Source organism: Xanthomonas sp. WHRI 6108 (assembly GCF_040202385.2).
GTDB classification, from domain to species: Bacteria; Pseudomonadota; Gammaproteobacteria; order Xanthomonadales; family Xanthomonadaceae; genus Xanthomonas; species Xanthomonas arboricola.
The window spans coordinates 1537855-1995545 of the sequence record NZ_CP168198.1; the positions used below are offsets into that span (position 1 = coordinate 1537855).

397 protein-coding genes, 7 tRNA genes and 2 other RNA genes (2 of these 406 only partly in view) are annotated in these 457691 nt (G+C 66.1%); 208 read left to right on the forward strand and 198 right to left on the reverse strand.

The annotated features are described in order from the left end of the window. Nucleotides 1-1809, reverse strand: the 5' portion of a protein-coding gene (gene mprF, locus ABQ039_RS06645) for a bifunctional lysylphosphatidylglycerol flippase/synthetase MprF (RefSeq protein ID WP_065031816.1). Its footprint begins 756 nt before the window's first position; only the first 1809 of its 2565 coding nucleotides appear in the window; its start codon is at nt 1807-1809; its stop codon lies off the left edge, out of view. A 261-nt stretch (nt 1810-2070) separates the two neighbouring features. Between mprF and ABQ039_RS06650 the strand changes: the two genes are divergently transcribed. Continuing rightward, nucleotides 2071-2778, forward strand: a complete 708-nt coding sequence (locus tag ABQ039_RS06650) for a DUF998 domain-containing protein (RefSeq protein WP_184611000.1) — start codon at nt 2071-2073, stop codon at nt 2776-2778. An 11-nt stretch (nt 2779-2789) separates the two neighbouring features. Further along, nucleotides 2790-3137, forward strand: a complete 348-nt coding sequence (locus ABQ039_RS06655; RefSeq protein ID WP_024940520.1) for a RidA family protein — start codon at nt 2790-2792, stop codon at nt 3135-3137. 228 nt (nt 3138-3365) lie between these two features. Here the strand turns inward: ABQ039_RS06655 and ABQ039_RS06660 are convergent, their stop codons facing one another. The 18 genes from ABQ039_RS06660 to ABQ039_RS06745 all read right to left on the reverse strand — a co-directional run bounded on the left by ABQ039_RS06660 (nt 3366) and on the right by ABQ039_RS06745 (nt 22479). Next, entirely contained in the window at nt 3366-4436 is a 1071-nt protein-coding gene (locus tag ABQ039_RS06660; RefSeq protein ID WP_184610997.1) for a cyclopropane-fatty-acyl-phospholipid synthase family protein, read from the reverse strand. Between the two features lie 17 nt (nt 4437-4453). Further along, on the reverse strand, nt 4454-5236 hold the full coding sequence (locus tag ABQ039_RS06665) for a DUF1295 domain-containing protein (protein ID WP_184610995.1): 783 nt from the start codon (nt 5234-5236) through the stop codon (nt 4454-4456). After that, nucleotides 5233-5778 (reverse strand): DUF2878 domain-containing protein, encoded by a 546-nt coding sequence (locus ABQ039_RS06670; protein WP_102252368.1) that lies wholly within the window; start codon nt 5776-5778, stop codon nt 5233-5235. The genes ABQ039_RS06665 and ABQ039_RS06670 overlap by 4 nt, the downstream gene beginning before the upstream one ends. Then, the gene (locus ABQ039_RS06675; RefSeq protein ID WP_039514269.1) at nt 5775-7070 is read right to left on the reverse strand and encodes a cyclopropane-fatty-acyl-phospholipid synthase family protein; all 1296 of its coding nucleotides are present in this window, start codon (nt 7068-7070) and stop codon (nt 5775-5777) included. Before ABQ039_RS06675 ends, ABQ039_RS06670 begins: the two co-directional genes overlap by 4 nt. After that, nucleotides 7067-7972, reverse strand: a complete 906-nt coding sequence (locus ABQ039_RS06680) for a DUF1365 domain-containing protein (protein WP_184611246.1) — start codon at nt 7970-7972, stop codon at nt 7067-7069. The genes ABQ039_RS06675 and ABQ039_RS06680 overlap by 4 nt, the downstream gene beginning before the upstream one ends. Next, on the reverse strand, nt 7972-9222 hold the full coding sequence (locus tag ABQ039_RS06685; protein WP_102254520.1) for an NAD(P)/FAD-dependent oxidoreductase: 1251 nt from the start codon (nt 9220-9222) through the stop codon (nt 7972-7974). The genes ABQ039_RS06680 and ABQ039_RS06685 overlap by 1 nt, the downstream gene beginning before the upstream one ends. Continuing rightward, on the reverse strand, nt 9219-10217 hold the full coding sequence (locus tag ABQ039_RS06690) for a fatty acid desaturase (RefSeq protein WP_184610993.1): 999 nt from the start codon (nt 10215-10217) through the stop codon (nt 9219-9221). The genes ABQ039_RS06685 and ABQ039_RS06690 overlap by 4 nt, the downstream gene beginning before the upstream one ends. Before the next feature lie 223 nt (nt 10218-10440). Further along, nucleotides 10441-11283 (reverse strand): anti-sigma factor domain-containing protein, encoded by an 843-nt coding sequence (locus tag ABQ039_RS06695; protein ID WP_184610991.1) that lies wholly within the window; start codon nt 11281-11283, stop codon nt 10441-10443. Continuing rightward, the gene (locus tag ABQ039_RS06700; protein WP_179464795.1) at nt 11280-11843 is read right to left on the reverse strand and encodes a sigma-70 family RNA polymerase sigma factor; all 564 of its coding nucleotides are present in this window, start codon (nt 11841-11843) and stop codon (nt 11280-11282) included. The genes ABQ039_RS06695 and ABQ039_RS06700 overlap by 4 nt, the downstream gene beginning before the upstream one ends. Before the next feature lie 58 nt (nt 11844-11901). Next, the gene (locus ABQ039_RS06705) at nt 11902-12270 is read right to left on the reverse strand and encodes a DUF4345 family protein (protein ID WP_349778462.1); all 369 of its coding nucleotides are present in this window, start codon (nt 12268-12270) and stop codon (nt 11902-11904) included. An 85-nt stretch (nt 12271-12355) separates the two neighbouring features. Continuing rightward, nucleotides 12356-13144 (reverse strand): hypothetical protein, encoded by a 789-nt coding sequence (locus ABQ039_RS06710; RefSeq protein ID WP_349778463.1) that lies wholly within the window; start codon nt 13142-13144, stop codon nt 12356-12358. A gap of 195 nt (nt 13145-13339) precedes the next feature. Beyond that, nucleotides 13340-13771, reverse strand: coding sequence for an Rnf electron transport complex subunit RnfB (gene rnfB, locus ABQ039_RS06715; RefSeq protein WP_349778464.1), 432 nt, complete (start codon nt 13769-13771; stop codon nt 13340-13342). A 1-nt stretch (nt 13772) separates the two neighbouring features. Next, nucleotides 13773-14363 carry an HAD family hydrolase gene (locus ABQ039_RS06720; RefSeq protein WP_349778465.1) on the reverse strand — a complete coding sequence of 197 codons (591 nt, stop codon included), beginning with the start codon at nt 14361-14363 and terminating at the stop codon, nt 13773-13775. 191 nt (nt 14364-14554) lie between these two features. After that, nucleotides 14555-16642 carry a methionine--tRNA ligase gene (gene metG, locus ABQ039_RS06725; protein WP_349778466.1) on the reverse strand — a complete coding sequence of 696 codons (2088 nt, stop codon included), beginning with the start codon at nt 16640-16642 and terminating at the stop codon, nt 14555-14557. Nucleotides 16643-16894: 252 nt separating this feature from the next. Continuing rightward, complete coding sequence (locus tag ABQ039_RS06730) at nt 16895-17344, reverse strand: DUF2147 domain-containing protein (protein ID WP_016904108.1); 450 nt, start codon at nt 17342-17344, stop codon at nt 16895-16897. Nucleotides 17345-17449: 105 nt separating this feature from the next. Beyond that, entirely contained in the window at nt 17450-21040 is a 3591-nt protein-coding gene (locus ABQ039_RS06735; RefSeq protein ID WP_184610988.1) for a M1 family aminopeptidase, read from the reverse strand. Between the two features lie 12 nt (nt 21041-21052). Further along, entirely contained in the window at nt 21053-21946 is an 894-nt protein-coding gene (locus ABQ039_RS06740) for an ABC transporter ATP-binding protein (protein WP_104542984.1), read from the reverse strand. Between the two features lie 143 nt (nt 21947-22089). Next, nucleotides 22090-22479, reverse strand: coding sequence for a VOC family protein (locus ABQ039_RS06745; protein ID WP_024940636.1), 390 nt, complete (start codon nt 22477-22479; stop codon nt 22090-22092). Nucleotides 22480-22784: 305 nt separating this feature from the next. On the opposite strand from ABQ039_RS06745, the gene mmuP reads away from it, so the two are divergent. Further along, the gene (gene mmuP, locus ABQ039_RS06750) at nt 22785-24182 is read left to right on the forward strand and encodes an S-methylmethionine permease (RefSeq protein WP_349778467.1); all 1398 of its coding nucleotides are present in this window, start codon (nt 22785-22787) and stop codon (nt 24180-24182) included. Next, nucleotides 24179-25141 (forward strand): homocysteine S-methyltransferase, encoded by a 963-nt coding sequence (gene mmuM, locus ABQ039_RS06755; RefSeq protein WP_349778468.1) that lies wholly within the window; start codon nt 24179-24181, stop codon nt 25139-25141. Before mmuP ends, mmuM begins: the two co-directional genes overlap by 4 nt. A gap of 6 nt (nt 25142-25147) precedes the next feature. Here the strand turns inward: mmuM and ABQ039_RS06760 are convergent, their stop codons facing one another. Further along, nucleotides 25148-27088 carry a DUF885 family protein gene (locus ABQ039_RS06760; protein ID WP_349778469.1) on the reverse strand — a complete coding sequence of 647 codons (1941 nt, stop codon included), beginning with the start codon at nt 27086-27088 and terminating at the stop codon, nt 25148-25150. A 190-nt stretch (nt 27089-27278) separates the two neighbouring features. On the opposite strand from ABQ039_RS06760, the gene ABQ039_RS06765 reads away from it, so the two are divergent. After that, a complete protein-coding gene (locus ABQ039_RS06765) occupies nt 27279-28112 on the forward strand; it encodes an AraC family transcriptional regulator (RefSeq protein WP_181140979.1) in 834 nt (277 codons plus the stop codon). On the opposite strand, the gene ABQ039_RS06770 is transcribed toward ABQ039_RS06765, so the two are convergent. The 3 genes from ABQ039_RS06770 to ABQ039_RS06780 all read right to left on the reverse strand — a co-directional run bounded on the left by ABQ039_RS06770 (nt 28076) and on the right by ABQ039_RS06780 (nt 30347). Further along, nucleotides 28076-28678: a LysE family translocator gene (locus ABQ039_RS06770; RefSeq protein ID WP_181140978.1), complete on the reverse strand. Its 603-nt coding sequence runs from the start codon at nt 28676-28678 to the stop codon at nt 28076-28078. The genes ABQ039_RS06765 and ABQ039_RS06770 overlap by 37 nt on opposite strands. A 213-nt stretch (nt 28679-28891) precedes the next feature. Then, nucleotides 28892-29668: a queuosine precursor transporter gene (locus tag ABQ039_RS06775; protein ID WP_179464804.1), complete on the reverse strand. Its 777-nt coding sequence runs from the start codon at nt 29666-29668 to the stop codon at nt 28892-28894. 4 nt (nt 29669-29672) lie between these two features. Beyond that, nucleotides 29673-30347, reverse strand: a complete 675-nt coding sequence (locus ABQ039_RS06780) for a DUF502 domain-containing protein (protein ID WP_024940643.1) — start codon at nt 30345-30347, stop codon at nt 29673-29675. Between the two features lie 155 nt (nt 30348-30502). Here ABQ039_RS06780 and ABQ039_RS06785 point away from each other — a divergent pair, with 155 nt between their 5' ends. Beyond that, a complete protein-coding gene (locus ABQ039_RS06785; RefSeq protein WP_349778470.1) occupies nt 30503-31861 on the forward strand; it encodes a hypothetical protein in 1359 nt (452 codons plus the stop codon). A 128-nt stretch (nt 31862-31989) separates the two neighbouring features. Here ABQ039_RS06785 and ABQ039_RS06790 read toward each other — a convergent pair whose 3' ends face one another. Beyond that, nucleotides 31990-33549 (reverse strand): alginate export family protein, encoded by a 1560-nt coding sequence (locus ABQ039_RS06790; protein WP_180968785.1) that lies wholly within the window; start codon nt 33547-33549, stop codon nt 31990-31992. A 336-nt stretch (nt 33550-33885) separates the two neighbouring features. On the opposite strand from ABQ039_RS06790, the gene ABQ039_RS06795 reads away from it, so the two are divergent. Together ABQ039_RS06795 and ABQ039_RS06800 are read left to right on the forward strand one after the other, a co-directional pair. Further along, nucleotides 33886-34248, forward strand: a complete 363-nt coding sequence (locus tag ABQ039_RS06795) for a PadR family transcriptional regulator (RefSeq protein WP_016904272.1) — start codon at nt 33886-33888, stop codon at nt 34246-34248. Beyond that, nucleotides 34245-35156 (forward strand): sensor domain-containing protein, encoded by a 912-nt coding sequence (locus ABQ039_RS06800; RefSeq protein ID WP_104568733.1) that lies wholly within the window; start codon nt 34245-34247, stop codon nt 35154-35156. The genes ABQ039_RS06795 and ABQ039_RS06800 overlap by 4 nt, the downstream gene beginning before the upstream one ends. An 874-nt stretch (nt 35157-36030) precedes the next feature. Here ABQ039_RS06800 and ABQ039_RS06805 read toward each other — a convergent pair. Continuing rightward, nucleotides 36031-37338, reverse strand: a complete 1308-nt coding sequence (locus ABQ039_RS06805) for a polyhydroxyalkanoate depolymerase (protein WP_016904270.1) — start codon at nt 37336-37338, stop codon at nt 36031-36033. A 489-nt stretch (nt 37339-37827) separates the two neighbouring features. Continuing rightward, nucleotides 37828-38430 (reverse strand): class I SAM-dependent methyltransferase, encoded by a 603-nt coding sequence (locus ABQ039_RS06810; protein ID WP_039522663.1) that lies wholly within the window; start codon nt 38428-38430, stop codon nt 37828-37830. Between the two features lie 74 nt (nt 38431-38504). Here ABQ039_RS06810 and ABQ039_RS06815 point away from each other — a divergent pair, with 74 nt between their 5' ends. Further along, nucleotides 38505-38951 (forward strand): CopD family protein, encoded by a 447-nt coding sequence (locus ABQ039_RS06815; protein ID WP_349778471.1) that lies wholly within the window; start codon nt 38505-38507, stop codon nt 38949-38951. A gap of 289 nt (nt 38952-39240) precedes the next feature. Here ABQ039_RS06815 and ABQ039_RS06820 read toward each other — a convergent pair whose 3' ends face one another. The 8 genes from ABQ039_RS06820 to lpxD all read right to left on the reverse strand — a co-directional run bounded on the left by ABQ039_RS06820 (nt 39241) and on the right by lpxD (nt 49402). Then, nucleotides 39241-39996, reverse strand: coding sequence for a tetratricopeptide repeat protein (locus tag ABQ039_RS06820; protein ID WP_046342159.1), 756 nt, complete (start codon nt 39994-39996; stop codon nt 39241-39243). 85 nt (nt 39997-40081) lie between these two features. Beyond that, the gene (locus ABQ039_RS06825; RefSeq protein WP_016902405.1) at nt 40082-41041 is read right to left on the reverse strand and encodes an acetyl-CoA carboxylase carboxyltransferase subunit alpha; all 960 of its coding nucleotides are present in this window, start codon (nt 41039-41041) and stop codon (nt 40082-40084) included. A 180-nt stretch (nt 41042-41221) separates the two neighbouring features. Further along, nucleotides 41222-44809 (reverse strand): DNA polymerase III subunit alpha, encoded by a 3588-nt coding sequence (dnaE, locus tag ABQ039_RS06830; protein ID WP_102581025.1) that lies wholly within the window; start codon nt 44807-44809, stop codon nt 41222-41224. A gap of 288 nt (nt 44810-45097) precedes the next feature. Beyond that, nucleotides 45098-45820 (reverse strand): ribonuclease HII, encoded by a 723-nt coding sequence (locus tag ABQ039_RS06835; protein ID WP_046342161.1) that lies wholly within the window; start codon nt 45818-45820, stop codon nt 45098-45100. Beyond that, on the reverse strand, nt 45817-47088 hold the full coding sequence (lpxB, locus tag ABQ039_RS06840) for a lipid-A-disaccharide synthase (RefSeq protein ID WP_184516737.1): 1272 nt from the start codon (nt 47086-47088) through the stop codon (nt 45817-45819). Before lpxB ends, ABQ039_RS06835 begins: the two co-directional genes overlap by 4 nt. 29 nt (nt 47089-47117) lie before the next feature. Further along, nucleotides 47118-47909 carry an acyl-ACP--UDP-N-acetylglucosamine O-acyltransferase gene (gene lpxA, locus ABQ039_RS06845; RefSeq protein ID WP_024940381.1) on the reverse strand — a complete coding sequence of 264 codons (792 nt, stop codon included), beginning with the start codon at nt 47907-47909 and terminating at the stop codon, nt 47118-47120. 21 nt (nt 47910-47930) lie between these two features. Beyond that, nucleotides 47931-48392, reverse strand: a complete 462-nt coding sequence (gene fabZ, locus ABQ039_RS06850; protein ID WP_016902400.1) for a 3-hydroxyacyl-ACP dehydratase FabZ — start codon at nt 48390-48392, stop codon at nt 47931-47933. Beyond that, nucleotides 48389-49402, reverse strand: a complete 1014-nt coding sequence (gene lpxD, locus ABQ039_RS06855) for a UDP-3-O-(3-hydroxymyristoyl)glucosamine N-acyltransferase (protein ID WP_046342162.1) — start codon at nt 49400-49402, stop codon at nt 48389-48391. The genes fabZ and lpxD overlap by 4 nt, the downstream gene beginning before the upstream one ends. 128 nt (nt 49403-49530) lie before the next feature. Here lpxD and ABQ039_RS06860 point away from each other — a divergent pair, with 128 nt between their 5' ends. Next, entirely contained in the window at nt 49531-49725 is a 195-nt protein-coding gene (locus tag ABQ039_RS06860; RefSeq protein ID WP_046342163.1) for a hypothetical protein, read from the forward strand. A 72-nt stretch (nt 49726-49797) separates the two neighbouring features. Here ABQ039_RS06860 and bamA read toward each other — a convergent pair whose 3' ends face one another. The 16 genes from bamA to ABQ039_RS06940 form a co-directional block, all read right to left on the reverse strand. Next, a complete protein-coding gene (gene bamA, locus ABQ039_RS06865) occupies nt 49798-52164 on the reverse strand; it encodes an outer membrane protein assembly factor BamA (protein ID WP_024940379.1) in 2367 nt (788 codons plus the stop codon). A gap of 83 nt (nt 52165-52247) precedes the next feature. Next, nucleotides 52248-53594: an RIP metalloprotease RseP gene (rseP, locus tag ABQ039_RS06870; RefSeq protein WP_349778472.1), complete on the reverse strand. Its 1347-nt coding sequence runs from the start codon at nt 53592-53594 to the stop codon at nt 52248-52250. Between the two features lie 26 nt (nt 53595-53620). Further along, nucleotides 53621-54811: a 1-deoxy-D-xylulose-5-phosphate reductoisomerase gene (locus ABQ039_RS06875; RefSeq protein WP_184610959.1), complete on the reverse strand. Its 1191-nt coding sequence runs from the start codon at nt 54809-54811 to the stop codon at nt 53621-53623. A gap of 2 nt (nt 54812-54813) precedes the next feature. Further along, nucleotides 54814-55641: a phosphatidate cytidylyltransferase gene (locus ABQ039_RS06880; protein WP_016902394.1), complete on the reverse strand. Its 828-nt coding sequence runs from the start codon at nt 55639-55641 to the stop codon at nt 54814-54816. Then, complete coding sequence (gene uppS / locus ABQ039_RS06885; protein ID WP_065050119.1) at nt 55638-56399, reverse strand: polyprenyl diphosphate synthase; 762 nt, start codon at nt 56397-56399, stop codon at nt 55638-55640. Before uppS ends, ABQ039_RS06880 begins: the two co-directional genes overlap by 4 nt. A gap of 17 nt (nt 56400-56416) precedes the next feature. Next, entirely contained in the window at nt 56417-56974 is a 558-nt protein-coding gene (gene frr / locus ABQ039_RS06890; protein ID WP_016902392.1) for a ribosome recycling factor, read from the reverse strand. 197 nt (nt 56975-57171) lie between these two features. After that, nucleotides 57172-57894, reverse strand: a complete 723-nt coding sequence (gene pyrH, locus ABQ039_RS06895; protein WP_024940374.1) for a UMP kinase — start codon at nt 57892-57894, stop codon at nt 57172-57174. Between the two features lie 106 nt (nt 57895-58000). Next, the gene (locus ABQ039_RS06900; protein ID WP_024940373.1) at nt 58001-59524 is read right to left on the reverse strand and encodes a GGDEF domain-containing protein; all 1524 of its coding nucleotides are present in this window, start codon (nt 59522-59524) and stop codon (nt 58001-58003) included. Between the two features lie 283 nt (nt 59525-59807). Further along, complete coding sequence (tsf, locus tag ABQ039_RS06905) at nt 59808-60686, reverse strand: translation elongation factor Ts (protein WP_016902389.1); 879 nt, start codon at nt 60684-60686, stop codon at nt 59808-59810. Between the two features lie 169 nt (nt 60687-60855). Next, nucleotides 60856-61677 (reverse strand): 30S ribosomal protein S2, encoded by an 822-nt coding sequence (gene rpsB / locus ABQ039_RS06910; protein WP_026064294.1) that lies wholly within the window; start codon nt 61675-61677, stop codon nt 60856-60858. A 413-nt stretch (nt 61678-62090) separates the two neighbouring features. Continuing rightward, nucleotides 62091-62798, reverse strand: a complete 708-nt coding sequence (locus tag ABQ039_RS06915) for a molecular chaperone (RefSeq protein WP_184610957.1) — start codon at nt 62796-62798, stop codon at nt 62091-62093. 2 nt (nt 62799-62800) lie between these two features. Next, nucleotides 62801-63133 carry a hypothetical protein gene (locus ABQ039_RS06920; RefSeq protein ID WP_054591608.1) on the reverse strand — a complete coding sequence of 111 codons (333 nt, stop codon included), beginning with the start codon at nt 63131-63133 and terminating at the stop codon, nt 62801-62803. Nucleotides 63134-63181: 48 nt separating this feature from the next. After that, nucleotides 63182-64216 carry a spore coat U domain-containing protein gene (locus ABQ039_RS06925; protein ID WP_104577346.1) on the reverse strand — a complete coding sequence of 345 codons (1035 nt, stop codon included), beginning with the start codon at nt 64214-64216 and terminating at the stop codon, nt 63182-63184. Further along, on the reverse strand, nt 64213-66564 hold the full coding sequence (locus ABQ039_RS06930) for a fimbria/pilus outer membrane usher protein (RefSeq protein ID WP_184610955.1): 2352 nt from the start codon (nt 66562-66564) through the stop codon (nt 64213-64215). The genes ABQ039_RS06925 and ABQ039_RS06930 overlap by 4 nt, the downstream gene beginning before the upstream one ends. Nucleotides 66565-66580: 16 nt before the next feature. Then, on the reverse strand, nt 66581-67351 hold the full coding sequence (locus tag ABQ039_RS06935; RefSeq protein WP_184610954.1) for a molecular chaperone: 771 nt from the start codon (nt 67349-67351) through the stop codon (nt 66581-66583). 8 nt (nt 67352-67359) lie between these two features. Further along, nucleotides 67360-67911, reverse strand: a complete 552-nt coding sequence (locus tag ABQ039_RS06940; protein ID WP_102254495.1) for a spore coat U domain-containing protein — start codon at nt 67909-67911, stop codon at nt 67360-67362. A 291-nt stretch (nt 67912-68202) separates the two neighbouring features. Here ABQ039_RS06940 and map point away from each other — a divergent pair, with 291 nt between their 5' ends. The 7 genes from map (at nt 68203) to asnB (ABQ039_RS06975) (ending at nt 76832) form a co-directional block, all read left to right on the forward strand. Further along, nucleotides 68203-68979, forward strand: a complete 777-nt coding sequence (gene map / locus ABQ039_RS06945) for a type I methionyl aminopeptidase (RefSeq protein ID WP_039520326.1) — start codon at nt 68203-68205, stop codon at nt 68977-68979. Beyond that, complete coding sequence (locus tag ABQ039_RS06950) at nt 68976-71585, forward strand: [protein-PII] uridylyltransferase (protein ID WP_184610952.1); 2610 nt, start codon at nt 68976-68978, stop codon at nt 71583-71585. Before map ends, ABQ039_RS06950 begins: the two co-directional genes overlap by 4 nt. 22 nt (nt 71586-71607) lie before the next feature. After that, nucleotides 71608-72774: a 2,3,4,5-tetrahydropyridine-2,6-dicarboxylate N-succinyltransferase gene (gene dapD, locus ABQ039_RS06955; protein WP_104568722.1), complete on the forward strand. Its 1167-nt coding sequence runs from the start codon at nt 71608-71610 to the stop codon at nt 72772-72774. Further along, a complete protein-coding gene (locus ABQ039_RS06960; protein ID WP_024938894.1) occupies nt 72771-73244 on the forward strand; it encodes a hypothetical protein in 474 nt (157 codons plus the stop codon). The genes dapD and ABQ039_RS06960 overlap by 4 nt, the downstream gene beginning before the upstream one ends. After that, entirely contained in the window at nt 73241-73597 is a 357-nt protein-coding gene (locus tag ABQ039_RS06965; protein ID WP_039528236.1) for an arsenate reductase, read from the forward strand. Before ABQ039_RS06960 ends, ABQ039_RS06965 begins: the two co-directional genes overlap by 4 nt. A 111-nt stretch (nt 73598-73708) precedes the next feature. Beyond that, nucleotides 73709-74842: a succinyl-diaminopimelate desuccinylase gene (dapE, locus tag ABQ039_RS06970; protein ID WP_184434030.1), complete on the forward strand. Its 1134-nt coding sequence runs from the start codon at nt 73709-73711 to the stop codon at nt 74840-74842. Nucleotides 74843-75137: 295 nt separating this feature from the next. After that, nucleotides 75138-76832: an asparagine synthase B gene (asnB, locus tag ABQ039_RS06975; protein WP_184610951.1), complete on the forward strand. Its 1695-nt coding sequence runs from the start codon at nt 75138-75140 to the stop codon at nt 76830-76832. 68 nt (nt 76833-76900) lie between these two features. Here asnB (ABQ039_RS06975) and hpaM read toward each other — a convergent pair whose 3' ends face one another. The 3 genes from hpaM to ABQ039_RS06990 all read right to left on the reverse strand — a co-directional run bounded on the left by hpaM (nt 76901) and on the right by ABQ039_RS06990 (nt 82961). Beyond that, complete coding sequence (gene hpaM / locus ABQ039_RS06980; protein ID WP_046342179.1) at nt 76901-77950, reverse strand: type III secretion-associated outer membrane-bound protein HpaM; 1050 nt, start codon at nt 77948-77950, stop codon at nt 76901-76903. Between the two features lie 239 nt (nt 77951-78189). Beyond that, nucleotides 78190-80334: a TonB-dependent siderophore receptor gene (locus tag ABQ039_RS06985; RefSeq protein ID WP_184610949.1), complete on the reverse strand. Its 2145-nt coding sequence runs from the start codon at nt 80332-80334 to the stop codon at nt 78190-78192. A 230-nt stretch (nt 80335-80564) separates the two neighbouring features. Then, nucleotides 80565-82961 carry a penicillin acylase family protein gene (locus ABQ039_RS06990; RefSeq protein WP_184610947.1) on the reverse strand — a complete coding sequence of 799 codons (2397 nt, stop codon included), beginning with the start codon at nt 82959-82961 and terminating at the stop codon, nt 80565-80567. A 146-nt stretch (nt 82962-83107) separates the two neighbouring features. Here ABQ039_RS06990 and bfr point away from each other — a divergent pair, with 146 nt between their 5' ends. Further along, the gene (bfr, locus tag ABQ039_RS06995) at nt 83108-83593 is read left to right on the forward strand and encodes a bacterioferritin (protein ID WP_039511630.1); all 486 of its coding nucleotides are present in this window, start codon (nt 83108-83110) and stop codon (nt 83591-83593) included. 275 nt (nt 83594-83868) lie between these two features. On the opposite strand, the gene ABQ039_RS07000 is transcribed toward bfr, so the two are convergent. The 3 genes from ABQ039_RS07000 to ABQ039_RS07010 form a co-directional block, all read right to left on the reverse strand. After that, on the reverse strand, nt 83869-84525 hold the full coding sequence (locus ABQ039_RS07000; protein WP_065031817.1) for a thiopurine S-methyltransferase: 657 nt from the start codon (nt 84523-84525) through the stop codon (nt 83869-83871). 599 nt (nt 84526-85124) lie between these two features. Further along, the gene (gene parC, locus ABQ039_RS07005) at nt 85125-87368 is read right to left on the reverse strand and encodes a DNA topoisomerase IV subunit A (protein ID WP_065031781.1); all 2244 of its coding nucleotides are present in this window, start codon (nt 87366-87368) and stop codon (nt 85125-85127) included. A 60-nt stretch (nt 87369-87428) separates the two neighbouring features. Then, a complete protein-coding gene (locus tag ABQ039_RS07010; RefSeq protein ID WP_024938904.1) occupies nt 87429-88280 on the reverse strand; it encodes a helix-turn-helix domain-containing protein in 852 nt (283 codons plus the stop codon). 123 nt (nt 88281-88403) lie between these two features. On the opposite strand from ABQ039_RS07010, the gene ABQ039_RS07015 reads away from it, so the two are divergent. From ABQ039_RS07015 to ABQ039_RS07030, 4 genes are read left to right on the forward strand one after another with little or no spacing between them, the layout of a single operon-like run. After that, nucleotides 88404-88844, forward strand: a complete 441-nt coding sequence (locus tag ABQ039_RS07015) for a MarR family winged helix-turn-helix transcriptional regulator (RefSeq protein WP_016904051.1) — start codon at nt 88404-88406, stop codon at nt 88842-88844. Between the two features lie 23 nt (nt 88845-88867). Next, nucleotides 88868-90355: an AdeC/AdeK/OprM family multidrug efflux complex outer membrane factor gene (locus ABQ039_RS07020; RefSeq protein ID WP_311548425.1), complete on the forward strand. Its 1488-nt coding sequence runs from the start codon at nt 88868-88870 to the stop codon at nt 90353-90355. A 10-nt stretch (nt 90356-90365) separates the two neighbouring features. Then, entirely contained in the window at nt 90366-91559 is a 1194-nt protein-coding gene (locus ABQ039_RS07025) for an efflux RND transporter periplasmic adaptor subunit (protein WP_024938906.1), read from the forward strand. A gap of 6 nt (nt 91560-91565) precedes the next feature. After that, nucleotides 91566-93146, forward strand: a complete 1581-nt coding sequence (locus ABQ039_RS07030; protein ID WP_024938907.1) for a DHA2 family efflux MFS transporter permease subunit — start codon at nt 91566-91568, stop codon at nt 93144-93146. A gap of 125 nt (nt 93147-93271) precedes the next feature. Here the strand turns inward: ABQ039_RS07030 and ABQ039_RS07035 are convergent, their stop codons facing one another. From ABQ039_RS07035 to ABQ039_RS07050, 4 genes are all read right to left on the reverse strand, one after another. Continuing rightward, nucleotides 93272-95605, reverse strand: coding sequence for a restriction endonuclease (locus ABQ039_RS07035; RefSeq protein WP_184610942.1), 2334 nt, complete (start codon nt 95603-95605; stop codon nt 93272-93274). Between the two features lie 509 nt (nt 95606-96114). Continuing rightward, nucleotides 96115-96201 (reverse strand) — tRNA-Leu (locus ABQ039_RS07040). 142 nt (nt 96202-96343) lie between these two features. Next, on the reverse strand, nt 96344-98581 hold the full coding sequence (locus ABQ039_RS07045; protein WP_349778473.1) for a glycoside hydrolase family 3 C-terminal domain-containing protein: 2238 nt from the start codon (nt 98579-98581) through the stop codon (nt 96344-96346). Nucleotides 98582-98703: 122 nt separating this feature from the next. Further along, on the reverse strand, nt 98704-100473 hold the full coding sequence (locus ABQ039_RS07050) for a M14 family metallopeptidase (protein ID WP_349778474.1): 1770 nt from the start codon (nt 100471-100473) through the stop codon (nt 98704-98706). 294 nt (nt 100474-100767) lie between these two features. Here ABQ039_RS07050 and ABQ039_RS07055 point away from each other — a divergent pair, with 294 nt between their 5' ends. Together ABQ039_RS07055 and ABQ039_RS07060 are read left to right on the forward strand one after the other, a co-directional pair. Further along, nucleotides 100768-102333: an oligopeptide:H+ symporter gene (locus tag ABQ039_RS07055; RefSeq protein ID WP_104543047.1), complete on the forward strand. Its 1566-nt coding sequence runs from the start codon at nt 100768-100770 to the stop codon at nt 102331-102333. Between the two features lie 7 nt (nt 102334-102340). Further along, nucleotides 102341-102949, forward strand: coding sequence for a rhomboid family intramembrane serine protease (locus ABQ039_RS07060; protein WP_046342189.1), 609 nt, complete (start codon nt 102341-102343; stop codon nt 102947-102949). A 143-nt stretch (nt 102950-103092) separates the two neighbouring features. Here the strand turns inward: ABQ039_RS07060 and ABQ039_RS07065 are convergent, their stop codons facing one another. Further along, nucleotides 103093-103293 carry a hypothetical protein gene (locus ABQ039_RS07065; protein ID WP_046342190.1) on the reverse strand — a complete coding sequence of 67 codons (201 nt, stop codon included), beginning with the start codon at nt 103291-103293 and terminating at the stop codon, nt 103093-103095. 216 nt (nt 103294-103509) lie between these two features. Here ABQ039_RS07065 and ABQ039_RS07070 point away from each other — a divergent pair, with 216 nt between their 5' ends. The 3 genes from ABQ039_RS07070 (at nt 103510) to ABQ039_RS07080 (ending at nt 105255) form a co-directional block, all read left to right on the forward strand. Beyond that, nucleotides 103510-103794, forward strand: a complete 285-nt coding sequence (locus tag ABQ039_RS07070) for a GNAT family N-acetyltransferase (RefSeq protein ID WP_102252307.1) — start codon at nt 103510-103512, stop codon at nt 103792-103794. A 48-nt stretch (nt 103795-103842) separates the two neighbouring features. Continuing rightward, entirely contained in the window at nt 103843-104688 is an 846-nt protein-coding gene (locus ABQ039_RS07075; protein ID WP_349778475.1) for a hypothetical protein, read from the forward strand. A 66-nt stretch (nt 104689-104754) separates the two neighbouring features. Continuing rightward, nucleotides 104755-105255, forward strand: a complete 501-nt coding sequence (locus ABQ039_RS07080) for a MarR family winged helix-turn-helix transcriptional regulator (protein ID WP_024938916.1) — start codon at nt 104755-104757, stop codon at nt 105253-105255. 97 nt (nt 105256-105352) lie between these two features. Here ABQ039_RS07080 and ABQ039_RS07085 read toward each other — a convergent pair whose 3' ends face one another. After that, nucleotides 105353-107551 carry a M3 family metallopeptidase gene (locus ABQ039_RS07085; RefSeq protein WP_024938917.1) on the reverse strand — a complete coding sequence of 733 codons (2199 nt, stop codon included), beginning with the start codon at nt 107549-107551 and terminating at the stop codon, nt 105353-105355. Between the two features lie 440 nt (nt 107552-107991). On the opposite strand from ABQ039_RS07085, the gene ABQ039_RS07090 reads away from it, so the two are divergent. Further along, nucleotides 107992-108480, forward strand: coding sequence for a glutathione peroxidase (locus ABQ039_RS07090; protein WP_024938918.1), 489 nt, complete (start codon nt 107992-107994; stop codon nt 108478-108480). Nucleotides 108481-108611: 131 nt separating this feature from the next. On the opposite strand, the gene ABQ039_RS07095 is transcribed toward ABQ039_RS07090, so the two are convergent. Both ABQ039_RS07095 and ABQ039_RS07100 read right to left on the reverse strand, forming a co-directional pair. Next, nucleotides 108612-109391, reverse strand: coding sequence for a ferredoxin--NADP reductase (locus ABQ039_RS07095; protein WP_024938919.1), 780 nt, complete (start codon nt 109389-109391; stop codon nt 108612-108614). A 200-nt stretch (nt 109392-109591) separates the two neighbouring features. Next, a complete protein-coding gene (locus ABQ039_RS07100) occupies nt 109592-111472 on the reverse strand; it encodes an ABC transporter ATP-binding protein (protein WP_054591591.1) in 1881 nt (626 codons plus the stop codon). Nucleotides 111473-111723: 251 nt separating this feature from the next. Between ABQ039_RS07100 and ABQ039_RS07105 the strand changes: the two genes are divergently transcribed. The 3 genes from ABQ039_RS07105 (at nt 111724) to ABQ039_RS07115 (ending at nt 114965) form a co-directional block, all read left to right on the forward strand. Then, complete coding sequence (locus tag ABQ039_RS07105) at nt 111724-113241, forward strand: fumarate hydratase (protein WP_184614177.1); 1518 nt, start codon at nt 111724-111726, stop codon at nt 113239-113241. 262 nt (nt 113242-113503) lie between these two features. Next, complete coding sequence (locus ABQ039_RS07110) at nt 113504-114139, forward strand: glutathione S-transferase family protein (RefSeq protein WP_054591590.1); 636 nt, start codon at nt 113504-113506, stop codon at nt 114137-114139. 187 nt (nt 114140-114326) lie between these two features. Beyond that, nucleotides 114327-114965 carry a carbonic anhydrase gene (locus tag ABQ039_RS07115; protein WP_180969661.1) on the forward strand — a complete coding sequence of 213 codons (639 nt, stop codon included), beginning with the start codon at nt 114327-114329 and terminating at the stop codon, nt 114963-114965. A 338-nt stretch (nt 114966-115303) separates the two neighbouring features. Here ABQ039_RS07115 and ABQ039_RS07120 read toward each other — a convergent pair whose 3' ends face one another. Continuing rightward, on the reverse strand, nt 115304-116437 hold the full coding sequence (locus ABQ039_RS07120) for a phospholipase A (protein WP_349778476.1): 1134 nt from the start codon (nt 116435-116437) through the stop codon (nt 115304-115306). A 206-nt stretch (nt 116438-116643) separates the two neighbouring features. Beyond that, a complete protein-coding gene (locus ABQ039_RS07125; protein ID WP_046342196.1) occupies nt 116644-117129 on the reverse strand; it encodes a DUF456 domain-containing protein in 486 nt (161 codons plus the stop codon). 227 nt (nt 117130-117356) lie between these two features. Between ABQ039_RS07125 and ABQ039_RS07130 the strand changes: the two genes are divergently transcribed. After that, nucleotides 117357-117572, forward strand: coding sequence for a cold-shock protein (locus ABQ039_RS07130; protein WP_003483561.1), 216 nt, complete (start codon nt 117357-117359; stop codon nt 117570-117572). A 221-nt stretch (nt 117573-117793) separates the two neighbouring features. On the opposite strand, the gene ABQ039_RS07135 is transcribed toward ABQ039_RS07130, so the two are convergent. Beyond that, the gene (locus ABQ039_RS07135; protein WP_016902706.1) at nt 117794-118276 is read right to left on the reverse strand and encodes a glycine zipper 2TM domain-containing protein; all 483 of its coding nucleotides are present in this window, start codon (nt 118274-118276) and stop codon (nt 117794-117796) included. 167 nt (nt 118277-118443) lie between these two features. After that, on the reverse strand, nt 118444-118872 hold the full coding sequence (locus ABQ039_RS07140) for a hypothetical protein (protein ID WP_054591588.1): 429 nt from the start codon (nt 118870-118872) through the stop codon (nt 118444-118446). 73 nt (nt 118873-118945) lie between these two features. Here ABQ039_RS07140 and ABQ039_RS07145 point away from each other — a divergent pair, with 73 nt between their 5' ends. Further along, nucleotides 118946-119776 carry a ThiF family adenylyltransferase gene (locus ABQ039_RS07145; RefSeq protein ID WP_054591587.1) on the forward strand — a complete coding sequence of 277 codons (831 nt, stop codon included), beginning with the start codon at nt 118946-118948 and terminating at the stop codon, nt 119774-119776. Between the two features lie 38 nt (nt 119777-119814). Here the strand turns inward: ABQ039_RS07145 and ABQ039_RS07150 are convergent, their stop codons facing one another. Both ABQ039_RS07150 and ABQ039_RS07155 read right to left on the reverse strand, forming a co-directional pair. After that, the gene (locus ABQ039_RS07150; protein ID WP_054591586.1) at nt 119815-120582 is read right to left on the reverse strand and encodes a TatD family hydrolase; all 768 of its coding nucleotides are present in this window, start codon (nt 120580-120582) and stop codon (nt 119815-119817) included. Beyond that, a complete protein-coding gene (locus tag ABQ039_RS07155) occupies nt 120582-120797 on the reverse strand; it encodes a DUF6116 family protein (protein WP_039528164.1) in 216 nt (71 codons plus the stop codon). Before ABQ039_RS07155 ends, ABQ039_RS07150 begins: the two co-directional genes overlap by 1 nt. 145 nt (nt 120798-120942) lie before the next feature. Between ABQ039_RS07155 and ABQ039_RS07160 the strand changes: the two genes are divergently transcribed. The 9 genes from ABQ039_RS07160 to ABQ039_RS07200 all read left to right on the forward strand — a co-directional run bounded on the left by ABQ039_RS07160 (nt 120943) and on the right by ABQ039_RS07200 (nt 133260). Next, on the forward strand, nt 120943-121734 hold the full coding sequence (locus ABQ039_RS07160; RefSeq protein ID WP_006451921.1) for a glycine zipper 2TM domain-containing protein: 792 nt from the start codon (nt 120943-120945) through the stop codon (nt 121732-121734). Between the two features lie 159 nt (nt 121735-121893). Next, complete coding sequence (locus ABQ039_RS07165; RefSeq protein ID WP_016902712.1) at nt 121894-123069, forward strand: acyl-CoA dehydrogenase family protein; 1176 nt, start codon at nt 121894-121896, stop codon at nt 123067-123069. Between the two features lie 58 nt (nt 123070-123127). Next, nucleotides 123128-125698 carry a DUF3857 domain-containing protein gene (locus ABQ039_RS07170; protein ID WP_349778480.1) on the forward strand — a complete coding sequence of 857 codons (2571 nt, stop codon included), beginning with the start codon at nt 123128-123130 and terminating at the stop codon, nt 125696-125698. A gap of 124 nt (nt 125699-125822) precedes the next feature. Further along, complete coding sequence (locus ABQ039_RS07175) at nt 125823-126467, forward strand: glutathione S-transferase family protein (protein WP_184610920.1); 645 nt, start codon at nt 125823-125825, stop codon at nt 126465-126467. 31 nt (nt 126468-126498) lie between these two features. Beyond that, nucleotides 126499-128439 (forward strand): asparagine synthase (glutamine-hydrolyzing), encoded by a 1941-nt coding sequence (gene asnB / locus ABQ039_RS07180; RefSeq protein WP_349778477.1) that lies wholly within the window; start codon nt 126499-126501, stop codon nt 128437-128439. A gap of 76 nt (nt 128440-128515) precedes the next feature. Then, nucleotides 128516-129070, forward strand: coding sequence for an NADPH-dependent FMN reductase (locus ABQ039_RS07185; RefSeq protein ID WP_046342202.1), 555 nt, complete (start codon nt 128516-128518; stop codon nt 129068-129070). Between the two features lie 222 nt (nt 129071-129292). Beyond that, nucleotides 129293-130723, forward strand: a complete 1431-nt coding sequence (locus tag ABQ039_RS07190; RefSeq protein ID WP_047130779.1) for a replicative DNA helicase — start codon at nt 129293-129295, stop codon at nt 130721-130723. A 102-nt stretch (nt 130724-130825) separates the two neighbouring features. After that, complete coding sequence (locus ABQ039_RS07195) at nt 130826-132244, forward strand: deoxyribodipyrimidine photo-lyase (RefSeq protein WP_349778478.1); 1419 nt, start codon at nt 130826-130828, stop codon at nt 132242-132244. A 290-nt stretch (nt 132245-132534) separates the two neighbouring features. Continuing rightward, entirely contained in the window at nt 132535-133260 is a 726-nt protein-coding gene (locus tag ABQ039_RS07200) for an OmpA family protein (protein WP_016902719.1), read from the forward strand. Nucleotides 133261-134152: 892 nt separating this feature from the next. Here the strand turns inward: ABQ039_RS07200 and ABQ039_RS07205 are convergent. After that, nucleotides 134153-135187, reverse strand: a complete 1035-nt coding sequence (locus ABQ039_RS07205) for a LysR family transcriptional regulator (protein ID WP_054592674.1) — start codon at nt 135185-135187, stop codon at nt 134153-134155. 130 nt (nt 135188-135317) lie between these two features. Here ABQ039_RS07205 and ABQ039_RS07210 point away from each other — a divergent pair, with 130 nt between their 5' ends. The 6 genes from ABQ039_RS07210 to ABQ039_RS07235 all read left to right on the forward strand — a co-directional run bounded on the left by ABQ039_RS07210 (nt 135318) and on the right by ABQ039_RS07235 (nt 142971). Continuing rightward, nucleotides 135318-135545, forward strand: a complete 228-nt coding sequence (locus ABQ039_RS07210) for a hypothetical protein (RefSeq protein ID WP_080639618.1) — start codon at nt 135318-135320, stop codon at nt 135543-135545. Beyond that, nucleotides 135542-136315 (forward strand): SDR family oxidoreductase, encoded by a 774-nt coding sequence (locus ABQ039_RS07215; RefSeq protein WP_184610917.1) that lies wholly within the window; start codon nt 135542-135544, stop codon nt 136313-136315. The genes ABQ039_RS07210 and ABQ039_RS07215 overlap by 4 nt, the downstream gene beginning before the upstream one ends. Then, entirely contained in the window at nt 136312-137502 is a 1191-nt protein-coding gene (locus tag ABQ039_RS07220) for an efflux RND transporter periplasmic adaptor subunit (RefSeq protein ID WP_184610915.1), read from the forward strand. Before ABQ039_RS07215 ends, ABQ039_RS07220 begins: the two co-directional genes overlap by 4 nt. A gap of 105 nt (nt 137503-137607) precedes the next feature. Continuing rightward, complete coding sequence (locus ABQ039_RS07225) at nt 137608-140778, forward strand: efflux RND transporter permease subunit (RefSeq protein ID WP_065032449.1); 3171 nt, start codon at nt 137608-137610, stop codon at nt 140776-140778. 43 nt (nt 140779-140821) lie between these two features. Further along, nucleotides 140822-141553, forward strand: a complete 732-nt coding sequence (locus ABQ039_RS07230) for an SDR family oxidoreductase (protein WP_184610913.1) — start codon at nt 140822-140824, stop codon at nt 141551-141553. After that, nucleotides 141547-142971, forward strand: coding sequence for an efflux transporter outer membrane subunit (locus tag ABQ039_RS07235; protein WP_046342208.1), 1425 nt, complete (start codon nt 141547-141549; stop codon nt 142969-142971). Before ABQ039_RS07230 ends, ABQ039_RS07235 begins: the two co-directional genes overlap by 7 nt. 136 nt (nt 142972-143107) lie before the next feature. Here ABQ039_RS07235 and ABQ039_RS07240 read toward each other — a convergent pair whose 3' ends face one another. Then, nucleotides 143108-144082, reverse strand: coding sequence for a GGDEF domain-containing protein (locus ABQ039_RS07240; RefSeq protein ID WP_065032447.1), 975 nt, complete (start codon nt 144080-144082; stop codon nt 143108-143110). 94 nt (nt 144083-144176) lie between these two features. On the opposite strand from ABQ039_RS07240, the gene ABQ039_RS07245 reads away from it, so the two are divergent. Continuing rightward, on the forward strand, nt 144177-144482 hold the full coding sequence (locus ABQ039_RS07245) for a hypothetical protein (RefSeq protein ID WP_046342210.1): 306 nt from the start codon (nt 144177-144179) through the stop codon (nt 144480-144482). 97 nt (nt 144483-144579) lie between these two features. Here the strand turns inward: ABQ039_RS07245 and ABQ039_RS07250 are convergent, their stop codons facing one another. Further along, complete coding sequence (locus ABQ039_RS07250) at nt 144580-146277, reverse strand: GGDEF domain-containing protein (protein ID WP_184610911.1); 1698 nt, start codon at nt 146275-146277, stop codon at nt 144580-144582. Between the two features lie 155 nt (nt 146278-146432). On the opposite strand from ABQ039_RS07250, the gene ABQ039_RS07255 reads away from it, so the two are divergent. Both ABQ039_RS07255 and ABQ039_RS07260 read left to right on the forward strand, forming a co-directional pair. Then, entirely contained in the window at nt 146433-146678 is a 246-nt protein-coding gene (locus tag ABQ039_RS07255) for a hypothetical protein (RefSeq protein ID WP_054592675.1), read from the forward strand. A gap of 107 nt (nt 146679-146785) precedes the next feature. Continuing rightward, a complete protein-coding gene (locus ABQ039_RS07260) occupies nt 146786-146956 on the forward strand; it encodes a hypothetical protein (RefSeq protein ID WP_181097723.1) in 171 nt (56 codons plus the stop codon). A gap of 187 nt (nt 146957-147143) precedes the next feature. Here the strand turns inward: ABQ039_RS07260 and ssrA are convergent. Continuing rightward, nucleotides 147144-147540: a transfer-messenger RNA gene (ssrA, locus tag ABQ039_RS07265) on the reverse strand. Between the two features lie 133 nt (nt 147541-147673). Here ssrA and ABQ039_RS07270 point away from each other — a divergent pair. After that, nucleotides 147674-150130, forward strand: a complete 2457-nt coding sequence (locus ABQ039_RS07270; protein WP_184610794.1) for a S8 family peptidase — start codon at nt 147674-147676, stop codon at nt 150128-150130. A 142-nt stretch (nt 150131-150272) separates the two neighbouring features. Here the strand turns inward: ABQ039_RS07270 and smpB are convergent, their stop codons facing one another. Continuing rightward, nucleotides 150273-150776: an SsrA-binding protein SmpB gene (gene smpB, locus ABQ039_RS07275; RefSeq protein WP_006449452.1), complete on the reverse strand. Its 504-nt coding sequence runs from the start codon at nt 150774-150776 to the stop codon at nt 150273-150275. Between the two features lie 60 nt (nt 150777-150836). Here smpB and ABQ039_RS07280 point away from each other — a divergent pair, with 60 nt between their 5' ends. Then, nucleotides 150837-151268, forward strand: a complete 432-nt coding sequence (locus tag ABQ039_RS07280; protein ID WP_184610792.1) for a type II toxin-antitoxin system RatA family toxin — start codon at nt 150837-150839, stop codon at nt 151266-151268. A gap of 2 nt (nt 151269-151270) precedes the next feature. Next, nucleotides 151271-151546: an RnfH family protein gene (locus ABQ039_RS07285; RefSeq protein ID WP_016901566.1), complete on the forward strand. Its 276-nt coding sequence runs from the start codon at nt 151271-151273 to the stop codon at nt 151544-151546. Between the two features lie 276 nt (nt 151547-151822). Here the strand turns inward: ABQ039_RS07285 and ABQ039_RS07290 are convergent, their stop codons facing one another. Next, the gene (locus ABQ039_RS07290; protein ID WP_039528130.1) at nt 151823-152218 is read right to left on the reverse strand and encodes an outer membrane protein assembly factor BamE; all 396 of its coding nucleotides are present in this window, start codon (nt 152216-152218) and stop codon (nt 151823-151825) included. Between the two features lie 104 nt (nt 152219-152322). Between ABQ039_RS07290 and fur the strand changes: the two genes are divergently transcribed. Next, nucleotides 152323-152733, forward strand: a complete 411-nt coding sequence (fur, locus tag ABQ039_RS07295) for a ferric iron uptake transcriptional regulator (protein WP_016901564.1) — start codon at nt 152323-152325, stop codon at nt 152731-152733. Between the two features lie 110 nt (nt 152734-152843). Here the strand turns inward: fur and recN are convergent, their stop codons facing one another. Beyond that, a complete protein-coding gene (gene recN, locus ABQ039_RS07300) occupies nt 152844-154508 on the reverse strand; it encodes a DNA repair protein RecN (protein ID WP_104623292.1) in 1665 nt (554 codons plus the stop codon). Nucleotides 154509-154624: 116 nt separating this feature from the next. Between recN and hrcA the strand changes: the two genes are divergently transcribed. The 6 genes from hrcA (at nt 154625) to ABQ039_RS07330 (ending at nt 162017) form a co-directional block, all read left to right on the forward strand. Further along, entirely contained in the window at nt 154625-155677 is a 1053-nt protein-coding gene (gene hrcA, locus ABQ039_RS07305) for a heat-inducible transcriptional repressor HrcA (RefSeq protein WP_024939315.1), read from the forward strand. A 99-nt stretch (nt 155678-155776) separates the two neighbouring features. Then, a complete protein-coding gene (grpE, locus tag ABQ039_RS07310) occupies nt 155777-156295 on the forward strand; it encodes a nucleotide exchange factor GrpE (RefSeq protein ID WP_010366360.1) in 519 nt (172 codons plus the stop codon). Nucleotides 156296-156437: 142 nt separating this feature from the next. After that, a complete protein-coding gene (gene dnaK / locus ABQ039_RS07315) occupies nt 156438-158363 on the forward strand; it encodes a molecular chaperone DnaK (RefSeq protein ID WP_016901561.1) in 1926 nt (641 codons plus the stop codon). Nucleotides 158364-158522: 159 nt separating this feature from the next. Next, the gene (dnaJ, locus tag ABQ039_RS07320; RefSeq protein ID WP_024939317.1) at nt 158523-159650 is read left to right on the forward strand and encodes a molecular chaperone DnaJ; all 1128 of its coding nucleotides are present in this window, start codon (nt 158523-158525) and stop codon (nt 159648-159650) included. A gap of 334 nt (nt 159651-159984) precedes the next feature. Further along, nucleotides 159985-160893: a pyridoxal kinase gene (gene pdxY / locus ABQ039_RS07325; RefSeq protein WP_104574924.1), complete on the forward strand. Its 909-nt coding sequence runs from the start codon at nt 159985-159987 to the stop codon at nt 160891-160893. Further along, nucleotides 160890-162017 carry a prephenate dehydrogenase gene (locus ABQ039_RS07330; protein WP_102580989.1) on the forward strand — a complete coding sequence of 376 codons (1128 nt, stop codon included), beginning with the start codon at nt 160890-160892 and terminating at the stop codon, nt 162015-162017. Before pdxY ends, ABQ039_RS07330 begins: the two co-directional genes overlap by 4 nt. A 60-nt stretch (nt 162018-162077) precedes the next feature. On the opposite strand, the gene ABQ039_RS07335 is transcribed toward ABQ039_RS07330, so the two are convergent. The 17 genes from ABQ039_RS07335 to ABQ039_RS07415 form a co-directional block, all read right to left on the reverse strand. Next, complete coding sequence (locus ABQ039_RS07335) at nt 162078-162269, reverse strand: hypothetical protein (protein ID WP_160954873.1); 192 nt, start codon at nt 162267-162269, stop codon at nt 162078-162080. A gap of 18 nt (nt 162270-162287) precedes the next feature. Continuing rightward, the gene (locus tag ABQ039_RS07340; RefSeq protein WP_024939320.1) at nt 162288-162500 is read right to left on the reverse strand and encodes a hypothetical protein; all 213 of its coding nucleotides are present in this window, start codon (nt 162498-162500) and stop codon (nt 162288-162290) included. A 151-nt stretch (nt 162501-162651) separates the two neighbouring features. Next, complete coding sequence (locus tag ABQ039_RS07345) at nt 162652-164055, reverse strand: TolC family protein (RefSeq protein WP_184610791.1); 1404 nt, start codon at nt 164053-164055, stop codon at nt 162652-162654. Further along, nucleotides 164052-165137 (reverse strand): HlyD family secretion protein, encoded by a 1086-nt coding sequence (locus ABQ039_RS07350; RefSeq protein ID WP_065032441.1) that lies wholly within the window; start codon nt 165135-165137, stop codon nt 164052-164054. The genes ABQ039_RS07345 and ABQ039_RS07350 overlap by 4 nt, the downstream gene beginning before the upstream one ends. Next, nucleotides 165121-166809 carry an ABC transporter ATP-binding protein gene (locus ABQ039_RS07355; RefSeq protein WP_349778617.1) on the reverse strand — a complete coding sequence of 563 codons (1689 nt, stop codon included), beginning with the start codon at nt 166807-166809 and terminating at the stop codon, nt 165121-165123. Before ABQ039_RS07355 ends, ABQ039_RS07350 begins: the two co-directional genes overlap by 17 nt. An 88-nt stretch (nt 166810-166897) precedes the next feature. Then, nucleotides 166898-167797, reverse strand: coding sequence for a hydrogen peroxide-inducible genes activator (locus ABQ039_RS07360; protein WP_024939324.1), 900 nt, complete (start codon nt 167795-167797; stop codon nt 166898-166900). Between the two features lie 101 nt (nt 167798-167898). After that, nucleotides 167899-169668 carry an ABC transporter transmembrane domain-containing protein gene (locus ABQ039_RS07365; RefSeq protein WP_184516856.1) on the reverse strand — a complete coding sequence of 590 codons (1770 nt, stop codon included), beginning with the start codon at nt 169666-169668 and terminating at the stop codon, nt 167899-167901. After that, complete coding sequence (locus ABQ039_RS07370; RefSeq protein WP_349778618.1) at nt 169665-170267, reverse strand: YigZ family protein; 603 nt, start codon at nt 170265-170267, stop codon at nt 169665-169667. The genes ABQ039_RS07365 and ABQ039_RS07370 overlap by 4 nt, the downstream gene beginning before the upstream one ends. A 389-nt stretch (nt 170268-170656) precedes the next feature. After that, entirely contained in the window at nt 170657-171250 is a 594-nt protein-coding gene (locus ABQ039_RS07375; RefSeq protein WP_016901548.1) for a TIGR00730 family Rossman fold protein, read from the reverse strand. Nucleotides 171251-171466: 216 nt separating this feature from the next. After that, nucleotides 171467-172909 carry a dihydrolipoyl dehydrogenase gene (gene lpdA, locus ABQ039_RS07380; protein ID WP_104608029.1) on the reverse strand — a complete coding sequence of 481 codons (1443 nt, stop codon included), beginning with the start codon at nt 172907-172909 and terminating at the stop codon, nt 171467-171469. A gap of 111 nt (nt 172910-173020) precedes the next feature. Beyond that, complete coding sequence (sucB, locus tag ABQ039_RS07385; RefSeq protein WP_184551612.1) at nt 173021-174247, reverse strand: dihydrolipoyllysine-residue succinyltransferase; 1227 nt, start codon at nt 174245-174247, stop codon at nt 173021-173023. Nucleotides 174248-174289: 42 nt separating this feature from the next. Next, nucleotides 174290-177193, reverse strand: a complete 2904-nt coding sequence (locus ABQ039_RS07390) for a 2-oxoglutarate dehydrogenase E1 component (protein WP_179464847.1) — start codon at nt 177191-177193, stop codon at nt 174290-174292. Between the two features lie 105 nt (nt 177194-177298). Beyond that, nucleotides 177299-178228, reverse strand: coding sequence for a GNAT family N-acetyltransferase (locus ABQ039_RS07395; protein WP_349778619.1), 930 nt, complete (start codon nt 178226-178228; stop codon nt 177299-177301). Further along, nucleotides 178225-179712 carry a cupin domain-containing protein gene (locus ABQ039_RS07400; RefSeq protein WP_349778626.1) on the reverse strand — a complete coding sequence of 496 codons (1488 nt, stop codon included), beginning with the start codon at nt 179710-179712 and terminating at the stop codon, nt 178225-178227. The genes ABQ039_RS07395 and ABQ039_RS07400 overlap by 4 nt, the downstream gene beginning before the upstream one ends. A 192-nt stretch (nt 179713-179904) precedes the next feature. Next, nucleotides 179905-180546, reverse strand: coding sequence for a DUF3060 domain-containing protein (locus ABQ039_RS07405; protein ID WP_349778620.1), 642 nt, complete (start codon nt 180544-180546; stop codon nt 179905-179907). Between the two features lie 58 nt (nt 180547-180604). Beyond that, nucleotides 180605-181972, reverse strand: coding sequence for an adenylosuccinate lyase (gene purB, locus ABQ039_RS07410; protein ID WP_184516870.1), 1368 nt, complete (start codon nt 181970-181972; stop codon nt 180605-180607). Nucleotides 181973-182008: 36 nt separating this feature from the next. Further along, entirely contained in the window at nt 182009-183331 is a 1323-nt protein-coding gene (locus ABQ039_RS07415; RefSeq protein ID WP_054591704.1) for a hemolysin family protein, read from the reverse strand. Between the two features lie 304 nt (nt 183332-183635). Between ABQ039_RS07415 and ABQ039_RS07420 the strand changes: the two genes are divergently transcribed. Beyond that, nucleotides 183636-185042 (forward strand): class II fumarate hydratase, encoded by a 1407-nt coding sequence (locus ABQ039_RS07420; RefSeq protein ID WP_349778621.1) that lies wholly within the window; start codon nt 183636-183638, stop codon nt 185040-185042. Between the two features lie 120 nt (nt 185043-185162). Here ABQ039_RS07420 and ABQ039_RS07425 read toward each other — a convergent pair whose 3' ends face one another. The 7 genes from ABQ039_RS07425 to ABQ039_RS07455 all read right to left on the reverse strand — a co-directional run bounded on the left by ABQ039_RS07425 (nt 185163) and on the right by ABQ039_RS07455 (nt 189659). Continuing rightward, nucleotides 185163-185585, reverse strand: a complete 423-nt coding sequence (locus ABQ039_RS07425) for a hypothetical protein (RefSeq protein WP_167704224.1) — start codon at nt 185583-185585, stop codon at nt 185163-185165. 205 nt (nt 185586-185790) lie between these two features. Further along, nucleotides 185791-186321 carry a DUF2884 family protein gene (locus ABQ039_RS07430; protein WP_184380033.1) on the reverse strand — a complete coding sequence of 177 codons (531 nt, stop codon included), beginning with the start codon at nt 186319-186321 and terminating at the stop codon, nt 185791-185793. A 34-nt stretch (nt 186322-186355) separates the two neighbouring features. Then, nucleotides 186356-187180, reverse strand: coding sequence for a DUF4097 family beta strand repeat-containing protein (locus tag ABQ039_RS07435; protein WP_039528077.1), 825 nt, complete (start codon nt 187178-187180; stop codon nt 186356-186358). 10 nt (nt 187181-187190) lie between these two features. Then, nucleotides 187191-188177, reverse strand: a complete 987-nt coding sequence (locus tag ABQ039_RS07440) for a hypothetical protein (RefSeq protein WP_024939339.1) — start codon at nt 188175-188177, stop codon at nt 187191-187193. Continuing rightward, nucleotides 188174-189049 carry an ABC transporter ATP-binding protein gene (locus ABQ039_RS07445; protein ID WP_046342254.1) on the reverse strand — a complete coding sequence of 292 codons (876 nt, stop codon included), beginning with the start codon at nt 189047-189049 and terminating at the stop codon, nt 188174-188176. Before ABQ039_RS07445 ends, ABQ039_RS07440 begins: the two co-directional genes overlap by 4 nt. After that, nucleotides 189046-189408: a GntR family transcriptional regulator gene (locus ABQ039_RS07450; RefSeq protein WP_003483692.1), complete on the reverse strand. Its 363-nt coding sequence runs from the start codon at nt 189406-189408 to the stop codon at nt 189046-189048. Before ABQ039_RS07450 ends, ABQ039_RS07445 begins: the two co-directional genes overlap by 4 nt. Nucleotides 189409-189410: 2 nt before the next feature. Beyond that, nucleotides 189411-189659, reverse strand: coding sequence for a hypothetical protein (locus ABQ039_RS07455; RefSeq protein WP_024939341.1), 249 nt, complete (start codon nt 189657-189659; stop codon nt 189411-189413). Between the two features lie 134 nt (nt 189660-189793). On the opposite strand from ABQ039_RS07455, the gene ABQ039_RS07460 reads away from it, so the two are divergent. The 6 genes from ABQ039_RS07460 to ABQ039_RS07485 all read left to right on the forward strand — a co-directional run bounded on the left by ABQ039_RS07460 (nt 189794) and on the right by ABQ039_RS07485 (nt 196097). After that, nucleotides 189794-190351 carry a glutathione peroxidase gene (locus tag ABQ039_RS07460; protein ID WP_024939342.1) on the forward strand — a complete coding sequence of 186 codons (558 nt, stop codon included), beginning with the start codon at nt 189794-189796 and terminating at the stop codon, nt 190349-190351. 90 nt (nt 190352-190441) lie between these two features. Further along, a complete protein-coding gene (locus ABQ039_RS07465) occupies nt 190442-191413 on the forward strand; it encodes an FKBP-type peptidyl-prolyl cis-trans isomerase (RefSeq protein WP_016901531.1) in 972 nt (323 codons plus the stop codon). 24 nt (nt 191414-191437) lie between these two features. Then, on the forward strand, nt 191438-192787 hold the full coding sequence (locus ABQ039_RS07470; RefSeq protein ID WP_024939343.1) for a UDP-glucose/GDP-mannose dehydrogenase family protein: 1350 nt from the start codon (nt 191438-191440) through the stop codon (nt 192785-192787). Next, complete coding sequence (locus ABQ039_RS07475; RefSeq protein WP_024939344.1) at nt 192780-193016, forward strand: SlyX family protein; 237 nt, start codon at nt 192780-192782, stop codon at nt 193014-193016. Before ABQ039_RS07470 ends, ABQ039_RS07475 begins: the two co-directional genes overlap by 8 nt. Nucleotides 193017-193034: 18 nt before the next feature. Next, entirely contained in the window at nt 193035-193772 is a 738-nt protein-coding gene (locus ABQ039_RS07480; RefSeq protein ID WP_326519963.1) for a DUF2058 domain-containing protein, read from the forward strand. Nucleotides 193773-194000: 228 nt separating this feature from the next. Then, nucleotides 194001-196097, forward strand: a complete 2097-nt coding sequence (locus ABQ039_RS07485) for an acyltransferase family protein (protein WP_349778622.1) — start codon at nt 194001-194003, stop codon at nt 196095-196097. A gap of 52 nt (nt 196098-196149) precedes the next feature. Here ABQ039_RS07485 and ABQ039_RS07490 read toward each other — a convergent pair whose 3' ends face one another. Then, a complete protein-coding gene (locus ABQ039_RS07490; protein ID WP_228911720.1) occupies nt 196150-196356 on the reverse strand; it encodes a hypothetical protein in 207 nt (68 codons plus the stop codon). Between ABQ039_RS07490 and ABQ039_RS07495 the strand changes: the two genes are divergently transcribed. From ABQ039_RS07495 to ABQ039_RS07515, 5 genes are all read left to right on the forward strand, one after another. Beyond that, nucleotides 196355-197077, forward strand: a complete 723-nt coding sequence (locus ABQ039_RS07495) for a transporter (protein ID WP_228911719.1) — start codon at nt 196355-196357, stop codon at nt 197075-197077. The genes ABQ039_RS07490 and ABQ039_RS07495 overlap by 2 nt on opposite strands. A 108-nt stretch (nt 197078-197185) precedes the next feature. Beyond that, complete coding sequence (locus tag ABQ039_RS07500) at nt 197186-198367, forward strand: LacI family DNA-binding transcriptional regulator (protein WP_184611236.1); 1182 nt, start codon at nt 197186-197188, stop codon at nt 198365-198367. 13 nt (nt 198368-198380) lie between these two features. Further along, nucleotides 198381-199691, forward strand: a complete 1311-nt coding sequence (gene fucP, locus ABQ039_RS07505; protein ID WP_046342259.1) for an L-fucose:H+ symporter permease — start codon at nt 198381-198383, stop codon at nt 199689-199691. Beyond that, nucleotides 199688-200674, forward strand: a complete 987-nt coding sequence (locus ABQ039_RS07510; RefSeq protein ID WP_349778623.1) for a carbohydrate kinase — start codon at nt 199688-199690, stop codon at nt 200672-200674. The genes fucP and ABQ039_RS07510 overlap by 4 nt, the downstream gene beginning before the upstream one ends. Then, nucleotides 200671-201876: an AGE family epimerase/isomerase gene (locus ABQ039_RS07515; RefSeq protein ID WP_102252191.1), complete on the forward strand. Its 1206-nt coding sequence runs from the start codon at nt 200671-200673 to the stop codon at nt 201874-201876. Before ABQ039_RS07510 ends, ABQ039_RS07515 begins: the two co-directional genes overlap by 4 nt. Before the next feature lie 138 nt (nt 201877-202014). Here ABQ039_RS07515 and metH read toward each other — a convergent pair whose 3' ends face one another. From metH to ABQ039_RS07530, 3 genes are all read right to left on the reverse strand, one after another. Then, a complete protein-coding gene (metH, locus tag ABQ039_RS07520) occupies nt 202015-204768 on the reverse strand; it encodes a methionine synthase (RefSeq protein WP_349778624.1) in 2754 nt (917 codons plus the stop codon). Nucleotides 204769-204921: 153 nt separating this feature from the next. After that, a complete protein-coding gene (locus tag ABQ039_RS07525; RefSeq protein ID WP_349778625.1) occupies nt 204922-206067 on the reverse strand; it encodes a homocysteine S-methyltransferase family protein in 1146 nt (381 codons plus the stop codon). Continuing rightward, entirely contained in the window at nt 206064-207059 is a 996-nt protein-coding gene (locus tag ABQ039_RS07530) for a metalloregulator ArsR/SmtB family transcription factor (RefSeq protein WP_039520530.1), read from the reverse strand. Before ABQ039_RS07530 ends, ABQ039_RS07525 begins: the two co-directional genes overlap by 4 nt. A gap of 152 nt (nt 207060-207211) precedes the next feature. Between ABQ039_RS07530 and ABQ039_RS07535 the strand changes: the two genes are divergently transcribed. Both ABQ039_RS07535 and ABQ039_RS07540 read left to right on the forward strand, forming a co-directional pair. Next, nucleotides 207212-208330: an acyl-CoA dehydrogenase family protein gene (locus tag ABQ039_RS07535; RefSeq protein WP_349778627.1), complete on the forward strand. Its 1119-nt coding sequence runs from the start codon at nt 207212-207214 to the stop codon at nt 208328-208330. Nucleotides 208331-208659: 329 nt separating this feature from the next. Further along, the gene (locus ABQ039_RS07540) at nt 208660-210183 is read left to right on the forward strand and encodes a platelet-activating factor acetylhydrolase IB subunit (RefSeq protein ID WP_349777915.1); all 1524 of its coding nucleotides are present in this window, start codon (nt 208660-208662) and stop codon (nt 210181-210183) included. Nucleotides 210184-210412: 229 nt separating this feature from the next. Here the strand turns inward: ABQ039_RS07540 and ABQ039_RS07545 are convergent. Next, nucleotides 210413-210499: transfer RNA gene (locus ABQ039_RS07545), tRNA-Leu, on the reverse strand. A 121-nt stretch (nt 210500-210620) separates the two neighbouring features. Between ABQ039_RS07545 and rnr the strand changes: the two genes are divergently transcribed. From rnr to ABQ039_RS07570, 5 genes are all read left to right on the forward strand, one after another. After that, nucleotides 210621-213167, forward strand: a complete 2547-nt coding sequence (gene rnr, locus ABQ039_RS07550; protein WP_349777914.1) for a ribonuclease R — start codon at nt 210621-210623, stop codon at nt 213165-213167. Between the two features lie 137 nt (nt 213168-213304). Further along, entirely contained in the window at nt 213305-213778 is a 474-nt protein-coding gene (locus tag ABQ039_RS07555) for a GFA family protein (RefSeq protein WP_349777913.1), read from the forward strand. A 249-nt stretch (nt 213779-214027) separates the two neighbouring features. After that, complete coding sequence (rlmB, locus tag ABQ039_RS07560) at nt 214028-214780, forward strand: 23S rRNA (guanosine(2251)-2'-O)-methyltransferase RlmB (RefSeq protein ID WP_024940443.1); 753 nt, start codon at nt 214028-214030, stop codon at nt 214778-214780. Between the two features lie 67 nt (nt 214781-214847). Continuing rightward, nucleotides 214848-214923, forward strand: a non-coding RNA gene (locus tag ABQ039_RS07565) — sX9 sRNA. Nucleotides 214924-215180: 257 nt separating this feature from the next. Continuing rightward, nucleotides 215181-218213 carry a diguanylate cyclase domain-containing protein gene (locus ABQ039_RS07570; protein WP_349777912.1) on the forward strand — a complete coding sequence of 1011 codons (3033 nt, stop codon included), beginning with the start codon at nt 215181-215183 and terminating at the stop codon, nt 218211-218213. A gap of 178 nt (nt 218214-218391) precedes the next feature. Here ABQ039_RS07570 and rnt read toward each other — a convergent pair whose 3' ends face one another. From rnt to ABQ039_RS07615, 9 genes are all read right to left on the reverse strand, one after another. Continuing rightward, nucleotides 218392-219033, reverse strand: a complete 642-nt coding sequence (gene rnt / locus ABQ039_RS07575; protein ID WP_184551631.1) for a ribonuclease T — start codon at nt 219031-219033, stop codon at nt 218392-218394. Between the two features lie 137 nt (nt 219034-219170). After that, nucleotides 219171-219569: an RcnB family protein gene (locus ABQ039_RS07580; protein ID WP_349777911.1), complete on the reverse strand. Its 399-nt coding sequence runs from the start codon at nt 219567-219569 to the stop codon at nt 219171-219173. Nucleotides 219570-219692: 123 nt separating this feature from the next. Beyond that, nucleotides 219693-220403 carry a phosphate signaling complex protein PhoU gene (phoU, locus tag ABQ039_RS07585; RefSeq protein WP_005994733.1) on the reverse strand — a complete coding sequence of 237 codons (711 nt, stop codon included), beginning with the start codon at nt 220401-220403 and terminating at the stop codon, nt 219693-219695. 128 nt (nt 220404-220531) lie between these two features. Further along, nucleotides 220532-221362, reverse strand: coding sequence for a phosphate ABC transporter ATP-binding protein PstB (gene pstB, locus ABQ039_RS07590; protein ID WP_016902480.1), 831 nt, complete (start codon nt 221360-221362; stop codon nt 220532-220534). A 22-nt stretch (nt 221363-221384) separates the two neighbouring features. Next, entirely contained in the window at nt 221385-222248 is an 864-nt protein-coding gene (gene pstA, locus ABQ039_RS07595) for a phosphate ABC transporter permease PstA (protein WP_039511726.1), read from the reverse strand. Then, entirely contained in the window at nt 222248-223222 is a 975-nt protein-coding gene (gene pstC / locus ABQ039_RS07600; protein WP_006450306.1) for a phosphate ABC transporter permease subunit PstC, read from the reverse strand. Before pstC ends, pstA begins: the two co-directional genes overlap by 1 nt. Nucleotides 223223-223334: 112 nt before the next feature. Then, nucleotides 223335-224426 carry a phosphate ABC transporter substrate-binding protein PstS gene (gene pstS / locus ABQ039_RS07605; RefSeq protein WP_016902478.1) on the reverse strand — a complete coding sequence of 364 codons (1092 nt, stop codon included), beginning with the start codon at nt 224424-224426 and terminating at the stop codon, nt 223335-223337. 187 nt (nt 224427-224613) lie between these two features. Beyond that, nucleotides 224614-225633 carry a phosphate ABC transporter substrate-binding protein PstS gene (gene pstS, locus ABQ039_RS07610; protein WP_039520551.1) on the reverse strand — a complete coding sequence of 340 codons (1020 nt, stop codon included), beginning with the start codon at nt 225631-225633 and terminating at the stop codon, nt 224614-224616. Nucleotides 225634-225830: 197 nt separating this feature from the next. After that, entirely contained in the window at nt 225831-227081 is a 1251-nt protein-coding gene (locus tag ABQ039_RS07615; RefSeq protein ID WP_024940436.1) for an OprO/OprP family phosphate-selective porin, read from the reverse strand. A 336-nt stretch (nt 227082-227417) separates the two neighbouring features. Between ABQ039_RS07615 and ABQ039_RS07620 the strand changes: the two genes are divergently transcribed. The 3 genes from ABQ039_RS07620 (at nt 227418) to ABQ039_RS07630 (ending at nt 230112) form a co-directional block, all read left to right on the forward strand. Next, nucleotides 227418-227738: a hypothetical protein gene (locus ABQ039_RS07620; protein ID WP_016902475.1), complete on the forward strand. Its 321-nt coding sequence runs from the start codon at nt 227418-227420 to the stop codon at nt 227736-227738. Nucleotides 227739-227851: 113 nt separating this feature from the next. After that, the gene (locus ABQ039_RS07625) at nt 227852-228532 is read left to right on the forward strand and encodes a carbonic anhydrase (protein ID WP_016902474.1); all 681 of its coding nucleotides are present in this window, start codon (nt 227852-227854) and stop codon (nt 228530-228532) included. An 11-nt stretch (nt 228533-228543) separates the two neighbouring features. After that, nucleotides 228544-230112 (forward strand): SulP family inorganic anion transporter, encoded by a 1569-nt coding sequence (locus tag ABQ039_RS07630; RefSeq protein ID WP_349777910.1) that lies wholly within the window; start codon nt 228544-228546, stop codon nt 230110-230112. A 217-nt stretch (nt 230113-230329) separates the two neighbouring features. On the opposite strand, the gene nth is transcribed toward ABQ039_RS07630, so the two are convergent. Genes nth through ABQ039_RS07645 form a run of 3 tightly spaced genes read right to left on the reverse strand, consistent with a single transcriptional unit; the run spans nt 230330 to nt 232210 of the window. Beyond that, the gene (gene nth / locus ABQ039_RS07635; protein WP_065032417.1) at nt 230330-231040 is read right to left on the reverse strand and encodes an endonuclease III; all 711 of its coding nucleotides are present in this window, start codon (nt 231038-231040) and stop codon (nt 230330-230332) included. Continuing rightward, nucleotides 231037-231417, reverse strand: a complete 381-nt coding sequence (locus ABQ039_RS07640; protein ID WP_349777909.1) for a hypothetical protein — start codon at nt 231415-231417, stop codon at nt 231037-231039. The genes nth and ABQ039_RS07640 overlap by 4 nt, the downstream gene beginning before the upstream one ends. 10 nt (nt 231418-231427) lie before the next feature. Then, the gene (locus ABQ039_RS07645; protein ID WP_054592283.1) at nt 231428-232210 is read right to left on the reverse strand and encodes an enoyl-CoA hydratase-related protein; all 783 of its coding nucleotides are present in this window, start codon (nt 232208-232210) and stop codon (nt 231428-231430) included. Between the two features lie 163 nt (nt 232211-232373). On the opposite strand from ABQ039_RS07645, the gene ABQ039_RS07650 reads away from it, so the two are divergent. From ABQ039_RS07650 to ABQ039_RS07665, 4 genes are all read left to right on the forward strand, one after another. Beyond that, nucleotides 232374-233072: an FKBP-type peptidyl-prolyl cis-trans isomerase N-terminal domain-containing protein gene (locus tag ABQ039_RS07650; RefSeq protein WP_016902469.1), complete on the forward strand. Its 699-nt coding sequence runs from the start codon at nt 232374-232376 to the stop codon at nt 233070-233072. A gap of 118 nt (nt 233073-233190) precedes the next feature. After that, entirely contained in the window at nt 233191-233988 is a 798-nt protein-coding gene (locus ABQ039_RS07655; protein WP_349777908.1) for a CoA pyrophosphatase, read from the forward strand. Beyond that, complete coding sequence (locus ABQ039_RS07660) at nt 233985-234857, forward strand: sulfurtransferase (protein ID WP_349777907.1); 873 nt, start codon at nt 233985-233987, stop codon at nt 234855-234857. Before ABQ039_RS07655 ends, ABQ039_RS07660 begins: the two co-directional genes overlap by 4 nt. An 88-nt stretch (nt 234858-234945) precedes the next feature. Continuing rightward, nucleotides 234946-235899 (forward strand): DUF1684 domain-containing protein, encoded by a 954-nt coding sequence (locus ABQ039_RS07665; RefSeq protein WP_179464868.1) that lies wholly within the window; start codon nt 234946-234948, stop codon nt 235897-235899. Between the two features lie 61 nt (nt 235900-235960). Here ABQ039_RS07665 and ABQ039_RS07670 read toward each other — a convergent pair whose 3' ends face one another. Further along, a complete protein-coding gene (locus tag ABQ039_RS07670) occupies nt 235961-236536 on the reverse strand; it encodes an N-acetylmuramoyl-L-alanine amidase (protein WP_024940680.1) in 576 nt (191 codons plus the stop codon). A 23-nt stretch (nt 236537-236559) separates the two neighbouring features. On the opposite strand from ABQ039_RS07670, the gene ABQ039_RS07675 reads away from it, so the two are divergent. The 9 genes from ABQ039_RS07675 (at nt 236560) to ABQ039_RS07715 (ending at nt 245293) form a co-directional block, all read left to right on the forward strand. Then, nucleotides 236560-237051 (forward strand): MOSC domain-containing protein, encoded by a 492-nt coding sequence (locus ABQ039_RS07675; RefSeq protein WP_349777906.1) that lies wholly within the window; start codon nt 236560-236562, stop codon nt 237049-237051. Then, on the forward strand, nt 237048-237575 hold the full coding sequence (locus tag ABQ039_RS07680; RefSeq protein WP_024940678.1) for a YqiA/YcfP family alpha/beta fold hydrolase: 528 nt from the start codon (nt 237048-237050) through the stop codon (nt 237573-237575). Before ABQ039_RS07675 ends, ABQ039_RS07680 begins: the two co-directional genes overlap by 4 nt. A gap of 40 nt (nt 237576-237615) precedes the next feature. Further along, on the forward strand, nt 237616-238122 hold the full coding sequence (locus ABQ039_RS07685; protein WP_024940677.1) for a GNAT family N-acetyltransferase: 507 nt from the start codon (nt 237616-237618) through the stop codon (nt 238120-238122). A 392-nt stretch (nt 238123-238514) separates the two neighbouring features. Then, complete coding sequence (locus ABQ039_RS07690; protein WP_349777905.1) at nt 238515-240128, forward strand: ABC-F family ATP-binding cassette domain-containing protein; 1614 nt, start codon at nt 238515-238517, stop codon at nt 240126-240128. Next, entirely contained in the window at nt 240107-240298 is a 192-nt protein-coding gene (locus tag ABQ039_RS07695; protein ID WP_081008586.1) for a hypothetical protein, read from the forward strand. The genes ABQ039_RS07690 and ABQ039_RS07695 overlap by 22 nt, the downstream gene beginning before the upstream one ends. Next, nucleotides 240295-242430, forward strand: coding sequence for a bifunctional 23S rRNA (guanine(2069)-N(7))-methyltransferase RlmK/23S rRNA (guanine(2445)-N(2))-methyltransferase RlmL (gene rlmKL, locus ABQ039_RS07700; protein ID WP_349777904.1), 2136 nt, complete (start codon nt 240295-240297; stop codon nt 242428-242430). Before ABQ039_RS07695 ends, rlmKL begins: the two co-directional genes overlap by 4 nt. 211 nt (nt 242431-242641) lie before the next feature. Then, entirely contained in the window at nt 242642-243418 is a 777-nt protein-coding gene (locus ABQ039_RS07705) for an NAD kinase (protein WP_016902458.1), read from the forward strand. A 169-nt stretch (nt 243419-243587) separates the two neighbouring features. Further along, on the forward strand, nt 243588-244553 hold the full coding sequence (locus ABQ039_RS07710) for a 5'-nucleotidase (protein ID WP_102584340.1): 966 nt from the start codon (nt 243588-243590) through the stop codon (nt 244551-244553). Next, nucleotides 244550-245293 carry a transferase gene (locus tag ABQ039_RS07715; protein ID WP_349777903.1) on the forward strand — a complete coding sequence of 248 codons (744 nt, stop codon included), beginning with the start codon at nt 244550-244552 and terminating at the stop codon, nt 245291-245293. The genes ABQ039_RS07710 and ABQ039_RS07715 overlap by 4 nt, the downstream gene beginning before the upstream one ends. A gap of 66 nt (nt 245294-245359) precedes the next feature. Here ABQ039_RS07715 and ABQ039_RS07720 read toward each other — a convergent pair whose 3' ends face one another. The 8 genes from ABQ039_RS07720 to can form a co-directional block, all read right to left on the reverse strand. Next, the gene (locus ABQ039_RS07720; RefSeq protein ID WP_349777902.1) at nt 245360-245926 is read right to left on the reverse strand and encodes a DUF2939 domain-containing protein; all 567 of its coding nucleotides are present in this window, start codon (nt 245924-245926) and stop codon (nt 245360-245362) included. A 124-nt stretch (nt 245927-246050) separates the two neighbouring features. Then, nucleotides 246051-246737: a DUF2461 domain-containing protein gene (locus ABQ039_RS07725; RefSeq protein WP_024940671.1), complete on the reverse strand. Its 687-nt coding sequence runs from the start codon at nt 246735-246737 to the stop codon at nt 246051-246053. Next, nucleotides 246734-248179, reverse strand: a complete 1446-nt coding sequence (sbcB, locus tag ABQ039_RS07730; protein WP_039520599.1) for an exodeoxyribonuclease I — start codon at nt 248177-248179, stop codon at nt 246734-246736. Before sbcB ends, ABQ039_RS07725 begins: the two co-directional genes overlap by 4 nt. Before the next feature lie 106 nt (nt 248180-248285). Next, nucleotides 248286-249653, reverse strand: a complete 1368-nt coding sequence (locus ABQ039_RS07735) for an NAD(P)/FAD-dependent oxidoreductase (protein ID WP_184610741.1) — start codon at nt 249651-249653, stop codon at nt 248286-248288. Between the two features lie 172 nt (nt 249654-249825). Then, nucleotides 249826-251097: a kynureninase gene (gene kynU, locus ABQ039_RS07740; RefSeq protein ID WP_184551640.1), complete on the reverse strand. Its 1272-nt coding sequence runs from the start codon at nt 251095-251097 to the stop codon at nt 249826-249828. A 34-nt stretch (nt 251098-251131) separates the two neighbouring features. Further along, nucleotides 251132-253273, reverse strand: coding sequence for an FUSC family protein (locus ABQ039_RS07745; protein WP_184610739.1), 2142 nt, complete (start codon nt 253271-253273; stop codon nt 251132-251134). A 215-nt stretch (nt 253274-253488) separates the two neighbouring features. Next, nucleotides 253489-254019, reverse strand: a complete 531-nt coding sequence (locus tag ABQ039_RS07750; protein WP_184610737.1) for a 3-hydroxyanthranilate 3,4-dioxygenase — start codon at nt 254017-254019, stop codon at nt 253489-253491. A gap of 85 nt (nt 254020-254104) precedes the next feature. Further along, nucleotides 254105-254767 (reverse strand): carbonate dehydratase, encoded by a 663-nt coding sequence (can, locus tag ABQ039_RS07755; RefSeq protein WP_016902447.1) that lies wholly within the window; start codon nt 254765-254767, stop codon nt 254105-254107. Between the two features lie 155 nt (nt 254768-254922). Between can and ABQ039_RS07760 the strand changes: the two genes are divergently transcribed. The 8 genes from ABQ039_RS07760 to ABQ039_RS07795 all read left to right on the forward strand — a co-directional run bounded on the left by ABQ039_RS07760 (nt 254923) and on the right by ABQ039_RS07795 (nt 260573). Next, nucleotides 254923-255459 (forward strand): glycoside hydrolase family 108 protein, encoded by a 537-nt coding sequence (locus ABQ039_RS07760; protein WP_184576917.1) that lies wholly within the window; start codon nt 254923-254925, stop codon nt 255457-255459. A 42-nt stretch (nt 255460-255501) separates the two neighbouring features. Next, nucleotides 255502-256032 carry a DUF2589 domain-containing protein gene (locus tag ABQ039_RS07765; RefSeq protein WP_039520615.1) on the forward strand — a complete coding sequence of 177 codons (531 nt, stop codon included), beginning with the start codon at nt 255502-255504 and terminating at the stop codon, nt 256030-256032. A gap of 51 nt (nt 256033-256083) precedes the next feature. After that, nucleotides 256084-256704, forward strand: coding sequence for a DUF2589 domain-containing protein (locus ABQ039_RS07770; protein ID WP_039511773.1), 621 nt, complete (start codon nt 256084-256086; stop codon nt 256702-256704). Between the two features lie 47 nt (nt 256705-256751). Then, nucleotides 256752-257012: a hypothetical protein gene (locus ABQ039_RS07775; protein ID WP_349777901.1), complete on the forward strand. Its 261-nt coding sequence runs from the start codon at nt 256752-256754 to the stop codon at nt 257010-257012. Then, nucleotides 257013-257486 (forward strand): hypothetical protein, encoded by a 474-nt coding sequence (locus ABQ039_RS07780; protein WP_184610735.1) that lies wholly within the window; start codon nt 257013-257015, stop codon nt 257484-257486. Nucleotides 257487-257705: 219 nt separating this feature from the next. Beyond that, the gene (locus ABQ039_RS07785; protein WP_184610733.1) at nt 257706-258446 is read left to right on the forward strand and encodes a hypothetical protein; all 741 of its coding nucleotides are present in this window, start codon (nt 257706-257708) and stop codon (nt 258444-258446) included. Nucleotides 258447-258614: 168 nt separating this feature from the next. Then, a complete protein-coding gene (locus ABQ039_RS07790; RefSeq protein ID WP_039522704.1) occupies nt 258615-259484 on the forward strand; it encodes a hypothetical protein in 870 nt (289 codons plus the stop codon). Nucleotides 259485-259859: 375 nt separating this feature from the next. Beyond that, nucleotides 259860-260573 carry a response regulator transcription factor gene (locus ABQ039_RS07795; protein ID WP_051750062.1) on the forward strand — a complete coding sequence of 238 codons (714 nt, stop codon included), beginning with the start codon at nt 259860-259862 and terminating at the stop codon, nt 260571-260573. A 116-nt stretch (nt 260574-260689) separates the two neighbouring features. On the opposite strand, the gene ABQ039_RS07800 is transcribed toward ABQ039_RS07795, so the two are convergent. The 5 genes from ABQ039_RS07800 to asnS are packed head-to-tail and all read right to left on the reverse strand — an operon-like array spanning nt 260690 to nt 263602. After that, nucleotides 260690-261325, reverse strand: a complete 636-nt coding sequence (locus ABQ039_RS07800; RefSeq protein WP_184610731.1) for an FMN-binding negative transcriptional regulator — start codon at nt 261323-261325, stop codon at nt 260690-260692. A 1-nt stretch (nt 261326) separates the two neighbouring features. Beyond that, entirely contained in the window at nt 261327-261653 is a 327-nt protein-coding gene (locus tag ABQ039_RS07805; protein WP_024939855.1) for a hypothetical protein, read from the reverse strand. Beyond that, nucleotides 261650-261955, reverse strand: a complete 306-nt coding sequence (locus ABQ039_RS07810; protein ID WP_065032404.1) for a hypothetical protein — start codon at nt 261953-261955, stop codon at nt 261650-261652. Before ABQ039_RS07810 ends, ABQ039_RS07805 begins: the two co-directional genes overlap by 4 nt. Then, nucleotides 261952-262206 carry a hypothetical protein gene (locus ABQ039_RS07815; RefSeq protein ID WP_184610729.1) on the reverse strand — a complete coding sequence of 85 codons (255 nt, stop codon included), beginning with the start codon at nt 262204-262206 and terminating at the stop codon, nt 261952-261954. Before ABQ039_RS07815 ends, ABQ039_RS07810 begins: the two co-directional genes overlap by 4 nt. A gap of 1 nt (nt 262207) precedes the next feature. Then, nucleotides 262208-263602 carry an asparagine--tRNA ligase gene (gene asnS / locus ABQ039_RS07820; protein WP_039511777.1) on the reverse strand — a complete coding sequence of 465 codons (1395 nt, stop codon included), beginning with the start codon at nt 263600-263602 and terminating at the stop codon, nt 262208-262210. A 207-nt stretch (nt 263603-263809) separates the two neighbouring features. Between asnS and ABQ039_RS07825 the strand changes: the two genes are divergently transcribed. From ABQ039_RS07825 to ABQ039_RS07855, 7 genes are all read left to right on the forward strand, one after another. Beyond that, nucleotides 263810-264148 (forward strand): iron-sulfur cluster assembly accessory protein, encoded by a 339-nt coding sequence (locus ABQ039_RS07825; RefSeq protein ID WP_016904198.1) that lies wholly within the window; start codon nt 263810-263812, stop codon nt 264146-264148. Between the two features lie 414 nt (nt 264149-264562). After that, on the forward strand, nt 264563-264997 hold the full coding sequence (gene rpsF, locus ABQ039_RS07830) for a 30S ribosomal protein S6 (RefSeq protein WP_006451585.1): 435 nt from the start codon (nt 264563-264565) through the stop codon (nt 264995-264997). Nucleotides 264998-265008: 11 nt separating this feature from the next. Continuing rightward, nucleotides 265009-265239: a 30S ribosomal protein S18 gene (gene rpsR, locus ABQ039_RS07835; RefSeq protein ID WP_005991243.1), complete on the forward strand. Its 231-nt coding sequence runs from the start codon at nt 265009-265011 to the stop codon at nt 265237-265239. Between the two features lie 231 nt (nt 265240-265470). Then, nucleotides 265471-265920, forward strand: a complete 450-nt coding sequence (gene rplI / locus ABQ039_RS07840; protein ID WP_016904199.1) for a 50S ribosomal protein L9 — start codon at nt 265471-265473, stop codon at nt 265918-265920. Between the two features lie 207 nt (nt 265921-266127). Beyond that, the gene (gene smc, locus ABQ039_RS07845; RefSeq protein ID WP_184610727.1) at nt 266128-269631 is read left to right on the forward strand and encodes a chromosome segregation protein SMC; all 3504 of its coding nucleotides are present in this window, start codon (nt 266128-266130) and stop codon (nt 269629-269631) included. A 56-nt stretch (nt 269632-269687) separates the two neighbouring features. Then, complete coding sequence (gene zipA / locus ABQ039_RS07850; protein WP_102584325.1) at nt 269688-270419, forward strand: cell division protein ZipA; 732 nt, start codon at nt 269688-269690, stop codon at nt 270417-270419. 219 nt (nt 270420-270638) lie between these two features. Beyond that, complete coding sequence (locus ABQ039_RS07855) at nt 270639-271043, forward strand: hypothetical protein (protein WP_184610726.1); 405 nt, start codon at nt 270639-270641, stop codon at nt 271041-271043. 201 nt (nt 271044-271244) lie between these two features. Here ABQ039_RS07855 and ABQ039_RS07860 read toward each other — a convergent pair whose 3' ends face one another. After that, the gene (locus tag ABQ039_RS07860; RefSeq protein WP_184380091.1) at nt 271245-272369 is read right to left on the reverse strand and encodes a pyridoxal phosphate-dependent aminotransferase; all 1125 of its coding nucleotides are present in this window, start codon (nt 272367-272369) and stop codon (nt 271245-271247) included. A gap of 176 nt (nt 272370-272545) precedes the next feature. On the opposite strand from ABQ039_RS07860, the gene ligA reads away from it, so the two are divergent. The 3 genes from ligA (at nt 272546) to ABQ039_RS07875 (ending at nt 276849) form a co-directional block, all read left to right on the forward strand. Beyond that, nucleotides 272546-275047, forward strand: coding sequence for an NAD-dependent DNA ligase LigA (ligA, locus tag ABQ039_RS07865; RefSeq protein WP_184610724.1), 2502 nt, complete (start codon nt 272546-272548; stop codon nt 275045-275047). Further along, complete coding sequence (epmA, locus tag ABQ039_RS07870; RefSeq protein WP_184610722.1) at nt 275044-276006, forward strand: EF-P lysine aminoacylase EpmA; 963 nt, start codon at nt 275044-275046, stop codon at nt 276004-276006. Before ligA ends, epmA begins: the two co-directional genes overlap by 4 nt. A gap of 156 nt (nt 276007-276162) precedes the next feature. Further along, entirely contained in the window at nt 276163-276849 is a 687-nt protein-coding gene (locus ABQ039_RS07875; protein ID WP_024939845.1) for a DUF3011 domain-containing protein, read from the forward strand. A gap of 244 nt (nt 276850-277093) precedes the next feature. On the opposite strand, the gene ABQ039_RS07880 is transcribed toward ABQ039_RS07875, so the two are convergent. Continuing rightward, nucleotides 277094-277318 carry a hypothetical protein gene (locus ABQ039_RS07880; protein WP_184380097.1) on the reverse strand — a complete coding sequence of 75 codons (225 nt, stop codon included), beginning with the start codon at nt 277316-277318 and terminating at the stop codon, nt 277094-277096. Nucleotides 277319-277352: 34 nt separating this feature from the next. On the opposite strand from ABQ039_RS07880, the gene mtnA reads away from it, so the two are divergent. The 3 genes from mtnA to ABQ039_RS07895 all read left to right on the forward strand — a co-directional run bounded on the left by mtnA (nt 277353) and on the right by ABQ039_RS07895 (nt 284010). Next, on the forward strand, nt 277353-278417 hold the full coding sequence (gene mtnA / locus ABQ039_RS07885; RefSeq protein WP_184380099.1) for an S-methyl-5-thioribose-1-phosphate isomerase: 1065 nt from the start codon (nt 277353-277355) through the stop codon (nt 278415-278417). Nucleotides 278418-278626: 209 nt separating this feature from the next. Next, nucleotides 278627-281338: a DNA gyrase subunit A gene (gene gyrA, locus ABQ039_RS07890; protein ID WP_184434185.1), complete on the forward strand. Its 2712-nt coding sequence runs from the start codon at nt 278627-278629 to the stop codon at nt 281336-281338. A gap of 194 nt (nt 281339-281532) precedes the next feature. Further along, a complete protein-coding gene (locus tag ABQ039_RS07895) occupies nt 281533-284010 on the forward strand; it encodes a membrane-bound PQQ-dependent dehydrogenase, glucose/quinate/shikimate family (protein ID WP_184516975.1) in 2478 nt (825 codons plus the stop codon). Between the two features lie 242 nt (nt 284011-284252). Here ABQ039_RS07895 and ABQ039_RS07900 read toward each other — a convergent pair whose 3' ends face one another. Beyond that, entirely contained in the window at nt 284253-284981 is a 729-nt protein-coding gene (locus tag ABQ039_RS07900) for a hypothetical protein (protein ID WP_126965602.1), read from the reverse strand. 197 nt (nt 284982-285178) lie between these two features. Between ABQ039_RS07900 and ABQ039_RS07905 the strand changes: the two genes are divergently transcribed. Further along, the gene (locus ABQ039_RS07905) at nt 285179-286267 is read left to right on the forward strand and encodes a hypothetical protein (protein WP_349777900.1); all 1089 of its coding nucleotides are present in this window, start codon (nt 285179-285181) and stop codon (nt 286265-286267) included. Nucleotides 286268-286418: 151 nt separating this feature from the next. Here the strand turns inward: ABQ039_RS07905 and hutU are convergent, their stop codons facing one another. From hutU to hutI, 4 genes are all read right to left on the reverse strand, one after another. Next, nucleotides 286419-288086 carry a urocanate hydratase gene (hutU, locus tag ABQ039_RS07910; RefSeq protein WP_039527941.1) on the reverse strand — a complete coding sequence of 556 codons (1668 nt, stop codon included), beginning with the start codon at nt 288084-288086 and terminating at the stop codon, nt 286419-286421. Nucleotides 288087-288102: 16 nt separating this feature from the next. Beyond that, nucleotides 288103-288963, reverse strand: a complete 861-nt coding sequence (hutG, locus tag ABQ039_RS07915; RefSeq protein WP_054592817.1) for an N-formylglutamate deformylase — start codon at nt 288961-288963, stop codon at nt 288103-288105. Between the two features lie 232 nt (nt 288964-289195). Beyond that, on the reverse strand, nt 289196-290737 hold the full coding sequence (gene hutH / locus ABQ039_RS07920) for a histidine ammonia-lyase (RefSeq protein WP_047124979.1): 1542 nt from the start codon (nt 290735-290737) through the stop codon (nt 289196-289198). A gap of 13 nt (nt 290738-290750) precedes the next feature. Further along, nucleotides 290751-291956 (reverse strand): imidazolonepropionase, encoded by a 1206-nt coding sequence (gene hutI, locus ABQ039_RS07925; RefSeq protein ID WP_349777899.1) that lies wholly within the window; start codon nt 291954-291956, stop codon nt 290751-290753. Nucleotides 291957-292016: 60 nt separating this feature from the next. Here hutI and ABQ039_RS07930 point away from each other — a divergent pair, with 60 nt between their 5' ends. Beyond that, nucleotides 292017-293387 carry a formimidoylglutamate deiminase gene (locus tag ABQ039_RS07930; protein WP_349777898.1) on the forward strand — a complete coding sequence of 457 codons (1371 nt, stop codon included), beginning with the start codon at nt 292017-292019 and terminating at the stop codon, nt 293385-293387. Nucleotides 293388-293391: 4 nt separating this feature from the next. Then, nucleotides 293392-294165, forward strand: coding sequence for a histidine utilization repressor (gene hutC / locus ABQ039_RS07935; protein ID WP_180708309.1), 774 nt, complete (start codon nt 293392-293394; stop codon nt 294163-294165). 41 nt (nt 294166-294206) lie between these two features. On the opposite strand, the gene ABQ039_RS07940 is transcribed toward hutC, so the two are convergent. From ABQ039_RS07940 to ABQ039_RS07950, 3 genes are all read right to left on the reverse strand, one after another. Further along, a complete protein-coding gene (locus tag ABQ039_RS07940; protein WP_349777897.1) occupies nt 294207-295211 on the reverse strand; it encodes a restriction endonuclease in 1005 nt (334 codons plus the stop codon). 232 nt (nt 295212-295443) lie between these two features. Continuing rightward, complete coding sequence (locus ABQ039_RS07945; RefSeq protein WP_349777896.1) at nt 295444-295998, reverse strand: phasin family protein; 555 nt, start codon at nt 295996-295998, stop codon at nt 295444-295446. Nucleotides 295999-296181: 183 nt separating this feature from the next. After that, nucleotides 296182-296457 carry a polyhydroxyalkanoic acid system family protein gene (locus tag ABQ039_RS07950; RefSeq protein ID WP_026064847.1) on the reverse strand — a complete coding sequence of 92 codons (276 nt, stop codon included), beginning with the start codon at nt 296455-296457 and terminating at the stop codon, nt 296182-296184. 173 nt (nt 296458-296630) lie between these two features. Between ABQ039_RS07950 and ABQ039_RS07955 the strand changes: the two genes are divergently transcribed. Continuing rightward, nucleotides 296631-297440 carry an FHA domain-containing protein gene (locus ABQ039_RS07955; protein WP_065032371.1) on the forward strand — a complete coding sequence of 270 codons (810 nt, stop codon included), beginning with the start codon at nt 296631-296633 and terminating at the stop codon, nt 297438-297440. Here ABQ039_RS07955 and msrQ read toward each other — a convergent pair. After that, complete coding sequence (gene msrQ / locus ABQ039_RS07960; protein WP_349777895.1) at nt 297382-298038, reverse strand: protein-methionine-sulfoxide reductase heme-binding subunit MsrQ; 657 nt, start codon at nt 298036-298038, stop codon at nt 297382-297384. The two genes, ABQ039_RS07955 and msrQ, sit on opposite strands and share 59 nt — an antisense overlap. 130 nt (nt 298039-298168) lie before the next feature. Further along, complete coding sequence (gene msrP, locus ABQ039_RS07965; protein WP_024940184.1) at nt 298169-299137, reverse strand: protein-methionine-sulfoxide reductase catalytic subunit MsrP; 969 nt, start codon at nt 299135-299137, stop codon at nt 298169-298171. A gap of 180 nt (nt 299138-299317) precedes the next feature. Between msrP and serC the strand changes: the two genes are divergently transcribed. The 3 genes from serC (at nt 299318) to aroA (ending at nt 303114) form a co-directional block, all read left to right on the forward strand. Next, nucleotides 299318-300403 (forward strand): phosphoserine transaminase, encoded by a 1086-nt coding sequence (gene serC, locus ABQ039_RS07970; RefSeq protein ID WP_184380115.1) that lies wholly within the window; start codon nt 299318-299320, stop codon nt 300401-300403. Between the two features lie 67 nt (nt 300404-300470). Further along, on the forward strand, nt 300471-301673 hold the full coding sequence (pheA, locus tag ABQ039_RS07975; RefSeq protein WP_054592844.1) for a prephenate dehydratase: 1203 nt from the start codon (nt 300471-300473) through the stop codon (nt 301671-301673). 127 nt (nt 301674-301800) lie between these two features. Further along, a complete protein-coding gene (aroA, locus tag ABQ039_RS07980) occupies nt 301801-303114 on the forward strand; it encodes a 3-phosphoshikimate 1-carboxyvinyltransferase (protein ID WP_179464895.1) in 1314 nt (437 codons plus the stop codon). A gap of 172 nt (nt 303115-303286) precedes the next feature. Here the strand turns inward: aroA and ABQ039_RS07985 are convergent, their stop codons facing one another. After that, on the reverse strand, nt 303287-303754 hold the full coding sequence (locus tag ABQ039_RS07985; protein ID WP_167709878.1) for an energy transducer TonB: 468 nt from the start codon (nt 303752-303754) through the stop codon (nt 303287-303289). Nucleotides 303755-304103: 349 nt separating this feature from the next. Next, nucleotides 304104-304766: an energy transducer TonB gene (locus ABQ039_RS07990; RefSeq protein WP_161961181.1), complete on the reverse strand. Its 663-nt coding sequence runs from the start codon at nt 304764-304766 to the stop codon at nt 304104-304106. 111 nt (nt 304767-304877) lie between these two features. Between ABQ039_RS07990 and serS the strand changes: the two genes are divergently transcribed. From serS to ABQ039_RS08020, 6 genes are all read left to right on the forward strand, one after another. Continuing rightward, on the forward strand, nt 304878-306158 hold the full coding sequence (gene serS, locus ABQ039_RS07995; protein WP_349777894.1) for a serine--tRNA ligase: 1281 nt from the start codon (nt 304878-304880) through the stop codon (nt 306156-306158). A gap of 464 nt (nt 306159-306622) precedes the next feature. After that, nucleotides 306623-307639: a LysR family transcriptional regulator gene (locus tag ABQ039_RS08000; protein WP_016903391.1), complete on the forward strand. Its 1017-nt coding sequence runs from the start codon at nt 306623-306625 to the stop codon at nt 307637-307639. Between the two features lie 337 nt (nt 307640-307976). Then, nucleotides 307977-308066 (forward strand) — tRNA-Ser (locus ABQ039_RS08005). A 429-nt stretch (nt 308067-308495) separates the two neighbouring features. Continuing rightward, on the forward strand, nt 308496-309242 hold the full coding sequence (locus ABQ039_RS08010) for a hypothetical protein (protein WP_184517070.1): 747 nt from the start codon (nt 308496-308498) through the stop codon (nt 309240-309242). A gap of 405 nt (nt 309243-309647) precedes the next feature. Further along, complete coding sequence (locus tag ABQ039_RS08015; protein ID WP_184517074.1) at nt 309648-310724, forward strand: catalase family protein; 1077 nt, start codon at nt 309648-309650, stop codon at nt 310722-310724. Nucleotides 310725-311034: 310 nt separating this feature from the next. Further along, nucleotides 311035-312828, forward strand: coding sequence for a methyl-accepting chemotaxis protein (locus ABQ039_RS08020; protein ID WP_349777893.1), 1794 nt, complete (start codon nt 311035-311037; stop codon nt 312826-312828). Nucleotides 312829-312965: 137 nt separating this feature from the next. Here ABQ039_RS08020 and ABQ039_RS08025 read toward each other — a convergent pair whose 3' ends face one another. Next, on the reverse strand, nt 312966-313340 hold the full coding sequence (locus tag ABQ039_RS08025; RefSeq protein WP_184517080.1) for a nuclear transport factor 2 family protein: 375 nt from the start codon (nt 313338-313340) through the stop codon (nt 312966-312968). Between the two features lie 123 nt (nt 313341-313463). Continuing rightward, nucleotides 313464-314015 carry a CPBP family intramembrane glutamic endopeptidase gene (locus ABQ039_RS08030; RefSeq protein WP_039522717.1) on the reverse strand — a complete coding sequence of 184 codons (552 nt, stop codon included), beginning with the start codon at nt 314013-314015 and terminating at the stop codon, nt 313464-313466. A gap of 708 nt (nt 314016-314723) precedes the next feature. Between ABQ039_RS08030 and ABQ039_RS08035 the strand changes: the two genes are divergently transcribed. Then, entirely contained in the window at nt 314724-315116 is a 393-nt protein-coding gene (locus ABQ039_RS08035; protein WP_374057720.1) for a hypothetical protein, read from the forward strand. A 234-nt stretch (nt 315117-315350) separates the two neighbouring features. On the opposite strand, the gene ABQ039_RS08040 is transcribed toward ABQ039_RS08035, so the two are convergent. The 5 genes from ABQ039_RS08040 to ABQ039_RS08060 form a co-directional block, all read right to left on the reverse strand. Next, nucleotides 315351-315605, reverse strand: a complete 255-nt coding sequence (locus ABQ039_RS08040) for a hypothetical protein (RefSeq protein WP_349777892.1) — start codon at nt 315603-315605, stop codon at nt 315351-315353. Between the two features lie 205 nt (nt 315606-315810). Further along, the gene (locus ABQ039_RS08045) at nt 315811-316227 is read right to left on the reverse strand and encodes a hypothetical protein (protein WP_349777891.1); all 417 of its coding nucleotides are present in this window, start codon (nt 316225-316227) and stop codon (nt 315811-315813) included. Between the two features lie 172 nt (nt 316228-316399). Beyond that, complete coding sequence (locus ABQ039_RS08050; protein WP_349777890.1) at nt 316400-318511, reverse strand: methyl-accepting chemotaxis protein; 2112 nt, start codon at nt 318509-318511, stop codon at nt 316400-316402. 414 nt (nt 318512-318925) lie between these two features. After that, nucleotides 318926-320110, reverse strand: coding sequence for an FAD-dependent monooxygenase (locus tag ABQ039_RS08055; protein WP_349777889.1), 1185 nt, complete (start codon nt 320108-320110; stop codon nt 318926-318928). 37 nt (nt 320111-320147) lie between these two features. Beyond that, nucleotides 320148-320612 (reverse strand): MarR family winged helix-turn-helix transcriptional regulator, encoded by a 465-nt coding sequence (locus ABQ039_RS08060; RefSeq protein WP_046345906.1) that lies wholly within the window; start codon nt 320610-320612, stop codon nt 320148-320150. A 444-nt stretch (nt 320613-321056) separates the two neighbouring features. On the opposite strand from ABQ039_RS08060, the gene ABQ039_RS08065 reads away from it, so the two are divergent. Continuing rightward, the gene (locus tag ABQ039_RS08065) at nt 321057-323882 is read left to right on the forward strand and encodes a PAS domain-containing protein (RefSeq protein WP_374057860.1); all 2826 of its coding nucleotides are present in this window, start codon (nt 321057-321059) and stop codon (nt 323880-323882) included. 40 nt (nt 323883-323922) lie between these two features. Here ABQ039_RS08065 and ABQ039_RS08070 read toward each other — a convergent pair whose 3' ends face one another. Beyond that, nucleotides 323923-324267 carry a response regulator gene (locus tag ABQ039_RS08070; protein WP_016903378.1) on the reverse strand — a complete coding sequence of 115 codons (345 nt, stop codon included), beginning with the start codon at nt 324265-324267 and terminating at the stop codon, nt 323923-323925. Nucleotides 324268-324504: 237 nt separating this feature from the next. Here ABQ039_RS08070 and ABQ039_RS08075 point away from each other — a divergent pair, with 237 nt between their 5' ends. Both ABQ039_RS08075 and ABQ039_RS08080 read left to right on the forward strand, forming a co-directional pair. Continuing rightward, nucleotides 324505-326019 carry an ATPase domain-containing protein gene (locus tag ABQ039_RS08075; RefSeq protein WP_160954980.1) on the forward strand — a complete coding sequence of 505 codons (1515 nt, stop codon included), beginning with the start codon at nt 324505-324507 and terminating at the stop codon, nt 326017-326019. Further along, the gene (locus ABQ039_RS08080) at nt 326006-328078 is read left to right on the forward strand and encodes a PAS domain-containing sensor histidine kinase (RefSeq protein WP_065032359.1); all 2073 of its coding nucleotides are present in this window, start codon (nt 326006-326008) and stop codon (nt 328076-328078) included. Before ABQ039_RS08075 ends, ABQ039_RS08080 begins: the two co-directional genes overlap by 14 nt. A 96-nt stretch (nt 328079-328174) precedes the next feature. Here the strand turns inward: ABQ039_RS08080 and ABQ039_RS08085 are convergent, their stop codons facing one another. From ABQ039_RS08085 to ABQ039_RS08150, 14 genes are all read right to left on the reverse strand, one after another. After that, nucleotides 328175-328894 (reverse strand): tetratricopeptide repeat protein, encoded by a 720-nt coding sequence (locus ABQ039_RS08085; protein ID WP_349777887.1) that lies wholly within the window; start codon nt 328892-328894, stop codon nt 328175-328177. Then, nucleotides 328888-329370 (reverse strand): cytochrome c-type biogenesis protein, encoded by a 483-nt coding sequence (locus tag ABQ039_RS08090; RefSeq protein WP_180968771.1) that lies wholly within the window; start codon nt 329368-329370, stop codon nt 328888-328890. The genes ABQ039_RS08085 and ABQ039_RS08090 overlap by 7 nt, the downstream gene beginning before the upstream one ends. Next, nucleotides 329370-329912 (reverse strand): DsbE family thiol:disulfide interchange protein, encoded by a 543-nt coding sequence (locus ABQ039_RS08095; RefSeq protein WP_184517093.1) that lies wholly within the window; start codon nt 329910-329912, stop codon nt 329370-329372. Before ABQ039_RS08095 ends, ABQ039_RS08090 begins: the two co-directional genes overlap by 1 nt. After that, the gene (locus tag ABQ039_RS08100; RefSeq protein ID WP_104608108.1) at nt 329909-331897 is read right to left on the reverse strand and encodes a heme lyase CcmF/NrfE family subunit; all 1989 of its coding nucleotides are present in this window, start codon (nt 331895-331897) and stop codon (nt 329909-329911) included. The genes ABQ039_RS08095 and ABQ039_RS08100 overlap by 4 nt, the downstream gene beginning before the upstream one ends. A gap of 63 nt (nt 331898-331960) precedes the next feature. Beyond that, complete coding sequence (gene ccmE, locus ABQ039_RS08105; protein WP_349777886.1) at nt 331961-332431, reverse strand: cytochrome c maturation protein CcmE; 471 nt, start codon at nt 332429-332431, stop codon at nt 331961-331963. Next, nucleotides 332428-332637, reverse strand: coding sequence for a heme exporter protein CcmD (gene ccmD, locus ABQ039_RS08110; protein WP_024940343.1), 210 nt, complete (start codon nt 332635-332637; stop codon nt 332428-332430). Before ccmD ends, ccmE begins: the two co-directional genes overlap by 4 nt. Further along, nucleotides 332634-333392, reverse strand: a complete 759-nt coding sequence (gene ccmC / locus ABQ039_RS08115) for a heme ABC transporter permease CcmC (protein ID WP_065032354.1) — start codon at nt 333390-333392, stop codon at nt 332634-332636. The genes ccmD and ccmC overlap by 4 nt, the downstream gene beginning before the upstream one ends. 10 nt (nt 333393-333402) lie before the next feature. Beyond that, nucleotides 333403-334713, reverse strand: coding sequence for a S8 family serine peptidase (locus tag ABQ039_RS08120; protein ID WP_104552731.1), 1311 nt, complete (start codon nt 334711-334713; stop codon nt 333403-333405). Then, complete coding sequence (locus tag ABQ039_RS08125) at nt 334710-335363, reverse strand: zf-HC2 domain-containing protein (RefSeq protein ID WP_024940346.1); 654 nt, start codon at nt 335361-335363, stop codon at nt 334710-334712. Before ABQ039_RS08125 ends, ABQ039_RS08120 begins: the two co-directional genes overlap by 4 nt. Then, a complete protein-coding gene (locus ABQ039_RS08130; RefSeq protein WP_046342333.1) occupies nt 335360-335941 on the reverse strand; it encodes a sigma-70 family RNA polymerase sigma factor in 582 nt (193 codons plus the stop codon). Before ABQ039_RS08130 ends, ABQ039_RS08125 begins: the two co-directional genes overlap by 4 nt. 63 nt (nt 335942-336004) lie before the next feature. Next, complete coding sequence (locus ABQ039_RS08135) at nt 336005-336739, reverse strand: hypothetical protein (RefSeq protein WP_179464911.1); 735 nt, start codon at nt 336737-336739, stop codon at nt 336005-336007. Between the two features lie 319 nt (nt 336740-337058). Continuing rightward, nucleotides 337059-337448, reverse strand: coding sequence for a cytochrome c family protein (locus tag ABQ039_RS08140; RefSeq protein WP_016902092.1), 390 nt, complete (start codon nt 337446-337448; stop codon nt 337059-337061). A 24-nt stretch (nt 337449-337472) separates the two neighbouring features. Then, nucleotides 337473-338825, reverse strand: coding sequence for a hypothetical protein (locus ABQ039_RS08145; protein WP_026064224.1), 1353 nt, complete (start codon nt 338823-338825; stop codon nt 337473-337475). 71 nt (nt 338826-338896) lie between these two features. After that, on the reverse strand, nt 338897-339511 hold the full coding sequence (locus ABQ039_RS08150; protein ID WP_349777885.1) for a cytochrome b: 615 nt from the start codon (nt 339509-339511) through the stop codon (nt 338897-338899). A 297-nt stretch (nt 339512-339808) separates the two neighbouring features. On the opposite strand from ABQ039_RS08150, the gene ABQ039_RS08155 reads away from it, so the two are divergent. The 11 genes from ABQ039_RS08155 (at nt 339809) to ABQ039_RS08205 (ending at nt 350923) form a co-directional block, all read left to right on the forward strand. Further along, a complete protein-coding gene (locus tag ABQ039_RS08155; RefSeq protein WP_184517796.1) occupies nt 339809-340282 on the forward strand; it encodes an FdtA/QdtA family cupin domain-containing protein in 474 nt (157 codons plus the stop codon). Between the two features lie 12 nt (nt 340283-340294). Continuing rightward, on the forward strand, nt 340295-341407 hold the full coding sequence (locus ABQ039_RS08160) for a DegT/DnrJ/EryC1/StrS family aminotransferase (RefSeq protein ID WP_374057861.1): 1113 nt from the start codon (nt 340295-340297) through the stop codon (nt 341405-341407). Further along, a complete protein-coding gene (locus ABQ039_RS08165) occupies nt 341404-342657 on the forward strand; it encodes an O-antigen translocase (RefSeq protein WP_349777884.1) in 1254 nt (417 codons plus the stop codon). Before ABQ039_RS08160 ends, ABQ039_RS08165 begins: the two co-directional genes overlap by 4 nt. Beyond that, nucleotides 342654-343592 (forward strand): glycosyltransferase, encoded by a 939-nt coding sequence (locus tag ABQ039_RS08170; RefSeq protein WP_184610634.1) that lies wholly within the window; start codon nt 342654-342656, stop codon nt 343590-343592. The genes ABQ039_RS08165 and ABQ039_RS08170 overlap by 4 nt, the downstream gene beginning before the upstream one ends. Before the next feature lie 5 nt (nt 343593-343597). Continuing rightward, nucleotides 343598-344734 carry a hypothetical protein gene (locus ABQ039_RS08175; protein WP_349777883.1) on the forward strand — a complete coding sequence of 379 codons (1137 nt, stop codon included), beginning with the start codon at nt 343598-343600 and terminating at the stop codon, nt 344732-344734. Between the two features lie 43 nt (nt 344735-344777). Further along, entirely contained in the window at nt 344778-345629 is an 852-nt protein-coding gene (locus ABQ039_RS08180; protein ID WP_349777882.1) for a Wzz/FepE/Etk N-terminal domain-containing protein, read from the forward strand. Between the two features lie 147 nt (nt 345630-345776). Next, a complete protein-coding gene (locus ABQ039_RS08185) occupies nt 345777-346619 on the forward strand; it encodes a class I SAM-dependent methyltransferase (RefSeq protein ID WP_349777881.1) in 843 nt (280 codons plus the stop codon). Nucleotides 346620-346631: 12 nt separating this feature from the next. Further along, on the forward strand, nt 346632-347852 hold the full coding sequence (locus ABQ039_RS08190; RefSeq protein ID WP_349777880.1) for an amidohydrolase family protein: 1221 nt from the start codon (nt 346632-346634) through the stop codon (nt 347850-347852). After that, on the forward strand, nt 347849-348547 hold the full coding sequence (locus ABQ039_RS08195; protein WP_024940360.1) for a class I SAM-dependent methyltransferase: 699 nt from the start codon (nt 347849-347851) through the stop codon (nt 348545-348547). The genes ABQ039_RS08190 and ABQ039_RS08195 overlap by 4 nt, the downstream gene beginning before the upstream one ends. A gap of 136 nt (nt 348548-348683) precedes the next feature. Continuing rightward, nucleotides 348684-349814 carry a glycosyltransferase family 4 protein gene (locus ABQ039_RS08200; protein WP_349777879.1) on the forward strand — a complete coding sequence of 377 codons (1131 nt, stop codon included), beginning with the start codon at nt 348684-348686 and terminating at the stop codon, nt 349812-349814. Then, nucleotides 349811-350923: a glycosyltransferase family 4 protein gene (locus ABQ039_RS08205; protein ID WP_065032337.1), complete on the forward strand. Its 1113-nt coding sequence runs from the start codon at nt 349811-349813 to the stop codon at nt 350921-350923. Before ABQ039_RS08200 ends, ABQ039_RS08205 begins: the two co-directional genes overlap by 4 nt. A gap of 298 nt (nt 350924-351221) precedes the next feature. On the opposite strand, the gene ABQ039_RS08210 is transcribed toward ABQ039_RS08205, so the two are convergent. Further along, on the reverse strand, nt 351222-352436 hold the full coding sequence (locus tag ABQ039_RS08210) for a nucleotidyltransferase family protein (RefSeq protein WP_349777878.1): 1215 nt from the start codon (nt 352434-352436) through the stop codon (nt 351222-351224). Nucleotides 352437-352496: 60 nt separating this feature from the next. Continuing rightward, on the reverse strand, nt 352497-354050 hold the full coding sequence (locus tag ABQ039_RS08215; RefSeq protein WP_349777877.1) for a radical SAM protein: 1554 nt from the start codon (nt 354048-354050) through the stop codon (nt 352497-352499). Between the two features lie 156 nt (nt 354051-354206). Here ABQ039_RS08215 and ABQ039_RS08220 point away from each other — a divergent pair, with 156 nt between their 5' ends. Together ABQ039_RS08220 and ABQ039_RS08225 are read left to right on the forward strand one after the other, a co-directional pair. Continuing rightward, the gene (locus tag ABQ039_RS08220) at nt 354207-355274 is read left to right on the forward strand and encodes a serine kinase (protein WP_349777876.1); all 1068 of its coding nucleotides are present in this window, start codon (nt 354207-354209) and stop codon (nt 355272-355274) included. A 111-nt stretch (nt 355275-355385) separates the two neighbouring features. Next, nucleotides 355386-357083 carry an ABC transporter ATP-binding protein gene (locus tag ABQ039_RS08225; RefSeq protein ID WP_349777929.1) on the forward strand — a complete coding sequence of 566 codons (1698 nt, stop codon included), beginning with the start codon at nt 355386-355388 and terminating at the stop codon, nt 357081-357083. Between the two features lie 32 nt (nt 357084-357115). Here ABQ039_RS08225 and ABQ039_RS08230 read toward each other — a convergent pair whose 3' ends face one another. Beyond that, a complete protein-coding gene (locus tag ABQ039_RS08230) occupies nt 357116-358519 on the reverse strand; it encodes an MFS transporter (RefSeq protein ID WP_374057862.1) in 1404 nt (467 codons plus the stop codon). 373 nt (nt 358520-358892) lie between these two features. Between ABQ039_RS08230 and ABQ039_RS08235 the strand changes: the two genes are divergently transcribed. Both ABQ039_RS08235 and ABQ039_RS08240 read left to right on the forward strand, forming a co-directional pair. Continuing rightward, the gene (locus ABQ039_RS08235) at nt 358893-359894 is read left to right on the forward strand and encodes an LLM class flavin-dependent oxidoreductase (RefSeq protein ID WP_039527837.1); all 1002 of its coding nucleotides are present in this window, start codon (nt 358893-358895) and stop codon (nt 359892-359894) included. 60 nt (nt 359895-359954) lie between these two features. Beyond that, nucleotides 359955-360455 carry a pyridoxamine 5'-phosphate oxidase family protein gene (locus ABQ039_RS08240; protein WP_349777874.1) on the forward strand — a complete coding sequence of 167 codons (501 nt, stop codon included), beginning with the start codon at nt 359955-359957 and terminating at the stop codon, nt 360453-360455. A 31-nt stretch (nt 360456-360486) separates the two neighbouring features. On the opposite strand, the gene ABQ039_RS08245 is transcribed toward ABQ039_RS08240, so the two are convergent. Together ABQ039_RS08245 and ABQ039_RS08250 are read right to left on the reverse strand one after the other, a co-directional pair. Further along, a complete protein-coding gene (locus tag ABQ039_RS08245; protein ID WP_046342352.1) occupies nt 360487-361158 on the reverse strand; it encodes an exopolysaccharide biosynthesis protein in 672 nt (223 codons plus the stop codon). Beyond that, a complete protein-coding gene (locus tag ABQ039_RS08250) occupies nt 361142-362482 on the reverse strand; it encodes a hemolysin family protein (RefSeq protein WP_016902067.1) in 1341 nt (446 codons plus the stop codon). Before ABQ039_RS08250 ends, ABQ039_RS08245 begins: the two co-directional genes overlap by 17 nt. A gap of 274 nt (nt 362483-362756) precedes the next feature. On the opposite strand from ABQ039_RS08250, the gene ABQ039_RS08255 reads away from it, so the two are divergent. The 3 genes from ABQ039_RS08255 to ABQ039_RS08265 all read left to right on the forward strand — a co-directional run bounded on the left by ABQ039_RS08255 (nt 362757) and on the right by ABQ039_RS08265 (nt 365399). Continuing rightward, entirely contained in the window at nt 362757-363383 is a 627-nt protein-coding gene (locus ABQ039_RS08255) for a DUF47 domain-containing protein (RefSeq protein ID WP_016902066.1), read from the forward strand. 9 nt (nt 363384-363392) lie between these two features. Continuing rightward, complete coding sequence (locus ABQ039_RS08260) at nt 363393-364520, forward strand: inorganic phosphate transporter (RefSeq protein WP_024939559.1); 1128 nt, start codon at nt 363393-363395, stop codon at nt 364518-364520. A 117-nt stretch (nt 364521-364637) separates the two neighbouring features. Next, entirely contained in the window at nt 364638-365399 is a 762-nt protein-coding gene (locus tag ABQ039_RS08265) for a YdcF family protein (RefSeq protein ID WP_104647466.1), read from the forward strand. Between the two features lie 239 nt (nt 365400-365638). Here the strand turns inward: ABQ039_RS08265 and ABQ039_RS08270 are convergent, their stop codons facing one another. Both ABQ039_RS08270 and parE read right to left on the reverse strand, forming a co-directional pair. After that, entirely contained in the window at nt 365639-367141 is a 1503-nt protein-coding gene (locus ABQ039_RS08270; protein ID WP_349777873.1) for a S10 family peptidase, read from the reverse strand. A gap of 306 nt (nt 367142-367447) precedes the next feature. Beyond that, entirely contained in the window at nt 367448-369337 is a 1890-nt protein-coding gene (parE, locus tag ABQ039_RS08275; protein WP_046342354.1) for a DNA topoisomerase IV subunit B, read from the reverse strand. A 162-nt stretch (nt 369338-369499) separates the two neighbouring features. Here parE and ABQ039_RS08280 point away from each other — a divergent pair, with 162 nt between their 5' ends. The 9 genes from ABQ039_RS08280 to truD all read left to right on the forward strand — a co-directional run bounded on the left by ABQ039_RS08280 (nt 369500) and on the right by truD (nt 377419). Further along, nucleotides 369500-369748, forward strand: a complete 249-nt coding sequence (locus ABQ039_RS08280; protein WP_024939563.1) for a hypothetical protein — start codon at nt 369500-369502, stop codon at nt 369746-369748. Nucleotides 369749-369924: 176 nt separating this feature from the next. Beyond that, nucleotides 369925-371589: a CTP synthase gene (locus ABQ039_RS08285; protein WP_024939564.1), complete on the forward strand. Its 1665-nt coding sequence runs from the start codon at nt 369925-369927 to the stop codon at nt 371587-371589. A gap of 203 nt (nt 371590-371792) precedes the next feature. Further along, a complete protein-coding gene (gene kdsA / locus ABQ039_RS08290; RefSeq protein WP_006453321.1) occupies nt 371793-372623 on the forward strand; it encodes a 3-deoxy-8-phosphooctulonate synthase in 831 nt (276 codons plus the stop codon). 116 nt (nt 372624-372739) lie between these two features. After that, nucleotides 372740-372982: a hypothetical protein gene (locus tag ABQ039_RS08295; RefSeq protein WP_024939566.1), complete on the forward strand. Its 243-nt coding sequence runs from the start codon at nt 372740-372742 to the stop codon at nt 372980-372982. A 123-nt stretch (nt 372983-373105) separates the two neighbouring features. Then, on the forward strand, nt 373106-374398 hold the full coding sequence (gene eno, locus ABQ039_RS08300) for a phosphopyruvate hydratase (RefSeq protein ID WP_016904017.1): 1293 nt from the start codon (nt 373106-373108) through the stop codon (nt 374396-374398). Nucleotides 374399-374401: 3 nt separating this feature from the next. Next, nucleotides 374402-374758 carry a cell division protein FtsB gene (gene ftsB / locus ABQ039_RS08305; protein WP_349777872.1) on the forward strand — a complete coding sequence of 119 codons (357 nt, stop codon included), beginning with the start codon at nt 374402-374404 and terminating at the stop codon, nt 374756-374758. Next, the gene (gene ispD, locus ABQ039_RS08310) at nt 374755-375555 is read left to right on the forward strand and encodes a 2-C-methyl-D-erythritol 4-phosphate cytidylyltransferase (protein WP_349777871.1); all 801 of its coding nucleotides are present in this window, start codon (nt 374755-374757) and stop codon (nt 375553-375555) included. The genes ftsB and ispD overlap by 4 nt, the downstream gene beginning before the upstream one ends. Before the next feature lie 15 nt (nt 375556-375570). Continuing rightward, on the forward strand, nt 375571-376062 hold the full coding sequence (ispF, locus tag ABQ039_RS08315; protein WP_065032327.1) for a 2-C-methyl-D-erythritol 2,4-cyclodiphosphate synthase: 492 nt from the start codon (nt 375571-375573) through the stop codon (nt 376060-376062). Between the two features lie 247 nt (nt 376063-376309). Next, entirely contained in the window at nt 376310-377419 is a 1110-nt protein-coding gene (gene truD, locus ABQ039_RS08320; protein WP_349777870.1) for a tRNA pseudouridine(13) synthase TruD, read from the forward strand. A 136-nt stretch (nt 377420-377555) separates the two neighbouring features. Here the strand turns inward: truD and ABQ039_RS08325 are convergent, their stop codons facing one another. Beyond that, on the reverse strand, nt 377556-378095 hold the full coding sequence (locus ABQ039_RS08325) for a Smr/MutS family protein (RefSeq protein ID WP_039527819.1): 540 nt from the start codon (nt 378093-378095) through the stop codon (nt 377556-377558). A 99-nt stretch (nt 378096-378194) separates the two neighbouring features. Here ABQ039_RS08325 and surE point away from each other — a divergent pair, with 99 nt between their 5' ends. Genes surE through ABQ039_RS08345 form a run of 4 tightly spaced genes read left to right on the forward strand, consistent with a single transcriptional unit; the run spans nt 378195 to nt 381054 of the window. Continuing rightward, a complete protein-coding gene (surE, locus tag ABQ039_RS08330) occupies nt 378195-378974 on the forward strand; it encodes a 5'/3'-nucleotidase SurE (RefSeq protein ID WP_024939572.1) in 780 nt (259 codons plus the stop codon). Continuing rightward, on the forward strand, nt 378971-379648 hold the full coding sequence (locus ABQ039_RS08335; protein ID WP_016904010.1) for a protein-L-isoaspartate(D-aspartate) O-methyltransferase: 678 nt from the start codon (nt 378971-378973) through the stop codon (nt 379646-379648). Before surE ends, ABQ039_RS08335 begins: the two co-directional genes overlap by 4 nt. Nucleotides 379649-379666: 18 nt before the next feature. After that, entirely contained in the window at nt 379667-380281 is a 615-nt protein-coding gene (locus ABQ039_RS08340) for a YqaA family protein (protein ID WP_016904009.1), read from the forward strand. Further along, a complete protein-coding gene (locus ABQ039_RS08345) occupies nt 380278-381054 on the forward strand; it encodes a peptidoglycan DD-metalloendopeptidase family protein (RefSeq protein WP_226426427.1) in 777 nt (258 codons plus the stop codon). The genes ABQ039_RS08340 and ABQ039_RS08345 overlap by 4 nt, the downstream gene beginning before the upstream one ends. A gap of 174 nt (nt 381055-381228) precedes the next feature. Here ABQ039_RS08345 and ABQ039_RS08350 read toward each other — a convergent pair whose 3' ends face one another. Together ABQ039_RS08350 and yhbY are read right to left on the reverse strand one after the other, a co-directional pair. Then, a complete protein-coding gene (locus ABQ039_RS08350; RefSeq protein WP_349777869.1) occupies nt 381229-381609 on the reverse strand; it encodes an Mth938-like domain-containing protein in 381 nt (126 codons plus the stop codon). 15 nt (nt 381610-381624) lie between these two features. Next, on the reverse strand, nt 381625-381930 hold the full coding sequence (gene yhbY / locus ABQ039_RS08355) for a ribosome assembly RNA-binding protein YhbY (protein WP_024939574.1): 306 nt from the start codon (nt 381928-381930) through the stop codon (nt 381625-381627). A gap of 65 nt (nt 381931-381995) precedes the next feature. Between yhbY and rlmE the strand changes: the two genes are divergently transcribed. From rlmE to ABQ039_RS08430, 15 genes are all read left to right on the forward strand, one after another. Further along, on the forward strand, nt 381996-382628 hold the full coding sequence (gene rlmE / locus ABQ039_RS08360) for a 23S rRNA (uridine(2552)-2'-O)-methyltransferase RlmE (protein WP_349777868.1): 633 nt from the start codon (nt 381996-381998) through the stop codon (nt 382626-382628). Between the two features lie 61 nt (nt 382629-382689). After that, entirely contained in the window at nt 382690-384630 is a 1941-nt protein-coding gene (ftsH, locus tag ABQ039_RS08365) for an ATP-dependent zinc metalloprotease FtsH (RefSeq protein ID WP_024939575.1), read from the forward strand. Nucleotides 384631-384753: 123 nt separating this feature from the next. Then, nucleotides 384754-385656, forward strand: a complete 903-nt coding sequence (gene folP / locus ABQ039_RS08370) for a dihydropteroate synthase (protein ID WP_167762707.1) — start codon at nt 384754-384756, stop codon at nt 385654-385656. Next, the gene (gene miaA, locus ABQ039_RS08375) at nt 385656-386639 is read left to right on the forward strand and encodes a tRNA (adenosine(37)-N6)-dimethylallyltransferase MiaA (protein ID WP_349777928.1); all 984 of its coding nucleotides are present in this window, start codon (nt 385656-385658) and stop codon (nt 386637-386639) included. Before folP ends, miaA begins: the two co-directional genes overlap by 1 nt. A gap of 77 nt (nt 386640-386716) precedes the next feature. Next, nucleotides 386717-386995, forward strand: coding sequence for an RNA chaperone Hfq (hfq, locus tag ABQ039_RS08380; RefSeq protein ID WP_005915027.1), 279 nt, complete (start codon nt 386717-386719; stop codon nt 386993-386995). Nucleotides 386996-387006: 11 nt separating this feature from the next. Beyond that, entirely contained in the window at nt 387007-388326 is a 1320-nt protein-coding gene (hflX, locus tag ABQ039_RS08385; RefSeq protein ID WP_024939578.1) for a ribosome rescue GTPase HflX, read from the forward strand. Nucleotides 388327-388662: 336 nt separating this feature from the next. After that, complete coding sequence (locus ABQ039_RS08390; RefSeq protein WP_039515969.1) at nt 388663-389157, forward strand: CinA family protein; 495 nt, start codon at nt 388663-388665, stop codon at nt 389155-389157. 757 nt (nt 389158-389914) lie between these two features. Continuing rightward, nucleotides 389915-391591: a 2-polyprenylphenol 6-hydroxylase gene (ubiB, locus tag ABQ039_RS08395; RefSeq protein ID WP_054591131.1), complete on the forward strand. Its 1677-nt coding sequence runs from the start codon at nt 389915-389917 to the stop codon at nt 391589-391591. A 92-nt stretch (nt 391592-391683) separates the two neighbouring features. After that, on the forward strand, nt 391684-392331 hold the full coding sequence (gene lexA, locus ABQ039_RS08400; RefSeq protein WP_024939582.1) for a transcriptional repressor LexA: 648 nt from the start codon (nt 391684-391686) through the stop codon (nt 392329-392331). Nucleotides 392332-392503: 172 nt separating this feature from the next. Further along, on the forward strand, nt 392504-393538 hold the full coding sequence (gene recA, locus ABQ039_RS08405; protein ID WP_016904265.1) for a recombinase RecA: 1035 nt from the start codon (nt 392504-392506) through the stop codon (nt 393536-393538). Nucleotides 393539-393813: 275 nt separating this feature from the next. After that, nucleotides 393814-394302, forward strand: a complete 489-nt coding sequence (gene recX / locus ABQ039_RS08410) for a recombination regulator RecX (protein ID WP_349777867.1) — start codon at nt 393814-393816, stop codon at nt 394300-394302. Nucleotides 394303-394403: 101 nt separating this feature from the next. Next, nucleotides 394404-397052 (forward strand): alanine--tRNA ligase, encoded by a 2649-nt coding sequence (gene alaS / locus ABQ039_RS08415; RefSeq protein ID WP_349777866.1) that lies wholly within the window; start codon nt 394404-394406, stop codon nt 397050-397052. Between the two features lie 138 nt (nt 397053-397190). Then, the gene (csrA, locus tag ABQ039_RS08420) at nt 397191-397403 is read left to right on the forward strand and encodes a carbon storage regulator CsrA (RefSeq protein WP_024939585.1); all 213 of its coding nucleotides are present in this window, start codon (nt 397191-397193) and stop codon (nt 397401-397403) included. An 83-nt stretch (nt 397404-397486) separates the two neighbouring features. Next, a tRNA-Ser gene (locus ABQ039_RS08425) sits at nt 397487-397579 on the forward strand. A 236-nt stretch (nt 397580-397815) separates the two neighbouring features. Next, a complete protein-coding gene (locus ABQ039_RS08430; RefSeq protein ID WP_349777927.1) occupies nt 397816-399783 on the forward strand; it encodes a PAS domain-containing protein in 1968 nt (655 codons plus the stop codon). Nucleotides 399784-399960: 177 nt separating this feature from the next. On the opposite strand, the gene ABQ039_RS08435 is transcribed toward ABQ039_RS08430, so the two are convergent. Beyond that, entirely contained in the window at nt 399961-400662 is a 702-nt protein-coding gene (locus ABQ039_RS08435; protein WP_054591122.1) for a pirin family protein, read from the reverse strand. Nucleotides 400663-400796: 134 nt separating this feature from the next. Between ABQ039_RS08435 and ABQ039_RS08440 the strand changes: the two genes are divergently transcribed. Beyond that, a complete protein-coding gene (locus ABQ039_RS08440; protein WP_065032317.1) occupies nt 400797-401741 on the forward strand; it encodes a LysR substrate-binding domain-containing protein in 945 nt (314 codons plus the stop codon). Between the two features lie 44 nt (nt 401742-401785). After that, the gene (locus ABQ039_RS08445) at nt 401786-402781 is read left to right on the forward strand and encodes a DedA family protein/thiosulfate sulfurtransferase GlpE (RefSeq protein WP_024940830.1); all 996 of its coding nucleotides are present in this window, start codon (nt 401786-401788) and stop codon (nt 402779-402781) included. 146 nt (nt 402782-402927) lie between these two features. Here the strand turns inward: ABQ039_RS08445 and ABQ039_RS08450 are convergent. The 10 genes from ABQ039_RS08450 to ABQ039_RS08495 form a co-directional block, all read right to left on the reverse strand. Next, nucleotides 402928-403004 (reverse strand) — tRNA-Arg (locus ABQ039_RS08450). Nucleotides 403005-403114: 110 nt separating this feature from the next. Continuing rightward, nucleotides 403115-403191 (reverse strand) — tRNA-Arg (locus ABQ039_RS08455). A gap of 40 nt (nt 403192-403231) precedes the next feature. After that, complete coding sequence (locus tag ABQ039_RS08460; protein ID WP_184610594.1) at nt 403232-404113, reverse strand: alpha/beta fold hydrolase; 882 nt, start codon at nt 404111-404113, stop codon at nt 403232-403234. Further along, nucleotides 404110-404919, reverse strand: coding sequence for a bifunctional hydroxymethylpyrimidine kinase/phosphomethylpyrimidine kinase (gene thiD / locus ABQ039_RS08465; RefSeq protein WP_054591120.1), 810 nt, complete (start codon nt 404917-404919; stop codon nt 404110-404112). Before thiD ends, ABQ039_RS08460 begins: the two co-directional genes overlap by 4 nt. Before the next feature lie 37 nt (nt 404920-404956). Beyond that, nucleotides 404957-405628 carry a YoaK family protein gene (locus ABQ039_RS08470; protein WP_184610592.1) on the reverse strand — a complete coding sequence of 224 codons (672 nt, stop codon included), beginning with the start codon at nt 405626-405628 and terminating at the stop codon, nt 404957-404959. Between the two features lie 6 nt (nt 405629-405634). Beyond that, complete coding sequence (locus tag ABQ039_RS08475) at nt 405635-406117, reverse strand: hypothetical protein (RefSeq protein WP_167708808.1); 483 nt, start codon at nt 406115-406117, stop codon at nt 405635-405637. Next, a complete protein-coding gene (locus ABQ039_RS08480) occupies nt 406117-407514 on the reverse strand; it encodes a PhoH family protein (protein WP_016904785.1) in 1398 nt (465 codons plus the stop codon). The genes ABQ039_RS08475 and ABQ039_RS08480 overlap by 1 nt, the downstream gene beginning before the upstream one ends. An 82-nt stretch (nt 407515-407596) precedes the next feature. Next, a complete protein-coding gene (locus tag ABQ039_RS08485; RefSeq protein ID WP_039520813.1) occupies nt 407597-408079 on the reverse strand; it encodes a peroxiredoxin in 483 nt (160 codons plus the stop codon). A gap of 37 nt (nt 408080-408116) precedes the next feature. Continuing rightward, nucleotides 408117-408467: a ribonuclease E inhibitor RraB gene (locus ABQ039_RS08490; protein WP_039515997.1), complete on the reverse strand. Its 351-nt coding sequence runs from the start codon at nt 408465-408467 to the stop codon at nt 408117-408119. A 13-nt stretch (nt 408468-408480) separates the two neighbouring features. Beyond that, a complete protein-coding gene (locus ABQ039_RS08495; protein WP_002813792.1) occupies nt 408481-409107 on the reverse strand; it encodes a glycine cleavage system protein R in 627 nt (208 codons plus the stop codon). A gap of 92 nt (nt 409108-409199) precedes the next feature. On the opposite strand from ABQ039_RS08495, the gene dapA reads away from it, so the two are divergent. Next, on the forward strand, nt 409200-410108 hold the full coding sequence (gene dapA, locus ABQ039_RS08500) for a 4-hydroxy-tetrahydrodipicolinate synthase (protein WP_016905099.1): 909 nt from the start codon (nt 409200-409202) through the stop codon (nt 410106-410108). A gap of 16 nt (nt 410109-410124) precedes the next feature. Further along, nucleotides 410125-410643: a hypothetical protein gene (locus ABQ039_RS08505; RefSeq protein ID WP_024939787.1), complete on the forward strand. Its 519-nt coding sequence runs from the start codon at nt 410125-410127 to the stop codon at nt 410641-410643. A 119-nt stretch (nt 410644-410762) separates the two neighbouring features. On the opposite strand, the gene fdxA is transcribed toward ABQ039_RS08505, so the two are convergent. The 5 genes from fdxA to ABQ039_RS08530 form a co-directional block, all read right to left on the reverse strand. Next, nucleotides 410763-411086, reverse strand: a complete 324-nt coding sequence (fdxA, locus tag ABQ039_RS08510; RefSeq protein ID WP_006453280.1) for a ferredoxin FdxA — start codon at nt 411084-411086, stop codon at nt 410763-410765. A 117-nt stretch (nt 411087-411203) separates the two neighbouring features. Continuing rightward, complete coding sequence (locus ABQ039_RS08515; protein WP_184610587.1) at nt 411204-412082, reverse strand: 2-dehydro-3-deoxygalactonokinase; 879 nt, start codon at nt 412080-412082, stop codon at nt 411204-411206. Next, nucleotides 412079-412990, reverse strand: coding sequence for an SMP-30/gluconolactonase/LRE family protein (locus tag ABQ039_RS08520; protein ID WP_184610585.1), 912 nt, complete (start codon nt 412988-412990; stop codon nt 412079-412081). Before ABQ039_RS08520 ends, ABQ039_RS08515 begins: the two co-directional genes overlap by 4 nt. Further along, nucleotides 412984-414132 (reverse strand): galactonate dehydratase, encoded by a 1149-nt coding sequence (gene dgoD, locus ABQ039_RS08525; RefSeq protein ID WP_184610584.1) that lies wholly within the window; start codon nt 414130-414132, stop codon nt 412984-412986. Before dgoD ends, ABQ039_RS08520 begins: the two co-directional genes overlap by 7 nt. Then, complete coding sequence (locus ABQ039_RS08530; protein ID WP_024939783.1) at nt 414129-414761, reverse strand: 2-dehydro-3-deoxy-6-phosphogalactonate aldolase; 633 nt, start codon at nt 414759-414761, stop codon at nt 414129-414131. Before ABQ039_RS08530 ends, dgoD begins: the two co-directional genes overlap by 4 nt. Before the next feature lie 373 nt (nt 414762-415134). Here ABQ039_RS08530 and ABQ039_RS08535 point away from each other — a divergent pair, with 373 nt between their 5' ends. The 12 genes from ABQ039_RS08535 to ABQ039_RS08590 all read left to right on the forward strand — a co-directional run bounded on the left by ABQ039_RS08535 (nt 415135) and on the right by ABQ039_RS08590 (nt 440335). Then, complete coding sequence (locus ABQ039_RS08535; RefSeq protein WP_024939782.1) at nt 415135-416106, forward strand: LysR family transcriptional regulator; 972 nt, start codon at nt 415135-415137, stop codon at nt 416104-416106. Between the two features lie 258 nt (nt 416107-416364). Continuing rightward, the gene (locus ABQ039_RS08540) at nt 416365-419295 is read left to right on the forward strand and encodes a TonB-dependent receptor (protein WP_349777865.1); all 2931 of its coding nucleotides are present in this window, start codon (nt 416365-416367) and stop codon (nt 419293-419295) included. 338 nt (nt 419296-419633) lie between these two features. After that, nucleotides 419634-422357, forward strand: coding sequence for a TonB-dependent receptor (locus tag ABQ039_RS08545; protein ID WP_184455738.1), 2724 nt, complete (start codon nt 419634-419636; stop codon nt 422355-422357). Between the two features lie 110 nt (nt 422358-422467). Further along, complete coding sequence (locus ABQ039_RS08550) at nt 422468-424729, forward strand: cellulase (protein WP_184610580.1); 2262 nt, start codon at nt 422468-422470, stop codon at nt 424727-424729. Nucleotides 424730-424835: 106 nt separating this feature from the next. After that, nucleotides 424836-426752 carry a sialate O-acetylesterase gene (locus ABQ039_RS08555; RefSeq protein WP_349777864.1) on the forward strand — a complete coding sequence of 639 codons (1917 nt, stop codon included), beginning with the start codon at nt 424836-424838 and terminating at the stop codon, nt 426750-426752. A gap of 83 nt (nt 426753-426835) precedes the next feature. Then, complete coding sequence (gene galD / locus ABQ039_RS08560; protein WP_349777926.1) at nt 426836-428506, forward strand: GH35 family beta-galactosidase GalD; 1671 nt, start codon at nt 426836-426838, stop codon at nt 428504-428506. 123 nt (nt 428507-428629) lie between these two features. Then, nucleotides 428630-431533 carry a TIM-barrel domain-containing protein gene (locus ABQ039_RS08565; protein WP_349777863.1) on the forward strand — a complete coding sequence of 968 codons (2904 nt, stop codon included), beginning with the start codon at nt 428630-428632 and terminating at the stop codon, nt 431531-431533. Between the two features lie 91 nt (nt 431534-431624). Next, nucleotides 431625-434006, forward strand: coding sequence for a glycoside hydrolase family 95 protein (locus tag ABQ039_RS08570; protein ID WP_349777862.1), 2382 nt, complete (start codon nt 431625-431627; stop codon nt 434004-434006). Then, nucleotides 434003-435496, forward strand: a complete 1494-nt coding sequence (gene xylB / locus ABQ039_RS08575) for a xylulokinase (RefSeq protein ID WP_349777861.1) — start codon at nt 434003-434005, stop codon at nt 435494-435496. The genes ABQ039_RS08570 and xylB overlap by 4 nt, the downstream gene beginning before the upstream one ends. Nucleotides 435497-435543: 47 nt before the next feature. Beyond that, nucleotides 435544-436881, forward strand: a complete 1338-nt coding sequence (xylA, locus tag ABQ039_RS08580) for a xylose isomerase (protein ID WP_046342382.1) — start codon at nt 435544-435546, stop codon at nt 436879-436881. Nucleotides 436882-436968: 87 nt separating this feature from the next. Next, the gene (locus ABQ039_RS08585; protein WP_349777860.1) at nt 436969-438396 is read left to right on the forward strand and encodes a sugar porter family MFS transporter; all 1428 of its coding nucleotides are present in this window, start codon (nt 436969-436971) and stop codon (nt 438394-438396) included. A 400-nt stretch (nt 438397-438796) separates the two neighbouring features. Then, nucleotides 438797-440335, forward strand: coding sequence for an MASE1 domain-containing protein (locus ABQ039_RS08590; protein WP_349777859.1), 1539 nt, complete (start codon nt 438797-438799; stop codon nt 440333-440335). On the opposite strand, the gene ABQ039_RS08595 is transcribed toward ABQ039_RS08590, so the two are convergent. Together ABQ039_RS08595 and ABQ039_RS08600 are read right to left on the reverse strand one after the other, a co-directional pair. Then, complete coding sequence (locus tag ABQ039_RS08595; protein ID WP_184517803.1) at nt 440289-440756, reverse strand: hypothetical protein; 468 nt, start codon at nt 440754-440756, stop codon at nt 440289-440291. The two genes, ABQ039_RS08590 and ABQ039_RS08595, sit on opposite strands and share 47 nt — an antisense overlap. 210 nt (nt 440757-440966) lie before the next feature. Beyond that, nucleotides 440967-441191, reverse strand: coding sequence for a hypothetical protein (locus tag ABQ039_RS08600; protein ID WP_349777858.1), 225 nt, complete (start codon nt 441189-441191; stop codon nt 440967-440969). A 219-nt stretch (nt 441192-441410) separates the two neighbouring features. Here ABQ039_RS08600 and ABQ039_RS08605 point away from each other — a divergent pair, with 219 nt between their 5' ends. Then, the gene (locus ABQ039_RS08605) at nt 441411-442571 is read left to right on the forward strand and encodes an N-acetylmuramoyl-L-alanine amidase (protein WP_349777857.1); all 1161 of its coding nucleotides are present in this window, start codon (nt 441411-441413) and stop codon (nt 442569-442571) included. 36 nt (nt 442572-442607) lie between these two features. Beyond that, complete coding sequence (folE2, locus tag ABQ039_RS08610; protein WP_349777856.1) at nt 442608-443537, forward strand: GTP cyclohydrolase FolE2; 930 nt, start codon at nt 442608-442610, stop codon at nt 443535-443537. A gap of 438 nt (nt 443538-443975) precedes the next feature. Here folE2 and ABQ039_RS08615 read toward each other — a convergent pair. Beyond that, nucleotides 443976-444050: transfer RNA gene (locus ABQ039_RS08615), tRNA-Glu, on the reverse strand. Nucleotides 444051-444097: 47 nt separating this feature from the next. Between ABQ039_RS08615 and pcnB the strand changes: the two genes are divergently transcribed. The 8 genes from pcnB (at nt 444098) to ABQ039_RS08655 (ending at nt 450841) form a co-directional block, all read left to right on the forward strand. Then, nucleotides 444098-445465, forward strand: coding sequence for a polynucleotide adenylyltransferase PcnB (pcnB, locus tag ABQ039_RS08620; protein ID WP_024939771.1), 1368 nt, complete (start codon nt 444098-444100; stop codon nt 445463-445465). Nucleotides 445466-445468: 3 nt separating this feature from the next. Continuing rightward, nucleotides 445469-445954, forward strand: coding sequence for a 2-amino-4-hydroxy-6-hydroxymethyldihydropteridine diphosphokinase (gene folK, locus ABQ039_RS08625; protein WP_047125494.1), 486 nt, complete (start codon nt 445469-445471; stop codon nt 445952-445954). A gap of 35 nt (nt 445955-445989) precedes the next feature. After that, on the forward strand, nt 445990-446805 hold the full coding sequence (gene panB, locus ABQ039_RS08630) for a 3-methyl-2-oxobutanoate hydroxymethyltransferase (RefSeq protein ID WP_039510407.1): 816 nt from the start codon (nt 445990-445992) through the stop codon (nt 446803-446805). Then, entirely contained in the window at nt 446802-447644 is an 843-nt protein-coding gene (panC, locus tag ABQ039_RS08635; protein WP_039510409.1) for a pantoate--beta-alanine ligase, read from the forward strand. Before panB ends, panC begins: the two co-directional genes overlap by 4 nt. A gap of 176 nt (nt 447645-447820) precedes the next feature. Further along, complete coding sequence (gene panD, locus ABQ039_RS08640) at nt 447821-448201, forward strand: aspartate 1-decarboxylase (RefSeq protein ID WP_024939767.1); 381 nt, start codon at nt 447821-447823, stop codon at nt 448199-448201. Then, a complete protein-coding gene (gene pgi / locus ABQ039_RS08645) occupies nt 448198-449712 on the forward strand; it encodes a glucose-6-phosphate isomerase (RefSeq protein ID WP_104542045.1) in 1515 nt (504 codons plus the stop codon). The genes panD and pgi overlap by 4 nt, the downstream gene beginning before the upstream one ends. Before the next feature lie 157 nt (nt 449713-449869). Next, the gene (locus ABQ039_RS08650; protein WP_184610560.1) at nt 449870-450214 is read left to right on the forward strand and encodes a type II toxin-antitoxin system prevent-host-death family antitoxin; all 345 of its coding nucleotides are present in this window, start codon (nt 449870-449872) and stop codon (nt 450212-450214) included. Nucleotides 450215-450217: 3 nt separating this feature from the next. Beyond that, nucleotides 450218-450841, forward strand: a complete 624-nt coding sequence (locus ABQ039_RS08655) for an AAA family ATPase (protein ID WP_184610558.1) — start codon at nt 450218-450220, stop codon at nt 450839-450841. A gap of 487 nt (nt 450842-451328) precedes the next feature. Here ABQ039_RS08655 and ABQ039_RS08660 read toward each other — a convergent pair whose 3' ends face one another. Next, on the reverse strand, nt 451329-453284 hold the full coding sequence (locus tag ABQ039_RS08660; RefSeq protein WP_026064900.1) for a PhoX family phosphatase: 1956 nt from the start codon (nt 453282-453284) through the stop codon (nt 451329-451331). Between the two features lie 435 nt (nt 453285-453719). On the opposite strand from ABQ039_RS08660, the gene ABQ039_RS08665 reads away from it, so the two are divergent. Next, nucleotides 453720-456332: an exo 1,3/1,4-beta-D-glucan glucohydrolase gene (locus ABQ039_RS08665; protein ID WP_184610556.1), complete on the forward strand. Its 2613-nt coding sequence runs from the start codon at nt 453720-453722 to the stop codon at nt 456330-456332. Between the two features lie 257 nt (nt 456333-456589). Continuing rightward, nucleotides 456590-457691, forward strand: partial view of a sodium/sugar symporter gene (locus ABQ039_RS08670; RefSeq protein WP_039509865.1) — the 5' portion only. The gene runs 461 nt beyond the window's last position; 1102 of the gene's 1563 nt are visible here — the first part of the coding sequence; the start codon lies at nt 456590-456592; the stop codon falls past the right edge of the window.

The following is a 457691-nucleotide window of genomic DNA, read 5'->3' on the forward strand; positions in this document are numbered from 1 at the left end:
CATATGGTCGGCCTCCTCGCGGAAGCGCCAGATCAGGGCGCGCGCGACCTCCGGTGGGCCGACCGGGTCGCCCATCGAGATCAGCGAGCCACCGTAACGCTGCATCATCACAAACCCGCGGCCCTGCTCGTCGAGCAGGAAGGCCTTGTCGCCGGTCAGCGCCAGGCAGGCCTGGGTGTCGGTGCTGATGGCCAGGATCGGCGCCAGCGTCTGCAGGGTCTGCGCATCGGCGGACGGCATCGGGCGGCGGCCGCCACGCAGCAGGCGCGCCATGCCGAACACGATCACGCCCACGCACAGGATCAGCGCCGCGCGCAGCGCGCGTGGCGCGTTGGCCGAGGTGGCGAATTCCCACCACAGGTCGTTGCTGTATTCGACGTGGCTGTAGACGAAGAACAGCAGCCAGAACGTGGCCACCAGCACCAGGCCGAGATTGCTCAGCCAGCGCCACGACCAGGCTTCGTCCAGCAGCGCGCCCTGGCGGTAGAACTCGCGGCGTGCCGCCCACAGCGCCACTGCGGCCAGTGCCGCCGACAACGACACCGAGATATGGCTGCCGCGCAACAGCGACAGCGGCGGCAGCAGGATGCATACGCCCAGCGCGAGCACCCAGGCCGCATGGCTGCGGCGTTGCAGGCCCTGGCCGATCAGCAGCAGCACCATGCCGCCCAGGCTGACCAGCAGGTGCGAGGTTTCGATCAGCGGCAGCGGCGCCACTTCCTGGCGCGCACGCGGGGTGGGCAAGGTGCCGTCGATGACCAGCGCCGCACCCACCGCAAACACCGCCAACGCCAGGATCTGCGGCAGCCACGGGCGCAAGGCCTTCCATACCGTGCGTGCGGTGCTGGCGCTGGCGCGCACCGGTGCGCCCAGGCCGGAGGCTGCCGCCATCGCCACCGAGATCAGCAGCGGCACGATGTAGTAGGTGACCCGGTAGGCCAGCGCGGCGGCTAGCACCGCGGCGGGGGTGACATGCGGCAGCAGCTTGAGCAGGCTCCACTCGAACACGCCCAGCCCGGCCGGCACCGTGGAGATCAGCCCGGCGACCACCGCCACCAACCAGATGCCGATAAACCCGAAGTAGCCGGTGCCCGGGTCCGGCGGCAGCAGCACGTAGAACGCGGCGGCCGCCAGGCCCAGCTCGACCACGCTCAGCGCGGTCACGCCCAGCACCGTGGTGCGGTCGGGCAGCCAGAAGCGATGACTGCGGATCCCGAATTCGCGGCCCTGTCTGCCGACCAGCCCCAGCATCGCGACGTAGCCGACCAGCAAGGCGATGCCGGCGATGCGGATGCCTTCTGCAGTGATCGGCAAGGCACGTGCAGCCGCTTCCGGTTCCAGCAGCAGCGCCAGGCCAAGCAACACCCAGGCGCCGAAGACGAAGCCCAGCGTGCTCATCAGCACCACCTGGCCGATCTCGGCCAGGGTCAGCCCGACGCTGCCATAGCCGCGCAGGCGGACCGCGCCGCCGGTCAGGGCGGCAAAGCCCAGCGTCTGCCCCACCGCATGCGCCATGAAGGCGGTGATGCCCACGCGCGCCGGATGCAGCCGCTTGCCGGTGCGCTTGAGCCCGACCCAGTCAAAGCCCACCAGGCAGGCGTAGCTGCTCAAGCCCAGCAACAGGGTGAGCGCGATCTGGCCGGCACCCAGGGCGCGGAAGGCCTGGCGGATCTGCCGATAGCCATGGTCGGTGAATTGCCCCGACAGCGCGTGCAGCGCCATTGCCAGGATTGCCAGGCTGATGATCACCGGCAAGGCGCGGCGCCACCCGCTGGCCGGCGCTTGGGAAGACACGGAGGTATCCGTCATGAGGGAAACGGGATCTGCTGAAGGGGAAGAAGGGCACATGCACGGTGCGTGCCGCGCGGGCGGTTGCTCTGCATGGGACGGTCGGTGTCAAGGTACATGCAGGGTGATCGCACGGATGCCGAATGAGGTGAACGCAGGGTTCGGTCGCGCCGACAGGTGTCGGCTCAGGACGGCCGCGCGCATCATAGGGCATCGCCGCGCCCGCGTGCCGCAGGAGACCGACATGGACACGATGACCGTTGCAACACAGACAGGCTGCTGATGGAAGATCAACACAACAGCGGCACTGTGATGCCACCCGGGTCGGCCTGCCCGCCACGCTGGGCCGGGCAGGCCGGCGCAGTCGCCGCCTGCATGGGCCTGGCCTTCATCGCCTTGATCCTGCTGCTGCAATCGCTGCGCGGCGATCTGGACTGGATCGACGCACAGCTGAGCGCGTATCTGCACGGTGCCTACGGCCTGCTGCTGCGCACGGCCTATTGCGTGCTGGCTGCGGCGATGGCGTGGATGGCGCTGGGCCTGCATGCGGCACTTGCACCGCCCGCGCGCAGCCGCGCCGTGGTGGGGCTGTTCTGGGCGGCGGCGGTGGGCCTGTGCATGGTGTCGATCGGCGATAGCTGGATGCCGGAGCTCGCGCCCGACGCGGCCGTGCCGGTGCACCTGCTCTCGGCCGACATGACGTTTCTGTGCGTGATCGCGGCGGTATTGCTGCAGTCCTGGTACTTCCGCCGCGACCGGATGTGGCAACGCCACTTCGCCACCGCGTTCGGCCTGGGGCTGTGCGCATTTGCGGTGTTGCTGTTCCACGTCACGGTCACCGGCGCGCCGTTGGGCATCAGCCAGAAGAGCGCCATCGTGTTGATCGTGGCCTGGATGGTGCGGGTGGGGGCGTGGTTGGCGCAGCACGTGCGCGCCGGGGCTGCACGTTTGCCGCATTCGCGGGACAATGCCCGGGTCAATCAACCGTAGGAAGTCTGAAAATGCTGCAGCGATTCGATGCGGGTCCGCGGATGTCGGAAATGACCGTCCATGGCGGCGTGTGCTACCTGGCAGGCCAGATTGCCGAAGACACCAGCCAAGACATCACCGGGCAGACCCGTCAGGTGCTGGGCGAAATCGACCGGCTGCTCGCGCAGGCGGCCAGCGACAAGACCAAGATCCTGCGTGCGGAAATCTTCCTGGCCGACATCGCCGATTTCGACGGGATGAACAAGGCCTGGGACGAATGGGTGCCGCACGGCTTCACCCCGGCGCGGGCCACGGTCGAAGCCAGACTGGCGCGGCCGGAATGGAAGGTTGAAATCGTGATCACCGCTGCGGCGAGCTGATCGCAGCGCGGCGCGCGGCTCGATCGCGCGCCGACGTCGCGTCATCTGCGCGTATGCGCTCGGACATGCAGCGCAGCGTTGGTGGACGACAGCGCCGAAGAACCGCTCACACGTTTGCTTGGCAGGATCGCCAGCGCGCTTGTCGGCGCACCCCATGAGTGGAGCGCCGACATGTCGCGCTTCACTCACGCGGGCCGCCTCGTCGTTTCGATGCGCGCGCGTGCGTAATCAGCGTTTGACGAAGCGGTAATGCGCCACGCCCCATTCGCGGCCCTGGTCGTAACCGAACAGCTCGGCGCAGGCCAGCCAGAACATCCGCCAGCGCTGCCACCAGCGCTGCGCATCGTCGCCATAGGTCTGCCGCAGTAGCGGCATGATCTGCTCGCGGTGGCGGTCCTGGTTTTCCAGCCAGGCGTTGGCGGTTTTTTCGTAATGCTCGCCCGATAGCACCCAGCGCTGTTCGATGACCACGTCCTGCTGGAAATGCAGCAGGGTATCGACCGCCGGCATCAGCCCGCCGGTGAAGAAATGCCGTCCCATCCAGTTGTCTTCGCCGGCCACTTCGAACGGGTAGGCCAGGTCGCGGTGGCAGAAGATATGCACGAACAGCTTGCCACCTGGCGCCAGCCAGCTGCCGACGCGCGCCAGCAGCTCGCGGTAGTTGCGCATGTGTTCGAACATCTCCACCGACACCACGCGGTCGAAGTTGCCCGGCGGCAGCGCCAGCGCGTTGACGTCGGCGGTGATGACCTGCACGTTGCTCAATCCGCGCACCCGGCACTGCTCCAGGATGTGCGCGCGCTGCGGACGCGAGTTGGACACCGCGGTGATGGTGGCGCCGGGATAGCGCTCGGCCATCCACAAGGTCAGCGAGCCCCAACCGCAGCCCAGCTCCAGAATGCGTTGGCCGTCGGCCAGTTCGGCGCGCTCACCGTACAGCGCCAGCATGCGTTCTTCGGCCGCATCCAGATCCGGCGTGGTGGCGTCCCAGTAGCAGCTGCTGTACTTGAGCCGGCGGCCCAGGCACAGGGTGAAGAACTGCGGCGGCAATTCGTAGTGCTGGCGATTGGCGGCATCGGTTTCGATCGCGATGGCGCTGGCACGCAGGCTGTCGATGAAGGCGCGTTGGCGCTCGCCGCTGGCGTCGGCACCGCCGGTACGCTCATCGCGCAGACGTTGCGCACACAGCCGGCGGATGCCGTAACGCAGTGCGGCGTCGGGGAGCACGCCGGATTCGGCCAGCCGGGTGGCGAAGGATTCTTCGGGCAGCGAGGAGGGCGGGACGGTGACAGTGGACATACGACTCTCCAGGCGACTCAGGACGAAGGGGGAAGTGGGAAAAATGCGCTGGTGCTGCGCTGGTATTGCGCGTAGTCCTCACCACGCGAGCGCAGCGCCTGCTGCTCGGTGTAGGGAATGCCGGTAAAGCGATACAGGAATACGAACATCACCACCGGCCCGAGCGCAGCCAGGGCAAGCGGCCACGGCCCGGCACCGACGGCCAGCGCCAGATAGGCGAACCAGTGCACGAACTCGAAGAAGTAATTGGGATGGCGCGAATACCGCCACAATCCGCTGCGGCAGGTGACGCCGCGATTGGCCGGGTTGGCCTTGTGCGCAGACAGTTGCCGGTCGGCCAGGGCTTCGCCACCGACCGCGATCAACCACACCGCAATCGCCAGCGTGCTCCATACGCTCCAGGCCGGAGTCGGGTTGCTGGCAGCGGCCAGAAACGGCACACAGAACAGCACCACGACCACCGCCTGCGCCAGGAAGAAGCCCAGGAATTTGCGTTGGTCGCCGTTCCAGTGCTCGCGCAGGGTGCGATAACGGCCATCTTCGTGCGGGTCGCCGAACACGCGCACGCCCAGATGCAACGCCAGGCGCGCGCCCCAGACACCGCCGAGCACGCCGACCAGCACGCGCGGCAGCAGCGCGCCATCGGACATCCACGCGCAATACGGCGCCGCCACCGCCAGGCACGCGGCCCACAGCACGTCGACCGGGCCGGCATTGCCGCTGCGGCGTTGCCACAGCCAGCCGATCACCATCACCACGCTCGCAAACACGCCCACATGCAGCAGCGGCCAGGCATTCATTGCAGTTCTCCCCTCAGGTGTTCAGGCGATGGTCGCGCGAGGCGGCGTGCATACAGCGACAACAGACCGCAGGCCACGCCCCATCCGATGCCGACCGCGACCGCCGCATGCAGCTGCGGCGGCTGGAATTGCACTGCCTGCCAGCTGCGTTGCGCCAACCAGTACGAAAACGGCCCGAAGATCGCGCCCAGCAGCACCGCCAGCCACGGCCGCTGCATCACCGACGCCAGCGAATGATTGAGCGTGAGCGCAAAGCCCAGCCACAACGCCAGGATCCAGGCCGGCGCCAGCAGGGTGCCCGGCCACGGCGCGGCATAACGCACCCAGCCTGCGGCGGCCAGCGTGGTGTCCAGCAGCAAGCCCAGTGACAGCGCGGCGACCAGCAATTGCAGATCGCCCGGCGCACGCCGCGACGGCCATAGCTGATACAGCGCGAACAGCGCCAGCACCAGCAGGGTGGGCCAGACACGCGCGTGCGCAGCGGCGCTGACGGCCACCAGCCACAGCACCTGCAGGCCCAGATAGTTGCCGAGCTGCTTCATGCGTCAACGGGAAGGCCAGGCACGAACTGCGGCGGGCGTGCGCCCGGCTTGCTCAGCCATAGATGCACATCGCCGATCGAGCGTTCCAGGAAACCGGCTTCGCAATAGGCCAGATAGAACTCCCACATGCGGATGAAACGCTCGTCATAGCCGAGCGCGCGCACCTGCGGCAGCTGCGCCATGAAGCGCTGCCGCCAGGCGCGCAGCGTCAACGCATAGCTCGGTCCGATGTCTTCCAGGTTGAACAGGCGCAGGTCGCTGGCGCGTGCGATCGCGCCGGTCATCGCCGCCACCGACGGAATGAAGCTGCCGGGGAAGATGTGCCGCTTGATGAAGTCCACCGAGCGCAACGCCTGCGCATAGCGATGGTCTTCGATGGTGATGGCCTGGATCAGCGCCTCGCCATCGTCGGCCAGCAGGCTGCCGACCTTGGCGAAGTAGGTGTCCAGATACTGATGGCCGATCGCCTCGATCATCTCGATCGACACCACCCGGTCGTAGCGCCCGTCCAGATCGCGATAGTCGCGCAACAACACGCTGACCCGGTCGCTCAGGCCGGCCGCGGCGATGCGCTGGGTCGCCAGTTCGAACTGCTCGCGCGAGATGGTGGTGGTGGTGACGCGGCAGCCATGCTCGCGGGCGGCGTGCAGCGCAAAGCCGCCCCAGCCGGTGCCGATTTCCACCACATGGTGTTGCGGGCCGAGCCGCAGCTTCTGGCAGATGCGTTCCAGCTTGCGTGTGGCTGCGCGCTCCAGTGCGGCCTCGCCCTGGGCTTCTTCGCCCTCGACGAAGATCGCCGAGGAATACATCAGGTTCTCGTCCAGGAACAGGCGGAACAGCGGGTTGCCCAGATCGTAATGCGCGGCGATGTTGCGCCGGCTGCCGCTGCGGGTATTGCGTGCGAACGCATGCAGGCTGCGCATCGCCCAGCCGCCCAGCCGCGCGGTACCGGTCTCCATCGCATCCAGACGCTCGCGATTGCGCAGCAGCAGGCGCATCAATGCGACCAGATCGTCGCACTGCCATTGCCCGTCCATGTACGACTCGCCGGCACCGACGCTGCCGTTGAGCGCGGCCTGGCGATAGAAGCCGGGGTCGATGACGCGCAACTGCATCTGCAGCGCATCCGCACCACTGGCGTTGCCGAGGGTGGTGACGCCATCGGCTTCGTGCAGCTGCAGCTGTCCATCGCGCAGCTCGCCGAGCGTGGCCAGAAGGCGCTTGCGCAACAGGCGGTCCGTCCAGGAGGCCGCGCGCGGCGCAGCGGTGTCGGGCAGGGACGTGGCGTTCATCGGGGTTCTCGCACAGGCGGATGAGGGTGATCGTGGACGGGGTTGCCGTGCAGCCACAGGCGCAGGGCCTGCCAGTGGATGGCTAGCACCACCTGCACGGTCATCAAGGGGTAGGCCAGCAGCGTGCGCGCCAGGGTGCGTGCGTTGAGCGGCTGGCGTTGCAGGACCAGGGTGGCATCGAAGCGGCGCGTGCCGCGCTCGCTGCCTGCGCCACCGGCGTCAGGATGAGCGGCCGGCGTATCGCCGCCGGGTGCATCCAGCACCTGCATATGCACGCGCAATTGTGCATCCGGCACGCTGAAACGCCAGTCGTACTGATGCTGCATGCCCATGAACGGCGAGACGTGGAAGCGCTTGTCGAAGCGCCAGGCATGCACGTCGCGATGCGTGCGCGCCTGCGCGACCGGCAGCACGTAGGTGTGGCGCTGCTGCCAGGGCGTATTGGTGATTTCTGCAACGATCCAGCGCAGGCCACCGTGGCGATCGAAGCAGTAGTAGAAGCTGACCGGATTGAACACATGGCCGAAGTAGCGCAGATGCGTGAGCAGACGGATCGCGCCATCGGGGCGCTCGCCGGTCTGGGTCTGCACGCAATCGCGCACGGCCTGGTCCAGCGGAACCTGTGGGTCGCCGAGATAATCGCTGCGCCGGAACTGCGCCAGGTTGGCGCGTCCCACCGACCACAGCCAACGCCGCGCAAACACCGCATCGAGCTCGGACAGATCCAGGTACATCAGGAACAGCCGATAGCGGAACGCCAGCGCCCTGGGCGCGAACCGACGGTGCCGCACCCAGCCGGTGTAGATCGCGCTGCGCAGTGTGCCCGCCACGCTGCCGGCACCGCTGTCCTCGCCCGGAGGCAGCGGTACCGCATCGGGGCTGGCTTCGCGCAGCAGCTGCATCACCAGTCCACTCCCAGGCCACGGGCCACTTCCACGCCGCTGCGCAGGCCGTCTTCGTGAAAGCCGAAGCCCCATGCCGCGCCGGCAAACCAGGTGTGCTGCAGGCCCTGGATCTCGGCCTTGCGCGTCTGCGCGGCGAGCGCGGCGGCGTTCTGCACCGGGTGGCGGTAGCGCATGCGCCGCAGCACCTTGTCCGGGGCGATGTCGTGGTCGCGATTGAGACTGACGATGAACGGCTGCGGCGCTTTGATCGACTGCAGCGCGTTCATCCAGTAACTGACCGTGCACGGCGCTTGCGGGTCGGCCGGCACATGCGCATTCCACGCTGCCCAGGCGCGGCGGTCGCGCGGCAGCACGCTGGCGTCGGTGTGCAGGACGGTGTCGTTGTCCTGGTAGGTGATGCCGCCCAGGATCTGCTGCTCGGCCGCTGTGGCATCGCTGAGCAAGGCCAGGGCATCGTCGGCATGGCAGGCCAGCACCACGTTGTCGAAGTGCTCCTCGCCACGCAGGGAGCTGAGCACCACGCCGTTGGGCGCGCGCCGGATCGCATGCACCGGCGTGGACAGGCGCTCGAGCACCTGCCAGCGCCGACGCAGCGCCCGCACGTAGCTGTTGGAGCCGCCGCGCACCACCTGCCATTGCGGACGCCCGCTGAGCTGCAGCATGTGGTGATTGGCCATGAAGCCGATCAGCTGGCCCATCGGGAATTCGAGGATGCGTTGCGAGGGCGATGACCACAATGCCGAGGCCATCGGCACCAGATGCTGGTCGCGAAACGCGTCAGAGTACCCATGCCGCTGCAGATACGCGCCCAGCGTGCTGAAGCGCTCCTCGCTGTGCAGCACCGCCGGTGCCTGCCGGTAGAAGCGGCGCAGGTCGGCCAGCATGCCCCAGAAGCGCGGGCTGAGCAGGTTGCTGCGCTGGCAGAACAGCCCGCCCAGGCTGCCGGCGTTGTATTCGAGCCCGCTGCGCGCATCGTGCACCGAGAAGCTCATCGTGGTCGGCTGCGCGGCCACGTCCAGCTCGGCGAACATGCGCGTGAGCAGCGGATAGTGCTGCGGGTTGAACACGATGAAGCCGCTGTCCACCGCATAGCGCTGGCCGTCCAGCTGGATGTCGTGCGTATGCGTATGCCCGCCCAGATAATCGGCGGCCTCGAACAAGGTGACCTCGTAGCGGCGCGACAACAGCCACGCTGCGCCCAGGCCGGCGATCCCGCTGCCGACCACGGCAATCCTGCCCTCGCTCATCGGCTCACCCGCTCGGCACGCTGGGTGAGCGATTTCGGCATCGGCTTGAGGTCCCACACCAGGCCCACCCACGACATCGCGGTGAGCCCGTACCAGGTGACGTCGTACTCCCACCAGCGCAGGCCCTGACGCGCGGAGCCGGGAAAGAAGTGGTGGTTGTTGTGCCAGCCTTCGCCGAAGGTGAGCAATGCCAGCAGCCAGTTGTTGCGGCTGTCGTCGCGGGTGTCGAAGCGCCGGCTGCCGAAGCGGTGCGCCAGCGAATTGATGGTGAAGGTGGCATGGAACAAGGCCACGGTGGAGATCACAAAGCCCCACACCAGCAGCTGCGCACCGGTGGTCTTCAACGCGGGCGCGGCAACCGCCAGCCAGTCGCCGAGCAGGTACAGCCCGGTCGCCAGCAGCACCGGCATCACGATGTCGAAGCGGTCCAGGAAGCGCAGCTCGGCAAAGCGACGCAGGTCGGGGATGACCTCCCAATCGGTACGGAAGTTGCGCGGGGTCAGGAACCAGCCGGTGTGGCTCCACCAGAAGCCGTGCTGCGCCGGCGAATGCGGATCGCGGCCGGTGTCGGTATGGCGGTGATGGTTGCGATGATGCGCGGCCCACCACAGCGGCCCGCGCTGCACGCAGGTGGCGCCGATGGCCGCGAACAGGAACTGCAGCACGCGCGAGGTCTTGAACGCGCGGTGCGAGAAGTAGCGGTGATAGAACCCGGTCAGCGCGAACATGCGTAGCGCGTACAAAGCCACCGCCATGCCGACCGCGAACCAGGACGCACCGACCCAGAACACCGCCAGGCAGGCCAGGTGCAGCGCGATGAAGGGCAGGGCGCGCAGCCAGTCGATGCGGTCTGCGCGTGCCTCGTCCAGCGGCTCGTCGGTTTGCGAATCCACCCAACGACGCAGGCTGCCGGTGCGTGCTGCGAGCCACCCGAAACGGCGGGTGTCGGCAGGCTGCGGCGGCGCGGCATGTGGGTCAAAGCCAGTACTCGGCACGCGTGGTTCTCCGTGTGTAGTCGTGACCCTTTACGGACGCCGCCGGCAAACAGATGCACCAGCCGGTTTGATCGTCGCATGCGTGCGCGCGCTTGGCGTGCCGGTGCGAACGAATCGCGCAATTGCGCACACATTCAACGGCGCACGCCAGGGTTGAGGCGGATGAGGCTGTTGCTCGGAAGCCGCCTGCGACGTGGTCGCAGGCGGCGTCAGGCGCGCCGGATCAGGGCGCCATTGCCAGTGTGCTGATGCCGCCCTTGGCCACCACGGTCCCGGTGGCAATGCCGCCCGGTGCGCCGCCTGGCGGCTCCAGCGTGACGGCCAGGATGGCCTCGTTGCTGAGCATGGGCATCAGCTGATCGGGAATCTGCGCGCGGCGTGCCCGCTGGTCGTCGAAGGTACCCATCGAATGGGCCTTGCCGTCCGGCGTGATCAGCCACAGCTCGGGCACCTTGTCGGCGGTGGCGGTGCGATCCAGCGGCGTCACCGTGATGGTGTGCTTGTCAGCATCCATCAAGGCGACATAGCCCGGGCGGCCGTCTTCGGTGGCCAGCGTGGAGGCCATCGCGATGCCGGTCGCCGGCGCGGTGGTGGTTGCAGGCGGCGTCACCGGTGTCTGTACCACCGGGCCGGTGCCCGGCGGCGGCTGCACCGCTGCCGGCGGCGTGCGCAGGTTCAGCAGCGCCAGCACGCAGACCGCGGCAGTGGCCAGGCCAGCGGCGCTTGCCCAGCGCCAGAACCGCACGCTGTTCCACACCGTTGGCTTTGGCGTGCCTGACGGCGGCGCTGCCGATGGCGCGGAGGCCACCGAATGCAACGGCGTATCCAAGCCCAGCGTCTGGCGGATGCGTGCCCAGACCTGGCCGGGCGGCGTCACTGCGGCGATCTCGTCCAGCAACGGCGCCAGATGTTCCTGCCACTGCGTCACCGCCTGGGCGAACTGGCCGTCGGTGGCGACGCGTTGTTCGGCAGCCAGGCGCTGGTCGGCACTGAGCAGGCCCAGCACGTATTCGCCGGCCAGCACGTCGCGCGGCGGTTCCTGGTCAATGGGAAAGGGCGTGCTCATCGTTCCAGACATGCCTTGAGTTTGGCCAGGCCGCGGCGGATCCAGCTCTTGACCGTGCCGATCGGTGTGTCGGTGCGCGCGGCGAGCTCTTCATAGGTAATGCCATCGAAGAACGCGGTGCGGATCAATTCGCTGCGCGGCGGCTCCAGCTCGGCCAGGCAATGGTCGATGCGGCGACGCGTGCTGGCGCGCTCGGTGCGCTCCAGCGGCGAGACATCGCCGGCGCGCAGTTCGCCGGCATCGTCCAGCGCCACGTTGCGGCGTTGCGGTGCATTGGCGCGCAGATGATCGATGGCCTTGTTGCGCGCGATCATCGCCAGCCAGGTGAGCCCGCGTGCACGGGCGGGATCGAACTGCCCGGCCTTGTGCCAGATCAGCGTGAACACGTCCTGCAGCACCTCTTCGGCTTCGGCACGTTGCGGGATCATGCGCAGGCAGACCCCGAACAGTTTCGGCGAGGTCTGCCGGTACAGCGCTTCGAAGGCATGCCGGTCGCCGCCCGCGGTTGCGGTCAGCAGTCGTCCGGTTTCATCGTCGTCGTGGCCAGGGATGGCACTCATGCGGTCGGGCGTTGTCTGAGGTGGGGGCGATGCTACCGGACTGTGCTGACGCTGTCCTTCACTTGCGCTGAAACCACAGCAGCACTGCCGCGAGCAGCAGCAGGATCTCGACGCCTGCCAATGCCACCGTGGGTGCGGAGACCGGCCACAGGCGCGCCAGCGAGACGCTGCGGAACAGCACGATCGGCACGTAGAACGCGAGTGCGACCAGCAGGCCGGTGCGCGGTTGATCGATCCAGGCGAAGTAGCAGAACAGGAACGCCATGCCCAGCTGCAGGCCGCCATAGATGACCAGGTATTCCGATTGCCCGGCCGGCGAGAGCTGGGTGTAACCCACGGCATTGGCGGTCTTGGCCGGCGAGAGCGTGCACCAGATTGCCAGGACGACGTAGAGCACTGCGTTGATCCAGAGGTAGGCCTTGGCCATGGCGATGGTCCTGTATGGGGAAGAAGTAACCGGGCCGTTGTACGCAACCGCGTGTGGTCGAACGTGAAGATGGCAGGTGTCTGGTTCACGGGGCGCTGCAGCTCTTGGCCAGCGGCTGCTCGCGCGCCTGGCGCAGTTCATCGGCGCCGACGGCACGCGCAGCGGTGTCCGGAAAAACGATGCGTACGTGCGGATAGCGGCCACGCGCGTCGCGCAGGTTGCCCACGCCACGGAACTGCAGCAGGCGCTTGTCGGCGATGGCATAACGCACTTCGAGCGAGGGCACCGCCGCGCCGTACCATGCATCCAGGCTCAAGCGAAACCGCCGCTCGCCGCCGGTATCGCCGATACGCTCGACACGAAACGCCAACTGGCGTTGCAGGCTGGGCAGCACGAAGTCCACGCGTTGCGGCGCGCTGGCGAGCGCCTCCCAGTTGTTGCGCAGGTAGGCATCGAAGCCGGCATCGATCACGCGCGGGCCGTCGTCGGCCGGCAATGGCGTGCGCTGCTCGGCCTTGCCGGGCTCCTGCTGGAACATCTCGCGCGCGCCGTTGCGTTGCCGCACGCCCTGGCGATAGCCGTCGCGGCCGTCGATCAGGCTGAAGTCGGGCGAGCTGCCGCCGCCATCGACCTGCTTGCGCGCGAACGGGCGCCCATCCGGGCAGCGATACAGCACCACGCGTCCGCCATCGTCGAGCAGCCAGTGCGACTCGCGATAGCGCAACGCGCCGCTGTCGCCATCGAAGGCATCGCCATCCACGCGGGTGACCGCAGCCGCACTCAGCGGCAGGCCGCCCAGCACCAGCAGCAACAACGGCGGAATCGGCCGGCAGACGGTGGCGAGCGCGGCAACGGCGGCGGCGAGTGGGCGCATCGGCGGATTCCTCGATGGGAGTGCCTACCAATACGAGCGCATCCGCAGCACGGATGCGCCGGACGCGTCAGGACGTTCCTGACAAACAGGGCGTCGTTGGCGGCCGGTGCCGTTGGTCAGGGATCGCGTCGCGGTGAGATGCGCGCAACGCTGGCAGGCGTTGCGTTTGACGCGGCATGCCGCCTCGCCAGCCGCTCAGCTGCCTGGGTGCAGCGCGATGCAGTCCACCGGGCAGGCCGGCAGGCACAGCTCGCAACCGGTGCACAGCGCGGCGATCACCGTATGCATGTGCTTGGCGCCGCCGACGATGGCGTCCACCGGGCAGGCCTGGATGCATTTGGTGCAGCCGATGCAGTCGGCCTCCACGATCCAGGCCACCTGCGGCGGCATGTGGCTGCCACGGCTGCGGTCGTACGGGCGTGCAGGACGCTGCAGCACGTGCGCCAACGCGCGTGCCCCGGCGTCGCCGCCGGGCGGGCAGTGATCGACATCGGCCTGGCCGTTGGCCATGGCGTGCGCATACGGGCGACAGCCGTCGTAGCCGCACTGGCCGCACTGGGTCTGCGGCAGCAGGCGGTCGAGGCGTTCGACCAGATCGGGCGATGAGGCGGGCGTTGCGATGTGCATGTCAGTGCAGCAGGTTGCCGCGATACCAGCGCTGCTGCGCCAGCACCAGCATCGGCTTGTCCTCGCGGCTGTCGCCGTAGGCGTGGACGCATGCGTAGTGCGACAGGTCGTAGCGCAGGCGGATCTGTGCGGCCTTGTGCGGGCCGCAATCGCCGTCTGCATAGCGACCGCTCAGCACGCCGGCGTGGTGTTCCAGCTTGTTGCAGATCAACGACAGGCCATGCTGGGCGCACCACGGCTGCAGATACAGGTCCAGCGATGCCGACACCAGCACGACCTCATGCCCCTGTGCTTGATGCCAGTCGATGCGTCGCATCATCTCGGCGCGCAACATCCCGGGCAATGCGTTGCGTGCATGGTCAGCCCCATGGGCGGCCATCTCATCCAGCGAGCGACCACTGAAGACCAGGCGCGTGACGCGCGCACGCAATGCGTGTGCGGAGACCAGCCCGACCCGATAGCCGAACACCCACGGACCGGCCTGCCACTTCGCTGTCGCCAGCTGCGCAGGCGTTGCCACCTTGCGCAGGAAGCGCGCATAGCTGTCGCAGGTGGTGATGGTGTGGTCGAAGTCGAACAGGGCCAGGTGCATGGGGGCGGGGATTGGGGATTTGGGAGTGGGGATTGGTTGGAAGCGTGGTGTCTGTTCCTTCTCCCCTCGGGAGAAGGTGTCCCGCAGGGGCGGATGAGCGGTCGGGCCAGGCACGCGTGTCAGGTCTCCCTCAACAATCAGCTCCGGCTTTTACAAATCCCGATTCCCGATTCCCGATTCCCGATTCCGCTTCACCGCACCGGCATCCCCGGCTGCGCACCACCATCGGCGTCCAGCAGTGCCAGCGCGCCGCCGTCGAAGCCGGCCGACAGGATCATGCCTTCGCTGATGCCGAAGCGCATCTTGCGCGGGGCCAGGTTGGCGATGAACACCACGCTGCGGCCGACCAGCGCTTCCGGTTCGCCATAGCTGGCGCGGATGCCCGAGAAGATCTGGCGCTTGCCCAGTTCGCCGGCATCCAGTTCGAAGCGCAGCAGCTTGTCTGAGCCTTCCACGAATTCGCACACCAGCACCTTGCCGATGCGCAGGTCGAGCTTGGCGAAATCGTCGATACCGATGAGGCTGGGAGTGGCGGTTGGGGATTGGGGGTTGGAAACGGCCGCCGGCGTCGTCTCGGCCTTGGACGGGGCGGGCTTGGCGGTAGTGACAGCGGGTGCCGCAGGTGCGGCCATGGTGTCTTTTGAAGCGTCGGTCATGGCGTCGATCAGTTTGGGGTCGATACGGGTGAACAGGGCGGTGTAGGGCTGGATCACGTGGGTGGTCAGCGGGCGGGCGACGTCTTCCCAGCTGGTCATCGGTGCCGACAGGAAGGCTTCGGCCTCGGCACAGGTGCGCGGCAGGATCGGCTTGAGCGCGGCCACCAGGATCCGGAACAGGTTCAGGCCCTGCGTGCATACCGATTGCAGTTGCGCATCGGCGCCGTCCTGCTTGGCGATCACCCACGGCTTGGTGTCGTCGATGTACTTGTTGGCCTCGTCGGCCAGCGCCATGGTCTGGCGGATCGCGCTGGCCGCATCGTTGCGCTCGTAGGCCTCGCGGATCGGCGCCAGCGCGGCGACGAAGCGGTCGTATTGCGCCGGGTCGGGCAGGGCGTCGGCCAGCTTGCCGTCGAAGCGCTTGCCGATAAAGCCGGCGCAGCGGCTGGCCAGGTTGACGAACTTGCCGACCAGATCCGCATTCACCCGCGCGATGAAATCGCCCAGGTTGAGGTCCAGGTCGTCCACGCCGCCGGACGACTTGGCCGCGAAGTAGTAGCGCAGCGCCTCCGGTTCCAGGCCCACGTCCAGGAAGGTCCGCGCCATCACAAAGGTGCCGCGCGACTTGGACATCTTGGCGCCGTCCACGGTGAGGTAGCCGTTGACGTGCAGCCGGGTCGGCGCGCGATGGCCGGTGCCGTGCAGCACCGCCGGCCAGAACAGGCCGTGGAAATTGACGATGTCCTTGCCGATGAAGTGATGCAGCTCGGTCTGCGTGCCGGCCACCAGATGCGCATCGAAGTCTTCGCCCATCTGCGCGCACAGCGTCTTGAAGCTGCACAGGTAGCCGATCGGCGCGTCCAGCCACACGTAGAAATACTTGCCCGGCTGGCCGGGAATCTGGAAGCCGAAATACGGCGCATCGCGCGAGATGTCCCAGGCGCGCAGGCCGCCTTCGGTGTCCAGCCATTCCTTGAGCTTGGCCTTGACCCCGGGCAGCGCCACATCGCCGGCCAGCCACTCGCGCAAAAATCCGTCGAAATGGCCCACTTCGAAGAAGAAATGCTCCGAGTCGCGCAGTTCGGGCGTGGCGCCGGAGATCACCGATTTGGGCTCCTTCAGCTCGGTCGGCGCGTAGGTGGCGCCGCAGACCTCGCAGTTGTCGCCGTACTGGTCGGCGCTGCCGCAGTTGGGGCAGATGCCCTTGATGTAGCGATCCGGCAGGAACATGCCCTTGGCCGGGTCGTAGAACTGCGCCACCGAGCGGCGGCTGATGTGACCGGCGGCCTCGAGCTTTGTGTAGAAGGCCTCGGTGAGCGCGCGATTGACCGGCGAATTGGTCGAATCGTAATGATCGAAGGTCACCCCGAACGCGGCGAAATCGCGTTCATGGCTGGCCTGGATGTTGGCGATGAAGGCTTCCGGAGTGACCCCGGCCTTTTCAGCGGCGAGCATGATCGGCGTGCCGTGGGTGTCGTCGGCGCAGACGAACCAGGTCTTGTCGCCGCGCAGCCGGCGCGCGCGCACCCAGATGTCGGCCTGGATATAGCCGACCAGATGGCCAAGATGCAGCGGCCCGTTGGCGTAGGGCAGGGCGGTGGTGACGAGTGCGGTGCGGGTCATGGCAGGCGTAATGCGGGGGACAGCCGATTATCGCATTAGTCGAGAGCAGGGATTGGGGCTGGGAGATTGGGGATTCGTCAAAGCAGGATCAGGCCGCGTGCCGGTCCAGACGCGCGGCCTTGGCCGTCGCTGCGGCAGCAGCGGACGATCCCGCCCAATAGGACAAGCCCCCAGAAATGCGCCGACGCACAAAAAAGGCGCCCGAAGGGCGCCCGCTTTTGCGAATCCCGACTCCCGACTCCCCAATCTCAGCTACTCGCGAATCCAGGTCTGGGTCCGGCCCAACGCCTCGATGCCCACATAGCCGCGCATCTGCAGCTTCTTGCCGCCATCGGTCAGGGTGACCTTGGCCTTGTAGGTCTTGCCCTTGGCCGGGTCGAGCACCGAGCCGCCGCTCCACACCGCGGTGCCGTCCGGCTTGAGGCCCCACAGGATGGTCATGCCCTTGATCGGCTTGCCCTTGAGCGCGCCATCGCACTTGTCGCAGGTCGGGTTGGGCCCGTGGTTGGACTGCAGGATGTCGACCACCTTGCCGCTCAGCGTGCCGTTGCCGAGCTGTTCGATCTGCACCACCGACTTGGGCTTGCCGGTCTCGTCGTCGATGGTCTTCCAGCGGCCCACCGGCGAATCGGCGGCCTGGGCCAGCAGCGAGGCGGCGGCCAGCGGCAGGGCCAGCATCAGGGTCTTGAAGGTCTTGCGCATGTGTCCCCTCCCAGGGATTGCTATGGCCGCCGTCGACGGCCTGACCGGAATGTATACCGTGGAGTATGGTGGCGGAAAGACGCGCTGCGGAATGCGTTCATTCGGCTACTGCAGCGTCACCTGCCTGCGGTTGTCCGCCGGCACGCGGTCGATCAGCTTGTTGTCCGGATCGAAGCCGGCTTCGACCGGCAGGCGGTCCACGGTCATGCTGAAACTGGGCGCGGCGCTGGTGACGTGCTGCCGTTGCAAGGCCAGCACCGGCGCTTGCGTATCCTTGCCGGCCGGAGCGCCGTAGATCGCCACTTCGATCCAGTCGTCCAGCGGCACTGCATGCTCCTTGCCCTTGCCATCGGCCTGCAGCTTGGCCGCCTGCGCTTGCACGGTCACCTCGAAGCGGCCATCGGGGCGTTTGCGTGCCTGCGCGCTGACCACGCGGTTGTCGTAGAAGGTGATCTTCTCGAACAGGTCGGTGATCAGCCCTTGCTGGTCCGGGCGTGCCTCGGCGCGAATGGCCTGCAGCAGCTCGGCCGAGGTGGTGTAAGGCGGCTGTTGAAACGCCTTGGCCGCCAGAAAGCGCTGCAATGCGCGATTGAGCGCCTGCTCACCGATATCCTCGCGCAGCCGATAGAACGCCAGCGAGCCCTTGCGGTAGTGGATGTATTGCTGATCCTCCACCCGATACAGCGGCAACTCCTCGATGGTTTCGCCACCACGGCCTTCCAGGTAGCGATCCAGCTCGTAGCGGAGGAAACGGCGCATATGCGCGCGTCCGTACTCGCGCTCCATCACCATCAACGCCGAATACTGCGCCAGCGATTCGGACAGCAGGGTGGCGCCCTGCACGTTCGCACCGATCACCTGGTGCGCCCACCACTGGTGCGCCACTTCGTGCGCGGTGACATAGAACACGTAGTCGATGTCGTCCTTGTCGCGCAGGTCGGCGATGAAGCCGATCGACTCGGAGTAGGGAATGGTATTGGCGAACGACTGCGCAAACCGCGCGTAGCCGGGGAACTCGATGATGCGCACCTGATGATGCTGATACGGGCTGAAGTTGGCTTCGTAATAGGCCAGCGATTTCTGCACGCTCTCGATCATGCGCTGCACGTTGTACGGATGCTTGGGGTCGTAATAGATCTCGATCGGGATGTTCTTGTAACGCGCCTTGCGCACTTCCCAGCGTGCCGACAGGTAGGCGTAGAAATTGAGCATGGGGCGATCCATCACGTAGCGGAAGCAGCGCCTGCCATTGCGTTGGAATTCCTGTTGCAGATAGCCCGGCGCCAGCGCGATCTGGTCCGGCGCGGTGCAGACGGTGCTGGCGAAAGCGAGCCAGTCGGCATCGTTGCTGACGTAGGTGTTGGCGCGCGCGGCCTGGTCTTCGAGCTTGGGCATGCGGGTGGGTTCGCCCAGGCCGCGCTTGCGGCGCTCGTTGCGGTCGCTGATCTCGGCCTGCGTGTTGTAGCCGAACCAGGGCAGCCGGGTGGTGTTGAAGAAGCTGCCGTTGGCGACCAGTTCGGTTTGCGCCTGCTCGGCGGTGAGGCCGTGCGGGTGCTGGTCCACGCGGAAGCGGAACACGCGCTCCTGCCCGGGTTGCAGCGGTGTCTGCAGGCGGTAGACGCGATAGCCGGCCGGGATGTCGTGCGTGGTCAGCGTCTGCCCGCCCAGATCCACCTTGACCAGGCTGCGGTCGCCAGTGCGGCCCTGCATGCCGATGTGCACTTCGCTGATCGGTGTGGGGTGGGTGTTGCGCACCGTCCAGGTGGCATCGACCACGACCGACTGGGTTTCCGGATGCAGGTCGACGTGGTTGTCGACGGCGACGATGCGCGGCTGCGGCAGATCCTTGTACTTGCGGTAATCGCGCTCGTAGCGTGCCTGCAGGTCCAGCTGTTGTTCCGGCGACAGGAAGCTGTTGTAGACGTTGGTGTTCCAGTACAGCCAGCCGCCGATCGCCGCGAAGCCGAGCAGGGTGATCGCCAGGGCCGCACCGGTCGGGCTGCGCAGGCGCCGTAACGCCAGCCGCACGCGCTGGCGCAGGTCATGGCCCACGCCGCGCGGCCAGAACGCCGAGGACAGCAGGAGCAGCGCCAGCAGGCACACGCCCCAATAGCCCTGGAACCACAACTGGCCGGGCAGGAAGTGCCCGTAGCCGTTCATGTCAGAATACGGCGCGTTGGGCCAACCGCCGAAGGTGTAGAGGTTCTGGGTGTAGTCGAGCATCGACAGCACCGATTGCCCGATCAACACCAGCATCAGCAGCGCATAGCCGACGAACTTGTTGTTGCTCAGCACCTGCAGCGCCAGCGCCATGCCGCCCATCAGCACGTACAGCACCGAGCCCAGCGCCAGCGTCTTGAGATACAGCAGCGGCTCGATGCTGGTATAGCCACGGCCCAGCTGCAGCGCGATCGAGGTCAACGCACCGGCGGCCTGGAAGCTGGCGATCACCGCCAGCAAGGCGACGAACTTGCCGAGCAGCGGCACCCAATCGGGGACCGGCATCGCGTCGGTGATGCCGTCGATGCGGTTGCTGCGCTCCTTCCACACCAGCTCGCCGGCATAGAACAGCACCACGATGATCAGCAGAAAGCTGTAGCTGTTCTGCAGCGCCTCCAGCATCAACGAGGTCACCGGCAGCACGGCAGTGCCGTAATAGCGCGCTTTGAACAGCGCGGTCGGAATGAAGTTGGCCAGGCCCAGCATCAGCAGCACCACGAACGGCGCGCTGCGCAGCACGCCCAGCGTGTCGAAGCGGATCTGGCGCAGCAGTTGCCGCCATGCAGTGGCCGCGCCGAAGCGCGGGGTGACCGTCAGGCGTGTCGTGCCGACGCGCGCGCTGGCGGGAGGTGCATCAGCGGGCGTAACCGACGCCACACCACGGCGCCGCCGCGTCCCGCTGCGCTCGGTACGGAACAGCGCGAAGGTGGCGGCAAACAACACACCGCTCATGCCCAGCCACACCGCGCGATTGGCGAGCAGGTAGCCGGTCAGCGGCGGTAGCTGGTGGTTGCGCTGTTCCACCGACCAGTAGCGCAGCGTCTGCGATAGCGCGCGAATGCCGAGCGGGTCGGCCAGCGTGGCAATCCACACATTGTCCAGGTCGGCCATCAGCGCACGGCTCACGCCGTAAAGCACGAAGAACACGATCACGCCGATGTAGACCCACAGGATGCTGCGCGTGGTCACCGCCAGCACCGACAGCAGCGCGGTGGTGAACAGCAGGTTGGGCAGCACCAGCACCAGCAGCGACCACAGATAGGGCAGCACCGCGACCGGCCCGAGCCGCGCCTGATCGATCCACGGCATGAACTGCGCGGCGAACATGCCCAGCGCGATCACCACATACATCAGCATGCCGGCGATCAGTGCAGCACCGATGCGGCCGAGCAGGTAGTCGCGCCGCCGTATCGGTGTGGAAAACACCAGCTCGGCAGTGCCCAGGTCAAAGTCGCGCAGCAGGGCATTGCTGACGAACAGGGTGATCACCAGCAGGCCAAGCAGGCTGAAAAGCCCCAGTAGCGTGGCGATCACCGTAGGCGCATTGCGCAGCACGTTGCCGATGCCGCCGCCGATCTGCACCGCATCGCTGGACAGCGCGGCAAACGCCAGCAACGCGTACAGCGCGGCCAGCAGCCACAGCAAGGGCGAGCGCAGTTGTTCGCGCAGCTCGAAGCGCAGGAACGCCATGATCATCGCCGCGCTCCGTCAGGCGGCCAGCGCTTGCTTGCGCAGGCGCTGGAAATAGACATCCTCAAGATCGGGAGCGACCTGTTCGAACCCCGGCTCCGGGCAGTCGGCACTGAACACGTGGATCACCGGGTGGCCGGCAATCAGGCGCGTGGACAGCACGGTGAAGCGCGCCTCGTAATCGGGCAATGCCTGCTTGCTGACCTGTTTGCGCCAGACCTGCTGATGCAGCATGTCGATCGCATCGGCGGGCCGCCCGCTGAGCAGCACCTGGCCCTTGTTCATGATGGCCATCGTCGGACACAGGTCGGTGACGTCTTCGACGATATGGGTGGACAGGATCACCACCACGTTTTCGCCGATTTCGGCCAGCAGATTGAGAAAACGATTGCGCTCCTCCGGATCCAGCCCGGCGGTGGGCTCGTCGACGATGACCAGTTGCGGATTGCCCAGCAGCGCCTGCGCAATGCCGAAGCGTTGCCGCATGCCGCCGGAATAGGTGCCGAGCTTGCGTTTGCGCGCGTCCCACAGGTTGACCTGCTGCAATAGTCGCTCAACCACCTCCTTGCGTTGGCCGCGATCGGTGAGCCCCTTGAGCACGGCGAAGTGATCGAGCATGTCCAGCGCGCTCACCTTCGGGTACACGCCGAAATCCTGCGGTAGATAGCCCAGCCGGCGCCGCAATGCGTCCTTGTCGGCAAGTACGTCGATGCTGCTGCCATCGGCGTCGGTCAGGCTGACGCTACCCGAGTCGGGTTCCTGCAGCGTGGCCAGCGTGCGCATCAGCGACGACTTGCCGGCGCCGTTTGGCCCCAGCAAGCCGAACATGCCGCGCGGGATGTCGAGCGTGACGCCTTGCAGCGCATGCACGCCATTGGCGTAGGTCTTGGACAGCGCACGGATCTGCAGCATGGACGGTTCCTGTGTCCTGGGTGGCCTGATCTTCACGGCGTGACCGCAGTGCCGCATGCGCCGAAAGTCACAGAGACGATCGACTACGCCTGCTCGACATGACCGTGCGGCGGATGTGACCGAACCCGCAGGGGATGCTGCGCTCAACCCACTTCGTACAACTCCAGCGGCAGGTCATCCGGGTCGGCGAAGAAGGTGAAGCGGCGGCCGGTGTACTCGTCGATGCGGATGTCTTCGGTGACCACGCCATGCGCAGTGAGATGCGCCACGGCCGCGTCCAGATCCTCGACACGGAAGGCGAGATGGCGCAGGCCGCGTGCTTCCGGGCGGCTGGGGCGCAGCGGTGCGGCGGGAAACGAGAACAGCTCGATCTGGCCGCCATCGGGCAGTGCCAGGTCCAGCTTCCAGGAATCGCGCGCCTGCCGGTAATGCTCATCGAGCACCCGCAGGCCCAGGATGTCGCAGTAGAACCGTTTGGACACCGCGTAGTCGCCGGCGATGATCGCGACATGGTGGATGCCGGCAAGCTTCATGCGGCACCTCGCAAGCCCTGCGCGATCGGCTGCGACGCGCCCAGACTGTCGGCGAACGCCGATGCGTTGCGCGCAGCGGCGGTGCCATGCGGTGCGCGTGCGGGCACCACCGCGCTGGTCGAGCGAGACGTCTTCGCATGCATGGGTGGTTGCAGGGCGTGCGGCATGGCGACCTTCCAGGTAAACAGTACGCAAGCATACCCGCGGGCCGTTGCACGCTGGTGCACCGTCACAGCTTGCCATCGCATGGCTGTGCTCGCCTGGCCGCGCATGGCAGGATGCGTTGCCACCGATCAGACACGCCGATGCCCGAGTCGCCATCCACCGCCGCACCGCAATTCCAGCGCAGCATGCAGGTGCGCCACCTGGTGATGTTGTCGCTGGGGGGCGTGATCGGCACCGGCCTGTTCTTCAATACCGGCTACATCATCGCCAGTACCGGCGCGCTCGGCACGGTGATCGCCTATCTGATCGGCGCGCTGGTGGTGTATCTGGTGATGCAGTGCCTGGGCGAGCTGGCGGTGGCGATGCCGCAGACCGGCGCCTTTCATGTGTATGCCGCGCGTTATCTCGGACCGGCCACCGGGTACGTGGTGGCGTGGTTGTACTGGCTGACCTGGACGGTGGCGCTGGGCTCGAGCCTGACTGCGGCGGCGTTCTGCATGCAGTACTGGTTCCCGCACACACCGGCATGGCCGTGGTGCCTGCTGTTCTGCGCGCTGATCTTCGGCCTGAACACGGTGTCGGCGCGCTGGTTTGCCGAGGGCGAATTCTGGTTCTCGCTGATCAAGGTGATCACGATCGCGCTGTTCATCGTGCTTGGCGGCGCGGCGGTGATCGGCGTGCTGCCGTTGGCCGATGGGTCGCCGGCCCCCGGATTGCGCCACCTGCGCGCCGACGGCTGGTTTGCGCAAGGCACGCTGCCGATCCTGATGACGATGGTGGCGGTGAACTTCGCCTTTTCCGGCACCGAGTTGATCGGCGTGGCCGCTGGCGAAACCGCGCAGCCGGCGCGTGCGATTCCGCTGGCGATCCGCACCACGCTGGTGCGGCTGGTGGTGTTGTTCGTCGGCACCGTGCTGGTGCTGGCCGCGTTGCTGCCGGCCGAGCAGGCGGCGGTGGACACCAGCCCGTTCGTGCGCGCGTTCGAGTTGCTGGGCATCCCGTATGCGGCCGATGTATTGAATGCGGTGATCCTGACCGCGATCCTGTCGGCAGCCAATTCCGGCCTGTATGCGGCCGCGCGCATGCTGTGGTCGCTGGCCAACGAGGGCACGCTGCCGGCGCGGCTCGCAGGCCTGACCCGGCGCGGCATCCCGTTGCCGGCCCTGATACTGAGCATGCTGGGCGGCCTGTTGGCGCTGCTCACCGGCGTCTATGCGGCCGATACCGTGTTCGTGGCGATTTCGGCGGTGTCCGGCTTTGCGGTGGTGGTGGTGTGGCTGAGCATCTGCGCCTCGCACTACCGGTTCCGGCGCCAGTTGCTGCGCGATGGCATCGCGCCGGAGAGCCTGGCCTATCGCGCACCGTGGTATCCGTGGACGCCGCTGCTGGGCTTTGCACTCTGTCTGCTGGCCTGCATCGGCCTGGCATTCGATCCGCAGCAGCGCATTGCGCTGTGGTGCGGCATTCCGTTTGTGGCGCTGTGCTACGGCGCCTACGCACTCACCCAATGGCTTGCGAGCAGGAGGCAACCCGCATGACGATTCTTCCGCGCCAGCCGCGCGCCGGTGCGCCTTTCAGCCAGGCGCTGCAGCAGGACGGCTACGTGCTGCTCGATGGCGCGCTCGCCACCGAACTGGAGCAGCGCGGTTGCGATCTCAACGATGCGCTGTGGTCGGCGCGCGTGCTGATGGAGCAGCCGGAGCTGATCTACCAGGTGCATCGCGACTATTTCGCTGCCGGCGCGCAATGCGCCATCACCGCCAGCTACCAGGCCACGCCGCTGGGCTTTGCCGCGCGCGGGCTGGACCTGGCGCAATCGCAGGCGTTGATCGCACGCAGCGTAGACCTGGCCGCACAGGCGCGTGCCGATCATCTGCAGGCGCGACCGCAGCACGCGCCGTTATGGGTGGCCGGGTCGGTCGGGCCGTACGGCGCCTACCTGGCCGATGGCTCGGAATACCGCGGCGACTACGCCCTGCCGCTGGCGCAACTGATGGACTTCCATCGCCCGCGCATCGCCGCGTTGGCCGAGGCGGGGGTGGATGTGCTGGCTTGCGAGACGCTGCCGTCGGCCAACGAGATCGTCGCGCTGCGCCTGCTGCTGGAGGAGTTCCCGCAGCTGCACGCGTGGTTCTCGTTCACCCTGCGCGATGCGGCACATTTAAGCGATGGCACCGCGCTGGCGCAGGTCGTACCCGCGCTGGATGCGTGTGCGCAGGTGATCGCGGTAGGCATCAACTGCATTGCGCTGGAGCAGGTCACCGTCGCGTTGCAGACATTGTCCGCACTGACGACGCTGCCGCTGGTGGTGTACCCCAATTCCGGCGAGCACTACGATGCCGGCGCAAAACAGTGGCATGCCGGCAGCACGACCGCCTGCACCCTGGCCGACCAGCATGCGCAGTGGCTGGCGGCCGGTGCGCGGCTGATCGGCGGTTGCTGCCGCACCACACCGCGCGACATCGCCGCGCTGGCGCGTGCGCGGGTGGCGGGCTGAGCTGCCTCAGCCCTTCTGCGTGGCGATCCAGCGCTGGATCTTGTCCTGCAGGATATCCAGCGGCACCGAGCCGTCCTTGAGCACTTCGGTGTGGAAGGCGCGCACATCGAAGCGCGGGCCCAGTTCGCGTTGCGCCTGCTCGCGCAACTGCGCGATCTTCATCTCGCCGACCTTGTAGGCCAGCGCCTGGCCGGGGATGGCCATGTAGCGGTCCACCTCGGCCTCGGCATCGGTCCGGGTCATGGCCGAGTTGTTGAGCATGTAGTCGATCGCCTGGGTGCGGGTCCAGCCCTTGCTGTGCAGGCCGGTGTCGGTGACCAGGCGAATCGCACGCCACAACGCATTTTGCAGGTAGCCGTAGTAGTTGTACGGGTCCTGATACAGGCCCAGTTCGCGGCCCAGCGATTCGGCATACAGCCCCCAGCCCTCGATATAGGCGGTCTCGCCGCCCAGGCGGCGGAACTTGGGCAGGTCGGTCAGCTGCTGCTGCAGCCCGAGCTGGAAATGGTGGCCGGGGATGGCCTCGTGCAGATACAGGCTCTCGGTCTCCCAGGTCCGGCGCGTGTCCAGGTCGGAGGTGTTGACGTAGAACACGCCCGGTGTGCTGCCGTCGCCGCTGGGACGCATGTACGAGCCGCTGGCGGCCGACTGCGCACGCTGCGGTTCCACCACGCGCACTTCCAGCGCCGGCATGCCCTGCACATTGAACAGGCGCGGCACCGCGGCCTGTACGCGTCCCTGCAGGCCGCGGTAGTAGCCCAGCAGTTCGGCTTCGCTGCGGAACGCAAAGCGCCTGTCGGTCTGCATGAACTTGTAGAACTTGGGCAGGTTGCCGCGGAACCTGACCTGCTTGGCCAGCGTGGCGATCTCTGCCTGCAGGCGCGCGACCTCGTCCAGCCCGATCTGATGGATCTGCTCCGGGGTCAGCTCGGAGGTGGTGCTCTGGCGCACGTCGTAGGCGTACCAGGCCGCGCCATTGGGCAGCGCGGTCAGGCCGTCGGTGTCGCGGCAGGCCGGCAGGTACTCGGTGGCGATGAATCCGCGCAATGCCCGGTACGCCGGCATGATCCGCACTTCGATCAGCCGCTTGTACTCGGCGGTGATGCGCTGCTTGTCGGCCTCGGGCATGTCTGCCGGCAGGTTGCGCACTGGACCCCAGAACAGGCTGTCTTCGGCATTGCGCGCGATGATCGCGTCCAGCTGCGGCAGCACCTTCTGCATCAATACCTTCGGCTGCACCACGCCGGCCTGCATTCCGGCCCGCATGTTGGTGATGGCCTGGTCGAACAGCTCCGGGATGCCCACCGCGCGCCGCGACCAGTTGTCATAGTCCTTGACCGTCTTGAACGGCTGCGCGCCGGTGCCCGAGCCCAGCACCACCGCGATGCTGGCGATGTTGTAGAACTGATTGATCGGCAGCATCCAGCTGGGGAACTGCTCGGCCGCCAGTGCGCTGCGCGCATCGCGCACGAAGATCTGGTAGCTCAGCAGGTCCTGCCCGCTCAGCCCGTCCGGCCCCAGCGCCTCGGCCTTGCCCAGCCACAGCACGGTGAAGTCGTGCGACTGCTGCCGGAACGCCGGCGACAGGAAGTTGGGCAACTGGTCGTTGTAGCGGGTCTCGCCCTGGAAGGTGGCCTGCAGCGGGTTGAGCTTGAGCGAGGCATCCCAGTACTGGTCGTAGAGCAAATTGAGCTGCTGCGCCTTGGTCAGCACCACCGGTGCGGCCACGGCACGCGGCCTGGGCTTGGCGGCCTTGCCACCCCTGGCGGCCCTGGTGGTCTTGGCCGCCGGCTTGGCGGTCTTCTTGCCCTTGCTCGCCTTGGCGCGGGTTTGCGTGGTCTGTGCCTTGCCGGTTTTCTTCTTGGCCGCGTCGGCGGGCGCTGCCACTGACAGGCTCAGCACGGCGGCCAGGGCCAGGGACAGCAGGCGGGAAAAGCTGAGGGGCATTACCGGCTCCGGGAACAAGCGAGCGGGGAGCTTGCCCGATCCGCACCGTTCCGGCCACCCATGCGGCACACGGGGGGCGCCTGGAATTCATGAAGCCCGCTGCGCACGCCTGCAGCACGCAGGCATGTTGCAGTGCGATAGGCTTGTGCACATGCCAAGGGATGAATCGACATGCGGGACGCAGCTGCCCGTGCAGGGCGGGCAGGGCTTCTGGCGCGATCCGGCATTGCCCTTCGTCGAACTGCGCCAGGTGATCAACAGCCGCAGCCTGTGTTATGCCGCGCATACGCATGAGCAATGGTCGGTGGGCGCGATCGATCGCGGGCTGGCGCGCTATCGCAATGGACGCATGCAAGCGCAGGTGGGTGCGCGGTCGCTGACCCTGATCAACCCTGGCGATGTGCATGCCTGCAATCCGGATCAGCAGCAGGACTGGTCGTTCCGCATGCTGTATCTGGACGTGGCGTGGCTGCGCGAACAACAACGCGCACTCGGCCTGGCCGCCAATGCGGATGTGCACATGCTGGCAGCGCCGCTGTGCCAGACCCCGGCTGCCTATGCCGCGTTCGAGCGCATGCATGCCGTGTTGACCGATGGCAACGCCGATGCGCTGGCACGCGAGAGTGCGTTGATCGCGTTCGTGGCGCGGCTGCATCTGCATGTGGAGCCGATCAGTCGTGCGCTTGCGGTCGATACCGGGCCGATGCAGCGGGTGGCCGAGTATCTGCAGACCCATCATGCGCGTGCGGTCTCGCTGCGCGAGCTGTGCACGCTGGCCGGGATGCCGGCGGCGCGCTTGATTCGCGGCTTTCGTCAGGCGCACGGGCTGACCCCGCATGCGTATCTGCTGGATTGCCGTTTCCAGCGTGCGCGCGAGGCCTTGCGGCGCGGCGGTGACATTGCCGAGGTCGCCTACGCGCATGGCTACGCCGACCAGGCGCATCTGCAGCGCAGCTTCAAACGTGCCTGGGCGGTGACGCCGGGGCGTTACCGCAATGCCGTGCCCCATTCGGTCAGCAGATAGACCGCGCTCAGCACCAGCAGCGCCGCCAGCACCCGGTTCAACCGCCGCAGCTGCCTTGGTACCTGCACGTGCCGCCGCAGCACGGCGCCGGCCAGCAACCAGCACCCCAGCGAGGGATAGCAGATCAGCGCATACAACGCCGCAAAACCCGCCAGCTGCGTGGTGCCTGCCGTCGCATACAGGGCAACGCCGGAGGTCGCCGCCAACCAGGCCTTGGGGTTGAGCCACTGCATCGCCGCACCGGTCCAGAACGAGGCCGCCGGGCGCGTCCCGGCGGTCTGGATGACGCCATCGTCGCGCAGCAGGCGCCAGGCCATGTAGAGCAGAAACGCCACCCCGGCCAGATGCAATGCACGGCCGAGCAGCGGCCAGCGCAGCAGCACCTGCTGCAGTCCCATGCCCACCAGCAACAGCAGCGCGACGAAGCCGACGGTGGCGCCGATCACATGGCCGTGCCCGGCACGCGCGCCGGCGCTGGCGCCGGTGCTCAGCGCGACCAGGTTGACCGGCCCGGGCGAAATCGAGCACACCAGCGCGAAGCTGGCCATTGCGACAAGATGGTCCATGGCGCGGAATCCATAGCGGGGCGCAACAGCATGGCCAGCGAGCGCGGCGACGGATTGAACAAAATTTCGATGGGCGGTCGCTGCGGGCGTTGCGTGATCGGTAAACGCAGCCAGCGGTCGTCAGGCAGCGACACGTATGACCGACGAGGCCGGGTGCAAGCCACGGGCGCTGGCCGTCGCCTGGCAGTGCTGCGGTCGGCAGGTCTTGCGTTGTCAGCCGGCGGCGGCTTCTTCGCGCAGTTGCTCGGCGCGCTCGGCGCCCAGGTATGCGCCGATGGCGCGGCGCGCCAGATACAGCAGCGGGATCAGTGCGATCGCAAAGCCCATCTTGTAGACGTAGTTGAGCGTGCTCACCGCCAGGAACTGGTCGATGGACCAATGCTGCGGGCCGAGCACGAAGGCGATGTAGATCACCACGAAGCTGTCCACCAACTGCGACACCGCCGTGGAGCCGGTGGCGCGCAGCCACACGTGCTTTTCGCCGGTGGCACGGCGGATGCGATGGAACACCGACACATCGATCAACTGGCCGAACAGGAAGGCCACCAGCGAGCCGCCGATCGTCCACAGCCCCTGGCCGAACACCGCTGCAAAGGCGGCCTGGTAGTCGGGCACGCCCTGGCTCTGCGCCGCCGTGACCCACCAAGCCGCCGGCGCCAGTGCGATGGCGGCGAACGCGAACACGAAGCCGTAGCCGATCAGCGCCACCGCCACCCACGAGATGAAACGCACCCCGCGGCTGCCGAAGAACTCGTTGATGGTGTCGGTCATGATGAACACCACCGGCCACAGCAAGGTGCCGGCGGTGAAGCTGAGCGAGCCGGTCTGGCCGAACAGGTTCCAGTTCAACGGCGCGATGCCGAGGGTGTCTTCCAGCGCGAAGATCTTGACCCCGATGAACTCGGCCAATGCCGCGTTGACGCAGAAGAACGCGGCCAGCGCAATGAACAGGCGAACCGCACGATCGTCGAGGGTGCGCACCTGTGTCATGGCGTTAGCGATCCGCGGTACGGGTAAAGGGAACCGATTCGGGCGCCACTGCGCCGCCGGAGATGATGAAGCTCATCGCCTGGTCCACGCTCCAGTCGGTGGGCGTGAGCAGCTCCACCGGCACGATCTCCAGATAGCCGGAGGTCGGGTTGGGCGTGGTCGGCACGTACACCGCTGCCAGCTCGCGGCCGGTGCCCTGTTCCTTGATCACCCGCGTGACCAGACCGACCGACTTCATGTCCCGGTGCGGGAAGTCGATCAGCACCACGCGCTGTGTGCTGCCGGGCTGGGTCTGCAGGATGTCGAGCAATTTGCGCGCGCTGTCGTACACCACGCTGGCCAGCGGGATGCGCCGCATGATCGCCTCGAACCAGCGCAGCAGGCGCTGGCCGATCACCCGCCGGCTGAGGATGCCGACAAACAGGATCGCGCCCACGGTGGCGATCAGCGCAATGGTGTTCTGCACCCACAGCGCCTTGATCCAGCCCAGATAGTCGGGGAACGAGGCGGCGATGCGTTCGGACAACGGCACCACCCATGGGCTGCTGATGCCCGACAACAGCGAGAACACGAACTTCACCACCACCCAGGTCAGCCAGACCGGCAGCAGGGTGAGCAAACCGGTCAGAAAGACGCGTTGCAGGGAAGGGCGGGTGGGCGGAGTGGGGGATTCGGACATACGCGCATTGTAGGCATTCGGCCGCGTCCGGTGCAGGCGCGCAGCGCGCCTTGTTCGCCGGGGAGACGGCAAGTGCGCATTGGCGCCATGCCACTCGCGGCTCTGTCCGGGCCGCTCTAAGATGACACAGCTCATCCACGGACGGTTGCCCCCGCATGCTCGCCAAATTCCTCAAGTCGGCCCTGCTGGGGCTATGCATCCTGATCGCCCTGCTGGTGGCCCTGTACGCGATCTCCGCGCGCTGGCCGATTCCTGACGCGCAGCGCCAGGCGTTGGCGCAGATCGATCAACCACCAGCCGCACCGCCGGCAGGCTCGAATCTATTTGCTGCACTCTGGTTGCTGCCGTATGCCGTGCCGGCTACCGAACAGGACGTCGTGATGGCACGCGATCTGCAGCGGTTTGCGAACACCAGGACTGCGGCCGATTTTGTCAGCGACGCAGCGCGCTATCCGCGCACGCCGCCGTGGCCAGTCGCCGCACCGCCCAAGTGCAACTGGTCCACTCCAGACTGCCTGGACAAGGTGCGCGCTCAGCCCCAGGCCTATGCCGATGCGCTGATGTCACAGGCACCGCTGTTGCAGCGCGCCGCCACGCTGTCATCGCGTGACTATTACCGCAATCTGTTTCCGACCCGTGCCGACACACCGCTGCCGGAGTTGCAGGGGTTGAGTGTGCCGATGACCCAGCACGCGCTGGACTTCGTCCAGGGCCACCAGCAGGCTGCGTTGTCTGGCGTGTGTGCGGACGCACAGGTGGCGCGCGTGCTGTTGCGCGGTCAGGACACACTGATCGCGACGATGATCGGGGCAGCCATGTTGCGCGGTAACGCCGAGCTGTTCACCGACATGCTGAGCGAACTGCCGTCCACCCAGCCGTTACCTGCGCATTGCCAAGCGGCATTTGCGCCGTTGACGATGGATGAGACCAGCCTGTGTGGAGGCCTACGCGGCGAAGCACGCTTGGTCAGCGCCAATTACCGCGCGGTCGTCGAAGCCGGCGGCGAGCAGCGGCGCTGGTACGACAGGTTGGTACCGCCGCTGCTGGACGTTGAACGAACCCGTGCACTGACCGCGCCGTATTACACCTGGGCCTGCCACACCGACGTGCGCACGCAGCTGGAGCAGGACCGCAAGGTGGCGACCAGTGCCATACCCGCCGCGCCAACAGTGACCTTCGCCTGTATCGCTAACGCAATCGGCTGCCTGTTCGCCGACGTGGAGCATATGGATAGCGCGCAGTATCAATGGCAGTTGCAGGATCTGGCCGCGACAACGCGGCTGACCTCGGCAGTGCTGTGGCTACGTGCGCATCCTGCCGAGCAACAGACGCTGGCGCAGCGCTTGGATCAACTGCCCGCCACGCTGATCCGACCAGGGCGCGACATCACCGCTGTAAAAGATGGAAAGACGCTAGAACTGCCGCGTTACGCGCGCAGCGATCACGCCAACCTGCAGATGCCATTGGCGGCAAGCAAGGTGGCACAGGCAGCAGCGATGCAGGGCAAGCCGTGACACTTGCGGCTGCAGAAGGCGACACCAGGGCAGGCAAGCACGCGTCGCTGATTGCATAACGAGCAACGCCACCCAGGAACGGATCCCGGGTGGCGTTGTCAGGCACTACATCAGCGTGATGCCCCTACTTAGAACCGGAAGTTCAACCAGCCCATCACGAAGGTCGAATCGCCGTAACCGGCCTTTTCGAGCGCGGGCCCGGCCATCAGGTGTTCGGCGCGGAAGGTCACCGACCAGTTCGGGTCGATGTTCCAGGTGGCGTTGATGCGCGGCATGGTGCCGATGCGGCGCTCGCCGGTGCTCTGCGTGCGGGCGTAGGCGCGTGCCTGGTTGTTGTAGATCGCATCGCTGGTGGTCTGCCGCCACAGGGTTTCCCATTCCAGGTTCACGGTGATCTTGGAAGTGGGCGAGAAGGTGAACGTGGGCGCGGCGGTGACCAGGTTGACCGGGCCGAAGAACGTGGCCCAGCTGAAGTAGATCGTATTGCCGTACAGGAAGTTGTTGTTGCGCAGCGTGCCGGTGCCGGAGGTGCCACCGCCGCCGGAAGCGATTTCGCTATGGAAGCCCAGCCGCGGTTTCCAGCCCGATTCGCTCAGCGTCCAGGCATTGGAGGTGCTGGCCATGTAGGCACGCAGATCGCGCCCGCCGTAGCTGCCGCGCTGCACGGTCACGAACGAGTCGGTGCGCAGCTTGCCCACATTGCCCCACAGGCGCAGGCCGTAATAGTTGCGGTTTTCTTCGGCGGTCTGCCGGCCCCAGACCTGATTGTCGTTGCGGAACTGGTAGAAGAACGGCTCCAGGTACATCGGCTTGGCGGTCGGCATGCGATAGCCGCCGACCACGCCGCGGAAGTGCCGCGAGCGGTCGATGCGATCGTCGCCCAGGCCTTCGGTGCCATCGAGGTTGAAGTTGAAATCGAACAGGTCCACGCGGGTCTTTTCGCCGATCGCCCAGGCGCGCACTCCGTTGAAGGTCACGAAGATATCGGTGTTGTCGCGCAATGCCATCAGCGTGGTGGGGCCATCGACAAACACCTGACGACCGACTCGCAGGCCGAGGTCGGCATCTTTGACGCGTCCTTTCACATCGAAGAACACCTGCTGCAGGATCGCGTTGTTTTCCTGCGTGCCGGTCTTGGTACCTTCGTTGCGTCCATCCAGGCTGCCGTGCGCCAGTTCCGTATACAGACGGAAATGCTCGCCGACATGGAAGTCGGCGCCGAAGAACGCGCGCAACAGATACTGCTGCTGCGAATGGCTGCCGGGAATCAAACCGGGATTGGTGATGGTGTTGCTGCGCACGCGCAATTCATTGCTGAGCGAGACATACACATCGCCCGATTCATTGAACGGGATGTACTTGAGCGGATCGAACGGACTCTTGCGCTTGGACGGATCCTTCAGATACGACCAGTCTTCGGCCCAACGCACCTGCCACATGTTGCCGCCCTGCTTGGCGCCCCAACCCTGCGCTTCCAGCGGATAACCCTTCGCGGCAGCGGGCGCTGCCGGAGCGGCGGGCGCAGCCTTTGCAGGCTCCGGCTGGGTCTGCTCGGCGTTGACCGGCGCGGTCTGCGCCTGCGCAAACCCCAGTCCCGGCAGTGACAACCCGATCGCCAAGCACAGGCGCCGGGTGGCACCAAAGGAAGTTTCAGCCATGGCCGGCTGTGCCAAGCGTGCTAGTCGCATCGTGTCGCCCTATCGAAAAAAGTGAGTCGTCTGAGCGAGTGGTATCGGCTCAGTGGGCACTGACTGTAGTGGAGCGCTGCCGCAAAGGGAGTAACCCAATGGTTCTAAGCACATGAGTGGGGATTGGGGAGTCGTGATTGGGGATTTGCAAAAGCAGGCGTGCAAGTGATGCGTCAGTTCTTCTTCAGTCCGCTTGAGTCAACGCAAGGAAATTCTCGGCCGGAATGCTCTGCGAATCCCCAATCCCCAATCCCCAATTCCCGCCTCATGACTACCGGCACATCCACTATACCCAACTTCGCAATAGCATTGCCTTCGACCTAGCGGAGATGGCCGATGAGCGAACCCGATGCCTACCTGCGGAAATTTCAGAAAGAGCTGAGTGCCGGCACGGTGTCGCTGGCGCTGTTGGCAGTGCTGGCGCAGGCCGAGGAGCCGCTGTACGGCTATCTGATCGCCAAGCGCATGGAGCGGCTGGACGGCGTGCTGAGCGGCAAGCAGAGCGCGTTGTATCCGGTGCTGCGCAATCTGGAGGGGGCAGGGTTGCTGCAAAGCCATGTCGAGCCGTCGGCGTCCGGCCCACCGCGGCGCTATTACCGCATCACCCAAACCGGGCGTGATTGCCTGCGCGACTGGACCGCCGCCTGGCGCGCCACCCGCGATTCCGTTGACTCAGTGCTGGAGGGGACCCACTCATGACGACCATTGCGCAGGCACGCCCGTTGCCGACCACCATTCCCGATTACCTGGCACAACTGCGCCAGGCCCTGGCCGGCGCGGACCCGGCGATGATCCAGGACGCGCTCTACGACGCCGAAGAGTACTTACGCGCCGAACTGGCCGAGCAAGCCGGCAAGAGCGAAGCGGAAGTAATCGCCGGCGTGGCAGGCAGCTATGGTGCACCGGATGAAGTGGCCGAGATCTATCGCGAAACCGAAGTGACAGTGACACGTGCACTGCGCCCGCCGCTGCCGCGCAGACGCAGCACATGGTTCGGCAGGTTCTTCGGCGTGGCTGCCGATCCACGCAGCTACGGCGCGCTGTTCTACATGTTGTTGTCGTTGGTCACCGGCGTGTTCTATTTCACCTGGGTGATTACCGGTGCGAGTCTGTCGGCCGGCTTGATGATCCTGATCATCGGCGTGCCGTTGCTGGTGCTGTTCTTCGGATCGGTGCGGGTGCTGTCGCTGGTGGAAGGCCGCGTGGTGGAGACGCTGCTGGGCGTGCGCATGCCGCGTCGTCCCGCCCATCCGGGGGCGCAAGGCGGCTGGCTGCAACGCATCGGCGCGATGTTCACCGATGCGCGTACCTGGAGCACGATGCTGTACTTCCTGCTGATGCTGCCGCTGGGCATCGTCTACTTCAGCGTGTTCACCACCTTGTTGTCGTTGGCGCTGGGCCTGGCCGCTTCACCGCTGGTGCTGCTGTTCGACAACACGGCGGTGCTGACCTGGGATGGCGTGGATGTCACCAGCGCTTGGCTGACGCTGCCGTTGTTCGTCGTGGGCGTGCTGCTGCTGTTCGTCACGCTGCATCTGGCACGCGCCTTCGGCAAGCTGCACGGCATGTTCGCCAAGCACCTGCTGGTCAAGAGCGGTGAAGGCTGAGTGCATCGTGTGATTGCGGGTTGTGTGGCACGTGGCTGCGATCGCTGCAGTGTTACGTAGTCTGCAGTGCAAGGCCTGAAAGACGACTTGAGGTCCCGTGGTCGTGTAGGTGGTTGGACAGTACGGATGGAGCAGTTGCAGGGCGGCCGCTCTGTGGCTTGGCAGCAGGGCCCTTGCCCACCCACCCTCGCAGGACACGCCGCAAGTACGTCCTTGTAGGCTCTTACGCGGCATCCATGCCGCGTAAGGTCCCGCGACGGTGAGCGGGCAAGGACCAGTCGAGATGGTCGGTGCGCAGGGTTTTAAACAAACAATCGACCAACTCTCTGGTGCGGTGTCCTCGCCGGTTGCGGGACCCTCAGCGGCATGGATGCCGCTGAGGAGCCTCCAGGGACGGATTCACGGCGTGTCCCGCGAGCGGCGAGGGCACCGCGCGCTCGAATCACAAGCTTTTGAGTTAAGCATCCGATTGTGGCTAAACGACGCCACCGTTTTAAGTCTCGATTGTTCTAGACGTTGCGTCATGAGGAGTCTGGATAGCGCGCATGGATCAGTTGTGGAGCGGTGGATCTGCGGTTTGGCTGAAGGGCCCTTGCCCGCCCACCCTCGTAGGACACGCCGCAAGTACGTCCGTGTAGGCTCTTACGCGGCATCCGTGCCGCGTAAGGTCCCGCGACGGTGAGCAGGCAAGGACCATCGAAGATGGTCGGTGTGTGTGGTGGCAAGCAGTTTCAATAAAGCGACCGGCAAACTGTCTTGTGCGGGCGCCACGTACGTTGCCACGCAGTGCGCTGTCTTTACGCGAACCAAAAATCTGCGCATAAAAAAACGCCCCTTGATCGGTCTCGATCAAGGGGCGTTTTTTGTCGGCCGATCAGGCGCGCTTGCCGCGCTTGCGGATCGGGGTGACGGTGGCGGGGTCGCGGCTGCCGACCGGGTCGGCATCGTAGCGAGCGATGAATTCGCGCACCTGCGGGTACACCACTTCGCGCCAGCGACGGCCGCTGAAGATGCCGTAGTGACCGGCACCTTCCACCACCAGATGACGACGATGCGCCGCGTCGATCCCGGTGCACAGATCGTGCACCGCTTCGGTCTGACCAAGGCCGGCGATATCGTCCAGTTCGCCCTCGATGCTGAGCAGTGCGGTATTGCGGATCGCCGACGGCTTGACCAGCTGGCCATCCACTTTCCACTTGCCCTGCGGCAGCAGGAAGTCCTGGAACACCACGCGGATGGTGTCCAGGTAATACTCGGCCGGCATGTCGAGCACGGCGTTGTATTCGTCGTAGAACTGCCGGTGCGCCTGCGCGTCCTGCAGGTCGCCCTTGACCAGATCGGTGTAGAAATCCCAGTGCGACATCACGTGCCGGTTGGGGTTCATCGACAGGAAGCCGGCATGCTGCAGGAAGCCCGGATACACCTGCCGGCCGTGGCCCGGATACGGGAACGGCACGGTGTGGATCAGGTTGTTCTGGAACCACTCGATACCATTTTCGGTGGCCAGGTTGTTGACCTGGGTCGGGCTGCGGCGCGCATCGATCGGCCCGCCCATCATCACCAGCGAGCGCGGCGTGGGCTCATCGTTGGTGGCCATCAACGACACCGCCGCAAGCACCGGCACGGTGGGCTGACACACGCTCACCACATGCAGGCGCTCGGCGCCGATGTGACGGATGAACTCCTGGATGTAGCTGATGTAGTCCTCGAGCCGGAAGGCGCCGGCTTCCAGCGGCACCATGCGCGCATCGACCCAGTCGGTGACATAGACCTTGTGGTTGCGCAGCAGGGTGCGCACGGTGTCGCGCAACAGGGTGGCGTGGTGGCCGGACAAGGGCGCCACCACCAGCACGGCCGGCTGCTGCTTCATCGTGCCGATCAGCTCGACATGGTCGCTGAAACGCTTGAAGCGCAGCAGACGGCAGAACGGCTTGCTCAGCACCTCGCGTTCGATGATCGGCAACGAATGGCCGTCGACCTCGACATCGTCGAGCGCCCAGGCCGGCTTTTCGTATTCCTTGCCCAGGCGATGGAACAGCTCATTGCCGGCCGCCATGCGTTCGGCGCCCGGGAGCGAGGCCCACAGACTGTCGGGGTCGGAGAACATCTTGGCGTTCGCCTGGGCCTGGTGCACCCAAGGGGCTAGCAGATTGCGGGTCAGCTCGTGCAGTTGATAAAGCATTCCACCCATCCGTGCGGCTCTTTGCTGCCGCGCAGCATACCCCCTTTGGCGCATTTGCACCTTAATGGGGCTGCGGACGGTAGAGGCTGTCATACGACTTATGGCAGGCGTTAGCGGCCTGATTTGCTGCGATTTGGTGTGCCGTTGGTGATAATTCTTTGGATGGCTGCGCGAGCCGAAAGCGCGCGTTCGTCGCAGAACCCTATGGCTGCTGGACGATTCTTCTTTCCTGCAGGGCAGGGATGGGTGAGGTGCGCGGCAAAGCCCAGTGCACTCAACCCTCATCAGCGCTCGATCCCCACCAGGCTTCGCACGCACCCTCATCCGCCCCCGCGGGGCACCCTCTCCCGGCGGGAGAAGGGAATGAAGCCGCTCAGCGTGCGAGGAGGGATGCGTGAACTAAAGCTCCTCTCCTGCGGGAGAGGGGGTGGGGTGAGGGGACGCGGCGAAGCCACTCGCCATGCGTGCCTCAACCGGCCAACGTCCTGCTCAGCCGCGCTCCAGCGCAGACGCCTCATCGGCCAATTGCGGCGACAACCAGCAGTGCGAGCCGAGTGCAGCAAACCCCACGCTGGCGAAGCGGCGCCGATACCAGCGCGCCGGCCGCGCCTGAAACCCATCGTGGTCGCCTTCGAAGGCATCCTCTTCGGCGAAGGTCTCCAGAAATGCCACGCCCGCGCACATCTCGGCCAACCCCGGCAGGCCCTGGTTGAACTCGCGCGTGGGCACGTAATGCAGCACGTCCGAGCAGATCAGCAGATCCACCGGCGCGCACGGGCGCAGCCAGGCGAAATCGCCAAAGCGGGCAGGGTGGATCTGCCGGCTGCGTCCGTAACGCTGCACCGCGTAGGCGCTGCTGTCGAAGCCCAGATAGCTCAGCTTGGGGCGTAACGCCAGCAATGGCGCGCGCCAGGCCGCCTCGCCGCAGCCGATATCCAGCACGCTGCGGATCGGGCGCTCCAGGTAGTACTCGGCCTGGCTCACTGCCAGTGCGACCTTGCGTCGCAGACGCGCAGGGTCGGCCAGCCCGGCATCCCGGTACCAGCGGCGGAAATAGTGGGCGTCGTACTGCTTGTCGTCGGGTTCGGACATGGACGTCAGGTGCTTTCGCGTCAGTGGATAGGTGAAAATGCGGGCCATCCTACGCCAGCCAGCGAAGCCAGCACATGACCCTGTACCTGTGGATCAAGACCTTCCATCTGTTGTTCGTCACTGCGTGGATGGCGGCGGTGTTCTACCTGCCACGCATCCTGGTCAATATCGCCGAAGCCGGTGCCGAGCCTGCGGTGCGCACGCGCCTGGTGCTGATGGGGCGCCGCCTCTACAAATTCGGCCACAGCATGCTGGGGCTGGCGCTGCTGCTGGGCGCGGTGCTGTGGCAGGGCTATCGGGTGATTCCGGATTTCCCGACGATGGTGGCCGGTGGCTGGCTGCACGCAAAACTGTTTGCGGTGGCCTTGATCCTGGCGCATTACATCGTGGCCGGGCGCTGGTTGAAGGGCGTGGATCAGGGCCGCAGCCTGCCCAGTGGCCGCGCATTGCGGCTGTTCAATGAATTGCCGGTGGTGTTGCTGGTCGGGGTGATCTGGCTGGTGCTGGCCAAGCCGTTCTGACACAACGCCCGGGCAGTGCATGCGCTTGCCGGATGCGCCGGTCGTCGCTGGCGTGTTCGCGCAGCACGGCGGTGATGTGGCGCGGATGGTCGAGGGATTCCGCCAGGGCGCGATTGCGAAACGGCTGCATCGACGATTGCAGCAGGTGATCGATCCGGGCCTTCAGGCTTGCCGCTATCCCCCATCCTTTCTGGGCATGGCGGCGCCCTCGGTTGCGTACCAGGTCTTCTGGACACACGGTGCGCGCATCCTCTGTGTTTCGCCGCTTGAGTATTGCGTCAGGCGGCGATCACGCCTGGGCGCCGAGCTCGCTCAGCCCCTTGCGCGCCAGGTCGATCCAGGCGCGCTGCTCGCGCTGGTAATGCTTGGGGGAGGCGGCTGCGTGGCGCAGCACCTGCTCGAAGACGGCCCTGGCGTCTTGCGGGCGCGCGGCGCGCAACAACAGCTGCGCATAACGCACGCGTGCCTCTTCGCCCGGATAGCCTTGCGCAAGCGTCTCGTATTCGTGCAGCGCCTCGTCGATGCTGCCGCTGTCTTCGACTGCGCGCGCGTACAGCAGGTGCCCGTCGTGCGAACGGAAATTCGGATTGGCCGCGATCAACGCGTCCAGCGTCTTGCGTGTGTCTGCGGCCTGGCCCAGCCCGTACTGGGCCTTGGCCAGGCCCAGCATCAGGTCCGGATCGTCCTGGTAGATGCCGCGCAGCGCGCCCTGATACAGCTCGGCGGCACGCGCGTAGTCGCCCTGTTCCAGCAGCGTCTGCGCGAGGCGACGGCGATTCTCGGGGGTGTCGGCCACATCCAGCTGGCGCGATGCATCACGTTGTTCGCGTTGCGGATCGATGCGCTGACGCACCTTGCGCAGGCCACGGCGCGCCGTCGGGTCGTTGCGCAGGTCCGGGATCACCGCCACGCACACGTAGACCAGGACCGCCAGCAACGAAAACGCCAGCAAGATGAAGATCCAGTACAGCGGGCGGCCGCTGCGCACCACGTGTACGCAGCAGGCGGCCTGCAATACCAGCGACAGCAGAAGTAGCGGGCTCATATCCGAACAGGTCCTTCCATGGTGGGCAATCGTCTTGCTGGCTGGCAATGCTGCGTGCAGCACCATCGCCCCGGCAGACCTCCGATCAGTTGCCTTCGTAGGCGCCGTAGCTGCGCAGGCGCTCGTAACGACGCTGCAGCAGGCCCTCGACCGGCAGCTTTTCCAGCGCTTCCAGCTCGTTGAGCAGCACCGCCTTGAGGCGCTTGCCCATCTGCTCGGGATTGCGATGCGCGCCGCCGGTGGGTTCGCGGATCACCTTGTCGACCAGGCCCAGGCCTTTCAGGCGCTTGGCGGTCAAGCCGAGCTGCTCGGCCGCGTCCTTGGCCTTGGCCGCGTCCTTCCACAGGATCGAGGCGCAGCCTTCGGGCGAAATCACCGAATAGGTGCCGTATTCCAGCATCAAGGTGCGGTCGCCCACGCCGATCGCCAGCGCGCCGCCGGAGCCGCCTTCGCCGATCACGGTGCAGATCACCGGGATCTTCAGTTCGGCCATCTCCAGCAGGTTGCGCGCGATCGCTTCGGACTGGCCGCGCTCTTCGGCGCCGATGCCCGGATAGGCGCCCGGGGTGTCGATGAAGGTCAGCAACGGCAGGCGGAAACGCTCGGCCAGCTTCATCAGGCGCAGCGCCTTGCGGTAGCCCTCCGGGCGCGGCATGCCGAAATTGCGGGCAACCTTGCTCTTGGTGTCGCGGCCCTTCTGATGGCCGATGATCACCACCGCGCGGCCATCGATGCGGCCCAGGCCACCGACGATCGCCTTGTCGTCGGCATAGGCGCGGTCGCCGGCCAGTTCCTGGAATTCGTCGCAGATGGTGTTGATGTAGTCCAGCGTGTACGGGCGCTGCGGGTGGCGCGCCAGCTGCGAGACCTGCCAGGCCGACAGGTCGCGGAAGATCTGTGCGGTACGCACGCGCAGCTTGTCGCGCAGCGCACGCACCTCGGTGTCCACGTTGACTGCAGGACCGGTGCTGGCCTTGCGCAGTTCCTGGATCTTTGCTTCCAGATCGGCGATGGGTTGCTCGAAGTCGAGGTAGTTAGGATTCATGCAGTGGTGTCGTCGACGTAAGGCGGGGAGTGTAGCCGAAGCGCTGCCTTCGACCCGTACGGGGCCGTTCGGATGCACGACAGGGATTCGGGAGTGGGGATTCGGGATTGGCAACAGCGGCGCTGCTGCGTCCGGGTTGCTGTTGCCAACCCCGAATCCCGAATGCCCAATCCCCGCCCCTCAAGCCCACGGAGGGCTGTACTTGATCTTCAAGGTCCGCACCGCGGGGTCGGCGCGCAGGCTGTCCATCAGCTGCTGATCGATCCGCACCGAGTGGCTGCCGTTGAGGTCGAGCATGCCGGCCACGCCGCCGGTCGGGGCGCGCAGCAGCAAGTCCAGGCGCAGAGGCGTCTTGCCGGGGCGGTGCTTGGCCAGCAGCGCGTCGATGCGCTTCCAGGCCTGTTTCTCGCGCAGGTCCAGGCGCAGCGACAGGCGTTGTGCGTGGTCGGCGCAGATCTGCTCGTAGTCCCAGCATTGGCGGATGCGCAGGCTGTAGCCGCCGTTGAATTCGTCCTCGCGCAGGCCGCCCTTGACGATCAGGATGCGGTCGCGAGTGAGCAGATGCCCGAACTCGGCCATCGCATCGGAGAACGCGCTGCATTCGACCCGGCCACGGCCGTCTTCGAGCTGCACGAACACCTGGCTGTCGCCCTTGCGCCGCACGCCGATCACCTGGCCGGCCAGGATCGCGCTGACTTCCGGGCGCCAGGCGCGCTTTTCGCCATCGCCACCGCCGCCACCGCCGCGTTGTTGCGAGGCGAGGATCTTCTCCAGCGCGCCCAGGTCGCAGCCGACCAGCTCGCGCACTTCGTCGCGGTGCGGGTCGAACGGGTGACCGCTGAGATAGAAGCCCAGCGTTTCGCGCTCGCCGGTGAGCAACTGGCCCAGCGGCCATTCCTTGCTTTCGGGAAGGTCCAGACGCAGCGCCGGCGCGCTCGGGTCCGGCCCGCCGAACAGCGAGTTCTGGCCCGAGGCGCGTTCGCGCGCCAACTGCTCGGTGGCCTTGACCACTTCCGGCAGCTGCAGCATCAGCGAGGCGCGGTTCTTGCCCAGCCCGTCCATCGCGCCGGCGTTGATCATCGCTTCCAGCGTGCGCCGGTTGAGCTTGGCGGTGCCCACGCGCGTGCAGAAATCCAGCAAGGTGGTGTAGGGGCCGCCGCGCTGGCGTTCTTCGACGATCGCCTCGCAGGCGCCCTGGCCGACACCCTTGATCGCGCCTAGGCCGTACTGGATGGTGTCCGGGCTGGCGGCCTCGAACATGTAGGCCGACTCGTTGACGCGCGGCGGCTTGACGGTCAGGCCGAGGTTGCGCACCTCATCGAGAAAGCCCACCACCTTGTCGGTGTTGTCCATGTCCGAGGACAGCGTCGCGGCCATGAATTCGGCCGGGTAATGCCGTTTCAGCCAGGCGGTCTGGTAGCTGACCAGCGCGTAGGCGGCGGCGTGCGACTTGTTGAAGCCGTAGCCGGCGAACTTCTCCATCAGGTCGAAGATTTCGTCGGCCTTGGCCGCGCTCACTCCGCCCTTGGCCGCGCCTTCGCGGAAGATCTCGCGGTGCTTGGCCATTTCGGCCGGCACCTTCTTGCCCATCGCGCGGCGCAGCAGGTCGGCGCCGCCCAGCGAATAATCGCCGACGATCTGCGCCATCTGCATCACCTGCTCCTGGTACACCATGATGCCGTAGGTGTCCTTGAGGATGACTTCGGTGCGCGGATCCGGGTAGACGATCTCCTGCTGGCCGTGCTTGCGCGCGTTGAAGTCCGGGATCAGGTCCATCGGGCCGGGGCGGTACAGCGACACCAGCGCGATCAGGTCTTCGAAACGGTCCGGGCGCGCGTCCTTGAGCAGGCGGCGCATGCCCGAGGATTCGAACTGGAACACCGCGCCGGTATTGCCCGAGGCGAATACGCCCTTGTAGGTGGGGGCATCGTCGAGCGGAATGGCGCTGATGTCGACCGGGTCGATGCCGGCGCGTGCGTGGCGCACGTTGATCGCCTTGACCGCCCAATCGATGATGGTCAGCGTGCGCAGGCCGAGGAAGTCGAACTTGACCAGGCCGACCGCTTCGACGTCGTCCTTGTCGAACTGGGTGACCTGGTTCTTGCCGCGTCCGTCCTGGTCGTGTTCGGCGAACAGCGGGCAGAACTCGGAGAGCGGCTCGGGCGCGATCACCACGCCGCCGGCGTGCTTGCCGGCGTTGCGGGTGAGGTCCTCGAGCTGACGGGCCAGATCCATCAGATCGCGCACGTCGTCCTCGACCTGGTAGCGCTGGATCAGGTCCGGCGAGGCCATCTCCGAGTCCTTGCCTTCGCCCATCGCATCCTTGAGCGTGATGCCCAGGATGTTGGGGATCAGCTTGGCGACGCTGTCGACCAGACCGTAGCTGAAGCCGAGCACGCGCCCGGCGTCGCGCACCACCGCCTTGGCCGCCATGGTGCCGTAGGTGATGATCTGGCTGACCCGGTCGCGGCCGTACTTGCGCGCCACGTAGTCGATCACCTCGTCGCGGCGATCCATGCAGAAGTCGATGTCGAAGTCGGGCATCGACACGCGTTCCGGGTTGAGGAAGCGCTCGAACAGCAGGTTGTACGGCAGCGGATCCAGATCGGTGATCTGCAGCGCCCAGGCCACCAGCGAGCCGGCACCGGAACCGCGGCCCGGGCCGATCGGAATGCCCTGGTTCTTGCCCCACTGGATGAAGTCGGCCACGATCAGGAAGTAGCCGGGGAAGCCCATCTTGATGATGGTGTCCAGCTCGAATTCCAGCCGGTCGACATAGTCCTGGCGGGTCTTGCCGGGCGCGATCGGGTTCTTTTCCAGGCGTGCGGCCAGGCCCGCGCGCGACTGGCTGCGGATCCAGCTGTCCAGCGTCTCGTCTTCCGGCACCGGGTAGGCGGGCAGGAAGTAGGTGCCCAGGCGCATCTCGATGTTGCAGCGCTGCGCCAGCGCCAGCGTGTTGTCGATCGCGTCGGGCACGTCGGCGAACAGCGCGGCCATTTCGTCGCCGGACTTCAGGTACTGCTGGTCGCTGTACTCGCGCGGACGTTTGGGATCGTCGAGCACGCGGCCGGAGGAAATGCACACCCGCGCCTCGTGGGCATTGAAGTCGCTGGCGTACAGGAAGCGCACATCGTTGCTGGCCACCACCGGCAGACCGCGCACGCCGGCCGCATGCAGCGCGAACTGGTTGAAGCGTTCCTCGCCCTCGCGCCCGGTGCGGGTCAGTTCCAGATGCAGACCATCGCCGAACACGCGCTGCCAGTCGGCCAGCTGCTGCTCGGCCAGGTCGGCGCGGCCTTCGCCGAACAGGCGCCCGGCCAGGCTGTCGCGCCCGGCCAGGGCGAACAGGTTGGCGTGGCCGCTCTGCAGCCACTCCGGGTGGATCGCCACGCCGCCTTCGGGGCGGTGGCCTTCCATCCAGGCGCGGGTCAGCAGGCGCGACAGGCTCAGGTAGCCTTCGCGGTCGCGGCACAGCAGGGTCATGCGCCAGGGCGTCATGTCTGGGGTGGCGATCATCACGTCGGCGCCGGCGATCGGCTTGATGCCCACGCCTTCGGCGGCCTTGTAGAACTTGACCAGCGCGAACAGGTTGTTGAGGTCGGTGACCGCCAGCGCGGGCATGTCGAGTTCGACCGCGCGGCTCAGCAGGTTGGCCTGCTTGGCCTTTTTCGGGTCAGCCTGATCCGGTTTCTCGGGCACACGGATGGTGGAATCCGCCAGCGAGAACTCGGTGTGGACGTGCAGATGGACGAAGCGGGAAGTGGACATGCGAGACCGGAATAATGCGTGGTCAGGGTAGCGAGCGTGGTCGGGTCGAACAAGGCTTGACAGCGCCGGCGCAGGGCCGCGGCCAGCTGCCACGGGGGCTGGGCGGTGCGGCCGATTCAGGCTTTGGCTAGCTGCGCGCAGCGCGACGGTGGCGATTGCGCGGATCGGCAGGCGTGCGGGGCTGCGTGTGCGGGACACGACGCTCCAGGCCATGGCCGCAGCGGCAGCATGCACGCCAAGTGAAGGAGGACGCCATTACCGTTTCAGGTTCGCCCGGAGGGCGGTCGGTCAGTCGGCCAGCAGCAGGTCATCGGCCGGGGCCGCGCAAGGCACGTCCCACGGCGACTGCGCCGCCTCGATGCCCAACGCACGCCGCACCGGGGCGAAGCTGCGGCGGTGCTGCGGGCAGGGTCCGTGGCTGCGCAGCGCGGCCAGATGCACCGGCGTGGCGTAGCCCTTGTGCTGGTCGAAGCGGTATTCCGGGTGCTGGGCGTGCAGGGCGTGCATCAGGCGGTCGCGGGTGACCTTGGCCACGATCGAGGCGGCCATGATGGCGCGATCGAGCGCATCGCCGCCGATCAAGGCCTCGGCCGGGCAGGGCAGGCCCTTGGGCACCCGGTTGCCGTCGATGCGCGCAAAACCGGCCACATGCGCCACGCCCTCCACCGCACGCCGCATGCCGAGCATGGTCGCCTGGTAGATGTTGATGCGGTCGATCTCCTCGCTGTCGATCAGCACCACCGACCACGCCAGCGCCCGCTCGACGATGCGCGCATACAACTGCTCGCGCCGCTGCGCGCTCAGCTGCTTGGAATCGTCCAGCCCGTTGATGCGCGGCTTGCTCGGGTCGAACACCACCGCCGCCACCGCCACCGGCCCGGCAAGCGGGCCGCGGCCCGCTTCGTCGACACCGGCGATCAAACGCCGGGATTCGGCATTCGGGATTTGGGATTGGCCGAACAAGGGCGACTGGCGCGCCTCGGCTTGAGCGCCCGCAGCGATGATCTTCACGCTTTTGCTCCTGCCGAATCCCCAATCCCCACTCCCGAATCCCAGCCCTCCAGCAGCCCAGCCACCGCATCGGCCGCGCGTGCCGATGCGTCGCGGCGCAGTTCGGCGTGCAGGGCGAGATAGCGCGGTTGCAGGGCGGCGACCTTTTCCGGGTGCTTGAACCAGTCCAGCAGGGCCACGCACAGCCGTTCCGGGGTGCAGTCGTCCTGCATCAGCTCGGGGGCGAGATCGTCGTTGGCCAGGATGTTGGGCAGCGCGTAGCGGTTGACCTTGAGCAGGCCCAGCGTCTTGACGATACGGTAGGTGAGCGGGGCGACCTTGTAGCCGACCACCATCGGGCGCTTGACCAGCATCGCCTCCAGCGTCGCGGTGCCCGACGCCAGCAGCACCACATCGGCGGCCAGCATCGCGGTGCGCGCCTGGCCATCGAGCAGGTGCGAACGCAGCACCGGAAGCGACGACCGCGATAATTGTTCGGCCAGCAGCTGCTTGCAGCCGGGGTTGGCCGCGGGAACTAGCACGTGCAGGTTGGGCAGGTGCTCGGACACTAGCCAGGCGGCCTGGAAGAAGGTATCGCCGAGCTTGCTGATTTCACCATGCCGGCTGCCGGGCAACACCGCCAGCACGGTGCTGGACGCGGACAGGCCCAGCTTGGCGCGTGCGGCTGCGCGATCGGCCTGGTAGGCGATGTCGTCGGCCATCGGGTGGCCGACAAAGCGCGCATCGATGCCGTGCCTGGCATAGATCGGCGGCTCCATCGGAAACAGGCACAGCACCAGGTCGGCGCTGGCGCCGATCTTTTCCGCACGCTTCTCGCGCCAGGCCCAGACCGACGGGCTGACGTAATGCACGGTGCGCACGCCGCGCTGCTTGAGCCAGCGCTCGACCGACAGATTGAAATCGGGTGCGTCGATGCCGATGAACACGTCCGGCTTCCACGCCAGCACCCGCTCGCGGAAGGCGCGGCGCAGCTTCAACAGCCGCGGCAGATGCTGCAGCACTTCGGTCAGCCCCATCACCGCCAGTTCGCTGGCATCGAACCAGGTCTGGCAGCCGGCACCACGCATTGCATCGCCACCGATGCCGACGAATTCAGCACCCGGATAGCGGCGCCGCAGCTGTTCGATCAGGCCCGCACCCAGGATGTCGCCGGAGGCTTCGCCGGCGATCAGCGCGATGCGTGGAGAGCGGAGATTGGGGATTGGGGATTGGGGATTGGCCAGCGCGTCGTGCACGACTTCGCCCGGTGTGGTGTGGACGCTTTGCATCCCCAATCCCGAATCCCGAATCCCGGCCTTCATCGCAACAACGGCCTTTCCGCCGCCTCGATGAACTCGAGTAGTCCGCGCACGTCTTCGCTGCTCTTGGCCTGTTCGGCCAGTTGCAGTTTGGCTTCGGCCAGCGGCAGGCCGGCGACGTATAGCGTGCGGTAGGCGCGCTTGATCGCAGTGATGCGCTCGGCATCGAAGCCGCGCCGCTTGAGCCCTTCGCTGTTGATGCCGCGCGGGCGGCCCAGCGATTCGCTGCCGACCATGGTGAACGGCGGCACGTCGCCGTTGGTCAGCGCGCCCATGCCCAGGAAGGCGTGCGCGCCGATCCGGCAGAACTGATGCGCGCCGGCAAAGCCGCTGATGATCACGTAGTCGCCCACGGTGACATGGCCGGCCAGCGTGGTGTTGTTGGAGAACACGCAGTGGTTGCCGACATGGCAGTCGTGCGCCACGTGGGTGTAGGCCAGCATCCAGTTGTCGTCGCCGACCACGGTGATGCCGCCACCGCCGCCAGTGCCGCGATTGATGGTGACGAATTCGCGGATCACGTTGCCGTCGCCGATCACCAGCTCGGTGCGCTCACCGGCGTACTTCTTGTCCTGCGGTTCGCCGCCGATCGCGGCGTGGCCGATGAAGCGGTTGTTGCGGCCGATCCGGGTCGGGCCGTGGATCGAGCAATGCGGCCCCACCTCGGTGCCCGCATCGATCTGCACATCGGCGCCGATCAGTGAAAACGCGCCCACGCGCACATCGCTGGCCAGTTGCGCCGACGGATCGATGACGGCGGTGGGATGAATCAAGGGTGCTTGATCACGCATCGTGTCTCACCTCCAAAACGGTTATTCCTTGGCGCCGGCGCACATGACTTCGGCACTGGCCACGACTTCGCCGTTGACCTTGGCCTCGCCGTAATAGCATCCCATGTTGCGGATCAGGCGCTTCATCTGCACTTCCAGCATCAGCACGTCGCCCGGCACCACCTGCTTGTTGAAGCGGGCGTTGTCGACCTTGACCATGTAGAACAGCTTGGACAGCGCGTCGCGCCCCAGGCCGAGCTGGGTCATCACGCCGCCGGCCTGCGCCAGTGCCTCGATGATCAGCACGCCGGGCATCACCGGGCGGGTGGGGAAATGGCCCTGAAAAAATGGCTCGTTGATGCTGACGTTCTTCTGCCCGACGATGCGCTTGGCATCCAGGTCGAGCTCGATGACCCGGTCGATCAGCAGGAACGGATAGCGGTGCGGGATCAGCGTCTGGATCTGGTTGACGTCGATCGGCAGCTCGTAAGTGGGGTGACTCATTCTTTCTCCTTGCCCACAGCCAGGATGCGCCTTGCCAGCACATCGAGTTGTTTGAAGCGCGCGGCATTCTTGCGCCACGTGCGATTGTCGGTGAGAGGGGTGCCGGACGAATACTCGCCCGGCTCATGGATGGAATTGCGCACTACCGACTTGCCGGTGATCACCACCTTGTCGCAGATCTCCAGATGCCCGACCACGCCGACATGCCCGCCGAGCAGGCAGTAACGACCGATCTTGGCGCTGCCGGCGATCCCGGTACAGCCGGCGATGGCGCTATGCGCGCCGATGTGGCAGTTGTGCGCGATCTGCACCAGGTTATCCACGCGCACGTCTTCTTCCAGCACGGTGTCTTCCAGTGCACCGCGGTCGATGCAGGTGTTGGCGCCGATCTCGCAGTCGTCGCCGATCACCACGCCGCCCAGTTGCGGGACCTTGATCCAGTGCCCGGCATCCATCGCCAGGCCGAAGCCGTCGGCACCGATCACCGCACCGGGATGGATACGCACGCGCTTGCCCAGGCGCACCCGGGTGACCAGGGTGACGCGGGCGAGCAGCTCGCTGCCGTCCTCGACCACGCAGTCTTCGCCGATGATGCTGCCGGTGCCGATCACGCAGCCATCGCCCACGCGGCTGCGCGCACCGATGCTGACGAACGGGCCGACGTGGGCGTTCGGCGAAACCTGTGCGCTGGGATCGATCACCGCGGAAGGGTGGATCCCCGGTTCGCGCACCGGCGCCACGTCGAACAAGGCCGCGATCTTGGCAAAGGCGGTATAGGGATCCTTGGCGACCAGCGCGGTGCCGCGTGCATCCGCCGCATCGTCGGCGCGCAGGACCACCACGGCCGCCTGGCTCTGGCCCAGTTGCGGCCGGTAGCGCGGATTGGACAAAAAGCTCAGTTGCCCGGCGCCGGCATGCGCCAGGGTGGCGACGCCACTGACTTCGACGGCGCCATCGCCAACGACGGTCAACCCAAATTGTTCGGCAATTGCACTGGCGGTCAAGCGCATCGGGGTGAACCTCTTGTAAATGTGGGAGCGCCGCTTTAACGGGGAAAAAACACCATTAAACAGTTCCCAACAAAGCCTGCGTATCTAGGGTCCTGTCGCAATCAAGCGGCGAATCCAGGAGCAAGCATATGAAAACCGTTCTTTCCATCCTTGGTGGTCTGGTCATGATGGGCGCGGTCGCGAGTGCATCGGCCCAATCCTTCGATATCGAGCAGGGCAAGGCGATCGGTGAGCAGCAGCTGCAGTGTCTCAGCCTGCCTGCCGGCGACATCGCCAGCTGCCTGTCCAACACCGTGTCCACCTGGTTCGACAGCTGGTTCTGACCGGCCGACACCCCACCTGCGATACACGGGCGGCCCGCACGCGCGGGCCGCCTTTTTTGTTGCCGTTGGCTGTTAGAACTGGCCGCCGAAGGTGAACTGCAGACGTTCGATCTCGTCGTTGTCTTCCTTCTTCAGCGGGAACGCATAGCTGATCGAGATGGGGCCGACCGGTGCGCGCCACAACAGCGCCACGCCGGTGGACGCACGCAGCTCGTTGGCCTTGAAGTTGTCTACGCCGTCGTAGACGTTACCGAAGTCGAAGAACGCCGATACGCGTGCCGACGGGCTGTCGAACAGCTTCGGGAAATACATTTCCACCGAACCGACGGTCTTGAACGAACCACCCAGCGGCTGGCCGCGCGAATAGTTCACCGTCCGTTCCGAACGCGGACCCAGCGTGTTGTCCTCGAAGCCGCGTACCGAATTGGTACCGCCGGCGTAGAAGTTCTCGTAGAACGGCAGGCCGGTGGCGGTGATGGTGCGCGACACGCCATTGGCGTCGGTCACCACGCGCGTGCTGTCATTGCCGTAGCTGTCGCCATAGCCCAGCTCGAAGCGGGTGTTCAACACGATCGCCGGAATGATCGGCCAGTAATTGGAAATCTGATAGTTGAGCTTGTAGTACTCGACCGTGGAGCCGGGCAGGGTGGTCTCCAGGCCGACGCGCTGGTACATGCCGCGGGTCGGCATGAAGAAGTCGTTGCGGGTGTCGCGTGCCCAACCCAGCTCGGTGCGCCAGGCATGGAAGGTGCGCGTGCCGACCGCATCGATGTAGTCGATGATCGCCTGCGGGGTCTGGCCCTGGAACGTGTTGATCTGGTTGCTGTCGATGCCGACCATCGCCGAGACGGTGTCGTTCTCGGTGATCGGCACGCCGAACACCACCTGCGCCGAGCCATTCTTGCTGTTGTACTGCGCGGTGTTGAAGTCCGAGTAGTCCAGCGAGCGCCACGACAGGTTGTAGCCCAGCGACACGCCGTCGTCGGTAAAGAACGGGTTGGTATAGGAGAACGCGTAGCGCTGCTGGTAGCTGCTGCGCGAGGCTTCCACAGCCACCCGGTTGCCGCCGCCCAGGAAGTTGTTCTGCGACAACTGCACCGAGGTGGTCACACCGAAGCTCTGCGAATAACCCAGGCCGAACACGAAGCTGCCGGAGGTGGTTTCCTTGACGTTGTAGACCACGTCGACCTGGTCGTTGCTGCCCGGCACCGCCGGCGTTTCCACGTCCACGCTCTCGAAGTAGCCCAGGCGCTGCAGACGGATCTTGGAACGGTCGATCGCCGCCTGCGAGTACCAGGTATTTTCGAACTGGCGCATTTCGCGGCGCAACACCTCATCGGAGGTGCGGCTATTGCCTTTGTACAGGATGCGGCGCACGGTCACGCGCGGGCCCGGCACCACCTGCAGGTTCACCGCAACGGTGCGGTCCTCGCGGTTTGGGGTCGGGATCGGGTTGACCTTGGCGAACGCGTAACCGACGTTGCTCAGCGTGTTGGTGATCGCATCGGAGGTGTACTCCAGCAGCGCACGCGAGAAGATGTCGCCGGCCTTGGGGATGACCAGACGCTCGATGTCCGCCTGCGGCAGCACGGTGTCGCCGGTGACCTTGATCTCGGAAATCTTGTACTGCTCGCCCTCGGTGACGCCGGCGCTGACGAACATGTCGCGCTTGTCGGGGCTGATCGACACCTGGGTGGAGTCGATGCTGAAGTCCACGTAGCCGCGGTCCAGGTACCAGGAGTTGAGCTTCTCCAGGTCGCCGGACATCTTTTCCTTGGAGTACTGGTCGTCACGGCGGTACCACGAGGCCCAGTTGTGCTCCTTGGACTCCCAGTTCTCCAGGATGTCCTCGTTGGCGAACTTTTCGGTGCCGATCAGGTTGACGTGGCGGATCTTGGCCGCCTTGCCTTCCTTGATGGCGATCGCCACATCCACGCGGTTACGGTCCAGCGGGCTCACCGTCGGGGTGATCTCGACGTTGTACTTGCCGCGGTTGTTGTACTGGCGGGTCAGTTCCTGGGTCACGCGGTCCAGGCTCAGGCGATCGAAGGTGCCGCCTTCGGTCAGGCCGATGTCGCCCAGGCCCTTGAGCAGCTCCTCGGACTTGATGTCCTTGTTGCCAGTCACGGTGAGCTTGTTGATCGCCGGACGCTCCTTCACGGTGATCACCAGGATGTTGCCCTGGCGATCCAGCTGCACGTCCTCGAAGAAGCCGGTGCGGTACAGCGCACGGATCGAGTCGGCGACCTTGGCATCGTCCACGGTGTCGCCGCGGTTCACCGGCAGATAGGTGAAGACGGTGCCGGAGGCGATGCGCTGCAGGCCGTCGACGCGGATGTCGCTGGCAACGAACGGCTCTGCGGCCAGGGCAACAACTGGCAGGCTGAGGCCGGCGGCAAGAGCGAGGGCAAGCAGGCGGCGAGTGGGAAGACGCGTCATGTCACATCCGGTTGGAGTCGATTTCGGGTGTTGCTGGATGCCGACGTATGACGACGACAACAGGCGGAAAGAGTGGAGCAGCTTCATCGTGGAACCAGGCCGAGGATGTCGTTGTAGAACGCCAGTCCCATCAGCCCGGCCAGGACCGCCAGGCCGACATATTGCCCGGCAATCATGGCCCGTTCGCTGATCGGGCTGCCCTTGACCAACTCGATAAGGTAATACAGCAGATGCCCACCGTCCAAGATCGGGATCGGCATCAGGTTGATGATCGCCAGGCTGAGCGACAGCAATCCCAAGAAATACAGGAACCAGTCGAGCCCGCGTTCGGCCGAGGCGTTGGCCGCGCGCGCGATCGTGACCGGCCCGGAGATGTTCTTGACCGAGGCCTGGCCGGTCAGCATGCGCTTCATCATGCCCAGCGAATCGGCGGTCATCCGGCCGGTTTCACGGATCGCCGCCGGCACCGCGGCGAACACGCCGTACTGCTGGCGGCTGTCGTAGGCCGGCGCCTGCGCTGCCGCAAATCCCACGCCCAGCAGCCACTGGCCCTTCGGCGACCGGCGCGGGGCGATTTCCAGCGCCAGCCGGTCTTCGCCGCGCGCGACCTCGATCATGCCGGTACCGCCTTGCGCGCCCAGTGCCTGCAGCTGGGCCGGAATCTCGTCGGCCGAGCGGATCGGCTGGCCGTCGATGGCCACGATGCGGTCGCCCGGCTGCAGCAGCCCCTGCGCCGCGGAGCCGGCGACCACCTGGCCCACCACCGGCGGCTGCAGCATGAACTGCCAGCCGATGCCGGCCAGCGAGGCCACGCGGCGCTCGTCAAAGCCGGCCGGCAGCTGCGACAGCCGTAGCGTGTGCTCGCGGTTGCCGGCGCCGTCGGTGGCGGTCAGTACGCGGATATCGCGCTTGTCCATGGCCGCGGTGGTGAGCTGCATGCTGGCATCGCTCCAGCTGCTGACATCGCGTCCATCGATGCGCACGATGCGCTCGCCCGGGGTCAGGCCGGCTTCGGCGGCCAGGCCATCGGCACGGCCGACGGTGGCCGAGTAATCCTGTTTGCCGACCACGAACATCGCCCACAGCATCGCCATGCACAGCAGCAGGTTGGCGATCGGGCCGGCGGCCACGATGGCGATGCGCTGCCACACCGTCTTGCGATTGAAGGCCTGGTCCTGCTCGGCCGGATGCACGTCGCCTTCGCGCTCGTCGAGCATCCTGACGTAGCCGCCCAGCGGGATGGCCGCCACCACGAACTCGGTGCCGTGACGGTCGCGCCGCATCCACAACGGTTTGCCGAAGCCCACCGAAAAGCGCAGCACCTTGACGCCGCAGCGGCGCGCAACCCAGAAGTGGCCGAATTCGTGAAAGGTCACCAACACGCCCAGGCTGACGATCATCCACCAGACCGAACCGATGAAATCACCCATGGATGCAACTCGTCTGCGTAAATCGATCAGGCATGAAGGCGGTGATGGGCGAGGGCGCGTTCGGTGATCTGCCGCGCTTGCGCATCGGCAGAAAGCAGGGTGTCGAGGGAGTCGGCATTGTGCCGTGGGAGCGTTGTCAGTGTGTGTTCGACCAACGCGGGAATCGCTAGGAAACCCACCTGGCCCTGAAGAAACGCTGAAACAGCCACTTCATTGGCCGCGTTCAGGACCGCAGGCGCGGTTCCACCGGCCTCCAGCGCCTCCCAGGCCAGGCGCAGGCATGGGAATGCGGCGGTGTCCGGCGCCTCGAAATCCAGCCGCCCCTGGGTCAGCAGGTCCAGCCCGGCAACCCCGGACTCGACCCGCTCCGGCCACGCCAGGCCGACCGCCAGCGTGGTGCGCATGTCCGGCAGGCCCAGCTGGGCCAGGGTGGAACCGTCGACGAATTCCACCAGCGAGTGCACCAGGCTCTGCGGGTGCACCAGCACGTCGATCTGCGCACCGGGCAGGCCGAACAGGTGATGCGCTTCGATCACTTCCAGGCCCTTGTTCATCAGCGTCGCCGAATCCACCGAGATCTTCGGCCCCATCGACCATTTGGGATGGGCGACAGCCTGCGCGGGGGTGACAGCGCTCAGCGCGGCGCGGTCACTGCCGCGGAACGGCCCGCCGGACGCGGTCAGGATCACCCGGCGCACGCCGCGACTGGCGTCGCAGGAGCGCAGGCACTGGAAGATCGCGCTGTGTTCGCTGTCGATCGGGATGATCTCGGCGCCGGCCGCCGCCGCGGTGCGGGTCAGCAGCTCGCCGGCCAGTACCAGCGATTCCTTGTTGGCCAGCAGCAGGCGCTTGCCGGCGCGGGCTGCGGCCAGCGTGGAGGGCAGGCCGGCCGCTCCCACGATCGCCGCGACCACGGTGTCGCAGGCATCGCTGGCGGCCAGCGCGTCCAGGGCGTCGGAGCCGGCGTGCGCCTGGGTGGCCAATCCGGCCGCGCGCAGACCGTCGCGCAGTGCCGGATACAGGGATGGGTCGGCGATCACCGCATGCGCAGGGCGATGGGTGACGCAGAGCGCCAGCAGCTCGTCGACCTTGCTGCCGGCCGACAGCACGCTGGCGCGCAGCCGCTGCGGATGACGGGCGATCACATCCAGTGCCGACGCACCGATCGAGCCGGTGGCGCCGAACACGGCGACCTGACGGAGAGGGGAGCCAGCCATGCCTAGAATCCGAGAATTTCCTTGCCGAGTGCGAACACCGGCAGGGCGGCGAGCACGCCGTCGATACGATCCAGCACGCCGCCATGGCCCGGAATCACCGCACCCGAGTCCTTGGCGCCGGCGTGGCGCTTGAGCAGGCTCTCGAACAGATCGCCCAGCACCGAGGCCAGCACCGCCACCGCCGAGACCAGCACCAGCTGCGGCACGTGCGCCAGGGTCAGCCCGGCCAGCCAGCCGAATGCGCAGGCGACCACGATGCCGGCGACCATGCCGCCGAGCAGGCCTTCGATGGTCTTGTTGGGGCTGACCCGCGGCGCCAGCTTGTGCTTGCCGAACGCGCGGCCGGCGAAATAGGCGCCCGAATCGGCCGCCCACACCATGGTCAGCGCAGTCAGTAGCCACAGGTTGCCCTTGTCCGGGTTGGCGTGCAGCAGCACCAGCGCGGCCCAGGCCGGCAGGACCGCCAGGGTGCCGGCGGCGAGCTTGAGCGCGCGCGCCTGACCGTTGCCGTGATCGGCACCGAAGGTGAAAAAGCGCAGCCACAACAACGCCAGCAGCCACCAGACCACCCCCACCAGGGCGGCGATCTGGAACAGCACCATGGAGCCGGCCGAGGCCCACACCATCAGCACCATCAGCAGCAGATTGAGCATCAGCAGTACGGTGCGCGGCAGGCTGTCGTCGATGCCGGAGAGCTTGAGCCACTCCCACAGGCCGGTCAGGAACAGGATCGCCGCCAGCGCCGCCAGCCATTGCGTGGGCAGCAGCACGATCGCGCAGATGGCGAGCGGCGCCATGATCAGCGCGGCAATCACGCGGGTCTTGGTCATGCGGAGGAGCTCTCCGTCGCCTTGTCGGCGATCTGGGCGCTGGTCAGGCCGAAGCGACGTTCGCGCCCGGCATAGTCATCCAGTGCCTGCTGCAGTACGCCGGCATCGAACTCCGGCCACAGGGTTTCGGTGAACCACAGTTCGGTATAAGCCAGCTGCCACAGCAGGAAATTGCTGATGCGGGTGTCGCCACCAGTGCGGATGAACAGGTCCGGCGCCGGCAGATCAGCCAACGCGACGCGGCTGGCCAGCAGCGCTTCGTCGATCTGCTGCGGTTGCAGGCGGCCGGCGGCCACTTCTTCAGCCAATGCCCGCGCGGCCAGCGCAATGTCCTGGCGGCCGCCATAGCTGGCGGCGATGCTCAGCACCAGCCGCGCATTGGCGGCGGTGACGCGCTCGGCGGCGGCCATGCGTTCGCGCAATGGCGCCGCGAAACGGCTGCGATCGCCGATGAAGCGCACCTGCACGCCGCGCCGCTGCAGTTCGTCGACCTCGCGATCGAGCGCATGCAGGAACAGCTTCATCAGCGCATCGACTTCCTCCTGCGGGCGGCCCCAGTTTTCACTGGAAAACGCGAACAGGGTGAGCGCCGAGACGCCTTTTTCCAGGCAGAAATCGATGGTGCGATTGACCGCACGTGCGCCGGCGCGATGACCGATCATGCGCGGACGCCGCCGACGCTGCGCCCAACGCCCGTTGCCATCCATGATGATGGCAATGTGGCGCGGCACGGCGGCAGCGGAAGGTGCTGGATGCATGGCAGGCGATGCCACGATCAGACCGTCATCAGTTCCTGTTCCTTGGCCTTGACGACCTCATCCACATCCTTGATGGCCTTGTCGGTGAGCTTCTGGATGTCGTCTTCGGCGCTGCGTGCCTCGTCCTCGGTGACCGCCTTGTCCTTGAGCAGGTCCTTGACCTGCTGGTTGGCATCGCGACGGATGTTGCGGATGGCCACCTTGCTGTCTTCGCCCTCGCCATGCACGGCCTTGCTGAGCTCCTTCCGGCGCTCCTCGGTCAGCGGCGGCAGGTTCAGACGGATCACGGTGCCGACCACGGTCGGGGTCAGGCCCAGATCCGAGGCGTAGATCGCCTTTTCCACGTCCTTGATCATGCCCTTGTCGAACAGGCTGATGACCAGCGAGCGGCCTTCGGAGACGCTGATGCTGGCGACCTGGTTGAGGGGGGTGTCGGTGCCGTAGGCCTTGACCTTGATGCCGTCCAGCAGCGCCGGAGAGGCGCGGCCGGTGCGCACGGTGGTCAGGGAATGGCGCAGAGCATCGATGCTCTTGGTCATGCGCGTCTGCGCGTCTTGTTTGATCTGGTTGAGCATCGCCGGAATCCGTGTGGAGCTGAATCCGGAGATTATAGCCGGGACTGCGTTTTGAGACTTGCCGGCCGGCAGAGTCCTGCGCAGCCGGTTCACCTGGGGTGCCACTCCACGCCCGGCATCGCCATCGGTCAGGCGTCAGCGCAGTCTCCGGGACCGCGCCTTTGCGATTCCCGAATCCCGATTCCCCACTCCCGGCCTCAACTCCGACCCTGCACCAACGTGCCGATCTGCTCGCCATGCAGGATGCGCAGCAGCACCCCGGGCTCGCTCATGCCGAAGATGCGCAGCGGCAGGTCGCTGTCGCGCGCCAGCGCGAAGGCGGCGGTGTCCATCACTTCCAGGCCCTGCAGGATGACCTGGTCGTAGGTCAGGCTGTCGTAACGCACTGCGTCAGAATGCTTCTTCGGGTCCTTGTCGTACACGCCGTCGACCTTGGTTGCCTTGAGCAGCAGGTCGGCGCCGATCTCGATCGCGCGCAGTGCCGCGCCCGAGTCGGTGGTGAAGAACGGGTTGCCGGTACCGGCGGCGAAGATCGCGATGCGGCCCTTTTCCAGATGGCGGATCGCGCGCCGGCGGATGAAGTCCTCGCAGACATCGTTGATCTTGATCGCGCTCATCACGCGCACCTTGGCGCCGAGCTTTTCCAGCGCGTCCTGCATCGCCAGCGCGTTGATCACGGTGGCCAGCATGCCCATGTGGTCGCCGGTGACGCGGTCCATGCCGCTGGCGGCCAGGCCGGCGCCGCGGAAGATGTTGCCGCCGCCGATCACCAGCGCGACCTGCGCGCCGGCCTGCTGGGCTTCGATCACTTCATGGGCGAGGCGGTTGATGACCTTGGGATCGATGCCGTAATCCCCGTCCCCCATCAGCGCCTCCCCGGAAAGTTTGAGAAGAATGCGGCGATAGGCAAGTTCAGACATGGGGGAGACCTCGGTGTGGGGGATCGGCAAACGCCGGCAAGTCTAGCGGAAGCCTGTCACCGGGCGTGGTAAAAATTCGGTAGTTGGCGATGCCGTGATGCGTTGCTCAGTGCGCGCGCGGAGGTTGCGGCGTCGGCATGTCGGTCGCATCGTAGGCGGTGACGCGGTTGCGGCCGCGATGTTTGGAGCGATACAGCGTGCTGTCGGCGGCCTGCAGCAGATGCTCGATGCTCTCGAACTGCCGGTCGCCACCGCCGTGGGTGGCCAGTCCCGCCGAGAAGGTGATGTGCAGCGGGCCGCCCTGCAGTTGCGCCATCGGCGTGCGTGCGGTCTCGGCCAGGATGCGCTCGACCACCATCAACGCCGCCTCGGCCGCGGTGTTGGGCAGGATCACTAGGAATTCCTCGCCGCCATAGCGGGCGACCAGGTCGCTGGTGCGCACCATGCGCTGCAGCGTCTGCGCGAAGTTGCGCAGCACCTCGTCGCCGACCAGATGGCCATGCGCATCGTTGACGCGCTTGAAGTCGTCCAGATCGATGAAGGCGATCGACAGCGGCCAGTTCTGGCGCGATGCCAGCTCGAACTCGTGCGCGAGCGCGGTGCCGAGCTGGTGGCGATTGAACACGCCGGTCAATGCATCGCGGCTGGCCTGTTCGGCCAGATGGCGCATGCGGTTTTCCGATTCGTCGGCATGCCGGCGCGCTTCGGCCACGTCCTGCAGCTCGCGCAGGCTGCGCAGCATCGCCAGCTCGCGGGCCTGCTCGAAGATCATCTGGATGTGCTCGGGCTGCGGCACGCGGATGTCGAACAGGGCTTCCAGTTCGGGCAGCGACTCGGCGATGCGTTCGATCACCTTTTCGAAGCGTTCGGCATCCAGTTCCAGCACGTCTTGCGCCTGGCGCTGCGCGTGTTCGGTGGCGGCCACGGCACTGGCCGACAGCCAGATGTCCGCCAGGCGTCCGGACAGCGCGACACAGGCCATGAACGGCTCCAGGCTGGCGGGCTCTTCCTCGCTCTGCGCGATGGCGTTCTGCAGGTACGGCGGCAGTTGCCATTGATGCGCGAGCCAGGCGCCGACTTCGGCATGGGTGGCGCCCAGATGCGCGCGTTCGGCCTCGATCAGCGCGGCGTTGTCGGGCGCCTGTTCCAGCAGTGGTGCATACAGCTCGGGCGCGCCCTGCAGCAGGGCGAGCTTGCCGATGTCCTGCAACAGGCCGGCCAGCATGAGTTCTTCGGGTTTGCGGATGCCGTAGGCCTGGCCGAGGATGCGACTGGCCAGCGCACACAGGCCGGCGCGGCGCCAGATGCGCTCATGCAGCGGATGCGCGGTAAAGGTGCTGCGCACGCCATGCACCATCGAAAACCCCAGTGCCAGGCTCAGGGTCGCGTTGAGGCCGAGCATGGTCAGCGCCTGGCCGAGGTTGTCGATGCGGCGGCGGCTGGCGTACAGCGGCGAATTGGCAACCCGCAGCATGCGCGCGCTCAGGGCCATGTCCATGCCGATGACGTTGGCCGTGGTGGTCATGTCCACGTCGGGGTCCTGCGCCAGCTCGATGACGCGCAGCGCAACACCCGGGGGCGATGGCAGGTTGCGGCAGTAGTGCAGGGCGGCCTGTAGATCTGGTTGCATGGGTCATCGCCGACGGTGGGCGCAAGCATACCGCTGCGCTCGTTAATGGGGCACGCCATGCTCCGCCGTCGCCGCGCGGCAACGCGTGCGCGATAGGGGCGGAAAAGCCTGGTCGGCATCCAGTTCTAGCGGCAACCGCCACCACATCTGTAGAGTTGAGGCCGGTCGCGGGCCCGGCGGATGCGTTCGCTTCAGCTTCGCGCTTTCATGGGCCTGCGCGACAGTGTCGGGCCCAAAAAAAAAGCCGCGGCAGGCCGCGGCTTTCTCTACGCAGTGGCGAGGATCAAGCCAGGCCGGCCTGCTTCATCACTTCGGCGGCGTAGTCTTCCACCACCTTCTCGATGCCCTCGCCAACGGCCAGGCGCTGGAAGCCGACCACTTCGGCACCGGCAGCCTTGACGGCCTGCTCGACGGTCTGGTCGGTGTTCAGCACGTACGGCTGGCCGTACAGGGTCACTTCGTTGACGATCTTGCTGATCTTGCCGCTGATGATCTTTTCCAGGATCTCGGCCGGCTTGGCCTTGTCCTTCTCGGACATCTTGGCCAGTTCGATTTCCTTTTCCTTGGCGACGAACTCGGCCGGGACATCGGAGGCCTTGACGTGCGGCGGGTTCATCGCGGCGATGTGCATGGCGATGCCGCGTGCCAGCTCGATGTCGCCACCCTTCAGCTCGACCAGCACGCCGATGCGGCCGCCGTGCACGTAGGCCGCGACGTTGTTGGCGCTGTCGATGCGGACCAGGCGACGCACCTGCAGGTTCTCGCCGACCTTGGCGATGACTGCGGCGCGACGCTCTTCGATGGTCTCGCCGCTGTCGAGCTTGACGCTCTTGAGCGCTTCGGCATCGGCGGCATCCGAGTTCAGCGCGGCGGTGGCCACGGTCTCGGTGAAGGCCAGGAAGTTCTCGTCCTTGGCGACGAAGTCGGTTTCGGAGTTGACTTCGACCAGCACGGCCTTGCCGCCGGCCTGTGCGGTGGCGATGCGGCCTTCGGCGGCAACGCGGTCAGCCTTCTTGTCGGCCTTGGCCAGACCCGACTTGCGCAGCCATTCGGCAGCGGCGTCGATGTCGCCTGCGTTTTCGACGAGTGCCTTCTTGCACTCCATCATGCCGGCGCCGGTGCGCTCGCGCAGTTCCTTGACCAGGGAAGCAGTGATTTCCATGGAATTACCTCATATGGACGAATGCGTGCGGCGGAGGGTTCCGCCAGTAGGAGACGGCGCAGCCAGGCCGGCCGCCCCCGTAGAAATGTTCAGTGGCCTCGGCGACGGGCCGCGCTGGGCCCGTCGGGGCTGCGGCCGCACAGCATGGTGCGGCCGCATTGCAGGCCGATTACTCGGCAGCCGGAGCGGCAGCGTCGGCCGGTGCGTCAGCCTTCTTGTCGCCCTTCTTGGCCGGAGCGCGACGGCCCTTGCCTTCGTCGGCGGATTCGGCCGAGAACTCTTCTTCGCGGACCGAAGCGGAGTTCGGCGCAGCAGCCTTGCCTTCCAGCACGGCGTCGGCGGCGGCACGTGCATACAGCTGCACGGCACGGATGGCGTCGTCGTTGCCCGGGATGGCGTAGTCGACCAGGGCCGGGTCGTAGTTGGTGTCGACCACTGCGATCACCGGGATGCCGAGCTTCTTGGCTTCCTTGATGGCGATGTCTTCATGGCCGATGTCGATCACGAAGATCGCGTCGGGCAGGCGGTTCATTTCCTTGATGCCGCCCAGCGAGGCGTCCAGCTTCTCGCGCTCGCGACGCAGACCCAGCACTTCGTGCTTGACCAGCTTGTCGAAGGTGCCGTCGGTCTCGGCCGACTCCAGTTCCTTCAGGCGGGCAACCGACTGCTTGACGGTACGGAAGTTGGTCAGCGTGCCGCCCAGCCAGCGCTGGGTCATGAACGGCATGCCGCAACGCTCGGCTTCTTCCTTGATGGACTCGCGCGCGCTGCGCTTGGTGCCCAGGAACAGCACGGTGCCGCGCTTCTGCGCGATCGAGGAGAGGAAGTTCATCGCGTCATTGAAGAGCGGAACGGTCTTCTCGAGGTTGATGATGTGGATCTTGCCGCGCGCGCCGAAGATGTACGGCGCCATCTTGGGGTTCCAGTAGCGGGTCTGGTGACCGAAATGGACGCCGGCTTCCAGCATCTGACGCATGGTGACTTGGGGCATTGAAGTAACTCCTGATAGCGGAATCTACGTGCGCGGACTGGGCTTTGAAGAGTCCGCACATGGATGTGCGGGCCCTTGCGAAAGGATGCGCACAAACGATTCCGGGGTTGGGCTTCCCTGTCGCCTCCGTGACGAACCCCTTGCGAGGCACCCCGGCACGGATGGCGGCGGCAGGTGTGAATTCGTCGGTGACGTCCGACGTGAACGACGCAATGCGCAAGAGACGCAAAACAGCCGGCGGAGTATAGCCGGCTGAGCGGGCGGGCGCAATTGGCGAATCGGGATTGGGGAATAGGGATTCGGGATTCGTGATTGGCGGGCCGTGTGTCGCGGCAGTTGTTCGCTGTCGGTCCAGGATGGTCAAAGCGCCAGCACTTGCGAATCCCCAATCCCGAATTCCCAATCCCCAGAGCTCACGGCTCCAGCGCCAGCGTCGTTTCGATATCGCTGTTGATCCGCGCCACGAAGCGGCCATTGCCGGCGGCCACGTTGGCGGGCAGCGACCATTGGCGGGTCTGGCCGGGAAGCACATAGCCGGCAAGGTCGTCGCGGATGCTGCGGCGGGTGCCGCCGGCATCGATGTAGGCCAGGTCGGCCAGCCTGGCATGGCCGAGCCCGGCGTTATGGACCTTCAGCGCGCGGCCGCTGCCCTGGCCGGACAGGCTGGCCTGCAGCAGCGGGCGCAGGTCGCCGGGCTGGCTGGGCAGGGCGAACACCGGCGTGGAATAACGCAGCAGTGCGGTGTCGCTACCGGAGGCATGCTGGGTCACTACCAGGCGGTAGCTGTCTTCGCTCTGCATCGGGCTGGGGCCCAGGCGGATCACCCGCAGCAATTGCCGGCCTTGCGCAGGAATTTCGAATTGCGCCGGGCTGACGGTGGCGGCGGTGGCCGGTTCAAGCAGTTCGCGGTCGCCGTCCTGGCGCCAGCGGTAGAGCTTGGCTTCGGCGCGCCATGGCAGGGCCGCCTGGTTGTAGAGCCAGACGGTGGTCTGGTCGCTGTCGGCGGGAATGCGGGCGGTGGTCGGGGCGATGGCGATCTCGGCGGCAACGGCGCTGCCACCGATGGCCAGGCCGGCGAGTGTCAGTGCCAGCAGGCCGCAACAGGAGCGGGACGCGGCCATGGTCAGAACGCGATCGTGGTGATGGGCGCGCTGCCGGCAGGCGTTGGCCCGGCAAGTGCGCTGGCATCCTGCCCGGTGCTGGCGGCGGCTGGGGTGTCGGCGCTGCCGGCCGGCGGGGCGATCGCCATCGGCGTGCCCCTGGAGCAGCTGGCGCGCGGCGGCGCAGTGCGCAGTTCGCAGCCGCTGAGCAGGCGCAGGCCGATGTGCAGGGTGAAGTTTTCCGGGCCAGGCGCGGTGGCCGCGTTGGCCGCGGTAGAGCTCGCGCTGCAGACGAGGGCGACCAGCGTCAGGCGCTTCAACAAAGTGACCAGCGTCATGAAGGCAATCGTTTGCATTGGAGACGTAACAAATAGCGACGCCCCCAATGCGAACTTTATTAACTGTCAGTAAGTGATGGAGACGGTCACCGTGTCGTTGTAGGCACCCGCGATGGGCTGTTGCGGTGCCGGCGCGCGGCCATAGACGGTCACCGTCTGCGCGACTCCGTTGCCGGTGCCGCTGAGCGTATCGACGCCGATACTGGTGCCCCAGCGGTTGCCGCGGCCGGCGTCCCGATACAGTTCATAGGCGATGTAGTTGGCACTGCTGGCGTGGCGCATGCGCCGGACGTTGCCGGTGGCATTGATGCCATCGCCCAGCCCGATATTCCAGGCAGTGCGGTTGGTGCATGACAGGCTGATGGTGGAGGTGCGGTCGATGGCGGTATCGATGGTGCCGGCGATGCTGCCGAAATCCAGGTCGGTGGTGACGTAGGTACTGCAGCGTGCCGGCACGTTGGCTGAGGCCGTGAACGGAAAGGCGTTGCTGGCGGTCTTGGCACCGCTGCCGCCGGCCGTGCAACTGCTCGGCGCCGGCGGCATACCGATGACGCTTTCGTTGTAGGAGTAGCGCAGCACGGTGTCGGCACCGCCGAAGCTGCTGCTGTGGTTGCCGACCGACAGCGTCTGGTTGGCCGGAATGCGCCCGTACAGGGTAATGCTGGCCGTCTGCGAACCGCCGGTGACCACCGGAACGCCGTAGGACAGTGTCAGCAGGCGCGGCGAGGGCGTCGTCGACCCGGTGGCGCCCCAGACCTGGGTCCGCGTGGCCTCGCTGTAGATCTGGAAGTCCAGGCTGTCGCTGGTGGGGTTGAGCATGCGGCGCGGCGCGTACAGCCCGTTGCTGGCGCTGCCCGGCCCGAGGTCCAGGCATAGGCTCACCTGGGCATAGCCGAGCACGCTGAGCGCTGCGGTCGCGCAGGAGACGTTGAGCGTTGCCACCGCATCGGTGGTGCCGTTGGCCGCCACGTTGCCGAACGCCAGCGGGGTGCCGAGGGTGACGCTGCAGGTGGTGTCCGCGTGCGCGCCCTGGCAGGGGGCAAGCCACAACGTGGCGATCGCCAGCGCAACGACCAGGCGCCACAGTGCGGGCAGGCTCATGGGGTTTGCTGCTCGAGAACGCAGGGCAGCGGGCCGACCCGCGGAATGCCGCCGGGGTTGGTCGGGTAGGTGAAGCGCGCACTGCAGCGGCCATCCGGCAGCTCCACCAGGATGCGGTTGTCGATCTGCAGATTGTCCAGATAGGTTTCGCCGTCGTAGCCGACCACCACGCGTTCGGCGTTGCCCTCGCGTTGCACCACGCTGCCGACCGGCAACGGCACGCCCTGGGCGTCGTGCAGCACGATCATGGCCGCGCGCACCCGGGTGATGCCGAAGCGCACCGCCACCCCGGACTGCTGGCGCGGTGTCACCGCGGTATCGACGCGGTCCACGCGCAGGTCCGCCGGCAGGTTCAGGGTGTCGATGGACAACTGGTTGCGCTGCCATGACTGCAGCGGGGTGACCAGCAGCATCCCGCGCGCATCGGTGACGCCGATCAGGCGATTCTCCAGCCGCACCGGAATGCCGGGCTGGCCGTCGGTGGAGACCACCGCAAAGGCATCCTGGATATCGCGCGCGGCGAAGCCGCGGCCGTTCATCCACACCAGGCTGCCGCTGGCGCTGGCATAGCCGAAGTTGGCGCCATCCTGGTTGGCGACGCCGAGGTTGTAGCGGCCGACGCGGTTCAACCAGCCCAGCTCGGCCAGGCCGCCGTTGGCATCGTCGCCGGCACGTCCCTGCAGGCGCCAACCGATCCCGCCCAGGTCGCCGTCGCCGGGCAGCGGCTGGCTGACATCGGCCACGAATCCGGTGCGGTTGCCGTTGCGTTGCATCGAGGCGCTGGCCTGGCGCAACTCGCCGAACGTGGTCGACAGCGACAGGTACAGGCTACGGTCGCTGCGCACATCCAGGTTCTGGTTGCCGGACAGATTGGCCGCCCAGTTGCGCCCGAAACTGCGCGACCAGAACAGGCTCGCATACCGCGAGGTGTCGCCTTGTGGGTAGCTCAGCCGCACATAGCTGGTGCCCAGCGAGCCGATCGGATTGACGTTGACGCCGAACACCGCGCGGTCGCTGATGCGCGCCGGCAACGCGCCCTGCAGCGCGCCCAGGTCGCGATAGTCGCCGTGGGTGCGCTGGGTGCCGGCGGTGAAGTTGAAACGACGGTTGTTCCAGGCATACCCCAGCACGTACTGCCCGCCGCGCAGCGCATCCATCCGGCTATGCGCGTAGGCCGCGTTGACCACGCCGCCTGCGCCGAGCAGCCACACGCCGCCGGCACCGGCGTTGACCACGCCGCCGCCGGCCTCGGTATGCGCTTCGATGGTGAAGTCATCGCGCAGGCCCTTGCGCAGCGTGGCGCTGGCGACCGTGCGCGACTCGTAGGAAAACGAGCGCACGCCGTAGTCCTGGCGCAGATGGCCGATGCCGGCCGACCACTCGGAAATGCCGCGCGCCAGCAGTTGCGGCGTGCCATAGAACGCGAAGTCCAACCGGCGCACCTGGCCGAACGCATCGGTCACCACGATCTGCGCCTGCCCGGTGCCGCTGATGCCGGGTTGCGCGGCCAGCTGAAACGGGCCGGCCGGCACCTGGCCGCTGTACTGGCGCAGTCCGTCGACGTAGAGCTCCACCGTCGACGGCACCACCGCCTCGCCCAGGAAGCTTGGTGTGGGGGTGAGCACGCGGTACGGCTGCAGGGCGTAATTGCGGCCGATCTGTATCCCGCCCAGGCGGATCGAGCGGCTCCAGTCGACAAAGCCGCTGTAGAAGTCGCCGACCGTCAGGCTGGTGGCGCTGTCGGGGAAATCCATCTGCCAGGCGCTGTCCAGGCGCACCGCTTCGCTGCGCCAGCGCTGGTCCTGCGGGCGGTCGTAGGCCAGGAACACCGCGGTGGTGTCGACCATGCCGCGGCCGATGCCGAAGCCGCGCACTTCGGTGGCCAGCGACACGCTGCTGGCCCCGGCATTGCGCGTGGCATAGAAGTCGTAATTGAGCAGCATGCCCGGCGAGGCAGTGGCGCTGGGCGGTGCGACCTGTTCGGCCTTGAGTACCGTGGTGGAGAGCGACAGCTGCGCCAGCGGCACCTGCAACGCAAGCCGTTGCAGCGCAGCGTCGTAGCGCACCTCCACATCGGGCAGGCGATCCAGATCGACCAGCTCGCTGGCGGGGCGGTCGGCCAGGAGGAAGCCCAGCTTGCGCAGCGTGTCGACCGAGCCGCGCAGGTGGCCGTCCACCAGTTCGAACGGTGCCAGGCCGCGGTCGGCCTGGTTGAGGCTGACATCCAGGTACAGCGTCTGCGGCAGGGCCGCCACGTTCTGCGGCGCCTGATCGGACAGTGGCGCCATGTCGGCCAGATCGCCGGAGGCGGCATGTGCCAGGCAGGTGGCGGTCGCAAGCAGCGTCATCGCCAGCCGGCCCGCATCACGGCGCTGCTGGCGCGGCCAACAAGGTGCGTTCGTCCGCCTCACCATTGATCCTTGCGATGATGGTGCCGCGGCCGAACTGGGCCAGCGGTGCCCCCAGCGACCAGCGCATGGTCTGGCCGGGCAGGACATAACCCACCAGCCCGTTCAATGCCGTCCTGGTCGTGCCATCGACCCGATGCTGCAGGTCGGCGACCTGGGCGTGCCCATTGCCGGTGTTGCTGATCTGGATCTGCGCATTGCCGTCGCTGCCGGCAATCACCTGCGTGCTCAGGGTCGGGGTGGATTCGGTCTTGCCCGGCGGCAGCAGGAAGATCGGCACCGAGTAGCGCAACACGAACTGCATGCCCTTGCGATCCGCATCGGCGTTGGGCAATTCGTCGACGATGATGCGGTAGCAGGCTTCCTCGCCGGTCGGCGCGGGCCCGGCGCGAATCACCCGAATCAGCTGGCGCTCGCCGGCGGCCAGCGTGCGCATCGGCGGGCTGACCAGCAGTTCCTGGGTGGGGTCGAGTTGATCCTTGCCGTCACGCTGGGTCCAGCGATAGGCGCGGGTCTGCACCTGCACGGGCGCGCTGCCGCTGTTGCTCAGCCAGAGCCCGTCGGCGGACTGCTGTGCGCTCAGCGTCAGCGAGGTCGGCGCCAGCTGCAGGCTGGCCGCATGGGCCGGATGCAACGGCACGCCGCTGCCAAGCGCCAGCATCAGGCTCAATCCGGCCGTGACCAGCCAGGCCGGCATCCGGTACGACAGGCGGTGGTGCAATGGCATGCGCGCGCTCAGTAGACGATCGTGGCGGTGATGGTGTCTTGGTAGGTACCGGTCGCGGGATTGTTGGCCGACGGGTTGGTCACGCGGCCGTAGACCGGATAGACCTGGTTGATGCCGGTGGCGGTGCGGCTCAGCGTATTGGTGCCGGTGGTGCTGCCCCATACCGTGCTGCGGCCCAGATCCTGGTACAGCTGGTAGGCGATGAAGTTGTTGGTGGTGACCAGCGCATCGGTGTTCTTCATGCGGCGGGTGGTGACGTCGTTGGCGGTGCCGGCATTGCTGCCCGCGCTCAAGGCGATGTTGTACGGCGTCAGTGCGGTGCATTGCGCGGTCACGCTGCCGTTGGCGTCGGCATTGGCGGTGGAGGTGGACAACACCGAGCCGAAGTCGACGTCCGTCGCCGAGGCAGCGGTGATGGTGCAGGCCTTGGTGACGGCGATCTTGACGTTGAATGTGGTGGTATCTGCTGCGGTGGCAACGCCAATGGTCGAGAGCAGGCCGAGGGACAGCAGGACAGGGCGGACAGTACGCATGGACATTTCCTTGACCGGTCTGGTCATTGGTGACGCGACGACTCGTCGCCCTGCCTCCAATGCATCAGCTGTGCCAAAGATTACCCTGAATGATTTGGCTATCTCGCTGTTTATCCTCAGAGTTTTCCCGAAATTGCGATGTCTCTCGGATGACCCCGTTCATTGAGTTTTTGACGCGCGCGGTAGTGCGTCACACATGAATGCGCGGTGCCGCCAGATTCCTGCTGCCCGGTCCGTCTGGGCGCTTGATCGGCTGCGGCATGAAAAACAACGGCGCGGGTCGTTCAGATTCAGCCCGAATCGGCGATAATCGCTGCCATGAGCGTCAATCTGAAAACCAAAGAAGAAATCGAACTGATGCGCGTCGCCGGCCGCCTGGCCGCCGAGGTGCTCGATGTCGTGGCGCCGTATGTGCAGGCGGGCGTGACCACGGCCGAGCTGGACCGCATCTGCCACGACCACATCGTCAACGTGCAGGGCACCATTCCTGCCAACGTCGGCTACCGCGGCTTTCCCAAGAGCGTGTGCACCTCGGTCAACAACGTGATCTGTCACGGCATCCCGAGCGCGGCCAAGGTCCTGAAAGACGGCGACATCGTCAATATCGACGTCACCGTCATCAAGGACGGCTGGCATGGCGACACCAGCCGCATGTATTACGTCGGCACGCCGTCGGTGATGGCCAAGCGGCTGGTGGAAACCACCTACGAGGCGATGTGGCGTGGCATCCGTGCGGTCAAGCCGGGCGCAACGCTGGGCGATGTCGGCCACGCGATCCAGAAATTTGCCGAAGCCGAGCGTTTCAGCGTGGTGCGCGATTACTGCGGCCATGGCATCGGCAAGGTCTACCACGACGAGCCGCAGGTGATGCATTACGGCCGCCCCGGCGAAGGCCTGGTGCTCAAGCCCGGCATGACCTTCACCATCGAGCCGATGATCAACGAAGGCACCTACCACCATAAGACCCTGCCGGACGGCTGGACCGTGGTGACCAAGGACCGCAAGTTGTCCGCGCAGTGGGAACACATGGTCGCGGTGACCGAAGACGGCGTGGATGTGCTGACGCTGTCGCCGAACGCTCCCGCTCCGGTATGACGGCCACGCCGGCGGACCGACCCGACCCGGGTGTCGCCGGCGATGCCGAGTGGGCCGCGCAAGCGCGCCCGCTGCTGGTGCATGCCGACATGCGCCTGTGCAAGCGCTTCGACCAGGGCGAGCCGATCGAGCGCCTGGTGGCCTTGCGCGCCCGCGCAGTCGATCAATTGATGCGCAATGCGTGGACGCGTTGCATTCCGGCCGATGCCGGGCTGTCGCTGCATGCCGTGGGTGGCTATGGGCGCGGCGAACTGTTCCCGCGCTCGGACGTGGATGTGCTGGTACTGGGCGAGACCGGCGTGCAGCAACAGCACGAGCAGGCCCTGGCGCGGCTGTTCGCCTTGCTGTGGGATGTGGGCCTGCCGATCAGCCACGCGGTGCGCTCGCCGGCGCAGTGCACCGCCGCGGCGGCCGATCAGACGGTGCTGACCGCCTTGATCGAGTCGCGCCCGCTGGTGGCCGGCAGCCAGGCGCGCGCCGCGCTGGCCACAGCGATCTCGCCGCAACTGGTGTGGCCGGCGCGCGAATTCTTTCAGGCCAAGCGCGAAGAGCTGCTGGCGCGGCATCAGCGCTTCGGCGATACAGCCGACAATCTGGAGCCGGACATCAAGGACGGCCCCGGCGGCCTGCGCGATCTGCAGACGCTGGGCTGGATGGCGCTGCGCGCGTTCGGGGTCAAGGATCTGGAGGCCCTGGTCGGGCTCGGCCATGTCGGTTTCGACGAGGCCGTAGCGCTGCGACGCGAGCGCGAGGAGCTGGCGCGCTTGCGCTTCGGCCTGCACCTGGTGGCCAACCGGCCGGAAGAGCGGTTGGGGTTCGATTACCAGAAGACGCTTGCCGAGCGGCTGGGCTTTGCCGACGACCCGGAAAGCCTGGGCGTGGAAAAGATGATGCAGCGCTTCTACCGCAGCGCTGCATTGATCCGCCGCATCAGCGACCGCCTGCTGCAGCGTTTCGAAGAACAGTTCGACGGCGAGGCGGTGCCGGAGCCGCTCGGGGAGGGCTTCAGTCTGCGCCGCGGCTATCTGGCTGCGGATGCAGAGGACTGGCCGGGCGGCGACGTGCTGCAGGTCTTTGCGCTGTTTGCGCAATGGGCGGCGCATCGCGAGGTACGCGGGCTGCATTCGCTGACGGCGCGCGCGCTGGCCGAGGTGCTGCGCGAGTTGCCGGCCTACGACGTCGCCGATGCGACCGCGCGCGACCGCTTCATGGCGCTGCTGCGCGGCCCGCGGGCGGTGGAGTCGCTCAACCGCATGGCGCGTTTGGGCGTGCTGGGCCAGTGGATTCCGGCATTCGCCAGCGTGTCCGGGCGCATGCAGTTCGACCTGTTCCATGTCTACACGGTGGACCAGCACACCTTGATGGTGCTGCGGAACATCTCGCTGTTTGCCGCCGGTCGCGCCGACGAGCGTTTTTCGATCACCCATGAAGTCTGGCCGCGCCTGCGCAAGCCGGAATTGCTGCTGCTGGCCGGCCTGTTTCATGACATCGCCAAGGGCCGCGGCGGCGATCATTCCGAGCTGGGCGCGGTGGATGCGCGCGCGTTCTGCCAGGCGCACCGGCTCAGCGAAGGCGATACCGCGCTGGTGGCCTGGCTGGTCGAACAGCATCTGCGCATGTCGGTGACCGCGCAGAAGCAGGACATCTCCGACCCGGAGGTGATCCACCGTTTCGCCACCCTGGTCGGCACGCGCGAGCGCCTGGATTACCTGTACCTGCTGACCTGCGCCGATATCGCCGGCACCAGCCCCAAGCTGTGGAACGCGTGGAAGGACCGGCTGCTGGCCGACCTGTATTTCGCCGCGCGGCGCGCACTGCGCGAGGGCCTGGAGCATCCGCCGCCGCGCGAAGAGCGCCTGCGCGAAGCGCGCGAGTCCGCCCGCGCGCTGATGCAGGCGCAAGGCCACGACGATGCCACCATCGACCGCCAGTTCGCCGGCATGCCGGATGAAAACTTCCTGCGCTTCCGTCCCGAGCAACTGGCCTGGCAGGCGGTGTCGCTGATCGAGGTGCAGATCGGCCAGACCTTGGTCAAGGCGCGGCGCGCGGTACCGGACAACGACGCGCTGGAAGTGTTCGTGTATTCGCCCGATCGCGATGGTTTGTTCTCCGCGATCGTCGCCACGCTGGATCGCAAGGGGTATGGCATCCATCGCGCCCGCGTGCTGGATGCGCCGCACGATGCGATCTTCGACGTGTTCGAGGTGCTGCCGCAGGACAGTTCCGCCGATGGCGACCCGCAGCGCCTGGCCGCGGCCTTGCGCCAAGTGCTGGCCGGCGACCTGCACAAGGTGCGTCCCTCGCGGCGTGCGGTGCCGCGCCAGCTGCGCCACTTCCGCTTTGCGCCGCGCGTGGAATTCAGCGAAAGCGCCGGTGGTCGCCGCACCCGCATCAGTCTGGTCGCGCCCGATCGCCCCGGCTTGCTGGCCGATGTGGCCAATGTGCTGCGCCTGCAACACCTGCGTGTGCACGATGCGCGCATCGCCACCTTCGGCGAGCGCGCCGAAGACCAGTTCCAGATCACCGACGAGCACGACCGCCCGTTGCCCGAATCCGCCCGGCAGGCGCTGCGCGATGCGCTGTGCGCCTGCCTCGATCCCACCTGAGTAGTCCGTTCGGAGACCCCCCATGGCCACCAGCAAGAAGACCGCGCGCAAGCAGGGCGCGACCCCCACCGGCGCAGCGCCCAAACGCGCGCCGAGCAAGAGCGGCAAGGCGCCCCAGGCGCCGGCCGTCGACAAGCGCAAGGCCACCGCGGCGGCTGCTAAGCCTGTGGCCGCCAGCAAAAGCGTTACCAAGCAGGTCACCAGGAAAAGCGCCACCAAGCCGGCGACCAGTGCGGCCCCGCGCGTGGCCAAGCAGCCGACCAGCGTGGTGTCCGCACCGGCTGCCAAGAAGGCTGCAGCTGCGAAGAAACTGCCGATCGCCGAAAAGACCGTGCGCGGCGCTGCAACGCCGGTGGGCAGTGACGAGCTCAAGTTCGGCATCGAAAGCGCCTTCGAGCGCCGCGCCAGCCTGACCGTCGACGAGATCGATGGCTCCACCCGTGCCATCGTCACCCGCGTCATCGACGGCCTGGAAAGCGGCGAGTTCCGCGTCGCCGAGCCGGACGGGCAGGGCGGCTGGAGCGTCAACGAGTGGTTGAAGAAAGCCGTACTGCTGTATTTCCGCGTCAACGAGATGGCCGTGATCGACGCGCAGCCGGCACCGTTCTGGGACAAGGTGGAGTCGCGTTTTGCCGGCTTCGGCGAAGCCGAGTTCCGCAAGGCCGGCGTGCGCGTGGTGCCGGGTGCGGTGGCGCGGCGCGGCAGCTATTTCGGCAAGGACGTGGTGCTGATGCCGAGCTTCACCAATATCGGCGCGTATGTGGGCGAAGGCACCATGGTCGATACCTGGGCCACGGTGGGGTCGTGTGCGCAGATCGGCGCGCATTGCCATCTGTCCGGCGGCGCCGGCATCGGCGGCGTGCTCGAACCGCTGCAGGCCAGCCCGACCATCATCGAGGATCATTGCTTCATCGGTGCGCGGTCGGAAGTGGTCGAAGGCGTGGTCATCGGGCACCACAGCGTAATCGGCATGGGCGTGTTCATCGGCCAGAGCACGCGCATCTACAACCGCGCCACCGGCGAGATTTCCTACGGCTACGTGCCGCCTTACAGCGTGGTGGTGTCCGGCCAGCTGCCGTCGAAAGATGGCTCGCACTCGCTGTATTGCGCGGTGATCGTCAAGCAGGTGGATGCCAAGACGCGCAGCAAGACCAGCGTCAACGAGTTGCTGCGCGGCCTGGCCGATTGAGCACTGCGCAGCCTGCACGCGGCACCATGCTGTCGCGGCCGCTCAGTGGCTGGGTGCGTTGGGGCATCCCGGCCCTGTGGTTGGGATGGGTGGCGCTCTACGTGGCCGGCTCGCTGGCGCGCGATGGCGTGCCGCAGCAGCTGGAGGTCCTGCGGTGGCTGGCGCCTGTGCTGATGGTGCTGATGACCCTGCGTCTGGCATGGGCATCCAGCCGCTGGGCGCAGGTCCGCGATGCGGGCGATGCGCTGGAGATCGTGCAGCAGGGACGATCGCAGCGTGTGGACCTGGCCGAGTTGCGCTCGGTCGATGCGGCATGGCTGATTCCGCCACGGCGGATGGCGCTGAAATTCCACGGCACACGTGCCGATGTGGTGTTCCTGCCCGCCCATGGGCAGGAACACGATCAACTGGTAACCACCCTGTTGGCGCGTGCAAGCGCGCGCCGCGGAGTCGAAAAGGCGACGACATGACCACGCTCTACGGATTGAAGAACTGCGACACCTGCAAGAAGGCGACCAAGTGGCTGGACCGCTTCGGCGTGGCCTACAGCTTCGTCGACTACCGCGAGCACACGCCCGCGCCGGAGACGTTGCTGGATTGGGCCGGCAAGGCTGGCGGATTCGAGGCCTTGATCAACAAGTCCTCGACCACCTGGCGCCAGTTGCCCGACAACAAGAAGACGCCGGGTTCGGACGCCGAATGGAAGCTGCTGCTGCGCGAATACCCGCAATTGATCCGCCGCCCGGTGGTGGTGAGCGACGATGGCGCGCTCAGCCAGGGCTTCTCCGACAACGGGTTCAAGGCACGCTTCAACATCGCCTGATGGTGCCACCGCGTCATCGGTCCGTACAGGCCTGTGCGGGGCGGGCGCGTGGACGGCAGGCGACCTGCTGATGCCCGCGGCCCAGCTGCATCTTTTATAGGAAGGACGAGCATGACCAGCGACGTACTGCAACTGACCTGTGAGCTGATCGCACGTGCCTCGGTGACACCGGACGACGCCGGCTGCCAGGTGCTGCTCGCGCAACGCCTGGAGGCTGCCGGATTCGCTTGCGAGCATCTGCGCCTGGGCCAGGTCGACAATCTGTGGGCCACGCATGGCAGTGGTGCGCCGGTGCTGGTGCTGCTTGGCCACACCGATGTGGTGCCGCCGGGGCCGCGCGAGGCCTGGACCAGCGATCCGTTCGATCCGCAGATCCGCGATGGTGTGCTGTACGGGCGCGGCACGGCCGACATGAAGGGCAGCGTGGCCGCCTTCGCGATCGCTGCCGAACAGTTCGTCGCCGCCCATCCGCAGCATGCCGGCACGCTGGCGGTGTTGCTGACCTCCGATGAAGAAGGCGATGCCATCGACGGCGTGCGGCGCGTGGCCGAGCTGTTCCGTGCGCGCGGGCAGGCGATCGACTGGTGCATCACCGGCGAGCCGTCGTCCACCGAACGGCTGGGCGACCTGCTGCGCGTGGGCCGTCGCGGCAGTCTGTCCGGCACGCTGACGGTGAAAGGCGTGCAGGGGCATGTGGCGTATCCGCACAAGGCGCGCAATCCGATCCATCTGGCCGCGCCGGCCTTGGCCGAGCTGGTAGCGCGGCAGTGGGACGAGGGTTTCGAGAGTTTTCCGCCGACCAGCCTGCAGGTGTCGAACATCCATGCCGGCACCGGCGCCAATAACGTGATTCCGGGCGAGCTGCAGGTGGCCTTCAATCTGCGCTACACCCCGCTGTGGGATGCGCCGCGGCTGGAGGCGGAAATCACCGCATTGCTGGATCGCCACGGGCTGGACTATGCGCTGCGCTGGCATCGCAGCGGCGAGCCGTTCTACACCCCGGAAGGCCGCCTGCGCAGCGTCGCACGCGAGGTGCTGGGCCAGTTCGCCGGCGCACCGCCGGAAGAAAGTACCGGCGGCGGCACCTCCGATGCGCGCTTCATCGCGCCGCTGGGTGCGCAATGCATCGAAGTTGGCCCGGTCAACGCCAGCATCCATCAGGTCGACGAGCATGTGCGCGTGGCCGATCTGGAAGCGCTGCCGGCGTTGTACCGCACGCTGATCGAGCGGCTGCTGGTCGATTGACGGAGCAGTTGCCGCCGTCGTTGCCGCTGAAACAGTTGCGCCATCGAAAACGAACGGTTAGCGTCGGTCACATGGTCTTCCAGCTCGCCAACCTCAATAACGCCAACCGCAACACTCTGCGCGCGAACAATCGTGCGCGGCCGATGCGGGTCTGCGACTAGGCGAAGTAAAACCAAACGCCCAGGAATCAGAAAACCCGCATCGGCCGATGCGGGTTTTTTTATGGGTGTCATTCTCGTGCAGCACGCTCTTCCACCGGCCGCCAACCCCCGCAGTTTCATCCAGGAGTGTTTCCATGTGTTCCATCTTCGGTATTTTCGGCCTGCAACCCGGTGACGATCTGCAGGTATTGCGCCGGCAGGCGCTGGAATGTTCGCAGCGGCAGCGTCACCGCGGCCCGGACTGGAGCGGCGTCTATGTCGACGCCGGTGCGATCCTGGTGCACGAGCGGCTGGCCATCGTCGACCCGGCCGGCGGCTCGCAGCCCTTGTTGTCCGAAGATGGCGCGCTTGCGCTCGCGGTGAATGGCGAGATTTACAACCATCGCGAGCTCAAGCAGGAGCTGGTGCAGCCATACGCCTTCCAGACCGGCTCCGATTGCGAGGTGATCAATGCGCTGTACCGCGAGGATGCGCCGGCCTCCTACCTCAACCGCCTCAATGGCATCTTTGCGTTCGCGCTATGGGACAAGGCGGCCGGGCGGGTGCTCATCGCGCGCGACCCGATCGGCGTGGTGCCGCTGTACTGGGGCCATGACCGCGAAGGCCGGCTGCGGGTGGCCTCGGAACTGAAGTCGCTGGTGGACGATTGCGCCGATGCGGCGCAGTTTCCGCCCGGCCACTGGTACGACAGCGCCACCGGTGCGCTGAGTCGCTATTACGAGCGCTCCTGGCGCGAATACGCCGAGGTGGAAGGCGTGCAGGTGCAGTTGCAGGAGTTGCGCGAGGCCTTCGAGCGCGCAGTGCACCGTCAGTTGATGACCGATGTGCCGTACGGCGTGCTGCTGTCCGGCGGGCTGGATTCGTCGCTGGTCGCGGCGGTGGCGGCACGCTATGCACGCCATCGCATCGAGGAGAACGACACCACCGAAGCCTGGTGGCCACGCCTGCATTCGTTCGCGATCGGCTTGAAAGGCTCGCCGGACTTGGCCGCCGCCGAAGTCGCCGCCGCCGCACTGGGAACCGTGCATCACGGCTTCGAGTACAGCTTCGAGGAGGGCCTGGATGCGCTGCCCGAGGTCATCCGCCATATCGAAACCTACGACGTCACCACCATTCGCGCCTCCACGCCGATGTTCCTGCTGGCACGACGCATCAAGGCGATGGGCGTGAAGATGGTGCTGTCGGGCGAAGGCAGCGACGAAATCTTCGGTGGCTACCTGTATTTCCACAAGGCACCCAACGCACGCGAATTCCATGAGGAACTGGTACGCAAGCTGGATGCGCTCAACAATTACGATTGCCTGCGCGCCAACAAGTCGATGATGGCCTGGGGCGTGGAGCCGCGCGTGCCGTTCCTGGATCGCGAGTTCCTGGATGTGGCCATGCGCATGGACGCCAGTTTCAAGATGATCGACAAGACCAGCAGCGGCGCCACGCGGATGGAAAAGGGCGTGTTGCGCGAAGCGTTTGCCGGCTATCTGCCCGAGTCGATCCTGTGGCGGCAGAAGGAGCAGTTCAGCGATGGCGTGGGCTATGGCTGGATCGATGGACTCAAGGCGCACGCCGCCGCGCATGTCAGCGACCGCGAGCTGGCTGCCGCCTCCAGACGCTTTCCGGTCAATCCGCCGCAGACCAAGGAAGCCTATTTCTATCGCACGCTGTTCGAGCAGTTCTTTCCCAGCCAGGCGGCTGCGGAGACGGTGCCGGGCGGCAAGTCGATCGCGTGTTCGTCGCCGACCGCGATCGCCTGGGATGCCAGCTTCGCCGCGATGGCCGACCCGTCCGGCCGTGCGATTGCCGGCGTGCACGAACAGGCCTTGGCGTCGTAACGCTGCTGCATCGAAGTTGAAACTCCAGCGGCCGGCATTCGCTCACGCGCTGCCGGCCGCTGCTGCGATCACTCGTGGCGCACGCAGTATCCGTAGCGTTGCGGCTCGATATCCACGCCGGCCACGTCGGCCTGGTTGTTGCGCCACAGGTTCGGCTTGAAGTCGGCCGCCGTGCAGTTGGCAGCGCGGTCCACACCGATGGTGTAGGTGAACGGCGTATTGGAGAAGCGGTTGTTCTCGAACACGTTGTCCTGGCTCATGCTGTTGTCCCAGCACAGGATTTCCGGCGTGCGATAGCGGATGGCGCAGGCCAGGAACACTCCGGCGACCTTGTTGCCGTCGAACTGATTGTTGCTGAAGCGGTTGCGGCGCGCGTCGGACAGATAGATGCCCTGGCTGCCGTTGCGCTCGAAGCGATTGTTGCGGATCTCGCTGTCTTCCAGATGCTCGGTGGTCAGGCCTGCAGCCACGTTGTCGTGGATGTAGTTGTTGACCATGGTGACCTTGGCGGTGCGGTTGAACGACACGCCGTCCCAGATCGCGCCGGACACATCGTTGTTTTCGATGGTGATCTCGCGGGTGTCGTACTCGCTCAGCAGGCAGGCGCTGCGGCACTTGTTGACCTGCAGGCCGGCCAGCCGGATGCCCTGGCCGGAACGCACCACCACCGCGCTGTTGCTCAGGTACGGACGCTCGGGCATGAATTCCTTGTCGCCGGTGCTGGCGACGATCTGCATGTCTTCGATGCTGACATTGCGGATCACGCCGGTTGGCTGCTGGTTTTCGTAGTCGCCGACCACCAGCGCCGGTTGCTGTACGCCATCGGCCATGCGCAGTACCGTGGTCGGGCCCTTGCCGCGCAAGACGAGATTGCCGCGGTGGATCGAGACCAGCCCATTGAGCGGAAATTCGCCTTTTTCCAGGCACAGCACCGCAGGCGCATCGCCTTGCGGGAGCTTGTCGATGGCTTTCTGCAGATCCTGCCCGGGGCGCAGCTTGGCGGTACAGGCGGCGACCGGCGCATCCGGCGGGCCGGATTTGGCGGGCGGCGCTGCCGAGCAGGCAGTGGCAACGAGCAGGGGCAACAGGGCGGAAACGGAGCGGGCAAGCTGAGGCATGCGGATTCCGGTCAGTGGGGGAGGAGGGCGATCGTGCGCAAACACGTTGCAGATCGCGACGGCCTCTAGTGTGTCCCACCGGACGTTAAAGTCTGGCTGATTCCGGCCTGCCTGATTCGGCGCAGGTTCATTGCACTGCCGTGGTCAGGGCCGCAACTGGCGCGCGGCGGCCGCTGCGGCCGACGAGCGTCACAGTTGCAGCATCGCTTAAGGCCTGGACAGGCGCCCGTTCGCCACGCTTAGAAACTGTAGGCCAGCTGCGCGTAGATACGGCGCGGTTCGCCAGGAAAGTGCCCGGTGCGTTCGGTGAACCCGCTGGCGGCGTAGACCTTGTCGAACAGGTTCTTGACGTTGACCTGCAGTTTCCAGGCATCCCACTGCGTCTGCCAGCTGATGTCGAAGATGGCGTACGGCTTGACGCGCTGGCCCTCCAGGCTGACCCGCTCGCCCACGTAGTCCGCACCGAAGGCAATTGCCGAATTCCAGGCCGGCAGGTCGTAGCGCGTCCACAGACCGAAGGTGTTGCGCGGTGCATTGGCGAAGCGGTCGCCGGACGCATTGGTGATGCCGTTGGTGCCGGCATCGAGCACGCGTGCATCGTTGTAGGCGTACGTCAGGTTGAGCACCCAGCGTTCGGTGAGGTCGGCCAGCAGATCCACCTCCAGGCCTTCGCTGCGTACCAGGCCGAGCGCGGAGAGCTGATTGACGCCATCGACGATACTGCCGTTGGCCTGCACAATATTGCTGCGTTCGATGCGATACAGCGCGGTGTTGAGCGTCAGCCCGCCATCGTTGAGCGCGGTCTTCAGGCCCACTTCCCACTGCGTGCTGCGCTCGGGATCGAACGGCCCGCCGACGCTGCTGTCCTGATTGGCGGCATCCTGCGGCAGGAAGCCGCTGGCATAACTCGCGTACGCGTTGATGCCATCGCGCAGCACGAAGGTGCTGCCCACACGCCAGCTGAGATCGTTGCCGGTGACGCGCGAGCCGTCCAGACGGTTGTCGTCCTTGAAGCCGTCCCAACGCAGTCCGGCCATCGCAAACCAGCGCGGCGTCAGCCTGAGTTCGTCCTGCAGATACGCGCCATAGCGCTGGCTGCGGGTGCTGGTGGCGCGCCAGGGCAGGCTGCCCAGGCCGTAGTCGTAGAAGCCGCTGCGGCCATACACCGGGTTGAACAGGTCGATGCCCGGCACCGGCCCACGCACGCGGCCGGTGTCTGCGGTGTTGGCGGTCTGCGCGCAGAAATCCGCATCCAGCCGATAGTAGTCCGCGCCCATCAGCAGCTTGTGCTCGATCGCGCCGATGCGGGTGCGGAACACCGCGTTGACGTTGCTGGAGATCGCATCGTTGTCGCGGAACTGGTTGCGCAGCTGCCGCGTCATCCATTCGGCAGTGCCGTCGCCATCGCGGTCGATCAGGCCCATCGGCTCGTGATAGATCTGATGCTCGTCGTTCTTGAACCAGCGCATCGCCATGTCCACATCCCACGCATCCGATGGCGCAAAGCGGTACTGCGCGAACGCCACCTTGGCGCGCATGTCGAGGAAATCGGTGGGCTCGTTGTGGTTCCAGCGACGGTCGGTGAGGAAGTTGCCGTCGTCGTCCACCGGCACGCCGCGCAGGCGATTGCCGCCCAGGTTCTGGGTGATGTCGGTGTACTGCAGCGTGAGCTCGCCGGTCTGGCCGATGTCGAACGCCACCGACGCATCGCCGATCTGGCTCTGGCTATCGGTGTTGCGGCGAAAGCCATCCTCGCCATCGGCATAGGCGCCAACGCGGTAGCGAATGCGCCCGTCTTCGCGTGCCGGCCCGGTGGCCTCGAACGAGGCCGCCCCGAAGGATTGATTGCCCACCTGCAGCTCCACCCGACGCGCGGCCTGATGGCCGGGCTTGCGGGTGACGTAATTGATGACGCCACCGGGTTCGCCGCCGCCGTACAACGCACCGGCCGGGCCCTTGAGCACTTCCACGCGTTCGATATTGAACAGCTGTGGCACCGAGAAGCCGGCATACGGATCGCCACGCAATCCGTCGTAGAGCACGTTTTCCTGGCGGAATCCGCGCAGGGTGACGCCGGCATAGCTGAAGAAACTGATGCCGCTGATGCTGCGATACAGGTCGGTGATCTGGCGCGCGGCCTGGTCGTCGATCAGTTCGCGCGGCAGCACCTGCACCGACTGCGGCACCAGCGACAACGGCGTATCGGTGCGTGTGGCCACCGCGGCATCGTCGGATTTGTACAGCGTCTGCGCACGGCCGACGACGTCGACGCCATCGAGGTCGGTGACGGCTGCCGAGGTGCTGGTGTGTTGCTGGGCGAAGGCGCGGGGCGAGGGTAACGCCAAGACAGCGGCGAGCGCGGTGACAAGGAGCGTGGGGCGCATTGGTCACTAATGGGAATGGTTATCAAATGCATCTTAGCATGTTGTGCTCGCTTGATTGGGCAGATCGGTGGCCGGGCGTGGCTGCGGATACTTGGGTATCCAGATGTGCGAGGTGCGAGGTGCGAGGTGCGGGGTGCGATCGGCAGAACGCAGACACCGATTTTGCGTTCGTCCATCCCCCCAACGACGGTTGAAACCTGTGTCGACGCTCGAGACAGCAATGACCCCGCCTACTTCGGCTGCAACTGCAGCGTGTAGCGGGTTGCGGTCGGCAGGAACGGGGTCGGCCGGCCGTGTACCCAATCGTCGTGCCCTGCGCCCCAGAACGGCGACAACGGGTGTCCGCTCTGGCCGCCCGGCATGTGCACGATGCCGTCCTGTTCGTGGCCGGGCGACACCACCATGCGTTCGGAGGCGCCGAAGGCCGGGCCTTGCACGCGCGGCATGTCGCGATCGCCTGGCAGTTGGTCGGGCGGCATGCACAGCCAGCGCTTGGCAAGCGCAGGCAATGCCCGCGCGATCGGGTGACAGATGGTGGCGGTGTTGCGTTCGCCCCAGGTGCGTTCGCTCAAGGCGCCGTCCTGCGCAGCGAGATCGGTCTGCGCATTGCGTGCAGCCGCGGCAAGCAGCTGATCCCAGTTTGCATAGGCGGGCGGCAGCAGATGCGCCGGGCGCTGCTGCAGCAACGGCCAGACGATGCCTTCCAGCTGCGCGCGACGCGGCGGCAGGAAGTCCTTGCCAAGCGCGGCTTTTGCCGGCGCCAGCAGGCCGGTTTCCACTGCGTCGATGGTCATGCCGCGAAAGCCGCGCACGATGCGGTAGCTGGTCGAGCGGGTAGATGCGTGCCCGTCCCACTGCCGGGTGGCGGCTTCGATCTGCTGCAAGGCCGGGTCCTTGCTGTGCTCGACCACGCTGCGCAACAACTGCCACCACCGCGTGAGCAGCACGGCGCGATCGTCGAGCTGGATGGCGAGCAGGTCCAGCTCGTTGAAACGTTGCCTGGCAAACAAGTCGTCGCGGATCTGCTGCGCACGCGCGCCCAGGTCGTAGCCGGCATTGCCGAGCGTGGCCAACTGCTGCGCATCGACGACGCGGCTGTTTGCGGTCCAGAGCCGGTGCGAGGGAGGATCGATCAGGGCGGGGGCAGCGTCGCTGCGCACCGGCCAGGGCAGGCAGCCGCCCTGCGCCGATGCCGCCGTTGACGCAGGCGATGCCGCGTCCGCACCCTGCGCCGAGCTTGCCAGTTCGGCGATGCCGCTCGGGCCACAGCCGGCATTGCGTACCGGGCGCGCACCGATCAAGCGCCAGGCGATGCGCCCGCTGCGATCGGCCAGCAACAGGTTCTGTGCCGGAATGCCCGAGCGATCCGCCACTGCAAAGGCGGCCTGCACGTCGGCCGCCGTACTCATCTGCGCAAAGTCCAGCCGGATCGCGCCGGGCAGCTGCGCGGCCCAGCGCAGCGCGAGCAGGCTGCCATCGGCGTTGTCGTGCAGGACCGGGCCCCACGCGCTCTCGCGCACCGCAAAACGCACCGGCGCGGCGCCGGCCACGCGAATGGTCTCGATATGGGTGGTGAGCACTTGCGGATGACCCGGCGTGGCCGGCGCAATCCGCGCAAAGTCGGCGGTGTCGATGTAGCTGTTGGTAAAGGCCCAGGCCACATGCCCGTTGCTGCCGACCACCACCGCCGGCAAGCCGGGCAGGGTGAAACCGGTGACGTCCACCTTGCCGTCGGGCGCACTGGTGTCCGGGTAACGCAGGCGTGCGCGGAACCAGATGTTGGGCGCGCGCAGGCCCAGGTGCATGTCGTCGGCGACGATGGCGCGGCCGTCGCTGGTGAGGCTGCCGTCCACGGCGAAGTTGTTGCTGCCAGGCGTCGGCGACTCGGCGCCTGTGGTGGCGGCTGCATGCGGCAGGCGGCGCAGATCCAGCGTGGCGGCGTCGGGCAGCACGGCATCGCCGTGCGCGGGGCCGAACAGCGGCGCATCCCAGCTGGAGCCTTGATGGTCGAGCAATGCCGCCAGCGCCGCCGGCACCACCGCACGGATGCGGGCGGCTGCCAGTTCGGTCTGGTTGTCGTTGTCCTGCAGGTCGGCATACATCGCCATGCCGGTGAGGATGGAGTCGTCCAGCGTCCACGCGCGCGGTGTCTGCCGCAGCAACAGGTACGGCCAAGGGCGCACGCGCAGTGCAGCCAGCCCGGCATTGACGCCCTCGGTATAGGCCTGCAGCGCGGCGTGCTGGCTGCCGGCGGCGACATCCAGGCTGGCATGCACGCGGGCGCGCAGCCGGTGCACGCGATTGCGTTTGTCCAGGTCCAGCGCTGCGGCGCCGAACAGCTCGGACAACTCGCCGGCCGATGCGCGGCGCATCAGGTCCATCTCGAAGTAGCGCTCCTGCGCGTGCACATAGCCGAGTGCGCGCATGGCATCGACCTGGCTGGACGCATCGATGGTGACCACGCCACGCCGGTCGCGTTGCACGCTGACCGGTGCCGCCAGGCCCTGCAATGCGCTGTTGCCATCCAGCTGCGGCAGGCTGCCACGCATCAGCAGATACACGGCCAGCACGGCCGCCACGATCAACACCACGATTGCCAGCAGCAGCCGGCCCAGCCATTTGCGCATTGTCGAGTCCTTGAGTTCGGTCACAGTGTGGCGGCCGCTCATGACCATGGCGGGTCTGGCCGCAAGCGCAACTGAAAGTGATTCCGATTAGATCATTGCGCCGCGGCTTAGGGCACCATGCGGGCATTGCGTCGCTGGAGCACATCATGAAAGGCCATCCCGAAGTCGTCGACTACCTCAAGCAGCTGCTGCGCGGCGAACTGGCGGCACGCGACCAGTATTTCCTGCACTCGCGCCGTTACGAGGACCAGGGCCTGATGGCGCTGTACGAGCGCATCAATCACGAAATGGAAGAGGAGACCGAGCACGCCGATGCGCTGCTGCGGCGCATCCTGTTCCTGGAAGGCGACCCGGACATGCGGCCGGCCGAGTTTGCGCCAGGCAAGACCGTGGTGGAGATGCTCGAGCGCGATCTGGTGGTGGAATACGAAGTGCGCGCCAATCTCGCCGCCGGCATGAAGCTGTGCGAAGAGCACGGCGATTACGTCAGCCGCGACATCCTGCTCAAGCAGCTGCAGGACACCGAAGAGGACCACGCCTGGTGGCTGGAGCAGCAGTTGGGCCTGATCAAGCGGATCGGCCTGGAGCTGTACCAGACCTCGAAGATCGACAAGGGGCACGTTGCCGGCTGAGCCCGGTGACTGGGCGCTGCGCAGCCGCTGAGCGTGCGTAGCGCAGATTTGCAATCGGCAGGTGCCGCGCGGGGCATTGCCTTGCTGCGTGGTCTGCGTCAGCTGCCGGCGGTCTGCGGCGGTGTTGCTCGGCGCCTTGCGCTGTTGTGCGAACCAGCGCGTGGCGCAACGCCGCGCGGTGCTGATCGGCGCGCGCTGCGCTGCCTGTGCAACGCCTGCTGCGCCCGACTGGGGCGTCGGCAGCGATCGTCGATGACAAAGTTCGCCCGTGACCGTCAGTTGCGTTGCAGACGATAGACGCCGGTCGACAGGGCGGTGACGCCATCGGCACGGAAGCGCGGCTCCTGATCGAGGATGTCGCGGCGTTCCAGTGGCTGCACCCGCCATTGCGTGTCGAACAGTGCGTTCACCGCGGCAGCGTCCACCGAAAACGGCGGCCCGGCCTTTTCGGCCTGCGGATATTCCAGGGTGATCAACAGCCCGCGGCATCCCGCAGGCAGGCGCGCGTACGTGGTGTGCAGATACTGCTGGCGCAAGCCGGCCGGCAGGGCGATCAATGCGGCGCGGTCGTAGACGGCGCTGCAATCGGCCAGCACGCTTGGCTCCAGTGCAAACGCGTCGCCGCAGATGATTTCGATCGGGCCGGCGATAAAGTGCTCGCCCGCGCGGCTGCTGTGGCGCTGCGGTTGCAGGCCGGCATCAGCAAAGAATTGCGTCACCGCCAGCGGCGATATCTCCACGCCCAGCACGCGATGGCCTTGTGCGGCCAACCAGTGCAGGTCCAGCGTCTTGCCGCATAACGGCACCAGCACGCGGGCAGCCTTCGGCAGCTGCAACGCCGGCCAGTGCTTTTGCAGCAACGGCATCACCTGGTCCTGATGGAAGCCGGTCTGACCGTTCTGCCAACGCTGCAGCCAGAAATCTGTGTCCATGATGTTGTCTTGTTGGTTTGCGTTGACGAGTGCCGTGATGCAGCCAATGGCACTGACACTGCAGATCGAAAGGAGGCGATCACACCGCATCGCCGCGCGACATGCACTGCGCACAACCACGCACGCCGCGCTCGCAACCACCCATACCGACCATCTCGACCGGTCCTTGTCCGCCCACCGTCGCGGGACCTTGCGCGGCATGGATGCCGCGTAAGAGCCTACAGGGACGTACTTGCGGCGTGTCCTGCGATGGTGGGCGGGCAAGGGCCCTGCAGCAAGGCCGCAGATCTCTCTGCTCTACAGCCGACGCATCCGCACCGTTCGATTACCTCTCAAGGCGATGCAGAGCTTGAGCCTCAGCGTAACCTCGCCGTTGCAAGCCAACCTGGCCGAGGGCGCGATGCCCTAACGCCGGCAGCGTCCAGCTGGCGGTAGTTTTGTGGGTCGCTCAAGACCGCACGGCCAACGCGCCATCGCGCGGTGCGTCAGCGAATCACCGTTACTGCACTTCCAGCCCGTCCACCTTTTGCCGCGCCTCAGTAAATCGAGGCAGCGGCAGCGTCGAACGCGCCGCTGCGCGCCACGTCGGTGAACAGCCGTTACTGCACTTCCAGCCCGTCCACCTTTTGCCACCCTCGCGGCAACAATGCACCGCGACTCGCACGCGCGCCCACATAGCTATCCAGATCCTTGAACGACAGGCTCATGGTGCGTGCACCGCTGCGCACCAGCAGCGTGTTGCCCGGAGCCACCGCCACCACCGCCACCACGCGCTCGGTGCCGAGCTTGGCCTTGGGGATGTCGATGATCTTGTTGCCTTTGCCCTTGTCCAGCTCGGGCACATCGCTGGCGGTCACCGCCAGCAGATTGCCGGCACTGGTGACAGCGACGATGCGGTCGCTCTGCGGATTGGTCACCTGCGCAGGCGTCAGCACATGCGCGCCGGTGGTCAGGTTGAGCATCGCCTTGCCGGCCTTGTTGCGGCCGGTGAGGTTTTCGAAGCGGGTGACGAAGCCATAGCCGTGCGATGACGCCAGCACGAAGCGGGTGGCGTTGTCCGCGCTGGCCATGACCTGGAACGCCGCGCCCGAGGCCGGCGAGAAACGTCCGGTCAACGGTTCGCCATTGCCGCGTGCCGAGGGCAGGGTATGCACCGCGGTCGAATAGGCGCGGCCTTCCGAATCCAGGAACGCCACCTGATGGGTGCTGCGGCTGCGCACCGCCGCCAGCAGGCTGTCGCCTTCGCGGTAGGACATGCCGGCCGGGTCGACCTCGTGGCCCTTGGCCGCGCGTACCCAGCCCTTCTCCGACAGCACCACGGTCATCGGTTCGCTGGCGACCATCTCGGTTTCGTCGATCGCCTGCGCGGCGCCACGCTGCACCAGCGGCGAGCGACGTGCATCGCCGAACTTCTTGGCGTCGGCGGTCAGCTCGTCCTTGATCAACTTCTTCAGCTTGGTCTTGCTTTCCAGGATGGCCAGGATCTGCGCGCGTTCCTTGGCCAGTGCTTCCTGCTCGCCGCGGATCTTCATTTCTTCCAGGCGCGCCAGCTGGCGCAGCTTGGTTTCCAGGATGTATTCGGCCTGTTCCTCGCTGAGCGCGAAGCGCGCGATCAACACCGGCTTGGGTTCGTCCTCGCTGCGGACGATGCGGATCACTTCGTCCAGGTTGAGGAAGGCGATCAACAACCCTTCCAACAGGTGCAGGCGGCGCTCGACCTTCTGCAGGCGATGGTTGAGGCGGCGGGTGACGGTGTCGCTGCGGAAGCTCAGCCACTCGCTCAGCAAATGCCTGAGGTTCTTGACCTGCGGGCGGCCATCCAGGCCGATCACGTTGAGATTGACGCGGTAGCTGCGCTCAAGGTCGGTAGTGACGAACAGGTGCCCCATCAGCTGCTCGGCATCGACACGGTTGGAGCGGGGCACCAGCACCACCCGCACCGGGCTGGTGTGGTCGGACTCGTCGCGGATGTCTTCCAGCCATGGCAGCTTCTTGGCGCGCATCTGCTGGGCGATCTGCTCGATCACCTTGGACGGCGAGACCTGGTACGGCAACGCATCGATGACGATGTTGGCGTGTTCTTTCTTGTAGGTGGCGCGTGCGCGCACGCTGCCGTGGCCGGTCTCGTAGATTGCGCGCAGATCGGCCGCCGGGGTGATGATCTCGGCGGTGGTCGGGTAGTCCGGGCCGAGCACGTGTTCGCACAGCTCGGCGACCGTGGCATCGGGGTTGTCGAGCAGGCGCAGCAGCGCGCTGACGATCTCGTTGAGGTTATGCGGCGGCACGTCGGTGGCCATGCCTACCGCGATGCCGGTGGTGCCGTTGAGCAGCAGGTGCGGCAGGCGCGCCGGCAGCCAGGTCGGCTCTTCCAGGGTGCCGTCGAAGTTGGGCGCCCAATCGGTGGTGCCCTGGCCAATTTCGCCCAGCAGTACCTCGGCGATCGGGGTCAGCTTGGATTCGGTGTAGCGCATCGCCGCGAACGACTTGGGGTCGTCGGTGGAGCCGAAGTTGCCCTGGCCCTCGATCAGCGGATAGCGATACGAGAACGGCTGCGCCATCAGCACCAGTGCTTCGTAGCAGGCGCTGTCGCCGTGCGGATGGTACTTACCGATCACATCACCCACGGTGCGCGCGGATTTCTTCGGCTTGGCAGCGGCATTCAGGCCCAGCTCGCTCATCGCGAAGATGATGCGCCGCTGCACCGGCTTCAGGCCGTCACCCAGGAACGGCAGGGCGCGGTCGAGCACCACGTACATCGAATAGTCGAGATAGGCGCGTTCGGCGTACTCGCGCAGCGGCAGCTGCTCGAAGCCGTGGAAGGTGGGGCGGGTCAGATCGGTCATGTAAAGCCAGGTCCTACGAAAGAGGAGCCCGCGCCGTGGCGCGAGCTCGAAGAGCGCCGATTATCCGGATGCGGCGGGGGATGCCAAGCCGCGCGCATGCGTGCCGGCCAGATAACGCGTGGGTGGAGCGCCGAAGTGGCGGTGGAACACACTGACGAAGGCGCTGGGGCTGCTGTATCCGAGCTGGTCGGCGACCTGGGCGACCGGGCTGCCCTGGCTGAGCCGCCGCAGCGCCTCTGCCAGCCGGGCCTGCTGCCGCCACTGCGCGAAACTCAGCCCGGTCTCGCTGCGGAAATGCCGGCTCAGGCTGCGCGCCGACAGCCCGCCCCAGTCGGCCCAGGCGTCCAGCGGGCGCGGGTCGGCCGGGGTATCGAGCAACTGCCGGGCGATGCGCAGCAGCCGCCGGTCGGCCGGCATCGGCAGGTGCAGGTGGTCGATCTGCACCTGGTGCAGTTCGTCCAGCAGCACCGCGGCCAGGCGTTGCCGGGCGGGGTCGAGCGGCTGGCCCAGCGGCCAGTCGGCCGCGCGCATGATCACCTCGCGGGCGAGCCCGGTCAGGCGGATCACCCCGCCTTGCGCGGGCAACGCGGCGCAGGCGTCCGGCCGGACCACCACGCCCCAGCCGCGCAGCGGCCCAGCCAGTTCCACGGTGTGCTGCTGGCCGGGCGGCATCCAGCCGGCGCAGCCCGGCGGTAGCGACAGGGTTCCCTGCTCGGTGTGCACCGTCAGCACGCCGTGCTCCACATACATCAGCTGCCCGCGGACATGCGCATGCCGAACCGTCTCCGGCGCCCATACCGCGCGCAGGTCGGCCAGGAACGCGATCACCTCCGGTCCGTCGGCCCACTCAAAGCTGTCGCGCACGCCGGGCGGCAGGGCATCGCGTGTGGTTGGCGGATTTTCGACAGTCATTGGCGCAATTGTATTACCAGGCCAGCGCCACAGGCGCGTAAGGTGACGATCCTTGCTGGCGGTTTAATCCCGTTAGAAATATTTGCGTTGACAAATATATTTTTCGGAAGAAAATAGCCCGCCATGAATGACCTCTCCACCGCCTCGCCGTCGTTCGGCCTGCTGTTGCGCCAGGTGCGCGATGCGCTGATGCGTCAGCTCGACGCCGAAATGAAGGGCGAGCTGCCGGACTTCGGCTTCAGCCACTACGTCGGCCTGAAGATCCTGGCGGTGCGCTCGCCCTGCACGGCCAACGAACTGGCGCTGGCGCTGGACCAGACCCCGAGCGCGGTCACCCGCCTGCTCGACAAGCTCGAAGCGCTCGGTGCGGTGCGACGCGAGCCACATGCGCAGGACCGGCGCGCGCTGCAGATCGTCATGACCGAACAGGGCGTGGCGCTGTGGGAGCGCCTGAAGCTGCGCGGCGAGCGCGCCATCGAGCATGGCTTGCGCGATCTGGCCCCGCCCGAGCGCGAGCAACTCACCTCTCTTCTCATCCGTGTCCGCGATGCACTCAACTCATGAACGCTGCTAGTTCCCCGATCCAGATACTGCGCCTGCGGTCCACGCAGCTTGCGCGGCCGCTCGTCCTCACTGCGCTGACGCTGGCGCTGGCCGCCTGCGCCAGCAGCCGCGGGCTTGCCCCGCAGGGCACCATGCTGGAGCCGGGCGCAGTGCATGCCGAGCGCACCCTCGCGCAGGCCAACCTGAGCCCGGCCGCCTGGCCGGCCAGCGACTGGTGGCGCGCCCTGGGCGATGCGCAATTGAACGCGCTGATCGCCGAAGGCCTGCAGCACAGTCCCAGCCTGGCGGCGGCCGATGCGCGCCTGCGTCAGGCGCAGGCGCGCATCGGTAGCGCGCAGGCCGATCGCGGCCCCAGCCTGTCGGTGTCCGGCGGCTATGCGGGTGTGCAGTTGCCCGAATCGATGGTGGGCGATGAGCGCGGCGGCAAGTTCGGCGGCAACGGCCAACTGGTGCTGGACTTCCGCTATGGCGTGGACCTGTGGGGCGGCAAGCGCGCCACCTGGGAAGCGGCGGTGGACCAGGCGCATGCGGCCGAGGTGGACGCACAGGCGGCACGCCTGAACCTGTCGGCGGCGATCGCCGAAGCCTATGCGCAGCTCGACTACGCATGGCGCCTGCACGACGTGGCCAACGATGAGTTGACCCGCGTGCAGAAGACCCTGGAGCTCACCCGGCAACGCCGCGGCGCCGGCATCGACAGCGATCTGCAGGTGCGCCAGGCGCAGGCCCGCGTACCGTCGGCGCAGCAGCAGCTGCAGTCCGCGCAGCAGCAGATCGACGAGGCGCGCAACGCCCTGGCCGCGCTGGCCGGGCAGGGCCCGGATCGCGGGCTGGAGATCGCGCGCCCGACGCTGGGGGCGGCCATCGCCACGCAGCTGCCGAGCAACCTGCCTGCCGACCTGTTGGGCCGCCGCCCCGACGTGGTCGCCGCGCGCTGGCGCGTGGAGGCCGCCGATCAGGATATCGCCGCCGCCAAGACCCGCTTCTACCCCAGTTTCAACATCACGGCGCTGGGCGGTGTGGTGAATCGCGATGTCGGCCAGTTGCTGGAAAGCGCCTCGGTGTTCGGCGTGGTTGCGCCGGCGCTGAGCCTGCCGATCTTCGATGGCGGCAAGCTGCGCGCCAATCTGGCCGGCAGCGATGCGCAATACGACCTGGCGGTGGCCGATTACAACCAGAAAGTGATCGACGCCCTGCGCGAGGTAGCCGACCAGGTCAACGCCGTGCGTTCGCTGGAGCAGCGTGCGCGCGCGCAGGACGACGCGGTGCAGACCGTGACCGCCGCCTTCGCGCTTGCGCAGCAACGCTACCGCGCCGGCATCGGCAGCTACCTGGAAGTGCTCAGCGTGCAGGAGCAGCTGCTGCTCGCACGCCAGCGCATGGCCAGCCTGCAATCGCAACAACTGTTGGCCTCGGTGAGGTTGCAGCGTGCCCTGGGCGGCGGATTCACGCCGGAACCTGCGCGCGACACCGCACACGCCGCGACCACTTCCGCACAACCGAATTCCTGAGACAGCGACGATGAGCCAGACGACTCCAACTTCTTCCCAACCTGCGCCGGCCGCGCCCAGCAAGCGCCGTGCGGCGCTGCGCATCGTGGCCATTGTGGTGATCCTGGCGATCATCGGTCTTGTGGTGTGGTACTTCCTGGTCGGCCGCTGGCACGAGGACACCGACGACGCCTACGTGCAGGGCAACCAGGTGCAGATCACCCCGATGGTCGGCGGCACCGTGGTCAGCATCGGCGCCGAAGACGGCATGCGCGTGGAGCGCGGCCAGTTGCTGGTGCAGCTGGACCCGGCCGACACCGCAGTCGCATTGCAGCAGGCCGAGGCCAATCTGGCCAAGACCGTGCGCCAGGTGCGTGGTCTGTACCGTAGCGTGGAAGGCGCGCAGGCCGAACTGTCCTCGCGCGAGGTGAGCTTGCGCAGCGCACGTGCCGACTTCGCACGCCGCAAGGATCTGGCCGCCAGCGGCGCGATCTCCAACGAAGAACTGGCGCATGCCCGCGAGGAACTGGCCGCGGCCGAAGCGGCGGTGAGCGGTTCGCGCGAGAGCTTCGAACGCAACCGCGCGCTGGTGGACGACAGTGCGGTGGCCAACCAGCCGGACGTGCAGACTGCCGCCGCGCAGCTGCGTCAGGCCTATCTCAACCATGCGCGCACCGGTGTCATCGCGCCGGTGTCCGGCTACGTGGCGCGTCGCTCGGCGCAGCTGGGCCAGCGTGTGCAGCCCGGTAGCGTGCTGATGGCAGTGGTGCCGCTGGAGCAGGTATGGGTGGAAGCCAACTTCAAGGAAACCCAGCTCAAGCACATGCGCCTGGGCCAGGAAGTGGAACTGCATTCGGATCTGTACGGCGGCGGCGTGGACTACACCGGCCGCATCGAAAGCCTGGGCCTGGGCACCGGCAGCGCGTTCTCGCTGTTGCCGGCGCAAAACGCCAGCGGCAACTGGATCAAGATCGTGCAGCGCGTGCCGGTGCGCATCGCGGTCGATGCCAAGCAACTGGCCGGTAATCCGCTGCGCATCGGTTTGTCGATGAAGGTCGACGTCAACCTGCACGACCAGCAGGGCAGCGTGCTGCCGACCAAGTTCGCCAATGGCGCGGTGTTCTCCACCGACGTGTATGCGCAGCAGTTGCAGGCCGCCGACGCGGACATCCAACGCATCATCCAGGACAACCTGCCTGCGCAGGCTGCGTCCAAGGCGGGCTAAGCCAGCATGTCTTCGCAAGCTCCCACCGCGCCAGGCGGTCCCTCGGCACCTGCGCCCGCCGCCGGCTTTCGTCCGGCGAGCGTGGCGCTGTGCACCGTGGGCCTGGCGATGGCCTCGTTCATGCAGGTGCTGGACACCACGATCGCCAACGTCTCGTTGCCGACCATCGCCGGCAATCTCGGCGCCAGCTCGCAGCAGGCCACCTGGGTCATCACCTCGTTCGCGGTCAGCACCGCGATCGCCCTGCCGCTGACCGGCTGGCTGAGCCGCCGCTTCGGTGAGACCAAGTTGTTCGTGTGGTCGACGCTGGCCTTTACCGTGGCCTCGTTGCTGTGCGGCCTGGCCCAGAGCATGGGCATGCTGGTGGTGTCGCGCGCGCTGCAGGGGTTTGTTGCCGGGCCGATGTACCCGATCACCCAGAGCCTGCTGGTGTCGATCTACCCGCGCGAAAAACGCGGGCAGGCGCTCGCCCTGTTGGCGATGATCACCGTGGTGGCACCGATCGCCGGTCCGATCCTGGGCGGCTGGATCACCGACAACTACAGCTGGGAATGGATCTTCCTGATCAATGTGCCGTTGGGCATCATCGCCAGCAGTATTGTGGGTTCGCAGTTGCGCCATCGCCCCGAGCAGCTGGAAAAGCCGCGCATGGACTACATCGGCTTGATCCTGCTGGTGGTCGGCGTCGGTGCGCTGCAGCTGGTGCTGGACCTGGGCAACGACGAGGACTGGTTCTCTTCCGACAAGATCGTGGTGCTGGCCTGCGTCGCTGCCGTGGCGCTTGTGGTGTTCGTGATCTGGGAACTCACCGACAAGGATCCCATCGTCGATCTCAAGCTGTTCCGGCATCGCAACTTCCGCGCCGGCACGCTGGCGATGGTCGTGGCCTATGCGGCGTTTTTCAGCGTGAGCCTGCTGATTCCGCAATGGCTGCAACGCGACATGGGCTACACCGCGATCTGGGCCGGCCTTGCCACCGCGCCGATCGGCATCCTGCCGGTGCTGATGACGCCATTCGTGGGCAAGTACGCGCTGCGTTTCGACCTGCGCATGCTCGCCACCGTCGCCTTCATCTTCCTGTCGTTCACCAGCTTTCTGCGCTCCAACTTCAACCTGCAGGTGGACTTCAGCCATGTGGCCACCGTGCAATTGGTGATGGGCGTGGGTGTGGCCTTGTTCTTCATGCCGGTGCTGCAGATTCTGCTCTCGGACCTGGACGGTCGCGAGATCGCGGCAGGTTCCGGCCTGGCCACGTTCCTGCGCACCCTGGGCGGCAGCTTCGCCGCATCGCTGACCACCTATCTGTGGGCACGCCGCACCCAGGTGCACCATGCGCACATCACCGAACACATCTCGGTGTATACGCCGGGCATGCAGGAGCAGGTCACCGCGATGGGGCAGGGCGACCTGCAACGCGGCGCAGCCTCGCTCAACAACATGATCAACCACCAGGCCTCGCAGATGGGCTTCAACGACATCTTCTACCTGCTCGGCTGGACCTTCCTGGCGATCATCTTCTTCCTGTGGCTGGCCAAGCCGCCGTTCGGTGCAGGTGCCGGTGGTGCGGCGGCAGCGGGTGGGCACTGACTTGGGGTGTGCACAGAGAGGCTTCTATTATCCGCAGCGATTTATTTAAAAGCTATTTTTGTAATTTAGGAGTAAGTAAGTGGATGGGATTTAATAGATATAGCCATTGCTTCTTGTAATGATATTTATGGATCAGTCTCAGAAAAATCTTCCAGCAATAAAGTCTTAAACATTGTTCGAACATCACTTTCACTTAGTGCGCGTTGAGTATGGCGCCGACTAGGTGATCCATGTCCGGATTCAGTATTTCCTTCATCCGTATCGTCCGTACTAGCTTCAATTGCATCGCGAACTCCACGCAAAGGAATTGCAAAAAATCTTGACTTCTTTTTCTTCTGCGCTAGTTCGGACAAATTTTCAACGAGACGCTCTTTTTCGTAGAGGTCTTCACAATTATCGTAATCATCTTGCCAGCCCTCGTTCATGTAAAAGCGAAGTCCATCGTGAAATTTTTGCGAATTACGTTGCTGCCAACCAGGAGTGTCTTCCGGTAGATTAATAAGGTCTCGCCAATGGTACGACCGAGCGTATGGTAATGAATCTAATAGTTTTTCAAGGACTAGCTGTCGAATGACAGTTCCGCGGCCCTTGTCCAGGTTGCTATAGGTTGCCATCTCGCGTACAAGTTCCCGGGTAGTCCAAATATTCACCATGCGGGGAGGCCACTTCGCAATGAGACTTATCATTGCGTCTTGAATTTGTTCGAGGCCAGAGTCTGCTTCTTTAGTAGCGCAAAACTCGGCTAGAAATCGAATTCGTTCCTCTGTACTGTTGTCAACCTTATCTGCAAGCATTCGTCCCTCGGTTGAGGTCTCGAAAGTGTACGTTGGGGAATCTGCTAATGAAGTTAGTTTCGCGATGAAAACTGCGCTGTGATCACTCGGTAGCATTTGCGCTGTTGGTGAGCCAATTTCTTTTTTGAGCCGCCAAATAGCTGCGATTTGTTTGAAGTGGATAGCCGATTGTAGGATGTCAGAATATGCTTGTGCATCAGCAGAAATGACCGTTCCGACATATCCCTTTACTGACGGGTTTAAGTAATCAACGCTTCGGGATTTAATGGTTATGAATCCACCTTCAAGAATTCTGAGATTTGCCTCAAATTCATTCGGTTCGATTTGCTGGTTGTACCTCTTGGCCCTCGTGATGCGAAGCTCGTCAAAACAGGACTTCAGGCCGGTGAGGCTGTCTCCCCCGTCAGTGTACAAGGCCAGAAGAAGGCAGCGTCCAGCCTCCGAAATCTGTGTGCGATAGGCGTGATCCCAAATTCTTTCCGGGTTTTCTAGTAAATGTTCGATGTATTCTTGATAGTTTTCAGGGAGTACTGACTCGATGCGATCCAGGTCAGCTAACCACTCAATTAATCGAGGGTTGAAGTGCGGGTGTTGAATAATTTTTAGAAAAAAATCGCCGATTAGTATTTTTTTCTTGTGCGCGTAGGGGAGTTTGCTGAAATAGAGGTGGTTATAAAGTATTCTAGCCCGATCGCCAAAGGTGTAATGGCTAAGCTTTAATACAATTCGTTCGCGAATCAATTTATTATTAGTTAGTCGCTCGGATAAGTATATTGCGCTGCTGAGGATATGTTCGCGCGTAGTTAGGATAAACTTTGAGTTTGATGATCTTCTGATCATTTCAATAAAGTCAACCACGGCTTTGTCGTGGTTCTGGCCAAAGTATTCTCGTCGGTCGCCGAGAAAAGTTTGCCCGAGGAAGTCGTCATAATAGAATATTTGGTTACATTCTTTTTTGTATAATTTCTTTCCTTCTGTGATGTTTGCTTGGATGACTACAGGTTCATAACCCTCCTCTAGGCTAGAATAAAGAAGCATCTCTGCTAGTGTTGTCTTCCCAATTCCAGGAGGCCCAGAGATCACCAGGATTCTATCCGTGCTCAAGATTTTTTTTGCCTGAGGATACGCTTGGTTCTGAACAAAAAGTGGAAGTTTTTGCCTGATGCGCTCTACTTCAAATTGGGTTTGGCAAACTTCAGCGTTGTGCAAAATTCGGTCAATAACACTGGTGCTAGCAAGCCATAGTTTAAAATTTGCTCGCTCGACATTTGGATGTTTGGCGAGGAGTCCATCAATGTCGTTGGTTCCTAAAATATCTGATGACGATTTTATATAAGGGTTCAGTGCTTCTAGAATCGAAAGTTTGTTTCCTGGTGAAAGACTTACTGTCGTCATGACGACATATCGACTTGGGTTAATTTTATGGATTTTAGGTAGCTCGGAGTCTTTCAAGTGACGTAGCAATGCGGCAAAGCCTGATTTGGCAAAGTGCTTGCATTGAATGACAACTAGGTTGCCAGGATATGTGGTGTAGCGCAGATCGACGCCGCCGTCGCGGCCTTCCTTGAACGCCTCTAATACGACATTCCACTCTGCTTGCAAGAGATCTCGAGAGACTTCTTCAAAGTCTTGAGGCGAGAGTGCTTCATAGTTGTAATTTGGCATTGGCGACCTTTTTTATACCTGTCAAAACGAACACAATCCAGCAACGCAATGACATACCTCACATTGCGTTCCATCTCGTTGGCAAGCTTGCCGAGTTTTATGAGGTGCGACATCTTCGCCCTGAGCAGCGGGGCTTAAGTCCAAGTCCGATAATAATCCTACGCGCCAGGGGCTCAGCGTAGTCGCCAAGCGCCACGCTGTTGGTTGCTCACTGAGAAGCTGGTTGTCATGATCCAGACGCCAGAGGTAGATCTCAGCCCAACACATGTAGCAACTTCAATGGCTGTGCTTGTTTAGAAATTCTCGCGTGGGTGCAAGTAGATCTTCGCGAAAGTGACTTCATGACAGCTATGCTGAGGCAACGTTGTGCGGGCACATGTTCAAGCGCGTGGCAGCTATCTATCGATAAGGTTAGTGCCAAAACATGTACTCGCTAAGCTTCTAGCAGCCATTGACAAAACGTAAAAAACCTCGCCGAAGCGAGGTTTTTTACGATCTGCCGTGAGTCGTGGTGCCCAGGAGAGGACTCGAACCTCCACGAAGTTGCCCCCGCTAGCACCTGAAGCTAGTGCGTCTACCAATTCCGCCACCTGGGCGACTCAGGAGGCGAATTGTGCAAGTTGCGCGCGACGCTGTCAACGCATCTGGCACAAATTTTTCGTGGTGGCCGGTGCCTGCCGGCGACGGGAGAAGACAGCGTGGCGGACATGCGCACTGCATGCCCGCCACCACACCGGATTACGGCAGCTGCGCCGCCTGCAAGCTGACCTCCGCACTCTGCACCGGTTCGCCTGCCGAACGCGCCAGCTGCACGCGATAGGTGCCGGCGGCAATCGTCCAGTGACGCGCCTTGGCATCGAAGTCGGCCAGCGTCTTGGGTTCGGCGATCACCTGCACGGCGCGCTTTTCGCCCGGCTTGAGCGTGAGCTTCTGCCAGCCGATCAGGCGCAGCGGGGTGGCATGGCCGTCGGGCAGGGTGACATAGAGCTGCGGCACGGCGGCGCCTTCGCGCTGGCCGATGTTTTCCACCTCGAAGTTCGCCGTGAGCTGGCTGCCGTTGGCTTCCACGCGCAGCCCGCCCATGCGGAACTGCGTGTACGACAGGCCATGGCCGAATGGATAACGCGGGGTCAGCTTGCGGGCGGCAAACCACTTGTAGCCGACGTTGGCGCCTTCGATGGCGTAGTCGATGCTGTCTTCGCCCGGCTTGGCCGGCTTGAAGCCCAGGCCCGGGATCGAGGGACGCGGCAGCTGCGATTCGTCCACCGGCCAGGTCACCGGCAGATGGCCGGAAGGGTTCACCGCGCCGGTCAGCAGGTTGGCGATCGCCTCACCGCCGCCGATGCCCGGATACCACGCCTGCAATACCGCCGGCACGCGCTCGGCCCAGGGCATGCGCACCGGGCCGTTGGTTTCCAGCACCACGGTGGTCTTGGGGTTGGCCTTGGCCACCGCCTCGATCAAGGCATCCTGGTTGTCGGGCAATTGCATGTCCGGCAGGTCCACCGATTCGGCCGACCATTGGGTGGCGAACACGATCGCCACATCGGCGGCCTTGGCCGCGCGTGCCGCGGCAGCGCGGTCCTTGCCGTCGACATAATCGATCTGCACGTTCGGCAACGCGGCGCGCAGCGCCTGCAGCGGCGAGGACGGATGGATGATCACCGGGCCGGGCCAGGTGGTCGGATTGAGGCCGGGTACGGCGTTACCACCGTTGATGGTGTAGTCCACACGCGAGGAACCGCCGCCGGACATCACGCCCTTGTCGGCATACCCACCGATCACCGCGATGCGGCGCACGTCCTTGGATAGCGGCAAGGTGGCCTGCTCGTTACGCAGCAGCACGCTGCCTTCCTCGGCAACATGCTGCGCGGACAGCTGCCCGGCCTTGCCGTCGATCGGCTGGCGCTGGGTGGGATGATCGAACGCGCCATGCGCGAACAGGCTGCGCAGCACGCGCTTGACCATGTCGTCAAAGCGCGCGCGCGGCACCACGCCGGCCGACACCGCCATGCGCAACGGCGCGTCGAAGAACACCGCCGCGTCGAACACTTCGCCCGCCGATTGCTGATCGAGTCCGGCCAGGGCCGCCTTGGAGCCGCTGTGCACGCCGCCCCAGTCGGACATCACGTAGCCGGGGTATTTCCATTCCTGCTTGAGCACCTGGTTGAGCAGGTAATCGTGCTCGCAGCCGTAGATGCCGTTGATCTTGTTGTAGGAGCACATCACCGAGGCCGGGTCGCCGATCTTCAAGGCGATCTCGAATGCCAGCAGGTCCGATTCGTGCATCGCCTGCTCGCCGATCTCGGCGCTGTGGAAATTGCGGCGCGTCTCCATGTCGTTGAGCGCGTAGTGCTTCATCGTCGACAGCACGTGCTCGCTCTGCACGCCGCGGATCGACTCGCCGACCATGGTGCCGGCCAGCAGCGGGTCTTCGCCGGCATATTCGAAATTGCGTCCGTTGCGCGGGTCGCGCTGCAGGTTGACGCTGCCAGCCAGCAGCACATTGAAGCCCTGCTGCCAGGATTCACGGCCCATGGTCTTGCCGCCGGCATAGGCCAGCTGTGGATTCCAGCTCGACGCGGTCGAGGGGCCGGACGGCATCGCGGTGGCGAAGTCGCCCTTGCGGATGCCGCCGGGATTGGTCACGCCCACGCCGGCATCGGCCAGTTGCTGCGCCGGGATGCCCAGCCGTGGGACGCCGGGGACATAGCCGGCCGAGCCCAGCGCGCCCTCGGGTTTGGGAATCTTGTCGGTGCCCAGGCCGAAGTAGCTGCGCAGCATCTGGAATTTTTCGTCCTCGCTCATCTGCGCGAGCAGACGGTCGGCGCGCTGGTCCGCGGTCAGCGCGGTGTCCATCCACGGCTGCGCTGCGGCGGCGGTCTGTGCGCCGAGCGGGGCGGCAAACGCGGTGCTGACGCCAAGGGCGATGGCCAACGCAAGACGGCGTGGACTGGAGGGTGTAAACGGTTTCATATCGAGATGTGGCACGGGTGGTCCTTGTGGTGCGGTTGCAATCAGGGAGGGCACCGCGGTGCCCGGGTTCGAAAGGCGCGCGTGCGCGCCGAATCAGGTGTTTGCCGGAAGCGGGTGCCGGCTCAGAACTGCGTCTGTGCCGTGCGGAGTACCGGATACAGGCGGTAGCGCTCGTCCCAGGAGGAGTGCAGGCGCGCGAAGAATTCCAGGCGTGCCTTCGGGTCGGCCGCGAAGGCCGCATCGCTGGCCAGACGCTGTTCGAATTGCGCCTTCACTGCCGGGTCGCGCTCGAGCATGTCGCGCGCGACCTCTTCGGCGACGTAGTCCTCCATGTATTCCTTGCGCTCGAATGCGGTGTTGAACAGGCCCCACTGCAGCAGCGAATCCGGCGCCTGCGGTTCCAGCATCGCCATCACCAGGCGCGACCTGGCCTGGGCGATCGGAACGAACAAGGAGCCGGCCGGCACGGTGCGGGTTTCATCGCGCCATTGCCCGGTGATCTCCAGGTTCTGGTGGCCTTCGTTGGAACGCGCGGCAAACGTTGCCTTGTCGGCACGGAAGCTCTGCACCGGATGGGCGGCAGTGGTGGCGATGGTGTCGAAGGCGATGCCGTGCAGGCGCAGTTTCTCCGCCACCAGCGCCGCTTGCGCGGCAGGCACCAGGTAGCCGCCGCGTGGCGCATCGACCACCACGTCCGGCTTGATCTGATCGCGTAACGGCACCTTCCAGAGTTGTGGCCTGGTCTCGTCGTAGCGCGTCATCAACGCGCCGGAAATCGGCGAGGGCGTCCGCGTGTAGGCGTAACCACGGAAGGCCACGGTGCGTGCGGCCGGGCCGGCAGCGAAGCTCAACGGCTCCATCTCGCCGGCCAGCCTGGTGGCGCGCTGATCGGCCGCCAGCGCATCGGCGCGCCAGCGGGCGCCGTTGCGCGCGGCCTGCTGCAGCACCGACACGATGGCGTTGCGGGTGACGCGTACGCGCACCGGGTAGGTTTTCCACGAATGCGTTTCCACCAGCATGCCGAAGCGGTTGCGCAGCAGGAAATAGCCATGCGAAAACCGCGGCGGCGACACGTCGTCGGCAAAACCCGAGGTCGGGTCGTCCTCGTGCACGAACGAGGGGTAATACGGCAGCGGCAGCGAGCCCTGTCTGGACAGGTCGGCAATCACCGCATCGCGCCAGCGCGTGCCGTCGCGTTGCAGCGTGGCATCGCCGGCGTGCACGGGCTCCACCTGCACCGATACGTCGTGCTCGAACTTGGCACCATCGGTGACGTGCAGGTCCACGTACATCAACGGATCCCACTGCTGCACCAGCCGCAGCATCGCCTGCATTTCCGGCGCGTCGGCCTTGAGGTAGTCGCGATTGAGATTGAGGTTCTGCGCAGTGGTGCGCCAGCCCATCTGCTCGGGGCCGCGCTGATTGGGTCGGTTCCAGGCGCCGAAGCGCTCATGGCCGTCGACGTTGAACACCGGCACGAACACCCAGACCAGTTTGTCGAGCACGCCTTTGCCGGTTTTGCCGTCCAGCAATTCGCGCAGGGCCAGAAAGCCCGCGTCCTTGCCGTCGATCTCGCCGGCATGGATGCCGCCTTGCACCAGCACCACCGGCAACTTGCGCTGCGCAGCGCTGTCGGCATCCAGTGCGCCGCTGGTGGAGACGATCAGCGCCTTCATCGGCCGGCCTTCCGGGGTGGTACCGAACTCGATGCAGCGCACCGCCTGCGGGTAGCGCTGCGCAAAGGCATCGCAGAGCGCGATGACTTCATCGTAGCGTCCGGTTTGCGCAAACCCGCTGCGCTCGGCCTGGGTGGTCAGCGGTTTGGCGGCCAGTGCGGCAGGGGCGGTGGTCAGCAGCAACAGGCTCAGGGCCAGGCGGGTGAAGCGGGGCATCCAGCGATCCAGTGTTCCAGGAAAACGTTTGCAATGTAGCCGAGCCGGCGCAGCAGGCCAATCTGCACTGCGTCATGACTTGCGTGTGATCGGCGTGGTTGCGGCGTACCGACAGCGGTTTTCTCGGCACGCCTGGTCCGGACGACGTGTCAGGTGCACCGCAACGGCGGCAACGAGCGCGCCGACTTCGATGCATGCAGCGGTGCACCTTGGGCCTTATCCAATGGTCGCGATGGCGGCCAACCGGCGGCCGCCGGTACGATAGCGCGTGTTTTCTGCTCGACCGGACTGCCCTTGACCACTTCCACCTTGCCGGGCCCCACTGCCGGTGCGCGGCTGCCGCGCCAGATACCCTTCATCATCGGCAACGAAGCCTGCGAGCGTTTCAGCTTCTACGGGATGCGCAACATCCTGGTGCAGTTCCTGATCACCTCGCTGCTGTTGCAGGAGGTCAGCGGACCCGGCCGCGAGGCGGAGGCCAAGCACATCCTGCACAGCTTCATGATCGGGGTGTTTTTCTTCCCATTGCTCGGCGGTTGGCTGGCCGATCGCTTCTTCGGCAAATACAACACCATCCTATGGTTCAGCCTGGTGTATTGCGCCGGGCATGCCTGCCTGGCGCTGTTCGAAGGCAGCCGCAACGGATTCTTCCTCGGGCTGGGCCTGATCGCGCTGGGGGCGGGCGGCATCAAGCCGCTGGTGGCCTCGTTCATGGGCGACCAGTTCGACCAGTCCAACAAGCACCTGGCCAAGGTGGTGTTCGACGGCTTCTACTGGATCATCAACTTCGGCTCGTTGTTCGCCTCGTTGTTGATCCCGCTGGCGCTGAAGAATCTGGGCCCGGCGTGGGCATTCGGCATTCCCGGCATCCTGATGTTCGTGGCCACGCTGGTGTTCTGGCTGGGCCGCAGGCGCTATGTGCGGGTGCCATTGCCGCCGAAGGACCCGCACGGCTTCGGTGCGGTGGTGCGCACCGCATTGCTGACACAGGCGCCGGGGCAGGGACGTCCGGGGCTGATGCTGGCAGTGGTCTCGGTGCTGCTGGCGCTGGCGTGCTTCGCGCTGGTCGACCAGCTCGGCATCGTCATCTGCCTGTGCATGGCGCTGGTGCTGTTGCTGGCCGGCATCGGCGGCGGCACCTGGTGGCAGCTGGAGCGTGCGCGCGGCACCCATCCCGATACCGCGGTCGAAGGCGTGCGCGCGCTGCTGCGGGTGCTGGTGATCTTTGCGCTGGTGACGCCGTTCTTTTCGCTGTTCGACCAGAAGGCCTCGACCTGGGTCCTGCAGGGGCGCGAGATGACGATGCCGGCCTGGTTCACCGCCTCGCAGATGCAGGCGCTCAATCCGCTGCTGGTGATGCTGCTGATCCCATTCAACAATCTGGTGCTGTACCCGCTGCTGCGGCGTGGCGGCTGGGAGCCCACCGCGCTGCGCCGCATGACCTGCGGCATCGCGTTCAGCGGCCTGGCCTGGATCGCGGTCGGTGCCATCCAGATCAGCATGGACGGCGGCGAGCCGATGCATATCGCCTGGCAGATCCTGCCCTATGCGCTGCTGACCTTCGGCGAGGTGCTGGTGTCGGCCACCGGGATCGAGTTCGCCTACAGCCAGGCGCCGCCGTCGATGAAGGGCGTGGTGATGAGCTTCTGGTATCTGACCACCACGGTGGGCAATCTATGGGTGCTGCTGTCGAACGTGGCAGTGCGCAACGCCACGGTGACCTCCCACATCGCCGATACTGGGCTCAGCGAAGCGGCATTTTTGATGTTCTTCTTCGCGGCCTTCGCGTTCCTGGCGGCACTGGCCTTCGGCCTGTACGCGCGCGGGTATCGCATGGTCGACAATTACCGTTCTGCCTGAGGTCCGCATGATTACCCTGATCCTGATCGCCATCACCGGCATCGTCTCGTGGATGGCGTTCAACAACCGCAAGCTGGCCGACCGCCTGATCCTGTGGCCGCCGGCGCTGGACAAGCACAAGCAGTACGACCGCCTGGTCACCTACGGTTTCATCCATGCCGACCTGGGCCACCTGGTCTTCAACATGATCACGCTGTTCTTCTTCGGCCGGGTGATCGAAAACGTGATGACCCAGCTGACCGGCAGCGTGCTGACCTATCCGCTGTTCTATCTGGCGGCGCTGGTGGTCTCGATCCTGCCCAGCTATCTGAAGAACCAGAAGAACCCGAACTATCTCAGCCTAGGCGCCTCCGGCGCGGTGTCGGCGGTGCTGTTTGCCTTCATCCTGCTGCAGCCGTGGACCATCATCCTGGTGCTGTTCATTCCGGCGCCGGCGATCATCTATGCGGTGTTCTATGTCGGCTACAGCCTGTGGATGGACCGCCGCGGCGGCGATCGCATCAACCACAGCGCGCACCTGGCCGGTGCCGCGTTCGGCGTGATGTTCATGCTGATCATGGAGCCGCGCGTGCTGCAGGTATTCCTGGAGCAGCTGTCCCATCCGCGTTTCGGCTGACCGGTTGGCAAACCGACCGCCGGCAACCGGTGGCACGCACGGTTAGGTCAAAGGTGTCGGGATGGGCAGGTCGCGTCGGGCGACCGGACCAGGACCATCGCGGCGAGTGCGCGAGCGGTCCTGGCGAGTGGTGCGATGCCGGCTCAGGCCGCGTCGCGGTTCTGGTCGCCAGCGACGCTGCCGGTGGGCACCGACCCGTAGGCCTGCTGCAGGCGCTGGTACACCGTGTCGTTGAGCTGCGCGAAGTCGGGGTTGTGGGTGTCGCCCTTGATGGCGAACTGGAACAGGCCTTCCAGCAGCGAGCTATCGCTGTCTGCGCCGTGTCCTGCCGAATCGTTGTGCATGCGGTGACTCCTCGTAGATAAGGCGAAGGCGTCAGCAGTCGCGCCGGCCCGGCTTGCAACGGGCGCCTTCGGTTGAGCTATCGGCGCGGCGCGAGCGAACTTAAGTGCCAGTTCGGCAGGCTGCGCGGGAGGTCACGGCATCGATTCATTTTCACGCAGGCGCGGCGCCGCGCTGGTCACACTGCTCGCCATCGTCACTGCCTCGTGCAGACCACCATGGAGGCAGCGACAGTGCAGGCAGACCACGATTCCACGCAGCAGCGCTTCAGCGTAGACACCGATGGACAGCATGCCGAACTGGCATACCGTCTGGAAGGTGAGCGCATGACCATCACCCATACGCACGTGCCCGACGCGATCGGTGGACGCGGCATTGCCGCAGTGCTGGTGGAGGCTGCCTTGGCGCACGCGCGCCAGCAGGGCTACAAGGTCGTGCCTGCCTGCAGTTATGCCGAGGCGTATATCCGGCGGCACCAACAGTTTCAGGATCTGCTGGCCTGATCGCCGGCAGCGTGTCTTTGCAGATGTATCGATGGGGAGCAGGTGGGAATGGGGCGGTTGTCAGGAGTGAACGCAGTCCGGGGCTTGCTGGTGCTGGCCGTGTTGGCAGGATGTACGCAGCGCGAGCCGACGACGGCCGAATCGGCACAGCCGGCCGCTGACGCCGCCGCCGCCGCGGCACCGCCGGCCGAGCCCGTGCTGGTGCAAAGCGGCCCGCTGGAGGATGTGATCGAGCACGCGCCCGCCTGTATGGTGGGTATCAGTTATCCGCGCGGGCTGGACGCGTTTCCCGAGCTGACCGCACTGATCCGCAGCTATGCGCAGGCAGCACGTACCGAGCTCATGGAAGCGGTCTCCGGGCTCGGCAACGACAAGCCGGCTGCACCCTACGAGTTGTCGCTGGCGTTCGAGACCGTGTTGCAGACCCCGGACCTGATCGTCGTGTCCGCCGACGGCAGCCGCTATACCGGTGGTGCGCATGGCGAGCCGTTGGTGGCGCGCTTCGTCTGGCTGGTCAAGGAGCGCAAGCAATTGACCGCGCAGGCCTTGATTCCGGATCCGGCAGGCTGGGAAAGGATCGGGCGCGAGGTGGCCGTGCAATTGCACAACGCCGCCAGCCAGCGCGTGGAGGCCGATCGTGTGCCGGTCGAAGAACAGGCCGAGCAGCTGGCCTCTGCCGATCGCATGATTGCCGAAGGCACTGCCGCGCAGGTCGACAACTTTGCCCAGTTCGTACCGGTGCTCAATCCGGCCGGGCAGATCACCGCGCTTCGGTTCGTGTTTCCGCCGTATCAGGTCGGGCCGTATTCGGATGGGACGCAAACGGCCGAGGTCGCTGCCTCGACAGTGTTGGCCTCGGTCGCGCCGGAATATGTACATCTCTTCGCACGCTGAGGTGTCACCCCACAGATGATGTGATTGAATGGCTTGGCCATTCAGTAATGTAAGCAAACGGGTGATATGAGTAGTTTCGATCCAACCGCAAGTCGCGTGGACCACACCTGTGTGCGCTATCCGGCGTTTCCGCGTGAACCGGCCGTCCTGGTGCGGCTGATCAAGCACCTCTACAAGCGACTGCATACGCAGGGGTGCGCGCGGTTGAAGCCATACGGCATCAGCCCGCCGGAATACGAGATTCTGATGATGCTCTACGGCACCCCGGAGCAGGCGATCACGCCCACCGAAGTGGCCGAAGCCGCCAGCGAAAAGCCGGCCAACATTACCCGGCTCACCGACCAGTTGTGCGAGAAGGGCCTGATCGCGCGTGGCAGCAGCCCGGACGATCGGCGCAAGATCATGCTGACCTTGCAGCCGGCAGGCCTGGCGTTGATCAACAGCCTGCTTCCCGACGCCTGCACGCTGCTCAATGCAGAGACCTCCAGCATCAGTGATGCCGAGCAGGTGCGGCTGGAAAAGCTGTTGAGGAAATTGCTCGACGGCGTGGATTCGGTCGAGCTCTGAGCACGGCGTCTGCGGCTCGCGCAGCCCGCTTCAGCGCGACCATCAAAAACGCCGCCCGGATCGCTCCGGGCGGCGTCTTGGTTTCAACGCAGTGCGATTACGGCTTGGACTGCGGCGCTTCCGGCGTGGCGCCATCGCCACCTTGCGCACTCAGGCCGCGCTTCTCGAGCAGGGGCTCGATCTGCGGCGCATGGCCGGCAAAGTTCTGGAACAGTTCCATCGCATCGACGCTGCCGCCGCGCGAGAGCAGGGTCTGACGGAAGCGATCGCCGTTGGCGCGGCTCAGCCCGCCGTGCTGCTTGAACCACTGCTGGGTGTTGGCGTCGAGCACTTCCGACCAGATGTAGGCGTAATAGCCGGCCGCGTAACCGCCCATGATGTGGCTGAAATACGGGGTCTTGTAGCGCGGCGGCACCGGCGCGTAGGCAATGCCGTCCTGCTGCAGGGCCTTGGCTTCGAATGCCATCACGCCTGCTGCGTCGGGCACCTGGCTGGCGCTGATCTGGTGCCAGTTCTGATCGAGCATGGCCGCACCCAGATACTCGGTGGTGGCAAAGCCCTGGTTGAACTTGGAGGCGGCAATCACCTTGTCCAGCAGCGCCTGCGGCATCGGCGTGCCGTTCTGGTAATGCTTGGCGTAGTTCTTCAGGATCGACGGCTCGTCGGCCCACATCTCGTTGACCTGCGAGGGGAACTCGACGAAGTCGCGCGGCACGCTGGTGCCGGAGAAATACGGGTATTTGACGTCCGAGAACATGCCGTGCAGCGCATGGCCGAACTCATGGAACATGGTGGTCACCTCGTCCCAGGTCAGCAGCGTCGGCTGGCCGGCCGGCGGCTTGGGGATGTTGAGGTGATTGGCGACCACCGGCTTGAAACCGGTCAGCGCCGACTGCGACACGTAGGAGTTCATCCAGGCGCCGCCACGCTTGGATTCGCGTGCATACATGTCGGCGATGAAGATCGCCAGCTGCTTGCCGTCGGCGTCGAACACGTCATAGACGGTGATGTCGTCGCGGTAGGTCGGCAGGTCGGTGCGCTGCTTGAAGGTCAGGCCGTATTCCTGATTGGCCGCATAGAACACGCCGTTTTCCAGCACGTTCTTCAGCTCGAAGTACGGCTTGAGCTGGGATTCGTCGAAGTTGTACTTGGCCTGGCGCACCTTCTCGCTGTAGTAGGCCCAGTCCCAGGCTTCGAGCTTGAACGTCGGCTTGCGCGCGGCCTTCTGCTCCTTGTCGATCATCGCCTGCAGATCGGCGGCCTCGCGCTTGGCATTGGCCACCGCCGCCGGCGCCAGCTTGCCCAGCATCGCGTTGACCGCCTCCGGTGTCTTGGCGGTCTGGTTTTCCAGCGAATAGGCAGCGTAGGTCGGGAAGCCGAGCAGCTTGGCCTTGTCGGCACGCAGCTTCATGATGCGCGCCACCAGTGCGGTGTTGTCGTACTGGCCACCGTGGCTGCCACGCGACACCGAGGCGTCGTAGATCTTCTTGCGCAGTTCGCGATTCTTCAGCTGCGTCAGCGGCGGCTGGCCGGTGGTGTTGAGCAGCGCGATCACGTACTTGCCGTCGAGCTTGCGCGCCTTGGCGGCTTCGGCGGCAGCGGCAATCTGCTCCTCGGACAGGCCATCGAGCTGCTTGACGTCATCGACGACAACGGCGGCGGCATTCACTTCCGCCAGCACGTTCTGGCTGAAGGTGGTGCCCAGGTTGGCCAGCTCGGCATTCATCGCCTTGAGCGTGGTCTTGTCGGCATCGGAGAGCTTGGCGCCGTCGCGTACGAAATCGCTGTAGTACTTCTCGACCAGGCGCACGCCCTGGGCGTCCAGGCCCAGCTTGCTGCGTTGGTCGTACAGGGTCTGGATACGCGCGAACAGCTTGCCATTGAGCGAGATCGCATCGCGGTGCGCGGCGAACTTCGCCGAATAGTCGGCCTGCAGTTTCTTGCGCGCATCGTTGGTGTCGGCACCGACCAGGTTGAAGAACACCGTGGTGGCGCGATCCAGCGTGGCGCCGCTTTTTTCCAGCGCGAGCAGGGTGTTGTCGAAGCTCGGCTTGGCCTTCTGGTTGGCGATCTTTTCCACTTCCTTCAACTGCTCGGTCATGCCGGCGTCGAAGGCGGGTGCGAAATCGCTGTCCTTGATCTTGTCGAACTGCGGGTAGTGCAGTGGCAGCGTGCTGTCGGCAAAGAAGGGGTTGGCTTGGGTGGCGGCCTGCGTGGTGGCGGGTGCGGCGATGCTGTAGGACGGCATGGCAAGTCCCAGGGAGGCGGCCAGGGCAAAGGCGAGACGGGTGGTCAAGAGGATGGCTCCAAAGTGCGAACCGCCGAGGCTACCCCAGCCGGGCCGGACAGGCGTGTGACAAAAGGCATGGCTGCACGGTCATTACGATGCCATCAGGCGGGCACGAGCGGTGCTGGTCTTGTGTGCACACGACCGATGACACCATGCGCATGCCGCCGCCGGGCGGGCGCTGCCTGTCTACGGTGCGGCGTGTTCCACCCGGCTGCATTCCGGCTGCTCGGCGGGCAGCGAGGTCTCGATCAGTCCGCCTGACGGATGCTGGCCGGTAGCGCGCCGTGGCAGCGGCCGGCAACGGTCGGAACCAGCGGGAAGGGGCAGATGGCTGCGGCGACGCATGCGTTGAAAAACGCCTCTTCCGGATGACGCGCTCGGCGACCGCAATGCGACGCTGCCGGCTGCTGGGTTACGCTGCCCACCTCGCACACTTCAGGGCAGCCATGAGCGATATCTCCACGTTCGCATTCACCGACCTGGAAGGCCGGCCCCGCTCGATGCGCGATTACGCTGGCAAAGTGGTGCTGGTGGTCAATGTCGCTTCCAAATGCGGCTTTACCCCGCAATACGCAGGCCTGCAGGCGCTGTGGCAGCGCTATCGCGAGCGTGGTCTGGTGGTGATCGGGTTTCCCTGCGACCAGTTCGGTCATCAGGAGCCGGGCGATGCCGCGCAGATCCGCCAGTTCTGCTCGCTCGATTACGCGGTGGATTTTCCGCTGGCCGAGAAGGTCGAAGTCAATGGCAGCGGCGCGCATCCGCTGTGGCAATGGCTCAAGCGCGAACAGCGCGGCGTGCTGGGATCGGAGGCGATCAAGTGGAATTTCACCAAGTTCCTGATCGGCCGCGATGGCACGGTGCTGGAGCGTTACGCCCCGACCACCAAACCGGACGCGCTGGCTGCGGACATCGAGCGCGCGTTAGTTGAATCGTAGGAGCGCACCTGGGCGCGACGAGGCATTGCCGGGAACGCTTCATCGTGCCCGGGTGCGCTCCTACGATAGTGCATGCCGGCGTCGCGGTCTGCGTAAACGCCGCATCGCGCTGACTTCTCACTCGCGCCGCATCACTTCTCGACGAAGGCGCGCTCGAACACGTAATGCCCCGGCGTGCCGATGCGCGGCGAGGTCTGGAAGCCACGTGCATCCAGCAGGCTGCGCAGGTCGGCCAGCATCTGCGGGCTGCCGCAGATCATGAAGCGGTCGTTGGCCGGATCCAGCGGCGGCAACCCGAGCGTCTGCTGCATGCGGCCGTCGGCCATCAGCTCGGTCAGGCGGCCCTGGTTGGCGAACGCCTCACGCGTCACCGCCGGGTAGTACAGCAACTTCTCGCGCAGGATGTCGCCGAGGAATTCGTGCTGCGGCAGCTCGCGCTCGAAGTAGTCGCGATAGGCCAGATCCTGCACGAAGCGTACGCCCTGGGTCAGGATCACCTTGTCGAAACGCTCGTAGGTTTCCGGGTCCTTGATCACCGACAACCACGGCGCCAGACCGGTACCGGTGCCCAGCAGGTACAGGTTGCGGCCTGGGTGCAGGTCGCTGATCAGCAGCGTGCCGGTGGGCTTCTTGCCGACCAGTACCTTGTCGCCCGGCTGGATGTGCTGCAGCCGCGAGGTCAGCGGGCCGTCCGGCACCTTGATGCTGAAGAACTCCAGGTGTTCTTCCCAGTTGGCGCTGGCGATCGAGTACGCACGCAGCAGCGGCCGCGTCTCGGTCTCCAGACCGATCATCACGAACTGCCCGTTCTCGAAGCGGAAACCGGCGTCGCGGGTGGTGGTGAAGCTGAAGTAGGCATCGGTCCAGTGACGGACCTCAAGCACCGTTTCGGCGCCGAAAGCGGAAGACATACCGGTAAGTGTCGTGGGAAGAGTACCCGGCAATTCTACCTCAAGCCGGCCAAATGAGAGAGGCTCTCATTTGGGTGCCGGGATTCGGGAGTTGGGATTGGGGATTCGCAAGAGCAGATCCTGGGTTCCGGACGCGCCGGGCTCGCGCATGAGCCAGCAGCTCTTACCAATCCCCAATCCCGAATGCCCAATCCCCGGCCTCACCGATACCCCGCCGCCTGCAATTCGAACAGCTCCGCATAGCGCCCGCCCTGGGCCATCAGTTCGGCATGGGTGCCGTTGGCCTCGATGCGGCCCGCGGCCAGTACCAGGATGCGGTCGGCCATGCGCACGCTGGAGAAGCGGTGCGAGATCAGCACCGCGGTGCGGTTGTCCGACAGCTCCTTGAAGCGCTGGAACACCTCGAACTCGCTGCGCGCATCCAGGGCGGCGGTGGGTTCGTCCAGGATCATCAGCTGCGCATCGCGCATGTAGGCGCGGGCGATGGCGATCTTCTGCCATTGCCCGCCGGACAGGTCCACGCTGTTCTTGAAGCGGCGCCCGACCAGTTGGTCGTAGCCATCGGGCAGGCTGTCGATCAGCTCGCCGGCCATCGCACGCTGCGCAGCGGCGCGGATGCGTGGCGCATCGTCCATCGCATCGACCTGGCCGACACCGATGTTCTCGCCCACGCTCAGGTGATAGCGCACGAAGTCCTGAAAGATCACGCCCAGGTTGGCGCGCACATCGTCCAGGTCGTAGTCGCGCAGGTCGCGGCCATCGAGCAGGATACGGCCCTCGTCCGGGTCGTACAGCCGCGCCAGCAGCTTGACCAGTGTGGTCTTGCCGGCGCCGTTTTCGCCGACCAGCGCCAGCACTTCGCCGGCACGCAGTTCGAAATCCAGATGCCGCACCGTCCACTGTTCGGCATCCGGGTAGCGGAAGCCCACGTCCTCGAACACGAAGCCCTGGCGGATCGGTCGCGGCACCGGCAGCGCGTTCGGGCGCGAGCGGATCTCCGGCACGATGTTGAAGAACGAATACAGATCGTCCAGATACAAGGCCTGGCCGGCGACCTGCGAGAACCCGATCAGCAGGCCTTCGAGCAACTGGCGCAGGCGCAGGAAACTGCCGGCCAGGAAAGTTAGATCGCCGATGCTGAAATCGCCGCGCACGGTGCGCCAGGCGATGTAGCCATAGGCCATGTAGTAGCCCAGGGTGCCCAGCGCAGCCAGCAATGCGCCCCACAGCGCACGCTTGCGCGCCAGCGCGCGATTGGCCTGGAAGAACTTGTCGGCCAGACGGCGATAGCGTGCGATCAGGAAGCGGTGCAGGTTGAGGATCTTGACTTCTTTGGCGGTCTCGACGCTCGCGCCGACCTGGCGCAGGTAGTCGAGCTGGCGCCGCTCCGGTGTCCACTGGAAGTTGAGCGAATAGCCCAGCGCATTGAAATGCGCCTCGCCGATGAAGGCCGGGATCAGCGCGATCGCCAGCAGCAGGATCAACCACGGCGCGTACACCACCAGGCCCACCGCCAGGCTGACCACGGTGATGGCGTCCTGCACCTGGCCGAACAGCTGGCTCATCAGGTTCATGCGGTTCATGGTCTGGCGCCGCGCGCGATCCAGCTTGTCCTGCCGGTCGGGGTCTTCGAAGTCCTCCAGATCCAGCTGCGCGGCATGCTCCATCAGGCGCACGCTGGCGGCGTTGTTGAACAGCTCCGACAACAAGGCATCGGCGTAGCCGACCAGCCGGCCGAGCAGGTCCGAGCCGATCGCCAGGGCCAGTTCCAGCGCCAGCAATTCCAGCAGCCGGTTCAGCCGGCCGCTGCCCAGCGCCTGCGTCAGTGAGTCGAAGGCCGGCGGTTGACCGACCAGGTGGATCGCCTCGTCGATGATCAGTTTGCCGATATACAACGAGGCCACCGGCATCAACGCGCGCAGCACGCGCAAGCCGATACTGCTGGCGCTCAGCCAGCGGCTGGTCTGCCAGATCTGGCGCAGGAAGGGCGGCAGGTTGCGCAGCGCATCCAGGCGCTCGCGCAGGGTGGGGCCGGTACGGGGAGCGGCAGGCGCAGGGGCGCCGGAACGGGAGGCTGACATCGGCTTAGTGTGCAGCGCCACGCGTCGGCGCGGGGTGTTGGAGGTGCACCGCGCCCACGGCGGACTGAGTGCGCTGCCGACTGCACGCGTGCAAGGCAATGCGGTCGATGGCCTGCAGCGTGCCCATACTGTGGGGCAGCTACGCGCGCGATCGCAGGCCCGATCAATCGCCTCGATTGACGCGACGCCCGGACACGCCGGGAGTTTCGACTAAAATGGCCGGATTGCCCCCGCCAGCCGTAGAGCCAGCCGTGACCTCGATCAAGCAGGAAGACCTCATCCAGTCCGTCGCCGACGCGTTGCAGTACATCAGCTACTACCACCCGGTCGACTACATCAGGAACCTGTCCGCTGCCTACGAGCGCGAAGAGTCGCCGGCGGCCAAGGACGCCATCGCGCAGATCCTGATCAACTCGCGCATGTGCGCCGAAGGCCATCGCCCGATCTGCCAGGACACCGGCATCGTCACCGTGTTCCTGGAGATCGGCATGCAGGTGCGCTGGGACGACGCCACGATGGGCGTGGAAGACATGGTCAACGAAGGCGTGCGCCGCGCCTACAACCACCCCGACAACAAGCTGCGCGCCAGCGTGCTGGCCGATCCGGCCGGCAAGCGCAGCAACACCCGCGACAACACGCCGGCGGTGGTCAACACCAAGATCGTGCCTGGCCACCATGTCGAAGTGATCGTCGCGGCCAAGGGCGGCGGTTCGGAGGCCAAGAGCAAGTTCGCCATGCTCAACCCGTCCGACTCCATCGTCGACTGGGTGCTCAAGACCGTGCCGACCATGGGCGCCGGCTGGTGCCCGCCGGGCATGCTCGGCATCGGCATCGGCGGCACTGCCGAAAAGGCCATGCTGCTGGCCAAGGAAGCGCTGATGGAGCCGATCGACATCGTCGACCTGCAGGTGCGCGGCGCCTCCAATCGCGCCGAAGAGCTGCGGCTGGAACTCTACGAAAAGGTCAACGCGCTCGGCATTGGCGCGCAAGGCCTGGGCGGCCTGACCACGGTGCTGGACATCAAGGTCAAGGATTACCCGACCCACGCCGCCAACCTGCCGGTGGCGCTGATTCCCAACTGCGCGGCCACCCGCCATGCGCACTTCACCCTGGACGGCAGCGGCCCGGTGATGCTGGACCCGCCGTCGCTGGAAGACTGGCCCAAGCTCACCTACAACCCGACCAATGCGCGCCGGGTCAACCTGGATACCATCACCAAGGAAGAGGTCGCCAGCTTCAAGCCGGGCGAGGTGGTGCTGCTCAACGGCAAGCTGCTGACCGGCCGCGACGCCGCGCACAAGCGCATGATCGACATGCTCAACAAGGGCGAAACCTTGCCGGTCGACTTCACCAACCGCTTCATCTACTACGTCGGCCCGGTCGACCCGGTGCGCGATGAAGTGGTCGGCCCGGCCGGCCCGACCACCGCCACGCGCATGGACAAGTTCACCCGCCAGATGCTGGAGCAGACCGGCCTGCTGGGCATGGTCGGCAAGTCCGAGCGCGGCGATGCGGCGATCGAGGCGATCCGCGACAACAAGGCCGTGTATCTGATGGCGGTCGGCGGCTCGGCGTACCTGGTGTCCAAGGCGATCAAGGCCGCACGCGTGCTGGCATTCGAAGACCTGGGCATGGAAGCGATCTACGAATTCGAGGTCAAGGACATGCCGGTCACCGTGGCGGTGGATTCCACCGGCGAATCGGTGCACAAGACCGGCCCGCGGCAATGGCAGTCGCGCATCGGCAAGATTCCGGTGGTGGTGGAATAAGGGCACCAGCCAGCGCGCCCGCAGTGGCGGGCTGTTGCATCGCGCAGTGCAACCAGAGTGCCAGGCAATGCCGCGCCGACCGGGCCGGCGAGCGCAGGTGCAGCGCCGCGGTGGCGCCGCGCTGAAACCGCTGCGACGATGTACGGAATCCGTCGCAGCGGGCCAACTGCCCCCGCGCGGGTCTTCGATGGCATCCACCAGGGCGAGGACAATCGCTGTGAACCACGCAAGCTCGCCTGCACCAACCGACTCAGGAGCCCGTATGAGCGCCACGCTGTACCACACCCCCAGCACCGCAGCCCTGGTCGTGCATTGGCTGCTGATCGAACTCGATGTACCGCACGTACTGCATCCGCTGGATTTCGAACGCGCCGAGCAGAAATCGCCGCAGTATCTGGTGCTCAATCCGGCCGGCGTGGTGCCGACGCTGGTGCTCGACGGACACGTGCTGACCGAGGCGGCCGCGATCGTGCTGCATCTGGCCGACCTGCATCCGCAGGCCGGGCTGGCACCGCCGCTCGGCACTCCCGAGCGCGCGGCGTACTACCAGTGGATGTTCTTCTGCGCCAACACCTTGCAGCCGGCGTACCGGGCCTGGTTCTATCCGGACGAGCCGGCCGGCGCCGCGCACGCCGAAGCCGCGCAATCCCAGGCGCGCGCCAGACTGGAGGCGGCCTGGGCCCGGGTCGATACGCACCTGCAGGCCAACGGCCCGTATCTGCTCGGCCAGACCCTGTCGGCGGCCGATTTCATGCTGACCATGATGATGCGTTGGTCGCGCAACATGCCCCGTCCCAGCGATAGCTGGCCGGCCTTGCAGGCGCATGCGCAGCGAATGAAAGCCCGCCCGGCATTTCAGGAAACCTATCGCCGCGAGGGGCTGACGGACTGGACCTGAACCCGGGGGGCGCGGGCTGCGAAATCGTGTCGACATAAGCTCCAGCCGTGCCGTGGTGCCGCGCCTGCCGCGGTGTACGATCGCGCCACAACCAGAGAGCAGGGGCTCGTCCATGTCGCATTCCGCATCCCGTCGAAAACTGCTGCAATGTGCCTGTTGTGCGCCGATCGCGGCCGCCGCCGCGTCACTGCCGTTCGCCGCAGGCGCGGCGCCGTCGAAGAAGACCGATCTCAATGCCGAGCAGGCATTGCAGGTGCTGCGTGACGGCAACGCCGCCTTCGTGGAAAACCGCCCCAAGAAGGTCATTTCCGACAGCAAGCGCCGTCTGGAACTGGCGCTGGGGCAGACCCCGTTCGTGATTCTGGTGTCGTGCTCGGATTCGCGCGTGCCGCCGGAGCTGCTGTTCGGGCGCGGCCTGGGCGAGATGTTCATCGTCCGCAATGCCGGCAATACCGTCGACACCACGGCATTGGGCTCGATCGAATACGCGGTCAGCCAGCTTGGCGTGCCGCTGGTGGTGGTGATGGGCCACGAGAGCTGTGGCGCGGTCGCCGCGGCGGTGTCGGTGGTGGAAAAGAACGCATTCTTCCCGGGCGCGATCGGCGCGATGATCGAGCCGATCGTCCCGGCCGTGCTGACCGCCAAGAGCAAGGGCGGCGACGACCTGCTGGCGGCCTCGGTCAAAGCCAACGTCAAGCGCACCGTCGACCGCCTGCGCGGCGCGTCCGAGCCGGCGCTGCTCGAACCGCTGCGCGCGGGCAATGTCCGCGTCGTCGGTGCGTACTACACCTTGAAGGACGGCAAGGTCGATTTCTTCGACGTCTGATCGCTGCCAAAGCCGTTTCATGAAGACAGCGCAGGATGATCTCCTGCGCTGTCTTTTTTATATGTGCGGAGGGTGCGGAGCAGCCTATATATGCGCGGGGCAGCGTGATCGTCAGCGCTGCGGAACCAGAAGCGGCTATCAAGCTGCTGCTTTCACCGCCAGGCAGGCGTGGGCCATGTCCGGAATCGGCATGCGCTGCAATTCCTGCGCGCCGAGCTGACGACTGCCTGCCACGTCTACCGCTCCAGGCCTGCAATCCCGGACGCAAAAAAGCCGGCATGCGCGCATGCCGGCTTTTCAATGGTCTCGACGTTGCTCAGCGCAGCGGTGCGATGTGCTTAGAACCACTCCAGCAACGACACGCCCAGGCCGATGTAGGTGGCCTTGTGGTTGTAGTCGATCAGGCTTTCGCCGTAGCCGTCGAACACCTGCACGTGGCCGCGCAGCAGGTTGGTGATCGGGAAGCCGTAATCCAGCTGCACCGAGCCATGCGAGCGGTCGCCGCCGCGCAGCGAATGCCGCGCAATCAACGCCACTTCATGCCCGTCCTTGTTGTAGACCAGGGTGGCGTCGCCACGGCCCATGTAATCCTCGATATCGGGATTATTGTCGTCGGCGCGGTCTTCCTTGATGCGGAACCACGGGCGCAGCGTCAGTGCCCAGTTCTCGCGATCCAGCCCGATGTTGAGGATGACCCGGTTCCAGGAGCGCGACAGCGGATCTTCGCGGCCGTTGGACATGTGGTTGATGCTGATGCCGCTCATGCGGCCCTTCCAGCCGAACAGGCTGTAGTTGTTGCGGAACACCAGCATCGCTTCCGGCTCGTAATTGGTTTCGCGGAACGGGCGCGAGGCATCGGTGTTGTAGGCCTGCCAGCGCGAGCTCTGGGTGTAGCCCATCCAGATGTCGCCGTTGTCGCCGAACAGATCCTCGACCACCTTGGTCTTGAAGCTGAGCTGGAACTTCAGTTCGGTGCTGTCCAGTTGCTGCGGGGTGGACACCGAGTTGGCCGGGTTCGGCGACTGCGGGGTGCGGTTGGAGTCGCTGGTCCAGAATGCCGGCAGCAGATACACCGGCTTGTAGCCGCGCAACTGGAAGGTGCCCAGCTTGGAGTCCTTGGCCAGCTCCCAGCGGCGGTCCAGCAACGAACCGCGGCCAGCGTTGGCGACCGCCTCGGCCTTGGGCTGATCCTGGCCGTCGGCACGGAAGAAGTCGCCGACGCGGCTGATGGCGCGTTCGTCCTGCGGTTTGGACTCTTTCTGCTTGGCGATCTGCGCGGCGGCATCGGCCTCGGCGGTCAGCTGCGGGGTATAGCCCAGCGCCTGGTCGTAGCAGGCCAGGCGTGCCGCGTCCGAGGTGACGGAGGTGCAGGCCTGCGGCGAGGCGGGGGTGGGGGCGATTTCCTGTGCGTGCGCCAATGGCGCGGCCGCCAGGGCAATCAGCATCAAGGGACAGGTGCGGTGCTTGGACATGGGCAGTCTGGCCGAATAAAGGCGCCAGGCAGGCGCGTCAGATGCCAAGCTTAACGGTCGCGCCTGCATACGCGGTGTGTACACGGTGGCATAACATCCGGGCGACGCCTGCAATCGGCTGCTGTCTGCGACCGTGTGGGCGGCTGGGCCGTCATCGTCCAGGTGATCAACCGACGCAATCAGCCTCGGTGAACGCTGGAAATCCGCTAGAAAAACCAGGCGATGGCGAACACGCCCAGCATGCACAGGCCCAGTGCCAGCTTGGTCGCGGTGCCGAACACGATGCCCAGCCAGGTGCCGAAGCCGACCTTGGTGGCCTGGTCGGATTTGCGGGTCTGCCAATACTCGCCGAGCCACGCGCCGGCGAACGGCCCGACGAACAAGCCGATCGGCATGAAGAAGATGCCGACGACCGAGCCGATCACCGAGCCCCACAGTGCCGCCTTGCTGGCACCGACCCGCTGGGCGCCATACACGGTGGCGAGGAAGTCGATCGCAAACGACAACGCCGTCATCAAGCCCAGAATCACCAGCGCCACCCAACCGACATGGGCAAAGCCATCGGCCCAGGCGGCCACCAGCAGTCCCGCGAACACCAGTGGCAGGCCTGGCAGCGCCGGCAGGACGACCCCGGCAAGGCCGATCAGGACCAGCACGCCAGCCAGGATGTAGTAGACGACGGTGATGTCCATGATGTTTAAAAATGTCCTGTTTCAGGCTTGACAAAATTGCGCAAGAGGTGCTTGAAAATTCGTTTGGTGCGGGTTAAGTTGCCAGCGCTGCTGTTTGCAACGGTCACCGTGAATCGTGGCCTGATGCGGTAGATCGTTCGATCCGCTACATCCTTGTACCTCGCTTCCTCCTTGCAATCACAGCCACCACCGTCAGTCCATCACAGTGTCGTAGGGAGTCAGCCGAGATGTCCAATATCGAACGCGAGAATGGTGTCGTGAAGTGGTTCAACGACGCCAAGGGTTTTGGCTTCATCAGTCGCGAAAACGGCGAGGACGTCTTCGTCCACTTCCGTGCGATCCAGATCCAGGGCTTCAAGAGTCTCAAGGAAGGCCAGAAGGTCAGCTTCACCGTGGTACAGGGACAGAAGGGCCTGCAGGCCGATGCGGTGCAGGTGGTCTGAGCGCGGCGCAACACCGCGGCCATCGTGCAGACAGCAGAAAGGCCCGTCGCCGGGCCTTTCTGTCATTCGCCAACACTGGCGCATCGAACGTAGCGAGCAGTCGTCAGGCGGGCACGAAGAAATCGAAGTACACGTGGATGCATGTCGATTCCGGGTGCCGACTGCGCGGTCCTAGCGGTGAGCGCAGTGGTTTTCCTGACTGCTACTGGTAAGTGCGCCGATCAGCGCAGCACGACCTTGCCGTTGACCACGCGCACATAGGCATTTTCGCGCACGCCAGCCAGGTCGCGCTGGTTCACCACGATCACGCGGCCGTCGTCCATGCGCACCTGCACATCGAAGCTGTCGCTGGTGACGTTGTTCTGGATCGCATTGCCCGCCAGCGCGCCGGCGGCGGCACCGGCCACGGCCGAGACGTTCTTGTTGCCCTTGCTGCCACCGGTCTCCTTGGAGATCTGGCGACCGGCCACCGCGCCGACGATGCCGCCGAGCACCGCACCGGTGCCGGTGGGAGCGCTGCGGGTCGGGCCGACTTCATCGATGCGGGTCACGATCCCGCAATCCACGCAGCGTGCCTGCGGCTGCGAATAGCCCTGGTCGTAGCCGCGGTCGCCGCGGTAGCTGCCGTACTGGGGCTGGGAGGTGGCGCAGCCAACCAGCGTCGCGGTTGCAGCCAGGCCAATGACGAGCAGTCGGGTCTTCATGAGGTCTCTCCGGGGTGGTTCGAAAAAGCGGTCAGGGCCGCGGCGACGTCATCCTGGGTTGGTCAGGGTGAACGGTCTGCCAACTGGATCACTCCAGGCTTAACGAAACCCGAGCGTCCTGTTCACCACCGCCGCCGTGCGCATCGATGCGGCGGTGCGATGGCGGGTCAGCGGAAGTCGCGATGACAGGCCTCGCAGGCGTCATTGATCTGTGGCCTGAGTGCGGCAAGCGCGGCGCAATCCGCCGGCGGCGTGCGCTGTGCCTGGTCCAGGACCGTGCGTAGGGCGCTGGCATGCTCGCCGAAGCGGCGGTCCTCGCCGATGTCCGGAAAGGCCGGCTCCAGTTCGCCGGCAAGCAGGCGCAACGATTGCAGTCGCGCTCGCTGGCGTGTGGAGTTGCAGCCACCATCGGTATCGGCTTGCAGGGCGCGCAGCTGGTAAGCCATCACCTGCATCAGGCTGTCCGGCACCGGGTTGCGTCTGGCCTGCAGCACGCGCGCCACCATCACCGTGCACACCAGCCCGATCAGGATGCCCAGCACCAGCAGGAAGGCATAGCGGGACGCGCGCGATTGTTCGGTGGGCGGGGCGGGCATGGACGGACCTCCGTGGACGCGGGCTTCAATAGGTCGATGGGCGCGCGCTGAGCGGCGCGCGTAAAATAGGCCGATGAAAGCACAATGGCGTGAACGCTTTGCCGGTATCGACCGGCTGTACGGAGTCGGCACGGTCGAGCGGCTGGCCGCCTGCCGCGTGGCGGTGGTGGGGATGGGCGGCGTGGGCTCGTGGGTGGTCGAGGCGCTGGCGCGTACCGGCGTCGGCCATATCCGCCTGATCGATGCCGACGACCTGTGTGTGTCCAACACCAACCGGCAGCTGCCGGCGCTGGCCGGGCAGTACGGACGTAACAAGGCGCGCGCGATGGCCGAACGCTGCGTGGCGATCAACCCGGAAATCGACGCCGATGCGGTGGAGTCGTTCCTCACCGCCGGCAATATCGAACAGCTGCTCGGCGATACGTTCGACCTGGTGATCGATGCCTGCGACAGCTTCCGGGTGAAGGTGGAAACCATCGCCTGGTGTCGCCGACGCAAGTTGCCCTTGCTGACGGTGGGCGCCGCTGGCGGGCGCACCGATCCCACCCTGGTGCGGGTACGCGATGTCTCGCGCACCGAACACGACGCGATGCTGGCGCTGATCCGCAAGAAGCTGCGCAGCGAGTTCAATTTCCCCAAGAATCCGCAGCGCTATTTCGGCGTGCCGGCGGTGTACTCGCTGGAGAACGTCAAATACCCGCAGGCCGATGGCAGCGTCTGCGGCATCCGCCCGCAGCTGGATGCCGACGCCACGCTCAAGCTGGATTGCGGGGCCGGGCTGGGCGCAGCCACGCATATCACCGGCACCTTTGCGTTTGTCGCGGTGGGCAAGGCGCTGGAGATGTTGCTCAAGCCGAAGGTGGCTGCTGCCAGACCTGTTGCCGAGGCTGCCTCGGCGGGGTGAGTGCGCGTTGCCGTGTCATGCGGCAACGGGCAGTGCGCTCAGCCCGGCAACCCGAACAACCGCCGTGCGTTGGCGGTGGTCTGCGCGGCGATGTGCTCGGCCGCCTCGCCGCGTAGCTGTGCGATGCAGTCCAGCACCGTGCGCAGGTAGGCCGGCTCGTTGCGTTGGCCACGGATGCTGGCGTCGGGCTGATCCGGTGCATCGGTTTCCAGCAGCAGCCAGTCCAGCGGCATCGTTGCAGCCAGGCCGCGCAGGCGATTGGCACGCGGGTAGGTCACCGGGCCGCCCAAGCCGATCATGAAATCCAGCTTCCACAATTGCTGCGCCTGTTCGGGGCTGCCGGCAAAGCTGTGCACCACACCACGCAGGCCGCCCACGGCCTTGATGCGGGCGATGACTTCTTCGGTGGCGCGCCGCGCATGCACGATCAGCGGCAGCTCGAAGCGCTTGGCCAGCTGCAGTTGCCCGTCGAAATAATCGCGCTGCATCTGCTCGTCCAGCCCGTCCAGATAGAAGTCCAGCCCGCACTCGCCGATGGCGCAGGGCCGCTCGCGCTCGATCCACTCAGCCAGCAGCTCCAGATGCTCGGGGCGGTGCTGATCGAGAAAGATCGGGTGCAGCCCGTAGGCGGGGTGCAACCCGGGGGCCTGGGTGCAGACGGAGCGCAGCGCCGGCCAGCTGGCGGCGGTGATCGCCGGGATCACCTGCTGTACGACACCGGCTGCCCGCGCGCGTGCGATCACCGCGGCGCGGTCGTGGTCGAACTCGCCGGCATCCAGATGGCAGTGGCTATCGACCAACTGCATCAATCGCGGCGCACCGGCGCGGGCAGCGGTGCCTTGCGGGTCTTCCAGTTGGCCAGCAGCAGCGTGGTCAGGCCGAACAGCAGCTCGTCCAGGAACGGGATCGGATCGGGCATCACCAGGTCGACAAGAAACAGCGCCGCCGCCAGCTTGAACAAGGTGGGGTAGCGCAGGGTGCTGGCCCACTCCAGGGCGCGCGAGGTGACGGGATTGCGCATGCGGATGCTCCGGCTGTTAGAAGTGCATGAAATAACCGCTAGCTGAACTTAACTGCGGCGTTCATGAGCGAGGGCGTTTTTGTTCAGGGTTCGCGTGCTGGAATCACGCCGTCAACAACGCGGCGTGTCCGCACGGAGCTGGATCATGAAGAGCAATACGACAACTATACTGGTCGCTGCTGGTGCGTTGCTGGTTGGAGGCGTGGCCACGGCCGCCTTCATGAATAATCGCCCGTCGTCCGGCGATTTCGTCGCCAACGGCGAGCCGGCACCGCGTGGTCTGGAATATGCCGACGTGGTCAAGGTCGCCCCGATCACCGAGCGCGAGCCGCAGTACGCGCAGGTCGTCAACAGCGCAGCCATCCGCGAAACCACCACCAGCTCCTCGCCGCGCGAAGTCTGCCGCGACGTGGTGGTGCAGGAACGTCTGCCCGAGCGCGATGGCAATGTCGGCGGCACCGTCGCCGGTGCGGTGATCGGCGGTCTGCTCGGCAACCAGGTCGGCGGCGGCAACGGCCGCAAGCTGGCCACGGTGGCCGGTGCGGTCGGTGGCGGCATGGTCGGTAATCGCGTGGACCGCAACCATGTCGGCGGCCGCGTGGTGGATCGCACCGAGCGCCAGTGCCATACCGAAAATGCCAATTCGCAGTCCTCGCGCGTGGTCGGCTATGACGTGACCTACCGCAATGCCGACGGCACCACCGGCACCATGCGCATGGACAGCAAGCCGGGCGAGCGCATCTCGCTGGGCGATGCGGACAACGTGGTGGCCTACGACGTGACCTACCGCTACGACGGTTTCGAGAAGACCGTGCGCATGAACGACAAGCCGGCCAGCGATCGCCTGCCAGTGGTCGACGGTCAGCTGGTGACCCAGACCGCTTCGACCGCCGGTGACAGGGGCGTTCGTGTGGATGCGGGCAGCACGCGTCAGTAAACCGCTGGCAGCGATCCGCCCAGGATCGCTGGTTGGCAGGAAAGGAGCCGGCATTGCCGGCTCTTTTCGTTTTCAGGCGCTGGTGACGACGTCCGTGCGCTGAACAGGTCGCCGCCATGTTCGGCCGGCAACTGGCTGATAATCGCCACTTCTCCTGGAGTGGAAGCCGACATGCCGGTGCGCCCCGATGATCTGTTCGATGTGCGTGCGCTGCTGACCGACGAAGAGCGGGCAGTGCAGGATGCGGTGGCGCGCTTCACCGATACGCGGGTGCTGCCGGCGATCGGCGATGCCTTCGATGCAGGGCGCTTTCCGCGCGAATGGGTACCGGAACTGGCGGAGCTCGGCCTGCTGGGCGCCAGCCTGCCGGTCCGCGATGGCGGCGCGGGCCTGGGCGCGGTGGCGTACGGATTGATCTGCCAGGAACTGGAGCGCGGCGACAGCGGCCTGCGCAGCTTCGTCAGCGTGCAGTCCTCGCTGTGCATGTACCCGATCCATGCCTACGGCAGCGACGAGCAGCGCCAGCGCTGGTTGCCGGAGATGGCCGCCGGCCGTCTGATCGGCTGTTTCGGGCTGAGCGAAGCGCAGGGCGGCTCGGATCCGGCCGCGATGACCACGCGCGCGGTACGGCAGGGCGACGGCTGGCGCTTGAACGGGGCCAAGATGTGGATCACCAACGGCAGTATTGCCGGCCTGGCGATCATCTGGGCGCATACCGACGACGGCGTGTGCGGCTTTCTGGTGGAGACCGGCAGCGCCGGCTTCAGTGCGCAGGACATCGCACACAAGATGAGCCTGCGCGCATCGGTGACCTCGGGCTTGTTCCTGGACAACGTCTACGTGCCGGAGCAGATGCGCCTGCCGAACGCGGCCGGTCTGAAGGCGCCGCTGGGTTGCCTCAATCAGGCGCGTTACGGCATCGCCTGGGGCGCGATCGGCGCGGCGGTGGCCTGTCTGCGCGAGGCACTGGCCTATAGCGGGCAACGCATCCTGTTCGGCCGGCCGCTGGCGGCCACGCAGAGCGCGCAGATCAAGCTGGCCGACATGGCGCGGCGGATTTCCACCGCGCAGCTGCTGGCGCTGCAGCTCGGGCGGCTGAAGCAGGCCGGCCAGCTGCGGCCGGAACAGATCTCGCTGGCAAAGTGGAATAATTGCCGCATGGCCCTGGACGTCGCGCGTGAGTGCCGCGATCTGCTGGGCGCGGCCGGCATCACCACCGAGCATGTGGCGATCCGGCATGCGCTGAACCTGGAATCGGTGATCACCTACGAGGGGACCGAGACCGTGCATCAGTTGGTGGTCGGGCGTGCGCTGACGGGACTCAATGCGTTTTGACGAGGAGTGGGTGTTGATCGACAGGGATGGGAGGCGACGCCTGCGTGGCGTGTTCTGGATGCGCTGCGTGCTGGCGGTGGTGGCGAGCGTGATCGCACCGGCACAGGCCAGCGAGGCGCCGCGCATGGCGCCGCCACCGGACTGGGTCATCGCCGATGCGGTGCCCGACAAGGTGCCCGGTGCCAGCGGGCTGCGCTATGAGCTGGTATCCGACCAGGTCGATCTGACCGGCGCGGCGCCGCAGGCGTATCGCCGCCTCAGTTACACCGTGCAGCGTGCGAAAAGTCTGGACGAGGCCGGGCAGATCTCCATCGATTACCAGCCGCAGTACCAGCAGCTGGCGCTCAACAGCCTGGAGGTCTGGCGTGACGGCAAGCGCATCGACATGCGCAAGCAGGCGCACTACGCCCGGTTGCGCCGCGAAAGCGGACTGGAAGACGGGCTGATCGATGGCGCGCTGACGCTGTCGATCACCTTGCCGGACCTGCGCGTGGGCGACCGGGTCGATTACGGCGTGACCATCACCGGCAGCAATCCGGTGTTCGGCAAGGGCTATTACGACGTGTTCGATGCGCGCTACGGCGTAGCGCTGGGCGAGCGCCGGGTGCGGGTGCGGCATCCGGCCGGCATGGGATTGCAGTGGCGGGTGACTGCGCCAGGCTTCAGCCGCAACGTCAGCCGCACCGGCGATGTGGCGACACTGGACATCGCCGCACGCGACCTGCCCGCCGTGCAGGAGGAAAAGGACACCCCGGAGGATGTCGATCCGTATGGCCGGATCGAAGTCTCCACTGCCGGCAACTGGGCGGCGGTGGCGGCATGGGCAGCGCAGTTGTATCCGCACGCGTTCAAGGACGCGCGCGTTGCCGACGGGATGGTGCAGAACCTGCAGCTGCGCCGCGACGACCCGCAGGGCGCACTGCTGCGTGCAGTGGCCTTCGTGCAGGGCGAGATCCGTTATGTCGGCCTGGACATGGGCGAGAACTCGCACGCGCCGCATACGCCGGAAGTGACGCTGCGCAATCGCTACGGCGACTGCAAGGACAAGGCGACGCTGTTGATCGCGCTGCTGCAACTGGCCGGCATCCGCGCCGAGCCGGTGCTGGTGAGCAGCGACAAGGGCCACGGGCTGGATCTGCGCTTGCCCAGTCCCTACGCGTTCGACCATGTGGTGGTGCGCGCGCACCTGCCGCAGGGCGAGGTATGGGTGGATGCCACGCGCGACCGCGAAGAAGGCCCGCTGGCGCAACGCCGGCCGTTGCCGTTCGTGCGCGGCCTGCCGGTCGTGGCCGGGCAGCGCGACCTGGTGGCGGTGCCATCGCCGATGCCGACGCTGCCGCAGGTCGAGGTGGACGAGCAGGTCGTGATCTCGCTGCGCAAGCCGCAGCGCGTGGCGACCTTCACCGTGGACACGACGTATCGCCAGGGACGCGGCGAGCGCGTGGCGACCAGCTTCGACGACAACGGTGCGCAGGCGGTCGGCGAGCACTACCTGGAATTCATGCAGCAGTACTACACCGCGCTGACCCAGGTCGGCGTGCCGACCATCGACGCGGCCGATGTGTTGAACGTGCGCACGCACGAGGCCTACCGCCTGGAGTGGCCGACCGACGAGGGCGACGAGCTGGGCTTTCCGCTGTTCCAGCTCGGCGAATGGATGGACGCCCTGCCCACGGCGGCGCGCAAGAGCCCGCTGGCGCTGGGCGGCCCGCGGCTGGCGCGGCAGACGGTGCGGGTGCGGGTCGACCCGGCGGTACGGGTGGAAGCCGATACGCAGGTGGTCGCCAACCCGTGGTTCCGGTTCTCGCGCACGGTCTCCACGCACGAAGGACGCATCGTCATCGTCGGCGAGTGGCAGCGGCTGTCCGACCGCATTCCCGCCAGCGGCGTGAAGCGTGCAGCCGCCGACATGGAGCGTGCCCGCGACCTGCTGTACTTCAATCACGACCTCAAGCCGCAGCCGCGCAGACAGCCGCTGGAGATGCACGTCTTCGTCTATCCGCTGGCCGCGCTGCTGGCGCTGATCGTGCTGGTGCTGGCATGCCTGGCCTGGTGGCGCGGCGGTGGCTTGGGCGGAATGCTGTTCGATCCGCACACCGTTGTGCAGCGCCTGCACACGCAGGCCGGCGCGCGCTGGAGCGCGTGGTGCGTGTTCGGCCTGATCCTGGTGCTCTCGAGCTGGATGTGGGTGTCTCCGCAGCCGTTGTGGGTGCACGCCATCGCCGTGGCGATCATGCTGGCCATCGCGCTGGTGGGCTGCGTGCTGTTGCAGTGGATGCTGCGCTGGATGGGCGGCACTGCGGAGTTTGCGGTGTTGCTGCCGGCGCTGCTGGGCAGCGCCTTGCCCTGGCTGGTCTGCCTGCTGGCGGCGCTGGCCGCGGTTGGCGGCGATATCGTCCTGTTCGGAACCGGTGTGCACGATCCGGCCGGGCTGGCGCAGGTGACCATGGCGGTGCTCATGCTGCTGCTGGGCGGGCTGTGGTGGTCGATCGCCGCGGTCCAGGCGGTTGCCGGTGCGACCGGCTGCGCACGCGCGCGGGCCTTCGGTGCGCTGGCATTGACGTTGTCGGTGCTGGGCATGCTGGTCGCCGTGCTGGGTGTGCCGGTGGCGCTGGTGGTGATGCGCTGAGCCGCGCTACCGGCAGCGCACGCAACCGCGGCCACGCCTTGCAGCAGAATCGGTGCAGGGCTTTGCAAAGGCCCCCGGGGCTGTGACACTGCCAGCCCCTCGTTGCTGCCGCGGAGCCAGCTTGATGTCGACCGTGCGTCCCCCGTTGACCGTCCATGGCATGTCCAGTTCCGGCAACTGCTACAAGGTGCGCCTGCTGCTGGAGCAATTGGGCAGCCGCTATCACTGGGTCGAGGTCGACAGCGCCGCAGGTGAAACCCGCACGCCCGCGTATCTGGCCAAGAATCCCAACGGCAAGGTGCCGATGGTGGAGCGCGACGACGGCCGCGTGCTGACCGAATCCAACGCGATCCTGTTCTGGCTGGCCGAAGGTACCCCGTATCTGCCCACCGACGCGTGGCAGCGCGCGCAGGCCTTGAGCTGGATGTTCTTCGAGCAATACAGCCATGAGCCGTATGTGGCGGTGGCGCGGTTCATCAGCCTGTGGACGCCGCGCGATGCCGCGCGCCGCGCCGAACTGCCGCAGCTGCGCGCCCGCGGCGAGCAGGCGCTGGCCGTGATGGAACAGCATCTGCAGCAACACCTCTGGTTTACCGGCAGCGACTACGGCATCGCCGATATCGCGCTGTTTGCCTACACCCATTGCGCCGAGGATGGCGGCTTCGATCTGGAGCGCTGGCCGGCGATCGGTGCCTGGCTGCAGCGCGTGCAGGCAGGACCCGGTTTTATCGCAATGCCGGCGCCTGCACCCGGCACGGTGACGGCATGAGCGGCCTGCGCTGCCGGCAGGAGCACTGACGATGTGCGGATTGGCTGGACTGCTGCTGGCCTCGCCACGCATGCATGGCGAACAACTCGATGCGCTGGTGCGGCCGATGGGCGCGGCCTTGCGTCATCGCGGCCCCGACGATGCCGGCACCTGGTGCGATGCGCAGGCCGGCGTGGCGCTGGCGCATCAACGCTTGAGCATCCTGGATCTGTCGCCGCTGGGCCATCAGCCGATGCGCTCGGCCGATGGCCGGTATGTGCTGGCCTACAATGGCGAGATCTACAACTTCGCGCAGCTGCGCGCGGCGCTGTCCGCGCTTGGGCACCGCTTCCGCGGTCATTCCGATACCGAAGTGCTGTTGGCGGCGGTGGTGGAGTGGGGGCTGGACGACACCCTGACTCGCTGCAACGGCATGTTCGCGCTGGCGTTGTGGGACGAGCGCGACAACTGCCTGTATCTGGCCCGCGACCGCGTCGGCAAGAAGCCGCTGTACTACGGCTGGGCCGGCGACACCCTGGTGTTCGGGTCCGAACTCAAGGCGCTGTGGCAGCATCCGGACTTCGATAACGGGGTCGATCGCAATGCGCTGACCTTGCTGCTGCGGCTGGGCTACATCCCGGCGCCGGCCTGCATCCACGAGCGCACCTTCAAGTTGATGCCCGGGCGGGTGCTGCGGCTGGATGCGCAGATGGTGGCGGCCGGCGCGGCGGCGCATCGGCCGGACCAGGCGCAGCAGCCGTTCTGGAACGCGCGCGAGGCGATGCAGCGCGCGCTGGCGGCGCCGTTCACCGGCAGCGATGCACAGGCCGAGGAACAGCTCGACGCAGTGCTGCGCGATGCGGTGGCGCTGCGCATGGTGGCCGACGTGCCGGTGGGCGTGTTCCTGTCCGGCGGCACCGATTCGTCGATCGTCACCGCGATGATGCAGGCGCAGAGCGCCCAGCCGGTGCATACCTTCAGCATCGGCTTCGAAGGTTCGCATCACGACGAAGCGCCGCTGGCGCGCGAAGTGGCCACGCATCTGCACACCGACCACACCGAGCTGTATGTCAGCGGCGCCGACGCGCTGGCGGTGGTGCCGACCCTGCCGGACATGTTCGACGAGCCCTTCGCCGATGCCTCGCAGGTGCCGACCGCGCTGGTCGCACGGCTGGCGCGCGGCGGGGTGACGGTGGCGCTGTCCGGCGATGGCGGCGACGAGTTGTTCTTCGGCTACGGCCGTTACCAGCGTGCGCTGCGCAACTGGCGCATGCATGGGCTGGTGCCGGGGCCGCTGCGGCGCTTGATGGCGCTGGCGGCGCGCCGCAACGGCGAGTCTTCGCGCACCGGCGGCCTGGCCGCGCTGGTGGCCGAGGCCGGCGCACGCGGCATCGGCGACATCTACCGCAACCGCATCTCGCGCTGGCGCGATCCGGCCGCGGTGGTGCTGGGCGCGACCGAGCCCGACAGTTTCTACAGCCTGGCCGACCCGCTGCACGGTTCCGGCACGTCGGCCGACGCGATGATGCTGGCCGACTTTGCCGCCTATCTGCCCGACGATCTGCTGTGCAAGGTGGACCGCACCACCATGGCGGTGGGGCTGGAAGCGCGCGCACCGTTGCTGGACTGGCGGGTGGCCGAGTTCGCCTGGTCGCTGCCGCTGTCGCTGAAGTACCGCGACGGGGTCAGCAAATACCTGCTCAAGCGCGTGCTGTGCCGCTATCTGCCCGATCCGATGGTCTACCGCGGCAAGCGCGGCTTCGGCGCGCCGGTCAGTGCCTGGCTGCGTGGCGACCTGCATGGCTGGGCCGACGATCTGCTGGCGCACGCCACGCTGGAGCGCGACGGCGTGTTCGCCGCCGACACCGTGGCCGGGCTGTGGCGCGACTTCAATGGCGGCGAGCGCAAATGGCATACGCACCTGTGGACGGTGCTGATGTTCCAGGCCTGGCAGGTGCATTGGCGCAGCCAACGCGCCGCGATCGGCCGCTGAGGCAGCCGCGCTTCACCGGGTCTGAGCGCCAGGCTGACTAGAGTCGGGCGCTGATTCCCCCAATGGAGCGTTCCCCATGAGCAAGATCACCATCGCCGTGCTGGTCGGCAGCCTGCGTGCCGCGTCCTACAACCGCCAACTGGCGCGCGCGCTGGAGCATCTGGCCGGCGACAAGGCCGTGTTCGAGTATGTGGAGATCGGCGACATCCCGCTGTACAACCAGGACCATGATGGCGATTACCCGGCAGAGGGCACACGGCTGAAGCAGCAGATCCGGGCGGCTGACGCGGTGCTGTTCGTCACCCCGGAGTACAACCGCTCGATTCCCGGCGTGCTCAAGAACGCCCTCGATACCGGCTCGCGCCCCTACGGCGACAGCGCGTTTGCGGGCAAGCCGGCCGCCGTGGTCGGCATCTCGGTCGGGGCGATCGGCACTGCCACCGCGCAGCAGCACCTGCGCAATGTGCTGTCGTATCTGGACATGCGGGTGCTCGGCCAGCCGGAAGTCTTCCTGCAGTACAAGGACGGCCTGTTCGGCGCCGACGACCAGGTCGCCAACGCCGACAGCCGCAAGTTCCTGCAGGGCTTCGTCGACGCCTTCCTGGGCCTGGTGGAACAGTCCAAGCGTTGAGTTGACCACAGCGGCGTTGGGCCTGGAGACAGCCGCCAACTGGCACCGGTGACGCGGTGCAAACCCCGGCGCAGCAAGCGTCTCGGCGGTTGCGACAGCGGTCGCGTAGAACGGTGATGCACCGGCTGTCCACCAGTTATCCACAGAGTTGTGCATGGTCGTCGGCGCCGCCGATGACTATGCTTCCTGCCCTCGTCTCCCTCGTGTCAGGTCTGTTTGTCCATGTCCGCTCGTCCTGGTTTCCGTTCCAAGCGCAATCGCGATCGCGACGACGACGATTACGATCGTCCCGAGCCGCGGCTTGACCAGTTGCGGGTACCGCCGCATTCGGTCGAGGCCGAGCAGGCCGTGCTCGGCGGGTTGATGCTGGCGCCGGATGCGTTCGACCGGGTCAATGACCAGCTGACCGAAAACGACTTTTACCGCCGCGATCACCGGCTGATCTACCGTGCGATTCGCGAACTGAACGAGAAGGACCGCCCCTTCGATGCGGTGACCCTGGGCGAGTGGTTCGAATCGCAGGGCAAGCTGGAGCAGGTCGGCGATGGCGCCTACCTGATCGAGCTGGCCAGCACCACGCCTTCGGCAGCCAATATCGCCGCATACGCGGAGATCGTGCGTGACAAGGCGGTGTTGCGGCAGCTGATCGAAGTGGGCACCACCATCGTCAACGACGGCTTCCAGCCGGAGGGGCGCGACAGCGTGGAGTTGCTGTCGTCGGCGGAAAAGGCGGTGTTCAAGATCGCCGAGGCCGGCGCGCGCGGGCGCACCGACTTCGTGGCGATGCCGGGCGCGCTGAAGGACGCCTTTGAGGAATTGCGCAGCCGTTTCGAAAACGGCGGCAACATCACCGGCCTGCCGACCGGCTACAACGATTTCGATGCGATGACTTCCGGCCTGCAGCCGACCGACCTGATCATCCTGGCCGCGCGTCCGGCGATGGGCAAGACCACGTTCGCGCTGAATATCGCCGAATACGCCGCGATCAAATCCAAGAAGGGCGTTGCGGTATTCTCGATGGAAATGTCGGCATCGCAGCTGGCGATGCGCCTGATCTCGTCCAATGGCCGCATCAATGCGCAACGCTTGCGTACCGGCGCACTGGAAGACGAGGACTGGGCGCGCGTGACCGGCGCGATCAAGATGCTGAAGGAAACCAAGATCTTCATCGACGACACGCCGGGCGTGTCGCCGGAAGTGCTGCGCTCCAAGTGCCGCCGACTCAAGCGCGAGCACGACCTGGGCCTGATCGTCATCGACTACCTGCAGCTGATGTCGGTGCCGGGCAACAGCGAAAACCGCGCGACCGAAATCTCGGAAATCTCGCGTTCGCTCAAGGGCCTGGCCAAGGAGCTCAACGTGCCGGTGATTGCGTTGTCGCAGCTCAACCGCTCACTGGAAACGCGGACCGACAAGCGCCCGGTGATGGCCGACTTGCGCGAATCCGGCGCGATCGAGCAGGACGCGGACATGATTGTGTTCATCTATCGCGACGACTACTACAACAAGGAAAATTCGCCGGACAAGGGCCTGGCCGAGATCATCATCGGCAAGCACCGCGGTGGACCGACCGGGTCGTGCAAGCTCAAGTTCTTCGGCGAATACACTCGATTCGACAATCTGGCCCACGATTCGGTGGGCAGTTTCGAATAAACCTCCTGCGTGATGCCGGGCGACAATCCGTCGCTGCGGCATCGCGCCATCCTTGCATCTGCTGGCTTATGCTGCGCGCCTCATCGCCGCTGCCGAGCTTGTATGTCCTACGCCATCGTCTGGTTCCGTCGCGATCTGCGCCTGCAGGACAACCCGGCCTTGCAGGCTGCGCTGGATGCAGGGCACCAGCCGATTCCGCTGTATATCGATGCGCCGCACGAAGAGGGCGAGTGGACGCCGGGTGCCGCCTCGCGGAGCTGGCGGCATCGCTCGCTCGCGGCGCTGGATGCGGCCCTGCGCGCACTGGGCAGCGGTCTGGTGATGCGCGCCGGTGACAGCGCGCAGGTGCTGGATGAGGTGATCGCGCAGACCAAGGCGGTGGCGGTGTACTGGAACCGCAAGTACGAGCCGGCCACGCAGCCGCGCGATGCGCAGATCAAGCGCAGCCTGCGCGAGCGCGGGATCGAAGTGCAGAGCTGCAACTCCGCACTGATGGTCGAACCATGGCAGTTGACGACGCAGCAGGGCGGCCCCTACAAGGTGTTCACCCCGTTCTGGCGCAATGCGCTTACGCAGCTGCAATTGCCGGCTGCCGTGCCGGCACCGCGCAGCCTGCCGCCGTTGCCTGCGCAATTGAAGAGCGCTGCGCTGGACACGCTGGGGCTGCTGCCGGCGCTGGACTGGGACCGAGGCTTCTGGGAGCACTGGCAGCCCGGCGAGGCCGGCGCGCACGAGATGCTGGAAATCTTCATCGATGGCGCGCTGTCCGGGTATCGCGACAACCGCGACCGGCCCGACCGGGTCGGCACCTCGCAGTTGTCGCCGCATCTGCATTTCGGCGAGATTGCGCCGTGGCGGATCGCCAGCACGCTGGAAGCCAATCGCAATGCACGCAACGGTGCCGAGATCGACGGCTATATCCGCCAACTGGGCTGGCGCGATTTTGCGTATCACCTGCTGCACCATTTTCCCGACACCACAAACCAGAATCTCAACCCGCGTTTCCAAGGCTTTGACTGGGCCAAGGTAGACCCGGTCGCATTGCAGGCCTGGCAGCGGGGCCGCACCGGCATTCCGATCGTCGATGCCGGCATGCGCCAGCTCTGGCACACCGGCTGGATGCACAACCGCGTGCGCATGATCGTGGCGAGCCTGTTGTGCAAGCATCTGCGCGTGCACTGGATCGAAGGCGCGCGCTGGTTCTGGGACACCCTGGTGGATGCGGACCTGGCCAACAACACCCTGGGTTGGCAATGGGTGGCCGGTACCGGCGCCGATGCAGCGCCGTATTTCCGTGTGTTCAATCCGGTCACGCAGGCGGAGAAGTTCGATCCGCAGGCCGCCTACATCACGCGCTGGGTACCTGAGCTCGGCAAGCTTGCGGTGAAGGAGCGCTTCGCACCGTGGCTGCATCCGTTGTCGCTGGCGCGTCTGGCACCGAAGTATCCGCGCACGCCGATCATCGGCCTGGCCGAAGGCCGCGATGCGGCGCTGGCGGCGTATGCGAAGACGCGCGGCTAAGCGCGCGCCAGGGCGAGCGACTTCCTGATTGCGTGGTCAGCTGATGCTCACTTCTGCATGTTTTCTTCTGCAAGGCTGAAACGTTGCATGCGTGTGCGGCGACGCTTGTTTCGCACATCATCGAATGCGTGACGCGGATACATGGTGCTGCCCACGCAGAAAACGTTTTCCTGAATGCAGCACTAGCCGCGCGCGATCGGCGGTCGGTTTCATCATGCGCCAGTCGCGTTGGCCTGTTTATCCTCGCCGACACGATTGAGTGCCGGATGGTCCGGCCACAGGAGAACACCATGTCCCCAGCAGCCACCAAGAGCCTTGCCGTTGCCCTGGCCAGCGCCATTGCGTTGTCCGCCTGCGCCACCGGCGGCTCGTATGTGCAGCGCGACCAGTATGGCGAGCAGACCCAACAGCAGAACCGCACCGGCCGCAATGCGCTGATCGGCACCGCGATCGGCGTGGCCGCTGGTCTGCTGACCGGCGACAGCGCCACCGAGCGTCGTCAGCATGCGATGGTCGGTGCCGGCATCGGCGCGCTCAGTGGCGCGGCGGTTGGCCAGTACCAGGATCGCCAGGAGCGCGCACTGCGCGAGCGCACCGCCAACACCGGCATCGAAGTGCAGCGCCAGGGCGACAACATCACCCTGAACCTGCCCGACGGCATCACCTTCGACTTCGGCAAGTCTGCATTGAAGCCGCAGTTCTACAGCGCGCTCAATGGCGTGGCGTCCACACTGCGCGAGTACAACCAGACCATGGTGGAAGTGGTCGGTCACACCGACAGCGTCGGCAGCGACGCGGTCAACCAGCGTCTGTCCGAAGAACGCGCCGGCGCGGTCGCGCAATATCTGACCGCACAAGGCGTGCAGCGCGAGCGCATGGAAACCATGGGCGCCGGCAAGCGTTACCCGATCGCCGATAACAGCACCGATGCCGGCCGCGCACAGAACCGCCGCGTCGAAATCCGCCTGATCCCGCTACGCTCGGAGGGGGCCGGCAACAACACGGGCATGCGTTGAGTCTGCCGCACTGAATCGTGGCGAGTCGATTGACGAGCCGCGATGGGTAAGCAAGACAGGCCGCGAAAGCGGCCTGTTTTTTTGCGCTACGAATTTTGTGATCAGGCGCGCATCGGGTGCAAAGCTGCCGATCTGAGGGTTTTCTGCAGGGCCCTTGCCCGCCCACCCTCGCGGGACACGCCGCAAGTACGTCCCTGTAGGCTCTTACGCGGCATCCATGCCGCGTAAGGTCCCGCGACGGTGGGCGGGCAAGGGCCATCGAAGATGGTCGGTGTGCATGTTTGCAAGCAGAGCATGCCGTACGTTGCTTGGAGCACTAAGTGTTCGATCAAACTCTCACCATTTTCCCGTCGCAAGCCGAGCAACAAACGTGCTTTCAACACGCAAGCTATAAACGTCGCATCTGCTATCGCAAGCCGAGTAACAATCCTTAAAAAAGCAGCCGACCAACTCTCTGGTGCGGTGTCCTTGCCGGTTGCGGGACCCTCGGCGGCATGGATGCCGCCGAGGAGCCTCCATGGACGGATTCACGGCGTGTCCCGCAAGCGGTGAGGGCACCGCGCACTCGACCGACTGATCTTTTGACTTGCAGCTAGACGTTATCGCTAGGCATTGACAACGCAGCTTCGGATCTCCAGACCACGCTAAAGCGCGCGCGCGGTCGCTTCAAGATTGCATCGGTCGACAGCGGTCATGGTGATTCGCCGCGACAAGCCGTACCGGCGCCGGATGGCCCCGACACCCCTGCAGAAATTCGGGATTCGGGATTCGAGATTTGTAGCAGCCAGGAAGTTTTCGCTCGTACGGGCAAAACGTCTCCTCATCCGCCATTCGGACACCTTCTCCCGAGGGGGGAGAAGGGTGCTCCGTTAGGCGACTATTTGATTACGGACTACGCCGTGACGTTTTCCAGGATGCGCTTGCCTTCTGCACGCAGTTCCGCGTCTGCGCCGACCTCGATCTTTGCATCGTTGTCGGCCTTTTGCGCGGCCAGACGCGCGGGGCACTGCGCCATCATGTAGTCCGCGTCGAAGTTCATCCGCGTCACCAGGAAGTCCACGAAGGCGCGCACTTTCGGCGAGACCAGGCGGCCGCCGGCGAACACCGCGTTGAAGTCCACCTCCGGCCCGGTCCAACCCGCGAGCACCCGGCGCACCAGACCCGATTGCACGAAGGGCTTGGCCATCACATCGCCGGTCAACAGCAAGCCTTCGCCGCATAACACCGCGCCATTGAGCGCAGCCGGATCGTTGGCCACCATCAACGGATTGACCGGGAAATCGCGCACATCGCTGCCGTCGCTGAGCGACCAGAAAAAGCGGTTGTTGTGCACGTTGCGGTTCTTGCGCAGCGCCAGCGTGCGATGGAACTGCAGCTCGTCCGGATGCAGCGGCTCGCCATAGCGCTCGATGTAGGACGGGCTGGCGAAGACCTGCGTGCGCAGGCTGCCGAGCTTGCGTGCCACCAAGTTGGAATCGGGCAGCGCGCCGACGCGCAGTGCCAGATCGGCTTCGCCGCCGATCAGGTCCAGCTTCTCGTTGCCCAGATGCATGTCCAGCTGGATTTCCGGGTATTGCGCATGGAACTCGCCCAGCAACGGCGCGATCCAGGTGATGCCCAGCGAGTAGGGCACGGTGAAGCGCAGCCAGCCACGCGGGCCGGACTGCAATTGCCCGACGGCGCTCTCGGCTTCTTCCAGTTCGCGTGCGATGCGCTGGCAATGTTCGTGATAGACCGAGCCGGCTTCGGTCAGGCCGATGCGGCGCGTGGTCCGGTGCAGCAGGCGGGCACCCAGGCGGGTTTCCAGTTCCTGCACCTTGCGGCTGACGGTGGTCTTGGGCAGGCCAAGCGCATTGGCGGCTGCGATGAAGCTGCCTTGTTCGACCACCTTGACGAAGATCAGGGTGTCGTTGAGATCGTGAGTCATGGGGACTGCCTTCCGGGGGTCAGGAGGGATTAGACCGCTTACGGGACGATTATTCCCCTAAATCCGGACTAATCAAGTGCTGGTTTGGGGCCTAACTTATGCGGCATCCCCTCCATGCAGGAGCACGGCCATGTGGTTGTGCAATGTTTTCGGCTTGTCGTCGACATCGCGTAGCGCCATCGAAGGTGCCTTCGATCCAGTGGTTTCCACGGCGAGAAGCCCGCGTGCCGGCGTTTCGCGCGCTTTTTCGACATCGCCCCGGCGTCAGGCTGGCGGCGCTCCGACACAGCGGACTGGACTGTCGGCGCGTCTGGCGCAGCGCGGAATTGTCCCGATGTCGGGAGTGAAAGTCCCATGACCGGGATGGTCCAATCCGAGACGGCCGTCATTGGCGGCGCGGGCAATGTCGGCGCCGGTATCGTCGCCGCCTTGCTCGAGGCCCGGATGCCGGTGCTGGTGATTGGACGCGACGCCGCCAAGCTCGACGCGCTGCGCGCGCAGCATGGCCACACACCGCTGCTGGAGACCTTGCAGGGCTCGGTCGCCGACGACGCCTCGGCGCAGGCGCTGGCCGGCGAGCTGGCCCAGCGCCCGCGTCCGCTGGCGGCGGTGATCGCCAGCGTGGGCAGCCCGCTCAAGGCCGGCCGCCTGCTGGACCGCCCGGTCACCGCGCTGCGTCGCCGCATCGAGCGCGACGTGCTGCCGCACCTGGCGGCCGCGCGGCATCTGCTGCCGCTGCTGGCCGAGGCCGAGGGCGGCGGTCGCTACCTGTTGCTGGGCAGCCCCTGCGCGCTGCGTGCCTGGGCCGCGCATGGCGATACCTCGATCGCCGCTGCCGCCACCCGCATGCTCGCCCAGGTCCTGCACGAGGAAGCCAAGCCGTTCGGCGTCCGCGTGCACCTGCTGTCGGTCGAGCAGCCGGTGTGTACGCCGGGCCGTGCCAAGGATGCGTGTCCGGAATGGATCCGCGCCGTGGATGTCGGCCGTGCCGCAGTCTCGCTGATCGCCGGGCCTGGCCAGCCCGGGCAAGCCATCGTGACCGTCAGCCGTCGCCTGCATGCCGCTCCATCGGCCGACCGGCTCGCCGGTCTGCATTTTCCCATCCCCACCCGAGAGATTTCCCCATGACCCCGAACGCCACCCCGTTCCGTTTTCCCTTGCGTACTGTATTGACGGGCACCGTACTCGCGGTTGTGCTGGCTGGTTGCGGCAGCAAGGCTGCCGAGACCGGCGCGCCGCCACCGCCCAGCGTCAGCGTCGCCCCGGTGTTGCTGAAGGAGATCAGCCAGTGGGACGAATTCAGCGGCCGCATCGAGCCGGTGGAAAGCGTCGAACTACGCCCGCGCGTGTCCGGCTACATCGACAAGGTCAACTACGTCGAAGGCGCCGAAGTGAAGAAGGGCGATGTGCTCTTCAGCATCGACGACCGCAGCTACCGTGCCGAATTCGCGCGCGCCAACGCCGCGCTGGTGCGTGCACGCACGCAGTCCACGCTGGCCCGCAGCGAAGCGGCACGTGCCCGCAAATTGTCCGACCAGCAGGCCATTTCGACCGAGACCTGGGAGCAGCGCCGCGCTGCCGCCGATCAGGCCGATGCCGATCTGCTGGCCGCGCAGGCCGCGCTGGATACCGCCAAGCTCAACCTGGACTGGACCCGCGTGCGTGCGCCGATCGATGGCCGCGCCGGGCGTGCGATGGTCACCGCCGGCAATCTGGTCACCGCCAGCGACAGTGCCAGCGTGCTGACCACGCTGGTGTCGCTGGACAAGGTGTTCGTGTACTTCGATGCCGACGAAGGCACCTTCCTGCGTTATTCGCAGATGGCGCGCAACGGCGAGCGTCCGGATGCGCGCGGCGGCGAGTTGCCGGTGCGCATCGGCCTGGTCGGCGAGCAGGGCTTCCCGCATACCGGGCGCGTGGATTTCCTGGATAACCAGGTGACCCGCAGCACCGGCACCATCCGCGTGCGCGCGGTGCTGGACAACGCGCAACGCCAGTTCACGCCGGGCCTGTATGCACACGTGCAGTTGCTGGGCAGCGGCCAGTTCAAGGCCATGCTGGTCGACGAAAAGGCCGTGCTGACCGATCAGGACCGCAAGTACGTGTACGTGGTCGACAAGGACGGCAAGGCGCAACGGCGCGACATCGAGCTGGGCCGCAATGCCGACGGCCTGCGCATCGTGCGCAAGGGACTGGCCGCTGGCGACCGCGTGGTGGTCGATGGCGTGCAGAAGATCTTCATGCCTGGCATGCCGGTCGATGCCAAGACCGTGGCCATGGCCACCGCACCGGACAAGCGCACCGCGTCGAACTGATTCATCGCTGCATCGCACCCGTGACCACCGGCCTTGAAACAAGGCCGGTCCGGGGCCGCTGTGCCGCGCCGCCACCCGGCGGCAACCTCTTTCAGGACCACCCCAATGGACTTTTCCCGTTTTTTCATCGACCGGCCGATCTTTGCCGCGGTGCTGTCGATCATCATCTTCGCTGCCGGCCTGATCGCCATGCCGCTGCTGCCCATCAGCGAGTACCCGGAAGTGGTACCGCCGAGCGTGCAGGTGCGTGCGGTGTATCCGGGCGCCAATCCCAAGGTCATCGCCGAGACCGTCGCCACGCCGCTTGAGGAAGCCATCAACGGCGTGGAAGACATGATGTACATGAAGTCGGTCGCCGGCTCCGATGGCGTGCTGGTGGTCACCGTGACCTTCAAGCCGGGCACCGATCCGGACCAGGCGCAGGTGCAGGTGCAGAACCGCGTCAGTCAGGCGCAGGCGCGTCTGCCCGAGGACGTACGGCGCCAGGGCGTGACCACGCAGAAGCAGTCGCCGACGCTGACCATGGTCGTGCATCTGACCTCGCCCAAGGGCAAGTACGACTCGCTGTACCTGAGCAACTACGCCACCTTGAAGGTCAAGGACGAACTGTCGCGCCTGCCGGGCGTGGGCCAGATCCAGATCTTCGGTGCCGGCGATTACGCCATGCGCATCTGGCTGGATCCGGACAAGGTCGCCGCGCGCGGGCTGACCGCCAGCGACGTTGTGGCGGCCATCCGCGAGCAGAACGTGCAGGTTTCCGCCGGCCAGCTCGGTGCCGAGCCGATGCCCAACAAGAGCGACTTCCTGCTGTCGATCAATGCGCAGGGCCGCCTGACCACCGAAGAAGAGTTCGGCAACATCGTGATCCGCAGCGGCAACAGCGGCGAGATCGTGCGCCTGTCGGATGTGGCGCGTCTGGAACTGGGTGCGGGCAACTACACCCTGCGCTCGCAGCTGGACAACAAGAACGCGGTGGGCATGGGCGTGTTCCAGTCGCCGGGTGCCAACGCGATCGAATTGTCCGATGCGGTGCGCGCCAAGATGGCCGAGCTGGAAAAGCAGTTCCCGCAGGACATGGCGTGGTCGGCTGCGTACGACCCGACCGTGTTCGTGCGCGACTCGATCAGCGCGGTGGTGCACACGCTGCTGGAAGCGGTGCTGCTGGTGGTGCTGGTGGTGATCCTGTTCCTGCAGACCTGGCGCGCCTCGATCATTCCGTTGCTGGCGGTGCCGGTGTCGGTGGTCGGTACGTTCGCCGCACTCTATCTGCTGGGTTTTTCGATCAACACGCTGAGCCTGTTCGGCCTGGTACTGGCGATCGGCATCGTGGTCGACGATGCGATCGTGGTGGTGGAAAACGTCGAGCGCAACATCGAAGAAGGGCTGGCCCCGTTGGCTGCTGCGCATCAGGCGATGCGCGAAGTGTCCGGGCCGATCATCGCCATCGCGCTGGTACTGTGCGCGGTGTTCGTGCCGATGGCGTTCCTGTCGGGCGTGACCGGCCAGTTCTACAAGCAGTTCGCGGTGACCATCGCCATTTCCACGGTGATTTCGGCGATCAATTCGCTGACCCTGTCGCCGGCACTGGCCGCCATGCTGCTCAAGCCGCATGACGCACCGAAGGATGGCCCGTCGCGGTTGATCGATCGCTTGTTCGGCTGGTTGTTCCGTCCGTTCAATCGCTTCTTCAACAGCAGTTCGCACAAGTACCAGGGCGCGGTCTCGCGCACCTTGGGCAAGCGTGGCGCGGTGTTCGCGGTGTATGTGCTGCTGCTGGTGGTCACCGGCTTCATGTTCAAGGTGGTGCCGGGCGGCTTCATTCCGACCCAGGACAAGCTGTACCTGATTGCCGGTACCAAGTTGCCGGAAGGCGCCTCGCTGGAACGCACCAACGAAGTGATCCGTCAGATCACCCAGATCGCGCTGCAGACCGAAGGCGTGGACCACGCGATTGCGTTCCCGGGCCTGAACCCGCTGCAGTTCACCAACACGCCCAATACCGGCACGGTGTTCCTGACGCTCAAGCCGTTCAGCCAGCGCAGCCGCACTGCGGCGCAGATCAACGCGGAGATCAACGCCCGCATCAGCCAGATCCAGCAGGGCTTTGCGTTTGCGTTCATGCCGCCGCCGATCCTGGGCCTGGGGCAGGGCTCGGGCTACTCGCTGTACATCCAGGATCGCGCCGGTCTGGGCTATGGCCAGTTGCAGAGTGCGGTCAATGCGATGTCCGGTGCGATCTCGCAGACGCCGGGCATGCAGTTCCCGATCGGCACGTATCAGGCCAATGTGCCGCAGCTCGACGCCAAGGTCGATCGCGACAAGGCCAAGGCGCAGGGCGTGCCGCTGACCAACCTGTTCGACACCTTGCAGACCTATCTGGGTTCGTCCTACATCAACGACTTCAATCGCTTCGGTCGCACCTATCAGGTGATCGCCCAGGCCGACGGACAGTTCCGCGACAGCGTCGAAGACATCGCCAACCTGCGCACCCGCAACGATCGCGGGCAGATGGTGCCGATCGGCAGCATGGTCACGCTGGGCCAGACCTACGGCCCGGATCCGGTGATCCGCTACAACGGCTACCCGGCCGCCGACCTGATCGGTGAAGCGGACCCGCGCGTGCTCTCCTCCACCCAGGCGATGCAGACGCTGTCCGGCATGGCGCCCAAGGTGTTGCCCAACGGCATGAACATCGAGTGGACCGACCTGAGCTATCAGCAATCCACCCAGGGCAACTCGGCGTTGATCGTGTTCCCGATGGCGGTGTTACTGGCGTTCCTGGTGCTGGCTGCGTTGTACGAGAGCTGGACGCTGCCGCTGGCGGTGATCCTGATCGTGCCGATGACCTTGCTGTCGGCCTTGTTCGGCGTGTGGCTCACCGGCGGCGACAACAACGTGTTCGTGCAGGTGGGGTTGGTGGTGCTGATGGGCCTGGCATGCAAGAACGCGATCCTGATCGTGGAGTTCGCCCGCGAACTCGAAATGCACGGCAAGGGCATCGTCGAGGCCGCGCTCGAAGCCTGCCGCCTGCGTCTGCGTCCGATCGTAATGACCTCCATCGCCTTCATCGCCGGCACCGTGCCGCTGGTGTTCGGGCATGGCGCCGGCGCCGAAGTGCGCTCGGTCACCGGCATCACCGTGTTCGCCGGCATGCTCGGTGTGACCTTGTTCGGCCTGTTCCTGACCCCGGTGTTCTACGTTGCGCTGCGCAAGTGGGTCACCCGTCGCGAACCCGCTGCACCGGCCACCGTTGCGCACGATCACGTCAAGGCGTGAGTGCGTCGTCCCCAATCCCCATTCGCAGCACAAGGACATTGAAATGAGCAACCACAAGATCGCATTGGTCACCGGCGCCACCCGCGGCATCGGCCTGGAAACCGTTCGGCAACTGGCCCAGGCCGGCGTGCATACGCTGCTGGCCGGGCGCAAGCGCGACGATGCCGTCGCCGCCGCACTCAAGCTGCAGGCCGAAGGCCTGCCGGTGGAAGCCATCCAGCTCGACGTCAACGACGACATCAGCATCGCTGCGGCAGTCGGCACGGTGGAGCAGCGTCATGGCCACCTGGACATCCTGATCAACAACGCCGGCATCATGATCGAGGACATGCAGCGCACGCCGTCGCAGCAGAGCCTGGAGGTGTGGAAGCGCACCTTCGACACCAACCTGTTCGCGGTCGTCAGCGTCACCAAGGCGTTCCTGCCGCTGCTGCGTCGCTCGCTGGCCGGGCGCATCGTCAATGTGTCCAGCATGCTCGGCTCGCTGACCCTGCATACCCAGCCCGCTTCGCCGATCTACGACTTCAAGATTCCCGCCTACGACGCCTCCAAGAGCGCGGTCAACAGCTGGACGGTGCACCTTGCCCATGAGCTGCGCGACACCGCCATCAAGGTCAACACCGTGCATCCGGGCTACGTCAAAACCGACATGAACGGTGGCGGCGGCGAGATTGAGGTGGAGCAGGGCGCGCACAGCAGCGTGCAGATGGCATTGCTCGACGCGCACGGCGCCACCGGCAGCTTTACGCATCTGGGAGAAGTGTTGCCATGGTAAGAACCTTTCTGAGCGTGGCACTGGCCGCGCTGGTGCTCAGCGGCTGCGCGGTGGGGCCGGATTACCGGCCCGACCCGCCGGCCGCGGTGACCTTGCAGGGCGCGCAGGATGCGGCCTTCAGCGGCGAATCGCCGGTCGGTAACTGGTGGTCGCAGTTCGACGACCCGGTGCTGGAACAACTGGTGCGCGATGCCTTGTTCGCCAACCACGATCTGCGCATCGCCGTGTCGCGCGTCAAGCAGGCACGCGCGGTGTTCGTCGAGCGTCGCCTCGACCAGGCCCCGCACATCACCGCGCAGGGCAGCTTCGATCGACGCGAACAACAGCAGGTGGTTGCCGGCAACCAGCGCTTCCTCACCGAGCAGACCACCCTGGGTCTGGATGCGGCCTGGGAGCTGGACCTGTTCGGCCGCCAGCGGCGCGCCTCGGAAGCGGCACGTGCGGATCTGGAAGCCGAGCAGGCCGGCCTGCTCGACGTGCAGGTCACCGTCGCTGCCGAAGTGGCGCGCAACTACTTCGAGTTGCGCGGTACGCAAAAGCAGCTGGAGGTGTCCAAGCGCACGCTGACCAACCTGCACGACACCCAGCGGCTGACGCAGACGCGTTGGGACCTGGGCGCCGGCAGCGAACTGGATGTGCAGAGCAGCCTGGCGCGCCTGAAGGCGATCGAGGCGGACATTCCGTTGCTGGAAACCGCCGAGGCGCAGTACCGCCATCGCCTGGCGGTGCTGCTCGGCCAGGCGCCCAATGCCCTGGACGCCACCCTGGTGGCGCGCACCACGCCGGCGTTCGCACGTGCGTTGCCCTTGGGCGATACCGCCGGATTGCTGCGTCAGCGCCCGGACGTGCGCAGCGCCGAACGTCGCCTGGCAGCGGCCACCGCGCAGGTCGGCGTGGCCACCGCGGATCTGTTCCCGCGCATCAGCGTCAGCGGCTTTGTCGGCTTCCTGTCCGGCGACGCGGCCAGGCTGACCGAGGGCAGCGGCAAGGCCTGGTCGATCACCCCGTCGATCAGCTGGGCGGCATTCGACTTTGGCACCGTGCGTGCCCGCCTGCGTGCCAGCAAGGCGCAGGCCGACGGTGCGTTGGCGCAATACCAGCAGACCGTGTTGCTGGCGCTGGAAGACACCGAGAACGCCTTGATCGGCTACGGCCGCCAGCAGGCACGCCTGGCGATCGTGGTGGAGCAGGCCAATGCGGCGCGACGTGCCGAACAACTGGCGCAGATCCGCTACCGCGAGGGCTCGGAAGACTTCCTGACCCTGCTGGACGCGCAACGCACCCAGCTGGCCGCCGACGATGCGTTGGCGCAGGCCGAGGCCGCGGTGAATGTCGGCGTGGTCGGTGTGTACAAGGCGCTGGGCGGCTGGAAGCAGGGCGAAGCACCTGCGGCACCGGTGGCCGTGCTCAATCGGTGAGGCAGGCCTGCAGGGCGGCCGTCAGGTCGTCCTGCAGGCACCCGGCTGCGCCAACGCTTCGTCGGCCGATACGGCGGCTGGATTCCGGGCGACCGTCGGAACGCCTGCCGACCGGCCGATCACACGAGGGCTGCGCTCAGTCGGCAACCCGCACGCTGTCGCGGCCGCCGTTCTTGGCCAGATACAGCGCCGCATCGGCACGCGAAAACCAGTCCTGCCAATGCGTTTCGCCGTCATGGCGGGCCGCGCCCAGCGACACCGTGATCCGCCCACCCGGGCCACGCAGCCCGTTGCGGATCACCTTGCGCAGGCGCTCGGTGGCAGCTTCCAGTTCCTGCAGGGAGCCGGCACGCAACAGCACCACGAATTCTTCGCCGCCGAAGCGGAACACCTGGTGTGGCTCGCGCACTTCGAAGCGCAGGATCGTGGCCAGATCCGACAACGCGGCGTCGCCTGCGGCATGCCCGTAGAGATCATTGACCTCCTTGAAATGGTCCAGATCCAGAATGATCAGGCTGTTGAGCCGTTCATTCGGCTGGCGTCGGTCGATCTGATGGGTGAGCGCACGCTCGAGCATGCGCCGGTTGGGCAGGCCGGTCAGCGCATCCAGCGAGGCCAGCTCTTCCAGATGCACGCGGTCGTCCTGCATGCGCAGCGAGAACGCATACCCCACCGCCAGCGTCACCAGCGTCACCACGACCGTCGACACGCCCTGGCCGGGGCTGACGATCAGGCCCGGCAACAGCAGCAGCGCCGCCAGCAGCGGCAGGCTCAGCAGCACGGCGCGTTGCGGGCCGCACAGGAAGTAATTGGTGGCCAGCACCGGAAACAGCCAGGGCAGGGCGCCATCGCCGCCGGTCCAGCAGGCCACCAGACAGCCGCCCACATTGATCGAGGCCAGCCACACGCCGCCAGCGCCGGTGCGCTCTGCATCGCGCATCTTCCAGCCACGCCATATCGCAAGCACACCGAGCGATGCGGTGATCAGGCAGGCCAGCGCCTGACCGGTAATGGCCAGGTACACCGCATAGAGGCAAAGCAACAGCGCGGTGATCGGCCCCAGCATCTTGACGATGCCGAGACGGAAATCCCGCCGCAGGTGGAGGATCACAGGGAAGGTTCTATAGGAGTCGGCATCATTATCGGCGGAGCCTTGCGAAAGTTGAGCGTGCACGCGCCGCGGCAGCGGGTCGGAAAATGAAGCGTTGCCGGGTCGGGCTTCGCACATCCTTGACGGCCGTGCCGCAACCGTAGCGTCTTTGCCGTCGGAGTCTGCCATGCCCACACGCGAAGAACTCGACATGCGCCTGGACGCGCTGCAGGACGAACTGCCGCAGCTATCGGCCGACGAAGACGCGGATTTCGACTATCTCGATTTCCAGGCGCGTGCCCAGGCCGTGCTCAGCAGTGCCGCGGCCGAGGACGCGGCCTATGTGCGGACCCGCGTCGACAACATGCTGGCGGGTGCCGGCCTGATTCCAACCGATGCGGATGGGCGCAGTTGCGCTTGATGCCCGCTGTGCGCGGTTGGTGCAATGCCTGCATTGCGGGCGCGCGTGGCGCATCGGTATGCCCGCAGACGCAGGTCCAATCTGATAACGGCATGTCTCAGCCTGCGGCTGCGGTGCCCGCACTCACTACCTGATTGCGTCCGGCCTGCTTGGCGCGGTACAGCGCCTCGTCCGCGCGACGCAGCAACTGCGCCATATTGCCCGCATGTTGGGGAAAGCTGGCCGCACCGAAGGAGGCGCTGACTTTCGGCAACGACACGCCATCGGCCATCACCTGCAGCGTTTCGATGCCGGCACGCAGCTTCTCGGCCATCCTGCAGGCGGTCGCCAGATCCACTTCCGGCAGGATGATCGTCAACTCCTCGCCGCCATAGCGGCAGCAGATGTCTTCGCCGCGCGTCTGCGCCAGCAGGAATTCGCCGATCGCCGCCAGCACGCGGTCGCCGCCGCTGTGGCCGTGCAGATCGTTGAACTGCTTGAAGTGGTCCACGTCCAGCATCAGCACCGACAAGGGGAGGGCCCGCCGCGTGCAGCGCGCCAGTTCGTGATTGAGCGCTTCTTCGAGATAACGGCGGTTGTACAGACCGGTCAACGGATCGCGAATGGATTGCTGGCGCAGCGTCTCGCGCAGGCGCAGGTTGTGCAACGCCAGCGATAGTTGTTCGGCTGCGGCCTCGGCCACGGTCAACGAGGCCAGATCGCGCGGATCCTCGCTGCGTAGCGCCAGCATCCCCAGTTGCGTGCCCTGAGCCGATAGCGGGATGCAGGCGGTGCTCGCATGCGCCGGAAGATTGGCGCCGACGTGTTGGCAGAGCATGCCCTGGCTGGCGTCTTCCACCACATGCGTGCGGTCGCGGCGCAAGGCCCAGCACGTGTCCGGGGCGATGCTGGCGCTGTCGTCGTCGGCCATCGTGCCCCAGGCCACCACCTGTTCGGCACGATCGCGCGAGGCGCGCAGCAAATAGACCGCGCCGGCCGCGCCCGGGATCAGCGGAGCGATCGTGCGGGCGGTGATTTCCAGCGCTTCCTCGGCATTGCGGCAGTTCTGCAGCAGGCCCGAGTAACGTGCCAGCGCCTCCAGCCCGGCCGACGTGCGTTCGAGCGTGGCGAACGATTCGATCAGGCGTTCGCTGGTCGTGCTGGCCGCGTCTTCGGCGAGCACGCGCCGTTCCAGTTCGCGCGACAGCAACCGGTAGGCCAGCAACATCACCAGCAAGCCGCTGAAAATCCCGACCACCGTCACCCACAGCACCCACTGCGCGCTGCGCGCATTGGTGTCGGTACGCTTCACCAGTTGCTGGCGCTCCAGTTCCGTCATGGTCTGCACCTGGCGGCGCAGCGACGACGAGGTCTGGAACACGCCGCGTGCGATCGAGGCGCGCGCGCCATCCAGGCCCTGCTTGCGATAGCTGTGCAACAGGTCATTGATCTGGACCAGGCGCATGTCCACCAGGCGTCCGAGCGCCACGACGTTGCGCCGCTGCACCGGGTTGTCCTGCACCAGGGCATCCAGCCGCACGATGCGCTCGGGAAGCCGCCCGATCGCATCGGCGTACACCCCGAGAAACGCTTCGTTGTCGGTCAGCACATAGCCACGCACCGACGACTCTGCCGACAGCATCCCGGCCTGGATCTCGTCGATGCTGGCGATCACTTCCTGCGTATGCGTCACCCAGCCGGCATCGGCCAGCGAGCGCTGCGTGGTGAAATAACCGCCCACCCCGATCAGGACGAAGATCACCCCGCCAAGCAACAAGGCGCCGGCGGCGTGACGTTTTGCGTTCCTGGTTAACACCGTGTTCCCCTGACATCGATTGTCTGGTTGAGGCTGATGCAAGTCGCGTGCCCATGCTCCACTTCGCTTGCCAGTCAGCTGCGGGACGGGCTTGAGGTCGCTCCGGCGCCGGCACGACGGTATCCTTCATGCTCGTCACCGAGCCGGGCAACAGAGTGGTCATTTTCCTTGGTAGCTATCGATTGACCTGTCGCGCTGCCCAGGGCGATGGCCCCAGCCGCGGCTGGGTCGCCGACTGGCAGATCGCCCAGATTGGGGCCAGCGCCGGCGACCTGGCGGGCAGCGCCCTGTCTGCCACGTTTCCCGACCACCGCAGCGCCATGGCCGCCGCCCGGGTTGCCGGCATGGTGACGCTGGAAGCGATGCATGCCGAAGCGCAGCGGCAGCTCGAGTCCGCGTAAGCGGCATGCGTGCCCGGTCGCATCGACCACGCCGGCACCGCACCAGCTGGCATACGGTTTGCTTCCAGCCCTGAACAACGCTGGGGAGCGTCTTGGACGGAAGCGACATGCAAGAGCCCAACAAAAGTGCCCTGGCCCTGCTGCAGCAGGAAGCCACCGAACTGCTCGCGCTATTCGATCAACTGCGTGGCGATGCAGTGCCTGCGCATGACGCGGACAACGTCGTCGCAGCCGCATCCGCCGAATGCACCGAACAGACCGCCCACGTCACTAATTGACTCAGCAGGTAAGCCCGCCGCCGTCTGCGATGCAGGGGCTGTCGGGCGAGACGCGATGCGGCATTCTGTCAGCGCCATGTCGCTGCCGATCATGCGTCACCACGGCAGGGTATCGCCCATGAAAAAGGCCGGAAGCCCTCTGCATCGAGGAGTCCCGGCCTTAGTCGGTCGTCTTAGGACCGTTGTTTGGTGGAGGTGGGCGGAATCGAACCGCCGTCCGGAAGCACTCCATCCCCAGCACTACATGCTTAGCCCTCCGTTAGATCTCATTCCCAGGCAGCACGGTTGGCAAAGCGCACCTGGAAACCAGCCTGCTTTATCTAACCGGTAGCTGACAGGCAGCCACTACCGATGGTTCCGTGATAATGACCCTACACCTACGAGCACGGGCACAAGTAGGTTCGGGGGTTCGCCTAAGGCGGCTGTAGAACTACAACTAAAGCCAATTAAGCGGCGATAGCGAAGTCCGAACCGTAGTTGTCATCGTTGGCAACTAAAAGTTTGCTGCTGGATTAACGAGGAAAGCTGCCCCCTCGGCATGCGCCAAGCGACTTCGCGACCCCCGTCGAAACCAGTGCACCCCCGGGGAAAGCATCAAAACGCTGACCTGGTCAGTGTAGGGATCGGAGCGCCCTGTCACAAGTGGTGAGACGTGCAGCGCTTACAGTGGCTTCAGTCCTATCGGACGGAAAAGTCTGGTAATCAAGGAGCCAAACGATGGCGACAGGCAAGCCCCCAGGTCCACGGCAGGCACGCAGCACGCCCCGCAAACGCGCATCGGGCGTCGACGCCCCCAGGCCTCGACGCGCAGCCAAGGCTGCGCAGCAGCAGGCGCAGGACACCGTACTGACGCGCGTGCAGGGCAAGGCGCGCACTGTGATCTACATCCATGGCATCGGCAACAAGCCGCCGGCCGAGGTGCTGCGCTGTCAGTGGGACAAGGCCTTGTTCGGGCGGCCGATGGGCGAGCGCACGCGCCTGGCGTACTGGGTCAATCGCGAGCGCTATCCGGTTGCCGAACCCGGTAACTGCGACGCACGCGATGTCGGCCCGGCGCTCAATCAGAGCGTGCAGCGCGCCTTGAGCACGCTTGGGCTGGTGCCAGGCGAGCAGGATCTGCATCTGCTCGCCGATGCGTTGGCGCAGAGCGAGCAAGAGCGTGTCGATCTGCACCGCTTGCTGGACGAACTGGATGCCGCGCCCGCGATGCCGGCGGCGGGCCAGGTGCAGGCCAAGGGTCCGATCGATGCGATCAACCGCGTGCTGCTGCGGCTGATCTCCGCCGCGCTGCTGCAGGACGTGCACGATTTGTTCTTCGTGCCCGAGCGTGCGGCGTTGATGCGCGAGAGCCTGATGCAGCGGTTGCGTTCGGGGGGCGGGCCGTTTGTGGTGGTGGCGCACAGCCAGGGATCGATGATCGCCTTTGACGTGTTGCGCCAGCTCCAGGCGGCCGAGTGCGAGGTCAGTCTGTTCCTGACCCTGGGCTCGCCCTTGGGCCTGCCGCAGGTGCGCAGCATGTTCAAGCGCTGGACCGGCACGCGCAAGCTGCCCTTTCCCGCGTGCGTGCGGCGATGGATCAACGTGGCCGATACGCGCGACCCGATCGCGCTGGATCCGGATCTCGGCGACGACATCGCCAATGCCAAGGGGCGTTTCGAAAACCTCGCGGGCGCGCGCCTGAATCCGGACTGGCAGCACAACGCGCATTCGGGCTCGGGCTATCTGTCGATTCCGCAGGTGCGCGCGGCGGTGCGCGAAGCGGTGGGCGTCGGCTTCGATCAACCGGTCTCCAACGCGGTGCTGATCAAGGATCTCAGCGAGCAGTTGGAAGCGCATGGCGCCGAGTATCGGCACGAAGTGCTGATCGAGCTGGATCGCCGGTTGCTGGGCGACGACCCGGCCGCCACGCGTGCGCTGCTGTTGGCGCAGTTGCGCCAGACGGCTGCAGCGACCACCGGCTTGAGCGGCGATGCGCTGGACGAGGCGATCGAGCTGGAAGATGGCTTGCAGCGGTTCGTGTCGGCGCGGCTGACGCGGTTCGAGATCGAATCGCTGCAGGACCGCTACCGCGCGCTGGGATTCCGGCGCGTGTGGCGCGATGCCGGCAAGCGCGCGTTGATCAACGTGTCCGGCAACGTCCTGCATGCCGATGCGGCGCGCACCGCGTATCGCGCGCGCGGGCAACAGATCGGCTGGGCGGTGCTGGACACCGGTATCGCAGCCAGTCACCCGCATTTCTTCGTAAAGGGGGAGCGCGACACGGTGGTCGCGCAATGGGATTGCACGCGGCGGGGTGCAGCCAGGCGATTGACGCGCGCCGACGGCGATGCCTTCGCTCGGCTGGATCGGCACGGGCACGGCACCCATATCGCCGGGATCATCGCCGGCCATAGCCGCGCGGTGATTCCCGACGCGCAGGGCAACCCGGGCAAACCGTTGGAGTTCGCCGGCATGGCGCCGGACACCCAGCTGTACGGGTTCAAGGTGCTGGACGATGCCGGCAACGGCCGTGATTCCTGGATGATCAAGGCGGTGCAGCAGGTGGCAGCGATCAACGAGCGCGCCGGCGAGCTGGTCATCCATGGCGTCAATCTGAGCCTGGGCGGTTACTTCGATCCGGAGAGCTACGGCTGCGGTTTTACGCCGCTGTGCAACGAGTTGCGGCGGCTATGGCGGCAAGGCGTGCTGGTGGTGGTGGCCGCCGGCAACGAAGGCCTGGCCTGGTTGATGCGCAACGACGGCGATGCGTATCCGGCCAACATGGATCTGTCGATCAGCGACCCGGGCAATCTGGAGGATGCCATCGTGGTCGGCTCGGTGCACAAGAGCAGCCCGCACAATTACGGCGTGTCGTATTTTTCGTCGCGCGGACCGACCGCCGATGGGCGCGGCAAGCCGGATGTCGTGGCGCCGGGCGAAAAGATCCTGTCGGCCTATTACGATTTCGACCCGAAAGATCCGGCCAGCCTGATGGTGGAGATGAGCGGCACCAGCATGGCCGCACCGCACGTCTCCGGCGTGCTGGCCGGCTTCCTCTCCGCCCGCCGCGAGTTCATCGGCTTCCCGGATCGGGTCAAGCAGCTGATGCTGGACACCAGCACCGACCTGCAACGCGATCGCTATGTGCAGGGCAGGGGAGTGCCGAATTTGATGCGGATGCTTGGAGCGACGTGATTCGGGATTAGGAATTGGGGATTCGCAAGAGCATGGGTTCTACGCGCCGCGTTGCTCGCCGGGGCCGAGAGCCATGCAAACGCCGGCTGCGAATGGCTTTGCCTTTACCAATCCCCAATGCCGAATCCCCAATCCCGGCTACTCACGCATCCCGGTTATGCCGCCGCATCACGCGCTGCTTGTCGCGTTGCCAGTCACGGTCCTTGGCGGCGTCGCGCTTGTCGTGGTTCTGCTTGCCCTTGGCCAGCGCGATTTCCAGCTTGACCTTGTTGTTGCTCCAGTACAGCGCTGTCGGCACCAGGGTGTAGCCGTCGCGTTCGACGCTGCTCAGCACCTTGTCGATTTCCCGGCGGTGCAGCAGCAGCTTGCGGTCGCGGCGTTCCACCGGCACGGTGTGGCTGGAGGCCTGGATCAGCGGGGTAATCTGCGCGCCGATCAGGAAGATCTCGCCGGAGCGCACATAGGCGTAGCCATCGATGATGTTGGCGCGGCCGGCGCGGATCGCCTTGACCTCCCAGCCCTGCAGGGCCAGGCCGGCTTCGTAGCGCTCTTCCAGGTGGTATTCATGGCGCGCACGCTTGTTCAGCGCGATGGTTTTCGTGGCCGTCGCGCCGTTTGCTTTATCCTTGGCTGGTTTCTTGCTCATGCCGCCATTGTCGCCGATTCGGCGTCATCAAACGATCTTCTGTCTTTCACAAGTTAGCGAATGCCTACCATCCGTCGCAGCGCCCTGGTCGAACACAGCGCCACCCGCATGTTCGATCTGGTCAATGATGTTGCCGCCTATCCGAGCCGTTTCGGCTGGTGCGATGCTGCGCAGGTGCTTGAACAGGACCAGGCGCATATCGTGGCGCGGCTGGATCTGGGGTTGGGGTCGTTCCGCACCTGGTTCACCACCGAAAACGTGCTCGAACGTCCGCAGCGCATCGTCATGCATCTGCGCGACGGGCCGTTCAAGCGCCTGGAAGGCCTGTGGGAGTTTCAGTCGCTGGGCGAGAACGCCTGCAAGGTCAGCCTGACCCTGGAAGTGGAAACCAGCTCGCGGCTGTTGGGTCCGGCGCTGGCGCTGGGCTTTCAAGGCCTGGCCGACCGCATGGTCAACGATTTCGTGCGGGTCGCCGATCGCGGCGACGTCTGAGCATGCGGGTCGACGTCGTGCTGGCCTGGCCGGACCGCTGCAGTTCGGTATCGCTGGAGCTGGCCGAGGGCGCCACCGTCGCCGAGGCGATTGCCGCCTCCGGTCTGGCACCGGATCGACCGCCTGCCGCGCAGGCGATCCATGGGCTGATTGCACGCGCGGATCAGGTGCTGCGCGACGGCGACCGGGTCGAATTGCTCAGGCCGCTGCTGCTGGATCCGAAGGAGGCACGGCGTCGCCGTGCCGGACCGAGCAAAAAGGCCGGTCCCAACGGATAGCTGTGGGCCGGCACTGCGATGCATGTGCGCCGTGCGCAACAGCGAGCTCTTCTGTTGAATGATCTGGACTAGCGAGCGCAGCCTGTGGCTTGGGCAGGCGCCTGTCGCCGCAAGACGGCTGACGGAAAACCGCGGATGTCGATATCCAGATCAGCGCTGCAGTTCCTGACCGAACACGTCTCTGCGACCAGGCAAATAAAAAACGCATCCGTTCAAACGGATGCGTTTTCTGGTGCGGCGACACTCAGGCGATCGCGCAGTGCGCGACCGAGCGCATCAACGGCCGCGCTGCTTTTTCTTGTCGCGGGCCAGATTGCGACCGAACTGCTTGGGTGCCGACTTGGCCAGTTGCTCGTCCTGCGAGGGGAAATAATCGCCTTCCCAGCGAACGACCTGCTCGTTTTCGAAGAACACGGTGAAGTTCTTGATCTCGGTGCGCGCCAGACGGTCCACGCGCTGGGTGGAGGTGTAGTCCCAGCGCTGCGAATGGAATGGATCGGGGATCGAGGGGGTACCCAGCAACGCGCTGACCTGCTGCTTGCTCTGGCCTACCTGCAGTTGCTCCACGGCATTCTGTTTGATCAGATTGCCCTGGTAGATCGGCTGCTTGTAGATGATGCCGCAGCCAGCGGTGGAGAGAGCAACGGCGGCGACCAGCAGGAGATTACGCATCGGGGATTAAGTGCTGAGGAAATCACGCCGATGATACACTCCCGCCGGTCGCCGCGACCCGTTTGATGGCAGCTGGCGCTAAATCGCCAATGAACGGAGAACATATGGAAACCCACGACCTGCGCAAAGTCGGGCTCAAGGTGACCCATCCGCGGATGCGGATCCTGGAGTTGCTCGAGCAGAAGAGCAACCAGCACCACCTCAGCGCAGAAGACATCTACCGGCAGCTGCTCGATCATGGCGACGAAATCGGTCTGGCCACGGTGTATCGGGTGCTGACCCAGTTCGAGGCCGCCGGTCTGGTGCTGAAGCACAATTTCGAAGGCGGCCAGGCGGTTTATGAGCTGGATCGCGGCGGCCATCACGACCATATGGTCGACGTGGATACCGGCCACGTGATCGAGTTCGAGAGCGAAGAGATTGAGGCCTTGCAGCGGCAGATCGCCGCCCAGCATGGCTACGAGCTGGAAGAGCACTCGCTGGTGCTGTACGTGCGCAAGAAGCGTCCGCGCTGACGGCAAGCTGGTGGTAGTGCGGCAACGACAAGGCGGCTTCGGCCGCCTTGTGCGTTTGCCGCCATCGGCTGCCTAGGCAACCGATGGCGGCCGAGACAGCGCCCGGCGGCTCAGGCGCTTTGCAGCAGCTTGCGTGCCGCCGCGCGGGCTTCCTTGCTGACTTCCACCCCGCCCAGCATGCGCGCCAGCTCTTCCTGGCGCGCCTGCGGGCCGAGCAGTTCGACCGCGCTCTGGGTCATGCCGTCCACCGGCGCCTTGCTGACCCGATAGTGCGCGTGGCCCTTGGCGGCCACCTGCGGCAAGTGGGTCACGCACAGCACCTGGCGCTCTTCGCCCAGGGCGCGCAGTTTTTGCCCCACGATGTCGGCCACCGCGCCGCCGATGCCGGAATCCACTTCGTCGAAGACCATGGTCGGCACGCTGTCCAGCCCGAGCGCGGCGACCTCGATCGCCAGCGAAATCCGTGACAGCTCGCCGCCGGAGGCGACCTTGCGCAACGCGCGCGGCGGCTGCCCGGCGTTGGCGGCGACCAGGAATTCCACCCGCTCGGCGCCGTTGGGGTCCGGGCGCAGGGTGTCCTGGGGCTGCAGCTGGATCAGGAACTGCCCGCCGCCCATGCCCAGCTCGCCGATCAGCGTGGTGGTGGCGGCCGACAAGGCCTCGGCAGCGGTGGTGCGGCTGGCGCTGAGGCTGCTGGCCGCACCGCGCCAGACGCCGATCGCCGCCTCGATATGCTTGTCCAGCTGCTGCAGGCGCTCGTCGGCGCCGCGCAGGCTTTCCACTTCCAGGCTCATGCGGTCGCGCTGGGCGGCCAGTTCGTCCGGGGTGACGCGGTGCTTGCGGGCCAGATCGTGCAGGCGGCCGAGCCGGCGCTCCATCGCCTCGAACTGGGCCGGGTCGGCCTCCAGGTCGTCGCGCACGCGGTCGAGCAGGGCCAGCGCCTCCTCGATCTGGATGACCGCGCTGTCCAGCAGTGCATCGACCTCGCCCAGGCGTGGCTCGTGCTCGGCCACGCGCGCGAGGTCGTGGCGGCTGTCCTGCAGCAGGCCCAGTGCGGAGGCGCCGTCGTCGCCGTTGAGCTGCAGGGCCACGCTGTCGCAGGCGCCGATCAATGCGGTGGCGTGCGCCTGGCGGCGATGATTGACGTCCAGCGCGGCGATCGCGGCCGGGTCCAGGTCCTCGCGTTCCAGTTCGCTGAGCTGGTGTTCCAGAAAGCCGATGCGGTCGGAGACATCGCCCTGCGCGGACAGCGCATCGCGTTCGTCCAGCAGGGCCTGCCAGCGCTGGCTGGCCTGGCGCACCTGCTCGCGCTGCGCGCCGTTGCGGGCGTAGGCGTCGAGCAGGGCGAGCTGGCTGTGGCGGGCCATCAAGGCCTGGTGTTCGTGCTGGCCGTGAATCTCCACCAGCCGCGAGGCCAGCTCCGCCAGTTGCGAAGAGGTCACCGGGCGGCCGTTGATCCAGGCACGCGAGCCGCCATCGGCACGGATGATCCGGCGCAGCTGGCATTGCGCGTCGTCGTCGAGTTCGTTGTCCGACAGCCAGGTCAGGCCCGGGTGCTGGGCCGGCAGCTGGAATTCGGCCGACAGTTCGGCGCGGTCGGCACCGTGGCGGACCACGCCGCTGTCGGCGCGCAGCCCGGACAGGAAGCCCAGTGCGTCCACCATCAGCGACTTGCCGGCGCCGGTTTCGCCGGAAACCACGGTCATGCCTGGCCCGAATTCCAGTTCGGTGGCGCGGACGACGGCGAAATCCTTGATGGAGAGGTGTCTGAGCATGGGATCGAGTGTGAACGCTTTGGGGAAGCTTAGGGTGGGAGCGGCGGGCAGGGAATAAGACGCTTGCCAACCGCAGGGCCAGACATTATCTATGCCCAGTCTCACCGGATGATCCCATGCGCGCGTCACAGTCCCCAACGCTCGATCCCCGCGCACGCCAACTGCTGCGGACGCTGATTGCCCGCTATATCCGCGATGGCGAGCCGGTCGGCTCCAAGACGCTGGCCCAGCACGCCGGGCTGGACGTCAGCCCGGCCACCATCCGCAACATCCTGGCCGACCTGGAGGATGTGGGGCTGCTCAGCTCTCCGCATACCTCGGCCGGGCGGGTGCCCACCGCGCACGGTTACCGGGTGTTCGTCGACAGCCTGGTGCAGATGCAGCCGCCCGGCGAGGAAGAAGTGCGCCGCCTGCGCGCGGAGCTTGCCAGCGGCAACGGCACCCAGTCGCTGCTGGGCAGCGCCTCGCAGATGCTGTCGGCGATGAGCCATTTCGTCGGCGTGGTCAGTGCGCCGCGGCGCGAGCAGTTCGCGTTCCGGCATATCGACTTCGTGGCGCTGGACGCGCGCCGGGTGCTGGCGATCCTGGTGTTTGCCGACAACGAGGTGCAGAACCGGGTGATCGAGCCGCGCCGGGCCTACGAGCCGGCCGAGCTGGAGCGGGTGGCCAATTACCTCAATGCGCAATTTGCCGGGCGCGCGCTGTCGGACATCCGCGCCTCGCTGCTGCGCGAGCTGCGCATGGCCAAGAACGAGATGGAGCAGCTGCTGGCGCACAGCGTGGATCTGGCCAGCGAGGCGCTGGTGCCGGCCGACGCCGACGACATGGTGATGGCCGGGCAGACCCGCCTGATGGGCGTGCAGGACCTGTCGGACCTGGACCGGCTGCGCGAGCTGTTCGAGGCCTTCGCCAGCAAGCGCGAGATCCTGCAGCTGCTCGAACGCACCATCCAGGCGCCGGGCGTGCGCATCTTCATCGGCGAAGAGACCGGCATGCTGTCGCTGGACGATGTCTCGCTGGTCACCGCGCCGTATGCCGCCAATGGCCAGGTGCTGGGCGTGCTGGGCGTGATCGGGCCCAAACGCATGGCCTACGACCGGGTGATTCCGCTGGTCCAGACCGCCGCCCAGGTGCTGGGCGCGGCCATGGAACCGCCCGGCACGCGATAAGCGGCAGCGATCGATACGATCGTTTTGCTTGAAACGCGCGCGCGCGCCCACATACGGGGTGACGTTGGGGCGGGCGTTCCGCTTGCCCGGGAACTGCACATGAACCAAGACCACCCCGAATTCGACTCCGAAGACCTGTCCCAGAACCCACCCGAGACCGATCCGCTCAAGGCCGAGATCGAGTCGCTGCGCAGCGAGATTGCGCTGGTCAAGGCCGATGCCCTGCGCGAGCGGGCCGATCTGGAAAACCAGCGCAAGCGCATCGCCCGCGACGTCGAGAATGCACGCAAGTTCGCCAACGAGAAGCTGCTGGGCGAGCTGCTGCCGGTGTTCGACAGCCTGGACGCCGGCCTGACCGCGGCCGGCACCGAACCCAGCCCGCTGCGCGATGGCCTGGACATGACCTACAAGCAGTTGCTCAAGGTCGCGGCCGACAACGGCCTGACCCTGCTCGACCCGGTCGGCCAGCCGTTCAACCCGGACCAGCACCAGGCGATCAGCCAGGGCGAGGCCGAGGGCATCGCCCCGGGCCACGTGGTGCAGGTGTTCCAGAAAGGCTATCTGCTCAACGAGCGTCTGCTGCGCCCGGCCCTGGTGGTCGTGGCCAAGCACGACTGAACCGCAGCGCCCGGCTGAACTGCCGGGCACATGCGCGAAACGCAGATTCGTGCAGGTGGCTTGAACACCTGCGCACCACCCCCACATCTCAGCCAGACCCGGCGTCGCCGGACACAGCTACAGAATCATCAGGAGCGTATCCATGGGCAAGATCATTGGTATTGACCTCGGCACCACGAACTCGTGCGTGTCGATCATGGACGGCGGCAAGGCCCGCGTCATCGAAAATTCCGAGGGCGACCGCACCACGCCTTCGATCGTCGCCTACACCAAGGACGGCGAAGTGCTGGTGGGTGCCTCGGCCAAGCGCCAGGCGGTGACCAACCCGAAGAACACCTTCTACGCGGTGAAGCGCCTGATTGGCCGCAAGTTCACCGACGCCGAAGTGCAGAAGGACATCTCGCACGTGCCGTACGGCATTCTTGCCCACGACAACGGCGATGCCTGGGTGCAGACCAGCGATGGCAAGCGCATGGCGCCGCAGGAAATCTCTGCGCGCGTGCTGGAAAAGATGAAGAAGACCGCCGAGGACTTCCTGGGCGAGAAGGTCACCGAGGCCGTGATCACGGTGCCGGCCTACTTCAACGACAGCCAGCGTCAGGCCACCAAGGACGCCGGCCGCATCGCCGGTCTGGACGTCAAGCGCATCATCAACGAGCCGACCGCGGCCGCCCTGGCCTATGGCCTGGACAAGAACGGCGGCGACCGCAAGATCGCCGTGTACGACCTGGGCGGCGGTACCTTCGACGTGTCGATCATCGAAATCGCCGAAGTCGATGGCGAGAAGCAGTTCGAAGTGCTGGCCACCAACGGCGACACCTTCCTGGGCGGCGAAGACTTCGACAACCGCGTCATCGAGTACCTGGTCGACGAATTCAACAAGGATCAGGGCATCGATCTGCGCAAGGATCCGTTGGCACTGCAGCGCCTGAAGGACGCCGCAGAGCGCGCCAAGATCGAGCTGTCGACCAGCCAGCAGACCGAAGTGAACCTGCCGTACGTCACCGCCGATGCCTCGGGCCCGAAGCACCTCAACATCAAGCTGACCCGTGCCAAGCTCGAAGCGCTGGTGGAAGACCTGGTCAAGAAGTCGATCGAGCCGTGCCGCACCGCGTTGAACGATGCCGGCCTGCGCGCCAGCGACATCAACGAAGTGATCCTGGTCGGCGGTCAGACCCGCATGCCGAAGGTGCAGCAGGCGGTTGCCGATTTCTTCGGCAAGGAACCGCGCAAGGACGTCAACCCGGACGAAGCCGTGGCCGTGGGCGCTGCGATCCAGGGCGGCGTGCTGGCCGGCGACGTCAAGGACGTGCTGCTGCTGGACGTGACCCCGCTGTCGCTGGGTATCGAAACCATGGGCGGCGTGTTCACCAAGATCATCGAAAAGAACACCACCATCCCGACCAAGGCCTCGCAGACCTTCTCCACCGCCGAGGACAACCAGTCGGCCGTGACCGTGCACGTGCTGCAGGGTGAGCGCGAGCAGGCCCGCTTCAACAAGTCGCTGGCCAAGTTCGACCTGTCCGGCATCGAGCCGGCGCCACGCGGCATGCCGCAGGTGGAAGTGTCCTTCGACATCGACGCCAACGGCATCCTGCACGTGTCGGCCAAGGACAAGAAGACCAACAAGGAACAGAAGGTCGAGATCAAGGCCGGTTCGGGTCTGTCGGACGAAGAGATCCAGCGCATGGTCGCCGACGCGGAAGCCAACCGCGAGGAAGACAAGAAGTTCCAGGAACTGGTGCAGGCCCGTAACCAGGCCGATGGCCTGATCCACGCCACCCGCACCGCGATCACCGAGCATGGCAGCAAGGTCGGTGGCGATGTGATCGGCAAGGTGGAAGCGGCGCTGTCGGATCTGGAAACCGCCATGAAGAGCGACGACAAGGCGCAGATCGAGGCCCGCAGCAAGACCCTGGAAGAAGCCGGCCAGTCGCTGTACGCCGCCGCCGCCGCGGCAGAGCAGGGCGGCAACGCCGATGCGGCCAGCGGCAACGCGCAGGCCTCCAAGGCCGCCGACGACGTGGTGGACGCCGAGTTCACCGAGGTCAAGGACGACAAGAAGTAAGCCGTGATTTGGGAGTCGGGAGTGGGGATTGGCAGCCGCTAAAGCTGCCGATCCCCATCCCGATATCCTTTACGCGTCGCGTCGCCAAGGCGGACCAGCGCATGCTGTCCGCTTTTGCGTTTCAACGAATCTCAAATCACGAATCCCCAATACCGGCTTATGAGCAAACGCGATTACTACGAAGTGCTGGGCGTTGCCCGTGGCGCCAGCGACGAGGAGCTGAAGAAGGCGTATCGGCGCTGTGCGATGAAGCACCACCCGGACCGCAATCCAGGCGACGCTGCTGCCGAGGCGATGTTCAAGGAGTGCAAGGAAGCCTATGAAGTGTTGTCGGACGGCAACAAGCGTCGTGCCTACGATGCGCATGGCCACGCTGCGTTCGAGCACGGCATGGGCGGTGGTGGTGGGCCGGGTGGCCCGGACATGGGAGATATCTTTGGCGATATCTTCGGCAATATTTTCGGCGGTGGCGCCGCCGGTCCGCGCGCTGCGCGACGTGGCGCCGACGTCGGTTACGTGTTGGAACTGGATCTGGAAGAAGCCGTCGCCGGTATCGAGCGCCGCATCGAGATCCCGACCCTGATCGAGTGCGAGCCCTGCCACGGCAGCGGTTCGGAAGACGGCAAGGTGGAAGTGTGCGGGACCTGCCACGGACGCGGCCAGGTACGCATCCAGCGCGGCATCTTCGCCATGCAGCAGAGCTGCCCGCATTGCGACGGGCGCGGCACGCTGATCCAGAATCCGTGCAAGACCTGCCACGGCGCCGGTCGCGTGGAAGAGGACAAGGTGCTGTCGATCAAGGTGCCTGCCGGTGTGGATACCGGCGACCGCATCCGTCTGGCAGGCGAGGGCGAGGCCGGTCCGGCCGGCACGCCGCCAGGCGATCTGTATGTGGAGGTGCGCGTGCGCGAGCATGCGATCTTCCAGCGCGACGGCGACGACCTGCATTGCGAAGTACCGATCCGCATCTCGCAGGCGGCGCTCGGCGACACCGTGCGTGTGGCGACCCTGGGCGGCGAGGCGGAGATCCGCATTCCGGCCGAAACCCAGACCGGCAAGCTGTTCCGGTTGCGCGGCAAGGGCGTGCGCTCGGTGCGTAGCCGCACCGAAGGCGACCTGTATTGCCGCGTGGTGGTCGAAACGCCGGTGAACCTGACCGCCGACCAGCGCGCGTTGCTGCAGCAGTTCGAGGCCACGTTCACCGGTGAGGATGCCCGCAAGCATTCGCCCAAGTCGGCCACGTTCATCGATGGCGTCAAGGGCTTCTGGGATCGGATGACGTCCTGAGGCCGGGGGTCGGGAATCGGGATTGGGGAATCGTAAGGGCGGTGTGGCCCGGCCTGCCGGGGTAGTGCGCCAGTGTGGCGATTCGGGATTCGTGGGAGCGGATGCCCGCTTCCGAATGCCCGGAGAGTTGCACGGCTGAGCGAAGTTCTCCCTACGAATGCCGGCCCCAGGGGCCGGCATTTGCGTTTGTGCGGCGGGAGCCCGTAAAGGTAAGGGCGATAGCGACTGCTGCCGGCGCATAGACCAGCCTGGCTGCGGAGCGTGCAGCGGCGAGCGGACGGTGGGCGCATCGATCGACGCTGGGCGCGCCATGGCGCTGGCGTAAAATGCGGCGATGAACAATGCCCCCGACAGTCACCTCGTCCACGGTCGCCGCCAGCGCCCGGATGGTCCTTCGCCGATCGATGTGATCTCGGTGCAATCGCAACTGGTCTATGGCCATGCCGGCAACAGCGCGGCGGTGCCGCCGTTGCGCGCGCTGGGCCTGCGGGTGGCGGAAGTGCCCACCACGCTGCTGAGCAACGCACCGTTCTACGCCACCTTGCGCGGCCGCATCCTGCCGGCCGACTGGTTGGCCGACCTGTTGCTGGGTGCCACCGAGCGCGGCCTGCCGCAGCGTGCGCGCATGCTGGTCTCCGGCTACTTCGGCAGCCTGGCCAATGGCGAGGCATTCGCCGACTGGCTCGAGCAGACCCTGCCGCAGGCGCCGCAGCTGCGGTATTGCCTGGACCCGGTGATCGGCGACACGCACACCGGCCCGTATGTCGAGCCTGGACTGGAGCGCGTCTTCGCCGAGCGGCTGTTGCCGCATGCCTGGCTGGTGACGCCGAATGCGTTCGAGCTCGGGCGCCTGACCGGTTTGCCGAGTCTGCAGCAGGACGATGCCATCGTCGCCGCGCGCGCATTGCTGGCGCGCGGCCCGCAATGGGTGCTCGCACACAGCGTGGCCGGTGCGGCCGGTGAGCTGGTGACCCTGGCGGTCAGCGACACGGCGGTGTATCGATGGGCTACGCCGCATCTGCCGGTGGATGTGGCCGGCACCGGCGATGTGCTGATGGCCTTGCTGATCGGTTTGCTGCTGCGCGAGGTGCCGTTCGAGCAGGCGGTGGGGCACGCGCTCAGCGGCGTGCACAGCGCGCTGGAAGCGACCCTGGCTGCAGGTTTCGAAGAGTTCGATGTGCTGGCCGCCGCGCCTGCCGCACTCGCGGCCGTACCGCGCTTTGCCGTTGAGCGCTTGGCGTGATGGCGCAGCCGGTGGTCGGCATCGTCGGCATCGCCGGTGCCTACGGACGCTGGCTGGCGCAGTTCTTGCGCACGCGCATGCGGCTGGAGGTGATCGGCTTCGATCCGGCAGCTGACGGCGACATCGACGAAGCCACATTGGCGCAGCGAGCGGACGTGCTGATTTTCTCTGCACCGATCCGCCACACCGCCGGCTTGATCGAGCGCTATGTGGATCTTGCCGGCCCGCGCGCCGCGTCGCAGTTGTGGATGGATGTCACCTCGATCAAGCAGGCACCGGTGGCTGCGATGCTGGCCTCGCCGGCCGAGGTCGTCGGCCTGCATCCGATGACCGCACCGCCCAAATCGCCCACCTTGAAAGGTCGGGTGATGGTGGTCTGCCAGGCACGCCTGCAGCACTGGTCCACGTGGGTACAGGCGCTGTGTACCGCGTTGCAGGCCGAGTGCGTGTACGCCACGCCCGAGCACCACGACCGCGTGATGGCGCTGGTGCAGGCAATGGTGCACGCCACCCATCTGGCGCAGGCCGGCACCTTGCGCGACTACGCGCCACTGCTCGGCGAGCTGCGCGCGCTGATGCCGTATCGCTCGGCCTCGTTCGAGCTGGATACCGCGGTGATCGCACGCATCCTCTCGCTTAATCCGGCGATCTACGAAGACATCCAGTTCGGCAACCCCTATGTCGGCGAGATGCTCGATCGTTTGTTGCTGCAACTGCAGGAGCTGCGCGCCCTGGTCGCGCAGGGCGACGATGCGGCGCGCGCGCAGTTTCGCGCCCGGTTCCTGGACGACAACGCGCAGGCGCTGCAGGGCGAATCGCTCGCGGCCGGCAACTACACCTATGAGCGCGTGGGCTACCTGCTGGCTGACCTCACCGAACCGCTGACCTTGAGCGTGTATCTGCCGCAAGACCAGCCCGGCTCGTTGCGTGCCTTGCTGCATGTGTTCGAGCAGCATGGGGTGAACCTGTCGTCGATCCATTCCTCGCGCACGCCGGTGGGCGAGCTGCATTTCCGCATCGGGTTCGAGCCGGGTAGCGATCGCGCGGCGCTGGCGCAGGCGGCCAGCGAAATCGACCGCAGCGGCATCGGACGGGTGCTGGAGCGTTCCGACCGCAACGGGTAGCAACAGTGCAGGGCGGCCGTGGGCTTGCCCACTGTCGATGGCCGCAGCAGGGTGCAGATGTCAGGCGCCGATCATGTGCTGGCCGAGCGATACCGCATGCGATGCATCGAGGGCGAGGGTGATTGTCGCTCGGCGCAATGCCAAATAACGCGCACCGGTTTCATCCACATAGGGTGTGGATGAAACCTGCACAAGCATGTGGATAACTGTGCGCAGCCTTTGCGCTGCAACGGCTACGGACGGGTTGGTCAAAAAATGACCAGTGCTATTTCAGGGCGTCGACAGGCGCAGCTCGCCACCATCGGTGATGAAGCGCTGGCCCTGCCGTTGCAGGCGGCGGCCATCGGGCAGTTCGTAGCGTGGCGCCGTATGCGCTTGCATGCGGCCTTGCTGCCCGTTGCGGGATTCGAGCTCGTCGCGGAATTCGATGATGACGTAGGACTCGCCATCTGCACCGATTGCGGGAAATTGCCGGAAAGACATACGCACCTCCGAAGGATTTCAGGGTCGCAGTGCGAGCCGCCAGGGACCGCACGCCCGGCGCCGGGCCGGTGCAGGCGAGCATGCGCAGGCAGGTGTTACCCGGGCGTCATTGCGCACTGCGGCACCGCTCGGGAGCCGGCAGGCAGCCTGCTCAACGGCTCAGCTGCAATGCGTCCCGGTCGGCCGTTGCCGCTGCCAGCTCGGCACGCGCCGAGGCAATGCGCGCCTGCGCATCGATCAGGCGCACGCGGGCATCGTTGGCGGTTTCTTCGCGCTGATTGACCAGGAAGAAATCGCCCGACCCCAGTTCGAAGCGTCGGCGCTCGGCCACGGCCAGGCGGTCGGCCAGGCTGCGTTCTTCGTCGGCGATCTTGGCCAGCCGCTCGGCAGCGGTGAGCGAAATGACGATCGACTCGACCTCCACCGTGATCTGGTCGCGCAGGTAGCGGCTGCGCTGATCCAGCGCCTCGATCTCGGCGCGTGCTTCGGCGACCTTGCCCTTGGCGGTGCGGTTTTCCAGCGGCACGCTGAAGCGGAAGCCGATGATCGCATCGGTCGGCGAGCGGTTCGGGCCACCCACACCCGGCGCCCCCAGGTCCTTGCTGACCTCGAAGCTGACATCCAGGCGTGGTTTGAGATCGTTCTGCGCCAGCATCAGCCGCGCGGTGGCCTGGTCGATCCGGGTCAGCACCGCACGGTAATCGGGGCGCTCCACCGGCGCGGTGATCCTGCTGGCACCGGCCAGACCTTCCAGCGCCGATGTATCGGCCGGCAGGCGCTCGGTGGAGACGATCAACGGCATGCCGGCATCGTCGCGCAGGTACAGCGACAAGGCATTGGCGGCGTTGGCGAAGTCCTGCTCCGAGCGCACCACCAGGGCACGCCGGCGGACCAGGTTCTGGTCGTTCTCGGTCAGCAGGATGGTGGGCCGCGCGCCCAGCGTCACCTGCCGGGAAATCGCATTGCGGCGCTGCTCGGCCAGCTGCAGCAGCTCGTTGTACGCGCGCAGCTTCAGGCCGGCCGCGACCCAGCTCTGGTAAGCATCCACCGCGCGGCGTTGCACGCCGATGGCGACCATTTGCGCTTCGTACTGGGCGACATCGATATCGCCACCGGCAACGCTGCGGCGGGTGCGGCGTTCGTCGACCACGCGGTCGCGCAGCAACGCATACAGCGCGCCGACTTTCACTTCGCCGCCGCGGTCGGTGTAGGACTTGTCTTCGTACACCGGGAACGCGCCGCGCGAGGAGCGGTAACCGCCGTAGTAATAGCCGCCGTTGTCATCGAAGGGACGCTTGACGGTGCTTTCGATCGTGCTGCCGTCGTAGTAGCCGGCCTCGCGCGAACGGCCGTCGAGATCGAACACGGTATCGAACGCACCATCGGCCGAGATGCCCTTGCCTTCGGCCTGGCGGACCTTGGCCAGCGCTTCGACGATCTGCGGGGAAGAGCGTGCAGAGGAGCGCAGCACTTCGTCCAGCGTCAGCGGGGTGGTCTGGGCGGCGACCACTCCCGGTACGAGCGCGATCAGCAAGGCGACAAGACGGCGGATCATTTCTTGCCGGTCTCGTCGTCTTCGGCCTTGGGCGCCGCCTTGCCCTTGCCCTCATCCTGCGTCGTCGTCGCTGCCGGACGGCGGCCAAACTCCAGCGGGAAATTGTTGAGCTGGCGCCACAGTTCGTAGCCCACCTTCACCGTTTCGCCCTGCACCCAGCCGCGCACCTTGCCGCCTTGGCGGGCGAATTCCTGCGCCGGCCAGGCCGGCTTGCCCGGCTGCGGTTCGACCAGGATGCGGAACAGGCCATCGGGCGCGGCATTGGGGTCGATGGCGCGCACGCGGCCATCGAACATGCCGTGCGCCACCGACGGCCAGCCGCTGAACTGGATCGCCGGCCAGCCTTCGAACTCCAGCCGCACCGGGCGGCCGGGGCGGATCAGCGGCACGTCGCGGCCGTCGATATACAGCTCGACCGCGCGCTCCACCCGCTCCGGCGCGATCACCGCCAGCACCGTGCCAGGCGAGACCATCGCGCTGCCACTGGCGGCGTTGAGCTGCTGCACGCGGCCATCGCGCGGTGCGCGCACCAGCTGCGCCGACTGGCGGTTCAACTGGATGTCGATGCGGGTCAGCTTGGCGCGCGATTCGGCCAGCTTGGCATCGGCCTCGGCGACCTTGATCTGGGTCAGCTCGAAGTCGCGGCGGCCGGCCAGCCCTTCGGCGAGCAATTGCCTGCTGCGCGCCACATCGATGCTGGCAACCGCGCGCGATTGCTGGATCGCGGTGATTTCCGCCTGCACCTGGGCCCGCTCGCTGGCCAGGCGGGCGAGCAGATCCGGGTCCAGGTCGCCGACACGCGCGATCGGATCGCCACGCGAGACATGCTGGCCGTCGTGCACGTACCAGCGCTCGACCCGGCCGGGCACGAAGGCGGTGACCTGCTGCTGGCGGTCGCCCGGATCCAGCGCCACCACCTGGCCCTTGCCGCTGGCGGTCTGCACCCACGGCGCCAGCGCCAGGATCGCGCTGGCAATGACAATGCCGATCAGCAACATCCAGGCCAGCGCCTTGGCGATGCTGGGTGGGCGCATCGCCGCCAGGGTGGGGAAGTGCGCGTTGCGATCAGTAGCGTGCTGCATCGTTTGCCTCCTGCGTGGAGGCGACCAGTTCGGCGCGGGTGGCAAAGCGCTGCTGTCGCTCGGGCTGCAGGTGGAACCAGCCATCCAGGGTGATGTCTTCCGGCCGGCCGGTGCACAGCAGCACCGTGGTGCCGGCCGCCTTCAGGCGTCGCAGCACGCCGGCCAGGCGGTCGGCGGGAATCAGGTCGTACAGCTGCGACAGCATCAGCACGCGCGGGCGCACCAGCAGCGCATTGGCCAGCTTCAAGGCCATCACTTCACCGATCCACAGCGGGTAGCCGGAGGCCGCCAGCCGCGTGTCCAGGCCGTGCGGCAGCGCGGCGATGCGGGTGCGCAAGCCCACCGCATCGATCGCTTCCAGCATCGCCTCGGAGTTCACATCGGCCGACGCCAGCGCCAGATATTCGCGGATGGTGACTTCGACAATGGTCGGCCGGTCGAGCACCGTCACTTCCGAGCGCAGCAGATACATGTCGAAGGTGGCCATGTCCGCACCGCCGACCATGACCAGCCCGCGATCGGGGACCACGTGGCGCTTGAGGATCATCGCCAGCAGCCGCTCCGCGCCGCCATCGGCGATCGTCACCAACTGCTCGCCGGCAGCCAGCGAAAAATCGAAACGCGCGCCGTCGATCACCACCCCGTCCAGGCGCACCGCGCTGTTGCCGGGCGTCTTGCCGGGTGCCACGACCGCGCGTTCCTGCGGGATGGCGAACAGCAGCGACAGTTCCTCGGAGCTGGCCACCAGGTCGTAGAACGCGTCCAGGTACGCACCGAGTTGCGAGATGCCGTAGAAGACCGCGCTGAGGATCAGCTCGGCTGCCACCAGCTGGCCGATCGACAGCTCGCCCCGCAGGATCAGGTTGCCGCCCAGCGCCAGCAGCGCCGCGCTGGCGATCGCGTAGACCAGCAGGAACGCCACCGTCTGGGTGAAGCTGTAACGGAAGTGGCGCCGATGCCGGTCGACATAGGCGGCGGTGACGGACTCGGAGCGGTCCATCGCGAAGTTGAGGTGGCGGCTGGATTTATAGAAGCCGTTGGAGCCGCCGACGCTTTCCAGCCAGCGCGCGGCCTCGTGCTTGGCATGGCTCAGGTCGACCGCGGTGCGGATCGACCCGCGCGACCAGATCATCCAGATGCCGAAGATGACCAGCAGCAGCAAGGCATTGAAGCCCAGGAAGAACGGGTGGTAGAAGCTGGTGAGTATCAGCCCGACCGCCGATTGCAGCACGATGGTGAAGGCGCCGATGGCCAGGCTCGGCACCGCTTTCTGCACCACCACCAGATCGAAGTAGCGGTTGAACATGTCGCCGCGGTTCTGGTCGGCGAAGAACGGATTCTGCGCATGCACCGCGCGCACGGTGATTTCCGACACCACGCGTGCGAACAGTCGGCGCTCGAACAGCGCCATGATCCACACCCGCATCGCGCTCAGGCCGGCGACCAGCAGCAACAGGCCCAGCAACAGGCTCGACAGGGTCCACAGCGGCGCCGCCAGCGCGGTATTGGCCACGCTGTTGATCAGCAACTGCACCGAGATCGGCGTGGCCAGCGACAGCAGGCTGATCGCGACTCCGTACACCATGGCCAGGCGCACATAGGGCATGTCCGGCCCGACGATTTCCGCCAGCCAGGCTCCCGCTTCCCGCCATCCGATCTGCTTGCCCGCCATTCGATTTCCGTTGATGAGTTCAATGAAGCATTGACGAGTTGCAGCTGGCGAACAAGGCCGCAGCACTTATTCGAGGCATAGGATTTTCCTATGCGGCCACCGCACGCAGAAGATCGGCGATCAGGCCGAAGGCCGGCGCGCGTCCTGCGCCCTGCCGCCACAACAGCCCGATCTCCCTATAGTAGCGTCCGCCTTTGATCGGCCGGACCACGACATCGTCGCCCTCGCGGATTTCCTGGCGCACATACAGGTCTGGCAGCAGTGCAAGACCCATGCCCATCCCGGCCATCTGGCGGATCGCATCCAGGCTGGTGCCTTCGTAATCGCGCAGCACATTGGCACCGACGTCCATGGCGATCGCCGCCACCTGTTCGGCCAGGCGGTACTCTGGCATCAAGGTGAGCAGGTTGGCGCCGCGCAGATCGGCCGGCGTGATGCAGGTCTTGGCCCGCAAGGGATGATCGGCGGCCATGGTCACGTGCAGCGGTTCGCGGAACAGCCGCTCGCTGTGCAGGCCGCGCCCGGCCACCGGCAATTGCGCCAGGATCAGGTCGTGCACGCCGCTGGCCAGGCCGCTGGCGAGCGCGGTCGGCAGGCCTTCGCGCACGTGCACGCGCAGTGCCGGATGTTCGCGGTGCAGGCGCGCCACCAGACTCGGCATCAGGTAGGCGCCCAGCGTTGGCGACACGCCCAGCCGGATGGTGCCGATCAAGGTGTCGGCCGAGGTGGCGCGGACCTCTTCCAGATCGGCGACGTCCAGCAGGATGCTGCGCGCGCGTTCGAGCAGGTCGCGCCCCAACGGCGTCAGGATGGCCGGCACGCCACGTTCGAACAGCGCGGCGCCGACGATGGTTTCCAGCGCACGGATCTGCTGCGACAGCGAGGGTTGCGACACGCCCATCTGCTCGGCGGCGCGGGTGAAGCTGCCGGTGTCGGCGAGCGCGACGAAATAACTGAGTTGGCGAATGGTGGTTCTGGGGCGGGGCATGCGTGACGTCGTCAGGTGGGGGCGCGTGGGGGCGCAGGATCGGCCCGGGCCGCTGCCGCAGACACGCTGGCATGACAGCACACGCCGGTGTCACCCAGGCGTCATTGATCGATGAACTGCAGCCGCGCCAGCTCCGCGTACAGGCCGCCTTCGGCGATCAACTGCGCGTGCGTGCCCTGCGCGACGATGCGGCCGGCATCCATCACCACGATGCGGTCGGCCTTGAGCACGGTGGCCAGGCGATGGGCGATGACCAGCGTGGTGCGGCCTTCCATCAGCCGGTCCAGCGCCTGCTGCACGGCGCGTTCGCTCTGCGCATCCAGCGCGCTGGTGGCCTCGTCCAGCAGCAGGATCGGCGCGTCCTTGAGCAAGGCGCGCGCGATCGCCACCCGTTGCTGCTGGCCGCCGGACAGGCGCGTGCCGCGTTCGCCGAGTTCGCTGGCGTAGCCCTGCGGCAGGGCGCGGATGAAACTGTCGGCCTCGGCGGCCGCGGCGGCGGCTTGCACCTCCGCATCGCTGGCGTCCAGGCGCCCATAGCGGATGTTGTCGGCGGCGCTGGCGGCAAACAGCGTGGGTTGCTGCGGCACCAGGGCGATGCGTTCGCGCAGCAGTACCGGGTCGGTATCGCGCAGGTCCACCTCGTCGATACGCAGGCTGCCGCTGACCGGGTCGTGGAAGCGCAGCAACATCGCCAGCACCGTGCTCTTGCCGGCGCCGGAGGGCCCGACCAGCGCCACGGTTTCGCCCGGATGGACATGCAGGTCGAAGCCATCCAGCGCCGGCGCATCGGGGCGCTGCGGATAATGGAACACCACCTGATCGAAATGGATCGCGCCGCGCAGCGGCTGCGGCAAGGGCTGCGGCGTGGCCGGCGCGACGATCGCCGGCCGCTCGTCGAGCAGTTCGCCGACCCGGCCCATGCCGCCGGCCGCGCGCTGCAACTCGTTCCAGACCTCGGCCAAGGCACCGACCGAGCCGCCGCCGATCAGCGCGTACAACACGAACTGTCCCAGCGTGCCGGGAGTCATGCGTCCGACGATGACATCGTGCGCGCCCAGCCACAGCACACCGACGATGGCGCCGAAGATCAGCATGATCGCCACCGCGGTGACCGTGGCCTGGGTGCGGATGCGCAGCCGTGCGGTATCGATCGCGGCGAACAGGGCCTGGCTGAAACGCTGGCTCTCGTAGCGCTCGCGCGCATGCGCCTGCACGGTGCGCACCGCGCCCAGCGTTTCGGCTGCCAGCGTGTTGGCGTCGGCGACGCGGTCCTGGCTGGCGCGCGAGATCTTCTGCAGGCGGCGTGCGCCCAGCACGATCGGCAGCACCGCCAGCGGAATGCCGATCAGGGTGAAGCCGGCCAGCCGCGGGCTGGTGACGAACAACATCGCCATGCTGCCGATCACCGTGACCAAGCTGCGCAATGCCACCGACATGGTGGTGCCGATCATCCCGCGCAGCAGCTCGCTGTCGGCCGACAGGCGCGACACCAGCTCGCCACTGCGGCTGCGATCATGGAAGCCGGCGTCCAGCCCGATCAGATGCGCATACAGGCGGCCGCGTAGGTCGGCCACCACTTTTTCGCCTAGCAGCTCGACGAAATAGAAGCGCGCGGCCGTTGCCACTGCCAGTACCGCCGCCACCGCTAACAACAGCGCGAAGGCGTGGTTGATCTGCGAGCCGCCGGAGAAACCATGGTCGATCATCTGCTTGACCGCCGCCGGCAGGCTCAATGTGGCGGCCGAGGAAATGGCCAGTGCGATCAGCCAGGCGGCGAACAGGCCACGCTGGCGCTGCACGAACGGCCACAAGGTGCGCAGGCTGCCAAGCTTCCGCAACGGGTTGGGCCTGGCGGCGGCTGGCTGGTTCATGCGGCTTCCGGTGATGAGAGATGGACACGGTTGCGAGTGGCGTCGCACAGGCGCGTTTTCAAGCCGGCCAGCTGATCGGCCGGCAGTTGCACGCGTAGTGCCGCGCCCTGCGCGTCGAAGTGCTCGTCCAGCTTGTCGGCGTGGAAGGCGCTCAAGGCAGCATGCACCAGGCCCAGGTCGTCGAACCGGCATTGCAGGTCGAGCAGCGACAACGCAATCAATGGCTGTCGCGCCGCCAGTCGCAGGCATTCGGCCGCAGCGCCGCCGTAGGCACGCACCAGCCCGCCGGCACCGAGCTTGATGCCGCCATACCAGCGTGTGACCACCACCACCACGCGGTCGTAGCCCTGGCCATCGATGGCCGCGAGAATTGGCCGCCCGGCGGTGCCGCTGGGCTCGCCATTGTCGCTGGAACGGTAGTCCTGCCCGAATCGGTAGGCCCAGCAGTTGTGGGTGGCATCGGCAACGGACACGCGCTGCACGATCTCCAGCGCCTGCGCGGGAGAGTCCAGTGCCGCAGCGTTGGCCAGAAAGCGACTGTGCTTGATGTCCAGGCTGTGGTGCGCGTCAGCGGCGAGGGTATCGAGCATCGTCGCCATTCTATGCGAGCCGCTCGCGCCGGTCGCCGCAGCCATCGTGACTGCCGTTGCAAGCTTGCAGATCGGCAGGAGGTTCGTTGCGGCGTTGCGACGACGGGTAGATGCGCAATGGGTGCGCGCAGGCCCTGGGGCCGTTACACGCAGGCCGTGTGCCTGCTCCGTCGACTTGGCGAACAACGTGACGCAGGATTCGGGTCGTGGCAGGTGCCGCCGGGTGCGGCATCGCGCCGGAGCGATGGCCGCATAAGTCAGAGATGGTCCGGTGCGTCGCTGCACTTCCACGCAGCTGATGTATGACTACAGCGCCGCTGCGCGCTTGCTGTTGCGCATGCCCGACCATGACGCCGGGCATGGCCCGCGATAGGGCAGGGAGCGGGCGTCGCCCCGCATCACACCAGCGTGGAGCGGCGCTTCTCGTCGATCCACTTGGAGGCCTGCGCCGGCGTGTAGTGCTGCATCCACTCCAGCATCTGTTCGATATCGGCGCCGTACCACAGGTCGCTGCGCTGGTCCGGATGCAGGAAGCGCTCTTCCACCATGCGATCGATCATGCCGATCAGCGGTGCGTAAAACCCTTCGATATCCAGGAACGCACAGGGCTTGTTGCCGATGCCGAGCTGGCGCCAGGTGAGCATCTCGAAGATCTCTTCCATGGTGCCGAAGCCGCCGGGCAGGGCGACGAAGGCATCGGACAGCTCGAACATGCGCATCTTGCGCTCATGCATGGAGCCAACGATTTCCAGCGTGGTCAGCCCACGGTGCGCCACTTCCCAATCGGCCAGCTGCTGCGGAATCACCCCGGTCACCTCGCCACCAGCCGCCAGCACCGCATTGGCCACGGTGCCCATCAGCCCGACGTTGCCGCCGCCATACACCAGCCGCAGGCCCTGCTCGGCGATGCGCTGGCCCAGCGCAGTGGCGCGCTCGGCGTAGGCGGGTTTGTTGCCGGCATTGGAGCCGCAGTAGACGCAGATGCTTTTCATGGGATTCGGGAGTTGGGATTGGGGATTGGTAAAAGCGAGGCAGCGCTGCTGATTTCAGGTGATGCCATCGGCAGGGGGCGCGCTGAATTGTTTGAGTTATTGCCTGGCTTGAAAAACATAACGCCGGGTTTTCACCCGGCGCCATGTCATTGCCGGAGAGGGCCGGGACGGAGAGCCGCAGTTGCGAATCCCCAATCCCGAATCCACCAATCCCGGTCAGTTGGCCTTATGAATCGCGCGCTTGCTCACTGCCATCGCGGCATCGTGGATCGCTTCGGACAGCGTCGGGTGGGCGTGGCAGATGCGCGCCAGGTCGTCGGCCGAGCCGTTGAATTCCATCGTCAGCACGCCTTCGTGCACCAGCTCGGACACGCCCACACCAACCAGGTGCATGCCCAGCACACGGTCGGTTTCGGCATCGGCGATGACCTTGACGAAGCCGGCCGGCTCGCCCATGGCCACGGCACGGCCGATTGCCGCGAACGGGAAGCTGCCGGCCTTGTAGGCGACACCTTCGGCCTTCAACTGCTGCTCGGTCTTGCCGACCCAGGCAATCTCCGGCTCGGTGTAGATGACCCACGGAATGGTGTCGAAGTTGACGTGGCCGGGCAGGCCGGCGATCAGCTCGGCGACCGCAATGCCTTCCTCGAAGCCCTTGTGCGCCAGCATCGGGCCGCGCACGCAGTCGCCGATGGCCCACACGCCGTCGACGCCGGTATGGCAATGGCCATCGACCTCGATCTGGCCGCGGTCGGTCACCTTGACGCCGGTGCCGTCAGCCAGCAGGTTCTTGGTGGCGGCCTTGCGGCCCACGGCCACCAGCAGCTTGTCCACGGTCAGGGTCTGCTCGCCGGCGCTGTCGGTGTAGCTGAGCACCACCTGCTTGGCATCGCCGCTGCCGGTGATCTCGGTCTTGCTGACCTTGGCGCCCAGCTTGATGTCCAGGCCCTGCTTCTTGAATTCCTTCAGCGCGGTCTTGGCCACTTCGGCATCGGCCAGCGCCAGGAAATCCGGCAGCGCTTCGAGGATGGTGACCTCGGCGCCCAGGCGCTTCCACACGCTGCCCAGTTCCAGGCCGATCACGCCGGCGCCGATCACGGCCAGGCGCTTGGGCACGGCGGTGAAGTCCAGGCCGCCGACGTTGTCGACGATGGTGTCGCCGTCGAACTTGGCGAACGGCAGCTCGATCGATTCCGAGCCGGCCGCAAGGATCACGTTGGTGCCCTTGAGTTCGATCTCGCCGCCTTCGTGCTGGGCGACCTTGACGATGTTGCCCGGCAGCAGCTGGCCGAAGCCGTAGTACGGGGTGATCTTGTTCGCCTTGAACAGCATTGCGATGCCGCCGGTGAACTGCTTCACGATCTTGTCCTTGCGGCCGATCATGGTGGGCACGTCCATCTTGGCGTCGTTGAAGCTGATGCCGTGGTCGCCGAACAGGTGGCCCATGTTCCAGAACTGGCGCGAGGAATCCAGCAGTGCCTTGGACGGAATGCAGCCCACGCGCAGGCAGGTACCGCCCAGCGCCGGCTTGCCATCCTTACCGATAGCCGCGTCGATGCAGGCGACCTTCATGCCCAGCTGGGCCGCGCGAATCGCAGCGTGATAACCGGCCGGACCGGCACCGATGACGACGACGTCGAATTGTTCTTGTTCGCTCATTCTTCGCTCACGAGATTGGGAATTGGGGATTGGGGATTCGTAAAAGCGGGATGCTTGGGAAAGGGCGGCTCTCGCCAATCCCCAATCCCGAATCCCCAATCCCGGCTTTCATCACAGACCGAACAACATCCGGCCCGGGTTTTCCAGCTGATTCTTGATGTCGACCAGGAACTGCACCGAGTCCTTGCCGTCGATGATGCGGTGATCGTAGGACAGCGCCAGATACATCATCGGGGCGATCACGACCTGGCCGTTCTCGGCGATCGGGCGTTCCTTGATCGCGTGCATGCCCAGGATGGCGCTCTGCGGCGGGTTGATGATCGGGGTCGACAGCAGCGAGCCGAAGGTGCCGCCGTTGGTGATGGTGAAAGTGCCACCCTGCAGATCGTCCAGGCCCAGCTTGCCGGCGCGGGCCTTGGCGGCGTAGTCGGCAATGCCCTGTTCGACGTCGGCAAACGACTGGCGCTCGACGTTACGCAGCACCGGCGTGACCAGGCCCTTGTCGGTGGACACCGCGATGGAGATGTCGCTGTAGCCGTGATAGATGATGTCGTCGCCGTCGATCGAGGCGTTGACCAGCGGGAAGCGCTGCAGCGCGTTGGCGGCGGCCTTGACGAAGAAGCTCATGAAACCGAGCTTGATGCCGTGCGCCTTCTGGAACTCGTCCTGCAGTTCCTTGCGTGCGGCCGAGACCTTGGCCAGGTTGACCTCGTTGAAGGTGGTCAGCATCGCGGTGGAGTTCTTGGACTCCATCAGGCGCTTGGCGATGGTCTTGCGCACGCGGGTCATCGGCACGCGCTCTTCCGGACGGGCGCCGGACGCCTTGCCCACGCCGCCGGCCTTGGCGAAGTTGACGATGTCTTCCTTGGTCACCGCGCCACGACGGCCGGTGCCTTCGACCTGGGCCGGATCCACACCCTGGGTGATCGCGGAAAAACGCGCACCCGGCGGCAGCGCATCGGCAGCGGACTTGGATGCAGCCGCAGGCGCAGCGGCAGGCGCAGCGGCAGCAGCCGGGGCCGGCGCGGCGGCCGGGGCAGCAGCGGCAGGCGCCGGTGCCTCAGCCTTCTTCTCGTCGGCCGGTGCGGCCGCAGCCACGGCGCCTTCTTCGATGATCGCCAGGATCTGGTTGCTGGTGACGGTGCTGCCGGCTTCGAACTTGATTTCCTTCAGCACGCCGTCGACCGGCGAAGGAACTTCCAACACGACCTTGTCGGTTTCCAGGTCGACCAGATTCTCGTCGCGCTTGACCGCTTCACCGGCCTTCTTGTGCCAGCTGGCGATGGTGGCGTCGGAAACGGATTCGGGCAGTACCGGAACTTTGACTTCGGTGGCCATTCGGGGAGCGTCCTAGGGTTTTCGTTCTTTGGGGAAGGTGAGTTATTCAGCGACTTGGTCGTTGAACGGATTGAGGAGCGCATCGGCGACCAGCTTCTGCTGTTCGACGATGTGGTCGGCCATATGGCCGGCGGCAGGCGAGGGCGAACGGGCACGGCCGGCGTAATGCAGGCTCTGGCCGCTGGCCAGGCAGAAGTTCAGGTGGTGGCGGATCTGGTACCACGCACCCTGGTTCTGCGGTTCTTCCTGGCACCACACCACGTCGGTGGCGTTGGCATAGGCCTTGAGCTCGGCGGCCAGCTGCGCACGCGGGAACGGATACAGCTGCTCCACGCGCAGGATGGCGACGTCGTCCTGGCCACGCTTGGTCTGGTCTTCGAGCAGGTCGTAATAGACCTTGCCCGAGCACAGCACCACGCGCTTGACCTTGCCGGCATCGGCCTTGGCGTCGGGAATCAGATGCTGGAACTCGCCCTCGGCCAGTTCCTCTAGGCTCGACACCGCCAGCTTGTGGCGCAGCAACGACTTGGGCGTCATCACCACCAGCGGCTTGCGGGTGGTCATGCGCATCTGGCGGCGGATCATGTGGAAGCACTGCGCCGGCGTGGTCGGCACGCAGACCAGCATGTTCTCCAGCGCGCACAACTGCAGGAAGCGCTCCAGACGCGCGGAGCTGTGCTCCGGGCCCTGGCCTTCGTAGCCGTGCGGCAGGAACAGCGACAGGCCCGCGATGCGGCCCCACTTGGCTTCGCCAGCGGCGATGAACTGGTCGATCACCACCTGCGCGCCATTGGCGAAGTCGCCGAACTGCGCTTCCCAGATGCACAGCGCATTCGGGTCGGTGGTGGAGTAGCCGTATTCAAAGCCCATCACCGCTTCTTCGCTGAGCAGCGAGTCGATGATGGTGGCGTCTTCGGGGTTCTGCACCAGCTGGCGCAGCGGCAGGTGGTAGCTGTCGGTCTTCTGGTCATGCAGGATCGCGTGACGGTGGAAGAACGTGCCGCGACCGGCGTCCTGGCCGACCAGGCGCAGCTTGTGGCCTTCGGCCAGCAGGGTGGCATAGGCCAGGTTTTCGGCAAAGCCCCAGTCGCCGGCCTGCTCGCCGGCGGCCATCTTGACGCGGTCGTCGTAGATCTTGCCGACGCGCGCATGCAGCTCGACGCCTTCCGGAATCGTGGTGATCAGCTTGGCCAGACGATCCAGCTGCTCGCGCTTGACGCGGGTGTCGACCGGATCGGCAGCGGTGCCGACCAGATACTTGGACCAGTCAATGGCGAATTCGTCCGGCTTGCGCGTCGCCAGTTCGGTGGTGTATTCGCCCGAATCGAGCTTGTTGCGGTAACCGTCGACCAGCGCCTTGGCCTCGTCGGCGCTCAGCACGCCGTCGCTTTCCAGCTTGGCGGCGTACAGCTCGCGGGTGGTCTTGTGCTTGCGGATGGTCTGGTACATCACCGGCTGGGTCGCTGCCGGTTCGTCGGCCTCGTTATGGCCCCAACGGCGGTAGCAGACCAGGTCGATGACCACGTCCTTCTTGAACTGCTGGCGGAATTCGTAGGCCAGCTTGGACACGAACATCACCGCATCCGGGTCGTCGCCGTTCACGTGGAAGACCGGCGCGCCGATCATCTTGGCCACGTCGGTGCAGTACAGCGTGGAACGGGCGTCGTCGCGGGCGCTGGTGGTGAAGCCGATCTGGTTGTTGACCACGATGTGCACGGTGCCACCGACGGCGAAGCCGCGCGCCTGCGACATCTGGAACAGTTCCATCACCACGCCCTGGCCGGCGAATGCGGCATCGCCGTGGATCAGGATCGGCAGCACGCTCTTGCGCTCGGCATCGCCGAAGCGCTCCTGACGCGAACGCACGCTGCCGACCACGACCGGGTCGACGATTTCCAGGTGCGAGGGGTTGAAGGCCAGCGCCAGATGCACCTGCTTGTCGCCACCGACCGCGATGTCGGCCGAGAAGCCCATGTGGTACTTGACGTCGCCGGTGTGGGCGCGGTCGTCGTGGGCGTGCTCGAACTTGCCTTCGAACTCGTCGAACAGTTTGCGCGGGTTCTTGCCCAGCGTATTGACCAGCACGTTGAGGCGGCCGCGGTGGGCCATGCCGATCACGATGTCCTTGACCTGATCGTTGCCGGACTGGCGAATGATCTCGTCCATCATCGGGATCAGCGCGTCGCCGCCTTCCAGCGAGAAGCGCTTCTGGCCGACGTACTTGGTGTGCAGGTAGCGCTCCAGGCCTTCGGCGGCGGTGAGCCGCTCCAGCGTGCGCTTGCGGCTGGCCGCGTCGCCGGCGATCTTGCCGCCGGCATCTTCCAGGCGCTTGTAGATCCACTGGCGCTGGTCGAATTCCTGGATGTGCATGAACTCTGCGCCGATGGTGCTGGCGTAGGTCGCCTTCAGGCGGGCCAGCAGGTCCTTCAGCTTCATGCGCGGCTGGCCGCCGACGCCGCCGGTGCTGAACTCGCTGTCCAGATCCGCCTGCGACAGGCTGTGGAACGGCAGGTCCAGATCGGGCGGGTTGACCGGCGGGGTCAGGCCGAGCGGGTCGAGCTGCGCGCCGAGGTGGCCACGCGCACGGTAGGCGGTGATCAGGCGGCCGACGTTGCGCTCGCGCTCGTCACTGGCCGCGGCGCCGGTGCCGGCGTTGGCAGCCTGCTTGGAGGCGGTGAGGATGTGGGCAATGGCCGCCGAGTGCGGCACATCACCGGCATCGCGACCCTTGAAGCCATCGAAATAGCTCTTCCACTTTGGGTCAACACTGTCCGGGGCGACGAGGTACTGCTCGTACAGATCCTCGATATAGGCGGCGTTGCCGCCGGCGAGCTGCGATGACTGTGCGAACTGCTTTAGGAGATTATCCACGATGGTAAGTCGGGTCTGCTGTGGGGATGATTGTGCGGAAGCGGCGGGGCGAGATGCCCTGTCGGTCGGTCTCAAATCTCGAAAAATTATACCCCCTTGCGCTAGTGAGGGGGCGTCTGCCAGCTGACCGGACGGGTAGGTGCAACCGCCTGGCGCCTACGTGCGAAGGGCGCTGCGGTCTCAGATGCCGAGTGCGCGCGGTTCGTTCCAAAGCGCGCTGCGCTCCCATATCTGCGCGAATTCGCGCTCCAGCTGGCGGCTGCGCGCCGCGCCCGACAGCCAGGTTTCGCCATCGTCGAAGCGATGGCCTGTTGGACGAAAGTAGTAGGCGTCATCGCCCAACACATAGGCCGACGCGTAGCTGGCATCGACCGGATCGCTGACCGCACGGAAGCGGAACACGCTGGGCAGGCGCTGGGCCAGCCGCAGCATCGCGCTGCTGTTGGCGCCCGCGACGGCGGTGTCCTGCACCAGCACCTGCACGCGCTTGTCGTGGCGGGCGGTGGCAAAGCGGCGCAGCGCATCGAGCACTGCGGGGTTGTCGAACAGCGGCGGATCCAGTGCCCGCGTATAGATCAGCACCTGGCGGCGTGCGGCGCACAGCAGGCCGGTGGTGGCGGCCAGGGCCGCGCGCAGGTCGTCCACCGCCATCGGGCCGTCGAGACGGCGGTGCAGGGGCCTGCCCGGGCGATCGCCCGCCGTTGCCGCACTAGCGGGGTGCAGGTCGGAAGAGGTGTCCGGCAGGAAGCCCAGGCGTGCGAACACGGCCTCGGCGTCTGTGTTCACGCGGGTTTGTAGGCCGGGCCAGCCGCGTTGTTGCGCGCTGGCGACGGCGGCTGCGAGCAACCGGTCGGCCAGGCCGCGGCGGCGCCAGCCCGGCAGCACGCCGAGCCGGTCGATGCGCCGATCCGCCGTCAGCCGCACCGAGCCGATCAACTGGCCGTCCTCGCTGCGCAGCGCCAGGTGCAGGCTGAGCGGGTCCAGGGCGTCCCAGTCGGCAGTGCTGTCCTCGGTGCTGCCGGTGCCGCAGGCCAGGCGCAGCGCACGCAGGGCTGCGGCGTCGGACGCCGCCTCCACCGAGACGATCTGCGGCCCGGCCTGGGAACTCATGCGCGCTGGTCGGACCCGTCGTCGTCAGCGTCCGATGCCGCGTCGTCGTCGGCCAGCCCTCTGTCGTCGTCCTGGTCGGCATCCTCGCCTTGTTCGGCCTCCTCAACCTGGGCCGGGCCGTCCGCGGCGTCGGCGACCTGCTCGACGTCGGCTTCGGCGTCGATGTCATCGTCCGCGTCCGGCGTGTCGGCCCCGGCGTCGGCATCGTCGTGGTCGCCCGACAGGCTCAGGACGTGGGCCTGGTCGTCGTCGATGTCCTCAATGTCGTCCTCCGCGTCCTCGTGGGCGCGCTGGTAATGGCCCTGCGCCAGCAGCTCCAGCACCACCTCGCGGCCACGGTTGGACAGCTGCGCATACAGCGCGCCGTCGATCTCTTCGGCTGCGGCCAGACGTGCGGCATCCTTGGCCGACAGCGCGAATTCCAGGCCGCTGCAGAACAGGGTGGCGCCACGCTTGGCGCGCCGCCAGGCCAGCCGCGACCAGGGGTGACGGTGCAGCAGCACGCCTTCTTCCAGCGCCTGCTCGACGGCCTCGCGGGGAATCGGTTCGGGTGCCGGCACCACGTCGCCGGAGGCGCGGTAGGTGGTCATGAAGCGGCCGAACCAGTCGCCCAGGCGATCCGGGTCGTTCATGCGCAGCGCGTTGAGCGCTTCGACCACGCGGTTCATCGCGGTGACGTCGATCTCGTACGGATCGGCCGGCACCTTGAGGTCTTCGTCGTGATAGCGCACGGCCTCGTCGGCATCGGCGATCAAGGTGTCCAGGTAGTCGCCGATCAGCTCGGCCGAGGACGGCGCGCGGGTGCCGATGGAGAAGGTCAGGCAGGCGTCTTCGGCCACGCCGTGGTGCGGCACCAGCGGCGGCAGGTACAGCATGTCACCCGGGCCCAGCACCCAGTCGTGGGTGGGCTTGAAGTCGCGCAGCAGCTTGAGCTCGACATCGTCGCGGAACGCCAGCGGCGCGGCCTTGCGGCCCTGCTGCGCGCGTGCGTCGATCTGCCAGCGGCGGTGGCCCTGGCCCTGCAGCAGGAACACGTCGTAATGGTCGACATGCGCGCCGACCGAGCCGCCGGTGGCGGCGAAGCTGATCATGATGTCGTCGATGCGCCAGCGAGGCAGGAAGCGGAACTGTTCCAGCAGCGCGCGGACGTCGGCGTCCCACTTGTCCACGTCCTGCACCAGCAGGGTCCAGTCATGGTCGGGCAGGCCGGGGAAGTCGGTTTCCTGGAACGGGCCGGTGCGCACGTTCCAGTCGTCGGTGGCGCGGTCGTGGCTGATCAGGCGTGCCAGCACGCCGTCTTCGCAGGCCAGGCCGGCCAGGTCTTCGGGCTGCAGCGGGGACTGGAAGTCCGCAAACGCGTTGCGGATCAGCAGCGGGTGCTTGTGCCAGTAGTTGCGCAGGAAGCGCTCGACCGGCATGCCCAGCGGCTGGTCGCGGGTGGCATGGATCTCGAAGGGCAGTGGCGCGCCTTTCCTGGCGGCGATCTTTTTTGCGGGGGTCTTTTTCATGGTGTCACGGGTCCGACTGGAGGGCCGGCGCGGTGCGGCCGGCGAGGTGGCTTATTGTCGCCCAGCCCGCCATGCGCTGCCTTGCATGCGGGTGTCGCGGTGAGGTTGCGGTGCGCGTCCGGGCCATGCACGGCCGGGGATGCAGCTGAGTGTCTCGGTGTCAGCAGATCAGCGGGTGGAGATCTGGTTGTTGCTGCCGTAGTCGTTGACCATCGCAGTGCCGGATTGCTGGGTGATGCGGTTGCCGCGGCCGTGCAGCGTGGCGGAGGCGATCGCCTGCGCCTGTACCTGGTTGTCGTCGCCCGGCACCAGCAGCGTGCCGATGCGGCCGGCCTTGAGCGTGGAGGTGCGGCTGAACAGTTCGATGGTGCTGGCATCGCCGGCGAGGGTGACCTGGGCATCGTTGCCGACCATGCGCACTGCCTCGGCGCGCTCGATCTGCACGATCGCATGCTGGCCCAGCACTGCGATCGTGCCGCAGTCACCCTTGAGGACCAGATTGGCGTTCTGGCCGGTCTGATCGACGTTATGGCCGTCGCAGCTGACCGTGCCGCTGGTCGAGGTGACCATCAGTGTCGGCCGCTCGCCATTGCTGGCGACCTGGGTGGCGCCGTCCATGCTCGGAACTGACGGAACTGACGGAACTGACGGGACCGGCGGCACCGCTGCGGCCGCCACGCCGGCCGGCGCGTGCGGCGCGGCAGCGGCGGAGTCGGGCTGCGAGTCGGGAGCGGCCTGCTTCCCGCAGGCCAGCAATCCGCAGGCCACCGACGCAAGCAGGGAGACAGACAGCAGCGCGCGCAATACCATGGCAATACTCCTGACAGCTGGATACAAGGGCGTGATACCGGTGGATGGATACCGCTGCTTAGATCGCGCGCGCCAGCTGTTCGGCCAGCCCGGTGTAGGCACCCGGTGTCAGCGCCCGCAGCCGCTGCTTGTCCTGCTCCGGCAACTGCAGGCTCTCGACAAAGGCCTGCATGGACGCGGCAGTGATGCCCTGGCCGCGGGTCAGCGCCTTGAGCTGTTCGTAGGGGTTGGGCAGGCCGTGGCGACGCATCACCGTCTGCACGGCTTCGGCCAGTACTTCCCAGGCCGCATCCAGATCGGCATCCAGGCGTTCGGGATTGACGGTCAGCTTGCCCAGGCCCTTGGCCAGCGAATCCAGCGCGACCTGGGTATGGCCGAACGCGGTGCCGAGCGCGCGCAGCACGGTGGAGTCGGTGAGGTCGCGCTGCCAGCGGCTGATCGGCAGCTTGGCGGAAAAATGTTCGAACAGCGCATTGGCGATGCCGAAATTGCCTTCGGCATTTTCGAAGTCGATCGGGTTGACCTTGTGCGGCATGGTCGAGGAGCCGACTTCGCCCTCCTTGAGCTTCTGCTTGAAGTAGCCCAGCGAGATGTAGCCCCAGATGTCGCGCGACAGGTCGATCAGGATGGTGTTGACGCGGCGGCTGGCGTCGCCGATTTCGGCCACATTGTCGTGCGGCTCGATCTGGGTGGTGTAGGGGTTGAACACCAGGCCCAGGCTCTCGACGAAGCGCTGCGCAAATCCGGCCCAGTCCAGCTCCGGGTACGACACCAGGTGCGCGTTGTAGTTGCCGACCGCGCCGTTGATCTTGCCGGTCAGTTCGACCGCGGCGATCTGCTTGCGCTGCCGCTCCAGGCGCGCGACCACATTGGCGATTTCCTTGCCCAGCGTGGTGGGCGAGGCGGTCTGGCCATGCGTGCGCGACAGCATCGGCTGGCCGGCCTGGGCATGGGCGAGGGTGCGCAGGCTGGCGGTGATGCCGTCCAGCGTGGGCAGCAGCACCTCGCGGCGCGCCTGTTCCAGCATCAGGCCATAGCTGAGGTTGTTGATGTCCTCGCTGGTGCAGGCGAAATGCACGAATTCCAGCGCCGGGCCCAGCTCGGCATCGTCCTTGAGCTGTTCCTTGATGAAGTATTCCACCGCCTTGACGTCGTGGTTGGTGGTGCGCTCGATCTGCTTGACCCGCGCGGCATCGCCGACGCTGAAGTCGTCGGCCAGGCGGCGCAGGGTCTGGGTGGCGGCGGCCGAGAACGGCGCCAGCTCGGCGATGCCCGGCTCGGCGGCCAATGCCAGCAGCCATTCGATCTCGACCTTGACCCGCGCCCTGATCAGGCCGTATTCGGAGAAGATCGGGCGCAGCGCATCCACTTTGGAAGCGTAGCGGCCGTCGAGCGGGGACAGGGCGAGCAGGGCGGAATCCGACATGGGCAGGGCACTGGGAGGCTGGCGGGGGTGCGTATTCTACGCCGCCCCGGCGCCGGCTTCGCCGATCGGCCGCACCGTGATGGCCTGGATCCGGTGCCCGGCCATGCGCCGCACCGTCAGTGCGTGGCCGTCCAGCTCCAGGGTTTCGCCTTCTTCGGGCAGCCGCTGCAATTGGTGCACGATCAGCCCGCCGACCGAATTGACGTGGTCCGGTGCGCTCAGGTCCTGGCCCAGCAGGCGTTCCAGGCGGAAGATCGAGGTGCTGCCGGCCACCAGCAGCGAGCCGTCCTGGCTGCGGATCGGGGCATCGCGCACCACGTGGCGGTGCTCGTCCTCGATCTCGCCGACCACCACTTCCAGCAGGTCTTCCAGGGTGAAGAAGCCCAGGATGCGGCCCTCCTCCTCCACGCACAGCGCCAGATGGGTGGTGCCGGTGCGGAACTGCTCCAGCGCGCTGGGGATCGGCGTTTCCAGGGTCAGCAGGGTGGGCGGGCGTAGCAACGGACGCAGATCGTCCAGGTCCTGGCTGCGTGCCATCGCCACCAGCAGATCCTTGGTATGCAGGATGCCCAGCACCTGCTCGCCATCGGCGTCGAACCACGGGTAGCGGCTGTAGCGCGACTCGCTGAACTCGGCCAGCACCGATTCCAGCGTCATGCCTTCGCGCAGGCTGCGCAGATGCTCGCGCGGGCGCATCAGGTCGCCGGCGACCAGGTCGGGCAGTTCCAGGGCGTGGCTCATCAGGGCCAGCCCGTGATCGGGCGTGGCGGCGTTGGGATCCTGGCGGCCGACGATCAGCATCAGCTCCTCGCGCGAATAGCGATGCGACTGGTGCTCCACATCGCCCCAGCCCAGCACCCGCAGCAGGCGGTTGGCGCTGGTGTTGAGCACCCAGATCGCCGGGTACATCAGCCAATAGAACACGTAGAGCGGCGCGGCGGTCCACAGCGACATCCGCTCCGGGCGGCGGATCGCCATGGTCTTGGGCGCCAGTTCGCCCAGCACGATGTGCAGGAACGAAATCAGGCTGAAGGCGATCGCCAGTGCGGTGAACTGTGCCGCTTCCGGCGACAGGCCGGCGGTATCGAACAACGGCTGCAGCAGATGCGCGAAGGCCGGCTCGCCGACCCAGCCCAGGCCGAGCGAGGCCAGGGTGATGCCGAGCTGGCACGCCGACAGGTAGGCATCCAGATGCGCATGTACCCCGAGCAACAACCGCCCACGCCAACCGTTGTTCTGCGCCAGGCCCACCGCCTGCGTGTGGCGCAGCTTGACCAGCGCGAACTCGGCGGCGACGAAGAAGCCGTTCAACAGCACCAGCAGCAATGCGACGAACAACAGCAGCACGTTACCCAACATGGCGTCACCCAACATGGCGTCCGCCTCCATGGCGCGTAGCGGCAGTGACGCGGTATGTCAGCGGCTGCGCGTCGGTGCCGGGGCAGTGTGCAAGCAAGCAAGACGCAAACGATGCGTTTCTACAGTCAGGGTCGTCGCCCATGGCGGCGTGGTACCTCGTATGGATCATTGGGCAGTCTAGCCCAGGGCTTGCGACGACACGGTCGCAACGCTGCGAGCGAGTATCGTAGGCAGCCTCGCCAGCGTGGGCACGCCCGCTGCCAGCCATCCATCACCACAAACCAACCATGTGCGGAGAGTGCAGATGAGCGAACGTTTCAGGACCGAACACGACAGCATGGGTGAGCTGCAGGTGCCTGCCGATGCCTTGTGGGGCGCGCAGACCCAGCGTGCCGTGCAGAATTTCCCGGTGTCCGGCCAGCCGATGCCGCGCGGCTTCATCCGCGCGCTGGGGCTGATCAAGGCCGCTGCGGCTAGCGTCAATGCCGAACTCGGGCTGCTGCCCAAGTCGATCGGCAGGGCCGTGCAGGACGCGGCGCTGCAGGTCGCCGACGGCGCGTACGACGCGCAGTTTCCGATCGACGTCTACCAGACCGGCTCGGGCACCTCGTCCAACATGAATGCCAACGAGGTGATCGCCACGCTGGCCACACGCGCCGGCAAGGAGGCGGTGCATCCCAACGATCACGTCAATCTCGGGCAGAGTTCCAACGACGTGGTGCCCACCGCGATCCGGGTGTCGGCGTTGCTGGCGGTGCAGGAACACCTGCAGCCGGCGCTCAAGCATCTGCGCAAGACCATCGATAAGCGCGGCAAGGGGCTGGACAAGGTGGTCAAGACCGGGCGCACGCATCTGATGGATGCGATGCCGCTGACCTTCGGCCAGGAATTCGGTGCATGGTCGGCGCAGCTGAGTTCGGCGCAGGAGCGCATCGACGATGCCCTCAAGCGCCTGCGCCGGCTGCCGCTGGGCGGCACCGCGATCGGCACCGGCATCAATGCCGATCCGCGTTTTGGCGGCAAGGTGGCCAAGGCCTTGTCGGGCCTGAGCAAGTTCAAGTTCGAGAGTGCCGACAACAAGTTCGAAGGCCTGGCTGCGCAGGACGACGCGGTGGAGTTGTCCGGTCAGCTCAATGCGCTGGCGGTGGCATTGATCAAGATCGCCAACGACCTGCGCTGGATGAATGCCGGCCCCCTGGCCGGGCTGGGCGAGATCGAGTTGCCGGCGCTGCAGCCGGGCAGTTCGATCATGCCGGGCAAGGTCAACCCGGTGATTCCCGAAGCCACCGTGATGGCCTGCGCACAGGTGATCGGCCACCACACCGCGATCACCGTGGCCGGGCAGACCGGCAACTTCCAGTTGAACGTGACGCTGCCGTTGATCGCCTACAACCTGCTGGATTCGATCAACTTGCTGGGCAATGTGGCGCGGCTGCTGGCCGATAGCGCGATTGCCGGGTTGAAGGTGCGCCAGGAGCGCGTGCGCGAGGCACTGGACCGCAATCCGATCCTGGTCACCGCGCTCAACCCGATCATCGGCTACGAGAAGGCCGCGGCGATCGCCAAGCGTGCCTACAAGGAACAGCGCCCGGTGCTGGACGTGGCGCTGGAAGACAGCGGGCTCACTGAGGCGGATCTGCGCCGTTTGCTGGATCCGGCTGCGCTGACCCGCGGTGGCATCCAGGCTGGCAGCACGGGCGGCGGTGGCTGACCACCGCAGCGTGCGTGCGTAGGAGCGCACCTGGGCGCGACGGGGCTTTATCGACAACGCCCCGTCGCGCCCAGGTGCGCTCCTACACGGCTTTGCGCGAATCCGCGGCGTCGCCAGGACTCAGTGCCGCTCAGCCTGCACGTTGCCGAAGCTCTCGCGATACGGCTGCAGCGACGGGATTTCATCGAGCAATTCGCCGCTGAGCTTCTGGATCTCCGGCGTGGCCGTCAGCTTGATCGACTTGTATTCCGGGTCCGCGCCAGCCTCGCTGACGGCCTGCTGGCGCAGCATCTGCAGGTGCCCGAACAGCAGCTGCAACTTGGCGCGCGTCGGTTCTTTCTGCGGCAGCGCGATATCGTCGATCTTCAGCGTGCCGTCGGGGGTGATTTCCGCATTGGCCGCGGGTGGGCGGCGGATCATCACCGACTGGGTGGTGATGGCAACGCGCGGCTTGCCGCGTTCGGCGCGCCGCGACGACTGGTCGCCGCAGGCGGTCAGGGCGCATAGCAGGAGCGCCATGCAGAGCATCACCAACTTGTTCATGGGGTCGCCGGGTTCAGGGAGCGCACTAGTGTAATCCCGCTCCGGCCAGCCGATCGGTGCCTGCGGCACATGGCGCGGCTGACAAGATGTCGCAGGCCGATGTTGGGTGCCTGGCGTGCGCGCAGCAATCGGCGTGACGATCCATCCGGTTCCGGTCAGCCGCTGCGCCCGTCGATGCGGGTGCAGCGGCGATCAAAGGCCGCGCTTACTTGCGGCAGTCGTCGATATCGTGCTGGGTGAGGGTCGAGTACGGCGCGAATGCCGGCACCAGTTGCGCGGCGGCGTCCTGCGCGTTGCGCAGCTTGGCCAGCTGATCGCAGATCTGCATCGCAGTGTGTTTGAAGGTTTCCGCCTGCGCTTCGATCTTGTCACCGATCTGGTCGGTGTTGCCGCTGAGCACGCCCTTGAGCGCTTCGCCGGCGGCATGCGCCCCGAAGGCCGCGCCCTGTGTGCCGATGTCGATGCCTTTATCGGCGACGCCCTGGATCTGCACGTAGAAACCGCGCATCGCCTGGCGCTGCGCATCGTTCAGGCTCACCGGCTTGCCGGCGATGCTGAGCGCGCCATCCGCGCCGATGGTGGCCGCGGGCAGGCCGTCGCGGTGGAGCGTCAGGCTCTTGCCGTTGAAGATCACCCCGTTCGCGTTGGTCTTGCCCGACACCACGACCGTGGGTTCGGACTTGCCGCAGCCGACCAGCAGCGCGCCCACCAGTACCGCACAAATCCACAGTTTCATCAGCCGTCCCTCTCTTGAATGGTCAATGCAGTGGTCAGTTGTCGGTCGGCACGCGGGTGGTGCCGGCCACATCGCTGACGTCGATATCGCCGCTGCCCTTGCGCGCGACGCTGACATCGCCGCGCACCTTGTGCACACTCAGGGCGCCGGAGTTGACCGCTTCCACGCCGACATCGCCTTGCACATCGTCGATGTCGACATCGCCGGAGCCGATCGTGCCGAACTTGACGTTGCCTGCCACGCCGCGCAGCTTGACGTCGCCCGAACCGACCTTGCCGACCTCCGCCGCGCCATGCACCTGCCTGGCCTTGAGATCGCCCGAGCCGACCGCCAGCACGCGCAGCGACCCCATCTCTTCCAGTTCGATATCGCCGGAACCGACCTTGGCGGTGACCCGGCCCCTGGTGCGGCGGATGGCCATGTCGCCGGAACCGACATCGGCACTCACGGCCGCAGCGCCGCTGATCTCGGCGTCACCGGAGCCCACGTCGAACTGCACCAGCAGCGTGTCCGGCACGCTGCCGCGCAGGTCCAGGTACGAATAGCTGTCGCCGATGGAGATGCGCAGCGGGCGGTCGTCGGCCAGCGTGACCACCAGCTTGTCGCCGACCCGCTTCTGGGTGACGGTCAGGCCCTTGAGCAGCTCGGCCCTGGCCGCGCAGGCGCGGCCGCCCAAACGCCCGCCGTTGCCCGGCGCAGCGTCCAGATGCAGGTCGTTGGAGCCGACCTCGAACAGCACCGACTTCACTCCGCTCAGTTTCAACTCCAGGCTGCGCGGTTCGGAGAACTTGCATTGCTCCTCGGCGAACGCAGCGCCGGGCACGGCGAACAGGATGGCCAGACTCAGCAGACGACGCATGGGATGTCCTTCAGGCTTCGGAGCGCCGACGGCGCAGGTAGATGGAGGCGGCGATCAGGGCAACGCCGATTGCAGCGCCGATCCAGATGTCCGGATTGCCGTAGACCCGTGCGCTGTCGGTGTGCTGCAGCGCCCATTGCACCAGATCGCTGGGGTTCTGCATCGCGCTGCTGTCGAGGTTGCCGCTGACCGCGCGCGGCGACCAGGTGCCGGGCAGGGCGCTGAGCAGGCCGCGGTAGCCGACGATGTACCAGATCCAGCCGATCGGCAGCGAGATACCCGGCATCGCCGAGAGGATGCTCAGCATCACGCAGGCCAGCAGCGGGAACAGCACCGCCCACAGGAACGGCTTGCTGGTGGCCCAGGCCGAGCAGAACATCAGCCAGCCCACCGTCGGCAATGCCCACAGCAGACTCATCGGCACGGTCTTCAGCAACAGCCACAGCAACGCGAACGGGTGCGAATGGGTGGCCAGGGCCCAGGGGCTGGGGACGCCGGCGATCGAGGCGCCCACGATGGCGATCAGCCACAGTGCCAGGCCGACCAGCACGCCGATCACGATGGAAATCAGCGGCGCCAGCAGCAGCGCCCAGGCGGCCTTGGACAGCACCGTCTGCACATCGGACACCGGCAGCGATTTCCAGAACAGCACGCTGCGGTCGCGGCGGTCGTCGTACAGGCTGCCCAGCGAATAGAAGAACACCACGAACGCCAGGACCACCGAGGCGATGCCGATGCCGCCGAGCAGCAGGCCGTCGCCGACCTGGCCCAGGGTGCGCGTGTATTCGGCCAGATCGTCCATCGTGATGCTGTCGCCGATCATGTTGCGACGCGCGCTGATCGCGCCGATCACCGCGCCCAGCAGCGCGAAGAACACCGCGATGCCGCCGGTGATGATCTGTGCCCAGACGAAACCGCCACGGTGTTCCCAGTACTCGCGTTTGAGCAGCCAGCCGAACGTGCGTGCGGGAGAAGCTTGGTGGGTGAGTGCATTCATGCGTAGGTCCCCTTCATGACCGCAACGAACAGGTCGGCAAGGCCGGGATTGCGGGTTTCGCCAAAACGGGCGAGCTGCGCTTTCGGCACGCCATCGAACAGCATCACGGTCTTGCCAAACGGGAGGCTGCGCTCGTCGATCGGCTGCAGGCCTCTGGCGGCGTCGAGATGCTCGGCACCCACCAGCACTTCGGTGTACCGCTCGGCCACGTTTTCCATGTCGGCGGTCAGCACGATGCGGCCGTCGCGGATGAACATCACATCGGTGAGGATGTGTTCGATCTCTTCGACCTGATGGGTGGTGACGATGATGGTCTTCTGCTCGTCGAAGTAGTCCTCCAACAGGCGTTGGTAGAACTGCTTGCGATACAGGATGTCCAGGCCCAGCGTCGGCTCGTCCAGCACCAGGATGCGGGCATCGATGGCCATCACCAGCGCCAGATGCAGCTGCACGATCATGCCCTTGGACAACTCGCGCACCCGCGACTTGCGGTTGAGCTGCGTATTGGCCAGGAAGCGCTCGCACTTGGCGCGATCGAAGCGCGGGTGCACGCCGGCGACGAAGTCGATCGCCTCGCCAACCCGCAGCCAGCGCGGCAGTACCGCCACGTCGGCGATGAAGCAGACCTCGTTCATCAGTGCGTTGCGCTGGGTGCGCGGATCCATGCCGAGCACGCTCAGGTCGCCATCGAAATCGGTCAGCCCCAGCACCGCCTTGAGCGCAGTGGTCTTGCCGGCGCCGTTGGGGCCGATCAGGCCGACGATGCGCCCGGCGGCGATGGTGAAGCTGGTGTTGTCCAGCGCGAGCCGATGCTTGTAAGCCTTGCGCAGGCCACGTGCGTCGACCACATGGTCGGAGGAGACGGCGGTCATGGTGTTTTTCCCTGTGGCAACAGATCGTCGATGGACAGTCCCAGGCGCTGGATGCGTTCCAGCACTGCGGGCCATTCTTCATTCAGGAAACGCTCGCGCTCGCTGCCGCGCAATTTCTGTGCGGCCTCCGGGGTCATGAACATGCCCAGGCCGCGGCGTTTCTCCACCAGGTTCTCGTCAGCCAGTTCCTGGTAGGCGCGCGAGACGGTGATGGGATTGAGTTGGTAGTCGGCCGCCACCTGCCGTACCGAGGGCAGGGCGTCGCCAGGCTTGAGGATTCCATCGAGCATCATGGCAATCACCCGTTCCTTGAGTTGGCGGTAGATGGGAGCGCCGTCGCTCCATTGGATGTCGTTCATGGTCAGCTCCGTGGGCGCAGAACCTGCGCGAAGGAGAAATAGGGCATCGACAGCGAAGCGCGCAGGTGCCGGCTGGGCCGGGTGCGCGCCTCGGGGGGAGTTGTCGCGTTTTCCGTAACCGCCTCCGACACGCCATAATCGGCGCCGGACTCCGTGACCTGACTGGAAGCGGCTCCCAGGCAACCAATGGCGAACAGGGCGCTGCCGAACAGCAGCAATGGAGCTGGTCGCGTGAAGCGTGTGCTGTTCATGCTTTCCCCTGCGTTGGATGACTGGTGTTGTATTCAACTATAACACCGACACGCAGGCAGTCAACTGCCTGTCATACCCAACTGATGGCACCCCGCGTCGGCGGGTGGCCCGGACCTATCGAAAGGGATCGCTCATGTTGCTCAAGCGTCTGCTGGTCGTTGTATTCGCTGGCTTTTTCTCCGTCTCGGCGCTGGCCGCCGGCGCGCCGGTGCTGGATCTGGATTACCGGCCGCTGGCCGGCAAGGCGCCAATCAACCTGAACCGTACCTACGGCGGCAAGGTCCTGATGGTGGTCAATACCGCCAGCAAGTGCGGCTACACCCCGCAGTACGAAGGGCTGGAGGCGCTCAACCAGCGCTTCGGCAGCCGCGGTTTTTCGGTGCTGGGCTTTCCGTCCAACGATTTCCAGGGGCAGGAACCCGGATCTGAGAAGCAGATCCAGGAATTCTGCACGCTGACCTATGGCGTCAAGTTCCCGATGTTTGAGAAGGTGCATGTGCTGGGTGCACAGGCCACGCCGCTGTATCAGCGCCTGACCCAGGCCACGGGTGTGGCGCCGGGCTGGAACTTCCACAAGTATCTGATCGGGCGCAATGGACGGGTGGTGGCGCAGTTCCCCAGCAAGATCAAACCGGACGATCCGAGCGTGCTGGCGGCAATCGAACGCGAGCTCAACGCGCCGTCGCGCTGAGCACGGCGCTCGCAAGGCCACGCGCACATGCGACAATGCGCATTCAGCGCCGGCGTCGGCGTGTCTTTTCACTTTCGGGAAGTGCATCGAATGAAGATGGGAAAGCGCGGCGCGGCGGCGTCGCTACTGATGGTGGCACTGTCGGCATCGATGCCGGCGATGTCGCAGCAACCGGCCGCAGCGGCCACCAAGGAGAAGCCAGTTTTGAATGCATCGTCTGAGAAGAGCACGCGCGACAACGTCAGCTACGCCATCGGTATGGACGTGGCACGTTCGTTCGAGCCGATTGCCCAGGACATCGATGTGAGCGCACTGCAACGCGCCATCGAGAATGCATTCAAGGGCGGCAAGCCGCTGTTGTCCGACGAGCAGACCCAGGCCACCGACACCGCACTGCGCACCGCGCTGGCGGCACGTAACGGCCAGCAGGTCCCGGGCATGGCGCCGGGTAGCGCGCCGGCCGCGCCGTCCAAGGAAAATGTCGGCCTGATGCTCGGCGATCGCGCGGTCGGTCCGTCGCTGGCCGGCATCAAGGACGAGATCGACCTGTCGATCCTGATGGAAGCGGTGCGCACCGTGTTCGCCAAGGGCACCACGCGTCTGACCCAGCAGGAAGCCGCTGCCACCATGCAGGCGTTCGCCTCTGCCAAGCAGGGCGCCGCCGGTGCCAAGAATCGCGAGGAAGGTAATGCCTTCCTGGCCAAGAACAAGACCGAAAAGGGCGTGATCACCACCGCGTCGGGCCTGCAGTACATGGTGCTGCGCCAGGGCAGCGGCGAGCGTCCGATGCCCACCAACACGGTGCGCGTGAACTATGAAGGCAAGCTGCTCAACGGGCAGGTGTTCGACAGCTCCTACCAGCGCGGCCAGCCGGCGGAGTTCGGTCTGAATCAAGTCATTGCAGGTTGGACCGAGGGCGTCGCGTTGATGCCGGTCGGTTCGAAATACCGTTTCTGGATTCCATCCAACTTGGCCTATGGCCCGAACGGCACGCAGGGGGGGCCGATCGGACCAGACGCAACGTTGACGTTCGATGTCGAACTGATGGGTATCCTTCCCTGATCCCCCACAGGAGTACCCCCACCCATGCGAGTTGCGATCTTTGGTACCGGCTATGTTGGTCTTGTCACCGGTACCTGTCTGGCGGAAGTAGGTCATCACGTTATCTGCGTGGATATCGACCAGGCGAAAGTTGATGGTCTCAATCGTGGGGTGATTCCCATCTATGAACCCGGCCTGGAGCCGATGGTGAAAGCCAACCACGCCTCTGGCCGGTTGCGCTTCACCACCGATGCGGCCGAGGCGATTGCGCACGGCGAAATCACCTTCATCGCCGTGGGCACGCCGCCGGACGAGGATGGCAGTGCCGACCTGCAGTACGTGCTGGCGGTTGCGCGTACCGTCGGTCGCCATATCGATGGCCCTTCGGTGGTCGTCAACAAGTCCACCGTGCCGGTCGGCACCGCCGACAAGGTGCGCGTGGCGATCCAGGAAGAGCTGGACGCACGCGGCGTGGACCATGAGTTCGATGTGGTCTCCAACCCCGAGTTCCTCAAGGAAGGCGACGCCGTGGCCGACTGCATGCGTCCGGATCGCATCGTGATCGGCGCCAAGAAGCCGGCGGCCATTGCCCGCATGCGTCGTCTGTATGCGCCGTTCAACCGCAACCGCGACCGCATCGTGGAGATGGACGTGCGTTCGGCCGAGCTGACCAAGTACGCGGCCAATGCAATGCTGGCGACCAAGATCAGTTTCATGAACGAGATCGCCAATATTGCCGAGCGCGTCGGTGCGGACGTCGAGCACGTCCGTAACGGGATCGGCTCGGATCCGCGCATCGGCTGGCACTTCATCTATCCCGGCGCCGGTTATGGCGGCTCGTGCTTCCCGAAGGATGTGCAGGCACTGGCCAAGACCGCCGAGCAGTACGGCATGGAGCCGACCCTGCTCAACGCGGTGGAAAGCGTCAACAACGCGCAGAAGGGGCACCTGTTCGAACTGGTGCAGCGGCATTACGGCGCCGAAGGCACCGGCAGCATTGCCGGCAAGACCTTCGCGGTGTGGGGCCTGGCGTTCAAGCCCAATACCGACGACATGCGTGCCGCGTCCAGTCGCCGTCTGATGGAGCAGTTGTGGGAAGCCGGTGCCACCGTGCGTGCCTACGACCCGGAAGCGACCCATGAAGCCAAGCGCATCTTCGGCGAGCGCGACGACCTGACCTTCTGCGACGAGGCATTTGCCGCACTGGAAGGCGCCGACGCCCTGGTCGTGGTCACCGAGTGGAAGCAGTTCCGCAGCCCGGATTTCGGCAAGATCAAGCAGGCCTTGAAGGACGACGTGGTGTTCGACGGCCGCAACCTTTACGACCCGCAGGAAATCGAAGCTGCAGGTCTGGCCTACTACGCCATCGGACGAGGCCGTTCGTTGCATGCATGAGCAACTCTCGCCGCGCGACCAGGAACTGGACGCGCGGTTGGTTGAACTGGAAACGCGCCTGTCCTTTCAGGAGCAGGCGCTCAATGAACTGAGTGAAGCACTTGCGGACGCCCGTTTGACGGGCGCCCGCAATGCCGAACTGATCCGCCACCTGCTCGAGGATCTGGGCAAGGTGCGCTCCACGTTGTTTGCCGACGCAGCGGATGAACCGCCGCCTCCGCATTATTGATTGCAGATTGCCACCGCCATGAGCGATACCTTACGTGACCAGTTGCTTGGGTTGGGCTTCAAGTCCGCACCCAAGCCCGAACGCAAACCCGACGCACGGCCTGCCGCGCGTCAGCATGGCCACGGTGGCAGGCCCGCGCCCGGCGGCAACAAGCCGGGTGGCCAGGGCAGGGGACCGCAGCGGCCGCATGCCGCTGCGGCGACCGACGGCAAGGGCGAGCGCAAACACGACGGCAGGCCGGAGCGTCGCAATGATGGCAAGCCGGCAGGATCGCAACGTCCGCCGCAGTCCACGGCCGACCGCCGCGGACCCAGGCCTGCCCGCACGCGTGAGGACATCGACCTGGCCAAGGCCTATGCGATCCGCGCGCAACGCGAGAAGGACGAGCGCATCGAAGCCGAGCGGCTGAAACAGGAAGAAGCACGCCTGCGTCGCGAAGCCAAGGCCAAGCTCGAAGAACTGCTCAAGGACAAGGGGCTCAATCATGCCGATGCGGATATCGCCCGGCATTTCCCCTATGGCGGCAAGATCAAGCGTATCTACGTGACTGCCGATCAGCTCAAGGCGCTCAACGCCGGCGAGCTCGGCGTGCTGCAGCTCAACGGTCGTTATCTATTGGTGACTGCCGAAGTACTGGCCGACGCTGAAGCGGTATTCGCACCGTCGGTGGCATTGAAGGTGGACCCGAATGCGCCGGCAGGCGAAGACCCGTATGCCGATCCCCAGTACCAGGTGCCCGACGACCTGGTCTGGTAAGGCTGCGTAGATAGGTTTGCGTTGGCACATGGGCACCTGATGGGTGCCCATCTGTTGAGTGGTGGTCAACCCGATTGCGTGGCCGCCGGTGGATGCGGTCGATGCGTCAAGGCGGGAGATCTAGTTTTCCTGCATGGCGGCCCGTATGCGATTTAGAGTGCGCCGGTCGGCTGTTCGTGATGGGGGGGCGGCCGCTTGTGTGCAAGTGACGAAACTTCGAGGATCAGGATGACGCGCTCGGCGACAGGGAATGCTTACTTCGCGCATATCGACGGATTGCGTGCATTGGCGGTGCTGTCGGTCATCGCCTATCACCTGGACGCCAGTTGGTTGCCCGGTGGTTTCACCGGCGTCGATATATTTTTCGTTATCTCGGGGTTTGTGGTCAGTGCGTCGGTCGATCGATTGCCGCGCATTGCGGTGGCCGCCGAGTTGGCGCGGTTTTATGCGCGCCGCTTGCGGCGTATCGCACCGGCCTTGCTGGTCTGCGTGCTGGTCACCGCGCTGTTTTCGACCTTGTTCATTCCCGAGTCGTGGCTGAGCGAAGCCAGCACCAAGACCGGACACATGGCCTTGTTCGGGCTGAGCAACTGGGTGCTGGCCAGCGTCGGCCAGGATTATTTCTCGCCGCGTGCCGAGTTCAATCCGTATACGCAGACCTGGTCGCTGGGCGTGGAGGAGCAGTTCTATCTGCTGTTTCCGTGGATGTTCCTGGCCTGGATGCGTGGCGGTGCCGGACGTGCCTGGTCGCTGGGCCTGTTCGCGCTCGCCAGCGCGGCCTCGCTGGGCTATGCCTGGCAGCGCACGCAGGTGCCGGGACACGAGGTCACTTCCTTCTATCTGACCACCGCACGCTTTTGGCAACTGGGTGCCGGCGTGGTGTTGTTTCAGCTGATGGCACTGCTGCGCCGCCGCGACGGGCAGCGTGTGTTCGCAGCAGGTATCGGCCTGCCTGCACCGTTGCGCGCACTGCTGTTGCTGTTGGCCTTGGCAGCCATCGGCAACGGACTGTGGAATGCGCGGCCTGGGCATTCGCCCTGGAGCGATGGCTTGTGGCCGGTGGTTGGCACGCTGGTGGTGTTGGCGTTGCTGCATCGGCACAGCGAGGGCTGGATCGGGCGCGTGTTGTCCGCCAGGCCGGTGGTGACGATCGGGCGCATCTCGTATTCGTTGTATCTGTGGCACTGGCCGGTGCTGGTGCTGCTGCGCTGGACGATCGGGCTGGATGCGGTGGCTGCCAAGCTGCTGGCGCTGGTGCTGACGGTTGTTTGCGCGGCGGCGTCGTATCGCTGGGTGGAACTGCCCTGGCGCAATCGGCGTATGGGTGGCTGGTCGAACGTGCGCGTGGTGATGGCCGGCCTCGCTGCGTTGGTGCTGGCCTTCGGCGTGCAATCGGCAGTGATCAAGTCGACGCCGTATACCTCGTTGAGTGTGGTCAGCCGCCACCCGCTGGATTGGTATGCGTATGCGCGCGGCTTGCGCAAGGAGCTGCCGGACTGCCGCCTGATCGCCAGCAACGCATCGGTGGGCGGGCAGCCGGTGCGCATCTTCGCGCGCGGGCAGTGTTCGCGTCCTGCGGCCAGTCAGCGCCAGGTCTTTGTGATCGGCGATTCGCATGCGCTGGCCTACAACGAAATGCTGCGGCGTTTTCCGTTGCTGGAAGGCGGCAGCGTGCGCATGTATGGCGTGGCCGGGTGTGCGGTCGCATCGATGCAGCCGGGTGGTCAGGGCGCAGGTTGCGACGCGTTCCTGCGACCGGCGCTGGAGGACGTGGCGGGCAGGGCGCGTGCGGGCGATGTGCTATTCCTGCCTGGTTTGCGGGTGCCGCGGCTGGCCGAGCAGGACGTGTTGTTCGACCTGCACGGCAATATCGCCACGCTGCAGAGCGAGCCGGCACAGCGCGAGCGCGATGCGACGGTGGCGGCGACGATCGCATTGCTGGCACCGGTGCAGGCGCGGGGCGTTCTGGTTGTGTTCGAAGCGCCCAAACCGGTGCTCAGGGCACCGCCTTACCGATGTTCGGACTGGTTCAATCGTGGCAATGCGATCTGCGCCAACGGCATGCAGATCGAGCGCAAGGCGATGGAAGACTATCGCGCGCCGGCACTTGATGGATTGCGTCGCATCGCATCCGGGCTAGGGGGCGCCAGCATCTGGGACCCGCTGCCGTCGCTGTGCGATGCGCAGGTGTGCGCGCCGACACAGCAGGGCCGGCCGCTGTTCTTCGATGCCGACCACTTGAGCGGGTATGGCAACCGTGTGCTGCTGCCGGGTTTCGCGGCGCATCTGCGTGGCTTGCCGGCGTCGGCACCGGTGGCTCAATAAAGGACCGGCTGCTCAGGAAAGGTTGACGTGCCGCTGGCGATACACGGGCCGGTCACGGCGCGCGCGGCACCATCGCCGCGTTATTGTCGACGCAGCCGGGCATGGTGCCCACTGCGTCGCTGCCACTCCTGCCGATGGTGCCGCGTATGTCTATGTTGTCGAACGTGTTGAAGTCCCGTGCCGTTGCGTCGGTTGCCTCCACCGCGCGTGGCGCTTCGGGTTTGCAGGCGACGCGCGCCACGGTATTGGCCGCTGCCATGCTTGCGTTATGCGGGATGAGTGGGCAGGCCGCTGCACAGACGGAGGATGCCCCTGCGTTCGACCGTCCCGGCATTCCGTTTGCCGCCGAAGTGCTGCAGCCCGGCGTGTTCGCCTGGGAGCAGGGTCTGCCGGATGCGAGTACCGATCGCAGCGACGGGCAGCGAATCACCCAGTACACCGCCGATACAGTGCTGCGCCTGGGCCTGTTCCAGAACGTGGAACTGCAGGTGGGCAGCGACAGCTACAACTGGCAGCACGGTGGCGGTGCGCATGTGCGTGGCGGAGGCGATAGCCATATCGGCCTGAAGGTGGCATTGCCGTCGCAGTCGGATAGCTTTCATTGGGCCGCGCTCGGCAGCTACAGCGTGCCGACCGGCAGCGCTGCCTTCAGCGATGGCTACGCGCGCGAACTGGGCGTGACCGCGTCCTGGGATCTGGCCCAGCAGCGCGCACTGGCGCTATACGTCAACTATGCGCGCGACAGCGACGGGCATACCTGGACCTTCTCGCCCAACTACACGTTCTTTTCCGGCGAGCGTTTCAGCAGTTATGTCGAGGCAGGCTTCGATACCGGCAGCGAGCATTCGCGCGTGGCCGGCGCCGGCGGTGCCTGGCAGTTGCCGCATGCGATGCAGCTGGATGTCTCGGTGCTGCGCGGGCTGACCTCGGAGAGCCCGGACTGGCAGGGCGGGATCGGCCTGTCGATTGCCTTTCAGTGATGGCATGATGGAAGGCGGCGGCAGCGTCGCGGCCGCTGTCCATGTTGCACTGCCGCATGCATTGAGTGCCCGGAAAAGGCCTAATTGGATCGATCCAATCGACGCCAGATGCATGCGCACTTCTCCCATTGCAAGGTCGGCAACGTGACGCGTGCCAAACCGGCGCCCTCCGCTTCGGAGGACGGCGACGCGCGCCATAACGGACGCGGGGCGGTGACCCTGCGCGATATCGCCAGTGCGATTGGCGTGTCGCGCGCGACGGTGTCGTTGGTGCTGCGCGGCAGCCCGCTGGTGCATGCGACCACACGCGCGCGTGTGGAGGCCGAACTGGATCGGCAGCACTACGTCTACAACCGTGCTGCGGCCAATCTGCGCTGCCGCACCTCATCCAGCATCGCGCTGGTCATCAACGATCTGTCCAACCCATTCTTTGCCGAATTCGCCGCAGGCGTGGACGAAGCGCTGGGCGCGGCGGGTTATGTGACCCTGCTCGGTAGCACCGGCGAATCGACGCAGCGCCAGCAGGCGGTGCTGACCTCGTTGATGGAGCATACCCCTGCCGGCATCATCCTGTCGCCGGCCGAAGGCAGCCAGGCACAGGCGCTGACCCAGGTGCTGGGACGACAACACAACGTGGTGTTGTTCAACCGCGAAGTGGAGGGCGCGGGCTGGGATCTGCTGGCGCTGGACAACGAGCAGGGCGCGTTGCTTGCCTGCGCGCATCTGATCGCGCAAGGTCATCGGCGCATCGTGTTCTTCGGTGGCCATGCCGAATCCAGTTCCTGCCGGCAACGCCGCGCCGGTTACGCGCGCGCGATGGCCGACGCCGGTCTGGCCGTGCATTACGTTGAATCCGCACCGAATCGACAGGATGCTGCGCTGTGCGCCGGTCGCATGTTGGACAGCGCCGAGCACGATCGCGCAACTGCGGCGGTCTGCTACAACGATAGCGTCGCATTGGGCCTGATGGCCGCGCTGGCGATGCATGGCATCGTGCCGGGGCGCGATTTCGCGGTGACCGGCTTCGACGATATCGCCGAAGCCGCGTTGTTCACGCCCGCGCTGACCACGCTGGCCGCAGATCCGCGCGCGCGCGGGCGCCAGGCTGCGCAATTGGTGTTGCAGCGTATCGGGAGTCCCGCCCTTGCATCGCAGCGCCTGACCGCCGCAGTCGAATTGAAGATCCGCGCCAGCAGCGCCAGCAGCGCCAGCGCGTCAAGCTCCGTGGTTCCGCTTCACTCCCCCAGTGATTCTCCCGCCCATTCCCCCACCAAGGCCTCAGGCCGCTGACCAGGCAATTCCTATGGTTTCCCTTTCCACGCAGTCCACAGTGCCTAGCGGCAACAAGGCGCCCGTCAACAACGGCGTTGCGTTGTCGGTGGTCACCACGATCTTCTTCATGTGGGGCTTTCTCACCTGCCTCAACGACATCCTGATTCCGCATCTGAAGGCGGTGTTCGAGCTCAACTTCGCGCAGGCGATGCTGGTGCAGTTCACCTTCTTCGGCGCGTACTTCCTGATGTCGCTGCCGGCCGGTTGGCTGGTGGCCAAGCTTGGCTACAAGCAAGGCATCGTGGCCGGGCTGGCGGTTGCCGCGGTCGGTGCGCTGGGCTTCTGGCCTGCGGCGGAATTGCGCGTCTATGGCGCATTTCTCGGCGCGTTGTTCGTGCTGGCCACCGGCATCACCATCCTGCAGGTGGCGGCCAACCCGTATGTCGCGCTGCTGGGCCCGGAGCGCAGTGCGTCCAGCCGCTTGACCCTGGCGCAGGCGCTCAATTCGCTGGGTACTGCGATCGCGCCGCTGTTCGGTGGCTGGCTGATCCTGTCCAACACCGTGATGAGCGGCGACCAGCTCAAGGTGCTGCCGGAAGCCGAGCAACTGGCCTATCGCGTGCAGGAAGCGCAAGCCGTGCAGGGGCCGTACATCGGTCTGGGCATCGTGCTGTTTCTGCTGGCGATCTTCGTGTTCCTGTTCCGTCTGCCGGCCCTGACCGATGCGGGCGCGCAGAAGGATGAAAGCAGGCATTCGCTGCTGGATGCGCTGGCGCATCCGCATGTGCGCTTTGGTGTGTTGGCGATCTTTTTCTATGTCGGTGCGGAAGTGGCGATCGGCAGCCTGATGGTCAACTATTTCTCGTTGCCGCAGATCGGCGGGTTCACCGAACGCGAGGCGACCCACTACGTGTCGGCGTACTGGACGCTGGCGATGATCGGCCGCTTCATCGGTTCGGCCTTGCTGGCCAAGTTGTCGCCGCGCGTGCTGTTGTCGGTGTTCGCCGGGATCAACGCACTGCTGCTGGGCCTCACCATGGCCAGCGGCGGCATGCTGGCGGTGTATGCGCTGGTGGCGATCGGCCTGTTCAATTCGATCATGTTCCCGACCATCTTTACGCTGGGCATCGAGCGGCTTGGCCCGCTGACCGGCCGCGCCTCGAGCCTGTTGATCATGGCCATTGTCGGCGGCGCCATCGTGCCGTATCTGCAAGGCCTGCTGGCCGACAGCATCGGCCTCCACGAGTCGTTCGTGCTGCCGCTGGTGTGCTACCTGTACATCGTGTTCTACGGCATCTGGGGCTCGCGTCTGCGCGGCGCACTGGCGGAGGCACGCGCATGAATGCTTTGAAGAACCGGGTGGTATGTTTTGGCGAGGCCTTGATCGACATGCTGGCACTGCCGCAGGCCGGTCCGGATGAGGCGCGCACGTTTGCGCAATACGCCGGCGGTGCGCCGGCCAATGTCGCAGTCGCGGTGGCGCGCCTGGGTGGCGCAGCGCATTTCGTCGGCATGCTGGGACGCGACATGTTCGGCGATTTTCTGCTGCAGAGCCTGCAGCAGGCCGGTGTCGCCACCGATGGCATCGTGCGCACCGATGAGGCCAAGACCGCGCTGGCCTTCGTGGCGTTGGATGAAGCCGGCGAACGCAGTTTCAGTTTCTACCGTCCGCCTGCGGCGGATCTGCTGTTCCGGCCGGAGCACTTCGCTGCGGACGGCTTCACGCAGGCTGCCGTGCTGCATGTGTGTTCCAACAGCATGACCGAGCCTGCGATCGCGCAATGCACGCTGGACGGCATGCGCCGCGCACGCGCCGATGGCGCCATCGTCAGCCTGGATCTCAACCTGCGCCCGATGCTGTGGCCGCAGGATGTGGACCCGGCTGCACTGCTGTGGGAGGCGTTGGCGCTGGCCGATGTGGTCAAGCTCTCGCGCGAAGAACTCGATTACCTGGCCGGCACGCTCGATGGCGACGCCAGCGCGGTCACCCGCAAGCTCTGGCAGGGCCAGGCCAGCTGGTTGCTGGTCACCGACGGTGGTGGTCCGGTGCATTGGCAGACACGCAACGATTCGGGTCAGGTGCCGGCCTTCCGCGTGCAGGTGCGCGACAGCACGGCAGCGGGCGATGCGTTCGTCGGTGGCTTGCTGTTTCAGCTGGCGACGCGTGCATCCACGCTGGAGCAGCTGTCCGGCGATGCCGCTGCGATCACCGAGGTGATCCGCTTTGCCGCGGCGGTCGGTGCGCTGGCGGTGACGCGTAAGGGCGCGTTTGCGGCGATGCCGAGCGTCGATGAAGTCCATTCCCTGATCCAGGAACAATCATGAGCCGTTTGCCTGCGAGCCCCGCACCCGATTTCCGTTCGGCCGATGTACTGCGTCAGCATATCGCCGACACCATGGCGTTCTACCACCCGCGCGCGATCGACCCGGCGGGCGGGTTTTTCCAGTATTTCCGCGACGATGGTTCGATCTACGATGCCGGGCATCGGCATCTGGTCAGCAGCACGCGCTTCGTCTTTAACTACGCGATGGCGTATCGCGAATTCGGCGATGCGCAGTACCTGCAGGCGGTGCGTCACGGCCTGGACTATCTGCGCAACGTGCATCGCAATCCGGCCACCGGCGGTTACGCATGGACCTTGCGTGACGGCGTGGTCGAAGACGACATGAATCACTGCTACGGCGTGGCCTTCGTGCTGCTGGCGTATTCGTGCGGCCTGAAGGCGGGTGTCGAGGAGGCGCGCGCATGGATGGACGAGACCTGGCAGCTGCTGGAAAAGTATTTCTGGGAGCCGGAATTCGGCCTGTACCGCGACGAGGCCGATGCGCAGTTCAACTTCACCAGCTACCGTGGCCAGAACGCCAACATGCACATGTGCGAGGCGATGATCGCCGCGTACGAAGCCAGTGGCGAGCAACGCTACCTGGACCGTGCGCTGTCGCTGGCCGACACCATGACCCGGCGCCAGGCGGCCAAGGCCGACGGTCTGGTGTGGGAACACTACGATCTGCAATGGAACATCGACTGGGACTACAACCGCGACAATCCCAAGCACCTGTTCCGCCCCTGGGGTTTCCAGCCGGGCCATCAGACCGAATGGGCCAAGCTGCTGATGCTGCTGGATCGCTACGCACCGACCGACTGGTTGTTGCCGACCGCGCAACACCTGTTCGATGTGGCGGTGGAGCGCTCCTGGGATGCGCAGCGTGGCGGGCTGTATTACGGCTTCGACCCGGACGGCAAGGTCTGCGACGACGACAAGTATTTCTGGGTGCAGGCCGAATCGCTGGCGGCGGCGGCGTTGCTGGCGCAGCGCAGCGGCGAGCCGCGCTATTGGCAGTGGTACGACAAGCTCTGGGCGTATTCCTGGGAGCACATGATCGACCACCGCTATGGTGCGTGGTACCGCATTCTGGATGCGGACAACCGCAAGTACAGCGACGAAAAGAGCCCCGCCGGCAAGACCGATTACCACACCATGGGCGCCTGCTACGAGGTCTTGAACGTGTTGCGGCCGGCTGCTTGATGCTGGCGTGATCAAGGGCGCCGCCGCGCAATGCGTCGGCGCCGCGCAGGAGCGCACCCGGGCGCGACGAGGTTTCACCCGGTAAAGCCTCGTCGCGCCCGGGTGCGCTCCTGCGATGTCTGTGGTCTGCAGCTGTGCTTATTCCGGGTCGTAATCCAGATTCGATGCCAGCCAACGTTCGGCCAATGCCACGGTGATGCCCTTGCGCCTGGCGTAGTCGGCCACCTGTTCCTTGCCCAGGCGCCCGACCACGAAGTACTGGCTCTTGGGATGGCTGAAGTAGTAGCCGGAGACCGCTGCGGTGGGCAGCATCGCGAAACTTTCGGTCAGCGTCATCGTGGTATGACGCTCGGCATCGAGCAGGTCGAACAGAGTGCGCTTTTCGCTGTGCTCGGGGCAGGCGGGATACCCTGGTGCCGGACGAATGCCGCGATAGCGCTCGGCGATCAGCGCCTCGTTGTCCAGCGTCTCATCCTCCACATAGCCCCAGAATTCGGTGCGCACGCGTTGATGCAGGCGCTCGGCCAGCGCCTCGGCCAGACGGTCGGCCAGGGCCTTGAGCAGAATCGCGTTGTAGTCGTCGTGCGCGGCTTCGAACCGCGCTACATGCGGCTCGATGCCGATGCCGGCGGTGACTGCAAACGCGCCGATCCAGTCCTGCTTGCCGCTGCTCTTGGGCGCGATGAAATCGGCCAGGCAGAAGTCGGGGCGGTCGATGGGTTTGTCGACTTGTTGGCGTAAGAAGTGCAAGAGCTGCCGGGATTGGGCATTCGGGATTTGGGATTGGCCGGGCTGCTGCGAATCTCCAATCCCGTTTGCCGAATCCCGGTGGTCTGTCAGCACCACTTCCACGTCATCGCCCACACTGTTTGCCGGCCACAGCCCGAACACCGCCTTCGCGGTCAGCCATTTTTCGGCGACGATGGTGCGCAGCATCTTGCGTGCATCGCGGTACAACTCGCTGGCCTGGGTGCCGACCACCTCGTCGCTCAGGATCGCCGGGAACTTGCCGGCCAGCTCCCAGGCCTGGAAGAACGGGGTCCAGTCGATCAGCTCGATCAACTCCTGCAGCGGATAGTCGTCGAACACGTGCAGGCCTGGCTGACGCGGGGCGGGCGGTGTGTAGGTGTCCCAATCACCGTCGAAACGCTGTGCGCGTGCCTTTTCCAGCGACACCAGGCGTTTGGCGTCGCCGCGGTTGCGATGGCGGGCGCGGATCTCTGCGTAGTCGGCATCGTTGGCGGCAACGAAGGCCTGGCGCAGGTCGCGCGAGATCAGTGATTGCGCAACGCCCACCGCGCGCGAGGCGTCCTTCACCCACACGGTGGGGGCGGTGTAATGCGGGTCGATCTTCAAGGCGGTGTGTGCGCGTGAGGTGGTGGCGCCACCGATCAACAGCGGAATCTCGAAGCCTTGTCGCTGCATCTCGCGTGCGACATGCGACATCTCTTCCAGCGACGGCGTGATCAGGCCGGACAAGCCGATCAGGTCCGCATTCTCTGCGCGCGCACGGTCCAGTATCACCTGCGCCGACACCATCACGCCCAGATCCACCACGTCGAAGTTGTTGCATGCCAACACCACGCCGACGATGTTTTTGCCGATGTCGTGCACATCGCCCTTGACGGTGGCCATGATGATCTTGCCGTTGGACTTGCCGACATCACCGGTCCGCAGCTTTTCCGCTTCGATGAAGGGCAGCAGGTACGCCACCGCCTTCTTCATCACACGCGCGGACTTGACCACCTGCGGCAGGAACATCTTGCCGGCGCCGAACAGGTCGCCGACCACGTTCATGCCGTCCATCAGCGGGCCTTCGATCACGTCCAGCGGGCGGGTGGACTGCTGGCGCGCTTCCTCGGTATCGGTTTCCACGAATGCGTCGATGCCGTGCACCAGCGCATGCGCCAGCCGCGCACGCACCGGCTTCTCGCGCCAGGCCAGGTCTTCGACTTTCGCCGCGCCCTTGCTGCCCTTGTAGCGCTCTGCAATTTCCAGCAAGCGTTCGGTCCCGTCCTTGCGCCGATTGAGGATCACATCCTCCACGCGTTCGCGCAGTTCCGGGTCCAGCTCGTCGTAGATCGGCATGCCGCCGGCGTTGACGATGCCCATGTCCATGCCGGCCTTGATCGCATGGAACAGGAACACCGAGTGGATCGCCTGGCGCACCATCTCGTTGCCGCGGAACGAGAACGACACGTTGGAAACGCCGCCGGAAACATGGCAATGCGGCAGCGTGCGTTTGATCTGCCGGGTGGCTTCGATGAAGTCCACCGCGTAGTTGTCGTGCTCCTCGATGCCGGTGGCCACGGCAAAGATGTTCGGGTCGAAGATGATGTCTTCCGGCGGAAAGCCCACCTGCTCGGTCAGCACCTTGTAGGCGCGCGTGCAGATCTCGACCTTGCGCGCGCAGGTATCGGCCTGGCCCACTTCGTCGAAGGCCATCACCACCGCGGCAGCGCCATAGCGCAGCACCTTGCGCGCCTGTTCGATGAACAGCGCTTCGCCTTCCTTGAGCGAGATCGAATTGACCACGCTCTTGCCTTGCAGGCACTTCAGCCCGGCTTCGATCACGCTCCACTTGGACGAATCCACCATCACCGGAATGCGCGCGATATCCGGCTCGGACATGATCAGGTTGAGAAAACGCGTCATCGCCTTTTCCGAATCGATCAGGCCCTCGTCCATGTTGACGTCGAGGATCTGCGCACCGTTGGCGACCTGCTGGCGCGCTACCTCCACCGCCTCTTCGTAGCGCTCTTCCTTGATCAGCTTGCGGAACTGCGCGCTGCCGGTGACGTTGGTGCGCTCGCCCACGTTGACGAACAACAGGTCCGGGGTGATGACCAGCGGTTCCAGGCCGGACAGGCGGGTGTGGCGGGGAGTGCTCATGCGATGCTCTGAAGAAGGGCGGCCGCGTTGCTAGCCCGGATCGGAAAAGGAAGTGGCGGGACGCAGCCGTCCGCAATCATCCGGCGCTGCACGCCTGCTCCCCCGCATGCGGATGAAGGTGCCCGAAGGACGGATGAGTGTCATCGCTCTGGATCACGCTGCCAGCTCCTGCGCGCCAGGCAATTGCCGCGGCGGCAGGTCGGCGACCGCTTGGGCGATCGCACGGATGTGATCCGGCGAGGTGCCGCAGCAGCCGCCGACCAGATTGAGCAGGCCGGCCTGCGCAAATTCGCGCAGGGTTTCGGCCATTTCTTCCGGGGTTTCGTCGTACTCGCCGAAGGCATTCGGCAGGCCGGCATTGGGATGCGCGCTGACATAGGCGTCGGCAATCTGCGCCAGCGTTTCCACGTGCGGGCGCAGGTCCTTGGCACCGAGCGCGCAGTTCAGGCCCACCGACAGCGGCCGCCCGTGCGCGACCGAGGCGTAGAACGCCTCGGCCGTCTGGCCGGACAAGGTGCGTCCGGAGGCATCGGTGATGGTGCCGGAGATCATCACCGGCAGGCGCCCGCCGCGTGCTTCGAACACTTCCTCGATCGCATACAGCGCGGCCTTGGCGTTGAGCGTGTCGAAGATGGTTTCCACCATCAGCGTGTCGGCGCCGCCGTCGATCAGGCCGTCGATGGCCTCGCGGTAGGTGTCGCGCAAGGCATCGAAGCTGGTGTTGCGGTAGCCGGGGTCGTTGACGTCCGGGCTGATCGAGGCGGTGCGGCTGGTGGGGCCGAGCACGCCGATCACGAAGCGCGGTTTATGCGGGGTCAGCGCCTCGACTTCGTCGCAGCAGGCGCGCGCGACCTGCGCGCCGGCCTTGTTCAATTCGTAGACCAGATGTTCCAGGTGATAGTCGGCCTGGCTCACCGAGGTGGCGTTGAAGGTATTGGTTTCCAGCAGGTCGGCACCGGCGTCCAGATAGGCGCGATGGATGCCGGCGATGATCTCCGGGCGCGACAGCAACAGCAGGTCGTTGTTGCCTTTCAGGTCGTGGCCTTCCGGCGCGTGTGCGTGATCGCAGCCCGGGCCATGTACGTGCACCTGCGCGCTGTCGTAACCGTCGGCAAAGCGGCTGCCGCGGTAGTCGCGCTCCTGCAGATCGTGGCGCTGGATCATCGTGCCCATCGCGCCATCGATGATGAGGATGCGTTCGGCAAGCGCGGCAGTGAGTCTGGCGGCGCGCTCGGGATGCAGCCAGGGCAGTGCAAACGGGATGGGGGGTTGGGAATTGGGGATTGCTGCGGGCGTCATGATGCGATTCTCCGTGAGGCAGTGGCGCCGCTTTCAACGATTCCCGATTCCCGACTCCCAATTCCCGGCTTCACCGCAATCAATGAAATCACCTCGAAATGCGGCGGGCGCTTCTCGCGCGTCACCGTCTCCAGGCTGGACACGTCCAGCCCGGCTTTCTCGGCAAACCTGCGCAGTTCCTTGGCAGCAAAGCCAAGATTGACGTGGCCATAGGCATGCACCGCGGCGCGGTGTTCGTGCTTGGCCAGGCTGCATAGCAGCAGGCGGCCGCCGGGGCGCAGCACGCGCGCGGATTCGGCCACTGCCTGCGCCGGCTTGGCTGCGTAGGTGAGCGCATGCATCAGCACCACCAGGTCGAAGCTGGCATCGGGAAACGGCAGCGCATGCATGTCGCCCTCGCGCACTTCCACATTGCGCAGCTTGCGCAGGCGCTCGCTGGCGGCGGCGACCACGCGTGCGCTGGTGTCGATGCAGATGTAGCGGGTGGCATGTGGTGCCACCAGCTCGGCCAGCACGCCGTCGCCGGAGGCGATGTCGAGCACGTCGCCGGTTTCCAGCAGGGGCAGGGCGGTGCGCGCCAGCGCCTCCCAGGTGCGCCCCGGGGAGTAGTGCCGTTCCATGTCGCCGGCCACCGAATCGGCCCAGTTCTGGTCGGCGGCGCGGTTGGCCAGCACTGCCGCCACGCGCTCGGCGTCCTGGCGCAGCAGCGGGTCGTCGCTGCCGGTGCTCAATGCCAGCCACAGGGCGCGCTGCGCCGGGTCCAGCGACACCTCGTCGAAACGGTAGTAAGCCGACACGCCGGCGCGGCGGTCGCGCACCAGCCCGGCTTCCTTGAGCTTGGCCAGGTGCGTGGACACGCGCGGTTGGGCCAGCCGGGTGATCGCCGACAGCTCGGCCACGGTGAGTTCTTCCTGCTCCAGCAAGGTCAGCAGGCGGACGCGGGTGGCGTCGGCAAATACCTTCAGGCGCGCCGACCAGTCTTCCAGATCCATGAATATCTCTATATCGCGATATGGAGATATTTTCGGCCGGGCAGGGTGTGGGGTCAACTACATACGCATGCGAATGGTTGGGGCTACAATGGGCGCTCAGCCTAGGCCTGGAGGGGTGCGACGTGGATTTCAGCTTTACCGAAGAACAATTGATGATCCAGGATGTGGCGCGCCGCATCGCCCAGGAAAAGATCGCCCCCAGCGCGGAGCAGTTCGATCGCAGCGGCGAGTTCCCGCTGGAGAACATCCGCCTGCTCGGCGAAAACGGCCTGATGGGCATCGAGGTGCCGGCTGAGTACGGTGGCGCCGGCATGGACCCGATCAGCTATGCGCTGGCAATGATCGAGATCGCCGCCGCCGACGGCGCGCATTCCACCATCGTGTCGGTCAACAACTCGCTGTTTTGCACCGGCATCCTGAAGAACGGCAGCGAGGCGCAGAAACAGCTGTACGTGCGCGCGATCGCCGAAGGCGCGCAGATCGGCGCGTTCGCACTGACCGAGCCGCAGTCCGGTTCGGATGCCTCGGCGATGCGCTGCCGCGCGGTCAAGCAGGCCGATGGCAGCTTCGTGATCAACGGCAAGAAGAGCTGGATCACTTCCGGCCCGGTCGCCAAGTACATCGTGTTGTTTGCGGTGACCGAGCCGGACAAGGGCTCGCGCGGCATCACTGCCTTTATGGTCAACGCCGATCGCGCCGGCTTCCATCGCGGCAAGACCGAGCCCAAGCTCGGCATCCGTGCCTCGGCCACCTGCGAGATCGAATTTGCCGATTACATCGCCCAGCCCGAGGAAGTGCTGGGCGTGGAAGGCGAGGGCTTCAAGACCGCGATGAGCGTGCTCGACGCCGGGCGCATCGGCATCGCGTCGCAGGCGGTCGGCATCGCGCGTGCGGCCTATGAAGCGACCCTGGCCTACGTCAAGGAGCGCAAAGCCTTCGGTGCGGCCATCGGCACCTTCCAGATGACCCAGGCCAAGATCGCCGACATGAAGTGCAAGCTGGATGCAGCGCTGCTGCTGACGTTGCGCGCGGCCTGGTTGAAGGGGCAGGGCCAGAAGTTCGGCACCGAAGCGGCCGTGGCCAAGCTCACCGCCTCGGAGGCGGCGATGTGGATCACCCATCAGGCGGTGCAGATCCACGGCGGCATGGGCTATTCGAAGGAAATGCCGCTGGAGCGTTACTTCCGCGACGCCAAGATCACCGAAATCTACGAGGGCACCTCGGAAATCCAGCGCTTGGTGATCGCGCGTGGCGAGACCGGCTTGCGCTGAAGGGCCTGATCCGGCAGTACGCCGCGGTCGACACCATCGGCCCGAGCTGCGCAGCAGTCGATCCGGCACCGTGACGCTGGCGATTGCCTCGCACGGTGTAGGAGCGCGCTTGCGCGCGATGGGGCGTTATCGATAACGCCCCATCGCGCGCAAGCGCGCTCCTACGCAAACGTGGGCGGTCAGATATCGCGGAGGCGCCGTGTCAGCGGCCTGGCGCCGGCACACCGCAAGCAACGTTACAGCCTTACATCGCGCGTGGTTGCGCCCGACCTTGTCGTGCGCGGCGCGCGCGGATCACAATCGCAGCTTCTCTGGCCTCTGGTGCGCGCATGCCCCGGTCCTTGCACGCTGTGTTTTCCCGCCTTTCGTTGTCCGCCCGTGTTCCGGTGCTGGTGTGTTGGGGGCTGTTGCTGGTCTGCGCTGCGGCAAGTGCGCAAACGCCGCCGCCCTCGATCGTGCCCACCGACCGCCTGCAGGAAGCCTGGTGGGCGCGGCGGCATGCGCAGGTGTTGGAGCAGGTGAAGCAGCACGCCGACACGCCGCTGTTGTTGATCGGCGATTCGATCACCCAGAACTACGAAAAAGCCAAGGCGCCGGACGAGGATTTTCAGCCGACCTGGCAGACCTTCTACGGCAGCCGTGGCGCGCTCAACCTGGGCTTCAGTGGCGATGGCACCGAACACGTGCTGTGGCGGCTGGCCAATGGCGAGGTCGATGGCCTGCAGCCCAAGGTCGCGCTGGTATTGATCGGTACCAACAACACCGGCCACCTCGGTCAGACCGCGGAGCAGGCCCAGCTCGGTATCGATGCGGTGGTGGCGGCGATCGAACAGAAATTGCCGCGCACGCAGATCTTGCTGGTGGGTGTGCTACCCAGCGACATCTCCGGCGAGAAGTCGCGCCGCGATGCGCAGATCAACCAGGGCCTGGCGGTGCGCTATGGCGACAATCCACGCGTGACCTATCTGGATGTGGGGTCGATCTTCCAGCGCGACGGCAAGCTGCGCACCGAGCTGTTTTACGACACTCGCTTCCGTCCGCCGGCCGCTGCCCTGCATCCGGACACGCAAGGCCAGCGCATGCTGGCCGAGGCGATCGAGCCGACCCTGGCGCGCCTGCTGGGCGAGCCGCCGGTCAAGCCGGTTGCCGCGCTGGGCCGCGATTTTGCGACCTCGCTGATTCCGGTCGACCGTCTGGAGCAGGACTCCTACGACTGGTATGCGCGTCACCATGCGGCGCTGGCCGCAGCGCGCACGCTCAAGCCCGAGGTGGTGATGATCGGCGATTCGATCACGCACTTCTGGGCCGGCACACCGCAGGCCACGCGTGTCAGTGGCCCCGAGTCCTGGAGCTGGTTGTACGGCAGGGCCCCGGTGCTGAATCTGGGCTTCGGCTGGGACCGCACCCAGAACGTGCTGTGGCGCATTCGCCAGGGTGAGCTCGACGATCTGGATCCACGCTGGGTGGTGCTGCATATCGGCACCAACAACCTCACCGGCACCGCGCAAGCGCGCGCATCCACGCCGGCCGAGACCGCGCAGGGTGTGGAGGCGGTGGTGAGCGAGGTGCGTCGCCGTTTGCCCAGGAGTCAGCTGATCCTGATGGCGATCATGCCGCGCGGCCGCCATGCCGGGGATGCGCAGCGCGCGCCCATTGCCGAGACCAACCGGCTGCTGGCCGCGCGTTATGGCAAGGATCGGTCCGTGCGCCTGGTCGATATCGGCCCTCGGATGCTGCAGCCGGACGGGACCTTGCCCGAGGCGCTGATGCCCGACGGCACCCATCCCAGTGAGACCGGGTATGCGATCTGGGCCACGGCGCTGCGCGAGGCGGGCATCACAGCAACGCCATAGGCCGTCCTGCGCTGCGGAGTCAGGGCAGCGGCCTCGAAGAGGGCGCTGCCGCCGCGCAGTAGGCTATACGGTTGCCCAGTTGCCGCGTCATGGCGTGAGCGGAATGAAGCGCCGGCCGCCGATCAATAGCGGGCTGCCATCGGCCGGCAACGCAAGCGCACGGCCACCAGCAGAACTTTCCGGACCCAGAAACCAGAAGACCCCCGATCGCTCGGAGGTCTTTTTAAACTGGTGCCCAGAAGAGGACTCGAACCTCCACGAAGTTGCCCCCGCTAGCACCTGAAGCTAGTGCGTCTACCAATTCCGCCACCTGGGCAGGTGAGCCGCGAATTTTGCAGACTCCCGGCGGGCTTGTCAATGCCTGGTTGCCGGCAATTGCGACCGGCCGGGCGAGGCGTGCCGCCCATGGCGCGGCCGCAAGGGGTACCATGTAAGCAATGACAAAGAAAAACACCCCAGATTCCGATCGGCCCAGTCGCCGCAAGTCCACCAGCCCGGGCGAGTCCACCACCGCCGAAAAACAGAAGTTGCCGGGCTGGATGCCGGACTTCCTGGTCCGCGCCGCCGCCGGTGCGTCGACCAAGTCCGCCAACAAACGCGCTGCCGACAAGGCCGCCAACGCCTCGCCAGAGCTGCCGGTAGCGCCCGCGCTGCCCACGCCGCCGGCACCACGCGCACCGCATCCGCGCAAGAGCGGTCCGCCGGCGCCGCCGCCGGAACGCTTCCAGCAGGCGCCGACCGAAGCGCCCGCCCCGGCGGCGGAGTTCAAGGACCCGCATGCCGACCGCGAGGCACTGCGCTACGCCGAGCCGATCGCCAGCCGCGAGGCCATCCTGCAGTTGCTCGACGCCTGCGATGGCCCGCAGACCGTCGAGGAAATCGCCGAACAACTCAATCTCAGCGACCGCATCGACGCGCTGAGCAAGCGCCTTGCAGCGATGGTGCGCGAAGCGCAGCTGGTGCAGAACCGTCGCGGCGGCTACGCGCCGGTGCAGCAGACCAGCCTGATTGCAGGCGTGGTGATCGCCAATCCGGAAGGCTTCGGTTTCCTCAAGCCGGACGAGGGTGGCGACGACTTGTTCCTGCCGCCTTATGAAATGCGCAAGGTCATGCACGGCGATCGTGCGCTGGCCAACGTCACCGGCATCGACCGCCGCGGCCGTCGCGAAGGTGCGATCGCCCGCGTGCTCGAACGCCGCATGTCGCGCATGCTCGGACGCTTCTTCTACGAGCATGGCGTGGCCTATGTCGACCCGGACGACAAGCGCGTGCAACGCAACGTGCAGATTGCACCTGACGGTATCGGCGAGGCGCGCGAAGGGCAGTTGGTGGTGTGCGAACTGATCGCGCCGCCGGACGCGCGGCGCCCGGCGATCGGCAAGATCATCGCGGTGCTCGGTGACAAGCTCACCCCGTCGCTGGTGGTGGAGATGGCCATCCACGGCCATGAGCTGCCGCACGAATTTCCGCAGGAAGTGCTGGACGAGGCCGCGGCAGTGCCGTTGGTGGTCGAGCCGCAGATGATCGGCGGGCGCGTGGATCTGCGGCAGATGCCGCTGGTCACCATCGACGGCGAAGACGCCAAGGATTTCGACGACGCGGTGTATTGCGAGCCCAATGTCGACGGTTTCCGTCTGGTGGTGGCGATCGCCGACGTGTCCAACTATGTGCGTCCGGGCACGCCGCTGGACGATGAAGCACAGAAGCGTGCCACCTCGGTGTATTTCCCGGGGTTCGTGGTGCCGATGCTGCCGGAGACGCTGTCCAACGGCATCTGCTCGCTGATGCCCAAGGTCGACCGCATGTGCTTCGTCTGCGACATGCAGGTGGGGCGCGACGGCGAAGTCACCGGTTCGCGTTTCTACGAAGCAGTGATGAACTCGCATGCGCGCCTGACCTATAATCAGGTCTGGAAGGCGGTGGGCGAAGACGACGCCGACACCAAGGCCTTCATCGGCCCGTTGCTGCCGCAGGTGCAGCGCCTGCACCAGCTGTACAACGTGCTGTCCAAGGCGCGCACGCAGCGTGGCGCGATCGAGTTCGAAACCTCCGAAGTGCGCTTCGTGCTCGACAACACCGGCGAAGTCACCCAGGCCGGCATGCTGGTGCGCAACGATGCGCACAAGTTGATCGAAGAATGCATGATCGCCGCCAACGTCGAGGCCGCGCGTTACCTGCTGAGCATGCATGTGCCGGCGCCGTACCGCGTGCACGAGCGGCCGCCGGAGAGCAAGTACGAAGACCTGCTGGAGTTCCTCAAGGAATTCCAGCTGAGCCTGCCGGCATGGAGCAAGGTGCGCCCCGGCGACTACACCAAGTTGCTGAAGAAGGTGCGCGCGCGCCCCGACGCGGCGCTGCTGGAATCGGTACTGCTGCGCAGCCAGAGCCTGGCGGTGTATTCGCCGGACAACAACGGTCACTTCGGTCTGGCGCTGGAGGCGTATGCGCACTTCACCTCGCCGATCCGGCGTTACCCGGACTTGCTGGTGCACCGCGCGATCAAGTACGCCCTGACCCGCGCCAGCCCGGAAAAATACATCTATACCCCGCGTCAGATGGCGGCCTTGTCGCTGCAGTGTTCCGAGCGTGGTCGGCGTGCCGACGAAGCCGAACGCGAAGTCGACGAGCGGTATCGCGCCGCGTGGATGGAAAAGCATGTCGGCGGCCAGTTCGATGGCGTGATCAGCGGTGTGACCGGGTTCGGCCTGTTCGTGGAGTTGACCCAGTCCAAGGTCAACGGCCTGGTGCATGTCACCCAGCTGCCGCAGGACTATTACCAGTTCGATCCGATTCGCAAGACGCTCAGTGGCGAGCGCCGTGGCCGCACGTTCCGTCTGGGCGATCCGGTGCGGGTGCTGGTGCTGAAAGCCAGCATGGAGGAGCGCAAGATCGACTTCCGCCTGGCCGAGGATCGCGGCGATTCGCCCGAACCGCCGCCGCCGCCGAGCGCTCAGCCGGCCAAGCGCAAGAAGAAGCAGTACTAAGCGCGTCTGCAGGACCGCGAGCCGCCGTCCGGCGGCGGCTCGCGATGCGTACGGACCGCCGGATATGAGCGGCAGGTCGTTGCGGGCAGACGCTCGCAACGCGCGCTGGATACCCACTTTCAAGGCTTGAGGCGACGATGGACGCAGCAATCGAGTACAGCGGTGGCTGCCAGTGCGGTGCCGTGCGTTTCCACGTGCGCGGCAGGCTGACGGACGCATCGATCTGCCATTGCCGCATGTGTCAAAAGGCCTTCGGTGCCTACTACGCGCCGTTGGTTTCGGTGCGCGGTGTCGAGTTCAGCTGGACACGCGGCGAGCCGAAGCGCTTCGCCTCTTCATCGATAGTGTTGCGTGGCTTCTGCGCCGAATGTGGAACGCCGCTGACCTATGAAGCGCCCGACGGCCTGGCGATTGCTGCCGGTGCGTTCGATACGCCCGAGCGACTGCCTCCGGCAATCCAGTACGGGGTGGAGCGCAAGCTGCCCTTCGTCGATGCATTGGCCGATCTGCCGGCGCGCACCACCGAGGACGATGTCGCCGCATTGGCGTTTCTGACCGATGTGGTGTCAAGGCAGCACCCGGATCACGATACCGCGCAGTGGCCAGTGTGAGTCCGCGCCCGCAGGCGTGAGTGCCTACCGCAGGGGCGCGCGACAGCGGGGTGCGTGCAGGTGCCGGCACCATCACAACGGTGCGAGCGCCATCTTCGATCCTCGCAATCGGCCGTACAGCGTGCTGAAGTTCTGGCCGTGGCCCAGGAGCACCGCGATCTCCTTGCCGCTAGCGCCGTCTGCGCTCCGGCCGTGACGTGGCAGGCCGCAGGCCCTACCATTCCCCTTTATCTCTTCGTATCCGGCGCAATGAGCAGCAAGCAGAATCAGTGGATCGTCGGCGTCAACGCCGTCGCCTCGTCCGTCGAGAACGACGCCGACAACGTGCGCGAGGTCTTGATCGAGGCCGGCAGCAAGAATCCGCGCCTGATCGAAATCGAAGAGCAGGCCCGCCGCAAAGGCATCGACGTGCGCCGGGTCAACACCCAGGCACTCGATGGCGTCGGTGGGCAGGTGCGCCACCAGGGCGTGGTCGCCCGCTATGCCGCAGCGCGGCTGTGGGCCGAAAACGAGCTCGAAGCGCTGGTGACCGCCGCCGAGGGACGTGCCTTGCTGCTGATCCTCGATGGCGTGCAGGACCCGCACAATCTCGGTGCATGCCTGCGCAGCGCGGCCGCGGCCGGTGTCACTGCAGTGGTCATTCCCAAGGACAAGTCGGCCACGGTCAACGCGACCGTGCGCAAGACCTCGGCCGGTGCGGCCGACCGTATTCCGGTGGTCGCGGTGACCAATCTGGCGCGTTGCCTGCGCGATCTGCAGAAGCAGGGCGTGTGGCTATATGGCCTGGCCGGTGAAGCCGAGGCATCGCTGTACAGCGTGGACCTGCGCGGTAACGTCGGGCTGGTGCTCGGCGGCGAGGCCGACGGCCTGCGTCGTCTCACCCGCGAGCACTGCGATGGTCTGGTCAAGATCCCGATGCCGGGCGATATCGAAAGCCTCAACGTGTCGGTGGCCGCCGGCGTGACCCTGTTCGAAGCGGTACGCCAGCGCCTGGGCGCCTGAGGCGGCGACCGAAACGACTGCGCTCACCGCCAGGTGGGCGCGGGCGCGGCCGATGCCCTGACTCGGCACGCACCACCCGTGCACTGCGCTTGCTGCGCGTCGTCCGCACCCAGCTGGCGGCTGTTCGCTCTGTGTTGCCAACCACTCTGCATCGCACGTGCGTGCCAATGGCGAGCGCAGGTCGATCGGCATGGCGAGATCGCGCGTGCGGCGCGGTTCGATCCGCGCACCCACGCAGTGGCCGAACTGCGCAAACAACGACGCCGGTGTGCTTGCCGCTGCAGTGCCGGGCGCGCAGGTGGCCCGCCGCGCATGACGTTGATCAAGGCGTACGACGATTGACCGGCGCGTGTGCCCGTTTTTGCCTACCATATCGCCAGCGAACGGCGTGTTATGTCTGATGAGAGATGGGGCGGGGGCCTGGTCGACGGGCGAGAACGGATGCGATGCCAAGGCGTCGGCACGGGGAGACAAGCGGCCGCAGCGCTGGCTCGGTGCCGTCGTCTGCATGTTGCTGGCACTGTGCTCGCTCGCGGCACTGGCTGCACCGGCCGGCACGGCGCCACTGCGCGACTACGCGATCGACAGCTGGAGCTCGCGTAACGGCCTGCCGCACAACTCCTTGCGCGATATCGCCCAGACCCGCGATGGCTACCTGTGGTTCGCCACCTGGGAAGGCCTGGTGCGTTACAACGGCCTGGAATTCGGCATCATCGACCGCAGCACGCGTCCCGGCCTGCCCGACAACGGCGTCGGCGCCTTGTACGTCGACCACGACGGGGCGCTGTGGCTCAGCGATGCGCGCGGCAATCTGGTGCGTCACGGCAGCGACGGGCAGTGGCGGCACTGGCAGCGGCAGGGACAGTGGCCGCAGGCGCTGATCCATGCAATGACCATGGATGCGCGCGGTCGCATGTGGTTGCTGTTCGAGGGCCACGGGCTGGGCTGCCTGTGGCCGGATGGGCGCTTCGAGTATTTTCCGCCGCGCGATGGCGTGCCGCTGCAGAGCAGCTTTCCGCGCATGGCGTTCGACGACCAGGGCCGGCTGCTGATCGGCACGCTGGACGGCCTGATCTACCGCGAACCGGACGGGCGCATGCATCGCGCCCCGGCCGCGTTCGGCCTGCCACCCGGGCTGGCGTGGCCATACCGCGCGCCGGACGGCACGCTGTGGGTCGTCGCCGGCGAGCAGCTGTATCGGCTGCGGGGCGAGACTGCCGAGCTGGTACGGCGGGTGCCCGGGCAGGGCCATTTCACCGCGATGCTGCAGGACCACCATGGCGACCTGTGGCTGGGCAGCGAAAATCAGGGGCTGCTGCGCATCGGCAGTCATGGAGTGGAGCATCTGCCGGCTGGTCGCAGCCTGCCGACCGGGCGCATCGTCAGCCTGCGCGAGGATGCCGAAGGCAGCATCTGGGTCGGCGCCAACGGCGGGCTGTTTCGGCTGCGCGAAACCCTGTTCAGCAGTTACAGCCAACGCGATGGGCTGAGCGGCGACTACGCCCGCGCGGTGCTGGAAGACCGCGACGGCAGCCTGTGGATCGCCAGCACCGCCGGCCTGGATCGCATGCTGCCGGACGGGCGCATCGTGCCGGTGGCGGTGACCACGCCATCCGGGCGCAAGCTCTCGGTGCTCAGCCTGGCGCTGGATCGGCACGGCGATCTGTGGGTGGGCACGTATGCCGATGGCGTCTTCGTGCTGCACGACGGACGCCTGCTGCGGCATTACGGCGACGCCGAGGGCATTCCCAGCGGGCATATCCGCGCCATCGTGATCGACGAATCCGGCGTGGTGTGGCTGGCCACGCAGCGCGGCGTGGTGAAGCTGGTGAACGGCAAGCGGGTGCCCCTGGCGGTCGACGGCCTGCCCGATGGGGTGGTGACCGCGCTGGCCAGCATCGATGGTGCGCTGTGGATCGGCTCGGTCGACGGCGCGGCGGTACTGCGCGAGGGAAAATTGCAGCAATTGAATCTGGAAGCGCTGGGCGGCGCGCGGAGCGTGTTCGGTTTTCAGCGCATCGGTGACGTTGTCTGGATCTCGACCGATCGCGGCCTGTACCGGGTGCGCAACGGCAGGCTCGCACGCGTGGGGCTGGAGCAGGGCATGCCGGTCGATACGGTGTTCCAGCTGGTCGGCGACCGTCTCGGCAACGCCTGGATCAGCAGCAATCGCGGCGTGCTGCGCACGCAACTCACCCTGCTCGACGCGGTTGCGGATGGACGCGGCCGGCTGGTCATCGAACGCTATGGCGAGATCGACGGCATGGGCAACGCGCAGGCCAACGGCAGCTCTGGGCCGAGCATGATCGCGCGTGCCGACGGCTCGATCTGGGTGGTCACCGCCGGCGGCGTGAGCACGGTCGACCCGGCGCGCCTGCAGCGCTTTCGCGAGCGGCGCGCGCCGCCGGCGGTGATCGAAAGCGTGCAGCAGGACGCACGTCCGCTGACATGGCGGCAGCAGGCGCGCCTGCCGGGCGGGCATCGCCTGAACGTGTCCTACGTCGGCATGAGCTTCCTGCTGCCGGAGCGGATCGAGTACCGCACGCGGCTGGAGGGCCTGGACAGCGACTGGACCGAGCGTGGCCGGCAACGCAGCGTGGAATTCATCGGCCTGCCGCCGGGGCGCTACCGTCTGCATGTGGCGGCCCGTCACCCGGGCGGTGCCTGGAGTCCGCACGAGGCGGTGTGGGCGTTCGAGGTGCTGCCGCTGTGGTGGCAGCGCCAGGACGTGCGTCTTGCCGCGGTACTGGGTGCGATTTTATTGCTGGCGCTGGTGTATCGGTTCCTGCTACGCCGCTATAAGAGCCACAACGCACGCCTGGCCGAACTGGTGCGCAAACGCACCGAAGATCTGCAACTGCAGGCGCAGCGTTTGCTGCAGGCCAACCAGGAAAAGAGTGAGCTGCTGACACGGCTGCGCATCAAGTCGGATGTGTTCGAGCGCCAGGCGCACGAGGACGCCCTGACCGGGCTGCCTAACCGCAGGCATTTCGACGAGGCGCTGGCGCGCGACATCAGCCGCGCACGCCGCAGCGGGCGGCCGTTGGTGCTGGCGATTCTGGATATCGATCATTTCAAGCGCATCAACGACCACTATTCGCACGCCAGTGGCGATGCGGTATTGCATGAAGTCGGTGTGCTGCTGACCGCCGCCGCGCGCGCGTCGGACCTGCCGGCGCGCCTGGGCGGCGAAGAGTTCGCCCTGCTGCTGGCCGACACGACGCTGGAGGATGCACAGGCGCTGTGCCAGCGCATCCGCGCGCTGTTCCACGCGCGCCACGGCTGGGGCGGCGTGGAAGGCCTGCAGGTGACCTTCAGTGCCGGCGTGGCCCAGTTGCGCGACGACGACACCGGCTCATCGCTGATGCAGCGCGCCGATCAGGCGCTGTACCAGGCCAAGAGCGCGGGGCGCGATCGCATCTGTGTGGGTTAGGTGCTGGGATTGGGGATTGGGGATTGGGGATTGGCAAGGGCAGTGTGTTGATCTGCTTTAGAACCCACCGACTGGCTGTGCCATTGCGTGCGGCGCATCGTGGCTCAGCAGAAGGGACGCGTCAGGCAGCGTGCCTTTGCGAATCCCCAATCCCCAATGCCCAATCCCCAATCCCCGCTCAAACAGGCCCCGGCCAGGCATTGGCGATCGTGCAGAACAGCCGCGCGGTCTGCTCGGTGTCGTAGACCGCGCTATGCGCATCGGCGGCATTCCATTCCAGGCCTGCGGCCTGTGCCGCGCGCGCCAGCACGGTCTGCCCGTACGCCACGCCGGCCAGGGTCACGGTGTCGAACACGCTGAACGGATGGAACGGGTTGCGTTTGTGGCCCACGCGCGCAACTGCGGCGTTGAGGAAGTTCAGGTCGAAATGCGCGTTATGGCCGACCAGGATCGCGCGCTGGCAGCCGTACTTCTTCACTGCCGCACGCACCGGCGCGAACACATGGTCCAGCGCGTCCTTTTCCTGCTTGGCGAAGCGGAACGGGTGGTCGAGCACGATGCCGGTGATCTCCAGCGACTTCGGGTCGATCTCCAGTCCTGGCGCGGGCACCAGATGGGCACTGGCGGTGTCGCCGGGGAAGAACCGCCCGTCGGCATCCATTTCGATCGGCACGCAGGCAATTTCCAGCAGGGCGTGCTTGTTCCAGTCGAAACCTCCCGTTTCCACATCCACCACCACGGGCAGATAGCCGCGGAAGCGCCGCGACATGGGCAGGAAGGAGGGGGCAGGCTGCAGGTCGACCGGTTCGTTCATCGACATAGCCTAGCAGGTCGTACGGCCGGCCCGATCGTGGCAGCTGGCGGCCTGCCCACGTGTACTGAGCGGCGATCCGGCAAACAAAAGCCCGACCCGTGTTGCCACGGATCGGGCCCGGAAGCTGTGCTACACCGCTGGCGTCAGCGGGCGGCGACCACGCTTGCGATCAGCCCGGTGGCCACCGCAATCAGTACGTAGTTGTTGTCCACGCGGCGCCACTCGTGCCCGCGCTGCGGCGTGTTCAAGTGATGCTTGCGGTAGTCGCTCACCCGCGTGCCGCGATGGTCCGGTGCCAGACGTTCGCCACGCCGATACGGCGGGCCGCGACGATCGTTGCGGTGGTCGTCGTTGTGTGCGCTGGGGCGGTGGTCACGCTTGTCATCGTGCCTGTCGTCGCGATGATCGTCGCGGCGGTCCGGGCCATGCGCGTCGTGCTGCTGCGCGCTGCGGTCGCGGTCGTCATGCTGTTGCGGCGCGGCGAACGCTGCGCCGGACGTCAACAGCGACACAACCATGAGGGATCCGATGATGCGTTTCATCTGCCTACTCCTGCGTCACAGGAACAGCCTGTGCGAGCTCACCGTAGGCATTTGGAGCTGAATACGTAATGAAATAAGGCGTTGCGGGCTGTGCCGGCAAATGCCGCCGGCACACGTTGACGATCAGATGACGCCGGTGGTGCTGGTGTCGTCGCGCTTCAGGCGCGGCGGCAGCGGCTGTTCGCCGTGGACGAGGAACCACACGTTCTCGGCGATGTTGGTGGCGTGGTCGCCGATGCGCTCCAGGTTCTTGGCCATGAACAGCAGGTGCGTACACGGAGTGATGTTGCGCGGGTCTTCCATCATGTAGGTCAGCAACTCGCGGAACAGCGCGGTGTATTGCGCATCCAGGCGTGCATCTTCGTCGCGCACGCGGATGGCCGCATCGGCATCCTTGTTGCGGTACGCCTGCACCGCTTCGCGCACGGCATCGGCGGCCATCTGGCCGAGCGCACGCAGGCCCACCGTCTGCGGCAGCGGCGGTGCGGAATTAAGCGCGATCGAGCGCTTGGCGACATTGGCCGCGTAATCGCCGATGCGTTCGATATCGGCCGGAATGCGCAGGCCGGCCAGGATCTCGCGCAGGTCACGCGCCATCGGCCCACGCAACGCCAGCCGCATCACGTCGTGGCTGATCGCGTGCTCCAGCGCATCGATCGCCTCGTCGTTGACCACGATGCGATGCGCGGCGTTGTCGTCGCGACGCTCCACCACATCCAGTGCGGCTTCCAGCTGCGCCACCGCCGTGTCGCCCATGCGCACGATCTCGGCGACAAGACGGTGCTGCTCCTCGTCGTAGCTTTTGACGATATGGTCGTTGAGGTGCTGGTTCATCGTGATCTCGATTCGTGGCGGTGGTGGATGTCCGCCGTAACCCTGGCGACATCGCGGGTGATGCAAATGTCGTGCCGGGCAGTGCGGCGGAGCTGCGTCAATGCGGCGTTGCGATGGCCCGCCTTACATCAACCGAAACGGCCGGTGATGTAGTCCTCGGTCTGCTGCTTGGATGGCTGGGAGAAAATCGTTTCGGTGCGGTCATGCTCGATCAGGTCGCCCAGGTACATGAAGGCTGTGTAGTCGGAGACACGCGCCGCCTGCTGCATGTTGTGGGTCACGATCACGATGGTGTATTCGCGTTTGAGCTCTTCCACCAGTTGCTCGATACGGCTGGTGGAAATCGGATCCAGCGCCGAGGTCGGTTCGTCCAGCAGCAACACGTCCGGGCGGAGCGCCACCGCGCGTGCGATGCACAGCCGCTGCTGCTGGCCGCCGGACAGGCCCAGCGCGCTTTGCCCCAGCTTGTCCTTGACCTCGTCCCACAGCGCGCCCTGGCGCAGCGCCTGCTCGACCCGGTTCTGCATGTCGGCCTTGGACAGTTTTTCGTGGTGGCGGATGCCGTAGGCGACGTTTTCGAAGATCGTCATCGGAAACGGCACCGGCTTCTGGAACACCATGCCGACCTTGCTGCGCAGCCGGTTCATCGGGTACTTCGGCGACAGGATGTTTTCGTTGTCCAGCAGCACTTCGCCGCGCGCTTCCATCTTAGGATACAGCGCATAGATGCGGTTGAAGATACGCAGCAGGGTGGACTTGCCGCAGCCCGACGGCCCGATCAGCGCGGTGACGCGCTTTTCCGGAATCTCGATGTTGATGCCCTTGAGCGCGTGGTACTTGTCGTAATAGAAGTCCAGATTGCGTGCGGCCACTTTCACCGGCGCCTGCGCGGCCGGTGCTCCCTTGGCGGCCGGAACGGCGATGCGATGCATCGGCATGGCGTTTTGGAGATCGTTCATGTCGGGTGTCCGGAGGGAGAGGTCAGTCATTGGAAATCTTGTTGCGCAATAGCAGGGCGCGCGCGCCCAGGCTCACCAGCAGCACGAACACGGTCAGCACCAGCGCGCCGGACCAGGCCAGGGTCTGCCAGGTCTCATAGGGGCTGCCGGCGAACTGATTCATGATCACCGGCACGCTGGCCATCGGCTGGAACACGTTGCTGTTCCAGTACTGATTGCCGAAGGCGGTGAACAGCAACGGCGCGGTCTCGCCGCTGATGCGGGCCAGGGCCAGCAGGATGCCGGTGAGGATGCCGGCCGAGGCGGCGCGATACAGCACCTGCACGGTGACCTTCCACTGCGGGATGCCCAGCGACAACGCCGCTTCGCGCATCTGCGCCGGCACCAGGCGCAGCATTTCGTCGGTGGTGCGCACCACCACCGGCAGCACGATGAAGGCCAGCGACAGCGCGCCGGCAAACGCGGAGAAGCGCCCGCCGGTCTGCATCACGTACAGCGTGTAGACGAACAACCCCAGCACGATCGACGGTGCCGACAACAAGATGTCGTTGACGAAGCGCACCACCAACCCGGCCTTGCGTGCATTGCCGTATTCGGCCAGCCAGGTGCCGGCGGCAATGCCCAGTGGCGTGCCGATCGCCAGCGCCAGGCCGCACATCACCGCACTGCCGAAGAAGGCATTGAGCAGGCCGCCTTCCTGCATCGGCGGCGGTGTCATCTTGGTAAACAGGTTGACGTCGATGCCCGGCACGCCCTTGGACAACAAGGTCCACAGGATCCAGGCCAGGAAGAACAGGCCGAACACCGCGGTGACGCAGGACAGCAACAGTGCGATCGCGTTGGTCACGCGGCGGCGGTTGTACAACGATTGCGAGACCGAGGACATCAGTTGCCCTCCCGACGCGACAGCTGCATCAGCATGAAGCGCGCAATCGCCAGCACGATAAAGGTCACGATGAACAAGACAAAGCCCAGCAGCAGCAATGCCGAGCGATAGGTTTCGGTGGCCTCGCCGAAGTCATTGGCGATCAGTGCGGCGATGGTGGTGCCGGGCTCCAGCAGCGACGGCGACAGCCGCACCGTGTTGCCGACCACGAACGCCACTGCCATGGTTTCGCCCAGCGCACGGCCCAGGCCCAGGAACACGCCGCCGATCACCGCAGAGCGGGTATAGGGCAGCACGATGTCCCAGCTGACTTCCCACTTGGTCGACCCCAGCGCATACGCCGATTCCTTCAGGCGCGTCGGCACGGTCAGGAACACCTCGCGCATCACCGAGGAGATGAACGGAATCACCATGATCGCCAGCACGAAGCCTGCGGTCAGCAACCCGATTCCCAACGGCGGGCCCTGGAACAACGGGCCGATCAAGGGCAGCGTGCCCAGGTGATCGTTGAGCCAGGGCGTCACGTGTTCGGTCATCACCGGCACCAGCACAAACAGGCCCCACATGCCGTAGATGATCGACGGGATGCCGGCCAGCAGTTCGATGGCGGTGCCGACCGGGCCGCGCAGCCAGCGCGGCGCCACCTCGGTGAGGAAGAACGCGATACCGAAACTCACCGGCACCGCAATCACCATCGCAATCAATGCGGTGACCAGGGTGCCGTAGATCGGCGCCAGCGCGCCGTATTTGTTTTCCACCGGATTCCAGTCGGCGGAATAGAAAAAGCTCAGGCCCTGCATCTGCAAGGCATGGCGCCCGCCCCACAGCATCGACAGCGCGGCGCTGCCGAGCGCCAACAGGACGAAGACGACCGTGGCGGCCAGCGCAAGCTTGAACAGGCGATCGGCACGTGCATCGCGCAGGTCGCGGCCGCGCGGGGCGGTCATCGCTTCGGGAATGGCGGTGGCATTCATTCGATTGGACTCGTCACCCGCGCACTGGCGGGAGCGTGAGACAGCAGGAACGGCGAGGCGCCCGCAGGCACCTCACCGCAGCGCAACCCGCCATCACAGCGGGTGCAGGGCATCACTTGAACTCGCTGGCCCAGTAGGCCTGGATTTGCTTGACCAGTTCCGGCGGCAGCGGCACGTAATGCAGTTCGCTGGCCTGGGCCTGGCCGTTGTCCAGCGCCCACTTGAAGAAGTCCAGCGTCGCCTTGCTGCGCGCCGCATCCTTGGGCTGCTTGTGCATCAGCATGAAGTTGGTCGCGGTGATCGGCCAGGCCTTCTCGCCCGGTGCGTTGGTGATCACCAGGTTGAAATCCTTGGCGTTGGCCCAGTCGGCGCTGGCGGCAGCGGCGGCGAAGCTTTCTGCATTCGGCTCCACCCACTGGCCGGCCGCATTCTGCAGCGAGGCGTAGGGCATCTTGTTCTGCAGGGCGTAGGCCAGTTCGACATAACCGATCGAACCCTTGATCTGCTGCACGTACGAGGCCACGCCTTCATTGCCCTTGCCGCCGACGCCACCTGGCCACTGCACCGAGGTGCCTTCGCCGACCTTGCTCTTCCACTCCGGGCTGACCTTGGACAGGTAGTTGGAGAAGTTGAAGGTGGTGCCCGAACCATCGGAGCGATGCACCAGGTTGATCTTGGTCGCCGGCAGCGTCACGCCCGGATTGGCCGCGACGATCGCCGCGTCGTTCCACATCGTGACCTTGCCCAGGAAGATGTCGCCCAGCAGCGCGCCGGTCAGGCGCAGCTTGCCCGGTGCGATGCCTTCCAGGTTCACCACCGGCACCACGCCGCCGATCGCCGACGGGAACTGGCCCAGGCCGGCCTGCTGCAGTTCGGCGCTGTCCAGCGGCTTGTCGGTCGAACCGAAGTCCACCGTGCCGGCCTTGATCTGCGCAATACCGCCGCCGGAGCCGATCGACTGGTAGTTCACCTTGTTGCCGGTGGCGGCGTTGTAGTCGGCCGACCACTTGGAGACCAGCGGATAGATGAAGGAGGCACCGGCGCCGGAGATCTCGGCACTCTTGCTGTCGCCAGCGGTGGCACCTGCGGCGGTGGCACCCTTGGCGGTGTCGCCGGACTGCGCATCCTTGCCGGGCGAGCAAGCGGCCAGGGCGAGGGCGATGGTGAGGGACAGGGCGGTCAGGCTGGCCGACTGCAGTTTCATGGAAGCTCCGAGGCTGGGTTGGCCGGGGGACCCGGCAGACCACGCTATGAAATGATGTTTTTGTTACACGTGCATGACAGTGCCTTTTGGAGAAGGCATCACAAAAAAGACGCGACCCCGTGGGGGCCGCGTCCCGGTGCCGACGCCGGGGAGAGAGACGGCGTCGTTCCTGTCGCTGTGGCTGGCGTTACTTGGGCAGGTTCTTGGCCCAGTAGCCTTCGATCTGGGTCACCAGGCTGTCCGGCAGCGGCACGTAGTCCAACTGCTTTGCCTGCGCATCGCCCTTGCTGTAGACCCAGCGGAAGAACTCCAGCGTGTTCTTGAGGCCGGCCGCGTTCTTGGGCTTCTTCTGCACCAGGATGAAGTTGGTGGCGGTGATCGGCCAGGCGTTGTCGCCGGAGGCGTTGGTCATCACCAGGTAGAAGTCCTTGCTGTTGCCCCAGTCGGCGCTGTTGGCGGCGGCGGCAAAGGTCTCGTCGGACGGCTGCACGAACTTGCCGGCGGCGTTCTTCATCGCGGTGTAGGCCATCTTGTTCTGCAGCGCATACGACAGCTCGACGTAGCCGATGCCGCCCTTGATCTGCTTCACGTACGCGGCCACTCCCTCGTTGCCCTTGCCGCCGATGCCGGTCGGCCATTGCACCGCGGTGCCTTCGCCGACCTTGCCCTTCCAGTCCGGGTTGACCTTGGACAGGTAGTTGGTGAAGTTGAAGCTGGTGCCCGAACCGTCGGAGCGATGCACCACGGTGATCTTGCCGTCGGGCAGCTTGACGCCCGGGTTGAGCGCGGCGATCGCCGGGTCGTTCCAGGTGCTGACCTTGCCCAGGAAGATGTCGCCCAGGGTCTTGCCGTCCAGCTTCAGCGCGCCTGCCGCCACGCCGGGCACGTTGACCACCGGCACCACACCGCCGATCACCGACGGGAATTGCGCCAGGCCGGCCGCGGCCAGTTCTTCTGGCTTGAGCGGCGCATCGGACGAGCCGAAATCCACGCTGGCTGCCTTGATCTGGGCGATGCCGCCGCCCGAACCGATCGATTGGTAGTTGACCTGCTTCTTGGTGGCCGCGTTGTAGTCGGCCGACCACTTGGACATCACCGGGTAGATGAACGACGCACCGGCGCCGGTGACATCGGCGGCCTGGGCGCACAAGGCCAGCGAGGCGGTGAGCACGCCGACGGCCAGACGGGTCTTCAGAGAGTGGATCACGGAACAGCTCCTGTAGCGAAGGGATGAGGACGTCCCGCGGTCGTGCCATTGCAGGGCAGGGGCATGACTGCGCGATGTCCGGGAGATGACATGCAGATGACGGCGTTGCGGCGGGGCGCGTTGCCGGGTCGGATCAGGGTGATTGCCGCCGTGGCACGCTCACGGGAGCGCAGCACGGCGGCCGATCCAGCGCGCACTTACCAATAGAACTGCGCACGTGCCTCGATGATCGACGGGTTGTCGTCGACCAGGCCACGCGTGGCGCTGTTGTAGCGGGTGCTTTCCACCTTCGCGTAGTCGAGTGCGAACTTGAAGTTGGAGCGCCAGTACCAGTTGGCACCGATCGTCCACACATCCATCTTGCCGCCCAGCACGCCGTCCACGAACGGCGTGGTGCCGTTGGAGACCAAGTGGCCGTCGTTGAGGTCCAGGGTGTCGTAGCGCACCGCCAGCTGCCACATCCCCGAGGCCGGCGCGTTCGGCAGCGGGGTGGTCGGCACGCCGGCCTTGTAGCCCCAGGTCTCGCCGGTGATGTTCCAGACGCCGCTGACGTACCAGCCGTCACTCTTGTAATCGTTGGCGTTGTTGCCGATGCGCTTGGCGTTTTCCTGGAAGAACTCGCTCTGCAGCTTGAACGGGCCGGTGATCCACATCGCCTCGGCGCCGGCCACACCCACGCGGTCCACGTTGGTGATGGCGCCGCTGTCGATCAGGCGCACGGTGGTCAGGTCGGCGTCGGGGCGTGCGCGCAGGCGCAGGGTGTCGTCGTCGGTGTCGTAACCCAGGTAGCTCAGGCCGAAGTGCAGCACGTTGCCGCTCTCGTTGATCGGCGCCCAGGTGCCGCGCGCGCCGTAGCCGCTGCCGTGTGCCTGGTTGCGGGTCAGTTCGCGGCCGAACGCACTGGCGGTGATGCTCCAGTCGTTGTCGCCCATGCCGTAGGCCACGCCCAGCCGGCGCGAGATGCCGTAGGTGTTGGTCACTGCGGCCTTGGAGACGAAGTCGTTGTTCTTGGTGCTGGACAGCTCTTCCAGGCTGTTGGGTTGCTTGAACTGGCCGACCTGCAGATAGTTGTTGGCGTTGCCGGCGAACTTGTACTTGATGTTGTTGTCGAGGAAACGCCCGGTGCTGCGGATGGTGGTGCCGCGGATGGTGACTTCCTTCAGCACGCTCGGGTCGTAACCGGCCACCCATTCGAAATTGCCCGGGCCCTTGCCCTTGAGCACCAGCTCGGCACGGCGGATGCTGAATTCGGAATTGTCGCCATTGGCACCGATCGGGCCATTGAGGTCCTGCACATCGTTGTGGAACCAGTTGCCGTCGGCCTGGACCAGGCCTTCGAGCGACATCTCCGAGCCGCCGATCACGTCGATGGCGATTTCGGCGTGCGCGGCGGGTGCGGCCAGCGCCAGCAGCAGGGCGGAGCCAAGCAGGGTGGGAGAAAGTTTCATATGTGCCTTGCGACCTGAGAAAGTGAGCGCAGGCTATGGCGTGAAAGTTGCGTTAATGTGACAACTTCAGATCGCGTTGAAATCTGGTTTTTGTCAACAAAGACAAAGATTTACGCGCGTTTGTTTTTTGTCATCGTGTGTCATGAGTCTGAACGGACCGCGTCGTATGACAGATGTGACAGTGGCACGGTTCACCGTTTCAGCGAGCTCAAGCTTATTGCGACCTGAACCAACCAGGTGGAACTGTGGCGTATCAAGCGCTTTGTGCGTCGCACCACTTGCACAGGCGCGTTCTAAATTGTTAGTTTCGAGGCCATGTTTCCTCGATTCCTCCAGTTGCTGTTGGTCTGCCTGCTCGCGCTTACTGCGTGGTCGGCGGCCGATGCGCACAGCCGCATCCACGATGCGCTTGTGGGCGACGGCGTGGCGGTAATGGCGGACGCTGGCGAAGAACGTGATGCAGCCGATGATCTGCAGGGCGACGGGGACGCACAGACCCAGGTCGATACCCATTCTGCAGACGATATCCCCTTGCTCTCCCAGGCATGGCCGGTGGTTGCACGTTATTTCCCCTCTTGGTACGCGCATTACGCGCCGGCAACTCAAAAACGCGACCTGATCCCGCAACTGCGTCCTCCCAACGCAGTGCGCGCCTGATCCTCCGTTAGTCGCGTCAACCGGTGCAGCGCACCGGATTCCTTTGACTTGTTCGTCTTTGCACTTCGCGGTTCGCGCCGCGGAGAGCCATCCGTTGCCTAGAGGTATCTCCCATGGAAAGTTTGCTAGAAGGTTTTCGTCATTTCCGTAAGGAAGTGTATCCGCGCCAGAGTGCGCGCTTTCAGGAACTGGCCGGTGGCCAGAGTCCGCATACGTTGTTCATCACCTGCGCCGATTCGCGTGTCATGCCGGAGCTGATCTTCTCCGCACAGCCGGGCGAACTGTTCGTCTATCGCAATATCGGCAATGTGGTGCCGCCTTACTCCCAGCACGTCAGCGGCGTGGTTGCGGCGATCGAATACGCCATCGCCGTACTGGGCGTGCGGCACATCGTGATCTGCGGTCATACCGACTGCGGTGCAATGAAGGCGGTGCTCAAGCCGGAATCGCTGGAAGACGTGCCGTCCGTGGCGGCCTGGCTCAAGCACACCGATGCAGCGCGTCACGTCACTGCCCATCACGGACACGATCCGCACAGCCAGGAAGCGCTGAGCTGCATGACCGAAGAGAACGTGGTCTCGCAGCTGGACCATCTGCGTACGCAGCCGGTGGTCGCCGCGCGTCTGGCGGCCGGTACCTTGCGCATCCATGGCTGGATCTATGACATCGCCCATGGCGAGATCCGCGCCTTCGATGCCGAGAAGGGTGGCTTCCGTCCGTTGTTGGCGGACAACACCCCCGAAGCCACCCCACGTCCGCGACTGCAGCAAGTCGTGCGCGCTGAACTCGCCTGACGGAGCACATCATGAACACATCAGGTATCGGCGGATATTTCCGCCAGGGACTGTTCGGACGTGATTTGTTGTCGTCTGTCGTGGTCTTCCTCGTCGCGCTCCCGTTGTGTATGGGCATTGCGATCGCTTCCGGCATGCCGCCGGCCGCAGGTCTGATCACCGGCATCATCGGTGGGCTGGTCGTCGGCTTCCTGGCGGGCTCTCCTCTGCAGGTGAGCGGACCGGCCGCCGGCCTGGCTGTGTTGGTGTTCGAGCTGGTTCGCGAGCATGGCGTTGCCGCCCTGGGTCCGGTGATCCTGCTGGCCGGTGCGATTCAGTTGATTGCCGGCCTGTGCCGCGCAGGCGTGTGGTTCCGGATGACGTCGCCGGCCGTGGTGGCCGGCATGTTGTCGGGCATCGGCATCCTGATCGTGGCCTCGCAGGCACATGTGCTGATGGACGCCGCTCCCAAAGCGCGCGGTCTGGAAAACTTCGCTGCTTTGCCGGCCGTGGTTTGGCAGGCGATCACCGAAGGAACCGGCCGCACCGCGTTGTTCGTGGGTCTGGCCACCATCGGCATCATCCTGGCATGGGACAAGCTGCGTCCGCAGCGTCTGCGCTTTTTGCCGGGTGCGTTGATCGCGGTGGTGGTGGTCACGGCGACGGTGCAGTTGCAGGGCCTGAACGTCAACAAGGTCGACGTGCCGACCAATCTGTTCTCGGCGATCAGCATCCCCAGCGTCGCGGACATCTTCGGCGTGTTCAATGCGACGTTGCTGGTGTCGGCGGTGACCTTTGCCTTCATCGCCAGCGCAGAGACCTTGCTGTCGGCGGCGGCGGTGGATCGCATGCATCAGGGTGTGCGTACGCAGTACGACCGCGAGCTGGCGGCGCAGGGTGTGGGCAATATGCTGTGCGGCTTCCTGGGCGCATTGCCGATGACCGGCGTGATCGTGCGTAGCGCAGCCAATGTGCAGGCAGGTGCGGCCACGCGCATGTCCACGGTGCTGCATGGCGGCTGGTTGCTGGTGTTCGCGATGCTGCTGCCGTGGCTGTTGCGGATGACGCCGGTGGCGTGTCTGGCCGGCATCCTGGTCTACACGGGCGTGAAGATGATCAAGATCGGGCAGGTCAAGGAGCTGGCGACCTATGGCCGTGGCACCGCGGCGATCTACCTGGCGACCACCTTCGCGATCGTGGCGACCGACCTGCTGACCGGCGTGCTGATCGGCTTCGGCCTGTCGTTGTTCCGTCTGGCCCTGCATTCTTCGCGCCTGAAGGTGGACGTGCGTGAGCACGAGCACAAGAAGGACGAGATGCATCTGACCCTGCAGGGTTCGGCGACGTTCCTGAAGGTGCCGGCGATGGCGCGTACGCTGGAAAGCGTGCCGCCGAACACCGCACTGCACCTGGACGTGGCCAAGCTGCATCACGTCGACCACGCCTGCATCGAGTTGCTGCGCGACTGGAGCCGGAACGCGGCCTCGCGCGGCTGCGAGCTGGTGGTGGACTGGAAAGAGCTGGATCGACGCGTGGAAGGCCAGCCGACGGTGGAAAGCGCGCTGCTCGAACAGCGCGTGGAGCAAGCCAAGGCGGCGTAGACCTGCTGCAGACGCCCGGCGCTCGCGCCGGGTGACATCTATCGTGACCGGGTGATGCATGGCGCCGCAAGACGCATCATCCCGGTCGCGATTTTTTTTTGGGCGGGGATTGGGGATTGGGGAGTCGGGATTTGGGATTCGTAAAAGCGCACGCTGGCCTTGCCGGCGTGATTGCTTGGCCGTCGGTTTGCGGATTGGTTGGTTGTTGAGACGCGCGTTAGCCTTTTGCTGTTATCGGCCTTTCGGCGGGTGCGGGGGTCTTGTCGCGGTAGCGGCATAGGTCGTGGATCACGCAGCCTGGGCAATCGGGTTTGCGTGCCTTGCAGACGTAGCGGCCGTGCAGGATGAGCCAGTGGTGTGCGTCATGCAGGAATTCGGCAGGAATGACCTTGACCAGTTTGTCCTCGACCGCGCGCACGTCCTTGCCCGGCGCAAGACCGGTGCGGTTGGCGACGCGGAAGATATGCGTGTCCACCGCCATGGTGGGCTCGCCGAACGCGGTGTTGAGCACGACGTTGGCGGTCTTGCGGCCGACGCCGGGTAAGGCCTCCAGCGCAGCGCGATCGTGCGGCACCTCGCCGCCGTATTGCTCCAACAGGATCCTGCAGGTGGCGATGACGTTCTTGGCCTTGGCGTTGAACAGGCCAATCGTGGCGATGTAGCGCTTCAGGCCTTCTTCGCCCAGATCGAGAATGTCGCGCGGAGTATTGGCCACCGGATACAGCTTGCGGGTGGCCTTGTTGACGCCGACATCGGTGGCTTGTGCCGACAGCAGCACCGCGATCAGCAACTCGAACGGCGTGGTGTATTCCAGTTCGGTGGTCGGGTGCGGATTGAGCTCGCGCAGGCGCGCGAACATCTCCTGTATTTCGGGCTTGCGCATGTTGCTGCCGCGCCGTGCCGGCGCGGTGACGTGGATTGCGTTCATGGCTGTGCTCCACCAGCGGCCTTGGCCTTGGCGCGCGCCAGGATGGCCGCAGCCAGCGGCGGTAATGCGGCGGCCGCCGGTTGGCTGGGCGCCGCTGCCGGCGTCCGGCGTGCATCGCGTTCGGCAGCGCGACGTTGCAGGCGCGCGGCGCGTGCACGGTAGCGGTCGCGTGCTGCCCAGGCATCGCGTAGCCGTTGTTGTGCGGCCAGCAGCACCGCGCTCAGTTGCGGGTAGGCCGGATCGAGCAGGTCGTCGCGTGGATCGGGCCGGTACTCCATCAGGCCCAGTGCCAACGCACGATCGAGATCGTCGGCGTGGACGCAGTCGAGCAGCTGCTGGGCCAGTGGACGTGGTGCCGATGTGGGGTCGAACGTCATGGCAGGCCGATCAGCGGTTGAGAAAGTGTGCGGGGCGTTTTTCGAGAAAGGCGCCGGTGCCTTCGCGCATGTCGTCGCTGGCGAACAACAGTGCAAATTGCGCGGTTTCCAGCTGCAGGCCTTCTTCGATGGCGCATTCGCCACCGAACACCACCGCATCCAGGATGCCGCGCAGCGCGAGCGGTGCGGCGGCGGCCAGGCGTTGTGCCAGGGCGAGGGTTTCGTCCTGCAATGCCTCCGGCTCGACTACGCGATTGACCAGACCCAACTGGAACGCGCGCGCAGCATCGATCGGCAGGCCGAGCAGGCACAGTTCCAGCGCTGCCGCTCGCCCGGTCAGACGCAACAGCCGTTGCGTGCCGCCGAAGCCGGGGATCAGGCCAAGATTGATTTCCGGCTGCCCAAGACGCGCGCTGGATGCGGCGATGCGCAGATGGCAGGCCATCGCCAGCTCCAGCCCGCCGCCGAGTGCAAAGCCATTGACCATGGCGATCACCGGCTTGGGCATGCGCTCGATCCGGCGCATCAGCTGCTGGCCGAGCAGCGAGAACTCGCGGCCCTGCATCGCCGACAGATCGCGCATCTCGGCGATGTCCGCGCCGGCGACAAACGCCTTGGGGCCGGCACCGGTCAGTATCACCACGCGGATGTCGTCCGCGCTCGCTGCCTCGGCGAAGGCGTGATCCAGCGCCTGCAGCGTTTCCTGGTTCAAGGCGTTCAGTTTGTCCGGTCGATTGACCGTGATCGTCCGTACACTGGCGTGGTCGGCGATCAGAATGACGTGATTGGACATGGAAATCCTTACGAACGTAAAAAATTAGTAAATGCGGAACTTCCGAAAGCCTTGCTGGTCATAGCTTTCGTGATAAGTAGCGGTTCGCTATCGCGGCCGCTATCCTAGCGCGTCATCTCAGGCGGCAGACCCGTCCTGTGCCACCACCCTGGAGAATTGTTTGATGAAGTTGCGTTCTATCGCGGTCGCTGTGGCGGCCCTGGCCCTGACGGGCAATGCACTGGCCCAGGACACGACGTCCGAGAAGGGCAAGTTGAGCTACTACTTCGGCTATGACTACGGCAACAACCTTGCCGAGCTCACCGGCCGCGGCGAGCAGCTCGACATCAACTCGGTGGTAAAGGGTCTGCAGGACGCCTATGCCAAGAAGCAGCCGGCGATCACCGCCGACCAGCTGAAGCCGGCTGTCGAAGCGTTCCAGAAGCGTGAGCAAGGCCGTGCCCAGCAGGCCAAGGCCGAATACGACAAGGCCGCTGCTGCCAACAAGACCAAGAGCGACCAGTTCCTGGCCAAGAACAAGGGCACCGCTGGCGTGCAGACGCTGCCGAGCGGCGTGCAGTACCGCGTGATCGAAGCCGGCAAGGGCGCCAAGCCGACCCAGGCCAGCACCGTGCAGCTGGAAGTGGCCGGTCCGTTCCCGTTCGGCGACCGCGAGAAGGCCCGTCCGGCGCAGCAGATCCCGGCCATCAAGGTCAGCGAAGTCGAAATGCAGGCCATGCGCGACACGCTGCTGCAGATGCCGGCCGGCTCGAAGTGGGAAGTGACCCTGCCGCCGGAGAAGGCCTACGGTGCCGACCCGCGTACCCCGTTCCCGCCGAACGTGGCCGTGCAGTTCGAGATCAAGCTGGTCAGCGTCAAGTAATTGCGTTTGCTGTTGCTGTGACAACGCCGGCCACCAGGCCGGCGTTGTCGTTTGGGTCCACCGGATGCGCGACAGGATGGACGGACGGCGTGAGGATGCGGTGCGGTGGGAGCCAGCGATGAGCGACACGGATTCGAACCGCAGTGGCCTGCCCAGCCCGTGTATCGGTGTATGTTCGTTGAACGCGCAGGCGCACTGTGTCGGCTGCCTGCGCAGCCTGGATGAAATTGCACGCTGGATGAGCATGAGCGACGGCGAACGTCAGGAGTATCTGCACACGGTTCTGCCCGCGCGCGCGTTGGCCGCGCGGCTGCCCGAATGCGCGCAGCTGCAGCGTGCGCTGTATGCGCTGGACACCGCGCCCGACGGGCCGGGCTGGAATCATGCCGAATTGATCGACCTGACCGAAGGCGGCGCGTCTGCCGAGGCCGCAGTGCTGTGCGGTCTGGTGCCGCGCGCGCAGGGCACCATGGTGCTGCTGACCCGGCGCACCGACAGCCTGCGTCACCATGCCGGACAGGTCAGTTTTCCCGGTGGCCGGGTCGAGCCGTCGGATGCGGATGCGGCCGCTGCGGCCTTGCGCGAGAGCTGCGAGGAAATCGCGCTCGGCGCCGGCCAGGTGCATGCGCTGGGATATCTGGATCCGTTTCTGACCGTGAGCGGGTTTCGCGTCATCCCGGTGGTGGCGGTGATCGACCCGGCGTTTGTGGCGGTGCCGCAGCCGGATGAAGTGGCCGAGGTGTTCGAGGTGCCGTTGGCCTATCTGATGGACCCGGACAATCTGCGCAGCGTGGAGCTGGAGTTTCGCGGCAGGCCACGCCGCGTGCTGGAATACGACTGGCCGGGCCACCGCATCTGGGGCGCCACCGCGGCCATTCTCCTCAATCTTCGTCGTCGTCTGGAGCAGGTTGCATGAGTGCGGAACCCCACTGGACCACGCTGGTCGACAGCGCCACGCTGGCCGCGGCGTTGCCGCATCCGCAGTTGCGACTGCTGGACGCGCGCGCTGCGCCACCGACTGCGCCGGACCCGGATGCAGCGCGCAAGGCCTATGCACAGGGGCATCTGCCAGGCGCGTACTACGCCGATCTCGACGAGGATCTGGCCGATCTGTCGCAGCCTGCGCAAGGGCGGCATCCGCTCCCGCAAAGCGCGGCATTCGCCAGGCGGCTGGGCGAGTGGGGGATCGACCCGGACAGCCAGGTGGTGATCTACGATGCCGCCGACGGCAGCATGGCCGCGGCGCGGGCATGGTGGATGCTGCGGTTGCTGGGGCATCGACGCGTGGCGGTGCTCGATGGCGGGCTGGCCGCCTGGCGCGCGGCGGGGTTGCCGGAAAGCACCGAGCCGCCTGCACTGCACGATGGCGCGGCGTACCCGAGCAGCTTCGATGGCGGTGCCGTGGTCGAGGCCGGGCAGATCCTGGCGCGGCTGGATCAGGCGCCGGGCTGGTTGCTGGATGCGCGCGCCGCCGAGCGGTTTCGCGGCGAGTTGGAGCCGGTCGATCCGGTGGCGGGGCATGTGCCCGGTGCGGTGAGTCGTCCGTTGGGAGTGAGCCTGCGCGATGGGCGTTTCAAGCCGGCCGAGGAACTGCGCAGCGAGTTGTCAGCGCTGCTGGGCGCGTATCGCCCCGAGCAGGCAGTGGTGATGTGCGGCTCGGGCGTGACCGCCTGCCATCTGCTGCTGGCGCTGGAAGTGGCCGGCTTGTCGGGCGCGCGCGTTTACGCCGGCTCCTGGAGCGGTTGGTTGCAGGATGCGACACGCCCGGTCGCGACCGGCCCCTGATTGCAGGCACAATGGCGGCAGGAACGGTGACCTGTGGGGACGCAGGTTCGCTGCGCGGAGCGCAGTTTCTCGCAGTGCTGGGTGACTCATGCGGTTGCAGTTGCAGGTCGGCGCGCTGTGCGTCGCGATGCTGTCGATGGCGGCCTGTTCGGCGGGATCGACCGCCGACGCCAACGGTGCGCGCATCGCCGGTCGTGGACAGAGCGACCGCCATGCGGTGTATCAGGTCGAACTCGAACGCGCACGCGCCGAGCGCTTGCAGCGCTTGCGCGCGCCCGACGGTTGGCTGAGCTACACCGGCTCCGGGCGTGTGCGCGCAGGCCGTTACCAGGTGGGCAGCGATCCGCGCAGCGATCTGGTATTGCCGGCCGGTCCTGCGCAGCTGGGGCAGCTGACGCTGGATGGCGACGGCCGCGTGCACTTCGACGCCGCCGCACATGTACCGGTGTACTTGAACGGGCAGCGCGTCGATCGCGTCCGCCTGGAGCCGGAGCGCGCAGGGCAGCGGGGCGATCGCCTCGATGTGGAAGGGCGGCAGTTCTATCTGGTGCAGACCGGCAGCTTGTTCGGCTGGCGTTTCCGCGACCCGGCAGCGCCGTTGCTGAGCCATTTCGCCGGGCTGGAATATTTTCCGACCGATCCGCACTGGCGCATCCAGGCGCGCTGGCAGGCGTATCCCACCCCGCGCACGACCACGCTGCTGACGTCGATCGGCACGCCGCTTACCGTCGAGATACCGGGCGAGGCAGTGTTCTCGCGCAATGGCCAGGAGTACCGCTTGCAGCCGATCGTCAGCGACGACGGGCAGGGCCTGTTCTTCCTGTTCGCCGATCGCACCAGCGGCAAGGAAAGTTATGGCGGCGCGCGTTATCTCTACACCGCGCCGCCACACGATGGCCGGCTCGTGCTCGACTTCAATCTGGCCGAAAATCCGCCCTGCGCGTTGACGCCGCACGTGGTCTGCCCGATCGCATCGCCGGAAAATCGCCTGGATCTGGCGGTGAATGCAGGCGAGAAGACCTACCGCGCAGCTGAGCGCTGAGCGCTGAGCGCTGCGCCAGCCAAGGCAGAATGCTGTTTCGATGGGGTGGCGTGCACCGCTGCTAGCGCGGTGCATGCGACCAGCTCACCGCCGCTTCGATCTGCGGCCACGGAAACAGCGGGCCGGGGTCGAGCTTGCGCTGGATCTTGCGCGACGGGTCGTCGCTGGCCGCTTCCTGGGTGGTGTCCAGTGCCTGGTGGCCGGCAATGCGGCGTACCGACGGCAACTGTTGTTGCAGCCATTGCAGCAGCGTGATCAGTGCGTTGATCTGCACCTGCGGGTACGGTTCGCTCATGCACTGATGGCGCGAGTCCAGCCAGTGCGGATAACGGCCGCTGTTGACCAGTTCGATGCCCAGCGTATGCGGGTTGTGGCCGCGCACATGATGCGCGACGCGCTCCAGCGCAACGTACTGCTGGATGCTGCCGTTGCGGTCGATGTAGTAATGCCCGCTGTTGCCGGTGCCGCTGTCGTAGAGCACGCGTTCGCCGTATTCGCGCGCCATCGCCATGTCGGGCAATTCGGTGCAATGGATGACCACCATGTCGATCTGCGTGAGCGCGCGTCGCGCCAGCCGCGATTCGTAAGACAACGGCGCGTAGGTGATCGGTGGCGACGGCAGGACGGCATCGGACATGGGGCGGATGCTAGCATTCGACGATGGCTTTGAATCCCGACAGCCCTTTGGGCAAATTGATGGCAACCCTGCCGCAGACCGGCCAGGTGACCTGGATCGGCGTGCGCCCGGCGCGCGACGTGGACATGATCGAGGTGGACGCGGCGCAGGCCACCGCCGGCATCGGCTTGGTCGGCGACCGCTACAAGGGCGGCAGCGGCAAGCGCGGCGTGACCCTGATCCAGGCCGAGCATCTGCCGGTGATCGCAGCGCTGGCCGGTCATACAGCAATTGCGCCGGCCACCTTGCGCCGCAACCTGGTGGTGTCCGGTATCCCGCTGATCGCCTTGAAGGGGCGGCGCTTCCGCATCGGCGATGTCGAGCTGGAAGGCACCGACCCCTGCGATCCGTGCTCGCGCATGGAAGATGCGCTGGGCGCGGGCGGCTATAACGCCATGCGCGGCCATGGCGGCTTGTGCGCGCGCATCCTGCGTGGCGGCGTGCTGCGCATCGGCGATACGGTGCAGGCGCTATGAGCCGCGGTCACTGCATCCTGTCGCACGGCTTCGAGAGCGGCCCGGATGCGCTGAAGGTCACCGCCCTGGCCGATGTCGCCGGGCAGCTGGGCTGGACCCACGAGCGCCCGGACTACACCGATCTGGACGCACGCCGCGAGGTCAGTTCGCTCGGCGACGTGCAGGGCCGGCTGCAGCGCCTGCTGGAGATCGCGCGGGCGGCGGCCGACAAGGGCCCGCTGGTGCTGGTCGGTTCCAGCCTGGGCTCGTACATCGCTGCGCAGGTGTCGTTGCAGGTGCCCACGCGCGGGCTGTTCCTGATGGTGCCGCCGACCCGGATGGGGCCGTTGCCGGCACTGGATGCGGCGCGCGTGCCGATTTCCATCGTGCATGCCTGGCGCGATGAATTGATTCCGGCCGGCGAGGTGATCGCCTGGGCGCAGGCGCGGCATGCGCGCTTGCTGCTGGTCGACGACGAACACCGGCTGGCGTCGCATGTGGATGCGTCGGCGCGCGCCTTCGCCGAACTGTTGCAGAGCCTGTGATGCGCAATGGTCTGAAGACGAGCGGGCTGCGGGGCCTGCGATGAACGTGCTGATTCGCGAAGCCAGCGATGGTGATGCTGCGGCGATCGAACTGCTGACGATGGTCGCGTTCATGCGCGACGAACATAGCCGCCACGACGAGCAACACGTGATCGCCGCCTTGCGCAACGACGGCGCGCTGGCGCTGTCGCTGGTGGCCGACCACGACGGGTATGTGGTCGGGCACCTGGCGGTATCGCCGGTGTCGCTGTCGGACGATTCGCCTGGCTGGTATGCGTTGGGGCCGCTGGCGATCGGGCCGGGGCATCAGCGCCAGGGACTGGGCACGCGCCTGGTGCAGGCGGCGCTGGGCAGCTTGCGCGAGCGTGGCGCCGCCGGTTGCCTGGCATTGGGCGAGCCGGCTTTTTTCCGGCGTCTGGGCTTTGCAGTGGAACCGGGGCTGGTGTTGCCCGGCGTGCCGGCATCCGAGCTGCAGGCGCTGGCGTTCGGCGACCGTCTGCTGCCGCTGGCCGATGTCGCCTACCACCCGGCCTTCGGGCTGGGTTGAGTCCAGCCGCTGGCGACCGCTTGGCGTGATCCACGCCAGGCACTGGGTCGGCAGGGGATGGTTTCCGCGGGCTTGAGGACGCGGGGACGCCGGATCCCGGCAATCGCGTACTAGCGAGCGCTCGCCGCGGTTTCCGGGGGCGCCAGGAGGTCGGCGAGGTGCTGGCCTGCAGGAGCGTGAGCCGCCATGAACGCCGGTGCTCGCCATGCTGGGCTTGACCGCGGCCACGCCTGCGATTTGGCCTGGCTCGCAGGCTGACCTACACTTTGCCGCATTGCCCACTGTCTGAGGATTGGTCCAATGCGCCATTGATGCCGCCGTCGTGATGACGGCCTTACCCGCTGCCGGTCCGGCTGGATCGGTGCGTGTGCTGGCATGCAATGGAGACCCGTATGACCTGTCCGTCGCTGACGCTGGAAAGCGTTGCGTATGTGCTGCCCGATGGCAGCCCGCTATTTTCCGATCTGTCCATCCACATCGACCAACGCGCCACCGGCCTGGTCGGGCGCAATGGCGTGGGCAAGAGCGTGCTTGCGCGCCTGCTGGCCGGCGAGGTGCTGCCCAGCGCAGGGCGTTACGTGCGCAACGGCAGCGTGCATTACCTGCCGCAGCGCGTGCGCGTGGCGCCGGGGCAGAGCATTGCCGAACTGGCCGGTGTCGCGCCGCTGCTGGATGTGCTGGACCGTATCGCCGCCGGCAGCGTTGCGCCCGCCGATTTTGAACTGGTCGGCGAGCGCTGGACCGCCCATGCGCAATTTGCCGCAGAACTCGAACGACAAGGTCTGGGTGGGCGCGATCCGCGTGCACCGGCCGCGCAGCTCAGCGGCGGCGAAGCGACACGCGTGGCACTGGCCGGTGCGTTTCTGACCCGGCCGGACCTGTTGATTCTGGACGAGCCCAGCAATCACCTGGATGGCCCGCAACGGCAGCGGCTGATGGATCAGTTACTGGCGTGGAGCGGTGGCTTGCTGGTGATCAGCCACGACCGCGACCTGCTCGATGCGATGCAGCGCATCGTTGAATTGTCCGCGCAGGGGCTGCGCAGCTACGGCGGCAATTACACGTTCTATGCACAGCAGCGCGCCATCGAACAGCAGGCGGCCAGCACGTTGCTGGCCCAGCGCAAACAGGCGCGTGCACGCGGTGAGCAGGCGCTGCGCGAACAGCAGCAGCGTCAACAGCAACGCCAGGCACGCGGCGCGCGTGCCGCAGGGCAGGCCAACCAGGCCGCGATCCTGCTCGGCGCGCAGAAGCAGCGCAGCGAGCTCAGCGCGGGGCGGCTGCAACAGCAACGCCAGGCCGAACAGGCGCGGCTGAGCGAGGCGGTGGTGCAGGCTGCAGCGCTGGTGCGGGACGACCCCACGATCGCGCTCCTGGCGCCGACATCGCCCGCTGGCGCATCGCGGCAGCTGGCCACGCTGCAGCAGGTGGAGCTGGCCGACGGACGGCTGGGCGGGCGGCAGGTGGACCTGCTGCTGCATGGGCAGCCGCGGATCGGCCTGGTCGGCCCCAATGGCAGCGGCAAGTCGTCGTTGCTGCAGCTGCTGGCCGGGCGCCTGCAACCCAGCGCGGGGCGTTGCCAGGTGCATGTGCCGGTGGCGTACCTGGATCAGCACCTGGGGCTGCTGGATCCGGCGCGCTCGGCCGCTGCGCAGCTGCAGGATGCAGACCCGGACGCGCCAGCCCACGCGCAGCGGCTGCGCCTGGCGCTGCTGGGCCTGGACCAGCAGCGTGCCGACCTGCCCACCGGCCAGCTCAGCGGCGGCCAACGGCTCAAGGCGGCGCTGGCCTGTGCGCTGTACCGGGCGCAGCCGGCGCAACTGCTGTTGCTGGACGAGCCGACCAACCACCTGGACCTGGCCGCGGTGGAAGCGATCGAGGCGCTGCTGCGCAGCTACCAGGGGGCGCTGATCGTCGCCTCGCACGATGCCGCCTTCCTGCAGCGGCTGGGCCTGCGGCAGCGCCTGGAGACTGCGCAGCCGCAGTGGCGGCTGGCGCCGTGGTGAACCGCGCGGTGGGCGATCCGGCCGGCGGGCTGGTAAAGCCGGCTCCGATGGCCGACCATTTGCGCCCCGCCCGCGGCGGCCACGGCTTTGCCCTCCCGGGCGCCGGCCCAGCGTCCTGCTCCCACGCTCGCCCCCACGGCCAGCGTCTCCATCGATACCTGCCTACGTGAAATTCTTCGCATCCTGTGCCAAGGGCCTGGAATACCTGCTTGCCGACGAGCTGCTGTCGCTCGGTGCCAGCAAGGCCACCGCCACCATCTCCGGCGTCAACGTCGAAGGCGACCTGCGCGACGCGCAGCGCGCCGTGCTGTGGTCGCGCCTGGCCAGCCGCGTGTTGTGGCCGCTGAGCGAATTCGATTGCCCGGACGAGGACGCGCTGTATGCCGGGGTGGCCAAATTGCCGTGGGACGAGCACCTGTCCGTCGGCCACACGCTGTCGGTGGACGCGCATGTCTCCGGCACCGCGATCACGCATGCCCGTTACGCGGCGCAGCGGATCAAGGACGCGGTGGTCGACACCATGCGCCGGCAGGGCCTGGAGCGTCCATCGGTGGATGTGGACAGCCCGGATCTGCGTTTGAACCTGTCGCTGCGCAAGGGCCGCGCCACCATTTCGGTGGATCTGGGCGGCGGCCCGCTGCACCGGCGCGGTTGGCGCATGGCGCAGAACGATGCGCCGCTCAAGGAGAATCTGGCCGCGGCGGTGTTGCTGCGCGCCGGTTGGCCGCGCGCCTACGCCGATGGCGGCGGCCTGCTGGATCCGATGTGCGGCAGCGGCACCCTGCTGATCGAAGGCGCGCTGATGGCCGCCGACGTGGCGCCCGGCCTGCAGCGCTATGGCAGCGATCTCCCCAGCCGCTGGCGCGGCTTCGACCGCGAGGGCTGGCAGCAACTGGTGGGCGAAGCGCGCGAGCGCGACAGTCTCGGCCGCGCCGCGCTCCGGCAGGTGATCCACGGCAGCGACATGGACCCGCATGCGATCCGCGCCGCGAAAGAAAATGCGCAAGTGGCTGGCGTGGCCGAGGCGATCTGGTTCGGCGTGCGCGAGGTGGGCGACCTGCAGACCCCGCCGCAGGCCACCGGCGTGGTGGTGTGTAATCCGCCTTACGACGAACGTCTGGCCGCCGATGCGGCGCTGTATCGCCGCCTGGGCGATACCCTGCAGCGCGCCGTGCCGCAATGGCGGGCCAGCCTGCTGTGCGGCAACGCCGAGCTGGCGTATGCCACCGGCCTGCGCGCGGGCAAGAAATACCAGCTGTTCAATGGCGCGATCGAGTGCGCGTTGATCGTCTGCGACCCGATCGCGGTGCCGCGGCGCACCCCGCTGGCGGCGCCGACCGCGCTCAGCGAGGGCGCGCAGATGGTCGCCAACCGCCTGCGCAAGAACCTGCAGAAGTTCAAGAAGTGGCGCGCACGCGAAGGCATCGAATGCTTCCGCGTCTACGACGCCGATCTGCCGGAATACTCCGCCGCCATCGACGTGTACCAGCAAGCCGATGGCGATCGCCGCGTCTTTCTGCATGTGCAGGAATACGCGGCGCCGGCGACGATTCCGGAAGCCGACGTGCGCCGCCGTCTGGGCGAACTGCTGGCCGCCGCACGCGAGGTGTTCGAGATGCCGGGCGAACGCGTGGCGCTCAAATCGCGCGAGCGCGGCAAGGGCGGCAGCAAGTACGGCCGCTTCGAGCAGCGCAACGAGTTCATCAACGTGCGCGAACATGGCGCGCTGCTGCGGGTGAATCTGTTCGATTACCTAGATACCGGCCTGTTCCTGGATCATCGCCCGTTGCGCGGCACCATGGCCATGCAATCGAAGGGGCGGCGCTTCCTCAACCTGTTCTGCTACACCGGCGTGGCCAGCGTGGAAGCGGCGGTGGCCGGCGCGAGCTCGACCACCAGCGTGGACCTGTCCGGTACCTATCTGCAGTGGTGCGCCGACAACCTGGCCCTGAACGGCCAGGCCGGCAGCAAGCACAAGCTGGTGCAGGCCGACGCGCTGGCCTGGCTGGAAGCCGAGCGCGCGCATTTCGACGTGATCTTCTGCGACCCGCCGACCTTCTCCAACTCCGCACGCGCCGAAGACTTCGACATCCAGCGCGAGCATGTGCGGCTGTTACGCGCGGCAGTGGCGCGCCTGGCGCCGGGTGGGGTGCTGTATTTCTCCAACAACTTCCGCCGCTTCAAGCTCGACGAGGAACTGGTGGCCGAGTTTGCGCAGTGCGAGGAAATCAGCCCGCGCACCATCGACCCGGATTTCGAGCGGCATGCGCGCATCCATCGCGCCTGGCGATTGACCGCCTGAGGAAGTGGCCCGGTGACGTCTGGCCGGGCAGTACGCGCAGGGCGCGCGCGGGATTGCCGCGCCCGTTGCGCTGGCGTGCGCCGTGTCACCGGTGGCGCCCGATCCCGATCGTGCAGGCGCAGGCGCGTCCGCGCAGGCGAGGGCGGGGCGGCTAGCCAACAAGCCCACCACAGCGCTGCGGTATGCTGATTCGCATGCTCTGGAGTCAACGATGACCGCACCACCCCGGATTGCCTTTCTCGCCAGTCACGCCGAGCCGGCGGTGACCGCGCGCGCGCGTCTTGTGCAGCGCTATGGCGATCATGCGCTGGACACCGCCGACATCGTCTGCGCCCTGGGCGGGGACGGCTTCATGCTGCAGACCCTGCACCGGCACGGCGCTGCCAGCAAGCCGGTGTTCGGCATGAAGCTGGGCTCGGTCGGGTTCTTGATGAACCAGTACCGCGACGACGAGGACGACCTGCTCGCGCGTCTGCAACGTGCCGAACCGGCGCACCTGCGCCCGCTGGAAATGCAGGTGCAGACCGAGTCCGGTGCCAGCACGGTGTCGCTGGCCTACAACGAGGTCTCGCTACTGCGCCAGACCCGCCAGGCCGCGCACCTGAGCGTGGATCTCAATGGCCAGACCCGCATCGCCGAGCTGATCGGCGACGGTGTCATGGTCGCCACGCCAGCCGGCAGCACCGCCTACAACTATTCCGCGCACGGGCCGATCCTGCCGCTGGGCTCGCACACGCTGGCACTGACGCCGATCGCCCCGTATCGCCCGCGCCGCTGGCGTGGCGCCATCCTCAAGGCCGACACCGAAGTGTGCTTCCGCGTGCTGGACCCGTACAAGCGCCCGGTCAGCGTCACTGCCGACTCGCACGAGATCCGCGACGTGGTCGAAGTGACCATCCGCGAATCCACCCAGCGCCAGGTGACGCTGCTGTTCGATCCCGAACACAATCTGGAAGAACGCATCTTCAGCGAACAGTTTGCGGTTTGAGGAGCGGGGATTGGGGAGTGGGGATTCGGGATTGGCAACGGCAGCAGCGTGCTACGTCGTCTTTAGAACGCGCGCACGCGCTACGATGCTGCGCAGATGGGCGATCAAATCCCGATCCAGTTCCTGCTTTAAACCAATCCCCAATCCCCACTCCCGAATCCCCGCCCCAATGACCGATAACTCCCCAAGACTCCTGACCGTCGCAGTGACCTCGCGCGCGCTGTTCGATCTCGAAGAAGGCCACGCGCTGTTCGAGGCCGATGGCGTGGAGGCGTATTCGGCGTTCCAGCGCGAGCATGAGGACGACATCCTGGAGCCGGGCGTGGCCTTTCCGGTGGTGCGCAAGTTGCTGGCGCTCAACCACGATGTGCCCGAAGAAACCCCGCGTGTGGAAGTGATCCTGCTGTCGCGCAATTCCGCCGACACCGGGCTGCGCATCTTCAATTCGATCCAGCACTACAACCTGGGCATCGTGCGGGCGACCTTTACCTCGGGTCAGCCGACCTGGCCGTACGTGAAGCCGTTCGGCACCGACCTGTTCCTGTCGGCCAACCCGGAGTCGGTACGGCGTGCGCTCACCCATGGCATTGCGGCGGCGACCATCATGCCGCGCGCGCCGGGCGAACGCGCCGAAGCCGCCGCGGCGATCGTGGACAACGACGAAAGCCGCCTGTCGACCCAGCTGCGCATCGCCTTCGACGGCGATGCGGTGATCTTCGGCGACGAGAGCGAACGCATCTCGCGCGAGCAGGGCGTGGAGGCATTCGGGCGCCACGAGCGCGAACGTGCGCGCGAGCCGCTGTCGGTCGGGCCGTTCCGCAATTTCCTGTCGGCGCTGCATGCGCTGCAGGCGGCATTCCCGCCGGGCGAGGCCTCGCCGATCCGCACCGCGCTGGTCACCGCGCGCTCGGCGCCGGCGCACGAACGGGTGATCCGCACCCTGCGCGAGTGGGGCGTGCGTCTGGACGAGGCGCTGTTCCTCGGCGGGCGCCACAAGGGGCCGTTCCTGGAGGCGTTTGGCGCGGACATCTTCTTCGACGATTCGCAGCACAACATCGACAGTGCGCGCCAGCACCAGCACGTGGCGGCCGGCCACGTACCGCATGGCGTGGCCAACGATCCGCCGGGCAGGTGAGCGAGGCACCGAAGCCGGCCGGACGCGCCGCGCTGCGCTCCAGCTGGCGCCAGCTGGAGTTGTACTTCGCCGACGACACCGTGCAGACCCGCATGTCGCGCTGGGCGCCGTACCGGCTGATGCTGCCGTATACGCGCGGCATGCTGGCGGCGCTATGGCTGCAGCCGCGGCCCGAACGCATCGGCCTGATCGGCTTCGGCGGCGGCGCGCAGGCCAAGTTCTGCCACCGCTATCTGCGCAGCACGCGCATCGAGGCGGTGGACGCCGATGCGCAGGTGCTGGCGTTGCGCGATGCGTTTGGCGTGCCGCGCGACGATGCGCGGCTTGAGGTCACGCACGGCGACGGTGCGCAGTGGATCGGCACGCGTACCGGGCGTTACGACCTGTTGCTGCTGGATGCCTACGATGCCGATGGCATCCCACCGGCGTTGTGCACGCCCGAGTTCTACGCCGATTGCCGCGCTGCGCTGACGCCAGGCGGTGTGCTGGCGCTGAACCTGTTTCAGGTGCCGCTGGCCGGGCATCTGGCCGCGCTGCGCGAGGTATTCGATGGGCGGGTGCTGCTGCTGCCCGAGCCGGATCCGCGCAACCAACTGCTGTACGCCTGGAACGGCAAACGCACGCCAGGCACTGCGGAGCAGGCGCTGGCGACGTTGCCGTGGCCGGCGCGCCGGCAACTGCGGCCGTCGATGCTGCGGCTGCAGGCAGCGTGGATGGAGCGGGCCTGGCGGTTTTCGTAAGCCGCTGTCCGGCGCGTGGCGTCAGCCTGCGAAGGAGAACACTTCAACAGCGCCGCAGGTGCGCGGTTATGGGGGCGGCGGAGTTTCTGCATCTGCCAGCGGCAGCTGGATATCGGTCAGCCGCCAGCGCAGCCCTTGCCGGGTCAGCACGAACACCACCGGCGCTCCGGTCGCGGTGCGGGTGGTGGCGGTGAAGCGGCGGGTGGATTCGAAGCGCTGCTCGGCGCCTTGCAGCGGACGCGCCGGCGCGGGCGCCGCATAGGTGTCCGGGCTGACGGTGTCGCCGGTGACGCGATTCCACACGCTATGGCCTTGCAGCAGCGCGCCGATGCCCAGCGGCGTCACCAGCGTGTCCACGCCGGCACCGCTGATACCGCTGGCGAGCTGCAGGGCGAACCCGCCGAGCAGGCTCGATTGCATGCGGCTGCCGGCCTGGCGGACCAGGTAATCGTCCAGCTGCGCCTTGAGGTTGACCCGCAGGCTGGGGAAATCCACATGGCGTTCCAGTTGCGCCGTGTCGCGATTGGCGACTGCCTGGCTGATGCCGCGAATGGCCAGATACGGGCCTGCAACCACATAGCTGACAAGCAGCAGCACGGCCAGTACGGGCAACAGCAACCAGCGTTTGTTCATGGTGTGCAGTCCATCGCGGTGGTTGGTGCAAGACGCAGCGATGCACAGCGCCGCGCAGCGAGAGATCGCTTCGGTGTGCCGACCGCCGGCGCCGCGTCGATGGCCGTCGGCGCCGCGCGATCCATCAAAATTCCAGATCCAGCGCGGCGCACAGGTAATCGACGAACGGCGCCAGCACCACCAGGTCGGCCTCGATGGTCTGACGCAGGCGCGGGCCGGTCATGACGGCATCGTCGAGATGACGCAGGTACGCCCAGTTGCGGTGCTTGAGATCGTCGATGAACTCGAACTCGTTGGGAAAGCCGCGCGGTGCGCGCACCAGTTTCTCGCTGTCGTCCAGCGCGAACTTGCGGCGCAGTCTGGGTTCGTAGGCAGCCGCTTTCCAGTTGGCGGGATTGTCGAAGATGAACTGGCGCAGCTTGCGCTGGGTGTCCGGCTCCGGATGCCACAGCCCGGCACCGACGAAACTCTCGCCCGGCTGCAGATGGATGTAGAACGACGGCGCCGGCACCTGGCGGCGGCGCTCATGGAACAGGCGCGCGCCCTGCCAGTTCTTATACGGCGACTTGTCGTTGGAAAAACGCGCATCGCGGTAGATGCGAAACAGCGAACCGCCCTGGGTCTTGGGATCGGCGCGATAGTGCTCGCTGACCTCGGCCAGGGCCGGCTGCAGGTCGGTGATGAGCTGCAGGAACGGCTGGCGCACATGCGCCTCGTACTGATGCCGGTGATCGTTGAACCAGGTCTTGTCGTTGTGGCGCGCCAGTGCGCGCAGGAACTTGAAACTGGCGTCGGAAAAATAGGTGGTCATAGCGTGCGTTGGAGGTCCAAACCCCAGGCGGCGAGCTGATCGAGCAGGGACTGCTTGGTAGCATCGTCGGGGTGAGCAAGCCGTAAATCCGCGATCTGCGCATGGAACTGATCAAGCGTGACCTCGCCCAGGCCACGGTCGTCGAGCAGGCGTTGACGGCGATAGACATTCCAGCGTTCCTGCTCTTCGAACGACAGCGTCTGCGGCCAGTTGCGCGCGCGGTAGCGGAACAGCAACTCGACCAGGCGCGGGTCGCGGAAGCGCGACTCCAGCGCGCCCAGTTCGGCCGGCGCACTGGCGCGCACCTGCGCCAGCAGGCGCTTGTCGCCTTCGGCCAGGAAGCCGTCGTAGAGCGAGGCATCGGCATCGTTGACCGCCGGCGCCGCAGCGCGTTCGTTGCCGTACACCTGGCGCACTTTTTCGGCCAGCTCAGGGCCGAGCTCGCGCAGGCGTGCAGCCTTGGCCAGCACCGCGTCGTGGTCGATGCCCAGGCGCTGAAAATCCGCTGCGCGCAGATGCTGCCAGGCCACCAGCGCCGGCGACTTGTTCAAGTGCACTTCCTTGAGCGGAATGCGCTGCTCGCCCTCGGGCAGGTCGGCGGCGCGGATATACAGCCGGTCGGCGATCTCGTCCGGGCTCAGGCGCAACAGCACTTCAGGGTCGCCGTCCAGATCGAACACGATCACGCGGCTGTCGATGCGCGGATGGCGCGTCAACGGCAGCACCGCGGCGGCGCACATGCGCGAGGCGGGATAGCGCTGCGAGATATGCAGCACCGGCTGCATCGCGATGACGTCCAGCAGCGTCGCCGCAAAGCGCTTGTCGCGCAGGCGCAGTGCGTAGTCCCACAACTTGGGTTGATGTTGCTGGAACCTGCGCGCCATGCCGATGGTGGCGTACACGTCCGACAGCGCCTCGTGCGCATCGCCTTCGCGCACTGCGTTGGCATCGGCCAGGTGTTCGAGCTTGAACGAGGTGGCGCCGTCTTCGCGCTGCGGCCAGACGATGCCGTCCGGGCGCAGCGCATGCACCAGCCGCAACACGTCGAGCAGGTCCCAGCGCGAATTGCCGCCGCGCCACTCGCGCTCGTACGGGTCGTAGAAATTGCGGAACAGCCCGCAGCGCACGAACTCGTCGTCGAAGCGGATCGAGTTGTAGCCCAGCGTGCAGGTCTGCGGCCGGCTCATCTGTTCGGAGATGCGCGCGAACGCTTCGGCCTCGCTCACGCCTTCGCGCAGTGCGTGTTGCGGGGTGATGCCGGTGACCATGGTCGCGTACGGCGAGGGCAGCAGATCGTCGGCCGGCTGCACGTAGAAACTGATCGGCTCTTCGATCACGCGCAGTTGCGCATCGGTACGCACCGCGGCGAACTGTGCGATGCGCGTGCGGCGTGGATCCTGGCCGAAGGTTTCCAGGTCGTAGAAGAGAAAGCTGTCAGGCATGCCGTATGAAATCCAGATCCGCGGCGCACTGCGCAGGGCGCCGCCAGTGCTGCCTAGTATCTCTTATCCGCACCTACGCCTGCTGACGCCGGCCTGTGCGGATGGATCAGTGCGCGCCTTCCAGCGGCTGCAGGCGCGCATGCACGACCGCTTCCAGCGCGGCCCAGTCGATGCGCGACAGGTCGCTATGCCCGCGCGTGGCCTCGACCAGGATCTGGCGCTGGATCTCGCTGCGCGCCAGGGCGATCGAGTAGCGCGTGCGCAGGAAGGTCACCATCGTGTAATGCGGCACGAAACGGGTGGGCCAGCGCGCCTGCAATTGCTGTTCGAGCGCACGTTGCAGCAGGAAATCGGGATCGTCGACGCGGTCGCGCATCTCCAGGTAATTCTCCAGCGCCATCTGCTGGATCGCTGCGGCGTCGTCACGGCGTGCGGCCTGGAACGCGGCAAACGCGGTCTCCAGATCCTCGTGCGCATCCAGCTGCTCTGCCAGCGCCACGCAATCTTCGAACGCGCAGTTCATGCCCTGGCCGTGAAACGGCACCATCGCGTGCGCGGCGTCGCCGATCAGCAGCGCGCGGCCGCCCAGATGCCAGCGGTCAAGGGTGAGAGTGCCGAGCAGGCCGGGCGGATGTTCTTCCCAATGCTCCTTGAGCTGCGGGATCAGCGGCAGGGCATCGGGAAAATCACGCGCGAACAGGGCCAGCGCTTCGTCGCCGGTGCGCGTGGTGGCAAAGCTGGGTTCGCCGGCGTTGGGCAGGAATAGCGTGACGGTGAAGGTGCCGCCGTCGTTGGGCAGCGCGATGCACATGTAGCGCCCGCGCGGCCAGATGTGCAGCGCATTGCCTTCGATGCGGAAACCGCCACCGGGCAACGGCGGAATTTCCAGCTCCTTGTAGGAGTGATCGAGGAATTCGGTGCGCTCACCCAGCGGCGACTTGCGCTGCATCGCCGCGCGCAGCGCCGAGCCGGCGCCATCGCTGCCGATCAGGCTCTGGAAGTGGATTTCGTGCGGCTGGTCGTCGCGGTCGTCGATGAAGCGCGCATAGCCGGCATCGAAGTCCACCGTATGCAGGCGGCGATAGAAATGCACGCGTGCACCAGCCTGTTCGGCCAGATTCAGCAGTGCGACATTCAATGCGGCGCGGTGGATCGACCAGATCACTTCGCTGTCGTCGCGTCCGTAGCGTTGCAGCTGCGTTTCGCCGATCAACGGATGCACCATGCGCCCGCGCATCATCACCGCCTTGGCCATCACCGCGTCTTCGGCACCAGCCTGGCGCAACGCATGGCGGCCGCGCTCGGCTAGCGCCAGGTTGATCGAGCGGCCGGACTCGTAGCCCTTGATGCGCGGATCGCCGCGGCGCTCGTAGACGGTGACCTGCCAGCCGCGACGGGACAACAGGATGGCCAGCAGGCAACCGGCCAGGCCAGCGCCGATCAAGGTCAGGGAACGGGGAGAGACTGCGCTCAATGCGGTATCCGGCAGCGGCCGGACGCAAGTGCCGGCGAAGGGGGAGAACGGGGATGGCTGGCAACGGCACCTGCCGCGATCAGCCAGGTGCGGGTTCGGAGTGTACGTGCGCGTGTGCCGGTTCCGGCCCACGCACCGATCTGGTCGATGGCACGGTCTGTGCCGTGCGTGCTCAGGCGCTGGCCCAGGTTTCCACCTGTTCGACCAACCGATGCAGATCGCTGAAGCGGTTGTACAGCGGCACCGGTGCGATGCGGATCACGTCTGGCTCGCGCCAGTCGCCGAGCACGCCGACCGACTGCAGGTACTCGAACAGCGAGCGCCCCTGCGCGCGGCCACCGGCCACCCGCAACGACAACTGGCAGCCGCGTTGCGCCGGCTCGGCCGGGGTGATGATCTGCAGCACCTGCGGCACGCGGGCGTGGATCAGCTGTTCCAGGTGCCCGGTGAGTTGTTCGGACTTGGCACGCAGCGCCGGCATGCCGGCCTGATCGAACAGCTCCAGCGACGCGCGCAGCGGCGCCAGCGCCAGCACCGGCGGATTGCTCAGCTGCCAGCCTTCGGCGCCAGGCGAGGGCACGAACTGCGGCTCCATGCGGAAGCGGCTCTGCTGCTCGTGTCCCCACCAACCGGCCATGCGCGGCAGGTCGCTGTTGGCATGGCGTGCGTGCACGAAACAGCCACCCACCGCGCCGGGGCCGGCGTTGAGATATTTGTAGTGGCACCACACCGCGAAATCCGCGCCGTCGTCGTGCAGCGTCAACGCGATATTGCCGACCGCATGCGCCAGGTCGAAACCCACCATCGCGCCCTGCGCGCGTGCCAGCCGCGCGATTTCGCCCAGCTCGAAGGCCTGGCCGGTGCGGTACTGGATGCCGGGCCACAGCACCAGCGCCAGCCGCGGACCGTGCCGTGCGATGGCATCGGCGATCGCCGCCATCGATACCGTGCCATTGGGTTGGTCGGCTTCCACTTCGATCAGCTGCGTGGCCGGATCCAGCCCATGCAGGCGCAGTTGCGATTCCACCGCATGGCGGTCGGACGGAAACGCGCCGGCTTCGATCAGGATGGCGCCACGCTCGGGCGTGGGCCGGTAGAAGCTGGCCATCATCAGATGCAGGTTGACGCTCAGCGTGTTCATCGCGACCACCTCGCCGGGCTGCGCGCCGACCACGCGCGCCAGGCCATCGCGCACCAGCTGGTGATAGGTCAGCCACTGGGTGGGACCGGTGAAGTGGCCTTCCACCGCGAGCGCGCCCCACTGGTCGAGCACTTCGGCCACCATCGCGCGCGCGCCGCGCGGCTGCAGGCCCAGCGAATTGCCGACGAAATAGGTCTGGTCCTGGCCGGCATGCTGCGGGAACACGAAGTCATCGCGCAGGTGGCGCAGCGGGTCGGCGGCGTCCAGGGCAACGGCATGGGCGCGGGACAGCAGGTCGGTCATGATCACGGCTCGCAACGCAGGTCAGTGACGCAGTTTACCCGCCGGCACCGTGTGCGCCGTCATGCGCGGCCGCTGCCTCGGCTGCAGCGGTGGTCGAGGCTGGCCGGGCAGGGCGCAGTAGATGCGTCAAGGTGCCGATACTGTCGGTGATGCGGTCGATGGTGTCGGCCAGTGCGGCGGTGGCGGGCGAGCCGTCGGGCAGGGCGGCCAATGCATCGGACAGCTGGCGCTCGGCGCTGCGCAAGGTGGCCGCGGCGGGAATGCCGCCGTCGACCAGGCAGGCGATCAGCTCGGACAATGCCTGGTCGGCCTGTTGCGCGAAGGCGGGCAGCGCTTCCAGCGCAGGCAGGGGATGGCCGTCGCGCAGCACCGCCTCCAGCGACAGGGTGGCGCGGATCAGCCGGTTGCCGTTGGCCAGCAAGGATTCGGCGAGTTTGAGCTCGTGCAGATTGCGTCGGCTGCGTGGCTCGCCGCGCAGGCGTTCGATCGAGGCCTGCGCGTTGGTGCGCGCCACGCGTGCGGCAGCGCGGGTGTCGCCCAGATCGTCCATCCTGCCGAGCAGCAGATTGCGCAGATGATCGCGATAGGCGCTCAGCAACTGTGCCAGTGACGCGCGGATATGCCGGCGCTCGCGCGTGGGCCACACCGCGTAGGCGATCAACGCCCAGGCACTGCCGGCGACCGTGGCCTGCAGACGCGCACCGATGGCCTCGCCCGGTGCCACGCCTTCGAAGGACAGCAGCAGCACCAGCATGCCGGTCAGAAACGCCACGCCGATGCCGTAGTTCACCTGCGTCAGCAGGCGGAAGCCCAGGCAGAACAGCGCCAGCAACGCCAGGCGGACGTTGGCGCCGTCCATCGCCAGGTGCGCCAGCAAGGTCGCCACCAGCAGGCCGACGAAGGTGCCGGCCACGCGCAAGGCGCCGAAGCTGAAAGTGCCGCCGAAATCCGGCTTGAGCACGATGGCGGTGGTCATCGGAATCCAGAAGCCGTGCGGGATCTGCTGCCAGCGCTGGAAGGCGATCGCCAGCGCCAGGCACACGCCGCAACGCAAGGCATGCCGGAACGCCACCGAGGACAGATCCAGGTTCGCGCGCAGCGTGGCCCAGGTCGCCGCGGGCCGCAGCGCCGCCGGCAGGCGCGCTTCGGCCAGCTGCGCCTGGATCTCGCCACGGCTGCTGGCCCAATGCGCGTTGCGGATCAGGGCGCGCAGCTGGCCGCCCAGGCCTTGCGCGCGCGCCACCGCCACCCGCACCAGCCGGCGCTCGCGGGTATCGGCGTTGTCGTGCTGGAACTGCGCCAGTGCGGCGACCAGATCGTCGAAACCGGTCATCGAGGCATTGGCGGCGAGCGGGTCCTCGCCCACCGTCATCGCATGCGCGAGCTGTTCCAGCACGATGGCGCTGCGTTCGAGCACGCGCTCGATCGCCGGGCGCGCCTGCGAGTCGGTCAGGCGGGTATCGACATCGGCCAGCGACAGCAACTCCAGCCGTACGCGCTCGCACAGCTCGGCGATGATGCGGAAGCTCTGCACGGCGATCGCGCGCGAGCGATGCTCGCCATGCAGCATCACCATCGCATCGAGCACTTCCTGGGTGGCCGGTGGCGGGGCGCTGGCTTCCGGACGCTGGCGTGCGATGCCGGCCAGTTGACGCATCAGGTCGGCCAGCGCGAAGCGCTCCGGGCGATAGCGTTGCAATGGCCAGGCCGCCAGTGCCAGCACTACCTGGAGCAGGCCGCCGGCGAAGATCAATGCCGCCACGCCCGCGGCCTGCTGCACCGGCAGGCGCATGTCGGCGCTGACCACCAGCAGGATCATGCTGGTCAGCCCCACCCGCGCTGCCACCGGGCCAAGTGCCACCAGCAAGCCGCCGCCAAGACCGAGCAGCAGCCCGGCAATCACCAATGCCGGCGTGTTGTGGCCGACCCAGATGCCGAGCAACGCAGCCAGGCCCGCTGCCAGCGCGGCCATCAGCATGCGCTGCAGACGCGCACGGTACGGGCCGGGCTGGTCGGTGAACATGGTGTTGAGCGCGCCGGTACATACGGCCAGACCGGCGGCGACGTGCCCGGTGGCCACACCGACCGCCAGCGGCAGCACCACCGCGGCGGTGTTACGCAACGCAACGCGCAATGGCACGTCGCGCGGCTTGAGGTCGATCAGCGTGCGCAGCATGGCATGGGGTTCAATGCGGACGCACGGCGCGGCTGCGGCGCGTGCACACGCTCGACACACGGTGCGCTGCGCGCAGCTGCATCGTCATTGCATTGCGCGGCATTGCGAGGGCGCGGCATTGCGAGGGCGCGGCGGCGCGCCGATGGCCACCGCCGAGCGAATGCGCTCGAAGACCTGTGCGACGCGTGCCTGGAATTGCCCCGGCCATCGCCCACTCATGCCTCGACAGTGGCATAGCGCTCCGGCGCAGGGTGCAGATGCCCGCACTGGCTGCAGGTGCGCAGCGCGAGCGAACGATAGAAATGATCGAACACCGGCGGAAAATCGGTTTCGATGTCCTGCAGCGGAAACATCGCCTCGTACAGTTTGTGATTGCACTGCGGGCAATACCACTGCAGGCCGTCCTGCTCGTTGGGCAAGCGCTCGCGTTCGATCACCAGGCCGATCGAGCCGGCCGCGCGTTGCGGCGAATGTGGCACCTTCGGCGGCAGCAGGAAGATCTCGCCGGCGCGGATCGGGATGTCGCGTGCCACGCCTTCGTCCTGCACCTTCAGCAACATCTCGCCTTCGAGCTGGAAGAACCACTCCGGGCCTTCGTCGTAGTGATAGTCGGTGCGCGCGTTCGGCCCACCGACGATCATGATGATGAAGCCGTCCTGCTGGATGCATTTGTTGCCCACCGGTGGCTTGAGCAGGTGGCGGTGTTGCTCGATCCAGGCTTGCAGGTTGATCGGCGGGACCAGCATCGACGTTCCTCGGCAAAGAAGACGTCCAGCATAGCCAACCGACGGCGCCGATGGGCGCCGCGGCTGGATGGCGTGCGGGTGCGGCTCAGCGTTCGGCGTGATCGGCCTGGATGCGCGCCAGTGCGGCGTCGTAGCGTTCCTGCAGCAGCTCCGGGCGGTCGATCGACATGCCCAGGTCGTGCGCACGTCCGTCGCGCAGGCTGTAGACCCAGCCATGCACCTGCAGTGCCTGGCCGCGGTCCCAGGCGTCGCGCACGATGGTGGTGCGGCAGACATTGACCACCTGCTCGAGCACGTTGAGCTCGCACAGGCGCGCGTGCTGCACCGGCAGGTCGCCCGCGTCGTGCAGGCAGGCCTCGTGCTTGTCGGCCACATCGGTGACATGGCGGATCCAGTTGTCGACCAGGCCCATGCGCTTCTGGGTCAGGCTGGCGAACACGCCGCCGCAGCCGTAATGGCCGACCACCAGGATGTGCTTGACCTTGAGCACGTCGACGGCGAACTGGATCACCGACAGGCAGTTCAGGTCGGTATGCACCACCACGTTGGCGATATTGCGGTGGACGAACACCTCGCCCGGGGCCATGTCGATGATCTGGTTGGCCGGCACGCGCGAGTCCGAGCAGCCGATCCACAGGTACTCGGGCGTCTGCTGGGTGGACAGCTTGGAGAAGAATTCCGGGTCCTCGCGGCGGATGCGCTCGGACCAGGCACGGTTGTTTTCAAGCAAATGGTTGAGCTCGTTCATGCGCGCAGTATTCCAGAAAACGCAGTGTTGGTGGCCCCTGTCGGGGCCCTGGATGAATCAGCTTTCAGGCTTCGTAGTATCGGTGAAGGGCCGATGTGCCGCTATTGCACCGATGCGGAAACTGGCGCCACCGATCAATTCAACAGGTGGCGCCGATGGCTGACTTCAACATGTTTTTTCCAACCCTGCTCAAGCACGAGGGCGGCTTCGTCAACGACCCCGCCGATCCGGGCGGTGCCACCAACAAAGGCATCACGCTGCTGACCTTCAAGGCCTGCGCCCAGAACTTGCTCGGCGTGGAGCCAAGCTTGGCGAACCTGCGTGCATTGACCGATGCCCAAGCCGGGGTCATTTACAAGACGCAGTACTGGGACCGGCTACGCGCCGACCAAATCGCACTGCAGCCGTTGGCCAACATCTTGTTCGACTTCTATGTCAACGCCGGCGGCAACGCGATCAAGCTGCTGCAGACCGTGCTCAACGCCCAGACCGGCGGCGCGCTGGTGGTGGACGGACGGATGGGACCGGCGACCTTCGCCGCCCTGGCATCCAGCAACCAGCAAGACCTGTATGCACGCTACAAAGTCGGCCGCAAGGACTACTACCAGCGACTGGTCGCCGCGCGACCGGCGCTTGGCAAGTTTCTCAAGGGGTGGCTGGCACGCGTGGATAGCTTTCCCAACGTGGTCTGAGCCGTCACCGTCCCCGCGACATCTCCGACCAACGAGCCCAACATGGCGCAAATCTCCCTCAACGATCTGATCGAAGCGCTGGCCGGGGCAGTTATCGACGCCCAGGACCGGATCGAACAGCACCAGATGGCTAACCTGGGCGCGTTCTTTGACGAGGACAACCGTCCCAGAAGCGTTCTGATCCGCTTGCCGTCGCAGCACCCGGAAGCGGGCGAGAACGACGAAGACCTGTATCGCGCACCGCTGTTGCCGCTGGTGTCGTCCAACGTCCTGCGCATCAAGGACGTAGAGATCAGCTTCGATGCACAACTCGGCGAGCTTAGCGAACTGGACGAAGCCGCGTTGCCGGCGTCGCTGGCGGTTCCCGCCGCCGTCGATGACTGGCATCCCAAGCCGCCAGCGCTGCCCGGCCAGATCGGCATCGACCTCGGCTCCAATGCAAAAAGTGCGCGGCACAGTGCGGTGCACGTCGTGTTACGCGTGGAAGGCAGCGAGCCGACCGAAGGCGTGGCACGTCTCATCAATCGCCTTGCGCAGTCGCAAGGCGTGTTCAAGACGGTCAAGGGCGATTGATCCCCGCCGTCATCGATTTTTTTTCAAACAACCACTCTTCAGGAGAACACCATGAGCGATATTGTCAATATGTCCGACCAATTCAAGGGCCTGCCGATGGCGGATCTGATCGGCGCCCCGTTGCGTGCAGCCTGCGATGCGCAGGTCATGCTGGCCCGCGCCACCGCCGACTTTATCAAGGTCATCGGTTTTCTGCCGCCGACCGACCCTGCTGCCGATCCCAACGGAAACGGCGGTACGCGGACCGCGCAGTTCAAGTTCAAACGCCCGGTCGAAGACCCCAGCGGTACCGGGATGGCCGAGGAGGAAGTCGAGATCGTCGTGCCGCTGCTGACCTTGGTCAACGTTCCCAATTTGAGCATTCAGACCGTGGACGTGACCTTCGACATGGAAGTCAAATCCTCGTTTTCGGAAAAGGAAGCCGAAGACAAGAGCCTCAAGGTGGATTTGGAGGCAAGCGTCGGCTGGGGCGTGTTCAAGGCCAAGGTCAACGTGCAGGGGTCGGTGTCCAGCCACAAGGAAAACACGCGCTCTTCCGATAATTCGGCCAAGTATCACGTCGCATTGCACGCCGAAGATCGCGGTACCCCCGAAGGGCTGTCGCGCGTGCTCGACATCCTGCAGACCGCCGCAGCGCCACGTAAAGTCACTGCGCCTGTGCCGGTGCCGTAAGCGTCGCTGTTGAGTCCTGCACCTTTCTATCACCCGAGTCGTTGCCGATGATCGATTTGTCAGAAGTGAGCTGCATCAAGCGCATCGTCGTCGGCAGCGACAACCCGGCAAAGATGCAGACCGCTGAGCAGGTCGAGGCCGCGCAGCATCTGCTCAATCGCTGCCTCAGCGAAGCGCCCAGGGGAACGATTCTCGGGATCGAGAAGAGCTTCACCATTGTGCAGCTGGGCGAGCATCAGGTGGTACTGCAATGGTTGTGCTACCACGTGGGGTTCAAGCGCAAGCCGATCTGGCTGACGGAGTCGTAGATGGCACACGCGAGCTATTCCCTGGACGTCTTCGTGGAGCTGCTCGACCAGGCCGTCCGACGAGCGCAACAGCGATGCCGCCAGCGCCACGCCGCGCTGGTGGATGCTGCGGTGGCCGCCTGCAGCATGCAGGTTCGCTGCATGCATGATGACGGAACGGCCCAGGGCGAAATGGAGACCCTGCTGTCCATTTCGGTCTGCCAATTGCGTGCGCTGCGGCTATCGCAAATCAACGAGTTTTCGTTGACGCTGCAAGTGCAAATAGAGCCGGTCACGCAGAGCGACGGCGCTCCCGGACTGGCGCTGCGTATCGCGCCGCCCCGCAGCCGTACGCCAAGCCACGCGCTGAAAATCGGCTATCAAGGCAGCGAGCGTCCGCGTGGCGTGCTTTGGTTCGATGGCATCGCGCTGAAGGAATGGACGCTTCATCCGTTCGTGGACGTGCCATCTTCCGGTCCCGGAGCGGTGCCGTGAGGTTGCTGCTGTCAGACGCCGATGCCCGCGCGCTCGCCGAGCGGCTGGGAACCGATGTGGCGGCCCTGCATGCGGATCTCTGCCGGCGGTCTCGGTGCCGGTGGCGATCCATCTTCATCATTTGCTTGGTTGCAGTTCTGGTAATTACTGCAGCCGGTGTGCTGAGCAGCAGCTTGATCGATCTTTCCATCCTGTCCAACTTCTTATCGGAGCTTTCTCATGTCTGTCCAACCTCATCATCGACGTCACGTTCTCCGCATCACCTCACTGGCCTTGTGTCTTTCGTTGACTGCAGTACAGGCCGCTCCGGCTGGTAGCATTCCGACAGGTGACTGGCGCGGAATCCTGTCCGCCAGCGGCGGTGCGGGCCCGGTTTATGTCCGCCTGAGCGGGCGCGCGGTGGGAGCCGACGGCACCCAAACGGCGGACGTGCGGTTTGGACCTCCTTTCAATTGTGCGCTGGAGCTACGAGCGCATCCGGACGGTTACGCGCTGCTGTCTCGCAATGGCGGCAGGTTTTGCGATGGGCTAGCCGGTGGCCGCGCCCAGCTTGAGGTGACGGAGGGTGCGACGTCCGGCATGCAACTCACGCTGCCCGGCCGCGATTCGCCGTTGGTCGTTGCCTTGGATCAGAGCAGCGCAGGTTTGGCCGAAGCTGGGCGCTGGCGCGGGGCGGGCCTGATTTCCGCCCAGTTGGAGATTGTGGCGACCACAGTCCGCCCGGGAGACGTGCTCGGTCGCCTGCGCTATGGCGCCCCCCGCGACTGCCAGGTGGAACTGCGCTATGCCGGGCGTGCGGCAGGCGCGTTGAATGCCTGGATCGGCGCCAACGATAGAGGCTATTGCCGCCAGCTCAGCGATGGCCAAGCCAGTCTGCGGATTCGCGACGATGGCAGCGCAGAGCTTGCTCTTGTTGTGAAAGGTCAGCGCGATACGACGCTGTTCGAACGGATGCCCTGAGGTCGGGCTGGATGCGCGCCTGCATGTTGGGAATCACTTATGTGGAAGCGAACCAGGATGCGCGTCGGCCTGCGGCGACGCGCGGTGGCCCAGTCCGTCTCGTCGGCAGGATTCATCGGGCCGGTCTTCTCCAGCGTGCTTGAACAGCTGGAGCTCGAATGTCGGGCCATGGTGTCGTATGCGCTAAAGCAGGGGTTGGCGATGTCCCCCGATCTGCCTGGCCGGTTGGCGGAATTACGGGTGATGCCTGGCACCTCCCTGCATGGCGAAGCTGGCGCGCGCGAACTGGCCGCTCTGCACCGACAGCTGGTTCGCGCGATCCAACCCGCAACGCCGCAAGCGGTGGTGCTGATCGAGCGGGAGCGTTTGCGCGGTGGCTTTTTGCGCTGGCTTGGTCCAATTCCGCTGATTCGCACCTTGACTTTAAGCTCGGTCGGCTGTCTTGCCTCAGTGGTCGGGCTGGCGATGTCCAGCCTTGTCAACGAGCAGAACATCGCGCTGGGATTTCTCGACTCCTCGGGCAGTACGCTGGGCTGGAATGTGATGTTCATCCTTGCCTGTGCCGGGCTTGGCGCAGCGTTTTCCGCCCTGTTCCAGGCCCATCGTTACGTCGCCGACGCGACGTACGATCCGCGATTCGATTCTTCCTATGCCGCGCGCATGATTCTGGGCCTCATCGCCGGTCTGATCTTAGTGGAGTTGCTGCCGGAGGATCTGTTTGCCGAAAGTAGCCTGGGCGCGTTCGGAAAACCCGCATTGGCGATGATGGGTGGATTTTCGGCAAGTGCCGTCTATCGCCTGCTGCAACGCATGGTCGATGTCATGGAAACGGTCGTACGCGGCGATTCCAGCCAACACGCCGCTGCAGCGATCCAGTCTCAGCGCGCATCGGTCGAGTCTGAAGGTATCCGCGCGCGCGGCGAACTTGCCGCAGGTCTGCTGGACCTGCAGCGCGAGTTGGAGGCAGACCCGCGTCTGGATCAGGTGCGTCAGCAACTGACCGGCCTTGCCAGGCAGATGATGTCCGGCGACTCGTAATCTTTCGCGGTTGAGCTGCAGCTGGAACCGCGTTCGTTTTTTATCGGCAGTCTTATGCAGAAACGATGTCTGGCACAGGGTGCCAAGCATCAGGTGGCGGTGCGTGTTGGTCCGGAGCGGCGCAGTCCGCTTCGGCTCCGGTTCAACGTGCGTAACACACCTCAGGCAAACCTACCCGTCATTGCGTCGCACCGACATCTACACCGTTGTGCAAACCAGCATTCGACGGTCGCCAAATCAGTCCAGAACCGATGGTGTCGAGATGAGCGTATGACAAGCTCGCTCAAGTGCTCCTGCCGAGCATCTGTCGATTCGCTGCAGCGCGCCGCTCGAATGCCGCTGCACATCGCGGCCCCCATTCGTGTAACCGAGGGAATGATGAAGACACGTATCGTCGTCGCTGCTGATCGCACCATCCTCGTGGAAGGCATGGTCGCTTTGCTGCAAAAGGTTCCGGGTTTCGAAGTGGTGGGGCATGCCGAAGACGGACTGGCGTGTCTGCAGATCGCTGCCAGAGAGCAGCCGGATATCGTCCTGGTGGATGTCCTGCTCCCTGGCCTCAATGGCATCGATCTGACGCGACGTTTAATTCAACGCAGTCCCGGCAGCCGGGCAATCTGCATTGCTCCGTCCGATGCCTGCATGCGTGCCAGCGCGGTCTTCGAAGCTGGCGCAAAAGCCTATCTGGCGCGAACCAGTACCTTCGCCGAGTTGCTGCGTGCGATTCAACTCGTTGGTCAGGATCAGATCTATATCAGTCCGCAGATGTCGCGTTCGTTGATCGCAGGACTGCGTCGAGCCGCCAAAGACGATTCTGCGTATACCCGGCTGACCTCACGTGAGCGCGAAATCGTGCAGCTCTACTCCGAAGGCCTGTCGACCAGGCAGATCGCCACGCGCTTGCACTTGAGCGTGAAAACGGTGGGCACGCATCGCGAAAACTGCATGTTGAAACTCAATATTCAAAGCATCGCCCAGCTCACCCGTTATGCAATCGCGCAAGGACTTTCTCCGCTTGATCCTGCATCCGGCTGTGGCAGCGATCCCTCTGAGGCGCTTGTGCCGCAGCGATCGCGCCGGGCTGGCTGAGTTGCACTAGCCTTCGGGGAAATAGGGTGCCAGGCACGCCGGCGTCGGCCGACAATGTGGCCGACGCGTCCCAACCCTCTGGTGATCTGTCTTTCCAATGCGCGACTGAGGCCATCTCAGCGCGTCGGATTGGCGTCCATGGCCGCCTGCATCAACGCTGCGATCGCGTTCGAGGCTTGGTCGGGTTGCTGCGCCAGGAACTGGCTGACGCTGCGCTGATTGGCGGCGGGGTGGTTCTGGCTGAGCTTGAAGGTCAGCTCGATGCGGCTGGGAACGAAGCGGAAGCCGACCAGGCCGCGCAACTGGCGGCGGTGGTTGTCGCGCTCCATCTCGAACAGCCAGTCGCTGCCGACGCGTTGTTCGAAGTGGGTGCTCATGCGGCCGATCAGCTCGCCCAGCGCCGCCTCATCGCTCACCTGCTCGCAGCGTCCATGCAGATGCGCCACGGCGTAGTTCCAGGTCGGCACGCGTGCGGCCGCTTCCTTGTCCGGATACCAGCTGGGCGACACATAGGCATGCGGGCCCTGCACCACGAGTACCGCGTCGCCGGGGCTGCGTGCCTGCGGATTGGGGCGCGCCCAGTGGCCTTCGATGACAACTGCCTGGTCATCGCGTCGGTACAGCACCGGCAGATGCGAGATCGCCGGCTGTCCGTCCTCGCCCTGGCTGATCAGGGTGACGAACGGGTCGCGCGCGATCAGCCAGTCCAGCAAGGCCAGATCGGTCTGCGCGAACGCGCGTGGGGCGTACATGTCAGGCGCGACCGCCCAGGGTCAGCACCATGCGTTCGCGCAGGTCCGCATCGTCGTCGCCACGCGGCGGCGAGACCTCATCGAGCGAGAAGCCACGCATCAGCGCGTCTTCTTCGTCCAGCCCGTCGAGCGCGACGAATTCGGCATCGAACAAGGCCGCGCGGGCGCTGTCTTCGCTGTCGTAAGGCAGGATCTTGCCGTCGCTGTCCAGGACTTCGGCGGTACCGGCCTGCTTCACGCGCAGGCGCGCCCAGATCAGCGTGCGGCCGATCGTGGCCAGCCACCACGAATCGTGGTCGTCATGTGCGGTGTCTTGCGGTGTATTCATGGCATTACCTTGGAAAGCAGGCCGAGCAGGGCTGCCATGCCCAGGCCGAAGAAGATGGTCAGCAGCGACAGCCAGGCCGGCGTGGCCAGGCCGGACAGCGCACCGTCGCGATGGCTGCGGTAGCGCCGCGCCAACAACCAGCGCAGCGCCGCAGGACTGATGAAGGCCGGCTCGCCGAAGCTGGCCAGCGCCTCGGGATGTCGGTCGCGCAGGTGCACCAGCGTCAGCGGCCAGAAGATCAGCAAGGCGGTGAGGCCGGCAACGGCCACACCGACAAAACACAGCGCGAAGAACAGGGTCATGTGCCCGCCAGCATCAGTGCGAGTTGGGGAAGTGCTGCGCCGATCACCAGCGCAGTGATGGTCCACCATAACGGACGCAGGGCATGGATGATCGCCCTGCGTGCCGTGTCACCCTGCCACCAGGCGCTTGCACCGGGATGTGCGGCTGCCCGCTGCGCCAGTCGGACGCCGCGCACGCCGGCGATGCCGGCGCCCGGCAACGCCGCCGCGAAGGCCAGCAACTGCAGCGTGGCGGCGGCCAGCAGGCTCACATTAGAACTCGGCGCTGCCCGGCGCGCGCGGGTAGGGGATGGCGTCGCGGATATTGCTCAGCCCGCACACGTACACCACCAGGCGCTCGAAGCCCAGGCCGAAGCCGGCATGCGGCACCGAGCCGTAGCGGCGGAAATCGCGGTACCAGCTGTAGTGCTCCTGGTCCAGGCCGAATTGCGCCATGCGTGCATCCAGCACATCCAGGCGCTCTTCGCGCTGGCTGCCGCCGATGATCTCGCCGATGCCCGGCGCCAGCACGTCCATCGCCGCGACGGTCTTGCCGTCATCGTTCAGGCGCATGTAGAAGGCCTTGATGTGCTCGGGGTAGTTGGTCACCACCACCGGGCGGCCGATATGCTCTTCGGTCAGCCAGCGCTCGTGCTCGGTCTGCAGGTCCAGCCCCCATTCGACCGGGAAGTCGAACTTCTTGCCCGAGTTCTGCAGCAGCTTCACCGCTTCGGTGTAGTCGATCTGCTCGAACGGGGCATTGATGAAGGCCTCGAGTTTGGCGATCGCGTTCTTGTCCACGCGCTCGGCCAGGAATGCCAGATCGTCGCCACGCTCATCGAGCACCGCGCGGAACAGGTACTTGAGGAACTGCTCGGCCAGGCGCGCGTCTTCGGCCAGATCGGCAAAGGCGATTTCCGGCTCGATCATCCAGAATTCGGCCAGATGGCGCGTGGTGTGGCTGTTCTCGGCGCGGAAGGTCGGGCCGAAGGTGTAGACCTTGCTCAGCGCCAGGCAGTAGGCCTCCACGTTGAGCTGGCCGGACACGGTCAGGAAGGTTTCCTTGCCGAAGAAGTCGCGGCTGAAATCCACCGCGCCGCTGGCATCGCGCGGCAGGTTGACCATGTCCAGCGTGGAAACGCGGAACATCTGCCCGGCGCCTTCGGCGTCGGAGGTGGTGATGATCGGGGTGCTGATCCAGTTGAAGCCGTTCTGGTGGAAGAAGCGGTGCACCGCCTGCGCCAGGCAGTTGCGGATGCGGGTGACCGCGCCGAACAGGTTGGTGCGCGGGCGCAGGTGCGCCACTTCGCGCAGGAACTCCGGCGACATCGGCTTGGGCTGGATCGGGTAGGTCAGCGGGTCTTCGACCCAGCCGACGATCTCCACGCCGCTGGCCTGGATCTCGAACGACTGACCCTTGCCCTGCGACTTCACCAGCACGCCCTTGGCGATCAGCGAGCAGCCGCTGGTCAGGCGCTTGATCTCGTCGAAGTTGGGCAGGGTGTCGTTGGCCACCACCTGGATCGGAGCGAAGCACGAGCCATCGGTCACGTTGATGAAGGCCAGTCCGGCAGATCCGCGCAGCGTGCGCACCCACCCCCGTACCGTGACTTCGCCGCCTTCCGGGAGTTTTCCCGCAAGCGCATGTTCAACGCTGACCACCGTCATGACTTGTCCTCGCCGTAGCGACTTTGAATGGTCTGCGAGTTTACTGGCTGCGGGCGCGCCGGCGCGAGCATCTGAACCGCTTGCGGATGGTTGCGCTTGTCCAAGGCCGGATATGGCCCCATCTGGGGAACACGTCGTCGCAGCGGGTGCAGCCCCGGTAATTGCAGCCTCGCTATACTTGCCACCATCGTTTCCGGAGCATCCCCCATGGCCATCAGCCTCACCCCCGCCGCGCTGGAGCGCGTGCAGCGTTTCGTGCAGCAGACCCCGGGGACGCTGGGTCTGCGCTTTGGCGTGACCAAGACAGGTTGCTCGGGCTGGGGCCATGTCACCGACCTGGCGCGCGAGAAACGCGACGACGACGCGGTGTTCGAGCAGGAGGGCGTGCGCATCTTCGTCGACCCGGTCAGCCTGCCGCTGGTCGACGGCACCTGCATCGATTTCGGCAAGCACGGCCTGAGCGAGACCTTCACCTTCCGCAATCCCAACGCGACTGCCGAGTGCGGCTGCGGGGAGAGCTTTACGACCGAAGCCGAGCATCGCTGAGCTCGCTGGTGCGCGCTATTCCTTCTCCCTGCGGGAGGAGGTGCCAGAATGGCGGATGAGGGTAAGGGGCGAAGCCTCGCGCGGTTAGACGTCACCAGTGGCTTGGCCGCGGACCCTCACCCCAACCCCCCCGGCCCGCGCTTGCGGCGCGGGCGTTCCAAGGCACGCGCGCCAGTGGCGCGCCGGCGGTGCCTTATCGCCCCGGTGGGAGACGGGCTCAAGCAGTCGCTGCGCAGATGTCCTGTTTGTGGGCTCGCCCGCTGGCTCGGCCAGGTTGCGGCTAAGCGCCTGAACTGCCATACTTTCCTGCTTCCTGCCCGGTTCCGGGCGGGAATCCTTGCTCCACCGGCCGCCTTTCGCGGGTCACCGGGGAGCTGTCCGGCCCACGTGGCCACATCCGAAAGGTAATACAACATGAGTCGTCATTACGAAGTCGTGTTCCTGGTCCACCCGGATCAGAGCGAGCAGGTCCCGGCCATGATCGAGCGCTACAAGTCGCTGATCGAGGGCGGTAACGGCACCATCCACCGTCTGGAAGACTGGGGCCGTCGTCAGCTGGCCTACCCGATCCAGAACCTGGTGAAGGCGCACTACGTGCTGCTCAACATCGAAGTCGACCAGGCCGTGCTGAGCGAGCTGGTGGAAAGCTTCCGCTTCAACGATGCGGTGCTGCGTCACTTGGTCGTCAAGCGCGATGGCCCGGACACCGAGCAGTCGCTGATCATGAAGAGCAAGGACGAGAAGGGCGACAAGCCCGAGCGTAGCGAGCGTCGTCGTCGCGATGACGATGAGGGCGATGCTGCACCTGCCGCCACCGATACCGACGGCGACAACGCCGAAGCCGCTTAAGGAGCGCTGTCATGTCCAAGTTCTTCCGTCGTCGCAAGTTCTGCAAGTTCACCGCCGAGGGCGTGAAAGAGATCGATTACAAGGATCTCAACACCCTGCGTCAGTACCTCACCGAGAACGGCAAGATCGTGCCGAGCCGCGTGACCGGTACCAAGTCCAAGTACCAGCGTCAGCTGGCCACGGCCGTCAAGCGCTCGCGTTTCCTGGCGCTGATCCCGTACACGGACAATCACGACGTTTAATCCGAGTCGTTGATGTGAGTTCCTCACAAGAGCCCGCACGGTTGTATGTGAGTCCCTCACAAGAGCCCGCACATCCATGTGCGGGTAATAAATATAGAGGCCGGTCATTCGAGATGCGGTGTTGATCGTGCTCTTGCGATTCCCAAATCCCGATTCCCGAATCCCGTCTTTTCGGACAGCAAACGTTGCGTCGGCCAAAGCGCCGGCGCTAACGAATAACGGAGCACCACCATGGATCTGATTCTTCTGCAGAAAGTGACCAATCTCGGCGGCCTGGGCGACAAGGTCAGCGTCAAGCCGGGTTACGGCCGCAACTTCCTCGTGCCGCAGGGCAAGGCCGTTCCGGCCACCGCTGCCAACGTCGAAGCGTTTGAAGCCAAGCGTGCCGATTACGAAGCCAAGGCCAACACCATCCTGGCCGATGCACAGAGCCGCGCCGGCAAGTTCGAAGGCGCCAGCGTCACCATCGGCGCGCATGCGTCGACCGAAGGCAAGCTGTACGGCTCGGTCGGCCCGCGCGACATCGCCGAGGCGTTCACCGCCGCCGGCCTGCCGCTGGAAAAGAGCGAAGTGATCCTGGGCGAAGGCGCATTCCGCAATGTCGGCGAGTACGACGTTGTGCTGCACCTGCACGCCGATGTGGAAACCTCGGTCAAGGTCATCGTCGAATCCGACGCCTGATCCACGCTGTACGCTGTACCCGAAGGGCGCCTGGTTAGGCGCCCTTCGTCTTTCTGCGGCCACGCCAGCGATGCCAGGCCCGCTATACTCATGCTCCATTGCCGGTTCCACGGCCCATAGATCTTGTGGATCAAGGGCTTAGGGGCGGCTTCACAGGAAAAAGCGCCTGCCGGCCCCGCCCGTGCGGTGCCCGGAACCTTCAGTCCCATGCGCCTGTCCACGATCAAACTGTCCGGTTTCAAGTCGTTCGTCGACCCGACCACGTTGCACCTGCCCACCAACATGACCGGCATCGTCGGTCCCAATGGCTGCGGCAAGTCCAACATCATCGACGCGGTGCGCTGGGTGATGGGCGAAAGTTCGGCCAGCCGCCTGCGTGGCGACTCGCTGACCGACGTGATCTTCTCCGGCTCCTCGGCGCGCAAGCCGGTGTCGCAGGCGACGGTGGAGCTGATCTTCGACAATTCCGATCACACCATCAGCGGCGAGTTCGCCTCGTTCAACGAGATCTCGGTCAAGCGCCTGGTCAGCCGCGACGGCAACAGCGCCTACTATCTCAACGGCACCAAGTGCCGGCGCCGCGACATCACCGACCTGTTCCTGGGCACCGGCCTGGGGCCGCGCAGCTACTCGATCATCGAGCAGGGCATGATCAGCCAGATCATCGAGGCGCGCCCGGAAGACCTGCGCGTGTACCTGGAAGAAGCCGCCGGCATTTCCAAGTACAAGGAGCGCCGCAAAGAAACCGAAACGCGCATCCGGCATACCCGCGAGAACCTCGATCGCCTGGGCGACCTGCGCGAAGAGATCACCAAGCAGCTGGCGCATCTGCAGCGCCAGGCGCGCCAGGCCGAGCAGTATCAGGCCTTGCAGGAAGAGCGCCGGATCAAGGACGCCGAGTGGAAGGCGCTGGAGTACCGCGGCCTGGATGGCCGGCTGCAGGGCCTGCGCGAAAAACTGAATCAGGAAGAGACCCGGCTGCAGCAATTGATCGCCGAACAGCGCGATGCCGAGGCGCGGATCGAAACCGGGCGCGCGCGTCGCGAGGAAGCCGCCGAAGCGGTGGCCAAGGCGCAGGCCGATGTCTATCAGGTCGGTGGTGCGCTGGCGCGCATCGAGCAGCAGATCCAGCATCAGCGCGAACTCTCGCATCGCCTGCACAAGGCGCGCGACGAGGCGCAGAGCCAGTTGCAGGAGCTGACCCAGCACATCAGCGGCGATTCGGCCAGGCTGGCGGTGTTGCGCGAGGCGGTGGACGCTGCCGAACCGCAACTGGAACAGCTGCGCGAAGACCACGAATTCCGCCAGGAGTCGCTACGCGAGGCCGAAGCGCGTCTGGCCGACTGGCAGCAGCGCTGGGAAACCCATAATCGCGACACCGGCGAAGCCTCGCGTGCCGGCGAAGTGGAGCGCACGCGCGTCGATTATCTCGATCGCCAGTCGCTGGAGGCCGAGCGCCGCCGCGAAGCGCTGGTCAACGAGCGCGCCGGGCTGGACCTGGATGCGCTGGCCGAGGCGTTCGAGCAGATCGAGCTGCGCCACGAAACCCAGAAGACCTCGCTGGACGGGCTGACCGAGCAGGTCGAAGCGCGCAAGCACGCGCTCGGCGGGCTACAGGAACAACAGCGCGCCAGCCAGGGCGAACTGGCCGACGTGCGCAAGCAGGCGCAGGCTGCGCGTGGCCGGCTGTCGTCGCTGGAAACCCTGCAGCAGGCCGCACTCGGCCAGGAGCAGGGCGCCGCAGTGGCGTGGCTGAAGTCACGCGGGCTGGATTCTGCCGCACGTGTCGGCGAGCGCATCACGGTCGAAAGCGGCTGGGAAAACGCGGTGGAAGGCGCGTTGGGGCAGTTGATCGAAGGCGTGCTGGTGGATGCGCCGGAACAACTGGTCGATGCGCTGGGCGAATTGGGCGAGGGCCGCATCGCGCTGGTGTCCGGTGCCAGCGACAACGCGAGCTTCGCGCCGACCTCGCTGGCGGCCAAGGTGCAGGGGCCGATCGCGATCCGTCGCCTGCTCGCGCGCCTGCACGCGGCCGAGGATCTGGACGCCGCGCGCACGCTGCAGCGCAGCCTGCCCGAAGGCGATTCGGTCATCACCCGCAGCGGCGAGCGACTGGGCGAGGGCTGGGTGCGGGTGTCGCGCTCCGGTGCCGCCAAGCAGGGCGCCTTGCTGCGCGAGCGCGAGATCCAGGAGCTGCGTGCGCAGATCGAAATGCTGCAGGAGCGCGAGGCCGAACTCGAGCAGCGCCTGGGTAGCTTCCGCGAGCAACTGCTGGCGGCCGAGCAGCAACGCGAAGATGCGCAGCGCCAGTTGTACATGGCGCACCGCAGCGTGTCCGAGCTGGCCGGCCAGCTGCAGAGCCAGCAGGGCAAGGTCGATGCCGCGCGCACGCGCATCGAACGCATCGAAAACGAATTGTCGCAGCTGCTGGAAACGCTGGACACCAGCCGCGAGCAGGCACGCGAGGCACGCGCCAAGCTCGAAGACGCGGTGACCCTGATGGGCGACCTGCAAGGCACGCGCGAGGCGCTGGAGAACGAACGCCGTCAGCTCACCGATGCGCGCGATCAGGCCCGCGATGCCGCACGTGGCGTGCGCGATGCGATGCATGCATTGGCGCTGACGCTGGAATCGCAACGCACCCAGATCACCTCCCTGAGCCAGACGCTGGAGCGCATGGACAGCCAGCGCGGCCAGCTCGATACGCGTCTGGAGGACCTGGTCGCCCAGCTCAGCGACGGCGACTCGCCGGTGGAAACGCTGGAGCACGAGCACCAGGCCGCGTTGAGCGAGCGTGTACGCACCGAGCGTGTGCTGAGCGAAGCGCGCACCATGCTCGAGAGCATCGATGGCGAGCTGCGCAGCTATGAGCAGACCCGCCAGCAGCGCGACGAACAGGCGCTGGCCCAGCGCGAGCGCATCTCGCAGCGCAAGCTCGATCAGCAGGCGCTGGTGCTCAGCGCAGAGCAACTGGAGGCCGCCGTGGTGAAAGCCGGCTTTGTGCTCGAAGACGTCGTCAATGGGTTGCCGGAAGCCGCGAACGTGGCCGAGTGGGAAGCGGCGGTCGGCCAGATCGACGGCCGCATGCGGCGGCTGGAACCGGTCAACCTGGCCGCGATCCAGGAGTACGGCGAAGCGGCGCAGCGTTCGGAATATCTGGATGCGCAGAATCTGGATCTCAACACCGCACTGGAGACGCTGGAAGAGGCGATCCGCAAGATCGACCGCGAAACCCGCGGCCGCTTCAAGGACACCTTCGACCGGGTCAATTCCGGCGTCCAGGCGCTGTATCCGCGCCTGTTCGGCGGTGGCCACGCCTATCTGGAGCTCACCGGCGAAGATCTGCTCGATACCGGCGTGACCATCATGGCGCGCCCGCCGGGCAAGCGCGTGTCCAGCATCTCGCTGCTGTCCGGTGGCGAGAAGGCGATGACCGCGGTGGCGCTGGTGTTTGCGATCTTCCAGCTCAATCCCGCGCCGTTCTGCCTGCTCGACGAGGTGGACGCGCCGCTGGACGAAGCCAATGTCGGCCGCCTGGCCAATATGGTGCGGGAAATGAGCGAGAAGGTGCAGTTCCTGTTCGTCAGCCATAACAAGGCGACGATGGAAGCTGCGCGCCAGCTTTCCGGCGTGACTATGCGCGAGCCGGGTGTCAGTCGCCTGGTCAGCGTGGACCTGGAAGAGGCCGCACGTTTGGCGGGTGCGGCATGACGTGCCATGCTTGTCGGAATATCGACACCTGTCACTCTTATGCGGAGGCACGCTGAATGTCCGACATGGCCATGATCCGGATCGGGATCCTGATCGCTGGACTGCTGCTGGTCGCGGCCATCTTCCTGTTTGGTCGCCCGAAAAAATCGCCGCAAGGGCGCCGGGTCGACAAGGACGACGGGCAACCGCGCGAGCGCCGCGAGCCGGTGATCTCCAGCGAGCCTGGCGTGGAGGGCGACCCGTTCGAGCGCAATGAAGGCGCCGAGCAAAGCGAACTGAACCTGGACGATGCCGATGCGGCCGGCGGCAACGATGTCGGCAAGCGGCCCAACCAGGATTTCGACAAGATCGTCTCGCTGTTCGTGGCCGCCAAGGCCGGCCAGGTGCTGCGCGGCGAAGACGTGGTGGTCGCTGCGGAGAAGACCGGGCTGGTGTTCGGTCACATGAATGTCTTCCACCGTTTGGTGGAAGGGCATCCGGAGCGCGGGCCGATCTTCAGCATGGCCAGCATCCTCAAGCCCGGCAGCTTCGACATGGCCAACATCCGCGAGATGCAGACCCCGGCGATTGCGTTCTTCCTCACCTTGCCAGCGCCGATGACCGCACTGGATGCCTGGGAAAAGATGCTGCCGACCGTGCAGCGCATGGCCGAACTGCTCGACGGCGTGGTGCTGGACGACAGCCGCAATGCGCTGGGCCGCCAGCGCGTGGCGCATATCCGCGACGAACTGCGCGCCTACGATCGCCAGCACCAGGCACCGCCGCTGACCAAGTCGCCGCGCTGGTGAGTGCGTATTGCTTTTAAGTGCGCGCTGCTGGTGATGCGCGTCAGTGGTGATGTGCGTCAGTGGTGATGTGCGTCAGTGGTGATTGCGCACCGCTGGTGATCGAGCGTCGCTGAGCCAGTGATTGCGAGCCATTGACCGTGAGCCATCCCGACCGCGAGTCATCCATACGCAGTCTGAGTCGCGACCTGCCGCAGGACGCGTTCTAGCGTGAGGTGAATGATGTGGAGCTTGCAGGGCGCGCTGGCGGTGCTGATGTTGCTGGCGGTGTGGGCCATCCTGGCCGCACCGCTGCTATGGCTGGCGTCGCGCATTGCGCTGCGTTTGCGCAAAGGCGCGTCGACAAGTCCAGGTCGCGCGCAATGGAGCTCGATCGGGTTTGCTGTTGCGGTGACGCTGCTGGTTGCGCCAGTGCCAACGCCTATCGTCACTGTCTTCCTGCCGCATGCGATCGCGCTGTTGGATGCAAGCTACTACGCACGTATCTTTCAGGGCCCGCCGATGATGCGCCAGCTCCTGGTGTGGATTGCGGTGTCGATGGCGCTGACGTTTGCGCTCAGCTACGTGTGGATCCGGCGTGTGCTGCGTCCGAATGCTGCCGCGCCTCTTTCAACTCCCGCGCGATAGGAAATCAACGCCCCTCGCCGGCGAGAGAGGGGTGAGGGTACGGAGGCGAAGCAGTGGAGCAGTCGGTGATTCAGGTCTGACGGCGCGTGGCGACGCGTTTGTCATTACAGGTGATGGCAGATCTCCGAGGCGCACCCTCATCCGCCGCTTCGGGGCACCTTCTCCCGAGGGGAGAAGGGATGGCCATTCTGTGCTTGGCGATCAGCGCTTGGCCTTGGTAAACGCCTCGCGAAAGCGCAGCATCTCCGCCTCGGTGCCGACGCTCACGCGCACGCGCTTGGGCCAGATCGGCCAGCTGCGGCCGACGATGACGCCCTGTTTCTGCATCGAATCGGCGAACACGCCAGCGTCGCGCTTGACGTCGAGCAGGAGGCAATTGGCCTGCGTGGGCAGGCAGGTGTAGCCCTTGCTCTTGAGCCAGGCGATGGTGTCGTCGCGCACGCGGGCGTTCTCCGCGCGGCGGGTCTGCACCAGCTGCGGGTCGCGCAGGCTGGCGATGCCGGCGGCCATTGCCGGTACCGACAACGGGTTGCTGCCCAGGCTGGCGAGCTTGGTCTGCAGCCCCGGCGGCGCCAGCGCGGCGCCCAGGCGCAGGCCAGCCATGCCGTAGAGCTTGGAGAAGCTGCGCAGCACGATCAGGTCCTGGCGCTGGCGCACCAGGTCCGCCATGGACGGCTCGTTGCTGTAGTGGATATACGCCTCGTCGACCACCAGCACTGCGCTAGCCGGCTTGTTGGCCAGCAGCCACTCGATGTCGGCGCGCGGGGTGATGGCGCCGCTGGCGTTGCCGGGGTTGCACAGGTAGATCAGGCCGGCGGACGGGTCGGCCTTGGCCATCGCCTTGACGTCGTGCGCGCCATCGGCCCGCAGCGGCACCTTGCGTACCGGCACGCCGCGGGCGGTGGCGCTGTCGATGATCGGGTCGAAGCTCGGGTCGGCCACCACCAGCCCGGCACGTGCCGAGGTGAACAGGCTGCCGGCACGCAGCAGTGCGTCCCTGGAGCCGGGAAAGAACGCCAGATGATCGCCGGGCAGTTGCAGCTCGCCGGTCATCAGGTTGCGCAGGTCCTGCTCCATCTCGAACTGATAGCGGCCCGCACGTGCCAGCGAGCGCGTTGCCGCGTCCAGTGCGGCGGGCGAGGGGCCGAGCGGATGCTCGTTGAGATTGAGAAACACCGCGCCCGCTGCCGGCGCCACACCGGGCTTGGCCGGCGCAGCGGCACGCTTGCGGGCTGCCTCGGCCGCGGGTGCCAGTCCCAGTGCGGAGATCGCCACGCCAACGCTGGCAAGGCTGAGAAACGAACGGCGCGAAACGGGCAACGGCACGGTGAGCTCCAGGCGAGCAGGCAAAGAGGGCGCCACGCTAGCGGGTTTGTGCCTGTCTGCCTATCGGGAAATCGCTGCCGGGCTCGCTGTCGCGCGGTTTGGTCGGCGGTCGGGCAGCACTTGCACACCGGCACGGCCCGTTAGAATGGGCGGCCCAGAGCCAGCCCAGCGATCGTATGACTGTCAGCCCGGATCCCGCTCAGCGCATCGACGCCCTGCGTCATCGTATCGAGGACGCCAACTACCGCTATCACGTGCTCGACGAGCCGCAGATGGCCGACGTCGACTACGACCGCCTGATGCGTGAACTTGAGGCTCTGGAGGCGGCGCACCCGGAGCTGGCCAGCGCCGATTCGCCGACCCAGCGCGTCGGCCACCTGGCCGCGTCGCGCTTTGCCGAAGTGCGCCATGCCCTGCCGATGCTGTCGTTGGGCAATGCCTTCAGCGACGAGGAAGTGACCGAGTTCGTACGGCGGATCAGCGAGCGGCTGGAGGTGAAGCAGCCGCTGTTCTCGGCCGAGCCCAAGCTCGATGGCCTGGCGATCAGCCTGCGCTACGAAAACGGCGAGTTCGTGCAGGGCGCAACGCGGGGCGACGGCGCCACCGGTGAGGATGTCAGCGCCAATCTGCGCACCGTCAAGGCGATTCCGCTGCGCCTGCGTGGTGAAGGCTGGCCGCAGGTACTGGAGGTGCGCGGCGAGGTGTACATGCCGCGCGCCGCCTTCGAGACCTACAACGCGCAGATGCGCCTGCAGGGCGGCAAGGTGCTGGCCAATCCGCGCAATGGCGCTGCAGGCTCGCTGCGTCAGTTGGATGCGCGCATCACGGCGCAGCGCCCGCTGAGTTTCTTTGCGTATGGCGTGGGCGAAGTGAGTGAAGGTGCGTTGCCGCAGACGCATTCGGCGATCCTGGCGCAGTTGCGCGCATGGGGTTTCCCGGTCAGCGCCCTGGTCGAGGTGGTGCAGGGTAGCGACGGCCTGTTGGCGTACTACCAACGCATCGGTGAGGCGCGCGACGGCTTGCCCTTCGATATCGACGGCGTGGTCTACAAACTCGACGATCTGGCCGGGCAGCGCGAGATGGGCTTTGTCTCGCGCGCGCCGCGCTGGGCGATCGCGCACAAGTTCCCGGCGCAGGAGCAGTCCACCACGGTGGAGGCGATCGAGATCCAGATTGGCCGTACCGGTGCGGCCACGCCGGTGGCGCGGCTCAAGCCGGTGCATGTGGCCGGGGTCATCGTCACCAACGCCACGCTGCACAACGCCGACCAGATCGCGCGGCTGGATGTGCGCGTGGGCGATACGGTGATCGTGCGGCGTGCCGGCGATGTGATTCCCGAAGTGGCCGGCGTGGTTGCCGAGCAACGGCCGCCCGGCACCCAGCCATGGCAGATGCCCACGCACTGCCCGGTCTGCGGGTCGGAGATCGTGCGCGAGGAAGGCGAGGCGGTGTGGCGCTGCTCCGGCGAGCTGACCTGCTCGGCGCAGCGCAAGGAAGCGTTCCGGCATTTCGTCTCGCGCCGCGCGATGGATGTCGATGGCCTGGGCGAAAAATTCATCGAGGTGCTGGTCGACAGCGGCGTGGTGCAGGGCGTGGCCGATCTGTATCTGCTCAACGTGGACCAGCTGCTGCAATTGCGCATGATCAGCACCGCCGAAAGCCCGCACGCATTCCTGCGCGAGGCGCGCGAGCACCTGGCCAGCGGTGCGTACGGCCAGCTGGAGAACACCGTGGTCGGCATCGGTGTGGACCTGGCCGGCGAGCGCGAGGCGCCGCACACCTGGCAGGCCGATCTGTTGCGCGCCGGGCTGCCGGCGTTCGACTGGAACCGCAAAAAGATCGCCACCAAGTGGGCGGAAAACCTGATCGAGGCGATCGAGCAATCGCGCGATACCACGCTGGAGCGTTTCCTGTTTGCGCTCGGCATCGAGCATGTCGGCGAGAGCACCGCCAAGGCCTTGTCGGCGTGGTTCGGTGATCTGGAGCTGATCCGCCATCTGCCGTGGCCGCTGTTCAAGCGCGTGCCCGACATCGGTGGCGAGGTGGCGCGCTCGCTCGGGCACTTCTTCGACCAGCCCGGCAATCAGCAGGCCATCGACGACCTGCTGCAGCGTGGCGTGCGCATCGGCGATGCGCATCCGCCATCACCTAAACTGCGCGAGGCGCTGAGCTTTGCCAGCGTGCTGCAGGACATGGATATCCCCAAGGTGACGCCGGTGCGTGCGCAGCAGCTGGCTGCCGCGGTGGCCTCGTTCGATGCGCTGCGCAGCGCCGGGTCCGATGCCTTGTTACAGGCCGGCGTTCCCGCGCCGGTGGTGGCGTCGCTGCTGCAATGGCTGGAGCGGCCGGAAAATGCGGCCTTGGCAAGCGCTGCGCAGCAGGCGATGGAAACGGTGCTGTCGCGTCTGCCCGACGCCGACGCGCTGCAAACCGGCCCGCTCGACGGCCAGAGCGTGGTGATCACCGGGACCCTGGCCGCGCTCACCCGCGATGCGGCCAAGCAACGGCTGGAAGCGCTGGGCGCCAAGGTCGCCGGCAGCGTCTCCAAGAAAACCGCGTTTCTGGTGGCCGGCGAAGAAGCCGGGTCAAAGCTGGACAAGGCGCAGTCGCTGGGCGTGGAGATCTGGGACGAGGTGCGCTTGCTGGCCTTCCTCGACGAGCACGGCCAGCAACCATGAGCGCGATGCAGGTCGATCTGGACGCGTTGCGGTTGCGCGCGCGGCTCAACGCGCTGATCCGCGCTTTCTTCGCCGAGCGCGACGTGCTGGAAGTGGAGACGCCGGTGCTGTCGGAGGCTGGCAACACCGAGCCGAATATCGACAGTTTCAGCACGCGCTTCAGCGGCCATGTCGATGCCGGCGCGCCGGTGCGCTGGTTGCGCACCTCGCCGGAATATCCGCTCAAGCGGCTGCTGGCGGCCGGGGTGGGCGATTGCTACGAGCTGGGTCGGGTGTTCCGCAATGGCGAGGCCGGCGGCCGCCACAATCCCGAGTTCAGCATGCTCGAGTGGTACCGGGTGGGCTGGGACGATCGCGCCCTGGCGCAGGAGACCGTTGAGTTGGTGCGCCGCGCGCTTGCGCTGGTCGGGCGCCAGGCGCAGGTGCAGGTGCTGAGCTATCGCGCGCTGTTCGTGCAGGCGCTGGGCATCGACCCGTTGCACGATCCGATCGAAACGCTGCGCGCACCGCTACACGACATCGCCATCGATCCGGATGGCCTGACCCGCGACGACTGGCTGGATCTGCTGATGACCCATCGCCTCCAGCCGGGCTTTGCCAGCGACACGCTGACCGTGGTGCACGACTGGCCTGCCAGCCAGTGCGCGTTGGCGCGCATCCGCCCCGACGAGCCGCCGTTGGCCGAGCGCTTCGAGCTGTATCTGGGCGCCTACGAGGTCGCAAACGGGTACCACGAGCTCAACGATGCGCAGGAGCAGCGGGCGCGTTTCATGCGCGATAACGCGGTGCGTGCGGCGCGCGGATTGCCGCAGCTGCCGGTGGATGAGCGGCTGCTGGCGGTGTTGTCGCAACTGCCCGATTGTGCGGGGGTGGCGGTCGGTGTGGACCGGCTGTTGATGGCCATGCGCGGCACCACGCAGATTGCCGATGTGCTGGCCTTCGCCTTCGCCCGCGCCTGACCCACGGCGGTACCCAGTGTCTGCGCGGCACCGGGCGCGCGCCGGTTGCCATCCCGCTGTCATCGCCACCGTATTGCTATCTTCACATCGATGATGCTCTCATCGTGGCGTCCACGGGGGCGCGGCGCAGAGTGTGTTTGGGTGAGGATTGTCGGCATGAAGTGGCTGATCAGCTTATGCGGTTTGTGGTGCTTGCCGCTGCTGATGCTGGCCGATGCGCGTGCAGCGGATCGCGCCGCCGGCGTGGTGCGCTGCGAGTCCAAGGACATGGCGCGCGTGCATTGTGCGATGGATACCGAGCACGGCGTCCAGCTGGTACGCCAGCTGTCCGAGACCAGTTGCATCCGTGGCAGCGAGTGGGACATCGAACGCGGTGGCGTCTGGGTCGAACAGGGCTGCCGTGCAGAGTTTGCGACCGCACGGGCGCTGAGCGCTCCGCAGATGCGCCGCGTGGTGCGCTGCGATTCCAACGGCGGCAAGGTGGTATGCCCGGTGGTGCTGCGTGGTGCGCCTGTGCGCCTGCTGCGCCAGCGCTCGGTGTGGCCGTGCAAGGAAGGCCGCAGCTGGGGTGCGCGCCGTAACGAAATCTGGGTCTCGCGCGGCTGCGATGGCGAATTCGAGGTCGCTGCCGAGGACGGTTCCGGGTTCGTGGCCATGCCTCGCATGGTGACCTGCGAATCGAAGAAGGGCGCACGCCGCACCTGCGGGATCTCGGTGGAGCGCCAGGTGCGGGTAGGCCGGCAGATCTCCAAGAAGGAATGCGTGGAAGGCCAGACCTGGGGCTGGAGCCGCGACGGCGTGTGGGTCAACGACGGCTGCCGCGCCGAGTTCATCGTCGACTGAGACGCTCAAGCTTTCGGTTGTCCTGAGATGTGATTTAACGGGGTGCGGATGCGTCGCGTGTGGAGCGGGCGATCTGCGGCTTGGCCGCGGGGCCCTTGCCTGCCCACCATCGCGGGACACGCTGCAAGTACGTCCTTGTAGGCTCTTACGCGGCATCCATGCCGCGTAAGGTCCCGCGACGGTAGGCGGGCAAGGACCCGTCGGGATGGTCGGTGTGCATGGTGCAAGCTGGGCATGACGTGCGCTAGTTGGAGCACTGTGCGTCGGCCAGCTTCTCTTTGCCTTGCCATTGCAAGCCCGGCAACTGAAAGGCGTTCAACACGCCACCTGCCAACTTCTCATCCGCCTCGCGCAGGCTGCGCAACGGGCTTCCAAGAAGCGGCCGGCCAACGTTCTGGCGCGGTGCGGGCACCGCGCACTCGACCAGTTCGGTTTGCGGCATCGCCGGCGGGCCGAGCGATGCGGCCACTGACTGGGCTGCCCGGGCGCCTTACAATGTCCGGATGAACGACAGCGCCCATATCGATTACGCCCGCTACGACCATATCCGCCCGCTGCTGTGGACGGGCGATGCCCTGGAACTGCTCGACCAGCGCAAGCTGCCCTTCGTGGTCGAGCATGTGCGTTGCGACAGCAGCGACGCCGTGGCCGAGGCGATCCATTCGCTGGCCGTACGCGGCGCGCCGGCGATCGGCATTGCGGCCGGGTGGGGCGTGGTGCTGGCCGCGCGCGACGTCGCTGCCGACGACGGCAGTGCGGCCCTGCAGAAGCTCGAACCGGCGCTGTTGCGGCTCAATGCCGCGCGTCCGACCGCGGTCAACCTGGCCTGGGCGCTGATGCGCATGCGTCGCGTGCTGGGCGCTGCCGGCGCCGACTGGCGCGAGGTGATCGCGCGCGAGGCGCAGGCCATCGCCGACGAAGACCTGGCGGCCAACCGGCATATGGGCGCGCTGGGTGCATCGTTGATCGAGACCGGCAGCGGCGTGTTGACCCATTGCAATACCGGTTCGCTGGCCACCGCCGGTTTCGGCACCGCGCTGGGCGTGATCCGTGCCGGCATGGCGCAGCAGCGCATCGCCAAGGTGTTTGCCGGCGAGACCCGGCCGTGGTTGCAGGGCGCGCGCCTGACCGTGTGGGAGCTGCAGCAGGATGGCATCGACGCGACCCTGATCGCCGATTCGGCCGCCGCGCATCTGATGAAGTCCGGGCTGGTGCAGTGGGTCATCGTCGGCGCCGACCGCATCTGTGCCAACGGCGATACCGCCAACAAGATCGGCACCTATCAGCTGGCGATCGCCGCGCGCCACCACGGCGTCAAGTTCATGGTGGTGGCACCGTCGTCCACGGTGGACATGGACACCGCCAGCGGCGATCAGATCGAGATCGAGCAGCGCGACCCGGGCGAATTGTTCGGGGTCGGCGGCGTGCGCACGGTGGCCGATGGCATCAACGCCTGGAACCCGGTGTTCGATGTCACCCCCGGCAGCCTGATCGATGCGATCGTCACCGAACGCGGGGTGATCGCGCAGCCGGACCTGGCGCGCATGCAGGCGGCGTTCGGCGGCTGAGGCCAGTGCGGCGCACTATCGCCGCATCGCCCCGCCAAAATCCTGCAAGTGCTTGTTTCTGGCCGGTAAACCGGCGGCATCGTGGTGCCCCTTCGTGATACAATCCGGGGCTTGAATCGATCGGCGGGAGCGTGGGGTCGGCAGCCTGTTGTCAGGGCGCCCCCGACGCGGCTTTCCGGCTCGCCCGCCACCTCACTTACGGAACCCGAATGGCAGAAACCGCCAAGGAAATCATCCAGGTCAATCTGGAAGACGAGATGCGCAAGAGCTATCTCGATTACGCGATGAGCGTGATCGTTGGCCGCGCACTCCCCGATGCCCGTGATGGCCTCAAACCCGTGCACCGTCGCGTCCTGTACGCCATGCACGAGCTGGGCGCACACAGCAACAAGGCCTACTTCAAGTCGGCGCGTATCGTCGGCGACGTCATCGGTAAATACCACCCGCACGGCGACCAGTCGGTGTACGACACGCTGGTGCGCATGGCGCAGCCGTTCTCGCTGCGCTACATGATGGTGGACGGCCAGGGTAACTTCGGTTCGGTCGATGGCGACTCCGCCGCGGCGATGCGTTACACCGAGTCGCGCATGTCGCGGCTGGCGCATGAGCTGATGGCCGACATCGACAAGGAAACCGTCGATTTCCAGCCCAATTACGACGAAAAGGAACAGGAACCGACGGTCATGCCGACCCGGTTCCCGAGCCTGCTGGTCAACGGCTCGGCCGGTATCGCGGTGGGCATGGCCACCAATATCCCGCCGCACAATCTGACCGAGGCGATCAACGCCTGCATCGCCTTGATCGACACGCCGGAGCTGGATGTCGAAGGCCTGATGGAATACATCCCCGGCCCGGATTTCCCCACCGCCGGCATCATCAATGGCACCGCCGGCATCGCTGCCGGTTACCGCACCGGCCGTGGCCGCGTGCGCATGCGCGCCAAGGCCGATGTGGAAGTGGCCGACAACGGCCGTGAAGCGATCATCGTCACCGAGATTCCGTATCAGGTGAACAAGGCGCGGCTGATCGAGAAGATCGCCGAGCTGGTCAAGGAAAAGAAGCTCGAAGGCATCAGCGAGCTGCGCGACGAGTCCGACAAGGACGGCATGCGCATCTACATCGAGGTCAAGCGCGGCGAGTCGGCCGAGGTTGTGCTCAACAACCTGTATCAGCAGACCCAGATGGAGTCGGTGTTCGGTATCAACATGGTGGCGCTGATCGACGGCCGCCCGCAGTTGATGAACCTCAAGCAGATGCTGCAGGCGTTCATCCGCCACCGCCGCGAAGTGGTCACCCGCCGCACCATCTTTGAACTGCGCAAGGCGCGTGCGCGTGCGCACGTGCTGGAAGGCCTGACCGTCGCGTTGGCCAACATCGACGAGATGATCGAGCTGATCAAGACCTCGGCCAACCCGCAGGAAGCGCGCGAGCGCATGCTGGCCAAGACCTGGGAACCGGGTCTGGTCGGTGCGCTGCTGGGCGCCGCCGGTGCCGAAGCCTCCAAGCCGGAAGATCTGGCCCCGGGCGTGGGCCTGGCCAACGGCTTCTATCAGCTCAGTGAAGTGCAGGCCTCGCAGATCCTGGAAATGCGCCTGCATCGCCTGACCGGGTTGGAGCAGGAAAAGCTGACCGACGAGTACAAGCAGTTGCTCGAGGTCATCCAGGGCCTGATCCGCATCCTGGAAAACCCGGACGTGCTGCTGCAGGTGATCCGCGACGAGCTGATCAACATCCGCGAGGAGTACGGCGACGAACGCCGCACCGAGATCCGTCACAGCGAAGAAGATCTGGACATCCTGGACCTGATTTCGCCGGAAGACGTGGTGGTGACGCTCTCGCATGCCGGCTATGCCAAGCGCCAGCCGGTCAGCGCGTATCGTGCGCAGCGCCGTGGTGGCCGCGGCCGGTCTGCGGCGGCGACCAAGGAAGAGGATTTCATCGACCAGCTGTGGCTGGTCAATACGCACGACACGCTGCTGACCTTCACCAGCAGCGGCAAGGTGTTCTGGCTGCCGGTGTACCAGTTGCCGGAGGCCGGCTCCAATGCGCGTGGCCGTCCGATCATCAACTGGATTCCGCTGGAACCCGGCGAGCGTGTGCAGGCGGTGCTGCCGGTGCGCGAATACGCCGACAACCGCTATGTGTTCTTTGCCACGCGCAACGGCACGGTCAAGAAGACCCCGCTGAGCGAATTCGCGTTCCGCCTGGCACGCGGCAAGATCGCGATCAACCTCGACGAGGGTGATGCGCTGGTCGGTGTGGCCTTGACCGATGGCGACCGCGACGTGTTGCTGTTCGCCTCCAACGGCAAGACCGTGCGCTTTGGCGAATCCACCGTGCGTTCGATGGGCCGTACCGCCACCGGCGTGCGCGGCATCCGTCTGACCAAGGGCGAAGAGGTGGTCAGCCTGATCGTGGCCGAGCGTGCCGGCGGCATCGAAGGCGATGTCGAGGACGAGGGTGTCGAGGACGTGGTGGAGAGCATGGACGGTGTCGAGGCGGAAGTGATCGACGTCGCCGAGAGCGACGACATGGCCTACATCCTCACCGCCACCGAGAACGGCTACGGCAAGCGCACCCCGCTGACCGAGTACCCGCGCAAGGGCCGCGGCACGCAGGGCGTGATCGGCATCCAGACCACCGAGCGCAACGGCAAGCTGGTGCGTGCGGTGCTGCTGGGCGCCACCGACGAAGTGCTGCTGATTTCCGATGGCGGTACGCTGGTGCGCACCCGCGGTTCGGAGATCTCGCGCGTGGGTCGCAATACCCAGGGCGTGACCTTGATCCGCTTGTCCAAGGGCGAAAAGCTGCAGGCGGTCGAACGCCTGGATGCCTCGCTGGATGAGGCCGAGGACGTGCTGGACGATGCAGCGGTTGCACCGGCAGCAAGTGCAGGCGACCTGCCACCGACCGAAGCGTGATCACACCTGCCGAGCAACGCAGCTGAAGAAAAACGCCGGCGCACAGCCGGCGTTTTTTATTGCACGCGATGACATCTGCAACGCAGTGTTTTTCGACGGCGTTCGCAAAGAACGCGGTTTTTTCACCGCGGCGGGTCGAAGGTTGGGGGTGGTGTGGCGGCGTTGCGTCGCCGCAGATCGAAGAGGAACAACTGATGACGACATTGCATCGTCCTTCCCGTCGCGGCCACTGGGCGCTGGCGACGTTGGGAGGCGTGATTGGAGTGCTGGGCGCCGTGCTGCTGGCAGGCGGCGTGTGGCTGGCCGCGCTGGGCGGCTCCTGGTATTACGCGCCTGTGGGCGTGGCCTTGCTGATCGCCGGCGTATTGCTGTTTCGCGGTCGCAATGCGGGCGCGTGGTGGTTTGCCGCAGTGGTGGCGGCGACGTTGCCGTGGACGTGGTGGGAATCGGGCAGCGACTACTGGCGTTGGGTACCGCGGCTGGGCTTGATCGTCGGCTTGGCATTCGTGCTGGCGCTGCTGCTGCCTAAGCTGGAGCGCCCGGTGTCGCGTGCGGTGTCGCGCAGCGTGGCCGGCGTTCTGGCGGCGGTGTTCGTGGTGGCCTTCGCGCTCGCCTTCGTGCCGTTTGGGGTGACCGAGGCCGATGGCGCGCTGGCACACGCCGCCGGCATGGCCGCGGGCCTGGTCAAGCGCAGCGCGTCTGCAGCGCCGGCCGCCTCCGACGGGCAGCCGGGCAATGCGCCTGCCGACGACGACTGGGCCGCATATGGACGCAGCCAGGCCGGGCAGCGCTATTCGCCGCTGCAGCAGATCAACCGCGACAACGTTGCGCAATTGAAGCAGGCCTGGGTCTTCCACACCGGCGACCTGCCGAGCAAGCGCTGGGGTGCGGAAACCACGCCGCTGAAGGTGGGCGACAGCCTGTACCTGTGCACCGCGCGCAATCAGGTGATCGCGCTGGATGCCGCCAGTGGCAAGGAGCGTTGGCGTTACGATCCCAAGGTCAAGGACGAGGCGATTCCGTATACGGCCGCCTGCCGTGGTGTGTCGTACTACCAGGTGCCGGTGGCAGCCAACGACGCCGCCGCAGCAGTGGCAGCGGATGGGGCGCCGCTGTGCCGCACGCGCATCATCGAAGGCACGCTGGATGGCCGCCTGATCGCGCTGGATGCGCGTAGCGGCAAGCCGTGCACGGATTTCGGCAACAACGGCCAGGTCGACATCACCGTCGGCATGGGGCAGACGCCGCCGGGCTATGTGTCGATCAATTCGCCGCCCGCCATCGTGCGCGGGGTGGTGGTCACCGGCCATCAGGTGCTGGACGGGCAGAAGCGTTACGAGCCGTCCGGTGTGATCGAAGGTTTCGATGCGGTGACCGGCCAATTGCGCTGGGCCTGGGACATGACCCATCCGGACTGGAACGGCGCACCGCCGCCGGGCCAGACCTGGACGCGTGGCACGCCGAACATGTGGACCACCGCCGCGGCCGACGAACAGCTGGGCTATGTGTATCTGCCGATGGGCAACTCCACCGCCGATTACTGGAGCAGCTCGCGCACGCCGCAGGAGAATCGCTATGCGACCTCGCTGGTGGCGCTGGACGTCACCACCGGCAAGCCGGTGTGGAATTTCCAGACCACGCATATCGATGCGTGGGATTACGACCTGGGCTCGCAGCCGAGCCTGATCGACTTCCCCAAGGACGGCGTCAACGTGCCGGCAGTGTTGTTGCCGAGCAAGCAGGGCGAGTTGTACGTGCTGGATCGGCGTACCGGCAAGCCGCTGGTGGGCGTGGAAGAACGCGCAGTGCCGGGCGGTGGCGTGGAGCCGCAGATGCGTGCCAAGACGCAGCCATTTTCGCTGTACCACACGCTGCGCAAGCCGGATCTGACCGAGCGCGACATGTGGGGGATGACGCCGATCGATCAGCTGGTCTGCCGCATCCAGTTCCGCAAGGCCAGCTACAAGGGCATCTACACGCCGCCGGAAGCCGACCGCCATTCGATCGAATACCCCGGCTACAACGGTGGTTCGGACTGGGGCAGTGTGTCGGTGGATCCGCAGCGCGGCGTGATCGTGGCCAACTACAACGACATGCCCAACTACAACCTGCTGGTGCCGCGCGCCAAGGCCGACAAACTGGGCTGGGCACCGCGCGATGAAGCGCGCGGCGATGCAGGTGGCGCGGAAGGTGCGGGCGATCCGCAGGCCGGTACGCCGTATGCGATCAACGTCAACGCCGGCTGGCGCCTGCCGTTCACCAAGCTGCTGTGCAAGCAGCCGCCGTATGGCGGCATCCGTGCGATCGATCTGGCCAGCGGCAAGACCCTTTGGGACCGCCCGTTCGGCAGCGCACGCGGCAATGGTCCGTTCGGCATCCGCTCTGGTCTGCCGATCGAGATTGGCACGCCCAACAACGGCGGTTCGGTGGTGACGGCCAGTGGCTTGATCTTCATTGCCGCAGCCACCGACGACCTGATCCGCGCCATCGATCTGTCCACCGGCAAGGAGCTGTGGCATGCCAAGCTGCCGGCCGGTGGCCAGGCCAACCCGATGGTCTACGCCTACAACGGCCGCGAGTATCTGGTGATCATGGCCGGCGGCCACCACTTCATGGAAACGCCCGCAGGCGATGCCGTGGTGGCCTACGCGCTGCCGCAGCAGGCACCATGACGCAGGCAGCGGTCAAACCCGCCAACCAAGGCAGGCCGGCCATTCCCGAGGCCTGAAACGAAAAAGCGCACCCCAAGCGGTGCGCTTTTTTTATGGGCAATCGCATCACAGCAGTCGCCAAACACCCTGCATCGAGTAGCGGTCAATTACCCGTTGACCTAACAGAACCCCGCACCCGCACCCGCACCCGCACCCGCACCCACGCTCTTGCGATTCCCGATTCCCGATTCCCGATTCCCGACTCACCCAACGTTAGCCGCAACCGCATCCTCCATCACCGCATCGCGCACATCCTGCGCCAGCGTCGCCTTGACGATGATCGAGCGGATGGCATCGGTGGCATCCGACAGCGGCACATCGCTGCTCAGGCGCTGGAAGGTGTCGCGGCTGTTGTAGCCGGACCCGTCCTTCAGATAATGGTCGTACATCGACAGCAGGTCCTGGCAGGCGGTGATCAGCGCCGCGACGTTGCCGCGCAACAGGGCATAGCCGATCTGGTCGAAGCTGTGCAGGCAATCGGCCAGCCAATGCAGGTCGTAACGGGCGGTGGCCGGTTCCGGCGCAGTGTGACCGCGGCTGTAGGCGCTGTAGCGGCGCAGGCTGCGTGCCACCCGTGCGACGTGCGCGAACAACGTGCCGATCTCGTTGGCGATATCCAGCCGCTGCACCATCACCATCGGAATCACCTGGCTGTCGGCAGCCGGCGCCTGTTCGGCGGCCGTCTGTTCCTGCTGCTCCAGCGATTGCTTGAGGACGGTGTAGCTGCGCTGCAGCGATTCCAGTTCCAGCAAGCTGGCGGCCGCGCGCGCCTTCGCCTGCGAGAGCGCTGCCTGGTAGCGGGCAAGACTGTCCTGGGTGCTGGCGAGCTGGCCGGATTCGGCGCGCAGCTGGCGGCCACGCACGAACGCCAGCACGGTGGCAATCAGCGCCCAGAGCGCGAATGCAGGCACCAGGTAGATCAAGATGCCCATGGAGATCCCTCGAAACGTTGCATACCTTGTCGGCCCGCACGCGGCGGACTTGAGGGCAATCGTCGAGAATGTGATGGGCAACGATGTCCTCGCTTGCAACCCGAAGCAGGAAGCTCTCGCGCCCCCTGACCAAAGGCACGTGGCGGGCGGTATCCCGGCATGCTCGAATCAGCGCACTCGCCAGCCCGGAGCCTTGCATGCGCAGATGGATCGATCGCTGGCCGCCAACGCTGCGGCGCGTCCGCTCAGCCGGACTGATCTGGGTCGTGATGTGCGCCACCGCGCAGGCCGCGCCGGCCATGCCGTCATCGGCACCCGTGCAGGTGGATTACAGCGAGGCCACGGACCTGTTCAACCTGCTGGATAACCTGTCGGACTGGTTGCCGGGCTATACGGCGCCCGTCTATCGCAGCTATTTCGAAACCCATGGCGGGCTGGACCCGGCCGATCGTGCAGCACTTGTGGCCTACGCAGATTTCCGTCGGCGCACCTCGGGGCTGGCAAAGGACGACGATCTGGAGGTGCTCGACCGTGTGTTTGCGCCAGATGCCACCCGTGAGGTGGATCCTTTTTCCCGGCATTTCCTCGGGAATGCGGGATTCGAGGCCTCAGCGGACGCCGCCATTACGGAGCAGTCGGCAGACGACCAGGCGATGTTGCGCGCGTATTTTGCCCGCTTCGTTCCGCGCGCCAGGCACCTGGTCGCCGTTGCACCGCGTTTCGAGCAACAGGCGCGCGAGCTGGGCGAGGAACTGTCCAAGCCCGCCGTCTCGCGGTTGGCAGCGCAGATGCGGGCGTTCTTTGCAGTGCCGGAGCCTGCGGTATTCCAGGCGAGATTCGTCTGGTGGCCGGAGCCGGACACCACCCAGGCCAAGGTGCGCGGACGCACCATGCTGCTGTATTCGCAGCATGATGCGCGTACCGGCACGGCCTCGATGGACTGGGCGCCGATCGTGTTGCATGAATTGAGTCACTACCTGTCTGCGGGGCAGCCATCGGCGCGCAAACGCATGCTCGCTGCCAACTTCGTGCGGCTGTGTCCGGGTGCGGCCACCTTGCGTAACCCGCTCAATGCGCTGGAAGAGCCGTTGGCGATCTACTGGGGACAATATCGCTTCGAGCAGGCGGTGCGCGGGCGTTCGCTGCCGCCGTCGTCGCAGTGGTATATCCAGGCGGACGCCGATCGCGCGGCGAAGGCGATCGCAGCCGCCTATCCAGCAAGCGGGGCGGCACCGGTGCTCGATGACAGCGCATTGCTGGCCGCTGCTGCATCGGCCTGCAAGTAGACCGTGATGGAGATGGAAGCCGCCGGCAGAACGCAGCGGATCGTCGTCGCCTGCTGCGGATGGTGCGCTCACAACCGGTGATGTCCGCGTGCTGCATGCCGACCGCATACGGCGTGCACGCGGTCGGCGAAACAGCCGGGGCCGAGAATTCTCAGCCGAGAATGCCCGGCAAATCCAGGCCTTTTTGCTTCGCGCAGTCGGTGGCGATGGCGTAGCCGGCATCGGCGTGGCGCATCACGCCGGTGGCCGGGTCGTTCCAGAGCACGCGCTCCAGGCGTCTGTCGGCCGCCTCGCTGCCGTCGCAGACGATGACCATGCCGGCGTGCTGCGAGAAGCCCATGCCGACGCCGCCGCCATGATGCAGCGACACCCAGGTCGCACCGGACGCGGTATTGAGCAGGGCATTGAGCAGCGGCCAGTCGGAGACCGCATCCGAGCCGTCGGCCATGGCCTCGGTTTCGCGGTTGGGCGAGGCGACGCTGCCCGAATCCAGATGATCGCGGCCGATCACCACCGGCGCCTTCAATTCACCGCTGCGCACCATCGCATTGAAGGCCAGGCCGAGCCGATGGCGGTCGCCCAGACCAACCCAGCAGATCCGCGCAGGCAGGCCCTGGAAGGCGATCTTTTCGGCAGCCATGTCCAGCCAGCGGTGCAGATGCGCATCGTCGGGAATGAGCTCCTTGACCTTGGCATCGGTCTTGGCGATGTCGTCCGGATCGCCACTGAGCGCGACCCAGCGGAACGGGCCGATGCCACGGCAGAACAGCGGCCGGATATAGGCGGGCACGAAGCCGGGGAAGTCGAACGCGTTGTCGACGCCTGCTTCCAGCGCCATCTGGCGCAGGTTGTTGCCGTAATCGACGGTGGGCACGCCGAGTGCGTGGAAGGTGAGCATGGCGCGGATGTGGTTGGCCATCGAGTCGCGCGCGGCCGCTTCCACCTCTTTCGGTGCGCTCACGCGTTTCGCGTCCCATTCCTCCACCGTCCAGCCCTGCGGCAGGTAGCCGTTGATCGGGTCGTGCGCGGAGGTCTGGTCGGTCAGCAGGTCCGGCTTGACCCCGCGTAGCAGCAGTTCGTCCAGCACGTCTGCGACATTGCCGAGCAGGCCGACCGACAGCGGTTTCTTCGCCGTGCACGATTCCTCGATCAGGCGCAGCGCTTCGTCCAGGTCGTCGGTCCAGGTGTCCAGGTAGCCGGTGCGCAGGCGCATGTCGATGCTGGAACGGCGGCATTCCACCGCCAGGCACGAGGCGCCGGCCATCACCGCGGCCAGCGGCTGCGCGCCGCCCATGCCGCCCAGGCCACCGGTGAACAGCCACTTGCCGGCCAGGCTGCCGCCGTAATGCTGGCGGCCCATTTCCACGAAGGTTTCGTAGGTGCCTTGCACGATGCCTTGCGCGCCGATGTAGATCCAGCTGCCGGCGGTCATCTGGCCGTACATCGCCAGACCCTTGCGATCGAGTTCGTTGAAATGCTCCCAGCTGGCCCAGCGCGGCACCAGGTTGGAGTTGGCGATCAGCACGCGCGGCGCATCGGCATGCGTGCGGAACACCCCGACCGGCTTGCCGGACTGCACCAGCAGGGTCTGGTCGTCGTCCAGGCGCGTTAGCGCGGCGACGATCGCATCGAAGGATTCCCAGTCGCGCGCGGCGCGGCCGATCCCGCCATAGACCACCAGTTCCTGCGGGCGCTCGGCCACGTCCGGGTCCAGGTTGTTCATCAGCATGCGCAGCGGCGCTTCGGTGAGCCAGCTTTTTGCGGTGAGCGTGGTGCCGGTGGCGGCGCGGATGACGCGGGTTGCATCGTGACGGGTCATGCCGGTTTCCTTGCAATCAACGGTGCGCCGCAGGCGGCGTGGTGGCGGAGGAGTGAGCGGTGGTATTGGCAAACTGCAGGCAGGCCAGCAGCACGTGACGCAGCACCGCGCGTAGTGCGACCGCATGCGCGGGGAGCCAGGGCGTGGGCCAGTTCTGCGGGGTGATGGTGTCCGGCTCACGCATATAGCCGCGGCACGCCAGCTCCATCTGCAGCGTATGCACGCCATGCCCGGGCTGCGCGTAATGGCGGGTGATCCAGCCGCCCTTGAAGCGCCCGTTGCGCACGGTGCTCGAGCCGCTGCTGCGGCACAGCTGCTCCACCGCATCGGCCAGGGCCGGATCGCAACTGCGGTCGTCGTTGCTGCCGATGTTGAACTGCGGCAGCTCGCCATCGAACAGATGCGGAATATGCGAGCGGATCGAATGCGCGTCGTAGACCACGATGCTGGCGTGCTGCGTGCGCAGGCGCGCGATCTCGGCAGCGAGCGCAGCGTGATAGGGGTCGAACCACTGCGTGCGGCGCCAGGCGATCTGCGCTTGGTCGGGTTCGGCGCCGTCGGCATACAGCGGCTGGTTGTCGAAGGTGGTCAGCGGACACAGGCCGGTGGTGTTCTGGCCCGGGTACAGGGACGCTCCGCTGGGATCGCGGTTGACGTCGATCACCGAGCGCGAGATCGCGGTGCGCACGGTGGTGGCGCCGAGCGATTGCGCGAAGTCGTACAGCTGATGCACCCACCAATCGGCATCGCGGCGTGCCAGCCAGGGCGAGACGAACTGGTCGACCATCTCCTCGGGCAGCTCGGTGCCGGTATGCGGGAAGCTGAGGATCAGCGGCGCATCGCCGCGGTGGATCTCGAGCCAGGGCAGGGCGCTCATCGCGGTGCGCCTTGTGCTGGTGAGATCGTCAAGGCGCGACGATGTCGCGCCTGCATCCGGTCGGCACACGGCGCGCAAGCGCGCAGCACGGCCTGACGCGCAAGCAGTCCGCGCGCGCGTATCGGCCGCAGTGCATGGTCGTCGCGCAGATGCGCGCTCGGCAGTGACGCGAGACCTTGCACGCGCGGACACCACGCTACCGAGCTCATTCCAGCGGCTGCGAGGTGGCGCGTCATGCGTGCTGCTCCACGCCTGGCAAGGCGATGGCAACCGCCTGCGCGAGCGCGCCCGAACGCACCAACGCACTGGCCGCCAGCATGTCGGGATGGAAATAGCGGTCGTCCTGCAGGGTCGGCACCTGCGCGCGCAGCAGGGCGCGCGCGGCTTCCAGCGCGGCGCTGGAGCGCAGCGGCGCATGGAAGTCGCAGCCTTGCACGGCCGCCAGCAATTCGATGCCGATCACGTGCGCGGCGTTCTCGGCCATCGCCAGCAGACGCCGCGCGCCATGCGCGGCCATCGACACATGATCTTCCTGATTGGCCGAGGTCGGGATCGAATCGACACTGGCCGGATACGCGCGCTGCTTGTTTTCCGACACCAGGGCCGCAGCGGTGACCTGCGGAATCATGAAGCCGGAATTCAGGCCCGGGCGCGGGGTGAGGAACGCCGGCAGGCCCGACAAGGCCGGGTCGACCAGCATCGCGGTGCGGCGTTCGCTGATCGAGCCGATTTCGCAGACCGCCATCGCCAGCATGTCGGCTGCGAAGGCCACCGGCTCGGCGTGGAAGTTGCCGCCGGACAACGCCTCGCCGGTATCGCTGAACACCAGCGGGTTATCCGAGACGCCATTGGCCTCGATCTCCAGCGTGCGTGCGGCCTGACGCATGATGTCCAGCGCCGCGCCCATCACCTGCGGCTGGCAGCGCAGGCAGTACGGATCCTGCACGCGCACATCGCCGAGCCGGTGCGATTCGCGGATGCTCGAATCGGCCATCAGCGCGCGCAGCGCGGCAGCGGTGGCGATCTGCCCCGGCTGGCCACGCAAGGCATGGATGCGCGCATCGAACGGCGTGTCCGAGCCCTTGGCCGCTTCCACCGACAGCGCGCCGGTGACCAACGCGGCCTGCAACACGGTTTCGATCTCGAACAGGCCGGCCAAGGCGCAGGCGGTGGAGAACTGGGTGCCGTTGAGCAGCGCCAGGCCTTCCTTGGCGCCCAGCACGCGCGGCTGCAGCTGCGCCTGCGCCAGCGCGTCGGCGGCAGGCAGGCGTTGCCCGCCGACGAAGGCTTCGCCGACGCCGATCATCACCGCGGCCAGGTGCGACAGCGGTGCCAGATCGCCGGAGGCACCGACCGAGCCCTGGCACGGCACCACCGGCGTGATGCCCAGGCGCAGCATCGCGTCCAGCAATGCCAGCGTCTGCGGCTGTACCCCGGAAGCACCCTGGGCCAGGCTGGTGAGCTTGAGCGCCATCATCAGCCGCACCACCGGCACCGGCGTGGGCTCGCCGACGCCGGCGGCGTGCGAGAGCACGATATTGCGCTGCAGGGTCTGCAGGTCCTCGCGTTCGATGCGCACGCTGGCCAGCTTGCCGAAGCCGGTATTGACGCCATACACCGGCTCGCCGCGCGCCACGATGGCCTCCACCGTCTGCGCACTGCGCAGCACCGCGGCCGCGCAGGCGTCGTCCAGCACGACGTCGGCGCCGCGATACAGCGCACGCCACTGCGCCAGCGTGACCTGGCCGGGCTGCAAGACAATAGAAGCACTCATGACGACTCCGGATTCAGCAGGAATGCCCGCGCCAGACGCGGGCATGAAGAGGGTTGAAGCCCATGCGGTAGACCAGGTCGGCCGGCGCATCGATGTCCCAGATCGCCAGGTCGCAGTGCAGACCGGCGCGCAGCCGGCCCAGTCGCTCGCCGCGCCCGAGTGCGCGTGCGGCTTCGCGGGTGAACCCGGCGATGCACTCGTCCACGGTCATGCGGAACAGCGTGGCGGCCATGTTCATCGCCAGCAGTGGGCTGGTCAGCGGCGAGGTGCCCGGGTTGCAGTCGGTGGCCAGGGCCAGCGGCACGCCGGCGGCGCGCAACGCCGCGATCGGCGGCAGCTGGGTGTCGCGGGTGAAATAGAACGCGCCCGGCAACAGCACCGCGACGGTGCCGGCGCCGGCCATTGCGACAATGCCGGCGTCATCCAGGTATTCGATGTGATCGGCCGACAACGCGCCATGGCGTGCGGCCAGTTGCGCGCCATGCTGATTGCTCAGTTGCTCGGCATGGATCTTGATGTCCAGGCCATGTGCCTGCGCGGCACGGAAGACCTGTTCGGCCTGCGCGGGCGAGAACGCCAGATGCTCGCAGAACACGTCCACCGCCTCGGCAAGCCCTTGCGCGGCGATCGCCGGAATCATCTGCGTGCAGACGGCGTCGATATAAGTTTGCGCATCGCCGCCCGGCGGCACCGCATGCGCACCGAGGAAGGTCGGAACCACTTCGACCTTGCGCAGTGCCGCGAGCTGGCGTGCCACGCGCAGCTGCTTGGTTTCGTCCTCCAGCGTCAGCCCGTAGCCGGATTTGATTTCCAGCGTGGTCACGCCTTCGGCGAGCATGGCGTCCAGGCGCGGCAGGCTGGCGGCCAGCAGCGCTGCGTCGTCGGCGGCGCGGGTGGCGCGCACCGTGGCCACGATGCCGCCGCCGGCTGCGGCAATCTCGGCATAACTGGCACCGCGCAGGCGTTGCTCGAATTCGTTGGCGCGATTGCCTGCATACACCAGATGGGTATGGCAATCGATCAGGCCGGGGCTGATCCAGCGGCGCCGGCAATCGTGCGCAATGTCCGGTGTCAGCGCGGGGGCCTGCGCGGCCGGGCCGGCATAGGTGATGCGGCCGTCCTGGCAGGCCAGAACGCCATCGTCCACGATGCCTAGGCCACCGTCTGCTGCGTCCAGGGTCATCAGCTGTGCGTTGTGCCAGAGGACGTCGCAATGCATGGCGCAGGCTCGTGGTGTCTGATATGTATATACAATAGAACCGGCAATCGAGGGTGTCCAGTGGCAGACCAACAGGTGCAGGCGTTGTGGGCGGCGCGGGCTCTCTTGCCCGATGGCTGGGCGGGCGACGTGCGGATCACGCTGGCGCAGGGGCGCATCGCCTCGGTGCAGCCGGGCGTCACGCCCGCTGCCGCCGACAGCCGGGTCGAGCTGCTGCTGCCCGGGCTGGGCAACCTGCATAGCCACGCATTCCAGCGCGGCATGGCCGGTCTGACCGAAGTGGGCGGGCGCAGCGGCGACAGTTTCTGGAGCTGGCGCGAGTTGATGTATCGCTTCGTCGACCGGCTGGACCCGGACAGCCTGCAGGCGATCGCCGAACAGGCCTATGTGGAAATGCTAGAAAGCGGCTTCACCCGCGTCGGCGAATTCCATTACCTGCACCACAGCCCCGGCGGCGCGGCGTATGCGCAGGCCGGCGAAATGTCCGGGCGCATCGCTGCTGCCGCCGCCAACACCGGCATCGGGCTGACGCTGTTGCCGGTGTTCTATGCGCATGCGGATTTCGGTGGCATCGCGCCCAGCACAGCGCAGCGTCGTTTGATCCACGACATCGACGGCTTCGCGCGGTTGCTGGACGACTGCAAGGGCAGCTTGAAACCATTGCCGGATGCCGTGCTCGGGCTGGCGCCACACAGTCTGCGCGCGGTCACGCCGGAGCAGTTGGCGGCGTTGGTGTCGCTCACCGATGGCCCGATCCACATCCATATCGCCGAGCAGCAGCGCGAGGTCCAGGCCTGCCTGGCCTGGTCGGGCCAGCGCCCGCTGCAGTGGCTGCTGGCCAACGCACCGGTGGATGCGCGCTGGTGCCTGGTGCATGCCACGCATGTGGACGCGAGCGAGCTGCAGGGCATCGTCGACAACGGCGCGGTGGTCGGGCTGTGCCCGATCACCGAGGCGAATCTGGGCGACGGCCTGTTCCCGATGCGGGCATTTGCCGCTGCGGGTGGGCGCTTTGGGGTGGGCTCGGATTCGAATGTGTTGATTGACGCGGCCGAAGAACTGCGCCTGCTCGAATACGGCCAGCGTCTGCAGCTGCAGGCGCGCAATGTGCTGGTGCAGGCGGGCGCCTCCAGCGGGCGTTGGTTGTTCGAGCAGGCGGGCGAGGGTGCGGCGCAGGCCCTGGGCATTGCGCGCAGCGGCATCCGGGTCGGCGCATCGGCCGATCTGCTCGAACTGGACCCGACCCATCCGGCGCTGCTGGCCCGCAACGACGACGCGCTGCTGGACAGTTGGCTGTTCGCCGCGCGCGGCGGTGCGGTGCGCACCGTCTGGCGCGCCGGGCAACCGGTGGTGCGCGACGGGCGCCATGTGGATCGCACGCGGATTGCCACGCGTTTTGCCGGGGTTCTGCGATCGCTGCTGAGCAGATGAGTGGATGCGCGCACAATGCGGGTCTGACCGGAGACCTGTTTTGACCGCCACCCCCACCGCCGCGCCCGGCACCCTGCATCAACGCATCCGGCAGGATCTGGAACGCCGCATCCACAGTGGCGACTGGCCGCCCGGTCACCGGGTGCCGCCCGAGCACGAGCTGATGGCGCAATACGGCTGTTCGCGCATGACCGTGAACAAGGTACTCGGCCTGCTTGCCGATGCCGGCATGATCGAACGCCGGCGCCGCACCGGCTCGTTCGTGGCGCGCCCGCATCCGCATCTGGAGCAGGTCGCGTTGTCGATCCCCGACATCGAAGTGGAGATGACCGCGCGCGGCCACGTCTACCGGTTCGCGCTGCTGTCACGCCGACTGCGCAGCCCGCGCCTGCGCGTGCCGCAGGAGCGTGCCCTGGGCAGCAGCGGCAAGGTGCTCGCGCTGGAAAGCGTGCACCTGGCAGACGGCCGCCCGTTCGCGCTGGAGCAGCGGGTGATCGACATCACCACCGTGCCCGAGGCATTGCTGCAGCCGTTCACCGACGTGGCGCCGGGCAGCTGGTTGTTGCGCAACGTGCCGTGGACGCGCGCCGAGCACCGCATCAGTGCCGTCAGTGCGGACGCCGCGCAAGCCGAACGCCTGCAGGTGGACGATGGCGCGGCCTGTCTGGTCATCGATCGCCACACCTGGCGCGGCGACCAGCCGGTCACCTACGTGCGGCAGTTGTTCCTGGGCGGATCCTACGACCTGGTGGCACGGTTCGCGCCGGGAATGCGCTGAGCCTCAAACCTCGCGCGCAGGCGCATGGGGCGATGCGTGAATCAGATCGTCGTGCACTGCCGCCAGCGCACCGCTTCGTCCACGCCGGGGCGCGGATTGAGTTGCACGCGCACAGTGCGCAGGTAGGGGTAGCGCTGCAGTTCGCGGCAGATCAACGGCCACGCCGCTGCATCGTCAACCGAGCGATCCACCGCCAGCGTTGCCTGGGTGATCCAGATGCCGCGCACCAGGCCGGGCGTCTGTGCCAGCGCCTTGGACACCTCGCGCTGATAGCCCTGCATGGTTGCCGCATCCGGTTCGGCATCGCCTGCCAGTGGCGTCGATGCAGGCGGCGCCGCTGATGGCGGCGCGGCCTGCGGCGAGCTTGTGCCCTGCGGTGGAGGTGTTGCGGCGACCGCTGCGGCAGCGCCTGGGACGGTCACCACCGCTGCCTGCTGCGCAGGCGCAGGTGGCTGCACCGGTTGCAAGGCCAGCACCGCGACCAGCGCCAGGGTCGCCAGCGCTGCACCGGCAATAAGGCTGTGACGGATCGCGCGACGGCGCGCCATGCCGACCACGCCGGTTTCCACATCGCCCGGCAGATACGGTTTGAGCAAGGGCCACAGGCGCACGCCATCCAGCACTTCGATGGACTGCTTCTCGGCGGCCGCCAGGCCTTCGCGTTCCATGCGGCCCTCGGTCACCATCACGCCGCCGCCCGCGCCGGCCAGCCGTGCCATCGCACCCAGCTCGTTCACCGCTGCCACGCCGATGCGGTAGCCGCGCCCGTGCTTGCAGGCCACCAGGCGCGTGCCTTGCTCGGTCTGCATCATGAAGTCGGCCGTCGGCAGGCCGTCCTGCGGCACCTGGGTGGGTTGCCAGCCGCGTTGCTCCTGCAGCACGCGCTGCACCACGGCGGAAAAGTCGCGCCAGTGCATCGCCGCCAACGCACGCACGCCCTCGCTGGTTTCGTTGGCACGGCGGCGCACCAGCCACACATACGCACACACTCCCAGCCAGAGCAGCAGGGAAGCCACAAGCGCCACAATCCAGGAAGGCATGAGCATCAAGCGAAGGTATGGAACGTATGACGAAGCGGTACGCCTAGAAGAATCTTTCGCCGCAGATTCGTCAATGGATCGCGAGCGGCGATACCACGCACCGTGATCCAGATAGCGAAAGACCCGCCAGTCCGAAGCCGTGAGGGGAGGGGAGCAAACGGACTTCGTATTACAGGACTGGCGGGTCCTTCCCGATTGTCTAAAAAATCATGCTGCTTTGCAACATCATCGAGCCGGCTTATTCACCATCGAATGCGGCATTGTTGGGACTGGAGCTGCCGCCGGCCGAGCCCGTGCCGGTGGTTTCGCTGCTGGCGGCCTGTGCGGCCTGATTGGCGGTGCGGTTGGCGCGCTTGGTCGCGGCAGTATTGGCGCGCACCTGGGCCTTGAGCGATTCCACCTCGCGACGCAGGTTTTCCAGTTCGTCCTGCTCGGGGATGTTGAGCGTGCGCAGCACGCCCTTGACGCGTTCGTCGAAGGCCTTGCCCAGCTTGTCCCAGCCGCGCACGGCAGTGTCGCGTGCCTGTTCGAACTGGGTTTCCACCTCTTCGCGCAGCTCATCGACGCTTTCGGCCGCCTTGCGCTGGCCGCTGCGCTCGTAGGCTGCGCCTTCGCGCACCAGTGAGTCGAACAACTTGCCACCCTCGCTCTGTACCCGTCCCAGCGCACCGAGCCCGGCCAGCCACACCGTCTGCGCAGATTCGCCGAGCCGGCGCGAAATCTGTTCTGCCTGCGCCTGGAAGCCGTGCGCGGCATCGTCGCGCTTGCCGTTCTGATCGTATCCGGTCGTCATGGAATGCTCCTGTGGGTTGCCAAAGTGACGTTGCCTTCACCCTAGTCCCGGCACTGCATCGAGCAGGTGAAGCACGTCCAGAGCATCCGCCTGCCACGGGCCGCGCGGGTGACTTGTCGCTGAAGCACCGGTGCGGTCAGGCTCTGGCCAGGCAATCAGGCCCGGACCAGCGACACGGCATGCTCAGGCGAGTTTTTCGGCCAGCAGGCGCCGGATCTCCGATTCCACCATCGGCTGCATCGCCGACAACAGGAAGCCGAGCTCGGCGGTGACATGTACCTGCTGCGGCAGCAGGGTGATTGCTCCATCCACGCCGGCCCGCGCGATGCGCAAGGTGTCGCCTTCCCAATGCGAGGCGACGCCATAGCGATCGGTCAACTTGCGCGCCGCCGCGTCGATCGCTGCGCGGGCCTGGGCCGGCGACAGGGCATGGTCGTGGCGGATATCGATGCTGGACATGGGTTCCATGGGGAAGACGAAAGAAGCGTGCATTGTGCGCATGCGCGGGCCAGGCTCCAAGTGCGGCGCGCGTGTGGCCAAGCAGCGACACACCTCGGTGCCGTACCTGCGTCGGCCGGACGCCGGTCACATTGTTGGCCGCGGCGCGGGGCAAACCTGCTAGGCTGCGGCGGGTGCGCGATCTGCAAGTTCATTTCACCCACCGGCAGCAGCCGGATCATTCCCTCAAGCCCGGCGTCCACCGGATCGTCCGCCATGCCTCCGGCAGTGTGCGGGTGGTTGCCGATGCGCAGGGGGCGTTGCTGTTGGCGCAGTTCTGCCTGGACCAGCGCGGGCTGTGGCTGCAGGTGGCCAACGGGATCCGCGGCATCCATGTCAACGGACGTCCGGTGCGGCGCATGGCGCTGTTGCGCCCCGGCGATGCGATCTACGCCGACGGCGTGGAGATGCTGCTGCGCAGTGCGCCGTCGAGCGCGCCGGCCAACGACGTTGCAGACGACGATGCCGGCCTGAGCGAGGTCTGCCTGCTGTTGCGCGGGCTGGGCGGCCGCCATCACGGGCGCAGCTTCACCCTGGACCGCTCACGCCTGGTCGGCAGCGACCCGGCGGCGGACATCGTCATCGACGACCCGGCCTTCGCCGCGCAGCACGCGCGCCTGGAACGCCATGGCGACCGCGTGCTGATCCGCGACCTGGGTTCGGAAGAAGGCAGCTGGATCAACGGCGTGCAGGTGCGCGACGGCTGGCTGCAGGCCGGCGACCAGGTGGTGTTCGATGCCCGCCATCGCTTTGTCGTGGAGGTGCCGCGCACCCATCACGGCACCACCTGGGACCTTCCGGAGTCGGAGCCGTTGCCGCCACCACGCGCGCCCGGCGAACCGGCGCGTGCGCCGGTCAAGGTGGCGCGCTGGCCGTGGTTGCTGCTCAGCGCAGTGTTGCTGGCGGCGGCGTTGAGCGCCTTGCTGTGGTTCGGCGCGCGCTGAGTTTCTTCCAGATCCGCCAGCTCAACAGCACCGCCAGAATGCCGGCATATAGCGCCGGTTCGCGGATGTCGGATTTCACCAGCCACCAGAAATGCAGTACCGCCAGCAAGCCGATCGGGTAGATCAGCATGTGCAGGCGGCCCCAGTTGCGCTTGAGCCGCCGCATCCAGCCCTGGGTGGAGGTGATCGCCAGCGGCACCAGCAGCAGCCATGCCGCAAAGCCGACCGTGATGTAGGGGCGCTTGAGGATCTCCTCGAAGATCTGCGTCCAGAAGCCGCGCAGATCCAGGCTCAGGTAGGCCGCCAGATGCACGCTGGCGTAGAAGAATGCGTACAGCCCGAGCATGCGCCGGAATCGGATCAGCGTCGCCTGGCCGGTGAGCTGGCGCAGCGGCGTGATCGCCAGGGTGATCAACAGGAAGCGCAGCGCCCACAGCCCGGTGCGGTGCTCGATTTCGGCCACCGGATCGGCGCCCAGCGCATCGCTGCCGGTTTGCCATACCTGCCAGAACTGCCAGCCGAGCAAGGCGATCGGGGTCAGCGCGGCGACATGCACCAGGGTCTTGGCGGCGATCAGGGATGCGGAGGTCTTGGCCATGCGATCTCGAAGAAGGGAGCGATGCCGCGCGGGCATCAACATGCATCGTAGGAGCGCACCCGGGCGCGACTGGCATTCCTGGTAACGCCCGTCGCGCCCGGGTGCGCTCCTACGCGGGGGACATCACTGCCTAGAACCACTTCTTCAGGTCCATCCCCGCGTACAGCGAGGCGACCTGGTCCGCGTAGCCGTTGAACGGCTTGGTCGCGATGCGCTCGGCGAACAACTTGCTCGCGGTGCCGGCGATCCGGCGCTCGGTCTTCTGGCTCCAGCGTGGGTGATCCACCGCCGGATTGACGTTGGAAAAGAAGCCGTATTCGGACGGCTGCAGATCGTGCCACGCGGTCTCGGGCATCTTCTCGACAAAGCGGATTTCCACGATCGACTTGATGCTCTTGAAGCCGTACTTCCACGGCACCACCAGCCGCAGCGGCGCGCCGTTCTGCTGCGGCAGCGGCTTGCCATACAGGCCGGTGGCCAGCAGGGTCAGTGGATGCATCGCTTCGTCGATGCGCAGGCCCTCGCGGTACGGCCAGTTGATCGAGCGGTAGCGCACGCCCGGCATCTGCTGCGGATCCGCCAGTGTGGTGAATGCCACGTACTTGGCCTTGGAGGTCGGTGCGAAGCGCTTGAGCACCTCACCCAGCGGCACGCCCGTCCACGGGATCACCATCGACCAGCCTTCCACGCAGCGCAGCCGGTAGATGCGTTCCTCCGCGCTGATGCCCTTGAGCAACTCGTCCAGCGACAGGCTGCCGGGCTTTTCGCATTCGCCGCTGACCTTCACCGACCACGGCGACAGCTTCAGGGTCTTGGCGGCCTTGGACGGGTCGGTCTTGTCGGTGCCGAACTCGTAGAAGTTGTTGTAGCTGGTGACGTCTTCCAGCCGGGTCAGTTCCTCGGCGGTACGGAAGCCGCTGCGCGCCTGCGCCGGGGTCACCACGGTCTTGGGCGGAGGCGGCGGATCGGCCTCGGCGCAGCCGGCCACGCCCAGCGCCGGGGTCAGCGCAAACAGCTGCAGCAGCCGGCGTCGGTCGCGGTAGACGGCCTCATCGGTGATCTCGCTGGACGGCGTCTTCAAGACATCGCGAAGGGACATGGCTCGCTCCTGACAGTGGCTGCTGATGAGAATACCGGACCATGGTGATGACGCTGCCGATGGCCTACGCACAAACCATACGTCGCCATGGGTGAGAAGGATGCACATGCAACTTTTCTGCAACGCTGCCAAGGCCGGTGCGCTGCGGCATACTAGAAGGCTAGCTCGACAAGGTGTGCCATGACACGCGCGTTCAATTTCAGTGCCGGCCCTGCGACATTGCCGGAATCGGTCCTGCGCCAGGCGCAGGAAGAGATGGTCGAGTGGAACGGCGTCGGCGCCTCGATCGTGGAAATCAGCCACCGCAGCGCCGATTTCATGGCCGTGGCGGCCGCGGCCGAAGCCGATCTGCGCACCCTGTTGTCGATTCCGGACGATTACGCGGTGCTGTTCACTGCCGGTGGCGCCACCACCATCCAGGCGCTGCTGCCGCTGAATTTCGCCGCACCCGGCCAGGCCGCCGACTACGTGATCACCGGCCACTGGGGCAAGACCGCGATCAAGCAGGCGGCCACCTATGTGGATGCGCGCATTGCCGCCGACGGCCAGGCGGGCGGCTTCACCGACATTCCGCCAGTGGCCAGCTGGACCTTGTCGCCGCACTCGGCCTACGTGCACATCACCGCCAACGAAACCATCCACGGCGTCGAGTTCCGCGACACGCCGGCGGTGGGTACCCTGCCGCTGTTTGCCGATTTCAGTTCGTCGATCGCCTCCGAGCAGCTGGATGTCTCGCGCTACGGGCTGATCTATGCCGGCGCGCAGAAGAATCTGGGCCCGGTCGGCATCTCGGTACTGATCGTGCGGCGCGAGTTGCTCGAACGCGCCGGCCAGCCGCGTGCGGACATCTTCAACTACGCCTCGCATGCCGCCCGCGATTCGATGCTCAACACGCCACCGACCTGGAACTGGTATCTGCTCGGACTCACCGTGAAGTGGATGCTGGAGCAGGGCGGGGTGGACGAATTCGCCCGCCGCAACGCCGAGAAGGCAGCGTTGGTGTATGGCGCGATCGATGGTTCCGGCGGGTTCTATCGCAACCTGGTCAAGCCGGCGGTGCGTTCGCGCATGAACATCCCGTTCTTTCTGGCCGACGAGCAGCTGGATGCGTTGTTCGTCAGCGAATCCAAGGCAGCCGGTCTGCTGGCGCTGAAGGGGCACAAGGCGGTCGGCGGCATTCGCGCCTCGCTCTACAACGCGATGCCGGTGGCGGGCGCGCAGGCGCTGGCGAGCTTCATGCACGACTTCCAGCAGCGTCACGGCTGAGTCTTTCATTCGACCGCGGCGCATGCCGCGCAGGCGCATGCGCCGCAATTTCAAGGAATGCCGAGCGATGGCTCCCAAGTCCAGCAAGCCCAGTGCCGCCACCGGCGGCAAGACCAAACCGGCAGGCAAGTCCGCCGCCAAGTCCGCGGCCAACGCCTCAGACAAGCGCGCGACCAAGCCGGCCACCGCTGCGCCGGTGCTGGCCGATGTGCGCGCCAAGATCGACGAGATCGACCGCACCATCCAGGCGTTGATCGCCGAACGCGCCAACTTCGCCCATCAGGTCGGCAAGGCCAAGGGCAAGCTCGCCGCGGCGGTGGATTACTACCGGCCCGAGCGCGAGGCGCAGGTGCTGCGCATGGTGGTGGACCGCAACGAAGGCCCGCTCAGCGATGAAGTGCTGGTGCACGTGTACCGCGAAATCATGTCCGCGTGCCTGGCCCAGCAGGAGCCGTTGAAGATCGGCTATCTCGGCCCGGAAGGCACCTTCAGCCAGCAGGCGGTGCTCAAGCACTTCGGCCGTTCGGCAGTTGGCCTGCCGATGGCAACCATCGAGGAAGTATTCCAGGAAGTGGAAGCCGGCAATGCCGATTTCGGCGTGGTGCCGGTGGAAAATTCCGGCCAGGGCACCATCCAGGTCACCCTGGACATGTTCCTGACCTCCAACCTGAAAATCTGCGGCGAAGTCGAGTTGCGCGTGCACCAGTACCTGCTCTCGCGCAACGGCCGGCTGGAAGACATCGAGCGCATCTACGCGCATTCGCAGTCGTTTGCGCAGACCGCCGGTTGGCTGCGTTCGCACCTGCCCAAGGTCGAGAAGATCGCCGTCTCCAGCAATGCCGAAGGCGCACGCCGCGCCCGCAATGCCGAGGACGCCGCGGCGATCGGCGGCGAGAGCGCCGCGCATGTGTATGGCTTGAAGAAAGTCATCATGAAGTCGATCGAAGACGACGACGACAACACCACGCGTTTTCTGGTGATCGGCCGGCAGATCTTCCCCACCTCCGGGCATGACCGCACCTCGGTGCTGGTGTTCATCCACGACAAGCCAGGTGCGTTGTTCGACGTGCTCAGCCCGTTCGCGCGGCATGGCATCAGCATGAACCGCATCGAGTCGCGTCCCTCGCACCAGGCCAAGTGGGAATACGGCTTCTTCATCGACCTGGCCGGCCACGTGGAAGACGAGGCGATGAAGCAGGCGCTGGCCGAACTGGAAGCGCACTCGGCGCAGATCAAGGTGCTGGGCTCGTACCCGGTCGCCATTCCCTGAGCGCCGGGCGTCACGCCAGCGCCGTCCTGACGGGCGCGCCGTCACCGGCCGAGGTGACGGCAGCGCCACGACACTTTTCAACGCGCATCGCCGCACAGGGCGATGCCGCAGCAATCGGATCACACGCATGAGCAGCAGCACGCACCACTGGATCGCCCGGCAGGGCAGCGCATTGCAGGGCAGCCTGGCCATTCCCGGCGACAAGTCGGTCTCGCATCGCGCGGTGATGTTCGCCGCGCTGGCCGATGGCGTCTCGCAGATCGACGGCTTTCTCGAAGGCGAAGACACGCGCTCTACCGCGGCCATTTTCGCCCAGCTCGGTGTGCGCATCGACACGCCGTCGGCATCGCAGCGCATCGTGCACGGCGTCGGCGTGGATGGCCTGCAGCCGCCCAGCCAGGCGCTGGACTGTGGCAACGCCGGCACCGGCATGCGTCTGCTTGCCGGCCTGCTGGCCGCGCAGCGTTTCGATAGCGAGTTGGTCGGCGATGCGTCGCTGTCCAAGCGCCCGATGCGGCGCGTGACCGGCCCGCTGGCACAGATGGGCGCGCGCATCGACACCGAGGACGACGGCACCCCGCCGCTGCGTGTGCACGGCGGCCAGGCCTTGCATGGCATCGACTTCGTCTCGCCGGTGGCCAGTGCGCAGGTCAAATCCGCGGTGTTGCTGGCAGGCCTGTATGCGCAGGGAGAGACGTCGGTCAGCGAGCCGCATCCCACCCGCGATTACACCGAGCGCATGTTGTCCGCGTTTGGCGTTGAGATCGATTTCTCGCCCGGCAAGGCGCGGTTGCGCGGTGGTCAGCGTCTGCGCGCCACCGATATCGCGGTGCCTGCCGATTTCTCGTCGGCGGCGTTCTTCATCGTGGCAGCCAGCATCATTCCCGGTTCGGACGTGCTGCTGCGTGCGGTGGGCCTGAATCCACGTCGCACCGGGTTGCTGGCGGCACTGCGGCTGATGGGCGCGAATATCGCCGAAGAACGTCATGCCGAACATGGCGGCGAGCCGGTGGCCGATCTGCGCGTGCGCTATGCACCGCTGCAGGGCGCGCAGATTCCTGAAGCGCTGGTGCCGGACATGATCGACGAATTCCCGGCGCTGTTTGTGGCCGCCGCTGCCGCAACCGGGCAGACGGTGGTCACCGGCGCTGCCGAACTGCGGGTCAAGGAGTCCGACCGCCTTGCAGCCATGGCCACCGGGCTGCGCGCGCTGGGCGTGCGTGTGGACGAAACCCCGGATGGCGCCACCATTCACGGCGGCAGCATCGGCAGCGGCGTGATCGAAAGCCACGGCGACCACCGCATCGCGATGGCGTTTGCCATTGCCGGGCAGCTGTCCACCGGCAGCGTGCGGGTCAATGACGTGGCCAATGTCGCAACCTCGTTCCCGGGCTTCGACAGCCTGGCGCGGGGCGCCGGTTTCGGGCTTGAAACGGCCTGAGTAGTGAAACGGCTTCAGTAGGAAAGGCGGGCAGTTGTCTTGCTGGTTGAGGACTGCTCTTCGGATGAGGAGCGGTCGACCAAAGGCGTCGTAACGCCTGTCAGTCAACGCTTGGATACCGTATTACAGCCAGCACGGCGCCACTGCGATCCGACTTGGTTGATGATCCCGCTCAGTGCTCGGCCGTGAACTCCACCGGCACCTGCACGCTGCTGACGACGGCGTGGCCATCGCGGGTGGCTGGCTCGAAACGCCACTGACGCAAGCTGTCCATCACCGCTGCATCCAGGCGCGGGTCATTGCTGCCGCTGCGATCGACGATGCTCACATCGCTCACCCGGCCTTGCACGTCCAGCTGCAGTCGCGCGGTGCGGCTGCCTGCGATCCCGGCCTGCGCAATGTCCGACGGGTAGCGCGGCACCGCATTGCCCGGCAGCGGAATCGCTTCTTGGGTGCTGATCGCCGCGCGCGCGGGTTGGTGCGCGATCATGGTCATCGCACGCGGACCCTCCGAGGTTGGCAGGATCTGGCGACTGGCCGCAGGCGCGGGGCGCGTGTCGGTCGCAAACGATTCGTCGCTATGGCGGGCCCACCACCAGGTCGGCACCACCACCAGCAACGCCAGCAGGGTCGCCCACAGCCATGGCGAGGCGCCGTCGGCCGTGTCGTCGCCCACGCGGTCTTGCGCATGCACGGGGCGCTGCGGCAGTGCCTGGGTAGGGTGTGACGAAGGATTGGAGATGAAGGACATGGCCGGCCTCCTGGCGCATCTTTGGGATGACGTGGCCAGTCTGGTCGGCCTTGCCTGAGGGCCAGCTAAGGCAGGGCGCTCAGGAAGGTTTAAACGGCGGCAGACATTCAGCTTGGTCAAGCCGAGTCGGGGTCTGGTTCGCCCCGCCTTGTCCGGTTAACGCGCAGTGGTGTTCGTCGATTGCGGCAGTCTGGCCGCCGTCGTGTGCGGTGCGCACGACGCGGCGTATCGGCGGGGCTTACTGCGCCGGCTTGAACTCGAACGGGATATCCAGACTGCCGGCAATCGGCTGGCCGTTGCGCTGCGCCGGATGGAAGCGCCAGTGACGCACCGCTTCCATCGCGGCGCGGTCCAGATCGCGCGAGCCGCTGCGTTGCACCAGCGTCACCCCGCCCGGATTGCCCGCCGCGTCCACGTCCACCCGCACCACCACATCGCCGGCATCGCCGCGACGCAGGGCAGCCGCGGGGTAGCGCGGCGGCGGCATCTGGCCCTGCATCGGCACCGGGCGATCTCCGCCTGCAGCCGCCGCGGTGTTTGCCGGTGCTGCGCCCGGCGCGCCGGGAACCGCGTCCTCCGGCAAGGGCGTCGGCGCGGGCGGGGCTGGCGGTGCGGTTTCCACCAGTGTCGGGGTTTCTTCCGGTGGTTTGGCCTGTGGCATGTCGCTGGCGCCGTCCTGGGCCGGCAGCGGCGCGGGCAGCGGCTGGATGTTGTCGTCGGCCTGCGCACCCGCAGCCGGTTGCGCCGGCGAGGCCTTGTAGAAGTCGTCCTTGCGGCCGGTGGCCCACACCAGCAGGAACAGCAGCAGGCCGGCAACGAAGGCGATACCGGCAATTTTCAGGGTGTGGCGGGGCAGTCGCAGGACAATCTGCCGATCGGACGCAGGGCGGGGCGCGGGCATAGGGCTCACCTGAAGGATCGAGCCAATTCTGGCATAGCGGCGGTGAATCGATCGCAGCAGGTGGCGGAACAGGCGATAATCTCGCGCTTCCTACCGACACACAGACTCCCGATGCTAGATCCGGCCCTGCTTCGCCAACATCCCGCCGACCTTGCCGAGCGCCTGCGCAGCACGCGCAGTTTCTCCCTGGACACCGCGGAACTGGAGTCGCTGGAAAGCGAGCGCAAGCGCATCCAGGTGCGCACGCAGGAGCTGCAGAGTCAGCGCAACTCCAAGTCCAAGGCGATCGGGCAGGCCAAGGCCAAGGGCGAGGATGTCACTGCGCTGATGGCCGAAGTGGCCGGTTTCGGCGATGAGCTCAAGGCCTCCGAAGACGCGTTGGAGGTGATTCGCGCCAAGCTGGAGACCATCGCGCTGGGCCTGCCCAATCTGCCGGCCGACGACGTGCCGCAGGGCAAGGACGAGGGCGAGAATGTCGAGCAGTCGCGCTGGGGCACGCCGCGCCAGTTCGACTTCCCGGTCAAAGACCATGTGGAACTCGGTGCACCGCACGGCTGGTTGGACGGCGAGACTGCCGCCAAGCTGTCGGGTGCGCGTTTCACTGTGCTGCGCGGGCCGGTCGCGCGGCTGCACCGCGCGCTGGCGCAATTCATGCTCGACCTGCATGTCGGCGAGCATGGCTATGAAGAAACCAACGTGCCGCTGCTGGTCAATGCCGAGTCGATGCGCGGCACCGGGCAACTGCCCAAATTCGAGGACGACCTGTTTCAGACCGAAGTGGGCGAGTCGCGCCGCTATCTGATCCCCACCTCGGAAGTGCCGCTGACCAATATCGTGCGCGACGAAATCGTCGATGCCGAGCGTCTGCCATTGCGCATGACCGCGCACTCGATGTGCTTCCGTGCCGAAGCCGGCAGCGGCGGCCGCGACACGCGCGGCATGATCCGCCAGCACCAGTTCGAAAAAGTCGAACTGGTCACCGCCTGCGCGCCGGAACACAGCGATGCCGAGCATCAGCGCATGACCCGCTGCGCCGAAGTGGTGCTGGAAAAACTCGGCCTGCCGTATCGCAAGGTGCTGCTGTGCACCGGCGACATGGGCTTCTCGGCGATCAAGACCTACGATCTGGAGGTGTGGCTGCCGTCGCAGGACACCTATCGCGAGATTTCGTCGTGCTCGAACTGCGGCGATTTCCAGGCGCGGCGCATGCAGGCGCGCTGGCGCAACCCAGCCAGCGGCAAGCCGGAGCTGCTGCACACGCTCAACGGCTCCGGCACCGCCGTGGGCCGCGCGATGATCGCGGTGATGGAGAACTACCAGAACGCCGACGGCTCGATCGATGTGCCCGAGGTGCTGCGTCCGTATATGGGTGGGCTCGAGCGGATCGGATAAGAGCGGCCGAGGCACCCGCTGCGCGGTGTGCAGACGGGCGCGGCCGATGCCTGGAATGGGCGTGCATCTTCATGCTCGATGTCGGGCGGGCAGGCAGCCTCGACTGGCAACTGCCAGCTCCGGCTCGCTCGTCAGCCTTGTTGAGCGTGTTACTCGCGCGGCCGCTCAGCTACCCAAGTTGCGGTGGCGTAGCTGTTAGACATATTGATCAGGAACGGGGCCATCATTGGCCCCGTTTGCATTTTCATGGTGCACGGCCTGTTGCGGCGCCTGGAAGACCCCGGCGGATCTAGCGAGCGCTACCTGCCGACATCTGTGCCGGGTGCTGGGCGTTGCCTTGGTAAAAAGAGGAAGCTCCGTGCGCAAGAGTTCGATGGTCTGGCTGCAAGGAACTACATTTCTGATGTATCAGGTCGTTGCTCTGCTGGAATAAAGGTGATTAAATGTCACTTATCGTTCTATCCATGGATGCCTGCGCCATGCACGACCTGAATGACCTGTACTACTTCGCGATGGTGGTGGACCACGGCGGCTTTGCCGCGGCCGAGCGTGCGCTCGGGATCCCCAAGTCGCGCCTGAGCCGCCGTATCAGCCAGCTCGAAACGGATCTTGGCGTGCGCCTGCTGCAGCGCTCCACGCGCCGCTTTGCGGTCACTGACGTCGGCACCAGCGTGCATCGGCACGCGCAGACCATGCTGGCCGAAGCCCAGGCCGCGCGCGAGGTGGTGGATCGTCTCAGTGCCGAGCCGCGCGGTCTTGTACGTGTGAGCGTTCCGGTCTCGCTGGCGCAGATCCAGCTGCCCAAGCTGTTGCCGGAATTCCTGGCCAAGTACCCCAAGGTGCGGCTGCAGCTCAACATCAGCAATCGCCGCGTCGACGTCATCAACGAGGGCTACGACATCGCGCTGCGCGTGCGATCGCGCCTGGACGACGACGGCAGCCTGGTGATGCGCAGCTTTGGCCAGGTGCAGGAGTTGCTGGTGGCCAGCCCCAAATACCTGGACCGCGCCGGGCGTCCGAAGGACCCGAGCGAGCTGGCCAACCACACCACCATGAGCACCAGCGAAGACGAAGCGCACCAGCGCTGGGAACTGCACGGCCCCAATGGCGAGATGCGCCGCGTGGACCTGCAGCCGCGTCTGGCCGGCTTCGATTTCCCGCTGCTGCAGTCGATGGCGCGCGATGGCTTCGGCATCACCATGCTGCCGGAAACCGTGTGCGCCCAGGCAGTGCGCAGCGGCGAACTGGAAGTGGTGCTGCCGCACTGGTCGCTGCCGCAAGGCATCTGCCACGCGGTGTTCGCCTCGCGCCGCGGGCTGCTGCCGGCGGTGCGGGTGTTCATCGACTTCCTGGCCGAGCACCTGCCGCAGGAAATCGAACGTTCGCGCCTGGATTGCGGCGGCAACTGCGCCGAGCTGGCCGAAAAGCTCAAGCGTGCGGCCGCGACCGCACCGCGCCTGGCCGTGGCAGAAGCCGGCTGAGCGCTTTGCCTGTTCGTGGCTGAAGCCGGCCAAGCGCTGCGCCTGGTCGTCGAGGTCCTGGTTGTCGACGTCGGCACATCAGCGCTGCGCCGCCTGGCAGGGCCGCGTCGTCGGGAACGCTGCGTACCTGGCAAGCGGAACCCCTTTGCAAAGCCTGGCAGCTCGGCAAGACGCAGCGCTTAGCAAAGCGCGTCCGGGCATGCGAGAATGCGCGCCCGGGAGCAATCCCGGGTCGATGGCAGCGCGCAATGCGGCGTCCATCGACAGGCGTCACCCGCATCGCGCGTGGCGCAAGTGTGATCACCCGGCGCCTTCGGCGGTCACGCAAAGCAGCATCGGAGAGATGGCCGAGCGGTTTAAGGCACCGGTCTTGAAAACCGGCGAAGGGTCAAACCTTCCGTGGGTTCGAATCCCACTCTCTCCGCCATACGTCGCTGGAGCACTAAGGCGCCCGATTTTTTCAAGACCCGCCGATTCGTCCCATCGCCTGTCCCATACTTGGCGCCGCGGTCCGTTCGTTCATCGCGGTTACTGAGTGGTCGAGCCGTGGACAGCCGGAGGGTTTCTTCATGGCACTGCGGTGTGTTGATGCCTGCTCGCGTGTGTTGGGGCTTGAAGTGTGTGTCATCCGATCGCCGGGCGGCGATCAGCGACGTTCATGCCAATCGTATTAATCAGGCGCGGGGCAGCCGCCAACCGATGCGGCCAACGCGTGTGCAAATCTCTGCCGTCTGTCTCGGCGCAGCAGCTGATTTATGGCCATCATCTGCTCGCCGTCCCCGCGATCGCTGCGGCCGTTGCTGGGTAGCGCCGGGACGGCCTTTCCACTCGGTCAAATTCGCCATGGGGACTTCCAATGTCTGCTCGACATCATCGTCTGCGTCGCATCTTTCGCATGATTTCGGCGCTCGCGCTTTGCCTGGTGCTGCCTGCAGCACCGGCTGCTGCGGCTGACAGCATTCCGCCCGGGGATTGGCGCGGAATCCTGTCCACCCGCGGCGGCACCGGGCCGGTTTATGTCGTTCTGAGAGCGCGTGCAGCAGGAGCCGATGGCATGCAGGGTGCGGACCTGCGATTCGGGCCCCCGTTCAATTGCGCACTGGAGCTGCGTGCGCAAGCAGACGATTACGCGCTGCAGTCGCGCAATGGTGGCAAGTTCTGTGATGCGCTCTCCGGCGGGCGTGCCCAGCTCCAGGCAGCGGATGGGATGGCATCAGGCATTCAGCTCACGCTGCTGGGTCGCGAGGCGCCGCTTGTCATTGCCCTGGACCAGAAGGCCGATGCAGCGTTGACCGAAGCAGGGCGCTGGCGCTCAAACGGCCTGACGTCGGCGCAGCTGGATCTGGTGGCGACGGCGGTCCGGCCGGGTGATGTGGTCGGTCGCCTGCGCTATGGCGCTCCTCGGGACTGCCAAGTGGAATTGCGCTATGCCGGGCATGAGGCAGGTGCTTTGACTGCCTGGATCGGTGCCAACGATAGAGGCTACTGCCGGGGGCTCAGCGACAGCCAAGCCAGGATGCAGATGCGTCCGGATGGCAGCGCCGTGCTTTCGCTGCTCTTGCATGGTCAACGCGATATGGTGTCGTTTGAGCGAGTGCCCTGACCTCGGTGCCGGTGCAGGTGCAGGTGCAGGCTGCCAGTGCGACAACACCGCCGTCTTTCAAACGGTGATTACTGTGTGTTGGTGTGCTGATGGGAGTTAAGCCTTGCGGCAGCGAACGAGGAAAAACATCAGGGGCGTGGCCTGGCTATAAATTGTTCATGAAATGAGCAAGATCAGCCGCCTGCGAGGACTGCCGCGGGTTTCTCCAACGAAGCGGCAGCTTCGACCAGAAAAGCGAAAGGAATGCCGGGCGTAGGCTGCATCGCCCGTCTATTAGCCATTGCCATTGCAACGGCAGGCCAGAGTAGGCGTGCGGCCCTCGACAAGTGGCTGCCTACGGCTTCGACGGAGCGTAAACAGCGGGTGTAGCACATTGGCCTGACCAGCCATAAAGCCAGGAACCTCATGAACGCGCCCGTCGAATATCGCCCCGATCTGGAAACGCCCAGCGTCAGCGAGCAGGAAACCATTCGTTCCCTGGAAGCGCTGTTCGTCGACATGGCAACGACGGTGGCGGAAAAGGAAGGGCATGCGCACCGCGCAGTCCATGCGAAAGGGCAGGGCCTGTTCACCGCCAGGCTCAGCGTATTCAACGATCTGCCCGAAGAGCTGCGACAAGGCCTGTTCGCAGGGCCTGGGCAATACGATGCTTACATCCGCCTGTCATCGCCACCTGCAGAACAACTGAGCGATGCTGTGTCGACTCCGCGTGCCCTGGCCTTGAAGGTGTTGGGCGTCAGCGGCGAGCGCGTCGAGGGCGGAGACGAGAAGCACAGCCAGGATTTCTTGATGGTCAATGGCCCTTCCTTCACCACCCCCGGTCCCGACGGGTTCTTGCGTAACTTCCGCGTGCTGGCGACGACCACGGAAAAGGCGCCGGGCGCCAAGGCGGCACTTTCGAAAGTGCTTCGGGGTGTCGAGCACACGCTTGAAAAGATCGGCGGGGGAAGCGGCAGCGTCAAGCAGATGGGCGGACAGCCGCAGGTTCATCCGCTGGGCGAGACGTTTTTCTCGCAGGTGCCGTATCTCTACGGGCGTTACATCGCCAAGTTCTCGCTGGCGCCGGTGTCCAGCAATCTCGTTGAACTCGATGGGCAGGAAGTTGGCGACTCCCCGGATGCGCAGCGCGAGGCCGTCCATCACGCCATCAGCACCCTGGACAGCCCGGCCGAGTGGGAGCTGCGCGTGCAGCTGTGCCGGGACGTGGAAAAGATGCCGGTCGAGGATGCGTCGATAGAGTGGTCGCAATCCATCAGCCCCTTTGTGGCAGTCGCGCGCGTGGTGGTCGAGCGCCAGGCCGGTTGGGACGGAGAGAACTCGCAGCAGCTGGAAGACCGTATCGCCTTCTCGCCGTGGCATGCCTTGGCCGCGCACCGGCCGCTGGGCGCCATCAACCGGGCGCGCCGTATCGTGATGGCAGCCTCGCGCCGATTCCGCTCCGAGTTCAATCGCTGCCCGATCCATGAGCCGACTGGCGTCTAGCCGTCCTCGCTGCTTGCCTTGTGTCATGCAGTCTCTCTGCATCCGCGGGCCGGAGTGCTCCGGATCGCAGCTGCCAGGCAAAGATTTTGAGAAGTCGTTGAGCGACTGCGGCGACCGGCTTGGCATGACAGGGTGACCGCCGCCGCGCTTGGCAAGGAGGAGCAGACAGCGGGCTCGATCCATCAAGGCTGCTGCTCTTGCTTAGCTGAATGCTCGACTCGCCCAGAGTGGTGGATAGGGAAAGGACTATCAAGAACGGCCGATCGCTGCCGCTAGGGACGCATCCCCAACGCAAGCAGCAGAGGCCGCTATGTTTTTCTCCGACAGCCACAAGGTGGACGCACTGACCAAAGCGGTTGATGCCACGTTGAAAGGTGGCAGTGCGCAGTGGCCCAACAACGGATCGGCTCTGCTGCTCAAGAAGATGGCTGAGCGTTTGTATGCGGCCCAGCAGGAGCGTGACCTGGCTAAGGCCGAGGCGGAAGACGCGACCACCGCGTTGCGCCATCTGGAGGGCCGTTTCGATCTGGTCGCCAGTGGTACGACCGACGGGCTCTGGGATATTGGTGTCATTGCCGGGGATCCCGACCACCCCGACAGCCCGGTGTGGTGGTCGCCGCAGATGCGCCGGCTACTGGGCTTTGCCTCTGAACAGGACTTTCCCAATGTTCTGGACAGCTGGGTCGCATGCCTGCACCCGGATGACAAGCAGCCGACGCTAGATGCCTTTGCGGCGCACCTCGCCGATCGCAGCGGTCGAACCCCTTACGACGTGGAAAACCGCCTGCGTCTGAAGTCCGGAGAATATCGCTGGTTCCGCGCATTTGGCACTACCGAGCGCGATGCACAGGGCTTGCCACTCCGGGTGGCGGGTTCGCTCACCGACATCACCGAGCGTCGCGAGCGGGAGCAGTTCCTCGACATCACGCTGACGCGCTTCGAGCTCGGCTCACAGATGCTCAGCGACGGCTTATGGGACATGAGCGTGATCGCGGGTGACCCGATCAATCCGAACAACGAGTTCTGGTGGTCGCAGCAGTTCCGCCATCTGCTCGGCTTCGAGTCCGAGCAGGACTTCCCCAACGTGCTCGATAGCTGGGCGTCACGGCTGCACCCGGAAGATAAGGAGCGTTCTCTGAACGCGTTCGCGGCGCATTTGAACGACCGCAGTGGCCGCACCAACTTCGATATCGAGTATCGCCTGCAGCTCAAGAACGGCCAGTACCGCTGGTTCCGCGCACGCGGCCTGACCAAGCGCGCTGCCGATGGCACGCCGTTGCGCGCGGTTGGAGCATTGATGGACGTGGAAGCCGGGCGTCAGCTGGGCGAGGTGGCAAATACGCTCAGTAGTGCGGCAGGCGACATCGTGCGCAGCAACGATGACCTGTCGCGGCGCACGGAGCAGCAGGCGGCGGCGCTCGAGGAGACTGCAAGCTCCATGGAGGAGATGACCAGCATCGTTCGCAAGAACGCCGAAGGTGCGCGTCAGGCCAATTCACTGGCGAGCAAGGCCGCGGAGACCGCGTTGCATGGCGGTGAGCTGGTCAATGGTGTCGTCAGCACCATGGCGGCAATCCAGGCGTCGTCGCGGAAGATCGGCGAAATCATCACCGTCATCGATGGCATCGCGTTCCAGACCAATATCCTTGCCTTGAACGCGGCCGTGGAAGCGGCGCGGGCTGGCGAGCAGGGACGTGGCTTTGCGGTCGTCGCGTCCGAGGTACGCAGCCTCGCGCAGCGCTGCACCATGGCGGCCAAGGAGATCCGCGACCTGATCGCCGACTCGGGTGCGAAGGTGGGGCAGGGCGCGGAGCAGGTCAACGTGGCGGGCAAGGCCATGGAAGAACTGCTTTCCTCGGTGCGGCAGGTCAACGGCATCATGAGCGGCATTGCCGCGGCCAGTCATGAGCAGAGCGCTGGCATCGAGCAGATCAACCAAACCATCTCGCAGATGGATGCAGCGACCCAGCAAAATTCCGCTCTTGTTGACACCATGGCATCATCGGCCCGCGCACTTGAGGATCAGGCGACTGCGTTGGTGGAGAGTGTTGCCAACAGCTCACGCAGCGCCTCCGGCAAGACGAAGCTCGCATTGGCTGCATAACGCGTGTAGCCAGTGCCGCCCTGTGACCCGGTAATGCCGGGAAGCAGGGCGGTGCACTGGAAACCAGAATGCGTTCAATGGCTTTTCTACGCCTGGCCTGAAAAGGCGCCCGGTCTAGGCCGATCGCCTGAAATGTTTCATCGAGCAGATGCGGTGTCGATGCGTGCGCCGGTCGCGAATGAGGCTCTCTGGATTTTTCCGTCGACCACCTCGTAGATGCATAGCATCTCAACAAGGCCGATCCCGTCAGGAAAGTTGCGGGTGATGCGCTCCGCGTCGGCGACGATGTTGCCGACGACGGTCCGCGACAACAGCTGCGCATGCAGGTCCGGCTCCTGAAAGCGGGCCAGAAACCGCTCGCGAAGCATGGCATGCCCCTGGACCAGCTGTGGTCCGTGCAAGGTGTAATGCTCGGCATCGTCAGCATAGGTGGCCAGCAACGCGTCGATATCCTTGGCGTTGTAGGCATCCAGCTGCGCTTGAACGATCGAGAGCACGCTATCGGTGGTCATGTCTGGACAATCTGCTCATGCAGCGGAGGACAAGGCGCTATCGTCCAGCATCCGTGGATGACGTGACAAGGATTTGTTGGCAGTGAGGCACACCGAAGCAAGCGGGGTCCTGGTAGGTACTTGCTAGTACCAACCCAGATACAGCGTCGCAATGCCCCAGGTATCGATCAAGCCATGCGCCAGGATCATCGCCCAGAGGTTGCGTCGTGATCGCAGATAGACATAGCCGAACAACGCGCCGACAAGCCCGGTCAGCAGCACCCCCGAGATGCCTTGGGTCAGGTGCATCGCGCCAAACAGGGCTCCCCCTGCCACTGCCGCCATCACGCGTCCGCCACGATGGCGGCCCAGCAGGTGATCGAGGTGGTGCATCAGGAACGCACGGAAGACCAGTTCCTCGCCAAGCGCCGCGCTGAGCCAGGCGCCGCCTGCCAGGTGGGCGGCCGCGTTGACGTTGCCAAGCAGTGCGCCGTAGCCGCTGTAGTCGGCCTTGGTCCCGGTCAGCGCATCGATCAGCGGTTGCACGAACGGATTGATGACGCCGATGACCAGCGCGAGCAGCAGCAGCGTCCAGCCGAGCAAGGCGCGAGACGACTGAGGCTTTAATCCGCAGGCACTCAGCGAGCGCGTTTCCAGCCAGACCAAGGCAATCCCTAAAATGCCGACAAGCGGCATCCGCCAGGGAAACTGCACCCAGCGGTAGTGCGCCAGTGCGAGGATGACAGCGATCGCTGCGATGCGTGCCAGAGGATGTCCCAGTACAGGAATGCCCGGGCGGGGATGTGCGCTTGAGGAGCCTTGTTGAAACATGCTGGACGAAGGATCGAGTAGGTGCTCGAACGGTAACCACGAGAGTGACAAGCGTCCTGTGCCAGAGGGCATGGATTAGTGACTACGAAGAGGGATGGAGGCATGCGCTGTTTCAGGCGCTCGACCGTGATCCGCACATTGAAGTGGGGCCGGCCGATGTCGCCGTGTGCGGTGAAGACGCTGCTGGCAGCGGCTGATTTCAATATTCATCACTGATGGTTTGCATTGAGTTCAAGCAAGGTCTGCATCAGCCCAGTTTTTCAGTTGGCAGCTGCTCCACGCTCTCATTTCATTTTCTGGTAGTGGCTGGGGATTCGTTTCAGGTTGGACTGCACATCGCTCCGAAGTGACGATGTCCTTGGTGCCTTCGCCATCCGGCTTGAGTTGCCTGATCACAGCTTGAGCATTGATTGCCGGGCTCAACGTCAGCTGGCATCGATCATCGACCAACCAGCGTGGTTTCGTCCTGGCATGCATCTCTTCAAGCTATGGTTCTACGTTGCAGAAACTAGGTTAGCTAGTGGTAACCGCTGACGTCTGTCATGCAGTGCTCTGCTTGAACTCGGCATCACCTTGCTTGTTCAGCTGTGTTTGCGCCGACTGGCAAAACGCACCACCAAGGACATGTGGATCCGGATACGCTATGCGCTTCCCACAGCGTTGTTGAAAGGTATGGAGCAGTTGAACGAGCAATGGATGACAGCGGTTGTGGATGCCTTGAGCGACCTGCAGGCAGCAAGGGTGGCGCAGGGCGCGGTGCTTGAGGCGCTGGTTGCTTCGCATCCATCCCCGGTGCTGCTCATGCGCTGTTGGGATCGCCTTTCCTCCTCCTTGGTTGCGACCGTTTCGCAACACAAGGCCTCCTCGACAATGGCAAAGCCGATCGAGGCGTATACGCTTGAGCAGTTGGCAGCGTGGACGGATCGAATGGAGCGCTGTTTTCCCCAGGCCAGAGGGCAATCCTAGCCTGGGCTACTGCAAGGCAGCGCTTGCCATTCCGCTCGATGCACAGCACTTGATCATCCAGTGCGTAGCGTAGTCATACGCCGCGCCTGGATCAGCAAAGGCAACAATGAGCAGCCGCCAGCAGTGCAGTGTGTTGGCACCGGACGCTAGCCGGCCGTCAGGCTCCTGTTCTGAGCCTTGGCGGCTATCAGCGTTGCAAGACAGGGCGGGCGGTCTGCATTGACGCGCTGGACTTTACTGACGCATGCCAATCGCCAAACGATTGAATGCGGCCATCAGCGCGATGGCAAAGCTCAGGTCAGCGATCTCGGCGTCACTGTAATGGGCTTTTAGAAGAGCAAAGTCATCGTCAGGGGCTCGGCTGTTTGCGATATCTGTCAATGACTCGGTCCACCCCAGGGCCAGGCGCTCACGGTCGCTGAAATGCGGACTCACCCGCCACCCGGCCAGGTTGTCCAACTCGATGCGCTGCTGGCGCAGGCCGCCCAATCACACGGACTGCCACTCCAGGCATTGAGCAGTTGGCGAATGCGCCCCTCATCGTCGGGCGGTTTGCTGATGGGATTCTCAGGCTTTGCAACGCGAGAACAAGCGTATGCCTCGGTTCAACGGCTACGAGCAGCACTGGATGACGTGTGGGCGCCTGCAGGGCATCGCGTCCGTGCTGCATCGCCCCGGGCCTGAAGCACTTTGATCAACGCCCACCCTGAAAGCGGAAAGTGAAGCGCATGTTCGACGCGGCGGCCGTTGCCGAGTCTGCTGGTGGGGCAGTGGCGGCGACCAACGTCAACTGGCCATCGGCCACAGCCACCGGAACGCCAAGCGTGAGATCGATCTGTCTGGACCAGCCGCCGCCGAGCACGGTTGCCCTGACGATCAGCCGGCCCGCCACGACGCACTGCACCTCGGCCGGGCAACGGCTGTCTTCGATGACGCGGTCGGGACGTACCTTGGGGCCATCGACCGCCGCGATTTCTCCCAGCCGCACCGGGCCTTCGATGGGCTGGCTGGTGATGGGGCCAGCTGCCGCGCACGCGGCAAGCCAGGCGACCAGAAGCGTTGCAAGCATCAGCGTGCGGAAGGGGCGGAGGCGTTCCATTGCGGCAATCATGCCCGTGTGTTGTGGAGATGCAAGCTGATGTTTCGGTGCGCTGTGCGGATGTAGCGACCACATCAATGCGATGCAGCGTCACTTCGCCGTGATGCGCTCGCGCAAGTGCGCAGCATTGCGCGAGCGCAGGCAGCAACACGGCCAGTCACTAAGGATCGCACTACCCGGCCAGTCAGATCACCGAGGCATTGACCTTGAACACCTCGACCGCCTGCGTCAGCTGGGTCGAATGCGCTTCCAGCGAACGGGCTGCCGTGCTCGCGGCTTCGACCAGGCTGACGTTCTGCTGGGTGGTTTCGTCCATCTGGGCGATGGTCAGGTTGACCTGTTCGATGCCGCCGGCCTGTTCCTGCGAGGCGGCGGAGATGTGGCCCATGATGTCGGTGACATGCTGGACGCTGGTGACGACCTCGCCCATGGTGGTGCCGGCCTTGTGCACCAGCGTTGCACCGTCGGCGACGCGCTGCACGGAGTCCTCGATCAGGCGTTTGATCTCCTTGGCGGCGTCCGATGAGCGGTGCGAGAGGGTGCGCACTTCCGAGGCCACCACGGCAAAACCGCGGCCTTGTTCGCCGGCGCGTGCGGCCTCGACGGCGGCATTGAGCGCGAGGATATTGGTCTGGAAGGCGATGCCGTCGATGACCGAGATGATGTCGGCGATGCGCCTGGACGAGGCTTCGATGCCGGACATCTGTTCGATGACCTGGCCAACCACGTCGCGTCCTTCCGAGGCAATGGCGGCGGCGCCCAGCGCGAGCTGATTGGCACGGCCGGCGTGCTCGGCATTCTGCTTGACGGTGGAGGTCAGCTCTTCCATCGATGCTGCGGTTTCTTCCAGGCTGGCGGCCTGTTGTTCGCTGCGGCGGGACAGTTCCTGGTTGCCACTGGCGATGTCTTCGGCGGCAAAACCGATGCTGTTGGAGGTGGTCTGGATATGCGTGACGATGTCGGTGAGGCGATGCACGGTGCTGTTGGCATCGTCGCGCATGGAGGCGAACACGCCGTGGAAGTTGCCGGTCATGCGCACGGTCAGGTCGCCATCGGCGATGCACCGCAGCAGGTCGGAAAACCTGGCCAGGTTGGTGTCGGAGGTGGCCATCATGGTGTTGAGGTTTTCGACCATCAGGCGGAAGTCGTGCTCGAACTTCTCAGGCTGGCCGCGCAACGCGAAGTTGCCGGCGCAGGCAGCCTGGGTGAGCTGCTGGATCTGCGCGTTGATGGCGCGCAGGTTCTGCTTGACCTGCTGCATGGTGGCGGTGATGGCGGCCTTTTCGCCGGGGTATTGCTCGATTTCGGGGGCCAGGTCGCCGATGGCATAGCTGCCCATGACCTCGGTCATGCGCAGCTGGGTCTGCACGTGCGCATGTACCAGGGCGTTGGTGTCCTGCACCATGTGCCCGTATTCGCCGGGGAACTGCTGGGCGTCGGTGCGGTAGCTGATCTCACCGGCATCGTGGCGGGCCGCCATGTTGCGTTGGGCGGAGATCACATCCTGCAGGCGGCGCTGCATCTGTTGCATGGCGCGCAGCAACTGGCCGGATTCGTCCTTGCTGGTGGGCAGGTCCTGGCTGCGCAGGTCGCCGTCGTTGATGCGCTCGGCCAACCGCAGCGATTGGCGCAAGGGCAGCACCACGCTACGGGTCAGCAACCACGCAATGGTGGCGCCCAGCAGCAAGGCGATGACGGTGGAGACCACCATCAGCATTGCAAAGCCGCGCGCGGTGGTCACCGCGTCCTTGGCGGCCGCGCGGTTCTTGGCTTCCTGCAGGTCGATGAAGGCGTTGATGCTGGCCAGCCAGGCGACGAAGGCGGGGCGCGCCTGCTGCAGCAGGCGTTGTTCGGCATGCGGCTTGTCGGCGCCATCGCGGAACGCGCGCACCTGCGCGATCAACGGCATGGTGCGCTGCTCGATGGCCTTGATCCGCTGGAGGATGGCCTTTTCTTCCGCGTCCGTGGAGGCCGCGATCATGTCGTCCAGTGGCTTGGCGGAGCGGGCGTAGTCCGCGGCGAGCTTGTCGATCGATTGCTCTGCCGTGTGCCGCTCTGCCGGGTCGTCCAGCAGCACGACATCGCGCAGGGCGATCGCGCGGTCGTGCACGCTGCCGCGGAAATTGATCGCATAGCGTTGCTTGACGCTGTTCACTTCGTTGATGGCGGTGAGCTGCTGGTCGATGCTGCGTACGCGCTGGATGCCGACGACGGTGAGGATCACCATCAGCACAATGATCGCGAGGAAGCCGAGGGCCAGGCGCTGACCGATGCGCAGATTCGAAAACAGGGACATAGGGAGTTTGATCGGTGATCCGGCGAGCGGAAGAGCGGGGGAGAATCCCAGCAACAGCTGGGAGGCGATGCGCCCGGGACACCGATGGGGTCGGCAGCGTTGCCGCTGCACGAAGGATGTCTCGACCTGTTCGTTAGCGGCCTGCGTCAGCGGAAATGAAACCGCCGGCGGTGGCAGGATTCATCCACGGTTGGCTTCGCAATGCCGTCAGCCATGGCGATCAGAACGCAAGCCAGCGGTCGCGGCCGCAGCGCAGCGCTTTGGTACCGGTCAGCGCCGGGGCAGAAGCGGATTCAGGCACGGCAAATGACCGAGGCGTGGAGACGGCCGCAGCGCCGGTGCTGCGGCCGATGGCAGGCGTCGATCAGCATGCATCGTGCCGCCACCGCAGCACGGCCGCCGATCCAGGCGGCCTCAGTCATAGCGAGACAGATCCGGCGCCTTCATCGACGGCGTCATCAGCTTGGCGGCAATGTTCTGGATGCTGGGTTGGCTGGCGAATTTCAGTGCGCCGTGCAGCAGCTGGATGCCGAGCCGGCTGTGCGGATTCATCAGGCGCGGGCCGATCTTCGGCACGCCCTGGCCCTGTTCCACCATCGGCCGCATGGCGTCGGCGTAGGCGGCGAGGGCCTGTTCCAGTGTCGCGGCACGTGCGATCTCGTTGGCCAGCACGTAGCCGCCGGTGACCGCAAGAGTGGCGCCGATGCCGGCCAGCGGGGTTGCGCACCAGGCGGCGTCGCCGGTCAGCACGACGCGGCCGGCGTGCCAGCGCGGCATGCGCACCTGCCGCAAGGCATCGAAGTAGAAATCGTCGGTGGTGTCCATGCCGTCCAGCACCCGCGCAGCCTGCCAGCCGGCGTCGGCGAAGCGTTCGCGCAGATAGGCCTTCTGGGTCGCCAGGTCCCAGTCCTGCTCGCCCTCGGGGGCTTTCTGCAGCGACAGCATCGCGCGCGTGGTGCCGTGCTGGTCCGGGCGCAACGAGATGCTGCGCCCGCCGGTGGTGTGATACCAGCGCCACAGGCGGTCGTCGTCGGCGGTGCGTGCGATGGTGAAGTAGGCAATGGTCAGATCCATCCAGCGCGGGTCGTTCTCGCCGGGAAACACCAGCTCGCGTGTGGCCGAGCCGACGCCTTCGGCGACGATGACGGCATCGAAGCGGTCGCTGCGTCCGCTCTGGAAGTGCACGGTGGCAGCCTCGCCGTCGTCGTCGATGCTGGCGATGCGGTCGCCGAACCGGTACTCGGCTGTCTGGCGTGCGGCGTCGTAGAGCAGGCGGGCGAGGTCGCCGCGCAGGATTTCCAGCTCTGCGGTCGGGCCATCGCCATCGATGTCGTCGGTCTTGAAGGTCGCCACCGCATGGCCGTGGTCGTCGACCCAGGCAGTACCTTCCTCGCCGGTGCCATGATCGAGTGCGGCCTGCTCCAGGCCCATGCGCTGCATGACCTCGCGGCCGACCCCGCGCACGTCGATGTTCTGGCCGCCATCGCGAAACTGCGCGGCCTGCTCGACGACGCTGACGTCGAATCCCTGCCGGGCGAGCGCCCAGGCCACGGTGTTGCCGGCGACGCTTGCGCCGGTGATGAGGATGCGACGCGCCATGACAGATCACCCGAAAGAAGAAATATCAGGAGTGATATTACATGTCCTGGTCGCGCTGCTCCAGGTTGGCGATCAGGCGCTGCATGAATGCAACAGTCTGCTGCGCCTCCTCGGGGGAGAAGTCCTTCAGCGCATCGGCATTGAGATCGATCAGTATCTTGCCGCCGATCTCGGCGATCTTGCGCCCGCGCGACGTGAGCGAGACCACTGCGGCGCGGCGGTCCTGCGGCGCCGGGGCGCGCTCGATCAGCTGCAGGCCCTCCAGCTTGTCCAGCAGGGCCACCATTGCCGGCTGCTTCACCGCCGAGTCGATCACCAGGTCGCGTTGCAGCATCGGCCCTTTCCAGGACAGCAGCATGATCGGCCCGAGCAGTGCCAGCGACATCCCATGCGGGCGCAGTTGCGCATCCACCAGACGGTTGAAGACCCGTGCAGCATGGTTGGCCAGATACCCCGGGGCCACCGCAGCCAGCGGGTGAATGAGTGCATCGCGATCCTGCATTTGCGTCATCGTGCCACGCCGTTGGGCCATTTCGCGATTTTATCCGGGCACGCGCACCGCCGGGCATCGCCGGCGCGCCGCGGCGCGGCATCCATGCCGGCTGCCGCGCCAACACGCCATGGTGGGGCCGGCGCGCAGTCGGCAGGCATCGTCACCTGAGTGTTGTAACGTAGGCGGGCGCTGCACGCCTTGCAGGGCGCCACCGGCAACGCCGGATGGCGCTGGCAGGTCCGGCCGGCATCTCGGCCCGTTCCGTTCCTGCCAGCCGGCGCTGCGCGGCGTTTGATCCTGGTTCTTCTTCAATGGTTCGTCAAAGATGCTTGTTTGGGTGATTGGTAAGCCGTCCGCGCACCGCGTTGCGTATTGTCCGCATGACGACTGCCGCTGGGCGGCAGCGCGCCTGGGCACCACGTGAGCGCGCCGTTTCCGTATGGCGACAGCGCCATGGCGCAGGCCGTGCGCGCCTACGACTGGGCCGCAACACCGCTGGGGCCGACCACGCAGTGGCCGTCGCCGCTGCGCAATGCGGTCAGCCTGATGCTCAGCTCGCCGGAAAGCATGTATGTGGTGTGGGGCGATGCGCTGACCTTCTTCTACAACGATGCCTATACGCCGATCCTTGGGCCGCGGCAGCCGCATGCGCTGGGTGCGCCGCTGCGGGAATTGTGGGCCGATGCCTGGGAGGCGGTACGTGCGCCGATCGAGGCCGCGTTCGCGGGGCGCGCCTCGCGCTTCGAGGAAGTGCCGATCGGCATGAACCGCTACGGCACGCCGGAAGACACTTGGTGGACATTCTCGTTCTCGCCGATCTATCTGGACGATGGGCGTGTGGGCGGCGCGTTCTGCGTCACCAACGAAGTCACCGACCGCAAGGTGGCGCAAAACCGGCTTGCCGATGAGCACGAGCGGCTGATCCGGTTGTTTGAGCAGGCGCCGATGTTCATGGCGTTTCTGAGCGGTCCGCAGCATCGGGTGGAGTTCGCCAACCCGTGCTATTCGCGATTGATCGGGCACCGCGACGTGATCGGCAAGCCGCTGGCCGAGGCCCTGCCGGATCTGGTCGAGCAGGGGCATCTGCATCGCCTGGACGAGGTGTACCAGTCCGGGCGCGCCTACGCGGCCAATGCGCTGGCCTATAACGTGCAGGCCGCGCCGGGCGGCCCGGTGGAGCGACGCCTGCTGGATCTGGTCTACCAGCCGATCGCCGGTGCCGATGGCACCGTCTCCGGCATCTTCGTGCAGGGCCTGGACATCACCGACCGCATCGGCCTGGAACGCGCGGTGCGCGAGGCGGAAGTGCGCAACCGGCAGATCCTGGACAGCGTGATGGACTACGCGATCATCGCCACCGACCTGCACGGCCTGGTCACGTCCTGGAACGAGGGCGCGCAGCGCATTCTGGGCTGGAGCGAGGCCGAAATGCTGGGCCAGACCCTGGAGCGCACCTTCACCCCGGAAGATGTGGAGCGCCGGCAGATCCTGATCGAGGCGGCGGCGGCGCTGGAAAGCGGCAGCGGCATGGACGAGCGCTGGCATGTGCGCAAGTCCGGTCAGCGTTTCTGGGCGAACGGGTCGCTGATGGTGCTGCGCGACGAAACCGGTGCGGCGATCGGCTTTGTCAAGGTGTTGCGCGACCGCACCGCCGAGCGACTGGCCAGCGAAGCCCTGCGCGAGAGCGAGCGCCGGCTGGATGCGCTGGTGCGCGCGTCCTCGCAGTCGATCTTCTCGGCCAGCGCCGACTGGCGCGAGCTTCGCCAGCTGGTTGGCGAGGGGGCGCTGAGCGATGCGCTCTCGGCAAGCTTGAACTGGCAGCAGGAGATGGTGCACCCGGACGATCGCGCGCGGCTGGCCGAAGCCATTGCGCATTCGATCGTCAACAAGACCGGGCTGGACGTGGAATACCGCGTGCTGGATGCCGATCAGCAGGTGGGCTGGACCCTGATGCGCGCGATCCCCTTGCTGGACGAGGGCGAGCAGATCGTGGAGTGGTTCGGCACCGCGGCCGACATCACCGACAAGCGGCTGGCCGAGCAGCAGCTGCGCCAGCTGACCGAAACGCTGGAAGAGCGCGTGCGCGAACGCAGCGCGGCGCTGCTGCTGGCCGAGGAAAAGCTGCGCCAGAGCCAGAAGATGGAGGCAGTCGGCCAGCTGACCGGCGGGCTGGCGCACGACTTCAACAATCTGCTGACGGCGATCAGCGTCGGTCTGGAGCTGTTGCAGACGCGCATCGAACAGGGCAAGTACGACCGCCTGGAGCGCTATGTGGAAATGGCGCAGTCCAGCGCCGCGCGCGCCACCGCACTGACCCAGCGGCTGCTGGCGTTTTCGCGCCGGCAGACCCTGGCGCCGACCGCGCTGGAGGTGCAGGCACTGGTGCAGGGCATGCACGACATCATCGCGCGCACGCTGGGGCCTTCGATCGCCTTGCAGCTGCGCCCTGCAGCCGACCCGTGGAAGGTGCTGGTGGATGCGCCGCAGCTGGAAAACGCGCTATTGAACCTGTGCATCAACGCGCGCGACGCGATGCCCGATGGCGGCGAGCTCACCATCGCCGTCGCCAACCGGGTGCTGGACGCCGGCGCCGCCCAGCAGCTGGACCTGCCGATCGGCGAGTACGTGTGCCTGAGCGTGCAGGACACCGGCACCGGCATGAGCGCCGATGTGATGTCCAAGGTGTTCGAGCCGTTTTTCACGACCAAGCCGATCGGGCAGGGCACCGGTCTGGGCTTGTCGATGATCTACGGATTCACCCGCCAGTCCGGCGGCCACGTGCGCATCGATTCGGAGGTGGGCATCGGCACCACCATGGCGTTGTACCTGCCGCGCTTCGATGGTGTGCTGGCGCAGGACGAGGCAGTGCCGGCGACCGAGCAACCGCTGCGTTCCACCGCGCCAAGCTGCACGGTGCTGCTGGTGGAAGACGAAACCGCGATCCGCGTGCTGATGTCCGAAGTGCTGAGCGAAGCGGGCTACCGCGTCATCGAGACCGCCGAAGGCAGCGCCGCAGTGGAGCGCCTGCGCTCGCAGGAGACGATCGATCTGCTGGTGACCGACGTCGGGCTGACCGGTGGATTGAACGGACGTCAGGTCGCCGACGCGGGGCGGCAGTCGCGGCCGACGCTGCCGGTGCTGTTCGTCACCGGCTACGCGGCAACCGCAGCGGTGGGCGCCGGGCAACTGGAGGAAGGCATGGAGGTGCTGACCAAGCCGTTTCTGGCCGTGGACCTGGAACGTCGCGTGGCACAGTTGCTGGAACGCAAATCGCACTGAGGCCTGCGTGCAGGCTTGGCGATGATTCGGTCGGGGTTGCTTACAGCGCGGTCTGCACGATGCCCAGCAGGTCGCGCAACGAAAACGGCTTGGTCAACAGACGCATGCCGGTATCGAGAAAATCCGCACGCTTGGCGATGGACCCGGCATAGCCGGTCATGAACACGATGGGCAGGGCGGGATACAGACGGCGCGCATTGTCGGCAAGGTCGCGCCCGTTCATACCGGGCAGGCAGATATCGGAGAGCAGCAGGTCGAACGGACGCGCCTGGTTGAGCTGCTCCAGCGCCTGCTCGGCGTCTGGCGACGCGATGACCTGGTAGCCCTCGTCACCCAGGATATCTGCGGTCATCGCACGAATGGCATCGTCGTCTTCGACCAGCAAGATACGGGCGTTACATGATGCGTGGTTCACCGCAGTCCTCGAGCGATCGCAACCATGCGATGCACTTCAGGTGCAACGCTAGGCCCACGCGCGTGACGAACGTGTCGGAACTGTCATAAAGCGCGGTGCAGGTCACAGCACGCTACCGATATCGCGGGGGCTCAGCTCGCGCCAAGCAAGCTGATCGATTCAGTGGTGCGCAGCGGGCAGTGATGCGCCCGTGATAAATTTAAGCCTATGGAAAATCTGAAGCCGATGATCGCAAACCGCATTACGACTGGTACGACGGGGCTTGACACCATCCTGCGCGGCGGCCTGCCGCCCAACCGCCTGTACCTGCTGGAGGGCCAGCCGGGCTCGGGCAAGACCACCGCATCGCTGCAGTTCCTGCTCGATGGCGCTGCCAAGGGCGAGAGCTGCCTGTACGTGACCTTGTCGGAAACCATCGACGAGCTCAACGAAGTGGCCGCCTCGCACAACTGGTCGCTGGAGGCGCTGCATATCTTCGAGCTGGCATCGGCCGAAGCGTTTCTGGGCGATGGACGCCAGCAGTCCATCCTGCATCCGTGGGAAATGGAGCTGGACGGCACCATTAAGCTGATCCAGGCCGAAGTGGACCGGGTCAAGCCGACGCGTGTGGTGTTCGACTCGCTGTCCGAGTTGCGCCTGCTGGCGCAGGATTCGCTGCGCTACCGGCGTCAGGTGTTGGCGCTCAAGCAGTTCTTTGCGCCGCGCAACATCACCGTGTTCCTGGTCGATGACCTCACCGGCGAGAACGGCGAACGCGATGCGCATCTGCACAGCCTGTGCCATGGGGTGATTTCGCTGGAACGCATGACGCTGGATTTCGGCGCGGCGCGGCGGCGCATGCAGGTGCAGAAGTTGCGCGGCGTGGATTTCATCGCCGGCTACCACGACATCACCATCACCACCGGCGGCATGCGGATCTTTCCGCGGCTGATCGCCTCCGATCACCATGTGCCGTTCATCGGCGATGCGGTGTCCAGTGGTGTGGCGCGTGTCGATGCGCTGCTGCACGGGGGGCCGCTGCGCGGCACCAGCACCCTGCTGACCGGGCCTGCCGGTTCGGGCAAGACCAATATCGCGCTGCAGTACGTGACCGCTGCCTGCGAGCGCGGCGAGCATTGCTGCATCCTGGAGTTCGACGAGCGCACCGGCACCTTGCTGACGCGTGCCGAGAGCCTGGGTATGGATCTGCGCAAGTATCTGGATGCGGGCCTGCTGGAACTGCATCAGATGGATCCGGCCGAGCTGACCCCGGGCGAGTTCGCCTGGGCGGTGCGCGCCAGTGTGGAACAGCGCAACTGCCGCGTGCTGGTGATCGACAGCCTCAACGGCTATCTCACCTCGATGCCGCAGGAAAAGCAGCTGATGCTGCAGATGCACGAGCTGCTGTCCTACCTCAACCAGAGCGGCGTGACCACGTTCCTGGTCAATCCGCAGCACGGCCTGGTCGGCACGATGTCCACCGGCAACCTCAACATCTCCTACATGGCTGACACCGTCATCCTGTTCCGCTTCTTCGAGGCGCAGGGGCGCATCCGCAAGGCCGTGTCGGTGATCAAGAACCGCAGCGGCGCGCATGAGGATTCGATCCGCGAGTTGCGCATCGGGACGGGCGGTATCCATCTGAGCGAGCCGCTGGAGAAATTCCACGGCGTGCTGACCGGTACTCCGCATTTTGTTGGGGACGACACGCCGTTGCTGGATCGTCCACTTGACTACCTGTGACCCGGATGGGTCCATCGTCCACATCATCGCGCCGTTCGGCCGCGATGCGGAGAGCATTGCCGGCATCGTCGGTCAGCGCGGACTGACGCGCCGGGTGTACGGGTCGCTGGCTGCGCTGGCGGACGACCTGCTCGATGCCTCCGGCGTGGTGGTGCTGACCGAGGAAGCGGTGGGCGGGGATCTGCGTCAGTTCTCGCATGCCCTGCAGAGCCAGGCCGCCTGGTCGGATATTCCGTTCGTGCTGCTGCGTGCGCCGCGCGGCAGCCACAACGGGCGCCAGGCTACGCTGCCGGCGGAAGTGACCAACGTCATCGAATTGGAACGGCCGCTGAGCTCGTCGTCGTTGTTGAGCGCGATCTCCACTGCGTTGCGCTCGCGTCAGAAGCAGTTCGTGATTCGCGACCAGATGGCGCAGTTGGCCGAAAGCAAGACGGCCCTGATGTCGAGCGAGGCCGAGCTGCGTCGCGTCACCGACGCGCTGCCGGTGCTGATTGCCTTCATCGACAAGGATCTGGTGTACCGCTTCGCCAACCGCTCGTATGAAGACTGGATCGGCATCCCGCCTGCCGAGGTGATCGGGCGGTCCATGGTGGATGTGGTGGGGCCGGCGATGGTGCAGCAGCGCCGCGCCTGGATCGAGGCCGCGTTGGCCGGGCAGGCGTTGACGGTGGAGGCCAGTTGGCCGCACGCCGACGGACGCCGGCGCGATGCGGAGATTCGCTACATGCCGCGCCTGGATGCGGACGGCCAGGTGGACGGCTTTCATGTGTTTGCCACCGACATCACTGCGCGCGCGCTGGCGCTGGAATCGATCCAGCAGCAGGCCAGCCTGCTCGAGGTCAAGGTGGCCGAACGCACCGCCGAGCTGCAGCAGCAGATGCTGGCACGCGAGTCCAGCGAAGCGGCATTGCGCCAGGCGCAAAAGATGGAGGCGGTGGGCCAGCTCACCGGCGGCATCGCACACGACTTCAACAACATGCTGACCGGCATCCTGTCGGCGCTGGATCTGGCGCGCTTGCGCATCGACCAGGGCCGCACCGAAGGGCTGGGTCGCTTTCTGGATGTGGCGTCGGCCTCGGCTCTGCGCGCGGCCGCACTGACGCAACGGCTGCTGGCGTTCTCGCGCCGGCAATCGCTGGAAGCGCGGCATCTGCATCTGAACGACCTGGTGGTATCGCTGCAGGAATTGCTGGCGCGCACGCTGGGCGAATCGGTGCATCTGGAAACCGATCTGCAGGCCGACCTGCCGCAGGCGTATGTCGACGAAAACCAGCTGGAAAGCGCGCTGCTCAACCTGGCGATCAATGCCCGCGACGCCATGCCCGACGGCGGGCAGCTACGCATCGCCACCCGGCAGTTGCAGGTCCAAGCGCAGCCGCTGGAACTGGGGCGCGGGGTGACGCTGGCGCCGGGCAATTACGTGGTGGTGTCGGTGACCGACAGCGGCGCGGGGATGCCGGCCGACGTGCTGGAGCGTGTGTTCGAACCGTTCTACACCACCAAGCCGATCGGGCAGGGCACCGGCCTGGGCATGTCGATGATCTACGGCTTCATGCAGCAGTCCAACGGGCAGGTGTGGGTGGAGTCCGAGCTGGGCAAGGGCACCACGGTGAGCCTGTATCTGCCCGCCGGTCTCCATCCGCAGGCGCTGTCGCCGCAACCGCAAGCCGGTGCCGTGGTGTCCGGACGCGGCCAGCAGGTGCTGGTGGTGGAAGATGACGAACAGGTGCGGCTGCTGGTCACCGAACTGCTCAACGAGTTGGGCTATGAGGCCGATGTGGTGGCCGACGCCGATGCGGCGCTGCCGATCCTGGCTTCGCAACGGCGCATCGATCTGCTGGTGACCGATGTGGGCCTGCCCGGGCTCAACGGGCGCCAGTTGGCGGAGATCGCGCGGCAGTCGCGGCGGGATCTGCCGGTGATCTTCATGACCGGCTATGCGGAAACCGCGCGCGATCGCGGCGAGTTTCTTGCCGACGGCATGAGCATGATCGCCAAGCCGTTTACGCTGGGCGAGTTCAGCGGAAAGCTGCACGAGGTGTTGGGGCCGTCGGCCTGATGGCGTTGGGCGGTCAATCGCGCCTGACACCACGACGGCGCTGCCGTCGGCTGGCACCGGGGCGGCCTTGATGAGGGATGCAGCCTGAGGTTGGCGTCAGGGCGCTGCGCGCCCGGCCTGCCGCGCGCTGGCCAGCGACTCGGCCACGGCGATCTTGTCGGCCACCGCCTTCTGCATCGGCGAGCCGGCGTCGAGCAAGCCATGCAAATGCCGCCAGTGCTCGCTGGCAGCGCGGTAGTCCTGCTGCTGAAAGTCGCTGATGCCCAGCAGCCACAGGCCGCGCTGATGGTCCGGCTCGCGTGCGACCACCTGTTGCAGGCGGCTGCGTGAGTTGGCGTCGATGGCGAAATCGCTGCGCGTGGCCATGTCCGCGGCCACCCAGCCGACGATGGCGGCGCTGAGATCCGGCGCGATTTTGAGCGCTTGCGCATAGGCCTCACGCGCATCGGCGGGGCGGTTGTCCTGCTCGTGGGTCCTGGCTTGCTGCATCCACGACTCCAGCGCCTGCGCCTGCGCAGCGTCGGCGTTGGCCTCTGCGGCCCGGGCTTGCTCACCCGTGGCGGCGACGGCAGGCGCGTCTGCCGGTTGTACCTGGGACTGCGCCGTCGCGTAGACACGCCGTGCGATCGCATCCGGCGTGCCGACCAGCCGATACAAGCCGGCCGTGGCGATCGGCAAGCCGAGCACCAGCACAATCGGCAAGCTGTAGCGTGCATTGCCCTTGCGCGCGGGCTGGCGCAGCAACGGCGCCAGTATCAACAGCAAGGCGACGACCACCAGCGCGGCGCTTGCGATATAGAAACCGGTCATCACCATTCTTCCTCCGGTTGCGGCGCCACCGGCGTGCCGGCGCGCGCACGTTTGCGCACGGTGTGGATCACCACGCCCGCACCGGTACCCAGCAGCAGCAACGGACCGAACCACAGCAGCCAGGTGCCGCGCTTGACCGGCGGGTCGTACAGCACGAAGTCCGAATAGCGATCGACCATGTACTGCTTGATCTGCGCATCGCTCCTGCCGGCCTGCAACTGCGCGAACACCTGGTGGCGCAGATCGCGCGCGAGCTCGGCATTGGAGTCGGCCAGGTTCTCGTTCTGGCACACCAGGCAGCGCAACTGCGCGGTCAGGCGCTGATAACGCGCTTCGTCGCTGCGGTTCTTGAACGGCAGCGGGTCCACCGCCTGCGCCGCCAGCGGCGGTGCAAGCAGCACGCCCAGCAGCAGCACCAGCAGCACACGCAGTTGCCGGCCCTGCATGCGCCAGTACCAGCGCCAAACCCAGCGCGCCGCCATCACCGCGTGCCCTGGGGCAGTGCGGCGATGGCGGGCAGCAGCTCGTCGTGGATGACCGCGGGCGTGAGCACGCCGATGTGCTTGTAGCGGATCACGCCTTGCGCATCGATCAGGAAACTCTCCGGCGCACCGTAGACACCGAAATCGATCGCGGTCTGGCCGGCTTCATCGGCAATCACCAACGCATACGGATTGCCGTACTGCGCAAGCCAGGCCGTGGCGTCGGCAGGCGCGTCCTTGTAGTTGTAGCCGATCAACGCCACCCCGAGCCGGCTGGCCTGCGCCATCAGCACCGGATGTTCGTGCACGCATTCAGCGCACCAGCTGCCGAAGACATTGAGGACGTAAGGCTTGCCCAGCAGCTGATCGCGGCTGACGCGTTGCTCGGGCCGATCCAGCCGCGGCAGCGAGAACGCCGGTGCCGGCTTGCCGATCAACGGCGAGGGCACATCGCGCGGGTTGTGCTGCATCGTCCAGTAAATGCCGAAGCCGAACAGCGCCGCCAGCAACAGAAAACCCAGCAAGGGCAGCAGACGGTTCATGCGTGCGATTCCTGCGCAGTGACACTGGTGCCGTGTGCCGGTGCCGTGGCCGCCGTCGTGGCGAGCGCCGGCGCACGGAACCGGCGGGCACAGGCGCTGACGAAGCCGCCCAGCATCATCAGCAGGCCGCCGGCCCAGATCCAGCGGATGAAGGGTTTGTAGTACAGCCGCAACGTCCAGTCGTATTCGATGTGCTGATCGTCCAGCGGCTCGCCGAGCGCGACATACAGATCGCGGGTGATACCCGGGTCGATCGCCGATTCGGTCTGGATGCGCTCGCTGCTGTACAGGCGTTTTTGCGGATGCAGTTGCGCGACCAGCTGGCCATCGCGGCTGACCTGCACGCTGCCTTGTTCGGCCTTCCAGTTCGGCCCGTCGATCAGTTGCACGCCGTCGAAGCGGAACGCGTAACCGGCGATCTCGGCGGTCTGCCCGGGCGACAGCCGCACGTCGCGTTCGACCGACAGGCTTTCCGACACCAGCACGCCGGCCACGAACACCGCCACGCCCGCGTGCGCGAGCAGCATGCCGGCCATTTCCGCCGGAAACCGCCGGCCGCGCGGCATCTCGCGCCAGCGCTTGTACATGTACAGCGCGGTGCCGGCCGCCACCCATGCGGCAACGCCGATCCCGGCGATCGCCCTGGGCTGGCCCTCGGCAAACAGGCTGCCGACCAGCGCACAGGCGACCGCGGCGATGCCGGCGCGCGTGCCTAGTGCCTGCAACGGCGCCGCCTCGGCCTTGCCCCAGCGCAGGTACGGGCCGAACGGCAGCAACAGCATCACCGGCAACATCAGCAGCGGGAACAGCAAGCCGAAGTAGGGCGGCCCCACCGACACCTTGCCCAGGCCGAAGGCATCGGCCACCAGCGGAAACAAGGTGCCTAGCAACACCATCGCCGCCGCCACGGTGAGCAGCAGGTTGCCGATCAGGATGGCGGTCTCGCGCGAGGCGGCGGCGAACGGTTTGCCGCTGGCGATCCGGGGCGCGCGCAGCGCATACAGCAGCAACGAGCCACCGACCACGGCGATCAGGAAGATCAGGATGTACAGGCCACGGCGCGGATCGGCGGCGAAGGCGTGCACCGAGGTCAGCACGCCCGAGCGCACCAGGAAGGTGCCCAGCAACGACAGCGAGAACGCCAGGATCGACAGCAGGATGGTCCAGGCGCGCAGGCTGCCGCGTTTTTCGGTGACCGCCTGGGTGTGGATCAGCGCGGTGCCGACCAGCCACGGCATGAAGCTGGCGTTTTCCACCGGATCCCAGAACCACCAGCCGCCCCAGCCCAGTTCCGCATACGCCCACCAGCTGCCGGCGACGATGCCGGCGGTGAGGCAGGCCCAGGCCACATTGGTCCACGGCCGCGCCCAGCGCACCCAGGCCTGTTCCAGCTCGCCACCCAGCAAGGCCGCCACCGCGAACGCAAACGCCACCGAGAAGCCGACATAGCCGGTGTACAGCACCGGCGGGTGGAAGGTCATGCCCGGGTCCTGCAGCACCGGATTGAGTTCGTTGCCATCCAGCGGAATCGGCGACAGCCGCGCGAACGGATTGGAGGTCAGCAGGATGAAGGCCAGAAAGCCCACCGACACCAGCCCCAGCACCGCCAGCACGCGCGCGGCAAAATGCTGCGGCAGATGCCGGCTGAAGGCGGCCAGCAACAGCGTCCAGGTCGACAGGATCGCGATCCACAGCAGCAACGAGCCTTCGTGCGCGCCCCACACCGCGGCAAAGCGGTAGTACCAGGGCAGGGCGATGTTGGCGTTGTCGGCGACATAGCGCACCGAAAAATCCAGCGACAGCAGCGACCAGGCGAGCAGGCCGAACGCCATCCACACGAACAGCGCCTGACCGACCGCGGCAGGCCGCGCAATGCCCATCAACGCGCCATTGCCGCGCCAGGCGCCGATCAGCGGCAGCACGCCCTGGGCGAGCGAGAGCAGTAACGCCAGGATCAGTGCGATCTGGCCGAGTTCAGGCGTCATGGGCGAATCGCATCGTTGCAGCGAAGAGGCATCATCGAGGGAAGGAACAAGCTGCGCGCCGCATCAGCGCGGCGCAGGCAGCGGCACCGCAGCGGCGGGAATCGGCTTGCCGACATGGCCTTCGGCCATCGCGTCCTTCAGTTCCTTCGGCATATAGGTTTCGTCGTGCTTGGCCAGCACTTCGTTGGCGACGAAGCGCCCGCCCTGCATGCGCCCGTTGGCGATCACCGACTGGTTGTCGCGGAACAGGTCCGGAAGAATGCCGATGTACTCGACCTGCGTCGCGGCGTGCTTGTCGATCACGGTGAAGTGGACGGTGAGGCTGTCGCTGGCGCGCTGGATCGAGCCGGCCTTGACCATGCCGCCGAGGCGGAATTGCCGGTAGCTGGCCGCCTCGCCGGCATGCACCTGGCTGGGCGTGAACAGGTAGCTCATGTTCCGCTGCAGCGCGAGCACGATCAGTGTGACCGCCAATGCCGCAGCGGCGAGCGCGCCGATCACCAGCCACAGGCGTTGCTTGCGGGTGGCGTTCATGGGGCGTCACGCTCCAGCGGCGCTGTTGCCGACAACTCGCGCGTGCGCCGCGGCGTTTGCCGTTGCAGCTGGCCGCGCAGCTCGCGCGGCAGGCGGCGGCGACGCAACCATGGCGATGCCAGGTCGGCCAGCAGCACCAGCACGAACAGCGCGTACGCGGTCCACACGTATTGCCCGTAACCGCCCATCGCCAGCAGGGTCGTCATGCGGTGCGCTCCGTCAACACGATGCGGCGCGCCCAGTCCTTGCCGCTTTCCAGGGCGAGCAGGTCCACGCGCACGCGGCCGAACAGGCTGGCCAGGTAATAGCACTTGGTCGCCAGCGTCATCGTCAGCAGCGGCCACAGCATGTCCGCGCTCATCGTGGAGGGGCCGAGCAGGCGCACGGTGGAGCCCTGGTGCAATGTGTTCCACCACACCACCGAGTAATGCACGATCGGCAGATTCACCAGGCCCACCAATGCCAGCAAGCCGGCCGCACGCATCGCCTGACGGCGGTCTTCCACCGCGTGGTACAGGCCGAGCACCCCCAGATACAGGAATAGCAGCAGCAACTCGGAGGTCAGCCGCGCATCCCAGGTCCACCAGGTGCCCCACATCGGCTTGCCCCACAGCGAGCCGGTGCACAAGGTGATGAAGGTGAAGGCCGCGCCGATCGGCGCCGAGGCCATGGTCACCACCTCGGCCAGCTTGATCCGCCAGACCAGTGCGATGAACGCGGATACGCCCATCGCCGCGTAGATGAACAGGCTCATCCAGGCGCTGGGTACGTGGATGAAGATGATGCGGTAGGCATCGTGCTGCTGGTAATCCGGCGGCGCCAGCACCAGCCCACCGTAGGCGGCCACCGCACCAAGCAACAACGCCAGGCCCAACGCCCACGGACGCACGCGTCCGGCCACGCGATAGAAGGTCGGCGGCGAGCTGAGTCTGTGCAGCCACAAGGGAATCCACTTGGCCATGCCGGTGTCGTCAGTTGGAATGTCTGGCGGGAGGCGCCAGCGCCTGCACGGCGGCACCGGCGTTGACCTGCAACTGGCCGTCGGAGAGCTTGCTGGTGCGCTGCATCAGCTCGCGCAATGCGGTGGCGTCCAGCGACGGCGACAGCGACAACAGCAGCGCGACCACGCCGCTGACATGCGCGGTGGCCATCGACGAGCCGGAGGTGAAGTCGTAGCGGCCGTTCGGCTGGGTGGTCAGGATGTCCTTGCCGGGGGCGCTGAGCACGCCGGGCATGGCCGCGGTGGGGCTGCTGCTGCGTACCACCAGCACGCCCGGCACATCGTTGGGAAAACCGTCCAGCCGGCCGTTGGGCGGCATCGCGGCGACCACGATGCGGCCCTGCTGCACCAGGTGCTGCAGCATCTTGCTCAGCAGCGGGTCGGCCGGGCCGCCCAGGCTCAGGTTGATCACGCGCGCGGAGCTGTTGTTGATCGCCGCCAGCGCCTTGGCCAGGGTGAAGGTGTTGCAGCGTGCGGTGGCGCCGACCGTGGGCGCATACCAGCAGGCCTTGTAGATGCTCAGCATGGCCTTGGGCGCCATGCCGACGATGCCTTGATGGTTGTTGCTGCCGGCGGCGATGATGCCGGCCACTTCGGTGCCGTGCGAGTCGCTGCTGGTCATCACCGGCGAGTCGTCGACCAGGTCGTGCACGTCGCGGATGCGCGCCTTCAGGTCGGCATGCGTGGTGTCCACGCCGGTGTCGACCACCGCCACCACCACGCCGCGGCCCTGGGTGACGGTCTGCGCGCTGGCCGCATCGGTGGCGATGAAGCCGCGCTGCAGATCCACATAGGGGTCGTTGTAGCCGGACAGCGCGGTGGTCTTTTCCGATGCGTCGGCGGAAAACACCGAGAAATCCTGCACCGGTTGCACCAGCTCCACGCCGTCGTCGTCGGCCAGCGCGCTGACCAGTTCGTCGCGCGACACGCCCGGCGGCGGCTGCAGCACGGCGCAATACAGGCCCAGCGAGGTGATCGGCCAGCCGGAGACTTCGCGCAGCTTGTAGCGCTGCTTGAGTGCTTCCATGCGCACGGCGGCCTTCTGGCCGGCGCCGTAATAACTGGAGGCGTAGCCGATCAGGCTGGAACCGGCGCGGGCCGGCGGCGCGCTGAGTGGGTTGGCCACCGCCAGCAGGATGTCGCGGCTGCTGTCGGGCGTATGCGCATCGGCCGCCGGTGGCGTGCTGGCGCTGGCGGCGGCCTGCGCCGGCTCCTGCGCGGCGGCCTGCGGGCCAAGGCCGATGCAGGCGGCGATGATGCCGATGGCGAGCAGGCGCTTCATGGTGCGGACACGATCTCGGCCATGCGGATGCCCGGGTTGGCGCGCAGCTGCTGCACGGTCTGCTGCGGCTGGGCCGGCGGTTGCGGCTGGGCCGGCACCACGGTGTAGGCGCCCATCTCGTTGGGCCCGCCGATCACCTGCAACTGCTGTGCATGCAGCAGGCGGTCCCAGTCGGCCACGGTCATCTTGGCGTCTGGCACCACCCGGATGGCGCCTTGCGGCACCGGCTGGGCGGTGGCGCTGCTGAGCGTGCGGTAGTCGTGCGAGGGCGCGGGCGCGGCCAGCCTGACGCCCATGACGCCCAGGCCGATTGCCTGCACCAGCGCTGCGGCCGCCAGGGCGCGCACCGTCCAGCTACCGGAGCGGCGCGCCGCCGGTGGCGCGGGCGCGCTGGCCTGCTCCGGCGCGTCCAGGCGGCCGAGCAGGCGCTGCAGGCCGGCGTTGGCGTCCAGCTTTACCGCCGACGGCAGCGCCAGCGCCTGGCGCAGGCGGTTCTGCTGAGCGAACTCGGCACTGCACGAGGCGCACTTGGCCACGTGCGCGATCAGCCAGGTGTTCTCTTCCTCGGTGGCGCTGTCGAGCAGGACCGCGGGCATCAGTTCCCAGGCGTGCGAGCATTCCTTGCCAGGCGCGATGAAAAACGTCTTCATTGCATGGTCTCCGTATAGGGGGCGCCGCCGGCCAGACCGGGCAGCACATTGCGTAATTTGACCCGCGCATGGAACAGCCGGGCCTTGATGGTGCCTACCGGGCACTGCATGATTTCGGCGACTTCTTCCAGCTTGTGGCCGATGCCGTAGACCAGTTCGATCACCAGGCGCTGGTCCGGCGACAGCCGTTCCATGCCCTTGTCGAGCCAGTCGCGCAGCTCGCGGTCGTCGTTGTCGTCGGCGCTGGGGGCGTGGTCTTCCACCACCGCGGTATCGTCGATGGCCTCGCCGTCGTGCTGGCGCAGGCATTTGAGGCCGCAGCGGTAGGCGATGCCCATGATCCAGGTCGAGACCTGCGAATCGCCGCGGAAGTCGCCGGCCTTCTGCCAGGCGATCCAGAAACAGTCGTTGATGGCTTCTTCGATGATGTCCGGGCGCCGGGTCAGGCGCGACAGGAAGCGGCACAGCCGGCCGTGATAGCTGGTGTACATGGTGGACAACGCGGCGCGATCGCCCGCCGCCATGCGGCGCAGCAGCATGCGATCGGTGGCATCACCCAGGGTGTCGGAATCATTCATCGAGGCAGGCACGGCTTAGGACGCATGTCAGTGCCCGCGGGCGGGCAAAAGGTTGCGTGGGGATCAGAAGGTGACCGACGCGGTTCCCAGCCAGGGCGTTTCGCCGGGGCCGCCCTGCAGGCGTGGGGTGTTGTCGCTGGTGACGATGCGTTCCAGCTTCAGCGTCCATCGGTCCCGACTCCAGCGCAGGCCGAATTGCCCATACTGATAGCGGCCGGACCGGGCGGCGCCGTAGGCCATCGCCGGGAAACGTGACGAGCCGGCGCCGACTGTCAGGCTGAGGTCGTCGCGCAGCGGGACATTGGCGGTGACGTCGATGGCGACATTCCACGGCGACTGGTCGGCACGCGGGAAATTGAAGGTCGACACCGAGAAGGTCAGCACGTCGCGATAGGACCAGGCCAGGCTGGCCTCCTGGCGGTCGAAGGTGCGCGTGGCCTGATTGGTCGGGTAGCCGTAATACAGCGCGCTGGCCTGCATCTGCCAGCGGTCGCCCAGCATCCAGGCGCGTGCGGCCTGGGCGGTCACCGCCACCGGCCTGCTCAGCGAGGGCGATTGCAGCGCGACCGACGCCGACATCGACCAGCCCGGTGCGGGCAGCCAGTAGCCGGCGGTCTGCAGGGTGGCCTTGTTGGGCGCGATCGAGATGCCGCGGTCGATCAACTGCGAGGTCAGCGCCACCGCGCCGCCGACCGTGCCGGCGATGGCATTGCCCGGGCCCAACACCAGGGCCAGCAGCAGGCAGTGGCGCAACGCGGCGCGTCGGTGTGCGGACTGCGCGTGCCGGCAGTGCGGCATGCCCCGGGGCGTGTGGCAGCGTCGCCGGCCCGTCCAGTGGCCGCTCGCGAGCCACGGCTGCCCGTCGCAGGCGCAGCTGCGTCGCGTCCGGAGCGGGTAGGGCCTGGCAGTCAAGGCATTCGGCAATGGGGTGAGCGTCTACATGGAACAGGGGCGCGATAGTGACCCATCACGCAAGACGAGACCGCTGCGACGGCGGTTGTTCCGTCCGTATACGCGAAGGAACCGGCACAGGCAACGCGCACCCGTGCCGGTATGCGCCGGCGATCGCGCTCCCGGATGCCAACCGGCAGCGCTGGCGCCAGCACGCCGGTGGCGATCAGTGCAGGGTGTTGAGGTAGGCGATCAGCGCGTCGAGTTCCTTTTGATCTTCCAGGCCTTCGTACTTCATCTTGGTGCCCGGCAAGGCCTTGGAGGAGGACTGCGACAGATAGGTCTTGAGCTGGGCAGGCGTCCACTGCCACTTGCTGGCCTTGAGCGCATCGGAGTAATTGCTGTAGTCGGCCAGGCTAGCGGCCGGGCGCCCGGCCACGCCGAACATCGACGGGCCCTTCTTATTCTTGCCCTGGGCGGCGCTGTGGCATTCGGCGCATTCGGTCATGAAAACGCCTTTGCCGTCGGCCGCGTGCGCAGGTGGGGCAAGCAGGGCGCCGGCCAGCAGCAGGCCGGCCAGCGGGGCGCACAACAGGGTCTGGTGGAATGACTTCATGGGGGTCCTTACGCGTGCGGGGGATCAGAACGAGACATTGACCGACAGCGCGAAACTGTCGAGATCGCGCGGGTTGGTGATCGGAATGCCGCCACCGAACACATTGGTGGTGCTGCCGTTGAACTTGTCGAAGCGGAACCAGGTGGCCGCGAACCGCACGTTGGCATTGGTGGTGTAGGTGCCCTCCTTGCCGAACGGGGTCCAGTACAGCAGGATCAGATTGGCGGTGGTGTCGGGGATGCCGTAGGGCTGATAGCGCGCCACATCGAACGAGCCGCTGTTGATCAGATGCGCCGCCAGCACGCCATAGGTCTGCTTGAACGCGTAGTTCATGCTGATGTTCTGATCGCGCACGCTGCCGCGGTCGCGGGGAGACATGCTCGGGTCGGTCGGCAGCAGCGGGCTGCCGTATTTGCGGCGCTCGTAGATGTTGACGTAGGCCAGCGACAGCACGTGCTCGCGGGTACCGAGGAACTGATAGGTCAGGTCGTAGCCCAGGTCGGTGAGGTCATCGCTGGGGCCGCCGCTGCGCAGCCGCTGGCGGCGCGTGGTCATGGCGGTCAGGCCGGCGGAGAAGAACTGCCGCTTCATGTCCTTCATGTAGGCAAAGCGCGCATAGCCGGTGTCGCTGAGCTTGCCCGGGTCGCCGTTGGGGTTCCAGCCCAGGTGGTCCTGCGCGTCGGTGGACAGCGCGCTGTAGCTGCCGACTTCGCCGTACCAGTTGCGGTCGAACAAGCCGTACACGGTGGCGCCGATCACGCGGTTGGAGAGCGAGGACGAACTGAGCATGCTGGCCGAGCCGGCGTTGGACACCGGGCTCAACGTCGATGCATTGGGCAGCACCTGGATCGGGTCGGACACGCCGGGATTGTTGTTGATGCTGACGCCGACCATCGCGTCCTTGCCGGCCAGCTGGAACGGCTTGCTGACAAAGCGCAGATCCACATCGTCGAGCTGGGTGTTGAAGGTGTCGTTGCCGCCGTTGTTGGAGCGGATCTTGGAGTAACCGCCGACATGGTCGTTGACCCGTCCGGCCAGATACAGGTCCGCTTCGTTGATGCGTGCGCTGCTGTCGCCGCGGCTGGGATTGCGCCGGGTCCAGGTGACCTGGCCGGAGGCCGGGATCTTGGTGCCGTTGCCGTCGGTATCGGTGAAGCCGCCGAGCTTGAAGCGCATGCCGTACGGTGTGAGCGACGGACCGTAGGAGCCGACATGGCAGTCCGCGCACGACGAACCGGTCTGGCGTGCGAACGAGGGAATCGCCTGCGCCTGGGTGCTGGCCAGCAGCAGCAACGGGCCGGACACGCACAACAAGGAGGTCAGGGAAGCGGTGCGCGTGGCAGTGGTGCGACGCGGAGCGGGCTGGGGAGTAGGCATGGAAAGTCCTTGTTCGACGGTACGGGGGTCGGCGCTGCGGGAGCGGGGGACGGCGGGCAACACGGCGGAGTTCATCGGCGTTTTCCCGGCAGCACGCGGTGCAGCAGGCCATCGCGCAATACCAGGTGGTGCCAGAGGGCGGCACCGATATGCGCGATCACCAAGGCCAGCAACACCCAGGCGGCATTCAAGTGCCAGGTGCTCAGGGTGTCGGCCAGGTCTTCGTCCGGCGCAACCAGGTTCGGCAGCGTCAGTCCGAACAGATAGACCGGTTTGGCGTAGGCATTGCTCAACGACCAGCCGATCAGCGGTAGGGCGACCATCAAGCCGTACAGCGCGAGGTGGGTGGCGCCTGCAGCCAGCCGCATCGGCAGCGGCGATGGCGGGCCGGGCGGCAACGCGCGCAGGCGGATGCGCAGGCCCACCCGCAGGCCGAACAGCAGCAGCACCATCAAACCGAAGTGGCGATGGCCTTCCATCAGCCACTGCCGCAGGGCGCGTCCTTCCAGCTCGGCGCGCAGCAGGATCAGCGCGGCCGCCATGGCCAGGCAGAACACCGTCAGCCAATGCAATACGCGCATCGGTCTGGGCAGCGGAATGACGCGCGCCGGCAGTGCGGCCTGCTCCGGCAGCGCAGTGGCACTGTCGGCTGCAACCGCATCGGGCGCGTGGGGGGATGAACTCATCGATCGGTGTCCTGCGCTGGTGTCGTTGGATCCGGCAGTGCGCGGTGCGCTGCCAGGCCTGGCTCCCCACGCCGGCCGAACTGCGGCCACGTGAACGTGCAGCGATATGTGCGGCGCGGCCGCTGAAAGGTTGCATCGCCGTGCAGTGATGACGTGCCTGGGCACGGTGTTGGCCGCAGCGACTGCGCTTGCGCGCACCTGGGTTCGCAGCGCCGTGACGCCGCGCAACCTTTCGCGCATGCCGGCGCACTCAGGCATGTCGCACTACGTGCAGTCAGCGGTTACGCCCTTCCGATCATGGCCATCGAACGCATCCAGTTGCATACCCACGGCGACGATCGCGGGCTGCTCATCTCGTTGGAGCAGCAGCGCAATGTCCCGTTCGAGATACGTCGTGTGTATTACCTGTTCGGCACCCGCAACGGCGTCCATCGTGGACAGCATGCACACCGTCGGCTCAACCAGCTGGCGGTGGCCTTGCATGGCTCGGTGACGATCCTGCTGGATCAGGGCGACGGCCACGGCCAGCAGGAAGTAGTGCTGGACGATCCATCGCAGGGCCTGCTGCTCGGCCGCATGGTGTGGCGCGACCTGCATCGCTTCAGCCCCGACTGCGTGCTGATGGTGCTGGCCGACCAGTTCTACGATCCCGCCGACTACATTCTCGATTACGACCAGTTCCTCAGCGAAGTGCGCGCTGGCAAAAAGGCATTGAATATGCGTGAAGACATCGCTGCTCACTCTGATGCGTTTTTGGGAGTTCGACCCTAAATGCGTGTGCCGATGGATGTGCCGTTCTTGAATTTGCGCGCGGTCAATGCGCGGTATGCGGATGAGCTGAAGCTGGCTGCGGCGCGGGTGATCGATGCCGGCTGGTATGTGCTTGGGCAGGAGCTGGCCGCCTTCGAGGAAGAATTCGCCAGCTACTGCGGCGCTGCGCAGGCGGTGGGTGTGGGCAACGGGCTGGATGCGCTGTCGCTGATCCTGCGCGGCTATCGCGAGCTGGGCGTATTGCGCGAGGGCGACGAAATCATCGTGCCCGCCAATACCTTCATTGCCACCTTTCTTGCGATCAGTCAGAACCACCTGGTGCTGGTACCGGTGGAGCCGGACCCCGCGACCTTCAACATCGACCCGGCCAGTGTGGAGAAGGCGATCGGCCCGCGCACGCGCGCCATCATGGCGGTGCATCTGTATGGGCAGTTGGTGGATGTGGCGGCGCTACAGACGCTGGCGCATCGCTACGGGCTGCTGCTGATCGAAGATGCCGCGCAGGCGCATGGTGCAAGTGCGAACGGGCGACGTGCCGGCGCCTTTGGCGATGCGGCAGCGTTCAGTTTTTTCCCGACCAAGAACCTGGGCGCACTCGGCGACGGCGGCGCAATAGTGACCTCGGATGAGCGCCTGGCCGAGCGCATCCGCGCGCTGCGCAACTACGGTTCGCAGGTGAAGTATCACCACCTCTGCCAGGGCGTGAATTCGCGGCTGGACGAGATGCAGGCGGCGTTCCTGCGGGTCAAGCTGGGCTATCTGGACGATGAGATCGCCCGTCGCCGCGCAGTGGCGCAGCGCTACCTGCACGGCATCGACAACCCTCTGATCACCTTGCCGACGGTGGTGGCCGAAGTGCAGCACGTCTGGCATCTATTCGTGGTGCGCAGCGCCCAGCGCGATGCCTTGCAGGCGCATCTGCTGCGCTCGGGCATCCATACCCAGATCCATTACCCGGTGCCGCCGCATCGGCAGCCGGCCTACACCACCTTGGGCGATGCCTGCCTGCCGGTGAGCGAGCGGCTGCACCGTGAAGTGCTGAGCCTGCCGATGGGGCCGGCGCTGGACGATGCGTCGGTTGCACGCGTGATTGCCGCATGCCAGTCGTTTGGCGCCCCCGCATGAATGTCGTGCGCAGCAGCGCCTACACCGGCGTTGCGACGCTGGCCAAGCTGCTGGCTGCGCTGGTGGTGGTGAAGCTGGTGGCGGTCTACGCCGGCCCGCAAGGGGTCGGCCGGCTGGGCCAGTTCCTCAATCTGATGTCGGTGCTGGCGGTGCTGGCAGGCGGCGGCATCAGTGCCGGCATCGTCAAGTACGTGGCTGAGTACCGCGACGACGCGGCTGCGCTGGCACGTCTGCTCAGCGCGGCGCTGTGGTACGCGTTTTGCGCGGCCTGCGTGATGGCGGTGCTGGCGTTGCTGTTCAGTGGTGCCATCGCTGAGCGCCTGCTTGGCGATGCGGCGTACCGGCCGCTGATCTGCGTGGCGGCGGTGGCGCAGATGGGCATCGCACTGGTCAACTACATCCTGGCGGTGATCAACGGCTTCATGGACGTGCGCCGCCTGGCATTCGTGCAGGTCAGCGGTGCGGTGCTGAGCACGGCACTGGTGGCATGGTTGTCCAGCCGGGCACAGCTGCAGGGCGCCTTGCTGGCGCTGGTGCTGGGCCAGGTGCTGTGGCTGCTGGCCGGCGTGCCGGCGCTGCGGCGCAGCGGTTATTTTCGGCGCGAGATGTTGCGCATGCGCTTCGATGCGCAGATGACGCGCAGGCTGGCGGCGTTCTCGGTGATGACGCTGACCTCCACGCTGGTGCCGCAGCTGGTGGCCATGCTGGTGCGCGACCATCTGGCGCTGCAGTTCGGCTGGCAGCAGGTGGGGTACTGGCAGGCGGTGAGCCGGGTGTCGGATGCGTATCTGCTGTTCTTCACGACCGCGATCAACGTGTATTACCTGCCCAAGCTGGCATCGCTGCAGGAGCGCGCAGCGCTCGGGCGCGAGCTGCGTGCCGCGTATCGCCATGTGCTGCCGGCGGTGGTCGTGATGGCGCTGGGCGTCTACCTGTGTCGCGATTGGCTGACCTGGCTGCTGTTCGACGCCCGGTTTGCCCAGGCCACCCCGCTGTACGCTCCGCAGCTGCTGGGCGATGTGATCAAGATCGCCGCCTTCGTGCTGTCGTACGTGATGCTGGCCAAGGCGATGACGCGTCTGTTCGTGATCTCCGAATGCGTGTTTGCCGCCAGCTATCTGGCGCTGGTGTATCTGTTCACCGCGCAATGGGGGCTGATCGGCGCGATGTATGCCTTCGTCGCCAACTACGTGCTGTATCTGCTGTTCAACATCGTGGTGGTGCGGCGCTATCTGGTGCAGCTGGCATGAGCGATTCCTCCCAACCCCTCGGGCGTGCACGCTGGCCGCTGGTCTCGGTGCTGATCCCGGCCTTCAACCACGAACGCTTCGTGCAACGCTGTCTGGACAGCGTGCTGGAGGACCCGTACCCGTGCAAGGAGCTGGTCATCATCGACGATGGCTCCAGCGATGCGACCGGAGAGAAGATTGCGCAGTGGATCGCCAGCCATGGCCACCGGCTGCCGGTACAGTTCGTGCAGCGTGCCAATCGCGGGGTGGCGGCCACACTCAACGAGCTGGCGCTGCGTGCGCGCGGTGAGTATTTGCGCGTCGTCGCCAGTGATGATTATTTAGTTCCAGGAAGTTTGAAAGTTCAGGTTGGCTACCTGGAATTGAATCTTGGTAAAGACGTCGTGGTCGGTGATGCGTTTGTTATTAATTCTGAAGGGCAGCAATTGTACGAAAGCGCTATGTGCGATCTCCATGGCGCCAATAAAAAATCATATCTTTCTGATGCGGGGGTTCGTCGTGCCGTGATCCGTAATTGGGCGATCAGTGGCGCTGTCACAATGCTAAGGCGTAGCGCGTTTAAAATGGGGGCTGTATGGGATGAAGCTCTGAGGATTGAAGATTGGGATTTTTTTCTTAGACTTGTCGCACGTGATGCTCTTGGTTTTATTGACGTCAAGGTCTGCGCATATAGGTTGCATGAAACCAACGTCAGCAAGACAAGGGATGTTTCCAGGAGGCTGGACAACCTAGCTGAATTCGGGCTTGTGGCGTCGCGTAATTCTACGCTCTTTGAAGGGTGTGAAAATTGGTTGTTGCGAGCTCAGAAGAGTTTAATTGGTGCAAAAATATTTTTCTTAAAAAGGCAGTATTTTAGAGCGTCGATGCATCTGCTGGCGTATTTTGCCAAGTCTATAGTTGCCTGGCGTCCGTATCGTGGCGGGAGGGTTCGGTGATATCGGTGACGGGCGAAGTTCTACGCAGGCCTGCAACTTATCTGTTTCCGTCGCTGGTGATCAGTTGCTTGGTCACTGTGGGAATCTATCAGATCCCTATTGATTATATCAAAGGTATTTTTTGGTTGCTTTTCGCGGCTTGGCAGGTGTTTGTTTTAGACTTGCTGATTGGAATTCGGTTGCCATCATTCGAGCGCTTTCGCGCCTACAGTTACGCCGGCACCCGTGATGCGTTCCTGGTGATGACGCTGGCGGCGGTGGTGACGCTGTTCTGCATCGTGGATGTGGCGCTGTTTCCGATTCCGCTGTTCAGCGATCCGTCCTCGTATGCGACCTTGAGCCCGCTGCGCGCGCATGTGCGGCACATCTCCAACATGTGCTGGATCCTGCCGCCGATCGCGTTGCTGTGCGTGCGCCATCGCGGGCTGCGTGCGGCGATGCTGACGCTGGGATTCGTGTTTCCGATCGTGGTGATCGACCGCAACCGCATCTTTGCCGGGCTGTTTTCGTTCGTGCTGGTGATGCTGTTGCGCCGCGATCCGGCACGTCGCCTGCCGTGGAAGACCATCGGCCTTCTGGTGCTGGCCGGTGGCGGGGTGTTTTCCATCCTCGGCGCACTGCGTTCCGGCTCGCTGGCTACCGTGGCCCTGCCGTTCAGTGCCTTGTATCGCGCCATGCCGCAGGGCGTGCAGTGGTTGCTGCTGTACATCAGCGCCGGGCCGTACAACTTCGGCGCGATCCTGGCCAAGGGCTATGTCAACGCCAGCTTCCTGGTCAATCAGCTGGTGCCGTTCAGTGGCTCGATCGCCACTGCCGGCACCAGCATTCCGCTGGATGCGCCCAACATCAATGTGGGGACCGAATTCTTTCCGTTCCTGATGGCCTGGGGCGCGCCGGGTGCGTTGCTGGCGCTGCTGGCGTTGTATGCAGGGCTGGTGTGGAGCGTGCGCCTGCTCAACCGCTCGCTGTCGATCTTCCATGTGCTGATCTTCCTGCGCATCGCCTATGCCTGCCTGATGTCGCCATTTGCGCCGCAGGCCTTCACCTGGACCAATTTCGGCTTCATCGCGCTGTGCTTGGTGTTGCATGCCTGCACGGTGCTGTTGCCCACCCGCAATGCCGTACCCACCGCTGCTGCGTAATGCGCGGCAGCTTCGCTTCAGCCTGTTCCAGAGCCGGTGCACCATGACTCAACACGATGATATCTATCTGATCGACCTGTGGCGCATCCTGCGCCGCGAATGGCGCTGGGCGCTGGCCGCACTGGTGGTGGTGCTTGCACTGACCTTTGCCTTTACCCGCCTGGCCAAGCCGCAGTGGGAAGCCACCGCCTGGATCCAGGTCGGCGAGATCGGCCCCACGCCGGCCGGGCGCGACCCCAAGGTCGAACCGTTCCAGCGCGTGATCGACCGCATGAAGACACGGCTGTTCCAGGATGCGGTGCTGCGCCAGGCCGGCGTGCCGCTGAAAAGCCGCGCTGCGCAGCTGTACCGCGGCAGCCTCAAGCCGGACCCGGACCCGTATGCCAATCTGATCGGGGTGACCATCCGGGCCGAATCGTCGGCGCAGGCGCGCAAATTGGCGATGGCGACGGTGAGCGCCTTGCAGGGCCTGCACGGTGACACCAATGCCGTGGCGCTCGCACTGGCGCGTACACGCCTGCAAGGCCTCACCGACGATCTGCGCGCAGCAACCCGCAACCGCGATCAGTTGCAGCAGCAGGTGCAGGCCGGGCAGGGCGCCGCCGCGGCCACGCCGGCCCAGGTTCTGGCGGGCGTGCTGTTGACCGACAGCAACACCACCGTGCGCGCATTGAGGAGCGAACGCGACGATCTGATTGCCCGCCTGACCACGCGCTACACCTATCAGACCTCGCTGGCGTGGCCGTTGTACGTGCCCGAGCAGCAGGCGTTTCCCAATGCCGTCACCGCCTGGGCCGCCGGCCTGCTCGCCGGGGCGGGGCTGGCGGTGCTGGCGGCGGTGTTGCGCAATGCATGGCGGCGCCGCACGGTGGCCACCCCGCGCGCTGCCGGCTGATCTGCGCAGCGTCGTGCGGCACGCTGCCCACGCTGCAACCAAACCGCCGGCGCACGGCACTCACCGGTCAATCAAGCGATGCCGCGTTGGCGGTGTCGCGCCTGGAGAGTGTCGTGAGAACAGCTGGATCGGTGTGGGAGGCTGCGCATGTCGGTGGTCAATGAGCATGCAGCGCGCGGTGGCACGGTGGCCCCGGAGCGCTTGCTGGAGACGCAACGCGCGTTCGACAGCGTTGCGCCCGACTACGACGGCCCACGCGGCAACAACGCGCTGATCCAGCGCATGCGCACCACCTTGTGGGACACCGTCGCGGCCGAACTGCCGGTGGGCTCGCACCTGGTGGACCTGGGCTGCGGTACCGGCCTGGATGCCGGCGAATTCGCGCGTCGCGGTTACCACGTGCTGGCCACCGACTGGTCGCCGGCGATGGTCGAGCGCACCCGCCATCGCGCAGCCACGCACGGCCTGCAAGAGCGCCTGAGCGCGGCCCATGTCGGCATCCAGCAGCTCGACCAGCTGCAGGGCAGCTTCGACGGCATGTATTCCAACTTCGGCCCGCTCAACTGCGCGCCGGATCTGCCGGCGGTGGCGGCCGAATGCGCGCGTCTGCTGCGCGCCGATGGCTGCCTGGTGTTCTCGGTGATCGGGCGCATCTGCCCCTGGGAAATTGGCCATTACAGCGTGCGCGGGCGGTTCAAGCGCGCTGCGGTGCGCGCCGCGCGCGGGGTCACCGCGGTGGGCATGAACGGCCACACCATCTGGACCTGGTACCACCTGCCGCGCGAGTTCTACCGCGCCTTCGCCAAGCATTTCGTCCTGGACCGCTATCGCGCGTTGAGCCTGTTCCTGCCGCCGCCGTACCTGGTGGATTTTTGCGAACGGCATCCGCGCCTGTCCGCGCGCCTGGGCCAGTGCGACGACCGGCTGGGCGGCGTGCCGTTGCTGCGCGACATGGGCGACCACTTCCTGATCGTGATGCGCAAGCGCTGAGTGGAGACGCCGATGTCCATGGCCGATGTCTGCCTGCACGGCGCGCGCTCGATCACCCTGGCCGGTCCCTCGCGCGCGCCGCTGACCATCCGCGCAGGGGGCTTCGGCGGCACGCTCGGCACGCGCAGCCTGCGGCTGGACCTGCAGGGGCATGTGCTGGCGCCCGGCCTGATCAATGCGCACGATCATCTGCAGGTCAACTGCGTGCCGCCGCTGCCGCAGGGCGCGGCGTTTCCCAACAGCTATGCGTGGATCGAGGCATTCCAGGCGCATTTCAGGCATCCCGAGGTGGCCGCGGCCCTGCGCGTGCCCAAGGCGGTGCGTTTGCGTCACGGTGGACTGAAGAATCTGCTGGCCGGCGTCACCTGCGTGGCGCAGCACGACCCGTGGCATGCCACCCTGGACGAGGCCGGCTTTCCGGTTGGCCTGCTGCGCGAGTTCGGCTGGAGCTATGCACTGGGATGGACCGGCTATGGCCCACCGGTGCAGGGCAGCTTTGCCGCCACCTGGCCCGAGCATCCCTGGATGATCCACCTGGCCGAAGGCACCGACGCGGTGGCGGCCGCCGAGCTGGACGAACTGGATCGGCTCGGTTGCCTGGCCTCCAACAGCGTGCTGATCCACGGCGTGGGCATGGGCGAGTGCGATATCGAGCGGGTAATCGCATGCGGCGCGGCGGTGGTGTGGTGCCCGTCGAGCAATCTTGCGCTGCTGGGTCGCACGCTCGACCCCTGGCGCCTGTGCATGGCGGGCCGGCTCGCGTTGGGCAACGATTCGCGCGTCAGCGGTTCGCGCGATCTGCTGGAAGAACTGCGCATTGCCGCCAGCAGCGGGCTGGCCGCGGATCTATTGCTCGGCCTGGTCACCCATCAGTCGGCGCGCATCCTGCGCATGGCCACGCGTGGACGCCTGGCGCCGGGGGCGGCGGCCGATCTGGTGATCGTGCGCGACCGCGGTGGCGACCCGGCCGACAGCGTGGTGGGCTGCGCACGCAGCGACCTGCGCGCGGTGATACGCGATGGCGTCCCGCGCATCGCCGACCCGGATTTTGCCGACTGGTTCGACGCTGCAGGTGTCCCGACCGTGCCGGTACTGCTGGATGGCCGCCCCAAGCTGCTCGACGCCACGCTGGCCGATCCGGCGGTGCTGGCACTGGAACCCGGCCTGCAGCGCGTGGCGCAGGCTGCGCACCGGCCCGGCGTGGCCATGGCCGCCAGCGGTGCGCTGTCGTGAGCGCAGTGCCGACGCTGGAGCCGGCAGCGGCGTATGCGCTGTGGGCGCAGGCGTATCCGCCGCATGCGCACAACCCGGTGATGCTGGCCGAGGAGCGCGCCATGCTTGCGCTGATGCCGAGCGTGTTGCAAGGCCAGCACGTGCTGGACGCCGGCTGCGGCAGTGGCCGCTACATGCTGCATGCCTTGCGGCGCGGCGCGCTGCAGGTCACCGGCGTGGATCTGTCGCCGCAGATGCTGCAGCGTGCGCACACCGAGCTGTCGCAGCACTGGCCAGCGGCGCGCATGCGCCTGCAACAGGGCAGCCTGGAGCAGCTGCCGCTTGACGATGCAGTGGCCGATCTCAGCGTCTGCGGCCTGGTGGTCGGCCATCTGCAGCGGTTATGGCCGGCGCTGGAAGAACTGCATCGGGTCACCCGCGTCGGCGGCATCGTGCTGTGCAGCGACGTGCATCCGATCGGGCATGCGCTGGGCTGGCGGCGCGACTTCAAGGCCGATGGCCGGCAGTACGCGGTGCGGCATACGCAACATCTCTACAGCCATTGGCATGCAGCCTGTGCGGCGCTGGGGATGGAGATCGAAGCGGTGGCCGAGCCGATGCTGGACCCGGCCGACATCGCGCCCGGTGCGCGGTTCGATCAGGCCGCGCTGCAGGTGCCGGTTGCGCTGGTGTTGCGGCTGCGGCGCATCGCGTGAGCGCCGTGGCGGCCATGCTGGCATGTGCCTGCAGCACCTCGGCCGCGGGCAAGCCTTGCCGCTCGCGCAACGCGCAGTGCGCGGCACGTGGCTGGATCGCGATTGCAGGCCGTGCAATCCGGGCGTGGTCGCTGTCATGAGCTTGCGGGTGGCGCAACTCAACCTGGTGCCGACGCCGGCCGGCCTGACGGCACAACAGGTGTTCGCGCAATGGCCATCGCTGGCCGATATCGCCGAGGCCGTCGCCAGCGCCGGGGTGTGCGTGGTGGTGATCCAGGCCTCTGCACTGAACCTGCGGCTCACCCGCGAGGGCGTGGACTACCGCTTCGTCGAGCTGGGTGCGCGCGGCAGTGCACAGCGCGCAGCGCTGCTTGCGGCGATGCTGCGCGAGATCGGCGCCGATGTGGTCCACGTCCACGGTCTGGAATTTGCCGGCGATGCACGCCGTCTCGCCCGCCTGCTGCCGCATACGCCGATTCTGCTGCAGGATCACGCCAACCGCCCGCCGCGCTGGTGGGCCCGGAGTGTGTGGCGGCGTCGCTACGCTGCCGCCGCCGGGATCGCGTTCACCTCGCTAGACATGGCGCAGCCGTTCGCACAGGCGCGCCTGTTCAAGGCCAGGACGCAGCTGTTTGCGATTCCCGAATCGAGCAGCCGCTTCTCGCCGGGCGATCGCCTGGAGGCACGCGAGCACACCCGCCTGCATGGCGACCCCTGCGTGTTGTGGGTCGGGCATCTGAGCGCGGCCAAGGATCCGCTGTGCGTGCTCGATGCCGTCGCCCTGGCCGCACGCGTGTTGCCGGGCCTGCGGCTGTGGTGCGTGTTCGACCAGGCGCCGTTGCTGGAGCAGGTACAGCAGCGCCTGCGCGCCGATCCGTCGCTGGCGCGCTGCGTGCAGTTGCTGGGCAAGGTGCCGCATGCGCGCGTGGAAACCCTGTTGCGTGCCTGCGATCTGTTCGTCTCCGCCAGCCATGCGGAGAGCTGCGGTTACGCGGCTGTGGAAGCCTATGCCTGCGGCACCTTGCCGCTCTTGACCGATATCCCGGCCTTTCGTGCGCTCAGCGATGGCGGCGCAGTCGGCGCGTTGTGGCCGGTGGGCGATGCCTCGGCCCTGGCGGAACTGCTGTTGCGGCTCTTCCGGCAACGCCCCGACCGCGCACAGGTACGCGCGCATTTCGAGGCACGGCTGTCGTTTTCCGCGGTGGGGCAACGCTGGAAGCATGCGTACACCCGGTTGCTGGCCGCCGCGCCAGGGCGGGGCGCATGAAACTGGCCCTGGTGGTCCCGGGTGGCGTGGACCGCAGCGGCGAGGTCCGCGTGATCCCGGTGTTCCTGACCCTGATCGAATGGCTGGCGCGCCATCACCAGGTGCATGTGTTCGTGCTGCACCAGGAGCCGCTGCCCGGGACCTGGGCGTTGCGCGGCGCCACCGTGCACAACATCGGCGCCAGGCGCACCCGCACGCGCGCGATCGCCGCCATTGCCAGCGAGCACCGGCGTGCTCCGTTCGATGTGATCCAGGCCATTTTTTCCGGCTACTGCAGCCTGATCGCGGTCGCCGCGGCAAGGCTGTTGCGCCGTCCAAGCGTGGTGCATATCGCCGGCGGCGAACTGGTCGCATTGCATGGCATCGGCTACGGCGGCCGGCAGCGTTGGCGCGGGCGCCTGCGCGAAGCGGTGATCCTGCGCCTGGCCGACCGCGTCACTGCGGCCAGCGCGCCCATCCTGGAGTCGCTGACGGCGCTCGGCATCCACGCGCAGCGGGTGCCGCTGGGCGTGGATCTGCGGGCCTGGCCGCCGGCCGCGCCACGTGCACGCAGCGGCGGCATCGCCCGCTTGCTGCATGTGGCCAGCCTCAATCCGGTCAAGGACCAGACCACCTTGCTGCAGGCGATGGCGGCGCTCAAACGCGCCGGTGTCGCCTTTACCCTGGACATGGTCGGCGTCGATACGCTGGATGGTGCCATGCAGCGCCTGGTGCACCAGCTGGACCTGGGTGCGCAGGTGCGTTTTCTTGGTTTCAAGACCCAGCGCGAGTTGCGCCCGATCATGCAGACGGCCGACCTGCTGGTGCTGTCGTCCTTGCATGAAGCCGGCCCGCTGGTGTTGCTGGAAGCGGCGGTCGCCGGCGTGCCCACCGTCGGTACCGCAGTCGGGCATCTGGTCGAGTGGGCACCGGTGTGCGCGCTCGCGGTACCGCCGGGCGACTGGGCCGGACTGGCAGAAGCCGTCCGCCAGGTCCTGGCCGACGACGAGTTGCGCCTGCGCCTGGCCTGGGCAGCGCAATGCCGTGCGGTACGCGAGGACGCGGCGTTGACCACGCGGTTGTTCGAGCAGCTGTATCGGCAACTGTGCGAGGCGCGGCCGCTGCGCTGACTGCGCTGACTGCGCTCGCAGGGGACGCAGACTGCATCGGCTGCCATGCAATACGCGCGGTGCAGCAACGAGGCTGCCAGGCCGAACCTGGTGACATCCTCGCAAGGGCGATCGGCTGAACAAGCCGGCAGCCTGTGCACGCCTGCCGAAGTCCGGAATCACCAACAAGACGTCGCGATCGGCCGATGGATGGATGCGGACGGCGCGCCTGGAATCGGACTGTGCGGCTGATACCTGCCGCCTCCGGGCATCGGCCGCGCCGGTGCGGCAGTGAGCGCAGCAGCGTTGTCAGCCGCGCTCAGACTGGCTGCAGATAGCCGTCCAGCGCTGCACGCACCACATACAGCATGTCGGTGCGCGGCACCGGCCGGGTCATGCGCGTCATCATCCGGCGCAGCTGGGTCTGCCGCACCCATGGTTGGTCCTGAAGCCACAACTGGGTCTGCAGCATATCCGCACGTTCCTTGCGGCTCTCGGCCGACGGCACCACCCGGTTGCGCAGGTACTGGCGCGCTTCGCCCAGCGAGCGTGACCATTCGATGCCGGGCAGGGCCGACAACCACAGGTTGGAACACGAAGCAGTGGTCAGGGTCTGGCGAGCCGCACGCATGCGCAGCAGGCGCGGGCAATCGGCCTGCAGCCGCGCCATCACTGCCGGCGGCACCACGCTGCGGTAATAGCGTTGCAACAGCAGCAGCGGCGGCAACGCCCACCACGGCGCCATGGCCGGGTCGTCCCACAACTGTTCCCAGTCGCGCGGGCCCATGCGCGTGGCCAGCAATGCCAGGTCATGCAGATGCATCAGGCGGATGCTGCGCTGGCAGATGCCGCCGGCCGCATGCAGCAGCAGATGGCACATCAGCGCGCCGACCGACGGGTAGGGGTTCAATCCCGGCTGCGGACGCTCCGGCAGGATGCGCGCGGTGATGTCCACGCTGCTCAGCGGCAGGCGTTCCTGGATGCGGGTATGCAGCTCGAGATTGATCGGCGCATCGCGATGCTCGCCCAGGCCTGCGACAGCCTCGCCCTGCAGCGGCTTGAACACCTGGTGCTTCCATTGTTCGAAGGAGGCCACGTAGCCAAGCTCGCACAACAGTGCCGCCGCCACGGGCGCATCCTCCGGCGCCACCAGCAGGTCGATATCGGCCATCGGGCGATCGCCGGGCAGATAGACGCCGAGCCGATGCAGGGCGGTGCCCTTGAGACCGACCAGGGCGATGCCGGCCGTACGTGCTGCCGCGTCGATGCGCGTCAGCAGCAGCGCGATGCGCCGATGGCGGTCTTCGACATGGCTGCGTTGCTCGTGCAGGAACGCGGTCCAGTCGGCGTCCTGCCATAGCGAACGACGTTGCAGCAGCGGCGACACCCCATGCGCGGCCGCCGCGGCTGCGGCCAGCTGCCATTGCAGCCGGTCCCACTGCGGCACCGCCTCGCCGGGCTGCGCCAATTCCCGGGCCAGCCGTTCGGTGGCCGTCTGCAGGCCGTGCTTGATGGTGCGAAGGGAAGGCTGCATGCGGCGGAGATTCCGAGAAAGGCAACGTGATGTCGGGAAGTGAGGTCGGCGGGTTGCGCGTCAGCCGACCAGCACGCTGACCAACTGGCGCGGTTGGCGTTCGGCAGCGCCGGCAAGCGGCTCGGTGCGATGTTGCCGTTCGCTGGCGATCAAGGCGGACCAGCGCGCTTCCAGCGTGTCCGAGGCCTGTGCAAACGCATCGGCGCCCAGCGTGGCACGCGCCTGTTGCAGGTCGACCTGCGTATGCAGCAGATCGCGCACGCTGCGGTAGAACTCCGAGTCGTACGCGCCATGGAACATCATCGCCAGGTCGTCGCTGTCCTGCCAATGGGTCTTGCCGCCCAGCTGGTTTTTCACTTCTTCGTAGAACTTGGTGCCGGGCAGCGGGTAGGACACGCTGACGCCGATGATGTCCGGGTTGGCCTGCGTCACCAGTGCGCGCGTGGCCAGGATGTCTTCGAGTTCTTCGCCCAGGTAGCCGAGTTGAATGAAGAAGCCCACGCGGATCCCGTGCGCACCCAGGCGCCGGCGTGCGGCGATCACCTCGCCAACCTCGGTGCCCTTGGTCATTTTGTCCAGGATGCGCTGGCTGCCGCTTTCGGCACCCAGCCAGGCCTCGGCGCAGCCGGCGCGCGCCAGCGCGGCAGCCATGCGCTCGCTGGCCAGGTCGGCGCGGGTCTGGATGGTGAACGGGATCGCGCCATCGGCGTCGCTCAGGCGCTGCGCAAAGGTTTCCACCCAATCGATATGGAAGCCGAAGATGTCATCGGCCATCCAGAGGTGATCGGGCTGGAAGCTGCGCTTGAGATGGATCATTTCGGCAGCCACGTCTTCCGCGTCGCGGCGCTTGTAGTGGTTGCCCCAGATCGGTTTGGCGCACCAGTTGCAGCGGAACGGACAACCGCGCGAGGCGGCCATGTTGAGGCTGAAATAGCCGTGCCGTTGTCGCCAGAAACGCTGATAGCGCGGCATGTCGACCAGGTCCCAGGCCGGCAGGCCGCTCAGGCGCGCGTCCGGCGGTTGTGCGCCACGATGCACGTGTGCTGCAGCAGATGCGCTGACGGCGATACGTGCAACGCCCGCGAGCCAGGCGTCTGTATCGATGATGGGATCTTCTTCGACGCGCGCCACCAGTTCGAGCAGTGGTGCAATGCCTTCGCCGATCAACACCGCGTGCGCGCCGGCAGCCAGAAATACATCCGGGTTGTCGGATGCATCGGAGCCGGCCACCAGCACGCGGCAGCCGGCCGCGCGCGCTTGCGCAATCATCTGGCAGGCCGCCTCGCGCATGCGGCTCAGGCACATCTTGGTGAGGAAGTTGAAGTTGTCCTCGTAGAACACCACCAGATCCGGCTGCGCAGCGTGCAAGGCGCCGGTGTAGTCCTGCACATCGTCGGCCAGCATCGCGTCGAACAGGCTCAGCGCATGGCCGCGCTCGCGCAATAACGCGGCAACCTGCAGCGTTGCCAGCGGTGGATACGGCTTGCCGCGCTCCCATTGCTTGGGGTCGTAACGCAGGAAATACGAATGACTGACCTGGATCTTTAGCATCTGCACAAGGCTCTCGTTCTGTCGCCAGGTGCGCGCAGCGGCGGCGTGCGCAGGCACCGGCATTCGGCTCGGCAGTAGGTGCGGATGCAGGTGCCTTTGGTTGCGCCGATCGGCATGCCGTCGTTGGCGTGCATGGGGCACAGGTGCCGATGCGGATGCGGCAACCTTTCTGTTGCCGTTCGGCACACACCGGCTGATCGATGCAATGGGTGGAAGGGCATGCCGCAGTCGGCTGCGTTGGCGCAATTGATGCCGGTGGGCGATGACGCACGCCCTGGCGCGCCGGATGCGGCGGCAATGGCAGTGGCAGCAGATCCGTTCGGCGAACATCGGCCGCGTCGGCAGTGCGTGCGCCGGCAGATCCTCGGCGCACTGTTCCACTTCGAAAGCGACAGCGAAGCGCTGCTGGCAGTGGTGGACCTGGCCTACGCCGGCCTGCCTGCGCATCGCCTGCCGGGGGCGCCGGAATTCCATATCACGCTGGATCTGGTGGCGCGTGGTCACGCGGCTTCGAGCGCAGCGCCGCCACCGGTGCGCACCCATGCCAGCGGCGGATTGCTGTGCGGCGTCATGGATGCCTGCAATTACCTGATGTTGTCGGTGCCCGCGCGCCGCGCCATGCTGGTGGTTTCCGACGACATGCTCGCCCACGCCTACCACGTGCGTTACGAGCTGATCGAATTTTCGGTGTTCCTGCTGGCGGCACGCGGCATGGGCCTGGTGCCGTTGCATGGCGCCTGCGTGGGCCGGCAGGGACGCTGTGTGCTGTTGCTCGGCGCCAGTGGCGCCGGAAAATCGACCCTGGCATTGCACAGCCTGCTGCATGGCCTGGATTTCATCGCCGAAGACGGTGTGTTCGTGGCGCCGGAGAGTCTGCTCACCACCGGTGTTGCCAACTTCCTGCATCTGCGCGCCGACGCGCTGGGCCTGGTCGATGCGGACACCCGCGCGTGGATCAGTGCCTCGCCAACCATCCGTCGCCGCAGCGGCGTGGAAAAGTTCGAGATCGACATCCGTCACGGCCGTGCGCAGCTGGCGCGCGCGCCCTTGCAACTGTGTGCGGTGGTGATGCTGTCGGCAACGCCGGCGAGCGATCCCGCGCAGCCATTGCTGGCGATGCCGGCCGAACGCATCGCCGCTTGCCTGGCAAATGATCAACCGTATGCGGCCGGTCAACCGGGCTGGCAGCGCTTTGTCCAACAGGTACAGCACATCGGCATGTTCACCCTGCGCCGCGGGGCGCATCCGCAGGCCGCGCTGGATGCGCTGCTGCAGGTGTTGCGGTGAGCGCGCCGGCAGCGCGGCAGCAGCGCGTCCTCTTTCAAGCCGACGCCATGCCGCATCCCACAGTGAGCGTCAGGCGTGACTGAGATACGCGCGGCTGCAGACCGCAAGCCCATGCGCGCGCTGTGGCGCGATTTCGTCGGCACGCTGGTGCCGGCGGATGTGTCGACCATCGCGCTCTACGTGGGCTTGTCGCTGCTGGCCGCACTGGCCGGCAGCCTGGTCGCGGTCAGCCTGGTGCCACTGGTGCAGCCTGGTCATGCCGTCCGCCTGGCCGGCTACGCGCTGGCGTTACCAGATGGTCTGGCGATGCGGGTGATGCTGTTTGCCGGTGTCAGTCTGGTGTTTGCCGCACTGCGCTGGCATGGCGCACGGCTGGCCGCACGGCTGACCAGCCGCTATGCGATCGGGCTGCGGCAGCGCGTGCATGCGGCGTTGATCGATGCGCCGCTGCCGGCCCTGTCCGGTGCCAGCTCGGCGGAAATCGCCAATGTGCTGACCTACAACATCGAGATCGCCACCCAGGGCTTCAGTGCCGCCTTGCAGCTGCTGGTGGCCGGCATGACCGCGCTGGTGAGCATCTGCATCGCGGTCATGATCGCCCCCGCGTTGCTGATGGCGACGCCGCTGCTGCTGGCACTGGCGTGGCTGGGCTTGCGCATCTCCAGCAGCCACACCCAGGCGCGCATCAGCCGCGATTACGTGGCCGACATGACGCAGCTGTTCTGGCTGAGCGAAGATTTCCCGCGTCGCCTGCGGCATGTGCGTTCGTTCCAGCGCGAAGCACTGGAAACCCGCCATTACGAGCGCATTTCCGCACGGCTGGGGCAGGGCTATGCGCAGCAGCAGGCACTGGTGGCGGGCAGCCGGCTGATGCTCGAGGCCACCGCAGTGGCTGCCATCGCCGGCATCCTGGTGCTGGCCAACCTGTGGCAGGGCGCGGACCGCGCTGCGTTGATCACCGTCAGCCTGCTGCTCGGGCGCCTGCTGCCGTATCTGGTCAGCACCCGGCAGAGCGTGCAGCAACTGCGCTCGGCGTGGCCGGCGTTGCAGCTGTGGTGGCGCTATGTGGCGCTGGGCACAACGCATCCACCGGTGTCGGCCGCACCGGCACAACCGTTGCCGGCCGCCCTGCATCTCGAACACATCGGCCTGGCATCGCCGTTGCCCAGGCTCGCTCTCGATCCGCTGCTGTTGCTGCCCGGCGAGCTGACCTTGGTCGTCGGTCCCTCCGGCATCGGCAAGAGCAGTCTGATGGACGTGCTCTCGGGTCAGACCCCGCCTGCACAGTTCACCGCGCATATGGCCGGGCGCCGGCTGGATTTTGCTGCGTATCGCGCCCTGGTGCGGCATGGCGCCTACCTCGGCCAGGGGGTGCGGCCCTGGCAGCGCACGGTCCGCGCCTGTCTGGACTGGGCATTGCCCGGCACCAGCGATGCACGCATGTGGCAGGTATTGACCGACGTCGGCCTGCGCGCGCGTCTGCAGCGCGCCGGGCAGGGATTGGATACCCCGATCAACGGCCCGGATGGGCGCCTGTCCGGTGGCGAAGCGCAGCGCCTGCTGCTGGCGCAGGTGCTGCTGCGCAAGCCGACCCTGGCGGTGCTGGACGAGGCCACCAGCGCACTGGATGCCGAGGCCGAACAGCAGGTGTTGTGCATGCTGCGGCAACGCCTGCCGCAGACCGTGCTGGTGGCGGTCTCGCATCGCACCAGCCTAGCCGCAGTGGCCGATCGCACGGTTGTCTTGGGCATTGCAGTGGCGGCGCAGACCGCTGCCCACGCCGATGCGGTTGCACGCTCAGACGCGTGATGCCAGGTGGCGTGCTCGCGTCGGCAGCGCGATCAGCCGGCAATCTCTTCCAGCGCCCGATTGCGCGTGCGCGGGCCCAATAGCGCAATCACGCTGGCCACGATCGACATGCTGATCACGATAAAGGCCAGCACGCCATGGCTGCCGACCTGGGCGAGCAGCCAACCGATCAGTACGCTGCTCACCGCCGTGGAAAGGCGGCTGAAGGAATAGCAAAAGCCCACCGCCCGCGCGCGCAAGCCGGTGGGGAACAGCTCGGCCTGATAGCCGTGATAGGCAAAGCTCATCCAGGCATTGCAGAACGCAATCATCGCCCCGCACAGCACCATGCCGATCGCCTGATGCTGCAGCGAAAACAGCACGCCGAACAGCACTGCGCCCAGGGCCGATGCGGTGATCTGCCATTTGTTCTCCCAGCGCTGCGCAAAGCGCAGCAACAGCAGCGGCGCCAGCGGGTAGGCCAGCGAAATCGCAAAGGAATAACCCAGGCTCTTGGTCACGCCGGTGCCTTGCGCCGAGATCAGTGCCGGCAACCAGTTGCCGAAGCCGAAGAAGCCGATCGCCTGAAAGATATGGAATACCACCAGCATGCCGATGCGCCCGCGATACGGCGCACGCCACAGCATCGCAGTCTGCATGTGGCCGGCCGGCGAGGGGGCAACCGGCTGCGGTGCGGCCAGGGGCGCACCCAGATCGCGCACGCAGCGCGTTTCGAGCTGGGTCAAGACCGCATCGGCTTCGGCATGGCGTCCCTGCGCCGCCAGCCAGCGGGCCGATTCGGGCAACCGGCTGCGCAGCCACCAGATCGCCAGCGCAAACACCCCGCTCAGCAGCACCACCCAGCGCCAGCCGCTCACCCCCAGCGGTGCATGCGGCACCAGCAGCCAGGCAGTCAGCGCCACCGCAGGCACCGCCAGAAACTGCACGAAGAACGCAAACGCGAACGCCGCACTGCGCATATGCCGCGGCACCAGCTCGGATAGATAGGTGTCGATGGTGACCAGCTCGATGCCCAGGCCGATCCCCACCACCAAGCGCAGCACGATGACCCCGGTGGCGGTGTGCTGCAGGCCCATCGCCACGGTCGCGGCGGTGTACCAGATCAGGGCAAAGGTGAACACCGGACGGCGCCCGAAGCGGTCGGCGAACGGACTCAGCAGGGCGGCGCCGACGAACAAGCCCAGAAACGTCGCCGCCGCAAACGCGGCCTGGTCGGACATGCCGAACGCACCATCGGCAGCGCTGGCAAAGATGCCGTCGCGGATCAGCCCCGGGCTGATGTAGGCGGTCTGGAACAGGTCGTACAACTCGAAAAATCCACCCAGCGCGAGCAGGCCGACCAGCCGCCACAGCGTGGCGCTGGCCGGCAGCCGGTCGATCCGCGCGGCGATGTGCAGGGTGGCGGAAGCGGGGTCGAGCGAAGCGGTCGAAGCCATCGTCATGCAGGCGCTGCCAGAGCGGTGTCCATCATAGCCAGCAGCCCTGTCACCCGGCGCCCGTGCTTCGCGGTCAGGCAACTGCATTCGCAGGCGATCCGGCGAGCGCCAGACATCAACAGCCATCGCGCATGGCCCGAAGGCCCGCTCTCCGGGGCGCATGCATGGCTTGCACGCCATTGCCGCGCCTGCGTTGCAGCGCCTGTGCAACGAGGCGCGGGCCCGGGCACGGAGCGGGGCAGTGCCCAGCTGCAGATCCTCCCGTTGTTTGACCACTGGAATGCTGTAATCCCCCCAGCGCCACCTGGGCAGGTGGCAAAGCCGCCTGGCCAGCCCCATCTCTTGCACATCATTCATTCCCCGGAGTCATCCGATGACGCCCATTTCCGTGCTCGACCTGGCGCCGGTCTGCGAAGGCAGCGACACCACCCACGCCTTCGCCAACATGCTCGATCTGGCCCAGCACGCCGAGCGCTGGGGCTACCAGCGTTACTGGCTGGCCGAGCACCACAACATGCCGGGCATCGCCAGCGCCGCCACCGCGGTGCTGATCGGCCATGTCGCCGGTGGCACCAAGACCATCCGCGTCGGCGCCGGCGGCATCATGCTGCCCAACCATGCGCCGCTGCAGGTGGCCGAACAGTTCGGCACGCTGGCCTCGCTGTATCCGCAGCGCATCGACCTGGGCCTGGGCCGCGCGCCCGGCACCGACCAGCCGACCGCGCGCGCCCTGCGCCGCTATTTCGACAGCGCCGACCATTTCCCGCAGGACGTGGCCGAGCTGCTGCGCTACTTCGCGCCGGTGGTGCCGGGGCAACTGGTGCAGGCAGTGCCGGGGGGCGGTCTCGACGTGCCGGTGTGGCTGCTGGGTTCCAGCCTGTTCAGTGCGCGGCTGGCCGCGGCGATGGGCTTGTCGTTCGCGTTCGCCTCGCACTTCGCGCCTGATGCGATGGACGAGGCAGTGGCGATCTACCGCCGCGAGTTCCGTCCGTCCGCGCAGTTGGCCAAGCCGCACGTGATGCTGGCCTTGAATGTGGTGGCTGCAGAGACCGAAGCGCAGGCACGCCGCCTGTTCACCACCCAGCAGCAGAGCTTCGTCAACCTGCGTCGCGGCAAGCCGGGCAAGATTCCCGCGCCGATCGACGACATCGACAGCTTCTGGCAGCCGCACGAGCGTGCCGGCGTGGAGCGTGCGTTGGCATGCACGGTGCTGGGCGATGCCGAGCAGATCGCGCGGGGCGTGGCCGAGTTCATCGAGCGCCACACCCCGGACGAGCTGCTGTTCACCGCCAACATCTACGACCACGCCGCGCGTTTGCGTTCGTTCGAAATCGCCGCCATGGCCTGCCGCGAGCTGGACGTGACCCCTGCGTGATTCACGTCGCTTTGCGCGGCGATCCGCTCAGATGCATGCACCTCCATTGGGAACACCAGCATGCAATTTCAGGAACGCAGCGAGAGCATCAAGCAGTTGGCGGAATTGATCCGCGGCGTGGACATCGCGATGTTCACGACCGTGTCGGCCGACGGCAAGTTGGTGAGCCGGCCGTTGGGGACGCAGGAAGTCGAATTCGATGGCGACCTGTGGTTCGCCACCTCCGCCGACAGCCCGAAAGTGGCTGAAATCGCCGCCGATCCGCGCGTCAACGTGGCCTATGCCTCGGCCTCGAAGAACAGCTACGTCTCGGTCGCCGGTACCGCACGCGTGGTCGATGACCGCGCCAAGATCGAACAGCTGTGGTCTCCGGCGATGAAGGTGTTCTTCCCCGGTGGCAAGGACGACCCCAACCTGCGCCTGATCCATGTGCGCGCCGAGTCGGCCGAGTACTGGGATGGCCCGAGCGGGCTGCTCGGCAAGGCGCTGTACTTCGTGATGACGGCCGTGACCGACGATACCGGCAGCCTGTCGGACAACCGCGTGGTCGATCTGAAGTAACTGCGCTCCAGGTGCGCCGGCCGTCGCGTGCTCAGCGCCAGGCGGCCGGCCACCAACCGCGGATCAGGTCCAGCAACTGGTCCGAGGTGACGCCGAACACCGCCACCGAGATCAGCGCAGCGGCCCAGCCCACCAGCAGCAATGCGCCGTCGCGCTCGAGCAGGGCCAGCGCAAACAGCAGCAGGATCAGCCCAAAGATGTAGTTGGTGAACGGAATCGGCAGCGTCAGCAGGATGCCGACCAGCACCAGCAGCACGCCGGTGACCATCTGCGCAGGCATCCGGTCCAGCATGCCGTGCAGGCGCGGCTTGAGCAGCCGGTCCAGGCGCTGCAGCGTCGGCGCAAGTCGCGCGACGAAACGCTGGCTGGTACTGCGGCGCGGACCGCGATCGCCGATGAAACGCGGCACCCACGGCTTGCGCAGGCAGCACATCATCTGCAGCCCGATCAGTACCGTCAGCGGGCCACTGATGCCGCCGGCCAGGCCGGGAATCGGAATGAACGACGGCAGGATCGCCAGGAACAGGAACACCCCGAATGCGCTCTGCTGCAGATCGGCCAGGATCTCGCGCACCCGCAGCACATGCTCCGGATCGCCCTCGCTGAAGGCCGCCAGCAGGCTGCGGATGCCTTCGTTGCGATAGCGCATCTGCGCGCCGTCCGCTCCATCCGAGGGCGGTACGCGGTTATCCGACGATGTCATCGCTGCCCTCGTCGCTGACGCGGCTCAGCAGCAGCTTGTCCACGCGTGCGCCATCCAGATCGACGATCTCGATGCGCCAGCCGGCCCAATCGAAGAATTCGCCCGCCTGCGGAATGCGCCCGAAGTAGTAGATGCACAGGCCGGCGAGCGTGTGGTAGTCGCCTTCGTCGGCCTCCGGCAGTTCGGCGCCCAGCACTTCGCGCAGTTCCTCCACCGGCAATGAGCCGTCGATCAGCAGCGAGCCGTCGGCGCGCGTGACCACCAGCGCATCCTCGTCGGTGTTTTCCACCGCCTGCAGGCGGCCGACCACCGCGCCCATCAGGTCGCTGATGGTCACCAGCCCGCGGATTTCGCCGTATTCGTCCACCACCAGCGCCATCGACTGCTGTTCTTCGCGGAAGATCTCCAGCAGCTTCATCGCATGCGTGGATTCGGACACGAACAAGGTGTCGCGCAGCGCCTGGAACAGCTGCGCGCCGTGTCCGTCCATGCGCGTGACCAGCGACTTGACCTCCAGCACCCCGGCGATGTCCTGGTCGCTGCCGCGGTAGACCGGGTAACGCGAGAATTCGTGTTCGCGCATCACCAGCAGATTGCGTTCCGGCTCGGCATTGGCATCCAGCCAGGCGATGCGGTTGCGCGGCGTCATCAGGCTGTCGGCAGTGCGGTCGCCCAGCCGCATCACGCGGTTCATCATGTCGCGCTCGTGCGCATCGATCACGCCGGCCTCGTGGCTTTCGGCCACCAGCATGCGGATCTCCTCTTCGGTCACCGATGCCGATTCGTCCTTGCCCATGCCGAGCATGCGCAGCACCAGCCGGGTCGAACGCGCCAGCACCCACACGCCGGGCGCGGCGATCTTTGCCAGCCACGCCATCGGCACCGCGACTACCCCGGCGATGTCCTCGGAGTTGCGCAGCGCCAGCCGCTTGGGCACCAGTTCGCCGAAGATCAGCGTCAGGAAGGTGATCAGGGCCACCGCCAGCGTGCTGCCGATCACCACCGAATACGGGCGCGGCTTGCCGACCAGCTCGAACGAGGCCGACAGCGCCGGGAACAGCCCCTGCAGCCAGCTGCTGATGGCCTCGCCGATCGCCTCGCCACCGAACACGCCGGTCAGGATGCCGATCAGGGTGATGCCGATCTGCACCGTGGACAGAAAGTTTTCCGGGCTTTCGGCCAGCGCCAGGGCACGGGCGGCGCGCTTGCTGGAGCCGGCCATCTGCTTCAGCCGGCTCTTGCGCGAGGTCATCAGGGACATTTCCGACATCGCGAAGAAGCCGTTCAACAAGATCAGCGCGATGACGATCAGAAACTCAACCACGGGCGTCTTCCCCGGTCAGTGAAGGGGAGGGCGGGCGGGCACTGGGTTGGCCGGCGCGCACGGGGGCGGGGCGGCAACGGGGGAATATAGGGTCGTCTTCCATAGGGTGCACCCGAGGGCGCGGGAGCATGTTAGCAAACCACAGGGTGGTTCGAGCCGGGAAATGCCGATGTGAAGGCCGCCTGCGCCGCCGAGATACCCAGATAGGTCATGGAACGGTCATAATTCGCGCTTGGCGTCCGTCTCTCCCTCGACGGCAGGAAGTTTTCCACCCATGTTCTCGTTGCAGACCATCTTCGGCTCCGGCAAGCAGTTCTATGCGCTTCTGAACGAAGCGGCGCAGGCCGCCTACGACAGCACCAAGGCCTTGCACGCCATGATGCGCACGTCCGACCGCCAACCCGCGCTGGACGCCTTCAAGCTGGCCCGCCTGCGCGAACGCGCCGCCTCGGACAAGATCGGCCAGGCGCTGGTGGACAGCTTCATGACCCCGATCGAGCGCGAGGACATCGAAGCGCTGGGCTCGGCGCTGTACAAGATTCCAAAGCAGGTCGAGAAATTCGCCGACCGCTACTCGCTGGCCACCAAGCATCTGGAGCACATCGACTTTGCCCCGCGCGCGGCGATGCTGGAACAGGCCGCCGCGGTGGTGGTGGAGATGGTGGCCGACCTGCCGCAGATGAACATCGATCGCATGACCGCGCTCAACGACAAGCTGCGCATGCTGGAAAACGAGGCCGACCGGCTGATGCTCGAGCTGTACCGCGACATCTATTCCGGCCGCCTGGACACGCTGCAGATGTTCCTGCTCAAGGAATTCTTCGAGATTCTGGAAAAGGCCATCGACCGTTGCCGCGAGGCAGGGGTGGTGGTGTACCAGATCGTATTGAAGAACAGCTGAGGTCGCCGCGTGCTTACCCTAGTTCTGGTGGTGATCCTGGCGGCGTTGGTGTTCGAGTTCATCAACGGCTTCCACGACACCGCCAACTCCATCGCCACCGTGGTCGCCACCAAAGTGCTGTCGCCGGGCTGGGCGGTGATGCTGGCCGCCGGCATGAACCTGATCGGCGCGCTCACCGGCACCGCAGTGGCATTGACGATCGCCTCCGGCCTGCTCAACACCGAGGTGGTCGAAGTCACCCCGCAGGTGATCCTGTGCGCGCTGCTGGGCGGGATCATCTGGAACCTGATCACCTGGTGGAAGGGCCTGCCGTCGTCGTCCTCGCACGCCTTGATCGGCGGGCTGTGCGGCGCCGGCCTGGCGGCCGCGCACAACAACTGGAACGCCTTGATCTGGTCGGAAAACATCGGCAACTGGGCCAAGAACAAGGGCCTGTTGTGGAAGGTGTTCGTGCCGATGATCACCTCGCCGATCGCCGGCTTCCTGCTCGGTATCGTGGTGATGCTGCTGCTGTGGGCGATCATCGCCGGCATGGCCCGGCTGGGCGGGCCAATCGGGCGGCTGGCGCGTCCGCGCTGGGTCAATGCGTTCTTCGGCAAGGCGCAGATCGCTTCGGCCGCCTACATGGGCTATGCCCACGGCCACAACGACGCGCAGAAGACCATGGGCATCATCGCCATGACCCTGATCGGCGCGCAGTCGGCCGGTGCGTTGGACGATCTGCCGAGCTGGCTGTCGTTCCTGCATCCGGGCACCGGCCTGGCCGCGGGTGCCGGCATTCCGATGTGGATCGTGCTGACCTGTGCGGTGGTGATGGCCGCCGGCACCGCCTCGGGCGGCTGGAAGATCATCAAGACGCTCGGCCACAAGATGGTCAAGCTGCATCCCATCCACGGCTTTGCCGCAGAAACCAGCTCGGCCACCGTGCTGACCGTGGCCGCGCACTTCGGCATGCCGGTGTCGACCACGCACAGCATTTCCACCGCGATCATGGGCGTGGGCTTTGCCAAGAACCCGCGCTCGCTGCGGCTGGGTGTGATCGAGCGCATCGTCTGGGCCTGGATCCTGACCATCCCGGCCGCTGGCGGAGTGGCGTATCTGATCCTGCGCTGCTTCGAATGGTTCGGCTGGACCTGAGCGATGTCGTGCTGTGGTCACCTCGGTGGGCGAGCATGCGCGCCAACCGCGGCGTGCCCTGCAGGCCCCCCGTTCGACCCTGATGTGCCAACGCGTCCTGCCTGAGGAAACGCGCCGATGATGCTTGCGCTGGTGTGCGTGCTGTTCTTGCTGTCCTGGCTGATCGGCCGCAGGCGCTGGCGGCGCAGCGCGCGTGCGCTGGCAGCGGCCACATTGGCGTTGCTGCTGCTGGTGGGCTGCGGCCCGTTGGCGAGCTGGATGCTGCACGGGCTGCAGCAGACCGGCGTCAACGATTTCAACGACTGGCGCGCACGCAACATGATCGTGCTGCTGGGCGCGGGCACGGTGCGGCCGGATGGCCCCGACGCCACCGCCGAGGCCAACATGTTCGCCTACGGCCGCATCGTCGAGTCGGCGCGGCTGTACCGGCAGTGCCGTGCGCACGGCGGCGACTGCAAGATCGAGATCAGCGGCGGCGACGCCCGCGGGCTGGGCCTGTCCGAGGCGGTGGTGTATCGAAAGGTGCTGATCGGGCTGGGCATCGCCCAGGCCGACCTGATCATGGAGCCGTCCAGCATGAACACCTGGCAGAACGCGCAGTTCAGCCAGCCGTTGCTGCGCCAATACCGCCCCGATCGGGTCGTGCTGGTGTCCTCGGCCACGCATCTGCGGCGTGCCGAGCTGTACTTCCGCCACTTCGGCATCGATGCCACGCCGGTACGCTCGGACTGGTTGACCGCGTCCTGGGCGTGGTTGCCGCAGAGCTACAACTTCACCGTGGCCGATGTCGCCTTGCACGAGTACCTGGGCATTGCGCGCTATCGGGTTTACGAGTGGCTGGGGTGGAATGTGGAGGCTGTTCGGGCTGGGGCGTTGTGAATGGGGAATCGGGAATGGGGATTCTGGATTCGGGATTCGTAGCAGCTGGTGCGCTGCCTGGTATGTGCGGCTGATTTGATTCAGCGGCGCCTGGTGCCCCTTCGGATTGGCGGTGCAATGCGTGTGCGCGGCGGTCGGGAGGGGATTGCGCTGCTTGGTGGCAGCGCGGTTGGTTGCGCATTTAGTTGCGGCTGGCGTAATGCATCGCCCGCCGCGTGTGCGGCCGGCGATGGTGGTGCTCAGCGGGTTTCGTACATCGTCTTGACGTCGTTGCGGAATGCGGCCTGGCTGTCGGCGCGGTTGTAGAACATGTGGCCGCCGGGATATTCGCGCACCTGTACGCGCTTGGGGTCGCTGCCCATCGTCGGCATCTGGTCCACCGTCAGCACCGAGCCCATGAACGGGCAGGAGAGATCGTTCCAGCCATGCGCGATCAATACGCGCAGCTTGGGGTCGATCGCCACCGACTGGCGCAGCTGGGTGACCGCGCCCTTGCGCAGTTCGTCGTTCCAGTCCCATAGCGTGTTGACGTCGTAATTGAGCGCCTGATAACGCGCATCGACCTTCCAGCCGACCACGCGGGTGACGAAGTCCACCATCGCGGTGGTGGTCGGCGCGATGATGCTGTCCAGCAGCGGGTCGTTGGCGCGCTGCTCGGGATCGTTGGGGAAGGGGTCGAACGCGGTCACGTTGGCGTCGTAGCGGCTGCCCAGCTCGCCCTTGTCGCGGAATACCTCGCGCAGGTAGGCCTGGGTTTCCAGGCGCCCGCCGGAGCGGCGCACATAGGTCGCGTCCAGCCCGGTCATGCGGGTGACCTGCTGCAGCATCGCCTCGGTCGCCTGCGGGTCGGTACGGCCCTTCATCAGCGCCACCGCGTAGTCGCCGCGGGTGTAATCGATCACCTGGCGCATCGCCGTGTCGCTGAGCTGGCCCTGGCGTTCCAGGTGTGCGGCGGCGATCGAGGGCAGCGTCATCATCCAGGCCAGCGGCGACACATCGCTGTTGTCGTCGAGGGTGGGATTGAGATACGGCGACACTAGCACCACGCCGTTCATCGCCACGCCCAGCCGGGTCTGCAGGTACTGGGTGATGCGCGGGCCGCGGAAGCCGCCGTAGCTTTCGCCGACCAGGTACTTGCGTGCCTGCAGGCGGCGGTTCTTCAGCAACCAGTCGTAGACCACACGCGAGAGATATTCCACGTCGGCCTGCGGGTTGTAGAACTGTTTCTTGGCCTCGTCGTCGCCGATCAGGGCGCGGCTGAAGCCGGTGCCGACCGGGTCGATGAACACCAGGTCGGTGAAGTCCAGCCAGGTGCCGGGGTTATCGCGCAGCGCCGCCGGCGCGGAGGCGCTGTCGCCTTCGGCGCCGAAACCGACCACCTTGGGTCCGATCGCGCCCATGTTCAGATACACCGACGACGCACCGGGGCCGCCATTCAGCGCGAAGGTCACCGGGCGGTCCTTGCCATCGACGGTGTAGGCGGTGAACACCACCTCGCCGGTGGTCTTGCCCTGCGCATCGCGCACCGGCAGCGTGCCGACGGTTGCGGTGTAACTCAGCGTGCGCCCACCCACGCGGGTGCTTTGCCGCACGCTGGCATCGGCCGGCAGTGGCGCGGGTTTGGCGGCCGCGGCATCGGACGTGGTGTCGGTTTTTGCAGCGTTCTTGTCGGGCGCGTCGGCCAGCGCGGTTCCGCTGAGCAGGACGCAGGCCAGCAGGCTGGCACGGAGGAAGCAGGGCATGAGCATCGGAGATTCGGCAGGGAGCGACGATGCTAGGCCGCCGATGGCGTCGGGTGGATGTGCACAAAGGCATGTGTGTCGCGTTGGCCGACGTGGCCCGCCTGGCTTGGAGCAGCATGTGCCGCTGCAGGCAGTCGTCTGAGCCGAAGGGTGGGGATCGGCTTCACCCTCACCCCAACTTCCGCTTCGCACCCCCGGCCCGGATTGGCAGCGCGGGCGCTCGAAGAGACCTGCGCACGCAGTGCCTTCTCGCCCCGCTGGAGGGCGAAGCTTTCGCTGCTTGGTGTTTTCAGACTTTCAGCGAACTCAAACCTCCAGCGACGCCAGATCGCCCTTGGTCTCCAGCCACTGCTTGCGGTCGCCGGCGCGCTTTTTCGCCAGCAGCATGTCCATCAGCGAGCGGGTCTGTTCGCCATCGTCGATGGTCAGCTGCACCAGGCGACGCGTATCCGGGTGGATGGTCGATTCGCGCAGCTGTTGCGGATTCATCTCGCCCAGGCCCTTGAAGCGGGTGACGCTGACCTGGCCCTTGAGCTTCTCGCGCGCGATCTTGTCCAGCAGCGTGGTCTTTTCCTCTTCGTCCAGCGCGTAGAACACCTGCTTGCCCACGTCCACGCGGAACAGCGGCGGCATTGCCACGAACACGTGGCCGGCCGCGACCAGCGCAGGGAAATGCTGCAGGAACAGCGCGGTCAGCAAGGTCGCGATATGCAGGCCGTCGGAGTCCGCATCGGCCAGGATCACCACCTTGCCGTAACGCAGCCCGGTGATGTCGTCCTTGCCCGGGTCGCAGCCGATCGCAATCGCCAGGTTGTGCACTTCCTCGGAGGCCAGCACGCTGCCCGATGCCACTTCCCAGGTGTTGAGGATCTTGCCGCGCAGCGGCAGGATCGCCTGGAAGTCCTTGTCGCGGGCCTGCTTGGCCGAGCCGCCGGCCGAGTCGCCCTCGACCAGGAACAGTTCGGTGCGCGACAGATCCTGGCTGATGCAGTCGGCCAGCTTGCCGGGCAGGGCCGGACCCTGGGTGACCTTCTTGCGGACGATCTGCTTTTCGGTCTTCAGGCGCGCACTGGCGCGGTCGATGGCGATCTGCGCGATCTTCTCGCCGATCTCCACGTTCTGATTCAGATACAGGCTGAAGGCATCGTGCGCGGCGCCTTCGATGAAGCCGGCGGCCTGGCGCGAGGACAGGCGTTCCTTGGTCTGCCCGGAGAACTGCGGGTCGGTCATCTTCAGGCTGAGCACGAAGGTGACCCGGTCCCATACGTCTTCCGGCGCCAGCTTGACCCCGCGCGGCAGCAGGTTGCGGAAGTCGCAGAACTCGCGCAACGCATCAGTCAGGCCCGAACGCAGGCCGTTGACGTGGGTGCCGTGCTGCGCGGTCGGGATCAGGTTGACATAGCTTTCCTGCACCAGTTCGCCTTCCGGTACCCAGGCCGCGGCCCAGTCGACGATCTCGGTGTCCTTCTTCAGGCTGCCCACGAACAGGTCGGCCGGCAGCATCTCGTGCGCGGCCATCTCGCCCTTGAGGTAGTCGCGCAGGCCGTTCTCGAAGTACCAGCTGTCCTGCTCGCCGGTGGCCTCGTCGTGCAGCTTGACGGTCAGGCCCGGGCACAGCACGGCTTTGGCGCGCAGCAGATGGCGCAGCGCACGCACGTTGAACTTGGGCGTGTCGAAGTACTTCGGATCGGCCCAGAAGCGCAGCCGCGTGCCGGTGTTCTTCTTGCCGACGGTGCCGACCACTTCCAGCTTGGAGGCGGCGTGGCCGTCGCGGAACTCCATGCGGTGCTCGCTGCCTTCGCGCTTGATGAACAGCTCGACCTTGGTCGACAGCGCATTGACCACGCTCACGCCCACGCCATGCAGGCCGCCGGAGAAGGTGTAGTTGCGGTTGCTGAACTTGCCGCCGGCATGCAGCCGGGTCAGGATCAGCTCGACACCGGGAATCTTTTCTTCCGGGTGCATGTCCACCGGCATGCCGCGGCCGTCGTCGGACACCTCGCAGCTGCCGTCCTTGTACAGGGTCACTTCGACCTGCCTGGCGTGACCGGCCAGCGCCTCGTCGACCGAGTTGTCGATCACTTCCTGCGCCAGATGGTTCGGGCGCGCAGTGTCGGTATACATGCCAGGGCGGCGTTTGACCGGGTCCAGGCCCGACAGCACTTCAATATCGGCGGCGTTATAACGGGTGTTCATGCATCTCGTTGGCACGTGAAACGACGCGCAAGTGTGGGGGCTGAGCCGATTTTTTGCACGCGACAGGCGTTCAGTGCAGGGCGGGGTGCGGCTGGATACCCTGGCGTTGGATTCGGAACCAAACGTCCCCACCTGAGGATGTCACCGAACCCGGAGGACACCATGAAGTTCAAGCACATCCTGATGCTCACCCTCGGTGCTGCCGCAGTGGCCGCGCTTCCTGCCATGGCCCAGGCCGCTCCCCAGCAGACCGGGCAGGGCGCCGGCGCCAGCGCGCAGAAGGCCGACGACGCCAAGGCCAAGACCGAAGCCGAGCGCAAGGCCGAGCGCCGCGCCGCCGCCGCGGCACACAAGCCCAAGGCCGACGCCGCCACGCGCGAGGAAGAGGAAGAAGAAAAGCCGGCGCGCTGATTCCATCGCGCGACGGCACAACGCCACACGGACGCCCCGGCCTTGGTCGGGGCGTCTGCATTTGGGCGCCAGGCGCAGCGCGTTTTTCGCCGCTGTGACGACATGATCGTCACGCAACCCTTGGGCATTCGCCCGTCACCCGCTAAACTATGGCTTTCCGGGAGGCTTCAAGCCCCATGACCCCCCTGATTTTTGTTACCGGCGGCGTAGTGTCCTCGCTAGGCAAGGGCATTGCCGCCGCTTCGCTTGCCTCCATTCTGGAAGCGCGTGGCCTGAAGGTCACGATGATGAAGCTGGACCCGTACATCAATGTGGACCCGGGCACGATGAGCCCGTTCCAGCATGGCGAGGTCTACGTCACCGACGACGGCGCCGAGACCGATCTGGATCTGGGTCACTACGAGCGCTACGTGCGCACGCGGCTGTCGCGCAAGAACTCGGTCACCACCGGCCGGATCTACGAGAACGTGATCCGGAAGGAGCGTCGCGGCGATTACCTGGGCGCCACCGTGCAGGTGATCCCGCACATCACCGACGAGATCCGCCGTTGCATCGACGAGGCCACCGCCGGGTTCGACGTGGCGCTGATCGAGATCGGTGGCACCGTCGGCGATATCGAGTCGCTGCCGTTCCTGGAAGCAATCCGCCAGGTGCGCACCGAGCGTGGTGCCGAAAAGGCCATGTTCATGCACCTCACCCTGGTGCCGTACATCGCCGCCGCCGGTGAGTTGAAGACCAAGCCGACCCAGCATTCGGTCAAGGAGCTGCGCTCGATCGGCATCCAGCCGGACGTGCTGCTGTGCCGTTCCGAGCAGGCGGTACCGGATTCGGAGCGCCGCAAGATCGCGCTGTTCACCAACGTCTCCGAGCGCGCGGTGATCAGCTGCCCCGATATCGACGTGCTGTACGGCATGCCGCTGGAGCTGCGTCGCCAGGGCCTGGACGAACTGGTCATCGATCAGTTCAAGCTGCGCGACAAGGTGGCTGCGCCCGACCTGTCCGAATGGGCTGCGGTGGTGGATGCGGTCAAGCACCCGCTGGACGAGGTCACCATTGCGGTGGTCGGCAAGTACGTCGACCACCAGGACGCCTACAAGTCGGTGGCCGAAGCGCTGCGCCACGGCGGTCTGCGCCAGCGCACCAAGGTCAACCTGAAGTGGCTGGAAGCGCAGGATCTGGAGGGCAGCGACATGGCTGCGCTGCAGGATATCGACGGCATCCTGGTGCCGGGCGGCTTCGGCGACCGTGGTTTCGAAGGCAAGGTGCTCACCTCCAAATATGCGCGCGAGCACAAGGTGCCGTACTTCGGCATCTGCTACGGCATGCAGGCGGCGGTGGTGGACTATGCCCGCCACGTGGCCGATCTGGACGCAGCCAACAGCACCGAGAACGATCGCCAGTCGCCGCACCCGGTGATCGGCCTGATCACCGAATGGCGCACCGCCACCGGCGAAGTGGAAAAGCGCGACGAGAAGTCCGACCTGGGCGGCACCATGCGGCTGGGTCTGCAGGAGCAGCGGCTCAAGCCGGGCACGCTGGCGCGCGAGGTGTACGGCAAGGATGTGGTCGCCGAGCGTCACCGCCACCGCTACGAGTTCAACAACCGCTACCGCACCCAGCTGGAAGACGCCGGCCTGGTGATCTCCGGCAAGTCGATGGACGACACGCTGGTGGAGATGGTGGAGCTGCCGCGCGATGCGCACCCGTGGTTCCTGGCCTGCCAGGCGCATCCGGAATTCCTGTCCACCCCGCGCGACGGGCATCCGCTGTTCATCGGCTTCGTGCGCGCTGCGCGCGAGAAGAAGGCGGGCGGAAAACTGCTGAAGGAAGCGCGTGCCTGAGCCGCTCCTTCTCCCGTCGGGAGAAGCCGGCGCGCAGCGCCGGATGAGGGGCGCCGCAACGCACCGGAAGATGGCAGCCATGACGAACGCGTCGCCACGCGTCAGCCAGGGCAAACCATCGCACTTCAGCAGCGCTTCGCAACCGTACCCGCACACCAGCCCCTCTCCCGACGGGAGAGGGGCTTTAATCAATAGGTGACCTGATGAAACTGTGTGACTTTGACGTTGGCCTGGATCAGCCGTTGTTCCTGATCGCCGGCCCCTGCGTGATCGAGTCGATGCAGCTGCAGCTCGACGTGGCCGGCAAGCTCAAGGAGATCACCGGCAAGCTGGGGATCAACTTCATCTTCAAGTCGAGCTTCGACAAGGCCAACCGCACCTCCGGTACCAGCTTTCGCGGCCCGGGCCTGGAAGAGGGCCTGAAGGTGCTGGCTGCGGTAAAGCAGCAGATCGGCGTGCCGGTGCTGACCGACGTGCACGAATACACCCCGATGAACGAGGTCGCCGCCGTCGTCGACGTGCTGCAGACCCCGGCCTTCCTGGTGCGCCAGACCGATTTCATCAAGAACGTCTGCGCCGCCGGCAAGCCGGTCAACATCAAGAAGGGCCAATTCCTGGCGCCGTGGGACATGAAGCCGGTGGTCGACAAGGCCAAGTCGACCGGCAACGAGCAGATCATGGTCTGCGAGCGTGGCGCCTCGTTCGGCTACAACAATCTGGTCAGCGACATGCGCTCGCTGAGCGTCATGCGCGACACCGGCTGCCCGGTGGTGTTCGATGCCACCCATTCGGTGCAGTTGCCGGGCGGGCAGGGCAGCAGTTCCGGCGGCCAGCGCGAATTCGTGCCGGTGCTGGCGCGCGCGGCGGTGGCGGTGGGCATTTCCGGCCTGTTTGCCGAAACCCATCCAGACCCGTCCAAGGCCTTGTCGGATGGCCCCAACGCCTGGCCGCTGGACCGCATGGAAGAGCTGCTCGAGACCCTGATGGAACTGGATGCCGTCACCAAGAAGCACGGGTTCGCGCGCTTCGCATGAGTTCCGATCCCTGGGCGCTGGCCGCGTCGCAGCGCCAGCGTCGGCAGTGGCGCCACTGGCCCTGGGGCTGGATCGCGCTGGTCGCATCGATCGCCGCGTGGGCGTGTATGGCCGCAATGGTGTTTCTGGTCGCTGCCAGCATCGGCATGCCGGGTGACGGCGACCATGCCATGCAGGCCACGCGGGTGCCAATGCTGGTCACGCTGCTGCTGGCCGCGGTGGCGATCACAAGTTGCCTGATCGCCGGCCCGCTGGCGTTGCGGCTGGCTCGCCAATCCGGCGCAGCGATCTTTGCGTTGGTGTTGCTGTCGGTCTTGCTGCTGCTGTCTGGTTTACCGCTGCTGGGCTTGATGGCCTAGCAGCATGCTTGCCGGCCTGTTGCGTGCGGCAGCTTCACGCGATTTGGCAATGTGCCGGTGTGCGGCGATAATCCCGCAGCTTGTTTCCGGTGTACTTCCCCCTTACTGGTAACCGATCGACCTATGACCACTATCGCCAAGATCCTCGCCCGCGAAATCCTCGACTCCCGCGGCAACCCCACGCTGGAGGCCGAAGTCACGCTGGACGACGGCTCGTTCGGCCGCGCTGCCGTGCCCTCGGGCGCCTCGACCGGCACCAAGGAAGCGGTGGAACTGCGCGATGGCGACAAGACCCGCTACCTGGGCAAGGGCGTGCTGCATGCGGTGCAGAACGTCAACGGCACCATCGCCGAGACGCTCAAGGGCTTCGACGCGGCCGACCAGCAGGGTCTGGATCGCCGCCTGATCGACCTGGACGGCACCGAGAACAAGGGCCGCCTGGGCGCGAACGCGCTGCTGGGTGTGTCGCTGGCCGCCGCGCATGCGGTGGCCGCCTCGCGCAAGCAGCCGCTGTGGCAGTACCTGTCCACCATCACCGAGTCTGACGTCGCACTGCCGGTGCCGATGATGAACATCATCAACGGCGGCGCGCATGCCGACAACAACGTCGACTTCCAGGAGTTCATGGTGCTGCCGGTCGGCTGCAGCTCGTTCTCCGAAGCGCTGCGTGCCGGCACCGAAATCTTCCACGCGCTCAAGTCGGTGCTCAAGGGTCACGGCCTGAGCACGGCGGTGGGCGACGAAGGCGGCTTTGCGCCGGACTTCCGCAGCAACGTCGAAGCGCTGGACACCATCCTCGAGGCGATCGGCAAGGCCGGCTACACCGCCGGCGAAGACGTGCTGCTGGGCCTGGACGTGGCCTCCAGCGAGTTCTACGACAACGGCAAGTACAACCTGGTTGGCGAGAACAAGCGCCTGACCAGCGAGCAGTTCGTCGACTTCCTGGCCGACTGGGTCGCGCAGTACCCGATCATCAGCATCGAAGACGGCCTGGCCGAGGACGACTGGGCCGGCTGGAAGCTGCTCACCGACCGCGTCGGCAAGAAGGTGCAGCTGGTCGGCGACGATCTGTTCGTCACCAACCCGAAGATCTTCAAGCAGGGCATCGACTCGGGCACCGCCAACGCGATCCTGATCAAGGTCAACCAGATCGGCACGCTGACCGAGACGCTGGAAGCCATTGCGATGGCGCATGCGGCCAACTATGCCTCGATCGTCTCGCACCGCTCGGGCGAAACCGAAGACACCACCATCGCCGACATCGCCGTGGCCACCACCGCCACGCAGATCAAGACCGGCTCGCTGTGCCGCAGCGACCGCGTCGCCAAGTACAACCAGTTGCTGCGCATCGAGCAGGCGCTGGGCTCCGGCGCGCGTTACGCCGGCCGCGACGCGTTCGTTTCGCTCAAGCGCTAAGCCGTGCGCAACTGGCGCTGGCTACTGCTGGTGCTGGCGATGCTGCTGGCTTGGCTGCAGTACCGCTTCTGGTTCGGGCCTGGGAATTCCGGCGAAGTGATGATGCTGGAAGCCCAGGTCGCGCATCAGACACAGGACAACGAAGGTCTGCGCCAACGCAACCAGGCGTTGGCAGCAGAGGTGAAGGATTTGAAGGACGGCGAGGCGGCAATCGAAGAGCGCGCGCGCAGCGAACTGGGCATGATCAAACCGGGCGAGACGTTCTATCGCGTGGTCGAGGATGCACCGCCGCTGCCGCCCGCAGTGGCCGCGCCGTCCGCTGCGCCCGTCGAGCCTGACGCTCCGGCGGAACAACCATGACCGGTTCGATCTGGGCGATCGTGCCGGCCGCCGGGCGCGGCACGCGCTTCGGTGGGCAGACCCCCAAGCAATATCTGTCCGCTGCCGGGCAACCGCTGATGGCCTATACGCTGGCGGCGCTTGCCGCGCATCCGGTGGTGGCCGGCATCGTGGTGGCCATCGCGCCCGACGATGCGGATTGGCCTGGCTGGACCTCGGTGCAGGGCAAGCCGGTGCTGACCTGCGTCGGCGGGGGGACACGTGCGGCATCGGTACTGGCCGGATTGCTGGCCTTGCCGGAGAGCGTGCGGGCCGATGACTTTGTGCTGGTGCACGATGCCGCGCGGCCCAATCTGGCGCTGGCCGATCTGGAGCGTCTGCTGGAGATCGGCCGCGGCGATCCGGTCGGCGCGATCCTGGCTGCGCCGGTGCGCGACACGCTCAAGCGGGCCGGCGACGATGGCGGCATCGATGCCACCGAGCCACGCGAGCGGTTGTGGCGTGCGTTGACCCCGCAGCTGTTCCGTCGCCATCAACTGATCCGCGGCCTCACCGAGGCGTCGGCGGCCGGGGTGGACGTGACCGACGAGGCGATGGCGATGGAGCGGCTGGGATTGCGCCCGTTGCTGGTGGAAGGTGCCGAAGACAACTTCAAGGTGACCACGCCAACGGATCTGGCGCGCTTCGAATTCGAACTGGCGCGCCGAGGTGTTGCAGTGGATGCCCAGTCGCCTGCAACCGGCCCGCGCGCCGGGGCGGTCGTTGGCCACACCGATGCGCTGTCCGCTGGTGCCCACCACGACGCCGACGCTCCCTAATCACCACGGATTACCATGTCTTTCAATTTTCGAATCGGTCAGGGCTACGACGTGCACGCGTTCGGTGCGGGCGACCACGTGATGCTGGGCGGCGTGCGCGTCGCGCACAGCCATGGCGTGCTCGCGCACAGCGATGGCGACGTGGTGTTGCATGCGCTATGCGATGCGATGCTGGGCGCGCTGGCGCTGGGCGATATCGGTCAGCACTTCCCGCCGTCCGACGCGCGCTGGAAGGACGCCGACAGCGCGCAGTTCCTGCAGCATTGTGATCACTTGCTGCGCGAGCGTGGCTGGCGGGTCGGCAATGCCGATGTCACCGTGATCTGCGAGCGTCCCAAGATCGGCCCGCATGCACTGGCGATGCGCGAACGCATCGCCGGCCTGCTGGCGATCGAACTCGATGCAGTCAGCGTCAAGGCCACCACCAGCGAAAAACTCGGCTTCACCGGCCGCAGCGAGGGCATCGCTGCGCAAGCGGCAGTCTTGCTCGGCAGGATCGCCGGCTGACCGCGACTGACAAACGCCTGCGCGCACCGTCGGTGGCATGGACGGTGCCGGGCATGGCGATCATCCCGCATACCCTGCAGTGCTGAGCCTGCCGTCCACGCATCCGGCCACTGCCGGCCAGCTGTTCCAGCCGCTCCAGATCGCGGTTACCTGCGCCGGGCTCGTCTTGGCGTCGCACCGCGACACCACCGCGCCGAGGCATTCGGCACATAGCGCACGACCTGTCGGCGCGAAGGTAAATCACAGCATGAGCGACACCTCTGTTCTGCCGCGCGCGCATGGCGCTGCGGTCCTCGGCGCGGCAATGCGCAGCACGCCCGAAGATTTTCAGGTCGATGAGCTGCCGGCCTTCGAGCCAACCGGCGAGGGTGAGCACCTGTTGCTCACCATCCGCAAGCGTGGGCAGAACACCGCCTATATCGCAAAGAAACTCGCGCAGTGGGCCGGAATCGCCGAGATGGGCGTCAGCTACGCCGGGCTGAAGGACCGCCATGCGGTGACCACGCAGCGCTTCAGCGTGCATCTGCCCAAGCGCATCGCGCCGGAGCTCGCCGCGCTCGACGACGATGAGATGCAGGTCATCGCCAGCACCTGGCACAACCGCAAGCTGCAACGCGGCGCACTGCTGGGCAATCGTTTCGTGTTGACGTTGCGCCAGGTGCACGGCGAGCGTGCGGCGATCGAACAGCGCCTGCAGGCGATCGCCGCGCGCGGTATCCCGAACTGGTTTGGCGAACAGCGCTTCGGCCGCGATGGCGGCAACGTGGCCTCCGCGCTGGCGATGTTCGGTTATGTGTCCAATGCCGACGGCACCTTGTCAGCGGCGCCGGCATCCCGGCGGCGGCTGCGCAACGACCAACGCTCGATGCTGCTGTCGGCGGCGCGCTCGGCGTTGTTCAATCGGGTGCTCACCGCTCGCGTGGAGCAGGGCAACTGGGACACCGCGCTGGATGGCGAGGCGTGGATGCTGGATGGCTCGCGCAGCGTGTTCGGCCCCGAACCGTTCACCGATGTACTGGCAGAGCGTCTGGCGCGCTTCGATATCCATCCCAGCGGGCCGTTGTGGGGCGCCGGTGAGCTGCGTTCGACCGGGCAGGCCGCGGCGGTGGAGCAGGGCGCGTTGTCCGATCCGCAATCGGAGGTGCTGCGACAAGGCCTGGAGGCCGCGGGCTTGAAGCAGGAGCGCCGCGCACTGCGCTTGCGTCCGCAACAGTTGGCGTATCGCTGGCTGGATGCGGATAGCCTGCAGATCGAATTCGCACTGCCGCCGGGCTGCTACGCCACCGCGGTGCTGTGGGAGCTCGGCGAGGTCAGCGACGCCGGCCGTCTCAACGCCGGCACGCGTCCCGACGCCTAGGTCTATCCAGTGGTCGTCGGCTGCCCGGCAAACACGTCACCGCCGTAGGAGCGGACCTGGCCGCGACAGGCCTGCCCATCAACACGTCCTTTGCACAAGCGCATGCCTACATCGGCGACCCATCGCCCAATCGGCGCTAACGCCGCGCCAGCAACACCAGCAATGCTCCGGTGCCACCTTGCGTGGCCGGCGCGGAATGAAACGCCAGCACATCGTTGCGCTGACGCAGCAGGCGATCCATCAGGTTTTTCAACACCGGCGCGCCGTTGTCCGACTGCAGCCCCTTGCCGTGGATGATGCGCACGCAGCCATGGTCGTGCGCATGCGCTTCCAGCAGGAACTGCCGCAGCAGGGATTCGGCCTGCGCGGCGGTAGCGCCATGCAGGTCCAGTTCGTCCTGGATCGAGAACTGACCGCGCTTGAGCCGCTGAAACAATCGGGTGGGAAGATTCTCGCGCCGGTAGCTGGCGGTATCGCCCGCCTCCAGCGGCGCACTGTCGCGCAGCAGACGCGCGAATTCGGTGTGCGCTTCCGCATCGTCGCGCTCGGCCATGCGCGCGCGCGGCTTGGGGCGCGGCTTGGCATTGGCCGGTGGGGCGACTTCACGAATCGGCTTGACCGCGCCGATCGCTGCGCGGAACAGCGCGCCGTCGTCTTCGTCTTCAGGATGCGACATGCTCACAGCCTAACCTGCCCAACCTCAGGCGCAAGCGAAGATCAAGCGCGAAGGGCGCGGACGCATCCGGTATCATGACCCGGTTTTCCGAGGAGTCCCATGCGCGTACTGGTTAGCAACGACGACGGTGTCGACGCCCCCGGCATCCAGATTTTGGCCGAGGCGCTGCGCCATGCCGGTCATGAAGTGATGGTGGTCGCGCCCGACCGCGACCGTTCCGGCGCCAGCAACTCGCTGACGCTGGATGTGCCGATCCGCACCCGCCGCATCGACGCGCAGACCTGCGCGGTTGCCGGCACGCCGACCGACTGCGTGCATCTGGCGCTGACCGGCATGCTCGATTACGACCCGGACATTGTGGTCTCCGGCATCAACAACTCGGCCAATCTCGGCGACGACGTGATCTATTCGGGCACCGTGTCCGCCGCGATGGAAGGCCGCTTCCTCGGCCTGCCGGCGGTGGCGGTCTCGCTGGTGACGCACAATCACGAAGCGCATCACTACGAAACCGCCGCGCGCGCCGCGGTGGAGATCGTGGCACGGCTGAAGTCCGACCCGTTGCCCGCCGATACCATCCTCAACGTCAACGTGCCGGACCTAGCCTGGTCGGAGGTGCTCGGTTTCGAGGTCACCCGGCTGGGCAACCGCCATCGGTCCGAGCCCTGCGTGCCGCAGCGCGACCCGCGCGGCCGCACCGTGTACTGGATCGGCCCGGCCGGGCCGGAGCAGGACGCCGGCGCCGGCACCGACTTCCATGCCGTGCGCACCGGGCATATCTCGATCACCCCGATCCATGTCGACCTGACCCGCTATCAGGCGCTGGAGACGGTGGCCGGCTGGGTGGGCGGCCTGACCGCCGCGCTGGATACGCCGGCATGACGCCGAGGCTGCGGCTGCAACCGGAATCGGTCGGGATCGGCATGACCTCGCAACGCGTGCGCGACCGGCTGGTCGAGCGCCTGCGCGAGGCCGGTATCCAGGACGAGGCCACGCTCAACGCGGTGCGCACCGTGCCGCGCCATCTGTTCATCGACGAAGCGCTGGCCTCGCGTGCCTATGAAGACACTGCCTTGCCGATCGGCCACGGCCAGACCATCTCGCAGCCCTGGGTGGTCGCACGCATGACCGAGGCGGTGCTGCAGGTCGGCCCGACCAAAGTGCTCGAAGTGGGCACCGGCTCCGGCTACCAGGGCGCGATCCTCGCCGCGCTGGGGCTGGAGGTGTACACCGTCGAGCGCATCGGCGACCTGCTGCGGCAGGCGCGCAAGCGCTTCCGCCATCTGGGCATGAACGTGCGCAGCAAGCACGACGATGGCCGCATCGGCTGGCCCGAACATGGCCCTTACGATGCCATCGTGGTCACCGCCGCCGCCCCGGCGCTGGTCGACGCGCTGGTCGATCAGCTGGCGGTCGGCGGGCGGCTGGTCGCCCCGGTCGGTGGCGCCTCGTCGCAATCACTGGTGCAACTCACGCGCGCTGCCGACGGCGCGATCGAGCAGCAGGTTCTGGCGCCGGTCACGTTCGTCCCACTGTTGTCGGGCATGCTGGATTGAATCCATGAGAGTTTTTCGATGAAGATCTTCGGGCCGTTGTACGACGTGGCCATTCGCTGGTCGCGCAATCGCCGCGCTCCGGCGCTGCTGACCGGCCTCAGTTTCGTGGAGGGCTTCATCTTCCCGGTACCGCCGGAGGTGATGCTGGCGCCGATGTCGCTGGCCGAACCCAGGCGCGCCCTGTGGTTCGCCACCTTGAGCCTGATCGGCTCGGTCTGCGGCGCGCTGGTCGGTTATCTGCTGGGCCATTTCGCCTTCGCCGCCTTGCAGCCGCTGATCGAATGGCTGGGCTGGAGCGCCAAGATCCAGGCGCAGATCGAGACGCTGCGCACGCTGGTCGCCGATTCGCCGTGGAAGGCCTTCTGGGCGCTGGTGCTGGTGGGCTTTACCCCGATCCCGTTGAAGATCTTTACCTGGGCCTCGGGCGTGGTCGGCGTGCCGATCCTGCCCTTCATTGCCAGCATGCTGGTGGGGCGCGGCAAGCGCGTTTACCTGGTGGCCGGCGCGATCCGGCTGGGTGGGGCGCGTGCCGAGGCCGCGTTGCATCGCTGGATCGAGCCGCTGGGCTGGGTGGCCATGGCCGTCCTGGCGGTGGGCGCGGGCTGGCTGGTGTGGAAGACAACCAACGGATGAGCAAGTTGCAGATGAACTCGGTACGTAAGACAGCAGTCCTGCTCGCAGTCGCCGTCGGGCTGGGCGCCTGCAGCAGCGCCACGGTGGTGCGTTCACCCGGAGCCGGCGGCGGTTCGGCGTCCGCGCGTCCGTCCGCGGCGCCGCGTCCGTCGGTGCCGCGCCCGGGTGCGACCGTCACCGTGCAGCGCGGCGACACGCTATACGCCATCTCGCGTCGGACCAACATCACCGCGCCGGACCTGGCGGCCTGGAATGGCCTGTCCTCGCCGAACACCATCTATCCCGGCCAGACCCTCAAGCTCTATCCGCCCGGAGCCAGCAGGCCGGGCGGTGGCGCGGCCAGCGCCGGCACGGTGGTTCCGCCGCGCCCGAGTGCCCCGATCGCAGCACCGGTCAGTAGCGGATTTCCGTGGCGCTGGCCAGCCGACGGCGTGGTGGTCGGCACCTTCGTCAGCGGCGAGACCACCAAGCAGGGCGTGGATATTGCCGGCGCCAGCGGGCAGGCGGTGCGTGCCGCGGCCGACGGTGTGGTGGTGTACTCCGGCGCCGGCCTGGTCGGCTACGGCGAGCTGATCATCATCAAGCACAACGACCAGTGGTTGTCCGCCTACGGGCACAACCGCAAGCGCCTGCTCAACGAAGGCCAGAGCGTCAAGGCCGGCCAGCAGATCGCCGAGATGGGCCGCAGCGGCGCCGCCCGCGACATGCTGCACTTCGAGATCCGCTACAACGGCAAGCCGGTGGATCCGCTGCTGTATCTGCCTAAGAAGTGAATCGGGATTTGGGATTTGGGATTCGCAACGGCAACGGCAACGGCGCTGGGCTGATGCTGCCGCGTGGAAGACGCGTTCTAGCGGCCTGAAGATTGCTTGGGGTGTCGCTCCTGCTGTTGGCATGAGAGCGACATCTGCTCCAGCCTGCAGCTGCGAATCCCCAATCCCGACTCCCTAATCCCGGTCTTCCAGGATCATCGCCAGTGCCACCCGGCGGCCTTCGCTGGCCAGCACGTTGTAGGTGCGTGCCGCGGCCGCATTGGTCATCGCTTCCAGGCCGATGCCGCGGGTCAGGCAGGCTGCCAGCACGTCCGTCTTCGGGAACTGCTGCCGCTCGCCGGTGCCGAGCAGGATCACCGCCGGGGCGAGCGCCAGCACCGCGTCCATATGCGCGACCTGGAGCTGTTCCAGGCCGGAGACCGGCCAGCCTTCCACCAGCTCGTCGGGCATCAGGATGAAGCTGCGCTGCAGAATCTGATCGTTCACCTTGGCGTGGCGGCCATCGGCCGCGCGCAGCGCATAGGTGTAGTCGGGGTGTTCCTGGCTTAAGGGCATATCGAACTCGTCGGGTCAGCCGCGCGGCAGCACGATCTGACGCTTTTCCTTGCTGGGGCGGTACAGGATGGCGACATGGCCGATCCGCTGCACCAGCGCGCTGCCGGTCTGCTCGGTCAGTTCGGCAATCATGGCGTCACGGGCCTCGCGATCCTCCGATGTCACCTTCACCTTGATCAGTTCGTGGCGCTCGAGCACTTCCTCGAGTTCGGCCAGAAATGCCGGCGTGACCCCTTTGCCGCCGGTTTGCAGCAGTGCCTTGAGATCGTGGGCCTGGCCGCGCAGGAAACGGTTCTGGGCGGAGGTGAGAACAATGGACATGCAGGATCAAAGGGCAGCAAAGGGTGTTCAGGGTATCATGGCGACCCGTTCAGACCCCTTTGCCGATGCCTTCCCGTAGTAAAAGCAGCCAGCGCTGGCTCAAGGAACACTTCGCCGATCCGTTCGTCAAGAAGGCGCAGGCCGAAGGCATGCGCTCGCGTGCGGCCTACAAGCTGGAAGAACTGCTCCAGCGCGGCCGCCTGCTCAAGCCGGGCATGGTGGTGGTCGACCTGGGCGCGGCGCCAGGCGGTTGGTCGCAACAGGTACGCAAGTCCATGGGCGACAGCGGCCGGGTGGTGGCGCTGGATATCCTGGAGATGCCGCCGCTGGCCGGCGTGGAGTTCCTTCACGGCGACTTCAGGGAGCAAACCGTCCTATCGGAATTCGAGGCGATGCTGGGCGATGTGCCGGTGGACCTTGTGCTGTCCGATATGGCCCCCAATAAGAGTGGCATGGATGCGGTCGACCAACCGCGGATGATGCACCTGGCGGAACTGGCGATGGAATTTGCCGACACCCACCTCAAACCGGGCGGGGCGTTCCTGATCAAGCTGTTCCAGGGTGTCGGGTCCGACGATTACATTCGTGAGCTTCGCCGCCGCTATGACAAGGTGACGATTCGCAAGCCGGCGGCCTCGCGCAAGCGTTCCCCGGAAGTTTATGCGCTCGGTCAGGGCAAGCGTGCCCAGATCAAGTAAGCTGCCAATGACCACCGTGTTTCAAGAATTTGAAGAGTAGAGGGCACCGGAGCCAATGAGGATGAACGACTTGACCAAGAATCTGCTGCTGTGGGTGGTCGTCGCGGTTGTGCTGATGGTCGTCTTCCAGAGCTTTTCGCCGCGGATGGCGGGCGGTGTCGGCCCCGACTCGATCACCTACACCCAGTTCCTGAAGGAAGTGGACTCGGGCCGCGTCAAATCGGTGGACTACACCGACGAGACCAACCTGGCGGTCAACGCGATCCGCTTCAAGCGCACCGACGGCAGCGAAGCCACCGTCTACGGTCCGCGCGACGACAAGCTGGTCGACGTGCTGTATAGCAAGAACATCGAAATGACCCGCCAGAAGCCCTCCACCGGGCCCGGCTTCTGGTCGTTGGTGCTCAATTTCCTTCCGGTCATCCTGATCATCGGCTTCTGGCTATTCATCATGCGCCAGATGCAGGGCGGTGGCGGTGGCGCCAAGGGCGCAATGAGCTTCGGCAAGTCGCGCGCCAAGCTGCAGGGCGAGGACCAGGTCAAGATCACCTTCGCCGACGTCGCCGGCTGCGACGAGGCCAAGGAAGAAGTCGGCGAGCTGGTCGACTTCCTGCGCGACCCGACCAAGTTCACCAAGCTGGGCGGCAAGATCCCGCGCGGCGTGTTGATGGTCGGCCCGCCCGGTACCGGCAAGACGCTGCTCGCCAAGGCGATCGCCGGCGAGGCCAAGGTACCGTTCTTCAGCATCTCCGGCTCGGACTTCGTGGAAATGTTTGTCGGCGTGGGTGCCAGCCGCGTGCGCGACATGTTCGAGCAGGCCAAGAAGCATGCGCCATGCATCATCTTCATCGACGAAATCGATGCGGTGGGCCGTCATCGCGGCGCCGGTCTGGGCGGCGGGCATGACGAGCGCGAGCAGACCTTGAACCAATTGCTGGTCGAGATGGACGGTTTCGAAGGCGGCGAAGGCGTGATCGTGATCGCCGCGACCAACCGTCCCGACGTGCTGGATCCGGCGCTGCTGCGTCCGGGCCGTTTCGACCGCCAGGTCGTGGTCGGCCTGCCGGACGTCAAGGGGCGCGAGCAGATCCTGCGTGTGCACATGCGCAAGCTGCCGCTGGCCGACGACGTGGTGCCGATGGTCATCGCACGCGGTACGCCGGGCTTTTCCGGTGCCGACCTGGCCAACCTGTGCAACGAGGCGGCGTTGTTTGCCGCACGCGGCAGCGAGAAGGAAGTCCGCATGGACCACTTCGATCGTGCCCGCGACAAGATTCTGATGGGTGCCGAGCGCCGCTCGATGGCCATGAGCGAGGACGAGAAGACGCTCACCGCGTACCACGAGGCAGGCCACGCCATTGTCGGCCGTCTGGTGCCCGAGCATGACCCGGTCTACAAGGTCACCATCATTCCGCGTGGTCGTGCGCTGGGCGTGACCATGTACCTGCCCGAGGGCGACCGCTACTCGATGAATCGCGTGGCGATCGAGTCGCAGCTGTGCTCGCTGTACGGCGGCCGCGTTGCCGAAGAACTGATCTTCGGTGGCGACAAGGTCACCACCGGCGCGTCCAACGACATCGAGCGTGCGACCAAAATGGCACGCAACATGGTGACCAAGTGGGGCCTGTCCGACGAGCTCGGCCCGGTGGCCTACGGCGAGGAGGAGGACGAGGTGTTCCTGGGGCGCTCGGTCACCCAGCACAAGAACGTTTCCGACGAGACCGCGCGCAAGATCGACGAAGTGGTGCGCTCGATCCTGGACAAGGCTTACAGCAAGACCAAGGCCATCCTCACCGAGAACCTGGACAAGCTGCACGCGATGTCGCAGCTGCTGCTGCAGTACGAGACCATCGACGTGCCGCAGATCGACGCCATCATGGAAGGCCGCGAGCCGCCGCCGCCGGCGGGTTGGGGCAAGTCCGACAAGGACGGTGGCAACAACAACGACAAGGGCAGCCCGCGTCCGTTGCCGCCGATCGCCGGGCCGGCCGAGCAGCTGTAACCGACGCATCGGTCAGCTGCAGCAGCATCCATCAAGGCCGGGAAGCGATTCCCGGCCTTGATGCGTTGTAGCGACGCCTCGCCCCGGCGGCGCTGATCGCAACCATCCAAGGAGACACCACCGATGTTCGATACTGCCCTCAAGCTGGATTGCGCCGGTCGCGCGCTGCGACTGGATGCGCCGCAGGTGATGGGAATCGTCAATGTCACGCCGGATTCGTTTTCCGACGGCGGCCAGCACGCCAGCTGCGACGCCGCCATCGCGCATGGTTTGAGGCTGGTCGAGCAGGGCGCTGCGGTGCTGGATATCGGTGGCGAATCCACCCGCCCCGGTGCCACGCCGGTATCGCTGGAGGAAGAGCTGCAGCGCGTGGTCCCGGTGATCCAGGCATTGGCGCAGCAGACCACTGTCCCGATCAGTGTGGATACCTACAAGCCGGAGGTGATGCGCGCGGCGGTCGCAGCCGGCGCCGGCATGATCAACGACGTGCATGCGCTGCGCTCGCCGGGGGCGCTGGATGCGGCAGCCGAATTGCGGGTGCCGGTGGTGTTGATGCATGCACGCAGCGCGCCGCATGCGATGCAGGACGCGCCGCACTATGACGACGTGGTGGCCGAGGTGCATCGCTTCCTGGCCGAGCGCATCTTCGCGGCCGAAATGGCCGGGATCGACAAGCGCCGCTTGATCCTCGACCCGGGGTTCGGCTTCGACAAGACCACCACGCACAATCTGACCGTGCTGGCGCAGTTGCAGCGCCTGCAGGAGTTCGGTCTGCCGGTGCTCGCGGGGCTCTCGCGCAAGCGCAGCATCGGTGAGTTGACCGGGCACCAGCTCGCCGCAGAGCGCGTATACGGCTCGGTCGCCGCGCATCTGATCGCCGCCCAACACGGCGCGATGTTGCTGCGGGTGCATGATGTGGCCGCCACCGTGGATGCCCTGAAGGTGTGGAGCGCGATGACGGCGATTCCGCTGCCGCGCGTGAGCGCGCCTGCGGCACCGAGCATTCGCTGGCCGGACGAGGACTGATGCCGGCCGACCGCCGCCCGCTGGCGATTGCGCTGATGGGGCCGACCGCCAGCGGCAAGACCGCGCTGGCACTGGACGCCGCGCAGCGCTGGAACGGCGAGATCGTCAGTGTCGATTCGGCGCTGGTGTATCGCGGCCTGGACATCGGCGCGGCCAAGCCGGATGCGGCGATGCGCGCGACAGTGCCGCATCACTTGATCGATCTGCGCGAGCCCTGGCAGATCTATTCGGCGGCGGAATTCGCCAGCGATGCGCGGCAGGCGATCGAGCAGATCGTGGCGCGCGGCAAGCTGCCGATTCTGGCCGGCGGCACCGGGCTGTACTTCCGCGCCTTGCTGGAAGGGCTGTCGCAGTTGCCCGAGGCCGATCCGGCGGTGCGCGCGGCAATCGCAGCCGAAGCCGGGGAACTTGGCTGGGCGCGGATGCACGCACAACTGGCGAACGTCGACCCGGTCGCGGCGGCGCGCATCCATACCACCGATCCGCAGCGGATCCAGCGTGCGCTGGAGGTCTACCGCATCAGCGGCAGGCCGATCAGCTACTGGCAGGCGCTACCGCTGGGCCCGCGCTTGCCGGTGCGGGTGCTGAAGGTGGTGCTGGCGCCGCGCGAGCGCGCGGTGCTGCATGCACGCATCGAACAGCGCCTGGACACGATGCTGGCACAGGACTTCCTGGCCGAGGTGGAACGTCTGCGGGCACTGCCGCAACTGCGTGCAGTCTCCGCGCCGCTGGATCTGCCCGCAGTGCGCGCGGTGGGGTATCGCCAGGCTTGGGAGTACCTGGATGGGGCCGGTCGCCTGGCCGACTTTCGCGACAAGGCGGTGCAGGCCACCCGTCAACTGGCCAAGCGGCAGCTCACCTGGCTGCGTGGCGAGCTCGACGCGCGCTGGTTCGACCCGGAGCATGACCGCCAACGATTGGAAAGTGCACTTGTCGGCTTCCTCGGCCAACGTCCCGCTGTACGGCAGACTTCAGGCGTGTAACATCCCGTTTCCGGGGCCGGCTGGGGATGGCAGGTGTCGACCGGGACTATAAGAACAATAATGAAGAGGAGTTTTCGATGGCTAAGGGGCAATCTTTACAGGACCCATTCCTCAACGCGCTGCGGCGCGAGCGGGTGCCGGTTTCTGTGTATCTGGTCAACGGCATCAAGCTGCAGGGCACGATCGAGTCGTTCGACCAGTTCGTGGTCCTGCTGCGTAATACCGTGAGTCAGATGGTCTACAAGCACGCCATCTCCACGGTCGTGCCGGCGCGCAATGTGCGCGTGGGACCGGGTGGTGGGTATGTGCAATCCAATGAAGGCAACCAGGCGGAAGATGACGACGTCGAGCAGTAATGGAGTAGTGCGTGTTTGATCGCTCACGCAAGGGTGAACACGCGTTGTTGATTCAGACCCACTCCGGTGGGCCTGCCGAAGAAGATGTGCTGGAGGAGTTCGCCGACCTTGCCAAGTCGGCGGGCGCCACGGTGGCGGCCACGCTCACCGCGCGCATCGACAAACCGAACCCGTCGACCTTGATCGGCAGCGGCAAGCTGGAAGAGATCAAGGCCGCCGCCGAGGCCACCGGTGCGGATCTGGTGTTGGTCAATCACACCTTGTCGCCCGGCCAGGAGCGCAATCTGGAGCGCTATCTGGAGCGGCGCGTGATCGACCGCACCGGCCTGATCCTGGACATCTTCGCGCAACGGGCACGCAGCCACGAGGGCAAGCTGCAGGTGGAGCTGGCGCAGTTGCGGCATATGGCCACCCGGCTGGTCCGCGGCTGGACCCACCTGGAACGTCAGCGCGGCGGCTCGATCGGCCTGCGCGGCCCTGGCGAAACCCAGCTGGAAACCGACCGCCGCCTGCTGCAGAAGCGGGTGGAGCAGTTGCAGCAGCGGCTGGAAAAGGTCGAGGTGCAGCGCACCCAGATGCGGCGGGCGCGCATGCGCAGCGAACTGCCGCGGATTGCATTGGTCGGTTACACCAATGCCGGCAAATCCACGCTGTTCAACGCCTTGACCGGTGCGGAGGCCTACGTGGCCGACCAGTTGTTCGCCACGCTCGATCCCACCGTGCGCCGCATCGCGCTGCCCGGCGGCAGTGCGATCCTGGCCGACACGGTCGGCTTCGTGCGCGACCTGCCGCACCAACTGGTCGCCGCATTCCGTTCGACCTTGTCCGAGGCGCGCGACGCCGATCTGCTGTTGCATATCGTCGATGCGGCCGACCCGCTGCGCGAGGAACGCATCCAGCAGGTCGATGAGGTGTTGCATGCGGTGGGTGCGGGCGATCTGCCGCAGCTGCTGGTATTCAACAAGATCGACAAGATCGAAGGCGCGCAGGTGCGTCACGATGCGCAGGACGGCATTCCCGACCAGGCGCGGCGAGAGCGCGTGTGGGTCTCCGCGCGCGACGGACGCGGGCTGCAGGAATTGCAGCATGCGCTCGGGCAGCGACTGGACCTGCGCCATGTGACCGGGCAACTGCGGTTGCCGCCGTCGGCCGGCCGTCTGCGCTCGAAGTTGCATCAACTGGAAGTGGTGCGCGGCGAGCAGTCCGACGAGGACGGCTGGTTGCTGGAGGTCGACCTGCCGATGGTCGAGGCCGAGCGCCTGGCTGCCGGCGACGACGGTGCGCCACTGCGGGCGATGCTGCCCGATCGTCGCGAAGACTGGGAGTCGTGAGTGGCGCTGCACGGTCGGCTTGTGCCAGCCGTGCAGATCGCCGTTGTCGGGGCAGGCCGATATCTGCCGGCGGTGTGGCGATCGCGCTGGGTGACGGTGGGTTCTGTTGCTGGCGCGACCGAATGCGTGTCTGCAGCAGTCGTGCAGGCGTGAGAATGTCCGCCAGCCGCCGATATCCTTGCGATCCGGTTACCAGCGCAGCCGATGCCCGTTGCCATCGGCTGCACACCGCCACTGAACCTCGGCCACGTCGTCGCTGGCGCGGATTGGGCGCCAGCGCAGACAGGCGCGGCGAATTCGGCTAAAACGTCGGTTGCTTCTTCATGCGCCGTGCCCATGTCCATGTCCGCCGATTCCGAACTGCAGCAGCTGGCCGAACGCCTCGGTCAGCAGCTGCTTGCCGCGCGCGAGCGCCTGGTCACTGCCGAGAGCTGCACCGGTGGCTGGATCGCCAAGGCAGTCACCGATGTGGCGGGATCCTCGCACTGGTTCGATTGCGGCATGGCCGCCTACAGCTACGAGGCCAAGCAGGCCTTGCTGGGCGTGCGGCCGCAGACGCTGGAAGTGCATGGTGCGGTCAGCCGCGAAACGGTGATCGAAATGGTGTCGGGCGCGCTGGTCAATTCCGGTGCGAGCATCGCGGTGGCGGTGACCGGCATCGCCGGCCCGGGTGGCGGCAGTGAGGACAAGCCGGTCGGCACGGTATGGATCGGCTGGAAGCGGCGCGGCGGCTATGCCACTGCGCAGTTGTTCCAGTTCGCTGGTGATCGCGATGCAGTGCGGCGTCAGACCGTGGTTGCCGCGCTGCAGGGCTTGAGCGCACTGCTCTAATTCCGGCGAATCCGTCGATCGCTACGAGCTCGGCGCCAGGGCCAGCTGGCTAGGTGACAACCGTCTGCTCAATGCCGCGCTGTTCTACCAGGACTTCAGCGACTTTCAGCGCAGTCATTTCCTCGCAACCAGCTTCTGGTGGGTGCCATTCCCAGCGAGGTGTCGCGCGGCATCGATACCGAACTGCTGCGGCAGGGCGTCATCCCAGGCCCGATGCGGCAGGGCGGGCTCAGCTACACGGATGCTGCGTTTGGTCGCGATCCGCTGCTGCCCGGCAGTCGTGATTGTCTAGGCGCGCCGCGCACGTATGGGGTGACCTTGCGCTTACGGGATGAAGGCTCGAAGACCTGGGTACGCCATTGCCAAGCCACCAGGATGCAAGCGTAGGCGCAACCTCGGCTAAGCCGGCAAACGTCCATGACGCGACAGGCTGGTGCAGATCGGCTACAAACAAGGTCCCGTCTTCAACCCGCATGCCGATGCTTCCGCTGTTTGCTCATGCGTTGTTTTTGTCCGTACCGTGCCGATTTGCTGGCGATGTCCCGGTGTTGCCCGATGGCCTGCGCGCATCCTGCAGGCAACCGATGCCGGAGGCGGCCGCTCGGTGCGCCATCGTGTGCGCAAGCGATCATGCCGCCCTGGCGGTTGCGCGTGGTCGTGCATGCTCAATGGGTGCGCGCAGCGACGGCACACATGCAGCGATGCACGTTAACGCCATTTGTCCTGTTGCCGCAGCGCGATCGCAGGCGGTGTGCTGATGTGGGAAGCGCTCGGTACCGTTCGGGACCTGGGGCGGCTGCAGGAAATCGCCGCGGTGCTGATCCGTTACGGATTCGGCGATGTGGTGCGGCGCATCGGGCTTGCCGACGTGCTCGAACGTGCCGGCAAGCTGCTGCACTGGCATAACGCCGAGGGCCGCCTGCGCATGTCCGCCGCGACGCGGGTGCGGCGCGCGCTCGAGGAACTCGGGCCGACCTTCGTCAAGCTGGGGCAGGTGCTGGCCACGCGTGTGGACCTGCTGCCGCCGGAGTGGATCGAGGAACTGAGTGAGCTGCAGAACGCGGTGCCTGCGCTGCCGTTCGAACAGATCCGCCCGCAACTGGTCGCAGCCCTGGGCGCGGAGCCGGAAAGCGTGTTCGCACGCCTGGACGAACAGCCTCTGGCTGCGGCATCGCTGGCGCAGACGCATCGCGCCTGGCTGGCCGATGGCACGCCGGTGGTATTGAAGATCCGCCGCCCCGGCATTGGCGATGTCATCGATGCGGATCTGCGCCTGTTGGCGCGCCTGGCGGAAATCGTGGAAACGCGTGCCCCCGATCTCAAGCGCTATCGCCCCGCCGAGGTGGTGCAGCAGTTCACCGTCTCCCTGCGGCGTGAACTCGATTTCGCCGCCGAGTGCCGCAATGCCGAGCGCATCGCAGCCAATTTCGTCAACGACCCCCAGGTGGTGGTGCCGTCTGTCTATTGGCAGTGGACCTGCGAATCGCTCAACGTGCAGGAATTCATCGACGGCATCCCGGGGCGGGATCTGGTCGCCGTGGATGCGGCCGGCCTGGACCGCAAGGCGCTCGCACGCACTGGCGCCGGGATCGTGTTGAAGATGGTGCTGCAGGATGGCTGCTTTCACGCCGACCCGCATCCGGGCAACATTTTCTATCTGCGCGACGGGCGCATCGCCGTCATCGATTTCGGCATGGTCGGACGCGTTTCCGAGCAGCGCCGCTTCCAGGTCGCACAATTGCTGCATGGCATGGTCAGCTACGACGCCGAAGCGGTCATCGACGTACTGCTGGAATGGGCCGGTACCAGCCTGGAAATCGATGAGTCGCGGCTGCAGCAGGATATCGGTGCCTTCGTCGACGAGTACCGCGGGGTGCCGCTGAAGGAGCTGCGCATCGGCGCGATGCTGGGCGATGTGACCTCGATCCTGCGTGATCACGGGCTGACCCTGCCGTCGGATCTGGCGTTGATGATCAAGGCGTTTCTGACGCTCGAAGGCATGGGACGCCAGCTCGATCCGGATTTCGACATGGCCACCGAGGCGCGCCCGTATCTCGAACGCGTGGTGCTGCAGCGTTATGCGCCCAGCGCAATGCTGCGGCGCAGCCGTCGCACCGTGACCGGCGCGATCGACCTGATCGGCGATCTGCCGCGCGACCTCAAACGGCTGCTGCAGGCCGCGCGGCGCGGCAAGCTGCAACTGCAGATCGAAACGCGTGCATTGCGCGAGTTCGGCGAGCAGGTCGATCGCGCGGCCAACCGGCTCACCATGGGGATCGTGACTGCCGCGCTGGTGATCGGCTCGTCGATCGTCATGAACAGTGTCGGGGGCAGTGCCAGCCGCTGGCTGCTCGCGTTGGGCGTCGGCGGGTTCATCGGTGCAGCCCTGTGCGGCGTCTGGATCCTGTTCTCCATCTGGCGCAGCCGACGCTAGACGCGGCACATGCTGCCCCCCGATTGCCGGACTGCGCATGGCGCACGGCGCGGCTATTGCGCAGGAGTCAGTTAGTAGTAATACTACTAACCATGGACCTGACCGATACCCAGCAAGCAATCCTGGCCTTGATCGCCGAGCGCATCGATGCCGACGGCGTACCGCCCTCGCAGACCGAGATCGCGCGCGCCTTCGGCTTCAAGGGTGTGCGCGGCGCGCAATACCATCTGGAGGCATTGGAGCAGGCCGGTGCGATCCGTCGCGTGCCCGGCCAGGCCCGCGGCATCCGTCTGGCCGGGCAGGGCGCCCAGTCGCGCACCCCGCCTGCCGCTGCAAACGAGCCGGTGCGCGATGATGTGCTGCGCCTGCCGGTGCTGGGACGCGTGGCGGCAGGCCTGCCGATTGGCGCGGATATCGGCTCGGACGACTTCGTGGTGCTGGACCGGGTGTTCTTCTCGCCGTCGCCGGACTATCTGCTCAAGGTGCAGGGCGACTCGATGCGCGACGAAGGCATCTTCAACGGCGACCTGATCGGGGTGCACCGCACCCGCGACGCGCGCTCGGGGCAGATCGTGGTGGCGCGCATCGATGAGGAGATCACGGTCAAGCTGTTGAAGATCGGCAAGGACCGCATCCGCCTGCTGCCGCGCAACCCGGACTACGCGCCGATCGAAGTGTTGCCAGATCAGGATTTCGCGATCGAGGGCCTGTACTGCGGGCTGTTGAGGCCGAATCGTTGAGTACTGCGCCGATGGCCCCACTGGCGTTATCCCGAGCCGGTGCCGCAGGATTTCCCGCTGCCATCGCCATGGCCACCTCCCTAATCTGAGTGTGTCGCAGCCAGTCTCAGCCTGTGCGATACACCGCCGTTACATTAGCCCTACACCGAAATCACTGACAAGGATCACCCAGATGGATGAGAACAAGAAGCGCGCCCTTTCCGCCGCACTGAGCCAGATCGAGAAGCAATTCGGCAAAGGCTCGGTGATGCGCATGGGCGACCGTGTGATCGAGGCCGTCGAAGTCATTCCGACCGGCTCGCTGATGTTGGACATCGCACTGGGGATCGGCGGCCTGCCCAAGGGCCGCGTGGTGGAGATCTATGGTCCGGAATCGTCGGGCAAGACCACCCTGACCCTGCAGGCGATTGCCGAATGCCAGAAGAAGGGAGGCACCGCTGCCTTCATCGACGCCGAGCATGCGCTGGACCCGATCTACGCCGCCAAGCTGGGCGTCAATGTCGACGACCTGCTGCTGTCGCAGCCGGACACCGGCGAACAGGCGCTGGAAATCGCCGACATGCTGGTGCGTTCCGGTTCGGTGGACATCGTGGTGGTCGACTCGGTCGCCGCGCTGACTCCGAAGGCGGAAATCGAAGGCGAAATGGGTGACCAGCTGCCGGGCCTGCAGGCCCGCCTGATGAGCCAGGCGCTGCGCAAGCTGACCGGCAATATCAAGCGTTCCAACACGCTGGTGGTCTTCATCAACCAGCTGCGCCACAAGATCGGCGTAATGATGCCGGGCCAGAGCCCGGAAGTGACCACCGGCGGCAATGCGCTGAAGTTCTACGCATCGGTCCGTCTGGACATCCGTCGCATCGGCGCGATCAAGAAGGGCGACGAAATCATCGGCAACCAGACCAAGATCAAGGTGGTCAAGAACAAGCTGGCGCCTCCGTTCAAGCAGGTCGTGACCGAAATCCTCTACGGCGAAGGCATCAGCCGCGAGGGTGAGCTGATCGACATGGGCGTGGAAGCCAAGCTGGTCGAGAAGGCCGGCGCCTGGTACAGCTACGGCGAAGAACGCATCGGGCAGGGCAAGGACAACGCGCGTGGCTATCTGCGCGACAACCCGCAGGTTGCAGTGCGGCTGGAAGCCGAGCTGCGTGAGAAGTTCCAGCCGGCCGAAGCGCCGCGCGAAGCCGGCGACGACGTCGAGAAGGAATAACAGCAGCCAGGCAGTGCGAGCCCAGCCGTCATCAGGCAGGTGTCTCGGCAGCAGCGCGAACCGGGACGTCCGCGTGGGGCCACCCCGGTTCTGCCTACCGGCCGCGTCCGCCTGATGGCAGAACGGCAGCACTGACGGCTGTGGCAGGTTTTCTATCGCGGGGACGGCGGAGTCAGTGCCGTCGCTTCCCGCGGTAGATCTATTGAAGGCCAGGAGGGCAGGCGCCACGGACGGCGCATTGATGCTGTGTGGTTTTGGTACTCGGGACACCCACGATGGACGAGCAACAGCCCGCGCCAAAGCGGGGACGCCGGTTCAAGGAGCAGACGCCGGTACAACGCGCACTGGGATTGCTGGTGCGGCGTGAGCATTCGCGCAAGGAATTGAATCGCAAGCTGCTGGCGCGCGGTATCGAGCCGGACGCTGCACAGGCGGCCGTGGAGCGCCTGGCTGAGGAGGGGTGGCAGGACGACACCCGTTTTGCGGCCTCGGTCGTACGCAATCGTGCAGGTTCGGGCTACGGTCCACTGCATATTCGCGCCGAGCTCGGAACCCACGGCCTGGACAGCGATGCCATCAGCGCCGCAATAGCGACGTTTGAGGGCGACTGGACCGAAAACGCGCGCGACCTGATCCGCCGTCGCTTCGGCGAGGAAGGGCCTACCGATCTCCCGCAGCGGCGCAAGGCCGCCGATCTGCTGGCACGGCGTGGTTTCGATGGCAACAGCATTCGCAGCGCCACGCGCTTCGACCTTGAGGACTGAGGGCGTCAGGCCTGCTACCCTTCGTGTTTTCAGGTTGTTCCGCTCATCTGCGCCCACATCTCATTGGGTGACCGGGACTGCCGCCCGCCCAATGCCAGCACATGAACGCATCCGCCAAATTCAGCACTTCCCAGATCCGTAGTGACTTCCTCGCGTTCTTCGAGGGGAAGGGCCACACCATCGTGCCATCCGCGCCGCTGGTGCCGGGCAACGACCCGACCTTGCTGTTCACCAACTCCGGCATGGTCCAGTTCAAGGACGTCTTCCTCGGCGCGGAGAAGCGTAGCTACGTGCGCGCGGCCGACGTACAGCGCTGCCTGCGTGCCGGCGGCAAGCACAACGATCTGGATTCGGTGGGCTACACCGCGCGCCATCACACCTTCTTCGAGATGCTGGGCAACTGGTCGTTCGGCGATTACTTCAAGAAGGACGCCATCAGCTGGGCCTGGGAGCTGCTGACCCAGGTCTGGAAGCTGCCGGCGGAGCGGCTGCTGGTCACCGTCTATCACACCGACGAAGAAGCCTTCGCGCTGTGGCGCGACATGATCGGCATTCCGGAAAGCCGCATCGTGCGCATCGGCGACAACAAGGGTGCGCCGTACGCGTCGGACAACTTCTGGCAGATGGCCGATACCGGCCCGTGTGGTCCGTGCACCGAGATCTTCTTCGACCACGGCGACCATATCGCCGGTGGCCCCCCGGGCTCCCCGGATGAAGATGGCGACCGCTTCATTGAGATCTGGAACCTGGTCTTCATGCAGTTCGACCGCCAGCCCGATGGCACCCTGGTGCCGCTGCCGGCGCCGTGCGTGGACACCGGCATGGGCCTGGAGCGCCTGGCTGCGATCCTGCAGCACGTGCATACCAACTACGAGATCGATCTGTTCCAGGCCTTGATCGGCAAGGCCAGCGCGCTGACCGGCGTCACCGATCTGGAGAACAAGTCGCTGCGGGTGATCGCCGATCACATCCGCGCCTGTTCGTTCCTGATCGTCGACGGTGTGCTGCCGTCCAACGAAGGCCGCGGCTATGTGCTGCGCCGGATCATCCGGCGTGCGCTGCGCCACGGCTGGATGCTGGGGGTACGCCAGCCGTTCTTCAGCAAGATGGTGCCGACCCTGGTCGAGCTGATGGGCGAGGCCTATCCCGAACTGGTGGTCGCGCGGGAGACCGTCGCGCGCGCGTTGCTGGCCGAGGAAGAGCGCTTTGCCGAGACGCTGGACGCCGGCATGAAGATCTTCGACGACGTTGCTGCGCGCTCGCAGGAAGTGATTCCCGGCGCCGATGCGTTCCGCCTTTTCGATACCTACGGGTTCCCGGTCGATCTGACCTCCGACATCGCACGCGAGCGCGGCTTGCGCGTGGACATGGAGGGCTTCGAGTTCGCCATGGAGCGTCAGCGCGAGACCGCGCGTGCCGCCGGCAAGTTCGGTGGCGGCGTCGCATTGCCGGCCGATCTGGTCGCCACCATGTCGCCGACGGTGTTTCTGGGTTACGAGGCCTACGATGCCGATGCACTCAAGGTCGTGGCGTTGCTCAAGCAGGGCAGGCCGGTCGAACGTGCCGAAGCCGGCGACGAGGTCATCGTGTTCACCGACCGCACGCCGTTCTATGCCGAGTCCGGTGGTCAGGTCGGCGATAGCGGCCAGCTGAGCGGTAGCGATGTCTCCATCGAGATCGCTGACACCCAAAAGTTTGCCGGCCAGTTCCATGGCCATGTCGGGCGCATTACCGAGGGTGCGCTGGCATTGGGCGATGTGCTGGCAGGCGGCATCGACGTGCAGCGTCGCGGCAAGACCATCCTCAACCACTCGGCCACGCATCTGCTGCATGCGGCCCTGCGCGAGGTGCTGGGCACCCACGTGCAGCAGAAGGGCTCGCTGGTTGCACCGGACCGCTTGCGGTTCGACTTCTCGCACTTCCAGCCGATCACGCCCGAAGAGCTCGCCGTGATCGAACGCAAGGTCAACGCCGAGGTGCGCACCAACCACAGCGTGGAAGTGCACAACATGGCCATGCAGGAGGCGCTGGATTTCGGCGCGATGGCGCTGTTCGGTGAAAAGTACGGCGAGAACGTGCGTGTGTTGAAGATGGGCGGCTATTCCACCGAGCTCTGCGGCGGCACCCATGTCACCCGCACCGGCGACATCGGCTTGTTCAAGATCACCTCCGAGGGCGGTGTGTCCTCGGGTGTGCGTCGCATCGAGGCGGTGACCGGGCAGGGCGCGCTGGACCATGTCGCCGATGAGGAACGACGTCTGCTCGAGGCAGCCAGCCTGCTCGGCGGCAATGCCACCGAGGTGGTCGACAAGGTTCGCGCGCTCACCGAACGTCAGAAGCGGCTCGAGCGTGAGCTGGAGTCGCTCAAGGCCAAGCTGGCCTCCGGCGCAACTGCAGACCTGGGTTCCAGCGCGGTCGATGTGGCAGGCGTCAAGGTGGTCGCCGTGCGTCTGGAGGGCTTCGATGCCAAGGCGTTGCGCGATGCGATGGATCGCCTCAAGCAGCAGTTGGGCGATTCGGTCATCGTGTTGGCAGGCGCGGCTGGCGGCAAGGTTGCGCTCGTTGCCGGCGTGAACGGCAGCCCAACTGGCAAGGTGAAGGCGGGGGAACTCCTCGGGCATATCGCCAGTCAGATCGGAGGCAAGGGCGGTGGTCGTCCGGATCTCGCCCAGGGTGGTGGCGAGGATGGTCCCGCCCTTGCGACCGCGCTGGAAGGCGTGCCCTCCTGGGTCAAGCAACACTTGGGCTGAACACTTGTCCTGGTATGCCTTGCTGCTTGGCAGGGTGTCCCGCTACCATTTCCGGTCTATTCCCTTTACCTAGGGCGCGCCTCGTCAGTCGGCCGCCGATGCTGGTGGGAAACCCACCGGTTCCAGGAGATTTGCAAAATGTTGATCCTCACTCGCCGGGTAGGCGAAACCTTGATGATCGGCGACTCGGTCACTGTGACCGTACTCGGCGTCAAGGGCAATCAGGTGCGTATCGGCATCACCGCACCGAAAGATGTTGCTGTACACCGCGAGGAAATCTATCAGCGGATCCAGCGTGGGGATGAGCCGGTCGCTTCCGGTGCGCATCAGGGCGACGATTCTTCGAATTGATCGTCATAAAGGGTTTACGTTAGCCCCTCTTACCCGGTATTCTTCGCGGCCTGCAACGGACACCGCGGCAGGACGCAAAAACTGGAGCGATGCCCGAGCGGCTGAAGGGGCTCCCCTGCTAAGGGAGTATAGGGTCAAAAGCTCTATCGAGGGTTCGAATCCCTCTCGCTCCGCCAGTGTTTCAAACGCCCGCAAATCCCTGATTTGCGGGCGTTTTCATTTGTGCCGGCAGGTCAGTGACGGTCTGCAGTGGCATCGCTGGCGCCACGCTGGTGGCTGTGCCGGCCTCAGCATCTGAATTGCCACGAACGCGCTGCATGCAGCGATTCAAGTAAGCCGGGCACGGGTCGCTAAGGCTGTGACACCTCTCTCGGATCTCACCCCGATGCGCCTACCGCCTCTGCTTGGACGCCTGTTTTCTTCCCGGAGCCGTGGGCTGCAGCACAAGGCCGATGCGGTGGACCGGGTGATGGCGGTGATCGAGTTCGATCTTGATGGCCGCATCCTGCATGCGAACCAGAATTTCCTGTCGCTGATGGGCTACCGGCTCGACGAAGTTGTCGGTCAGCATCACCGCATGTTCGTGACCCCCAGCGACCGCGACAGCGAAAGCTATCAGCAGTTCTGGCAGGCGCTGCGTCGTGGCGACTTCAACGCCGGGCGATTCTGCCGGCTGGACAAGAACGGGCGCGAGGTATGGATCAACGCTTCCTACAATCCGTTGCTGGATCGTGCAGGCAAGGCCTATCGGGTGGTCAAGTACGCCACCGACATCACCACGCAGGTGCGCCAGACCGCCGACTTCGAGGGCCGCATCGATGCGATCGACAAGGTCATGGCGGTCATTGAGTTTTCGCTGGATGGCACGGTGCGCGATGCCAACGAGAATTTCCTTGCGGTGATGGGCTACCGGCTCGATGAGATTCGCGGCAAGCACCATGGCATGTTCGTGGACGCGCAAACGCGTCAGTCGGCGGCCTATCGCGCGTTCTGGGAGAAGCTGGGGCGCGGCGCGTTCGACGCGGGGCGCTACAAGCGCCTCAACAAGGACGGCAGCGAGGTGTGGATCCAGGCGTCCTACAACCCGGTGCTCGACGAGCACGGGCGGCCGTACAAGGTGGTCAAGTACGCCACCGACGTGACCCGTCAGGTGATCGATTCGGCCGACGCCGATGGTCGCATCCAGGCCATCGACAAGGTGATGGGCGTGATCGAGTTCGATCTGGAAGGGCGCGTGTTGAGTGCCAACGACAACTTCCTGGCCATTTTGGGGTACTCCGCCGAGGAGGCGATCGGCCAGCATCACCGCATCTTCGTGGACGCGAACTACGGTGCCTCCGAAGACTATCGGCATTTCTGGGCGAAGCTGGCGCGTGGGCAATTCGATGCGGGCCGCTACCGTCGGCTGCGCAAGGACGGCAGTCCGGTGTGGATCCAGGCGTCCTATAACCCGATCCTGGATGTGTCCGGTCGTCCGTACAAGGTGGTCAAGTACGCCACCGATGTCACCGATCAGGTGCGCTCGGCCGAGCGCATGCGTCAGTTGATGCAGCAGACCATGAGCATTGCGCAGAACGTGCAGCGCGAGGCGCACCATATTTCGGTCAGCAACCAGGACCTGGTGAGCCGCTCGTCAACGCAGTCGGCAGCCGTGGCGCAGACCTCGACCACCATTGATCAGCTGGCAGAGACCGTACGCAGCAATTCCGACAGTGCCGGCTCGGCGCAGCGCATGGCCGAGGCATCGGCCGATGTTGCCCGACGCGGCGCTACCGTCATCGCCGACATGGTCAAGACCACGGCCGGCATACGCTCGGCTACCGATCGTATCGGCCAAATCATCGAGGTGATCGACGGCATCGCGTTCCAGACCAATATCCTGGCCTTGAATGCGGCCGTGGAAGCGGCACACGCTGGCGAGCAGGGGCGTGGATTTGCCGTGGTGGCGACCGAGGTGCGCAGCCTGGCGCAGCGCTGCAGTGTCTCGGCGAAGGAAATTCGCGGCTTGATCGACAATGCAGCCGACCAGGTGGGCGATGGTTCGCGCCTGGCCGAGCAGGCCGGGGCGGTGATGCAGGACATGGTCAGCTCGGTGCTGCGGGTCACCGCGACCGTGGAGCAGATTGCCGCTGCCAGTCAGGAGCAGGCGCGGGACATTTCCACCGCCAACACCGCGCTGCAATCGATCGGTGTGCAGGCGCGCGACCAGGCGCAGATGGTCGACGATCTGGCGCGCTCGGCGCGTGTGCTGGAAGCCGATGCCGATGCGCTGTTTGCGCTAGTCAATGGCGACAGCGATGGCGCGGCGGAGGCGGCTGCCGTGCGCAGCGAACCCGCGAGCAAGTCGCTTGTCAGGCCTGTCAAGCCGCAGGCGGCATGATCCCGCGCAGAGTGCTGCGCGGGATTGTCGATGCGCGGCGTCGTCGCAGCTGCCCTGCAAGCAGAGGTGCCTGAGCACAAAAAAGCCCGCCGGAAGCGGGCTTTTTGATATCGGCCGATCCCCAGTGCGCGGCGTGCCGCCTGGTCTGCGGCACGCCGTGCGCTGAGCTGGTGGCGCTTACCTCGGCAGATCGAACACCAGCACTTCCGCATCGCGTGCATCGGCCAGCACGATCTCCGGCTCGTCGGTGATCTGCAACGCATCGCCGGCCGACAGCGCCTGGCCATTGACGCTCAGGCTGCCGCGCGCCACCTGGACGTAGCCGATGCGGCCCTCGGCCAGTGGCTGCTGCAGACGCACCTCGCCATCGAGGATCGAGGCATACAGGCGCGCGTCCTGGTGCAGGCGCAGCGAGCCGTGCTCACCGCCGGGCGAGGCGATCAGGCGCAGCTGGTTGCGCTTGCTGTCGGCATCGAAATGCTTCTCCTCGTAGCTGGGCTCGATGCCGCTGCGCTCGGGCATCACCCAGATCTGCAGGAAGTGCACCGGTTCGCTGGCGGAGTGATTGAACTCGCTGTGGGTGACGCCGCTGCCGGCGCTCATGCGCTGCACATCGCCGTAGTGCAGGACCGAGCCGGTGCCCATGCTGTCCTTGTGCTCCAGCGCGCCGCCCAGCACGTAGGAAATGATCTCCATGTCGCGGTGGGCGTGGGTGCCGAAGCCTTCGCCCGGGATCACCTTGTCTTCGTTGATCACCCGCAGCGGGCCGATGCCCATGTGGCGCGGGTCGTGGTAACTGGCGAAGGAGAAGGTATGGCGCGAGGACAGCCAGCCATGTTCGGCGCGGCCACGGGTTTCGCTCTTGCGGACATTCAACATGCTGCTTCTCCTTGAAAGGGTTGGTGTCGCCAGGAAATGAATCGGTGTCCCGGCGGCTTGATGGCTAGTCTCTACCTCCGCGCCGGCGCCAAAAAGCGAGTAGATTTGGCCGCTATCATCGAAAAAATCGAACAATGAAGATCAGCCTGGAAGCACTGCAGATCCTGGATGCGATCGACCGCCGCGGCTCGTTCGCGGCCGCGGCCAAGGTGTTGTTCAAGGTGCCGTCGACGATTTCCTACACGGTCTCCAAGCTGGAGGACGATCTGGGCGTGCAGCTGTTCGAGCGGGTCGGGCCGAAGGCGACACCGACCCAGGCCGGGCGCGAACTGCTGCGCGAAGGGCGGCAGCTGCTGCGGGCCGCGCAGGAGCTGGAGGTGCGGGTGCGGCGGGTGGCCTCGGGCTGGGAGTCGGACTTTGCGATCGGGCTGGATGCGATCCTGCCGGTGGCCTTGCTGCAGGCGCAGATCCTGGACTTCTACACGGTGGCCGACAGCACCCGCCTGCGCGTGGTGAGCGAATCCTTGTCCGGCAGCTGGGAGGCGCTGCTGGATCGGCGCGTGGACCTGATCGTGGCGGCGGGCGAGGGGCCGAGCGGTGGCGGCTATGTCGCCGAGACGATTGGCACGCTGGGCTTCGTGTTCGCGGTGGCCTCCACGCATCCGCTGGCGGGCGCCGGCCTGCTGGGCGCGGCCGAGCTGGCCGAACACCGTGCGATCGCGGTGGCGGATTCGGCGCGGCGTCTGCTGCCACGCACGGTGGGCCTGCTCTCCGCGCGCGATGTGCTCACCGTGCCGGACATGCAGGCCAAGCTGCAGCTACAACTGGCCGGCGCCGGCTACGGTTTTCTGCCCGAGCCGTATGCGCGCGGCGCGCTGCAGGACGGCCGGCTGCGCGCGCTGCAGGTGGAAACCCATAAACCTGATGAAACCTTCTACCTGGCGTGGCGGCCGGGCGAGGAGGGCGAGGCATTGGGCTGGTGGCGGCGCGCACTGCGCCGCGATGGACTGTTCGATGGCTGGTTGCAGTCGCTTGCCGAAACGTATCGTTCCGTCGCCGGCGGGCAGCCGCGCGTGTGAGGAAGGGCGGATAATGGGCCCTCGCCGTCGCGCAGGGTCGCCGCATGCAAGGCTTGATCGAACAGTACGGATTGGCGCTGGTCTTTGCCAACGTGCTGGCGTTGTCGCTGGGCCTGCCGGTGCCGGCCCTGCCGACCCTGGTGCTGGTCGGTGCCGGCTACGCGCTGCAGGGCGGCAGCGACGCCTGGCTGGCCGGATTGCTGGCGTTGGCTGTGTCGGTGCTGGCAAGTCTGCTCGGTGACCTGGCCTGGTATCTGGCAGGCCGCCGTTTCGGCAACCGCACCCTGCAGTCGCTGTGCCGGCTGTCGCTGTCGCGCGATACCTGCATGAAGAAGACCGAGCGGTTCTTCTCGCGCTGGGGTGTGCGGGTATTGGCGGTGGCCAAGTTCGTGCCCGGTCTGTCGATGGTCTCGGTGCCGATGGCCGGTGCGATGCGGGTGCGCCCGGCGGCATTCCTGCGCTACGACGCCCTGGGTGCGTCGCTGTGGGCGTTCGTCGGGCTGAGCCTGGGCGCGCTGTTCGCGCATCAGGTCCAGGACGTGCTCGCGTTGCTGTCCGATCTGGGCTCCGGTGCGGTGGTGGTGCTGGCCGTGTTGCTGGCCTGCTACGTCGGCTGGCGTTGGTGGCGGCGGCATGCCTTGCTGCGCTCGCTGGAGCACGCGCGTATTGCGGTGGACGAACTGGTGCCGTTGCTGGATGGCGACGAAGCGCTACGGCCGACGGTATTGGATATCCGTGCGCCGGGCCATCGCGATCTGCAGCCGTACACGATTCCCGGCGCGGTGTTTGCCGACGAGCGTCAGCTTGCGCAGATCCTGGCCAGCGTGCCGCGCGATCGCAGTGTGGTGATTTATTGCGCGTGTCCGGACGAGGTGTCGGCGGCGTGGTTGGCCGGTCGGATGCGCGAGCGCGGATATGGCGACGTGCGGCCGTTGCTGGGTGGGCTGGATGCATGGCGCGACGCCGGGCATCCGGTGACCTCGCTGCTGCCGGTGGCGGTGGTTGCCCGTACCGATGATGTGCTGGGCGCGATGGCCTGACCGCAGTGACGCGATGTCCTGCGGCGGGCGTGCTGGTCTTTGGCAGTTGCTGCGTCGCGTTCGCTGCGTGGTAACAGCGCGGCCACGCCATGCGCTCGAACAACAGGCAAAAAAAAGACCAGCAAGCTGGTCGTTTTCTTCAAGATTGGTGCGCCCGGAGAGATTCGAACTCCCGACCGCCTGGTTCGTAGCCAGGTACTCTATCCAACTGAGCTACGGGCGCATTATCTTGTTTTGACTTGCATTTCCAACTTGCAGATCCGTCGCAATGCGATCGGACCCTTGTAACTAAAAAGACAGCGGTTGAAGGCTGTCTCTTAATTGTTCTGAAGATGGTGCGCCCGGAGAGATTCGAACTCCCGACCGCCTGGTTCGTAGCCAGGTACTCTATCCAACTGAGCTACGGGCGCGTCGTCAGGAGCGGAATTATGCGGATGCCCGGAGTCCTCGTCAATCCCTTTGTGACATTCGATTGTCGCTACCCTCATCGCCAAGACGCCGGCGCAACGCGGCGGCCACGGCGGCAGGCGTCTTCATCCATGCGAAGTGATCGCTGCGCGCGCCCAGTTGCGCATCGTCCAAGGCAACACGTTCGGCACGTGCCTGCGGCATTTTCTGCAGCAAGGCCTGCAAGGCGCCGGGCGGGCCGAAGCGGTCGCGTGCGAAGGTCACTGCGCTGATCGGCATGTCGAGTTGGCCCAACGCCTGCTCGAGATCCCACGATGTGCCTGCCGCACGATAGCGATTGCTGCGACCGACCTGCGCCCAATCGGCGATCAGGCTGCGCGCCTCGGTGCCGCCGAAACCGAGCCTTCGCCCGTGCAGCACGCCTTGCGTGCGTGCCAGCCATGGCAGCAGCCGGAAGATCAGCGGCAGGCCGTAGCGCATCGGCACCGGGAAATTGCGCCAGTACGGCGAGCCGCTGGCGACCAGCCACAGCTGCGCAATCCGTGCCGGCTGCAACGCGGCATGGCAGCAAGCCAGTTGGCCGCCCAGGCTATGACCGCCCAGCACGCACGGCAGCTGCGGGTCATGCAGGTCGAGCAGCGCGCGGCTGGCGGGGATATCGTCGGAAAGCAGCGTGCGATAGCCCCAGTCGTGCTCGCGCGAGGGGCGCAGGGTGCTGCTGCCGTTGCCGCGCCACTCGTGCAGATACACCGCAATGCCGGCGCCGGCCAGGGCGTGCGCGAACGGCTGATAGTGCCGGGCGGCAACGCCCAGTGCCGGCAGCCACAGCAGGCTGGCGATCGGCCGCGCCGGTGCGTGGCGCAGCACCTGCCAGGCATGTCCATCCGCTGCGGTCACGGCGAGCGCGCTGGCCTGCACGCTCATGGGCTGGACGCGGCGCCGAAATGGTCCAGCACCAGCACCTCGCCGTGACCGGGGCTGTGGCCCAGGCGGATGGCGCGGGCGATGTAGTCGATGGCTGCTTCGCAGGCGTTGAGCAGGGACAGGCCCTGGCACAGCTGCGCGGCAATGGCCGCCGACAGGCTGCAGCCGGTGCCATGCGCATCGACCTGCAGGCGCGGATGCATGAACACGTCCTGGGTGACACCGTCATCGAAACGGTCGATCACCCGCGCGCCCTCGTGCAGGTGACCGCCCTTGAGCAGTACCGCGTTGGCGCCGAGTTCGAGCAGGGCGGCGGTGGCATGCTCGGCGGCGTCGGCATCGTCGATGCGGCGTCCGGTCAGCAGTTCGGCTTCGGGCGTATTCGGTGTGATCAGCGTGGCCAGCGGCAGTAGACGCGCGCGCAGGGCCTCCAGCGCGGCGTCTTCGAGCAGGCGGGCGCCACTGGTGGACACCATCACCGGGTCGAGCACCACGAACGGTGGGCGATGGGTTTCGAGCAGATCGGCCACGCAATGGATGACCTCGGCGTTGGCGAGCATGCCGAGCTTGACTGCCTGAATTTCGAAGTCCGCAAAGCAGGCATCGATCTGCGCCCGCAGAAACGCGACCGGGGGGATATGCACGGCAGTGACGGCGCGGGTGTTCTGCGCGGTCAATGCGGCGATCGCCGACAAGCCGTGCACGCGGTGCGCGGCAAAGGTCTTGAGGTCGGCCTGGATGCCGGCACCACCGCCGGAATCGGAGCCGGCGATGGTCAGGGCGGACAGCGTGCTGGACGTGGTCATGGGGGGATTCTGCACTGCTGTCTGGCGGATGTGCGGATCAGCGCGTGCGCCAGCGACGCCACTGCAGATTGCCAATATAGCCGGCACCGGTCACTCCGGTCAGGCCCGCCGGCAGGTAGAGCGCGTCGTAGTGCCAGCGCTGGAACAGCCAGGTGCCGAGCATGCTGCCGCCGAGAAAGCCGCCGATGATCAGCCCGCTCAGCGTGAGCCGGCGCACCTGCAGCGGGCGCCCGCGCAGCAGATGCCCCAGGCCGATGCCCAGGTCGGTGAACATGCCGCTCAGATGGGTGGTGCGGACCGCGGCGCCGCTGAGGGTGGTGGCCATGGCGTTCTGCAGGCCGCAGGCGCCTGCGGCGACCAACGCGCCGCCGACATGGTGCAGCTTGAACAGCGGGATTGCGGCCAGCAGCAGCAGCGCTTCGAGCAGCAGCGCCGCACCGTAGCGCTGTCCCAGCCGCAAGACATCGTCCTGGATGATCAGGCCGCTGAGCATGGCGCCTGCGCAGAAGGCGATCAGGATGCCCCAGAGAAAGCCGATCTCCGGTGCGCTGTTCTGCACCAGGGCCACGCCGAGCAGGCTGGTGGTGCCGGTGAGGTGGCTCACCACCTGATGCTCGGAGCCCAGGTAGCCGACCACGTTGACCATGCCGGCCACGCCCGACAACGCTACCGCGCCGATCCAGACCCAGCGCGGCAGCAGCAGGCCCATCGCGGGTCAGGGCGTACCGTTGACGGCGATCTGCGAGAACGCGCCGGTTTGCGGATCGTACAGCGCACCCCAGAAGGCGCTACCGCCATCGCACACCCGGATCGCTTCCTTGGCCGGTTTCACCGGCGGATCGTTCGGGAGTTTGAAGGCGTTGATGTAGATCAGCTGCTGGCCCTGGACCACCACGCCCACATACTGGCGATCGAAATCGCGCGGCTCGGGGATGGTCGGCGTCAATGCGTCCTGCCGGGATTCGAGCTGTTCGATCTGCTGCTGGCTCGGTGTCCAGTAGCCGGTGATCTGGCCCGGATGCCGCGCCGGGCTGTCGCGCGAGCAGGTGTCCAGCACCTGCTCGGCGATGCCCTGGCGGTTGATGACCCAGGACTGCCCGTTCTTGAGGTTGGTCGGTACGCTCGCTGGCGGCGGCGTGGTCGCGCAGCCGGCCAGTGCCATCACGGCGAGCGCCGCTGCGCCGCGCAGCCTGCGCATCACAGCACCTCCGAGGCGAAATCGGCCAGGCGCGAACGCTCGCCGCGCCGCAGCGTGATATGCGCGCTGTGCGGCCAGGCCTTGAAGCGATCCACCGCATAGGTCAGGCCGGAGGTGGTTTCGGTGAGGTAGGGCGTGTCGATCTGTTCGACATTGCCCAGGCACACGATCTTGGTGCCGGGGCCGGCACGGGTGATCAGTGTCTTCATCTGCTTGGGGGTGAGGTTCTGCGCCTCGTCCAGGATCAGGTAGCGCGACAGGAAGGTGCGCCCGCGCATGAAGTTCATCGAGCGGATCTTGATGCGGCTGGCGAGCAGGTCGTTGGTGGCCGCACGCCCCCAGGCACCGCCGTCCTGGTTGTGGGTGAGCACTTCCAGGTTGTCGGTCAGTGCGCCCATCCACGGCGTCATCTTTTCTTCCTCGGTGCCGGGCAGGAAGCCGATGTCTTCGCCGACGCTGACGGTGGCGCGGGTCATGATGATTTCGCGGTAACGCTGCTGATCCATCGTCTGCGCCAGGCCGGCGGCCAGGGCGAGCAGGGTCTTGCCGGTGCCGGCGGTGCCGAGCAGGGTGACGAAGTCGATTTCCGGGTCCATCAAGGCATTGAGCGCGAAGTTCTGCTCGCGGTTGCGCGCCACGATGCCCCAGACCGCATGCTGGCCGCTGCGGAAATCGTCGACCAGGCACAGCGTGGCCTTGCCGCCGCCGACCTTGGCCACGCGCAGCTCCACTTCGTCCTCGCCCGGCAGGTACAGGTACTGGTTCGGATACCAGTCTTCGTCCTCGGCCAGCACGATCTCGTAATGGGTGCGGCCACGCTCGTTCCAGCTGCGCAGGTCCTGATTGTGCTTTTCCCAGAAGTTGTCCGGCAGCTCGATGGCGCCGGTGAACAGCAGGCTGAAATCGTCCAGCGCGCGATCGTTCTGGTAGTCCTCCGCGTTCAGGCCGCTGATATAGGCCTTGATGCGCAGGTTGATGTCCTTGGACACCAGAATGACCGGCACATCCGGATGCTCCTCGCACAGCGCCAGCACCGAGGCCAGGATCTTGTTGTCCGGGATCATCGCGCCGAAGGTGCGGCCCGGGTCGATCGGATGGATCTGGAAATACAGCCGGCCGATCGCCGCCTGGCCCTTGAGCTGGATACCCTGCGGATGGCTGAGCAGGATGCCGGCCTGGATCTGCTCGGCATTCGTGTTCTCCAGCAATTCGTCCAGGAAGCGGCTGACCTGGCGCGCATTGCGGCTGACTTCGGACGTGCCCTTCTTGGCGTTGTCGAGTTCCTCGATCACCTGCATCGGCAGGAACACGTCGTGTTCCTCGAATTTGAACAGCGCGGTGGGATCGTGCATCAGCACGTTGGTGTCCAGCACGTAGATGCGCTTGCCTCGGGTCATTGGGTCTTCCAAGTGATGGAGCAGGGGCGAGCCATCACGCCTGCAGGGCAGGGTGATGGAGGACACGGGAAACCAGGGGGCGTCACTGTCTGGCGTGCGCCTTCAACGCGGCCAGCACGGCGTCGGCGTGGCCGGCGACCTTGACCTTGCGCCAGGCCTGCACCACCACCCCTTCGGGCGACAGCAGGAAGGTGCTGCGCTCGATGCCGAGCACCTGCTTGCCGTACATGTTCTTTTCCTTGATCACGTCGAAGGCGCGGCACAGGGCCTCGTCGCCATCGCTGACCAGCGGGAAGGTAAATCCCTGCTTGGCGCAGAAATTGTCGTGCGACTTCACCGAGTCGCGCGAAACGCCCAGCACGACCGCGCCGGCCTGGGTGAACTGCGGCAGCAGCGCGTTGAAATCCAGGCCTTCGGTGGTGCAGCCGGGCGTGCTGTCCTTCGGGTAGAAGTACAGCACCACCCACTTGCCGGCGTAGCCACGCAGCGTGGTCTGGGTGCCGCCGGACAGCGACAGTGGCAGGTCGAAGCTTGCAGCGGGTAGTTCGAATACAGCGTCGGTCATCGTTGCTCAGCCCTAAGTGGAGGGGCGTGCGGCGCGGTCAAGCCGGGCCGACGTCCATCCCATCATAAGCAGCCACGTGGAAACGTTTGGCAAGCGCATCGAACTGCGCATTGCGCTGATTCAGCGACTCGATGGTGTGCTGCTCCAGCTTGTCCACGTGCAGGAAGTAGGACTCTTCGTCGTCGCCATCGTCTTCGTCGCGTTCGCCGAGGAAGATGTCGATGACCCGATAGCCGTCCCGGGTCAGTTGCTCGGCGAGGTGTTGCAGCGGTTGCTGCGCCGGGTCGGCGAAGAAATATTCCCAGCGCAACGGCCCGTCGAGATTCCAGTCGGTCTCGGAGCGGATGTGCTCGAACATCTGTTTCAGGGCGGAAAGGGCAATGGCCATCGGAACGTCTGCCTCAGAACTTCATCGGGTCCATGATCGCGTCGAGATTGAGGTGATCACAGAATTCCAGGAAATCATCGCGCAACGCGGCGATGTGCATGTTGGCCGGCACGCCGATGGTCACCTGCGCCGAGAACATCTCCGCGCCGGTCTGCATGGCGCGGTAGCGCGTGCTCTGCAGGTTCTCGATGGTGATGCCCTGGCGGTCGAAGAAATCGGCCAGCTGGAACAGGATGCCCGGCTTGTCGGCGGCGATGACTTCGACGATGTAGGGCAGCAGGTTGGACTGGGTCTGCTTGGGGCCGGTGCGGTACCACACCAGCTTCAGGCCTTCCTCGCGCTCGAGCCGGGTCAGCATCGCTTCGAGCTTGGCGACCGAATCCCAGGAGCCGGTGGCCAGGGCGGTGACCGAGACATCGCGCCCCACCGTGGCCAGGCGGGCGTCCACGAGATTGCAGCCGCTGTCGGCGATGCGGCGGGTGACGGGCAACAGGGGGGACTCCGGATGCGTCGTATAGGCGTTGATCAGGAGGTGGTTTTCGGTCGGCGAAGGCCGGGGAGTCGAGTCGGTCAAAGGGGCTTCCGGCATTGCATCAGGCTGAATGGCCGCCCGGGCAGGCGCCCTGGCGGTGACCAGCATACTTGCCCGTGGTTTCGCGCCGCAAGTAACATGCAGGCGGCCACAACCCGCGTGCGCGCGGGCCTTTCCTGTCACGTAAGAGCAGCAGAATCTTGTCCCTTTCCGGCATCATCACCGCGCTGGCGACCCCTTTCGGTCCGGACGGCGCACTCGACCTGGATGCCTGGCGGCGGTTGCTGGAACAGCAACTGCACGGCGGCGTGCAGGGAATCGTCGTCGCCGGTTCCACCGGCGAGGCCGCGGCATTGAGCGACGAGGAGTACGACACCTTGTTGCGTGCCGCCGTCGCGCAGGTGGCCGGCCGTGTGCCGGTGCTGGCCGGTACCGGCCTGTCGGGCACTGCCAAGACCATCGCGCAGACGCGCCGCGCTGCGGCGCTGGGTGCGCAGTACGCGCTGGTGGTGACGCCGCCGTACGTGCGTCCGACCCAGGCCGGGCTGCAGGCACATTTCCAGGCGGTTGCCGACAACGGCGGGCTGCCGGTGGTGCTGTACAACGTGCCCGGCCGCACCGGATGCGATCTGTTGCCGGAGACGGTTGCCGCACTGGTCGGCCATCCGAATATCGTCGGTATCAAGGAAGCGCGCAGCGAGCCGGAGCGCGTCGCCGCGCTGGTGGCGCTGCGCAGCGAGTCCTTCGTCGTGCTCAGCGGTGACGATGGCAGCGCCGCGCAGGCGATGCTGTCCGGTGCCGACGGGCTGATTTCGGTGGCGTCCAACGCGTTGCCGTCGGCGTACCGGCGGCTGTGCGATCTGGCCCGCGATGGTCAGCGCGAGGCGGCCACCACGTGGGACGCACGCCTGAGCGAGTACCACAGTTTCTGCGGGATCGAATCCAATCCCATCCCGGTCAAGGCGCTGCTGCAGCGCGCCGGGATCGGGCATGGCCTGCGTCTGCCGTTACTGCCTCTTTCTGCGGCGCACCAGCCTGCCGCCGACCGCCTTGCCGCCGACGCTGTTGCGTTGGAAGCGCTTTCCAGCCGCGAAATGCTCGCGGCCTGACCCAGGAGATTTATCAATGCGTCATTCCGTTTCCCCCGTCCGCGTGCTCTCGCTCGCGTTGCTGGCGACCGCCACCGTCGCCGCCACGAGCGGTTGCAGCTGGTTCCACAAGGGCGCACGCGGTGACTACGCGCTGGCCCCGGAAGCCCGTCCGCTGGAAGTGCCGCCGGATCTGAACCTGCCCGACACCTCCGGTGCGATGAAGGTGCCGACGCTGGCATCGAGCGCGCAGCAGAACACTTCGGCGCCACCGTCCGCCAGCGCCAACAGCGGTTTCACCGTGCCGGGCGAGCGCGACGAGGTGTTCGCCAAGGTTGGCGCGGCGCTGGCCGACATTCCCGGCCTGACCATCGCCAGCAAGGCGCAGATGCTCGGTTCCTACGACGTCAGCTACGAAGGCTCCAGCTTCCTGGTGCGCGTGGTGAAGGTCGAAGCCGGCAGCTATGTGTCAGCGGTGGATCCGCGCGGCATGCCGGCCACTGCGGCAGCGCCGGTGGCGGTCATCACGGCGTTGAAGGGCAAGCTGGGCGGCTGAGGCCGCTGCAGCAACTGCAGACAGCAGAACGGGCGCTTCGGGCGCCCGTTTTGCGTTCTGGTGCGTGGTATCGCTTTATCGCTGCGTTGTCGCCCGGCTGGATGCTGCCAGGCGCTGTTTTAGCGTTGCAGCAGTGGCAGCTTGTTCGGCTTGCCGTCCCACTCGGCGGCATCGGGCAGCGGCTCCTGGCGCACGGTCAGCACCGGCCAGGCCTTGGCCAGCTCGGCGTTGAGCGCGACGAAGCCTTCCTGACCTGCCGGGACGTCGTCTTCCGGGTAGATCGCATTGGCCGGGCATTCCGGCTCGCACAGCGTGCAGTCGATGCACTCATCCGGGTCGATGACCAGGAAATTCGGGCCGACATGAAAGCAATCCACCGGACAGACCTCGACACAGTCGGTGTATTTGCACTTGATGCAGTTTTCGGTGACAACAAAAGGCATGGCGGAATCCGGCGTTTAGCCTGTCAATTCTAAAGCAGTCCGGTGGCCGGTGTGGGGTTGGCCGGGATTTGTCGGCCTCCAGCCCTGGCCGCTCGGCGCGGTCCTGACCGTCTCCGGTCAGGCCAGCCCGCGCTGCCTGGCCAGTGCGAACAATCCCGTGGCAGCCAGATCTTCCCGATGCAGCTGCGTCCGCACGCCCAGCTGCGCCAGCGCCAGCGCGTAGCGCTGCGCCAGGCCGGGGCTGCCGACCAGGTGCACGGTGGCGTGACTGCCGCGGTGCTCGCGCAGTTCGTGGCCGATCAGCAGGCCCGAGAGGTAGGACGGCAGCGCGGTGGCGGTGAGGCGGTCGAACAGGCCCAGCGTGCGGGCGCCGAACAGGTGATGGCTGAGGCCACCGGGCGCGGCGCTGCGGTCGACGCCTTGCGCGAAGGCATCGGTGTCCAGGTCCGCAGGGTCGTCCTGCATCAACTTGCCCAGGATGCTGTGCTGGCGCAGCACCGCATACAGCTCGCCGGTCATGACGGTGGCGAAACCGGTCAGCTGGCCGTGCGCGATCTGCGCCCATTTGCTGTGGGTGCCGGGCAGGCAGGCGACGTGCTCGCCGTCGCCGAGTGCGGCGATCAGGCCGACCAGCTGGGTTTCCTCGCCACGCATGACATCGGGCACGCCGTGCTGCTCGCCGGTGCTTACGCCGGGTACGAACCACAGCGTGCGCCCGGGCAGCAGGTCGGTGTAGCTGCGCATCGCCTGCGCCAGGGCAGCGGTATCGGCCGGGCAGGGCAGATAGGCCTGCTCGACCCAGCCATTGCGGCTGCCGATCATGCCCGACAGCAGCAGCGGGCCGTCCCAGCCGTCGATCAGCGTGCTCAGCACGTCGGCGAAGCGGCCCTGGCAGGTCAGGATGCCGTCGCTGCCGCGGCGTTGCTCCAGCACCGTGCCGTCCGCAGCGAGCAGGTAGCCACGCAGGCTGCTGGTGCCCCAGTCGATGGCGATCATGCGCTGGCCACCCGGCTCTCGGGCAGGCCCTTGATCGGCACGTCGCAGACGTACAGACCGCCGGCTTCCGGCGTGCGCGCCAGTTCTTCGGCGCTGTGGTCCAGGCGCGAGCTGATCACGTGCAGGCGGTCCAGCGCGGCGCCGCCGAGGGCGCTGCAGGTGGGGTGCTTGACCGGCAACTGCACGATGCGCTCGATGCTGCCGTCGGGGCGGTAACGCACCACGCGCCAGGCGCGCCATTGCGCATTCCACAGATGGCCTTCGCTGTCGATGATGGAGCCGTCCGGCTCGGCATTGTCGCGATCCAGCGTGGTGAACACGCGCACGTTGCTGGTCTGCGCAGTGTCGGCGTCGTAATCGCAGCACAGGATCTGCGGGCGCAGCGAGTCGCAGTAATACAGCGTGCGGCCGTCGGGGCTGAAGCAGATCGAGTTGGGGATCGACACGCCCGGCAGCGGCAATGCACGCAGGCCGTGGCGCAGCGAAAACTGGTACATCGCGCCGCGTGCGGCCTTGTGGTCGTGCTCGTCCATGGTGCCGAACACGAGGTTGCCGTTGCGGTCGGCGCGGCCGTCGTTGCTGCGCGTGTGCGGGTTGTCGGCTTCGATATCGGCCAGGTGCTCGAGCGGCAGCGTGTCGGCGTCGGCGTTGTCGGGGTCGGCGATGCAGACCGACTTGGCCAGCGCGATCATCACGCGGCCGTCGTCCATCAGGCCGAGGCAACCGGGGCGGTCCGGCAGCGTCCAGTACTGCGTGTGTGCGCTGTGCGGATGATGCCGCCACAACCGCTTCTCGCTGATGTCCACCCAGTACAGCGCTTCACGTTGCTCGCACCACAGCACGCCTTCGCCATGCGTGCAGCGGGTGTCGACCGCCAGCACGGCGGTGTGTTCTGGCGTGCTCACCATTCGGCGATGCTGCCATCGCTGTGACGCCAGACCGGGTTGCGCCAGTCCGGCGGATTTTCGTTTGCGCGCTTGAGCATGTCTTCGTCGATCTCCACACCGAGCCCGGGTTTGGGCAGCGCGGCGATACTGCCATCGACACACTGAAAATCGTCTTTATTGATGACGTAATCGAGCAGGTCGGCGCCTTCGTTGTAGTGGATGCCGATGCTCTGTTCCTGCAGCACCGCGTTGTGCGAAACGAAGTCCACGTGCAGGCAGGCGGCCAGCGCGATCGGCCCGAGCGGGCAGTGCGGAGCGAAGCCGACATCGTAGGCTTCGGCCATCGCGGCGATCTTGACGCACTCGGTGATGCCGCCGGCATGCGACAGGTCCGGCTGCACCATGCCGATACCGCCGGCGGACAGCACGTTCTTGAATTCGAAGCGCGAGAACATGCGCTCGCCGGCCGCCAGCGGAATCGAGGTGCTCGCGGCCAGGCGCGGGTAGTACTCGGCCTGCTCGGCCAGCACCGGTTCCTCGACGAACAGCGGCTTGAACGGCTCCAGCTCGCGTAGCAGCGCCTTGGCCATCGGCGCGCCGACGCGGCCGTGGAAGTCGATGCCGAAGTCGATGCTGTTGCCGAAGGTCTCGCGGATCTCGGCGACCTTGACCACCGCCGCATCGACGGCGCGCGCGCTGTCGATCAGCTTCATTTCCTCGGTGCCGTTGAACTTGAAGGTGTCAAAGCCCAGCGCACGGTAGTCGGTGATCTGCTGGATGATCGCGCCCGGGCGATCGCCGCCGACCCAGCGATAGGTCTTCATGCGATCGCGCACCAGCCCGCCCAGCAGCTCGTACACCGGCACGCCCAGGGCCTTGCCCTTGATGTCCCACAAGGCCTGGTCGATACCGGCGATGGCGCTCATTAGGATGGCGCCGCCACGGTAGAAACCGGCGCGGTACATGGTCTGCCACAGGTCGTTGATGCGCGCCGGATCCTTGCCGACGACGTAGCCGGCCAGTTCGTGCACGGCGGCTTCCACCGAGCGCGCGCGGCCTTCGATGACCGGCTCTCCCCAGCCGGTGATGCCCTCGTCGGTTTCGACCTTGAGGAACAGCCAGCGCGGTGCGGCGTGGTAGGTGGTGAGGCGGGTAATCTTCATCCTTGCAGTTCCTGGTAGGCCTGTACGAAGGCGCGTGCATGCGTCTGGGTCGTTTCGAGCGATTGCGCGGGTTTGTACAGTTCGCCACCGATGCCGGCGCCAGCGGCGCCCTGGGCAACGAAGCCGGCCAGGGTCTGCGGGCTGACGCCGCCGACCACGTAGACCGGAATGTGCTTGGGCAGCACCGAGCGCAGCGCGCGCACATGCGCGGCGCCATAGGTGGCTGCCGGGAACAGCTTCAGGATCGTGGCGCCGGCATCGATGGCGTCGAACGCCTCGCTGGCGGTGGCGAAACCGGCGACCACGGTGAGCCCGCGCGACACCGCATGGCGGATCAGCGACGGGCGCGTATTCGGGGTGACGATGAAGCGCGCACCGATCTCGGCCAGGGTGTCGACATCGTCGTTGCGCAGCACGGTGCCGGCGCCGATCCAGGCGCGCTCGCCGTAGGTCTGCTGGGCCAGGGCGATGCTCTCGGCCCAGCGCGGCGAATTGAGCGGGATCTCGATCGCGTCGAAGCCGGCGTCGATCAGTGCACCGACATGGTCGAGCGTTTCTTCCGGCGTGATGCCACGCAGGATGGCGATCAGCGGCAGGGCGAACAGGCTGGCGGTGGTGTCTGAGGTCATCGTGTTACTCGCGATAGAGCGGAAAGCGGCCGTCGGCGTCCGAATGGGCGCCAGCGTCGGGGGAAGTTGCAGCGCTGCATAGCAGCGCGCGGAGGGCGGCAGGCAGCCGCGACGAGGTGGCTGCGGCACTTGCGTGCGCACTCCAACGGCCTGCAATTGGCCGGCAAGTTGCCGTCATCGTCGTCCACCTCCGCAATCATGGCGTGCGTGTTGCCATCTCGTGGAAGATGGGTCACGTCTGTTCTGGCCGCGCCCGGGAGGTAGGGGCTCCTGCTGCGGCGTTCGATAGCCTCGCGCGGGGAGATATGTGCTGCAAATGAAATTTTCGGCATATTCTATTCCTCCTACGAATACAGCTGCGTGGCGATACCCCATGGCAAATTCCGGCACTCCCTGGTTCAACGCTGCCCGCCTCAAGACGCGCCAGCTCCTGCTGCTGCTGCATCTGCACGAACAACGCTCGGTGCTGCGCGCGGCCGAGGCCGCCAGCATGACCCAACCGGCCGCCTCCAAGCTGCTGGCGGAAATGGAAGACATGCTGGGGGTGAAACTGTTCGAGCGGCATGCCCGCGGGGTGGAGCCCACTTGGTACGGCCATGTGCTGATCCGGCGTGCGCGTGCGGCGATGTCGGAGATCGGCCGGGCGCAGGAGGAAATCGCCGCGTTGCGCGCCGGGCGCATGGGCCAGGCCTCGATCGGTACGGTGGTCAATCCGGGCACCAACCTGGTGCCGCAGGCGATCGCCGAGGTCAAGCGCGAGTTCCCCGACATCCTGGTGCGGGTGGAAATGGATTACAGCCGCCCGCTGGTGGCCAAGTTGCTGGACGGCCAGCTGGACATCGTGATCGGCCGCATCCTGGGGCCGGAGGGCGTGGGCGAGCTGGAGTTCGAGCCGCTGGCCGACGAGCCGCATTCGGTGATCGCGCGTGCCGGCCACCCGCTGGCCAGTCGGACCGGCCTGCAGCATGCGGATCTGGTGCGGCATGGCTGGATCCTGCCGCCGGCCGACAGCGTGCTGCGCGCGCGGCTGGATTCGATGTTCATGGAGCACGGCGTGCAGACACCGACCAACGCGATCGAGACCTCGTCGCTGCCGGTGACCTCCACGCTGTTGCGTGGCACCGACATGCTGACCGCCTTGCCGGTGGAATCGGTGGCGCCGCTGATCCAGGCCAAGCTGCTGACCGTGCTGCCGATCGAGCTGGGCGTCCGCATGGAGTCGTTCGGCATCATCCGGCGGCGCGATTACATCCTGCCGCCCGGGGCCGAGCGCATTCTGCAGGCGCTGCGCACCACCGCGCGGCGTTTGTACCCCGGTCTGCGCGGGCCGGAATCCACCGGTTAAGCGGGCTCTTCCATTTGTATTCCGGCATGGCATACCAGGCTGTGAATTTTTCATTGGCTGGCGCTAGACCACGCGCCTATATCTGTGAGCCAGATCGCACGCTGAAGCGCACGTGAAGTCGGGCAGGTGATCGGCGGGCAAACCGTCAGATAGAGGGAGGGGCAGGCGTCCGTGCCGGCTCCGCCGTGATCACGCGGGCCGCGTCGCGGCGCCGCGACAACCAGTCTTCAGTCGTCTTGCGTCCTGGGAGGGATTCAGATGTACAAGTTTTCAAGCCATGCCTCGGCAGGGACGGGCGTGCACGCACGTCGTACCCCGCGTTTGCGTCATTCGGCCATGGCCGTCAGCATCGGGTTGCTGCTCGCCGCCCCCGTCTATGCGCAACAGGCGCAGTCGTCGCAGGCCGCCTCCAGCGCCAATGGCGGCACCAGCGCGGTGGATCTGGACACGGTGGAAGTGCGCGGCGTGCGCGCCAGCCTGATCAAGTCGCAGGTGATCAAGCGCGATGCCAGCCAGATCGTGGATTCGGTCAGTGCCGAAGACATCGGCGCCTTGCCCGACCGCAGCGTCACCGAAACCCTGCAGCGCGTCAGCGGCGTGACCATCGATCACTTCGCCGCACGCAGCGATCCGGACCATTTCTCCGCCGAAGGCAGCGGCGTGATGATCCGCGGCCTGACCCAGGTGCGCGGCGAACTCAATGGGCGCGACATCTTCAGCGCCGCCAGCGGCCGCGGGCTGAGCTTTGAAGACGTGCCGGCCGAGTTGATGGCCGGTGTGGACGTCTACAAGAACCCCTCGGCGGAAATCATCGAAGGCGGGCTGGGCGGCACGGTCAATCTGCGTACGCGCATGCCGTTCGACAATCCGGGCCGGATCGTCGGCGGCAATGTCGATTACAACTACGGCGACATGAGCAAGAAGTACAAGCCGTCGGCCTCGTTCCTGTTCAGCGACCGCTGGAACACCGGCATCGGCGAAATGGGCTTCATGATCGATGTCGCGCATTCGGAGCTGGCCACGCGCTCGGACGGCATCCAGGTGGAGCCGTACGTGCGGCGGACCGATGAGGCCGTGCTGGCCGGCAGCGGGCGCAGCGAAGTGTTCGTGCCGGGCGGGGTGAACTGGCGTCAGCTGGATTTCGAGCGCAAGCGCGACGGGATCGCGGCGGCGTTCCAGTGGAAGCCCAGCGACGCCACCGAGATCTATGCGCAGTTCCTGCGCTCGCGCTACGAGATGAACTGGCAGGAGCGCGCCGCGTTCTTCAACGACAGCAACAACAGCATCACGCCGGCACCGGGCACCACCTTCGACTACGACGATCGCGGCGCCTTCCTGCGCGGCTCGCCGGTATCCAGCTCGTGGCGCGGGGTGCTCACCGGCGATGGTGTGCGCTTCAATACCGATAACCGTTATTCCGAACAGCGCACCACCACCACCGACATGTCGGTGGGCTTCAGCCATTTCTTCAACGACAACCTGCAGATCAAGGGCGATATGCAGCTGGTGGAGTCGGAGAACGAACAGCTGGATTTCACCGTGTTCAGTGCGACCTATCTGCCGGGCCTGTCGTACGACGTGTCGGGCAAATATCCCAGCGTGCAGATCGCCAACCCGGGCTTTACCCAGGACCCGTCCAACTACTTCTGGGCGGCGGCGATGGATCACCTGGGCAAGAACCGCGGGCGGCAGCTGTCCACGCGTGTGGATCTGGAATACACCTTCGATAACAGCAGCTGGTTGCGCTTTGCGCGCTTCGGCATGCGCGCCACCGACCGCAATCAGATCAACAAGAATTCCGGCTACAACTGGGGCGTGATCTCCGACAACTGGGCCGCCATTCCGGGCACCAGCAACGGCCTGGCGAATATGTCCGAGTTCATGACCGACCAGTCGTCGTTGTTCACCTTCTCCGACTTCTTCCGCGGCGGGGTGAACGTGCCGACCACGCTGGTGGTGCCCAACAGCAGCCTGGTCAACAACTACCGCTCCGCCTCGCAGATGATCCAGCAGATCGTGGCGCTGCGCGGCTACGGCTGGGCGCCGGACACCTATCAGCCGCAGGACACCAACCGCCAGCACGAACGCACCCAGGCCGCCTACGCGGCGCTGTACTTCGGCAACGACGAGGCTTGGGGCGTGCCGGTGGACGGCAACATCGGCATCCGCGTGGTGCAGACCAAGACCCAGGCCGAAGGCTTCGGCCAGTTCCAGAACCTGGCCGGCCTCAATGTCTCACCGGAACTGCAGGCGCGCTATACCGGGCAGTACTTCGAGAACAACTCCCAGGGCAGCTATACCAACGTGCTGCCCAGCCTGAACCTGCGGCTGCGCTTCACCGACAGCCTGCAGTGGCGCTTTGCCGCCTCCAAGGCGATGGCGCGCCCGGACTACACCCAACTGCAGCCGTATGTGTTGCTCAACGTGGAAACCAACGACGCCGGCCAGGCGACCGATTTTGTCGGCACCGCCGGCAACCCGAACCTCAAGCCGATGGTGGCCAACCAGTTCGACACTGCGCTGGAGTGGTATTTCGACACCAGCGACATGCTGTACGCCACGCTGTTCTACAAGAAGGTCAAGGATTACTTCTCCACCCAGACCCGCAGCGAGATCTACGACAACCGCCCCTGGCTGGTGACGCGCCCGTACAACATGGACGAGGGCACCATCCGCGGCGCGGAGCTGGGCTATACCCAGTTCTTCGATCAGCTGCCGGGCTGGCTGAGCGGGTTCGGCGTCAATGCCAACTTCACCTTCGTCGACAGCCAGGGCGGCGCCAACACCGCCACCGACCCGTACACCAATACCACCGTCACCGGTGTCGAGCTGCCACTGGAAGGCCTGTCGCGGCGCAGCTACAACCTGGCCGGTATCTACGAGAAGGGCCCGTTGTCGTTGCGTCTGGCCTACAACTGGCGCTCGCGTTACCTGCTGACCACCAGCGATGCGTCCACCCGTCTGCCGACCTGGGCCGACGACTATGGCCAGCTCGACGGCTCGTTCTTCTACCGCTTCAACGAGCACCTGCAACTGGGCGTGCAGGCCAACAACCTGACCAACACGGTGACCAAGGTGCTGATGGGGCCGACCTCGTACGAAGGCGGCGAGGTGGATCCGCGTCTGTATACGCGCTCTTCGTTCGTCAACGACCGGCGCTATTCGCTGGTGCTGCGCATGAACTGGTAAGCGAAGGCCATCACGGAACTGCCGTGTGCGGGCTCGCAGACTTGAGCCCGCTTTGGCCGCTCCGGCCGTCCGGATCCGCAATGCCAGACCCAGCGGGTTTGTCGGCGTTGCTATAGTTTTTACGAATAGCTTTCCAGGAATATTTCATTGGTGTGGCACGACAGCGCCGCCCTATGCTCCGGCCGCAGCCGCTAGGTAAGCCTTGTCAGGATTACCACGCATCGCACCGCCCGGCCTTCCGGTCGTGGGCGGATGCGAGCCAGCACCAACGACGGGCAGGGCGTTCGCGTACCGGCCCGCTAAAAATTAGAAGTACATGCGTCCTGGGAGGGAGCACCATGTCAGTGCAACATCGCCACATTCCGGCAAGCCGGACTGTGGGTCAGCGTTCGATCCGTGATTTCCGCCGCTCCGTGATGGCCCTCAGTGTGGCCACGCTGTTGAGCACGCAGGCCTACGCGCAGGACGCGACCACCACAGCCACCCCGGCTCAGGACTCCACCACCCAGCAGCTCGACACCGTGCAGGTCACCGGCACGCGCAGCAGCGTCACCAAGGCGCAGCTGGTCAAGCAGAACGCCGAGCAGATCGTCGATTCCATCGTTGCCGAAGACATCGGCAAGCTGCCCGACAACAACGTCGCCGAGGCGCTGCAGCGCATCTCCGGTATCCAGATCTCGCGCAACTACGGCGAAGGCAGCTCGATCGCCATCCGCGGCCTGACCCAGGTGCGCACCGAACTCAATGGCCGTGACATCTTCACCGCCAACGATGGCCGTGGCCTGAGCTTCGAGGACGTGTCGGCCGAACTGCTCGGCGGCGTCAACGTGTACAAGAATCCCTCGGCCGACATGATCGAAGGTGGCCTGGGCGGCACCGTCGACCTGCGCACGCGCCTGCCGTTCGACTACGACGGCCGCAAGATCGCCGGCAGCGTCCAGTACAACTATTACGACCTGGCCGACGACGGCAAGCCGGCGTTCTCGGGCCTGTTCAGCGATCGCTGGCAGACCGGCATCGGCGAGATCGGCCTGCTGGTGAATTACTCGCAGCAGAAGAGCCCGTTCCGCCAGGACACCATCTCGATCGAGCCGTGGTACACGCAGACCGATCTGCCGGGCTATGAAGGCCAGGGCGTGTCGGTGCCGCACGGCGCCGGCATCAACACCACCATCGGTGAGCGCGAGCGCAAGACCGGTGCGTTCGCAATGCAGTGGCGCCCGAACGATTCGGTCGAGGTCTATACGCAGGTGCTGCGTTCGGATTACGACTTCAGCTGGCACGACTATTCGTTCTTCGCCCTGACCGGCGCCAACCCGATGCAGGGTTTGCCGGGCATCCAGGTCAACGACCGCAACGAGTTTGTCAATGGCTCGTTCCAGAACGTGCCGACCGAATCCAACACCAGCCTGACCGAGCGGCATTCGGTGACCACCGATTACTCGCTGGGCGCCAAGTGGACGGTCAACGAGAAGTTGACCCTGAGCACCGACTTCCAGTATGTCGATGCCACCACCAAGGGCACGCGCTACATCGTCGCCACCGGGCAGGACACCAGCCCGCAGTTCAACGTCGACTTCCGTGGCGATCTGCCGCGCCTGTCGGTGACCGATGCCAGCGGCGCGGAAGGCTATCTGGCCGATGCCAACAACTACGACGGCTGGCGCTGGCACCTGGACAACAAGGACGACAACAAGGGCACCGAGTTCGCCTGGCGCGCCGACATGGACCTGGCCTTCGACAGCGACTTCGTGCGCAGCTTCAAGGCCGGTGTGCGTTACACCGACCGCGATGCCGAGACCAAGGGCAATATCTACCGTTTCATGTGCATCAACGATTGCTCGGGTACGCCGTTCTCTCAGTACCCGACCATCGGCCTGGTGACCAACCCGATCACCGACTTCTTCCGTGGTGAGAGCAGCACCTTCGGCCGCACGCTGACGGCTGCCGACTCGGCAGTGGCCAACTACGAGCAGACCCTGGCCACCTTCGGTGCCAGCCCGCTGGAATTTGCGCCCAACAACATCAATACGCAGAACGAGAAGACCTACGCGGCCTATGGCGTGCTGCGCTTCGGCGTGGACAGCGACTCGATTCCATTCGACGGCAACATCGGCGTGCGCGTGGTGCGGACCGAGGTGGGCTCGCAGGGCGTGCGCACCGGAACCGACAGCGAAGGCGGCGGACTGATCCCGGTGGATGCGCAGCAGACCTATACCGACGTGCTGCCCAGCTTGAACCTGCGCTGGATGCTGAGCGATCAGCTGCAGTGGCGTTTTGCGGCCTCGCGCGGCATCTCCCGTCCCACCTTCGACCGGCTCAACCCAAACCTGAGCCTGAGCACCGGCACCTCCAATGGTGCCTCGACCTTCACCGGTACCGCGGGTAACCCGAGTCTGGAAGCGGTCAAGGCCGACCAGTTCGACACCGCGCTGGAGTGGTACTTCGGCCAGGGCTCGATGATGTACGGCACCTTGTTCTACAAGAAGGTCGAAGGCTTCATCGCCAATGCCGTCTTCAACGAGGTCTACGACGGCCAGGTCTGGCAGATCACCCGTCCGGTCAACGGCGATGCCGGCAAGATCCGCGGTGCGGAATTGGGCTATACGCAGTTCTTCGACTTCCTGCCGGGCTGGCTGAGCGGCTTCGGCCTGCAGACCAACTACACCTATGTCGACAGCGAGGCGCCGAGCCCCACCGCCACCGACACCAACGGCCAGGCGCTGACCGTGCCGCTGGAAGGCCTGTCCAAGAACAGCTACAACGCGATCCTCAGCTACGAAACCTCGCGCTTCCAGGGCCGTGTGGCCTACAACTGGCGCAGCGACTGGCTGGTGACCACCGCGGGCAACGGCACCGGCAACCTGCCGGTCTACAACAAGGGCTTCGGCCAGCTGGATGCCTCGCTGCGTTTCAACATCAATGATGTGTGGTCGATTTCGCTCGATGGCGTGAATCTGCTCGATACCCGTCGCGAAAGCTATCTGGGCACCGAGTCGCGCTACCGTGACTTCGTGATCAACGATCGTCGGTATGGCCTGACATTGCGGGCCAGCCTGTAGAACGCGCCGTAGGAAGTGCGTCTCCGGTCCGGCGAGCTGTGCAGGCAGCCCGTCGGGCCGGTGTTTTTCCTATCGACGGCAGGCCGTCGATCGCAAGAGGAGCCGGAGGAATGATCGCTGTGATCGATCCGCCTACTGTGCGCCGCGTTACCGCAGCGATGTGGCCGGTCCGTGTATGGCTGGCACTGCTGGTGCTGTTGTCGCTTTCGATCCTGCCGCTGCAGGCCGCCGATCCGGCGTCCCAGGGGCCTTACCAATGGCGCAGCGTCGCCATCGGCGGTGGCGGATTCGTCACCGGTGTGCTGTTTCATCCCGCCGAGCGCGACCTTGCGTATGCACGCACCGATGTCGGTGGTGCGTACCGCTGGGATGCGCGCGCGCAGCAGTGGGTGGCGCTGACCGACTGGCTGGGCGCCGACGACTGGAACCTGATGGGGATCGATGCGTTCGCGGTCGATCCTGCCGACCCGCAGGCGCTGTATCTGGCTGCGGGCACCTACATGCACGAGCGCGCCGGCAATGCCGCGGTGCTGCGCTCGTTCGACCGCGGCCGCAGTTTCGAGCGTGCCGAGTTGCCGTTCAAACTCGGCGGCAATCAATTGGGCCGTGCCAATGGCGAACGGCTGGCGGTGGACCCGCACGATGGTCGTGTGCTGTTGCTGGGCTCACGCGATGCAGGCCTGTGGCGCAGCGACGATCGCGGCGCGCACTGGGCGCGGGTGGATGCATTTCCCGCCGAGGCAATGGCGGGCGCGACGGCGCGCAATCATGTCGGACGCGAACAGGCGGTGGGCATCGCCTTTGTCGTCTTCGATGCCGCCAGCGGCCGTGCCGGCCGTCCGACCCCGCGCATCTATGTCGGCGTGTCCACCGCGCAGACCAGTCTGTATGTTTCCGACGACGCCGGTCGCAGCTGGTCGGCGGTGGCCGGGCAGCCCAAGGGCCTGCGTCCCAGTCATATGGCCGGCGGCAGCGATGGGCAGTGGTACCTGAGCTACGGCGACCAGCCCGGGCCGGACCTGATGGCCGGCGGCGCGCTGTGGAAATACACCCCGGCGCAGGGGCGCTGGACCGAGATCAGCCCGATCGCGCAGCCGGCCGGCGGCGATGGTTTCGGCTGGGGCGCGGTGGCGGTGGATCCGCAACAGCCGCAGGTGCTGCTGGCCAGCACCTTCCGCCGTCGTAGCCCGCGCGATGAGCTATTCCGCAGCGTCGACGGCGGGCGCAGCTGGACGCCGTTGCTGGCGGGCGCGCAGTTCGATCACAGCGCAGCGCCGTGGACCGCGCAGGCCACGCCACACTGGATGGGTGCGCTGGCGATCGATCCGTTCGACAGCAACCACGCGCTGTTCGTCACCGGCTACGGCATCTGGGCTTCGCGCAACCTGCAGGATTTCGCCAGGCAGCAGCGGCCGTTGCAGTGGTGGTTCCAGGATCGTGGGCTGGAAGAGACCGTGCCGCTGGATCTGCTGAGCCCGATGCAGGGCGCGCACCTGCTCAGTGCGCTGGGCGATATCGACGGCTTCCGGCATGACGATCTGGAGCGTGCGCAGCTGCAGTACGCCGGCCCGCGCCTGACCAATGGCGAGAGCATCGATGCCGCCGGGCAGGCCGCGCAGTGGGTGGTGCGCAGCGGCACCGTGCGCGATCGCCGCAACAACGAGATCCGCGCGCTGTACTCGCGCGATGGCGGTACGCAGTGGACGGCGTTCGCCAGCGAGCCGCCAGCCGGGCAGGGCGCCGGCAACATCGCCATTGCCGCCGATGCATCCCATGTGGTGTGGGCGCCCGAGAAAGGCGGCAGCTGGCGCACCGCCGATTTCGGCAAGCACTGGCAGCGGGTGCAGGGGCTGCCCGAGACCGCGGTGGCGGTGGCCGATCGCGTCGATGCACGGCGCTGGTATGCAGTGGATACCGCCAGCGGGCGCTTGTACGAGAGCGGCGATGGTGCGTCGAACTTTCGCGACACCGGTGTCCAGGCCGGCAACCCGGCGCGCGACGAACGGGCGCGCCCGCAGCTGCGCCCGGATCCGTGGCGGGCGGGGGTGGTGTATCTGGCCAGCCCCGCGCTGGGCGTGATGCGCTGGCAGGAGGGGCGTTTGCAGACCTTGTCCAGGCCGGATGAGGCGCGTTCGCTGGGCATCGGCAAGGCGTTGCGCGATGGCGCACCGCCGGCGCTGTATCTGGCCGGCCGCGTGGATGGAGTGGACGGCGTATTCCGCTCCGACGATGAAGGCGCGCACTGGTTGCGCATCAACGACGACGCGCACCGGTTCGGCAAGCCCTACAGCGTCACCGGTGATCCGCGCCTCCCCGGGCGCGTGTACTTCGCCACCGGTGGGCGTGGCATCTTCTACGGCGATCCACGATGAGCGCTGCGTCCCTGTGCGCGTCATCGCGCTGTCTTACCGTGTACGGCGGCATGCGCCGTCGCATCGCTGCGCGCCGAGTGGCCGCGCCGACCCTGGAGATCACTGCATGACCGTTTCCCTCATCCGTCGTGGCTGCCTGTTGGGCCTGGTGCTGGCCAGCCCTGCCGCATTGGCGCAACCGAGCCTGCCGTTGTTGTTCGCCGATGGCGCGGTGCTGCAGCGCGACCAGGCGATGCCGGTGTGGGGCTGGGCCACGCCCCATGCCGCCATCACGGTCAGCTTCGACGGCAAGCGGGCCACCGCCAAGGCCGATGCCAAGGGCCAGTGGAAGGTCAGCCTGCCCGCACACAAGGCCGGCGGCCCCTATGTGCTGAGCGTGCAGGGCGACGGCGGCGAGTTGCAGGTGCGCGATGTGCTGGTCGGCGATGTGTGGCTGGCCAGCGGTCAATCGAACATGGAGTGGCCGCTGGCGCAGGCCAGCGATGGCCGGCAGGCGGTGGCGGCGGCCAACGACCCGCAGTTGCGGCACTTCAAGGTGCCCAAGTCGTGGTCGCTGCAGCCGGAAGCGCGCCTGACCGGCGGCGATTGGAAGGCCGCCACACCGGACAACGCCGGCGAGTTCACCGCAGTCGGTTATTTCTTCGCCAAGGAGCTGCGCGCCAGCACCGGCGTGCCGATCGGCATCGTCAACAGCACCTGGGGCGGCAGCGCGATCGAGGCGTGGATGGATGCGACCTCGCTGGGCCTGGATGCCGGGCAGAACCAGGGCGCGATCGAAGCGATCAAGCAGCGCGATGCCGCTGCGCAGGCGGCCACCGGCAAGCGCATTGCGCGCTGGCCCAAGGTGGATGGCGAGATGCCGCAGTGGCGCGAAGCGACATTCGACGACAGCGACTGGGACAGCATCCCGACCACCCAGCAGTGGGAATCCAGCGGCTATGACGGCATGGACGGGATCGCCTGGTATCGCACCACGGTCACCCTGAGCGCTGCCGAAGCCAAGGCCGGCATCACGTTGGGCGTGGGACAGATCGACGACTCGGACATCACCTACGTCAATGGCCAGCAGGTCGGCACGACCGAAAAGCAGTGGAACCTGCCGCGCGTCTACACCGTGCCGGCCTCGGTCTTGCATGCAGGGGTCAACCACATCGCGGTGCGGGTGGAAGATCTCAGTGGCGGTGGCGGCATGCATGGCCCGGACGAGCAGCGCTTCGTGCAGACCAGCGCCGGTGCCAAACGCGCGTTGGGCGGCTGGAAGTTCCGCCCCGCCGCCGTGCGCGTGTCGCTGGTCGACAACAAGAATCAGCTGCCCACGCTGCTGTACAACCAGATGATCCATCCGCTGCAGCCGTTCCCGGTCAAGGGCGTGATCTGGTACCAGGGCGAAACCAATGCCAGCGACACCGGCGCGCTGAAGTACCGTGAACAGTTCGCCGCGATGATCCAGCAATGGCGCGCCGAACGTGGCGCGAAAACGCTGCCGTTCCTGTGGGTGCAGCTGGCCAACTTCAAGGCCGGCGGCGACAAGGGCGAGCTGAGTCCGTGGGCACTGTTGCGCGAGTCGCAGTCCAAGACGCTGGCGCTGCCGGCGACCGGGCAGGCGGTGATCATCGATATCGGCAACCCCGCCGATATCCATCCCACCAACAAGCGCGATGTCGGCCATCGCCTTGCGCTTGCTGCACGTCATGTGGCGTACGGCCAAACGCTGGTGTACAGCGCGCCGGTGTTCAAGCAGGCGCGCTTTGTCGATGGTCAGGCAATGCTGAGTTTCGATCTGCAGGGCAGTGCCTTGCAGGTGCGTAATGGTGGCGAAGTGCAGGGCTTCCGCGTCGCCGGTGCCGACAAACACTTCCATCCGGCCACCGCACGCATTGAGGGCGATCGCGTGATCGTGCGCAGCGACGCGGTGGCTGCACCGGTCGCTGTGCGCTACGGCTGGAGCGAAAACCCGGACGACGCCAACCTGGTCAATCGCGAACAGCTTCCCGTTTCCCCCTTCCGCACCGATACCTGGTGACACGGAGTCTTATGTCCATGCATTCCCCCGTTGCACGTGTGATCGCTCCTTCCCCTGCACGCCGTTACCTGCGTCCGCTGCTGCTGTCCGCGCTGACGCTGGCCCTGGCGGCGTGCCAATCCGGCGAGCAGGACGACAAAGCCAAACCGGCCGCAGTCGCACCGAATGCCGGTAGCGCAGCGACCGCGCCTGCCACGGCAGCGGCGCCGGCTGCGCAGACGCCGATGCCGCAGTTCGTCAGCAAGGACGGCAAGCACGCGTTGATGGTCGATGGTGCGCCGTTCCTGATCCTGGGCGCGCAGGTCAACAACTCCAGCAACTATCCCGGCGTGATGGACAAGGTGTGGCCGGCGATGCAGGTGCTGGGCCCCAACACCGTGCAGGTGCCGATCGCCTGGGAGCAGGTCGAGCCGGAAGAAGGCAAGTTCGATTTCTCCTTCGTCGATACGCTGCTCACGCAGGCACGCGAGCACAAGGTGCGGCTGGTGCTGCTGTGGTTTGCGACCTGGAAGAACAACGGCCCGGCGTATGCGCCGCATTGGGTCAAGACCGACAACCAGCGCTTCCCACGCGTGGTGACGCGCGAGGGCAAGGCGATCGGGTCGCTGTCGCCGCATGCGCAGGCCACCCTGGATGCCGACCGCAAGGCCTTTGTCGCCTTCATGCAGCACCTCAAGCAGGTCGATCCGCAGCACACCGTGATCATGATCCAGCCCGAGAACGAGCCGGGCACCTACGGCAGCGTGCGCGACTTCTCGCCGATGGCGCAGCAGCTGTTCGACGGCCCGGTGCCGGAAGAGCTGCTCAAGCGCTTGAACAAGCAGCCGGGCAGCTGGGCACAGGTGTTCGGTGCCGATGCGGACGAGATCTTCCATGCCTGGTCGATCGGTCGCTACATCGACCAGGTGGCCGAAGCCGGCAAGGCCGAATACCCGCTGCCGATGTACGTCAACGCCGCACTGCGTGGCCCGTTCAATCCCGGCCAGCCCGGCCAGTACGCTAGCGGCGGCCCCACCGACAACGTGCTGGATGTGTGGAAGGCCGCCGGCCCGCATATCGACCTGCTGGCGCCGGACATCTACATGCCCGAGTACCGTACCTACACCACGGTACTGGAGCGCTACGCCCGCCCGGACAATGCGCTGTTCGTCGCCGAAACCGGCAACCGCCCGGAATACGCGCGCTATCTGTTCCCCGCGCTGGGCCACGACGGCATCGGCTGGTCGGCGTTCGGCATGGACTACACGCGTTATTCCAACTATCCGCTGGGCGCCAAGCACGTCAACGCAGACACCCTGGCCCCGTTCGCGCTGGGTTTCGAGCTGGTCAAGCGCGGCATGCGTCCGTTCGCCAAGGCCGCGTCCGAAGGCAAGCTGCACGGCACCGCCGAAGAACCCGGCCAGGCGGTGCAGGAGCTGCAGCTCAACGAACGTTGGGGCGCCACCATCACCTACGGCGTGCCGCAGTTCTGGTTCAAGGGCGAGCCGCCGGGCAACCCCGAGCCGATCGGCGCGGCCTTGATCGCCGAGCTCGGCCCTGACGAATTTCTGGTCACCGGCTACCACGTGCGCGTGACCCTGCATCCGGCCAGCGAAGCGACCGCCAACATGCTCTACGACCGCGTCGAGGAAGGCGTCTACGACGGCAGCGACTGGAAGTTCGAGCGCAACTGGAACGGCGACCAGACCGATTACGGCGTCAACTTTTCCAGCGCACCGCAGCTGCTGAAGATCAAGCTGGCCACTTACAAGTAAACCTGCACGGCCACTTGCTGCGCAGCCAGATCGCTGCGCAGCACGCCGGCTTCCAGGTCGAACGCAATGAACCCATGCGTTGCCGCCCCCGCGGCAGCGTTTCGTAATTCCAAGGGAGTGAACATGCAAACCATCAACCGTTCCGCCGGCCATGCGCCTGCCACCCGACGTACCCCGCTTGCGCAGTGCCTGGCGTTGTCGCTGGCCTTGCTGGCCAATGCCGCGCACGCGCAGGAAGTGCGCAAGGCCGCCGATGGCGTCACCGTGGTGCCGAGCGCCAAGGGCGCCGCACCGGTGCGTCTGCAGGTGGTCGATGCCGGCATCATCCGCGTCAGTGCCGACCCGGACGGCGACTTCGCGCGCAGCCCCAGCCTGATGCGCGTCCCGGTGCAGGGCGATGGCAACTTCCAGCTGGCCGAGCAGGGCGACCGCGTGCAGCTGAAGACCGGCAAGGTCACCGCCACCGTGTCCACCGTCGATGGCCATGTCAGCTTCGCCGATGCCAATGGCAAGCCGGTGTTGTCGGAGGTTGCCGGCGGGCGCAGTTTTGCGCCGCTGAAAGTGGAGGGCAAGCAGTACCTGAGCGTACGTCAGCGCTTCCAGTCGCCCGACGACGAAGCCCTATACGGCTTCGGCCAGCACCAGCAGGGCTGGATGAACCAGAAGGGCCGCAACATCGAGTTGCAGCAGAACAATATCGACATGGCGGTGCCGTACCTGGTGTCCAGCCGCAACTACGGCCTGCTGTGGGACAACAACTCGATCAGCCGCCTGGGCGACCCGCGCGGCCTGCAGCCGCTGCCCAAGACGTTGAAGTTGTACGACGCCAAGGGCAAGGCCGGTGCGCTGACCGCGCGTTATGCGATCAACGGCAAGCAGATCGTCGAGCGTCGCGAGAGCGAGGTGAACTACCAGTACCTCAGCGACCTGACCAAGTATCCGAAGAAGGCGATCACCAAGGACAAGGACAGCCGCATGCAGGTCACCTGGGAGGGCGAGATCGAAGCGCTCACCGGTGGCGAGCACACCTTCTCGCTGTATTCGAGCGAGTACGCCAAGCTGTACGTGGACGGCAAGCTGGTCGTTGATCGCTGGCGCCAGAACTGGAATCCGTGGAATCACGAGTTCAAGCTGGATCTGGAGCCGGGCACGCGCCACACCGTCAAGGTCGAGTGGGACCTGATCGACCCCAGCTACATCGCGTTGCTGCACCGCGACCCGCTGCCGGCCGCCGAAGCGAAGGACCTGTCGCTGTGGTCCGAAGCCGGCCAGATGATCGACTACTACTTCGTCTCGGCCGATTCCTACGATCAGGCCGTGGCCGGCTACCGCGAGCTCACCGGCAAGTCGGTGATGCTGCCCAAGTGGGCCTACGGCTTCTGGCAAAGCCGCGAGCGCTACAAGAGCCAGGACGAGTTGGTCGGCGCGGTGGCCGAATACCGCAAGCGCAAGTTGTCGCTGGACAACATTGTGCTCGACTGGTCGTACTGGCCCGAGAATGCCTGGGGCTCGCACGATTTCGACCCGCAGCACTTCCCCGATCCGGACGGCATGGTCAAGGCCGTGCACGACATGCATGCGCAGATCATGATTTCGATCTGGCCCAAGTTCTATCCCACCACCGCCAACTACAAGGAACTGGACGCGGCCGGTTTCATGTTCAAGCGCAACGTGGAAGTGGGTGAGCTGGACTGGATCGGCAAGGGCTACAAGAACTCGTTCTACGATCCGTATTCGGAAAAGGCGCAGGCGATCTACTGGCGCCAGGTCAACGAGAAGCTCAACAGCAAGGGCTTCGATGCGTGGTGGATGGACGCCGACGAACCGGACGTGCATTCCAACCTGGACATCGGCGAGCGCAAGGCGCGCACCACGCCCAACGCGCTGGGCTCGTCCACCGAATACTTCAACTCCTACCCGCTGCCGCACACCCATGGCGTGTACGTGGGCGACCGTGCGGCCGACGACAAGCGCGTGTTCATCCTCTCGCGCAAGGGCTATGCCGGCACCCAGCGCAATGCGGTAGCGGTGTGGAGCGGGGACATCGTCTCGCGCTGGGACGACATGCGCGACCAGATCTCCGGTGGCGTCAACATGGCGCTGTCGGGCCTGCCCAACTGGACCTTCGACATCGGCGGCTTTGCGGTGGAGAAGCGCTACGAGAACCAGGACCCGGCACACCTGCCGGAATGGCGCGAACTCAACACGCGCTGGTTCCAGTTCGGTGCATTCGTGCCGATTTTCCGCTCGCACGGCCAGTTCCCGTACCGCGAGATCTGGAACATCGCCCCGGAAGGCACGCCGTTCTACGACAGCATGGCGTACTACAACCGCCTGCGTTACGCGCTGCTGCCGTACATCTACAGCCTGGCCGGCGACACCTATCAGCGCGATGGCGTGATCATGCGCGGCATGATGATGGACTTCCCGAACGACCCCAAGGTCCGCGACATCAACGACCAGTACCTGTTCGGCCCGGCCTTCCTGGTCGCACCGGTGACCCGCTTCGGCGCCACCTCGCGTCAGGTCTATCTGCCGGCCGGCAGCAGCTGGCTGGATTTCGCCACCGGCAAGCGCTACGAAGGCGGCCAGAGCATCGAAGCGGCCGCGCCGATCGAGCGCATGCCGTTGTTCGTGCGCGCCGGTTCCATCGTGCCGACCGGCCCGGTGCAGGAATACGTGGATCAGAAGCCGGATGCGCCGCTCACCGTGGTGGTCTACACCGGTGCCGACGGCCAGTTCTCGCTGTATGAGGACGACGGCAAGGGCTACGGCTACGAGAAGGGCGAGTTCAGCCGCATTCCGCTGAGCTGGAACCAGGCCAAGGGCGAGCTGAGCATCGGCAAGCGCGAAGGCAGCTGGACCGGCATGCAGGCCAAGCGCACCGTCAACGTGCGCTTCGTCGACGGCCCGCGCGAGGACGCCGGTGCGCTGGAGCCCAGGACCGATGCCAGCATCCAGTACGACGGCAATCCGGTCAGCGTGTTGCAGCGCAAGATTGCGCCCGGCAAAGCGCGTCGTCGATGATCGCAACTCGTTGTCAGTCAGTGAGTGCGCAGATGCCGGATCGCCGCAAGGCTCGGGCGTGCAGGTCCGGTCATGCAGCACGGTGGTGCACGTGCTGACCCGCAGGGAAGTCTGCAAGGCAACCGGTGCCGCACTCGCGGCGCTGGGCGCTGCGCCGGCTGCGTCCGCCATTGCTGCGCCGGCCAAGGCTGCCGGCGAGCAATCGCTGCCTGCCGTTGCTGCGGGCGATGCTTTGCAGCTGTGGTACCGCGAACCGGCCAACGAATGGGTGCAGGCGCTGCCGGTCGGCAACGGCCGGCTGGGCGCGATGGTGTGGGGCGGCATTGCCCACGAGCGCCTGCAACTCAACGAGGACACGCTGTACGCAGGTGGCCCGTACGATGCCACCAGCCCCGACGCACTGGCAGCCTTGCCACAAGTGCGCGCGCTCGTGTTTGCCGGGCGCTATGCCGAAGCCGAAACCCTGGCCGACGCAAAGATGCTCTCGCGTCCGCTCAAGCAGATGCCGTATCAACCGCTGGGCGATCTGTTGCTGGATTTCGATCGTGCCGACGGCATCAGCGAGTATCGCCGCCAGCTCGATCTGGATACCGGCGTGGCTACCACCACGTTCCGCTCCGGCGGTGCTGTGCACAAGCGCGAAGTGTTCGTGTCGGCACAGTCGCAATGCATCGTGGTGCGCCTGTCCTGCGATCGGCCACGCGCGATTTCCCTGCGCGTGGGCATCGACAGCCCGCAGACCGGCGCGGTCACGGTGGAGCAGGGCGGGCTGCTGTTCAGCGGCCGCAACGGCAGCTTCGCCGGCATCGACGGCAAGCTGCGTTTTGCCTTGCGCGTGCTGCCGCAGGTCAAGGGCGGCACGCTCAGCGTGCTGCGTGACCGCCTGCGCATCGACGCCGCCGATGAAGTGGTGCTGCTGCTCACCGCCGCCACCAGCTACCAACGCTTTGATGCAGTCGATGGCGATCCGTTGGCATTGACCGCAGCAAGCATGCAGAAGGCCGGCAAGCTGGACTATGCCGCATTGCTGCGTGCGCATCTGGCCGATCACCAGCGGCTGTTCCGGCGCGTGGCGATCGATCTGGGGACCAGCGAGGCGGCGGCACTGCCCACCGACGAGCGCGTGCAGCGTTTTGCGCAGGGCAACGACCCGGCGCTGGCCGCGTTGTATCACCAGTTCGGCCGTTATCTGCTGATCTGCAGCTCGCGGCCCGGCACCCAGCCGGCCAATCTGCAGGGCATCTGGAACGACCTGATGCAGCCGCCGTGGGAAAGCAAGTACACCATCAACATCAACACCGAGATGAACTACTGGCCCAGCGAGGCCAACGCGCTGCACGAGTGCGTCGAACCGCTGGAATCCATGTTGTTCGATCTGGCCAAGACCGGCGCGCACACCGCACGTGCGATGTACGACGCACCGGGTTGGGTGGTGCACAACAACACCGATCTGTGGCGCCAGGCCGGGCCGATCGATGGCGCCAAGTGGAGCCTGTGGCCGATGGGTGGCGTCTGGCTGTTGCAGCAGCTATGGGACCGCTGGGATTACGGCCGCGACCGTGCCTATCTGGGCAGGATCTACCCCTTGTTCAAGGGCGCGGCGGAGTTCTTCGTCGCCACGCTGGTGCGTGATCCGCAGACCGGCGCGATGGTGACCAACCCATCGATGTCGCCGGAAAACCAGCATCCGTTCAACGCCGCGCTGTGTGCCGGCCCCACCATGGATGCGCAGCTGCTGCGCGATCTGTTCGCCCAATGCATCGCGATGAGCAAGCTGCTCAAGGTCGACGACGCCTTCGCGCAACAACTGAGCACGCTGCGCGAGCAATTGCCGCCCAACCGCATCGGCAAGGCGGGGCAATTGCAGGAGTGGCAACAGGACTGGGACATGCAGGCGCCGGAGATCCATCACCGCCATGTCTCGCATCTGTACGCCTTGCATCCTTCGAGCCAGATCAATCTGCGCGATACGCCCGAGCTTGCCGCCGCGGCCAAGCGCACGCTGGAAACGCGCGGCGACAACGCCACCGGCTGGGGCATCGGCTGGCGGCTGAATCTGTGGGCACGGCTGGCCGATGGCGAGCATGCCTACCGCATCCTGCAACTGCTGATCTCGCCCGAGCGCACCTACCCGAATCTGTTCGACGCGCATCCGCCGTTCCAGATCGACGGCAACTTCGGCGGCACCGCCGGCATCACCGAAATGCTGCTGCAAAGCTGGGGCGGCAGCGTGTTCCTGCTGCCTGCCTTGCCCAAGGCATGGCCGCGCGGCAGTGTGCGTGGCTTGCGCGTGCGCGGCGGTGCCAGCGTGGACCTGCAGTGGGAGGGCGGCCGCCTGCAGCAGGCACGCGTGCACAGCGAGCGGGGCGGGCGCTATCAACTGTCTTACGCAGGGCAGACCCTGGACCTGGAACTGGGTGCCGGCCGCACCCGGCAGGTGGGCCTCAACAACAACCGATTGGTGACGCAATGAGCTTGTACGTAGGACTGGATGTGGGCACGCAGAGCGTCAAGCTGGTGGCCTACGATCCGCAGGAGCGCGCCGTGGTCGCCACGATCGCCGCGCCGATGGAACTGATCAGCCGCGACGACGGCACCCGCGAGCAACAGGCGCAGTGGTGGATCGACGGCATCGTGCATTGCTTCGCGCAGCTCGATGGCGAGCAGCGTGCGCAGGTGCGTGGCATCTCGGTCTCCGGCCAGCAGCATGGTTTCGTGCCGGTGGCCGCCGATGGCAGCGTCACCGCACCGGTGAAGCTGTGGTGCGATACCAGCACCGCACTGGAATGCGAGGAAATCATGGATGCGGTGGGCGGCGCCGCAGGCAGCGTGGCCACCGCCGGCAACCCGATCATGGCCGGCTACACCGCCTCCAAGCTGCCGTGGACGCGCAAGCATCGCCCCGAGGCGTATGCGGCGATGACCACGGTGATGCTGCCGCACGACTACGTGAACTTCTGGCTCACCGGCGAGCGCTTTGCCGAAGTCGGCGATGCCTCCGGCACCGGGTGGCTGGACGTGCGCACGCGGCAGTGGTCCGAGCGCATGCTCGGCGCGGTGGATGCGCAGCGCGACCTGCGCGAGGCACTGCCGCCGCTGGTGGAGACCGGCGCGGTCTATGCCTTGTCCGACGCAGCTGCCGATGCCTTGAATCTACCGGCCGGCGTGCGTGTCACCACCGGCGGCGGCGACAACATGATGGCCGCCATCGGCACCGGCAACGTGGTGCCGGGACGCCTGACCATGAGCCTGGGTACCTCGGGCACCTTGTTCGCCTACGCCGATCACCCGGTGGTGGACGACGGGGCACGCTGGGCCGCGTTCTGCTCGTCCAGTGGCGGCTGGCTGCCGCTGATCTGCACCATGAACTGCACCGTCGCCACCGAAGCGGTGATGCGCATGTTCTCGATCACCCGCGAGCAGACCGACGCCTTGATCGCGAGTACCACGCCGGGCGCCGATGGGCTGGTGCTGCTGCCGTTCTTCAACGGCGAGCGCACCCCGGACTTGCCGGCCGCCCGCGGCTGCCTGTTCGGCATGGACCTGCACAACACCACCCCGGCGCATTTCTACCGCGCCGCGATGGAAGGGGCGACCTACAGCCTGCGCAACGGCTTCGATGCCTTCGTTGCGGCGGGTCTGCAGTTCGACACCATCCTGCTCACCGGCGGCGGCAGCAAGAGCGCGCAATGGCGGCAGATGGTGGCCGATATCTTCAACCTGCAGGTCGTGGTGCCGACCCAGCCCGAAGGCGCTGCCTTCGGTGCCGCGCTGCAGGCCTTGTGGGCCTGCGATCGCGATGACGGCGGTACGCACGCGTTGTCGGATGTGGTGCTGGAGCATCTGCAGGTGGACGACAGCCTGTCGGCGCGCCCGGATCCGCAGCGCGTGGCCCAGTATCAGCAGCACTACCAGCACTTCCTCAAGCACCTGCATGTGGTCAGCCCGCTCTACGCCGGCTGATCGACACGCTTTCTACAACTCCCCCAGCAGCAAGGACATTCCACCCCATGAGCAACACCGTCTACATCGGCGCCAAGGAATATTTCCCCGGTATCGGCAAGATCGGCTTCGAAGGCCGCGACTCGGACAACCCGCTGGCGTTCAAGGTCTACGACGCCAACAAGCAGGTCGGCGACAAGACCATGGCCGAGCATCTGCGCTTTGCCGTGGCCTACTGGCACAGCTTCTGCGGCAACGGCGCCGATCCGTTCGGCCCGGGCACGCGCGCGTACCCGTGGGATATCGGCAACACCGCGTTGAATCGCGCCGAAGCCAAGGCCGATGCCGCGTTCGAGTTCTTCACCAAGCTCGGCGTGCCGTACTACTGCTTCCACGACATCGACCTGTCGCCCGATGCCGACGACATCGGTGAGTACCAGAGCAACCTCAAGCACATGGTCGGCATCGCCAAGCAGCGTCAGGCCGACACCGGCATCAAGCTGCTGTGGGGCACCGCCAACCTGTTCTCGCACCCGCGTTACATGAATGGTGCGTCGACCAATCCGGACTTCAATGTCGTCGCGCGTGCGGCGGTGCAGGTCAAGGCCGCCATCGATGCCACCGTCGAGCTGGGCGGCGAGAACTACGTGTTCTGGGGCGGCCGCGAAGGCTATGCCTGCCTGCACAACACCCAGATGAAGCGCGAGCAGGACAATATGGCGCGCTTCTTGACCCTGGCACGCGACTACGGCCGCGCGATCGGCTTCACCGGCAACTTCCTGATCGAGCCCAAGCCCATGGAGCCGATGAAGCACCAGTACGACTTCGACAGCGCCACGGTGATCGGCTTCCTGCGTCAGCACGGCCTGGACCAGGACTTCAAGCTCAACATCGAGGCCAACCACGCCACGCTGTCGGGCCACAGCTTCGAGCACGACCTGCAGGTGGCCTCCGACGCCGGCCTGCTCGGCAGCATCGATGCCAACCGCGGCAACCCGCAGAACGGCTGGGATACCGACCAGTTCCCGACCGACCTGTACGACACCGTCGGCGCGATGCTGGTGGTGCTGCGCCAGGGCGGGCTGGCACCGGGTGGGCTGAACTTCGATGCCAAGGTACGCCGCGAGTCGTCCGACCCGCAGGATCTGTTCCTGGCGCATATCGGCGGCATGGACGCGTTCGCACGCGGGCTGGAAGTGGCCAATGCGCTGCTGACCTCCTCGCCGCTGGAGCAGTGGCGCGCCGAGCGCTACGCCAGCTTCGACAGCGGCGCGGGCGCGGACTTTGCCAACGGCAGCAGCACGCTGGTGGATCTGGCCAAGTACGCCGCCGGCAACGAACCCAAGCAGCTCAGCGGCCGTCAGGAAGCCTACGAGAACCTGATCAACCAGTATCTGACCCGTTGATGTCCCGTGGCCGGCGGCGCACTGCGCGTCGCCGGCCGATGTCGGCCGCCCCCGTGGCCGCTCCCTTGCATGCTTCCAGGTGAATCCATGTCCAGTGTCTCCGTAAACGGCGCCCCCGATGCCGGTGAGAACACCCGTTTTATCGTCCTGATCAGTTGCGTAGCCACGATCGGCGGTTTTTTGTTCGGTTTCGATAGCGGTGTGATCAACGGCACTGTCGACGGCCTGAAGCAGACCTTCAATTCCAGCGCCGCCGAGACCGGGTTCGAAGTCGCCTCGATGCTGCTGGGCTGCGCCATCGGCGCCTTCTTTGCCGGCCGTCTGGCCGACCGCTGGGGCCGCCGTGCGGTCCTGATCATTTCTGCGGCACTGTTCCTGCTCTCGGCCATTGGCGCCGGTGCCTCGCACAGTTCCGGCTTCTTCATCTTCGCTCGCGTGATGGGCGGCTTTGCGGTGGGCGCCGCCAGCGTCATCTCGCCGGCCTACATCGCCGAGGTCGCCTCCGCGCGCTATCGCGGCCGGCTCGCCACGATGCAGCAGATCGCCATCATCAGCGGGCTGTTTTGCGCGTTTCTGAGCAACTACCTGCTGGCCAACGCCGCCGGTGCCTCCACCGAGCCGCTATGGGCCGGGCAGGCCGCCTGGCGCTGGATGTTCTGGATGCAGGCGGTTCCCTCGCTGCTGTTCCTGTTGCTGTTGCTGGTCATCCCGGAAAGCCCGCGCTACCTGGTGGTCAAGGGCCGCCGCGAGCAGGCGCTGGTGGTGTTGAAGCGGCTATACGGCAACGCCGCCGCGCAGACCAAGCTGGCCGAGATCTCGGCCTCGATGTCGGCCGACCAGCGCAAGCCCAAGTTCTCCGACCTCATCAACAAGGCCACCGGCAAGATCCGCCCGATCGTCTGGATCGGTGTGGGCCTGGCGGTATTCCAGCAACTGGTCGGCATCAACGTGGTGTTCTATTACGGCGCGGTGCTGTGGCAGGCGGTGGGCTTCTCCGAGCAGGACGCACTGCTGATCAACGTGCTCTCCGGTGGCCTGAGCATCGGCGCCTGCCTGGTCACGGTGATGCTGGTCGACAAGATCGGCCGCAAGCCGTTGCTGTGGATCGGCTCGGCCGGCATGGCGGTCTCGCTGGCCCTGGTGACCTATGCCTTCGCCACCGCCTCGCTGGACCCCAACGGCAAGCTCGCCATGTCCGATGCCATGGGCATGCTCGCGCTGGTGGCCGCGAACGTGTACGTGGTGTTCTTCAATGCCTCGTGGGGCCCGGTGATGTGGGTGATGCTGGGCGAGATGTTCCCGAACCAGATCCGCGGCTCGGGCCTGGCCATTGCCGGCGCCGCGCAGTGGACCTCCAACTTCGCCATCACCGTCAGCTTCCCGATCCTGCTCGGCAGCATCGGCCTGGCCGGCGCGTACGGCATCTACACCGTCGCCGCCTTCATCTCGGTGTTCTTCGTGCTCAAGTACGTCTACGAGACCAAGGGCAAGGAGCTGGAGCAGATGGAGGGCTGATCTCCCCCGTTATGCGGATATCGGCATGGAAGACGAACAAGGCCGCGCACTGCGCGGCCTTGTTCGTTGACGGTCTCGCCGGGACCTTGCCGATGTCTCGCATGCCTGCATCGCTGCATCGCTGCATCGCTGCAGGCGCCCCAATCGCGCTGGCTGTCATCGTCGGGCTGGATTGGGTGCATGCGTCGTCTCGTGACTGCCTGCTGCTCCGGCCTGTGCTGTGTCAGGCGACCTGATTCCCATGTGGCCCAACGCACCACCAAAGTGCAATGCGCGTCTTCAACGGGGATAACCGCCTGCAAGGGCACCGGCTCTTTTTGCAAATTGTGCGCCACCGCTATACTCCACCAGGCAGTTTCCCTCCAGACTAGGGCGAATCGTGGAACCAAGGAGTGGTGGTATGGCGGTAGCTAAAGAGCTTGTCAGGGGCATGCTGATCAGCGTGTGCTACTGCCTGGTGTTTCTGATGCTTTGGCGTTTTTCCCTTGATCAGTGGTACCTACCAGTTGGTTTGCGGGTTGTTACCTTGCTCTATCGACCTTATCGGGAGTGGCCGTTTCTGTTGGCGGGGGACGCCGCAGCGATGTTGTTCCTGCGGATTCCTTTGGGCGAGCTTCAGGGGTTCAGCCCGCTCTGGTCGTATTTGAGCCCCCTATTGCACGCGCCCTTGATCGCCTGTGCGATTGGACTGCTGCGTTACCGCGTTCCTTACATCGTCAAGCGGGAGCAGTGGCTTGTCCCCGCGGCTCTCGCGCTAGCGCTTTGGAATGCGTTATGCAGCCTGTTATTGAATGGGCTGCTCGGTGGGCCGCCGATCTACCCTGTAATAGACCTGCTGTTGCGATATGGGGCGGGCAGCTATCTCGGCGTGCTCACCCTGTTGTTGCCGGTAATGTTGTGGGCCAATTGGAATGAGAGCCCTGTGCGTTCCAGTTTTCCGCGGGATGTTGGTGTCGCTGTGGTTGTTGTCCTCAGCTTCTTCTTCACTCTTAGTGTCCTGAATGATCCATCGATTCGAAACGTTTTGATGGTCGCGATGCTCGTACCAATGGTGGTACTGACTTTCAGGCATGGGTGGAGAGGGAATGCCTTAGGGGCGCTGTTGGCAAGCTTTGCGCTTGAGTTCTCGATGCCTAAGGTGTATCAGCTCGGGTTCTTTGATCAGGCTGTTTTCAATATCCAACTGCTTTATGCGTTTGTGACGACGATTCTGTTTGTCTTCAACGCCCGTCTGCGTGAGCCTGCCCGCGGCGGTATATCGAATCAGTCGAAGGATGATATTTATACCTTTGGTCGCGCAAGTTACGCCAGCGCCGAGCGCCTGTTGCGCAATCGCGTGCTTGAATACTCCGACATCAATGTGCAGATCAATCGGATGCGCAAAGATGTGGTGGCCGATTTGAGAGCAAAAGGGCAGCATTCGGTTGCGATGGAGATGACACGAGTGGGTGTTATCGAATCGCAGCTGTTGCAGCAATATGTGGCTGCATTGTATCCGTTGGAAATAGAAACGCATGGGTTGTATCAAGCGCTATGTTCGCCGGCGCTTGAGCGCTTCTGCGCTTCCAAGTTCCAATGTGTGTTTCGTGGCGACTGTAGGAGCCTGTCTTTGGAGCTACAGTTGAGTGCCTATCGCAGTGTGCTCAATTGCGTCGAGATTCTGCCTCCGGCTGGTAGGCATTTCATCCAGGTGCGTGCATGGATAGCGAGGGAGACGCGTGGTGTTGCAGTGCGTGTTATTGCTGATTCCTCATCGGTTGACGCGGTACGGCGCGACTCGAATGACGTAGAAGCAGAACTGAAAGCAAGATTGAAAGCGCATGGCGGCATGTTTCATCGCCGCCATGCATTGGTTCTGACATTCCTGGTGGCTGAAGCCAATCCCGTACTGGTCAGGGAGACACGATCCACTGATCCCCAGTTGCTCCGCGCCGTGTGAGCACTGTGAAGTTTCTTGTCTTATAGACAAGTTGGGCTTGATTGAGCTGGGCTGCATCGTTTGCAGTCAGCTCGCTCAGGCTTGGAGCTGAGGAGATTTTATTTTTCTTGGGCAATACAACGCGATCCACATCCTTGCCCATTGGTAGGGTCCATAGAGCGTCATCCACCCGGGCGACGACAGCGTGGACCACACCGGTGACGTCGTTGATTTGCAAATATGTCACGCCATCACGATGGAACTCGTAGATGGCAAGCGAGGAGTCCATAGCGAGGTTGGCTGCCTTGGGATTGCTATCGCCAAGCCCGACGGCGGGCGCGCCGATGCCGCCACTGGGACAGCAATCAGCCATCGCCGCGCTCGATGCGAAGAGTCCGACGATTAAACAAAAAGCTATAGGCCAGGTTTTTGCGTTCTTCATGATTTTGCCTTCCCCCTGCATGGGGCAACTCCGCCTGCGATTCAGGCGCTTATACGTTACGTGTTGAATGGCAGATTTTGTTGATTGTTTGTCGCAGAAAATCGCTGCGGCATACCGTCCGCCGATCAGCGAGGAACAGTCGACCGCATCCGCTGTTACCTGGACCTATCCGGTCAGGCGTGATGTGCAGTGCTGGAGCGCGCGCGCTATTTAGCGGCTCGGCTTGAGTTCGCCACCGGCACGTTCAAACCATCCAATCACTCGCCGGTGATGAGATTCGCCCCAACGACGCAAGAACTGCTGGGTGTGGTGGTCGCCGAGGTCGCGCAGGCTGGCGAGTCGTTGGGCGATGAAAGGGGCGGTCAGCGGCTGGGCGCAGTCGACTTCGATGCAGTGGCGCCAGGCGGTATAGCTGTCGGGGATGGCGAGGGACATCGTGGCGCTCTTCGGTAAAAGTGAACGTGAGGGCAGTGGCGGGGCACGGCGGGCTTGATTTTGCGCAACAAGTGTTACTTTATAACACTTCATCCATCGTTCGTCCGGTCACGCCGTGTCGCGTTCCTTGCCGCAGAGTGTCGTTTGCCTGGTCACCATGCCGAACCGTCCGTGCTCCAAGTGGCGCGGTGGCCACGTCGATCCTCCGGGGTTGGCTCGATGAGGCGGCGGCAGGTGTTGCACGCCGTCGGTGCCGCCTTGGTGCTGTCGCCGCACCTGGTCCACGCGCAGCCGCAGCCGCTGCTGCGCAGTTGCAATCTGCAGCGTCAGGGCGCGGGACTGCGACTTCGGCTCGCATTGAGTACGCAGGTCGCCTACCGCAGCTTCAGCCTGTCCAATCCAGCGCGCTTGGTCATCGACCTGCCGGGCGTTTCGACGCAACCACCGCAGATCGATCCATTGCCTGACGATCTCGCGGTCGTCGCCATCCGTAGCGGCCCGCACGGCGATGGGCTGCGCGTGGTGCTCGATCTGGTGCAGCCGCTGACAGCCACGGCGCGCTGGGAGGATGGTGCGCTGGTGGTCGATCTTGCTGCTGTGCCCGGCACTGCGTCGTTGTCCGCAGCCGATCCCGCCGAGCCGGCCGTTGCGGCGGCTGCGCCCACGCGCTCCCGCCTGCATCCCTACGTGGTCGCCATCGACGCCGGTCACGGCGGCAAGGATCCCGGCGCGGTTAGTGCCGATGCGCGCTACGAGAAGCATGTGGCCATGGCGGTCGCGGGGCGGCTGCACCAGCGCCTGGCGGCCGATCCGCGTTACCGGCCGACCATGATCCGCAGCGATGATCGCTTCGTGGCGTTGCACGAGCGGGTGTTGATCGCCCATCGCCGCAATGCCGATCTGTTCGTGTCCATCCATGCCGATGCTGCGCCCAGCAGCCAGGCGCGCGGCGCGTCGGTGTTTGCCCTGTCGCAGAACGGCGCCAGCTCTGCATTGGCGCGCTGGATCGCCGACAGCGAAAACGCCGCCGACGACATGGGCGACAGTGCGCGCCGTCTGCGGGTGCCCAGCAATCCGGTGCTGTCGCAGGTGCTGGCCGACCTGTCGCTGAGCGGCACCATCGCCAGCAGCGTGGCGTTCGGCAAGGTGATGCTCGGGCGGCTGCAGCAGGTGACGCGGCTGCATCAGGACCAGGTCGGGCAGGCCGGCTTTGCCGTGTTGAAGTCGCCGGATATTCCGTCGCTGCTGGTGGAAACCGGCTTCATGAGCAATCGCGACGATTGCCGGCGGCTGTGCGGCGATACGCATCAGGACGAACTGGCGCACACGCTGCATGCCGGTATCGACGATTACTTCCAGATGTTTCCCGGTCGCGCCTGAGGCGCGATTGCCCTCATCTCCTTCTACGAGCTTTCGATGTCCGCCATGCTGCCCGATGTTGCCGTTACCGAACCTTCCACACTGAGCGCGCCGCTGCGCTGGGTCGGCATGCGGGACATCGCCGTGCCGCTGCGGCTGGCCGATGCCGGGCCCGGCGGCAGCGTGGCCGCGCGTGCCAGCGTGCAGGTGGATCTGCCGCGCCCGGAACTCAAGGGCATCCACATGTCGCGCCTGTACCGCCTGCTGGATCGGCATCTGGAGCAGCCGGTGTCGCCGGCGATGGTGTCGCAGCTGCTGCAGGCGCTGATCGACAGTCATGCCGATTGCGGCAGCCGTGCGGCGCGGCCGGGGCTGAACTTCGAGTTGATGCTGCGGATGCCGGCGCTGCGCAGCGAAGGGCTGAGCGGTTGGCGCGCCTATCCGGTGCGCATCGATGCGCAATCCAGGGCAGGCCGCACCGAGATCCAGTTGCAGGTCGATGTGCTGTATGCCTCCACCTGTCCCTGTTCGGCGGCCTTGTCGCGCCAGTTGCTGAGCGATGCGTTTTTGCAGCAGCACCAAGGACGCGATGCGTTACCGCTCGCAGAGGTTGCGCAATGGCTGCAACACAACGGTTCGTACGCCACGCCGCATAGCCAGCGCAGCGTGGCGCAGGTGCGCGTGGAGCTGAGCGCATGCGCGCAGCGCTTGGACATCCGCGAGCTGGTCGGCCTGTGCGAACAGGCGCTGGCGACGCCGGTACAGGCGGCGGTACGGCGCATCGACGAGCAGGCGTTTGCCCGCTTGAATGGCGCCAACCTGATGTATGTCGAAGATGCCGCGCGGCGGTTGCGCAAGGTGCTGGCCGAGCGCCACGCCGTCTTCCATGTGGCAGTGCGCCACCTGGAAAGTCTGCATGCACATGACGCCACCGCCGAAACCGACAGTAGTGCCGATGCCGATGCGTTTCCTTCCTTCGCCGAGTGAGGAGTTGCCATGCAATGCAAACATCCACGTCGATCTGCCGTTGCTGCGCGCCAATGCGAGGTCGATCGCACGCTGCGGCGATGCGGACGCGCGGTCGCGCAGGCCTATGTGTTGATTGGGCCTTACATGATTTTTTTATTGGGGTGATCGGCAAGAGCCACGCCCATGCGCCCACGCCAGGTTGCACGACGTGCAGCCGCAGAACTGAAGTGCGCGATCGGCGGCAAGGCGCAACCCGCAGCGCCCGGCGCCGTAACCAGCCTCAGCCAGTCGGCGCATCTCAGCACCTCGGATCGATGGCGTTGCCATGGGAGCTCCGCTTATCTGACCCTGGGCGGGCTCGAGGCGCATCCACCCGACCAGCGGCAACCACCCATGCCCAATAACGCAAAAACCCCGCAGTGCGGGGTCTTGGCGTGTTCTGCAGTCAGACGACGGTGGTGCTCCCTAGGGGACTCGAACCCCTGTTTTAGCCTTGAGAGGGCCACGTCCTAACCATTAGACGAAGGGAGCGTTTGGTGCGTCTTGTGCAGCGCGCTAGTATAGTGCGCTAAAACCCGTTGGGCAATCCTGCAACACAAGACGGAAGCGCCATCATCGAACCCTCAGTTACATCTCCGTTCACGCTGCGCGTCATCCCACGCGATCAGCACACCATCTCGCGCAAGGACATCAGCCCCAACGCGCTGCGCGTGCTGTACCGCCTGCGCGAATCGGGCTTTGGTGCCTACCTGGTCGGCGGCGCCGTCCGCGACCTGCTGGTCGGCGGCCATCCCAAGGATTTCGACGTGGCCACCAGCGCCACGCCGGAAGAAGTCAAAGCGCTGTTCCGCAACTGTCGCCTGATCGGCCGCCGCTTTCGCCTGGCGCATGTGGTGTTCGGCCGCGAGATCATCGAAGTGGCCACGTTCCGCGCCAACATTGACGACGGCAGCGGCGACCGCGAGCTGGATAACGGCCGGCTGGTGCGCGACAACGTCTACGGCACCATCGAAGACGATGCGATCCGTCGCGACTTCACCTGCAACGCGCTGTACTACGCGATCGAGGATTTCTCGGTGCGCGACTACTGCGGCGGCTTCGAGGACGTGCAGGCGCGCCTGATGAAGCTGATCGGCGACCCGGAACTGCGCTACCAGGAAGATCCGGTGCGCATGCTGCGCGCGGTGCGTCTGGCGGCCAAGCTGAACTTCGATATCGAAGCCGGTACCGCAGAACCCATCCCGCGCCTGGCCGGGCTGTTGTCCGAGGCCGCGCCGGCGCGCTTGTTCGAAGAGATTCTCAAGCTGTTCCTGTCCGGACACGGTGTGGCCAGTTTCGAGGGGCTGGAGCGTTACGGCCTGCTCGGTGCGCTGTTCCCGGAGAGTGCGGCCGCATTGCGCTCCAACCGCAGTGGCGCATTGCGCGCCATGGTGCTGGAAGGCCTGCGCAATACCGATGCGCGCGTGGCCAACGACGAGCCGGTGTCGCCGGCGTTCCTGTTCGCCCTGCTGCTCTGGCCGGCGTTCTGCCGCACCTTGATGGGCCTGCAGGCGCAGGGCGTGCAGCCGGAAGACGCGCAGCGTCGCGCCGCCGACCGGGTCACCCTGCATCAGCTCGAGCGCGTGGCGCTGCCGCGCCGTTTCTCGCTGCCGATGCAGGAAATCTGGCTGCTGCAGACGCGCTTCTCCTCGCGTCAGCGCAAGCGCGTGTTCCGCACCTTGTCGCATCCGCGTTTCCGCGCCGCGTTCGATTTCCTGGTGTTGCGCCAGTTCGCCTCGGCCGATCACGCCGCCGATGTGGAGTTCTGGCGCGAGGCGCAGAAGTCCTCCGGCCAGGAACTGGTCGATGCGATCGAAACCGCGCAGGCCGATCACGAAGGCGAGGAAGGTGCACCGCGCAAGCGGCGGCGCCGCCGCCGTCGCACCGGCGCGCCGGCAGGCGAGTAGGGCGTGCACACCGCCTTCGTCGGCCTGGGCGCCAACCTGGGCCCGGCCGAGGCCAGCGTGCGCGCGGCCATCGCCGCACTGGGCGAGCTGCCGCAATCCACCCTGATTGCCGCCTCGCGCCTGTATCGCACGCCGGCCTGGGGCCGCGAAGACCAGCCCGATTTCATCAATGCGGTGGCGCAGCTACGTACTGCGCTGGCGCCATTGCAACTGCTGGAGGCCTTGCTCGGCATCGAGCAGGCCTTCGGCCGGCAGCGTATCGACGGCGAGCGCTGGGGCCCGCGCACGCTGGACCTGGATCTGCTGCTGTACGCCGATCAGGTGATCGACCTGCCACGCCTGCAGGTCCCGCACCCGCATCTGCAGGCGCGCGCCTTTGCGCTGCTGCCGCTGTCCGAGCTCGCTCCGGAGGCGATCATTCCGGGCCATGGAACAGTGCGACACGCCCTGCAGGCCATCGATGTCTGCGGGCTGGAGCCGATTGGGTAGATAATGGGCGGCTTATCACCCCACGTAATGACTTCATGAGCAGCCATACCGACAGCAAGCCCTGGACCGTGCCCGCCTTGGCGCAGGCCAAGCGCGAGGGTCGAAAACTGGTCATGTTGACCGCCTACGACGCCGGCTTTGCGCGGACCTTCGATGCCAACGGCGTCGACCTGATCCTGGTTGGCGATTCGCTGGGCATGGTGGTGCAGGGGCACGATTCCACCTTGCCGGTAACCACCGCCGACATGGTCTACCACACCGCCGCAGTGGCCAGGGTGCTGGAGCGGGCGTTGCTGGTGGCCGATCTGTCGTTCCAGGCCGATGCCACGCCAGAGCGCGCACTGGACGCTGCCACCCAACTGCTGCAGGCTGGCGCGGAGATGGTCAAGATCGAGGGCGCCGGGCACAAGCTCGAGGTGATCCGCTATCTGGTCGAGCGCGAGATCCCGGTCTGCTCGCATCTGGGGCTGACCCCGCAATCGGTGCTGCGTTTCGGCGGTTACACGGTGCAGGGGCGCGGCGAAGCCGGCGAACAGTTGCGCCGCGACGCGCAGGCCGTGGTCGACGCCGGTGCCAGCCTGGTCGTGCTGGAATGCGTGCCCACGCCGATCGCCACCCAGATCAGCGCCGCGCTCGGCGTGCCCACCATCGGCATCGGCGCCGGCCCCGGCTGCGATGGCCAGGTGCTGGTGATGCACGACATGCTGGGCCTGGACAGCGGTCACCGCCGGCCCAAGTTCGTCAAGGATTTCCTCGCCGAAGGCGGCTCGGTGGCGGGCGCGGTGCGCGCCTACGCGCAGGCCGTGCGCGACGGCAGCTTCCCCGACGCAGCGCACGCGTACGCCGCATGATCCAGACCCTGACCGATCTTTCCACCCTGCGCGCACTGGTCACCGGCTGGAAGCGCGAGGGCCTGCGCGTGGCGCTGGTGCCGACCATGGGCAACCTGCACGCCGGCCACTATTCGCTGGTGATGCTGGCGCGCCAGTACGCCGACCGCGTGGTGTCGAGCGTGTTCGTCAACCCGACCCAGTTCGGCCCCAACGAAGACTTCGCACGTTACCCGCGCACGCCCGAGGCCGACCTGCGCGGCCTGGAAGACGCCGGTTGCGATGCACTGTGGCTGCCCGACGTGGATACCATGTATCCGCTCGGCACCGCACTGGCCACACCGATCCACGCGCCGGGCGTCAGCGACGTGCTGGAAGGGGTGTGCCGGCCGGGGCATTTCGACGGCGTGTGCACGGTGGTGGCGCGGCTGTTCAACCAGGTGCAGCCGGACGTGGCCGCCTTCGGCAAGAAGGACTATCAGCAGCTGGCGGTGATCCGCCAGATGGTGGCCGACCTGGCGTTTCCGATCGAGATCCTGGGCGGCAGCATCGTGCGCGAGGCCGACGGCCTGGCGATGAGCTCGCGCAACCAGTATCTGACCGCCGACGAGCGCCCGCGCTCGACCCAGATCCGCAAGGTGCTGCTGCAGATGCGCGACAGCTACGCCGCCGGTACGCCGCGTGCGCAGGTCGAGGACGCCGCCACCCAGGCGCTGGAACAGGCCGGTTTCCGCGTCGATTACGCGGTGGTGCGGCTGCCCGACCTGAGCGAACCGGGCGACAGCCATGCCGGCGCGCGCGTGGCCCTGATCGCCGCCCGTCTGGGCAGCACGCGGCTGATCGACAACCTGGAATTCTGAGCGGTCTGATGCCGCTGCGGGCGCTGCGTCAGGCCGCGACCGGCGACGTCTGCGATCCTGCGCACAGGCGCGGTTGTCCAGTGCCGGCCTGAAGCCCTCACCGCCGGTTGCGCGGCAGGCCGGTGGACACCGGCGCTTTCCGCTAAAATGCCGGCTTTCCTTTGCCGTTGCCCGTCATGCACCTGTCCCTGCTGAAAGCCAAGATCCACCGCGCCACCGTCACCCACTCCGAGCTCAATTACGAAGGCTCGATCGCCATCGACGGCCTGCTGCTGGAAGCCACCGGCATCCGTGAGTTCGAACAGGTGCATATCTGGGACGTCACCAACGGTGCGCGTTTCAGCACCTATGCCATCCGCGCCGACGAAGGCAGCGGCATCATTTCGCTCAACGGCGGCGCCGCGCGTCACGTGCAGGTCGGCGACCTGATCATCGTGGCCGCCTTCGCCAGCATGAGCGAAGCCGAAGCCGAGACCTTCAAGCCCAATCTGGTATACGTGGACGGCAGCAACACGATCACCCACACCAACCACAGCATCCCCACGCAGGCCGCATGACACATACCAACGGATTCGACGCGCTTCACGCCCACGCCCAGCGCCTGCGCGGCGCTGCCATCCCCGCATTGCTTGCCGCCGAGCCGCAACGGCCGACGCAATACGCCAGGCAGGTCGGTCCGTTGTATTTCAATTTCGCGCGGCAGAAGTACGACCGCGCCGCGCTGGATGCCTTGTTCGCCATCGCGCGCGAGCGTGACCTGGCCGGCGCGTTCCAGCGCCTGTTCCGCGGCGAGCAGGTCAATGTCACCGAACAGCGCGCTGCGTTGCACACCGCATTGCGCGGCGACCTGACCGATGCGCCGGTGGCCTCCGAAGCGTATGCCACCGCTGCGGAAGTCCGCCAACGCATGGGCGCGCTGATCCAGCAGCTGGAAGCCACCGACGTCACCGATATCGTCAGCGTCGGCATCGGCGGTTCGGACCTGGGGCCGCGGCTGGTGGCCGATGCCTTGCGTGCGCCGTCGGGTGCGCGTTTCCGCGTGCATTTCGTCTCCAATGTCGACGGCGCGGCGATGCAGCGCACGCTGGCCACGCTGGACCCGGCACACACCGCCGGCATCCTGATTTCCAAGACCTTCGGTACTCAGGAAACGCTGCTCAACGGCAGCATCCTGCACGCCTGGCTGGGCGGCAGCGAGCGCCTGTACGCGGTGAGTGCCAATCCCGAGCGCGCCGCCAAGGCATTCGACATCGCGCCGAGCCGCGTGCTGCCGATGTGGGACTGGGTCGGTGGGCGTTATTCGCTGTGGTCGGCGGTGGGTTTCCCGATCGCGCTGGCGATCGGCTTCGAACGTTTCGAACAATTGCTGCAAGGCGCTGCGCAATTCGACGCGCATGTGCTCGACACGCCATTGGAGGAAAACGTCGCCGTGCTGCACGGCCTGACCGCGGTGTGGAACCGCAACCTGCTCGGCAGCGCGACGCATGCGGTGATGACCTATGACCAGCGCCTGGCCCTGCTGCCGGCCTACCTGCAGCAACTGGTGATGGAAAGCCTGGGCAAGCGGGTCAAGCTCGACGGTTCTGCAGTGGACAGCGACACCGTGTCGGTGTGGTGGGGCGGTGCGGGCACCGATGTGCAGCACAGCTTCTTCCAGGCGCTGCACCAGGGCACCAGCGTGGTGCCGGCCGATTTCATCGGCACCGTGCACAACGACGATCCGTATGCGGAGAACCACGTCGCGCTGATGGCCAACGTGCTGGCGCAGACCGAAGCGTTGGCCAACGGCCAGGACAGCAGCGATCCGCACCGCAGCTATCCGGGCGGCCGCCCGAGCACAGTGATCCTGCTCGATGCGCTGACCCCGCAGGCGCTGGGTGCGCTGATCTCGATGTACGAGCACAGCGTCTACGTGCAGTCGGTGATGTGGGGCATCAACGCGTTCGACCAGTTCGGCGTGGAGCTGGGCAAGCAGCTGGCCAGCCAGTTGCTGCCGGCGCTGAAGGGCGAGTCGGCCGACGTGGCCGACCCGGTGACACGCGAGCTGCTGGCCAAGTTGCGCGGCTGAGCCTGTCGCGCATCGATGGTGTCAGACGACGGGGCCTGCGGGCCCCGTTTCGTTTCTGGAGTTCCTGCGTGGCAATAAATTTGGGCCAAATGGCCAAATTTCCCAAAATGGGACGTTGGGAGTAGGCTGGGGCCACCACAGCGCGCAGGACCGTCCCATGTCTCGCCTCCAGGATCTGCCCGAGCTCGAAAAATCCCCCGCCGCCGACATCAAGGTGAAGGGCTGGCCCAGCCTGATGCGCAAGGTGCGCTCGCATGGCGCAGTGGTCATCACCAACCACAATCACCCCGAGGCGGTGGTGGTGGACGCGGAGGAATACCGCCGGCTGGTCAGCCAGGCGAGTGCAGCGACGGCCGCCTCGACGCGTGCGCAGTCGCTGCAGGTATTGCAGACCATGTTCGATGCGCATCTTGCGGCGGTGACCGACGGCGCAGGCCTGGCCCAGGTGATCGGCAAGCCGGCACGCCGGGGCAGCAAGATCGCGCTGGGGCCGTCGCTCTAAATCGTGGGGAACATTCTGGTGCTGGCCGGCGTCAACGGCGCCGGCAAGAGTTCGCTGCTGGGCAGCCTGCTGCGGGAAGATGGCGCCACCTGGTTCAACCCGGATGCGTTCACCCGGGACCTGGTGGCGCAGGGCTGGTCACCCGGAGACGCCAATGCGGAAGCCTGGCAGGAAGGCGTGCGGCGGCTGCGTCAGGCCATGGACGCCGGCCATGACTATGCGTTCGAAACCACCCTGGGCGCGACCACCATCCCGCGCCTGCTGCGGCAGGCCTGCGCGACGCACACGGTGGCGATCTGGTGCTGCGGCCTGTCGAGCGTCGAGCTGCATATCGCACGTGTGGCGGCGCGCGTGGCCGCAGGCGGGCATGCCATCCCCGAGCACAAGATCCGCGAGCGTTACGATGCCTCGCGTGCCAACCTGATCGCGCTGTTGCCGCACCTGTCGGTGCTGCATGTCTACGACAACAGCGCGCCTGCCGACGCGACCGGGCAGGTCGCGCCGCTGCTGGTGCTGGAACTGGACCGCAACGGCCTGCAATACCCGCAAACGCCCGAAGAACTGGCGCAGGTGCCCGATTGGGCCAAGCCCATCGTGATGGCGGCGCTGGAGTTGCGGCAGTCCTGACCGCGCGCTCAGGCACTTGCGGTCTGATCCGCTTCTCGCGCCCAGGTGTGCTCCTACCGGCCTAGCGACAGCAGCGAGAACGCCACGCTGCACGTTCGGCCTCACCCGTAGGAGCGCACCGGGGCGCGACAGGCCATACCGGGAAAGCTCTTCGCGCCCAGGTGCGCTTCTACCGGCCTTGCGACAGCAGCGAGAACGCCATGCTGCACGTTCGGCCTCACCCGTAGGAGCGCACCCGGGCGCGACAGGCCATACCGGGAAAGCTCCTCGCGCCCAGGTGCGCTCCTACCGGCCTTGTGACAGCAGCGGAAACGCCATGCTGCACGTGTGAGTCTCACCCGTAGGAGCGCACCCGGGCGCGACAGGCCATACCGGGAAAGCTCTTCGCGCCCAGGTGCGCTCCTACTGGCCTTGCGACAGCAGCGAGAACGCCACGTAGCACGTGTCGGCTGCAGCTTCACGCGCGTTGCAACTGCAACGGCGGCGCTTACGCCTTGCCCAGCTTCACCGCCACCGGGTCGCCGGTGAGGTAGCCCACCGCCGCGCCGAAACGGTTCTTGTAGTTGGCGCGGATCAGCGGATCCAGCGTGGCCTTGACGGTGTCGTGCAGCGGGCTTTCCCAGTCGCCGGGATGCTGGAAATTGCTCATCACGTAGGTCCAGCCGTGGATCTGGTCGACCGCATGCAGGCCGGTGGATTCGGCGCCGGCCGGCACCGACAGCACCCGCGTCAGCGTGCCGCTGTCCACGTTGTAGGCCCACAGGAAATTGTTCACGTGCAGGCTGCTGTCTTCGCCGATGAACAAGGTGCGCAGCGCTTCGGAGAACTTGAGGTTGTCCGGGTTGGCCAGCCGTTCCGGGTCGGCCAGGTTGCCCAGCGCGTCGGCCTTGGCCAGATCGTGGCCGGTGAGCGCGGCCGGTGCGGCCATGTCGATCGGCACCCAGTCGCTGTGGATCGGCGCGCCGTGGTTGTCGCGCTGGCCGCCACGCAGATTCAGGGCGTACACCGCACCCGCATCCGGGCCTTCCACCTTCACGTCGCCCGAGCCGTTGCGCATGCTGGTGACGATGTAGGACATCGCCATGTAGGCAATCTTGTCGCGCGCGTTGACGGTGGTGCCTTCGAGCTTGGTGAAGCCCAGGCTGCCGCCGGCCAGTGCCGCGTAGCGATGGGTTTCCAGATAAGTCGCCGCCTTCTCCATGCCCGGCTTGATGCGGATCCAGTTGAAGGTGCCGTTGAACGGGATCTTGGTAAACGAGGCATCGCCCGGGTCGCTCAGATGCACGTCGAGGATGTCGGCAGCGGTCAGGCGGTCGGCCATGGCCTGGATCTCGGCACTGGTGGCGTGGCCGAGCTTGATCCAGCGCAACGTGGCCGCGCCCGGGCCCACGCCCGAGGTCTGCTGCCACTTGCCCACGTACAAGGTGCCGGCCGACAGGTCCGCCTTGCGGTCGGCGATGAACATGAAAAGACCGCCATTGGTGGCGTCGTCGCCCATCAGCACGGTGCGCTGGTCGGGCATCACCTGCACCAGCTCGTGCGAGATGCGGCCCAGGCAGTAGTGCTTGCGCACGCTCCCGGTGCCGTCCGGGTGCACGGTGATTTCGGGCAGGTGGCCGTAGTGGTACGGATTGGCTTTTTCCGGGTCGCCGTACAGATGCGTGCTGTAGCTGCGGAACTGGGTGTTGCCGGCCAGCGCGGTGGCGTCGGGTTCGTACTCTTCGCTGGACAGGTGGGTATTCCACGGCGACAGGCTGGCGCCGCAGGTGGTCCACAGCCCGTGCACCGGCGCGGTGTCGACGTTGTGGTACTTCACCAGCGACAGCTTGCCGGTGGCCGGGTCCTGATCCAGCGTCAGCACCGCGATCGGCGCAGGCAGGTGGCGGTTGGTGTCGTTGCCGGCCTGGTCGCGGGTGGTGTATTCGAACTGCACCACCGCAAACACGTGGTTGCCCTTGACCCCGGGCACCTTGGCATCGGGCAGGGTCAGCAGCGAGGAGCCGTCCGGGCAATCGGAAAAGAACGGGCGTTCGGCACCGGGTTTGGAGCGGTCGATGATCGGCCGATGCTGGATGTCGTAATAGCCACCGGCCAGCACGGTGCCACCCTTGCCGTCGGGCACCTGGTCGCCGGTGACGAAGAACGGGTGGTACGCAAGCGCATAACGCTGGGTGCTGCCGTCGCTGCGCGCCACTGTCAGCGCCGACCCCACGGTGGTGGTGGCCATCGCCGCGGGGTTGGCCAGGCTGGGTGCGGGCATGCCATGGAAGGTGGCCGACACCAGCTGGGTCGGGTTGTCCGACGGCCGCAACGGGTGTGCGGCCAGTGCCGCGCCGCCGAGGTGTTGCAGGGCGGCGGCGCTGGCGCTGCCCAGCGGCAACAGCGGGACGGACGCCAGCAACTGCATCAGGCGGCGGCGGGCGGGATCGGGGGAGGCAGACATCGAAACTCCAGGCAAAGACGGCGATCAACGATGGCCGGTGGCGCATCGGCAAGCCGGTCACGCTAGGCCCGGGGTATGACAGTTGTTTGACGGCGAGCTCACCCGTTGGCGGGCGTTCGTACACGGTGCAACAAGCGAACCCAGCAACGCGCGTGCAGGTGACAGGAGCTGCGCAATAGTGATCGCGGACAGTGGTGCATTGCAGCAAACTGCGCCGCCGCGAAAGATCAAGCGCCACGCCGGATTCGGCGCTTTGCCGTGGTTTGACAGGTGCTGCCGGTATTCCAAGCCTATAGCCCGGGCCAATAAGTTGGCCGGCGTTTGGCATACAAGCGCGTGTTGTTGACAGGGTAGGGGAATCACGCAAGCGTACGCCGCCTAATGGCCTGCGGCGTCACGCATTGCCGTGGGGAGAACCACCTGGAGATCTGGATCTTGGACAAGCTGCTTCGTCGTACCGCCGCGCCCGGGGCGCGTCGTGCCCTCTCTCTGGCCACCGCCGCTGCGGTGTTGATGCTGGCCGCCTGCCAAGGCAAGGACACCGCTGCCGAGGCGAGCAAGACCGCGCCGGCCGCCGCACCTGCCGAGGCGTCCACCACGATCCATCCCGACCAGTGGCCGTCGCCGAAGTGGCCATTCGCCCAGGACCAGGCCCTGGAGCAGCGCATCACCGATGTGATGGCCAAGATGAGCGTCGAAGAGAAGGTCGCGCAGACCATCCAGGGCGACATCGCCAGCATGACCCCGGACGATGTGCGCAAGTACCGCATCGGCTCGGTGCTGGCCGGCGGCAATTCCGATCCGGGCGGCAAGTACGACGCCAGCCCGGCCGAATGGTTGAAGCTGGCCGACGCCTTCTATGAAGCGTCGATGGACACTTCCAAGGGCGGCAACGCGATTCCGATCATCTTCGGCATCGATGCGGTGCACGGCCAGAGCAACATCGTCGGCGCCACGCTGTTCCCGCACAACATCGGCCTGGGCGCCACGCGCAACCCGGAGCTGATCAAGCAGATCGGCGAAGTCACCGCCGCCGAAACCCGCGTCACCGGCATGGAGTGGACCTTCGCGCCGACCGTGGCGGTGCCGCAGGACGACCGCTGGGGCCGCAGCTACGAAGGCTATTCCGAGTCGCCGGACGTGGTGGCCAGCTTCGCCGGCAAGATGGTCGAAGGCGTGCAGGGCGTGCCGGGCACCCCGCAGTTCCTCGATGGCAGCCACGTGATTTCCTCGGTGAAGCATTTCGTCGGCGACGGCGGCACCACCGACGGCAAGGACCAGGGCGACACCAAGGTGTCCGAAGCCACCATGCGCGATATCCACGCGGCCGGTTACCCGCCGGCGATCGCGGCCGGTGCGCAGACGGTGATGGCCTCGTTCAACAGCTTCAATGGCGAGAAGATGCACGGCAACAAGGTCATGCTGACCGACGTGCTCAAGGGCCGCATGAACTTCGGCGGTTTCGTGGTCGGCGACTGGAATGGCCACGGCCAGGTCAAGGGCTGCACCAACGAAAACTGCCCGGCCTCGTTCATTGCCGGCGTCGACATGGCGATGGCCTCCGACAGCTGGAAGGGCATCTACGAGACCGAACTGGCGGCAGTGAAGTCGGGCCAGATCTCGGCCGAGCGCCTGGACGATGCGGTGCGCCGGATCCTGCGCGTCAAGCTGCGCCTGGGCCTGTTCGAAGCCGGCAAGCCGTCCAAGCGCCCGCTCGGCGGCAAGTACGAATTGCTCGGCGCGCCGGAACACCGCGCGATCGCCCGCCAGGCGGTGCGCGAGTCGCTGGTGCTGCTCAAGAACCAGGCCGGCATCCTGCCGCTGGATCCAAAAAAGCGCGTACTGGTGCTGGGCGACGGTGCCAACGACATGGGCAAGCAGTCCGGCGGCTGGACGCTGAACTGGCAGGGCACCGGCACCAAGCGCAGCGACTACCCCAATGGCAACACCATCTGGGAAGGCCTGGACAAGCAGATCAAGGCTGCCGGCGGCAAGGCCGAGCTGGCAGTCGATGGTGCGTACAAGACCAAGCCCGACGTGGCGGTGGTGGTGTTCGGTGAGAACCCGTACGCCGAGTTCCAGGGCGACATCGCCACCCTGCTGTACAAGCCGGGCGACGAGAGCGAGCTGGCGCTGATCAAGAAGCTCAAGGCCGAAGGCATCCCGGTGGTGGCGGTGTTCCTGAGCGGGCGTCCGTTGTGGATGAACCAGTACATCAACGCCGCCGATGCCTTCGTCGCCGCCTGGTTGCCGGGTTCGGAAGGCGAGGGCATTGCCGACGTGCTGCTGCGCAAGGCCGATGGCACGGTGCAGAACGACTTCAAGGGCAAGCTGAGCTTCTCCTGGCCCAAGACCGCGGTGCAGTTCGCCAACAACGTCGGGCAGAAGGATTACGACCCGCAGTTCAAGTTCGGCTTCGGCCTGACCTACGCCGACAAGGGCGACCTGGCTGCGTTGCCGGAGGAATCGGGCGTGTCCGGCGAGCAGTCGGTGGGCGGGGTGTACTTCGTGCGCGGCAAGCCGGCACTGGGCATTGCGATGCAGCTGTCCAATGCCGGCCAGGCCAACATGCCGGCCACCACGCTGCCGGTGGGTCTGTCCGATGGCAGCCTGAAGATGACCGCGGTCGATCACAAGGCGCAGGAAGATGCGCGGCGTCTGGTCTGGTCCGGTGCCAAGGCCTCCAGTGTGTTGCTGGTGTCCGGCAAGCCGGTTGATGTCTCGCGTGAGAGCAACGGCGATGTGCAGTTGCAGCTGACCGTGCGCCGCGACAGCGCGGTGACCGCGCCGGTGTGGCTAGGCGTGGGCTGTGGCGACAAGTGCGGCGGCCGCGTCGATGCGCAGAAGACCCTGGCCGCGCTGCCGCAAGGCCAGTGGAAGGTGGTGGGCGTGCCGTTGAAGTGCTTCGCGGTGGCCGGTGCGGATGTGACCAAGCTGACCCAGGTCGCCAGCATCGAAAGCGCTGCGGCGCTGGACCTGTCGGTGTCGAAGATCGCACTGGGCGCGCTCAACGAGGCCGAAGTCACGCTCGACTGCCCGGTCAAGTAAGCAGCACACCCGCAGGCGCGCTTGCGGGTGTGCCCAGGTAACAACCCCATACATGCGTCGCCGGCCCCGGCGACGTGTCAAAGCGGCCACCCTCAGCGGTGGTGTCATCAGCCGCCGCGGGACGCGCGCGTCGATCGGCCGGGACGGCCTGCAGCTGCGGTTCGCCGCGCTGCTGCCACGCACGCAGTGCGGGCGGCGGCAGTCTGCAGACCTGTCCGGTCCACGACGCTCGGCCCAGAGCCAGACAGGAGAGTGCAGTGGGTTTGGCGACGTTGGATATCGTGATTGTGCTGGTCTATCTGACCGGCATCTTCGTGCTCGCGCAGTGGGTCTCGCGCGAGAAGGCAGGTCACAGCAAGAGCGCCGAGGATTACTTCCTGGCCAGCAAGTCGTTGCCGTGGTGGGCGATCGGCGCCTCGCTGATCGCCGCGAACATCTCGGCCGAGCAGATCATCGGCATGGCCGGTTCCGGCTATGCGATCGGCCTGGCGATTGCCTCCTACGAGTGGATGGCGGCGCTGACGCTGCTGATCGTCGGCAAGTTCTTCCTGCCGATCTTCCTGCGCAACGGCATCTACACCATGCCGCAGTTCCTGGAACAGCGTTACGGCAAGTGGATCCGCACGCTGATGGCGGTGTTCTGGCTGCTGCTGTACGTGTTCGTCAATCTCACCTCGATCCTGTGGCTGGGGTCGATCGCGGTCAGCCAGGTCACCGGCATGGACCAGACCCTGGCGCTGGCGTTGATCGGCGTGTTCGCGCTGGTCTACCAGCTGTACGGCGGTCTTAAAGCGGTGGCCCTGACCGACATCGTGCAGGTCACGCTGCTGGTGCTGGGCGGCCTGCTGGTGGCCGGACTGACCCTGGCACGGATCGGCGACGGTGCCGGCGTGCTGGCCGGCTTCAAGCACCTGTGGAGTGCGCACCCGGAGCACTTCCACATGATCCTGAGCAAGGACAACCCGTTCTACAAGGACCTGCCCGGCCTGAGCGTGCTGCTGGGCGGTCTGTGGGTGATGAACATCAGTTACTGGGGTTTCAACCAGTACATCATCCAGCGCGCGCTGGCGGCCAAGAACATCGGCGAGGCGCAGAAGGGCATGGTGTTCGCCGCGTTCCTGAAGCTGCTGATGCCGTTGGTGATCGTGGTGCCGGGCATCGCCGCGGTGGTGCTGGCGCCGGACCTGGCCAAGCCCGACCAGGCCTATCCGACCATGATGCAGCTGTTGCCGACCGGCATCCTGGGCCTGGTGTTCGCGGCGCTGGTGGCGGCGATCGTGGCCTCGCTGGCTTCCAAGATCAACTCGGTGGCGACGATCTTCACCCTGGATTTCTACGCCAAGTTCCGCCCGCAGACCG

Excerpts from the sequence above, each read along its gene's own strand:
- ABQ039_RS06920 (WP_054591608.1), bottom strand. The coding sequence starts at position 63,133 with ATGCAAACGATTGCCTTCATGACGCTGGTCACTTTGTTGAAGCGCCTG.
- ABQ039_RS08270 (WP_349777873.1), bottom strand. The coding sequence starts at position 367,141 with ATGCCCTGCTTCCTCCGTGCCAGCCTGCTGGCCTGCGTCCTGCTCAGC.
- sucB (WP_184551612.1), bottom strand. The coding sequence starts at position 174,247 with ATGGCCACCGAAGTCAAAGTTCCGGTACTGCCCGAATCCGTTTCCGAC.
- ABQ039_RS06760 (WP_349778469.1), bottom strand. The coding sequence starts at position 27,088 with ATGCCCCTCAGCTTTTCCCGCCTGCTGTCCCTGGCCCTGGCCGCCGTG.
- ABQ039_RS08585 (WP_349777860.1), top strand. The coding sequence starts at position 436,969 with ATGTCCAGTGTCTCCGTAAACGGCGCCCCCGATGCCGGTGAGAACACC.
- ABQ039_RS06805 (WP_016904270.1), bottom strand. The coding sequence starts at position 37,338 with ATGCTTTATCAACTGCACGAGCTGACCCGCAATCTGCTAGCCCCTTGG.
- phoU (WP_005994733.1), bottom strand. The coding sequence starts at position 220,403 with ATGAACCAGCACCTCAACGACCATATCGTCAAAAGCTACGACGAGGAG.
- ABQ039_RS07770 (WP_039511773.1), top strand. The coding sequence starts at position 256,084 with ATGAGCGATATTGTCAATATGTCCGACCAATTCAAGGGCCTGCCGATG.
- ABQ039_RS07750 (WP_184610737.1), bottom strand. The coding sequence starts at position 254,019 with ATGCTGGTCCCGCCGATCAACCTGCAAGCCTGGATCGAGCAACACCGC.
- ABQ039_RS08155 (WP_184517796.1), top strand. The coding sequence starts at position 339,809 with ATGGCCATCGAACGCATCCAGTTGCATACCCACGGCGACGATCGCGGG.
- metG (WP_349778466.1), bottom strand. The coding sequence starts at position 16,642 with ATGACCCGCACCGCACTCGTCACCACCGCCCTGCCCTACGCCAACGGG.
- pdxY (WP_104574924.1), top strand. The coding sequence starts at position 159,985 with ATGAACAATGCCCCCGACAGTCACCTCGTCCACGGTCGCCGCCAGCGC.
- eno (WP_016904017.1), top strand. The coding sequence starts at position 373,106 with ATGACCACTATCGCCAAGATCCTCGCCCGCGAAATCCTCGACTCCCGC.
- bamA (WP_024940379.1), bottom strand. The coding sequence starts at position 52,164 with ATGACGCGTCTTCCCACTCGCCGCCTGCTTGCCCTCGCTCTTGCCGCC.
- parE (WP_046342354.1), bottom strand. The coding sequence starts at position 369,337 with ATGAACACCCGTTATAACGCCGCCGATATTGAAGTGCTGTCGGGCCTG.
- ABQ039_RS07375 (WP_016901548.1), bottom strand. The coding sequence starts at position 171,250 with ATGAAAAGCATCTGCGTCTACTGCGGCTCCAATGCCGGCAACAAACCC.
- map (WP_039520326.1), top strand. The coding sequence starts at position 68,203 with ATGAGCGTCAATCTGAAAACCAAAGAAGAAATCGAACTGATGCGCGTC.
- dapE (WP_184434030.1), top strand. The coding sequence starts at position 73,709 with ATGACCAGCGACGTACTGCAACTGACCTGTGAGCTGATCGCACGTGCC.
- ABQ039_RS06965 (WP_039528236.1), top strand. The coding sequence starts at position 73,241 with ATGACCACGCTCTACGGATTGAAGAACTGCGACACCTGCAAGAAGGCG.
- ABQ039_RS06685 (WP_102254520.1), bottom strand. The coding sequence starts at position 9,222 with ATGAGCGAGGGCAGGATTGCCGTGGTCGGCAGCGGGATCGCCGGCCTG.
- asnS (WP_039511777.1), bottom strand. The coding sequence starts at position 263,602 with ATGACGGTGGTCAGCGTTGAACATGCGCTTGCGGGAAAACTCCCGGAA.
- ABQ039_RS07430 (WP_184380033.1), bottom strand. The coding sequence starts at position 186,321 with ATGAAACTGTGGATTTGTGCGGTACTGGTGGGCGCGCTGCTGGTCGGC.
- ABQ039_RS07670 (WP_024940680.1), bottom strand. The coding sequence starts at position 236,536 with ATGTCCGATGCCGTCCTGCCGTCGCCACCGATCACCTACGCGCCGTTG.
- ABQ039_RS07025 (WP_024938906.1), top strand. The coding sequence starts at position 90,366 with ATGAGCCAGACGACTCCAACTTCTTCCCAACCTGCGCCGGCCGCGCCC.
- ABQ039_RS08340 (WP_016904009.1), top strand. The coding sequence starts at position 379,667 with ATGAAGATCTTCGGGCCGTTGTACGACGTGGCCATTCGCTGGTCGCGC.
- tsf (WP_016902389.1), bottom strand. The coding sequence starts at position 60,686 with ATGGAAATCACTGCTTCCCTGGTCAAGGAACTGCGCGAGCGCACCGGC.
- ABQ039_RS06860 (WP_046342163.1), top strand. The coding sequence starts at position 49,531 with ATGAAAACCGTTCTTTCCATCCTTGGTGGTCTGGTCATGATGGGCGCG.
- ABQ039_RS07480 (WP_326519963.1), top strand. The coding sequence starts at position 193,035 with ATGAGCGATACCTTACGTGACCAGTTGCTTGGGTTGGGCTTCAAGTCC.
- ABQ039_RS07450 (WP_003483692.1), bottom strand. The coding sequence starts at position 189,408 with ATGAACGACATCCAATGGAGCGACGGCGCTCCCATCTACCGCCAACTC.
- ABQ039_RS07760 (WP_184576917.1), top strand. The coding sequence starts at position 254,923 with ATGGCTGACTTCAACATGTTTTTTCCAACCCTGCTCAAGCACGAGGGC.
- ABQ039_RS07990 (WP_161961181.1), bottom strand. The coding sequence starts at position 304,766 with ATGCCCGCGCCCCGCCCTGCGTCCGATCGGCAGATTGTCCTGCGACTG.
- ubiB (WP_054591131.1), top strand. The coding sequence starts at position 389,915 with ATGTGGGAAGCGCTCGGTACCGTTCGGGACCTGGGGCGGCTGCAGGAA.
- ABQ039_RS07135 (WP_016902706.1), bottom strand. The coding sequence starts at position 118,276 with ATGAAGACCCGACTGCTCGTCATTGGCCTGGCTGCAACCGCGACGCTG.
- ABQ039_RS07805 (WP_024939855.1), bottom strand. The coding sequence starts at position 261,653 with ATGAATACACCGCAAGACACCGCACATGACGACCACGATTCGTGGTGG.
- ABQ039_RS06710 (WP_349778463.1), bottom strand. The coding sequence starts at position 13,144 with ATGCGCCCACTCGCCGCCGCCGTTGCCGCGCTCGCCACCGTCTGCCGG.
- ABQ039_RS06880 (WP_016902394.1), bottom strand. The coding sequence starts at position 55,641 with ATGACCAAGACCCGCGTGATTGCCGCGCTGATCATGGCGCCGCTCGCC.
- pstC (WP_006450306.1), bottom strand. The coding sequence starts at position 223,222 with ATGAATGCCACCGCCATTCCCGAAGCGATGACCGCCCCGCGCGGCCGC.
- ABQ039_RS06745 (WP_024940636.1), bottom strand. The coding sequence starts at position 22,479 with ATGAAGCTTGCCGGCATCCACCATGTCGCGATCATCGCCGGCGACTAC.
- ABQ039_RS08190 (WP_349777880.1), top strand. The coding sequence starts at position 346,632 with ATGTCCATGGCCGATGTCTGCCTGCACGGCGCGCGCTCGATCACCCTG.
- uppS (WP_065050119.1), bottom strand. The coding sequence starts at position 56,399 with ATGCATCCAGCACCTTCCGCTGCCGCCGTGCCGCGCCACATTGCCATC.
- ABQ039_RS07090 (WP_024938918.1), top strand. The coding sequence starts at position 107,992 with ATGAGCGATATCTCCACGTTCGCATTCACCGACCTGGAAGGCCGGCCC.
- ABQ039_RS06770 (WP_181140978.1), bottom strand. The coding sequence starts at position 28,678 with ATGGACCATCTTGTCGCAATGGCCAGCTTCGCGCTGGTGTGCTCGATT.
- ABQ039_RS07785 (WP_184610733.1), top strand. The coding sequence starts at position 257,706 with ATGTCTGTCCAACCTCATCATCGACGTCACGTTCTCCGCATCACCTCA.
- ABQ039_RS07350 (WP_065032441.1), bottom strand. The coding sequence starts at position 165,137 with ATGCAGCACGCTACTGATCGCAACGCGCACTTCCCCACCCTGGCGGCG.
- ABQ039_RS07205 (WP_054592674.1), bottom strand. The coding sequence starts at position 135,187 with ATGACTCACGATCTCAACGACACCCTGATCTTCGTCAAGGTGGTCGAA.
- ispD (WP_349777871.1), top strand. The coding sequence starts at position 374,755 with ATGACCGGTTCGATCTGGGCGATCGTGCCGGCCGCCGGGCGCGGCACG.
- truD (WP_349777870.1), top strand. The coding sequence starts at position 376,310 with ATGAGCGACACCTCTGTTCTGCCGCGCGCGCATGGCGCTGCGGTCCTC.
- ABQ039_RS06695 (WP_184610991.1), bottom strand. The coding sequence starts at position 11,283 with ATGAGCACGCCCTTTCCCATTGACCAGGAACCGCCGCGCGACGTGCTG.
- ABQ039_RS07080 (WP_024938916.1), top strand. The coding sequence starts at position 104,755 with ATGAGTAGTTTCGATCCAACCGCAAGTCGCGTGGACCACACCTGTGTG.
- ABQ039_RS08600 (WP_349777858.1), bottom strand. The coding sequence starts at position 441,191 with ATGTCCCTCGCCATCCCCGACAGCTATACCGCCTGGCGCCACTGCATC.
- msrP (WP_024940184.1), bottom strand. The coding sequence starts at position 299,137 with ATGTCCCTTCGCGATGTCTTGAAGACGCCGTCCAGCGAGATCACCGAT.
- ABQ039_RS08140 (WP_016902092.1), bottom strand. The coding sequence starts at position 337,448 with ATGAAGTCATTCCACCAGACCCTGTTGTGCGCCCCGCTGGCCGGCCTG.
- lpxB (WP_184516737.1), bottom strand. The coding sequence starts at position 47,088 with ATGCAAAGCGTCCACACCACACCGGGCGAAGTCGTGCACGACGCGCTG.
- ABQ039_RS07555 (WP_349777913.1), top strand. The coding sequence starts at position 213,305 with ATGGACGCAGCAATCGAGTACAGCGGTGGCTGCCAGTGCGGTGCCGTG.
- hutU (WP_039527941.1), bottom strand. The coding sequence starts at position 288,086 with ATGACCCGTCACGATGCAACCCGCGTCATCCGCGCCGCCACCGGCACC.
- bfr (WP_039511630.1), top strand. The coding sequence starts at position 83,108 with ATGAAAGGCCATCCCGAAGTCGTCGACTACCTCAAGCAGCTGCTGCGC.
- ABQ039_RS07660 (WP_349777907.1), top strand. The coding sequence starts at position 233,985 with ATGAGTGCGGAACCCCACTGGACCACGCTGGTCGACAGCGCCACGCTG.
- ABQ039_RS06915 (WP_184610957.1), bottom strand. The coding sequence starts at position 62,798 with ATGGCCGCGTCCCGCTCCTGTTGCGGCCTGCTGGCACTGACACTCGCC.
- ABQ039_RS07535 (WP_349778627.1), top strand. The coding sequence starts at position 207,212 with ATGATCCAGGATGTGGCGCGCCGCATCGCCCAGGAAAAGATCGCCCCC.
- ABQ039_RS07825 (WP_016904198.1), top strand. The coding sequence starts at position 263,810 with ATGGCCATCAGCCTCACCCCCGCCGCGCTGGAGCGCGTGCAGCGTTTC.
- xylB (WP_349777861.1), top strand. The coding sequence starts at position 434,003 with ATGAGCTTGTACGTAGGACTGGATGTGGGCACGCAGAGCGTCAAGCTG.
- rpsF (WP_006451585.1), top strand. The coding sequence starts at position 264,563 with ATGAGTCGTCATTACGAAGTCGTGTTCCTGGTCCACCCGGATCAGAGC.
- ABQ039_RS07500 (WP_184611236.1), top strand. The coding sequence starts at position 197,186 with ATGCATGCGCACTTCTCCCATTGCAAGGTCGGCAACGTGACGCGTGCC.
- ABQ039_RS06735 (WP_184610988.1), bottom strand. The coding sequence starts at position 21,040 with ATGATCATGGCGTTCCTGCGCTTCGAGCTGCGCGAACAACTGCGCTCG.
- ABQ039_RS06925 (WP_104577346.1), bottom strand. The coding sequence starts at position 64,216 with ATGAGCCTGCCCGCACTGTGGCGCCTGGTCGTTGCGCTGGCGATCGCC.
- rlmE (WP_349777868.1), top strand. The coding sequence starts at position 381,996 with ATGCCTTCCCGTAGTAAAAGCAGCCAGCGCTGGCTCAAGGAACACTTC.
- ABQ039_RS08485 (WP_039520813.1), bottom strand. The coding sequence starts at position 408,079 with ATGACCGACGCTGTATTCGAACTACCCGCTGCAAGCTTCGACCTGCCA.
- ABQ039_RS07280 (WP_184610792.1), top strand. The coding sequence starts at position 150,837 with ATGCCTACCATCCGTCGCAGCGCCCTGGTCGAACACAGCGCCACCCGC.
- ABQ039_RS08650 (WP_184610560.1), top strand. The coding sequence starts at position 449,870 with ATGTCTCGCCTCCAGGATCTGCCCGAGCTCGAAAAATCCCCCGCCGCC.
- fur (WP_016901564.1), top strand. The coding sequence starts at position 152,323 with ATGGAAACCCACGACCTGCGCAAAGTCGGGCTCAAGGTGACCCATCCG.
- ABQ039_RS06940 (WP_102254495.1), bottom strand. The coding sequence starts at position 67,911 with ATGACCAGACCGGTCAAGGAAATGTCCATGCGTACTGTCCGCCCTGTC.
- ABQ039_RS08010 (WP_184517070.1), top strand. The coding sequence starts at position 308,496 with ATGTCTGCTCGACATCATCGTCTGCGTCGCATCTTTCGCATGATTTCG.
- mtnA (WP_184380099.1), top strand. The coding sequence starts at position 277,353 with ATGAACGACAGCGCCCATATCGATTACGCCCGCTACGACCATATCCGC.
- ABQ039_RS07855 (WP_184610726.1), top strand. The coding sequence starts at position 270,639 with ATGTGGAGCTTGCAGGGCGCGCTGGCGGTGCTGATGTTGCTGGCGGTG.
- ABQ039_RS07050 (WP_349778474.1), bottom strand. The coding sequence starts at position 100,473 with ATGCCCCGCTTCACCCGCCTGGCCCTGAGCCTGTTGCTGCTGACCACC.
- ABQ039_RS06990 (WP_184610947.1), bottom strand. The coding sequence starts at position 82,961 with ATGCGCAAATGGCTGGGCCGGCTGCTGCTGGCAATCGTGGTGTTGATC.
- ABQ039_RS08050 (WP_349777890.1), bottom strand. The coding sequence starts at position 318,511 with ATGTCCCTGTTTTCGAATCTGCGCATCGGTCAGCGCCTGGCCCTCGGC.
- ABQ039_RS07905 (WP_349777900.1), top strand. The coding sequence starts at position 285,179 with ATGCGCAGATGGATCGATCGCTGGCCGCCAACGCTGCGGCGCGTCCGC.
- ABQ039_RS08540 (WP_349777865.1), top strand. The coding sequence starts at position 416,365 with ATGTACAAGTTTTCAAGCCATGCCTCGGCAGGGACGGGCGTGCACGCA.
- ABQ039_RS07030 (WP_024938907.1), top strand. The coding sequence starts at position 91,566 with ATGTCTTCGCAAGCTCCCACCGCGCCAGGCGGTCCCTCGGCACCTGCG.
- ABQ039_RS08220 (WP_349777876.1), top strand. The coding sequence starts at position 354,207 with ATGCCGCAGTCGGCTGCGTTGGCGCAATTGATGCCGGTGGGCGATGAC.
- ABQ039_RS06670 (WP_102252368.1), bottom strand. The coding sequence starts at position 5,778 with ATGAAGCAGCTCGGCAACTATCTGGGCCTGCAGGTGCTGTGGCTGGTG.
- ABQ039_RS07155 (WP_039528164.1), bottom strand. The coding sequence starts at position 120,797 with ATGCGCAATCCCGTCACCTCGCGCGCCCTGGAGTGGGCCAGCACCCTG.
- ABQ039_RS07225 (WP_065032449.1), top strand. The coding sequence starts at position 137,608 with ATGGACTTTTCCCGTTTTTTCATCGACCGGCCGATCTTTGCCGCGGTG.
- recX (WP_349777867.1), top strand. The coding sequence starts at position 393,814 with ATGGACGAGCAACAGCCCGCGCCAAAGCGGGGACGCCGGTTCAAGGAG.
- ABQ039_RS07525 (WP_349778625.1), bottom strand. The coding sequence starts at position 206,067 with ATGACGCCCGCAGCAATCCCCAATTCCCAACCCCCCATCCCGTTTGCA.
- pgi (WP_104542045.1), top strand. The coding sequence starts at position 448,198 with ATGACACATACCAACGGATTCGACGCGCTTCACGCCCACGCCCAGCGC.
- ABQ039_RS08215 (WP_349777877.1), bottom strand. The coding sequence starts at position 354,050 with ATGCCGGTGCCTGCGCACGCCGCCGCTGCGCGCACCTGGCGACAGAAC.
- dnaK (WP_016901561.1), top strand. The coding sequence starts at position 156,438 with ATGGGCAAGATCATTGGTATTGACCTCGGCACCACGAACTCGTGCGTG.
- ABQ039_RS08435 (WP_054591122.1), bottom strand. The coding sequence starts at position 400,662 with ATGTTGAATGTCCGCAAGAGCGAAACCCGTGGCCGCGCCGAACATGGC.
- smc (WP_184610727.1), top strand. The coding sequence starts at position 266,128 with ATGCGCCTGTCCACGATCAAACTGTCCGGTTTCAAGTCGTTCGTCGAC.
- ABQ039_RS08555 (WP_349777864.1), top strand. The coding sequence starts at position 424,836 with ATGACCGTTTCCCTCATCCGTCGTGGCTGCCTGTTGGGCCTGGTGCTG.
- ABQ039_RS07780 (WP_184610735.1), top strand. The coding sequence starts at position 257,013 with ATGGCACACGCGAGCTATTCCCTGGACGTCTTCGTGGAGCTGCTCGAC.
- ABQ039_RS06875 (WP_184610959.1), bottom strand. The coding sequence starts at position 54,811 with ATGGCTGGCTCCCCTCTCCGTCAGGTCGCCGTGTTCGGCGCCACCGGC.
- ABQ039_RS07800 (WP_184610731.1), bottom strand. The coding sequence starts at position 261,325 with ATGTACGCCCCACGCGCGTTCGCGCAGACCGATCTGGCCTTGCTGGAC.
- ABQ039_RS08085 (WP_349777887.1), bottom strand. The coding sequence starts at position 328,894 with ATGGTGATGACCGGTTTCTATATCGCAAGCGCCGCGCTGGTGGTCGTC.
- ABQ039_RS07510 (WP_349778623.1), top strand. The coding sequence starts at position 199,688 with ATGAATGCTTTGAAGAACCGGGTGGTATGTTTTGGCGAGGCCTTGATC.
- ABQ039_RS06825 (WP_016902405.1), bottom strand. The coding sequence starts at position 41,041 with ATGAATCCTAACTACCTCGACTTCGAGCAACCCATCGCCGATCTGGAA.
- ABQ039_RS07200 (WP_016902719.1), top strand. The coding sequence starts at position 132,535 with ATGTCCCCAGCAGCCACCAAGAGCCTTGCCGTTGCCCTGGCCAGCGCC.
- rlmB (WP_024940443.1), top strand. The coding sequence starts at position 214,028 with ATGAGCAGCAAGCAGAATCAGTGGATCGTCGGCGTCAACGCCGTCGCC.
- ABQ039_RS08205 (WP_065032337.1), top strand. The coding sequence starts at position 349,811 with ATGAAACTGGCCCTGGTGGTCCCGGGTGGCGTGGACCGCAGCGGCGAG.
- xylA (WP_046342382.1), top strand. The coding sequence starts at position 435,544 with ATGAGCAACACCGTCTACATCGGCGCCAAGGAATATTTCCCCGGTATC.
- ABQ039_RS08660 (WP_026064900.1), bottom strand. The coding sequence starts at position 453,284 with ATGTCTGCCTCCCCCGATCCCGCCCGCCGCCGCCTGATGCAGTTGCTG.
- ABQ039_RS06950 (WP_184610952.1), top strand. The coding sequence starts at position 68,976 with ATGACGGCCACGCCGGCGGACCGACCCGACCCGGGTGTCGCCGGCGAT.
- ABQ039_RS06790 (WP_180968785.1), bottom strand. The coding sequence starts at position 33,549 with ATGCGACTAGCACGCTTGGCACAGCCGGCCATGGCTGAAACTTCCTTT.
- ABQ039_RS07765 (WP_039520615.1), top strand. The coding sequence starts at position 255,502 with ATGGCGCAAATCTCCCTCAACGATCTGATCGAAGCGCTGGCCGGGGCA.
- ABQ039_RS07045 (WP_349778473.1), bottom strand. The coding sequence starts at position 98,581 with ATGAAACCGTTTACACCCTCCAGTCCACGCCGTCTTGCGTTGGCCATC.
- ABQ039_RS07625 (WP_016902474.1), top strand. The coding sequence starts at position 227,852 with ATGGAAAGTTTGCTAGAAGGTTTTCGTCATTTCCGTAAGGAAGTGTAT.
- panB (WP_039510407.1), top strand. The coding sequence starts at position 445,990 with ATGAGCAGCCATACCGACAGCAAGCCCTGGACCGTGCCCGCCTTGGCG.
- ABQ039_RS08145 (WP_026064224.1), bottom strand. The coding sequence starts at position 338,825 with ATGCCTACTCCCCAGCCCGCTCCGCGTCGCACCACTGCCACGCGCACC.
- ABQ039_RS06655 (WP_024940520.1), top strand. The coding sequence starts at position 2,790 with ATGCTGCAGCGATTCGATGCGGGTCCGCGGATGTCGGAAATGACCGTC.
- can (WP_016902447.1), bottom strand. The coding sequence starts at position 254,767 with ATGAACGAGCTCAACCATTTGCTTGAAAACAACCGTGCCTGGTCCGAG.
- ABQ039_RS08495 (WP_002813792.1), bottom strand. The coding sequence starts at position 409,107 with ATGCTGGTCACCGCCAGGGCGCCTGCCCGGGCGGCCATTCAGCCTGAT.
- ABQ039_RS07615 (WP_024940436.1), bottom strand. The coding sequence starts at position 227,081 with ATGAAACTTTCTCCCACCCTGCTTGGCTCCGCCCTGCTGCTGGCGCTG.
- ABQ039_RS07655 (WP_349777908.1), top strand. The coding sequence starts at position 233,191 with ATGAGCGACACGGATTCGAACCGCAGTGGCCTGCCCAGCCCGTGTATC.
- ccmC (WP_065032354.1), bottom strand. The coding sequence starts at position 333,392 with ATGGCCAAGTGGATTCCCTTGTGGCTGCACAGACTCAGCTCGCCGCCG.
- lpdA (WP_104608029.1), bottom strand. The coding sequence starts at position 172,909 with ATGAGCGAACAAGAACAATTCGACGTCGTCGTCATCGGTGCCGGTCCG.
- ABQ039_RS07125 (WP_046342196.1), bottom strand. The coding sequence starts at position 117,129 with ATGGACATCACCGTCGTCTACTACATCCTGGCTGGCGTGCTGGTCCTG.
- ABQ039_RS07420 (WP_349778621.1), top strand. The coding sequence starts at position 183,636 with ATGAGCGAACGTTTCAGGACCGAACACGACAGCATGGGTGAGCTGCAG.
- ABQ039_RS08165 (WP_349777884.1), top strand. The coding sequence starts at position 341,404 with ATGAATGTCGTGCGCAGCAGCGCCTACACCGGCGTTGCGACGCTGGCC.
- ABQ039_RS06705 (WP_349778462.1), bottom strand. The coding sequence starts at position 12,270 with ATGGCCAAGGCCTACCTCTGGATCAACGCAGTGCTCTACGTCGTCCTG.
- ABQ039_RS08445 (WP_024940830.1), top strand. The coding sequence starts at position 401,786 with ATGCAAGGCTTGATCGAACAGTACGGATTGGCGCTGGTCTTTGCCAAC.
- ABQ039_RS08150 (WP_349777885.1), bottom strand. The coding sequence starts at position 339,511 with ATGAGTTCATCCCCCCACGCGCCCGATGCGGTTGCAGCCGACAGTGCC.
- pstB (WP_016902480.1), bottom strand. The coding sequence starts at position 221,362 with ATGAACGATCTCCAAAACGCCATGCCGATGCATCGCATCGCCGTTCCG.
- ABQ039_RS07260 (WP_181097723.1), top strand. The coding sequence starts at position 146,786 with ATGCAAGAGCCCAACAAAAGTGCCCTGGCCCTGCTGCAGCAGGAAGCC.
- ABQ039_RS07150 (WP_054591586.1), bottom strand. The coding sequence starts at position 120,582 with ATGCAGTTGGTCGATAGCCACTGCCATCTGGATGCCGGCGAGTTCGAC.
- ABQ039_RS06795 (WP_016904272.1), top strand. The coding sequence starts at position 33,886 with ATGAGCGAACCCGATGCCTACCTGCGGAAATTTCAGAAAGAGCTGAGT.
- ABQ039_RS08475 (WP_167708808.1), bottom strand. The coding sequence starts at position 406,117 with ATGCGCAGGCTGCGCGGCGCAGCGGCGCTCGCCGTGATGGCACTGGCC.
- ABQ039_RS08470 (WP_184610592.1), bottom strand. The coding sequence starts at position 405,628 with ATGGGCCTGCTGCTGCCGCGCTGGGTCTGGATCGGCGCGGTAGCGTTG.
- ABQ039_RS08530 (WP_024939783.1), bottom strand. The coding sequence starts at position 414,761 with ATGACCTCAGACACCACCGCCAGCCTGTTCGCCCTGCCGCTGATCGCC.
- ABQ039_RS08280 (WP_024939563.1), top strand. The coding sequence starts at position 369,500 with ATGAAGTTCAAGCACATCCTGATGCTCACCCTCGGTGCTGCCGCAGTG.
- parC (WP_065031781.1), bottom strand. The coding sequence starts at position 87,368 with ATGACCGATCTGACCCGCCCCACCTTCCACGGCTTCGAGCAGCTGCCG.
- ABQ039_RS07145 (WP_054591587.1), top strand. The coding sequence starts at position 118,946 with ATGAAAGCACAATGGCGTGAACGCTTTGCCGGTATCGACCGGCTGTAC.
- ABQ039_RS06680 (WP_184611246.1), bottom strand. The coding sequence starts at position 7,972 with ATGCAGCTGCTGCGCGAAGCCAGCCCCGATGCGGTACCGCTGCCTCCG.
- ABQ039_RS07160 (WP_006451921.1), top strand. The coding sequence starts at position 120,943 with ATGAAGAGCAATACGACAACTATACTGGTCGCTGCTGGTGCGTTGCTG.
- rpsB (WP_026064294.1), bottom strand. The coding sequence starts at position 61,677 with ATGCCCCAAGTCACCATGCGTCAGATGCTGGAAGCCGGCGTCCATTTC.
- ABQ039_RS07485 (WP_349778622.1), top strand. The coding sequence starts at position 194,001 with ATGACGCGCTCGGCGACAGGGAATGCTTACTTCGCGCATATCGACGGA.
- ABQ039_RS08170 (WP_184610634.1), top strand. The coding sequence starts at position 342,654 with ATGAGCGATTCCTCCCAACCCCTCGGGCGTGCACGCTGGCCGCTGGTC.
- lexA (WP_024939582.1), top strand. The coding sequence starts at position 391,684 with ATGGACCTGACCGATACCCAGCAAGCAATCCTGGCCTTGATCGCCGAG.
- ABQ039_RS08595 (WP_184517803.1), bottom strand. The coding sequence starts at position 440,756 with ATGAAGAACGCAAAAACCTGGCCTATAGCTTTTTGTTTAATCGTCGGA.
- ABQ039_RS06720 (WP_349778465.1), bottom strand. The coding sequence starts at position 14,363 with ATGCACCTGGCCCTGTTCGACTTCGACCACACCATCACCACCTGCGAC.
- ABQ039_RS06675 (WP_039514269.1), bottom strand. The coding sequence starts at position 7,070 with ATGAACGCCACGTCCCTGCCCGACACCGCTGCGCCGCGCGCGGCCTCC.
- ABQ039_RS08240 (WP_349777874.1), top strand. The coding sequence starts at position 359,955 with ATGCAATTTCAGGAACGCAGCGAGAGCATCAAGCAGTTGGCGGAATTG.
- ABQ039_RS08225 (WP_349777929.1), top strand. The coding sequence starts at position 355,386 with ATGCGCGCGCTGTGGCGCGATTTCGTCGGCACGCTGGTGCCGGCGGAT.
- mmuP (WP_349778467.1), top strand. The coding sequence starts at position 22,785 with ATGCCCGAGTCGCCATCCACCGCCGCACCGCAATTCCAGCGCAGCATG.
- ABQ039_RS08345 (WP_226426427.1), top strand. The coding sequence starts at position 380,278 with ATGAGCAAGTTGCAGATGAACTCGGTACGTAAGACAGCAGTCCTGCTC.
- ABQ039_RS07795 (WP_051750062.1), top strand. The coding sequence starts at position 259,860 with ATGATGAAGACACGTATCGTCGTCGCTGCTGATCGCACCATCCTCGTG.
- sbcB (WP_039520599.1), bottom strand. The coding sequence starts at position 248,179 with ATGCCTGACAGCTTTCTCTTCTACGACCTGGAAACCTTCGGCCAGGAT.
- ABQ039_RS08125 (WP_024940346.1), bottom strand. The coding sequence starts at position 335,363 with ATGAAGACGTTTTTCATCGCGCCTGGCAAGGAATGCTCGCACGCCTGG.
- ABQ039_RS08505 (WP_024939787.1), top strand. The coding sequence starts at position 410,125 with ATGCGTCATTCCGTTTCCCCCGTCCGCGTGCTCTCGCTCGCGTTGCTG.
- ABQ039_RS07675 (WP_349777906.1), top strand. The coding sequence starts at position 236,560 with ATGGCTTTGAATCCCGACAGCCCTTTGGGCAAATTGATGGCAACCCTG.
- ABQ039_RS07580 (WP_349777911.1), bottom strand. The coding sequence starts at position 219,569 with ATGAAACGCATCATCGGATCCCTCATGGTTGTGTCGCTGTTGACGTCC.
- ABQ039_RS07465 (WP_016901531.1), top strand. The coding sequence starts at position 190,442 with ATGAAGATGGGAAAGCGCGGCGCGGCGGCGTCGCTACTGATGGTGGCA.
- ABQ039_RS07440 (WP_024939339.1), bottom strand. The coding sequence starts at position 188,177 with ATGAATGCACTCACCCACCAAGCTTCTCCCGCACGCACGTTCGGCTGG.
- rseP (WP_349778472.1), bottom strand. The coding sequence starts at position 53,594 with ATGGGTGATTTCATCGGTTCGGTCTGGTGGATGATCGTCAGCCTGGGC.
- miaA (WP_349777928.1), top strand. The coding sequence starts at position 385,656 with ATGCCGGCCGACCGCCGCCCGCTGGCGATTGCGCTGATGGGGCCGACC.
- ABQ039_RS07900 (WP_126965602.1), bottom strand. The coding sequence starts at position 284,981 with ATGGGCATCTTGATCTACCTGGTGCCTGCATTCGCGCTCTGGGCGCTG.
- ABQ039_RS07190 (WP_047130779.1), top strand. The coding sequence starts at position 129,293 with ATGTCCGCTCGTCCTGGTTTCCGTTCCAAGCGCAATCGCGATCGCGAC.
- ABQ039_RS08055 (WP_349777889.1), bottom strand. The coding sequence starts at position 320,110 with ATGGCGCGTCGCATCCTCATCACCGGCGCAAGCGTCGCCGGCAACACC.
- asnB (WP_184610951.1), top strand. The coding sequence starts at position 75,138 with ATGTGTTCCATCTTCGGTATTTTCGGCCTGCAACCCGGTGACGATCTG.
- ABQ039_RS07215 (WP_184610917.1), top strand. The coding sequence starts at position 135,542 with ATGACCGGGATGGTCCAATCCGAGACGGCCGTCATTGGCGGCGCGGGC.
- ABQ039_RS08210 (WP_349777878.1), bottom strand. The coding sequence starts at position 352,436 with ATGCAGCCTTCCCTTCGCACCATCAAGCACGGCCTGCAGACGGCCACC.
- nth (WP_065032417.1), bottom strand. The coding sequence starts at position 231,040 with ATGAACGCAATCCACGTCACCGCGCCGGCACGGCGCGGCAGCAACATG.
- ABQ039_RS07060 (WP_046342189.1), top strand. The coding sequence starts at position 102,341 with ATGATTACCCTGATCCTGATCGCCATCACCGGCATCGTCTCGTGGATG.
- ABQ039_RS07010 (WP_024938904.1), bottom strand. The coding sequence starts at position 88,280 with ATGACTGTCGAAAATCCGCCAACCACACGCGATGCCCTGCCGCCCGGC.
- ABQ039_RS06985 (WP_184610949.1), bottom strand. The coding sequence starts at position 80,334 with ATGCGCCCCACGCTCCTTGTCACCGCGCTCGCCGCTGTCTTGGCGTTA.
- ABQ039_RS07875 (WP_024939845.1), top strand. The coding sequence starts at position 276,163 with ATGAAGTGGCTGATCAGCTTATGCGGTTTGTGGTGCTTGCCGCTGCTG.
- ABQ039_RS07810 (WP_065032404.1), bottom strand. The coding sequence starts at position 261,955 with ATGACCCTGTTCTTCGCGCTGTGTTTTGTCGGTGTGGCCGTTGCCGGC.
- ABQ039_RS08325 (WP_039527819.1), bottom strand. The coding sequence starts at position 378,095 with ATGTCGCATCCTGAAGACGAAGACGACGGCGCGCTGTTCCGCGCAGCG.
- recN (WP_104623292.1), bottom strand. The coding sequence starts at position 154,508 with ATGCTCAGACACCTCTCCATCAAGGATTTCGCCGTCGTCCGCGCCACC.
- ABQ039_RS08545 (WP_184455738.1), top strand. The coding sequence starts at position 419,634 with ATGTCAGTGCAACATCGCCACATTCCGGCAAGCCGGACTGTGGGTCAG.
- rpsR (WP_005991243.1), top strand. The coding sequence starts at position 265,009 with ATGTCCAAGTTCTTCCGTCGTCGCAAGTTCTGCAAGTTCACCGCCGAG.
- lpxD (WP_046342162.1), bottom strand. The coding sequence starts at position 49,402 with ATGCGCTTGACCGCCAGTGCAATTGCCGAACAATTTGGGTTGACCGTC.
- dapD (WP_104568722.1), top strand. The coding sequence starts at position 71,608 with ATGGCCACCAGCAAGAAGACCGCGCGCAAGCAGGGCGCGACCCCCACC.
- ABQ039_RS07945 (WP_349777896.1), bottom strand. The coding sequence starts at position 295,998 with ATGACGACCGGATACGATCAGAACGGCAAGCGCGACGATGCCGCGCAC.
- ABQ039_RS07130 (WP_003483561.1), top strand. The coding sequence starts at position 117,357 with ATGTCCAATATCGAACGCGAGAATGGTGTCGTGAAGTGGTTCAACGAC.
- yhbY (WP_024939574.1), bottom strand. The coding sequence starts at position 381,930 with ATGTCCATTGTTCTCACCTCCGCCCAGAACCGTTTCCTGCGCGGCCAG.
- rnfB (WP_349778464.1), bottom strand. The coding sequence starts at position 13,771 with ATGCACATCGCAACGCCCGCCTCATCGCCCGATCTGGTCGAACGCCTC.
- ABQ039_RS07070 (WP_102252307.1), top strand. The coding sequence starts at position 103,510 with ATGGAGGCAGCGACAGTGCAGGCAGACCACGATTCCACGCAGCAGCGC.
- ABQ039_RS07690 (WP_349777905.1), top strand. The coding sequence starts at position 238,515 with ATGACCTGTCCGTCGCTGACGCTGGAAAGCGTTGCGTATGTGCTGCCC.
- ABQ039_RS07395 (WP_349778619.1), bottom strand. The coding sequence starts at position 178,228 with ATGAGTTCCCAGGCCGGGCCGCAGATCGTCTCGGTGGAGGCGGCGTCC.
- ABQ039_RS08590 (WP_349777859.1), top strand. The coding sequence starts at position 438,797 with ATGGCGGTAGCTAAAGAGCTTGTCAGGGGCATGCTGATCAGCGTGTGC.
- purB (WP_184516870.1), bottom strand. The coding sequence starts at position 181,972 with ATGTCGGATTCCGCCCTGCTCGCCCTGTCCCCGCTCGACGGCCGCTAC.
- dnaE (WP_102581025.1), bottom strand. The coding sequence starts at position 44,809 with ATGTCCACTTCCCGCTTCGTCCATCTGCACGTCCACACCGAGTTCTCG.
- grpE (WP_010366360.1), top strand. The coding sequence starts at position 155,777 with ATGAACCAAGACCACCCCGAATTCGACTCCGAAGACCTGTCCCAGAAC.
- ABQ039_RS07720 (WP_349777902.1), bottom strand. The coding sequence starts at position 245,926 with ATGAACAAACGCTGGTTGCTGTTGCCCGTACTGGCCGTGCTGCTGCTT.
- folE2 (WP_349777856.1), top strand. The coding sequence starts at position 442,608 with ATGTCCGCCATGCTGCCCGATGTTGCCGTTACCGAACCTTCCACACTG.
- ABQ039_RS06785 (WP_349778470.1), top strand. The coding sequence starts at position 30,503 with ATGCTCGCCAAATTCCTCAAGTCGGCCCTGCTGGGGCTATGCATCCTG.
- ABQ039_RS07725 (WP_024940671.1), bottom strand. The coding sequence starts at position 246,737 with ATGACCACCTATTTTTCCGACGCCAGTTTCAAGTTCCTGCGCGCACTG.
- serS (WP_349777894.1), top strand. The coding sequence starts at position 304,878 with ATGCTAGATCCGGCCCTGCTTCGCCAACATCCCGCCGACCTTGCCGAG.
- ABQ039_RS08390 (WP_039515969.1), top strand. The coding sequence starts at position 388,663 with ATGTCCATGTCCGCCGATTCCGAACTGCAGCAGCTGGCCGAACGCCTC.
- pyrH (WP_024940374.1), bottom strand. The coding sequence starts at position 57,894 with ATGTCTGAACTTGCCTATCGCCGCATTCTTCTCAAACTTTCCGGGGAG.
- metH (WP_349778624.1), bottom strand. The coding sequence starts at position 204,768 with ATGAGCACTCCCCGCCACACCCGCCTGTCCGGCCTGGAACCGCTGGTC.
- ABQ039_RS08255 (WP_016902066.1), top strand. The coding sequence starts at position 362,757 with ATGTTCTCGTTGCAGACCATCTTCGGCTCCGGCAAGCAGTTCTATGCG.
- ABQ039_RS07120 (WP_349778476.1), bottom strand. The coding sequence starts at position 116,437 with ATGTCCAAGCACCGCACCTGTCCCTTGATGCTGATTGCCCTGGCGGCC.
- hpaM (WP_046342179.1), bottom strand. The coding sequence starts at position 77,950 with ATGCCTCAGCTTGCCCGCTCCGTTTCCGCCCTGTTGCCCCTGCTCGTT.
- ABQ039_RS08015 (WP_184517074.1), top strand. The coding sequence starts at position 309,648 with ATGAACGCGCCCGTCGAATATCGCCCCGATCTGGAAACGCCCAGCGTC.
- ABQ039_RS07570 (WP_349777912.1), top strand. The coding sequence starts at position 215,181 with ATGAGAGATGGGGCGGGGGCCTGGTCGACGGGCGAGAACGGATGCGAT.
- thiD (WP_054591120.1), bottom strand. The coding sequence starts at position 404,919 with ATGACCACGTCCAGCACGCTGTCCGCCCTGACCATCGCCGGCTCCGAT.
- ABQ039_RS06650 (WP_184611000.1), top strand. The coding sequence starts at position 2,071 with ATGGAAGATCAACACAACAGCGGCACTGTGATGCCACCCGGGTCGGCC.
- ABQ039_RS07075 (WP_349778475.1), top strand. The coding sequence starts at position 103,843 with ATGGGGCGGTTGTCAGGAGTGAACGCAGTCCGGGGCTTGCTGGTGCTG.
- ABQ039_RS06935 (WP_184610954.1), bottom strand. The coding sequence starts at position 67,351 with ATGCCATTGCACCACCGCCTGTCGTACCGGATGCCGGCCTGGCTGGTC.
- ABQ039_RS07640 (WP_349777909.1), bottom strand. The coding sequence starts at position 231,417 with ATGACGTTCGACCCCACATCGGCACCACGTCCACTGGCCCAGCAGCTG.
- ABQ039_RS07540 (WP_349777915.1), top strand. The coding sequence starts at position 208,660 with ATGCCCCGGTCCTTGCACGCTGTGTTTTCCCGCCTTTCGTTGTCCGCC.
- ABQ039_RS07705 (WP_016902458.1), top strand. The coding sequence starts at position 242,642 with ATGACCGCACCACCCCGGATTGCCTTTCTCGCCAGTCACGCCGAGCCG.
- ABQ039_RS07790 (WP_039522704.1), top strand. The coding sequence starts at position 258,615 with ATGGTGTCGTATGCGCTAAAGCAGGGGTTGGCGATGTCCCCCGATCTG.
- ABQ039_RS08045 (WP_349777891.1), bottom strand. The coding sequence starts at position 316,227 with ATGATTGCCGCAATGGAACGCCTCCGCCCCTTCCGCACGCTGATGCTT.
- rnr (WP_349777914.1), top strand. The coding sequence starts at position 210,621 with ATGACAAAGAAAAACACCCCAGATTCCGATCGGCCCAGTCGCCGCAAG.
- ispF (WP_065032327.1), top strand. The coding sequence starts at position 375,571 with ATGTCTTTCAATTTTCGAATCGGTCAGGGCTACGACGTGCACGCGTTC.
- lpxA (WP_024940381.1), bottom strand. The coding sequence starts at position 47,909 with ATGCGTGATCAAGCACCCTTGATTCATCCCACCGCCGTCATCGATCCG.
- ABQ039_RS08535 (WP_024939782.1), top strand. The coding sequence starts at position 415,135 with ATGGCAAATTCCGGCACTCCCTGGTTCAACGCTGCCCGCCTCAAGACG.
- ABQ039_RS08245 (WP_046342352.1), bottom strand. The coding sequence starts at position 361,158 with ATGACATCGTCGGATAACCGCGTACCGCCCTCGGATGGAGCGGACGGC.
- ABQ039_RS07140 (WP_054591588.1), bottom strand. The coding sequence starts at position 118,872 with ATGCCCGCCCCGCCCACCGAACAATCGCGCGCGTCCCGCTATGCCTTC.
- ABQ039_RS08605 (WP_349777857.1), top strand. The coding sequence starts at position 441,411 with ATGAGGCGGCGGCAGGTGTTGCACGCCGTCGGTGCCGCCTTGGTGCTG.
- ABQ039_RS07445 (WP_046342254.1), bottom strand. The coding sequence starts at position 189,049 with ATGACCGCCGTCTCCTCCGACCATGTGGTCGACGCACGTGGCCTGCGC.
- ABQ039_RS07365 (WP_184516856.1), bottom strand. The coding sequence starts at position 169,668 with ATGAACCAGCCAGCCGCCGCCAGGCCCAACCCGTTGCGGAAGCTTGGC.
- epmA (WP_184610722.1), top strand. The coding sequence starts at position 275,044 with ATGAGCGCGATGCAGGTCGATCTGGACGCGTTGCGGTTGCGCGCGCGG.
- ABQ039_RS08565 (WP_349777863.1), top strand. The coding sequence starts at position 428,630 with ATGCAAACCATCAACCGTTCCGCCGGCCATGCGCCTGCCACCCGACGT.
- frr (WP_016902392.1), bottom strand. The coding sequence starts at position 56,974 with ATGCTCAACCAGATCAAACAAGACGCGCAGACGCGCATGACCAAGAGC.
- ABQ039_RS07470 (WP_024939343.1), top strand. The coding sequence starts at position 191,438 with ATGCGAGTTGCGATCTTTGGTACCGGCTATGTTGGTCTTGTCACCGGT.
- ABQ039_RS07170 (WP_349778480.1), top strand. The coding sequence starts at position 123,128 with ATGCGCTGCGTGCTGGCGGTGGTGGCGAGCGTGATCGCACCGGCACAG.
- ABQ039_RS06740 (WP_104542984.1), bottom strand. The coding sequence starts at position 21,946 with ATGCTGCAGATCCGTGCGCTGTCCAAGACCTACGCCAATGGCGTGCAT.
- csrA (WP_024939585.1), top strand. The coding sequence starts at position 397,191 with ATGTTGATCCTCACTCGCCGGGTAGGCGAAACCTTGATGATCGGCGAC.
- mmuM (WP_349778468.1), top strand. The coding sequence starts at position 24,179 with ATGACGATTCTTCCGCGCCAGCCGCGCGCCGGTGCGCCTTTCAGCCAG.
- ABQ039_RS07065 (WP_046342190.1), bottom strand. The coding sequence starts at position 103,293 with ATGCACAACGATTCGGCAGGACACGGCGCAGACAGCGATAGCTCGCTG.
- ABQ039_RS07425 (WP_167704224.1), bottom strand. The coding sequence starts at position 185,585 with ATGAACAAGTTGGTGATGCTCTGCATGGCGCTCCTGCTATGCGCCCTG.
- pstS (WP_016902478.1), bottom strand. The coding sequence starts at position 224,426 with ATGAAACTGCAGTCGGCCAGCCTGACCGCCCTGTCCCTCACCATCGCC.
- ABQ039_RS08460 (WP_184610594.1), bottom strand. The coding sequence starts at position 404,113 with ATGAGCGTGCAGGCCAGCGCGCTCGCCGTGACCGCAGCGGATGGACAT.
- ABQ039_RS07185 (WP_046342202.1), top strand. The coding sequence starts at position 128,516 with ATGAGCAAGATCACCATCGCCGTGCTGGTCGGCAGCCTGCGTGCCGCG.
- ABQ039_RS08440 (WP_065032317.1), top strand. The coding sequence starts at position 400,797 with ATGAAGATCAGCCTGGAAGCACTGCAGATCCTGGATGCGATCGACCGC.
- ABQ039_RS08490 (WP_039515997.1), bottom strand. The coding sequence starts at position 408,467 with ATGGCCATTGCCCTTTCCGCCCTGAAACAGATGTTCGAGCACATCCGC.
- ABQ039_RS06800 (WP_104568733.1), top strand. The coding sequence starts at position 34,245 with ATGACGACCATTGCGCAGGCACGCCCGTTGCCGACCACCATTCCCGAT.
- ABQ039_RS07270 (WP_184610794.1), top strand. The coding sequence starts at position 147,674 with ATGGCGACAGGCAAGCCCCCAGGTCCACGGCAGGCACGCAGCACGCCC.
- ABQ039_RS08235 (WP_039527837.1), top strand. The coding sequence starts at position 358,893 with ATGACGCCCATTTCCGTGCTCGACCTGGCGCCGGTCTGCGAAGGCAGC.
- ABQ039_RS07895 (WP_184516975.1), top strand. The coding sequence starts at position 281,533 with ATGACGACATTGCATCGTCCTTCCCGTCGCGGCCACTGGGCGCTGGCG.
- ABQ039_RS08160 (WP_374057861.1), top strand. The coding sequence starts at position 340,295 with ATGGATGTGCCGTTCTTGAATTTGCGCGCGGTCAATGCGCGGTATGCG.
- ccmE (WP_349777886.1), bottom strand. The coding sequence starts at position 332,431 with ATGAACGCCACCCGCAAGCAACGCCTGTGGCTGGTGATCGGCGCGCTC.
- ABQ039_RS08075 (WP_160954980.1), top strand. The coding sequence starts at position 324,505 with ATGGAAAATCTGAAGCCGATGATCGCAAACCGCATTACGACTGGTACG.
- ABQ039_RS07710 (WP_102584340.1), top strand. The coding sequence starts at position 243,588 with ATGACCGATAACTCCCCAAGACTCCTGACCGTCGCAGTGACCTCGCGC.
- ABQ039_RS06665 (WP_184610995.1), bottom strand. The coding sequence starts at position 5,236 with ATGAATGCCTGGCCGCTGCTGCATGTGGGCGTGTTTGCGAGCGTGGTG.
- ABQ039_RS07685 (WP_024940677.1), top strand. The coding sequence starts at position 237,616 with ATGAACGTGCTGATTCGCGAAGCCAGCGATGGTGATGCTGCGGCGATC.
- fucP (WP_046342259.1), top strand. The coding sequence starts at position 198,381 with ATGGTTTCCCTTTCCACGCAGTCCACAGTGCCTAGCGGCAACAAGGCG.
- ABQ039_RS06730 (WP_016904108.1), bottom strand. The coding sequence starts at position 17,344 with ATGCGCAAGACCTTCAAGACCCTGATGCTGGCCCTGCCGCTGGCCGCC.
- ABQ039_RS06700 (WP_179464795.1), bottom strand. The coding sequence starts at position 11,843 with ATGAGTGCCATCCCTGGCCACGACGACGATGAAACCGGACGACTGCTG.
- ABQ039_RS06775 (WP_179464804.1), bottom strand. The coding sequence starts at position 29,668 with ATGACACAGGTGCGCACCCTCGACGATCGTGCGGTTCGCCTGTTCATT.
- serC (WP_184380115.1), top strand. The coding sequence starts at position 299,318 with ATGACACGCGCGTTCAATTTCAGTGCCGGCCCTGCGACATTGCCGGAA.
- panC (WP_039510409.1), top strand. The coding sequence starts at position 446,802 with ATGATCCAGACCCTGACCGATCTTTCCACCCTGCGCGCACTGGTCACC.
- ABQ039_RS07630 (WP_349777910.1), top strand. The coding sequence starts at position 228,544 with ATGAACACATCAGGTATCGGCGGATATTTCCGCCAGGGACTGTTCGGA.
- hutH (WP_047124979.1), bottom strand. The coding sequence starts at position 290,737 with ATGAGTGCTTCTATTGTCTTGCAGCCCGGCCAGGTCACGCTGGCGCAG.
- ABQ039_RS07175 (WP_184610920.1), top strand. The coding sequence starts at position 125,823 with ATGTCGACCGTGCGTCCCCCGTTGACCGTCCATGGCATGTCCAGTTCC.
- ABQ039_RS06900 (WP_024940373.1), bottom strand. The coding sequence starts at position 59,524 with ATGCAACCAGATCTACAGGCCGCCCTGCACTACTGCCGCAACCTGCCA.
- ABQ039_RS07110 (WP_054591590.1), top strand. The coding sequence starts at position 113,504 with ATGAGCGCCACGCTGTACCACACCCCCAGCACCGCAGCCCTGGTCGTG.
- kynU (WP_184551640.1), bottom strand. The coding sequence starts at position 251,097 with ATGACCGACCTGCTGTCCCGCGCCCATGCCGTTGCCCTGGACGCCGCC.
- ABQ039_RS07745 (WP_184610739.1), bottom strand. The coding sequence starts at position 253,273 with ATGCTGCGCACGCTGATCGACCTCAAGCCGCGCGACGTGCCATTGCGC.
- ABQ039_RS08185 (WP_349777881.1), top strand. The coding sequence starts at position 345,777 with ATGTCGGTGGTCAATGAGCATGCAGCGCGCGGTGGCACGGTGGCCCCG.
- ABQ039_RS07000 (WP_065031817.1), bottom strand. The coding sequence starts at position 84,525 with ATGGACACAGATTTCTGGCTGCAGCGTTGGCAGAACGGTCAGACCGGC.
- ABQ039_RS07220 (WP_184610915.1), top strand. The coding sequence starts at position 136,312 with ATGACCCCGAACGCCACCCCGTTCCGTTTTCCCTTGCGTACTGTATTG.
- folP (WP_167762707.1), top strand. The coding sequence starts at position 384,754 with ATGTTCGATACTGCCCTCAAGCTGGATTGCGCCGGTCGCGCGCTGCGA.
- ABQ039_RS07455 (WP_024939341.1), bottom strand. The coding sequence starts at position 189,659 with ATGAACAGCACACGCTTCACGCGACCAGCTCCATTGCTGCTGTTCGGC.
- kdsA (WP_006453321.1), top strand. The coding sequence starts at position 371,793 with ATGAAACTGTGTGACTTTGACGTTGGCCTGGATCAGCCGTTGTTCCTG.
- hfq (WP_005915027.1), top strand. The coding sequence starts at position 386,717 with ATGGCTAAGGGGCAATCTTTACAGGACCCATTCCTCAACGCGCTGCGG.
- ABQ039_RS07490 (WP_228911720.1), bottom strand. The coding sequence starts at position 196,356 with ATGGCAGCGGCCAATACCGTGGCGCGCGTCGCCTGCAAACCCGAAGCG.
- hrcA (WP_024939315.1), top strand. The coding sequence starts at position 154,625 with ATGCGCGCGTCACAGTCCCCAACGCTCGATCCCCGCGCACGCCAACTG.
- ABQ039_RS08515 (WP_184610587.1), bottom strand. The coding sequence starts at position 412,082 with ATGATCGCCATCGACTGGGGCACCAGCAGCCTGCGTGGCTACCTGCTC.
- ABQ039_RS08265 (WP_104647466.1), top strand. The coding sequence starts at position 364,638 with ATGATGCTTGCGCTGGTGTGCGTGCTGTTCTTGCTGTCCTGGCTGATC.
- ABQ039_RS07665 (WP_179464868.1), top strand. The coding sequence starts at position 234,946 with ATGCGGTTGCAGTTGCAGGTCGGCGCGCTGTGCGTCGCGATGCTGTCG.
- ABQ039_RS06780 (WP_024940643.1), bottom strand. The coding sequence starts at position 30,347 with ATGTCCGAATCCCCCACTCCGCCCACCCGCCCTTCCCTGCAACGCGTC.
- ABQ039_RS08130 (WP_046342333.1), bottom strand. The coding sequence starts at position 335,941 with ATGAATGATTCCGACACCCTGGGTGATGCCACCGATCGCATGCTGCTG.
- ABQ039_RS08230 (WP_374057862.1), bottom strand. The coding sequence starts at position 358,519 with ATGGCTTCGACCGCTTCGCTCGACCCCGCTTCCGCCACCCTGCACATC.
- ABQ039_RS07775 (WP_349777901.1), top strand. The coding sequence starts at position 256,752 with ATGATCGATTTGTCAGAAGTGAGCTGCATCAAGCGCATCGTCGTCGGC.
- ABQ039_RS06930 (WP_184610955.1), bottom strand. The coding sequence starts at position 66,564 with ATGACGCTGCTTGCGACCGCCACCTGCCTGGCACATGCCGCCTCCGGC.
- ftsH (WP_024939575.1), top strand. The coding sequence starts at position 382,690 with ATGAACGACTTGACCAAGAATCTGCTGCTGTGGGTGGTCGTCGCGGTT.
- ABQ039_RS07235 (WP_046342208.1), top strand. The coding sequence starts at position 141,547 with ATGGTAAGAACCTTTCTGAGCGTGGCACTGGCCGCGCTGGTGCTCAGC.
- ABQ039_RS07290 (WP_039528130.1), bottom strand. The coding sequence starts at position 152,218 with ATGCGTAATCTCCTGCTGGTCGCCGCCGTTGCTCTCTCCACCGCTGGC.
- ABQ039_RS08295 (WP_024939566.1), top strand. The coding sequence starts at position 372,740 with ATGGTGTTTCTGGTCGCTGCCAGCATCGGCATGCCGGGTGACGGCGAC.
- ABQ039_RS08550 (WP_184610580.1), top strand. The coding sequence starts at position 422,468 with ATGATCGCTGTGATCGATCCGCCTACTGTGCGCCGCGTTACCGCAGCG.
- ABQ039_RS07370 (WP_349778618.1), bottom strand. The coding sequence starts at position 170,267 with ATGGCGACGATGCTCGATACCCTCGCCGCTGACGCGCACCACAGCCTG.
- ABQ039_RS07355 (WP_349778617.1), bottom strand. The coding sequence starts at position 166,809 with ATGGCGGGCAAGCAGATCGGATGGCGGGAAGCGGGAGCCTGGCTGGCG.
- ABQ039_RS08060 (WP_046345906.1), bottom strand. The coding sequence starts at position 320,612 with ATGCAGGATCGCGATGCACTCATTCACCCGCTGGCTGCGGTGGCCCCG.
- ABQ039_RS07515 (WP_102252191.1), top strand. The coding sequence starts at position 200,671 with ATGAGCCGTTTGCCTGCGAGCCCCGCACCCGATTTCCGTTCGGCCGAT.
- ABQ039_RS07435 (WP_039528077.1), bottom strand. The coding sequence starts at position 187,180 with ATGCGTCGTCTGCTGAGTCTGGCCATCCTGTTCGCCGTGCCCGGCGCT.
- ABQ039_RS07460 (WP_024939342.1), top strand. The coding sequence starts at position 189,794 with ATGTTGCTCAAGCGTCTGCTGGTCGTTGTATTCGCTGGCTTTTTCTCC.
- alaS (WP_349777866.1), top strand. The coding sequence starts at position 394,404 with ATGAACGCATCCGCCAAATTCAGCACTTCCCAGATCCGTAGTGACTTC.
- ABQ039_RS08120 (WP_104552731.1), bottom strand. The coding sequence starts at position 334,713 with ATGAAGCGCCTGCTCGCCATCGGCATCATCGCCGCCTGCATCGGCCTT.
- ABQ039_RS08020 (WP_349777893.1), top strand. The coding sequence starts at position 311,035 with ATGTTTTTCTCCGACAGCCACAAGGTGGACGCACTGACCAAAGCGGTT.
- ABQ039_RS06820 (WP_046342159.1), bottom strand. The coding sequence starts at position 39,996 with ATGAGCCCGCTACTTCTGCTGTCGCTGGTATTGCAGGCCGCCTGCTGC.
- ABQ039_RS06660 (WP_184610997.1), bottom strand. The coding sequence starts at position 4,436 with ATGTCCACTGTCACCGTCCCGCCCTCCTCGCTGCCCGAAGAATCCTTC.
- ABQ039_RS08480 (WP_016904785.1), bottom strand. The coding sequence starts at position 407,514 with ATGACCCGAGGCAAGCGCATCTACGTGCTGGACACCAACGTGCTGATG.
- pheA (WP_054592844.1), top strand. The coding sequence starts at position 300,471 with ATGGCTCCCAAGTCCAGCAAGCCCAGTGCCGCCACCGGCGGCAAGACC.
- ABQ039_RS07210 (WP_080639618.1), top strand. The coding sequence starts at position 135,318 with ATGTGGTTGTGCAATGTTTTCGGCTTGTCGTCGACATCGCGTAGCGCC.
- ABQ039_RS08030 (WP_039522717.1), bottom strand. The coding sequence starts at position 314,015 with ATGCCGCTTGTCGGCATTTTAGGGATTGCCTTGGTCTGGCTGGAAACG.
- zipA (WP_102584325.1), top strand. The coding sequence starts at position 269,688 with ATGTCCGACATGGCCATGATCCGGATCGGGATCCTGATCGCTGGACTG.
- ABQ039_RS06810 (WP_039522663.1), bottom strand. The coding sequence starts at position 38,430 with ATGTCCGAACCCGACGACAAGCAGTACGACGCCCACTATTTCCGCCGC.
- panD (WP_024939767.1), top strand. The coding sequence starts at position 447,821 with ATGCACCTGTCCCTGCTGAAAGCCAAGATCCACCGCGCCACCGTCACC.
- ABQ039_RS08335 (WP_016904010.1), top strand. The coding sequence starts at position 378,971 with ATGACGCCGAGGCTGCGGCTGCAACCGGAATCGGTCGGGATCGGCATG.
- ABQ039_RS08100 (WP_104608108.1), bottom strand. The coding sequence starts at position 331,897 with ATGACGCCTGAACTCGGCCAGATCGCACTGATCCTGGCGTTACTGCTC.
- ABQ039_RS07360 (WP_024939324.1), bottom strand. The coding sequence starts at position 167,797 with ATGCCCCGCCCCAGAACCACCATTCGCCAACTCAGTTATTTCGTCGCG.
- ABQ039_RS08135 (WP_179464911.1), bottom strand. The coding sequence starts at position 336,739 with ATGCCGCACTGCCGGCACGCGCAGTCCGCACACCGACGCGCCGCGTTG.
- rplI (WP_016904199.1), top strand. The coding sequence starts at position 265,471 with ATGGATCTGATTCTTCTGCAGAAAGTGACCAATCTCGGCGGCCTGGGC.
- rnt (WP_184551631.1), bottom strand. The coding sequence starts at position 219,033 with ATGTCGATGAACGAACCGGTCGACCTGCAGCCTGCCCCCTCCTTCCTG.
- ABQ039_RS07095 (WP_024938919.1), bottom strand. The coding sequence starts at position 109,391 with ATGTCTTCCGCTTTCGGCGCCGAAACGGTGCTTGAGGTCCGTCACTGG.
- ABQ039_RS08520 (WP_184610585.1), bottom strand. The coding sequence starts at position 412,990 with ATGGTGAGCACGCCAGAACACACCGCCGTGCTGGCGGTCGACACCCGC.
- dnaJ (WP_024939317.1), top strand. The coding sequence starts at position 158,523 with ATGAGCAAACGCGATTACTACGAAGTGCTGGGCGTTGCCCGTGGCGCC.
- ABQ039_RS07650 (WP_016902469.1), top strand. The coding sequence starts at position 232,374 with ATGAAGTTGCGTTCTATCGCGGTCGCTGTGGCGGCCCTGGCCCTGACG.
- ABQ039_RS07100 (WP_054591591.1), bottom strand. The coding sequence starts at position 111,472 with ATGTCAGCCTCCCGTTCCGGCGCCCCTGCGCCTGCCGCTCCCCGTACC.
- hutC (WP_180708309.1), top strand. The coding sequence starts at position 293,392 with ATGCGCGCACAATGCGGGTCTGACCGGAGACCTGTTTTGACCGCCACC.
- ABQ039_RS08180 (WP_349777882.1), top strand. The coding sequence starts at position 344,778 with ATGACTCAACACGATGATATCTATCTGATCGACCTGTGGCGCATCCTG.
- ABQ039_RS07530 (WP_039520530.1), bottom strand. The coding sequence starts at position 207,059 with ATGGATCTGGAAGACTGGTCGGCGCGCCTGAAGGTATTTGCCGACGCC.
- ABQ039_RS07340 (WP_024939320.1), bottom strand. The coding sequence starts at position 162,500 with ATGTCTTTCCGGCAATTTCCCGCAATCGGTGCAGATGGCGAGTCCTAC.
- hutG (WP_054592817.1), bottom strand. The coding sequence starts at position 288,963 with ATGAGCGCCCTGCCCTGGCTCGAGATCCACCGCGGCGATGCGCCGCTG.
- ABQ039_RS08350 (WP_349777869.1), bottom strand. The coding sequence starts at position 381,609 with ATGCCCTTAAGCCAGGAACACCCCGACTACACCTATGCGCTGCGCGCG.
- ABQ039_RS07015 (WP_016904051.1), top strand. The coding sequence starts at position 88,404 with ATGAATGACCTCTCCACCGCCTCGCCGTCGTTCGGCCTGCTGTTGCGC.
- gyrA (WP_184434185.1), top strand. The coding sequence starts at position 278,627 with ATGGCAGAAACCGCCAAGGAAATCATCCAGGTCAATCTGGAAGACGAG.
- msrQ (WP_349777895.1), bottom strand. The coding sequence starts at position 298,038 with ATGGCCAAGACCTCCGCATCCCTGATCGCCGCCAAGACCCTGGTGCAT.
- ligA (WP_184610724.1), top strand. The coding sequence starts at position 272,546 with ATGACTGTCAGCCCGGATCCCGCTCAGCGCATCGACGCCCTGCGTCAT.
- ABQ039_RS08200 (WP_349777879.1), top strand. The coding sequence starts at position 348,684 with ATGAGCTTGCGGGTGGCGCAACTCAACCTGGTGCCGACGCCGGCCGGC.
- recA (WP_016904265.1), top strand. The coding sequence starts at position 392,504 with ATGGATGAGAACAAGAAGCGCGCCCTTTCCGCCGCACTGAGCCAGATC.
- hutI (WP_349777899.1), bottom strand. The coding sequence starts at position 291,956 with ATGCATTGCGACGTCCTCTGGCACAACGCACAGCTGATGACCCTGGAC.
- ABQ039_RS07405 (WP_349778620.1), bottom strand. The coding sequence starts at position 180,546 with ATGGTATTGCGCGCGCTGCTGTCTGTCTCCCTGCTTGCGTCGGTGGCC.
- dgoD (WP_184610584.1), bottom strand. The coding sequence starts at position 414,132 with ATGAAGATTACCCGCCTCACCACCTACCACGCCGCACCGCGCTGGCTG.
- ABQ039_RS07475 (WP_024939344.1), top strand. The coding sequence starts at position 192,780 with ATGCATGAGCAACTCTCGCCGCGCGACCAGGAACTGGACGCGCGGTTG.
- ABQ039_RS07345 (WP_184610791.1), bottom strand. The coding sequence starts at position 164,055 with ATGATCCGCCGTCTTGTCGCCTTGCTGATCGCGCTCGTACCGGGAGTG.
- ABQ039_RS07415 (WP_054591704.1), bottom strand. The coding sequence starts at position 183,331 with ATGTTGGGTAACGTGCTGCTGTTGTTCGTCGCATTGCTGCTGGTGCTG.
- asnB (WP_349778477.1), top strand. The coding sequence starts at position 126,499 with ATGTGCGGATTGGCTGGACTGCTGCTGGCCTCGCCACGCATGCATGGC.
- ABQ039_RS07195 (WP_349778478.1), top strand. The coding sequence starts at position 130,826 with ATGTCCTACGCCATCGTCTGGTTCCGTCGCGATCTGCGCCTGCAGGAC.
- ABQ039_RS08090 (WP_180968771.1), bottom strand. The coding sequence starts at position 329,370 with ATGGCGGCGCGCTGGGTTTGGCGCTGGTACTGGCGCATGCAGGGCCGG.
- ABQ039_RS07035 (WP_184610942.1), bottom strand. The coding sequence starts at position 95,605 with ATGCCAAATTACAACTATGAAGCACTCTCGCCTCAAGACTTTGAAGAA.
- aroA (WP_179464895.1), top strand. The coding sequence starts at position 301,801 with ATGAGCAGCAGCACGCACCACTGGATCGCCCGGCAGGGCAGCGCATTG.
- ABQ039_RS07285 (WP_016901566.1), top strand. The coding sequence starts at position 151,271 with ATGCGGGTCGACGTCGTGCTGGCCTGGCCGGACCGCTGCAGTTCGGTA.
- smpB (WP_006449452.1), bottom strand. The coding sequence starts at position 150,776 with ATGAGCAAGAAACCAGCCAAGGATAAAGCAAACGGCGCGACGGCCACG.
- ABQ039_RS08000 (WP_016903391.1), top strand. The coding sequence starts at position 306,623 with ATGGATGCCTGCGCCATGCACGACCTGAATGACCTGTACTACTTCGCG.
- ABQ039_RS08025 (WP_184517080.1), bottom strand. The coding sequence starts at position 313,340 with ATGACCACCGATAGCGTGCTCTCGATCGTTCAAGCGCAGCTGGATGCC.
- surE (WP_024939572.1), top strand. The coding sequence starts at position 378,195 with ATGCGCGTACTGGTTAGCAACGACGACGGTGTCGACGCCCCCGGCATC.
- fabZ (WP_016902400.1), bottom strand. The coding sequence starts at position 48,392 with ATGAGTCACCCCACTTACGAGCTGCCGATCGACGTCAACCAGATCCAG.
- ABQ039_RS06815 (WP_349778471.1), top strand. The coding sequence starts at position 38,505 with ATGACCCTGTACCTGTGGATCAAGACCTTCCATCTGTTGTTCGTCACT.
- fdxA (WP_006453280.1), bottom strand. The coding sequence starts at position 411,086 with ATGCCTTTTGTTGTCACCGAAAACTGCATCAAGTGCAAATACACCGAC.
- ABQ039_RS08285 (WP_024939564.1), top strand. The coding sequence starts at position 369,925 with ATGACCCCCCTGATTTTTGTTACCGGCGGCGTAGTGTCCTCGCTAGGC.
- ccmD (WP_024940343.1), bottom strand. The coding sequence starts at position 332,637 with ATGACGACCCTGCTGGCGATGGGCGGTTACGGGCAATACGTGTGGACC.
- ABQ039_RS08095 (WP_184517093.1), bottom strand. The coding sequence starts at position 329,912 with ATGAACCGTCTGCTGCCCTTGCTGGGTTTTCTGTTGCTGGCGGCGCTG.
- ABQ039_RS07950 (WP_026064847.1), bottom strand. The coding sequence starts at position 296,457 with ATGTCCAGCATCGATATCCGCCACGACCATGCCCTGTCGCCGGCCCAG.
- pstA (WP_039511726.1), bottom strand. The coding sequence starts at position 222,248 with ATGTCCTCGGTCTCGCAATCGTTGTACAACCGCCGCCGCGTGACCAAC.
- ABQ039_RS07680 (WP_024940678.1), top strand. The coding sequence starts at position 237,048 with ATGAGCCGCGGTCACTGCATCCTGTCGCACGGCTTCGAGAGCGGCCCG.
- ABQ039_RS08065 (WP_374057860.1), top strand. The coding sequence starts at position 321,057 with ATGGCGCAGGCCGTGCGCGCCTACGACTGGGCCGCAACACCGCTGGGG.
- ABQ039_RS07645 (WP_054592283.1), bottom strand. The coding sequence starts at position 232,210 with ATGTCCAATCACGTCATTCTGATCGCCGACCACGCCAGTGTACGGACG.
- ABQ039_RS07495 (WP_228911719.1), top strand. The coding sequence starts at position 196,355 with ATGCTTGCGTTATGCGGGATGAGTGGGCAGGCCGCTGCACAGACGGAG.
- ABQ039_RS07230 (WP_184610913.1), top strand. The coding sequence starts at position 140,822 with ATGAGCAACCACAAGATCGCATTGGTCACCGGCGCCACCCGCGGCATC.
- ABQ039_RS07940 (WP_349777897.1), bottom strand. The coding sequence starts at position 295,211 with ATGCTCATGCCTTCCTGGATTGTGGCGCTTGTGGCTTCCCTGCTGCTC.